Here is a 360745-nt window from a genome sequence, read left to right as displayed (position 1 = left end):
GATGGTGCATCCGGGAGGATTCGAACCTCCGACCGCTCGGTTCGTAGCCGAGTACTCTATCCAGCTGAGCTACGGATGCAAATGGCGGTGAGGCGGGGATTCGAACCCCGGATGCAGCTTTTGACCGCATACTCCCTTAGCAGGGGAGCGCCTTCAGCCTCTCGGCCACCTCACCAACACGCCTCTTACGAGTGCTTCGAAGAACTTGTTTCTGCTCATCGTCGCTGCGTGGCGCACATATTACTTTCTGGGACTTATAAGTCAAACAATTTTTCCAGAGCTTTTATCGTTTGCACATTTCACGCGCAATTAGTCTGCAAAAACGGCAAAAAGAGTGTTTTATCAACAGATAAATTGGCGTTTACGGAGACGATGTATGAACAGAAAAATCACCGGGAAAGACAACAACAGCATCACAGCAGAGAAAACGACGTGGAATGACAAGAATCAGAGAGAAGTCAGAGCCGTATAGAAAGAGATAAGAGAGCAATGAGAAGGTGAAAAGTAAGAAAAGAAGGTACTCAATCAGGTTGCGCCTCACCAGAAAGGTGAGACGCGAAAACCTTAGTAACTGGACTGCTGGGATTTTTCAGCCTGGATACGCTGGTAGATCTCTTCACGATGGACAGAAACTTCTTTCGGGGCGTTGACGCCAATGCGCACCTGGTTGCCCTTCACCCCTAAAACTGTCACGGTGACCTCATCGCCTATCATGAGGGTCTCACCAACTCGACGAGTCAGAATCAGCATTCTTTGCTCCTTGAAAGATTAAAAGAGTCGGGTCTCTCTGTATCCCGGCATTATCCATCATATAACGCCAAAAAGTAAGCGATGACAAACACCTAAGTGTAAGCAGTCACGGCATCACATTCTGTTAAACCTAAGTTTAGCCGATATACACAACTTCAACCTGACTTTATCGTTGTCGATAGCGTTGATGTAAACGCTGCGGATTGAAGTCCGCAGCGTCGACTTACGCTTATAATTTTTACAGTTTTGCGCTAACCCAGCCTTTCACACTGGCTAACGCTGCCGGCAGAGCCGCAGCATCCGTACCACCGGCTTGCGCCATGTCCGGACGACCACCACCCTTGCCGCCTACCTGCTGAGCGACCATCCCAATCAGTTCCCCTGCTTTCACGCGGTCTGTCACATCCTTAGACACGCCCGCAATCAGAGAAACCTTACCTTCAGCAACTGTTGCCAGTACGACAACAGTAGAACCCAGCTGATTTTTCAGATCATCAACCATGGTACGCAGCATTTTCGGTTCAACGTCCGCAAGCTCGCTGACCAACAGCTTCACGCCGTTGATATCAACTGCTTTGCTGGAAAGGTTCGCACTTTCCTGCGCTGCGGCCTGTTCTTTCAATTGCTGCAATTCTTTTTCGAGCTGACGCGTACGCTCCAGTACGGAACGAACTTTATCACCGATATTCTGGCTATCGCCTTTCAGCAGTTGCGCAATATCGCTTAAGCGATCGCTTTCAGTATGCACGGTATTCAGAGCGCCTTCACCGGTCACGGCTTCGATACGACGAACGCCCGCAGCGGTACCAGACTCGGAGACAATACGGAACAGACCGATATCGCCCGTACGGCTGGCGTGAGTACCACCACACAGTTCGGTAGAGAAGTCCCCCATGCTCAGAACACGCACGTGATCATCGTATTTCTCACCAAACAGCGCCATTGCACCTTTGGCTTTCGCTGCCTCGAGACCCATGATGTTCGTTTCAATCGGCAGGTTGCGACGAATTTGCGCATTCACCAGATCTTCAACAGCACGAATTTCAGCAGGCTTCATCGCTTCGGTATGTGAGAAGTCGAAACGCAGCACTTTATCGTTTACCAGTGAACCTTTCTGCGCCACATGCGTGCCCAGAACCTGACGCAACGCGGCGTGCATCAGGTGCGTTGCAGAGTGATTGAGACGGATCCGCGCACGACGCGCTTCATCCACATCAGCCTGTACCGCATCACCCACTTTCAGAGAACCCGTAGACAGCTTGCCAATATGACCAATTGCCTGACCATATTTTTGCGTGTCGCTCACGGCAAATGCAAAACCTGCGCCTTTCAGTTCACCTTTATCGCCAACCTGACCACCGGATTCTGCATAGAACGGCGTCTGGTCCAGAACAACGACAGCGTCCTGACCTGCACTAATGGCATCTACCGCTTTACCATCAACAAACAGCGCGGTCACTTTGCCGTTCAGTTCCAGGTTCTCGTAGCCTTTAAATTCAGAGGCACCATCAACACGAATCATCGTATTGTAGTCTGCGCCAAAACCGCTGGCTTCACGCGCACGACGGCGCTGTTCTTCCATTGCGGCTTCGAAACCCGCTTCATCAACCTTAATGTTGCGCTCACGACAAACGTCTGCCGTCAGATCAACCGGGAAACCGTAAGTGTCATACAGGCGGAATGCTGTTTCGCCATCCAGCGTATCGCCAGACAGTTTCGCCAGCTCTTCATCCAGCAGCGCCAGCCCACGCTCCAGCGTACGCGCAAACTGCTCTTCTTCGGTTTTCAGAACCTGCTCAACCATGGTTTGTTGACGCTTCAGTTCTTCACCCGCAGACCCCATCACGTCTACCAGTGGACCAACCAACTTATAGAAGAAGGTATCTTTCGCGCCCAGCATGTTGCCATGACGTACCGCGCGACGAATGATACGGCGCAGCACATAGCCACGGTTTTCATTCGACGGGACAACGCCATCAGCGATCAGGAATGCGCAGGAACGAATATGGTCGGCGATAACGCGCAGTGATTTATTGCTCAGATCGGTCGCACCGGTCACTTTCGCTACGGCTTCGATCAGTGAGCGGAACAGGTCAATTTCGTAGTTAGAGTTAACGTGTTGCAGCACGGCCGCAATACGCTCCAGACCCATACCGGTGTCCACGGACGGCTTCGGCAGCGGTTCCATGGTGCCGTCGGCTTGACGGTTGAACTGCATGAAGACGATGTTCCAGATCTCTATGTAGCGATCGCCATCTTCTTCTGCACTTCCCGGAGGGCCACCCCAAATGTGGTCACCGTGGTCGTAGAAAATCTCGGTGCACGGGCCGCAAGGACCGGTATCACCCATCTGCCAGAAGTTGTCGGATGCATAAGCAGCGCCTTTGTTATCACCAATACGGATGATACGTTCGCGCGGAATACCGACTTCTTTTTCCCAGATTTCATAGGCTTCGTCGTCAGTTTCGTAGACGGTAACCCACAGACGCTCTTTCGGCAGAGCAAACCAGTTTTCACCGGTCAGCAGTTCCCATGCGTATTGAATGGCATCGTGTTTGAAGTAGTCGCCGAAGCTGAAGTTGCCCAGCATTTCGAAGAAGGTGTGGTGACGTGCAGTGTAACCGACGTTTTCCAGATCGTTGTGCTTACCGCCCGCGCGTACGCAACGCTGCGAAGTGGTTGCGCGGGAATAATTACGCTTGTCGAGGCCAAGGAATACATCCTTGAACTGGTTCATCCCGGCGTTGGTAAACAACAAAGTAGGGTCATTGTTGGGTACCAGGGAGCTGCTGGCAACTACCTGATGTCCTTTACTATGGAAAAAATCGAGAAACGCCTGACGGATCTCAGCGGTGCTCTTGCTCATAATTATCCTGAAGAAATCAAGCTAACGAAATGTCATTACCAGCATCGGCATGCAAACTGCGCCTCTGGCAATCGAAAAGTGGGAATAAGATAAGTTTTCTTTACTGGGAAGTAAAATCCCGTATGCGCTCAATCGTCAAAATTTCGCCATATTGCCTGAATATCTTCCATCAGATAGCCGCGATAGAGCAAAAAACGCTGGACCTTAACCTTTTCTGAAAAATCGACAGGTAAGGGGTCGCCATATTTTCTGATTGCCTGCTCACGCGCAAGCAACGCCCAGTCAATCTCACATTCCCGCATTGCCCGCTCAATGGCTTCACGAGCTATCCCTTTGTGACCTAATTCCTGGCGCACACGCGCAGGCCCATAACCTTTACGGCTACGGCTGGTGATGAATTGCTGAACAAATCGGTCATCATCAAGATAACGGCTTTCGATACACCAGGCGATAACCTTGTCGTAATCCTCCGGCGTGGCATCAATTTCTTCTGGTCCAGTTTTCCCCATCACCGGAGCAGCCAGTTTACGCCGCAGTTCCTGCTCACTGTGATCGCGCATCGCAAGTATTCGCACCGCGCGGTCAAGTAATCGGGAGTAAGCAGAGCGGCGGGAAGTTGAATCTGTCATATTGAGCCTTCAGAAATGGAAAAGGGCTGCATGATATGCAGCCCTTTTATATGCGATTACGTCAGACTATCAGAAATCTTCGTTAGTTTCTGCTACGTCTTCACCACTGTCATCAACGGAGAAATCTGGTGTTGAATCCTGGTTATTGAGCAGTAACTCGCGTAGCTTTTTCTCAATTTCTTTTGCGGCAGCCGGGTTTTCTTTCAGCCAGTTGGTCGCATTCGCTTTACCCTGACCAATTTTATCACCGTTGTAGCTATACCATGCGCCAGCTTTTTCAATCAGCTTCTCTTTCACGCCCAAGTCAACCAGTTCGCCGTAGAAGTTGATACCTTCACCGTACAGAATCTGGAATTCAGCCTGTTTAAACGGTGCTGCAATTTTGTTTTTCACGACCTTAACGCGGGTTTCGCTACCGACCACGTTATCGCCCTCTTTCACCGCGCCAATACGACGGATATCCAGACGGACGGAGGCGTAAAATTTCAGGGCGTTACCACCGGTAGTCGTTTCCGGGTTACCGAACATAACGCCAATTTTCATACGGATCTGGTTGATGAAAATCAGCAATGTGTTGGACTGTTTCAGGTTACCCGCCAGCTTACGCATTGCCTGGCTCATCATACGTGCCGCAAGGCCCATATGAGAGTCACCGATCTCACCTTCGATTTCAGCCTTCGGCGTCAGTGCAGCAACGGAGTCAACAACGATAACGTCGACTGCGCCAGAACGCGCCAGTGCGTCACAGATTTCCAGCGCTTGTTCACCCGTATCCGGCTGAGAACACAGCAGGTTATCAATATCAACGCCAAGCTTACGCGCATAGACAGGATCCAACGCGTGCTCTGCATCGATGAATGCACAGGTTTTACCTTCGCGCTGTGCGGCCGCAATAACTTGCAGCGTCAGCGTTGTTTTACCGGAGGATTCAGGCCCATAAATTTCGACGATGCGTCCCATCGGCAAACCGCCCGCGCCCAATGCGATATCCAGAGAAAGCGAACCGGTGGAGATGGTTTCCACGTCCATGGAACGGTCTTCACCCAGGCGCATGATGGAGCCTTTACCGAATTGCTTTTCGATCTGACCCAGCGCTGCCGCCAACGCTTTCTGTTTGTTTTCGTCGATAGCCATTAATTACTCCTGTCATGCCGCTTTCGGATTAAACCGTGAAACGTGAAAGATAATGTTCTGTTGAGGCAATTATACTGTATGCTCATACAGTATCAAGTATTTTGTAGAAATTGTTGCCACAGGGTTTGTAACGCATACGCGGTCGCCTGGCGACGTACCGACTCACGGTCGCCGCTGAAGCATTCCCGTCGGGTAATCCCCTCCCCACTGACGCTGGCGAAGGCAAACCATACCGTACCAACGGGTTTGTCTTCACTACCACCATCGGGTCCTGCGATACCGCTAATCGAGACGGCGAAGTCTGCACGGGCGGCTTTTAGCGCGCCAATCGCCATTTCAACGACCACCGGTTCACTCACCGCCCCATGCTGCGCCAGCGTTTCTTCGCGCACGCCGATCATCTGCGCTTTGGCTTGGTTACTGTACGTGACAAACCCGCGCTCAAACCAGGCTGAGCTACCAGTAATATCGGTAATGGCTTTTGCCACCCAACCGCCGGTGCAGGATTCCGCTGTTGTCACCGTTGCTCCGCGTGCTTTTAACGCCAGCCCCACCTGCTCACTTAACTGCATCAGTTCACTGTCGGTCATTTCAGCCTCTGTCAGTTAAAAAAATATGCCGGACAAGATAGCACTTTCACAACCAAGATGGGGATGAGGAGAACGTTTTACGAGGGGGATTCCAAAAATTGATCCGTTGCATAAATAAGACCTGCCGGATAGCGATGCCAGAGCATCTTATCCGGCCTACAAGCGAAATCTTCCTGTAGGCCGGTAACGAGCGATTACTGCACGCGAGCCAGTGCTACCGCCTGCCCCAACTGCCAAACCGCCATCGCGTAATGCGTGCTGTGGTTATAGCGGGTGATAGTGTAGAAGTTCGGCAGTCCATACCAGTACTGGTAGCCGGTGCCAACATCCAGACGCAGTAGGCTAGCCTGCTGATGATTCCCCAACGACTGCTGCGGTGTCAGACCCGCAGCGGCAAGCTGAGAAATGCTGTATTGGGTTTTAAAGCCATTCGCAAGACCCGGTGCCTGTCCATTTGCAGGGACCGCCACGGTGTCGCCTTTCACCCAGCCGTGCCCTTTGAAATAGTTCGCCACGCTGCCGATAGCATCGACGGGATCCCACAGGTTAATGTGCCCATCACCATTGAAATCAACGGCATATTGTTTATAGGAGGATGGCATAAACTGACCGTAACCCATCGCACCAGCAAAGGAACCTTTTAGATCGAGCGGATCATCGCTTTCATCTCGCGCCATCAGTAGGAATGTTTCCAACTCGCCAGAGAAGTATTCCGCACGGCGCGGATAGTTGAAGGAGAGCGTCGCCAGCGCATCCAGAATACGCGTTTTGCCCATCACGCGGCCCCAGCGCGTTTCAACGCCGATAATGCCGACGATAATTTCTGGTGGTACGCCGTAGACCTGCCACGCGCGGTTCAGCGCATCTTCATATTGATTCCAGAACGCCACACCATTTTGCACGTTGTCCGGGGTGATGAACTGCTTGCGATAGCGCAGCCATGCACCGTTAGGTCCGGCTGGCGGCTGTGTCGTTGGTGCCTGGCGGTCCATCAGACGTAATACTGAGTCCAGCCGCTTAGCCTGCGACAGGATTTCCTGCAATTGCTGACGGTCAAAACCATGCTTGTTCACCATTTTCTCGATGAACTGCTGTGCATTCGGATTATTGGCGAAATCACCGCTGGTTTGCATGACGTTGTGCTGCGGCTCAAGCAGGAAGCCGCCGGATGGCGAACCCGTAGTCGTTTGAGTCTCTGAAGGTTTGGGTTTGCTGCTACAGGCAGCGAGCAGTACGAAAAGGGGGAGTAACGCTACATAACGACGCTTGAACATGAGACATCCATTAAACAAATTCAGCCTGGGGGAAGTATGGTAAAGCATCCTCCGTCGTACAAGGAAGCGGTAGTCGCTCTCCTGCACAGAATTTACATCCCCTTTCATCTCTGACCAGCACATTTGCGAGCACTCACACAATAACTTTCAAATTAAAATATTTATCTTTCATTTTGAGATCAAAATAACACTTTTAAACCTTTCGATCTGATTAAAATTAATTACCGTTTGGCAAGGTAACTAAAATCCCTACAGGAGAAAATAATGATCGACACCATCACACTCGGTGCTGAGTGGTTTATCGGGCTGTTCCAGAAAGGTGGAGAAGTGTTTACCGGCATGGTGACCGGTATTCTTCCACTGCTGATTAGCCTGCTGGTCATCATGAATGCGCTGATTAACTTTATTGGCCAGCAGCGTATTGAACGTTTTGCTCAGCGCTGTGCCGGAAACCCATTGTCCCGCTATCTGCTGCTGCCGTGCATCGGTACATTCGTTTTTTGTAACCCCATGACCCTGAGCCTGGGCCGTTTTATGCCAGAGAGATATAAGCCCAGCTATTACGCAGCAGCGTCCTATAGCTGCCACTCAATGAACGGCTTGTTCCCACACATTAACCCCGGAGAACTGTTTGTCTATCTGGGGATCGCCAGCGGCTTGACGACGCTGGGCCTCCCGCTCGGCCCGCTCGCCGTGAGCTATTTACTGGTCGGTCTGGTCACCAACTTCTTCCGTGGCTGGGTGACCGATTTCACCACCGCCATCTTTGAGAAAAAAATGGGCATTCAACTTGAGCAGAAAGTGCATCTGGCGGGAGCAACATCATGACGCGTATTCGTATTGAAAAAGGCACAGGCGGCTGGGGTGGTCCACTCGAACTGGACGCCATTTCCGGAAAGAAAATTGTCTATATCACTGCCGGGACACGCCCTGCAATCGTCGACAAACTGGCCAGTTTGACCGGCTGGCAGGCCGTTGATGGCTTCAAAGAAGGTGAACCACCAGAGAATGAAATCGGTGTAGCAATCATCGACTGTGGCGGCACGTTGCGCTGCGGGATCTATCCGAAACGTCGTATACCGACGGTAAATATTCACGCGACCGGGAAATCCGGCCCGCTGGCGCAATACATTGTTGAAGATATCTATGTCTCTGGCGTGAAAGAAGAAAATATTACCGTTGTCGGTGCAGCATCCGCTACGCCGCAGCCTGCAAGCAGCACTATCGGTCGCGATTACGACACCAGCAAGAAGATTACCGAACAAAGTGATGGCCTGCTGGCAAAAGTCGGTATGGGCATGGGCTCTGCCGTTGCGGTGCTGTTCCAGTCCGGACGCGACACGATTGATACCGTGCTGAAAACCATTCTGCCATTTATGGCGTTCGTCTCTGCTCTGATTGGCATCATTATGGCTTCCGGTTTAGGTGACTGGATAGCCCATGGTCTTGCACCGCTGGCCAGCCACCCTCTGGGATTGGTGACCCTGGCGCTAATTTGCTCGTTCCCATTGTTATCGCCTTTCCTCGGCCCTGGGGCGGTGATTGCACAAGTTATCGGCGTGCTGATCGGTGTACAGATTGGTCTGGGAAATATCCCGCCGCATCTGGCACTACCTGCCCTGTTTGCCATTAACGCACAGGCAGCGTGCGATTTTATTCCTGTGGGATTGTCGTTGGCCGAAGCCCGTCAGGACACCGTGCGCGTCGGTGTGCCATCTGTTCTGGTGAGCCGCTTCCTCACCGGTGCGCCAACCGTTCTCATCGCCTGGTTTGTTTCCGGCTTTATTTACCAATAAGAGGCACTCAGAAATGACCGTGATTTATCAGACCACCATCACCCGTATCGGCCAAAGCGCAGCAGATGCACTTTGCGACCAGATGCTGATTACCTTTCGTGAAGGCGCCCCTGCAGATATCGAAGAGTTTTGCTTCATTCATTGCCATGGCGTACTGAACGGTTCTCTACAAGCCGGTATCCGTTTCGAACTGGGCCAGCATCACTACCCGGTTACGGCTGTCGGCAGCGTGGCAGAACAAAACTTACGTGAACTCGGACATATCACCCTGCGCTTCGACGGACTAAGCGAAGCGGAATTTCCCGGCACCGTGCACATAGCGGGGCCCGTACCGGACGATATCGCACCGGGCTGTATTTTGAAGTTTGTTGCTTAAGATTGAAGGAGAAAAAAATGAATCAGGTTGCCGTTGTCATTGGTGGAGGCCAGACCCTGGGAGCATTCCTTTGCCGTGGGCTTGCGACAGAAGGATACCGCGTTGCGGTCGTCGATATTCAAAGCGATAAAGCGGCGAATGTGGCACAGGAAATTAACGCCGAGTTCGGCGAAGGTACCGCTTACGGTTTTGGTGCAGATGCCACCAGCGAACAGAGCGTGCTGGCGCTGTCTCGCGGAGTCGATGAAATATTCGGTCGCGTTGACCTGCTGGTTTACAGCGCGGGCATTGCCAAAGCGGCATTTATCAGCGACTTTCAGTTGGGGGATTTCGACCGTTCACTGCAGGTGAATCTGGTCGGCTATTTCCTCTGTGCACGTGAATTCTCGCGCCTGATGATCCGTGATGGCGTTCAGGGGCGCATTATCCAAATCAACTCCAAATCGGGGAAAGTGGGTAGCAAGCATAACTCGGGTTACAGCGCGGCGAAATTTGGCGGCGTGGGCTTGACTCAATCGCTGGCGCTGGACCTGGCGGAATACGGCATTACGGTACACTCATTGATGCTGGGTAACTTACTGAAATCTCCAATGTTCCAGTCATTATTGCCGCAATATGCCACTAAACTTGGCCTCAAACCGGACGAAGTGGAGCAGTACTACATTGATAAAGTGCCACTCAAGCGCGGCTGCGATTATCAGGACGTACTGAATATGCTGCTGTTTTACGCCAGTCCAAAAGCCTCTTACTGTACCGGGCAGTCCATCAACGTGACCGGCGGTCAGGTGATGTTCTGATTTTTACTGCCGGGTGGCGCACTCGCGACGTCATCCGGCAACATCAAAGGAGAACAATATGGTTTCCGCACTGATTACCGTCGCCGCCATTGCGTGGTGTCTGCAACTGGCGCTGGGTGGCTGGCAAATATCCCGTTTTAATCGGGCTTTCGATAAACTGTGCCAGCGGGGTCGGGTCGGCGTGGGTCGCTCCGGTGGGCGTTTTAAACCCCGTGTCGTGGTCGCTATCGCACTGGATGAGCAACAGCGGGTTGCCGATACGTTATTTATGAAAGGTCTTACCGTTTTTGCAAGACCTGGCAAAATTGCCACAATAATGGGCAAACATCTTGATGAATTACAGCCTGATGTGATCTTTCCCCATGATCCGCTTTCGCAGAATGCACTATCATTGGCGCTTAAACTGAAACATGGGTAATTTCGTTGTGAATGCTAATAGCTTGCGAAATTATCATTTTGCAACCTACACCCTCAATAATTCGAGCTGCAGGACGGCCAACGCACATGCAGCTTGAAGTATGACGGGTATATACATAAGTCAGGGTAATCACGCCTATGAAACCTCGTCAGCGTCAGGCTGCCATACTGGAGCACTTGCAAAAGCAGGGAAAATGCTCAGTTGAAGAACTGGCCCACTACTTTGACACCACCGGTACGACCATTCGCAAAGATCTGGTCACTCTGGAAAATGCCGGAACCGTCATTCGCACCTATGGCGGTGTAGTATTGAATAAAGACGAATCTGACCCGCCAATCGATCACAAAACGCTGATCAATACGCATAAAAAAGAACAAATTGCTGAAGCCGCCGTTCGCTATATTCACGATGGCGACTCCATTATTCTGGATGCGGGCAGTACGGTGCTGCAGATGGTGCCGATGCTCAGCCGCTTTAGTAACATCACCGTCATGACCAACAGCCTGCACATTGTTAATGCGCTTTCGGAGCTGGACAACGAGCAAACCATCCTGATGCCTGGCGGAACATTCCGCAAAAAATCTGCGTCATTTCACGGACAGCTGGCAGAAAATGCCTTTGAGCAGTTCAGCTTTGATAAACTCTTCATGGGCACCGACGGCATCGATCTCAATGCCGGCGTAACCACATTTAATGAGGTGTTTAGCGTCAGTAAAGCGATGTGCAATGCCGCTCGCGAAGTCATTCTGATGGCTGACTCGTCAAAATTTGGGCGCAAAAGTCCCAATGTTGTGTGCAGTCTGGAAAGCGTCGATAAATTGATCACCGATGCGGGTATTAACCCTGCGTTTCGTCAGGCGCTGGAAGCAAAAGGGATTGAAGTGATTATAACCGGAGAGACCAATGAGTGATGCACTACTGAACGCGGGCCGTCAGACGTTAATGCTGGAATTACAGGAAGCCAGCCGACTGCCAGAGCGACTGGGCGATGATTTTGTCCGTGCCGCCAATACTATCATCCACTGTGAAGGCAAAGTGATTGTTTCCGGGATTGGCAAATCCGGCCATATTGGCAAAAAAATCGCAGCAACCCTCGCCAGTACCGGCACACCCGCCTTTTTTGTACATCCGGCAGAAGCGTTGCACGGCGACTTAGGTATGATTGAAAGCCGCGATGTCATGCTCTTCATCTCCTACTCTGGCGGAGCTAAAGAGCTGGATCTCATCATTCCGCGTCTGGAAGACAAATCCGTCACCCTGCTGGCAATGACCGGAAAACCAACCTCGCCACTGGGCCTGGCGGCAAAAGCCGTGCTGGATATTTCAGTAGAGCGCGAAGCCTGCCCGATGCGCCTGGCGCCAACCTCCAGCACCGTTAACACCCTGATGATGGGCGATGCGCTGGCAATCGCCGTCATGCAGGCGCGCGGCTTTAATGAAGAAGATTTTGCCCGTTCCCATCCGGCCGGTGCGCTGGGCGCGCGTTTGTTAAATAAAGTGCACCATCTGATGCGCCGTGACGACGCCGTACCACAGGTGACGCTCACCACCAGCGTCATGGATGCCATGCTGGAACTCAGCCGTACAGGTCTGGGTCTGGTAGCAGTCTGCGACGATCAATCGCTGGTGAAAGGCGTCTTTACCGACGGCGACCTGCGCCGCTGGCTGGTCGGTGGCGGGTCGCTTAGCACTGAGGTTCGCGAGGCGATGACCCATAATGGCATCACGTTGCAGTCCGAAAGCCGTGCCATTGATGCCAAAGAAGTCCTGATGAAGCGCAAAATCACCGCCGCACCGGTGGTGGATGAAAACGGTAAGCTCACCGGCGCAATTAACCTGCAGGATTTCTATCAGGCGGGCATCCTCTAATCCTTCAAGCCCAGACGCTTCGCCAGCCGGTGCAGGTTGGCGACGTCTGTTTCCAGCGCCCGCGCGCTTGCCGCCCAGCTATGATTGTTCTGCACCAGCGCACGGCGGATCATCTCCCGCTGGAAAGATTCCGTGGCTTCGCGCAGATTGCGATTCAGTGGGATTTCAGCAATGACTTCGGCTTCATCTTGCGGCGTATACACCTCTTCCTGTAAGGCAAAATGTTGCGGCTCCAGCACCACTTCATCCCCTGCCCTTGCCGCCCTCGCCAGCACAACCGCACGATGAATGGCATGTTCCAGCTCACGCACGTTCCCCGGCCAGCCGTAGCTCAACAGATGACGACGCGCACCGGGACTCAGCACCACGCGGGAAAGCCCCAGCCGCAGCCGACACTGTTCGCAGAAATACCCTGCCAGCAACACGACATCGTCACCGCGCTCACGCAACGGTGGCACCGAAAGTGGAAAGACGCTCAGACGGTGGAAAAGGTCGGCACGAAAATTCCCTGCCAGCACCTCTTCACGCAAATCACGGTTGGTGGCCGCCAGCACACGTACGTCAACGCGCAGACTGCGGTCGTCGCCCACACGCTGAATATCGCCGTACTGCAACACACGCAGCAGCTTGGCCTGTAGCGCCAGCGACAGTTCACCAATCTCATCCAGGAACAGCGTGCCATTATCCGCCATTTCAAATTTGCCGCTACGATTGCTAATAGCACCGGTAAACGCCCCTTTCACGTGGCCAAACAGTTCGCTTTCCGCCACGCTTTCCGGCAACGCTGCGCAGTTCAGATATACCAGCGGATTCACCGCACGCGGCGAACCTTCATGAATCGCTTTCGCCACCAGCTCCTTCCCGGTTCCCGTTTCGCCGCTGATTAGGACGTTGAGATCGGACCCTGCCACAATCTCAATCTCTTTTTTCAGCTGCATCATATTGGGCGACAGGCCGATCATCTTCGTTTCCGTCACCTGCTCAAAAGCTGTGGACGAGCCCGGCAGCATATTCTGGCTTTCCAGTTGCTCAATCAGCAGCGCATTACTGAGCGCGCCCGCCGCCAGCGCGGCAATCAGCCTAAGCTCTTCATCACTGAACACATCGAACTGATCGGGTTCCATGCCATCCAGCGTTAATGCGCCAATCAAGTTTTGCCCGGCGAACAGCGGCAACCCGATACAGGCATGCACCTTCAGGCTCTCCTGACCGGGGATCAGCCCATCATAAGGATCGGGCAAATCGCTGTCGGCGGGGAAACGCACCACATCCCCGGCACGGGCAATCGCTTCCAGACGCGGATGCCCCTCCAGCGTAAAGCGTCGGCCAAGAACGTCCTGCGCGAGGCCATCTATGGCCAGCGGAATAAACTGTCGGGATTCGTAGCGCAGCAGCGCCGAAGCATCACACTCCAGCACCTGACGTAACGTCGTGATCAGGCGTTGAAAACGGTCCTGATGCCCAATACCGCGTTGTAATTCAATGGCGATGCCCGCCAGCACATCAACTGAAAAGCTCATGACGACCTCATTGTCATTTTGACAATTCATACTGTCATATTGACAATAGATAACATAGTCATTTTGACTACCATTTTGTGGGTATAAAACATTAAATTGTTATAAATCAATTAAATAAAAAACTGGCACGCAACCTGCAATAAGCAAAACATCTTTTTGAAAAACGCTGAATTAATTGAGGTTGCTATGTCTATTCTGGTTAAAAATAACATTCATTGGGTTGGCCAACGTGACTGGGAAGTGCGTGATTTCCACGGAACCGAATACAAAACGCTGCGCGGCAGCAGCTACAATAGCTATCTTATTCGTGAAGAAAAAAATGTCCTGATCGATACAGTAGACCACAAGTTTAGCCGTGAATTCGTGCAGAATCTGCGCAGTGAAATTGACCTGGCGGATATTGACTACATCGTCATTAACCATGCGGAAGAAGACCACGCCGGGGCGCTGACCGAGCTGATGTCCTGTATCCCGGATACCCCGATTTACTGCACAGCCAACGCCATTGACTCCATCAACGGTCACCACCATCACCCGGAATGGAACTTTAACGTGGTGAAAACCGGCGACTCGCTGGATATTGGTAACGGCAAACAGCTGATCTTCGTGGAAACCCCCATGCTGCACTGGCCGGACAGCATGATGACCTACATGACCGGTGATGCGGTACTGTTCAGTAACGACGCCTTTGGTCAGCACTATTGTGACGAACGCTTATTCAATGACGAAGTGGATCAGACTGAGTTGTTCGAACAGTGCCAGCGCTACTACGCCAATATTCTGACCCCGTTCAGCCGTCTGGTCACACCCAAAATCACTGAGATCCTCGGCTTCAACCTGCCGGTCGATATGATTGCCACTTCCCACGGTGTGGTATGGCGCGACAACCCAACACAAATCGTGGAGATGTACCTGAAATGGGCGGCGGATTACCAGGAAGACCGCATCACCATTTTCTACGACACCATGTCGAACAACACCCGCATGATGGCCGATGCAATTGCCCAGGGCATCAACGAAGTTGACCCGAACGTCGCGGTAAAAATCTTTAACGTTGCCCGCAGCGATAAAAACGAAGTCCTGACTAACGTCTTCCGCTCTAAAGGCGTGCTGGTCGGGACTTCAACGATGAACAACGTGATGATGCCGAAAATTGCTGGTCTGGTGGAAGAGATGACCGGCCTGCGTTTTCGTAACAAACGCGCCAGCGCCTTCGGTTCACACGGCTGGAGCGGCGGTGCGGTAGACCGTTTATCTACCCGTCTGCAGGATGCCGGTTTTGAAATGTCGCTGAGTCTGAAAGCGAAATGGCGCCCGGATCTGGACGCGCTGGAATTGTGCCGTCAGCACGGTCGTGAAATTGCACGTCAGTGGGCACTTGCTCCGCTGCCGGAAACGACCGTGAAAGCAGCAATCAAAGAAGAGGAGTGCGCCTGTGCCGCGGCGGCTGCCGCTGACCTCGGCCCAAGCATGCAGTGCAGCGTGTGTCAGTGGATCTACGATCCAGCAAAAGGTGAGCCGCTGCAGGATGTCGCACCGGGTACACCATGGAGCGAAGTTCCGGACAACTTCCTGTGCCCGGAATGTTCATTAGGTAAAGACGTCTTCGACGTACTGGCAACGGAGGCAAAATGAGCCGCGGAATGGTCATTATTGGTTCGGGCTTTGCCGCCCGCCAGTTAGTCAAAAATATCCGTAAACAGGATGCAACGGTTCCGTTGACCCTGATTGCCGCTGACAGCATGGATGAGTACAACAAGCCCGATCTCAGCCACGTGATCAGTCAGGCCCAGCGTGCAGACGACCTCACCCGCCAGTCGGCGGGTGAGTTTGCCGAACAGTTTAACTTACGCCTGTTTCCGCATACCTGGGTTACTGATATCGACACGGATGCTCACGTGGTGAAAAGCCAGGAGCAGCAGTGGGAGTACGACAAGCTGGTACTGGCAACGGGCGCATCGGCTTTTGTGCCGCCGGTTTCCGGGCGTGAGTTAATGCTTACTCTGAATAGCCAGCAAGAGTACCGCGCCTGCGAAACTCAACTGCGTGATGCCCGGCGCGTACTGATTGTCGGTGGTGGTCTGATTGGCAGTGAACTGGCGATGGATTTCTGTCGTGCCGGTAAAGCGGTGACGCTAATCGATAACGCAGCCAGCATTCTGGCCTCGTTAATGCCGCCGGAAGTCAGCAGCCGCCTGCAGCATCGTCTGACCGACATGGGTGTGCATCTGTTGTTGAAATCACAGTTGCAGAGCCTGGAGAAAACCAGCACGGGTATTTGCGCCACGCTCGATCGTCACCGTAGTGTAGAAGTTGATGCGGTGATCGCTGCAACCGGTCTGCGTCCGGAAACCGCACTGGCGCGTCGCGCCGGATTGAACATCAATCGGGGCGTTTGCGTCGACAGCTACCTGCAAACCAGCCACCCGGACATTTATGCGCTCGGCGACTGTGCGGAAATTAATGGTCAAGTCCTGCCGTTCCTGCAGCCGATTCAACTGAGCGCGATGTATTTGGCGAAGAACCTGCTCGGCGGTAACGCGCCACTGAAGCTACCGGCCATGCTGGTAAAAATCAAAACGCCTGAGCTGCCATTACACCTGGCGGGGGAAACCCAGCGCCGCGATCTGAACTGGCATATTGCCGCCGAAGCGCAAGGTATGGTCGCCAGAGGAATGAACAGCGAAGGCCAACTGTGTGCCTTCGTAGTAAGCGAAGATCGGATGAAAGAGGCCTTTGCGCTACTGAAAATGTTGCCCGTGTAAGTCCATTGTACCGTTGCTTGATTTATTAACCTCACGCACACGGATGTGCGTTGCCACTTGTCGGTATGCCCCGACATGTTTTTCTTGCCCCGCCAGTCCCGGGGCTTTTTTTATTTTTGCCCTAACGCTCGCGCGGCGGCAATCACCCCCTGCCCCAATGACAATCCACCGTCACCCGCCGGTAAACGCTGCGGGAACAGTAAGGTAAAATCATGCAGATAAAACGCCAGCCGGGCTGACAGCAAGCGGTTGTGCATCACGCCGCCGCTGAACACCAGCGTCTTGATCCCGCGCGTGGATGCGTGTTCGCGCATCAGGGTGGCAAAACCTCGCGCCAGCGCGTCGTGAAACGCCCATGCGCGTTCAGGGCCCGTTACCTGCCAGTTCAGCCACTGCTGCCAGAAAACCGCTAAATCCAGTTGGTTATTGTTAAGCGGTATCGTCACCGGGTGTTCAACACCCGCGCACTGGGAAGCCAGCGCCTCCAGGGCACAGGCCGCTTCCCCTTCGTAGCTCAGTGATTGCGGCGCGCAATGCAGCGCGGCGGCAACCGCATCAAACAAGCGCCCGCACGACGATGCCAGCGGAGCATTGATCCCCCGCTCGATGGCGCGTGCCAGTACATTCCAGTTTTGCTGTTGCAACACTGCTGTTTCCGGGTAACGCTGCCAGTCAGGGACAAAATGCAGGCACTGCGCCAACAGATTTCGCCACGGCTGTTTTGCCGCCAGATCGCCGCCGACCAACGCCACGGCAGGTAAGCCACCAAGGTGTTCGCATTCGCGATAATTGACCCGCAGACACTCGCCGCCCCACAGCGCACCGTTTTCGCCCATGCCGATGCCGTCCAGCGTCAGGGCAATCACGTCGCCACCGTCCAGCGGCCAGCCGTGCTCGGCCAGGCACGCAGCAGCATGTGCATGATGATGCAGCACCGTTTCAGTCGGCAGATTCATCTCGCTGGCCCACTGGCTGGAAACATAACCAGGGTGCGCGTCATGGACGATACGCTGCGGCGTAAAGTCATAAATATTCTGGATCAGGCGCAACGCGTCACGCCACTGATGTTGAATACCATCATCGCTAAGATCGCCCAAATGCTGACTGATAACCGCCTGCTCACCACGCACCAGGCAGAAAGTATTTTTTAAATCTGCGCCTAAACACAACATCGGCGGCACATCGCGAAAGCCCGGCGGTAGCGCAACCGCATCCGGCACGTAGCCCCGGGATCGGCGCAGCATTTCCCCGCTTTGACGTACCACAGAGTCATCCATACGCTGCACAATTTCACGGTTGTGCAGCAGGAAACCGTCGGCAATCTCACGCAAATCATCCAGAGCCTGCGCATTGGTAATGGCCGGTGGCCTGCCGCTGAGGTTGCCGGAGGTCATCACCAGTGGGCCATTCATCTCCTGTAAGAGCAAATGCTGTAACGGATTCGCTGGCAGCATGGCGCCAACTTCCGTCAGCCCTGGCGCAATTCCCTCACTGAGCGAAACCACATCGTGTTTATTCACCAACACGATCGGCGCGGCGGGCGTTGTCAACAGACGACGAGCGGCCTCTGGCAATCCGTTACTATCAGGCAACATCACCGCCAGAGGCTTAGCCGGACGGTGTTTACGCTGCCTGAGTCGGGCCACGGCATTATCATTACGGGCATCGCAGACCAGATGAAATCCGCCAATGCCTTTCACGGCCACAATACCGCCCGCTTTCAGCTGTGACACCGCCGCCTGCAGTGCGTCTTCTTTTTCAGCACGCACGTCAGTACTGATCCATTCCAGATGCGGGCCGCATGCCGGGCAAGCAACGGGCTGGGCATGGAAGCGACGGTCATACGGATCGCGATACTCTTTGTCGCACTGCGGGCAGAGCGGGAAAGACGCCATGACGGTCAACGGACGGTCATACGGCATCGCGCGGATAATCGTAAAGCGTGGGCCACAGTGGGTACAATTGATAAAGGGATAGCGATAACGACGTTCGCCGGGGGTGTTCATTTCAACAAGGCATTCAGGGCAGGTCGCGGCATCGGGGACAATTTGCGTATTCATCGTTCCGCCCGCGCTTTGGCGAATCGAGAAATCGGCAGGCTGCTGCGTCCAGACAAACGGTTCGCTCTCGACGCTATCGATACGTGCCAGCGGCGGGCAGTGCTGATGCAACTGGGTAATAAACGCCGCGGGTTCTTCCAGCAATCGCACAACCACGCCATCACCGTCGTTACACACGTCGCCGTGTAGCTGCAGGCGCTGCGCCAGTTGCCAGACAAAGGGGCGAAATCCGACGCCCTGAACCTTGCCGCGAATACGTAGCTGTACGCCGGAGTGGTGGTTTATTGTCATTAAGTCGTTTCCGCAGTCATCTATCCCGGTTTACCTGATGGCGCTACGCTAATCTGGCCTACGTGGATGCGAACAGTAGGCCGGATAAGGCGAAGCCGCCATCCGGCATAAGTACTACCGTATTTTACGCGGATTTGTAACGATCAGAACAGCAAAGATGCGGTAGAGTCCAGCGCGGCGCGGCGACGTTTTTCGGCGCTCAGTTGCTCGAGTTTATTGCGATCGACATAAATCAGGGCGTGCGTCGGGCAAACTTCCATACAGGCAGGTCCCGCTTCGCGGTGGTGGCACAGGTCGCATTTATTGGCTTCGGCTTTTTCTGCACGGACATTCAGACCCGCACCGCTGTTACGCACAACCGGACGTACAACCACTTCCATCGCACCGTAAGGGCAAGCCACAACGCAGGTTTTGCAACCAATGCAGCGTTCCTGCATCACGTGGACAAAGCCTTTATCACGGCTGATTGCACCATTCGGACAGACGTTAGCGCACGGTGCATCTTCACACTGACGACACAGCGTCGCCGTGGAGACATTCACACCTTTGATCACGTGAATGCGGGGTAAAAAGGTTTCAGGGGTCAGCGATGCGCAGTCCTGGTTATCCTGATGGGATACCACGCAGGCCACTTCACAGGTACGGCAACCAATGCATTTATTGGCGTCTGCAATGATGAAACGGTTCATCAAATTCTCCAGCAATGACAGATTATCTGCCGAAACATACACAAATCGTGCCAGAATTTAATTAACTGTTATTTAAGATTTTTTATTTTATTCTGGCGCGGCAAGGGGTGTCATCGTCACTAGTGACGATGACTAATGACAGCAGTCAACGTGAAACTGACGGAGCAATCGCGACGCAAATCGCCCATGAAATCAACCCGCAAAACCAGGTTGGCTGCAGGCGGGCGGGAAATTTCTACCCGTATTCGTGCAAACCTGAAGATGTGTGAACCGCACTGAAAAAAGACCGCGAAACCTGTTTTTCATTGATGTACCGACCCGACCGGGAGGTTCCTCCCTTCCGGCAACTCCGCTCATTTTCATTTCATTAATTGCATTCTTAATGTGGAATCCCCCTTCCAGTTTCAGGTTTGCCCGCATGCTTTTTTACTGGCATTTTATTCAGTAGTTTTTCGTCTTAACCATTCAGCACAAGGACGCGTTTATGTCGGATAAAAATGACAAAACAACCGTGGAAATCACCAAGCCCGTACGCCGTTTAACCGTGGGGTATGTCAGAAAACGCCATGAAGATCGTAAGACAGGTTTCACGCTACGTATCAGCCGACACGCCTCGTTAACGCTGAATGGCGACTGGCTGGAACAGGCCGGGTTCCCTACCGGTACGGCAGTGAAGGTGTCAGTGATGCAGGGAAGATTAATTATTGAGCAAGCGACGGAATAGCAAAGGATATGAGGAGCAAAACAGGCCGGATGCACAACGCATCCGGCACAGGTACAGGTTATTCTTCCGGGGCTTCTAACTCAGAGAATCCACCATGGCCTTCCCACCCAGCTAATCGCTGATACACGGTTTCAACCGCCTCTTTGATTGGCTGTGTCATAGGGTAGTAAAAGCCGACGATATCCGGCTGAATACCGAGGAAAATAACCTCACCAACATCGTCTCTCAGCTGATCGACCAGGTAGTTCAGTGGCATGTTGTGCGTGGTCATCATGAACATCTCGGCAATATCATCAGGATCGATGATACGGGTTTCGCCGGGGTTTAACCCCATATCGGTGGCATCCACAATCAACAGACGTTCAGGGCGCAGTTCACGGATCGCGACGATATCGTTCTCCGGCGCGCTGCCGCCATCAATGACAACCCAGTTGCCCTGAGGATTTGCAGCACACATTTCAGCCAACAGCGGACCCGCGCCGTCATCGCCCATCATGCTGTTACCCACACATAATAAAACGTCAGTCACGGTGTCTCCTCACCATCAGATAGATAGCGCTTTCCTGGTGAATGTCATGAAGCATACTCAGCATCAGCTTGCTCCATTCCCGCTGCTGCGGCGTCTGTACGGCGAGCGCGTCATCAAACGCGCGCGCCAGCATTTGCACATGGTTAAAATCGATGACGATTTCGCCGTACTTCGGCACACCTTCCATTTTACGTCGGGCTTCGCTGCCTTCGGCAAGTGTGGCAATCCACGCCAGATACTCATCCCATGGACAGGTTAACGCCGCCTCCAGACAATCGATGACCCCCAGGTGGTGACCAATCGCCAGGCTGTAATAGACAACCTGCTGCGCCTCGGCGGGCGTTGCATCGTTCTCATCAATAAACTTACGGCTCAGTTGACTGAACACCACCGTTTCACTCATCGGATACGCGCCTCTTCGACTACATGGTTAAGATGGGTGACGATCTCGGTCAGACGCGGATCGTTTTCCGTCTCCAGCCAGCGTGCCACCTGCTGCTCACCCTGACCTAACTGCAGCATATAATCATCTGCAATCTGGCGGCCATAGCGATAGCCCGCCAGACGGCGCGCTTCGCGATCCACCTTCACGCGCAGCGGTTGAACCATATCCGGATGCAGAATTTCAGCAGGTTGTTCGTCCAGTTCGCCCGGCGCACGTGCATGAATTTTCTGTTCCAACAGGCCAAGCGCCATCGCAAAACCGTACAGTGTCGCCGCAGGCGTCGGAGGACAGCCCGGAATATACACATCCACTGGTACAATTTTGTCGGTACCGCCCCATACGCAGTATAGGTCGTGGAAAATACCACCGCTGTTACCGCAGGCTCCGTAGGAGATGCAAATCTTCGGGTCTGGCGCAGACTGCCAGGCACGCAGTGCCGGAGAGCGCATCGCACGGGTTACCGCGCCAGTGAACAACAGAATATCCGCATGACGCGGTGATGGGACGACTTTGATACCGAAACGTTCGGCATCAAACAGTGGGGAAAGCGTCGCAAAGATTTCGATTTCACAACCATTGCAACCGCCGCAGTCCACACGGTAAACATACGCTGAACGCTTGATACTTTTCAGCAGCGATGCTTTCATGCTGGCAATGGATTCATCCACCGTCATCGGTACCGGAATACCGTTGGCATCACGTGGGCCTAATAAATTGCTCATCAGCTGGCCTCTTTCATATGGCGAGTCAGTTCAATACGGTCAGACGGCACCAGACATTTCTGGCGCTTACAGTCCGGGCAGGTCTCAAAGCTTTCACGGTGGTTTTCCGCACGGGTGTCACCGTTGTGCTTCAGCAGCGCAATGGCGTAATCAATCTCTTTTTGCACCGCAAATGGACGGTTACATACGCGACAATTGCACAGTGCAAAGCGAGACTGCTGCAGGAAATCCTCTTTCTTCCACACCGCCAGCTCATACTCCTGTGACAGCTTGATTGCCGCCGTCGGGCAAACTTCTTCACAGCGGGCACAGAAAATGCAGCGTCCGAGATTGAATTGCCACGCCAGCTCATGGGTGACCAGATCGGTTTCGACCGTCAGCGCATTGGACGGGCACGCATTCACACAGGCTGCGCAGCCAATACATTGCTGTGGATTGTGTTCCGGCTTACCACGGAAGTTTTTATCGACCGCAATCGGCTCCAGTGGATACGACGACGTCGGCGCCCCGGTTTTGATGACTTTTTTGATAAAGGTAAACATGGCGATTCCTTATTTCAGCGGCGAGTTTTTACGCTCGATGCTGTAGCGCTCAAGTTCTTTGTACGGCACGACTTTGCTTTTCTTCTTACGCACATCGACCACGGTCATACGGTCAGTACAGGAGTAGCAAGGATCGAGGCTACCGATAATCAGCGGAGCATCGGAAACCGTGTTACCGCGCAGCATGTAACGCAGCGTCGGCCAGTTCGCATAGGTGGCTGCACGGCAGCGCCAGCGGTACAGTTTCTGGTTGTCGCCGGTCATGCTCCAGTGGATGTCATCACCACGCGGCGCTTCGGCAAAGCCCAGCGCAAAACGGTGTGGAATATAGGTAAAGCCTTCCACCATCAGCGGGCCGCCCGGCAGGTTATCCAGACCAAAGTCGATCATGTTCAGTGCGGTATAGACTTCGTTGATACGGACTTTCAGACGAGAAATGACGTCACAACCTTGCTCGCTGTGGACTTCCATCGGCAGCAGACCGTAGCCTACGAACGGGTGGTCTGCGCGGGTATCACGCGCGTGGCCGCTGGCGCGAACCATTGGACCAACGTTACTGAAGTCACGGGCAATTTCCGGGTCCAGACGACCAATGCCAACAGTACGCTGTTCCATGTTCGGCGTGCTGAGCAGCATATCGACCAGCTCCTGAACATCACGACGCATTTGCTGTGCCAGTTGACGGGTCTGGATCATATCTTCTTTCAACAGGTCACGACGGATGCCGCCTATCAGGTTCAGACCGTAGGTTTTACGCGCCCCGGTGAGAATTTCCGCCATTTTCATGGACGTTTCACGCACGCGGAAGAACTGCATGAAGCCCGAATCGAAACCGGTAAAGTGACAGGCAAGACCGAGGTTCAGCAGGTGCGAGTGCAGACGTTCAACTTCCAGCAGAATGGCGCGGATCATTTGTGCACGTTCCGGCACCACGATACCCATCGCATTCTCGACGGACGTGGTGTACGCGGTGCTGTGAGCAAAACCACAGATGCCACAAACACGGTCCGACAGGAACGTCACTTCGTTATAACCCATACGGGTTTCTGCCAGCTTTTCCATGCCACGGTGGACATAGAACAGACGGTAGTCGGCGTCGATGATATTTTCGCCATCAACAAACAGACGGAAGTGGCCCGGTTCATCGGAGGTCACGTGCAGCGGGCCAATCGGCACTACGTTATTTTTCTTGTCACCCAGTTCGTTGATGAACTCGTAGGTTTCAGCATCGGTAGTCGGCGCGGGGCGCTGACGGTAATCCATGCTGTCTTTACGCAGCGGATAGAGTTCGTCCGGCCAGTCATCCGGCAGGACCAGACGACGTTCATCCGGAAGACCCACTGGGATCAAACCGTACATATCACGCACTTCTCGCTCACCCCAGACAGCTGCGGGTACGCGAGGCGTAACAGATGGGAATTCCAGTTTATTGGCATCGACTTCAACGCGGACGGTTATCCAGCACTTGGTACCCTGCTCCATCGACATCACGTAGTAAACGGCGTAATGACCGCACAACTGGCGTTCGTCGTTACCAAACAGTACGGACAACCAGCCGCCCTGTTTGTAATAAAGGAACTCCACCACTTCTGGCAGATAGTTCACCTTCACGGTGATGGTCAGCTGATCTTTGGTCTGCCAGGCTTCGTCCAGTACAACGCCAGGGAATGCCTGGTGCAGTGCCGCAAGGTATTGTTGACCTAATTTTTCTTCAGACATGCTCAAACTCTCTTAAATCACGCCACCAGCAAGGAGACGAACGCTAAAAACGCAAACCCAAAACCGGCCCAGGTCACGCGTGAAGTGGCGCAAAAACGCAGACGCGCCATGCTGTTTTCGAACAGGGCAATCACCAGTACGCCGACAACCAGCTTGACGATGGCAATCACCAGCGCCAGCAGCACCCCACCCGCGGTGAAGGTTTCCATCTGCCCCCACGGCAGGAATACGCCGACGAACATTTGCAGGACCACCAACTGTTTGAGGCTAATGCCCCACTTCAGCACCGCAAAACCGCTGCCGCTGTATTCGGTCAGTGGACCTTCCTGCAGCTCCTGTTCTGCTTCCGCCAGGTCGAACGGCAGTTTGCCCATTTCGATAAAGGTGGCGAAGGCACAGGCGCACAGCGCCAGAATCAGCGGGATACTGCGAGCCGCAGGCCAGTGATAAATGGTGTCAGCGATGTTGCTGATATGGGTTGAACTGGCAACCTGCGCCGCGACCCACAGCCCCAGCAGCAGGATGGGCTCAACCAGTACGCCAAGCATCGCTTCACGGCTGGCGCCGATTGCGGTGAATGGGCTACCGGTATCCAGCCCCGCGATTGAAAAGAAGAAACGGGCAATGGCGAACAGGTAGATTAAGGTTATCAAATCACCCAGCTGCGGCAGCGGCGAACCCACGGTCACAACCGGCAACGCGGTGGCGATAGTGAGCATCACGCCAACCATCACAAACGGCGTCAGGCGGAAAACCCAGCTGGAATCAGCAGGCGCAATGCTCTGGCGGCCCAGCAGTTTGATAATGTCGCGGTATTCCTGCAAAACGCCTGGACCGCGGCGGTTGTGCAAACGCGCACGCGCCACGCGGGTAATACCGGACAGCAGCGGCGCCGCGGCAAACAGCACCAGCGCCTGAATTAACGGATATAAAACATTCATTCTCAGGCTCCTCGTGAAACCACAATCACCACCAGCACCGCCAGCTCAATCAGCGCCAGACGGCGAAACAGCACCGGTGCAGCCGCATTCTGCCAGCCCGGAACCAGTGAGACCGGGTTAAGCCATTTACGCAGTTTAAGCACCGGCGCAAAAGCTTCTTTCACCGGCATAGCAAAGCCGTGCGCGGTGATCACCATTGACTGCTCGTGATCGTAACCACACACCCACGCGGTACCGCGTGAACGCGACGGCAGACGGTTGCCTTTGAAAATAGCCATAATGATGAACGGCAGCAGCGGACACGCGATCAGCAGCAGTGTGATCATCGGCTGAGAAACCGTCGTATTCGCCGTTTCCAGCGGCAGTGGAACCGCCGAGGAGAGAAGCGGCAGCAGCCACGGAGCGGCAACGCCGCCAATCACACAGCAGATAGCCAGCGCAACCACGCTCACGCCCATCAGGATGGGTGCGCAGCAGGCGTTTTCCGCTTCCTTTGTACGCGGAGCGCCAAGGAAGGTAACGCCATAGACTTTCGCCATACACATCACCGCCAGTGCGCCGGTAATCGCCAGCCCGACCGCCAGCAACGGGCCTAACAGACGACCAATAAATGCACCGCTGTTACCCAGCTTGAAGAAGGATTGATAGATAACCCACTCACCGGCAAAGCCGTTCAGCGGCGGCAGTGCAGCCATCGCCATCAGCCCAACCAGCATCGCCAGAGAAATCACCGGCATGCGTTTACCGATGCCGCCCAGTTTTTCGATATCACGATGACCGGTACGGAACCAGATGCTGCCTGCGCCCAGGAACAAGACGCTTTTGAACAAACTGTGGTTAACCAGATGATACAGACCGCCGGTCAGGCCCAGCGCAATCAGTGCCGGTTGATTGAGGGAAATCCCGGTCACGCCAGCCCCCAGCCCCAGCAGAATAATGCCGATGTTTTCCAGCGTGTGGTACGCCAGCAGACGCTGGATGTTATGTTCCATCAGCGCATACAAACCACCAACAAACGCGGTGATCATGCCTAACACCAGCAGCGTAACGCCCCACCACAGCGGCGCGTTACCGCCCAGCAGCGACAGGGAGAGAATACCCAGTAAACCGACCTTCATGACCACGGTAGAGAACAATGCCGCAGCCGGCGCGCTGGCGTTGGCGTGTGCCTGTGGCACCCAACCGTGCAGCGGGATAATCCCGGCCAGCAAGCCAAAGCCCGCCACGCCCAGCAGCCAGATGTCAGCGCCGAGCGGCAATTGCTGGGTGCGCAGATCAAGCAGACGCAGCTCCAGGGTACCGTAGCGTTGCCACACCAGATAACAGGCGAGCGCCAACATCAGCGTGCCGATACGCCCCAGCGCAAACCACAGCTTGCCTTCTTTGCTGCAGCCCGTCAGGAACACCGCACACAGCGCCATGATTTCTGCCATCACCACCAGCGTACCGAGGTTGCTGGCAACCACTGCGCACACTGCCGCGGCCATCAGCAGATTCACCAGCAGGCCGTTAGCCTTCACCTGAGGATGACGATGCCAGTCAATGTTGTACAGGCTGACAAACAGACCGCACAGGCCAAGCGTAATCAGCCAGATAGCATTCAGCGGCGTCATTTGCAGACTGTGACCAATAAACGGCATCACGCCGCTCACCGCCAGCGCATTGGTCAGAACGGTAAAACCGGCGGCTGCGGTACACAGGCTGCCTACCGCACCGCCAACCCCAGCAATCCAGCCGCTCAGTGATTTATGAAATGAAAACAGAAATGACAGAACCGCAGCCGCTGTAAACCAGGCCACGCCGCTGTTAATCAGTGAAATTGCGCTCATTTTGCATCTCCACTCTGAGCCTGCTGAAACAAGGTGAGATCGCCGAAATCGGTATTGAACGTCAGCTCACGCTTACGTTTACTGGCGCGAGCGATATCTATGTTACTCACCAGGTGCAGGGCTTTGGTCGGGCACATACGCACGCAGGCCGGGCCTTGTTCATCAAAGCTACACAGATCGCATTTCACCGCGATAGCACGAACACCCGGAACCCAGTCCAGCAGTGTGCTCACACGAGCAGGAGCCGGCGGAGCCGGAGGCGCTTTTGGCGTATTGGCGTTCGCCGGGATGTGCAGCGGGCGGCTGCCGGAAAACTCAATCGCGCCGAACGGACAGGCGATCCCGCACAATTTGCAGCTGACGCACAGGCTTTCATTCAGCTGTACGGCGCCGTCAACACGGTTAATCGCATTAACCGGGCAAACTGTGGCACAAGGCGCATCTTCACACTGGTGGCAAAGCTGCGGTGCAGATTCTTTTTCATTTAACATCACTTTCAGGCGCGGCATTGACTGCAGGCCATGCTGGCGATGTGTCTCTGAGCAGGCGGCCTCACAGGTGTGGCAGCCAATGCAAAGAGTGGAGTCAGCAATTACAAAACGATTCACCAGGCATTCCTCAGGTGATAGTCATTTTTGACGAAAACATGTCTGGAAAATGTCATTTCGACATTTTTCGACATGCCCATTCCCTAAACCGTCGTGATGCAGAGCAAACCGCATCATGACTCAAGTGGGCAACACCCGAGGCTTAAGCCGGGTTATGTCCTTCAACCAGCTGGCTTAAATTCACCGGCATATTGTTTTCAACCGCGGTGTACAGGCTGTCGTAGACGCTGGCGATTTTTTCGAGATAGTGCTCCAGCACCTGCTCGCGATCGCGGTTGCTAATGCGATCATCGACCTGTCCGTCGAGAGTCAACTCTGCCTGTGCAATCAGTTGCTTATCATCACCGTCTTTCGTTTCAACGTAGTACTCGATGGTGTGGCTGTTAAAGCCGTCCGCCAGCGTGACGTAGATAGTGAAATGTTCAAAAAGGACAAAGCACAAATCTTTGTCCGGCGCGCAGCTCATCGCATGATGCAAACGCGCTTTTGACAGGGTGATCCCCTGAACCAGCGAGTTGCAGTAGATACGCCACTGGTCCTGTAGGCGACGATGCCGTTCAGCGATGTAATCGGCTTTTTCGCTTATTTCCCAAATAGTCATGTCAGGTTACCCGTTTAGCAGAGATGAACAGCCTTAAGCACATTTCATGCCAAAATTAATTTTGTTTATTTTTCAATTGGTTATTTGTTTATGGTGCGATGACGACATGTCATTTCGTCATCGTCGACATTGTCACAAACGTGAAAATTCAACCTGGCATGTTTATTGCTTTTAAAACGGCAACATCCTTAGGAGGCGATATGCACGAAATAACCCTCTGCCAACGGGCACTGGAATTGATTGAACAACAGGCCACCCAACACGGCGCAAAGCGGGTAACGGGGGTCTGGCTCAAAATTGGCGCATTTTCTTGCGTAGAAACCAGCGCTCTCGCCTTTTGTTTTGATCTGGTATGCCGTGGCACCCTTGCAGAAGGTTGTAAACTCCACCTCGAAGAACAAGAAGCCGAATGTTGGTGCGAATCTTGTCAGCAATACGTCACGTTACTGACGCAGCGCGTGCGTCGGTGTCCACAATGCAATAGCGATATGCTGAGAATTGTGGCCGACGACGGCTTACAGATTCGAAGAATTGAAATAGGCAACGCCGAAGACTAATTCCGGTGACACCTGCCAGGCCGGATAAGGCAAAGCCGCCATCCGGCAACAGATATACCGCAAGATAAAGATCAGGAGTGAGCGATGTGTACGACATGTGGTTGCGCTGAAGGCAACCTATATATAGAGGGTGATGAACATAACCCCCACTCGGCGTTCCGCAGCGCGCCATTTGCCCCGGCGGCTCGCCCGGCACTGAATATTACCGGAGTGAAAACCTCCAGTTTCGCACCGAGCCAGACCGCTGAAGGCGATCTGCACTACGGTCACGGTGAAGCAGGAACTCACGCGCCAGGTATGAGCCAGCGCCGTATGCTGGAAGTCGAAATAGACGTACTGGACAAAAACAATCGTCTGGCCGAGCGCAACCGCGCCCGATTTGCTGCCCGTCAGCATCTGGTACTGAACCTCGTCTCCAGCCCAGGCTCCGGTAAAACGACGCTGCTGACCGAAACGCTGATGAAGCTGAAAGACAGCGTGCCATGTGCCGTCATTGAAGGCGACCAGCAGACGGTTAACGATGCCGCTCGTATTCGCGCCACCGGCACACCCGCAATCCAGGTCAACACCGGTAAAGGTTGTCACCTCGATGCGCAAATGATTGCCGATGCTGCGCCACGTCTGCCGCTTGATGACAACGGCATTCTGTTCATTGAGAACGTTGGTAACCTGGTCTGCCCGGCCAGCTTTGACCTCGGCGAGCGTCATAAAGTCGCCGTGCTCTCTGTTACCGAAGGCGAAGATAAGCCGCTGAAGTACCCGCACATGTTTGCTGCTGCATCACTGATGCTGCTCAACAAAGTGGATCTGCTGCCTTACCTCAATTTTGATGTTGAAAAGTGCATCGCCAGCGCCCGGGAAGTGAACCCGGACATTGAAATCATCCTGATTTCCGCCACCAGCGGTGAAGGGATGGATCAATGGCTGTCATGGCTGGAGAATCAGCGATGTGCATAGGTGTTCCGGGTCAAATCCGCACCATTGATGGCAACCAGGCTAAGGTCGATGTTTGTGGCATTCAGCGCGACGTCGATCTGACACTGGTCGGTAGCTGTGATGAAAATGGTGAGCCACGTCTGGGCCAGTGGGTACTGGTTCACGTCGGTTTCGCCATGAGCATCATTAATGAAGCTGAAGCGCGCGACACGCTCGACGCGCTGCAAAACATGTTTGACGTTGAGCCGGATGTCGGCGCGTTGCTGTATGGCGAGGAAAAATAAATGCGTTTTGTTGACGAATATCGAGCACCAGAACAGGTGATGCAGTTGATAGAGCATCTGTGCGAGCGTGCCACTCACCTCTCCTATACCGCCGAACGCCCGCTGCGCATTATGGAAGTGTGCGGTGGTCATACCCACGCTATCTTTAAATTCGGTCTCGATCAGCTTCTGCCCGCAAACGTGGAGTTTATTCACGGTCCAGGCTGCCCGGTGTGCGTTCTGCCGATGGGCAGAATTGACAGTTGTGTCGAAATCGCCAGCCACCCGGAAGTGATTTTCTGCACCTTTGGCGATGCGATGCGCGTCCCGGGAAAACAGGGCTCACTGCTACAGGCCAAAGCACGCGGCGCAGATATCCGTATCGTCTATTCTCCGATGGATGCGCTGAAGCTGGCCGAAGAAAACCCAACGCGCAAAGTGGTGTTCTTTGGCCTGGGTTTTGAAACCACCATGCCGACAACCGCTATCACTCTGCAGCAGGCAAAACAGCGCAACGTGCAGAATTTTTACTTTTTCTGCCAACACATTACCTTGATCCCAACGCTGCGCAGCCTGCTGGAACAGCCGGACAACGGTATCGACGCCTTTTTGGCACCAGGTCACGTCAGTATGGTTATTGGCACTGATGCCTATAATTTCATTGCCTCAGATTTCCATCGCCCGCTGGTGGTCGCCGGCTTCGAGCCGCTTGATCTACTGCAAGGCGTTGTGATGTTGATTGAGCAGAAAATAGCGGCCCAAAGCCAGGTTGAGAACCAGTATCGCCGCGTCGTACCGGATGCCGGTAACGCATTAGCACAGCAGGCTATCGCTGACGTGTTCAGTGTCAACGGTGACAGCGAATGGCGGGGTCTGGGCGTGATCGAATCATCCGGCGTTCACCTGACGCCGGACTATCAGCGCTTTGATGCCGAGGCACATTTCCAGCCAGCGCCGCAGCAGGTGTATGACGATCCGCGCGCACGTTGCGGAGAGGTACTGACTGGCCGATGCAAACCGCATCAGTGCCCATTATTTGGTAAAACCTGTAACCCGGAGACCGCATTTGGTGCCCTGATGGTCTCCTCCGAAGGCGCATGTGCCGCCTGGTATCAGTATCGTCAGCAGGAGTGTGAAGCATGAACAGCGTACAACTCGCCCACGGTAGCGGCGGTCAGGCTATGCAGCAGTTGATCAACAGTCTGTTTATGGAAGCTTTTGCTAACCCGTGGCTGGCAGAACAGGAAGATCAGGCGCGCCTGGAACTGGCACAACTGGTCGCAGAAGGCGATCGTCTGGCGTTTTCAACCGACAGCTACGTTATCGATCCACTGTTCTTCCCCGGCGGCAACATTGGCAAGCTGGCAATCTGCGGTACGGCTAACGATGTCGCTGTCAGTGGCGCAATACCGCGCTACCTCTCCTGCGGTTTTATCCTCGAAGAGGGTCTGCCAATGGAGACGCTGAAAACCGTCGTGAACAGCATGGCAGCAACCGCCCGCGAGGCGGGTATTGCTATCGTCACCGGCGATACCAAAGTTGTGCAGCGCGGCGCCGCGGACAAACTGTTCATAAACACTGCCGGCATGGGCGCGATCCCCGCCAATATCCACTGGGGAGCGCAAACCCTGAGCGTAGGCGATGTGCTGCTGGTGAGTGGTACGCTTGGCGATCACGGTGCGACTATCCTCAACCTGCGCGAACAGCTTGGGCTTGATGGCGAACTGGTCAGCGACTGTGCCGTGTTAACGCCGCTTATCCAGACGCTGCGCGATATTCCTGGCGTGAAAGCGCTGCGTGATGCCACCCGCGGCGGCGTAAATGCGGTAACACATGAGTTTGCTGCCTCTTGCGGATTTGGCATTGAGCTGTCTGAAGCGGCACTGCCCGTAAAACCTGCCGTGCGTGGCGTTTGCGAACTGCTGGGTCTGGACGCACTCAATTTTGCCAACGAAGGCAAGCTGGTGATTGCCGTTGAACGTCAGGCTGCTGAAGCCGTACTCGCCGCACTCCACGCCCATCCTTTAGGACGCGATGCCGCGCTGATTGGTGAAGTCGTCGAGCGTAAAGGTGTACGTCTTGCCGGACTTTACGGCGTGAAACGGACCCTCGATTTACCACACGCCGAGCCACTGCCTCGGATATGCTAGCAGCCGGTTGGCAATCTGTTTCTGGCCGGATAAGCCGCGTTTGGGTCGTTATCCGGCATTTACACTGTATTACTTGCCTGATGGCGTTTTGCTTATCAGGCCGACGGCTTGAATACCCGCCTCATCCGGCGCTATTTTACGACTTATACCTATAATTCATTTACCGTTTTCGCACCGTTCTGCGGTGTTTTCCCTGGAAAAGCAATATGTCGTATACACCGATGAGTGACCTCGGACAGCAAGGCCTGTTCGATATTACTCGTACATTATTACAGCAGCCCGATCTTCAGTCACTTAGTGAGGCGCTTTCGCAACTGGTCAAGCGTTCAGCGCTGGCCGACTGCGCGGCTATTGTGTTATGGCAGGCACAGACACAGCGTGCGCGTTATTTTGCAACGCGTGAAAATGGTAAACCCATCGACTATGAAGACGAAACGGTACTGGCACACGGTCCGGTACGTCGTATTCTGTCCCGCCCCGATGCGCTGCACTGTAACTATCATGAGTTTTCAGAAACCTGGCCACAGCTGGCCTCTGGCGGGTTGTATTCTGAATTTGGTCACTACTGTTTGCTGCCGCTGGCAGCGGACGGACGCATCTTTGGCGGCTGCGAATTTATCCGCAACGAGGATCGCCCGTGGAATGAAAAAGAGTACAACCGGCTACAGACCTTCACCCAGATAGTCGGCGTCGTTGCGGAACAAATTCAGAGCAGGGTCAGCAACAACGTCGATTACGATTTGCTGTGTCGCGAACGTGACAATTTTCGCATCCTTGTCGCCATCACCAATGCGGTACTCTCCCGACTGGACATTGACGAGCTGGTCAGCGAAGTCGCCAAAGAGATCCACCACTATTTCGACATTGATGCCATCAGCATCGTGTTACGCAGCGATCGTAAAAATAAGTTGAGCATCTACTCCACCCACTATCTGGATGAACATCATCCGGCTCACGAACAGAGTGAAGTGGATGAAGCTGGCACGCTTTCCGAGCGGGTGTTCCGCAGCAAAGAGATGCTGCTGATTAACCTGAGCGAACGCGATACCCTGGCACCTTATGAACGCATGCTGTTCGAAACCTGGGGTAACCAGTTACAAACGCTGTGCCTGCTGCCGCTGATGTCCGGCAACACGATGCTTGGCGTGCTCAAACTGGCGCAGTGTGAAGAAAAAGTTTTCACCACCGCTAACCTGAAACTGCTGCGCCAGATTGCCGAACGCGTCGCCATTGCAGTAGATAACGCGCTTGCCTATCAGGAGATACACCGCCTGAAAGAACGTCTGGTCGATGAAAACCTGGCGCTGACCGAGCAACTGAACAATGTGGACAGTGAGTTCGGTGAAATCATAGGTCGCAGCGAAGCCATGTACAGCGTACTCAAACAGGTCGAAATGGTGGCGCAAAGTGACAGCACCGTATTGATTCTGGGTGAGACAGGTACGGGTAAAGAGCTGATCGCCAGAGCGATTCATAATCTGAGTGGACGTAATGCCCGCCGGATGGTGAAGATGAACTGCGCAGCAATGCCTGCCGGATTACTGGAAAGCGACCTGTTTGGTCACGAGCGCGGCGCCTTTACCGGAGCCAGCACACAGCGAATTGGGCGTTTCGAACTGGCGGATAAAAGCTCGCTGTTCCTCGACGAAGTCGGTGACATGCCGCTGGAACTCCAGCCGAAGTTACTACGTGTACTTCAGGAGCAGGAATTTGAACGCCTGGGCAGCAACAAGCTGATCCAAACCGACGTTCGGTTGATCGCCGCCACCAACCGCGATCTGAAAAAGATGGTCGCCGATCGGGAATTCCGTAACGATCTGTATTACCGGCTGAACGTTTTCCCGATCCATTTACCCCCGCTGCGCGAGCGTCCGGAAGACATCCCACTGCTGGTGAAAGCCTTTACCTTTAAAATCGCTCGCCGGATGGGACGCAATATCGACAGTATTCCTGCCGAAGCGCTTCGTACATTGAGCAGCATGGAGTGGCCGGGTAACGTCCGCGAACTGGAAAACGTGGTGGAACGTGCCGTTCTGCTGACCCGAGGCAACGTACTGCAATTATCCCTACCAGATATCACCACGCAGGCACCGCCCCCCCCTCCGGTCGCAACCGAAGTCGCACAGGATGGCGAAGATGAATACCAGCTGATTATGCGGGTACTGAAGGAGACCAATGGCGTTGTCGCCGGTCCTAAAGGTGCTGCGCAGCGACTGGGGCTAAAACGAACCACGCTGTTGTCGCGTATGAAGCGATTAGGTATTGATAAGGATGCGCTGGTTTAGCCATTGTGGCTATACTGGGTGATAACTCAACGAAAGGAGGCAGTATGGCGGTATCAGCACGTAATCAATTAACCGGTACAGTCAGTGCAGTTGCAACTGGCGCAGTGAATGATGAAGTTGAACTGACGCTGGCTGGCGGCGCAAAACTGGTCGCGATTGTGACCCATAGCAGTCAGCAGGCACTGGGTCTGGCGAAGGGAAAAGAAGCTATTGCGCTGATCAAAGCGCCGTGGGTTACGCTGGCGACTGAAGACAGTGGCCTGAAATTCTCTGCCCGTAACCAATTTGCCGGTAGCGTTTCACAGGTCACCGAAGGCGCCGTTAACGCCACCGTACACATCAAAACTGATGCCGGTTTTGACATTGTCGCGGTTGTGACGAACGAAAGTCAGCAAGAGATGAAACTGAGCCAGGGAAGCCGCGTCATCGCGCTGATCAAAGCCTCGGCCATTCTTATTGCCACCAAAGCGTAATTTATTGCCCGATAGCGCTTTGCCTGTCGGGCCTATATCACTGCCGCCATTCGACATAAAAAATCTACTTCTTGCGCTGATATTTCTCAGGTAATTCCGGGACAGGACGCTTGTCATCAATCAGATGGCGCACGGTCAGAATCGGGTGACGCCAGAGCATTCTCGGCCCCGCCCAACGCATAATTTGCTTCATCTCTTCCCGTTTGGCTGGCTGATAGCAATGTACCGGGCACTGCTTGCAGGCCGGTTTTTCCTCACCAAACACGCACTTGTCCAGACGCTTTTGCGCATAGGCAAACAACGCATCGTAATGCCCCTGCTCATCTGACGCTTCCGGACACTGGTTTTCGTACAGCGAGATCATTTTTTGGATCGTCATTTTTTCGCGAGCAATACGTTTGCCGGACATGATGCCTCCATAATTAAGTTGCATAAATAATACACCTTAAAAATACGCAGCACTATTACCTGAAGGTGATACATCCTTACCCCACGCAAATAAGAATTATTTTCATTTATTTATGCCATGTGCTATATAACATAGCAAAGGCTATATTCGATGATTAATTAACCGCTTTGTTGTGAGGGATACTATGCCACATCTGCCTCGTCTGAAGTCAGTTCTCCTTGCCAGCCTGTTGACGGCCCTTATGCTGTCACCTGCCTGGGCAAAAGAAAAGTTTAAGGTAATCACTACGTTTACGATAATTGCTGATATGGCAAGCAATGTGGCAGGCGATGCGGCGGACGTCAGTTCAATTACCAAACCCGGAGCTGAAATTCACGAATACCAGCCCACGCCAGGAGACATTAAGCGGGCGCAGGGCGCGCAGTTAATTCTCTCGAATGGTCTCAATCTGGAACTCTGGTTCGCCCGCTTCTACCAACATCTGTCCGGCGTACCGGAAGTGATGGTCTCAAACGGCGTACAACCGATGGGCATCAGCGAAGGGCCATACAATGGAAAACCCAATCCGCATGCCTGGATGTCAGCAGACAACGCACTGATTTACGTGGATAACATTCGCGATGCGTTAATGAAATATGACCCGGAAAACGCAGCGACCTACCAGAAGAATGCCGAGCGCTATAAAGCGGAAATTCAGCAAACGCTCGCGCCGCTCCAGGCCGAACTTGCCAAAATTCCTGCCGATAAACGCTGGCTGGTCACTAGCGAAGGGGCGTTCTCCTATCTGGCACGCGATAACGATCTGAAAGAACTGTACTTATGGCCGATCAACGCCGATCAACAAGGTACGCCGAAACAGGTACGCAAGGTGATCGATACCCTACGAGCGCATCAGATCCCCACGGTATTTAGCGAAAGTACCGTGTCCGACAAACCCGCGCGTCAGGTAGCCCGAGAGTCTGGCGCACATTACGGCGGCGTGCTGTACGTCGATTCACTCAGCGCTGCCGACGGCCCGGTCCCGACCTATTTGGATCTGCTGCGTGTCACCACACAAACCATTGTTAACGGCATCAACAACGGCCTTGGGAGTCAACCATGAGTCAATCTGCGATTACCGTGAATCAGGTTACGGTGACGTATCGCAACGGTCACACCGCACTGCGGGATGCCACGTTTCAGGTTCCGGGCGGCTCGATTGCCGCGCTGGTTGGTATAAATGGTTCCGGAAAATCAACACTGTTTAAGGCGTTGATGGGGTTTGTCCGGCTGGCGCAGGGGGAAATCTCTATCCTGCAACAGCCGGTCAACAAGGCGCTAAAACAGAATCTGATTGCTTATGTGCCCCAGTCTGAAGAGGTGGACTGGTCATTTCCAGTGCTGGTGGAAGATGTGGTCATGATGGGACGTTTTGGCCATATGGGTTGGCTGCGTCGGCCAAAGGCGCACGATCACGCCTGCGTGGATGCAGCGCTGGCGCGGGTCGATATGCTGGGCTATCGCCATCGCCAGATTGGTGAACTTTCCGGTGGGCAGAAAAAACGCGTTTTCCTGGCAAGGGCCATTGCACAAGATGGGCAGGTCATTTTGCTGGATGAACCCTTCACAGGCGTCGATGTAAAAACCGAGGCCCGTATCATCGATCTGCTGCGAGAATTGCGTGATGAGGGCCGAACCATGCTGGTCTCCACCCATAACCTGGGCTCGGTCACCGAGTTTTGTGATTACACGGTAATGATTAAAGGCACCGTGCTGGCAAGCGGTCCAACTGATACCACCTTTACCACCGAGAACCTTGAACAGGCATTCAGCGGCGTTCTGCGTCACGTCGCATTGAGCGGGGGTGAGCAGCATGTGATTACTGATGATGAGCGCCCGTTTATTTCGCGTCGCGCGGCACGCGAGGGGGAATAGTCATGAACTGGCTGACAGAACCCTTTGGTTACCAGTACATGCTCAACGCCATGTGGGTTTCGGCGATGGTCGGCGGCCTGTGCGCGTTCCTCTCATGCTACCTGATGCTCAAAGGCTGGTCGCTTATTGGCGATGCGCTATCGCATTCCATCGTACCCGGTGTTGCCGGAGCATATATGTTAGGGCTTCCCTTCGCGCTGGGGGCATTTCTTTCCGGGGGACTGGCTGCGGGCAGTATGCTGTTTCTCAATCAGCGCTCACGCCTGAAAGAAGATGCCATCATCGGGCTGATATTTTCCTCTTTCTTCGGTATCGGACTGTTTATGGTGTCACTCAATCCGATGTCGGTGAACATCCAGACCATTATTCTCGGTAACGTGCTGGCGATTGCGCCGGAAGATATTTTGCAACTGGCGATCATCGGCGTTATCTCACTGATCATCCTGCTGCTGAAGTGGAAAGACCTGATGGTGGTCTTTTTCGATGAAAACCATGCACGCTCTATCGGTCTGAATCCTGGTCGGCTGAAGCTGCTATTTTTTACGCTGCTCTCCGTTTCCACCGTTGCTGCGCTGCAAACCGTCGGCGCGTTTCTGGTTATTTGCCTGGTGGTCACGCCTGGCGCGACCGCCTGGTTACTGACGGATCGTTTTCCACGCCTGCTCACTATCGCGGTAGCTATCGGTAGCCTGACCAGCTTTTTTGGCGCCTGGCTAAGCTACTGGCTGGACGGCGCAACCGGAGGAATTATTGTGGTTCTGCAAACACTGTTATTCCTGCTGGCGTTCGTTTTTGCCCCCAAACACGGTCTGCTGGCAAACCGCCGCCGCGCCCGGCAGGTGAACAAGGAGTCCTCATGTTCTTAACCACATTACTGGAACCCTTTCAGTTCAGCTTTATGGTCAACGCACTGACCATCTCCGTTATCGTCGCCGTACCCTGCGCGCTGCTGTCGGTATTTTTGGTGTTGAAAGGTTGGGCGCTGATGGGGGATGCCATGAGTCATGCGGTCTTTCCGGGGATTGTACTGGCCTGGATTGCGGGTATTCCGCTGGCGATTGGCGCTTTTGTCGCCGGATTGTTCTGCGCAGTAGCCACCGGGTATCTTGACGATAACAGCCGTATCAAGCGCGATACCCTGATGGGGATCGTCTTTTCCGGTATGTTTGGCGCCGGACTGGTGCTGTATGTGTCAATCCAGTCTGAAATTCATCTGGACCATATTTTGTTCGGTGACATGCTGGGCGTTTCGCTGGGCGATATTGTGCAGACTGCAGTTATCGCTTTGGGGATAGCGCTTATCATTGGGCTCAAATGGAAAGATCTGCTACTGCATGCGTTCGATCCGCACCAGGCAAAGGCCAGCGGTCTTAACACCACACTGCTGCATTATGGTCTGCTGTGTATGATCGCCCTGACTATCGTCGCGACGCTAAAGTCGGTAGGTATTATTTTGTCGATCTCCTTGTTGATTGCCCCCGGTGCGATTGCGATTTTAATGACACGCAGGTTCGCCCAGGCATTATTACTGGCTATCGCCATATCGGTTGCAACGTCATTTCTGGGTGTATACCTGTCATTTTTCATCGACAGTGCCCCCGCGCCGACGATAGTCGTTTTATTTTCCCTGCTGTTTGTCATCACCTTTATTTATTCAACGCTGCGCGATCGTCATTCAGAAAGTCGGCTTCAGTCGCATGATGTATAAATAACACTTAATAGTATGTTAGCTAATATTTCAGACGTTGATAAATAACCATGACATTAATATAGCCTCCTGCAGGAGGCTATATTAGTCGTAGATTACAACATCGTGATGATACGTTTTAATAAACGAATTCGCGATTCGATAGAGGCAATATCCAGCCACTCATCTGCACTATGAAAACCTGCACCGATGGGGCCCAACCCGTCCAGTGTCGGAATGCCTAACGCCGCGGTGAGGTTCGCATCGCTGCCACCACCCACAGCCTGCCAGGTTACCACAACGCCCTCTTCCTGCCCGGCGCGTTCAACCAGAGTCATCAGTTGGTGTGTGTCTTCGCTCGCCGCCATCGCAGGTTTATGACTTACGCGGGTGAGCGTAGTCGTCACCCCATCAAGGAAACCTTGCTGACAAAGAGACTGAAGCGCCTGATGCACACGCTCATATTCTTCGTTTTCCCAGAAACGCACATCCAGTTCCGCATGCAGCTTCGCCGCGACTACGTTCGCCGCACTTCCGCCCTGCACCACTCCCACGTTCAGCGTAGTGCCACGCGTTATGTCAGCCAACGCGTTAATCGCCAGTACGCTATGAGCAAAGGCGGTTATGGCAGAGCGCCCTTTTTCCGGTTCATTACCGGCATGCGCCGCTATCCCCTCAAAGGTCAGTTGATAGCCGCCCACGCCTTTGCGCGCTTTCACCAGCGAACCGTCTGCCCGGGCTGCCTCACAAACCAGAACACAACGCGCACGTTTCGCCAGTCCACCAATCCATTCGCCGGAGTGAACGCTACCAGTCTCTTCATCCGGGTTCATGGCAACGGCGATAGATAAGCGAGCCTGATGCTCCGCGGGCAAGGTTCGCATGGCCCAGACGATGTTCAGCAAACCACTTTTCATATCGGAGACGCCTGGTCCGTACAGGCGATTTTCATCACGACTCATCGGGCGTTCAGCCACGGTACCCACCGGGAAAACGGTATCCAGATGGCCGACCAGCAGCACATCATATTCTGTAGCATGAGGTTTATTGGTCGCCAGTAACGCCGGCCCAACCGCACTGCCTAAATCAACCATATCCGTTTGCCAGCCTTCCTGCTGCCAGAGCTCGCGCATCACCGCAGCAACATGGGCAACACCTGCGACCGTTTGCGTTCCGCAGTCGATGTTGACCAGCGTTTGCAGTTCATCAATGTACTTTTCCACATCCATGGTATTTCCTTATCAGAGAATAATGCGCATCAGCAGCATCGCTAAAAAAGCGTTCAGAACGGAGATAATAATCATCAGGGGAATACGTTTAGCATGGGTGCCAATCACCCCGAGAATACGGCCCAGATACTGTACCTGTGAGCCCATCAGATAAATCGCCGGGGCCAGAATCGCCAAGTGTTCACCTGTCAGAATACCTTTATCAAACAGACCAATAGCGACACCGATTCCTCCGCCCATCGACATCCATCCGCCAATCAACACCGCAGCAGCTTCGCCGGGCAGACCAAAGAGTCCCATCAGCGGCGCGAATACCATGCCAAGCCCTTTCAGCGCACCGGTGATCTCCAGCGCTTTGATGATGACAAAGGCCATTACAACGTTCGGCAGCGTGCTGGTTGTCGCAATATTCCAACCTTTGCGGGCACCTTCGACAAACACATCGGTAATAACAGGATTAGACGTTGGTGCACTCATGATGCTTCTCCCGCAACGGTTGATTCGGCTTTTTTACTGGTGAACGTCAGGACCAGGCGCATCATGTTGGCGCCAACAATTTTCATAATGAACATCACAGCAACACATGCGCCAATAGACGCAGGCACGGCCGGGGTGCCGTCTACGGCCATCAGCGTGAACAGGATTGCACCAGAGGAGAAGAAGTTGGTGATCATGGCCCCAGCGGAAAACTGGAACATGGCAAAAATGTCTTTCTCATTCTGCGTGATTTCGCCTTCATCAGCGAGGTTACGCGTTAACGACGCGCCAACGTCTGTACTCTGCAAGCTGCCAATCAGCGCCAATCCGGTATTCCCGGGGATCCCCATCAGCGGACGCAGCAAAGGGGTTAACAGACGACGCGCCGCACGCAGAGCGCCGTAATGCTCCAGCACATTGATCATGCCCAGAGCAAACATAACGGCAGGAATCAGTCCCAACGCGAAAAGGAAACCGTCCATCGCACCGTGACCGCCTGTGCCACGAAACGCGCTGCTCGCCGTGGTCAGCGTTTCGCCTTCCAGGCTCGCTTTACTGACCACTTTGCCAAATGCACCATTCAGGGTGGTGAAATCAAATACGCCGTACCATTCTTTTCCGCCAAGTAATCCAGAGAAAAATACTGCGGCGAATGCCAGAGCAAAATAAGCGCCCGGCCCTACCTTATTATCCTGGGAAGGTAAACTCATATCCATTTCCTTGTTAATGTGGTGAATCGCCAGGCCATTTTGAATAAACAAAGAATAAATAAAGTGATTTAAATCATCCTGACAGCGTCCTTTACTCAGAATAATTTAAAAATGTGATGCATCAGAGTTTGCCAGTGAAATAAAGTCAGCATGTTAACTTTTAAATAAATCACTACTTATGTAATGAAGCGTAAATAACACAACAAGATGGTGAGCAGGATTAAAAATAATAAAAAACAAGATTTACAGATATAATAAATCATGCAGCTGTAAAATGCCGCCCCACTCTGCATGCGTATTAACACCAGCTTAAAAGCGGGCTAAATGCCTCACTCCCCACCAGCGCACGTAGCGCCGGCAGACGGCAGCCATGAGCCAACAGCGGCGGTATGGCAAAAATGGTGTCGCTGGATAACATGACATTTTCCAGTTGCCCCCATAAGTACCAGCCGGTTTCTACGCCGCTGGCTGGAACAAACAGATGCAAATGACATCCCTGCTGCGGTTCATCAGCAATACCAAGCCATCGGCTAAAACGCGGGATCCCCGCCGCAGCCTGCGTCACCAGCAAACAGCGCCCGACCTGACTGGCCGGAATATAAAAATCCTGCGTTCCCAGGCGAATGCGTACTGCAGCCAGATTAATGGGAGGTGTCATACCCGCTGGTCTCCTGATAGCGATCAAAAACCAGATTCAGATCGAGCAGCGTAAACCAGGTTTCCGCCACGTTCACGACCCCAACCGCAATGGTTTGTAGCGCCGGAGGCAGTGAATCCCCCGGCAAGTGAATCTGGCTTTCGACAACCTCCAGCACATCAATAAGCTTGTCGATCAGAATACCGCTTTGCATTTTCTCTGAGCAGCCAATCAGAATCGTGCGTTTACCTGCCGCGTTAGCCGCAGGTTTGTCGATCAGGCAGTCCAGTCTCATCACCGACTCCACTCGCCCACGATAGTTGATGACACCTTCGAGCATCGGTGCACAGCAGGGAACCCAGGAAATAGGCCGTTCCGCAAGGATCTCTTTTATCTGTGCCCCGTAGAATACAAAGTTATTACCCGCCAGTTGAAATAGCACCAGCGTACGCTGCGGCTCATCAACGCTTTCACACTCCGGTTTTTCACCATGATTCAGCGCGAGTATTTGTTCCAGCTGTTGGCTCATCTCTTCTCCTTTTACCCGGCGATGCGAAAGGTATTACGGCCATTCTGCTTCGCGGCATATAACGCCTGATCGGCACGTTCACGTAGCGTTTCAAGCCTGTCGCCAAACTGCCACTGCGCGATACCCGCGCTGAAGGTACTGTGAAAACTGGCATCATTCACGGAGAATGCGACCTGCTCGTAATCCTTGCGCAAGCGCTCAACCACCCGTGCAGCCTTCTCACTCATGGTGTTAGGCATAATGATGACAAACTCCTCCCCGCCGTAGCGGCCAACGATGTCGGTACTGCGTAAGCGATGGGAAAACAGCTGTGAAATGCCGACAATGACCTGATCGCCAACTGCATGGCCGTAGGTATCGTTGATGCTTTTAAAACGATCCAGATCGACCATCACCAGACAAAACGGGTGACCGCTGTAGTTCGACTCGGCAATCGCACTTTTGAGAAAATGTGTGGTTGTCGAGTGGTTGTATAGCCCACTCAGGCTGTCCTGCGACATGCGGGCGCGCAGAGCTCGCATTCTTTCCGCCCGGATCGACACGGCACGGATAAGCTCTTCTGGATTCGCCTGCTTAAGAATAAAATCCTCAGCGCCGATGCTCATCGCACCAAGCTGCTCACTCTTGTTCGTCTCGCTGGAGAGATAGGCGATAGGCAGGCCAATATGCTGCGGGATTTGGCGGATAAGCTTAGTCAGCTCCGCCCCGCTAAACTCCGGCATGTGGTAATCCATCAGCACCAGATCGATGGGATGGGCATTCAGCACATGCAGTAAATACTGTGGTTTTTCCAGTACATGCACTTCCATTCCGGCGATACGCAACATTTCCGCGTTGTATTGCGCCACCGCCGGCTCGTCATCGATCAGCAGCACCTGATAGGGCTTTTTCAGCGACGGCTGGGTTAAGCGATGCAGTTCCTGTACCAGATCGGTAATCGAGGCCGGTTTGACGTAGTAGCCATCACACCCGGATTTAATGGCGTTGATCCGCGCTTTAAAATCGCTGTGGCAGGAGAGAAACAGTACCGGGAAAGCGGTGCCGACTTTCTGCCTGAGGTCTGACATTGTCAACGGGCCACCGTAGGCGTTATCCGGAAAGCTAACATCCATAATCACCACCGAAGGCGGCTGAGAAAGCACCGCCTGGGTAAAATCCTGCGTGTTAGCAAACACATGGCAGGTAAAACCGAAACAACGTAGTTGCGTGGCGAGCAACTCAACCTGGTCAATGTCATCATCGCACAGGTAGATTGGCTTATCGGTCCGACGAGCGTATCCCTCTTCTGCGCGCGGGGAAGAGATCGGTAGTTTGAAGTCCGTATCGCTGATACGGTGTTCAAGAGTCAACTGCTCCTGGGTCAGGGTATACAGCCACCGGATAATGCGCCGCATTTCATCGTAATGAATCTTACTTTGATCCGCTTCCAGCTCCGCGAGTAAATTCTCCCCTTCTGCGGCTGCGTTCGCCAGAGGCGTACAACCAAAAGAACCGGCAGACCCGTGAATGCTGTGCAGCAGTATGTGCAGTTGTTTACGGCAAGACTCGCTGGGCTCTGCAACCAGTTGAACGAGTAACCTTTCCGACTGTGCCAACATGTCGGGGATGCGGCGTAAAAATCCCTGTCGCAGACGCGCTATTTTTTCCTGCGCGGCAGCCATCGCTAAGTGCTTATTTTCTTGTTTCATCGTACGTGTAGACTTATTCAGTAACCGCAGATGGCTGCAGTAGCGCATTCACTGCAGCCCCCAGATTTTCCGCCAGATTCTCATCTTTTTTCACCCAACGGTCGTATGGAACGTCGCTGCCCGTGACCTCATTTGCGCTCAGCAAAATGAAGGGCTTAGACCACTCCTGTGCGCGTAATAGCGCCAGTAAATCTAAACCGCTAATCTCCGGCATATGCAGATCGCTGATCACCAGGTCGATATTGTTATCCGAGCCCAGGCACGCTAAGGCGGAAATAGCACTTTCCACGATCACCACATCGTAGCCATCCATTTCTAAAAAAACGGATGCCAGTTCAGCTGCAAAACGATCATCATCAACTAATAAAATTCGCATCTTCTCTCCCGATTTTGCGCTATCAGCACAAAAGCATTTTTAATGTTTTAATCAGGCTGTCCTGCTCGAAGTCACCTTTGGCAATATAGGCATCCGCCCCCACCTGAATGCCACGTCGCCGGTCTTCTTCCTTCGCGCGGGAGGTCACGATGATAATTGGCGTGTGCTGATAATTTTTCTCTCCACGCAGCGATTTGGTGAAGGTGAAACCATCCATAAACGGCATTTCGACATCCGTCAGCACAGCATCAAACTGGGTCAATTTCGCTTTTTGTAGACCCGATAGCCCATCTTCTGCCAGCGTGACCTGATAGCCATGCGCTTCCAGCACGTTCTTTTCAATCTCGCGGGTATTGAGTGAGTCGTCGACCACCAGCACGTGCCAGGCATCTTGCGCGACACTGACTGGCTGCACAGGGGAGTTGATTTGCCGTGATTGTTGCGCCATCGCCATCAGCGCCGGGACCTGCAGAATACTGACCAGTTGGTTATCGGGGGTCTGTACCATCCCGGACACCAGCGATTGCTGTTGCATATGCTTCGGCAACGGCTTGATCATCATCTTGCGTTCATCGAGCAACTTATCGACGCGTAGTGCCATTTTGCTGTACTGGTTCTGCACCACGATTAATCGTTGCCCTGCCGGAGGGGCATTGCCTTGACGATCGTGAATACCTAACAGAGCACCGGCACAAATCACCGGAATAAACTCGTTATGTAAAATGATGGCGGGTCGCCCGGCAATGTCGTTAATCCCTTCGGGGGTGCATTCCACCACCTCAACCACATACTGAGCGGCCAGTCCGAACAGGTGGCCCTGTTCTTCAAATTGCAAAATACGCATCATTGCCAGCGAAACGGGCAGACGCAGGCTGAAGCACGTCCCGACGCCCTGCCGGCTATGTACCTGCAAATCCCCCTGCAGGTCGGTGACCACCGTTTTGCGCACCACATCAAGGCCTACGCCACGTCCGGAAAGCTCAGAGACAATTTTGCTGGTGGAAAAACCGGGATGGAAAATCAGCTCATTACACTCTTGTTCAGAGAGTTGTCCGGCCATTGATGCAGGAACCAAACCTTTGCTGACCGCTTTTGCGCTGATCGCCTCATAGTTCAGGCCGCGCCCGTCATCTTCGACGCGCAGTAATATTCCGCTTCCATCCTGCTGCGTACTGATAGTGATGGTGCCGCGCGTCGATTTCCCCAGCGCCAGCCGCTCATCAATGTCACCAATACCGTGATCGACCGCGTTACGCAGCAAATGCGTCAGTGACTCCGATAACCGGTCAATAAGCTGCCGGTCGATTTCCACTTCGCCCCCTACAAAGCGGCAAACGACCTGTTTGTTCAGCGTGGAGGCCAGTTCGCTGACCTGCAGTGAAATCGGCTCGAATAGGGTAGACAGCGGCAGCATACGGATCCGCGCCGCCACGTCGTACAGTTCATACATCTGCAAATGCTGAACCTGAACGCTCTCTTTCAGTTGAGCGCTGAAATCATGGATCTGCTGGCGCAGTTGTTCTGCACTAAGCCCTAACAGCCGGGGCACCAGCTGGCTCAGGTTTTGTATCTGCTGTTCCAGGCGATCATGGCCTGCAAGCACTTCGCCGAGAATGTCGATCAGGTCGTCAAGTTTATTCAGCTTTACCCGTACTGAATCAGCCTGTTTTATACCTGAATCCACAGCGATCGTCGGCACTGGCGCCGGAGTCGTAGGAAGCGGTTTCTCCGCAGGTCCTGCCGCCTCGACAACCAATGTGACAGCCTCCCCACGGCTGGCACTGGCAAGGCGTTCACATAGACTCGCATCTGCCGGGAGGAGTTGATTATCTCCGTCACTGACAAAAAGCTGGGTTAGTTGGCCGGAAAGATACTCCACGGACTCATGGATCAGATTGCCAAGCGCCCTGTCAGGCGTCAGTTTCTTATCCCGCAGTTCGCTAAGAACGTCCTCAAGGTGGTGCGTGACATCAGCAATGCTTTGCAGTTTCAGCATCCTCGCGCCCCCCTTCAGAGTATGCGCGGCCCGAAACATTTCCCCAATCCATGCGTCAGTATGTTCATCAGCGGAGAGCAAAAACGCGCCTTCGCTGATCGTCTGCAAATGACCTCTCCCTTCATCAATAAAGCGCAGAACGAATTTTTTCAGATCGATAGCCATAATCGTTCTTTTTACCCGTTTTGATGGGCGAATTGCGCCAGTTGATGTTCACAAAGAAAACGAAACGTATTTCCAGGAAATACCATGGGCAAACGCAGACGACAAACCGTTGCTGGATTGTTCATTTCGTCGTTAAGTAATTGCATCACCACGCGATACGTACGCTGAGCGGGCTGGCGAAGTTCGCTTTGCCGATACATTTCAGCCAGATAATAGTGTGCAGGCCAGTATCCGGGTTCCTGATAGACCACCTGTTTGAACCAGGCGATGGCCTGCTGCGTTTGGTGTTGCCACATCATCGCCAGACCGAGCAGCATTTTTGCTTCTGCCGACCATTCATCCTGCGCGAGGATCTTTTGCGCATTTCCGGCCGTCTGGGAAAACTCTCGTTGCTCCAGTGCAATCACGCCCTGAATCAGCAGCGCCTCCTGGTTGCGGGGATCGTTGCGTAATACGCAGGCAATACACGCTTCAGCTTCGGAAAAACATTTCTCATCAAGGCAGGCACGGGCCTTTTTCAACCAGTCATCACATTGCAGCACCGTGGGTGCGGGAGGTTCACACACCACGGGAGCGCGAGGAAGCGGAACGCGTACCGCGACCCGGGGCACCGGAGCGACTTTAGGGGCTTCTCGATGATGGCAGAAATAAAAAATGCCCTCTTCCTGCTCAAGCTTCAGAATATCGAAATTATTGGCCAGCGTTTCCGCGTTGCCAAAGAACAAGGCTCCCTGCGGCTGCAGCATTTTAAGCAGGTTGCCATGCAGTTCGCGGCGTGTCGGCGTATCGAAATAGATAGACACGTTACGCAGCAAAATAATGTCGACTTCAGGCAGTAACTGCTCTTTGATAATGTTGGTGCGATGAAATGAGACTTTCTCGCGGATTTCATCATGCAGACGGAACAGATTACCTGTCCGGGTAAAATAGCGCTGCTGAATCAGCGGCTCGACACCACGAAACGAGTAACTGGAATAACAGGCATTTCTGGCTTTTGCCAGAATCACCGGGTCAATATCACAACCGTAGATTTCAACCTGCTGCGCCATCCCGTTCTGGTACTTTTCATGCAGCTTGATTGCCAGCGAGTAGGCTTCTTCCCCGGATGAACATCCCGCGCTCAGAATACGCACCGGGCCGCTACGCTGTTGCAAAAGGCGGGGCACCCATTTGTCGCAGATGAGATCCAGCGTGTCGCTTTCACGAAAAAAATACGTTTCGTTAATTGTAATCAGCGTAACAAAGCTATCGAACTCGTCCTGAGAGATGCGCAGTCGTTCATAATATTCATAGTAATTGCTGATTTCCTGCTCGGCCATACGCCGACTCAGCGCCGATTCCAGCAACGCTTCCATAGCATTATCAAAGTGCAAACCCACCCGGTCTTTGATCAACCGGGCATAATCGGGGAGATTGGGTATCATGGCAATTTACTCTCAACATGCCCGTGAAAAGCCATCGAAAGCAGAACCTTCGCAAGGTCATCCAACGGGATTGTGCGATGTATAAGCTGTTTGTCGATTGCGTTCTTATTCATACCGAAAACAACAGAACTTTCTTCATCCTGCGCCAGCGTCCTTCCTCCCCGCCGGAAAATCAGTTCAATACCACGACAGCCATCGCTGCCCATCCCCGTCATAATCAGCCCAACGGCTTTTTCACGAAAGACCTCAGCAACCGACTCCAGCAGCAGATTACAACTGGGGTGATAAACATCATTTTCCTGTCTCGGGATCGCGGCCAGCCGTTGGTTTGTTTTGACGATCAGATGCTGTTCGGGCGGCAATATGTACACATACCCTGCTTCCACACGATCGTCTTCCTGCGCCAGTCGAACCTTCAGTTCGGTCACGCTGTCCAGCCAGTGCACCATGTTTTTGGCAAAACCGTCGGCAATGTGTTGTGCAATCAACACCGGACACGGGAACGTACCGGGTAACGCCTGCAATAGCTTGCTCAGCGCCTGTGGCCCGCCGGTAGAACAGGCTATCGCCAGTACAAAAGGCCAGTCCTCTGGTGTCTTTTCGGCATCCATTACCGGGGGAGTTCCCGGCACGCGTTGCTCTGTGGGATAGCGTAATCCCTTGATATGACGAATCACTTTTACACCAACCAGCAATTCTACTTTGCGGTGCAGCACTTCACTCGATAACGGAGCACCACTGCTGTGGTGCAATACCGCCAGCGCACCGCGGGAAATGAAATCATCATCCCACTGGTTTTCAGGGAAATAGCGCAGAACGAGGATTGGGATGGCGCTGGTCGCCATAATGGTTTCAACGATCTCAACATTATCTGCCGTCGACGTATCCAGCGTCAGGATTAACAGGTCAGGCATCAACTGTTGTAGCAGTCGAATCGCCTGCCTGCGGTGGGCTGCTTGCCCCACGACCCTTATATGCGAGTGCTCCTCCAGTTTTCTGACCAGCTCATTGCGCGACACGCTGCCCAGATCATGGATCAGCACCCGAATGTTGCCGCTATTCATGTCATGCATCCATACCCGTCAAAGTAAATGACGTCGAAGCCTCTTTCAGCGCTTTCGACAACTGCGTCATATCCTGACTCACGATCAAAATGTCTTTGATGGATTGCGACGTGTAGTTACTGGCGACAACAATTTCACGAAGCGCCATAACCACTTGATTACTTGCCGTTTTCTGTTGTTGCGTTGACAGAGAGATTTGCAGCGCCGCCGTGGACGTTTGCTCCGCAGTGGCAACAATGTCGTTCAGATGCTCGGCGCTCACTTTACAGGCCCTGGCGCCCGCTTTGATGCTCTCCCCACCTTTTTCCGCATTCAGCACCAGACGATTGATGGCGTTTTGGATCTCGCTGATCTTGTTCTCGATCTCAACCGTTGATTCCGTCACGGAATCGGCCAGACGACGGATCTCCGCCGCCACTACCGAGAAGCGTTTCCCGGCTTCCCCGGCGCTGGCAGCTTCCAGCGCTGCGTTAAAGGCAATTAATTTGGTTTGATCGGCAACGCTGTTTATGATCACCATCACGCGACTGATTTCCGTCGACTTATTGCCCAGCATCATGATTTCACGCATGTTTTGCTGATTATCGGTATCAATATCCGTCATACGCATCAGCAATTGCGACATCGACTCAGAGCCTTTATTGCAATCTTCGAGCGTCTGGTTCGCAATATCCACAACCGCCCGCGAGTGCTCCGCGATCTGTGTGGAAGAGGCGGACAACTCCTCCATCGTTGAGGTGATTTCCGCAACCGATGATGAGGTCTCTACGCTGGTAGATGCCTGACCATCGACCGCTTCTGTAATATGCATCGACGCCTGATGTACCGAGTTGGCGTGAGAAACCATATCCCCCACCAGTGAGTGCAAACGCTGGCGCATCATCTCTACCGCGCCAAGTAGCTCACCAATCTCATCATGATGGTCGATTGGAACCTCTACCGTTAAGTCACCTTCTGCAATGGTCTGCGCAATACCCAGTACGCGGTTTAAACGGCGTGAAATCAGGAAGCGGCTGGCCACCGCAATCAGCAGTAAAATGACGGGCAGCAGGAAGGCGGTGAACAGCAGCAGGCCATTACGGACCAGGTTGCTACTCCTGGCGACATCATCAACATAGCTGGTTGTCGCGATAACCCAATTGATCCCGTCAACATATTCATAGACGGCGACTTTCGTTTTGGGCGCAGTGCCATAGCCACTCACCCAATCGTAATAGGCAATACCGTTTTTATGCTCGAGGATATCGGCAAACAGCTTGTATCCATTGGCATCGGTGATATTGATCGCCTGCTGATTACTGAGCGACGGGTGCACCAGCATACGCCCGGGTTCAAATCCGGCATCCAGTACATACGCGTAGCCATCTTTCCCAATACGCACATTCAGCAAGCGCTGAATGATCGGTTGCAGACTCTGTTTAACATCGAATCCTACCGCAACAGCTCCCACCACCTGACCATACTTATCGGCAATCGGCTCGTAGTGGCTAATAAACTGTTTTCCAAACAGCGTGACCACACCAGAAAACGGCTTGTTTTTCAGAAGAAGTGGCAATGCCGGATTATCACGGCCTAATGCCGTTGCCGTCGCCGTGTTGCCAGAGTTTGCTAACAACGTACTGCTGACGCGAACAAACTGCTCGCCTTCCAGTACAAAAGTACTGGCAAATACGCTGGTTAATTCGGTGAAATGCGCGTTGGTCGTAGGGCTACTCAGAACCGCTTTTAATTCAGCGGCATCCATAGAGTGCAGTGGTTTATTGGCAACATTCTGATAGTTGTTAATATATACATTGCTGTAATGTTCCGCGTCCCGGGTCACCCTCTGGAATTCATTAGAGATGCTGTTATGGAAAATACGCGTATTGGTCTTGATCATTTCCAGCGCATTGGCTTGCAGCTCTTTCGACAAATAAGACGACAATATAAAAGAAGCACCAATCAGCAACGTCGCAATGCAGATAACCAGAATCATACCGAGCTTCATCGCTACGCCGGGATGGATATTGTGTAGCCAGGATATTATTCGTGCGCCTGGCCCCTCAGAGGACGCCACAGCCGACCGTTCTTTCACTTTAATAACATCACTCATGATTTTTGTTCTCTACCTGAGAAGAAATTACGCTTGTTGGTCATAATTAAATTTGCACACGCTATTCCAGCATGAGCAGCGGCGTTGGCTTACCAATGTGATACCCTTGCAACCACCCCACCCCCATTTGCTCAAGGCACGCCTGAATGCTGGCGTTCTCAACAAACTCGGCGACAACCTGCATATTTTTCATTGCAGCGACGCGACAGAATGATTCAACGATGTAGTAGCTGATTTCACTTTCCGTGATCCGGCGAATAAAAGATCCATCGATTTTCAAAATATCCGCTTCGATGTTCATCAAACGCGCATAACTCGCAAACCCGGTACCAAAATCATCAATTGCAACCCGGCACCCCAGTTGACGGATTAAATGCAGCGCTTCTACAGTTTGTTCTTTGTCTGACAGCGTATCCGCCTCGGTTATTTCAAAAATAACGCGCTGCGGATCCACACCGTAATCCTGCAATAGCTGGGTGATCTTCGAGACAATATTTGAGCGACACACCGTGACAGGAGCCAGGTTAATGGAGAAACACCGTTGGGGGCGATCGGACATCGCTTTGAAGGTATTTTCGATTACCCATAAATCAATATCCGGAGCTAACCCCGCTTCATGCGCCACCGGCAGGAAACTGTTAGGAAGAATAAATTCACCTTTATCATTGAGCATCCGGATCAGGATTTCATGATAAAGCGCCTCCCCCCGGGTACTGACGATCGGCTGGGCCATCAGTACAAACGCATTGTTATCCAGCGCGTTTTGCAGTGCGGTACGAATGTCCGTTTTATCAGCAATATGATCATCGAGGATCCGGCTATGCTGGGCTTCAAGGTTTTCGGGTCTGCCGTTAGTTAGCGACAAACCCGCAACCATGGCAAGCTTGCCCACCAGTTGATAGATATCATCGCTGATATCGTTAATCAGGCAGTAGCCCAGACCGCTGCGAAAACCCAGCCGCTGGTTATTGTGAAAGAGGCGAAAACCGTTGGCGGCATGGTACAAATCGCATAGCCGCTCATAGGAGCCATCTTCAAGGCGGATCAGCAGATCATAACCTGCGTGGTAATAGACTTTCTCGCTTTCAACCAAATACCGCTGGAGATGATCGGCCAGAATCTTTTGATAGTGCGCGCGAAAATGAAAACCATAGCGGCGAGAAAAAAGCGCCAGCTCGGGGATCTGAATCAGACAGACTGTCGCGTTCTTCGTCGTAAACAGCTCGGTCTTCAGCGCGCGTAAATTTGCCATCCCCGTCATTGGATCGGTCAACCCCAACAGCAACGCCTGCTTAAAGCGCTGCCGGGTAAATTTGGCCAATGCCCCCATAATCACGATAGTCAGTGAAAAGACAAAGATCAGCGTAGAAATCAGCGCCTGATGCAGCATGAAGTTAACATCGTTGGCGATGTCACTTTCGTTATGTTTACCCAGAATAATCAGTACCACAGCCCATACGAGCATGGTGAACATATGGCCAATTTTTATCGCGCCCCACAGCATGAGCGGGAACAGAAGAATCAGACTATAGAACAAGAAAAAGATGTTTGGGTTATGCGGCAACGTTAAACAGAACATCAGGCCTGGCAGCAACACGCACCAGGCAATCACGCCGTATGAACTCACATTACCTTTACACTGCCCGACGATCGACTTAGCAAACGTAAACAAGTAAGACGGGCGGCGAGTGATACGAAATATCTTGTAGAAGAACGGGATCCCGGTCAGGCAACCGTTGACGATCCCTTGAACACGCACCAGCATTTCCAGACTCATCACCGGATAATTGGCGACATCGGGGCGGTGAGCGTGAGTCACGAATACAGCGAAGAGCTTGCCGAATACTAAGTACAGCAGAATGTTGTAACCACACAGCCAGACAATACGATTGAGGCTGATTTTGACCCGGCCAAAGCTGCATGAGCTGCGCCTGCCCGTCACTTTTCGGTAAATCGCATAGCTTAAAGTCGAGGCCAGAATCAGGCACAGCGCATCCAGGTGCTCACTTTGCGGACCGAGAGCAAACATAAGAACAAGAAACAGGATAAACCCCGGCAGGACCCGGAAACCAAACAGGACAAGTGCACCCGAAAAAACGGCCAGCTTAAGATCGTAAACTGTTAAAATATGATTATTGAAAATACAGTGTCCGTTAAGATATTGTGCCAACGGATAAAAAAGACTGGGTAAAAAAAGAGGCAGACACCATTCTCGAATGCTTTTCGCAGTGATTGTATTTATTATCGCGTCCAAAACAATTTATCCGCTACACACTATACCAACAGGACTTAATCCAAATTCTACTGTCACAAACAATTCCTTTTGGGTCAGCGATTAACCGTAGCAAAATTGTCAACATTGACCACACACTGAAAAAAAATAAAATAATGTTCTATGAGGAAGCTCGTATTTTATTCACATCACATCAGGAAATAAACACCCACATATAGACAAAAATGGACATTCCGCAGATAATAAGCCAACTTTCCGCGTCAAAACAAAAGCGCTAATACATTGATTTTAAATCAAAAAAAACAAACACCATAACAATTTCCCGACGAATATTACGGAGGGTAAAAAACATTCACCGGCACCGTTAATGTCAACTTTAATAAAATGTAAAAATGATAATAAAATATATGTTCTGGTGTGCAAATTTATCTGTTGACGAAAAGGACAGTGTTATCTATATTCGCATACCGTTATTTTTGTCATTACTCACCGTTGTTCAATGTTAGTTATTTGTTACGCCTGGCGTTTCAAATTTGTCATCTAATACTATTCCATTAAGTAATAGCAGAAATTCAATTCAGCATTAGCACTCTCTTTTCAGGAATTAACAAAATCTGTGGCAACGTCTCGGTTTTCCCTTAGCGCTGTAAAGGGGTGGCAACATTCGATCACCGGCAAAATAACGCAATTTTTGCTGGCGGGCATCGTTATTGCTTTCGGCGCTGGCGCCTTTACCAGTTGGAGCCTGATAGACAACTTCTCCTGGCAGCAGTGGGTTCAACGGGCGGAAGCAAATGCACAGATCATGACCTACATCATCAGAAGCGTGTATACCAACGTGTCGGTTGAAACCAGCGATTCAGGGCAAATCTCCCGTATCGTCTCCGACCGACAAATTGGCGATACCGACTCCATTCTGCAAACCGGCTATAACCCGGTAGACGTCCTGGCGCTGGCTTCGGTGCAAACACACAGCCCGACCTGGCTGTTTCTTTACACGCCTGAGAAAGGCTACGTCGGCATCAACAATAAATCGGAAGATGGCGAAGGCATTATCTCCTTCTCCGGACACCTGCCGCGTGACGTGCTGGCCAATTACTACATCGGTTTCGCCCAGATTAATGGTGAAGAGTGCTTTATTAGCGCCGTCCCTATTTTGACGCCATCTGGCGAAATCCTCGGTAGCCTGATAAGCAGCATTGGTAAAAAGAGCTACCTGTACGCTGCTTACGATGCGATGCTGAAAAAGAGCTGCATCATCTTTGTTCTCATTCTGCTGGTGACGCTGGCGCTGGGTACCCTGTTCATGCGCCGGTTATTCCGCCCGGTTCCGTTACTGATTAATTCGATTACCCGCATTGCCCATGAAGAGACCGACTGCATAACGCCCTACCTTGACCAGGACGATGAGATTGGCCATCTGGCCGGTGCGATTGAAAAGCTGCGCGTGGCAATGAAAGAACGTGGCTATCTGCAACGTATGCATGAGATGTCGCAAAAGATGGAGCATATGGCCCATCATGATTCGCTGACCGGATTGCCTAACCGCGTTTCGTTTGGTCTCGAGCTGGAGAAACGCGTCAGCGAAATCCATCAGGAAGAAAAACCGTTCAACCTGCTGCTCATCGACCTCGATAACTTTAAACCGGTCAATGACACTTTCGGTCATAAAGCGGGCGATGAAGTGTTAATCAGCGTGGCCCAGCGTCTGCAATTGCTACTGGGACCTAACGATATGGCAGCGCGACTGGGTGGTGATGAATTTGCGATCCTGCAACAGGTCAGCGAGAACGCCGTCAAAGAAGCAAACCGCCTGTCGAAACGTATCATTCGGGCATTGAGCACTCCCTTCACCTGGAGCACCCACACATTCTCCATTAGCTGCAGCATCGGGATCACAACAGCCCCCTGGCAGGGTAATAACACCTCCACATTGATGATCAATGCCGACCTTGCCATGTATGCCTCCAAACATCATGGCCGCGGATGCTTCCATTTCTTCGAAGACGGCATGGTGATGACGCAGACCCACGGCCTGTTCATTAACCAGGAGATCATCGACGGTATTGATAACGCGGAATTCGAACTTCACTACCAGCCGATTATGAATCTGCATGATGAAACGGTGTATGGCTATGAATCGCTGATCCGCTGGAACCATCCGACCAAAGGCCTGATTTACCCTGATTATTTTATCAACATTGCCGAAAGCTCCGGTCTGATTGTCCGTTTAGGTGAGTGGATTATTCGCCAGTCCTGCGAATCCGCAGCCAAATGGCCGGAACACATCCGGGTTGCCGTCAATATCTCAGCCTATCAGCTACACAGCCCGGGCCTGGTTGACGTGATTAAAGATGCATTACGTAACAGCCAACTGTCAGCAGAACGCCTGGAAATAGAGATCACCGAATCGGAGAAACTGGACAAGGCGATTGCCTTGCCCGTACTGCAAGAGATCCGTTCTCTGGGCATCGAAATCGCAATGGATGATTTAGGAACCGGATACGCGGCGCTGGATTATTTGCTGATCTACCCTTTCACCCGCATCAAGATCGCACGTTCGCTGGTCGAGAAGCTGAAGCAAGATAATGCCAGCCAGTATTTGATCGTAATGCTTATCCAGTTCGCTCATAAATACAATATGTCGGTTACTGCAGAAGGGGTGGAAACCGAATATCAGCGGGACATTCTGCGCGCTATTGAGTGCCAGCATGTTCAGGGATATTTCTTCAGCTATCCACTTCGCGAGCATGACGTGTTGTCCTCCTTTAGCGAAGCGATTTTTGCAGAGGAGGCGTGCAATGTCTGACATCTTGCGCATCACAACACGCGTATTGCTGGCCGTTTTTTTGCTGATCGCTTATTGCACACGTTGCACGGCCGCATCTCCCCCGTCGTTACATGCGCTGGAGAAGATTGCCAGTACACAAACCGTCATCCTTGGTTATCAGGATGACGCGTTTCCCTTCTCCTGGCAGGACGGTAATGACCCTGCAGGCTATTCCATTGATATTTGCAAAAATATTGTCAGCGCGCTCAAAACAAAGCTACAGCTTAAAAAGCTAAACATTGAGTGGGTGAAGGCCAATTCGGCATCACAGTTTGTACTGATGAAAAATCATATGGCAGACATCATGTGTATACCTGCCTTTTATTCGAAAAGCCGCCACAGTATTAGCGAATTCTCACTGCCTTTTTACTTTTCCAGCACCCGCTATGTCATGCGTAAAAATGACATCAGTAACCATTTAGGCGAACTATCCGGGCATAGCGTGCTGGTAAAAAGCGGCACTATTTATGTGGAGCAATTGCAAAAAATCAATACCGCTAATGCCCTTGATATCAACATTCAACTTGATACGAATAATGTCGCCGCCTTCAATGAGCTCAAGAATGGCGAATATTCGGCCCTGATCTCCAGTACGGTATTATTGAAAGGGATGATTGCTCAGGCCACCAATCCTGAAGATTATGCGCTGTCAAAAATTGCCCTCAGTGCCCCACTTCCGGCTGGGCTGTTGCTCCCTTTACATGATAAAGAATTTAAAGAATTTGTTGATAGTACGCTCTCGTCACTCATGACCAGCAAAGAGTTTACCGCGCTGTACACTAAATGGTTTCAGTCTCCGATACCGCCAGGAGCCATTAATTTAAACATCCCCATGTCAGATAACCTGAAAGCACTCACCGCAGCTAAGAAGAAGATCAGTTTTGATTATGAAAAATATAATTAATCATGAAATGACAAGGATAAAGCGCGCGGCGCATTGGCTGATCTTGCTGGTTGGCGTCGCTACATCCCCTGCACTGATAGCGCAGCAAAACGCCACGACGCTTGACCATATCCAGTACAGCAGCGTGTTAAACATCGGCTATCGTCAACTGCCGCCGTTCTCTTTCACCGATAAAAGTGGCAAGGTTACAGGTTACACCGTGGCGCTGTGCAACATCATTGCCGATAAACTACGCCTGTATCTGAAGCTCAACAGCTTAACTGTTCACTATATTCCCGTGAACTTTGCGGATCGTTTCTCCGCATTGAACACCCGCAAAATAGATATGGATTGTGGCGTTAATGCTAATGCGCCGGAGCGGACCTCCAGCGTTTCATTTTCTATTGACTATTACATCGCCAAAATGCGCATTATCTCGTTGCGCAAAAACAATATTGACTCGCTTGAGGATTTAAAAGGACGGACGGTGAGTCTGACTGGAAGTTCAAAAGATCTCCTGGAATTTAATAAAGTCAACAGAGAGAAGCATCTCAATATCTCAACGATTACCACCACCACGATCAACGGTGCGTTCGAGAAAATGGCACATAATGAATCCGCCGCATTATTCCTCGATGATGTTCTGTCCTGGCCGCTGATCAACCACGATGAACAACCTGAACAATTTAGCGTGTCGTCTGAGACCATCGGCAGTGATATGCACTATGCCATTATGATGCGCAAGAACGATCCGCAGTTTGTGGCCTTTGTTAACAGTACGCTGAAAAATATTTTTTCCTCACCGCTTGATGCGCAACGGCGTAAAAAATGGCTGATGCCTGATTCCTGCAAAAATATAAATCATCACCCCGCCGCCTATTGTCAGCATAACAATTGAACATTTTCCGTTCGTCTACGCTTCAGCGATTTATTCGCCTCTGGCAGATATCAGGCGCGCTGCTGCTCGTACTAACCGTCAATTCACTGCGTGCGGCCTGGGACTTTGCCACTATTCAGCAGAAGTCCGATGCGCTATATGGTCCTGCCCGCGCCGACGCACAACAGCGAATCACTGCCTGGCAGCAGTTGCTAATCACACGACGAAATGCAGACGAACAAACACAATTACGCGCCGTAAACCTGTTTTTCAACACTCAATTACATTACGCCGAAGACAGCGAGGTCTGGCACAGCGTGGACTACTGGGCAACGCCGATAGAATCTTTGCGCAAAGGTGAGGCCGATTGTGAAGATTACGCAATCGCCAAATATTTTACGCTCCGGCAGTTGGGTGTCCCCGAAGAGAAGCTGCGCATCACCTACGTTAAAGCCCTGAGCTATAACCGGGCGCACATGGTATTGACCTGGTATGCCGCGCCGGACGCGATCCCGCTGGTACTCGACAGCCTGACGAACACCATTTCACCGGCCACGCAGCGTACCGATTTATTACCCGTGTACTCCTTTAACAACCGTGGTCTCTGGCTCCCGGGCACGCAGAACAATAAACGTGTTGGCGACAGCAAGAGACTTTCTCGCTGGCAGCAAGTTTTCACAAAAATACGGGAAGAGGGCTTCCCGATGGATAAATAGGAATCGCCTGTGTCTCTTTTCAAACAGTTACTCCTGGCAATCTCTCTCTTTATGCTGGTGGTATTTAGCGGCAATTTTATTGTGACGCTGGAAAGCTCCCGCGATCAGTCCAACAATCAGCTCCTTTCGCATGCTCAGGATGCGGCAACAGCTTTAGGGGTTGCGCTGACCCCCAATGTCAACGATCCGGCGATGATTGAGCTAATGGTCAGCGCCATTTTCGATAGCGGTTACTACAAAAAAATCCGCATTGTCGATCTGAAAAACGGCAAAATCATCCTTGAGCGGAGTGCAGCAGCATCGATCCCCAATGTCCCCGTCTGGTTTGTTGATCTGGTAGATGTCATCCCGCAAACCGGCGAAGCGACAATCATGCGTGGCTGGCAGCAGGCGGCACGCGTTGAAGTCACCAGTGACCCTATCTTTGCGGTGCAGCGCCTGTGGGACAATACGTTAGGTAATCTGCTATGGATGCTGTCCTGTAGCCTCATTTGCCTGGGAGCAGGTGTTTTGCTGCTGCGCAAACTGCTGCAACCGCTCAATTACCTGGCGAAACAGTCAGAAGCCATTACCCACCGTGAGTTTCTGACCCTGTCAAAACTCCCCAAAACGCCGGAGTTGCGTCGTGTTATCGGGGCGATGAATCTGATGGCAACCAAACTCAAATCATTATTTGAAGAGCAGGCCATCTACAGTGAACGTTTGCACAACGAAGCCTATCTCGACAGCCAGACCGGAATCGCTAACCGCCGGGCATTCGATATGCAGCTTCAGGCACGCCTGAGCGATGCTGACACAGCGCCTGGGTATCTGATGTTAATCCGCGTGCAGGACTTAGGTGGGCTAAACCAGCGTTTTGGTGGGCCGCATACCGACAAGTTGCTGCTCAATATCGCCAACCTGCTGACAGCGCAGAAAGAAAAATATGCTTTTCTCACCAGTACCGTCGCCCGTATTCGCGGAGGCGAGTTTGCTCTGCTCTGCCCCGGCGTCACACACAGTGAAATGCTGGAACTGAGCCATTCACTGAGTCAAAAGCTCATGGCCTTTTATGCCACCGGGATGTCAGACCAACAGCCCGTCGCCTATACCAGCATGGTGCCATTCAGCGCCGGAGATAATGCACAGTCATTGCTGATTCAAGCCGATCGTCTGTTGGTGGAAGTCGAAACACACACTGAACACCAGGTCGTTCCCACCACCGACGTGGCGACGGCGACCGAAGATCAGCATCTGTGGTTTGTGCGTCTTGAACACGCGCTGGAAAATCAGCAGTTCCAGTTGGTTTATCAGCCCGTTGTGGACTGCCAGAAGCCGCACAACATTCTGCATTACAAAGTGCTGTCACGCATTGTTGATGAACAAGGCAACATCATTAACGCTGGTCGATTCCTGCCGTGGATCCACCGTTTTGGCTGGAGCCATCGCCTGGACCGGGTAATGCTGAAACTGACGTTAAATCAGCTGAAAACTACGCCAGGAAAACTCGCTTTGAGCATTTCCGGCAGTTCCGTCGCCAGTGCAAGCACGGTGGCGGACCTGTTGAATCCATTGAAATATTCACCACAATTAGCCAGTCAACTGATTCTGGAGCTGGATGAAAATCAGTTGCCAGGACCAAACCAAATGGCGGCGTTTGTGAAAGCCGTGAGCCAGCATCGCTGCTCGCTGGGTCTGCAGCACTTTGGCAGCCGCGTCGATATGATCGGTCATCTGTCCCAGTGGAGGCTTGCCTGGCTGAAAATCGACAGTAGCTACATTCGTAATATTGATCAGGAAAGCGATAAGCGGTTGTTTATTGAAGTGTTATGTAACGCTACGCGCAGTATTGACCTGCCACTCATCGCTGAACGCGTTGAAACGCAGGGCGAGCTGAAGGTGTTGCAGGAATTAGGCATTGATGGCGCAATGGGGCAACTACTGGGTGAGCCCGCACCGTTGTCATAATCACACTAGCACTGTGTTTGCCGGATGGCACTTCGCTTATCCGGCTTGCACGCTGACTGCCTGCTTACGCTAAAAAATACGATCATCGCTACCCAGCAGTTGTTCTAACCCGCCAAGCTCATGGCGCGCGTTCGCGCGATTCATCAGTTTTATCTGTGCCATTGGCGGAAGATCGGTAATAGCAATTACCCCTTTGCGGATCAGCAGGTAAATCAGGTCGTCCAGTACGCGCACCATTTCAAGGTCGCTCTTTTGCAGCATCGCCAGGAACTGTTGGTTATCAAGTTCCGCGCTTTTGCTCCCCCCTTCTTTTTCAGGATGAGCGTTTGCATCTGGTGGAACAGAATTCATGTTGTAGCCTTACATATTGCGTGATGCACTGCCCCGTCGACACAGGGCAGTGAGCATCCGTTAGTGAGTGTGATTTTGGTCAGGTTTAGCGATCAGGTGATCCAGTGAGTACATCGTGGAATGTAAATCACCACCAGGGTGGACCGACAGCGCGGTATCAATCCCATGCGCGACCTTCGCCGGGCTGGCAATCAGATGATGATCGTCGCCGCTTTGAATGTATTTCGCGATATCCACACCTTCATGCAGTTCACGCGCCAAATCGCTGAGATCGACTTTATCGAGAGCGCTCTTCGCTTTGTCGGTAACATCCTGCGGCGCATTCGTCCCATGTACCTTCGTAGAAGAGGCGTAGGAGAGTGACAGCGCACTATCGTCAAACAAATCGTGCAAGGTATGCTGAACCGCCGCATGATGCCCCTTGTCCACCGCCTGACCTTTGATCGGCGTTGGATCGTCCATGATGACATTCAGCGTTTGCGCATAGTGTGCGGTATTACCGTAGTTATCGTTCGCCTCAACCAGCACGTTTACGCGGTTATGCCCGGGACGGAATGACGACGTATCCACCTCAAAGTCATAACGCAGTTCGCTATTAACCTGATGCAGCGTTGTATCATACAGATGACCGTTAACCAGCGCGTTGATGTGCTCGCCGTCATGCACATCGCCCGTTACGCTACCCGTGATGTGGGTGGTCGCGGCCTGCGCTTCTGCGCGAGAAATGTGATTATCCCCGGTGACCTTATCGACAATCAGTGTGGCATCCGCATGATCGTCAATGGAATAGGAGTGGGTGGCGGTCGCTTTATACGGGTTCAGTGCCAAATCATGACCTTTAACCTCAACATCAAAGGTTGTGTTGGCTTTCAGGACATCAGTATCAACCTTAATTTGATAGATCCGCTCGCCGGTACCTGATACGCCGACTGTCCCCGTGTAGTCATGTCCGCCAATGCTCAATTTTACCGTATCCCCGAGATTAGCATCACCACCCACATGCCCGGTAATCATGATTGTCGGATCTAAAAGTTCCTTGCTGTTGATAACGTTGTCTGCTGTAACGTTATCAACGTCGATAGTGCCCGCAGCCGTCCTGTCGATAGTGAGCGTTTTGCTGGTCTCAATTCTTCCGACGTTACCGGCATCATCATGTGCCATAACATGCGCCGTGATGTGTTGGTCATGCAGCAGGTCAGCCGTACTGGCTTCAACACTGAACACTTTGTAACCGCCACTGTTTTTCACGTCAGCCACCAGATCCTTACCGTTAACCGTGACGGTGACTTGATCGCCGACGTCTACATCCCCCGTGACATGACCGCTGATGATGGTTTTTGCCTGCTTCGTTTCATCATCGTTGAGTACGTCGTCCGTCGTCACATCATCCAGTAAAAGTGTGGCATGCCATTGTGTGTCGATGGTAACCGTTTTATCGTTCACCGCGAGCATTGGGTTCAGCGCGGCATCGTGCCCCTGCACGCTGACATGAATTGTCGGATCGTTCTGCAGCCCGAGCGTACTCACCAGCGCTTTGTAACCCAGCTGGCCGTTCATATGCGGCAGTTCAATCACCCGCGTTTCAACCTTCACGCCATCCACGGTAAGAAAAACGTTATCACCGGGATGCACATCCCCATCGACCCGGCCACTGACCTCAACGGTTCCGGCTGCTACCTCATCAGCATTGATAATATCGTCGCCGCCGACGGTATTGATGGTCACACTGCCCGTGCTCGTCGTATCAATTGAATAATTCTGCGTGACGCTGGCGGGCTGCACGTTTCCATGATTATCGTAACCCGTGACGGTCGCGACGATGGCATGGTCGGCTAGCAGATCTTTCGTATAGATATCAACGGAGTAATGATGTTGCTTATCGACAGTAGCCGCATAATCGTTACCGTTAACCGTCAGGGTCACTTTATCACCCGGATGCACATCTCCGGATACAGAACCGGTTACGGCTATCTTAGGTTGCAGCGATTCACGGGCATTCAGCACGTTGTCCGCGGTAATGCTATCGATACTGACTCTGGCATCGGCATTCAGATCGACCACGACATGACTTTTCGCGGTATCTTGCCCCAGGTTTCCATGATCGTCCGTCGCCGTTACCGTCGCCTCGATATCCGGGTTATTGTGCAGATCATTGACGCTGACCTCTTTCGACCAGACCCATTGACCGTGATCCTGATGGACAACAGCGGTCAACGTATTGCCGTTCACCTGCAGATTCACCACGCTCCCGTCATGGATACCTTCCCCACTGACTGTACCGCTAACGGTTACTTTTCCCGCCAGGGCTTCTTTGCCATTAATCACATCATCCCTGGCAATCTTATCCATCGTGATCTTCAGCGGATTTTCCGTGTCTACAGCGATCTCTTTATGCGCCGAGTCTGTTGCTATTCCCGCCGCATTTTTCACTGTGATAGCAACATCAAACGATGGATGCGCCTGAAGTTCAGTGGTTGGGACATCCACTTCATAGACCCGTTGTCCCGGCATCGTCGGGATAGCCTTGACGTACCCTTTGTATGGAACATTGTTAATAGTAACAATAACGTCGTCTCCAATATGGGCATCGCCAGTAACCAGACCACGAATCGATGTCGTCGATTTCAACGCTTCATCATGATTGAGAATGTCATCGCCTGCCACCTTATCAACAGTAAGGTGCACGGTGGGCTGATGAGGTTGTGTTGTTCCTGGCCCGGTAGTCGGCGTGGTGACCTGTGGCGGCGGGATAAATCCGTAAGGCGTATTGCCGATCACTGGCGTATGGTGCAGCCAGGGCAGATCAATCACTTTATGTTCTGTCGCCGTTGCTGTATTGCCATGATTGTCGTGGGTGGTGATAGCGACAGTAATATTGCCATCATCGTTAAAACTGTCTGAGCCGATATTTGCCTGATAGCCGAGCTTACCATCCGGTAAATAAATCACATCGGTGGTAATAGACGTCCCATGTCCCACAGTAATAGTTACATGATCGCCGCGAACGGCATCAGGATCGACGTGCCCGGTTACAGTGATGTAGTCCGGCCTGCTACCAGGTCCCAGATCGTTTGCAACGGTCATCCCCGGTGGTATTGCGCTGGAAACCGCATCAATAGTAATCCCGGCGTCTGCCGTGGTATCGATGACCACAGGTCGATCATCTGTCGCGCGAACGATGTTGCCCGCGTCGTCTTTGGCCGTTACCTCAGCATGAATATTCGGGTCCATAAGCAGATCTAAGGTCGAAACCTTGGTACTGAATACATGCTGACCGTTTTGATTTTCCACCCGTGCAAAATAGGTCTGATCGTTGATGGTCAGCTCAACCATATCCCCAATTTTGACATCTCCGCCCACCGTCCCTGTGACGGTAGTTTCTGGATTCAGAGCTTCATCGTGGTTGATCACCGCATCGCCATCACTGGTAACGATTGGGTCGATATGCACCGTTGCGTCAATTTGATCGTCAATGACTACGGTACTACGTGCATCCGCCGTGGCATTATTCCCTGCCGCATCGGTAGTGGTGATGGTCGCGGTAATGTGCGGATCGTTTTGCAGCCACTGGGTGTCGACATTAATGGAGTAACCCAGGGTGCCCAGATTTGGCAGGTTCTTCACCGTGGCATCAACCCTGTGGCCACCAATGTTCAGATGCACAATATCACCATCCTGCGCATCGCCGCCCACGGTGCCACTGATGATTGTCGTCGCTTTTCCCAATTCATCTTTATTCAACACATCATCGCCGGTAACCGGATCGATGGTGATTGCCGCCAGCGCTTTGTCATCCAGACTAACATCATGGTGCGCCACAATATGGGCATGGTTCTTCGCCGCATCCGTCACGTCCATTGAGACTTCAATATGCGGGCTGGCAACCAGATCGGACGTTGCGACCGAAATGTGGAAGCCCATTTGAGCGCCGCCGCGATCTTCCACCACGCCGGAGTAGGTGTGGCCGTTAATCTTCATCGTGAACGGATCGCCAGGATGGATTTCACCGCTAACCGTCCCGCTCACAAGGGTATACCCGTGCATCTGTTCACCCAGGTTGAGCGTATTGTCTGACGTCACCGAATCAATGGTGATCTCCGCATTAATGCGGGTATCGATAATTACCGTGGTTTCCGCATCGGCCCTGGCCGGGTTGCCAGCTCCATCGGTAGTGCTCACCGTCGCGGTTAAATGCGGATCGGAGATCAGATCAGCGGTACTGACTTTAATGCTATAACCGAGCTGACCATTGCCGATATCCGTCACTTTCCCCGTCAGCACATGGCCATTCACCGTGAGAGACACAACGTTATTGACATGTACATCACCGCCAACTCTGCCGGTCACATACGTATATGGCTGGAGAGATTCATCGCCGTTGACCATATTGTCACCGGCGACGGGATCAATCGTCAGTATGGCTTTCGCATGCAAATCAACGACCAGGTCGTGCGTTATCTCAGCTTTCTGCAAATTGTGGACCTGATCCTCGCCGACCACACGGGCGACGATATGGGGATCTTTGACCAGATCGCGGCTCAGTACATCCAGCTTATAACCCAGCGCGCCATTGTGCTCTGCCAGTTTTTCAACGGTTGTTTCGTAAGTATGACCATTGACGATAACCTGAACTTTAGCGCCCGCATGCACATCGCCGGACACCGTTCCCATCACCTCAGTGAGGCGCTGCCCGGCTTCAGCACCGTTCAGCTTGTCATCACCCACGACGGTATCGACTGTAATACCGGCATCAGCATGATTATCAATATGAACATGATGGGTAGCCGAGGTGATCACTTCATTTAGCACCGCATCATGTGAAATCACCGTGACCTTCACGGACACATTTTTATCCTGGCTCCCCTGGTTATCGCTGAACGCCGTCGAATCAACCGGGATTTGATAGCCTAACTTACCGCCTCCAATATCAATCACTTTGCCGGTAAAGGTGTGATTGCGTATTTCAACACGAACCTCATCACCAACCTGTGCATCACCGCCCACCGTGCCGCGGACCAGCCGCATTGGCATATCCAGCTCCTGGTGGTTAAGAATGTTATCGTCAGTCACGTTATCAATGTTGACGGAACTGTGCGCCTGGGTATCCAGCGTCACCGTGCGGTGCGTGATCGCAACCGCCTCATTACCTAACGCATCATGACTCACCAGTTTCACCATCACATCGTTGCTGCCTTCCTTTAGCGTACCGGTTGGAACAGCGACTTCGTAACACAGTTTGCCGTTGATATTGACCACGGTTCCACTGAAGTCCTTCCCCTGTACGTAGACAGTTACGATGTCGCCGACTTTCGCATCCAGACCATGAGCAATACCGCTGATGAAGGTAGGCATCCGGTTTTCAATGGCGTTGACCACGTCATCGTTAGCAACTCTCCCTGTCGTCACCCCGTTTTTGGCATAGTTATCAATATGGACTGTATGACTCTCGCTGGTGATAGCCAGGTTACCCGCGGCATCATGGGATGTGACCATGACGCTCACGTTCACATCCGCCAGCACGTGGGCGTTGTTGTCGGCAAAGGATGAAGAGTCAACCGGGATACTGTAGCCCAGCGTGCCATGTCCCAGATCGATAACCAGCCCACTGTAGCGATGACCATTGACCACCAGCTGTATCGGATCGCCGATCTTCGCATCCTCACCACTGACCATGCCCGTTATGTTCTGTGTGGTCGCTTCCAGTTCATGGTGAGTGAGAGTATTGTCTGCCGTGACGCTATCCAGTGAAATGTCGTTATGCGCATGGGTATCGAGGATAATTGTACTGTGTGCCTTAGTGGTCACTTCGTTGCCTGACTTGTCGTGGCTGATAAGTTTCGCCACCACGTCATTTTTACCTTCCTGCAGTACCCCTGTCGGCACCAGTACGTCGTAATGCAACTGGCCGTGCACATCGACCACTTTACCGGCAAAGTGTTGACCCGCTACGCTGATGGTCACCGCATCGCCCACTTTCGCATCGCCGCCAGCAACGATACTGATAAGCGTCGGCATGCGGTTTTCAATCGCGTTGACCACATTGTCCGTGGCCACGTTCTCAATGGTCAGTGTGTTTTCCGCGTAGTTATCGATATGAACTTTATGGACATCAGTGGCGATAGACAGGTTGCCCGCATCATCATGGGACGTGACCCTCGCCGTCACATTCACATCGGTCAGCACATGGCCGCTGTTATCGGCAAACGCCGACGAATCGACTTCAATGCTGTAGCCCAGCTTACCGTTGCCGAGGTCAATCACCTGTCCGCTGTACTGATGACCGTTAATCTCCAGTAAAACCGGATCGTTTATCTTCGCATCCTCACCATCGACGATACCGGTAATAATCTGTTTTCTTGCCGAGAGTTCGTTAAAGTTCAGGGTGTTATCGGCAGTCACATCGTCAATGGTGATCAGGTTTTCGGCGTAGTTGTCGATATGCACGCTATGGGTGCTGGTAGCAATCGCCAGGTTACCAACGTTGTCATGAGAAGTGACGGTGGTAATCACATTCACTTCTTTCAACTCGTTGCCGCTATTGTTAGCAAAGTCAGACGAGTCCACCGCAATACGATAACCCAGGCGACCATTACCCAGCTCGATAACCTGCCCACTGTACTGATGGTTGTTAATCACCAGTTGTACCGGGTCGCCTACTCTGGCGTCTGCGCCGCTGACAGTCCCGGAAATCACCTGGTTGCGCATGTACAGTTCTGCACGATTCAAGGTGTTATCGTCGGTCACATCGTTAATAGTCAGGGTGTTCTGTGCCTGAGTATCCAGCACCACAGTTTTGTGCGTAATGGCAATCGCTTCGTTACCGACAGCATCATGGCTGACCAGCGTCACTTGCACATCATTTGTACCTTCTTTCAGCGTTGAGGAAGGCACCACAATTTCATAACGCAGCTGACCATGGTCGTCGAACACCGTGCCATGGAATGTTTTGCCCTGAAGAGTCAAGGTGACCGGATCGCCCACGTTGGCATCACCGCTGGCTACGCCAGAAATGATCGTCGGCATGCGAGATTCGTTAGCGTTGACGACATCATCATTTGCCACCGTCCCGATGATCACCGCATTCTGTGCATACAAATCGTTATCAACATAATGATCGGTCGAAACGGTGGTACTGTTGCCGGCATCATCGGTAGAAGTTAGGGAGGCATGAATCGTCGGGTCATTCAGCAGCCCCTGGGTCAGGACCGGGATGTTGTAAGTCAAAATACCCGTTCCCGAATCGTCGACCGTGCCGGTATACGCTATACCATCGACAACCAGCGTCACGACATCACCCGGCTTTGCATCTCCCCCGACATTCCCGTGAATCACGGTTTGCGACAGAAGAGACTCCTGGTGGTTAATCAGGTTATCTGGTGTAACGCTATCGACCGTAATATCGATACGTGGACCGGTAATATCAATCAACGCATTGTCGAAAGTTTGTGCGGTTCGCCCCGAGACATCGGTCGCTATTGCCACCACGGTTACATTTCCCGGCATCAGTCCACCCAGATCGGTATCAATATTCCAGTGACCATTATTCACCGGGACATCGACTGTAAATGTGTTTTTTTGGCTATCGGTGAAGGTGAGCGTGACGTGATTTTGGTTACTGGTGCCGCTTAAATGGGTCCGGTGGAATTCGGCATTATTAATGTAGCCGTCGTTACCCGCAAACCCGGTAATTTGCACTTCGGGTGGGAATACACTGGCTGTACCGGTGTCCATTCCCCCTACCGGCAGGTTGATATCCCTGGTCGGGCTCCCCAGCCCTTGCGTGTCAAAACCGGCTGTCGGATCAACGACTTGTCCGGTTAAGGCCAGCTGGACCAGCGAGTGGCCCCCCCCACCGCCCTCCAACTGCACCGGCGTTTCATTGCCCGCAGCGGTCGCATCCAGTGTCTGCGTCGGGTCGGCCCCATCAGCAATCGCTTTTTGTACGGCGGCAATATCCTGAGCATCACGTTCCGGAGTCGGGTTGGTCTGTAGCCCATGATCGCCCCAGTTGCTGTTGCGACCAATATCCAGCGTTTTTCCGTCCGGTAAAGAGAGACTTACCGCGCCGTTGGCACCGGTCACAATGTCCTCACCGCTATAGACTCTGTCGCCTTCATGAACAGGTCGCTGTGCGCCACTTGCGTCAACAACATAGACCTGTCCAATTATTGCTTTGATCACACCGAGTAATTTGCTCACCGTAACCTCACTTAAATACCATCATTATTTTTATAAACTCGTTAATAAATTAACGAACAAATATCACATTCATTTAATGTAAACATTAATATCCCAATGTAGAAAAAAACACATTTTATAAAGTGCAATTACATGAGACTTGACTGGCCAATGAATATAATAAAAAATAACTAAAAATAAAACACGATGTGACCAAACATGTCGTTGAATAGCTGTCCGCTGTAAGCAATTTCGATAATTCACAGTTGTTAATTAATATAACGTGTTTGTAAAAATGGATGATAGCAACGACAACGGGAAGTCATAACCGTGATATATAAGGCATTCATGTCATGAAGAAGTTTTTTGTTTTTCTGCTTTCATGGTTTTCAATAAATTCAGTTAATGCAGAAGATTTACATAATACCGTTAAAGAAGCATTAGCTAATCACCCTGAAGTCAATGCGGCGATAAATAGCCGTTATTCTTCCGAACAAGAACTTCGTGCGGCAAAAGGTGGGTATTTACCGTCGCTAAATTTAAATGCTGAAGCCGGACGCAAAAATATTGATGATGCAACGACTCGTGCCGCAGGCAGCACCAACGGTTTGACGCAGTCCCCCAACGAGGCGACGCTGAGCCTTGAGCAAAATGTGTTTAATGGTTTTGCCACCTCCAGCGAAGTCGCCCGACAAAAAGCGACCGTGGACTCACGCGCCTGGAGCGTTATGAATACCAGCGAAAGTACTGCATATACGGTGATTCAGGCCTATTTTGACGTGTTGCAGCGCGAGGAGTTTGTCCGTCTGGCTGAAGATGATTTGGCTAACCATGAACGCATCTATGACCAGATAAAACTGCGTACCGATCAGGGCGTTGGCCGTTCAGGAGACTTCATGCAGGCCGAAGCGCGTCTGGCGCAGGCGCGTAACAACTTACTGACCGAGCAAACCAACCTCGAAGACGCAAAAACCACCTTTATCAGCGTTACCGGCATGGAACCGCAAGGACTCAGTCAGCCAGCGAGTATCGATGCTGAACTGCCAACCTCGCTTGCGGACGCCAAAAGTCGAATGGAGAAGAATAGCCCATTACTGAAGTCTGCCAATGCGGATATTGAGGCCGCACATCAACAGTATGAAGCCTCAAAATCAACCTTCTACCCACGCGTTGACGTTGAGCTTTCCCGTGGGATCTGCAATAACACCGACACCACTCGCGCACATACCGAAGAGTGGGAAGCGATGGTCAAACTGCATTACAACCTGTACCAGGGTGGTAGCGACAAAGCCGCAATGGACTCCCGCGCTTATCTGCATAAGCAGGCTCAGGATGTGCGTAATAACACGCTGCGCCAGATGAATCAGGAACTGCGTCTGGCGTGGACAGCATTACAAAACGCACGCGCTCAGCTTCCTTCAGCCGAAGAATATGCCGACCGTAGCGTAAAAGTACGTACCGCCTATCAGGATCAATTCAGTCTGGGCGAACGTACGCTACTGGATTTACTTGATAGCGAAAATGAAGTTTTCTCCTCAAAACGCCGCCTTGTCGAATTACGCTATCTGGCAGTAACCAGCGGTTATCGTATTAGCGAACGTACAGGTGAATTAATGGGTATTCTAAAAATTGCACCACCACCATCAGGTCAACCGGTAGATTCTGCAGAAGAAAATAACCTGCCTGAACTTCATTAATCATTATTTATACCTTAAATAATCCGGTTTGCAGAAAGACGGCAAGAGTGTGTCCCCAGCCACTGACTAAAGTAAGTGACTGGAGTGAACGAATGCGGCAGCGCATATGCAACTGAAAGTATGGCAGGTATATTCAAATAAATCCCTGACCTGCACGCTGATTATTAGCTTGCTAATATTTAAACCTGCAGGTCAGAATGGTTGCGAAAATGAGTGCACAAGCTGAATTATTAAATGAAGTCCCAGAGAATTCTGACAGTAGTAATTCTCAATATCACGATCCCCGTAGCCATCATGACGACCCGTTATTAGATAGCCTACTTATTTTGTGTTCTCTGCACGGCAAACCCGCCAGTCGTTCAACGTTAAGCAGCGGTCTGCCATTAGAAAACGATCAACTCACGCTGAATATATTTCCTCGCGCAGCGGCAAGAGCCGGTTTAAAAGCGCGGGTGGTGACGCGAGCGCTTGATAAAATTCCGCAGATGTCTCTGCCTGCCGTGCTGTTACTGCGCTCTGGAAGAACAGGCGTATTGCTGGCATGGAATGAAGATGGCAGCGCTCGTTTTATGCCCAGCGAAAGCGAAGGTGGTGAAATCCGTGTCGATTTAGCCACGCTTGAACAGAGCTATGCCGGAAAGGTTATTTTTGCCCATCCGCGCCATGAGTTCGATTTGCAGGCAGAAGCCTTTTTGCCACGTACCAGGTCCTGGTTTAAAGACACGCTGAAGCTGTCACGTTTTCTGTATATGGATGCCGTGCTGGCCAGCCTGCTGATCAACCTGATCGCACTCGGCACACCGCTCTTTACCATGAACGTCTACGACCGCGTGGTGCCAAATCAGGCGACGGTGACGCTGTGGGTACTGGCTGTGGGCATTTGCCTTGCCTTTGTTTTTGATCTGATTTTGAAAATGCTACGCGGTATCTGTCTTGATATTGCGGGCAAAAAAAGCGATCTCATTATCTCCTCGACCCTGTTTGAGCGCATTATCGGCATGGAGATGAAAGAGCGTCCACAGCGCGTGGGTAGCTTTGCGCAAAATATTCATGAGTTTCAGTCACTGCGTGATTTCCTCTCATCGCTGACCCTGACGACGATTATCGACCTGCCCTTCACCCTGCTGCTGCTGATCGTTATAGGCATTATTGGCGGCTCTCTGGCCTGGATCCCGCTCCTGACGCTACCGATTGCCCTGCTGTGCAGTTGGGCACTGCAAAAACCGGTCAATGCGGCGGTGGCTAAAACCATGAGTCTCGCCAGCGAGCGTCAGGCACTGTTAATTGAAACGCTCAGCAGCCTGGATGCCATTAAAGTGAATAATGCCCAAAGCGAGCGTCAGTTCCAGTGGGAACAAACGCTGGGTAGCCTGAGCCGTCTGGAACTACGGGTGAAAACCTTGTCCAGTCTGGCCAGCAATCTCACCGGCTGGTTCCAGCAGATTTCGGGCGTGGTGATGATCATTGCTGGTGTGTATATGATTATCGGCGGCAGGCTGAGTATGGGTGGCCTGATCGCCTGCTACATGCTTAATGGCCGCGCATTAATGCCACTGGGCCAATTAACCGGTCTTATTGCCCGTTACCAGCAGGCAAAAATCACCATCAAGAATACCGATAAGATGATGTCACTGACGCAGGAGCGCCGCGCGGATGAAAACCCGCTCAAGCGCGAACAGTTGCAGGGCAGCATTGAATTCCGCGACGTGGATTTTAGCTATCCGGAACAAAAAAACCTGTCACTGCACAAAATTAATCTCACCATTCAGCCCGGCGAACGCATCGGCATCATTGGCCGTAGCGGCTCCGGTAAAAGCTCGCTCAGTAAGTTGATCGTCAATCTGTACCAGCCCAGCGCCGGTAACATTTTGATCGACGGTATCGATTCCCGCCAGTTGGATGTCAACGATCTCCGCCACAGCATCGGCTACGTCCCGCAGGACATCCAGTTGTTCAACGGCACACTGCGCGACAACCTGCTGTGCGGTGCACGCTATGTCGATGACGAAAGCATGTTACGCGCGGCGGAGCTGGCGGGTGTCAACGATTTCGCTCGCCTGCATCCTGACGGCTACAACCTGCAGGTTGGCGAGCGCGGTTCTCAGCTTTCAGGCGGACAACGGCAGGCAGTGGCACTCGCGCGTGCGCTGCTGCTGGATCCGCCTCTACTGCTACTGGATGAACCCACCAGCTCGATGGATAACACCAGCGAAGAGAAGATCAAACACGCGCTGGTCCCCTGCATCGCAGGTAAAACGCTATTACTGGTCACCCACCGCGCCTCCATGTTGTCGCTGGTTGACCGCCTGATTATTGTTGATAAAGGACGCATCATCGCAGATGGCCCGAAAGCGGTGGTGATGGATGCGTTGAAAAAGGGGCAGATTAATGCGTCTCGCTGATTTCCTGGCGCGTGCTCGCCGCTTCATGCAGCACTATTTTCACGGCCGTGATGAAAATCAAACCGACAGTATCAATGAAGTGAGTCACGCCATTATCGATGATGCTCCACGGGTCATTCGCCTGACGCTGTGGGTGATCCTTGCGCTGGTGGTCCTGTCCTTCGTGTGGGCAGGTTTTGCGAAGATTGATGAAGTGACACGCGGTGAAGGCAAAGCGATCCCCTCGTCAAAACTGCAAAAAATACAGAACCTGGAAGGCGGGATTGTTACCGAGCTGTACGTCCACGAAGGGCAAATCGTCAACGCCGGCGCCCCATTACTGCACCTTGACGACACACGTTTTGCTTCAAACGTCGGCGAAACAGAAGCGGATAAACTCGGCCTGCGCGCAAAGGTAGAACGCCTGACCGCAGAAGTTGAAAACCGTGACTTTGTTATCTCAGAAGAGATTGCCAGCAAAGCCCCGGATGTCGCCCGCGGTGAAACCGAACTGTATAACAGCCGTCGGGCGCAATTTCACAACGAAATTTCGGCACTTGAAGAGCAACTGGTGCAGAAAAAACAAGAATTGCGCGATTATGAATCAAAGGAAGATCAGTTCAGGCACAGCCTGGGATTAATACGCCAGGAAATCAAAATGTCAGAACCGTTACTTGCCTCAGGTGCCATTTCAAAAGTCGAACTGCTGCGTTTGCATCGTACTGAAGTGGAAACCGCCGGACAGCTCAATTCCGTCAGCCTGTCGTTGCCTAAAGCCGCCTCAGAAATTAAAGAGATTGAGAACAAAATCGGTGAAAGCCGTGGCCGCTTTCAGAGTGATGCACTGGCTCAACTGAACGAAGCCCGCACCAATCTGAGCAAAGCCCAGGCCAGCGTCAAAGCGCTGGAAGACAGGGTGAATCGTACCATGGTTACTTCACCGGTGCGCGGTATCGTCCAGCAGGTGATGGTCAATACTATCGGCGGCGTCATTCAGCCGGGCAGCGATCTGGTGGAAATCGTGCCGCTGGATGACAAGCTGTTAATTGAGGCAAAAATACAGCCGCGCGATATCGCCTTCCTGCATCCAGGTCAGCACGCGATGGTGAAATTTACCGCTTACGATTACACCATCTATGGCGGGCTGCGCGGTGAAGTGGTGCAGATAAGTCCAGACACCATTACCGATAAGCAGGGACGAAGTTTCTATATTGTTCGTCTGCAAACTGACAAAAACACCCTGGGTACAAAAGAGCATCCGATGCTGATCATTCCAGGTATGGTGGCAAGCGTCGATATCCTCACCGGTAAGAAAACCATTCTTAGCTATCTGCTGAAACCGATCATTCGTGCGCGCGCGGAGGCGCTCAGAGAACGTTAATCACTTGCGCGCCCCTTGCGTTTAATCAGGGGCGCATATGTTTATGCCGCGGTATAAGCAGAAAGTTTACCCCGATTGAGCGTAATTTTTCCGTCATTCACCAGCTCCTGTAATACCTTATGAATAGCGCTGCGCGAGATATGATTGCGGGTCAAAATAAAGGTATATACGGATGTTTTCTCACGTACCGCGGGCTCCATCGCCCAAATATATTTGACGTGTTCAATAATCAGCTCACGAATGGTTCTGTGCGACTGCAATGCTTCACGCTGGAAATAGCGCTGCAGATGATGCGCCAGGATATCAAACGCCTGCTTCCAGAGATTTTTAGCGGTAAATAAATGATCGGCATTCAGTACGCTCATGGCCCACATTTCACAATCGGTGTCACAGCGTAAATAGTGCCCAGTGACCTCCGTACGCATTTGTGGAAGTCCAAGGATCGCCGGTGCAGAAATGCTTACCGTCACTAAATCATTTTCGATTCGATATACAGAGACCGTCCCTTTCTCCAGAAACAAGATATTTCCATCGACTTTCAGGTCTATGCGCTGACGCTTTTTACGTAAGGACAGCCAGGCGTTATCCGATTTCTTTATTTCATCACCAATCAGCACTACAGATTTGTCTATTTCGTTCTGGAACATGGGACTCTCAAAAGCAAATGATTGCTTCGGCAAAATAATGGTGGAATTGACTTAACGGACAAAATAAACGTCAGCTTTAATACAAGCTGACATTTATTTCCATCTACCTCTACCACCAGCATTCCCTGGTGCTTTTGACGCGCTGACAGCACTGACTTTGTTCTCGCGTGGTGGTGTCGAGCAGTATATTGCGCTGTCCAGAAAGAATTAATGCTTATCACCTTTGTCATCACAATTTCGTCTTTTTGCTCTTTGTATAATAGCCTAAAAGACACAACCCATTGATTTGCACGTTCTTTATTTTCATTAAAAAGTTACTATTGTTGTTATATTATGCTATCAAATTGAAACACTGCGCGGTTCTGGCGTCTTTTTTGGACAAAGTGTTATCATAACCAACTGACCACTGGGTGCATCATCAAGAGCTGAGGCATTATGTCCGAGACTGGCAATGTCAGTTATCTAATTGAAAATAAAATAATCTTCACGCCAGGTACACAGTGTCTGACGCGAGTAGACCATCCCGAGCAGCAGATAAAACTTAAACACTCGGCATCACTATGTCTTTTATTACTTATTCAACATCGCGGAAAGGTAGTCTCACAGAACGAATTACTGGAGTTTGGCTGGGGTAGTCATCATCGCCAGGTCAGCTTCAATGCCTTTTATCAGAGCATCCTGTCATTACGCAAAAGCCTGCTGCAACTGGACCTGGAGCAAACGTTCATCACAACGATACCTCGCAAGGGACTGATTATTAATGAAGAGTTTGAAATCCTGGAGATTGCAACATCAGAGAGTATCCCTTTATCCATTGACATACCGGGAGCACCTGAGTCTGGCTTAACACCAGAAGCGGGTATAGAGGCGTTGTTGGCGGAGACGCCACATAAACTACGGGTTACCACCATTGAAACGATAATGATGGTGCTGACACTAATAATCTGCGTTCTGATCGTATTCCCGTGGAAAAGCAGTGATGATTATTTTTCCGGTTATATTGCCGCACCACAAGTATCAACTGACTGTCAGTATTATTTTAATAACGATGCCAGCAATTTCTCCCGGCATACTGCGTTTATCGACAAAAATCCTGCGTTATGTCAGGCCAATAAATTTATCTATATCACGACCTATCCGGAATCAAAAAAATTGTCGGTGCTGTTGTGCCGCTCGCCAATGAAAGGCGAACAAGAAAACGCGTGTCAGTCTGTCTATTACCCACGGTATGATAGCTAATGAATTTACGTCCTCGCACTCCCCGCTTCCGTATCCAGACAGGTATTATCCTGATGCTTTGCCTTTGCGTAATCGCGATTGCCAGCATCTGGCGGCTCGGCAATAATCATAATCACCTGCATAATCTTTCCTGTCGGGCAGCCATTGATATCGTGCGTAATACCGCCTCGTTTAAGGGGATCATTGATATCAAAAGCGGTGATACTAAAGGCATTGTGAATATTGATGGCATTATTAGTGATGCCACTAATAATGAACAGACTGTACAACGCATGGTGCTCTTTACGCACTCCAGTTACGGCACCAGCCCGGTATGGGTCTCACAGGAAATTCATGTATCGAACCGTGAAACGGCTTCCGCCAGTTTAATCCAGCAGATCCTGCCCGATTTCTTCCTCACCAACACCAGCGTCTCTAATGTCGATCTTTTCGCACTGAACAGAGATACCTATCTGATTACCAAAGAAGGGATCCCCTACCTGTACTGCCAGAATTATGCGCTGCCAGAAAATGAGTAATCGCCAGACATTCTGGCGATTCAACCGACGGATGAATCTCAGTGGTTGTCGGTGATAAGATACAGCATTCAGTCTGAGCCAACGCTCGCCGTTACAGCCTTTTAGGCGGCTTTCGAATGACAAATTTGTGGGTTTGTGTGAGTTTTCAGGGACTCACATGAGACTTCCCCGGTACCCAAAAAGATTAAAAAAGAGCAAAGGCGATATGAAAGAGTCACTTGATACGGACTTCTCCAACCACACCCCCATGATGCAGCAGTATAAGTTCACAGCCTTAACATATTGATTTTAAATTGGTATGTGTAATTATTTTAAATTAAAGCTACAAATGAGCTACAAAATGTAAAAGCGATAATCATGTCGCTTTTATGCAGGCTTTATTAAATAATAAACATGATAATCGCCATGGATTCAGAATATATTCATCAAAAGTATCAAATTCTTATTTTGCTCTGTTTTTTTTCACTTTTTAAATGTTTTGAAATAACTGGAGAAAGAATGTTTTCTTCTTTTTTCGCAATTAAAGCCGGTATATCTATATTATCACAATCAAGATTATCTCCCCACCAATGTATGAATTTGTTCACTGCGGGTGTCATATCCTCTTTAACCTCATGATATTCATCATTCATAAAAATAGAGGATATCAACTTCAAATTATCAACTTCGATTTCCATTACAACTATTCTAAATATATCTTCCGTAGGAAATAAATCAGTTTCCTCCAATGTTATATTTAATTTATCGAGTATCTCACTCATTAGAAAATTAACTTCATTGAATGCTTTTTCATATTTAACCATTATGGCGCTCCTTTTGTTTTCATTATTGCTAAATATTAGATAGAGGATATATTTTAAATGTCAAGTGTCATAACAATGAAAAAATTTCATAAACCTTTTCATTGTTATAGAGATGAAATGCAAAATCATAATTGAGGTGTAACCTTATATGGATATCCTCCTTTGGTTTTACACCCTGATTCAGATATCATATATAAATGTTTTTTTGCTCGTGATGAAATGACATAGAGAAGTCTGCGAGCAACATAATTTTGATGCTCATGACTGCATCCTCTAATATCATTCCAGTTAGGTATTTTTCCATAAAGTAGACTGGTGCAGATTACGACCTCAAATTCATCGCCCTTTGTTGAGTGACAAGTTGTTATTTTAACGCCACTTTTTGAATTAAAAAAAGAATGTAAGTCATTTGCTCTATATGTCATTTTATACTTATCAATTCTTTTTTGAGTGGAGTTTATCAATGATTCCTTTTCCTTAAAGTAATAGCTTTCAGAATTGCAATTAATCTGTATATAATCGCAAAAGAAATTGATTACCTCATGTATCCAATCAGTAATAGCACAATCATAGTTCACTGAAATAGCTATTTTATTAATCCATTTTATCATTTGCTTAGAAGATAAAGATTCAGTCCATGGCTCAATATTATTGAGTTGTTTGTGAAAATCACGAAGCAGTTTCTGCCTTAGATTAAAATTATTTGGAACTTTCTTAATCAAAAGCAATTTGATAAGGTTAAGCCAAAAGTTCTCATTATTCTTTGGTATTGGAGAAACCATTACTCCATCTATTTCAAAATGCGGGTTCAGAGAAATGATCTCATTTGATAATTTAATTACATCAAACCAACCCGGACATAAAACTGCGATCTCATTTGGAGGGGTACCTTGTTCCAAGTGGGTCTTAATCACACTTGAAATATATGAAGATAATTGAGTAAAGTCTATTGCACTTTCAGTAACAACAACTGATTTAAATTCATTATACGCTGAAAGAGAATGGATTTTATATGGCTCATCTTTATATTTACTATAAAAATCAATAATTGATTGACTACTTCTAAAGCAACCAGTCAATCTCATCTCTGCCAAGCCATCAAGCTCAAAAAAATCCATTAATTCACATCTATCCTTTACAACAGCTCCAAGCCCAGTATAAATGGCCTGTTCCTTATCCCCTATTAACGACACTATAGTATTCTTTTTCGTAACAATGAGCCGTAATATTTCATACTGTATATGAGATGTATCTTGGTATTCATCCACCAATATATACCTTAAAAGCAATGAGAGTCTTTCACATAACAAATCATATTTGTCCAGAAGACGACAAGATAGATTAAGGATCAAGTCGAAATCTATTAAACGATTGGAATTTAGATAAGTATGGTATTCCATTACAACGGAATGCTCTTTTTGACCGAGCTGATAAAGTGGCTTGAAATTTAAATTTAATGCCGTATTTACTTTATCATGAATTGATAATTCATATCTTCCTTTTATCTCATCAATTAAAGATTCCTTTTCATGCTCATCAATTACACAGAAACCTTTTCGAAGTCTTGGTATTCTATCCATATTAGGCTTAATAATCCAATTAAGACAGAAACTATGTATTGTTCCAATCCATAATGAATCACTATCGATTCCGAATGACATGATTCTTTCGAGAATCGTACCTGCCGCTATATTGGTATATGTTAAAGCAATTATCTTTTTCTTACCTAATTTAAATAATTCTTTATGCTCTAATATATAGCATAGCTTAGAAACTAATGTCTTAGTTTTACCTGAACCAGGACAAGCAGTTAACAATAAGTGACCATCCCATCTGACCGCATCCATTTGTTCAGAAGTTAAATTTCTATATGGCATATCACAACTCCATGAAGCGAACAAAAGTATCACTAAAACATTTTTTATATTCTATTAATTTACTGGTTAAATCAGGCTTATTATTTATTCTATTGAATTCCTTCTCACACTCATCCCCAATACATGACATATTGTAGGAAAGTATTTTCTCATATATAGTATTAAGTTCACGCTCTCCAAGAGCAAATTTGACTGCACTCAAAATATAGTCGGGAATTCTATTATTAAAATTAAGATGTTCAACCATGCTCGTGGCTAACCAACCTTTACCGATTTTGTTTGCGAACATTAATGCTCTTTTATAACGAACTCTCTTATCAGTCGATGAGATCTCGGCCACTGCTTTCTTATAGTTTGCTTCTTGTTTATAAGCAGTCTTCATTACTGATATAAATAGTTTTTTATTCTGCAAATATTTAATAAGCTCAGTCTCAAATGTATTCGTTGCATAATAGGCATTAACAAATTCATTATCACTTGTATAATTGTCCAACTCTACTTTTCTTCGTAACCCAACAACTTCAGCATTAACTAAAGACTTAACAAATTCCTCATCAAATATTTCATCACTTTCTTTTACATATGCCGAATCCAGATCAGTCAATATTGCACATTTTCTCTTCAAACGATGTTTATTAAAAAGATTTGATAGATGTGTAAAAACAGTTCCATCTACTTTTATTAAACTAATGCCCAGTTCATCTAAACTGATTCCCAATGTTGCTTTTACCATTGCTGGTATCAGTATTAACTCAGCATCGCCTTCAACAAGAATTACACTTTTTGCAAATAAAATATCACTACGAATAGCATCAAGATATCTTTCAATGGATGATATTTCTTTTGGTTTTAATCCATTTGATGGCTGATAAACATCAGTATAACCCTTCTGGCGGGATAAAATGTTCATCGAAGAAATCTTTGATACGGAACTTATTTGAGTTGAATGTGTAGAAACGAAAACTTGAGTATTTTTGAAATTAAAATTATCGAATAATGTTTTTTGAATATGTGTATGAATATGAGCCTCTGGTTCCTCTATTAAAAGAAAATGAGTAATATGATCTTCACTATCTCTAATTTCTTCATATTCATACAGCTTTAAAGCAAGGTAAATAAGATTAGCTCCTCCAAGGCTCAAATCATCAATACGACCTGAACCATCATAATCTAAAGAGTCTTCCACTACCAAACCAAGAGATTGAATCAATTCAGTAAAATCTTCTGGAAGTTGTGATGATACTAAAATCTTCGGTGAATAAGTTGAACCAACAGTATTAATTAATGATGATGATATTTTATTACTTAACCTTTCAATTTCCGGTATAGATGAAATTTTTGAATTTATTGCCTTAACATTCTCAACAATATCAACTCTATCATCAATTTGTTTGCTTTTTAATGTTAACAGCTTGTAGAGGGGGTTCGTCTTATAATATTTAAGGTCGGCTACAACATTTCTTAGTGCTTTAACGTAAGTACAAGCTACCTCACTACCCAAAGCGAAATAAGGTGGTTTTTTTATTCCTAAAGATCCAGCATCATCATCATTTGGATTTGGAAAAATAAATTTATTGAAATCACCAACTATAGTTTCATAGATTCCATTATCATTGAAATCAACTTTAGTTCTGACAAATGCAACAGCTTCATAGGTTTCTTTAGAAATGATATTGTTAGATATCAATTCTTTGAAAGCAATCCGTCGTTTATTGAATGTTGCATTTTCAGTTGTTAATTCATATAACTTTTGCCTAATATGAAACTTAGGTCTGAATACAAAAGTATAATTCCCGTTCGTTATAGATTTATCATTTCCATCATTAATCATGTAGTTAGCAAGAACTTGCTCCTCTTCTGATTCACCTAAATCATCGAAATGGAGTGTGATTATGATCCAATGTCCAAATGGCTCACCTATGCCACGATGAAAGTCTTCATTAAGGAGTATCCTCGAATTCATAGGAAGAGAATCATCTAAAATAAGTCTGATGGCATTAAATAGGTTTGTTTTACCTGAAGCATTCTCACCAATGATTGTATTTACTGAGTTTTTTACAAAGTAGAAATTTGAATTACGAAAATTTTTATAGTTCCTGATAGATAACTTATTGATATACATAGAAATATACTAACTCCCTGCTTCATTCTCTCTATACATCAGATTACTCCATAGTAAGCGAAGCACCAAGACCAACTGTTCAAAAAGCTTAGTTAAGTCAAGGAAGAGCAATGTTGACCTTAATTGATCAAGTAAGTCTGATGATTCACTCAGAACAGACATGCTTCTGGAACACCTCATTACGGGGATTACGGTGTTTCTCACACACAATCGAAGCAGCAATTCAGGGCTTCTTCTGCGTTGCAACGGAAGCGTATGAGATCAACATAAGCAAAGTTTTACGTATTTCTTGCAAGGGTGGCCGTTGCATGAATTTTTTCACTCTTACAACTAAAGCAAGGGCTAACCCTGCGAAGCCGCTGCGCTTGCTTCTCCGGATTGCCCTTGCTTTTCTTCCCTTCGGTCAGAAAAGAAAAGCACTACCTGTAATGCTGTTCATTCTACTGATACGTTTCTACTGTGCGCGCTATTCTGTTGGCGGTGTGGATTCACCACCAAAGCTTCCCGACATTATTTCGCATATCAAACCACTATCAGAGAATACATGCAAAATCATGATTAGTTCGGATACTAACTCGTGATTAATTGAGATACTACCTTGCGGGTAATATTCTATTTTTATTTATACCAGACAGCTAATCCTTATGTTAATTTAAATGGCATTACACACTCGCATTAAAAACAATTAAAAATAAATTTGAAAAACAAAAATCCATTGATTATTGTTGTTTTACATTATAACCATGGAGATAAAATATGAACCAACAATCTTTAATCGATAATAACCTGAAACTTTTCAAAATGAAATCACCAGCAGAACTCATAAAATTATTAAAGACAGGAATTGACATAAACACGCTAAATTCATCGAACCAGAATGCGCTGTTCGGTTGCAGATACCCTGAGCTTATGGAAGCAATGATTAATGCCGGAATAAATATTAATCATACTGACATGTTTAACAGGAATGCGCTTTTCTATGCAACTTGTCCAGAAACCCTGTGTGTGTTGACTGAGAACGGGATTGATATCAATCATACGGACACGCTGGGCAGGAATGCGCTTTTCTACACCAGTGACGCTGAATCAGTTCAGTTACTGGTAAAAAATGGTATCAGCATAAACCACCCTGAACTTGAAGATAAAAATGCGCTTTTCTTTGCGACCAACGAAAGCTCAGCCAGAGAACTCATCGACAGTGGTATTGATATTAACCACACTGACAGCTATGGAAGAAATGCGCTTTTCTACGTCTGTGAGGCTGACGTTAAGCGTCTGCTGATTAAGAAAGGTATCAATGTTAACCAAAGGGATATATATGGTCATAATTCCATTAACATTACCGACATAGATGCTGACTTACTGGATGTTTATTTCGCTGCGGGCCTTGATCCTGACATACAGGATCGAAATGGGAACAGCTTAATTTTTCACCCTTATAAAAAACCAATTACAGACATTTTAATCAACAATGGCTGCGATATAAACCGTGTTAATAATAATGGAGAAACCGTCTTTGAATACATACAGACCATGTTGTTCAGCAACTATCAACTTGACCAGTGTCTCCGTGTGCTTACACCTTACATTAACCTTATTAAAGCAAGACCATTAATTTTCAATCGCCTTACTTATGGCTGCATTGAGCTAATTAAATTTTTGCAAAGCCAGAATATCGATTACAAAATTAATGACCGTTGCGTTGTTAGATACGCCAACAAAGATATTAAAAATTTTATTACTGAAGCGCAGAAAGTTATTGATCTCAGCAATATCACCCTTTGCTCATGGTATGACACCCCGCTGGTTAGCGTAAAAAACAAGGAGATCATTAAATGGTTCATAAGAAACAAAGTAAATGTAAATATTAATGACATTGAAGATCCGGACATTCTCACTGAAATTCTTGCCTACCTTGCACTAAGGGAACATAAAACGCTTAAAACCGTAATTAAACCGGATATAAAACGCACCGCCTGTAAAAGAAGGCTGTGAGGATTTTATTCTCATATCCAGTTTTGATTCACTCTCGATACTTACAGTAAGAAATTATGTGTACGTCAATAAATATGGGCGCTGTATAGTGTGATATAGCTATCATCGTCTCCCTGATTGACTACGTCATAGTAAAGGTTGTATGAATGACGACCTCGGCACTCTGACAATAATAACTAATACCGCCTTCAACATAGTATAGGAAAACATTCTCACACACTAAATGAACTTAAATCCTAATTTGATAATTAACTAAATGGGGGTTAGATAACCTAAATTCTATTTTCATACACGTAATGATTTGAGCCGATGGCTTAGCCATTGGGAAAATTATAGTTTCGAGAAATGGGCTATTGCACTGAAGAAAAATCCAGGAAGAATTATCGGTTTTGGAGGACTTAGCGTTATCCGTTATGACTGATACACAGATAATTAACTTGGGGTATCGTTTCTCTATAAAGTGATGAGGAAAAGGTCTGGCAACAGAGTTAGCTAAATATGTGGTCAGCGATGGAATTAGTATTTTAAAACTGGCTGAAATTTCTGCGGTAGTAAGACCAAACCATCTGGCATCCGAAAAGCTCCTGACTACAGCAGGTCTCGGTATGTGCGTGATATTCATAATGTGAAAAATGAGCCCGCAAGCATGCTTTTCACTCTGACTCTGGATGAGTGGAACAATACTCTAAGTTTGGATACTACCTCACCCATTAACCACTATAGTTCGTGCGTAACGTCCGCTCTTGACACAAAGCAGGCGTTCGTTACCTTAACGTAACTCTTCTTCATTTAACCCAGTCTTTCAGTACCAGACACGCAAACATATAAGTTGTCCAGGGGTTGCGGATTTATACATATTGATCAGGATGACGCCGGTTGATGACGCTTGAATGTTCGGGCAAGAAAAGCTTTGGCCTGTATAAAAGTCATTACGTCAAATAGTGGCGACCTGAACTAAACCAGGCATTCAGGGTAAGCGGTCAAGGGATAAAATAATATGCAGGTGACTACCGAGGGGAATAAAGGCTCTTTTGGCGCCCGATTTTACAATGATAGTGGTATTGTAAATCGGGCCGCAGGTTTTCAGATTAATGGAAAACAATAGCACCAATAGCAGCCGGCTCCAGATCTGTGCCGTCATTCATTGCCCAGCGGACAAAGCTGCTGCCTTCAAGGAGACTTAAAATTTGAAACGCTTTCTGCCGGGGTGTGCCTGTTGCCGCGAATTCACCAGCCGCAGTACCTTCCTCTATGGTTTTCTCAAGCCACTGCAGTTGCAGGGTAAAGTATTTCCGCGTAAGGCTTTGCATAGTTTCCGGCAGGGCTGCCATTTCAGCTGCCAGTGCTCCGCATAGCGGTAACATACCATCAGCCATTGCAGCCCGAAACAATGCAGCGAAAGCACAGAGCCGACCAAAAGCATTTGGAAAGTCATGATCGATTTTTTCGAAATCCACAGCCGAACGATTGATGTAGGTTTCAACAATTTCCACACCAAGATCTTCTTTTTTTGGGAAATAATGGTGAATACTGGCCTTTCTGATACCGACCATTTTTTCCAGATCAGCGTAACTGAAGGCAGCATAACCTCTGGAACGCAGCATAAACTCTGCAGAATTGATTAATGATTGTCGGGTATCCATAGACATAAAATCGACCTGTGTGAAAAATGACGAAGCAAGGGCAGGCGCTTGCTCCTGTTTCAAATCAGGGCGTCTGCCATCATGCAACTTAGGTTATTGTGCAATGACGAGTTTCGGCTCCATCTTAATGGAACGCGAGAAATTCGCATAGTTTGGTGACGTCTTCAGTACGGCCTGATGAATTTCTTCAATTTCTGCCGGCTGAGCGTCAGCATCAATAAACGCGGTGTACTGGACTGAATCGTATCCGGGGTTAACATTTTCATCAAGCCCAAGGAAACCACGCAGATCCAGTTCGCCTGACGTTTCGATTTTCAGGGAATTAACCTTAATGCCCTTGCTGGCAGCTACCGCCACATACGCTACGGTCAGACAGGCATTCAGCGCAGCCATGAGCAGTTCCTGTGGGTTAGGTGCAGTATCGCTTCCAAGTATTTCTGATGGTTCATCAGCGGCGACATGGAAGGTACGCTCGATGCTGTCACCAAAGAGTTCATATGACTTCATGGTAGAAACTGAACGGGTCTGTCCTGCCCAGCGGGTCTCTACGTTAAACCTGGCTTTTGCTTTTTCCGGGTTTTGGGTCACTTTTTCGGCGAATTGCTGGAATGCAGCAACATCAATACCGTTCATTTTCTCTGTCATCTTGATATTCCTGTTCATTGAGATTTACCGGGCAGCCGGATTACAGAAGGCGCCCGGATTTGAGTCTGTCGGTAACTAACCGAGCCGGAATTACAGCTCGTCGTAGGCGTCCATTACGCGTGCTGAATAGACAAAAGCAGCACCGGCGTTAAGCGCAATCGCAGTCCCTACTGCAGCACCGATTTCATCTTTCGTTGCACCAGCTTTTTTGGCGGCGGCCACGTGTGCGGAAATACAACCGTCACAACGAGTAGTCACTGCCACAGCAATGGCAATCAGTTCGTGAGTTTTGGCATCCAGAACACTGTTTTCGCGCGTAGCGGTTTCAAGACCATGAAACGCGTTAGCAACAGGTTTATTTGTTTTGGCCAGATTACCGACGCTTTTGATCAGCGCGGAGAGACGATTGCCCCATTCTGCAGACATGATGATTTCCTCAGATTAGTAAAAAATTAATTGCCGAGTTTCCGGGCTGCCATTACACCGCCATCCACATCCCAGACTGCCCCGGTTACCCACGAAGCTTTATCTGAAAGCAGGAAAACAATAGTTTCCGCAACATCACGCGGTGTACCGTTCCGCCCCAGCGGATGGAAGTTATTGAAACTGGCCAGCGCACCATCCAGTTGTTCACCCGGAATAAAACGTTCGAAAATTCGGGTTTCAACAATACCAGGGCTTACTGCATTGACACGGATACCGTGCTCAGCCAGCTCTGCTGCGGCGTGGCGTGTCAGAGTATCCAGACCCGTTTTGGCCATGGAGTAAGCTGAAGCGGTGATGGTTTCTACTGCCTGGCGTGCAGCGACTGCAGTAACATTCACAATAGATCCAGCTTTCTTCTGATCTACAAGTGATGCAGCAACATGCTGTGTAATAAAGAAGAATGCCCGGTTCAGATCGAGGAAGTTGTTGTAATCCACGACTGAATGCTCAAGGAAACTTTTTGGATAGTAAATGCCGGCGGAATTGACCAGCATATCAATATCGCTGTGATCCTTTTTCAGGGCAGCGATGAGCTTTGCAACACTTTCCATACTGGATAAGTCAGCAGTCAGAGCGAATGCATTCTCCTCACCCGAAATAGCTACGAGTTCCTGGCGTGCGGCTTCTGCTTTTTCAGCACGGCTACCTACAATGACAGCCTTTCCGCCCTGCTCTAAAACCATCTTTGCTGTTTCAAGACCGATCCCACTGGTGCCACCAATGATCAGGACTTTATGATTCGTAAACTGTGTATCTTGCATAATGCCTCCGGTGAGGTAAGTTTCTGTAGTTGCCTATCAACTAGTAGGTAGTCTGGGCGAGAGTATTTTCTTTGTCAAGTTTACGTTTTATTTTTTTACTGACCGATGTCGGGTTCTGACATCTAAAACATCGTCAAAACCCAACGGATGGTATCGTCAGTGTACATCTGCTTCGTGTTCGGTAATTGATGAAAAAATAGCTGCGTATTGCTCTGCAGTTTTCTGTCCTGTAATACGTTTCATCAGCTGACCATTTCTGAACACCAGAACAGAAGGAAGCCCAAAAACCTCATACCGAGTTGATAAAACAGGTGATTTATCAACATTCACCACACCTGCTTTGACATGTGGCCCCAGTTTTCTTGCGAATTGCAAATATTCCGCTTCACTCTCACGACAGGGTGGACACCACGGTGCAAAGAACCTGATTACGGCCAGTCCCTCACCCCATGCGATATCATGAAAGTTGTCTTCATTGTAGGTGCGTACATTTGTCATCGTTATCTCCGGCGTTGTACGTATCAGTCATTACGGCACGAAAAAACAGATTTTCACTTGCCTACCTAGTAGTAGGTTGATATGGTACGCACACTTTCACTCGCTGACAAGATTGACCCGACATCCATGATTAATGCTGCGGGTGATTTTTGACGGAGTGACCAGAATGGTCGTTGTGGCCAGAAATTTCGTGACTCTTAAGATGAGGAATGCAATGAAGACGTTATTTACCCCTTACAACCTCGGTGGCGTTGAGCTGAAAAATCGCGTGGTTATGGCACCTATGACACGTACTCGCACGTTGAATGACATCGCTGATGACGTAGTTGCCTTGTATTACGCGCAGCGTGCTTCAGCCGGATTGCTGATTACTGAAGGGCTGCCTGTTTCCGAAGAAGGTCGCGGGTATCTCTATACGCCTGGTCTCTATAATGATGCGCATGTTGAGGGATGGCGTAAGGTAACGGATGCTGTCCATGCGAAAGGTGGCCGAATTTTCGCGCAGCTGTGGCATGTGGGGCGTATGTCTCATACCTCACTACAACCTGGTCATATTGCCCCCGTCTCTTCAGGCACCATTCCTGCGACTAATACAACAGTATTTGCCTGGGACGAAAGTGGTAAACCCGGCCCGGTTGCCCCAAGCATTCCGCGTGCACTCGAAACGCATGAAGTGAAGCGCGTTACCCGCGATTTTGTGAAGTCAGCACAACTGGCGGTGGAAGCCGGGTTTGATGGCGTTGAAATCATGGCGGCTAACGGTTTCATCTTTGACCAGTTCCTGAGCAGTGAGCTGAATACCCGTACCGATGAGTATGGTGGTTCGGTAGAAAATCGTCAGCGCTTCCTGCTGGAGACCATTGATGCCGTTTCCGATGCAATTGGCGGCAACAAAGTCGCAGTACGACTCTCTCCGTTCGGTCGCATCTATGATCTTGCCCCCTATGTCGGGGAAGAAGAAACCTGGTCAGAAATGGCGAAGGCTCTTAGCCAGCGCTCCCTGGCCTACGTGCACCTCTATTTCCAGCCGACCTACGTCACCGCACCGCAAGCCGCTGAGAAATTTAAAGCTGATTTCCGTGAATCATTTGGTGGGACGATCATTGCAGCAGGTGGATTCAGCCGTGATATTGCAGAAGAACGCCTGAATAACAACGAAGTTGACCTGGTTGCGTTTGGTGTGCCATTTATCGCCAACCCGGATCTGGTTGAAAGAATGAAAAATAACTGGCCGCTGGCGGAAAGCGATCGCACGACCTATTACGGTGTAAGCGGCTCTCCGGAAAAGGGCTATACCGATTACCCGGTATACAGCGAAAAATAATTAAGTCGGCCCGGATAATATAAATCCGGGCATTTTACTTTACCTGTCATATATCTTCAGAGTACAAAATGAAATCATTAATGCCCCGAATCTCAGTAGATGTCTGGTCTGATTATGTCTGTCCGTGGTGCTGGATCGCTAAAAAACGATTTGAAAAGGGTCTGGAAGAGTTTGAATATTCTAAACAGGTCGATGTACGTCATCACAGCTATCGTATTGCGAGTGACCACCCCCCTATTCCATTCAGATCGGCTTTGTATCAGAAGTTTGGTGGTGAGCATGGCGCAGAGTTAATGATGAACCAGATTGAAAGCACGGGGAAATCAGAGGGATTGATCTATAACTTTGACACTATGCTTTTTGGCGATACACGTGAAGCGCATACCCTTGCAGTTGCTGCGCGTGAGGCAGGGCTCGGAACACAGATGTCAGAAAAGTTGTTCTCTGCGGCCACAACTGAAGGGCGTTCTATTTTTGACAGGGATGTATTGATTGCTCTGGCAATTGAAGCCGGTATGACACAGTCTCAGGCTGAAAGTGCCCTAGAAAACCCTGTATTCAGGGACTCTGTTGATGACGATGAGGCAAAGGCTCGTGCGATAGGTGCAAGTGGCGTACCTCTATTTGTGATCAATAATAAATATGCAATCAGTGGCGCACAGCCAGCCGCGAATTTTTTGAGCGCCTTGAGACAAGTCTGGGAAGAAACCAAAGATGAGTCCATGTTCATGGAGGGGATGGTCTGCGGAATAGATGGTTGTAAATAATGTCTACAGGCATTCGTGGCTAACCTGGCTTCCGTCAGTAATCTTCAGTCTGAAATTATTCCGGAAGTCAGCTTAAATTCGCCAATTAATTTTTTTCACTTTGCCCCTGTTTCCTGGTTATTTTGCGGGCATCTTCAGGCATTCACGACAATTCGATTTCTGAACATAAATTCAATCTATGCTTCCGTTTTCTATGGTTATTTCTTCCAACTCCCTGAATGGCTGTAATAGTACGGAGGGATCACGTGTCCGCCAGACAACTGCAATTTCCAATTCAGGTATCGGTGCTGCTATTTCAACAAATTCTAACCCTTCTGAAGGAATATCCTCTGTTCTGCCAGAGACGAATACTACGCCAAGACCAGCTCGTGCCAGTCCGACACACGTCTGGTTTTCTCCACATGAACGCAGGCGGGGACGAAATCCTGCCTCCTCACAAAGCCGGATAATTTCATCATAAACGGCAGGGAACTGCTCTTTGCAGGGGATAATAAACTCCTCATTTGCAAAAGCAGCCAACGGAAGCGGTTTATTTTTTCCTGCCAGAGCGGCTTGCGGGTGACGGCTGGATACCGCTAATCTGAGTCGCTCTTTATGCAGCGGAATGACTGTCAGCGCCTCATCTTCAACCGGCGTTAATACGAAGCCTACATCAATTTCGGCTGACAGCAGCGCTTCGACCTGAGCATGGGTGGTCATTTCCCTGACGTCCAACTCAATTTCAGGATACTTCTCGCTGAAAAGTCGCAGTAAATCAGGAGTGACCGTCTGCATAGCCAGAGTAGTATATCCCACCGTGAATTTACCGCTTTGTTCAGCCACAACATGACGAACCGTCTGCTGGACAGACTCAACATGTGCGATAAGAGGCCGAACTTCATTAAGCAGAACAGTTCCTGCGGGTGTCAATGAAACGCGGCGGGTGGTTCTGTCAAAAAGCCTAGTGCCAATCTCATGTTCGAGTTGGGCGATAACACGTGTCACTACGGGCTGTGATATGTTGAGCCGTTCAGAGGCGCGATTAAAACTGAGGGTCTCTGCGACTTGCAAAAAATAACGTAATGCTTTGATATCCATCTAACAACCTCAATAATAACATCAAAAAACACCGCCATAGCAGATAAACCATACCATCAATTAATGCAGAAATAGAATTAATATTGATTCTTTATTGCGAATTAACTCTTCCTATCTGGCAACCTACAATGCAGTCATTCAAGAGCATTGAGAGAGGTATCCTATGTCAGTCAAGAGTGTTAATAAAGAGACGTTTTCACAGGAAGTACTGAACAACAACCTTCCTGTTTTGGTGGATTTCTGGGCGCCATGGTGTCCACCCTGTGTCTCAGTCGCACCAACCATCGAACAACTTTCAGGTGAGCATGAAACCCGGCTGAAAGTTGTGAAGGTCAATATCGATGAAAATGCCGAACTGGCCAGTATCTTTGGTATTCGCTCGATACCCTCCTTCAAAGTATTTAATAAAGGGGAGATCGTTCTGGAATTTGGTGGTGCTTTGCCCAAAAAACAGATAGAAGAAAAATTGAATGATTACTTAACTACTGAAAAATAGTTATCGTTAAAAGCAATGAGGAAGATAAGCAATTGTTTATTTCCATAGACGATAGCGTTATTAAACCATCTCATTAAACTGAAGCACATAAATGAAATTACCATGGGTTATTTTTAACCCGTCACATTTGTATCTTAACTTAGCAAAGTGTTATTAAATAACTGAGGAAATATCATGAAAGCCATTAATAAAGTTTTTATCATCACTGCTCTTTCACTGGTTTCGTTAACAAGCTTTGCACAGTCTGTCACCGCAACAGGCAGTACGCTCGATGAAGCCCATGCAAAGATCGCAGCAAAAGCAAAACAAGCCGGAGCAGAATATTCCATCACTGAAGCATACAGCGGCAACAGAGTGCATATGACTGCAAAATTAACACACTGAACGGGTTTGTGGCAGGCAGTAGGTTTAAGTACTTAATACAAGGCCCTGCAGCGTACAGTTGAATGGCAAAAAGGGAAGTCCTGTTGGTATTTCCTTAAAGGATTTGTTCCTTAACATAGACTGTATCGCTGTTAAAAGCATGCGAAAACAACCCATACATAATGATCAGGGAAGTACGTATTTCTGAGACGAGCCCAACCCGTTCTGAATTCATCATTATAGATGCCGCTGACGGAACGTGCGTCACGTGATCAGGTGGGTAGCGGCGGTGTTTGATGTGCAGGTAATACAAGAAATCGAAACAGAGCATGGAGAGGATATCTCTTCACTACCGTTGGAATAGTACAGGATCTATTTTGTGTCATCACATTCTGTGGTCACGATGATCCGTTTTCTTGGCCAGTCTCAGGACACTGCAACGCATGATCCCTGGAGATAAACAGTCAAAATCATGTTTTTTAATGTTTGACTTAAAACCAATGACTTAGTTGGGATAATATTTCTTATATTAAATCTACTGTTAAAGAATAAAGTATTGCTGTCGAGGGCGATTCACATACTTCCTCTCTAAGCCCATACTTGCCTTTATTTAATGCAATAGAAAAAGGCCATCAATAGATAGCCTTTTGAGTCAATTATTTCAATTTTAATTAGGGAAGGTGCGAATAAGCAGGTCATTTCTTCCCAAGCTGACTCGCTGATTAAAATTTCGCGGATCTGGGCCGATTTTTTTCCCGCAAACACATCGAATCAGCCTATTTAGGCTATTTTTTCCACCATTTCTGGCGTTATTTCCGGTTTTTACTGAGATCTCTCCCACTAACGTATCATTTGGTCCACCCGAAACAGGTTGGCCAGGGTGAATAACATCGCCAGTTGGTTATCGTTTTTCAGCAGCCCCTTGTATCTGGCTTTCACGAAGCCGAACTGCCGCTTGATGATGCGAAACGGGTGCTCCACCCTGGCACGGATGCTGGCTTTCATGTATTCGATGTTGATGGCCGTTTTGTTCTTGCGCGGATGCTGCTTCAAGGTTTTTACCTTGCCGGGACGCTCGGCGATCAGCCAGTCCACATCCACCTCGGCCAGCTCCTCGCGCTGTGGCGCTCCTTGGTAGCCGGCATCGGCTGAGACAAATTGCTCCTCTCCATGAAGCAGATTACCCAGCTGATTGAGGTCATGCTCGTTGGCCGCGGTGGTGACTAGGCTGTGGGTCAGGCCACTCTTGGCATCGACACCAATGTGGGCCTTCATGCCAAAGTGCCACTGATTGCCTTTCTTGGTCTGATGCATCTCCGGATCGCGTTGCTGCTCTTTGTTCTTGGTAGAGCTGGGTGCCTCAATGATGGTGGCATCCACCAAAGTGCCTTGGGTCATCATGACGCCTGCTTCGGCCAGCCAGCGATTGATGGTCTTGAACAATTGACGGGCCAGTTGATGCTGCTCGAGCAGGTGGCGGAAATTCATGATGGTGGTGCGATCCGGCAGGGCGCTATCCAGGGATAATCGGGCAAACAGGCGCATGGAGGCGATTTCGTACAGGGCATCTTCCATGGCACCGTCGCTCAGGTTGTACCAATGCTGCATGCAGTGAATACGCAGCATGGTCTCCAGCGGATAGGGCCGTCGGCCATTGCCCGCCTTGGGATAAAACGGCTCGATGACAGCGGTCATATTCTGCCATGGCAGAATCTGCTCCATGCGGGAGAGGAAAATCTCTTTTCGGGTCTGACGGCGCTTAGTGCTGAATTCACTATCGGCGAAGGTGAGTTGATGGCTCATGATGTCCCTCTGGGATGCGCTCCGGATGAATATGATGATCTCATATCAGGAACTTGTTCGCACCTTCCCTATCAGATCCTGTATCCACATACCTGCCACCCTGACGATATTCAGGCCTGCGAGGATGCTCAACGTGTTTCCCTGTTCTTCAGCGACGTACAGGCTCGCGGTGCTTATCCCGCCTGGACAGAAAGAATGTTTGCTACAAAAGGTGTGGTGTTACAAAAAGAACGCGGCGACGATGAAATATTGCGTCAATACCCTGTCGATTTCGTATCCTTCAGTTATTACATGTCAAGCACCGTGAGTGCTCATCCCGAAAAATTGGAAGGTGTCAAAGGGAATCTGATCACCGGAGGGATTCGCAATCCTTATCTGCCTGAAAGTGATTGGGGATGGCAGATTGACCCGAAAGGTCTGAGACTGGCGCTGAACCAGTTATATGACCGCTATCAGAAGCCCCTTTTTGTAGCAGAAAACGGTCTGGGTGCCGTAGATGTTCCTGGCAGTGATGGTATCATTCAGGATGACTACCGTATCGATTACCTGCGACTGCATATTGAACAAATGCAGGAAGCCATTGCTGACGGTGTCGATCTATTTGGTTATACGTGGTGGGGGCCAATTGATATGGTCAGCGCAAGTACATCACAAATGTCCAAGCGCTATGGTTTTATTCATGTTGATCAGGATGATATGGGCAATGGAACGCTTAAACGTACTCGTAAGAAAAGTTTTAGCTGGTATAAGAAAGTGATCGCCTCGAACGGTAATGATTTGAGTTAAAACTTATTTCAGGGACAGTCATCGACTGTTCCTGAATACACATAGTTCGCATTAAAAGTATTGCTTAAAATATTCGCAGGACCGGAGCATAACGTCCCTTATTGTTATCTACATCAAAGTTTCTTACTAATTAAGTGGTTCAAACGAAGTCACAATGAGGATATACACTGTATCCAGTGCTTTAACGGGTGCCTCCGTACCCGCAAACAGAACGCGCAACTTTGTACATACCAGAATGATAGCCTCAATATCTTCATCCTGATACATTCGCTTCATAACAACATTAAACGTATCACGCGTCTGTGGCCTTATAATACCTCTATTGAGTTCATCTTGGATTTTATTTGCGATACAATCAATCTCATCCACATAGCAATTGAATAGAAAACTCGGATGCAGTTACACATCTGAAATAAAAATTCATTTCGCTCAGAAAATTGAGCGGCAGCACCTTATCATCGAAACAAAAAGCAATCCAATTGATCTTGATAATGAAGAAGATGCTAAAATCACTTCTGGCAATGATTATTTTATTGCTCATCTAAAGACCAGGGAGTTAACCCTACGAAATATACACACCCTGAAAATATAAAAACGTTTTGAACAGCCTTCAAAATGGGGAAAAGACGAAAGATTTCTTCCCATTAAAACCTTTATTTCAAACCTGATAGCCACCAACCGTTTTTACCATACAAAACAATCATCGATAGCGAATCAAGCCCCCTAATAAATAATGCACTAAATAACCCCCATCACCTTACAATCACAAAACAACAATCGATAATGTATTTAGTTTATAAATAGCACTTTTTGCTAAACGCGTGTATTCTTCATCAAAAACATCCAGTTAAATTATTTTTATATTAAGGAAAACGTTTTCTTTTTTTCATTATTAAAAAATAAATTTGATTTGTATTTATTTAATAATATATATTCATTTCACCAAAATAATAAAGGAGAATAAAAAATGAAAAAACAAAATTACCCAACACTGACAAACTATCTTGCCAAAACTAAAAAGAATGCAGATCTCTATAGATTATATAACCCACAATTTTCTGTATTCGGAAAACCAGTAAGTGAGGAGCAGGATTTTTACTTTTGTTACTTCTCCAGACATATGATTACTGAGAGAAATATCTTAACCCTCTTTTCAATTCATACATTTCTCTCTTACAACGTAAGCAAAAAAGAGACAATTAAATCATTTGTACATTTTCTCAAAAAATCAAACCATGACACCTTCAACAATGCATTCCAGTTTCGCGGGTGCAATATCATTTATCAAAATAAGAAGAGGGAATTTATGGAGATCTCATGGTTTTCTTTCTCACGGATCTATGACGATATCGTAAAAATCAAAGAGTATAGTGCTAACAATGAAATTTATAACAAATTCGTAGCTTAAAAAAGGAGAGCGCCATGACCAATCAAATTATAAATATATTAATCCAAAGTGAGACAAGAGAGGAAGTTATGAATTGCATAAATTCAGGAATAAATATTAATGCTTTTGATTATTGTGGTAGAAATGCCCTTTTCTATTGCGACCAATTAGACGCCGCCAAAGCACTGATTGAAGCAGGCATAGAACTAAACCATATAGACAATTATGGCAATAACGCACTGTTTTGTAACACTAACCCAACCGTTCTGGAATTATTAATCCATTCAGGCATTCATATTCAGCACAAGAATAATCAAGGCCAATCTTGCCTCCACCAACAACGCTATAATATAAAATGTGCAGAAATTCTTATTAATGCAGGTGCTGATATCCACAGTATTGATAATGAAGGCCAGACTGTACTCTACAACCTCTATTCCACAGATAGTTTTGACTACTGGATAAAAAAAGGCTGCAATATTAATCATACTGACCATAATGGTAAATCAGTACTCGATTTGTCTATGGACAATGGAAACTGGCATTACCGATCCAACGTCAGTGCTCTTATCCGGCATATAGAAAAAATTGATAGCACACCTGTTTTAATCAGGCATATCAACTATCACTCTTTAGATCTTATTAAATTACTTAAACATAATGGTGTTAATTTCCTGCTTGCAGAGCATTGTACAGTTGAACTATATGTTAAAGACATGAAATCAATCTTTAACAAACTCAAACAACATATCGAAATCAAGCACACTCAGTTTTATAATTGTCGCAATGAGCATATTGGTATCTACACCGGCATAGAGAGAGTGAAATGGTTTATTCGAAATGGTATCAGAATGGACGACGATATACTCAGACAGCGTTCCGACTCCGATAAGATTTTTTCTTATATCGCAGGAAGAGAGAAAAAAGACCTGTTAAAAGAAATGAAGCCAGAACTCCCCCGTGCACCTGTGCGAAAAAGACTCTAAAGCGCTGAAGTAAACAACCCTTTTCTTAGTCTGAAAGGTTTTATTTCATGATCATTAATCTGATATATCCTCTTAGGTATACTATTTGTCAAATGGTATACCTTTTTTAACCCAACCAATTGTATTATTTACCCCGTAACAGCTTGACTTATTCACTGCATCGGTTATCTGTAGTAATAAACATGCAATAAAAGGATAACTATGAACAGTGACATGAGTAATGATGATGATATAACCAGAGTATCAAAACGCGGTAAATTTCATACTGACAAACTTCCTGAGAATGAAATACGACATCACTGCATCAGTGTCAGATTAAATGCAGAAGAGTTAATTATTCTCGACAGTAAAAGAGGTCAGTTTAAAAAAGGAGAATGGCTCAGGATGGCTTCCCTGAATAAACTCCCGCCGGTTCTGCCAGAAATCAATCGTGAAGCATGGATTAAACTTGGCAGCCTTTCACAGGATTTAAACCACCTACTGAGTCATCTCGACAGCAAAAGCCCTGACAGCGAACTGACCCGTACAGAACTCTTTGCCCTACGTAGACAAATCAAAACTCTCAGAGATCACCTTATTCCTACAACCTTTCTGGAGTCAGACCGATGAAAGGCATGCAGAAAATAAAAAGGGGTAAACAATTCACGGGTGTGGTTCTCTATAGCCTGAAGTCAGGGTCTCACCACAAAATCACGCCTTATGTTATCGGTGGCAACATGACGAGCAGCACTGCTACTGAGCTTATAAGTGAATTTGAAGGCACCCAGCTGCTGCGCCCCGATGTCGCCAAACCTGTATGGCATAATTCGCTTCGCCTGCCAAAGGGTGAGAGTCTGTCAACCAGACAGTGGGCGGCATTCGCTGACGATTATATGACCCGTATGGGATTCACTGACACACATCTTCGCTGTTATATCCTTCACGACGATACGGACGGACAACATATCCACATCATTGCCAGTCGTATTAACATAGTCGGTGGAAAACTGTACCTGGGAAAAAATGAAAATCTCATCAGTACCCAGATTATCAGTGAGCTGCAGAGAGTACACGGTCTCACCGAAGCTACGGGTGTAATCGGTAGTCGCCGTCAGGATAAAAGGAAGCCCTCCCGCAACGAACTAATGATGGCTGAACGAACTGCGGCTCAATGCCCTAAGTCACAGTTGCAGGCCCTGATCGACAATGCATTAACCCGCCGCCCCGATTTACTAACATTTATCCGTTTACTTGGACAGGAAGGCGTGAGCTGCAAACCCAATATCGCCACAACGGGTAAAATGAATGGTTTTTCATTTCAGTACCAGGGCATAGCCTTTAAAGCCTCTCAATTGGGTAAAAAATATGGCTGGTCTTCCCTGCAAGCACTGGTTGATTTTACGCCGGAACATCTGACTTTACTGAAAGAAGCACGGCAGCCAAAAAAACCTACAACTGCGTCAGTGCCAGTGCCAGTGCCAGTGCCAGTGCCAGTGCCAGTGCCAGTGCCAGTGCCAGTGCCAGTGCCAGTGCCATCATGCGAGTCTGAAGAACAGGCGGCAAACCGGGAAACGATTCTGGAGAAAATCCTTCAGCTTGAAGAAAAAATGCGTCAGGAAAGACAACAGGAAACAGTGAGTGTCATTAAACTCAGGAGCAAACTGCATAATACAGCTCGTCAGATACCCCGCCAGCGTCGTCTGTATTCGTGGCTTGTATTGCTCGGCCATATTGTGGCGCTTCTCAGGCGCAGGGGCATGTCTCTGTTACATGCCACTGCACATCCTTTCCACCAAATCCTGCACCTCCATCTTCTAACACACTGTCATTCCACAACAACAAATTCCATTAAAGAACAATTAGTTAAAAACAACTACCATCCTGCACCATAAGTTTACTAGTCCATAACAGAGTGATAGTCAACAAAATATTGATCGTTTATATAGATCAATAACCTAGTTATGATAGTTATAACCTATTAACAGAGATCCATCGATCGGTACAAGCAATTTTACTAAAGCGGATCATTCATCGAAAATGTTCAAAAATACATCACCTTAAATCAGGCCACGGAGTCATGATGGATAATAAAACGATTAGCTGTCCCTTCTGCTTTACACAAAGCCCGCACGGCGTGCGGATTTGCAAAGGCTGCCATGCAAAAGTGGCCTATGGTGAAAGTCCACTCAGTGTGGCATTCCTTTTTCAATTCGTGGCATTAGCTCTCGCCTGGTTAGTATTTTCATTGACCGGCAGTACTCCTGTCTCAGTCATTACGTTTTTTGCCAGCGTCATTATTCTTATCTGCATTATTAAAAAGAAATATGCAGACAGAGTTGTTTTTATACGGTGATATTAATTTCACACCATCGCAAACATAAAAAATTAATATGAGAGAACTTATGAGCAGATTCATGATTTCTGTTTTTTTTATTTCTTCTTTACTTATTTCTGGCTGTTCAACATCAGGCAACCAGCATCTAAAAAAAGAAACATCACAAAGTCTGCAGTCGAAAATCATCAAAAATAAAACAACGAAATAAGAAATCATTACCGCATTCGGTCAGCCTGAAACCAAAACTACACTTGATAGTGGCAATGAAGAATGGACTTATTCGATGGACAACAATCAGTTTGATGCCACCACATTCATTCCCGTTGTTGGGCTGCTGACAGGGGGCTCACAGACGCAGGCCAAAACACTGGAAATCGAATTTAAAGGAGAAACGGTCAGCACGTGGTCGTTCTCTGAAAATAAAAGCAGGATGAATACGGGTCTGATTCAATAACTCACCTTACAGTCAGGGATCTATTTATGAAAACTTATGCCGTTATCACACTCATTACCGCAGCATCGTTGCTGAGTGGCTGTAACAGTGAACCCTCCGAACAGGATATTTACACGGCCATGAATAAGGTCGTGGAACAGACGAATGCTTTCGTGAAATCTATAGCGGGCAAGGATGTTCCAAAAGACGCACTACGCGAATTAAAATCAGTCAAAAAGCATGACTGCGTAGAAGTATCTGATAAAAGCTATAAATGCAATGTGACGGCTATTGTCGATAACGAAAAGCGTACTGCTGCTATAACCCTTGTCAAAACGGAAGATGGCTGGCAGGTCGTTGATAAGTAAAGCCACTATAAAGCCATCGCGACAGGTGGGCCACCCATTCGGTGTCCCTCCTTTTCTATTGCATCTGGTGTCCTGCCGGATACGCCTGATCCATTTATCTCCAGTATCCCATGTCGTATCCACGCCGCTGTCGCTGTCACAGTCTTTTCCTGACCACTGAGCCTGGTGGAGTATAAGCCAGAGAGCCTGTAATGCGTTTCTTTTCATACTGGGCCAGTAAATCAGCATAAATATGCTCTGCTTCGTCCAGATTTCCTGAAATATAATTCACAAGTGAATTCAGGCAATGCAGCAACGTGTCGCTATTTGCAAGCTTTCTGAGCAGCGTTGTGTTCAGGGTCGAAACGACTCCTGTAAACATCTGCATAATATTATCAACGTGATAACATGAATTGCGGTACTGCGCCCGTGAATAAAAATACTTCAGATGATACCCTGCAAAGAGAACATAAAGTTTTTTATAAAAGGCATTGTTATTTATGCTGCTGTGATTATGGGTTATAAATTTATCAATAACATGTATAAATTTTTCCTCCTGAGATAATACATTAATAGCACTCATAATTCCCTCCATTTTTTGTTTTTATAATTAAGTACTATCATCTTAAAAATTAAAATCAATAGTAAAATAAAAATATTTCATTATTGATATATTTTTTCTTCTTCCATAAATAACAATAGCTTTTACTATGATAATTTTGTGTCTTCCTGATTGTATTGCTATTTCATATTTCAACTATCTGAGTTATTTCCCTATTGCAGTTAAGAAACCCACAGGAATATTTTTTGAGAGCGTGCTACGCACTGGCTTACGCCCTACTACCGATAAATGTCAGTTATTTTTACCGAACAATTGAAAAACCGTAATTTTGTTTCCTTGGCAGCGCCGTTGAGTGCCCGCAGCACTCATTCGCTGAAGTAGAAAGGATTTTTCCGAAGGGTCCCGGCGTGAGCCGTAGTCAGCAAACGGGTAAATCATGTATTTGTGTTCGCTTTCCCGATCAACTCAGCCTCCTGTTTTTTTGCGCGAAGCGTATTTGTGCTGACAGCTAAGCCCATTTGTATGAACTTCTGCGCGAAGCGTATTTGTAATGACAGTTAACCTCAGCTCTATGAACTCGTGCGCGAAGCGTATTTATACTTACAGAAAACACTTTAGTAATGTTCTGAAGCCCAATGGCGCAACAAACTGTTGCGCTGGCTTCACTTAAGAAATGATATTATGTAAGAAAGGCAAAAATAAAAGTTTAATTATCAGGCACACCAAAGCCTTGAGTATCGTTCTAATGCAAAACTGTGGTTTCTTATTTCTTTATCATTCTTTTATCTTGCAGTTTAGAATCGAAAATTAATCAATAAAATCATATAATTACACAGCCACTACTGTTATTAATATCAGCACTAAAAATTATCAATCACATAACTGGTGATGGTGAAATTTAGCACCCCTTGTTTTAAATTTTACAACCTATTATCACCACCAAATAACACACGCAAAATTTCAAAGTAAATATAATTGAAATAATATAACCAACCCCGTTGACAAATAAATTAAATATGCCATATCTGTATTCACAATAATAAAAAAGGAGCCATCATGTCAATTACAAGCGTTGTATTAACAAAAGAACAAAAATCTATTATTGCAGAAGCATTAGAGGTTATGCCCGAAGATCTGGAAGAAATAAAGATTAAAGCAACCAGCTATAAAAAGACGTCCTTCAGGGACGATTTCTCAATGATCTTTAAAGGTAATATGGCGACACTCGCCAGAATGGATTTGACGCCCACAGCATTCAGGATTGTGCTTTATCTTTTCTCAGCCGTTGATTATGGAAATATTATTCCTGATTTTTCACAGTCTCGTACTGCCAGAGAACTTGGACTGAATAAATCTAATGTTTCACGCGCATTCAAAGAATTATTTGAGAGAAAAATACTTATTCGTGACACCATAGATAATCAGGTATACCTGAATTCAAATTTGTGCGTTAAGGGAATTCCTCGTCGTTTCAATGAAGATGTGATGGATAAATTCAGGAAGTCCAGAGTGGAGACAGAAGATTTTGCCAATTCGTTTAATTTTTATCGTGCCGGGAGTACAGCAAAGCCGGTTAAAAACTCCAGAAGAAGATATCCTGCAGACGGAATTCCATTTGATTGAAATAATAAACAATGCTATTAAAATTTATACTTCCGCAGATAATGACTTCCCAATACAAATTCAATTTTATATTGGGAATAAAACTAATCATAAGATATCATTAAGTATATGATGTTCTTGTTCAACTTCACATGATTTAATCATCCCACTTAGCACTCTAACAAAAACGTCATTCCATTTCTGACGCTCTCTCGAAGTATGCCAATTCTCAAACAACACTTTTTCAAGAGAGATCCAAATAACTTCTGCGCGAGAGGTATTTAATAGCTCCTTGAATACTTCGTCAGATACAGTAAGAGCATGAGAATAGATTTTATTATCAATAGTCCAGAAAGGCTCTGGCTTGGTAAAATCAGTCAAAGAAGCAAAAGCCAACCCACGGCTCTGTGCTGCTTCCATTGTGCTGTTCACTTTATGATGATCCCGCCATGTTCTTAAATCACCTAAAAGATAATTTACTCGTTGATTCCTTGCCTTGCTGTCTTCTGCCTGGTATTGAATATAAGTAGGGCCATTACCAGTCTGGCGATAACGAGCCAATGTTTTGACACTTACACCAAGATAAAGGGCCGAAACTTCAGCACTCAGGGTTGCATCATCTGGCATACTACCAAATAGCCGCCATACTTCGGCGTATTCCCTTAAAGTATCAATAGTACTCATTCCTTGTTCTCCTGATTTTCTGGCAATGGTGGGTACTTCGCCGAAGCCAAAAGTGTATTATACAATTCTGGTGACGTCATCAGCATATGAAGCTCAATCAGTTGAAGAGCCTCAAATACCCGCTCTTTATCAGGCTCAGCATATCTTTCAGTAGGGTCTGTGGTATTACGGTGGTTAAGCAATCTTTTCACCACTGCATACGAAGTAAGCCCTTCTGCAACTCGACCAAAGGTTCTTCGTAGATCGTGCATTCCCAGCTTCATTATTCCAGCATCCTGACAGATATACTCTCGTAAGCTTTTACTATCAGAATAGTGCCCAACCTTGCTTCGTGACGAACGAGCCGGAAAAACCCATTTGCGTTTATCTGTCCGTATTTCGGTGTCGTTGACGATATCTCGCCGGTCTTCCAGAATTCGCTTTGTCGCATCGCAGATTGGAAGCTCATGATCATTACGATTCTTCGTGTCGTAAAAGCGAATCACTCGATATTCGAGATCGACATAGCTGGTCGTTCTAGCCTCTTCTTGAGTCAGAGCCTCTCGCCAGCACAGTGCTGCTGTTTCTTCCTTCCTGGCTCCAGTCAGAATGGTCAGCAACAGATAATCACAACCCAAGCGATTAGAACTTCGCTTATTGTGTAATGCAGTTAAGAACCGTCCCAAAGTATCTTTTGGGGACAATGGATTTCGAACGCCCTTGGCACGATAGCTATCTTCCAGCTCAGATCGTGTTCTGAACTTCTTCTGTACCTTTAAAATTGAAAAAGGATTATAGGACAACGAAGGTTGTCGTTGCTGTGTCTGAGCATTACCAGCCTCAATTTCAATTGCATGTTTAACCGCAACATTAGCCCAACGAAATGTTTGCTCCGCTGCTGTTCTCGCTCTTGAAGCAATTTCGTCAAACTTCCGAAGGATTTCATTACCAGTGAGATCCTTGATTCGAAGGTTTTGCCACTCTTTCAACCGATTCTCAGCTTTGTCTAACACATTGAGAGTGTTTGGTTTAGCAGGTTTGGTTCTGCCAAGTAAGTGACTCCTGTATTGGGCAAAAGCTTCACTCACGGTCAATTCAGCCAGATCGAGTTCCCTTTTAATCTTGTTGGGATTTCTCTTTGTTGCAATCATTGTCTGAACCAACTGCCGAGCTGCCTCACGGGCCTGATCAATACTTGGAAAATCAGACACATTTCCAACCTTTACTTTCAAGACAGAGCTTGGCTTCTTACCCTCACTGACATTACGATCTGACGAAGCTACTCTTCGCTGGATTACATAGGTTTTTTTCGTCAAACTGACCTTCACACCGAAGCCAACAGGCGAATCTCGATGATCGTCAAAAACTATGTAAGGTTTTTGGTCAGGGTTAGCATCGAAAACGACTTTTCCAGAGCTACTGAGCTCAGGCTTAACATTGATACTTAACTTGTTGATAATAAAAGCCTGATTGAGAGTTGTTTTCAAAGTATCACCACCATTTGTAGCCCAGAGAAGGAGTAAAACCAATCTATCACGTCTTGGGCTACAAGTGAGCTACAAATTTATGGGTTTATGTGGGTTTGAAAGGGTTTTACTTGGGGCCACATGAGCACTTGAAAGAATTAAAAAACGAGTAAAATCAATATGAATGAGTCTATTGACAAGGATCTATCAGACCACACGCCGATGATGCAGCAGTATCTCAAGCTGAAAGCTCAGCACCCGGAAATACTGCTGTTTTACCGCATGGGCGACTTTTACGAACTGTTTTATGACGACGCGAAACGTGCGTCGCAGCTGCTCGATATCTCGCTGACCAAACGTGGCGCATCGGCAGGCGAACCCATCCCGATGGCGGGCATTCCCCACCATGCGGTGGAAAACTACCTCGCTAAGCTGGTCAATCAGGGGGAATCTGTCGCGATTTGTGAGCAGATTGGCGATCCGGCAACCAGCAAAGGTCCGGTTGAACGCAAAGTGGTACGCATCGTCACGCCGGGCACCATCAGCGATGAAGCACTTTTACAGGAACGTCAGGACAACCTGCTGGCCGCCGTCTGGCAGGACAGTAAAGGCTTTGGCTACGCCACACTGGATATCAGCTCCGGGCGTTTTCGCGTCAGTGAACCCGCAGACCGTGAGACGATGGCTGCAGAATTGCAGCGCACCAACCCTGCCGAATTGCTGTATGCCGAGGATTTCGCAGAAACGTCGCTGATCGAGGGCCGTCGTGGCCTGCGTCGTCGTCCGCTGTGGGAGTTTGAAATTGATACCGCCCGCCAGCAGTTAAACCTGCAGTTTGGCACACGGGATCTGATAGGCTTTGGTGTAGAAAACGCGCCACGTGGATTATGCGCTGCCGGCTGCCTGCTGCAATATGTAAAAGATACCCAGCGCACCTCACTGCCACATATTCGCTCCATCACCATGGAACGCCAGCAGGACAGCATCATTATGGATGCCGCCACGCGTCGCAATCTGGAAATTACCCAGAACCTGGCCGGTGGCGTAGAAAACACGCTGGCATCGGTGCTCGATTGCACCGTGACGCCAATGGGTAGCCGTATGCTCAAACGCTGGCTTCATATGCCAGTCCGCGATACGCAGATACTGATCGAGCGCCAGCAGACGATCGGTGCACTGCAGGATGCGACCGGAGAGTTACAGCCGGTGTTACGTCAGGTGGGCGATCTGGAACGTATTCTGGCGCGCCTGGCACTGCGTACCGCGCGTCCACGCGATCTGGCGCGTATGCGTCACGCCTTCCAGCAATTACCGGAACTGCGCGCTCAACTGGAAAACGTCAACAGCGCTCCCGTACAAATACTGCGCGAGAAAATGGGCGAGTTCACGGAATTGCGCGAACTGCTGGAGCGTGCCGTGGTTGATGCTCCGCCAGTGCTGGTACGCGATGGTGGCGTTATCGCACCGGGCTATAACGAAGAGCTGGACGAATGGCGAGCGCTGGCTGATGGCGCAACTGATTATCTGGACAGACTGGAGATCCGCGAGCGTGAGCGCACCGGCCTGGACACATTGAAAGTTGGATTTAACGCCGTCCACGGTTACTACATTCAGATCAGCCGTGGGCAGAGCCATCTGGCGCCGATTAACTATGTGCGCCGTCAGACGCTAAAAAATGCCGAGCGCTACATTATCCCTGAGCTGAAAGAGTACGAAGACAAAGTTCTGACCTCAAAAGGTAAAGCGCTGGCACTGGAAAAACAGCTGTATGACGAGCTGTTCGACATGCTGTTGCCGCATCTGGCAGATTTACAGCAGAGCGCCAGCGCACTGGCAGAGCTGGACGTGCTGGTCAACCTGGCCGAACGCGCTTATACCCTGAACTATACCTGCCCGACATTCAGCGACAAGCCCGGTATCCGTATTGCAGAGGGTCGCCATCCGGTGGTGGAACAGGTGCTGAGTGAGCCGTTTATCGCCAACCCACTGAGCCTTTCCCCGCAGCGGCGGATGCTGATTATCACCGGGCCAAATATGGGCGGTAAAAGCACCTATATGCGCCAGACTGCGCTGATTGCGTTGCTGGCCTACATCGGCAGCTATGTTCCAGCACAGAAGGTAGAGATAGGTCCAATCGACCGTATCTTTACCCGTGTAGGTGCGGCGGATGACCTCGCATCCGGTCGTTCAACCTTCATGGTAGAAATGACCGAGACTGCCAATATTCTGCATAACGCCACTGAGAACAGCCTGGTGCTAATGGATGAGATTGGACGCGGAACCTCTACCTATGACGGTTTATCTCTGGCCTGGGCTTGCGCTGAAAATCTGGCGAATAAAATCAAAGCACTCACGCTGTTTGCTACCCACTACTTCGAACTGACTCAGTTACCGGAAAAAATGGAAGGCGTAGCGAACGTACATCTGGATGCGTTAGAGCATGGCGATACCATCGCCTTTATGCACAGCGTACAGGATGGCGCGGCGAGTAAGAGCTATGGTCTGGCGGTCGCGGCACTGGCTGGCGTGCCGAAAGAGGTTATCAAACGCGCACGGCAAAAACTGCGCGAGCTGGAAAGCATTACGCCAAACGCAGCGGCAACTCAGGTTGATGGTACGCAGATGTCGTTACTTTCTGCGCCGGAGGAAACCTCTCCCGCCGTTGAAGCGTTGGAAAACCTCGACCCGGATTCACTAACGCCGCGTCAGGCGCTGGAGTGGATTTATCGGTTGAAGAGTCTGGTGTAATGCTCGTTGTGCCGGATGGCAGCTACGCCTTACCCGACCTGCATATCCGCTAAAGAAAAAGGCCAGTCCCAATAAGACTGGCCTTTCTTGATAGAACTTGTGCTTACTCGCGGAACAGCGCTTCGATATTCAGCCCCTGCGTCTGCAGGATTTCACGCAGACGACGCAGGCCTTCAACCTGAATCTGGCGAACACGTTCACGGGTCAGGCCAATTTCACGGCCCACATCTTCCAGTGTCGCAGCTTCGTATCCCAGCAGACCAAAACGACGTGCCAGCACCTCACGCTGTTTGGCGTTCAGTTCGAACAGCCATTTGACGATGCTCTGTTTCATATCATCGTCTTGCGTGGTGTCTTCCGGACCGTTTTCCTTTTCATCGGCCAGAATATCCAGCAACGCTTTTTCGGAATCGCCACCCAGCGGGGTGTCTACCGAGGTAATGCGCTCGTTGAGTCGGAGCATACGACTGACGTCATCAACCGGTTTATCCAGTTGTTCCGCAATCTCTTCTGCGCTCGGTTCGTGGTCCAGTTTATGCGACAACTCACGCGCGGTACGCAGATAGACGTTCAGCTCTTTTACAATGTGGATCGGCAGTCGGATCGTACGGGTTTGGTTCATAATCGCCCGTTCGATCGTCTGGCGGATCCACCAGGTTGCGTATGTTGAGAAGCGGAACCCGCGTTCCGGGTCAAACTTCTCGACGGCACGGATAAGCCCCAGATTGCCCTCTTCAATCAGATCCAGCAACGCCAGACCACGATTGCCATAACGACGGGCAATTTTCACCACCAGACGCAGGTTACTTTCAATCATGCGGCGGCGAGAAGCGACATCTCCACGCAGTGCACGACGCGCAAAATAAACCTCTTCTTCGGCTGTTAACAGTGGCGAATAACCAATCTCACCAAGGTAAAGCTGAGTCGCGTCCAACACACGCTGTGTGGCCCCCTGCGATAACAGCTCTTCTTCAGCCAGGTCGTTATCACTGGGTTCCTCTTCACTCAAGGCTTTCTCATCAAAAGCCTCTACTCCGTTCTCATCAAATTCCGCATCTTCATTTAAATCATGAACTTTCAGCGTATTCTGACTCATAAGGTGGCTCCTACCCGTGATCCCTAAACGGAACTAGCACGTGAAAGCCTGGTTCCGCCGAATTATCGCTGCGGTAAATAGCGCAGCGGGTTTACGGATTTCCCCTTGTAACGAATTTCAAAATGCAAGCGTGTAGAACTGGTTCCGGTGCTACCCATGGTAGCTATCTTCTGCCCCGCCTTGATTTCTTGTTGTTCCCGGACCAGCATTGTATCGTTATGGGCGTAGGCACTCAGGTAATCATCGTTGTGTTTGATGATAATAAGATTACCGTAACCACGCAGCGCGTTACCGGCATACACGACGCGTCCATCTGCGGTCGCGACAATAGCCTGTCCTTTGCTGCCTGCAATGTCGATCCCTTTATTGCCACCTTCGGTAGCTGCGAAGTTTTCGATCACTTTGCCGTCAGTCGGCCAGCGCCAGGTAGAGATCGGCGAACTGGTAGACGTTGAGCTTGCAGTCGATTCGGTTGCACTAACTGCCGGAGCCGTTACAGGCGCTGTGACGACGGTCCCAGCAGGCTTGTTGTTCGGCAACATTTTGTTAGCACTTTGTTCACCTGAATCTTCAGAATACGTAATTGTTGGTTTCGAAGCAACAGCAACGGTGGAATTTTGTGCAGGGTTGGTCACAACTCCTTGCTGTGCTGCATCCGCCTGGGTGATGGCATTACCACCGGTAATCGGTGCACCCGACGCGTTGCCCACTTGCAGAGTTTGTCCGACATTCAGGCCATACGGGGCCGGAACGTTATTGCGTTGTGCGAGGTCACGGAAATCGTTCCCGGTAATCCAGGCAATATAGAAAAGCGTGTCGCCTTTCTTAACAGTATAGGTACTGCCACCCGTATAGCTACCTTTCGGAATATTCCCATACTGACGATTGTACACAATCCGCCCGTTTTCCATCTGGACAGGCTGTTCTGCAACCGGTTGAACCTGTGTTGGCTGAGTCGCCGGGCGTTGCACCGGTTGGATCTGTGGCGTTTGTTGTACTGTCGCCGTTGATCCCATTTTTGGTGGAGGCGTGATCAGCATGCCGGAGCTGGTGTTCGATGATGCATTGCCGCCAACAGAGCTGACCGGCGCTGGTGGATTCGAGGTGTTTGAACAACCTGCCAGCCATAACGAAACCAGTGACAATGCCGCAATACGGCGAACGGTAAATTTGTGGCTTCCCGCGCTCATTTATCCCCCAGGAAAATTTGGTTAATACCCAGTGACGTAATCACCGTGCAAGGCATCGGACTGGACACTGGAAAACGTGACCACGATACGCTTACTACTTCAAGAATATCCAGGAAAACTCCAGGTATTCAGCAGCGTTAGCTACGCTAACTCCCCTTTGACTAAGGGAACAAAGCGTACGGCCTCCACGGTGTCGATAATAAATTCGCCTCCCCGACGACGAACCCGTTTCAAAAACTGGTGCTCATCGCCCACGGGCAAGACGAGAATGCCGCCTTCATCCAACTGCATCATCAATGCCGTTGGGATCTCAGGCGGTGCTGCCGTCACAATGATAGCGTCAAACGGCGCTCGCGCCTGCCAGCCTTGCCATCCATCACCATGACGGGTCGAAACATTATGTAAATCAAGCTGTTTCAGGCGACGACGCGCCTGCCATTGCAAACCTTTAATGCGCTCAACAGAGCACACGTGATGCACCAGATGTGCCAGGATCGCCGTCTGGTAGCCAGAGCCGGTACCAATTTCCAGTACCCGCGATTGCGGCGTGAGCTCCAGCAGCTCGGTCATGCGAGCTACCATATAGGGCTGTGAGATGGTCTGCCCCTGGCCAATCGGCAGGGCGATATTATCCCAGGCCTTATGTTCAAACGCCTCATCAACGAACTTTTCACGCGGCACGGCGGCGAGCGCATCGAGGACATGCTCATCTCTGATGCCCTGCGCACGTAATTGTTCAAGGAGAGTGTGTACGCGTCTGCTTACCATTGCGTGTCGACTCCCACGCTGTCTAACCAGTCAGAAACAACCTCATGCGCACCGTATGCAGTTAAATCAACATGCAGCGGCGTGACAGAAACATAACCTTCATCAACGGCAGCAAAATCCGTATCCGGACCGGCATCGCACTTTTCGCCCGGTGGCCCGATCCAGTACAGCGTATTACCACGCGGGTCCTGCTGCGGGATCACCTGATCCGCCGGATGACGGCTGCCGCAGCGGGTGACCCGAATACCTTTAATCTGATCCAGGGACAAGTCCGGTACGTTGATATTCAGAATGCGTCCGGTGCGCAGCGGTTCGCGGCTTAACGCGCGTAAAATCCGGCAGGTTATCGCCGCAGCGGTATCGTAGTGTTTATGACCATCAAGTGAGACCGCCAGCGCAGGGAATCCGAGATGACGACCTTCCATTGCTGCCGCCACGGTACCGGAGTAAATGACATCATCCCCCAGGTTCGGACCCGCATTAATCCCGGAGACGACAATGTCCGGGCGCGGACGCATTAATGCGTTCACACCAAGGTAGACGCAATCGGTGGGCGTCCCCATTTGCACGGCGATATCGCCATTATCAAAGGTGAAAGTGCGAAGCGAGGATTCCAGCGTCAGCGAGTTAGACGCGCCACTGCGGTTACGATCCGGGGCAACCACCTGTACGTCAGCAAACTCACGCAGCGCTTTCGCCAGCGTTTGTATACCGGGTGCGTGGACCCCATCATCGTTACTCAGCAATATACGCATAATCACCCATTGTGTTAATAAGTTCCCTTACAACACTGGTGGCGAAGCTACCTGCCGGTAGCCAGAAGCGCAACTCAACGGTTACGTCATCCCACCAGTTCCAGCTTAATTGTTGTGGATACAGCAACATAGCGCGACGCGATGCCTCAACTCTCTCACGCATTAACAGAGACTGTAGTGCGGTTTCGTCAGCAATAGCAGCCTCTTCAAACGCCAGAGCATCGCGTTGAGTTCCCCACTCACCGCAGCCCGGTAGTGCCGCTGTGATCATCAATTCTTTTTCATCAACACGACGCTGTAATTCGGTCTGTTCGTCCTGTGTGGCGACAAACCAGCTTCCGCGTCCCGACAATTGTAGCGCATCGCCGTCAACAACTTGATTAAAGTCTGTTTTTTTCAAGCGTTCATTGACTATCTGATTAAACAACGCGCTACGGGCTGCCGACAACCAAAAACTGCGTTTATTGCGATCGCGCACCGGCGCATCGCTTTGTGCCCAGCGCAGCGCACCTTGCAGGTTGCTGCCGCCGATACCAAAACGTTGGGCACCGAAATAGTTCGGGACGCCGCGCTCGCTAATCGCCTGTAAACGCGCTTCAACATCATCACGCTCGCTCACTTCACGCAACACCAGCGTAAAAGCGTTGCCTTTCAGGGCGCCTAAACGCAGCTTACGCTTGTGGCGGGCGTACTCCAGCACTTTACAACCTTCAAGCTCAAATTTGCTTAAATCGGGCATTGCATTGCCCGGCACGCGCGCGCACAGCCACTGCTCGGTGACAGCATGCTTATCTTTCTGTCCGGCAAAGCTGACTTCGCGGGCATGGATTTTAAGGAATTTGGCCAGCGCGTCAGCCACAAAACGGGTGTTACAACCATTCTTCAGAATACGCACCAGAACGTGCTCGCCTTCGCCATCCGGTTCGAAGCCTAAATCTTCGACGACGACAAAGTCTTCCGGATTTGCTTTCAGAACTCCGTGGCCGAGTGGTTTACCATGGAGATAGGTCAGATTTTCAAACGCTGTCATTTCGTTGCCTTAATGAGTAACGCCACCGCTTCACAGGCAATCCCTTCCCCACGCCCGGTAAAACCGAGTTTTTCCGTGGTGGTCGCTTTAACGTTAACATCATCCATATGGCAGCCGAGATCCTCGGCAATAAACACCCGCATTTGCGGAATGTGCGGCAGCATCTTCGGTGCCTGAGCAATAATAGTGACATCCACATTACCAAGCGTATAACCTTTAGCCTGAATACGCCGCCAGGCCTCACGCAATAACTCGCGGCTATCGGCACCTTTGAACGCGGCATCGGTATCCGGGAAAAGTTTTCCAATATCACCCAACGCCGCAGCACCCAGCAGGGCATCGGTTAGCGCATGTAACGCCACATCGCCATCAGAATGCGCCAGCAGTCCTTTTTCATACGGGATGCGCACACCACCAATGATAATTGGGCCAACGCCTCCAAAGGCATGTACGTCAAAACCGTGTCCAATTCGCATTATGCATTCTCCTGATAGACACATCATTCTTCAAGCCGCCTGTATGTTGGCCGCCTCGGTACATCATGAATGATGCTGTGTAGGGGTTGTTCGGGTCAGATAAAATTCCGCCAGCGCCAGATCTTCCGGACGGGTGACTTTAATGTTGTCAGCGCGTCCTTCAACCAGCAGCGGATGAAAACCGCAATATTCCAGTGCCGAAGCCTCATCCGTAATGGTTGCGCCTTCGTTTAACGCTCGAGTCAGGCAATCGTGTAACAGCTCGCGTGGGAAATACTGCGGTGTCAACGCATGCCATAAATCGGTGCGTTCGACCGTATGAGCAATCTCGGTCTTACCAGGCTCCGCACGTTTCATGGTGTCGCGCACGGGAGCCGCCAGGATACCGCCGATACGGCTGGTTTCACTTATTGCCAGTAAGCGGGCTAAATCATCCTGATGCAGACATGGCCGCGCGGCATCATGCACCAGTACCCACTGAGCGTCCCCAGCGGCTTGCAAACCGGCAAGGACAGAATCGGCACGCTCATCGCCGCCATCCACCACGGTAATTTGCGGATGCGCTGCAAGTGGAAGTTGGGCAAAGCGGCTGTCGCCGGGACTGATAGCGATGACGACACGCGTCACCCGGGGATGCGCCAGTAGCGCATCAACCGAGTGTTCAAGGATGGTTTTATTGCCAATTGAGAGGTACTGCTTAGGACACTCCGTCTGCATTCGGCGGCCAAATCCGGCAGCCGGCACCACGGCGCAAACGTCCAATAAAGTGGCTGCCATGTTAAATCCCTGGATGGTTTATCGATTGTTTTGCCCTGCGGTCTGTGCGCGTTTAGACGCGTCAGGGACCAGGCGATAAAACGTTTCGCCCGGCTTAGTCATGCTGAGTTCGTTGCGTGCGCGTTCCTCAATAGCTTCCTGACCGCCATTGAGATCGTCAATTTCAGCAAAGAGCTGATCGTTACGCGCTTTAAGTTTCGCGTTTGTAGCTTGCTGCGCAGCAACATCATCGTTGACGCGACTATAGTCATGTATGCCGTTCTTACCGAACCACAGCGAATACTGTAGCCAGACCAATAAAGCCAGCAACAGCAGCGTTAGTTTACCCATCCTGCCCCCTGAAAAACGGCATTAACATCCCATAACTTCCGTCGACGATTTTACGTCTGCGGGCGGGAATGCCGCGACAACGCGGGCAAATGTACCACATTTGCCCGTTGTTACGTATACCCCGTGTAAGGAGAACATAATCTCATTGTTGGTTACGGTTTGAATTAGAGCTGCCGGTATGCAGCCCCCCTCGCCATGAAAAAAGGGAAGTGAACCTAGCCCAGCAGCCACAGGAACAATGCGCCAAACATCGTTCCAACCACCAGCAGGGTAAACGTAACGCTTAGCAGCAGCCGTCCCTTCATAAGCGAATGCAGGGCAATACCCGCCACAATGGCAACAGGCAGCAACGCGAGGAAAAAAGGCCAGGTATAAAGGAAGAAAAACAGCGTATTAGGACCATACATCAGGCACGGGAACCCCAGCGCCAGCAACCACGCAGCAAAACCGACAACGGCACCCGGTAGTGACCAGGTGGTTTCGTCGTCGGCGGCGAAAGTCTCTGACTCTGTGATAGTAATGTTATGGCTGTTGCGCATATCTAATCCTGTGACCATGACTGACCGGGCATACCTGTTTTAAAACCGCGAGGAGTCCGGTGGTGTCTCAGGATCTGATAATATCTTCCTGCCTCAGCAGGTCTAATAATTGAGAGACCAAATTTGTTACTAATTGTTCACCATTCAGATGAATCTCTGGCGATTCAGGCGCTTCGTATACCGAGTCAATTCCAGTGAAATTACGCAACTCACCCGCCCGCGCTTTTTTATACAGCCCTTTTGGATCACGTGATTCACAGATTGCCAGCGGCGTATCAACAAACACCTCTATAAAACGCCCATGACCCACACGTTCGCGAACCATCTGTCGTTCAGCACGATGAGGGGAAATAAAGGCAGTCAGTACCACCAGCCCCGCATCCACCATCAAGTTAGCCACTTCCCCAACCCGGCGAATATTCTCCTTACGATCGGCATCGCTAAATCCGAGATCGCTGCACAGACCGTGGCGCACGTTATCACCATCCAGCAGATAAGTGCTAACCCCCTGCTTGTGCAGCGCTTCTTCCAGCGCTCCCGCTACCGTGGATTTACCCGAACCAGAGAGTCCGGTAAACCACAGCACAACACCACGATGGCCGTGGTGTTGCTCCCGCTGTTGCGGCGTAACAGGATGGGCATGCCAGACGACGTTTTCGTCATGCAGCGCCATTATTTTCCTCCCAGCAGATCGCGTGCACCCCAGTGTGGGAAGTGACGACGTACCAGCGCATTGAGCTCCAGTTCAAACGCGCTGAACTGGGATACCGTGGCCTGCTCCTGGACGATCGGCTCGCGTACCAGTCCAGCCCCGACGGTGACATTCGTCAGACGGTCAATGATAATCAGGCCGCCCGTGACCGGATTATGCTGATAGGTATCCAGCACCAGCGGTTCATCAAACGTCAAATTAACCAGGCCAATACCGTTCAGCGGTAAGGCTTCGACTTTACGCTGGGTCAGGTTATTGATATCAACCTGATACGCTACGCTATCAACACGCGCACGCGTCTTCTTGCCCGCGACTTTGATGTCATAGCTCTGCCCTGGCGACAGTGCCTGCTCCGCCATCCACACCACATCAACGGCAGCGCTTTGCACCGCCGGCAGCGTTTCCTGGGCATCAAGCAGCAGGTCACCACGGCTGATATCGATCTCATCTTTTAGCACAAGGGTAATGGCTTCACCGGCATGCGCTTCCTGCAAGTCGCCATCAAACGTGACAATCCGGGCAACGGTCGACTCAACGCCAGACGGCAACACTTTGACGCGTTGTCCCACCTTCACGCTACCGGAGGCCAGTGTTCCGGCATAACCACGAAAATCAAGGTTTGGGCGGTTCACATACTGCACCGGGAATCGCATCGGCTGAGTATCGACAACACGCTGGATTTCAACGGTTTCAAGCACTTCCAGCAGCGTCGGACCGCTGTACCACGGCATGCTGAAACTTTGCGACGCCACGTTGTCACCTTCCAGTGCTGAAAGCGGTACAAAACGGATATCCAGGTTGCCCGGCAACTGCTCTGCAAAGGTCAGATAATCTTCACGAATCCGGTTAAATGTCTCTTCGCTAAAATCCACCAGATCCATTTTGTTGATCGCAACGATCAGATGTTTTATTCCCAACAGCGTAGAAATAAAGCTGTGGCGGCGGGTCTGATCCAACACGCCTTTACGTGCATCGATAAGCAGGATCGCCAGATCGCAGGTCGACGCACCGGTTGCCATATTGCGGGTGTACTGCTCATGACCGGGAGTATCCGCAATGATAAATTTGCGTTTTTCGGTGGAGAAATAACGGTAGGCCACGTCGATAGTGATGCCCTGTTCGCGCTCTGCCTGCAAGCCATCAACCAACAGCGCCAGATCGAGCTTCTCACCCTGCGTGCCATGACGTTTACTATCGTTGTGCAGCGATGAGAGCTGATCTTCGTAGATCTGTCGGGTATCATGCAACAGACGTCCAATCAGGGTGCTTTTCCCGTCATCCACGCTACCGCAGGTTAAAAAACGCAGCAGGCTTTTGTGTTGTTGGGCGATCATCCAGGCTTCAACGCCGCCTTCATTAGCAATTTGTTGTGCAAGTGTCGTGTTCATGGCGGCTCCTTAGAAATACCCCTGACGTTTCTTCAGCTCCATGGAGCCCGCCTGGTCGCGGTCAATCACGCGCCCCTGACGTTCACTGGTGGTTGAGACCAGCATCTCTTCGATGATTTCCGGTAGCGTCTGCGCGTCCGACTCCACCGCGCCAGTGAGTGGCCAGCAGCCGAGAGTACGGAAACGCACCATACGTTTTTTGATCACTTCACCAGGCTGCAGATCGATCCTGTCGTCATCAATCATCATCAACATGCCGTCGCGCTCAAGCACCGGACGCTCTGCGGCAAGGTACAGCGGAACAATGTCGATATTCTCCAGCCAGATGTACTGCCAGATATCCTGTTCCGTCCAGTTAGAGAGCGGAAATACGCGAATGCTTTCGCCTTTATTAATCTGGCCGTTATAGTTGTGCCACAGCTCCGGACGCTGGTTTTTAGGATCCCAGCGATGAAAACGATCGCGGAAGGAATAGATACGCTCTTTCGCGCGCGATTTCTCTTCATCACGGCGTGCGCCGCCGAATGCTGCGTCAAAACCGTATTTGTTCAGCGCCTGCTTCAACCCTTCGGTTTTCATAATATCGGTATGCTTGGCGCTACCGTGGACAAATGGGTTTATCCCCATCGCCACCCCTTCCGGGTTTTTATGCACCAGCAGTTCGCAGCCGTAGGCTTTTGCCGTTCGGTCACGAAACTCATACATCTCGCTGAATTTCCAGCCGGTATCAACGTGCAGCAGAGGAAACGGCAGTGAACCAGGATAAAACGCTTTGCGCGCCAGATGCAGCATTACGCTGGAATCCTTGCCGATGGAATACATCATCACCGGATTCGAAAACTCGGCGGCCACCTCACGAATGATATGGATGCTCTCCGCTTCCAGTTGCCGCAGGTGGGTAAGTCGTTTTTGATCCATAACCGTTCCTATGTATTGCCGTTATTTTGCTAACGAAGTTCAGATAACCTGACTATAGGGAGGGCAAGAGAGCGAATGAAATTACGAATTGGAATGAGTAGTTCCTCAAAGGAATAACGATCTGGAAAAGCAAATATCAAAAAGTGCTTAAGCCGCCGGATTTCGGGCATTTAGGAGCAAATGAAATTGTTTTACCTCGATCACGGTTTCATACTAGCGGCTGAAAATTTCTGCTTAGTATTTAAGGACTCATTATGTTTCTCGCATCGCGCCACATTCTTGCAGCCATGGCGTTCGGCGCGTGCTTTATCCTTCCCGCACAGGCAACCTCTTCGAAACCCGGAGATATGGCAAATACTCAGGCCCGATATATCGCAACATTTTTTCCTGGCCGCGTGACGGGCTCTCCGGCAGAAATGCTATCTGCCGATTATTTACGTCAGCAATTTCAGCAGATGGGCTATCGCAGCGATATTCGGACGTTTAATAGCCGTTATATTTATACCGCCAAAGACAACCGTAAGAACTGGCATAACGTTACGGGCAGCACCGTCATTGCAGCGCATGAAGGCAAAGCGCCGCAGCAGATTATCATCATGGCGCATCTCGACACTTACGCCGCGCAGAGCGATGCCGATTCCGATGCTAATCTGGGCGGATTAACCTTGCAGGGTATCGACGATAACGCCGCAGGTTTGGGGGTAATGCTGGAGCTGGCTGAAAAACTTAAAAATGTGCCGACGCAGTACGGCATTCGGTTTATCGCCACCAGCGGCGAGGAAGAAGGCAAACTTGGTGCAGAAAATATCCTTAAACGCATGAGTGCAGCAGAGAAGAAAAATACGCTGCTGGTTATCAACCTCGATAACCTGATCGTCGGGGATAAGCTCTACTTCAATAGTGGGAAAAGAACCCCAGAAGCAGTACGAAAACTGACGCGTGACCGGGCGCTGGCAATTGCACACAGCCGCGGTATCGTCGCCAGCACCAACCCTGGCCTGAACAAAGACTATCCGAAAGGAACCGGATGTTGTAACGATGCCGAGGTCTTCGACAAAGCGGGAATCGCCGTACTTTCGGTGGAAGCAACCAACTGGAACCTGGGTAAAAAAGACGGTTATCAGCAACGTGCCAAAACTGCCTCTTTCCCCGCAGGTAACAGCTGGCACGACGTGCGTCTGGACAACCTGCAGCATATCGATAAAGCGCTTCCAGGGCGGATTGAGCATCGCAGCCGCGACGTAGTGCGCATCATGCTGCCGCTGGTGAAAGAGTTGGCGAAGGCGGACAAGCATTCATAACGTTGTTTTAGATCTGCTTTTACGTCTGTAACCCGTTTAACACCGCTAACGCGGGGAACACGGTAATAAAAATCTCTACCGCATCAGTGGGTCTAAAGAGAAATGTTGGCATGTTTATTCGAAAAAACCAGTAAGCCTTTCACAGGCATTACTGGCAATCGATTCATAGCTACGTTCTGTAGATTTTACCCTTCGTGTAGCCCACATTCGCGTTTTAGCCCGAAGAAGCGCGTCTCTTCTTCTGCCATGCCTGGCTCCCATTTACGCGTCGTGTGGGTATCACCAACTGACAGGTAGCCTTGATCCCACAACGGATGATACTTCAGACCGTGTTTTTGCAGGTACTGGTATACCGTACGGTTGTCCCAGTCGATAATCGGCAGCACTTTAAAGACGCCGCGCTGAATAGCCAATACCGGTAAATGTGCACGGCTACCGGACTGCTCGCGGCGCAGACCCGCAAACCAGGTTTGTGCATTCAGTTCTTTCAGCGCCCGGTTCATGGGTTCGACTTTGTTGATGTCATTGTATTTCTCAATACCTTCAACACCCTGCTCCCACAGTTTGCCGTAACGTGCTTCCTGCCAGGCGGCGCTTTCCTTTGCCTGATAGATATGTAGATTCAGTTTGAGTCTGTCCGTTAACTCATCAATGAACTGGTAGGTTTCCGGAAATAAATAGCCAGTATCGGTGAGGATCACAGGAATATCCGGGCGAACCTGGTTTACCAGATGCAGGCTGACCGCCGCCTGAATACCAAAACTTGATGAAAGCACATATTCGCCGGGCAGGTTTTCCAGCGCCCACGCCACGCGTTCTTCCGCGCTCAGCTTTTCCAGTTGGCTGTTGGTTTCTGCCAGTGCCATAACACGCTCAACTTTTGACAGTGCGTTCAGGCCGTTTAGATCGAGTCTGGACATAAGAACCTCGTTTACCTGTTTTGCCGGGCGGCACTTCGTTTGCCCAGCCTACAAAACCCCGTAGGCCCGGCGAGCATAGCGCCACCGGGCAACTGAAGGTTATTCCCAGAAATCCCGGGCGGGATCGAGCACCGGGCGAATAATGCCCGCACGCACTGTAAAGTCACCGAAGCCTTCACCCGCTTCGCGTTCTTTCGCCCAGCGCCCAATCAGTTCATCCAGCGAAGCCAGAATTTCCGGCTCAGTGATATTTTCTTTGAACATCCGTGGAATGCGCGTCCCGATACGGTTTCCGCCCAGATGCAGGTTATAGCGCCCAGGCGCTTTACCCACCAGCCCCACTTCCGCCAGCATGGCACGACCACAGCCGTTCGGGCAGCCCGTGACCCGCATGACAATGTTTTCATCACTCAGATCATGCTTCGCCATCAACGTATCAATATTGTCGATAAACGTTGGCAGGAATCGTTCTGCCTCGGCCATTGCCAACGGACAGGTCGGGAACGATACGCAGGCCATTGAGTTTTCACGCTGTGGGGTCACCACATTCATCAGGCCGCTTTTCTGCGCAATCTTCTCAATCTTCGCCTTATCACTCTCCGGGACACCGGCAATGATCAGGTTCTGGTTGGCCGTGATACGGAACTCGCCTTTGTGGATCTTTGCGATCTCCAGCAAGCCGGTTTTCAACGGGCGCCCCGGATAATCCAGAATACGGCCGTTTTCAATAAACAGCGTCAGGTGCCATTTATTGTCGATCCCCTTCACCCAACCAATCCTGTCGCCACGACCGGTAAACTCATACGGGCGAATCGGTTCAAATTTGATCCCCGCACGACGTTCAACTTCCTCTTTAAACGTCTCGATACCGACCCGCTCCAGCGTGTATTTCGTTTTGGCATTTTTACGATCGGTACGGTTGCCCCAATCACGCTGCGTGGTCACCACCGCTTCTGCCACCGCTAAGGTGTGTTCCAGCGGCAGGTAACCAAACTCACTTGCGGTGCGCGCGTAGGTTTTCTTGTTACCGTGCTCAATAGACAGTCCACCGCCAACCAGCAAGTTAAAGCCCACCAGCTTGCCGTTTTCGGCAATCGCCACGAAGTTCATATCATTAGCGTGCAGATCGATGTCGTTCTGCGGCGGGATCACCACCGTCGTTTTAAACTTACGGGGCAGATAGGTCTGGCCAAGGATCGGCTCTTCATCCGTCGTCGCGACTTTTTCCTGATCCAGCCAGATCTCAGCATAAGCGCGGGTACGGGGCAGCAAGTGTTCGGAGATTTTTTTCGCCCACTCGTACGCTTCAGCATGCAGCTCAGACTCATACGGGTTGGACGTGCACAGAACGTTACGGTTCATATCGTTGGCGGTCGCCAGCGCGTCCAGCCCCACTGAATGCAGCATCTGGTGCACCGGTTTTACGTTCTTCTTCAGAATACCGTGAAACTGAAACGTCTGGCGGTTCGTCAGACGAATACTGCCGTAAATCGTGTTGTCGTGGGCGAATTTATCAATCGCCTGCCATTGTTTGGTGGTGATGACTCCCCCCGGCAGGCGGCAGCGCAGCAGCATCGCATGACGCGGCTCCAGCTTCTGTTCGGCACGTTCGGCGCGAATATCGCGGTCGTCCTGCTGGTACATACCGTGAAAACGGATCAGCAGAAAGTTATCACCTTTGAATCCGCCGGTGAGGCCGTCATTTAAATCTTCGGCAATGGTGCCGCGCAGATAATTGCTTTCCAGCTTCATACGTTCAGCGTCGGACAGCTTACCTTCGACCACCAGTGGTCCTGGATGTTTTTCGCTCATTAGTAGACATCTCGCTGATAACGGCGCTCAACGCGCAGCTCACTCAAAAATTCATCCGCCGCTTCGATATCCATTGCACCGAATTCGGCAATCACTTCCAGCAAAGCCTGCTCAACGTCTTTCGCCATGCGATTGGCGTCGCCGCAGACATAAATGTGCGCACCGTCATTAATCCAGCGCCACAGTTCTGCGCCCTGTTGGCGCAGTTTATCTTGTACGTAGACTTTATCTTTTTGATCACGGGACCAGGCAAGGTCGATACGGCTGAGTACGCCTTCTTTGACGTAGCGCTGCCATTCCACCTGATACAGGAAATCTTCAGTAAAGTGCGGATTGCCAAAGAACAGCCAGTTTTTCCCTTCTGCACCGTCTGCCGCACGTTGCTGCATAAAGGCGCGGAACGGCGCAATCCCCGTTCCCGGCCCGATCATAATTACCGGTGTTTGCGGATTTTCTGGCAGGCGGAAGTTGTCGTTATGCTCAATGAACACACGCACTTCGCCCTCTTCCTCAACGCGATCGGCAAGGAAGCCGGAGGCCCCGCCTGCACGCGCACGGCCTTCAACCTCAAAACGCACGGCACCAACGGTGATATGGACTTCGCTTTCCACTTCAGCCTGGGATGAGGCAATGGAGTACAACCGTGGGGTCAGCGGACGCAGCAAGCCAATTAACGCGTCGGCATCGAGTTGTGCCGGGGAGAAACGCAGCATATCGACAATGGGGGTGGTTGTGGCGTAATGCTGTAATTGCGCTTTATCGCCTACCAGCGGTAACAGCGTTTCGCTGCGCGTCAGGGTGGCATAGTTTTCCACGATATTGGCCGTGTTTACGGTCAATTCGAAATGCCACTCCAACGCGTCAGCGAGCGGCAGCGTTTTGCCATCAACGGTGACCGGCTCAGTACCTTTCAGCCACAGCAGTTCCACAATTTCTTTGACCAGGGCCGGATCGTTCTGATACCAGACACCCAGTGCGTCGCCTGGCTGATAGCGCAGGCCAGAATCACCCAAATCAATTTCGATATGGCGTACATCTTTTTCAGAGTCGCGACCGGTAATTTTCTGGTTCACCGCAAGTGTTGCACTCAGCGGTGCTTCTTTGGTGTAAGGGCTGGAGTGCACCTCGTTAACCGCACCGCTCGCTGCTGCGTGTGCAGACGGCGCAACAGGCGCACGCGCCTTCAGTACATCAACCAGGCGGGCACGCCATTCTGCCGCCGCCGATTGATACTCAACATCAGCATCAACGCGGTCCAGCAGGCGTTCACCACCCAACTCTGCCAGTTTCGCATCAAAGTCTTTACCTGACTGGCAGAAAAATTCGTAAGACGTGTCGCCAAGGCCAAATACAGCAAAGGCCGTGTTTTCAAGCTTTGGCGCTTTTTTAGAGAACAAGTATTTATGCAACGCAACGGCTTCTTCCGCCGGTTCACCTTCTCCCTGAGTCGATGCCACCACGACCAGCAATTTCTCGTTGGCAATGCTTTTAAATTTATAGTCGCCAGCATTGATCAGGGTGACATTGAGCTGAGCAGCAATCAGATCGTCGCGTAAAGCTTCCGCCACGCGACGTGCATTGCCGGTTTGCGAAGCAGAGATGAGTGTAATCCCTGGCATTTCAGCAGCAGGCGCTGCAGCATTTGCTCCCGGCTGCTGATTTAGCACGCCCCAGAAATAGCCAGACACCCACGCAAGCTGTGTGGGAGTAAAATCGGTCGTGGCCGCCGTAAGGCGCGCCAGTTGCTCCGGGTTCAGCGGAAGCAAATTTGAAGGTGGGGCCTGTGTTGTCATGCGTCATTACATTCCAGTAGCAAAGCTGAATTTAATAAGAAAAGCCAAACTGAAGATAAGGTTAACGGTGGGGCTAATAACAATTAAAGAAGGGATGGAAATAATAAATAACCAAATGGACTAACCTGTTTTAGTTGTCGTTCTTAACGATAAAAACGATTATATAACAAATTGAAATATAAGAATAAAAATCACATCATCGGTCACTTTCCCTACTGACCTCTGGAATGGCCGTTTTAGTTAATGATAAAAAATGTGCTTTCCGGTACTATGCGGCGGTTTTTTCCGCATTACTTGAGAGTTCATGATGTCCACCACACTGTTTAAAGATTTCATCTTCGAAGCCGCACACCATCTTCCACATGTACCGCAAGGGCATAAATGTGGCCGCCTGCACGGACACTCATTTATGGTGCGTCTTGAAATCACAGGTGAAGTCGATCCCCATACCGGCTGGATCATGGACTTTGCCGAACTGAAAGCCGCGTTTAAGCCGACTTACGACAGGCTTGATCACTACTACCTTAACGAGATCCCTGGTCTTGAAAACCCCACCAGCGAAGTGCTGGCAAAATGGATTTGGGATCAGATAAAACCGCTGGTTCCATTGCTGAGCGCGGTGATGATTAAAGAGACCTGCACAGCAGGTTGCGTGTATCGCGGGGAATGATTTTATCGTCTGTGCCAGCGGTCAATATTCCTTAACTAACATTCTGTTAGGGTTATGTGCTCTGGATATCTGGAGCACAACATGGCTGACGATTTCGACATTATTATCATCGGTGCAGGGATAGCAGGCACCGCTTGTGCTTTACGTTGCGCACGTGCCGGGCTTTCAGTTCTGCTGCTTGAGCGCGGTGAACTTCCCGGCAGTAAAAATCTTTCCGGCGGGCGTCTGTACTGCCACGCACTCGGTGAACTCCTTCCCCGCTTCCAACAATCTGCTCCACTTGAACGCCGCATTACCCAGGAAAACCTCACGCTATTAACCCATGATGGTGCCACCACATACTCCAGCCTGCGGCCGGATGGAGACTCATGGAGCCTGCTGCGCGCCCGCTTCGATCCGTGGTTTGTCGCGCAAGCTGAAGCCGAAGGCGTACAGTTTATCTGTGGTATTGCGGTTGAAGCTCTCCATATTGAAGAGGGAAGAATATGCGGCGTCATTGCCGATAACGAGACGCTACGCGCCCGCTATGTGGTGCTGGCTGAGGGGGCGAACAGCGTGCTGGCAGAACGTTATGGTTTTCTGCCTCGCCCTTCAGCAAATGCCATGGCGTTGGGAATTAAAGAAACACTGGCGCTGGATAAATCGCTGCTTGAAGAGCGTTTCCGCTTATCCAAAGACGAAGGTGCCGCAATGCTGTTCAGCGGAGAGATTTGCGGCAAACTGCCCGGTGGAGCATTTCTTTATACTAACCAGGAAACGCTCTCTTTAGGTATCGTTTGTCCGCTTTCTTCTGTTGCGCAAAGCGACCTTCCGGCAGGCATTTTACTGGAACGGCTCAAGACGCATCCGGCGCTACACCCGCTGCTCAGGGGCTGCGAAACGCTGGAGTATGGCGCACATCTGGTCCCCGAAGGCGGTTTGCACAGTCTGCCCGTGCAATATGCCGGAGAAGGTTGGCTGCTGGTGGGCGATGCGTTACGTAGCTGTGTTAATACCGGTTTCTCCATACGCGGCATGGATATGGCGCTTATTGGTGCTCAGGCTGCGGCCCAGACATTGATTAACGCCTGCCGGAAAAGCGAGCCGCAAAACCTGTTTCCGACTTACCATCAGGACATTCAGTGCAGCCTGCTGTGGGAGGTTCTGCAACGCTACCAGCATGTTCCGGCGCTGCTCCAGCGTCCCGGATGGTATCATCAGTGGCCCGCGCTGATGGAGGATATTTCCCGCGAGATCTGGCATCAGGGTGGTCATCCGGTAGCGCCGTTGCGTCAGGTCGTCTGGCGTCAGTTTCGTCGTCACGGCCTGCGACATCTGGCAGGTGATATTATCAGGAGCTTACGATGTCTGTAGCCCGCAACCTCTGGCGTCCCGCCGACATTTCACATATTGTTCCTGCTGCCGTTGTCGACAGCAAAATGGCAGAACTGTTGATCAAAGCTTGTCCCGCCGGGCTATTTTCCCGCACACAGCAAGGCGAATTGCAGATCGACTTTCACGGCTGCCTGGAGTGTGGCACCTGCCGACTGCTATGTGATGAAAAAACGCTGCAACAGTGGCGCTATCCTGCGTCGGGATTTGGCATCACCTATCGATTTGGCTAATTTATAAGGATAATTTATGTCCCTGTTACACCTGCTCCGCCAGAATCCGGTAATTGCCGCCGTAAAAGATAACGCCAGTCTGCAATTAGCCATCGACTCTGAATGCCAGTTCATCTCTGTTTTGTACGGTAATATCTGCACCATCAGCAACATCGTGAAGAAAATAAAAAACGCAGGAAAATACGCGTTTATCCACGTAGATCTGCTGGAAGGCGCGTCCAATAAAGAGGTGGTGATTCAATTTCTGAAGCTGGTCACTGAGGCGGACGGCATCATCAGTACCAAAGCGTCAATGCTGAAAGCGGCACGAGCAGAAGGCTTTTTCTGTATCCATCGCTTGTTTATCGTCGACTCCATCTCTTTCCACAACATTGATAAACAGGTGGTTCAGTCAAACCCGGACTGCATTGAGATCCTGCCGGGTTGTATGCCGAAAGTGCTGGGATGGGTAACGGAAAAAATACGCCAGCCACTGATTGCCGGAGGTCTGGTGTGTGATGAAGAGGATGCCCGCAATGCGATGAAAGCCGGTGTGGCTGCACTGTCTACCACCAACACCGACGTCTGGACGCTAGCCAAAAAGCTGAATTAAGTTTCCGCGCAGGCTGCCAATGCCTCCAGCACCGGCAGCCAGTCATCCACAATCCCAACATCTGCCTGCGAGAAAACAGGCGCACTGGCGTCATTATTTATCGCCACGACAAACCGGCTCTGGCGAACCCCGGCCATTAACGCCGCTGCACCAGAGGCCCCCGCAACAATGCAGACATCCGGCGAAACTAAATGACCGGAGATACCCATCACGCGTTCAGCGTCAAAGCCGCCGTTCATCACCCGTGCACGACTGTATCCCACTTCGACGTCAAGCGCCTGACCAAGCGCGGTAATTTTATCGGCATCGACATCGCTTCCCCCCTGCCCGACCACCAGCACGTGACTGGCCTGCAACAGAGGATGCGTACTGACGCTGCTTGCGCTTTCTACACAATCCAGCCAGTCCGGAGAGGCTATCGGCACAATCTGATGCTCCCTCATCATGGGCAATGTCTTGCCCACTGCGCTAACTTCAGGTTGCCTCGCCAATGACAGGCACAACGGATGTGCAGCGATGTGTAACGTTGCCGTCAACGCATTCCCCCAATGAGATTTCGTCACCAGACCCTGTTGTGCATCCAGAGTCTGTACCTGGCATACGCAACCGCCTTGCAGACGCCATGCGAGTCGCGTGGCAAGCTCATCGCCAAGTGGCCCAGCCGGAAAAATCAGGATATCAGCAGGCGTCAGCGACCACTGCGTTGCCAGTACATCCAGCACCTGCTCCGCGACATCTGGGACGGGGTCGATAACCCAGCGCTCCAGCTCAGCCATATTCAGATCATTCTGTGCAAGCCAGCCTGCTATAGCATTACACTCGCGAGATTCTGTGATAATCGCTATCTTCATGGCTGCATCCTCTGGCGCAAATAGTCATTCCACAATATCCGGGCTTTAACCTGCGCCGAGGAACCGTCAATAATTGTGGCGCTGCGCCGCTGCTCAGGCCGCGCCAGCTTCTGACATTGAACGTTCGGGATTTCATCACGGGACACTGACTGGCGCACAATCTCCGCTTTTGCCGCCGCCAGACGCTGGCGCATCCCAGGAACCGGAAGCGCAACCTCCCCGCATTGTCTGACTGCAATCACCGCCGGAAGCCTTACCCGGCTGCGACGAAGCCCGGTTACCGTTCGCTGTTCAACAACGATAAAAGGCGGCTCAAGCGTAAAGCGCTCCACTTGGGTTAAACAGGGCCAGCTCAGCATTTCAGCCAGCAGAAACGGCGTCTGCCCGTTCTGCCCTTCACTACTCTGACAACCAGTGACAATCAAATCCGCGTCGTGATTGCGCTGCCAGTCAGCAATCTGACGGGCGATGAACGCCGAAGCGAAACGCAGATCCGCTGTCGTTTGTAGCAACACCGACTTATCAAAACCCAGCGCAGCAAAATAGCGCAACCAGTGAAGCGCTCGCTCGTCGCTAATGCTTAAAGCCGTCAATGTCATATCACAGCCGCCACAGCGTTGAGCCAGTAGCAATGCGGCAGCCGCCTGTTCATCTGCACCAGGAGAGCAGCGCAGCATCGCGGTATCAGGACCGCAGGAATCTTGCGTTGCGGCCTGCCAGTCTTTTTCGGCCAGCATGCCGGGATCCGGTTCTGCTTTAAACGCTAACAGAATGTTCATTTACACCTCCCTGTTTTTTGTCCACGCTCCCGGCAGCCACCAGCGGCAATGCCTTCGTCTCCGGTGCCCATAGCCAGGTCACCACTAATCCAATCAGTAATACGCCCGTCAACAGCAGCAACGTGACCTGCATTCCCCATTGCGCCAGCGTCCATGGCAGCAGACCCGTGCTGATTGCCGCGCCAAGTCGGCTCATCGCCGTCGCAAACCCAACGCCCAGCGAGCGGATATCCGTCGGGAAACTTTCGGCAGGCAAGATCCCAACTAAATTACTGACGGCAGAAATCGTGGTACTGAACAGGACAAAAAACAGCAGCGTCAGAGGATTGCCGGACGGTAAAAAAGCCATCACAAAAAGCGTTACAGCAAGCAGCAAAAAACTGCCGAGCAGAAACCGGCGATGCGTCAGCAGATGTGTCAAGACCAGGCCCAATAATGCACCAACAATTAGCAGCGCATTCAGGAGTAGACTGGTGGTGAGCGCGTCTTCCAGACCAATAGTCTGCGCAATAGTCGGCAGCCAGGTGTAGATCACAAACCATGGGATCACCAGACAAACAAAGAACACGCTGTTAAACACGGTTCTTCGCCAATAGTGAGTGGAAAAGAGCGTTTTTATATGTTTATGGGAGGCCACAGCCACCTCATCGCCAAGCAAAACGTCCGGGCCAAAATAGCGATGCACCACGGCGTGGGCTTCAGCAAAGCGTCCCTGACGCATCAGCCAGCGCCAGGCATCTGGGTTCTCCAGAATAAAATAGTGTCCCGCCAGGCTTGCCAGTACATAGCCGATAGTCCATACCACGCTAAATGCCCCCAGTAAAATCCCCCGATGACGGCGCGGCGAGAACTCGGCCAGCAACGTGTGACCCACGGCATAATCGCCCCCCAGCCCAATACCAACCAGGATGCGTAAACCAATTAGTTGTTCTGGTGTTGTCACAAAAAACTGTAAAAAAGAGGCGGCGGTTATCAATACAAAGCTGAAAGTGAAAATTTTCTGCCGACCGATATGATCGGACACCCATCCTAACACCAGGCTACCGAGAAAAAGCCCCAGCAACGCTGAGCCACCAATCATCCCCACCATAAAGGGCGTTAACTGCATGGCCGGCGTTAACGGGATAATGGCGTAGCCAATCACGCCAAGAACATAGCCATCAGTCAGATGCGCACCAAAGGTCAATGCAGCAATACGACAGTGGAAACTGTTTAGCGGTAAATCGTCCATTCGCACCGGTGAAGTGTTCATATCTACCCCTTCATTGTCCGGTAAAGAAGCGACTTCCCAGTCGAGAAGCCGCTTGATTCTTTATTTCTCAATCGGGTAGATCGTCCCCGCGTTCATGATACCGTTTGGATCAAATTGGCGTTTGAGACCTTCCAGCAGCGGCCATGCGCTACCGTGTTCCAGTTTGCTCCAGTGAACGCGGTGCTTACCAATACCGTGGTGATGCACCATAGAGCCTCCAAGACGGATCGTCTCTTCGCAAATGATCTTGTTGAGCGGGTTGTGGTACTTATCAATCTCCTCTTCCGGCCTGCAGTCCATAACGTTGTAGTCATACACAAAGTACATGTTGGTACCGTTGATATAGCTGTGGGATGAGTGACCACCCAGCATGGTAATGTCATTCGCATGCGGGAACTCGGTGCGGATACGGTTGATCACGTTTTCGTAGATTTGATGGATGCAGCTCCAGCAACCGGAGACTTCCGTCGTAAAACCCATGTTGCCGGTTTTCAGGATCTGCACACGTTCGGCAGCCACTTTTTCCGGGCCCCAGTTCAGATGGTTAAACCAGTTCTCGATAAGCTTGCTGTCCACACGCTTACATTGTGGATAACGCGCCACGATCTCCGCAATACCTTCGCCAGTCGCATATGCCAGCCGTGGATTGCCTTCAGCCATAAAGATCAACACACATTTACCGTCGGCAAAATGGGTGAAATGCTGGGTGCCATCCTCCGCATCGTACAGACGCGCAATGGAGGGACGGTAGCCTTCCACCATCACTTCACGCAGGATGTCGAAACCGATTTTCATGTCATCCAGAATGTAGCCGTAAAAAAGGTTATTCTCCGGCGTAAACTTAAATATTTTCACTGTGACTTCAGTGATATAGCATAGTGCGCCTTCGTTGCCGATAACGATGTGGCGAATATCCGGCCCGGCAGCCCGGCGCGGTACGTTCTTAATGCGAGTCACCGTACCGTCTGGCAATACAGCCTCCAGACCAACAACCATATCTTCAATTGCGCCATACAGCGTGGAGAACTGTCCGATACTACGCGTTGCAACCAAACCGCCCATCTGCGCCAACGGCTTAGACTGCGGCGAATGTCCGGTGGTATAGCCCTTTTCACGCAGCGCATTTTCCAGAATCTCAAGCGGAACGCCGCACTGTGCCGTCGCCTGCATATTCTCAATATCAATACTCAGGATCTGGTTCATCCCGGCACCGTCCAGTACCACGGAGTCTTTGACAACGGTTTCCAGACCGCCCTCCGTCGCAGATGCGCCGGTCCGCGGTACGCCATTGATTTTATGCTGATTCATGAATGCCAGAACGCGGGAAACCTGTTCTGTCGAACCGAGTTTAACCACGGCCGCCGGGATGGGCAGCGTGTAAACGCCGTGAATATCCGCATATTTACGAAAACGGTCAATACTATTTTTCTTTAATACGGTTTCATCGGTAATTACGCGCTCAGACCCAATAATCTCTTTTAACTGGTCAATAATCGCTTCTCGAGATAAAGGCATAGCTATTCCTTCCTGATAATTAACAGAATAATGAAGTTAAAAACCACCAGACAAATACTAACGAACTAAATAACCACCATCGACGACCAGTAAATGACCGTTGACATAATTAGATGCCTGGCTGGCAAGGAATATTGCAGCGCCCATTAAGTCCTGGGTATCACCCCAACGATTGGCCGGAATGTGGTCCAGTACCCGCTGGTTTGTTTCTGGGTTGCTGCGCGTGGCCAGCGTAATATCGGTTGCATAATACCCCGGCGCAATACCGTTAACCTGAATATTATATTGTCCAAGCTCATCACAATATGCTTTAGTAAAACCAGCCAGCGCATGTTTGGTTGCTGAGTAAGCCGGAGACCACTGTCCACCAAGATAAGAAAACAGGGAACAAATATTAATAATTTTACCGCTATTTTGCGGAATCATAATTTTTGCCGCTTCGTAACTCAGTTCGAACGCCGCCGTCAGGTTGACATCAATCATCGGATCCCAGTCCGCACGACCGAAGTCAAGAACCTTATTCAGCTTACAAATTCCGGCGTTGTTAACCAGAATATCTACAGTGCCAAAGCGCTCACAACAGGCAGCGATAATCTTCTGCGGCGCACCTTTCTCGGTGATATCCACCTGCATAAACTCAACTTCAACACCCTGTTTCTCAATGATTTCCTTTGTTTCACCATTGTCTTTTACAAAGCTTGGGATAAACAGGTTAGCACCGGCTTTTGCCAACGCCATCGCGAAAGCCTGCCCCAGGCCACTGTTGCCCCCTGTCACAATTGCCGTTTTCCCTTTCAGGGAGAAAAAATTCATTGAGAATGCGTTGAGAGATTCAATCGACATAGTTAGCTCCAAATTCCTTTAGGCAAAAAAAAAGAAAGGCAACTTCCCCGGCAAGAGGGAAGTCACCTTTCTCATTATCTCTGGTAACTGGAATAAATTTTTATCACAGCGGTAAATTATCTAACGTGATCAATATCACAGATACTTTACTCATTTATTAATGATGAAGAAAAACAAGAAGCGTGATTATTCTCACACTCTAAATACCGCTTCCATGATATTCCTAATTGTAATTACTAGAGACCAGAGAAAAGTAATCCTCCTGAAAAGGCGGCTTACTTTTCTCTTTTTTTCGTCTATACAAATGGGAATTAGATATGCAACACCAATCATATCGCCGTTGGATTACTCTCGCCATTATTAGTTTTAGCGGTGGCGTAAGTTTTGACCTTGCCTATTTACGCTATATCTATCAAATCCCCATGGCAAAATTCATGGGATTTAGCAATACCGAAATAGGACTAATAATGAGTACTTTCGGTATTGCCGCTATTGTTCTTTATGCACCCAGCGGAGTTATTGCCGATAAATTTTCCCATCGTAAAATGATTACTTCAGCAATGATTATTACCGGGCTGCTTGGTCTACTGATGATGACCTATCCTCCATTATGGGTCATGCTTTGTATTCAAGTCGCGTTCGCTATTACGACGATTCTTATGCTGTGGTCGGTTTCAATTAAAGCCGCATCGCTGCTTGGTGACCACAGTGAACAAGGGAAAATCATGGGCTGGATGGAAGGACTGCGCGGCGTCGGCGTTATGTCGCTGGCGGTCTTTACCATGTGGGTCTTTTCTCGCTTCGCACCGGACGACAGCAATAGCCTGAAAGCCGTAATTCTGATTTACAGCGTGATCTACATCCTGCTGGGAATTTTGTGCTGGTTCTTCGTGAGCGACGGTAACGTTCATAGCAACAGTGCGAAAGAAGAAAAGCAATCCTTCCAGCTCAGCGATGTTCTCGCGGTACTGCGTATCAGTACCACCTGGTATTGCAGCATGGTCATTTTTGGCGTCTTTACGATCTACGCCATCCTGAGTTACTCCACTAACTATCTGACCGAAATGTACGGTATGTCTCTGGTGGCCGCGAGCTACATGGGCATTGTGATTAACAAAATTTTCCGCGCCATCTGCGGCCCTTTGGGCGGCATCATCACAACCTACAGCAAAATAAAATCGCCAACTCGCGTGGTTCAGTTGCTCTCAATTGTTGGAGTCATAACGCTGGTTGCGTTGCTAATAACCAACACAAATCCGCAATCTGTCGTTATGGGAATTGGCTTGATTCTGCTACTAGGCTTCACCTGCTACGCCTCACGCGGGTTGTATTGGGCATGCCCAGGCGAAGCCAGAACGCCGTCTTACATTATGGGTACCACCGTGGGGATCTGTTCGGTTATTGGTTTTTTGCCCGACGTTTTTGTCTACCCAATCGTCGGTCACTGGCAGGACACGCTTCCGCCAGCGGAAGCTTACCGCAACATGTGGCTAATGGGACTGGCGGCACTATGCATGGTTGTCCTGTTTACCTTTCTACTGTCTCGCAAAATCCGTACCACCAACGCCACACCGGAAAAGATAACACCACTGGCCGCAGAAACCTCCGGCGAGTGAAGATGGATAATTAAAGGAGAATCACAATGTCGAAAAAATACATCATTGGAATTGATGGTGGAAGTCAGAGCACTAAGGTCGTGATGTACGATCTGGATGGTAACGTCGTTTGTGAAGGAAAAGGACTCCTGCAACCGATGCTCACCCCGGACGCCGATACGGCAGAGCATCCTGATGATGATTTGTGGAGCTCATTATGCTTTGCAGGCAAAGACTTAATGAGCCAGTTCAGCGGAGACAAAAAAGACATCGTCGGCATTGGGCTAGGTTCAATTCGCTGTTGTCGCGCATTGCTCAAAGCCGACGGTACGCCAGCCGCCCCGCTGATTAGCTGGCAGGATGCACGCGTTACCCGCCCCTATGAACACACCTACGCTGATGTAGCTTACGTCACCTCGTTTTCGGGTTATCTGTCACATCGCTTAACCGGCGAATTTAAAGACAATATTGCTAACTACTTTGGTCAGTGGCCAGTGGATTACAAAACCTGGGCATGGAGCGATGATGCTGAGGTGATGAAGAAATTCAATATTCCGCGCAAGATGCTGTTTGATATCCAGATGCCAGGAACAGTTCTCGGACACCTCACCCAGGAAGCCGCAAAGGCAACACACTTCCCGGTGGGATTGCCGGTCGTTTGCACCACCAGCGACAAGCCGGTAGAAGCCCTGGGCGCAGGATTACTGGATGACGAAACTGCAGTTATCTCATTAGGAACCTATATCGCCCTGATGATGAACGGCAAAGCGTTGCCCAAAGATCCACTCGCTTACTGGCCGATTATGTCCTCTATTCCAGAAACCCTGCTTTATGAAGGCTATGGCATTCGCAAAGGCATGTGGACGGTCAGTTGGCTGCGGGATATGTTGGGGGAGTCGCTGCTCCAGGATGCGAAAGCGCAGGATTTATCGCCGGAGGATTTACTGAATAAGAAAGCGGCCTGTGTACCACCAGGATGTAATGGCTTGATGACCGTTCTCGACTGGCTGACAAATCCATGGGAACCGTTTAAACGAGGGATCATGATAGGCTTTGATTCCAGCATGGACTACGCCTGGATTTACCGTTCTATTCTGGAGAGCGTTGCGCTGACGTTGAAAAACAACTACGACAATATGTGCACTGAAATGAACCACTTTGCTAAACAGGTGATCATCACCGGCGGTGGTTCAAACAGCGATCTGTTTATGCAAATCTTCGCTGACGTATTCAACCTTCCGGCAAAACGTAATGCCATTAACGGTTGTGCAAGCCTGGGCGCGGCAATCAACACGGCTGTCGGGCTTGGCTTGTATCCGGACTATGAGACCGCAATTGAAAAAATGGTACGGGTGAAAGATGTGTTTATGCCGATTGAGAGTAATGCCAGACGCTATGAAGCATTGAATAGAGGGATTTTCCGGGATTTAACTCAACACACCGATGTGATTTTGAAAAAATCGTATGAAGTGCTGCATGGCAATCTGGATAGCGTCGAATCCATTCAAAGCTGGTCGAACGCATAGCGTGCATGCCGGGCGGAAAATGTCCACCCGGCAAAATATCAGGCAATATTCAGGTATTTATGCGTTTGCATCGACAATCGCCAGTTACGCGCAATACAGGTATCAATACACAAACGTGTAGCATCTTCTTTCTGACTGATTGGCTGCAGCGCAATAATTCGTGGTTTATCATCGCTTAACGTGGCCAGCAGTTCATCCAGCGCTTCAATATCGCGAACGCGCCCCACCGGATGCTTGATTTCATTGGCGCGTTCCAGCGCCTGTGACAGTACGTCATAGCCGCCACGCATATTCACCTTCGGCGATACAGTCACCCAGGTATTCGGCGTACAGCGAACTTCGTGTGTCCCGCTGGTCTCAATCTGGCAGCTAAAGCCGTTTTTTTCCAGTAAGTCAGTGAGTGGCATCAGATCGTGAATGCAGGGTTCACCGCCGGTGATCACCACGTGTCGGGCGGTATAGCCCTGACGCTGAATAACAGCCAGCAGATCTTCACTGCTCGCCGCGCCCCATTTATCACTCTCTTTGGTCTTAGCCAGGATGCTATATAAGGAGACTTCCCGATCCTCAAGCTTATCCCATGTGTGTTTGGTATCGCACCAGGCACAGCCAACCGGGCATCCCTGTAAACGAATAAAAATGGCGGGGACGCCGGTAAAGTAACCCTCACCTTGCAGGGTCTGGAACATCTCGTTAATCGGGTACTGCATAGTCATCTCTGTTTAGGGTTATGAACGCGTATTATTGCAGATTTGCACGCTCAGGTCTTGCCCCCGGCTGCGCTGTCCCCTGAGTTAAAAACTCATGAAACATTATCTCGTGTTTGCGCCTGCAATGTTCTAATAGCTGTGATTTAATTTCATCGCTGTTCAGACAACGTTCTGATGTAACAAAATATTTTTGATAACAATCTTATAAAAATAGTATAAATATTTTAAAAGTAAATATTTCAAGCATGTACAAACGGATACATAAAATTATGAATTTATTATCATCACGTATAGTCAAATTTGATCCGCGGTATCTTTTTATATTAAAATAGGCTTAAGAAACTTAAAGTTACGCTAATTTTCCATTTAATCTCCGTTTAATTATCCGCGCCTAGAATCCAGTCACCTCCCTAATGAGACTGCATTCATGAATACACTATTAATTACTGGCGCAACCGGCTTTTTGGGCGGAGGCGTTTTAGAAAACATTCTGAATCAGACAAATGGATTTAATCTGCTGCTTTTAGTTCGTGCCGATAATGATGTATCTGCGCTGGAACGGATAAAGGAAAATCTGCGAAAATTCAATATTGCAGAAAAAAAACTGGCCGCACTTAGCCCGCGGAATATTCTGTTGGGTGATTTGGTAGAACCCGAAGCGTTTCTTAACGACCCGCGTCTGGACCAGGTTACTCATGTCATCAACTGCGCCGCCGTCGCCTCATTTGGCAACAATCCGCTTATCTGGAAAGTAAATGTCGAAGGAACGCTGAAGTTCGCCCGGAGAATGGCCTGTGTCGGCAGTCTTCAGCGTTTTCTTCATGTTGGTACAGCGATGTCATGCTCCCCAGAACCCGATTCACTGGTGGCAGAAAGTGCAGAATTTCGCGAACGTGCTGAGCACCTGGTTGAATATACGCACTCTAAATCCACAATAGAGCGCCTGATGCAACAGGAATGCCCAACATTACCACTGGTTATCGCGCGGCCTTCTATCGTTGTTGGCCACACTCATCATGGCTGCCAACCCTCCAGTAGTATTTTCTGGGTATTCAGCATGGGTCTGATGCTGCAAAAATTTATGTGTTCGATGGAAGACCGTATTGACGTGATCCCGGTTGATTACTGCGCCGATGCATTGTTGATGTTGCTGAGCAGTCCGCTCGCTCGCGGTGAAGTGGTGCACATCTCAGCAGGAGAAGAAAATAGCGTGAGGTTTGCAGATATTGATAGCGCAATGGCATCTGCGCTGGAACAAGCTCCCGTCGGCAATAAATATGCACAGGTCAGCTATGAAACGCTGGTCCAGATGCGCCGTGAACTGAAGGATATTTTTGGCCCCTGCAACGAACGACTGATGCTTAAAGCCATGCGTCTGTACGGTGCGTTTGCCACGCTGAACGTGCGATTCAGCAATGATAAGCTGCTCAGCATGGGGATGCCGAAGCCGCCGCGTTTTACCGATTACATTGAGCGCTGTGTGCAGACGACACGTGGGCTGACTATTCCCGAACAGATGGCCGTTGATTTCAAATAGGCAAAAAAATGCCAGCCCGAAGGCTGGCATTTTTAAATCAGAGAAAGAACAGGATTAAGCCTGACCTTTGATCTCTTTACGACCGTTGTACGGAGCGTGTTCACCCAGAGCTTCTTCGATACGAATCAGCTGGTTGTACTTAGCAACACGGTCAGAACGGCTCATAGAACCTGTTTTGATCTGGCCTGCAGCGGTACCAACAGCCAGGTCAGCGATGGTAGCATCTTCAGTTTCGCCAGAACGGTGAGAGATGACAGCAGTGTAGCCAGCATCTTTCGCCATTTTGATCGCAGCCAGAGTTTCGGTCAGAGAACCGATCTGGTTGAATTTGATCAGGATGGAGTTAACGATGCCTTTTTCGATGCCTTCTTTCAGGATCTTGGTGTTGGTTACGAACAGATCGTCACCAACCAGCTGGATTTTGTCGCCCAGTACTTTTGTCTGGTATGCAAAACCGTCCCAGTCAGACTCGTCCAGACCATCTTCGATGGATACGATCGGGTACTGTTTGGTCAGTTCTTCCAGGAAGTGAGTGAATTCTTCGGAGGTGAACGCTTTGTTGCCTTCGCCAGCCAAAACGTATTTACCGTCTTTGTAGAATTCAGACGCTGCACAGTCCATCGCCAGAGTGATGTCTTTGCCCAGCTCGTAGCCTGCTGCTTTAACCGCTTCAGCGATTACAGCCAGAGCTTCAGCGTTGGAACCCAGGTTCGGCGCATAGCCACCTTCGTCACCAACAGCAGTGTTCATACCTTTGGCTTTCAGAACTTTAGCCAGGTTGTGGAACACTTCAGAACCCATACGTACAGCTTCTTTCAGGGTTTTAGCGCCAACAGGCTGAATCATGAATTCCTGGATGTCGACGTTGTTGTCTGCGTGCTCACCACCGTTGATGATGTTCATCATCGGAACCGGCATGGAGTATTTGCCCGGAGTACCGTTCAGTTCAGCGATATGTGCATACAGCGGCAGGCCTTTAGCAGCAGCTGCTGCTTTGGCGTTCGCCAGGGACACAGCCAGGATGGCGTTTGCACCGAAGTTGGATTTGTTTTCAGTACCGTCCAGATCGATCATGATCTTGTCGATGCCAGCCTGATCTTTAGCATCTTTACCCAGCAGAGCCTGAGCAATCGGGCCGTTTACAGCTGCAACAGCTTTCAGTACGCCTTTACCCATGAAACGGGATTTGTCGCCATCGCGCAGTTCCAGTGCTTCGCGGGAACCAGTAGAAGCACCTGATGGAGCTGCTGCCATACCAACGAAACCACCTTCCAGGTGTACTTCGGCTTCAACAGTCGGGTTACCACGGGAGTCGATGATTTCACGACCGATGATTTTAACGATTTTGGACATTAGGTTTTCCTCAGTACAAGTTAAACTAAAACTCCAGACAAACAATGCACCCTGATGGGTGCATTGCCGTTCTAACTTTTTACTTCTTACTTCGCCTGACGCTTCTGATGTTCACTGGCGGCTTTCACAAAGCCGGCGAACAGCGGGTGTCCATCACGTGGCGTGGAAGTAAATTCCGGGTGGAACTGACAGGCCACGAACCACGGATGATTCGGTACCTCAATGATCTCGACCAACTGATCATCACCGGAACGGCCTGCAACACGCAGACCCGCAGCTTCAATCTGTTTCAACAGCATATTGTTGACTTCGTAGCGGTGGCGATGACGTTCAACAATTGTCGGCGTACCGTACAGTTGACGAACCAGACTCTCATCGCTCAGCTGACACTGTTGCGCACCAAGACGCATTGTGCCACCCAGATCGCTCTTCTCGGTACGGACTTCAACGTTGCCGTCTTCATCACGCCATTCAGTAATCAGGGCCACCACTGGGTACTTACAGTCTGGCACAAATTCTGTGGAGTTGGCGTTGTCCATTCCCACGACGTTACGAGCAAACTCAATCAACGCAACCTGCATACCCAGGCAAATGCCCAGATAAGGAATATTGTTTTCACGCGCAAAGCGCGCTGTCGCGATTTTCCCTTCAACACCACGGTAGCCGAAGCCGCCTGGGATTAGGATGGCATCAAGACCTTTCAGGATCTCAACGCCACGCGTTTCAACATCCTGCGAATCAATCAGCTTGATGTTGACGGTGACACGATTCTTCAAGCCACCGTGCTTCAGCGCTTCGATAACTGACTTATAGGCATCCGGCAGTTCAATGTACTTGCCGACCATACCAATAGTCACTTCGCCTGCCGGATTCGCTTCTTCGTAGATAACCTGTTCCCATTCTGACAGATTTGCTTCCGGACAGTTCAAGCTGAATCGTTTACAAATATAATCGTCAAGGCCCTGAGATTTCAACAGGCCCGGAATTTTATAGATGGAATCGACATCTTTCAGAGAAATCACCGCTTTTTCCGGAACGTTACAGAACAATGCAATTTTTGCACGTTCATTAGCCGGAACTGCGCGATCGGAGCGGCAAATCAGGATATCTGGCTGAATGCCGATAGAAAGCAGCTCTTTTACAGAATGCTGAGTCGGTTTGGTTTTGACTTCACCTGCCGCCGCCATATACGGAACCAGCGTCAGATGCATAAACAGCGTGTGCTCACGGCCAATTTCTACAGCCATCTGGCGAATCGCTTCAAGGAACGGCAGAGATTCGATATCCCCAACGGTTCCGCCGATTTCGACCAGAACAACATCATGACCTTCACCGCCTTCCAGAACGCGCTCTTTAATGGCATTCGTGATGTGCGGAATTACCTGAACAGTAGCGCCCAGATAGTCGCCACGGCGTTCTTTACGCAGAACGTCGGAGTAGATACGACCGGTGGTGAAGTTGTTACGGCGGCTCATTTTGGTGCGGATGAAACGCTCATAGTGACCCAGGTCCAGGTCGGTTTCAGCGCCGTCTTCGGTAACGAACACTTCCCCGTGTTGGATAGGGCTCATAGTACCTGGATCGACGTTGATGTACGGATCCAGTTTCATCATGGTCACATTGAGGCCACGGGCTTCAAGAATGGCTGCGAGGGAGGCTGCGGCAATGCCTTTTCCCAGAGAGGATACGACCCCGCCGGTCACAAAAATATAGTTCGTTGTCATGCTGGACCTGAGAAGTTAGGGTGAAACGATGGAATTACCAAGACGGGAAAGTAGTATACCCGAACATGACGAGCGCCACAAACTTTCATTATTCCTCCTCTTCACCAGGCTCACATTAACATCGGGAGTGAGAAAATAGCCCCTTTGGGGTAAATGTTTTTGACGTAAATCAATCGCTTGTTATTTAAAAAATCACACAAATCGTCCTTGACCGACGAAATCCCTTAGAGATCAATTTCCTGCCGTTTTACCTGTTGCCAGACGTCTTCCATTGTTTCCAGATCAACACCCGTCATTTCCAGACCGCGGGCTGCTACAATTCGCTCAACCTCACGAAAACGGCGCTCGAATTTTTCATTCGCTTTCTGCAATGCGGTCTCTGCTTTTGTCCCTAAATGACGGGCCATATTGACCGTGGCAAACAGCAGGTCGCCCATTTCCTCCTCCAGTTTAGCCTGGTCAACGACAGCCTGCTTCGCCTCGAACATGACTTCGTCAATCTCTTCATAAACTTTGTCGACAACCGGCCCTAATGTCTTCCAGTCAAAACCAACATTGGAGCAACGTTTCTGGATTTTCTGGGCGCGCATTAGCGCCGGCAAACTGCGGGGAATATCATCCAGCGCGGAATGTTGTGCTTTCTCGGCACGTTCTTCGGTTTTGATTTGCTCCCAGCGGGTTAACACCTCGGTGCTGTTGCTGGCGGAAGCATCGGCAAATACATGCGGATGCCGACGTTCGAGCTTATCGCTAATTGCAGCGCAAATATCATTAAAATCGAAGCGCCCTTCTTCCTGCGCCATTTGTGCGTAAAACACCACCTGGAACAACAGATCGCCCAGTTCACCACGCAGATCGTCGAAGTCTTCGCGCGCAATTGCATCAAGTACTTCATAGGTTTCTTCAAGGGTGTAAGGGGCAATAGTGGTGAAAGTCTGCTCTTTATCCCACGGACAGCCGTTTTCCGGGTCGCGCAGGCGCTGCATAATACCGAGCAGTCGGTCGATTTGATTCATGTAAAAATCCTGAAATTTCAATACAGTAGGCCGAATAAGGCGACAGCCGACATCCGGCAACATAGCAATGCCTGATGGCAACGCTAACGCGTTTTATCAGGCCTGCAAGATCATCCGGCCTACAAAATAATTAATTACCGTGCAAGCGACGCGCGTCGATCACATCCGGCACCTGGTTCAGTTTGCCGAGCACGCGTCCGAGCACCTGCAGGTTGTAGATTTCGATGGTCATATCAATGGTGGCCAACTGTTGTTTGGTATCACTACGGCTGGCAACCCCCAGCACGTTTACTTTCTCGTTAGCAAGAATCGTCGTGATATCACGTAATAAGCCGCTCCGATCGTTTGCCTGCACACGGACGACCAGCGAGTACCCAGCCGAGTAGCTTTCACCCCAAACCGCATCAACGATACGTTCCGGGGCATGTGAGCGCAGCTCTGTCAGTTGTTCACAATCAGCCCGGTGCACGGAAATACCACGTCCCTGGGTGATAAACCCGACAATCTCATCGCCAGGGATAGGCTGGCAACAGCGCGCGATATGGTGCATCAGGTTTCCAACCCCTTCGACCACCACACGGCCATCGTCTTTACGGCGAGTCTGCGGGGCCTGCGTTTTCTGCTGAAGCTGTTTCAGTGCAGCAGCATCCTGTTCAGCAGCGCTTGGTTTATTAAACTGCGCTTGCAGGAAGTTGACCATCTGGTTGAGGCGGATGTCACCGCCGCCGATCGCCGCCAGCAGCTCTTCCAGCTCATTAAAGCTGTAACGCGGAAGCAGGTGTTTTTCAGCCTCTTTCAGGCTAATACCCAGGTGCGCCAGTTCATCATCGAGGATCTGACGACCAGCCAGGATATTTTTGTCCCGGTCCTGTTTACGGAACCAGGCATGGATCTTAGAGCGCCCCCTGCTGGTCGTCACGTAGCCCAGGTTAGGGTTTAGCCAGTCGCGGCTAGGGTTTGGCTGTTTCTGGGTGATGATTTCAATTTGATCGCCCATCTGCAGCTGATAGGTAAACGGTACGATGCGACCGCCAATTTTCGCGCCAATGCAACGATGCCCCACATCACTGTGGATGTGATAAGCAAAATCGAGCGGCGTCGAGCCCGCCGGTAAGTCCACGACATCGCCTTTTGGCGTAAAGACGTAAACTCTGTCGTCAAAGACCTGGCTACGCACTTCATCCAGCATTTCACCGGAATCAGCCATCTCTTCCTGCCAGGCTATCAGTTTACGCAGCCACGCAATGCGATCTTCATGACCAGAACGCGCAGCGCCTGAAGCGGTACCTTCTTTGTACTTCCAGTGCGCGGCAACGCCCAGCTCGGCATCTTCGTGCATCTGTTTGGTACGGATCTGGATTTCAATGGTTTTACCGCCGGGTCCCAGCACAACCGTATGGATTGACTGGTAACCGTTAGGCTTTGGATTAGCGACGTAGTCATCGAACTCATCAGGCAGATGGCGATAGTGAGTGTGCACGATCCCCAGCGCGGCATAGCAATCCTGTAAACGCTCAGCCACGATACGCACCGCGCGCACATCGAACAGTTCGTCAAAAGCCAACTGCTTTTTCTGCATTTTGCGCCAGATACTGTAAATATGCTTCGGACGCCCGTACACCTCGGCTTTTACACCTTCGGTTTTCATCTCTGAACGCAGATGCCCAACAAACTCGTCGATATAGTGTTCTCTGTCGATACGGCGTTCATGCAGTAGTTTAGCAATGCGTTTGTATTCGGCTGGGTGCAGGTAGCGGAAGCAGTAATCTTCCAGCTCCCATTTTAATTGCCCGATACCTAATCGGTTAGCCAGCGGAGCATAAATATTGGTGCACTCTTTTGCCGCCAGCACGCGTTCATCTTCCGGCGCGTCTTTCACTTCTCGCAGATGGGCAATCCGTTCCGCCAGCTTGATGACCACACAGCGGAAGTCGTCGACCATTGCCAGCAGCATGCGACGAACGTTATCAACCTGCTCGGAAGAGACGGAGTCGGTATGCGTGGCTTTTAGCTGGCGTATTGCCGCCATATCACGCACACCATGGATAAGATTAACGATTGACGTGCCTACGCTCTCGCGCAGGATGTCTTCACTCACCACATTGGCATCCGCCAGAGGGAACAGCATCGCCGCTCGCAGCGTGTCGATATCCATACTCAACATGGAGAGTATTTCCACCATTTCGACGCCACGCCACAGCAGCAGATCCGCATCCGGATGCCCCTGTGTCTGCTGCAGGCAATACGCCCAGGTTTCGGCTAAGCGTTCACACGACTGCTGGCTGGAGATCCCCAGACTCGCGATCCATTTCTTAGGATCAAACTCACCAGCTTTATTTATATGTGCACTTCTTACCGCAACCATCGTCCTCTCCTTAAGGGGCTTGGCCTGTCGAAGTCGACAAGCCGTACCCATTTTCTTTCACGCTGCATTACAACCCGAAATCCAATGGGTATAAAATTCATTACAAACGCTCAAACAGGACCATCGATTCCAGATGTCCAGTGTGCGGGAACATATCGAGCATCGCCAGTCGCCGAACGGTATATCCTGCATTGAGTAACGCTTCGCTGTCACGAGCCAGCGTAGCAGGATTACAGGATACATAAACAACGCGGACAGGGTTTAATTTTATAATATGTTGCATCACGCCGGCAGCCCCCGCACGCGCAGGATCGAGCAAGACTTTGTCAAATCCGTTTTTTGCCCATGGTTGTTTGGTGACATCTTCTTCAAGGTTTTCATGAAAGAATGTCACATTGTGTAGTCCGTTATTCCGCGCATTCTCCCGGCCTTTTTCCACCAGCGCAGGGACACCTTCAACCCCCACAACGCTCGCAGCCCGGACGGCCAACGGCAACGTAAAATTCCCCATACCACAGAACAAATCAAGCACGCGATCCTCTGGCTGCACATCCAGCCATTCCAGCGCACAGGAAACCATTTTTTGGTTTACCCCTTCATTGACCTGGATAAAATCACGCGGGCTAAAGGTTAAACGTAGTCCATTTGAATCATACCAGGGCGATTCTTCTGAATTTGATTCCAGTATCTCGCTTTGCGGAGCCAGAAACAAAGACAGTCCCTGAGAATGCGAAAAACATTCCAGTTTTTCTTTATCCGCGGTATTCAGTGGCGCAGTGTGGCGCAAAATCATCAGGGTTCCACTTCCAGCCTGCACCAATTCGACATGTCCCAAGTGACGCAGCCCCTGCAGACTCTGCAGGCATGCCCGAATTTCAGGCAACAGCGCCTCAAGTTGGGGCACCAAAATAGGGCATTGCTTCACATCGATAATGTCGCTGGAGCCGGACTTGCGAAATCCCATCTGCAATTGCTGCTCTTTCAAGCGATAGTTCAGACTTAAACGCGCGCGGCGCCGATAACCCCACGGGGTATCGGCGATAACTTCCGTCACCTCACATTTCATTAAACGCGACAACGCTGCACTTTTGCTACGCTGCTGCAAAGGGATGCTGGCATGCTGCTGTTGACAGCCACCACAGACCCCAAAATGTGGGCAACGTGGCACTTCACGTTCCGAACTGTCGTTTAAACGACGTTTGACTTGCGCACGGGCAAACTGTTTTTTATCTTCAGTAATCACCACTTCTGCGCTTTCCTGGGGCAGCAATTCCGGTATAAACAGGGCTTTCCCGTTATGACGAGCAACACCCTGACCAAAAGAATCAAGGTCATTGACGGTAACGGTTATGATCTGACGCGTCGTCACGCGTCGTTTTGCAGAGTAGAATTGCGCCATCGACGAGATATTTCTCTATTTAACAGTGTGACCCTAATTGTCCCATAACGGAACTCCATGACCAACTACAGCCTGCGCGCACGCATGATGATTCTGATCCTGGCCCCGACCGTCCTGATAGGTTTGCTGCTCAGTATCTTTTTTGTTGTGCATCGCTATAACGACTTGCAGCGTCAACTGGAAGATGCTGGTGCCAGCATCATTGAACCACTCGCGGTATCCAGCGAATACGGCATGAACTTGCAAAACCGGGAATCCATCGGCCAGCTTATCAGCGTGTTGCATCGTCGCCATTCCGATATTGTGCGGGCAATTTCCGTCTATGACGAAAATAACCGACTGTTCGTCACCTCCAACTTTCATCTTGATCCGTCAGAGATGCAATTGGCTACCGGATCGCCGTTTCCGCGAAAGCTGAGCGTAACCCGGCTCGGGGATATCATGATCCTGCGTACCCCTATTATATCGGAAAGCTATTCACCGGATGAATCTGCCGTTAGCGATGCGAAAAACACCAAAAATATGCTGGGATATGTGGCGCTTGAGCTGGACCTCAAGTCCGTGCGATTACAGCAGTACAAAGAGATCTTTATCTCCAGCGTCATGATGCTGTTTTGTATTGGTATTGCGTTAATTTTCGGCTGGCGTCTGATGCGTGACGTGACCGGCCCAATTCGCAACATGGTGAATACCGTAGACCGGATACGTAGAGGTCAGCTCGATAGCCGCGTGGAAGGTTTCATGTTGGGCGAACTGGATATGCTGAAGAATGGCATCAACTCGATGGCGATGTCTCTCGCCGCCTACCATGAAGAGATGCAGCACAATATCGATCAGGCGACTTCAGATCTGCGCGAAACGCTGGAGCAGATGGAGATCCAAAACATTGAGCTGGACCTGGCAAAGAAACGCGCTCAGGAAGCTGCGCGTATTAAATCAGAGTTCCTGGCGAACATGTCTCACGAGCTACGTACACCGCTAAACGGTGTCATTGGCTTTACACGCCTGACACTAAAAACCGAGTTAAATACCACCCAGCGTGATCACCTGAATACGATTGAACGCTCTGCCAACAACCTGCTCGCTATCATCAATGATGTGCTCGACTTCTCTAAACTGGAAGCGGGTAAACTGATTCTGGAAAGCATACCGTTCCCGCTGCGCAGCACACTGGATGACGTCGTAACGCTGTTAGCGCACTCCTCCCATGACAAAGGGCTGGAGCTAACACTGAATATTAAAAATGACGTTCCGGACAATGTGATTGGCGACCCGCTGCGTTTGCAACAGGTCATCACCAACCTGGTCGGCAATGCCATCAAATTTACTGAGAGCGGCAATATCGACATTCTGGTTGAAAAACGCGCGCTCAGTAACACCAAAGTCCAGATAGAAGTTCAAATCCGCGATACCGGTATTGGTATTCCAGAGCGCGATCAGTCACGTCTGTTCCAGGCTTTCCGTCAGGCTGATGCCAGCATTTCGCGCCGTCACGGTGGTACCGGACTTGGCCTTGTGATCACGCAAAAACTGGTCAATGAAATGGGGGGGGATATCTCATTTCATAGCCAACCAAATCGCGGTTCTACCTTCTGGTTCCATATCAGTCTTGATCTCAATCCTAATGTTCTCAGCGAACGTTCAACCACCCGCTGTCTGGCAGGTAAACGACTGGCTTACGTTGAACCAAATGCTACCGCCGCGCAATGCACGTTGGATATCTTGAGTGAAACGCCACTGGAGGTGATTTACAGCCCTTCATTCTCTGCATTACCGGCAGAACACTACGATATCCTGCTACTCGGTGTACCCGTCACTTTCCGCGAGCCGCTCACCATGCAGCATGAACGGCTGGCAAGCGCAGCCGCGATGACCGATTTCCTGTTGCTGGCGTTGCCTTGCCATGCGCAGATTAACGCTGAAAAATTAAAGCAAGGCGGCGCGGCGGCATGTCTGTTAAAACCGCTCACCTCAACCCGATTGCTGCCTGTGTTAACCGAGTATTGCCATCTGAACCAAGGGTCAGAACTCCCGTTGTTAGATGAAAGCAAGATTGCGATGACCGTGATGGCGGTGGACGACAACCCGGCGAACCTGAAGCTTATCGGCGCATTACTTGAAGATAAGGTGCAGCACGTCGAGCTGTGCGACAGCGGGCATCAGGCGGTGGACAGAGCCAAACAAATGCAATTTGACCTGATCCTGATGGATATTCAGATGCCGGACATGGACGGTATTCGTGCCTGCGAACTGATCCATCAGCTTCCACACCAGCAGCAGACACCGGTTATTGCGGTAACGGCACATGCCATGGCGGGACAAAAAGAGAAGTTACTCAGCGCCGGAATGAATGACTACCTGGCTAAGCCGATTGAAGAAGATAAATTGCACAGTTTGCTGTTGCGCTATAAGCCCGGTGCCGGCACATCAGCCCGGACTATCGTGGCGGAACCCCCTGAACCCGTGGTCAACCCGAATACGACCCTCGACTGGCAACTGGCGTTAAGACAGGCTGCCGGTAAAAACGATCTGGCGCGGGATATGCTGCAAATGCTGATCGATTTCTTGCCTGAAGTCCGTAACAGAATTGAAGAGCAACTGGTGGGTGAAAACCCTGAAGGGTTGGTGGACTTGATTCATAAACTGCACGGCAGCTGCGGTTACAGCGGGGTTCCCCGCATGAAAAACCTGTGTCAGCTTATTGAGCAGCAGTTACGTAGCGGGACTAAAGAGGAAGAGCTGGAACCAGAGTTTTTAGAGCTTCTTGATGAGATGGACAACGTGGCACGTGAAGCGAAGAAGCTGTTGGGGTAAAGGTCTGATTGCCGGATAACGACGCTCACGCCTCTTATCCGGCCTATAGCCACTCTCATTTAACGTAATTGCTGCCCTGCTTTAAGCGTTGCGGCCACGTTTCGTGCCGTCATCCGCACATTTTCACTCGCATTATCCAGCGCCTCATCCAGCGTGCAAATGGTATAAATCACGCTAAAAACGGCATCAATTCCATGCTCATGCACCACGCCAACATCTGGCGTCAGGCTGCCTGCAATACCAATGACGGGCTTATTATATCGCTTTGCAACGTTCGCTACGCCAACCGGGACTTTGCCATGGATCGTCTGACTGTCAATACGCCCTTCCCCGGTCACCACTAAATCTGCATCCGCAACGCAGTCATCAAGGTGTAACGCATCCGTCACGATCTCGATACCACGGCGTAGCTGCGCACCACAAAACGCATACAGTGCAGCCCCCATGCCGCCGGCAGCGCCACCACCGACCAGATCCAACACGTTAACGTCCAGATCGCGGGCAATCAGTAGCGCATAGTGCGTGAGCGCATTATCCAGACGGGTAATCATCTCTGGCGTTGCCCCTTTTTGCGGACCAAATACTGCAGAAGCGCCCTCTTTACCGGTCAGCGGATTCGTTACATCGCAGGCCACTTCAATACGACAGGTAGCAAGGCGCTTATCTAACGCTGAAATATCTATCCTGGTGAGCGCTTCCAGACCAATTCCGCCTTGCGCAATCTGGTTATTCTGCGCATCCAGCAATTTGGCGCCCAGAGCCTGCACCATACCGGCACCACCATCATTAGTTGCGCTACCGCCAATCCCGATGATGATATGCTCCACCCCCGCATCCAGCGCATGGCGAATCAACTCTCCGGTTCCCCATGAGGTGGTTTTCAGCGGATCGCGTAAACCTGCCGGAACTCGCTCTAACCCACTGGCGGCCGCCATCTCGATAAACGCTGAGCGCTCATCTCCCGATACCCCATAAAATGCCCGTACCTTACTTCCCAATGGACCAGTAACATCAACATGCACAAAGTGACCCGCTGTAGCAGCAACCATCGCCTCAACCGTTCCTTCACCACCATCAGCGACCGGTATCTTTACGTAATCCGCATCAGGCCAGATCTCACGAAAACCCTGCTCAATGGCCGTTGCCACCTCAAGCGCACTCAAACTCTCTTTATAAGAATCCGGTGCAATTACTATTTTCATAAGCCGTCCTTACGCATGTTGATTCTGTTAATCATACACCGGGAGATGTGCCGGTTCCTGTCAGAACCGGCATAACGTTTAGCGCACCATGCATGGGCGTTTATTATCAAAGGTCCAGTTCGGGATCAGGTACTGCATTCCCATCGCGTCATCACGTGCTCCCAGGCCATGTTGCTGGTACAGCTCGTGCGCTTTCATCACCTGGTCCATATCCAGTTCTACACCCAGACCCGGCTTCGCTGGTACCTGTACCATGCCGCCTCTAATTTCGAACGGTTCTTTGGTCAGGCGTTGGTTACCTTCCTGCCAGATCCAGTGGGTATCAATAGCCGTAATTTTACCCGGCGCTGCTGCCGCAACATGAGTGAACATCGCCAGCGAAATATCAAAGTGATTGTTTGAGTGTGAACCCCAGGTGAGGCCAAACTCATGACACATCTGCGCCACGCGAACAGACCCCTGCATAGTCCAGAAATGCGGGTCAGCCAGCGGAATATCCACAGACTGCAACGACAGCGTGTGCCCCATCTGACGCCAGTCGGTAGCGATCATATTGGTCGCCGTCGGCAGGCCAGTCGCGCGGCGGAATTCCGCCATCACTTCACGCCCAGAGAAACCCTGCTCCGCGCCACATGGATCTTCAGCATAAGCCAGCGATCCTTTCAGATACTTACCGATCTTGATCGCTTCATTCAACGACCAGGCGCCGTTAGGATCGAGCGTTACGCGAGCCTGCGGGAAACGCTTCGCCAACGCGACGATAGATTCCGCTTCCTCTTCCCCTGCCAGCACGCCGCCTTTGAGTTTAAAGTCGTTAAAACCATATTTCTCATACGCTGCTTCAGCCAGACGCACTACCGCATCCGGGGTCATGGCCTCTTCATGGCGCAGACGATACCAATCGCACTTCTCATCCGGCTGACTCTGATACGGCAGCGGCGTCGCTTTACGGTTGCCGACGAAGAACAGATACCCCAACATCTCCACTTCACTACGCTGCTGACCATCACCCAGCAGAGACGCGACATTCACCCCCAGGTGCTGGCCTAACAGATCCAACATTGCCGCTTCGATCCCGGTAACCACATGAATAGTGGTACGTAAATCGAAAGTCTGTAAACCACGCCCACCGGCATCCCGATCGGCAAAGGTATTGCGTACCGTATTCAGTACGTTTTTGTATTCACCTAACGTTTTGCCCACCACCAGCGGAATCGCATCTTCCAGAGTTTTACGAATTTTCTCGCCGCCGGGAATTTCGCCCACCCCGGCATTACCAGAATTATCTTTGATAATCACAATATTACGCGTAAAGAACGGGGCATGTGCACCGCTCAGGTTCATCAGCATGCTGTCGTGGCCCGCAACTGGGATCACCTGCATAGAGGTCACTACTGGGGTAGAAAATTGTACGCTCATCATCGTGTCCTTATTCAAAATCAGTGACGGCCGAAAACAGGACGTTTACGGTCAAAAGTCCATCCGGGGATCAGATACTGCATCGGTCCTGCGTCATTACGCGCACCGCCGGGCAATGCCTTATAAGCTTCATGCGCTTTCTGCACCTGATCCCAGTCCAGTTCCACACCCAGACCAGGTGCATCTGGAACCGCAATTTTTCCGTTCTTTATTTCCAGCGGATTCTTCGTCAGACGGCAATCGCCCTCCTGCCAAATCCAGTGCGTGTCGATGGCTGTCGGATTACCCGGCGCTGCCGCACCGACGTGAGTAAACATTGCCAGCGAAATATCAAAGTGGTTATTGGAATGGCATCCCCAGGTCAGGCCCCAGTCATCGCACAACTGTGCCACGCGCACTGCACCAGAAAGCGTCCAGAAGTGCGGATCGGCCAGCGGAATATCGACTGCATTCAGCATTACCGCGTGGCCCATTTCGCGCCAGTTGGTAGCAATCATGTTGGTCGCCACCGGTAATCCCGTTGCGCGGCGGAACTCGGCCATCACTTCACGCCCGGAAAATCCCTGTTCAGCACCACACGGATCTTCTGCGTAAGTCAGTACATCATTTAGCCCTTTGCACAAGGAGATCGCTTCATCCAGCAACCAGGCACCGTTAGGGTCCACCGTAATACGCGCATCCGGGAAGCAAGATTTCAGCGCACGGGCGGTTTCAATTTCTTGCTCACCAGGCAGCACACCGCCCTTCAGTTTGAAATCTTTAAAGCCATAACGATCCTGTGACGCCTGCGCCAGACGCACCACCGCGTCGCTGGTCATCGCTTGCTGGTGACGTAAGTGATACCACTCATGTTTACCCGGCGTACTTTCCAGATACGGCAGATCGGTTTTGGTGCGATCGCCTACATAGAACAGATAACCGAGCACGGTCACTGCATCACGCTGCTTACCCGGACCTAACAGCTCGCAGACCGGTACATTCAGCGTTTTGCCCAGCAGATCCAGCAGCGCGGCTTCCAGCGCCGCCACAGCATTGACGCGCAGCTCAAATGTCCAGGCTCCATTGCCGAAGGTATCAAAGTCAGCAGCCTGATTGCCTTTATGCACCTGCTGGACCACCTTATTCAGGCGCGCCACTTCCTGGCCTAACACCTGCGGAATAGCGTCCACCAGCGTTTGATAGATCACTTCACCGCCTGGCGCTTCCCCCACACCGGTGTGCCCGGCGTTATCAGTAAGGACCACGATATTGCGGGTAAACCAGGCGTTATGCGCGCCACCAATATTGAGCAGCATGCTGTCATGACCAGCCACCGGGATGACCTTCATGTCGGTAATAACGGGACTCGATTGTGTTGTCATCATTATTGTCCTGCGACAGGTTTCAGTTCGATACGTTTAATATCGCCAACCAGCACCAGATAGCTCACTACGGCAATCAGCGCATGCACTCCAACGTAAATCAAGGCACCATTAAACGACCCCGTCGTGCCCACAATGTAGCCGATAGCAATCGGTGTCACGATGCCGGAGATATTACCGAACATGTTGAACAGACCGCCGCTCAGGCCGCTAATCTCTTTGGGGGCCGTGTCTGCCATTACCGCCCAGCCCAGTGCACCGATACCTTTACCGAAGAAGGCCAGCGCCATAAAGCCGATAATCATCCATTCAACGTTGACGTAGTTACAGAACACCATCACCATTGACAGCAACATACCCAACACGATTGGCGTTTTACGGGCGATATTCAGCGAACCAGTGCGACGCATCAGCCAGTCGGAAATAATGCCGCCGAGCACACCGCCTGCGAATCCGCAAATAGCCGGGACCGACGCGACAAATCCCGCTTTCAGAATCGACATACCGCGCGCCTGTACCAGATAGACCGGGAACCAGGTGATAAAGAAGTAGGTCAGCGCGTTAATACAGTACTGGCCGATGTAGATACCGATCATCATGCGGGAACCCAACAACTGTTTGATTTGCCCCCATTTCACGCTGAACGGAACTTTAGCTTTAGCAGCCGCCTGATCCATGTTGATCAGCGCCCCACCTTCGGCAATGTACTCCAGCTCTTTTTGGTTTACACCCGGATGCTGGTTCGGTTCGTGAATCACTTTCAGCCAGATAAAGCTGATGATGATCCCGAGTCCACCCATAAAGAAGAACACGTGCGACCAGCCCACTTCGTGGGTCAGCCAGCCCATAATTGGCGCGAAGATAACGGTGGCAAAGTATTGCGCAGAGTTAAAGATAGCGACCGCCGTGCCCCTTTCCTGCGCCGGAAACCACGCCGCCACAATGCGACTGTTGCCAGGGAACGAGGGTGCTTCAGCTAGCCCCACGAGGAAGCGCAGGGTAAACAGCGCAACGATAATGCCGAAGCCGCTAAAGATATCGACGAAACCTTGCAGCAAGGTAAACATGGACCAGATAAAGATGGACCAGAAATAAACGCGCTTTGAACCAAAGCGGTCAAGCAGCCAGCCGCCGGGGATCTGGCCGATAACATAGGCCCATGAAAAAGCGGAAAATACATATCCCATCCCGACCGCATCCAGACCAATGTCTTTGGCCATTTCTGAACCGGCAATGGATAAAGTGGCGCGGTCGCCGTAGTTGAAGGATGTGACGATAAACAACATCACCACTATCCAGTAGCGAGCGTTAGTGCGTTTTTCCGCGCTGCTCGCCGCCTGACTTAATGAACTCATTGTTGCACTCCTGAATCTTGGCTTTCGCCAGTTCATTCTGTACAGCACCTGTAGGGTGATCAGAATGAGAGGTTAGTGTGTGGCAGTTTTGGTACAGCTCGGGGCCGTTTTATTCTGACTCGCTGCCTTTCCGGGAACTGACGGGAAAAGTATATGAAGGAGTGCCTCTGTCCCTCACCGTGCAAAAACACAACATTGCAGGAGGTGAATGAGGTTGTTTATGGCATAAGCCTAAGGGAATGGAAGATGCTTCACGAAATTGGCGTTTGCAGGGGTTTTATTGCCGGGCGGCGGCGACGCCTTCCCCGGCTTATCATTCGAACAGTGCGGATTGTTGGGTAATATTCTATTTGAGGAGCGTCGCCCAGTGTTCTACCCAGGGATTGGATTCGCTTTCCGGTTCCGGATGTTCACCGGCATCAATCAGCAACATCTCACCCACACGCTGGGCGCTCTGTTCTTGCAAAAGCGCATCAAACTGCTTACCGCCGCCGCAGAAATTGGCATATGAACTGTCACCGAGTGCAATAATTCCGTAGTGGATGTCGGGCTGATAACCCAGTTGGTCTTTAATCCCCTGAAACAGCGGCACGATGCTGTCCGGCAGATCGCCTTGTCCCGTCGTCGACGTTACGACCAGGATGTACTTATCTTTGTACTTTTCCCAATCCGCCAGTTCCGGATCTTCATAAACCGTGGCTTTATGCCCCTGATTTGCGAGGATAGCTTCGGCCTCTTCGGCAACCAGCAGCGCGTTTCCATACATTGTGCCGACAAAAATACCAATTTCCGCCATAACCTTTATCTCCAGGGACTTAATAATCTGTCTGCTCATCCTGACCTGACAGCCCGCTGAACTCAACCCTTTCATTCTCAGGGAGAAGCCCGAGCCAGCCAAACTGTGATAGCGCCTGCATCCAGACGTTATCCAACCCGGCACGAATAACCAGTGGTTCACCGGTGAAGGGGTGCGTAAGTTCAAGCTGGCTGGCATGCAACATCAGGCGCTGGCAGCCAAAATGCTCTGCGGCGCTGCGGTTTTGTCGCAAATCACCGTGCTTACTATCGCCAATAATCGGATGACGCAAATGCGCCAGGTGACGTCTGAGCTGATGTTTACGGCCGGTTTTAGGATCCAGCTCCACCAGCCCGTAACGGGTGGTTGGATAGCGACCGGTTGCCACGGGCATTTCTACCGTAGCCAGCCCGCGATAGTGGGTGACCGCAGGCTGTGGGCCTTTGTCGTCACGGGCAAATTTATCGGCAATCTTGTCCAGCTCTTCCACCAACGGATAATCCAGAATGGCGTCGTCCATCAGCCAGCCGCGCACAATGGCATGGTAGCGTTTTTGGATCTGATGCTGCTCAAACTGCTGTGCCAGCCGTCGTCCGGCCTCGCTGGACAGCCCCATCAACAGCACACCGGATGTCGGTCTGTCGAGTCGGTGGGCTGTAAAAACGTGCTGACCAATCTGGTCACGCACTGTTTGCATTACCACCACTTTCTCATCGCGGTCGAGCCAGCTACGATGAACCAGCCAGCCCGAAGGTTTGTTGACTGCAACCAGCCATTGGTCTTGATAGAGAATTTCCAGCATCAGGCGTCATCACGGGTAAATAGCGCATCCAGATCCTGCAATGCAATCAGGATCACATCGCGCTGCGGATGATCGGCTGCCAGCGCCATTTCATAATATGGCGCAATAGCGAACGCTTCCGGAAGTGGCTGCGCATTATCAAGCAGCGCATGCATGCGGGGAATCAACACCCACTGCAGCCATTCAACCGGTTCCATGGTATCCATACAAAAAGGCTGCGTGCTGGAAAACAGATGCGCTTCTGGCGCATCCATCCGCCAGTGATTATGTTCACGCAGCAGGGCTTCAAGCGCATGCAACTGCTCACGCACACGGTCATGAGTCGTCATGAAATTAACCTCAATGATGAAAAATCTGGCGCGAAGAATAGCACTAGTCGAAGGGAAATAAAAAAAAGGGAGCACTGTAAAAACAGTGCTCCCGGTTCGTTTCGCAGCATTCCAGCTACTTTTGGTGCTCCCTGCTCATCCGTGACAACTTTTCCTGTGGTCTTGCGACCTCGTTCATCCTGAACATTTGCATCCTGCTCACACCGCCCCCGATGTGAAAACTTCATCCTGAAGTGTCCCTGGCCATCCTGACCCGCCGAACATCCTGACCGGCTCTCGTTCTCCATCCTGGAGGTGTCCTTTAACGCTTCCCGCGTTTTCCTCTTTGCTTCATCCTGAAACCTGTCCTTGCAGCACCGTCCTGGTGTGTCCTGCCGAAGTGTCATCATCCTGATGTTCACTTCGTTACGCGACTCCTTGTCGACAGGGATAGAATCGCCTGTTTCGCATTGTCTTACAAGACACTTACAGACATACCCTAATGATTATTTTCGTATGAAAGTTGACAATAAAACATTAACCAATTGAATTATAAATATTTAATATTATATCGGTCGATGAAGTCTTTACTGATCACCTGGCAATCTCCTACAGGGTTTGTAAGAGATCTCTCACACGCCCCAGAGCAAACTGGATTACAGAACAGGCTTAAGTTGAGTAAGAAATTCCGCAAGTGAAGCCGCCAGAACCGTTCGTTTACGGGTTCCCAGCGTTTCCTTGCAGACTTCCCCTGACAAGTTGCACACTGAAATAACATCAAGTTCATTGTCCAGTGTGGCAATAAAAAGCGTAGGAGAGAGCTTAAGGCGTTTTTGCGTAACCAGGTGGCCAATCAGGTTTTCCTGTACGCGTCTGAAGTCATCTTCAGACCAGGTTTGCAGAAGAGTCAGTTTCTCATCCGCAAATTGTGCGTGCATGTCCCCGGCAAATTGGGTGGTATAAAACGCATGAACAGCGGGTTGTACCACAATATCAAAGGCGCGTTCAACCGCGTTTACATTCTGCTCGCCCACAAAAGGCTGCGGTTGCCAGTACACCGCATCGTTCGTGGAGGAGATGATGCACGGAGACGGTACGCCATACAACTCTTCACTCAGCGGCCAACTGCTGTTTTTTTCATGCCATGCATCGCAATAACGCGTCGTAAAGGCTGTCAACGCCTGTGCTGTCAATTCGTCCACTGATTTCTCTCTTCACAAAAGCCAGGATACACTTGTCGCATAGTGTATCTGGTTTATGACGGTGAAACATGTCTTCTTATGAAAATCATCGGGCGCTTGACGGCCTGACTCTCGGAAAATCAACGGATTACCGAGATATTTACGACGCCAGCCTGCTGCAGGGGGTTCCGCGTAGCCTGAACCGCGACCCGCTGGATCTAAAGGCCGATAATCTGCCTTTTCACGGCGCGGATATCTGGACGCTGTATGAACTATCATGGCTGAATGCCAACGGCTTACCGCAGGTTGCGGTCGGCCATGTGGAGCTGGATTACACCAGCGTTAATCTGATTGAATCAAAAAGCTTTAAGCTGTATCTGAACAGTTTTAATCAGACGCGTTTTGACTCATGGGAACACGTCCGTCAGACACTGGAGCACGATCTACGCGCCTGCGCGCAGGGTGATGTCAGTGTGGCGCTCTACCGTCTTGATGAACAGGAAGGGCAGCCGATAGCCCACTTCAATGGCACCTGTATCGACAATCAGGATATCGTCATTGATAACTACCAGTTCAGCACCGACTATCTGGAAAACGCCGTGAGCGGCGACAAAGCAGTAGAAGAGACGCTAGTCAGTCATCTGCTGAAATCCAACTGCCTGATCACCCACCAGCCTGACTGGGGTTCCATACAAATTCAGTATCGTGGACGCAAAATCGACAGGGAAAAGTTGCTGCGCTATCTGGTCTCCTTCCGCCACCACAATGAATTTCACGAGCAGTGTGTGGAACGCATTTTCAATGACCTCCTGCGTTTCTGTCATCCGGAGAAACTGAGCGTATACGCACGCTACACGCGACGCGGCGGCCTCGATATCAACCCATGGCGCACCAACACAGATTTCACCCCCGCAACAGGCAGACTGGTGCGTCAGTAATCTTTTTTCTCAATTTTGCGTGTCGGATTCCGCACGCAAGGTTGTGAAAGGTCATACGCCAGGGCTATTGTAATCAACAGAGGATGATATCTCTCGTCCCGTAAGGAGTTTACTTGATTACACATATTAGCCCGCTTGGCTCAATGGACATGTTGTCGCAGCTGGAAGTCGATATGCTTAAACGCACGGCCAGCAGCGACCTGTATCAACTGTTTCGTAACTGTTCGCTTGCCGTTCTGAACTCCGGCAGTTTGACAGACAACAGCAAAGAGCTGCTGTCTCGTTTTGAAAGTTTCGACATTAACGTGCTGCGCCGTGAACGCGGTGTGAAGCTGGAACTGATCAACCCACCTGAAGACGCGTTTGTCGATGGGCGCATCATTCGCGCGCTGCAGGCCAACCTGTTTGCCGTACTGCGCGACATTCTCTTCGTCAATGGTCAGATCCATAACGCGGGTCGTTTTCAGCATCTGGATCTCGAAAGCTCGGTTCACATCACCAACCTGGTCTTCTCCATTCTGCGTAACGCCCGGGCACTTCACGTCGGTGAAGCGCCGAACATGGTCGTCTGCTGGGGCGGTCACTCAATCAACGAGAACGAGTACCTGTATGCGCGTCGCGTGGGCACTCAGTTAGGCCTGCGTGAACTGAACATCTGCACCGGGTGTGGTCCGGGCGCGATGGAAGCACCAATGAAAGGGGCCGCAGTCGGCCACGCTCAGCAGCGCTACAAAGACAGCCGCTTTATCGGTATGACCGAGCCGTCAATTATCGCTGCAGAACCACCAAATCCGCTGGTTAACGAACTCATCATCATGCCGGACATTGAAAAACGTCTGGAAGCGTTCGTCCGTATCGCTCACGGCATTATCATCTTCCCCGGCGGCGTTGGAACTGCAGAAGAGCTGCTGTACCTGCTGGGTATACTGATGAATCCGGCGAACAAAGATCAGGTTCTGCCATTGATCCTGACCGGGCCAAAAGAGAGCGCAGATTACTTCCGCGTACTGGACGAGTTTATCGTGCACACGCTGGGAGAAGAGGCGCGCCGTCACTATCGCATTATCATTGACGATGCAGCGGAAGTCGCTCGTCTGATGAAAAAAGCGATGCCGCTGGTGAAAGAGAACCGCCGGGACACCGGTGATGCCTACAGCTTTAACTGGTCAATTCGCATCGCGCCTGATTTGCAGATGCCGTTCGAACCGTCCCACGAAAACATGGCGAATCTGAAACTGTATCCAGACCAGCCTGTTGAAGTGCTGGCGGCAGACCTGCGTCGCGCGTTCTCCGGTATTGTCGCGGGGAACGTGAAAGAAGTCGGCATTCGCGCCATTGAAGAGTTTGGCCCGTACAAAATCCACGGGGACCCTGAGATGATGCGCCGCATGGACGATCTCCTGCAGGGCTTTGTTGCACAACATCGTATGAAGTTGCCGGGCACTGCGTATATCCCTTGTTACGAGATCTGCGCATAACCTTCAAAACCGGGTAGCTGATGCTACCTCGGTGACAGTTTTGTCCATATCAAAGCCGGGTTTGGCGCATCAGCCTCCCGGCTTTTTTAGTGATACCAGTCACATAGCTCACGCCATAACATAAATATCGATTATCTTTCGCCTGAAGAGACCCAAAAAGCAAACGATTACCTTTCAAAGAAAACCGTGATTTATCGCCGCAAATTATAATTAGTCACCAGAATTCACTAAAAACAACAGTTTTTATAGCGCAACCCTCGTATCTTCGCACCCTGCCTTTCATGCCATATGTCGTTAATGTTAGCCTTCACGCCCGTAAATTCGCTTTGACTATTTTTTAACAGATTAATGGTCCAAATTTATCCACATAAAAGGTGGATTATTGCATTTGAGATCGCGATCACTGATACATTCATTACTTAAATGTATCTTTCCGCCCGAAAATTATTACGGCGAAAAATTATATAAAAATCGCTAAACGAATTTCGTTTTACAGTCGGGTATTTTTTCATTGGATTGAACCCAAACCCGACTTTTTAAGCTTCCTCCAGGAGAAACAGATGGAAAACACTCAAACCAGCACTATCGTTACGGGCCAGACCCGCAGCGCATGGCGCAAGACAGACACCATGTGGATGCTGGGCCTTTACGGCACGGCGATTGGCGCGGGTGTATTATTCCTGCCAATTAACGCAGGCGTTGGCGGTATGATCCCGCTGATCATCATGGCCATTCTTGCCTTCCCAATGACCTTCTTTGCTCACCGTGGTCTGACCCGCTTCGTGTTGTCCGGTAAAAATCCGGGTGAAGACATCACTGAAGTTGTAGAAGAGCACTTTGGCGTTGGCGCAGGTAAACTGATTACTCTGCTCTACTTCTTCGCTATCTACCCAATTCTGCTGGTTTACAGCGTTGCAATCACCAACACCGTTGAAAGCTTCCTGACTCACCAGTTGGCGATTACTCCGCCGCCGCGTGCAATCCTCTCTCTGATTCTGATTGTCGGCATGATGACCATCGTGCGCTTCGGTGAGCAGATGATCGTAAAAGCGATGAGCATCCTGGTATTCCCGTTTGTTGCGGCACTGATGCTGCTGGCGCTATACCTGATCCCACAGTGGAGCGGTGCAGTTCTGGAAACGCTGTCTTTTGACTCTGCAGCAACCACCGGTAACGGCCTGTTGTTGACCCTGTGGCTGGCCATCCCGGTTATGGTGTTCTCCTTCAACCACTCACCGATCATCTCCTCCTTCGCCGTGGCGAAACGTGAAGAGTACGGTGATGAAGCTGAGAAGAAATGTTCCAAGATTCTGGCATTCGCTCACATCATGATGGTGCTGACCGTTATGTTCTTCGTCTTCAGCTGCGTATTCAGCCTGACTCCGGCGGATCTGGCTGCGGCGAAAGAGCAGAACATCTCTATCCTGTCTTATCTGGCGAACCACTTTAACGCACCGATCATTGCCTGGATGGCACCGATCATCGCGATTATCGCTATCACCAAATCCTTCCTCGGCCACTACCTGGGCGCGCGTGAAGGTTTCAACGGTATGGTAATTAAGTCTCTGCGTAGCAAAGGCAAGTCCATCGAAATCAACAAACTGAACAAAATCACTGCGCTGTTCATGCTGGTAACCACCTGGATTGTGGCAACGCTGAACCCGAGCATCCTCGGTATGATTGAGACCCTGGGTGGCCCAATCATCGCGATGATTCTGTTCCTGATGCCGATGTATGCGATTCAGAAAGTACCGGCAATGCGTAAATACAGTGGCCACATCAGCAACGTGTTCGTTGTGATTATGGGTCTGATTGCCATCTCCGCTATTTTCTACTCGCTGTTTAGTTAATCCCCTGCGCCGCCTTCGGGCGGCGCACCTCGTTACACAATGGACGCCTAATGATTAGCGTATTCGATATCTTCAAAATCGGCATTGGCCCTTCCAGCTCCCACACTGTGGGACCAATGAAAGCAGGCAAACAATTCACGGATGACCTGATTGCACGCGGAATATTGACTGACGTAACCCGCGTAGTGGTTGATGTCTATGGCTCTCTGTCCCTGACCGGGAAAGGACACCATACCGACATCGCGATTATTATGGGCCTGGCAGGTAATCTGCCGGATACCGTAGACATTGATGCTATCCCGGCTTTTATCCAGGATGTGAATACCCATGGACGTTTGCTGCTGGCAGACGGTCAACATGAGGTCGAATTCCCGGTTGATAAGTGCATGAATTTCCATACAGATAATCTGTCACTGCACGAGAACGGGATGCGTATTACCGCGCTGGCAGGCGAAAAAGCCATTTACAGCCAGACGTACTATTCCATCGGCGGTGGATTTATCGTTGATGAAGAACACTTTGGTTTGCCGAATAACAATCCGGTAAACGTGCCGTACCCGTATAAATCCGCAGCCGATTTGCAACGACACTGTCAGGAAACCGGTCTGTCACTTTCCGGTCTGATGATGCAGAACGAGCTAGCCCTGCACAGCAAAGAAGAGCTGGAACAGCACTTTGCAAACGTCTGGGAAGTGATGCGTAGTGGAATTGAGCGCGGAATCACCACCGAAGGGGTATTGCCGGGCAAACTGCGCGTTCCTCGTCGTGCGGCAGCGCTGCGTCGTATGCTGGTTAGCAGTGACAAAACCACGACTGACCCGATGGCTGTTGTAGACTGGATCAACATGTTTGCGCTGGCCGTAAACGAAGAGAACGCTGCCGGTGGACGTGTAGTTACCGCCCCGACTAACGGCGCATGCGGGATTGTTCCTGCAGTGCTGGCGTACTATGACAAGTTTATCCGCGAAGTGAACGCTAACTCACTGGCACGCTATATGCTGGTCGCGAGCGCCATCGGTTCCCTGTACAAGATGAATGCCTCAATTTCAGGTGCTGAAGTCGGCTGTCAGGGTGAAGTCGGTGTAGCGTGTTCTATGGCGGCGGCAGGTCTGGCAGAGCTGCTGGGCGGTAGCCCGACGCAGGTATGTATCGCCGCAGAAATCGGTATGGAACACAACCTGGGTCTGACCTGCGATCCCGTAGCCGGACAAGTTCAGGTTCCGTGCATTGAGCGTAACGCCATTGCATCGGTGAAAGCGGTGAACGCTGCTCGTATGGCGCTACGCCGTACCAGCGAGCCTCGTGTATGCCTCGATAAAGTTATCGAGACCATGTACGAGACAGGTAAAGATATGAACGCCAAATACCGCGAAACCTCGCGTGGCGGTCTGGCGATGAAGATTGTCACCTGCGATTAACCGCACCTTAAGAGGTCTCTTTTACGAGACCTCTTCCCATTTTGCGTCCAACTATTCGCCTCCCCCAACCATGAATGTTACCCTACAGCCTGATTTATCAGGGAGAACACCGTGGCCGTCCATCTGCTTATTGTCGATGCACTCAATCTCATCCGCCGCATTCACGCCGTTCAGGGATCGCCCTGTGTGGAGACATGCCAGCACGCGCTCGATTTATTGATTGTGCACAGCCAGCCCACGCACGCCGTGGCGGTATTTGATGACGAAGCGCGTAACAGCGGATGGCGTCACCAGCGCCTGCCCGACTACAAAGCGGGTCGCCCGCCAATGCCTGACGAATTGCATCACGAAATGCCCGCCTTACGCGCGGCCTTCGAACAGCGCGGCGTCTGTTGTTGGGTCTCGAGCGGGAATGAAGCCGATGATTTAGCCGCAACGCTGGCGGTTAAAGTCACCCAGGCGGGGCATCAGGCCACCATCGTCTCAACCGATAAAGGCTACTGCCAGTTACTCTCCCCAACATTACGCATTCGCGACTATTTCCAGAAACGCTGGCTGGACGCGCCGTTCATTGAGAAAGAATTTGGCGTAATGCCTCAGCAGTTGCCAGATTATTGGGGACTGGCCGGGATCAGTAGCTCAAAAGTGCCGGGCGTTGCAGGTATTGGTCCCAAGAGCGCAACACAGCTACTTGTTCAGTTTCAGCATCTGGAAGGGATTTACGCACATCTGGAAGACGTGCCGGAAAAGTGGCGTAAGAAACTCGAAAGACATAAAGAGATGGCGTTTCTGTGCCGTGATATCGCGCGCCTGCAAACGGACTTACATATTGACGGAAATCTCCAGCAGCTGCGGCTGGCACGGTAGTCTTATTGCCGGATAGCGCTGCGCTTATCCGGCCTACGCATCGTACCCCCTGTAGGCCGGATAAACGCCAGGTGATTACCAGGCGGTATGGTAAAGCTCGACAATATCGGCAATGCTTGCTTCACGCGGATTACCACCAGTGCACACGTCGTCGAATGCCGCCTGCGCCAGCGCCGGGATATCCTCTTTACGCACGCCAACATCACGTAAATGCAGCGGGATCCCCACATCACGGTTAAGCGCAAACACAGCATCTACAGCAGCTTTACGCGCCTCATCCAGCGTCAACGCTTCCACCTTCACGCCCATTGCGCGAGCAATATCGCGGAATTTATCCCCGGTATAGTCGGCGTTGTAGTGCATCACGTGCGGTAACAAAATGGCATTGGCGACGCCGTGTGGTGTGTTATAAAACGCCCCTAGCGGATGCGCCATCCCATGCACGAGTCCCAGACCGACGTTTGAAAATCCCATCCCGGCAACGTACTGACCAAGCGCCATTGCCTCACCGGACTGGCTGTCACCATTAACAGAGCCGCGCAACGCCCCGGCAATGATCTCAATGGCTTTGATGTGCAACGCGTCAGTGAGTGCCCACGCCGCCCGCGTAATATAACCTTCAATAGCATGGGTCAACGCATCGACCCCAGTCGCCGCTTTTAACGCGGCAGGCATACCGTCCATCATATCGGCATCAATAAACGCCACCTGCGGGATGTCATGCGGATCGACACAGACAAATTTACGCCGATTTTCTTCATCCGTGATCACATAGTTAATGGTCACTTCCGCTGCCGTCCCTGCCGTCGTAGGGATTGCCATCACCGGTACGCTCGCAGCACGTGTTGGCGATAACCCTTCAAGACTGCGTACATCGGCAAACTCAGGGTTATTGTGGATAATGCCAATCGCTTTGCAGGTATCCTGCGGGGAGCCGCCGCCTATCGCTATCAGATAATCAGCACCACTTTGCTGAAAGACGCCCAATCCCTCCTTCACCACTGCAATGGTAGGATTCGGGATCACGCCGGAATAGATTTCCCACGGTAAACCAGCCGCATCCATACGGGATGTCACCTTATCGACAACACCGCACTGTACCAGGTTTGCATCGGTGACAATCAAAGCCTTGCGATAACCCCGGCGGATGACCTCGTCCGTTAATGCCCCAACAGCCCCCCGGCCAAACCATGCCGTTTCATTCAGAATCATTCTGTTCGCCATCGTATTTCTCCTTTTCGCTATGCGAAATTACTCTTCAATTCGTAATCCGTAAGATTTGAATTTCTCCAGCACAATGGCGATCTCTTCGTCATCCAGCACCGGCACCGGGTCGACAATCGCCAGAGTGCTCAGATAAAGGCGGGCCAGGACTTCCACTTCATGCGCCAGCCATAGTGCTTTTTCCAGATTCGCTTCACAGGCAATCAACCCATGGTGCTGCAACAACGTTGCCTTACGGCTTTTCAAAGCGACGCTCACATGCTCTGACAGCTCTCGTGTACCAAACGTCGCATACGGCGCACACGGGATAGAGTTCCCCCCAGCCGCGGCAATCATGTAATGGATTGCCGGAATAGGACGGTTCAGAATCGACACGGCGGTGCAATGAATCGCATGGTTATGAACGACCGCATTGGCATCCGGGCGCGTCTGATAAGCCGCCAGGTGAAAACGCCATTCACTGGAAGGTAATTGTCCTTTATCATATTTGCCATCGTTATCTACGAACACGATCATGTTTTCAGTGAGTCTTTCGTAAGGAATACCGCTGGGTGTGATCAGCATTCCATTTTCATATCGTGCACTCACATTTCCGGCGGTTCCCTGATTCAACCCAAGACGGGTCATTTCCAGGCAGGTTTCGATGATTTCACGTGATAAACGCATTCTTTCCATAATGATTCTCCGGGTACAGTTGCCCCTCGTCTTTATTGCGAAAAAATGCTGCCGCAGAGTAAGACGGGTCAGGTTTCAGGTATGAGCAGCCACTGAACATATTTATTCAGATTCAGTTGGCCGATTTAGTTAGTGCGACGAATTATTGTTGTCTTACACGCTTAATTAGCTTCATCTCAACTTTTACAGTTTCTTTAATTGGCTGGTCATCAATAGCACTCATCATCATAGCGAAGGCTTTTTCCGCCCAGACATTTTCATCCTGCTGCATTGACCAGACATTATTAGCGAGGAATCCCAGCATCGGATGTTCATCAAATGTTCCGATATTAATATCCGGTGGAATCACACCAAAACGATTGCGAATAGCAATGACGGCACCTTCCAGCACAGGTAATGATGAGGCAATAAATGCCTGCGGACAGCCCTGTTCATTGATCAATTTCTCCATCAACCGGTAGCCACCATCCGGCGTATTATCCGGACCTTCACGCACCCAGTCACGATGAGTAATGCCATTACTGTTCAATGCGTTAAGATAACCTTTCAAACGATCACCAATACTGGGCAATCCGGTATCCCCGACTAAAAACCAGATCGGAGATTTTCCTGCATCAAACAAACTTTGCGTCAGCTTTTCACCACCTAAAATGTTATGACTTTCAACCAGCGCGTTATCGGTATACTTAAAATCCCTGTCGAGTAGCACCATCGGTTTTCTGACCTGACGCAAATGGTGTTGCTGATTCTCTAATGTTGAGGGAACAATAAAAAGACCATCAACATTACGAGCTATTAGCGCTTTAGTTAATTTGTTTTCATAATCAACATCATCGTAGGTACAACTAATCGTTAATTGGTATCCAGAGCGACGGCAACGTTGTTCAAGTTTCTCGGCAAGTGTGGCAAAAAAGACGTTAGATATATTGGGCACAATCAGCCCCAACGTATCTGTTTTATTCAGTTTCAGGCTGCGGGCTGAATGGTTTATGACATAACCATACCGTTCAACGTATTCATTAATACGCGTTTGGGTTTTGACACTGATACGATATTGCTCAGCCTTCCCGTTCAGCACCAGTCGCACGGTCGTTACCGATAAATTCAGATCGCTGGCTATCTGTTCTACTGTTTTAGCCATTTATATGTCCCAGTTCACATCCAAAAACGTCAATTCACAATCATAAAAGTATTTTAAACTTTTGTCTTACTGCATAACCTGGTTAAGCGCCTGCTGTTGATCCCACATCATCAGATATGCCTGGTATTTACGGTCATAGAAGTCCTGTCGTGCCGGATTAGCTTTAATCACCCCGCCTGGGCGAACCATCGCCCGGCAGGCGGAGGGAACATTTGCCCACACCCCGCAGGCTACCGCACCAGTGATAGCCGCACCTAACGTCACAGCATCTTCTTCCTGCAAAAGATGGATATCGCATCCGGTGGCGTCTGCATACTCTCGCAACCACAGTGGATTATGTGTTGCGCCGCCACACAGTGTCAGTCGAGAAATGGTATGACCGTTTTCGCGCATCACTTCCATAATGTGTCGGGTGCCGCAGGCAATCGCCTGTAATGTCGCCAGATACAGACGAGCAACCTGCATCTCACCTCGTTCAAGAGTCAAACCGCACACGCTGCCCCGGGCATCGGGTCGCGCACGCGGGGAACGGTTACCATGATGATCGGCCAGTACATGCAGATAACGACCAGGCTCTGGCTCCTGCTCTTCCAGTGCAGCCACCCATTCATTAACTAACACTATCGGATGACAACCCCGTGCCTCAGCCTTGTGATACAACTCAGCGCTGGCACCTGACTCCTGAAGCGTCCAGTCAACCAGCGCCCCAGCAGCGCTTTGTCCCCCTTCCGTCAGCCAGTAACCAGGCAGCATGGCGGACCAGTACGGCCCCCATACACCCGGTGTATGAATTTCCTGCTCGCTGCACAACATATGGCAGTTTGATGTTCCGCAGATCAACGCCAATGTTCCCGCAGGCTCAACACCGGCAAGCGCCACACCACCCGCATGCGCATCAATCATACCACTGGCGACTAACACCGCTGTCGTCAGTCCCAGCGCCTGTGCCGCATCGGGGCTGAGCGTCCCAACCGCCGCGCCAGGGGGCAGGATCCGCGACGGAATTTTGTTCAGTAAATCCGTTAATTCAACCGCATCCAGCAGGGAGTGGCTAAAGCGTTGTTCATGTGCCAGATAGTTCCATTTACAGGTTAAAGTACACAGACCTGCAACATCACAAGCGGTGGCTTTCCAGACCAAAAAATCCGCCAGATCGTAGAAGCGGTGTGCACTCTGCCAGGTCGCAGGGAAATGGTTTTTTAGCCACAACACTTTGGGTAGTTCCATTTCGACACTGACTTCACCACCGACATAGCACAACGCTGGGTCCTGTGTAGCGTTGATACGCTGTGTCTCCTGCACAGCACGATGATCCATCCACATGATGATGTTGTGGTCTGACGGTTCACCAGGTGAAACCGCCAGACCCTGCCCCTGTTCATCCAGAGCCACTAACGAACAGGTGGCATCAAACCCCAACGAGCGGATCTCCTCAACACAAACCCCGGCTGACGACACAGCCTCTTTCACGGCATGGCAAACCTGCTGCCAGATTTCGGCAGATGACTGCTCTACCCGCTCAGGACCAGGTCGAAACTGCGAGATAGGGAATGTCGCAAAAGCCAGCCGTTTGCCACTGGCATCAAAAACACCAGCCCTGACACTGGCAGAACCGACATCCACTCCGAGGAAATATCCACTGCTCATAGTAGCTCCCTGATGCTGGCTAATAATGGGGCGAGCGATGTCGCCCCCACGGTCTTATTTTTTACCGAATGGATGTAATAACTTGTCGATTTCCGGCGTATCAATATTCTGCGCATTAACAAATTTCACCGGAATATCAATTTCTTTCGGTACTGACTGACCTGACACGGCCGCATTCAGCGTCTTAATACCCTGATAGCCAATCTGGTACGCGTCCTGTACAACAAAGCCCTGGATCACGCCTGATTTCAGGAAGGCAATGATTGCTTCGGTGCTATCAAAACCAATCACCTTCACTTTACCTTTCAGGTTTTGGCTATCAATGGCATTCGCCACGCCCAGCGTTGAGCCTTCATTGGTGCCGTAGATCCCGGCAATATCGGGGTTTGCCTGGATCATATCGATGGTTTTATCCATCGCTTTTTGCGGATCGCCATCGCTGTACTGAACCGGCAGTACTTTGATATCCGGATATTTTTCCTTCATTCTGGCCACAAAACCTTCCGAACGTTCAATTGCGGAAGAGGTTCCGGCCACGTGCGCAATAATGCCTACTTTCCCTTTGCTACCCACTTGTGCAGCGAGAGCATCTGCCGCTTCAGCCCCTGCTTTACGGTTATTCGTTGCCACAAAGCTGACAGGAATGTCAGAATTTACGCCTGAGTCAAACGTCACAACCTTTATGCCGCGCGAATTCGCTGTTTCCACTAGTGGTGCAAGCGCATTGGCGTCTAATGCCGCCAGCAGCAACCCATTAGGTTTTTGCGCCATTGCGTTTTCAACCAACTGAATCTGCTCAGCAATCTGAGTTTCATCGGCAGGCCCAACATAGCTGGTCTTATCGCCCAACTCTTTCGCTGCCGCTTCGGTACCCATTTTTACGGTCTGCCAGAATTCATGCTGGAAACCTTTACTGACCACAGGAAGGTTCATATCTTTAGCCAGTGCGCTGGATGTCATGCAGGCCAGCAGGGATAACGCATAGACAAAATTCCTGGTTCTCATTGTTTTACTCCGTTCTGAGTGAGTCACCCTAAACGTCAGGGTTATGTTGTCCCGTGACTTCCGGGTGCGTAAATCAACGAATTTTTTTGCGTAAAGTGTCGAGATAAACCGCGGCGATAACGACGACGCCCATAGCCACCATTTGCCAGAACTGCGAGACGCCCATCAGGTTCAGACCATTTTTCAACACGCTCATAATGAATGCGCCGATAATGGTGCCGCCAATAGTACCAATCCCCCCCATCAGGCTCGTGCCGCCAATGACCACCGCAGCAATGGCTTCCAGTTCATAGCCCACACCAACGGTCGGCTGGCCCGAGTTAAGACGAGAAGCCAGAATGACCCCAGCAATCCCGGTCAGCAGACCACAAAATGCGTAGACGAAAATTTTCACGCGCTGGACTTTAATCCCGGAAAGATGCGCAGCAACCTCATTACTCCCCACGGCATAAACATAACGGCCAATCACCGTTTTCTTGAGAATATATGCGGCGATCAGTGCGACGACCACGAGGTAAAAAACGGGATAAGGCAGCACATCGAACAAGCGTCCCTGCGCCAGCATCTTGAAGGTGGGATAATCAGCAAAGTAAATCGCCCGGCCATCAGTCATCACCATATTGATCCCCCGGACGGACATCATCAGACCCAGGGTGGCAATAAAGGGCGGAATAGTCATTTTAGTGACCAGCAACCCATTGATATAGCCGCATAATCCACCAGCGAGTACGCCGGCCAGAATGCATACCGGCAAAGGCAAACCCAGGGTGGCGCAAATGCCTACCGCTACGCCAGAAAAGGCCACTACCGAACCGAGAGAGAGGTCAATTCCTGAGGTGATAATGACGAAAGTCACACCAATCGCCATGATGCCAATCACCGAGGTTTGCAGGGCAATGGTCATAATGTTTTCAGTGTTAAAGAAGAAAGGTGATCCAAAACTAAAAAATATCACCAGAATAATCAGACTCAAAAGCGGCGCCAGGCGCATTAAAAGCTCTTTGTTAATTTTTATTTTCTTATTATTGCTGTCTGAAGAGGTTACAGAGATAGTCATAAATTAGTCCTCTAACGTCGCATATTGCATGATTTTTTCTTGTGTGGCGTCATCAGAAGCTAACTCTCCGGTAATACGCCCATTACGCATAACTAAAATGCGATCGCACATACCCAGCACTTCCGGTAATTCAGAGGAAATCATGATAATTGATTTCCCTTTTGCCACCAGTCGATTCATTAATTCATAAATTTCAAGTTTGGCTCCCACATCAATACCGCGCGTGGGTTCATCAAAGATGAGAATGTCGGTGTCCTTGCATACCCATCTGGCAATAATAATTTTTTGCTGATTACCGCCACTTAAATTCAACGCAGCCTGTTCAAGATGTGGCGTCTTAATACGCAGTGCTTTCACCTGCTCTTCGCTGGTTTGCTGACAGCGTTTGCTATCCACGTTGCCATATCGGTTGGAATACTCGGGGTAATTTCCTAGCATAATATTGCGTTCAACAGACAATCCTAATGCCAGGCCCTCTTTTTTTCTGTCCTCGGTTAAGTAGCTAATACCCTGCTGGATGGCATCAGGAATATCCTTGATTACCGTCTCTTTACCGTTCAGCTTGATGGTTCCGCTGTCGATGGGATCGGCACCAAAGATCGCCCGTGCCAGCTCTGTACGCCCGGCCCCCATCAGTCCGGCAAAACCTAAGATTTCCCCCTGATGCAAGGTAAAATCGATATTGTTCAGTACGCCTTTGCGCGTCAGGCCACTGACTTCCAGCACAGGTTTACGCTGGGGTTGAGGCTCCCGGCGGGGATAGATATTGCCAAGGTCACGCCCAACCATCATGGCAATCAGGTCGCTGATTTTGACCGAGTCATAATCCACTGTGGCAATAAACTGTCCATCCCGCATGACGGTAGCGCGATCGGCGATCAGCGCCAACTCCTCCAGTCGGTGCGAGATATAAACGATGCCCGTTCCCTGTTCTTTAAGTAAACGTGTAACCCGGAATAAACTGTCAATTTCAGTTTCCGTCAACGCCGCCGTTGGTTCATCCATAATAAGAATCTTGGCATTCACCGATATCGCTTTCGCAATCTCAACCATTTGTTGCTGAGCAACAGTAAGATCGGCAACCAGCGTGTCTGGGGAGATATTCAGGTTTAATTTTTGCAAAATATCGATAGCAGCCTGTCGCTGTTGTTTCTCATCAAGACGCCAGCGATTATTTTTGCAAAACTCCCTGCCAATAAATATATTGTCTTCGACCGTCAGCTCAGGAAAAAGGTTAAACTCCTGATGAATAATGGTGATACCCAGGCTTTGTGCGCTCAATGGGTTTGCAAACGAAACGGGTTGGTCCTCAAAAATAATATCCCCTTCATCAGGTTGATATACACCGGATAAAATTTTCATCAGGGTAGACTTTCCCGCGCCATTCTCCCCCAACAGCGCATGAACCTCACCTTTGCGTAAAGTAAAATCCACATTACTCAACGCTAATACGCCGGGAAAGCGTTTCGTAATATGACTCATCTGTAAAAATGTTTCAGACATTGCTGCTTTCCTCAATATACAGAAACTGTAATCAGTGAATCAGGCGAAAAACAGCGTTGCCGGGAAGCCATCGTCACCGTTAATGCGAATGTGCCTACAAGATCATATGCGTTTTATCAACGATGCTAACTCGAGTTAGCGATTGCCTTTTAAAGCTATTTTAGCTGCCAAAAATAGCCAAATCATTTGGTTTAAAACTGTGACACTGAACAGACAATTTATTTTATCTTATTAATTTAAAAAGAATTTAATAAGAAAGTCTTTATTTGTTTATTTGACGCAGATCGAATTTTAACCACTTCTCGTGAGGTTTCTCACAGTTCCATAACAAAAAAGTTGTGCAAAAAACTCTCTGATACCTAAGCTAACTCGAGTTAGCAAAAATGGGTAATTCAGCCAACTGCGACAGTGGTGTCCGACATCCGCTTTTGCAGCACGGCATAAAGTGAGATGAGGAACCTCGAATGAAAAAAAATAGTTTACCGAAAATCGGTATCCGTCCGGTGATTGATGGGCGTCGTATGGGTGTACGCGAGTCGCTCGAAGAACAAACCATGAACATGGCAAAAGCCACTGCAGCACTGATTTCCGAGAAACTTCGTCATGCCTGCGGGGCACAGATCGAGTGCGTTATCGCAGACACCTGTATTGCCGGATTAGCTGAATCTGCCGCCTGTGAAGAAAAATTCAGTCGCCTGAACGTCGGCGTGACAATTACCGTCACGCCGTGTTGGTGCTACGGCAGCGAAACTATCGATATGGACCCCATGCGCCCGAAGGCCATCTGGGGTTTCAACGGGACGGAACGTCCAGGTGCCGTGTATCTGGCTGCAGCGCTGGCTGCACATAATCAAAAAGGGCTTCCCGCCTTCTCTATTTACGGTCATGACGTGCAGGATGCAGGTGATACCACTATCCCTGCCGATGTTGAAGAAAAACTGCTGCGTTTCACTCGGGCAGGTTTAGCCGTTGCCAGCATGAAAGGCAAAAGCTATCTGTCCGTCGGCGGCGTTTCAATGGGAATTGCAGGCTCTATTGTCGACCATAACTTCTTTGAATCCTGGCTGGGAATGAAGGTTCAACCTGTTGATATGACAGAATTGCGTCGTCGCATCGACCAGAAAATCTATGACGAAGCGGAGCTGGAAATTGCCCTGGCGTGGGCGGATAAACATTTCCGTTATGGTGAGGATCAGAACGCACAACAGTATAAGCGAAATGAAGAACAGAGCCGTGCAGTGCTGAAAGAGAGCCTGCTGATGGCAATGTGCATCCGCGACATGATGCAGGGTAACCAGAAACTGGCAGAGAAAGGCCGGGTTGAAGAGTCTATGGGGTACAACGCGATTGCCGCCGGTTTCCAGGGCCAGCGCCACTGGACGGATCAATATCCAAACGGCGACACCGCCGAAGCGTTGCTGAATAGCTCATTTGACTGGAATGGCGTGCGCGAACCGTATGTCGTTGCCACCGAGAACGACAGCCTGAACGGTGTCGCAATGTTGTTTGGCCACCAACTCACGGGCACGGCGCAGGTCTTTGCTGATGTACGGACCTACTGGTCACCGGAAGCAGTAGAACGCGTCACAGGTAAACCGCTAACCGGTCTTGCTGAGCACGGCATTATTCACCTGATTAACTCCGGCTCTGCGGCACTGGATGGTTCCTGCAAACAGCGTGACAGCGAAGGCCAGCCAACCATGAAACCACATTGGGAGATCTCACAGCAGGAAGCCGATGATTGCCTGGCGGCGACCGAATGGTGTCCGGCGATCCACGAATATTTCCGGGGCGGCGGCTACTCTTCCCGTTTTCTTACCGAAGGTGGCGTACCGTTCACCATGACCCGCATCAATATCATCAAAGGCCTGGGCCCAGTGCTACAAATTGCGGAAGGCTGGAGTGTGGAATTACCGAAGGAGGTGCATGCTCAGCTTGATGCTCGCACCAACTCTACCTGGCCAACAACCTGGTTTGCACCGCGCTTAACCGGCAAAGGTCCGTTCAACGATGTCTATTCCGTCATGGCTAACTGGGGTGCCAACCACGGTGTGCTGACGATTGGCCACGTTGGTGCGGACTTTATTACGCTCGCCGCCATGCTGCGTATCCCAGTGTGTATGCACAACGTGGAAGAAGAGAAGATCTATCGCCCTTCCGCATGGGCTGCCCACGGTATGGATAGCGAAGGCCAGGACTATCGCGCCTGCCAAAACTACGGCCCGCTGTATAAGCGTTAAGCATCTGCGATTGCCGGATGGCGACGCTAACGCGTCTTATCAGGCCTACGGGTGAGTAGCCTATCGGCCGGATAAGGCGTTTACGCCGCCATCCGGCAACATCTCGGGGGAGATTATGAATAATGACGTTATTTTGGTCCTCGACTGTGGTGCGACGAACGTGCGAGCCATTGCTGTTGACCGCCAGGGAAAAATTATCGCCCGCGCCTCAACCCCGAACGCCAGTGATACCGCCATAGAGAACGCTGGCTGGCATCAGTGGTCCCTCGACGCCATTGTGCAGCGCTTTGCCGATTGCTGCCAACAACTCACAACGGAACTGACCGCCTGTAATATTCGAGGGATAACGGTCACCACATTTGGCGTTGATGGCGCGCTGGTTGATGTGTATGGCAAACTGCTTTATCCGGTTATCAGTTGGAAATGTCCACGTACTGCCGCCATCATGGCCTCTATCCGCCAACGGATATCACCTCAGAAATTACAGGATATATCCGGCGTCGGCGCGTTCAGCTTCAACACGCTGTACAAGCTGGTATGGCTTAAAGAGAATCACCCGCAATTGCTGGAACAGGCACACGCCTGGCTATTTATTTCATCACTGCTCAACCATCGCCTCACCGGTGAGTTCACCACAGATATCACCATGGCCGGTACCAGTCAGATGCTGGATATTCATCAGCGAGATTTCAGTGTTGATATTTTGCAGGCTACCGGGATAGCACGCCGACTGTTTCCACGTTTAGTTGAAGCGGGAGAGCAGATCGGAACGTTGAAAAATGACGCGGCAAAGCAACTTGGGCTCACAGCGGGCATTCCGGTTATTTCTGCCGGCCACGACACGCAGTTTGCGCTCTTTGGCGCAGGCGCGCAGCCAGATGAACCCGTGCTCTCTTCCGGTACATGGGAAATACTGATGGTACGCAGCGCACAGGTGAATACTACCTTACTCAGCGACTATGTGGGTTCTACCTGTGAACTGGACAGCCGGCCGGGACTCTATAACCCCGGTATGCAGTGGCTGGCATCCGGCGTGCTTGAGTGGATACGTAAGTTGCTGTGGACACCCGACACCCCCTGGCAAACGCTCATTGATGAAGCGCAGGCCGTCCCGGCGGGCGCTGAAGGGATAACCATGCACTGCGATCTGCTTGCCAGTCCACGTGCAGGCTGGCAGGGAGTCACACTCAACAGTACCCGCGGACACTTCTACCGCGCTGCGCTGGAAGGATTGACGGCCCAGCTGCAGCACAATCTACACACACTAGAAACCATCGGTCATTTCAAAGCGACAGAGCTACTTCTGGTTGGTGGAGGAAGTCGTAATGCACTATGGAATCAAATAAAAGCAAACGTTCTGGGTATTCCCATCAAAGTGCTGGATGACGCCGAAACGACGGTTGCCGGTGCTGCAATGTTTGCCTGGTCCGGTATCGGCGAATTTGCCTCTCCGGAGCTGGCTCGTGCGCAGGTGGACTATCAATATCGTTACTTCTATCCACAAACAGAACCCGTATTCACAGGAGTCGAGTGACATGCTCAAAACGATTTCCCCCTTAATTTCCCCTGATCTGTTAAAGGTGCTGGCTGAAATGGGTCACGGTGATGAGATTATCTTTTCCGACGCCCACTTTCCGGCCCACAGTATGGGCCCGCAGGTTATCCGGGCCGATGGTCTGCAGGTCGGCGACCTGTTGCGGGCGATTATTCCGCTGTTTGAACTGGACTGTTACGCCCCACCACTGGTGATGATGGCCGCCGTCGAAGGAGACTCGCTCGACCCCGACGTAGAAGCGCGATATCGGCAGGCCCTGTCATTACAAACACCTTGCCCGGACATCACTCGCATTGACCGTTATGCATTTTATGAACGAGCACAAAAAGTATTCGCAATCGTTATTACAGGGGAGCGGGCAAAGTACGGAAATATCCTGTTAAAAAAAGGGGTAACGCCATAATCTCTTACCTGAATGCCCGGCAGGTACGGGCATTCACCGCATGATGGGGTGAGAAAACATGAAAGCAGCACGCCTGCAAGCGATCCTGGATCTGTTGAGCAACCATAAAAGTCTGACGACTGAAACCTTATCCTCACAGCTCAATGTCAGTAAAGAAACTATCCGTCGCGATCTTACGCAACTGCAGGCGCAGGGTAAGGTACTGCGTAATCACGGGCGAGCCAAAGTGATACATCGGGTAAACCAGGACTGCGGCGAGCCGTTTCATATCAGACTGAAAAGCCATTATTCCCACAAAGCCGATATCGCCAGAGACGCGTTAACGTGGATAGAGGAGGGCATGGTGATCGCTCTGGATGCCAGTTCTACTTGCTGGTACCTGGCTCGCCTGTTGCCAGACATTAACATTCACGTATTTACGAATAGCCAACCGATTTGCCTCGAATTGGGAAAACGTGAAAATATTCAGCTGATCAGTTCTGGTGGTCGACTTGAGCGTAAATACGGTTGCTACGTTAATCCATCGCTCATCTCACAGCTAAAGTCACTTGATATCGACCTGTTTATCTTTTCCTGCGAGGGGATCGACCGCGACGGTACACTCTGGGATTCAAATGCTACCAACGCCGATTTTAAATCCATCCTGCTTAAGCGTGCGGCGCAGTCATTATTATTGATTGATAAGAGTAAATTTAATCGCTCGGGTGAGACGCAGATTGGGCATCTGGAAAATGTGACGCATATTATTTCAGATACAGAAATGATTGAAACAATCCAGGCCGGATGAGGCGTTCACAGCGCCATCCGGCAAATAAGTATTATCGTTCGTCGCGGCGACCACCGACGGCAGCCCACAGACGGCGCACGTGCACGGTGACTTCTTCACGGTCGTGATAAAGCTGACGCGCCTGAATCTGCGCATTCACGCCATGCTCATCAAGCTGTGCCTGAATATAAGCCAGGTTTTGCGACACTTCCTCGTAGCGCTTTTTCATCGGCAGCTTAAGGTTAAAAATCGTCTCGCGGCACCAGCCGTTCACCAGCCATTGCGCCATCAGCGCAGCAACTTTGGCCGGTTTCTCCACCATATCGCAGACCATCCACGAAATGTTGTTACGATTCGGGCGATACTTAAATCCATCTTCCCGCAACCAGGTGACCTGCCCGGTATCCATCAGGCTTTGCGCCATCGGACCATTATCCACCGAGTATACCCACATATTGCGTTTAACCAGTTGATAGGTCCAACCGCCAGGACATGCTCCTAAATCAACGGCATACATTCCATTGGCCAGACGCTCATCCCACTCATCGGCAGGAATAAACACATGCAGCGCCTCTTCCAGCTTCAGCGTTGAACGGCTCGGCGCATCAGCCGGGAATTTCAGTCGCGGAATCCCCATATAGAACGGCGAGTTATTATCAGGCCAGGAGTAGCCAGTGTAGCAACAGCCAGGTGCAATAAAGAAGACGTGCACTACCGGACGTTTTGGCGTTTCATACTTTGCCAGCACACCCGCTTCACGCAGCGCGGCGCGAAGCGGTACGGTAAATTTACGGCAAAATTTAACCAGCTCTTTGCTTTCATTCGTGTCGGCAACTTCGACACGCAAATCGCCGCCTTTCTCCACCACGCCCTGCAGCATACCGACGATCGGTGTGATGCGGTCTTCCGGCGGCAAATATTGCAGTAGCTCGCCGACAACAAACATTTGGCGGGCAAAAATCAGTGAACTGAACGGCAACTCTTTAACCAGCTTTTCCGCATCTTCCTGCTGATAGCATTCGAAGATGACATAACCCGCATTTTCTTTGACGCGGGCGAAACCAAAGATTTCGCGACGCCCTGCTTTATCCGTAATTTCTGCGGCGCACTCTTTTTCAAAACCCGGGCGACACAACAATACAACCTTATTCATGGCTTACGCCCTTACGTTTCAATCGAATAGCGCCCACTAACATCAGTGCCCAGCCTACAAGGAAGCTAAAACCACCGACGGGGGTAACAAACGCCCACAGGCGTAAATGAGAAAGCGCGAGGCAATACAGACTGCCGCTAAACAGCACGGTCCCTAACGCCAGAAACACGCTACTCCAGTAAAACCAAATGCTAATACGTCGCTGCATGGCGACGGCCAGACCAAAAATAGCCAGCGTATGAAATGCCTGATACTCAAGGCCAGTCTGGATCCACCCCATTTCAACAACGCCGAGGGTTTTACTCAGAACATGTGCCCCAAAGGCTCCCAGAGCGACAAAGATAAAGCCACTGATGGCGGCAAAAATCAGCATAAAACGGCTGGTCATGTTAATACCCTACGTAAATTATTGTTCATAACGAAAGCGGAATTTTTCTTGTTCCGTGGCCGCTTTCGCCAGTATCCACTGACGGAAGGCGGCTATTTTACCCAGTTCTGCCTGACTGTCATGACAAACCAGATAAAATGCGTTTTTGCTGACCAGAACATCATTAAAAGGACAAACCAGACGTCCGGCTTCAATTTCGGACTGCGCCATAACGTTATTGGCCAACGCAACGCCCTGTCCATGGATAGCGGCCTGTAGCACCATGGCGCTATGGCTGAAGATAGGTCCCTGCTGTACGTTGATATGATTCAGCCCGAGCTGGCGCGTATAAGCTTGCCAGTCACGGCGTGACGCATCATGCAATAACGTATGTTTTGCCAGATCTTCAGGCGTCTTCAGCGGTTTATCGCCAGTCAGCAACAAAGGAGAGCAAACTGGTAGCAAGTATTCTGCGTACAATTTCTCTACGCGTAAGCCAGGCCAGTTGCCTCGTCCGTAGAAAATAGCCACATCGACGTCGTCGGCCAGTTTATCTTCCTGACGGTCCACGGCCTGGATCCTGACATCGATTCCCGGATAAGCTGAGTTAAAGCTAGAGAGTCTGGGCACCAGCCATTGAATCGCAAAACTGGGCAATAAACTGACGGTAAGCGCGCCTTTTGCACTGCGTGCCTGAAGTTTACGCGTCGCATCGGTTAATTGCGAAAAAATCTCTTTGATGTCGAGGAAATAGCTTTGCCCCTCTTCCGTCAACAACAGCGATCGATTGCGCCGACGAAACAGCTTCAGCCCCAAAAAATCCTCAAGTGACTTGATTTGGTGACTTACTGCGGCCTGCGTCACAAAAAGTTCTTCTGCTGCGCGCGTAAAGCTTAAATGGCGCGCGGCAGCATCAAAAACACGTAACGCATTTAAGGGTGGTAATCGTTTTGACATGACTTTTAGGCTTTGATGTTAAATGAATTTAACAATTACCTAACAGGCTGTAACCTATTAGTTTTTTTAATCTGAGCCATTATAAATTGTCCGTTGAGGTTCTACCAGCAAATACCTATAGTGGCGGCACTTCCTGAAGCCGGAACGAAAAGTTTTATCGGAATGCGTGTTCTGGTGGGCTTTTGGCTTACGGTTGTGATGTTGTGTTGTTGTGTTTGCAATTGGTCTGCGATTCAGACCATGGTAGCAAAGCTACCCTTTTTCACTTCCTGTACATTTACCCTGTCTGTCCATAGTGATTAATGTAGCACCGCCAAATTGCGGTGCTTTTTTTTGTCCGTGTGTCTGCCAATGACGACCGGCTATTTCTCCAGTTCTACCATCTCTTTCACATCGGTACGGTTAATCTGCTGTTTGTTGCCGTTAGCGTCTTTATACGAAATCATTCCTGTCTCATTATCGGTCTTTGGCTTACCGTCAGACACGATTGTCCGGCCATCGTTGGTGTGCATCACGTAATTCGGACCGGAACAGGCGCTCAGGGCAAAAGTCAGCATACAGGCAGAGATTATGGCAGTAGTCTTTTTCATATTCTTCTCCTCACAGCAATTTATGCCAGATAAAACAAATTCCATAACAGGCAAAATTATTCGCCTAACACTATTTAGCATAAGACACTGCACAGACCTCGCCGGGATATCCAGAGGATTCCGATGGTTAGCGCAACCCTTGTGTCTGCGCCCTTTTTGCGCCACGATCGGTTTACTGAACTGAGGAATACCATGAACGCTTTTAACCCCACGCAGTTTCGCGCACAATTTCCCGCACTCAACGATGCAGGTGTCTATCTCGACAGCGCCGCGACGGCATTGAAGCCGCAGGCGGTGATTGAGGCGACCCATCAGTTTTATAGTCTGAGCGCCGGAAACGTCCATCGCAGCCAGTTTGCACAAGCCCAGCGTCTGACCGCACGCTATGAGGCCGCGCGGGAAAAAGTCGCGCGTCTCATCAATGCTCCCGATGACAAGACGGTGGTCTGGACCCGCGGTACGACGGAAGCGATCAACATGGTTGCCCAAAGTTACGCGCGTCCGCGCTTACAACCGGGCGACGAGATTATCGTTAGCGTGGCAGAACATCACGCCAACCTGGTTCCCTGGTTGATGGTAGCGGAGCAAACGGGAGCTAAAGTCATCAAGCTTCCGCTCAATGCCCATTTGCTGCCTGACACGGAGTGTCTGGCGGACCTCATCACCCCACGCAGTCGCATTCTGGCTCTCGGTCAGATGTCGAACGTCACCGGTGGCTGCCCTGACTTAGCCCGCGCGATTGCGCTTGCTCATACAGCAGGCATGGTGGTGATGGTGGATGGCGCTCAGGGCGTGGTACATTTCCCTGCTGACGTCCAGCAGTTAGATATTGATTTCTATGCTTTTTCTGGTCACAAATTATATGGTCCGACGGGCATTGGTGCATTGTATGGTAAGCCAGAGCTGTTGGAAGCCATGTCGCCATGGCTCGGCGGCGGTAAAATGATTAGCGAAGTCAGCTTTGACGGTTTCACCACACAAGCGGCACCGTGGAAGCTTGAGGCAGGCACGCCGAACGTTGCGGGCGTCATTGGATTAAGTGCGGCGCTTGAATGGCTCGCGAATATTGATATCGTGCAAGCCGAAAACTGGAGCCGCAGTTTGGCTACGCTGGCAGAAGATGCGCTGGCGAAACGGCCGGGATTTCGCTCCTTCCGTTGTCAGGACTCAAGTCTGTTAGCCTTTGATTTTATAGGTGTGCACCACAGCGATATGGTGACGCTGCTGGCCGAGTATGGCATTGCGCTGCGCGCCGGACAGCACTGTGCGCAACCGTTACTGGCCGAGTTGGGGGTCTCCGGGACGCTGCGCGCCTCATTTGCACCTTATAATACACGAAGCGATGTTGACGCGTTGGTCACGGCCGTTGACCGCGCACTGGAAATATTGGTGGACTAATGACAAGCCCTCTGTTCGCCGGACACCCGTTTGGCACAATCGTAACTGAAGAGACGTTACGCAATACCTTTATCCCGCTCACTCAGTGGGAAGATAAATATCGTCAACTTATTCTACTGGGTAAGCAACTTCCGGCCCTTTCGGATGATCTGAAGGCGCAGGCAAAAGAGATTGCCGGATGTGAAAACCGCGTTTGGCTGGGGTACAGCCTGCATGAGAATGGCACACTTCACTTCTTCGGTGATAGTGAAGGCCGAATTGTGCGCGGCCTGCTGGCAGTACTACTCACGGCTATCGAAGGTAAAACTACTGCGGAGTTACAGGCGCATTCACCGATGGCGTTATTTGATGAGTTGGGCTTAAGCGCACAACTGAGCGCTTCACGTAGTCAGGGGCTGAATGCGCTCGTTGAGGCAGCTCAGGATGCCGGATGGCAACATTGATGCGTCCTATCCGGCCTACAACACTGCATGAACCGTAGGTCGGATAAGCGTCACATCATCCAATACCATCATACCTGACGCGCGGCTTTCGCCATCATTTTCTTCAACGCGTGGGCGACCGCAACAAAACCAAAAGTCGCCGTCACCATGGTGGCAGCGCCAAACCCGGACGCACAATCCATACGCTTCGGCCCTTCCGCCGTGGCCTTCATTGCACACACAGACCCATCGGCCTGCGGGTAAACTAACGCCTCCGTCGAAAACACACAATCCACGCCCAGCTTGCCTTTGCTATTTTTCACCACCCCAAAATCACTTTTCAGCCGCTCGCGTAGTTTCGCCGCCAGCGGATCCTGGATGGTTTTTGCCAAATCAACCACCTGAATCTGCGTCGGATCAATCTGTCCCCCCGCGCCTCCGGTTGTCACCAGCGGAACTTTATTACGTCGGCAATATGCAATCAGTGCCGCTTTTGGGCGTACACTATCAATTGCATCAATAACATACGAGAATCCTGCGCTCATATATTCGGCAACGTTATCCGGCGTGACAAAATCATCAACCACGGTCACCCGACACTCCGGGTTAATCTGGCGTATCCGCTCGGCCATCACCTCAGCTTTCGCCAGGCCGACGTTATCACGCAACGCATGGATTTGACGGTTAGTATTTGTGACGCACACATCATCCATATCGATGAGTGTAATAGCACCAATACCGGTACGCGCCAGTGCTTCCGCCGCCCACGACCCCACGCCGCCAATTCCAACGACACAAACGTGCGATTGGGCAAAGAGCTGCAGCGCATGTTCACCATATAAACGCGCAGTGCCGCCAAAACGCTGACGCCAGGCGTCACTTATTACCACTGACATAGAACCTCAGATAGAGAAAACAAAAAGAGCGGACAAATACCGCCCTTGATGACTGCATCGCTGCCCGATGGCGGCTACGCCTTATCAGACCTACTCAATAATGTAGGCCGGATAAGCGAAGCGCCATCCGGCAATTAACCGCTAAATACGTTACCCGCGTTGGCCGCTGTTTTCAGCACCCACACGCGTCCGTAGTGATTATACCACCCTGCACGGTGTCCGGCGTCTGCACCAATACCCTGATAGATGTCGAAGTGCTGCCCTTTGATCGCCCCCCCGACATCTAACGCGACCATCAGACGTAATTCATACTGACCGGTGAATTTCCCGTTATTGTCCAGTAGCGGGACTTCCGCCAGTAACGTCGTACCTGCAGGAATAATACTGCGGTCAGACGCAACAGATGCACGACCAATCAACGGTACAGCGCTGGCCCCTTTGACCGGCGCAAAAGATTGCGGCTTAAAGAAAACGAATGATGGGTTTTGCTCCAGAAGCTCACGCACTTCGGCTTCACTGTGCGTCTCACCCCAATGGCGAATAGCCTGCATCGACATATCTTCTTTCTTCACTTCACCGCGATCGATCAGCACCTTACCGATACTGCGATAAGCGTGGCCATTTTTCCCGGAATAGCTAAAGAAGTTAAGCGGACTACCATCACCAAAATCAATGTAGCCGCTGCCCTGAACATCCATGATGAAGTTATCCATCAGAGAGTTGCTGTACGCCAGAATGTAATTGTCGCTTAGCGCACCTGCGTAGATCTCGGCACGAGAGGGTAAGCGCCCACGTTTTGGCGGCATGCGATAGATAGGATACTGAAACTCGCCCTGGCGCGTATGTCGCGCCTGGATAACCGGCGTGTAGTAACCGGTAAACTGGACGTTACCGTAATTGTCCGCCCCTTCCATTTGCCAGGCATCAATACCAAACTGGCGCATACTGCGCGTATCACCGCCCGCACGTAGCCACTGCTGGATAGCGTTGTAGACGTTGCTCTGGTTACCGTACAAACGCGGGGAAGCGCTGCGAATTTGATTAACCTGCTCGGCGAAATCACCGGCGTTAATTGGCGCACCAACCGCATCAGGTTGGTTCACCAGTGAGAAAGGCTGGGTAAATTTCCCGTCTTTATACTGCTGCCCACGATCGGTGGGTTTTGAGGAACACGCGGCGAGCATCGCGACGACCGCCCCCGCCAGAAGATATTTTGCCCAACGTCCTTTCATTGTTCTCGTCTTATGTTGCCTGAATGCGAGACGAAGATAACAAACCCCTGAACCTAATGAAATGCGTATACATACCCCAACGCAAATTTTGAGCAAAAAATAATCCAGAATGCGTTGTTTTTGTTCATTTTCAGCCTAAAAACGTGATCAAGGAGAAAAAAGGGTTGCATGAAAATGCGAGCAGAGTATAGTGCGCATCCACGGACGCGGGGTGGAGCAGCCTGGTAGCTCGTCGGGCTCATAACCCGAAGGTCGTCAGTTCAAATCTGGCCCCCGCAACCAATTAAAATGTGATGAAGTACAAGCAGTACGGTGACGCGGGGTGGAGCAGCCTGGTAGCTCGTCGGGCTCATAACCCGAAGGTCGTCGGTTCAAATCCGGCCCCCGCAACCAATCAAATTTGATAAAATATAAGCAGTACGGTGACGCGGGGTGGAGCAGCCTGGTAGCTCGTCGGGCTCATAACCCGAAGGTCGTCGGTTCAAATCCGGCCCCCGCAACCAACATATTAAACACCTTAACGGGTGTTTTTTTGTTTCTGTCGCCCATAAAAAAAGCGCTTCTCAGCGCTTTTTTGTTATCCCCTTCTCGCCAGCGTCGCCCCATCAGCAAAGTAAGCTTTAATCCCGGCCAGAATCGACTCTGCCACTTCCTGCTGGAAGGTCGCCGTTTTGAGCTTGCGTTCTTCTTCAACGTTACTGATGAATGCAGTTTCTACGAGAATGGACGGAATATCCGGCGCTTTCAACACGGCGAACCCGGCCTGTTCAACCTGATTTTTATGCAGATTATTAATCTTACCGAGTTTATTCAGCACCGCTTTTCCGAACTTCAGGCTGTCGGCAATAGTCAGCGATTGCACCATATCAAACATGGTGTGGTCGACGTAGCGATCACCGCTTTTACTGACGCCACCAATTAAATCCGAGGCGTTCTGGGTTTGTGCCAGATATTTTGCCGCTGTACTGGTCGCGCCTTTGGTTGAGAGTGCAAACACCGACGAACCACTGGGTTGGCGACTGGTAAACGCATCAGCATGAATAGAAACAAACAGGTCAGCACGCTGTTTCTGGGCTTTCGCCACGCGCACTTTTAACGGAATGAAGATATCTTCATTACGCGTCATATAGACCTTCATGTTGCCTTCTTTCTCGATAAGTGCTCGCAGGCGACGGGCTATCTGCAATACCACATCTTTTTCACGTGTCTTGTATTTCCCCACAGCACCGGAGTCTTCTCCGCCATGGCCAGGGTCAAGCATAATAACAATCGGACGATCGCGCCCCGCTTTACCCGGCTGTGGTCCGCTTTGCGCAGGTGGTACCTGTTTATCCAGATCGCCTTTGTTGTAATCTTCAAGCAATGCCAACAGAGGATCCTGGACATCCTGAGCATTGGCAGGATAAAGATCCATCACCAAACGTTCTTTGAAGCCTGCAACTGGCGCTAACGCAAAGAGTTGAGGTTTCACATTTTGTTTCAGTTCAAACACCATACGCACGGTCTGCGGGTCAAACTGCCCGACGCGTGCGGACTTAATGTAGGGATCGTCTGGGCGGATCTGCGTTCCAATGCCCTTGAGCACCGAGTTCAAATTAACGCCTTCAATATCTACAACCACACGCTCAGGATTACTCAGGGCAAACTGTTTGTATTTCAGCAGACGGTTGGATTCCACCGTAACGCGGGTATAACTGGACGCGGGCCAGATACGTACGGCAACGACCTGACTCACGGCAGCCAGACCGACCTGGCTGACGCTTAAAAGCCACATAGCACCCGCACCTTGCAGTAAACGGCGGCGACTGATTGCTGAGTTGGATCCCGACATGCTTCTCCCGAGCAAAAGAAATCTATATTGAGGTAATACGTAAAACGTCCGAATTGACCGGAAACTTTAGCGAATGACGCATAATCTGTCATCTATAAAAGGGTAAACATTGTTTTTATATTCGCGGTATTACTGAAGAAAATCTTAGGCTGGGGTAAAAATTACGCTTGCACACAGGGCAGAAACAGAATAAAAATACACTAATTACGAATAATCATGCAATGAGGGTGTGCCGTGGTGAAGGAACGTAGAACCGAACTGGTACAGGGATTCCGCCATTCTGTTCCCTATATCAATACCCATCGGGGAAAAACGTTTGTCATTATGCTGGGCGGCGAAGCCATCGAGCATGAAAACTTTTCCAGTATCGTCAATGACATTGGTCTCCTTCATAGCCTCGGCATTCGCCTTGTCGTGGTCTATGGCGCACGGCCGCAGATTGATGCCAATCTGGCCGCGCATCACCATGAACCGGTGTATCACAAAAATACGCGCGTTACCGACGCCAAAACCCTGGAGCTGGTCAAGCAGGCTGCGGGTTTGCTCCAGCTTGATATTACCGCCCGCCTGTCAATGAGTCTGAACAATACGCCTTTGCAAGGCGCACACATCAATGTGGTCAGCGGTAATTTTATTATCTCGCAACCGTTGGGTGTGGATGACGGGGTGGATTACTGCCATAGCGGACGTATTCGTCGAATTGATGAAGAAGCGATTCACCGTCAACTGGACAGCGGTGCTATTGTTCTGTTGGGTCCGGTGGCTGTTTCCGTAACCGGTGAGAGCTTTAATCTGACCTCCGAAGAGGTTGCCACCCAGTTGGCGATCAAACTGAAAGCAGAGAAAATGATCGGTTTTTGCTCCTCTCAAGGAGTGACTAACGATAATGGCGATATTGTTTCCGAACTCTTTCCCAACGAAGCGCAAGCGCGTGTTGAGTCACAGGAAGAGAAAGGTGATTACAGCTCCGGTACGGTGCGTTTCCTGCGCGGTGCAGTTAAAGCCTGTCGTAGCGGCGTGCGCCGTTGTCACCTGATTAGCTATCAGGAAGATGGCGCGTTGTTACAAGAACTGTTCTCTCGAGATGGGATCGGTACGCAAATCGTGATGGAAAGCGCCGAGCAGATCCGTCGCGCCACCATTAACGATATTGGCGGCATTCTGGAATTGATTCGTCCTTTGGAACAGCAAGGTATTCTGGTACGTCGCTCCCGTGAACAACTGGAAATGGAGATCGACAAGTTCACCATAATTCAGCGCGATAATCTGACCATTGCCTGTGCAGCCCTGTACCCTTTTCCGGAGGAGAAGATTGGTGAAATGGCGTGCGTGGCAGTGCATCCGGACTACCGTAGCTCATCGCGCGGCGAAGTTTTGCTGGAGCGGATCGCTGTGCAGGCCAGACAAATGGGGCTCAGCAAGCTGTTCGTGCTGACGACGCGCAGCATTCACTGGTTCCAGGAGCGCGGCTTCACGCCAGTCGATATCGATCTGCTGCCGGAAAGCAAAAAAGAGATGTACAACTATCAGCGGCGGTCAAAAGTATTGATGGCGGATCTGGGGTAGTGGTCATTGCCGGATGCGGTATGGATGCCTTATCCGGCCAACAATTTACTGGCACATCTTTTGTCGGCAGATAGTGTGCCTGATAAGACGCGTTAGCGTCGCCATCAGGCACACTGTAACCGGATGGCGCTGACGCTTATCCGGCCTACATCATGTCGTCATTAAACAATGCTGACAGTCCGCTGCGACGTTCAGTACGCGTGGCGATCGCCCCGCTCAAAATCCGCTCATCGGCATAAAGCGACAAGCGGCGGCGGGCACGGGTCACTGCGGTATAAACCAACTCTCGGGTAACAACTGGCGAATGCTGGCTGGGCAAAATCAACGCCGCATGGTCGAACTCAGAACCCTGTGACTTGTGCACAGTCATCGCCCAGGTCGTTTCATGCTCCGGCAAACGGCCAGGCAGTACCGACTTGATAGAGCCATCCGGTAATACAAACCACACGCGTAAACCTTCACCACGATCGAGCGCAATGCCGATATCACCGTTAAACAGTCCCAGCGAACTGTCATTACGCGTAATCATTATCGGTCGCCCTTCATACCAGCGAGAGTGTGCAAATCGGTAAATTTTACGTTTTTGCACCATCGCCTGCTCAATGCGCTCATTCAATCCGCCTACGCCAAATGGACCTTCGCGCAGTGCACACAACAACTGATAATCATTGAAGGCCTGAATAATGGTGTCCGGCTCGGCCCCTTCACGCAGCAAATCCAGGTAGCGACCATACCCCGCCAGCGCTTCATTCAGCATCCCGGTGTAATCTTCGCTGCTATTAAGCGTACGCTTTTCGATATCACCGAATCCCTGTTGGAAAACGGTTTTAACCGCTGCCTTGTCACCCCGATTAATGGCCGCAGCCAGTTGACCGATGCCAGAATCACTGCCAAAACGGTAACTCTTTTGCAGCAAGCATAAACTGTCACGTAAAGACGCGGCCTGAGTTCCGGTTCCCGCAGGAATGGGACTACCGGTCAGCCGACTGAGTTGTTTGGCACGTTCCGGGGTAAATCCGTCATTCACAAATGCACAAATGTCTCCCAGCACCGCCCCCGCCTCAACAGAAGCAAGCTGGTCACGATCGCCAAGAAAAATCACCCGTCCGTGCGGCGGTAGTGCATCGATAAGGCGCGACATCATGGGCAAATCAATCATGGAAGCTTCATCCACCACCAGCACGTCCAGATGCAGCGGATTACCCGCATGATGGCGCAGACGCTGGCTACCTGGCTGTGCGCCTAACAACCGGTGCAGCGTACTGGCATCATCGGGAATACGTTTCTTTTGCTCATCGGTCAGCGGTAACTCACGCAATGCCGCCCCCAGCGATGCCGTCAGACGTGCTGCCGCTTTTCCCGTCGGTGCCGCCAGACGGATACGACAGCGCTCCCCCTCCGCCATCTGAATCAATGCTGCCAGCAGTCTGGCTACCGTTGTCGTTTTACCGGTGCCGGGTCCCCCGGAGATCACCGATATACGGCGGGTCAACGCCACAGCAGCCGCCACTTTTTGCCAGTTCACGCCTTCCGATGGTGGGAAGAGCGCTTCCAGCGTGCGAATCAATCGTGGCTCATCCACCTCAATGGCCTGGTTAACCTCACTGAAAAAACGGGCCACCGTGCGTTCGTTATTCCACATACGGTTCAAATACAGGCGATTGTCATATAACACCAGCGGTGTTGGCTGTTCGCCGCGACTTACCGCAGCGGAGGCCAGCAGGCATTCCGACCAATCTTCTGGTTCACCGGCCTCGCACAGCCAGGCGCTCAACAGCGGATGGGCATCTTCGCGTAAAGATAGCCGGGAAAGCGGTAAGCAAACGTGCCCCTCGCCCGCGTCACGGCTGAGCAGAGCCGCCGCCAGCGTAACGGCAGGGTTGTCGTTTCCGGCAACCGCCAGCGCAAACTGAGCATCCAGAGGACGGAGCTGTTTTTGCTCTACTGCCTCCAGCAATCGTTTCTGGATTGTCATTGCATCTCCTCCAGAGCCGCGCCGGCAAACATCTCGTCCATCAACGCGATCAATTCCCCATCGGGTCGGGTGGCGTAAATTCCCTGCAGCGGATCGTTGCCGTCAACGCCGCGCAGGAAAAGGTAGATAACGCCACCAAAATGGCGTTCATAGTCATAATCAGCGATGCGATGGCGCAGATAACGGTGCAGTGCCAGGGTATACAACTGATACTGCAGATCGTAGCGGTGTGCCTGCATGGCTGAGGCCATTGCCTGCTGGGTATACGCAGAACTGTCTTCACCCAGCCAGTTTGACTTGTAGTCGAGCAGGTAATAACGCCCCTGGTGGCGGAACACCAGGTCAATAAACCCTTTCAGCATGCCGCGTACCTGCATAAAATCCAGCGGCGGGCAGCCGGCCGAAAGAGGATCGTATTGACGGATCACTGCATCGAGCTGGTCGGCCACCAGCGGTTGCGAAATCGGCAGGTAAAACTCCATTTCCACCTGTTTTTCACGCGCAGAAAGATTACTCAAACTCACACCGGTTTCATTGAGCGGCGCATGCAAAATAGTATCCAGCCACTGCGTCAGAACGGGCTCCCAGTGCGCGTCATATCCGCCAAGCGCAAGCTTTTCTTGTACCCACACCGGCTCAACCGGCTGGGTGAAATCCAGATCTTCAAACAAGCTATGCAAAAATGTCCCTGGTGACGCGCCGCGAGGAAACTGGTGTGGCGTAAGGCCTGATTCCTCAATGGTTTCACCGACGCCTGCCGCGTCGATATCCAGGCGTGGAATCAGATCCTGTGCAATACCATGACCACGCTGTTGCAGACCGGAATAGCTGGTGACACGCCAACTGTCACCTGGCGTTCGTTGCAGCATTTTTGCATTCAACGTAGAACTGGCAGGCTGTACAACCTGCCAGCGCTCTCCATCCGGTTCATTCGGCGTCAGGCAGGCGATATCCTCACCGCACAGCGCCTCAATAGCGCTACGCAGACCTGCGGCATCCATTGGTTCACCCCGTTGCAACAGGCGACCAAGAGCACTTTGATGCACATCGGTATCACCTTTCTTATCGCTCCGGCGGCGTACCAACGGCGCCACGCCAAGACTACAGTGCCAGACCGAGCGGGTGAGCGCGACGTAAAGCAAACGCAAGTCTTCTGCCAGACGTTCAGCCTCTGCCAGTTCAACGCTTTCATCCGCTTCGCTGAGATCCAGCACGGCTTCAAACGAACTGCGATCGTGATAGAACGCCTGATCCTGGACGCGAAAATTAGTGATAAACGGCAGCCAGACGAGCGGATATTCCAGCCCTTTCGATTTATGGATAGTGACGATTTTGACCAGATGCTTATCACTTTCCAGCCTCAGCTGCTGGCTGGAAGCATTACTGTCAGGCTCCAGAATATGTTGCGATAGCCAGCGTACCAGCGCATGCTCACTTTCCAGTTGAGCACCCGCTTCCTGCAACAGCTCGCTGATATGCAAAATGTCGGTCAGACGGCGTTCGCCCCCTGCCGTTGCCAGCAGGTTTTCCGCAATATGGCGAGCGGACATCAGCGCGCGCAGCATGGGCATCACGCCACGTCGATTCCAGACCTGTCGGTAGCTATCAAATTCCTCAACAACCACATCCCAGGCTTTCTCGTCAGTATTCAGCGCTTCAATATCCTGCGCATTCAATCCCATCATTGAGGTTGCCAGCGCACTACGCAGCGTATTTTCACGCTCCGGCGTCATCACTGCCTGCAGAACCCACAACAGTTCCTGCGCTTCCAGCGTATCAAAGACGCTGTCGCGGTTAGAAAGATACACCGATGGGATGGCCAGTTGCGTCAACGCATCGCGTACCAGCGCCGCCTCCTGGCGGCTGCGCACCAGCACGCTGATATCAGACGCGCGTACCGGCCTGGACGTTTTACCGCTGACCAGCAACGCTTCGCCAGAGTGTCCGGCTTTGAGCCAATCGCGAATTTGTGTCGCACACACCTGGGCCATAAAGTTCTGATAATCACCCACGCCGCAGCTGTCCCCTTCCATCAGCCACATACTCATCGCCGGCTGCGTTTCCCCTTGCAGCACAAACCGTAACGACTGATTTTTTTCTGCGGACCTCACCGGACTAAAGGGAATTTCGCGGAACATAAAAGCGTCGCTCATCTGGCTGAACAACGTATTAACACTGTTAACCATGCCTGGGGCCGAACGCCAGTTAGTATCAAGCGTATAGTGCGCGCTGACTTCGCTACGCGCCTTCATGTAGGTAAAAATATCCGCGCCACGAAATGCGTAAATAGCCTGTTTAGGATCGCCTATCAGCAACAACGCTGTATCCGGTTGATGCTGCCAGATACGGCGGAAAATACGGTATTGCTGTGGGTCGGTATCCTGGAATTCATCAATCATCGCCACCGGGAAACGGGTACGAATGGCCGCCGCCAGCGCATCGCCGCTTTCGCTACGCAGCGCCGCGTCCAGGCGACTGAGCATATCGTCAAAACCAAGCTCACCACGTCGGCGTTTTTCCTGTGCGACAGCCTCGCGGATTTCCGACAATGCCCGGGTGATCACCAGATCGCGGATTGTCAGCGGTTCACTCAGCAGTGCATCAATCGCGACAAACAGCGGATGTTGAGGGATTACACCACCCGCTTTGGTGCGGTCTTCCAGAAAGCGCTGAGAGAATTTCTCCAGTGCGTCAGGAAGCTGGTAGCTTCGGGTTTCTTCCTGTGCCCAGGCGCTGATCTTTTCGATCCACTTCCCCTGATTACCACGATTAAATTTACGTCTGTCGATCCCGGATGCTTCCAGTAGACCGTCCAGTTCAGCAACGGAATCACGCCATTGCTGCTTAATCTGGTCGATACGCGCCAGAATTTTTTCGTGCCGGGCTGCCAGCGTTTCATCGGCTGGCGGTGGTGCTTTAATCACCGGGGATTCACCCTGCAGGTAGCGATCGATATCCCTTAGCAGCGCCTGTGGACCTTTCCACGTTTCAAAAACAACCTGTGCAATGTCGCGAGACAACGGGTAACAATGTCGACGCCAGAAGTCTGCGCAGGCCTGATAGCGCAACAGCGACTCATCCTCAATCAACTGCTGTTCAAACAACATGCCTGACTCAAAGGCATTCAGACTAAGCATGCGCTGACAAAAGCCGTGGATGGTAAACACCGCAGCTTCATCCATCTGCCTTTCAGCCAATAACAACCAGTGTGCGGCCTGCTTTTTATCGGCGATTTCTTCCAACAAATGAGCGTAGAGCGGGTTATCCGTGGTTTCACGCAGGCAGGCGATGCGTAGTTCATGAATGTTGCTACGAATTCGACCACGCAGCTCTTCTGTAGCGGCTTCAGTGAAAGTCACCACGAGCAGCTCTTCGACAGTCAGAGGACGAGGAAAGGCGGCAGAGCCGCCCAGTCCAAGCAGTAAACGCAAATACAGGGCGGCGATGGTAAAGGTCTTACCGGTGCCTGCAGAGGCTTCAATCAGACGCTCACCCGTCAGGGGCAAGCGTAGGGGATCAAGGGGCTCAGCGGCATCATTCATTCTTATCACTCATCAGGGGTAAGGTTTGCTGCAACGCGCTGACGGTCTGCCACACTTTCCAGCCTTCCGGGTGCACATATTCTGCTTTCCCATTCTGGCTACCGGAAACCTGTGACAGTATCGCCATGCCTTGCGGCTCAACCACCGCCTGATGGAAGAAGTCGGCAAGCTTTTGCGGCGTCAGCAGTTTAATCTGAGCCACGATTTTATCACGTGAATCGAAGCGCATATTGCCGCGATCGAAATCTTTGCTTAACTGAGAAGCTTCGGCCCCCAAAGTTTGCGGAGCCTGCAGCATTTGCGCGATGATCGCCTGCTGAATTTGTGCAAACTCATCGGCTTTCATCGCCCGCAGCTTCGCTTCCGCCGTCGGGAAAAATGCCTTATAGCGTTCCCAGAGATAGGACGGTTGCTTGTCACTGCTTTGCAACAGGAAGCCCATTCCCCACTGGCGGCCAACGCTCATTGGGAAAGCAAAGACGGCATAACCTAATTGCTCTTCAGTACGCAGTTGATTGTAGAACCACGGTTGAACAATCTGTCCTAGCATCGCGCTGTAAGCCGAGCTGATGTACTCGTCATAGCCGGTGGGTACAAATACCGCCGCCAGCGCTGAATCCGTACTACTGCCCGCTTTTTCAAAGATGACAGACTGCTTCTTGTCTACCACAACATCTTTGTTTCGGCACCACTGTGAGCCATTCGCACCAAGCTGCTTCTGGATATCCCGCGCCATGGTTTTCGCCTGAGTTTCACTCATATTGCCGACCACCAGGAACTCGGGACGCGCACCGGCTTTTAAGGTGTCACGGTAGGCCATCACTTCTTTCAACGTAATAGATGGCAACAGCTCACGCCGTTCATCACGTGAGAAGTACGGTACCTGAGACAGCATCTGCACCGGCATGATCGCCTGATCGTAGGCTTTGCCTTTCTCCGCAGAGTCCATCATCTGGGCGTACCAGGATTTCGCCTGTTCCAGCTGTTCATCTGTTGAGGTGTAACTGAAATAACCGCTCAGCAGCGCCTGAAAAAGCTGCGGCAAACGCTGAGTATAGCCGTTGGCATTGAGCATCAGGCCGTTATTAGCGTTAGTAGAAAAACCAATACCCCCCACTGCGGCCTGGTTACTTAACTGGTCGAGTGCAATACCCGCCAGATAATCGTTCAGGGCGAATAAGACCTGGTTTCTGGCACTGTCCATCGCTTTCGGGTTACGCAGTATCACGCTGACATCAACCTTTGGCTCGCTGGCAAAATATTGACTCGGGGCATACACCACGCGTAAATCAGGCTCATCAACGATCAGCTCCGGATGAGCATATTTTTTATCCGTCTTAATCAGCGTGAAATCATCCGGAATATACGGGTTCAGCTCCGGCAACGACAGCGCAATGCCCTTCGCTTTTTGCTGCCAGTCGGCGAATGTTTTCTCGCTGATTTTATCTACCTGATAAGGCGCGTTGACAAAATAAGCGGTTTTATTGTGTGGCTCTTTCTCACTGATATACCAGATGCGCGCATTCTGCGGTGTCATCATCGCTAACCGTTGCTCAACGGCTTTGGCATCGTACTGGTCGGCAATGTTTACCGCATCGAGGGTATGTTCCACGGGAACACGGATCATGGTATCCGCCAACCATTCAACGTAGTCCATATCACGGGTGATAGAGGGGTAACGGAAGTCGAGATCCAGCACGTGCGCCAGCTCGTCAAAATAGCGTTTATCGACACCTTTTTCACGTAACAGATTGAGATAGCTAAAAATTGCGGCAACAATCTCATCTCGATTTGCCAGCCCTTTGTCGGTTAACGTCGCGGAAATCGCTAACACACCGCTGTTGCCATTAACGACAGGATCGGAGTCTGCACGAATGCCCTCAACTAATCCCTGCTTTTGCAACCAGTCTGACAACGTTCCCGGACTGCGATTACCAATCAGATAGGTCACCAGCTCATCGGTTTTACTGCGAAACTGTGCGCTGTTGTTATCAATTCGAAACTCGACACGCAAAACTTTACGCGGCATCGCGGGAACATAGTGGATGATGACGCCCTTTTGCGCATCGGTGACAACCGGGACGGTTATTTCCGGTTTTTCGATATTTCTGTTTGGCACGCGTCCAAAGGTGTCAGCAGCTATCTTCGCCAACTCTGGCAACGGTTTATTGCTGTAAATCACCGCCTTCATCAGGTTAGCTGAGTAGTACTTTTCATGGAATGTCTGTAACGCTTTCAATACCGGATTGCCCGGCTTATCGCTCAACGTTTCCAGATTTCCGCCGGAGAAGCGCGAACCAGGATGTGCCGGGTTGATCGTCTCCGCACTCACCTGTGCCATACGCATACCGTCGCGGGTACGCGCCAGCGTCAGCTCAGAATTAACGGCATTTCGCTCGCGATCGGCATATTTTTTATCCAGCAACGGATCGGCAATCGCATCTGCCAGACGATCTACCGCCCCAACCAGCGCGTCATTTTCGACTTCAAGATAGAAAGCAGTACGATAAGGCGCAGTGCTGGCATTATGGCTACCACCGTGCATTTTCAGAAATTCGGCCAGGCTGTCCGGCTGTGGATATTTTTTCGACCCCATCAGGCACATGTGTTCAAGATAATGTGCCAGCCCCTGATGATCGTTCGGATCTTCCAGCGAACCGACAGGCACCACCAGAGCAGAAAGGGATTTCACGGCCTGAGGATCGGATACCAACAACACGATCATGCCATTATCAAGGCGTACGGCCTGATACTGGCGGGTATCTTTATCGCTTTTACGGATGGTTTCAGCTAAAGGCTGCCAACCGGTATCTGCCTGACTTACGGGCGCCCAAAAGGCGACGAACAACAGTAATGCGCTGAACCAGGTGCTGCGGGGCATTCACAAACCTCATCATTAACGTATTCACCTGTTCACTGCAAACAACGCATTTAGCGTGGTCTGAACAGGGCAAGACTCTGTGCTGAACGCGTCAGCCTCTTCTCTTTGTAAGAATCAGTCCGTGACAGAAAGCGCATCATAGTGGAAGCGATCAAATTGCGCAATTTTTATACAACCGTCACGACTGATTAAATCGAAAAATCGGTAACAGATAACGCTGAGACTGTAAAACAATAGTCTCCAGAGTTTCAGGTTCCAGTTGACGCCACAGGCGTTGATACCAAATATCATCACCTTCACCGCGTACCATCATGTTGCCTTCATAGGCCTGCAAAAACTTACTGCGCGCTTTTTGCAACGTATCATCGTCATCTAACATGGCATCATTTACGGCGTCATAACAGGTTTTTATCCACGCCCCACCACTTTCCGGTAATACCAGTAGCGGTGATGACATGCCTTCCCGATATCCCTCAATAAGTTGCGACAGATACTGTAACGCCTGTTCAGCCTCCAGTGGAGGGAAATGCCACTCGCCGTCTTTGCGTAAGAACAACCGGCTTTCTCCCGTGCCGCCACTGGCACAATAGACAAGATGTTCCAGCCAAAGTTGCACACCCTGCGAAACGCTTATCAAAGATGGGCGCCAGCGCAACAATCCGTCCTCTTGTACCTGCGGCAACCAACCCGTAATTTGTACACCATTACAGGTCAGGTCAATTTCCATGCTCTGGCTGGGCTGACGGCAGGCAATAATGCGCTCAGCCAGCGACTGCATCTCCTGGTGTTGTGTATCCCAGAGAATTTCACCAAATGCACCATAGGGAAGCGACCCCGCAGCGCGGAAGCGGCGGAACAAACGTTCAGCATCGTGTTCTTCGACCAGCGTGTTAAGCAACTGCTGATTAAGCTGATAGCGACTGAGCCCTTCGAGGATAAAGGGTTCAGTTTCCGGGATCTCGCTCTCTTCAGAGCGGAAATTTACCCTCAGGCGCATCTGGAAAAACGCCCGCACCGGATGAGCCCAAAAGCGTTGCAGCGTTTCCAGCGTCAGGGTTTCAGGCATTTCAAAGTGGAGCGGCTGGACAAAATCCGTGTGCGCTTTGCCTGACAGGCTTGCCGCAGGCAACCACTCGCGCGCATAACTTTGCTGCTCACCTGGCAGATAGTTTTGTGCATCAAAGGGCATACGGGTATGTAAACGGGTAATGTGTGCTTTTACTCTCGCTTCACTTTGATCGCTAGTGAGTAATTCATCGCCCGGCAAATAGTGGCTTTGCCCAATGTAATCCATAAGTTCCTGCACCAGCACCGACGGGAAGCGCTCACTGTTATCCTGGATTGAGCGGCCGATATAGCTGATATAAAGCGTTTGCTGCGCCGAAATCAGCGCTTCCAGGAACAGATAGCGGTCATCATCACGGCGGCTTCGGTCGCCACGCCTCGGTTTTTGGCTCATCAGATCAAAACCCAGCGGCGCAAGCTGGCGCGGGTAAACGCCATCGTTCATACCAAGCAGACACACCACCTTGAAAGGAATGGAGCGCATCGGCATCAGCGTACAGATATTGACAGGCCCAGCCAGGAAACGCTGGCTGATTCGTTCCTGATCGAGTCGCTGTGCCAGCTCATCACGCAACAACGAAAGCGGTATGGCACCGTCATACTCGGCTCCCAAACCTTCGCCAATAATGGCCTGCCACTGCTGTTCAATCAGCGTCATCGCGGCTTCGGTATCAGCATCCGGCAGGAAGAAATCATTCAGCATTTCGCGACAAACAGGCAGCCATGCCTCCAGCGGACGCTCTACTGCCAGCTCCCGGCGCCAGAGATTAAGCTGCATGAGCAGCGAGGCCAAATGCCCGACTAACTCAGCAATCAAACCACTGGACTCATCATAGGGCAATACCGACTGCCACTCACCCTGTGCGCTTTCCATCGCATAGCCCAGCAGCATACGTGTTAAACCAAATTGCCAGGTATGCTGGCCAGTTGGGGGAAGCGCGAGTTCGCGCACGTTGTCGTCATCAATGCCCCAGCGAATTCCAGACTCATTGACCCACAAACGAAGATAGCGCAGCCCTTCTTCATTGATGTTGAAACGCGCAGCCAGCACTGGCACATCCAGTAATGCCAGCACATCCTCCGAGACAAAGCGGCTGTCCGGTAGCGAAAGCAGGCTAATAAACGCCTGTAAGACGGGATGAGACTGACGCGCACGACGGTCGGAAATCGCATACGGCAGGTAACGTTCGGCTGGCGCGCTGCCAAACACCGCCTGAATAAATGGACTGTAGCTGTCGATATCCGCCACCATCACGATGATGTCACGCGGAGTGAGCGTTGGGTCCGCCTCCAGCATCGCCAGCAGCCGGTCGTGGAGAATTTCCACTTCGCGTTGCGGGCTATGACAGACGTGAAAAGTCACGCTGGTATCATTCGGCTCAAGCCGTCGTTTATTGTCGCTGCGAGAATATTCTTCCAGATTAACACCCGCCACCGCTCTGCTTTGCAGTTCGAGGATATCCGACTGGATATTGTGCAGCAGGTTGTCGGGGGTAATATCGACAAACGCGTCCAGCTCCTGGCTGTTTTCCAGCTCTGAGAGCAGGTAAATATAATCGCGACCCAGTTTGCCCCATGAGGCCAGCATAGGGTTGCCCACATCCTGCTCGCCGTCGCTGTTAAACAGTCCTTCAGCATTATGACTATCGCGAAACAGCGGTAAATGTCGTTCTTCAAAGCTATGCCGACGCTGACGCGCCAACAGTTTTGCCAGATAAGCGGGATCTTTAATATCCCCCCAGTAGTAACGACAGGGATTGGTAAAAAGCAGATGAATATCAATGTGCTTACCCAGCGCTTGTAATGCCTGCAGATACACGGGCGGTAGCGCGGAGATACCACAAATAAAGACGCGCGAAGGCAGCCCCTGCGGGCAGTCAGACATACTTTCCAGGGTCTGAATGAACCGCTGATATAAATTGGCACGATGCCAGCGTGGCTGTCCCAGTTCTGCCGTGTATTCCACCAGTGCTTTCCACAATGGCGCTTGCCAGGCCTGAGCGTCCCCTAACTCTTCCACCTGCAGCCCCGCCTCCCACTGCGTCAGCCATTCCGGACGGTAGACTAAATACTGGTCGAACAAATCCGCGGCGCGTGATGAAAGCTGAAACAGCTTACGTTTGTCTGTGTCGTCGGTGAGATAGTGGCGTAGCAGTGCGAAATCATCGTTATCCAGCAATTGGGGTAGCAGTGTCATCAGCTTCCAGCTCATGCTCTGTTTGCTGAATGCGCTCTCTTTTGGGATATCCGGCAATACGCGCACAAACATATCCCAGATAAAACTCGCTGGCAGCGGGAAATCAATGTTAGCGGCAATACCAAACTTCTGTGCCAGAGTCATTTGCAACCACTGCGCCATACCGGTGCTTTGAACCAGGATCATCTCGGGCTCAAAGGGGTCGTCCAGCCGCTCGCGCTCAACGATATATTCCATCAACGCTTCCAGCACATCCAGACGATTGGAGTGGTAGACCCTTAACATAGCAACTCCTGACTACTGACGATTTGGGCAGTGCAGTCGTGTCATCTGACCCTGCCTGCCCAGAGGGGAAGTAATTTTAACATCGATGCTGACACATCCCGCTACCGTTGTCTGCATTCGGTTAGTTTGCCAGTTTAAAGGTGGTGAAAACACATGCAACTGTGTTTGCTGCCATGCGTGATGCCACAATTGTTGGTACTGGCTTCGGACTAAAAAGCTGTTCATTAGCGCCCGCTGATACCCAGATAGTGCTGTCACGATCATAATCATTAGCACCATCGCCAACATCACTTCCGGCAGGCTAAAACCACGCTGACTGTTCAGGGGATCAGACATAACGCCTGCACCTTTAACGGGCAGAAATCGCTCCAGCCATGCGCTGAGAATTCGATAGTACCCTCGATAATCATCCCCTGACGCCATAGCGATATACCTTCATATTGCGCAATAAGCAGCACAAGATCGTCGTCGATCACACGCAGGCAGACTGTCGCGCCCTGCGTGGAATAGCGTCGACACTGTGCAGCCATCTGCAAGTTCCAGGACTGCATACGTGCCCACTCCATGGCGGATTGCACCATTGCCTGATGTTGTAGCGACTGGCTTTCCGTTGCCACCCGTGACGCAAAACTCGCCTCCTGTCGGCTCACGCCCTGCAGCAACAGACTGCCGAGTACCAGGAGTAAAAGTACCATTGCAAGCGATGAAACACCTCGCTCGCGGTTCACAGGTTGAATCCTGTGACGTCATAGATTACATCAATGACCTTTTGAGGCCTGGCGTTGCTTCTCCCGCGCAGGCGCAACGAAAGCACTGGCGCAAATCCGCTGATATTCAGGCGCTCCACCTGAAATACCTCAATCTGAATAGAATCCGGGTCGGTCATTTTATCCCAACCTTTTCCCACGCAGGTTGTTGCGCCACGCAAGGTTTCCAGCACCTTATCTTGAACACGAAACCCAACGGCATCGGCCTCCCTTGCCGGAATATCTTCCCAGACACCGTTGCTGTTGGCATCCCAGCGTGCAATCACACAGTCTCCCGCGGCTGATATCATCAGCCCTTCTCCAATACAGTTTCCCCGACAATAACCAGCCCGCTGGAGATGCTTCGCCACGGTATAGATCCGCTGCCAGAGCTCATCTTCAAGCACTAGCTGACGAGTGTTATGCAAAATCTCTCGCTGCAGCGCAGGTAAAAATCGCGCAGCGCTGAGGAGTAAAATGCTGCTTATCACCATAGCGATAAGCACCTCAAGCAGTGAAAAGCCACGTTCACTTACCGACATTGATCTGCCTCACCGCGTTCGCAAAGTCTGATTCGTCCCCAACCAGACACCACCACACGCCATTCACCTGCAGCATTCTTCAGGTAGATATGCCCGGCCCACGCTGTATTACGTAGGCCAAAAAAAGCCAGTGACGGTGTTATCTCTGCCATCTCGACATCAACCCAGAGTGGCGTAAATATCAATGGTGAATCAGGCTGACACGAAGTTTGTGACGTCGCTGAGCTTGCCAGGCACCATGACCCCCCTTCACGGAGCACGTTGATGACGTGATCGCGATTGCGCCAGTTAGCATCTTCACGCAATTGCAGCAGGTAATCCCGCACCTGACTGGCTGTTTGCCATAACCGTTGCTGTTGTTGCCAGCGCTGCCAACCGTACAACCCCGATGCGCCAAGCACTGCGACAATCAGCATCGCAATCAGAGTTTCGAGAAGCGTGTAGCCTTGTTGTTTTTTCATGTCGCCAGTATGGCGTGAGAGAAATTAATAACGAGGGAGAAATTCAGCTTCTTCGGCAAGCTACGGAGAATATTTATCGCATTGCATCACGTTGCAAAATTTCAGGAATCAGCGCCGCAGAATGGAATGTAAGGCAAAAAAAAACCGACGCGTAAGGCGCCGGTTGTGACAGAATTAGCCCCGATCAGATAGCGACCGGTGCTTTAATGCCTGGGTGCGGATCGTAACCCTCAATTTCGAAGTCGTCGAAACGATAGTCGAAAATTGAATCTGGCTTACGTTTGATAACCAGCTTAGGCAGCGCGCGTGGCTCACGGCTAAGCTGCAGATGTGTTTGATCCATATGGTTGCTGTACAGGTGCGTGTCGCCGCCTGTCCAGACAAAATCACCGACTTCAAGATCGCACTGCTGCGCCATCATGTGAACCAGTAAGGCGTAGCTGGCGATGTTGAACGGCAGACCGAGGAAGACATCGCATGAACGCTGATACAGTTGGCAAGAGAGTTTGCCATCCGCCACGTAGAACTGGAAAAACGCATGACACGGCGCCAACGCCATCTTATCCAGTTCGCCTACGTTCCACGCGGAAACGATAATACGACGGGAATCCGGGTCGTTTTTCAACTGGTTCAACACTGTCGTGATCTGGTCAATATGACGGCCATCCGGTGTTGGCCATGCACGCCACTGTTTGCCGTACACCGGACCTAAATTACCGTTCTCATCAGCCCATTCATCCCAGATTGAGACGTTGTTTTCATGCAGGTAGGCAACGTTGGTGTCGCCCTGCAAAAACCACAACAGCTCATGGATGATCGAGCGTAAATGGCAGCGTTTAGTCGTAACCAGCGGAAACCCTTCCTGCAGATTAAAACGCATCTGATGACCAAAAATGGAAAGCGTTCCGGTTCCGGTGCGGTCGTTTTTCTGTGTGCCTTCATCCAGCACTTTTTGCATCAGTTCTAAATACTGTTTCATGGTTCCTCAGGAAACGTGTTGCTGCGGGCTGCGACGATACGCCCAGACCATCATAATAATACCTGCGACAATCATCGGGATAGACAGGATCTGCCCCATGCTGATGTACTGGACCCATGTGCCGGTAAACTGTGCATCCGGCTGGCGGAAGAATTCGACGATAATACGAAATGCGCCATAGCCAATCAGGAACAGGCCGGAAACCGAGCCCATCGGACGGGGTTTGCGAATAAACAGGTTAAGAATGATAAACAGCACAACCCCTTCCAGCGCCATCTCATAAAGCTGTGAGGCATGGCGAGGCAAAGAGCCGTATGTGTCAAAAATAGACTGCCACTGCGGGTTGGTTTGCAGCAATAAAATATCTTCAGTGCGGGAGCCAGGGAACAACATGGCATACTTGAAGTTCGGGTCAACGCGCCCCCACAGTTCACCGTTAATAAAGTTACCCAGACGGCCTGCGCCCAGACCAAACGGAATCAGTGGAGCAATAAAATCAGAGACCTGGAAGAATGTACGCTTGGTGCGTTTGGCGAAGATAATCATCACCAGGATCACCCCGATAAGCCCACCATGGAAGGACATGCCCCCGTCCCAGACGCGGAACAGATACAGCGGGTTATCAAGGAACAGCGGGAAGTTATAGAACAGCACGTAGCCAATACGCCCGCCGAGGAAAACCCCGAGGAAGCCTGCATAAAGTAAGTTTTCTACTTCGTTTTTGGTCCAGCCACTGCCCGGGCGATTAGCCCGGCGCGTCGCCAGCCACATCGCGAAAATAAACCCCACCAGGTACATCATGCCGTACCAGTGAAGCGCGACGGGTCCAATTGAGAAAATGACCGGATCGAAATCCGGAAAATGCAGATAGCTACTGGTCATCTGTCACCACAAGTTCTTGTTATTTCGCTGAAGTCAGACAGCAATTGATAAGCGCGCCTGCATAATGCAGGCGCTCCAAAGGTGCGAATGATAGCACAAGGGGATCGCAGCGGATGCCGGGAAGATGTAAAAGATCTGTATAGGTAATCTTTACCCTCCGTATTGCCTGATGGCGCCACGCTTATCAGGCCTACAATCCTCCGCGAATCAATCCCCCCATGCCACGACGCTCCATAAAGGCCGCCACCTGATGGCGTACTTCCGTCGCCAGTTGCGCTTCCAGGCTGCGCTGCGCCAGCGTTTGCGCTTCGTCAAAATCGATATGGCGCAGCAGGTATTTCACGCGTGCAACAGAACGCCCGTTCATCGATAAATGACGGAAACCGAGCCCAATGAGAATGGTGACACACATCGGGTCCCCCGCCATTTCACCACACAATCGCAAATCGATACCGCTTTTCTCCGCTTCCTGCGCAATCATTGCCAGCGCACGTAACATCCCCGGATGCAGGCTGTCATAAATACTGGCAACGCGCGTGTTGTTCCGATCGACAGCTAAAATATACTGGGTCAGGTCGTTGGTCCCAACCGAGATAAAATCAATCCTGTTTGCCAAATGCGGCAGCATAAACACCATCGACGGGACTTCCAGCATGATGCCAATGCGTGGTTTTGGGATCTCGTAGCCGATCATCTCTTCCACTTCGCGTCCGGCACGTTCTATCAGGCGTCGCGCTTCGTCCACTTCATCAATACTGGTCACCATCGGCAGTAAAATGCTCAGGTTTCCGGTTGCCGCATTCGCACGCAGCATGGCGCGAACCTGGATCAAAAAGATCTCCGGTTGATCGAGCGTTATGCGGATCCCCCGCCAGCCAAGGCACGGATTCTCTTCGCTGATGGGCATGTAAGGCAGTTGTTTATCGGCCCCGACATCCAGCGTACGCAAAGTTACGGGCTTATCGTTAAACATCTGCAGCATGCCCTGATACTGCGCAACCTGCTCTTCTTCAGATGGAAAGCCGCTTTGCAGCATGAACGGGATTTCTGTACGATACAGCCCGATACCGTCAATTCGGCTACCCAGCTTCTCTTCATGTTCCGGGCTTAGCCCCGCGTTGAGCATCACCTTCACGCGCTCGCCGCTTTTCAACTGTGCCGGTTGATTAACATCATCTTCCGCCAGGCGGCTCAGTTCGATCTCTTCACTAATGAGACGCTGATATTCCTGGATTAATACCGGCTCCGGATCAACCAACAGTTCGCCACGATAGCCATCCACCACCAACGTGCGGCGGTGCAACACAGACGGCTGGATATCAGCCCCCATTACGGTCGGGATCCCCAGCGCACGGACCATAATCGCCGCGTGAGAGTTGGCGGCACCATCCCTGACGACAACCCCGACCAACCGGTCCTGGGGAAGTTCCGCCAGCGTAGTAGCAGACAGCTCATCCGCCACCAGCACGAAACGTTCCGGCCAGGCGTTCGGTCCCTGGATCGCGTCATCAAGATGGAACAGCAGACGCTGCCCCAACGCGCGCAAATCCCCGGCGCGTTCTTTGAGATAGTTATCGCTCAGCGCGGCAAACTGTTCGGCGAACTTCTCGATGATGGTTTTAACCGCCCACTCGGCCACCGAGCCGTTATCCACTTCTGCAAACAGCTCACGGCGCAGACGGGTATCGGAGAGCAGGTGCGAGTAAAGATCGAAGATCGCCGCCGTTTCTTTCTGTGCTCCCGCAGCGAAGCGCTTGCTGTAGCGGCGAAATTCATTCGCGGCTTCTTCCAGTGCGCCAGTCAGACGTTCACGCTCAAGCACCGGATCCAATGTTGAAGCCTGATACACCTGCTCCATCAGCGGCAGCGTGGCATCCTGCCAGCCTTCGGCGATCGCCACACCGGGTGCTGCAGGCAACGCGCGGATACGCGTTTGCCGGTATTGCCCAAATAGCGCGGTTAACTGCGACTGAGACAGAATAGCGGCCATTTGTGTGGCAAGCGTGACCAGAAAAGATTCTTCGCTTTCGTCGTACTGGCGCAACTCACGTTGCTGTACCACCAGGACGCCTAATAACTGGCGCCGCTGGATGATCGGTACGCCTAAGAACGCACGAAAACGTTCTTCTTTCACCGAAGGAATATATTTAAAGCTGGGGTGTTTTTGCGCATCGGCGAGATTAATTGGTTCCGCCAGCCTGCCAACCAGGCCAACGATCCCTTCATCAAACGCCAGTGCAACAGTGCGACCGCGTGGTTTTTTAAGTCCTCGGGTCGCCATCAGGTAATAACAGCGTCGGTCGTGATCGGCCAGGTAGACCGAGCAGACCTCTGTATCCATCGCAAGACAGATGTCAGTAACCAGAATATTCAACGCCTCATTGAGACGTGGCGCACTGGCCACCTTTTCGACTATTTCGCGCAGGCGGGTGAGCATAATTTGCGTAGCTTAACCTCTTTTACGTCTGTACGCAGGTGCGCTTTGCGGCTTAGGAGTGCTCTCCTGAAGCGCCATCACAACACTTGCGAATTCTTTCATCACCCTGCGATAGACATCGCGTTTAAATGACACCACCTGTCGAACCGGATACCAGTAACTCACCCAGCGCCAGCCGTCGAACTCAGGTGTACTGCTGGTTTGCATATTGATTTCAGCATCACTGCTGACCAACTGCAGAAGAAACCATTTTTGTTTCTGGCCGATACAAACCGGCTTTGTGTCCCAACGCACCAAACGTTTCGGTAACTTGTAACGCAACCAGTTACGAGTAGAAGCAAGGATCCGTACATCTTTACGACTCAGACCGACTTCTTCAAAGAGTTCCCGGTACATCGCCTGCTCTGCTGTCTCTCCTGCATTTATCCCGCCTTGCGGGAATTGCCAGGAGTGCTGACCAAATCGCCGGGCCCACATGACCTGCCCCTGGCGGTTACAAATTACTATCCCTACATTCGGGCGGTAGCCATCGTCATCAATCACCGGACTACCTCAACATAAACCTTATATACAAACGATTGTTTCACACTCCAGAGGGGCGGTAAACCACTCTGTTAAGGGCGCGATAATCTAATAACAATTGAATAACTCACAGCAAAGGGCCGAGTTATAAACAGAAGATACGCTACATAGGCGATTTTATTCACCTTTTCTGTGGATATAGTTGTGAAGAAGTACGGAATTACTATGGGAAAACCCGGAACAGTCTGAATAAGACATCCGTCACATAACAAAAATAGTCTTATATATTCATCAAGTTAAAATCAAAAGCTGTAGCTAAACATGCAGAAATGTGATGTACATCACGCATACGATCTTCGGGCTGATGAAAGATCGACCAGCGTTGGTTTTATCCACAGATTATGCCAATAAGTTAGGCACAATTTGTGTGAAAATTCGATTTTCGTCGCACGTCAAGGCTGTAAATTGAAACAGTAGTGGGGGTTTTTCACAGTTATCCCATCTTTCTGTGGATAACATGGTGTAAGATCCTGTTCATTGTCAGTGACCAGAATTGGAAAACCCGGTTTTCAGTTGCGCAACTTTCTACATCAAAATATAAAAACCAATATAAATCATGCAATTGGATAAAGCATGTGGAAAAAGATAAACTCTGTCCACACGGTATAAAATCATTGCTCATTTTTTAACCCAAGGGTAAACCTGATGCCAGAACTCCATCCATTGCTTTCTCCTCCTGAATCCGAAGCCCAGTTGCTGCACCAGGCACGGCAACTTTCGGGCTACACGCTGGGAGAACTGGCGACGATGGCAGGACTCGTCGCGCCAAAGGATCTGAAGCGGGACAAAGGCTGGATTGGCGTGCTGCTGGAAATTTGGCTTGGGGCCAGTGCGGGCAGTAAACCGGAGCAGGATTTTGCCGCGCTGGGAGTGGAGTTAAAGACGATCCCAGTGGATAGCCTTGGCAGACCGTTGGAAACGACTTTTGTCTGCGTGGCACCATTAACCGGCAATACCGGCGTGACCTGGGAAACCAGCCATGTTCGACACAAGCTTAAACGCGTGTTGTGGGTGCCTGTAGAAGGTGAACGCAGCATCCCTGTGGCTGAACGTCGCGTTGGCTCCCCGCTGTTGTGGAGTCCGAATGAAGAGGAAGATCGACAGTTGCGTCTGGACTGGGAAGAGTTAATGGACATGATTGTGTTAGGGCACGTCGAACGTATCACCGCCCGTCATGGTGAAGTTTTACAACTACGCCCAAAAGCCGCCAACGCCCGGGCGCTTACCGAGGCTATCGGTGCCCATGGTGAGCCGATCCTGACTCTGCCACGCGGGTTTTACCTGAAAAAGAACTTCACGCGCGCACTGCTGGAACGGCATTTTCTAATCCAGGCTCAATAACACACCCTGACCTTTCGCCCGTCGCGTTACGCGCCTATAATTACCGCTTCTTTTTTTTGGCAGGACTTTGTTCGATGTTATTTGCATGGATAACCGATCCTAACGCCTGGCTGGCGCTCGGTACGCTGACGCTGCTGGAGATCGTTCTCGGGATCGACAATATTATTTTCCTTTCTCTGGTTGTAGCAAAACTCCCAACAGCACAACGCAATCATGCCCGACGAATCGGGCTGGCAGCGGCGATGGTGATGCGTCTGGCGCTGCTGGCATCCATCGCATGGGTAACGCGGCTCACTAACCCGTTATTCGAACTGTTTGGCGAGGCAATTTCGGCGCGCGATCTGATCCTTCTGCTCGGCGGATTGTTCCTGATCTGGAAAGCGAGTAAAGAGATCCACGAATCCATTGAGGGCGAAGAGGAAGGGCTGAAAACCCGGGTCTCCTCTTTTCTCGGCGCGATTGTGCAGATCATGCTGTTGGATATTATCTTCAGTCTGGACTCAGTAATCACCGCAGTAGGCTTGTCCGATCATCTGTTTATTATGATGGCAGCCGTCGTGATTGCCGTGGGTGTAATGATGTTTGCAGCCCGCCCAATCGGTGAGTTTGTTGATCGTCACCCTTCGGTAAAAATGCTGGCACTCTCTTTCCTGATACTGGTTGGCTTCACGCTAATTCTGGAAAGCTTCGATGTCCATGTGCCGAAAGGATACATTTACTTCGCTATGTTCTTCTCTATCGCTGTAGAGACCCTGAACCTGTGGCGCAATAAAAAAAATCCGCTCTGACAGACGCTATCGCTCCCCGCATGGGGAGCGAATACTCCCCGGCACCTTCCTTCTCTCACAGATTAAGATTTTACTGCTTTCACCCTGCACAACTTCGCGTTATTACTAAACTAGTGTCAGACGCAGGTCATGTGAGGATAAGCAGATGAAAAAATGGGCAGTTTTAATTTCCGCCGTCGGGCTGGCTTTTGCCGTTTCCGGATGCAGCAGTGATTATGTGATGGCAACAAAAGATGGTCGAATGATCCTGACCGATGGTAAACCAGAAATTGACGATGATACCGGTCTGGTGAGTTATCACGATCAGCAAGGCAATGCGATGCAAATTAACCGCGACGAAGTCTCTCAAATTATTGAGCGTTGATGGTTAAGGTCAGCCACGCTGCTGGCCTTAACAATTTTGCTTCCCTTTTTCCCTTCCCTCAGCCATTTTTATAATCCTTATGTCGTGATTATAAAAAGGAAACGGCTATGCAATATCACCGTATACCCCACAGCTCGCTGGAAGTCAGTACACTGGGGCTGGGCACAATGACGTTTGGTGAACAAAACAGCGAAGCCGACGCACATGCACAGCTCGACTATGCCGTTGCACAAGGCATAAATTTAATCGACGTTGCCGAGATGTATCCGGTACCGCCTCGCCCAGAAACCCAGGGACTCACCGAAACTTACGTGGGCAACTGGCTCGCCAAACACGGCAGCCGCGAAAAACTGATCGTTGCCTCTAAAGTCAGCGGCCCGGCACGTAACAATGACAGCGGTATTCGACCGAATCAGGCGCTGGATCGTAAAAACATCCGCGAAGCACTGCACGACAGTCTGAAAAGACTGCAGACCGATTATCTCGATCTCTATCAGGTCCACTGGCCGCAGCGTCCGACAAACTGCTTTGGTAAGCTGGGATATAGCTGGACGGACTCTGCCCCGGTCGTTTCCCTGCTGGATACGCTGGATGCGCTGGCAGAGTTTCAGCGTGCAGGTAAGATTCGTTACATCGGTGTTTCCAACGAAACGGCATTTGGCGTAATGCGTTACCTGCACCTGGCAGACAAGCATGACCTGCCGCGTATCGCCACTATCCAGAACCCGTACAGCCTGCTAAACCGCAGCTTTGAAGTTGGACTGGCCGAAGTGAGCCAGTATGAAGGCGTTGAGCTACTGGCCTACTCGTGCCTTGGTTTTGGCACCTTAACCGGTAAATATCTGAACGGTGCGAAACCTGCCGGCGCGCGCAATACGCTGTTTAGCCGTTTTACGCGCTACAGCAGCGAGCAAACGCAAAAAGCGGTAGCGGCCTATGTGGATATCGCCAAACGCCATAACCTCGATCCTGCGCAGATGGCGCTGGCCTTTGTTCGTCGTCAGCCGTTTGTCGCCAGCACACTGCTGGGCGCAACGACGATGGAGCAGCTAAAAACCAACGTTGAAAGTCTGTATCTGGAGTTGAGTGAAGAAGTACTGGCGGAGATTGAAGCGGTGCATCAGGTGTATACCTATCCTGCACCGTAATTTTTAGTACCTGATGGCGCTGCGCTTATCAGGTCTACAAATTGTTCTTCCTGTAGGCCTGATAAGACGCTTGCGTCGTCATCCGGCAATGTTACCGGCGGCGCTGCCAGATCCACAGCGCCGTAATCGCCAGGGCAAACAGAGCGCCAAATCCAGCGCCAATGGCTACCGCTGGAATACCCACCAACACCGCCAGTGAGTAGATACCGAGCATCAGCAACATCGCGCTGTTTTCACCCAGGTTTTGCACCGCAATAGCGTTGCCAGCCCCCACGCTTTTTTTGCCTCGCTCCTGTAACAACGCATTCAATGGTACGACAAAAAAACCGCCCAACACGCCGATAAGCATCAGTAAGGCATAGGCCGGTAACAGCGCATGCTGGAGCGAGAAGATCAGGACTACCACGCCGATCAGTATCCCCGCAGGCATACAGCGCGACACCGTTTCCAGCGTCACCAGTTTTGCTGCCGCACCGGCCCCCACAACAATCCCGATAGCCACCATAGCGTTAAGATAGGTAGGTGTGGCGTTATCGGTAATGCCCAGCGCAACCGGCACCCACAACACCAGAAGAAAACGCAGTGTGACGCCCGCGCCCCAAAACAGGCTGGTTCCTACCAATGAGAAACGTGTTTCGCCGTTGCGCCACAGCGAAGACGCTGCGCAGAAAAAGCGCCGTGTCATTTTCCCCAGATGCCACGACTGACCGGGGCGAGCCGCGGCCAGTTTAGGAATAAACAGGTTAGCCACCACGGCGCCCGCATAGGCCAGTGCGCAAGCGGAGAGCGCAGCAATGACATGCCAGTCGGCCAGCACACCGCCTGCAACAGAACCCAGCAAAATAGCGGCAATGGTTGACGCCTCCATCAGGCCATTCGCTTTCACCAGTTTGTCGCCGGTCGTCAGCTCCCCCAGGATGCCATACTTGGCCGGAGAATAAGCTGCTGCGCCAATACCCACCAGCGTATACCCCAGAAACGGGTTCAAGCCGAAACAGATACTCGCCGCCCCCAGTAGCTTGAGGCCGTTGGCGAACATCATCACTCTGCCTTTCGCAAAGCTATCCGCGACCTGCCCGACAAAAGGAGCAAACAGAATGTAAGCACCTACAAACACCATTTGCAGGATTGGCTGGCTCCAGTCCGGGTAGAATTGCGCCTTGAGCAAAGCCAGGGTAGCAAACAACAACGCGTTATCGCCAAACGCTGACAAAAACTGCGCGGCGATAACGGACATCATCCCTTTTGACCAGATTGAAGTGCTAGTGTGTACTGACTCACGCATGTTGTTTTTCCGGTTCATCGACCCAGCTTTTCAGTGTGACAAAATCTGGCTTACCGCTGCCGAGCAGAGGGAGTTGTTTCAGGTGGCGGATATCACGCGGTACGGCAAGCTCTGGAATGCCGTGGATGCGCGCATACTGGAGTAATTTTTCACGGGTCAGCTCGCTGTCGGTAGTAAACAGCACCAGCGCTTCCCCTTTATTGGCATCGCTCTTGATAGCTGTGGCATGCATTTTGTCAGCAGATACCGCCAGCGCCAGCTGTTCAACCATTTCCAGTGACACCATCTCACCGGCGATTTTGGCAAAGCGCTTGGCACGTCCCTGAATCTGTACAAAGCCATTTTCATCAAAGCGCACAACATCACCGGTGTCGTACCAGCCGTGTTCTATCTGACCCTGCGCATTTTCTGCAGTTGGGACTTCCAGTACACCCGGCTTTTCGACACGCAGATAGCCGCTCATAATATTAGGGCCTTTCAGCTGTAAACGCCCACCATCTTCAATACCAGGAACCGCTAACAGTCGGGCATCCATACCAGGCAGAATGCGCCCTACCGTTCCCGATTTCGCCGCCATTGGTACATTAATCGACACCACAGGTGCGCACTCCGTCACCCCATAGCCTTCAAGAACGCGGAGACCGAATTTTTCCTGCCACAACTGCTTCGTGCTGTCTTGCAGCTTTTCGGCTCCGGCAACGACATAGCGCAGACGGTGGAAATCATAGGGATGAGCAAACCGCGCATAATTGCCGAGGAACGTTGAGGTACCAAACAACACGGTACAGTTCCGGTCATATACCAGCTCAGGAACGATGCGGTAATGCAGCGGACTGGGGTACAAAAACACTTCAGCACCGGTCAGCAACGGCGTGAATAGCCCCACCGTCAGGCCAAAAGAGTGGAACAGCGGCAGCGCCGACATAAAGCGATCGTCAGCAGTAAAGTCGGCAATCGTTTTAATTTGTTCGACGTTCGCCAGAATACTTTTGTGGCTGTGCACTACACCTTTCGGATGGCCTTCTGATCCCGAGGTAAAGAGGATCACCGCCGCTTCTTCAGGCTGCTGTTTCACCTGTGCCAGGTGCGGAGCCAGCAGATGTGAAAAAATCCACAGCTTATCGCCAAAGGTCACATCTGCCTTCAGGTCTTCCAGGTACACCCAGCGCACCTGGGTGAGTTGTTCCGGCAGATGCCAGAGCTTACCTTTGTCGAGAAACTGGCGGGAGGTAAAAATAGTTTTGATTTCGGAGGCGGTAATGGCGCTGGTTAATCCTTTCACGCCCGCCGTGTAGTTCATCATCGCCGGAATACGTCGACGGGCAATGGCACCAAAAATCACGGCGGCGCTGATCCCCGCGTTCGGCAGCATCAGGCCAATCTTCTCGCCTTCTACGCTGTACTTTTCCAAAATACGTGCGACAAACAGCGTTTTGGTCAGCAGCTTACGGTAGCTGTCCGGGATAAAATTAACGTCTTCAATGCAGTTTTTGCCAGCGCCAAAACGGTATTTTGCCGCCAGCAAAGATTCATATAACGTTTCACGCGGTCGCACAGCCATGCGCGCTTCCATCATAATCTGGTGCAGCATTTCACCGGCGATCTTACGACGATCGCGTGCACGCGGCGCTTCCGGCATCGGTAGCCTGGTGGGAGGCAGGATGTGCAACTGAATGCGCGGGAAGAAGCGCCGTTTAACCAGACCTTTCAGGCGGCTGAAATAGCTCAGTTCCGCACCCTCAATGCGTACAGGCACCACCGTCGCGCCCGATTTCGCAGCGACAAATCCGGCACCGTCATAGATTTTCATCAACGAACCGGTGGTCGAAATACGCCCTTCCGGGAAGATAACCACCGGACGGCCCTGCTCAACCAGACGTACCAGATGTTTAATTGACATTGGTTTGGTTGGGTCTAACGGTACGAAATCAATCAGCGGAGTGAGCCAGCGCATGTACCATTGCTGGCTGATCGAGGTGTAAACCGCAAAAACCGGGCGAATAGGTAAGAACAGCGCCAGCAGCATACCATCGATAAAAGAGACATGATTGGGAGTGATTAAGACGCGTTCTCCCCGTAGCGCACTGACATCACCCGTAAGGCGAACGCGGAAAAGCACGCGAAACAAATTACGAAAAAACCCGAATAGCATCTCAACTCCCTGTACCATCGATTATCTAAAGATGAATGGTGGCAGATTATACGAGTTGGGGGGTGGGCGCGACAGGTAAGTGGTGAGTAAACTCCGAAAAAAAACCTGCGCATCCGCGCAGGTCGGTGCAAGAGACAGGTACGAAGTGCGTACCGAATAATCTCACCAATCAATACCTCTGGGATCTTGATTGTGGTCGTCACCGCGCCGTTCCGCCAGTTGGAAAACGCAAAGGAATGAACCCAAGTGCAACGAGTTGTGTAAATTATCGGTTACTGTTACAGATACGCTGAACGCAAAAAAAAACCTGCGCATCTGCGCAGGCTGGTGTAAATCATGTGATCAACCCGAAAGTTGATTTCACCTATCAATACCTCTGGGATCTCAACTCTATCAATCCGCTCTCTCCCCTCACCAGCAAACAATCGCAACAGCACATCGCAAAGTGTAAGCAAAGGTTTTCATTTTCACTTTTCTGTCTTACTTCGCTCGTGTCCGCTCACATTTGCGACCTCCTGACGGGCAATCTGCTTGAACAGACAGCCGTTTTCCGTAACACTGGCGGGATGTAAGCGTTTACCCACAACAGGTACTATCATGGCGACCATAAAGGATGTAGCCCGACTAGCTGGTGTATCAGTCGCCACCGTTTCTCGAGTGATCAATGACTCCCCCAAAGCCAGCGAAGCATCGCGTCTGGCCGTAACGAGTGCAATGGAATCACTCAGCTACCACCCCAATGCCAACGCGCGTGCGCTGGCACAACAATCTACTGAAACCGTCGGTCTGGTCGTAGGTGATGTGTCCGATCCATTCTTTGGGGCAATGGTTAAAGCTGTCGAGCAGGTGGCCTATAACACCGGTAATTTTTTACTGATTGGCAACGGCTACCACAACGAGCAAAAGGAACGTCAGGCGATTGAGCAGCTTATTCGCCACCGCTGCGCGGCCCTCGTGGTCCACGCTAAAATTATCCCGGATGCTGAGCTGGCATCATTGATGAAACAAATCCCCGGTATGGTACTGATTAACCGAATCTTACCGGGATTCGAACAACGCTGCGTTGCGCTGGACGATCGTTACGGTGCCTGGCTGGCAACCCGTCATCTTATTCAGCAGGGCCATACGCGCATCGGTTATCTGTGTTCCAACCACAGCATTTCAGATGCGGAAGACCGTTTACAAGGCTATTACGACGCGCTGGCGGAAAGCAATATTCCGGTCAACGATCGACTGGTCACGTTTGGCGAGCCCGATGAAAGCGGCGGCGAGCAGGCAATGACTGAGCTGCTTGGCCGCGGCAAAAACTTCACGGCTATCGCCTGTTATAACGACTCAATGGCGGCGGGCGCGATGGGTGTGTTAAATGATAATAGCATTGATGTACCGGGCGAAATCTCGCTAATTGGTTTCGATGATGTACTGGTTTCACGCTACGTGCGTCCACGGCTGACGACGGTACGCTACCCGATCGTGACGATGGCAACCCAGGCCGCCGAGCTGGCGCTGGCGCTGGCCGAAAAACGCCCGATCCCGGATATCACTCACGTCTTTAACCCAACGCTGGTACGTCGGCATTCCGTTTCGGCGCTGACAGAGCCGGGAAAATCTTCGTCAAACGATTAATCAGGATTACGTCATGACAACGATGTTAGACGTTTCACGACATGCTGGCGTATCGAAAGCGACCGTTTCACGCGTACTTAATGGTACGGGGCAGGTTAAAGAAAGCACGCGCCAGAAAGTCTTCAAAGCCATGCAGGCATTAGATTATCGGCCTAATTTTTTAGCGCGCTCACTGGCAAACCGCACCAGCAACAGCATTGGTTTAGTGGTGTCTACATTTGATGGATTCTACTTTGGTCGTTTGCTGCAACAGGCATCGCGCCAGACGGAGTCTCACGGCAAACAGCTGATTGTCACCGACGGCCATGACACACCAGAGCGTGAGCAGGAAGCCGTTCAAATGTTGGCCGACCGACAGTGCGACGCCATTATTCTCTACACCCGCTACATGAGCGAAAAAGCGATTATGTCGCTGATGACCCGCATTGATATGCCATTACTGGTCATTAACCGCGACGTCAGCCAGGCCCGCGACCGCGCGATTTTCTTTGAACAGGAAGACGCGGCGTTTCAGGCAGTCGATTACCTCATCTCGCAAGGACATCGTGATATTGCCTGCATCACTGTACCCGGCCATACGCCAACCGGTAAATCTCGGTTGATGGGATATCGTAAGGCGCTGGAAAAAAACGGTATTCCCTGGGAACCCACCAGGGTCAAATACGGCGATTCAACGATGACCAGGGGCTATGAAGCCTGTCGTGAACTGTTGGATGAAGGGGTGATATTCAGTGCGCTGTTCGCCTGTAACGATGACATGGCGTTAGGTGCATCAAAAGCATTACATCAGGCTGGACTCAAGGTCCCCGAGGACGTTTCGTTGTTTGGTTTTGATGATGCGCCCAGCGCGAAATGGCTGGAGCCAGGACTCTCTACTGTCTATCTGCCGATTGATACCATGATAACCACGGCAATCGATCAGGCTATTCGTCTGGCTAATGACGAAAATGTAGACCCCATTCCACCGTTTACGGGCACGCTGGTGTTGCGGGAATCGGTGACGACAGGGCCGTATTATAAGTAATTCGTAATCAGATGCCGGATGGCGGCGCAAGCGTCTTATCCGGCCTACTGACTCCACAGGCCCAATACGTGCAGCGCCATCAGGCCTGCAATCAGATAAGCTCCAGCGCTAACAGCTCTTCAATGGTCTGACGACGACGAATCAGTCGCGCCACGCCGTTATCAAACAGCACTTCCGGTAGCAGCGGGCGACTATTGTAGTTCGATGACATCGACGCGCCATACGCACCGGTATCATGCAATACCAGATAATCTCCCGGCACTACCGCAGGTAATAGACGGGTTTCGACTTTGCCACCTTCCCGTTGGGTAAAAACATCGCCCGATTCGCAGAGCGGACCGGCAACCACCGTCTCAATCTGCGCCGCATTTTCCAGCGAGCGGCCATCCCCGGCCAGTGCAGAGATATGGTGATAGCTGCCGTACATTGCTGGCCGCATCAGATCGTTAAAGCCAGCGTCGATCAACGCGAAGTGACGACTGCCCATCTCTTTCACACTGCGCACTTGCGCCACCAGTACACCCGCTTCCGCTACCAGAAAGCGTCCTGGCTCGATCTCAAGCTTCACCGGATGCCCCAAATGTTTGGCTATTTGATCGCGTGCCGCGCTCCACAAACCAAAGTAGTGATCGGTGTTGATCGCCTCTTCTCCTTCGCGATACGGGATCGACAAACCTCCGCCCGCAGATATAGCGTCCAGATCCTGACCTAATTCAACAACCTGACGCACCATCGCGCCACACACTTGCTCCAGATGGCCGTAGTCCACACCGGAACCTATATGCATGTGAATGCCCACCAGTTTCAGCTGATAACGCTGAATAACCTCCAGCGCCGCCGGAAGTGAGGTGTACCAGATACCGTGCTTGCTGTTCTCGCCGCCGGTATTGGTTTTCTGACTGTGCCCGTGACCAAAACCTGGGTTGACGCGCAGCCATACACGATGCCCTGGCGAAACCTGACCCAGCTGTTCCAGCATATCAACCGACCCGGCATTTACTGGAATACGTAGCTCATGCACCCGGGCCAGTGTCGCCTGGTCAATCATATCGGCGGTAAAGACGATCTCATCATTCCCCGGCTCGAAACCTGCCACCAGCGCACGTTCAATCTCACCAAGCGAGACTGAATCCACCTTCACGCCCTGCTCACGCATCAGACGCAAAATATGAATATTCGAGCAGGCCTTTTGGGCAAAACGCACCACATCAAACTGACTCAGTTTGGCTATCTGCGCGCGGATAATCTGCGCATCGTAAACCCATACCGGACAGCCGAATTCGGCGGGCAGACGCAGCAGGTTCTCCGCGGTCAGGTCAGTATCAGTGCTGTTGAGTGGACGTGGCATGGTGTGCTCCGGTATTGGCTTTTTTATGATTACGCCACAGCACGAAGAGAATAAAAAATATCGTTTTATCGCGAATCTATGCAAAAATGATATGGGATGTTTATTTGAGGATCGCCAATGCCCGCCGTTAACTTACGCCACATTGAAATTTTTCACGCCATTATGACAGCAGGCAATCTGACGGAAGCCGCACGGATGCTGCATACGTCGCAGCCTACCGTCAGTCGCGAACTGGCAAGATTTGAAAAAGTTCTGGGGTTAACACTGTTCGAACGTACGCGAGGCCGGCTGCATCCTACAGTGCAAGGTCTACGCCTGTTTGAAGAGGTACAGCGATCCTGGTATGGCCTGGACCGGATCGTCAGCGCCGCCGAAAGCCTGCGTGAATTTCGTCAGGGTGAGTTGTCGATTGTCTGCCTGCCAGTGTTCTCACAGTCCTTTTTACCCCCGTTGCTGCAACCCTTCCTCACCCGCTACCCACAGGTTAACATTCAGATTGTGCCGCAGGAGTCACCGTTGCTGGAGGAGTGGCTATCAGCACAACGTCACGATCTCGGGTTAACAGAGACCCTGCATACCCCCGCCGGGACTAAACGCACTGAATTACTGTCGCTGGATGAAGTTTGCGTACTGCCGCAGGAACATCCGCTAACCGGGAAAGCCGTATTAACACCGCAAGATTTTCAGGGGGAAAACTATATCAGCCTGTCGCGCACCGACAGCTATCGCCAGTTGCTGGATACCCTGTTTAATGATCATCAGGTCAAGCGCCGAATGGTAATAGAAACGCACAGTGCCGCATCAATTTGTGCGATGGTACGTGCCGGCGTGGGGATCTCAGTAGTGAACCCGCTGACCGCCCTGGATTACGCAGGCAGCGGGATTGCAATCCGCCGTTTTAGTGTTTCGGTGCCTTTTACCGTCAGCCTCATTCATCCATTGCATCGCCCGGCATCCGCGCTGGTTGATGCTTTTACGGCACATCTACAGGCCCATCTCCACCGGCTTACCGATCCGCTGAATGCTATTTTGCAGTCTCAGGTGAAAGCATAAACGTCACGGCATCCTGCGCATGGATCGCCGCGGTATCGAACACCGGCAACGGGCTCATTTCAGTGGGAACCAGCAGGCCAATTTCGGTGCAGCCGAAGATCACCCCTTGTGCCCCCTGACGAGCCAGTCGCTCAATCACGTTCAGGTAATACTCGCGGGAAGTTTCGCTAAATTCACCAAGACACAGTTCCTCGAAAATAATCTGGTTTATTTTCTGTCGGTCGTTAGCGTCAGGGATTAGCGTGCTAATGCCAAATTTGGTCTGTAAACGCCCACGATAGAAATCCTGTTCCATGGTGTAACGCGTGCCCAACAGCGCGACGTTACTCATCTTCTGCTGTTGTATGGCCCGCCCTGTTGCATCAGCAATGTGCAAAAACGGGACATCGCAGGCCGTTTCAATGGCCTCGGCCACTTTATGCATGGTGTTGGTACACAGCACAATCCCCTCAGCACCTGCTTGCTGTAACCCCACCGCAGCCTGCGCCAGGATCTCCCCTGCCCGCAGCCAGTCACCGTTCGACTGACAAGCTTCAATCTCATGGAAATCGACGCTGTGCAGCAGAATTTTCGCAGAATGCAGACCGCCCAGACTCTGCTTAACCCCTTCATTAATCAGACGATAATAGGGAATAGTGGATTCCCAGCTCATTCCGCCTAACAGACCGATCGTTTTCATCATTTGTCCTTATTCGTGGTTGTCCTCCCAGTGAATCAAAGATGTGATCAACTTTCCACATCTGTCGGCGCACATTTCCTTTTTTTATTTTCTGATATAAATTTAATGAAATAATGTTTCATTATATTACGAGAATACCGAATGTTTATTTTTCATAAAGAAACCACGCTTGAAGATCTGGGTAACGGCGTTACCCGGCGTATTCTGGCTCATGATGGCAAAATGATGGCCGTGGAAGTTAATTTCGAGCAGGGCGCAGTAGGCCCGATGCACAACCACCCGCATGAACAACTCACGTACGTTTTATCGGGTGAGTTTGAATTTACGATTGGGGAAGAAAAACATATCGTCAGTGCAGGAGACACCCTGTACAAGCAACCCAATATCATGCACGGCTGCGTCTGTTTAAAGCCAGGGACATTACTTGATACCTTCACCCCGGTGCGCGAAGACTTCCTGCAGGCGTAATCTCTCTATTCTCAAACCTTGTTATACAAAAACGCCGGGTATCGCTTACGCTTACCCGGCCTGCACGAGACGTCATCCGACACTGCGTCTCAATATTTACACCCCAATATCTCTTAACTTCTCGCCAGCCATCAGTTTACGTTCGATATGCTCAAGCGTAACGTTTTTGGTTTCAGGAATAAGCCAGAATGTAATACCAATAAATACGACGTTCAGTGCGGTATAAAGCCAGAACGTACCCGCAGCGCCAATACTGTCGAGCAATGTCAGGAAGGTTGCGCCGATAATCATGTTCGACACCCAGTTAGTGGTGGTGGAACAGGTGATGCCAAAATCGCGACATTTCAGCGGCTGAATCTCAGAACACAGGATCCACACCACCGGTGCGGCGCTCATTGCATAACCGGCGATACACATCATGGTCATGCCAACTGACAGCCAGGAAAGTCCACTGGATGCAGTGCCGTTATCAAACTGCATCAGGCAATAGCCGAGGACCAGGGTCCCAATGGCCATCACGCTGAAACCAATCTTCAGTGCCGGTTTGCGTCCGGCTTTATCTACTGTAAAAACAGCAATAAAAGTCGCGAACATAAAGGTTAAGCCAACGACTAACGTCGCAATCATCTGCTGTTCAGTCGTGGTAAAACCGGCCATTTTAAAAATACGTGGAGCGTAGTACATAATGATGTTCATCCCGGTGAACTGCTGCATTGCCTGCAACAACATTCCGAGGAAAACCGCGCGCCGTACGTTACGGTTAATTTTAAACAGCGCCCAACCGCCCTGCTTCAGCTTCAGACTTTCACGAATTTCGTTCAGCTCATCACGGGCCTTTTCTGACGTATCACGCAACATGCGTAATACTTCTTCTGCTTCAATATGGCGGCCTTTCTCTGCCAGCCAGCGCGGGCTGTTAGGCAGGAAAACGACCAGAACAATCAGCAACACCGCCGGGAGCGCCAATACACCCAGCATAGCGCGCCAGTTACCGCTGTAGCTAAACGCGGTATCGGATAAAAAGGCCAGCACAATGCCCAACGTTACCATCAGTTGATACATACTGATCATCTTGCCACGCACATTCTCACTGGCCATTTCGGACAAATAGAGTGGCGCAGTGTAGGAGGCGATACCTACGGCAACGCCCAGTACCACGCGGGCAAAAATGAGCATTTCCACGCTGGAAGCAAATGCTGATCCCAGAGAACCGACGACAAACAGGATCGCCCCGGCCATCAGGCTGTATTTGCGCCCCAGTCGGAATGACAACCAGCCGTTAAACAGCGCACCAATTGCCGCCCCCAGCATCATACTGCTCACCACCCACTCCTGCAGACGGCTGGTCAATACAAAGTGATCGGTGATAAAAGGTAACGCACCGGCAATTACGCCGATATCGAGGCCAAATAACAACCCTGCGACAGCCGCAGAAATAGAGACAAACAAATTCATACGTCGCGTATCGCGCTGCGTACGCGGTGTTAAAGCAGCTTCATGATTAATTGAGACCATTTTTTCCTGCCAGATACAGAGTAAGCCATGTCGATGAAAGTAAGGGATCCCTTGCAGGAAGCGTCAGGCGGGAAACGGCAAAAACATGGATGAAATTGCTGCACCACATCGTTATGTGATGGATATTCCAATTTTAAAATTTACCGCTAATTACTCAATTAAATTTAATGCACTGATATTAAAGAGTATTAATTATTATTAATCCATACATATAAAATTATGTATGGATTAATTTATGAACAGAATATGGATTAAAATAATTTAAAACCAAAAAAAACCCTGCCATGGGCAGGGTTTGTTGATGCTGGACGGTAAATTAACGCGCCAGCCAACCACCGTCGACCGCAACGGTATAACCGTTAATGTAGTCAGATGCGCTGGACGCCAGGAACACAACAGGCCCCATCAGATCGCCTGGCAGCCCCCAACGGCCCGCCGGAATACGATCGAGAATTTCGGCGCTACGCTGCTCATCAGCACGCAGCTGCTGCGTGTTATTAGTTGCCATGTAACCCGGCGCGATCGCATTCACGTTGATGTTATGTTTCGCCCACTCGTTGGCCATCAGACGCGTCACGCCCATTACGCCGCTTTTTGACGCGGTGTAAGACGGAACACGGATGCCGCCCTGGAAGGAGAGCATAGAGGCAATATTAATAATTTTACCGCCGTTACCCTGGGCAATGAAGTGCTTCGCCGCCGCCTGAGACATGAAGAACACGCTCTTAATGTTCAGGTTCATCACGTCGTCCCAGTCTTTTTCGCTGAAGTCGATAGCATCTTCACGACGGATAAGACCGGCGTTGTTCACCAGAATGTCGATATGACCGAATTCTGCAACCGCACGCTCCAGCAGTGCCGGGATGCCGTCAATCTGACGCAGGTCGGCGGTCAGGCTTAAAAAACGGCGGCCCAGTGCGGTAACACGTTCGATGGTTTCAGTCGGCTCAACAATGTTGATACCCACGATATCACAACCTGCTTCCGCCAGACCCAGCGCCATCCCCTGACCCAAACCGGTGTCACACCCCGTCACAACGGCGACTTTACCTTCAAGAGAGAATGCATTCAAAATCATTGTAAATCCTTATTTTTTATAATGCCCGTCACAGACAGGCTGAGTAGCCGCCCGCGACTAGCGCAGATCTTTGACTGCAACGTGGTCCATATCATCAAAGACCTGATTTTCGCCAACCATACCCCAAATGAAGGTATAGGCTTTCGTACCAACGCCAGAGTGGATAGACCAGCTAGGGGAAATTACCGCCTGCTCATTGTGCATCACGATATGACGCGTTTCCTGAGGCTGCCCCATCATGTGGAAGACACAGGTGTCTTCTTCCATATTGAAGTAGAAATAGACTTCCATACGGCGTTCATGGGTATGGCACGGCATGGTGTTCCACAAGTTGCCTGGTGCCAGTTCGGTCAGGCCCATGCTCAGTTGGCAGGTTTCCAGTACATCCGGCACAAAATACTTGTTGATGGTACGGCGGTTACTCGTGAGATCATCACCCAACGTCACTGGCGCAACGTCGGCAGGGGTCACTTTTTTGGTTGGATAAGTCATGTGTGCCGGCGCGCAGTTATAATAGAACTTAGCTGGTTTTGCCGGGTCAATGCTTGCAAAAACAACTTCTTTTGCCCCTTTACCAACATACAGCGCATCGCGATGACCAATTTCATAGCACTGCCCATCAACAGTAATAGTGCCCGGTCCACCGATGTTGATCACGCCTAGCTCACGACGCTCCAGGAAGTAGGTTACGCCCAGTTGCTTACCCACTTCGCCACCCACAGAGACGGTTTTGGCCACTGGCATAATACCGCCAACAATGATGCGGTCGATGTGGCTGTAGACCATGGTGTATTCGTCAGCAACAAACACGTCTTCTACCAAAAACTCATTACGCAGCGCCTGGGTATCCAGGGTTTTGGCATGCGCACTATGGATGCTTTGTCTTACGTCCACATTTACCTCCAGTGATAAATTGACCGTGAATTCTTGAGCGATAGCAAAACGCCGTTCCGTTTTACCTAATGCGTTCATGATATCCCTCCCGGAACGGGTTTTCAATTATAACTAAAACGATGTTTCACTTTTTCCGCATCTTATTATCAAAAGTGTAATTGCGATCACGCTAGCCTGGATAATCTGGCAAATTCGCATCAAAGAAAATAAATAAAATTCAAATAAAACAGATTGTTATAAAAAACCAGTAGCGCGTAGCTGATAAAAGGTAAACGTAGCGCTGTGAAAAAACAGTCCTGCTGAAGAGGAATTCACACACCTTTTCTTACAAAGTGCGTTGTCAATCACACGAAATGAAACGACGTTTTGATAAGTTAGCATCGTTTTAGAGTGGATGTTTCTGTAACTGGCCTTGCCCTCCTTGTGGAGGGCTTTTTTACATGAACAGGGACTGCGCGGTTGTGGTGTATCTGATGGGGGATTTTAAAGAGTTAATCACGTTCGATGGCAAGTGCGACGCCCTGGCCACCACCGATGCACAGCGTTGCCAGGCCTTTGTGCGCCCGACGTTTAACCATTTCGTGAACCAGCGAAACCAGAATACGACAGCCGGACGCCCCAATTGGGTGGCCGAGCGCAATGGCTCCACCGTTCACATTCACCCGCCGTTCGTCCCATTCCAGCATTTTCCCAACGGATAACGCCTGCGCGGCGAAGGCTTCGTTAGCTTCGATAAGATCAACATCCGCCAGCTGCCAGCCAACGCGTTCAAGGCAGCGACGCGTCGCGTAAACCGGCGCAATGCCCATTAGTGCGGGGTCAACGCCGACGCTGGCAAAAGCGCGAATACGGGCCAGCACGGGTAAATTCAGCGCCTGCGCCTTGGCTTCACTCATCATCATCACGGCGGCGGCGCCATCGTTGATCGATGATGCATTACCCGCCGTTACGGAACCAAACCTGTCAAAGGTAGGATCCAGACGCGCCAGCCCTTCGGCGCTGGCATCGGTACGCGGCTGCTCATCGGTATCCACCACGAACGATTGCCCGTTACGCTGCGTCACCACCGGCACGATCTCATCTTTAAAGCGCCCGGCATCGATTGCCATCCGTGCTTTATGCTGCGAGTGAAGCGCGTAGGCATCCTGTAATTCACGGCTGATACCGTATTCCCGCGCCAGGTTTTCTGCGGTGACGCCCATATGGTAATCGTTGAAGGCATCCCACAACCCGTCATGCACCAGACTGTCCACCAGCTGGCTATTTCCCAGTTGCGCCCCGGTACGGCTGTCAGTCAGGACATGCGGCGCGCGGCTCATATTCTCTTGCCCGCCTGCTATCACGATATCAGCTTCACCACACTGGATAGCCTGCGTCGCCAGATGCAGCGCTTTCAGGCCCGAGCCACACACATCATTAATGGTAATAGCGGAAACGGTATTGGGTAATCCGCCATTGATAGCAGACTGGCGCGCCGGGTTCTGTCCGGCCCCCGCAGTGAGGACCTGACCAAGGATCACTTCATCAACCGCGTGAACATCCACGCCAGTGCGTTCCAGTAATGCCCTGACCACCATACTGCCGAGTTCAACGGCAGAGTGGCGCGCCAGCGTTCCCTGGAAGCAGCCAATCGGTGTCCTCAACGCCCCCACTATCACAACCTCTTTCATCACCACCTCAGCGCAAAATAACAGCGTCATAGTAGATGATTGTTAAGAATAGTTATCTGAGTTGTTTAAAAAATGGTGATTTTTATCACAAAGGAAATGGGTATCATTTATCTGCCATCGTGATGCCACCCTGCTGTAAATGATCGCGTAGCCAGCTTCCCGCCACCCCTGGCGGTGATTTCTTATTCCACAGCAGGTCGATCGAGATAGCCTTTGGCCAGCCGGGGACCTTCAGTTGCACCAGCGGTTTTTCCGCGGCAAATTCTTCCACCAGCGCGCAAGGCAGCGCACACCAGCCAAATCCCTGCACCGCCATACTCAGCAATAGTAAATAGTTGGGAGCAGACCATACGGGACCGCGCGCCACGTTGGTGCCGCTTTCCAGATAAGTATTCAGACGCAGTTCACGCCAGGTGTGCAGTTGCTCCCACTGCATTTTTTCCTGCGCCGCCAGCGGATGCGAAGCCGCAACGTACAATCCCATCCAGGTTTGCATCGGCAGGCGCGTTACCCCCATGTCCGTGGGGTAATCCTCTCGTGCTTCAATCAAACCAACCTGCGCGCGCCCCTTTTGCAGCAGATCGATCACATCCTCATCTTCGCCTATCAGACATTCAAATTCGGTATGTGGGAACAATCGGTCAAACTGCACCATCAATTCTTCCAGCACATCCGGGTGTAGGGTGTCTGAAAGCACAAAGGTCAGACGCGCTTCCGTTTCACCCGACAGCGAAATCGCCGCTTCGTCCAGCCGATCGCTCGCCGACAGAATCGCCTGCACATAACCGAGCACCCGCTTACCTTGTTCAGTGAGCGTTGGCTGACGTGAAGTGCGGTCAAACAGTGCAAAACCGAGATCGGCTTCCAGGTTGGCTATCGCCGTACTGATGGTGGACTGACTTTTGCGTAACCGCCGCGCCGCCGCAGAAAAAGAGCCGCAGGACACGGTCTCAACAAATGCCATTAATGCCTCAGGAGAGTAGCGCATAAAGTATCTACTTTATCGATGGATTCTATCTTTTAGATATCACATAAAACGATAAAATTGCCACCATTCCGTTATCCGGGCATCAAAGAAGGTTTTACGTTATGCAACACGATACAATCCAGCGCCGCTCGTTAGTGGAGCGCATTTTTCATGCTGTCTGTTTTGAGGGCATTGCGACTGCTATTCTCGCACCAACCACCGCATGGTTGATGCAGCGCTCGGTACTGGAAATGGGCGGGCTGACCATTCTGCTGGCAACGACAGCAATGATCTGGAATATCATTTATAACGCCCTGTTTGACCGCTTTTGGCCGTCGCATCAGGTCAAACGTACGGCTAAAGTCCGCGCATTTCACGCCTTAGGTTTCGAGAGTGGTTTTATCGTCATCGGGGTAAGCATCGTGGCGTATGTACTGAACGTTAGCTTGCTTCAGGCATTCACGCTGGAAATAGGTTTCTTCCTGTTCTTCCTGCCATACACCATGTTCTATAACTGGGCTTATGACACATTGCGCGAGCGCGTAATGAAGCGTCGTCAGCAGCGCGTTACTGCCTGATAATTCAAAGAATAGTCGGAATTTTCTCAATTCCGGCTATTCATCCATTCACCAGCCCACTTGTTCACACCTCCCCCAGCCCCTCTCATTTGTGGTAAATTGCGCTTCTTTTTGTTTATTTTATAGTTGATACGTTCAAATAATGTCGAAATTTTGGTCAAAAGAAGAGACTCTCTGGAGCTTCGCACTATATGGGACTGCCGTCGGCGCAGGAACCCTTTTCCTCCCCATCCAGCTGGGTTCTGCGGGTGCAGTCGTACTTTTTATCACTGCACTCGTCGCCTGGCCTTTAACCTACTGGCCGCACAAGGCGCTGTGCCAGTTTATCCTGTCATCAAAAACTTCTGCAGGTGAAGGAATCACCGGTGCAGTCACTCACTACTATGGCAAGAAGATAGGCAGCCTGATCACGACGCTTTATTTTATTGCCTTCTTTGTGGTGGTGCTGATCTACGCTGTGGCGATCACCAATTCACTCACCGAACAGCTGGCAAAACATATCACGATTGATCTACGCATTCGCATGCTGGTAAGCCTCGGCGTGGTGCTGGTACTGAATTTAATTTTCCTGATGGGTCGCCAGGCCACCATCCGGGTGATGGGCTTTCTGGTGTTCCCGCTGATCGCGTACTTTTTGTTCTTGTCGCTCTACCTGACCGGAAGCTGGCAGCCGACGCTACTCACCGGCCAGATGTCTTTCGATCAGCACACGCTGCATCAGGTATGGATCTCTATCCCCGTGATGGTTTTCGCTTTTAGCCATACGCCCATTATCTCCACGTTTGCCATCGACAGACGCGAGAAATACGGCGAGCAGGCCATGGGTAAATGCAAAAAAATCATGAAGGTCGCCTACGTTATCATCTGCCTGAGCGTACTGTTTTTCGTCTTTAGCTGTCTGCTTTCTATTCCGGCGAACTACATTGAAGATGCCAAACATGAGGGCGTAACCATCCTTTCGGCGCTGTCGATGATGCCCAACGCACCGGCGTGGTTGTCGATTTCCGGGATTATCGTTGCCGTGGTGGCGATGTCAAAATCGTTCCTCGGCACCTACTTTGGCGTAATTGAAGGGGCGACAGAAGTCGTAAAAACGTCGCTGCATCAGGTCGGCGTGAAGAAAAGCCGGGCCTTTAACCGCGCCCTGTCCATCATGTTGGTCTCGGCTATCACGTTTATCATTTGCTGCATTAACCCTAATGCAATTTCAATGATTTACGCGATCAGTGGTCCGCTCATCGCCATGATTCTTTTCATCATGCCGACGCTGTCTACTTATTTGCTTCCTGCGCTGAAGCCGTACCGTTCAGTGGGTAATGTGATCACCCTGATTGTCGGTCTGTTGTGCGTATCCGTGATGTTTTTTGGCTAAATGACGTTATCAAGGGCTCATTCATCAGTGCGTGGATGAGCCGCACTCTGCCTTACTTGATGTAAGAGTCCAATACCTTCAGGACAACGTCCAAATCCTCTTCACGCTTTATTTCATCCCCCTGATGCACAATATGCTCGGTCAGATGGCCTTTAATCACCTCACGCATTAATCCGTTTACCGCACCGCGGATCGCCGCAATTTGCTGCAACACAGCTGCGCATTCATGCGGTTCATCAAGCATGGTTTTCAACGCTACTACCTGGCCCTGAATCTTACTGGCACGGGCTTTGAGCTTTTGTTTGTCGCGGATCGTATGTGACATAGCATTACCTTAATTAACGTAAATCCGTAGCGACAATACCATCGACATTCTACTGGGGGGTAGTATTTGATACTGGGGGGGAGTAGAATCAGGCGAAATTAAACAACTAAGAATCATTCTCATGGGTGAATTTTCTACGCTTCTTCAGCAAGGCAACGCCTGGTTCTTCATTCCCAGTGCAATTTTATTGGGCGTGTTACACGGCCTGGAACCGGGACATTCAAAGACAATGATGGCGGCGTTTATTATCGCCATAAAGGGGACTATCAAGCAGGCGGTGATGCTGGGGCTGGCGGCGACCCTGTCGCATACGGCCATAGTATGGTTGATTGCACTCGGCGGAATGTATATCAGCAAAGCGTTCACAGCCCAGGCCGTCGAACCCTGGCTACAGTTTGTCTCTGCGATCATTATTTTGGGCACTGCATTCTGGATGTTCTGGCGGACATGGCAAGGCGAGCAGAACTGGCTGACCCAGACACATCACGACCATCATCATGATCACGACCATGACCACGACCACGACCACGACCACGATCACCACCATCATCACGACCACGACCACGACCATGATCATAACCATGCCGCGCTGGCAGGGCTGAGCGAAGGTTCGAAAGAGTATCAGGACGCGCATGAACGCGCACATGCCAACGATATCCAGCGCCGTTTTCAGGGTAAAGAGGTGACCAATGGGCAAATTTTACTGTTTGGCCTGACCGGCGGACTGATCCCGTGCCCGGCCGCCATTACGGTATTGCTGATCTGCATCCAGCTTAAAGCCTTCACGCTGGGCGCCACCATGGTGCTGTGTTTCAGCCTCGGGCTGGCACTGACGCTGGTAACGGTGGGCGTGGGTGCAGCAATCAGCGTGCAGCAGGCGGCCAAACGCTGGAGCGGATTTAACACACTGGCGCGCAAAGCCCCCTATTTTTCCAGCGTACTCATCGGCATGGTCGGCGTATATATGGGGATTCACGGCTATATGGGGATCGTAGGGTAAAGACAGTGCGCAGCGACGTTTGTCGCTGCGCGTGTAACAAGACTAGCTTGCGACGCTTCCCCACACTAATTGCCCTTTGTGGAAGGTCGCAGTGCGAGGGGAAATCCTCGCGACCGCTTCCGCAGAGCAGGACGCATCCACCAGCACAAAACTTGCATCATCCTGTGCTTTCGGCCACACACGTTCGCCTTTATCGTTCAGCGGCAGTACATTGCCTGTGGCGAGGAACAACGCCCGCGACAGGTTGAGTTCGTTCGGGCGAATATACAGCTGAGCATACAGATTGGCTTTCTCCAGCATGTCCCCCAGCCCATACGGCGACCAGTGGTCAATCACGCTGTCGGTGCCGGTAATCACCTCCACGCCTTTGTCACGCAGCTGTTTCAGTGGCATGTGCAAGGTGCCGATCGGTACCGTCGAGGCAATGGTAATCTGCTGCGCCGCCATACGGGTTGCCAACGCATCAACCTGCTGTTCGTTCAGCGTTGCCAATGCGAAAGCATGGCTGATGGTCAGTTTGCCTTTCAGCTGTGGCGTTTTCTCCACCGTCTCCACCATGTAATTTACCGCCGCAACACCTGCCGGGCTGGTCTCATGCAGATGGATATCCACGCCTTTGTTGTAATCCAGCGCAATCTGGAACATGGTGTCGAGGGATTTCTCCATCGCCCCATCGACGCTGGTCGGATCCAGCCCCCCCACATAATGTGCGCCAGCCTGCATTGCTTCACGCATCAACGGCTCGGATTTCGATAACAACAATCCATGCTGGGGAAACGCCACGATTTCACAGGCAAACCCCGGTTGACGACGCGCCAGTACCGCCTGCAGATTCTCCAGATTTTTCAACCCGGAAACTGGCTCAATATTGCAGTGGCTGCGGGCAATCGAGGTCCCTTTTGATTGCAGCAGGTCGATAAGCTTTTCCGCACGCTCTTGCGTATACGGCTGCAGTTCAGGCAGCAGCTTTTGCTCCAGGCGGATCATATCCTGAATGGTGGTACCCGCCGGACGATTCAGTGAACGCCACGGGCCGCCATAAAACGTTTTATCCAGATGGATGTGCATGTCGCGCATGGCAGGCAGCATCAGCTTTCCGCCCGCATCGTAGTGCGGCAGCGTCGCATCCGGATGCTGCTTATTCTCGTGCAGCGCAACAATCTTCCCGTCCTGAATTTCGACGGTTTGCAGTGCAGTACGGGTATGTACCACCACGGCATTTTCGTAATCAAATCCCGCTTCCAGCAGAACGTTATCGAGGTAGTAGTGTTTATCGTTAATCGTCATCGTGCTTTTCGCGCTACGGGTTGTCCCGACAGGATTAGCAGCATACGCGACTGGCGCCACTGCGCCAAACAGCGCAGCAGCAGTGACCATTTTTCCGCTCTGACTTAAAAATTCGCGGCGGCTGTTACTTTCCTTCATTCGCATCTCCTCTCAGGAATGGACAATGTGGGTACCCGTTTCACCGCGCAGTGCGGCAGGCAGGCATTCCGGCGTGGTGATGATCACCCGCTTACCGCCACGTGCCAGGAACGTCAGGCTGGCGATAATTTTGGGTAACATACTGCCTGGCGGGAAGTGCCCTTCCTGCATGTAGCGGGCCATTGTCGCCATATCCACTGTATCCAGCGCCTGCTGGTTGGGCTTACCGAAGTGAATACACACTTTCTCTACGCCAGTGGTGATCACCAGGATGTCAGCGCGGATCTCCTGCGCCAGCAGCGCAGTAGAGAGATCTTTATCAATCACCGCGTCCACGCTCTGGTAATCTCCCTGATCGCTACGCACCACCGGGATCCCGCCGCCGCCTGCACCAATCACCACAAAACCTTGCTGAGTCAGCGTTTTGATGGCCTCTGCTTCAACAATACGTTTTGGCTCAGGGGAGGCAACAACCCGCCGGTAGCCGCGCCCGGAATCCTCAACAAACCGCCAGCCAGGATTAACCCGCAGCAGCTCGTCACGCTGAGCGTCACTGAAGAATGCGCCGATAGGCTTGGTTGGATTCGCAAACCCTGGATCGTTCTTATCGACTTCTACCTGCGTAACCACCGTCACTGCTTTCTGCTCACCGCGTCGCGCCAGACGGTTATTCAGCGCCTGTTGGATCAGGTAGCCAATACCGCCCTGAGTATCAGCGACACAGTTTGCCAGCGGAGTGAGCGGCAAACCTTCGCGTTCGTGCGCGATTTCAGCACGCCGTAGATCCAGCCCCACCTGCGGCCCGTTACCGTGTGTCAGCACAATGTTGTAGTCCGATGCCAACATCTCCAGCACCGTGTCCGCCACCGCTTTTACCGCTTCAGCCTGGTGCTCAATAGACTGGCTGGCGTTATCTTTGATAATGCTGTTGCCGCCAATGGCAACGACCACAAGTTCTTTCATAGTGTTTTCTTCCGCTTGCAGGCGATTCAGGTCGTTTTCGTCGGTTCCTGCTCAGGCGCAGTAGCCGCTTCACGACTGTCGAGAATATGTTTGACGACAAACATGCCGCTCATCATCAGGTAGGCCACAACAAACATCATCGAGCTGCCTTCTGCAAAACCCACTGCCGGGGAGTGAATCACCCCAAACAGCGACAGCAGTGCACCGAAGGCGGCGGCAATCGCCCCACGTAACGGCTTGTTCATGATGGCGAAGATAGCGACACAGCCCCACAGCATACTGGCCAGCGGCGCACCGCTTCCCAGATGCACCAGCCCGTCGTAGTACACGCCTTTACTGTGCAGCAGATCACTGCCCAGTTTCCCCGCAGAGGTTCCGGCGGCCCCCATCACGCTGTTAACGATGGTCAACGCCCAGTTGGCAATCCACGGGAACAGACAGATGAAGATGACGGGAACCTCGACTTTGGGTGTTTCTCGCACCACCTGGTTGGCAGTCACCACGCCGATAAATACCAGAATCGGCACTATCGCGGTCATCGGAATAATGGCGAGCATAAACGCGCCCAGCCCAAACAGCGGTACCAGAAACATGGTGATACCAGATGCCAGGGTATAACCGATGCTGGCGCCCATGGCTTTCCAGCCCGCATGCCCGACATACACGGTGACCGGGAACGGGTTGCCCAACATGCAGCCAAGCATGGAGGCAAAACCGTTCGCCATCATAACCTTACGCGTGTTGTACTCATCACCCGCGGCGTGCGCACTTTCAATGTTCTCAAGGTCAAAAATATAGTTCGCCAGACCCAGCGGAACCGCAGAAGCCAGGTACGGCAGCGCATGCGGTAATCCTTGCAGGAAGCTGTCGACATGGATTTCTGGCGGGTTAAAGCCAAAAGAGGACATCGATGCTTTGATCGCTTCCGGGCTTTGCAAACCGGAAATCCATGCCAGGGCTGTACCGGCAATCAGCAACAGCAAACCGGTCGGAATGCGGGCAAAAATCGGTTTCTTACCGAACCAGTTGATGAAAATCAGCAACAGGACGATGAAAGAAACGGTCGGCGCTTCAAACGCCTGCAGCATCGGGTTCATCGCCAGCAGCAGCAGACCCAGACCGGATAAACAGGAGAGCAGTACCGTGCGCGGGATCATCTTGCGGATGGTCTCGCCCAGGAAGGAGCCGCCCACCAGGATCAACGCTTCGACAAAACACCACACCAGCGCTATCTGGATGGCGAAGTTAGCATCTTTGGTTTGCTGATAAACCGGCATCAGCACCAGGAACGTCACGGTAAAGATTGACGGTGCGCTGGGACCGGACGGCAACGCCGTCACATCATTACGGCCGGTGTGTTTTGCCATCTGCAAACCAAACCAGGCGTAGCAGATACTGGCCACCAGCACCGCCAGACCAAAGGCAGGCGCAATGCGGCCGTAAACTATTTCAGTCGGGATGCCGACAACAAAAATGAGCAGCCCCATCATTGTCAGCAGGTTAGTCAGGTTGTTGGTCATCAGCCCAAAGTAAGCCGCCCAGTCACCCCGTTTCCATTCTAGTTTTATGCTGTTCATGGAATATCCTTTACAGGTTAAGCATCGTTTGCGATCGCGGAGATCGTCCAGCCCTGCAGGTAAGCAACGTTTTTCGCTTCGCTACCGTGGGGCTAACGGTGTTAGCCCCGGTTATTGTTATCAGCAGTAGCGGTCACGCCAGTTGAGGATCGCCTTTTCAAAACAGGCGAACGGCGGGTGTACAATTCCGGCGCCGATCATGCCGATCCCTGCATCTTTATGCGCAATCGCGGTATTGATCACCGGCAGAATGCCGGTACTACCCACGCGCGTAATATCGATAGCCGTTGGTACACCCATAAAACCGAGCAACGGAATGGTGACGTTCGGGTTTTCACCCAGCGTGATTTCACGCATCTGGCGAGAGAAGTCGACGGCTTCTTCAACCGTCCCCCCCACCAGCGCCACGATGGCCGGTGCCGTCGCCATCGCGAAACCGCCAATACCGTAGGTTTCGGTAATCGCGCTATCGCCGATATCGCGTCCTGAGTCTTCTGGCTTATAGCCCGCAAACATCGGGCCAATCACCTGCTGCGCCGGACCGGTAAACCATTGACCCGGTAAACCACTGATGCGCAGACCGAACTCAACACCGTTACGCGCCATCGTCGTCACCACGGTGCTGTATTCGATACCGTGTGCGGCGTCCATCGCCGCTTTACACATCGCCATCCATGTCGGGCCGGAGAAATAATCGCTGCTGAGGACAAACTCGAACACTTCACGCTGTTGCTCAACCGGATAACCGGCCTGAATGATCCACGGCGTCAGCGCCTGAATCAGCAGTGCGGTACCGGCATTGTTGCGGTTATGGCATTCATCCCCCATGTGCAGCGCCTGCGCCAACATCAGACGCAGATCAATTTCACCTGCCAGCTTCATCGCGTCACGCAGCATCGGTCCCATCACATCGCGCATCCAGTTCAGACGATCGATAACGCTCTGATCGTTCGCCCCCATACGCAGGATCTTCGCCATCTGCTCGCTCATATTGGTATATGCGCGGTTGCCGTAGGTTTTGTTCTCAACGATGTGCATGAACATTGAGGCAGAGGTGACGCCCGCCATCGATCCCACACAGTCATGTTCGTGGCATGGGGAGAAGATGATTTCGCCAGAAGCCGCCAGTTCTGCGGCTTCATCCAGATCTTTTGCCAGTCCTTCAAATACCAGCGCCCCGGTGACCGCCCCTTTCATCGCACCGCACATTTTTTCCCAACGGATTGGCGGCCCGGCGTGCAGGATGGTGTTACGGGTCATACCCGGCACCACGTTAATGGCCTGGTCATACCCCACCAGCACCGGATGTGACTGGATAATGCGTTCCAGCGCCAACTGATTAGCAGCAGCAATTTTGTCTGCCAGCGGAGAATCGGCAATCTGATCCAGCGCCGCTACCACCTGCATGTTGCCCTGTCCTGGCGGCGTCCAGTCGAGTTGGGTCACAGGTACGTTCTGTTTTTTCAGGTCATCGCTGAACATCGCGATGCCAACGTTAATCACATTCAGCGGCTGGTTAAACAGTGTCTGGCTCATCAGGCTTCCTCCCCTTTACAGATAAATTCACGCGCCAGCAATCCGGTGTTGGTGCTACTGCTCGCCCAGATAACCCCGGCATCGGTCAGCATCTGGCACTGTTTTTCCAGTGACGGCGTATCCTGATCGGTTCCCAGCACATAGCCGAGAATCTCAAGCGGACGCCCCTCTGCAGCGGCGATCGCTTTGGCTTCAACGATCGCCTCAAGCATCACGCCAACCGGATCTTCATGCGATCCAAAGCCGAGGACGAAATCCATCACGATCACGCCAACGTCAGGATCGCGCGCTTCCTGCAACAGGCGACTAATACGATTGGTCGGATCGATCATCGGGTGCGGTTTACCGTTGGTGAAATCATCATCACCGAAATCGAGGAAGGTATGTGCAATACTGCGGTTGAGATCCTGTAGACGGAATGCCGGGTCCGGATGAATGTTGCTGTACACTTCAGCATGTTTTTCCATGGCGGCAAACATCGCTTCATCGCACAGCGTGCCACCACAGAACAGCCCACGAATGTACTTTTGCTGTGGCGTCAGACGGGCGCGGACCTCTTCAATCAGCGGCCAGTTCAGCGGATGCAGGTCCAGAGTCTCTTTTTTCACCCCCGTAAGCAGTACCGCTTTCAGCGCGGCTTCTTTTGTGCCACGTGCGAACTGCAGTCCCGCTTCATCCGCAGGCGCGGCATCACGTCCGAGGAAACAGACCACGACCGGTTTGCGGCAGGCACGTGCGCGTTCCAGTACCTTGTGGGCCACCGCTGGTGCAGGCGGTTTGGAGATCAGTGCAATGATTTCGGTTTGCGGATCGGCTTCCAACATGCCAATCGCATCAAGCATCATCAGACCACCAATTTTCTCGCTCAGATCGCGTCCACCCGTGCCGATCAGTTGGGAAATACCGCCGCCAAACTCATGAATACGCACGCTCAGTTCCTGGCTACCGGTACCGGATGCCCCCACAATACCAATGTTGCCGCGACGTACCGCATTACCAAAACACAGCGCCGCGCCGTTAATAATGGCGGTCCCGCAGTCTGGCCCCATCAGCAGCAGCCCTTTTTCGTGTGCCAGTTGCTTAAGCGCCAGTTCGTCCTCAAGAGAAACGTTGTCCGAAAACAGCATCACGTTGAGGTTATTTTGCAGTGCCTGACGTGCCTCACGTGCGGCAAACAGACCGTTAACCGAGATAACCGCCAGGTTGCTGTCAGGTACGTGCTTTTTAGCGCTGGCAAGCGTGGCGTAGCGCGCTTCATGCTGGCCGCCCTGCTCTTTATGCGTGAACAGATCCTCAATTGCCACCAGCGTCTGCTCGTTCGCCGCTTCACTCGCGCCTTTAATGACAATCATCAGATCGCCACTCTTCGCTTCTTCCAGCTCAGGCGTGAGCAAGCCAAGATTCTTCAGCACGCCCTTGTTCATTTCTGTTGCCATTGCCACGAACGCCTGCTCCACACCATCGAGCTTATTTGCGCGTGTTGAAATAGACATCAGTGAAACAGAATCAAAATACGTATTCTTTTTAACAACTATCCTGATCGACATAATTCCCTCCGGACCTGTGGCTCAGGGCGCAGGCATCCGCCATGCCGTACAGCATGTCGCAGCCAGAACTTGAGCCGATATTTTTAATATCAGTTATATATTGCGTAGAAACGTGTTGTTGCTCATTAATAATATGGTTCAGCAGTCGCGCGACACTTTCCCGATAGCGCTGGTGAAAAGCCTCCTCCAGCGTAATTTTACTGAGTAATGTCGTATTATTTCCGTCACGCTGCAAAGCGGCTAAAAACTCTCCCCGATATTTTCCCAGCGGGTGTCCTGGAATAAATAAAATGGTACTTAGACCAACTAAATAATCATCGGATGATGGCGTCAACCCAATACCCAGACCAATTAAACGGCTGACGGCAGCAGAGATATTTTCTCCTGTGTTCAGCGCCGTCATTAATGTCTGGCGACGCTTTAGTAATTCGCGGGTGATTTCCTGATAAAACGGGTTGTCACCCTGGTACAGAAATAATGTGTCGTCGTTTTTAAGCTGCTGGCGGATATCCTCTTCCCAGCGATGCCACCGAATAGCGGAGAACGCTGTTGCATCTGGCGTCCACTGTGGCATTCGCCACGGCAGGCACCCGGAAGTCTCTATCCACTTATCCTTACCAACGACAATCCCTGATTCGGTAAAACTGACCGGCTCACCGGGATGAAACAGGTCTTCACAATGCGTCAGCGCCAGCCGACAGCTATTTGGCGCGTTATCACAGCCTTCACTCAGTAACGTCAATAATCGCTGCTGCTCGGGTATGAACAGATTCACCGCGCGGGAAAAAACCTGTTCTACTCGCCCGGTTCCCCGGAATGAAAGAAACGCGCCGTCTGCGGTTAGCGCCCGAACGCATCGCCGTGATGGCGTAGCGATAGCGGCGCTCCTCCGTCAGGCTCCGGCGGCAATCAGCAGCTCGGCAATTTCGTGATACCCCTTTTCCCTCGCCAGCTCTAACGGGGTTTTACCGTATTTATCCGTCATGTGCGGGTTCGCGCCATGGTCGAGCAGCAGCGTGACAATCTCCTGCTGCTTCGCGCCACCGTCATTAAGTACGATAGCTTCCAGCAGCGGCGTCCAGCCAACGAAATTGGTGTGGTTGACGTTGATTTCGGTACGCAGTAGCAGCTCACGCACGATCTCAACATGACCTTTCTCACTGGCAGGCGTAATGCCGACCCCGCCAAAACGGCTCAGGCGCTCAAGATCGGGGTTAGCCGGTAATACCAAACGCAGCAGCGTTAAATCATTGGTCAGACAGCTAATCAGGAATGGATTAAAGCAGGTTTGATCTTGTTTATTAATATCAGCACCGGCAGCAATCAATAAAGAAACGCAGTCATAATGTTTATTCAGGCTGGCAATAATAATGGCAGTACGGCCCTGACGGTTGGTGGCATTAATATCCACATTTTTTTCCAGACAGGATTTTAAACCTTCGGCGTTACCCTGTTCTGCCGCCAGCAGAAATTCAGTAATAAGTTCTTTCTCTGACATAATCACTCTCCTGCAGTTTTTTAGACTCTTCATATTTCCGATAACCTGAGAATAGCAACAGAGTTTAGAGAATAACATCCGCTTAAATTTCATTCATCGTAAGTGTGTCGATTGTTGAATCAAATTTAACAATGAGAGTAAAACGTGCTGTAGTGCAATCTTTCCCTTATGACTGAAGCCGTTTTAGCGGTGAATCAGAGTCTGAGGAAATCAGGCGGTATGCAGCACGGATAGCGGGCCGCAACTAAAATACAGAAGTGTGATTGCCTTCAAATCAAATGTAACTCTAGTGTTAAATTCTGTTCAAAACTGATTGCTCTCGATAAGGATTACAAATACATTCAACAATCATCGTATCGTGAACATCGCAGCATGGCCTGAGGGGAGAACGGATGAATTCAATTTTTACCGAGGAAAACCTGCTGGCCTTTACGATGGCAGCGCGCTATAGCAGTTTCAGCAAGGCCGCTGAGGAGCTTGGCTTAACAACGTCGGCCATTAGCTACACCATCAAACGCATGGAGATGGGACTTGATGTGGTGCTGTTTACCCGCAGTACCCGCAGTATTGAGCTCACCGAGTCCGGTCGCTACTTCTTTCGCAAAGCAACCGACCTGTTGAATGACTTCCACGCCATCAAGCGCAGCATCGATACCATCGCCCAGGGTATTGAAGCCAGGGTCCGCATTTGCATTAACCAGCTGTTGTATACCCCACAGCACACTGCACGGCTGTTACAGGTGCTCAAAAAGCAGTTTCCGACCTGCCAGATAACCGTGACCACCGAGGTCTATAACGGCGTCTGGGACTCCATCATCAATAACCTGGCCAATATCGCTATTGGCGCGCCCGATACCCTGCTGGACGGCGGCGGGATTGATTACACCGAAATCGGTGCGATCCGCTGGTCGTTCGCTATCGCCCCGGATCACCCGCTGGCCTTTATGCCCGAGCCGATCTCAGAGAGTCAGCTGCGGCTGTACCCGAATATCATGGTGGAAGACACCGCGCACACCATCAACAAGAAGGTCGGCTGGTTGCTGCACGGGCAGGAGTCGATTCTGGTTCCTGATTTTAATACCAAGTGTCAGTGCCAGATTCTGGGTGAAGGCATCGGTTTTTTACCAGACTATATGGTACGCGAAGCGATGGAAAAGTCGCTGCTGGTCACGCGACAGATCCATAACCCTCGTCAGGATTCACGCATGCTGTTGGCAACCCAGCACGCGGCAACCGGTCGCGTAACGCAGTGGATAAAAAAAGAGTTTGGCCCACAAGGGGTACTGACGGGGATTTATCAGGATCTGCTGCATCGGCAGTGATGTGCCGGATAAGACTATCCGGCGGAAATCCGTCTTCAGGCGCGAATATCGTCGTACTCGCGCGTTTTATCAAACTCATGTTTGGCAAACGGACACAGCGGGATCACTTTGCGGTTTTCGGCGCGCATTTTCTCCACCACCTTCGCCACCAGCAGCTTACCCACGCCCTGACCTTTCAGACTGGGGTCAACATCGGTATGCTCAATGATGCTCAGATGCTCGCCCGTCGGCACAAAAACGATCTCGGCGACCTGCTTGCCTTCAGCATCGTTAACATAAAACTTGTTATGGCCTGCAAGAATTTCCATGGTTCCCTCACTTATTTCTGGCGATATTTCAGTGCACCACTCGGACAGGTATCAATAACCCTGATAACCGTCGCAACATCGACTTCATCCGGGATGATCCACGGTTTACGCTTCAGGTTGAAAAGTTTTGCGCTTCCCCGAACGCAATTGCCCGAATGTCGGCACATCCCCGTGTTGAAATAGACATCGATCTTCTCGCCGGTATAGGCCCGGTAACCTGCATCCAGTAGTTCCTTATCCATGACATTGCCTCGCATTTTTTTATTGTCTGGGTCTAATCATAGACCCATGCGAGGCTGAAAGAAGCGGCTGAAAGCAGAAATATCACTCGGCCCTTTTGTGCAACGACGGCTGCGGCTCCATCGGCAAATACTCCAGCATCGCCGGTGTTGGCGGCGGCAGGCGATTATCGGCAATATCTCTGTCCACATCGATATGGCTGATCTCGCCATTCTCATGATGGTGAACCGTCAGCACCCTCGCTTTGTTCAGTTCTGTAACCAACTCGCGGGTAATGCGTAAACTTTCGGCCAGCTCATGCTCTTCCAGACCCGGCCTGCGGCTGCGTCGCTCCACCCGGAAACGAAACTGGTTGTACTTAGCCCATCCAATGAGCACCAGACCATTGACCAGGGCGATAAGGATGTAAAACGTCACCGTATCCAGAGTCGTGAAAAACGGGCGAACCCCCATATACGGCGAATGCGCCAGTGCGACGATCAACCCTTTATAAATCAGGTATAAGAACCCAATCCAGGCAATAAGCGTCAACACGACGTCGATCAACCGCGGCAGCAGCCGTCGTTCGGTAAAAATCAGCGGCTGGTTCATGATTCAATCCTCCCGATACCACGGTCGGGACTGACCCAGCGCGCCCTGCCGCGTTTGCGTTTGAGCATCACTTTGGGGAACGCCACCAGCGTGGTGAACAGACTCAGCATCCAGTACACCACCGGGAACCAGATAATCCAGAACAATGAGGCCCCAATCCCTTTTTCATAGCGCCGTTCAATCATCAGGCTCACCGCGAACTGCAGCAGGCAGACCACGCCGAGAATAAGTCCAGTGAAGGCTGGCGGGAACAGATGCTGGACATACAGCGTGTCTGGCATCGGGAATAGCAGCCCTAACAGGAACAGCACGATACTAACCGCATAAGCAAATGCCCAGGCGGTAGAGAAACAGAACTCAAGGAACAGTGGCCACATACGGCGGAATTCCCACGACCACAGGCGGCGCATGTTAACGATAAACACCTCCGCCCCACCTTGTGCCCAGCGCAGGCGCTGCTTCCACAGACCTTTCAATGTTTCAGGCATCAGGATCCAGCACAGCGCGCGCGGCTCAAAGAATACCGACCAGTGGCGCAATTGCAGCTTCCAACTGATGTCGATATCTTCGGTGATCATGTCCGGGCTCCAGTAACCCACTTCAGCCAACGCCCGGCGACGAAACGCGGCAACGACACCTGAAACAGTAAATATCTGTCCGAAAACTCGCTGGGTACGCTTAATTAAGCCGATAATCGACGAGAACTCGCCGACCTGTACGCGGCCAATTAACGTCGAGCGGGTACGAATACGCGGGTTACCGGTCACCGCACCAACGCGCGGGAATTGGATCAACGGGGCCACAATATAGGCGACAGCATCACGATCCAGTAACGCATCACCATCGATGCAGACCAGGTAATCACTGCGCGCTGCCGCTGCACCGGTCTTAAGAGCCAGGGCTTTCCCCTGGTTTTCCGCTAAGTGGATCACTCGCAGGCCTGGGTACTCTGTTGCCAGCTGTTCCAGAACATCGTGCGTGTCATCTGTCGAACCATCATTGATGGCAATAACTTCAATATTCTTATATCGCTGAGCGAGTGCGGCCTCGATCGTCTCGCGTGCGTTGATCCCTTCGTTAAAACACGGGATCAAAATCGAGACCAGCGGATTTCCCTCCAAAGTAGGCGGCGGCGTTTCATCTCCCCATTTCCAGTGACGCTCACGGTAAAACCAGAAATAGACCCCGCCGCTTATCCACAATGCAGACATGAACAAGGGCCAGAAGAAGACAAAGTTCAACATCACTTCACCCGTGAAGACGACAGCCACGCCAAACGGCAGGCTGAACATCAGGCAAAGTATCAGGAAAGCAATTATGCGATCGGTCATTTTTGCGGGTACCAGTATGAGGAGAACGTCGAACGAATCTCTGACATCTCAGGTTTATCGCTGATGAAATCATCCGGGTAATAGCCGTAGTTGCCTGCGCCGCTTAACTTAAGCTGACGCATCCATTCGGCGAGTTGTTTACCACTGATTTCGGCCTGTTCCCCGGATTTACGCCAGTCGCGTGCCTGCAGTTCAAACACGGTTTTATCCAGCGCACCGGGAGTCTGTGCAACAGCATTCACCAGTCGGTCGAGCCAGGCGTTAGCATCATTAGCCGGAATTTTTTCCATGAATGGCATCGCCATGGGCGCTGTCCAGTCATAGGTATTCAGGAAGTCATTCAGGTTTTGCGCAAACCAGGCTTCACTTTCAGGTTCCAGTACCGGCATAGCATAGATATTACGGGCGGTTTGCACCTGCGGACCGCGAATATTGCGTACCGATTGCGTCAACTGCTTAGTGAAGTCGATCAGCATCTTACTTTTCAGGCGAGTCCAGCGCTCAAACGCCTGAGGGTTATTACGGATTTGCTCGATGCTTCCCGGAAGTCCTGCGGCACGGTAGGCGGCTAACGCCTCCGGCGACGCATCTTCAAAATCCGTCAGGAAGGCATCATCATGGAACAAGATGCCTTTGAAGCTGGCGTGCTTCGCCAGGTCTTCATAGATCTCGGTAATGCGTTTACGCGCTTCGCTGCTCCACGGAGAAAGACGCACATACTGTTCACGATCGATAGCCGTACGTCCGGTTTTCGGATCCCATGCCGTTACACGCGGAATTGAGGTATCCAGATCGAAAGCCAGCACCGGCATCCAGGCGTACACAGTAACCCCTGCCCGGGTTTGTAACTGCCAGGAAATATAGTTAAACAGATCGGCGCGCATCGGCAGCCAGCGGTTAGGGAAATAGACCTCACGAATATTCCCGTCGCCCTGCGGATCGGCATATGCCTGCAGGAAGACATGAGAGATACGCATGTCATAAACACGCTGGATCAGCTTATCGATGTTTCTCTTCTGCTGGGCGGGATCTTTGTCATAGACGTAATCCAGGTCGACATGCATCACGCGCATCGTCTGCGGTTCACGCACCTGAGCAACCTGGCTGGCAAAACGCTTAAGAGAGGGGTTATCAGAGATCAGCACACGCGGGATATCATCCAGGAATGCCGCATTCGCCAGCCCTTCATTGAGCGTAAACGCCATCTTATAACCCTGCTCTTTGGCCAGGTTTAAGGTCGTGCCATTCGCGGCGCCGTATGGCCAGACCCATGCGCGCGGTGATTTCCCCGTTACCGCTTTAATTTTATTGGTGATCAAAGAGATATCGGTATTAATACGGCGATAGTATTGCTCGTCCGTTTCGTAAGTACCTGTTTTCTTATCGTAAAGACGGTTTGCCACAACAGGTTCTTTACTTCCCTGCGGGTTCGCCTCTGCACCGAAGTGCGAATTCCAGGTATGCGCGCCGATTTCCACCAACGGCGATTTGCCCATTTCCTCGACCATCTTCCAGGTGGCGAATTTGTCGCGCGCCGTCATCAGGCCACCAAAATCGACTTTTTTATCCGCAGGGGCATCCACCCAGCTTCCAACAGGTGCCCAAAGGGCTGGCCAGTTGTAGGCTTTCAGCAGCGGCCAGACGCGGGTATAGAAACTGCTATACCCATCATCAAAGGTGAGCAGAACCGCTTTTTCCGGCAACACGATTTTACCGTCATGAGCATCCAGAATTTGCTGAACGCTAATCGGGTTATAGCCATTATCACGGAGCCAGGCTATTTGATCGCTCAGCGCGCTGGTACGCACAGAGAGGTAGCGCTGATCGGCTGCGCCATCCTCTACATCGTGATAACCCAGAACCAGAAAACTATTTTTCGGCCACGGGTGATCGGCCGTCAGCGGCGTTCTCTCATCAGGAGGAACATACCGAGGCGTCGTATTGTGCGCACTGCTGCACGCGGTAATCATCAACCAGCCTGCGATGAGTGCGCTAAGCCATAGGCATCTTTTCAGCATGAACAATCCTTAAAACCTGACATTCAAATCGAAAGCGAGGGAGATATTCCGCTCACGTTTACCGTCGTAGGGGCGTTTATCCCACACCAGCATCACCCCGCCATCTACGACGTTGTTCCATTTAAGCCGTTGACCGTAACCCAACTGGACGATGGCCCCCACGTCTTCACCTTGTTGCCAGTAGCCGCCCACGCCAGCCACTCCCTGCTGTGTCCACACGGTGTCATAGTGTCGGTAAAGAACCTGCTCCGCGGTCAAGCCGGGTACCACGGAGAAATCACTTTTGGGGTTGTAATACGGCACATTCTCTTTGGTGTTGGTGCTACCGCCGATACCCGGGGTAAAGTCCAGCGTGAAACGCGGTGTTGTCCACATACGCTCTTTTCCGCTAAGCCCGTATTCGATACGATCGTTACCATCCGAGAAATGTGAGGCTGCAAACGATAATTGATACTCTCGCCGTTCGTTTTGGTACCAGCGAACATACATATCGCCGCCGTTTGCATATACGCCGCTACGCAGCGCACGCAGTGGTGTATTGCGGGAAAGACGCTCTGCTGACCCACCGACACGCCAGTTATCATTGAAGTCATGCCAGGCTGAAAGACGGCCCCCCATTTTCTGCCCGTCGCCATAATTACGGCCAGACAGTTCCATTTCGGCCCAGTAATCACGTGAAGTCCATTCAGCACCAGCCGCCAGATCGCGGCTAATGCCTTTTCCTTCTTCAAACTCGCCGGTGGCAAAGTTGAAACCGGTAAACAGCCGCCAATTGTCATTAATCGGCGGACTGTAAATCGCAGTATTGATGTTGAAGTCATTCTTACCGCTGACCGGACTATCGGAGGAAATCCCCTGCGTACCGCTGATACGCACTTCCGACATTTTGTGCACATCACGGATCCGCGCCAGGCGCAGCGTCGCTTCGTCATCCGGGCTACGGGCGATGACATCATCGGTCAGCTCGTCGGCCTGTTTCCACTCCTGAAGATCCAGCGCCACATAGGCCTGCTGACGCTCCAGCTCAAGGTTGCTGGGCTCGATCACTTCCGCAAGCTTTAGCTCCTTTTCCGCCGCATGTGGCAATCCACGGGCTTCCAAAACGGAGGCATAGGTTATGCGCAGCCCCTGGTTACCTGAACCCGTTCGTGCCAGATGTTCTGAGAGTTTTTCTGCCTCTGGCAGTTCATTGGCAGCAAGATGATATTGCGTCAGCAGCGTCTGCCCGAGCAGCCAGTTATCGTTAGGCTGTGGCGTTGGCGAGCCATAGATCCGACGCAGATACGGGCTCTCTTTGATCACGTCATCGACTTGTTTTTTAGCGGCATCAAAGTTTTCATTATCAATATGCGCATAGAACAGATCCTGTTGATCTTCAGGACTGAGCGGCGTCACAGGGATAGGTCCATTCGGGTAATAGATGCTCGTCAGCATTGCTTCCGTCTTTTCCGGCTGACGTTCGCTGAGCCACGCCGAAGCCACCCAACGTTTGGCATAGTTGGGCACTTCACCGTCCGCGGAGAGAGATTCGTATTCCTGAATCACATCGGCAGTACGCTTACGCACCAGCAGGGCGCCCATGCGGTCAATTCTCGCCCGGCGCACATCCCCCTGGGCTGCGGGATCATCTTTCCAGGCTGCCAGCAACTGGTCATAGCGGGCAAGCGCTTTATCCGCCACGATAAAACGCTCATCTTCATTTCGTGCAGAGGTATAAGAAGCGCGCACCTTTTCGGCTGCAGCATCAAGCTCCAGACGCCGCTTAACGGGGTCAGATGTCGGAACCACTTCCGTCAGTCCCAACGCCGGTTCAGCTACACGGTTGGCTGACAGCGCTGACAACAGCGTGGATTGTGCATTTCTGTTACCCGGATCGACCTCGCCCGCCTGGCTGGCGACAAATAACGCATCCCAGTTTTTCCCCTGTGAATGATACACATAGGCAAGCAGTGCATCAGAGTCAGCCCCTGGATGCGCACGTGCCCATTTGTTCGCTTCAGTCAGGGCCTGTTGATTGTAACGTGCATCCGCCAGCGTCATGATCCAGCCAGTACGTACATCGGCGTTCTCAGGCTCTTCCTGTACAACGCTCTCCCAGAGCGCTAATGATTCATTCCAGCTCTTCTGATTGCGATACGCACGCGCAGCGGCCACTTTACCACGTGCAGGCACATCCATCTGCCCACGATACCTCTGCCAGATATCAATGGTTGCTTTATCGTTGTTATCAACCCAACTGGATACTTGCAGCCAGTCAGCCACCTGATTGGGCGTTAACGCACTTTTCTTTCCCTGCTCCTCAAGGTAGCGCAATAACGGTGTGCTATTACCACCTCGCGCTTCAATAACCAACGCATCATAATCTGATACTGCTGCAGAGGCTTGCAATGGGAAAAGAACGCTTGCCGTAAATAAACAGGTTACTGACTTAAAGCGTTTAATAAAGTTGGCATGTCGACGCATACTGAACATATCTGCCCTTATATCTTACATCATAGTAAAAATAAGCGTTTTCAATAAGTTATAGTCATTCCCTGACGGTTGCCGACCATGTAAAGTGCACTGCCGCTTATTTCGTAATATGGCTAAAAATCATTTAATTCTTTCGTCTTATTGACTCCCTATGACTCTTCCACTCGTCGTTGAGAGGCTGGCGAAAGCTCAGGAATTTTATCACTCAGTGTGGGGTCTTGCTATGTTATAAGAAAACTCTTAGGCAAAAAAAGTATTTTAAACCAAATTATCCTAATACTCTTGGGATCGAATACTGGATTTAGATTAAATTTCCGTGACGAAACCACGTAACGATGATAACTATTATCAGCAAATATAGAAACGCCAGGTAACTGTTTGCCTGATAAGCATTTTGAGAATTGGCAGGGAAAACCTGATAATTAACAGTAACTGATAACACTATAAATAACATCAGTTAATTTTAAACGGCTAAGTTTCAGGGTTAAATGGGCGACATAAATCCAGGAAAAAAGAATTAGATAAAAATATAACAAGATGAAATTAAAGGGTTTTATGAACGGCAAGTTAATCACCTACCAAAAATGGCATTGTGGAATACCCCAATAAATCATCTCAGGTAATTGTTAATTCCACTACGCCCAGGTGTATTTATCATTCCGCAAAACTGTACTTATCTATTTGTTAAATTATTGACGATATCAACGACAATCAATTTTTACCCTTACAAAATACAAGTCTAATGCTATTGAATGATGTCCATTGAGCCATAAGCTTTTGCGCTTACCCTTTCCGCATTCTTTCAGGTAATCTCGCAAAAGACGCCAACGGGAACTGGTCAATGAAAATCGTTAACGCAGAAGAAAAGCACATCCCCGCTATCCATACTATCTACGCACATCATGTTCTTCACGGAACTGCCAGCTTTGAGACCGACCCGCCAGATACCCGAGAGATGCGTGTTCGCCTGACTAAGATCCGCGAGCTGGGGTTGCCGTGGGTTGTGGCCCTGCAGGACGAAAAAGTCATCGGTTACTGTTATCTCACCCGCTACCGTGAACGCTATGCCTACCGTTATACGCTCGAAGATTCGATTTATATTGATCCAACAGCACAACGTCAGGGCGTGGGCAAAGCGCTACTACACCATGTCATTACATGGGCAGAAACACACGGCTACCGACAGATGATTGCCATCGTCGGCGACAGCAATAATCAGGGATCGCTGAAAGTCCACCAGCAGGTCGGGTTTACGGAGGTCGGCACGCTAAAGAATATTGGCTTCAAGCATGGTCGCTGGCTCGATACCGTATTGCTGCAACGTCATCTGGGTGAAGGTAACAGCACACTGCCGCCCGATGCTGGCGATATACTCTGAGGGGAAACGGAGGGGGCAGACCCCCTTAATACTTATTTCAGCCATTTGCCTGCTTTATATCGCGTTCTGACTTCAGTTCTTCTGTACGTACATTAACCTCAGCAGAAGCCAGATCCAGTCGTTTCTGCAGCTCTTCGCACATGGTTTTAGCTGGGCTTGCTCCGCATTCTGTGCATCCTGCAGGGCTGTTTTCTACTCCTGTTTGGTACCCGGTCTTCCTGTACCAAACAGGCTTTAAGGTCACTCGAGGAAAGAGAGTTGTTTTAGTGTCGCTTCCAGTGCCCGCATTTCGCTTCCGTTGAGAGTCTGAAGCGGGAACGGCAGGCAGGGGGACTGAACCGTTCCCTGGATCTCTGCGACGCTTGCAATAACCCGCAGGCTCCCGTGACGTCGATAAAACACCCATAATGGCTCAACGGCACTGTTCAGTTGCCTGGTTTTAGTGACATCCCCGGACAATGCCACCTGGGTCAGATTCAGTGCATACTGAGGGAATAACCCCCCCAGCACCGAATACCAGATCTCACAACCCGCCAGCAGACCTGCGGCCGCCTGAGCATCGCCACTGATCCCCAGCGATACCTCCTGCGGTATCTGATTTTTCAGCGTTTCAACCCGCCGTTTTGCCATATCCTGTTCGGCCGGGAATTCCCCGAGTTTGATTGAGCCGATGTTAGGCAAGTGAGACAACGAGACCAGTAGTTCATCGCTGAATTCGAATTTCGTGGTGGCTGCATTGTCATAAATGCAAAGTGGCACGGATAACTCTGCCGTGACCCGTTCATATAACTGGTAGACCTCCTGTGCCGTGAGCGGCTGGTAGGAAACGGGGGCCAGTAACACACCACTGACTCCAGCCTTCTGCGCATCTTCCGCCAGTTTCAGTACCTCGTCTGTCCGAACAGCACCAATACTGGTTATCACCGGTATACCGGCTGCCGCACTGACTGCCAGTTTTGTCGCGCAGTATCGTTGTTCCCGCGTCAGATAGGCATAGCTGCCGGTAGAGCCCAGAGCACCGATGGAGTCCACTCCGGCCTCAGCCAGATTCTGAATCAAAGAGATGAATCCGGTCGTATCGATTTTCCCGTTGATGAGGGGGGTCAGCGGAAAGGCACTCATACCTGTAAACATGATGTTTCCTTATTGAAAAGAGAACGACAGATTTGTATCGACAAGCCCGAAAGAGGATCTGTGTGCTTCCTTAAAAGCCAGTCAGAAAGACTGGCCACCATTTTTTTAGCCAATTGGGCCTGAATTATTAACCCCATTCTATTCAATCAGTTAACGAACATTCTTCGACACACAGCCATAATATTGCCGGAATCTGGCGATAAATATTGAGCCAGAAAGAGATCCACAACGTGACGCAATTTCATCGATGGGTGACGTACACATTTTCCGAAATCCAAACAAACCCCAAGTTGTACCCAAGAAGTTTTTCCTTGCCATCGATACCATCCCTGTTTTTTTTGCAGCTCCTTACGATTTTATGCCTGTAAAAAAGCGGCCTTTCGGCCGCCGTAACTGAATTATAACGAGGAATTAAAAGTTATAGCGCACACCGATATTGCCGTGCAGCGGTGATTCTGTTTTGTCGCCTTTGCGGTAATCGATTTCCGCATACGCCTGAATCTGCTGCGTGAAACGGACGGTTAACCCACCACCAGCTTTCAGGCTGTCGCCGGAGAAATCCGTATCAAAGGTATTGCGCTGGTTAATCGTCACATCATTATTGCTGATAAATTCATGCTGCCAGGCCAGTGTCGCATAAGGGGTGATGCTCACCTGATTGTTCAGAGCGAAATCTTTTCCCACATGCAGGCCGAGCTCTGATTGCAGGGATTGCTGTACATCCAGTTTTGCCTGCATATTATTATTCAGGTGAACAGATTTACCGTCGGCACGCATATAGCTTAGGCGGGCATACGGTTCTGTCCAGAAGGCTTTCGGCAGGTCAAACGAGTAACCGGCTTCAGCGGATCCCCCGTAAGCATTCTGTGAATAATCGCCGCGGATGCTGCTGCTGTTAGTGGAAACTGCACGTAACTCATTGTTGAAATGGTTATATTTCAGCACACCATCGAGATACCAGCCGTTGTCCGAAAGCCAGGTGGCGTAACCACCGGCAGTAACACTGTCGATGCTGCTTTCGCCGCCGCGCTGATGATCCAGTTTGACGTCGTTATAGCCGGTAAAGACGCCGAGCCACAATTTTCCGTTTTCCAGCGGAACGGATTTATCCGCACCCAGCTCAAAACCGGCCTGGTTCAGTTGAAAGTGTGTGTGTCCGGTACCTGCACGGGTTCTGTCACCGGTCAGACGTATCCAGACACCCTCATCGCCCTGATTATCCCGTAATTCACCGCGGCGGAACCGGAGGTTGTCGAGTTCTTGATTAAAAATCAGCTGCGGCGCGGCCGCCATAGATAACACCGCATCGGTGGATGGTGTGGTTTTATCGTCAGGTACGGTCGGTTCATCTTTCTGAGCGGCCAGATACCAGATTTTACCGTCCTGCTCATCACGCTGATAGAGCGAGTACATATAGGTCCCGCCGTCTACTGCATTGATATTGGTGCCGTCGAGAGCATTCAGGTGAAACTGTGCATTGCTGCTCTCGTCTGTGATCAGGTCAAGGCGTGATTCATCCGGACGGGTAATTTCAGCCCCGGAATCCTGTATATTTAGTGCATGGTCACCACTGCCGTTATGGATGGTAAGGTAATCACCCTGTTGTTCCGCAATCGCCGTATTCATATGGAATGTCTGGCTGCCGGAGAGATTATCAATGGTCAGATGGCTGTATCCGGCGTTGACCGGTGCGACAAACCACACCTGCCCCTGGCCGCTGAGCGAGCCGGCAAATACAGCATTCCCGGCATCACCGGTGATCACCTGCAGGGAGCTGTCCGGGCCGGATAAGATAACATTTTCAGCGTAAGCTCCGGCATCTGCAGCCAGTCTATCTTCCGAACCGGCGGTGAGTTGCACCTGAGACTGCTGATTAACCGTGGTTACGCCGAGGAGCTGAGCCCCTGCCGCCAGCCGACTTTTGGCACTATCATTCAGTGTGGTGTCAGTGGCGGAGGAGCCGCTGTAAATACTTTGCATTGAGGTGTCATACAATTCGTTATTAATGGCTTGTCCGCCGCCACTGATTATCTGGGCGCCGCCATTTTTTATCTGGTTGAATTCCGCAATACCTGCAGTGGCTGCTGCATCCTGACTGAAAATGTATTGCTGGCCACCGTCAACGATTGTATTGGTGGCTTTGGAATCATCAACCACATATTGCCGTGCTCCAGCATTCACGAGAGTGTTATCCGCAAAACCTTTGTCGTCTAATTGTTGTAATCCGCCGTTATTCACGACCGTATTCAGGGATTTCCCGTCCTGCTGAACATATTCATAGCCACCGTCATTGACTTGTGTACCGGTCGATTCCCCGCCCAGGTAAATAAATAATTTCCCGCCGCTGTTGACGATATTATTTTCAGACTGACCTGGGTCATCTGCTTCACCGGTATTACTGACATAGACGGTTCCGCCATTGAGTACAGAATCTTTTAATATACCACCATCCAGAACACGGATTAATCCGCCGCTCTGAATATCAATGCGACTGCCGGTGGCCGGGTTACTGGCGTTATATCCGTTCGAAGAAATATGCGTTGTTTTACCAATCCAGACCTCAGCACCGCCCTGAACCTGGGAATCTTCAAACAGGCCGAGTACATTGAGTTTACTGCCGCTCAGCAGTGTCATATTTTTGGCAATGCCGATATAGTCGGTGGGAGCACCGATAACCGATGCACCAACTTCATAACACTGGTCTGCGGTGAGTTCTCCGGTCAGTGTATTGCCTCCGCCGTAAACGACATCGCCTCTGTCACCACAGAATGTTTCAGCCATAGCCAATGAAGGTGTTACAGTAAAAATAATGGACAGAATAGCGAGATATAATATTTTCTTTTTTGTTTTCATTAGTTGCTCTTTTGTGTTGATATATATGAAAGCCATTTCATTAAGCGGAAGCAATAATTTAAAAGGAAGTGATTTATATTAATGGGAAACATGCAGAATAAATGCACTAGTATGTTTTCCAACACAAATTAATAAGGTATTTTTCTTTCGAAATATGCTTACATCCCGTATAAGTAAAATAATTATTTATAAACAACCCTTCGCCACATTGATAATACGATGTAATATATCATACAAATTAGCAGTATAAATAGCCTTAATTATCAAGATTTATCCTATTTTCATCCTATTAAAAATTCGAATTCAAGTTGTTTTTTGTGTTGTATTTCAAAGTATTGTATTGATTTAAAGATGATTTTGATGAAATGCTTTACTAAAAGCAGGAATGGCTAAATCAAGTTGTCGCGGAGTAAATCTTAATGCCCTATAAGAATGAACATAAGAAAGAGAACGACTAGCGAGCGCTAGTCGATGTGATGTTTAGGTACAGCCACTCATGGGACATGGTAAGCGATCTGCTCTGGTGTTTCGACGCCTTCAGCAATGGTGTTGATACCCAGCTTAGCGGCCAACCCAGTCACACAGTCCAGCAGCTCTGTATGCCCGGTCTGCATGTGACTGACAAACAGTTTATCTATCTTGAGGTAGTCAGGCTTTAGCGAGCTAACCCAGGCCAGATTGGAATACCCGGTGCCGAAATCATCCAGTGCAACAGCGGCACCGGCACGTCGCAGCCAGGCTAATCGTTTTTCTGTTTCCGGGGTCAGTGCCAGTTGTTCACGTTCGGTGATTTCCACCGCCAGCGTGATGATATGTTCCCTTGTACCACAAACCAATCACGCGACAGATGCGGGCGTAGAACAATGGGGAGTGTAAGTTGTACCTGCTAAAGTGGGGGCAACGTAGCTGACTGATAAATCATAATTTGTTGATTTGTCAGGAGGCTGGAGCGGGCGAAGGGAATCGAACCCTCGTATAGAGCTTGGGAAGCTCTCGTTCTACCATTGAACTACGCCCGCGAAGAGGTGCGTGGGCCATTATAGACTTTACGCACCCTCTGACAAGCCCAAACGATGCTAACTGCTGATAAAATAGCCTTTTAGCACTTAGGTTTACTCCCCTGCGGCGGTAAATAACGCAGCGGATCAATCGCCGTTGCGCGATAGCGAATCTGGAAATGCAGGCGTACAGATGCCGCATCAGTGCTACCCATGGTGGCAATTTTCTGCCCGGCCTTCACGCTCTGCCCGTTGTTCACCAGTAGCGTATCATTATGCGCATAAGCGGTAATGTAATCCTCACTGTGCTTAATCATGATGAGGTTGCCATAGCCCCGCAACTGGTTGCCGACATAAACTACCTTCCCTGCTCCCGCCGCATAAACCGGTGTGCCGCGCGCAGCTGAGATATCAATACCCTTGTTGCCGCCATCCGCCGTTGAATAAGGCAGGATCACTTTTCCACTGGCAGGCCACAGCCAACAGCGTTGTCCCACTGGCGGCCAGGATGACTGCGGTACGGAGGACGACGGTCTGACTGCCGCTGTTTTTGTGGAAGATTTTGTGGTGGTCTTGCCGGAAGTCGGCCTGGTTTTCGTGCTACCGCTAAGCTTCAGCTTTTGCCCTACTTCGATGGTATAGGGAGGAGATATGTTGTTGAGACGGGCGAGATCCCTGACGCTGGTACCGGTAGAGCGTGAAATCGCGTACAGCGTATCGCCACGCTTCACGGTATACGTAGAGCCGGAATCAGATGAACTGGAACATCCTGCAACGATCAGGCTGCCCACCAACATTATCAAGATATAAAAGCGTTTACTCATCAGACATTCTGCACTAAACACGAACGTTCACCTCCAAACCAGAGGCAATTATCATACCAGCCAGCCGGACGATCCCCAATCGCTTCGGCTCAACCTGATGTATTAAACGGATATCCCTGCGCAATAATATCCATCAGCACGGGTAAATAAGGCATGGAAGGTAATTTCACCAGCGCTGGCGGATTGCTAATGACCGCGACCGGATTGCGCATCTGCACTATTAAACTATTTCCGGTCGCCAACATGCTGCCAGGGCTTGTTTTGGTAATGCCTTTGTCCCATTTATGGGCTACCCTAGTGGCCTGAGTACATGACCCGGCGGGTTAGTGCCGGGTTATTTTTTCTTTTCAGGAGTTGTCATGGCCGGGGAACATGTCGTTTTGCTGGATGAGCAAGATATACCTTCAGGTATACTCGAGAAGTATGCCGCCCACACTCACAATACCCCTCTACATCTCGCGTTTTCCTGTTGGATTTTTAACGACCTGGGCCAACTGTTAGTTACCCGTCGTTCACTGCACAAAAAAGCCTGGCCAGGTGTCTGGACAAATTCGGTGTGCGGTCATCCACAATCAGGGGAAACAACTGAAGACGCCATTATCCGTCGCGCCCGCTTCGAGTTAGGCGCTGGCATTCGCGCACTCACGTCCGTCTACGCTGATTTTCGCTATTGCGCCGCAGATCCCAGTGGAATTGTGGAAAATGAAGTTTGCCCGGTATATGCCGCACAGCTAATCAGCACGCTACAGCCGAATGCGGAGGAAGTGATGGATTATCGATGGAGCAATCTTGAGGATGTGTTATGCGGGATTGACGCGACACCGTGGGCCTTCAGCCCGTGGATGGTAATGCAGGTTTCAGACGATAAGGCGCGAAAATTGTTGCGCGCATTTTCCAACAGTCATTAATTGCCGGATGACAACGCAAAAGCGTTTTATCCGGCCTACGAATCGTCTCCCCGTAGGCCGGATAAGGCATCAGCCACCATCCGGCAGTTCACATCTTACTTAACCGGACGCATTGCCGGGAACAGAATCACGTCGCGGATGGTGTGGCTGTTAGTGAACAGCATAACCATACGGTCGATACCAATACCCAGACCAGCAGTCGGCGGCAGACCATGTTCCAGAGCGGTGACGTAGTCTTCGTCGTAGAACATCGCTTCGTCATCGCCTGCATCTTTAGCATTAACCTGATCCTGGAAACGCTGCGCCTGATCTTCTGCATCGTTCAGCTCGCTGAAACCGTTACCGATTTCGCGGCCGCCAATGAAGAATTCAAAGCGATCGGTGATTTCCGGGTTTTCATCATTACGACGCGCCAGCGGAGAAACCTCTGCTGGATATTCGGTGATGAAGGTCGGCTGAATCAGGTGCGCTTCCGCCACTTCTTCAAAGATCTCCGTCACGATACGGCCCAGACCCCAGCTCTTCTCAACCTTGATGCCGATAGATTCAGCAATCGCTTTCGCTGAGTCGAAGTTGTCCAGATCCGCCATATTGGTTTCCGGACGGTATTTCTGAATCGCTTCGCGCATGGTCAGTTTTTCGAACGGTTTGCCAAAGTCGAAGACTTCTTCACCGTAGGGCACTTCGGTCGTCCCAAGAACATTCTGTGCCAGGGTACGGAACAACGATTCGGTCAGTTCGATCAGATCTTTGTAGTCCGCATACGCCATGTAGAGTTCCATCATGGTGAACTCAGGGTTATGGCGAACAGAGATGCCTTCATTACGGAAGTTGCGGTTAATTTCGAATACGCGTTCGAAACCGCCAACCACCAGACGCTTGAGGTACAGTTCCGGCGCAATACGCAGGTACATGTCCAGATCCAGCGCGTTATGGTGGGTGATAAACGGACGTGCTGCCGCACCGCCGGGGATCACCTGCATCATCGGGGTTTCAACTTCCATAAAGCCGCGGCCCACCATGAACTGACGGATACCCGCCATGATCTGTGAACGCACTTTAAAGGTGTTGCGGGATTCATCGTTAGAGATGAGATCCAGGTAACGCTGGCGGTAGCGCGCTTCCTGATCCTGCAGACCATGGAATTTATCCGGCAGTGGGCGCAGGGCTTTGGTCAACAGACGCAGCTCGGTGCAATGGATAGACAGTTCGCCGGTTTTGGTCTTAAACAACTTACCTTTCGCGCCGAGGATATCGCCCAGATCCCATTTTTTGAACTGCTCGTTGTAGACGCCTTCCGGCAGATCGTCGCGCGCAACGTACAACTGAATGCGTCCACCAACATCCTGCAGCGTAACGAATGATGCTTTACCCATAATACGACGGGTCATCATACGGCCAGCAACGGATACCTCAATGTTCAGCGCTTCCAGCTCTTCGTTTTCTTTCGCGTCGAAGTCAGCGTGCAGTTGGTCTGAGGTATGATCGCGACGGAAATCGTTCGGGAACGGGATCCCCTGCTCGCGCAGGCTAGCCAGCTTCTCACGACGCGTTTTCAGTTCATTGTTAAGGTCGGCTACCGCGTCAGCGCCCTGTGCGTGTTGTTCAGACATGTTGGTTCCTCATAACCCTGCTTTCAAACTTGCTTCGATAAATTGATCCAGGCTGCCATCCAGCACTGCCTGCGTGTTGCGGGTTTCAACCCCGGTACGCAGATCTTTAATGCGGGAGTCATCAAGGACATAAGAACGAATCTGGCTACCCCAGCCGATGTCAGACTTGGTGTCTTCCATCGCCTGTTTCTCGGCATTCTTCTTCTGCATTTCCAGCTCATAAAGCTTCGCTTTCATCTGCTTCATGGCCTGGTCTTTGTTCTTGTGCTGGGAACGGTCGTTCTGGCACTGCGTTACAATCCCGGTCGGGATGTGAGTGATACGCACCGCAGATTCCGTACGGTTAACGTGCTGACCGCCCGCACCCGAGGCGCGGTAAACGTCGATACGCAGGTCTGCCGGGTTGATATCGATATCAATATCATCGTCAACTTCCGGATAAACAAACGCAGAACTAAACGACGTATGGCGACGGCCACCGGAATCGAACGGACTCTTACGAACCAGACGATGTACACCGGTTTCCGTGCGCAGCCAACCGTAAGCATATTCTCCAGCGATTCTGATGGTCACGGATTTAATACCCGCCACTTCACCTTCAGACTCTTCAATAATTTCCGTCTTAAAGCCGCGAGCTTCAGCCCAACGCAGATACATACGCATCAGCATGCTGGCCCAATCCTGCGCTTCGGTACCGCCGGAGCCAGCCTGAATATCAAGATAGCAATCTGCACTGTCATATTCACCGGAGAACATGCGACGGAATTCCAGCTGTGCCAGTTTATCTTCCAGCGTATCAAGTTCTGCTACGGCTTCGTTAAAGGTTTCTTCGTCGTCGGCTTCTACAGCCAGTTCCAGCAGGCCGGAGACATCTTCCAGGCCCTGGCTCATCTGGTCGAGCGTGTCGACAATGGCCTCAAGGGAAGAACGTTCTTTACCCAGCGCCTGTGCGCGTTCGGGTTCGTTCCAGACGTCAGGCTGTTCCAGCTCGGCGTTTACTTCTTCCAGACGCTCTTTCTTAGCATCATAGTCAAAGATACCCCCTAAGAACGTCAGAGCGTTCCGTGAGGTCCTGAATGCGGTTATTTACCGGATTAATTTCAAACATGGTCTGATTTCTTTTATTGAACGAGTCAAAATGCGGTTATAAGAGCGGGATTGTAACCAATCCACACCCTTTTTTATAGAAAATAAACACGTCATCCATCAAGCTGCCTCTTTACTGGCTGCGTGAATTTCACTCCGATCACGTACTCTTTGTACGCTCCCGGGGACGCATTCACTCGCCGCTTCGATGTAGCCTGAATGATTATGTGTATCGTGACGCTATAGTGGCCAGATATTATCGATAATAATTTGCAGCGAGCGGTTGCCGCGAAATTCGTTAATATCCAGCTTATAGGCCAATTGAACCTCACGCACGCCGTTATCCGGCCAGCAACGGGTGTCGACGTTAAACGCAATACCGTCCAGCAACGGCCCGCCGCCAACCGGCTCCACCATCACTTTCAGGTGACGCTCACCAACAAGACGTTGCTGGAGCAGGCGAAAATGTCCATCAAACAGCGGCTCCGGGAACATTTGCCCCCACGGACCGGCATCGCGCAGCATTTGCGCGACTTCCATGGTCATCTCTGCCGCACTCAGCGGACCATCAGAGACGACCTCACCCTGTAATAAAGCGGGATCAAGCCATTCTGTTACCAGCTCGCCAAAACGCTGCTGGAAATGCTCGAACTGCGCTTCTTCCAGCGACAGGCCTGCTGCCATCGCATGTCCACCAAACTTAATGATCATGCCGGGATAAAGCGTATCCAGACGCTCCAGCACATCACGCATATGCAGTCCCTGGATCGAACGTCCGGAACCTTTTAAGGTGCCATCCCCCGCAGGAGCAAAGGCGATTACCGGACGATGGAAACGCTCTTTAATACGCGATGCCAGAATGCCGACTACCCCCTGGTGCCATTCGGGATGATACATCGCCAGCCCACCCGGTAGTGTGTCACTACTGCGCTCCAGTTTTTCGCACAGGGTCAGGGCTTCAGTCTGCATCCCCTGTTCAATCTCTTTTCGCGTCTGGTTGAGTGCATCCAGTTCATTGGCCAGCATACGCGCCTCACCAATGTTATCGCACAGCAACAGTGCAACGCCGACGGACATATCATCCAGACGACCTGCTGCGTTCAGCCGAGGGCCAAGCGCAAAACCTAAATCACTGGCGGCCAGTTTAAGCGGGTCGCGATTGGCAATCTCCAGTAGCGCCTTAATGCCAGGGCGGCACTTTCCAGCACGAATTCGGCTTAAACCTTGCCACGTCAGGATACGGTTATTGGCATCCAGCGGCACCACGTCTGCTACTGTGCCCAAAGCAACCAGATCAAGCAAATCGGCCAGATTTGGCGGCGCAATACCACGTTCATCAAACCAGCCTTTGTCACGCAGGAAGGTGCGCAGCGCCAACATCAGGTAGAAGGCTACCCCCACGCCTGCCAGCGATTTCGACGGAAATTCACAGTCGTGCAGGTTAGGATTGATGATTGCTTCCGCGCCCGGCAGCGTATCACCTGGTAGGTGGTGATCGGTCACCACCACCGGAATCTTCAGCGCTCTGGCATGCTCAACACCCGCGTGAGAAGATATGCCGTTGTCCACAGTGACGATCAGCTGAGCGCCCCGGGCATGCGCCTGCTCCACGACTTCCGGGCTTAAGCCATATCCGTCTTCAAAACGGTTGGGCACCAGGTAGTCAACATTACTACAGCCCAACGCACGCATCGCCAGGATGCTCAGTGCCGTGCTGGTCGCACCATCGGCATCGAAATCCCCCACCACAATGATGCGGGTTCCTTCGCGAAAGGCGTTATAGAGGATCTCAACCGCTTTTTCGACGCCGTTCAAATGCTGCCACGGCAACATCCCTTTCACGCTACGTTCAAGCTCCTGCGCACTACGCACGCCACGACTGGCGTACAAACGACGCAACAAGGGAGGCAAATCCGCAGGCAGTTCGGCAGTCTCGTCGGCCTCACGCCGACGGAGTTGTATCTGTTGTTTCACGCGAATTATTTACCGCTGGTCTGTTTTTCGTGTGCGTCGAGGAATTCTTTCATCTCTTTCGGCCCCTGATAGCCCGGGACAACATAGCCGTTGCTCAGAACAATCGCCGGTGTGCCACTGACGCCAAACTGCACGCCCAGTGCGTAATGATTCGCGATATCCACATCACAGGTCGCCGCTTTCACGCCCTTACCCGCCATCGCATCGTCAAAGGCTTTGTTTTTGTCTTTTGCACACCAGATTGACTTCATGTCCTGCTCAGCCTGGCTTTCCAGCCCCTGTCGAGGGAAGGCCAGATAACGGACGGTGATGCCCAGCGCGTTGTAGTCTTTCATTTCTTCATGCAACTTGTGGCAGTAGCCACAAGTGATGTCGGTGAAAACGGTGATGACGTGTTTTTCTTGCGGCGCTTTGTAGACGATCATCTCTTTTTCCAGCGCATTCAGATGCTTCATCAGCAGTTGGTTAGTGACATTCACCGGGCTTGCGCCACTTACGTCATACATCGGCCCCTGAATAATATGCTTGCCATCTTCAGTAACGTACAGCACACCGCTATTGGTCAGTACGGTTTTCATGCCCGCAACCGGAGCAGGTTGAATTTCGGTGCTCTGCACGCCCAGCTTCGCTAATGACTGGCGAATAGCCGCATCGTCTGCATGTACCATGCCTGAAAACGCAGTAGCCAGCAGGGTGAGCATCATAAAACGTTTCTTCATAACCTATCCTTTACTGTCAGCACTCACGCTCGTGGGTGATGCTGTTGATGTAGTTGACGCAAGCGCTCCGTTGCGACATGTGTATAAATCTGTGTAGTCGAGAGATCGCTATGCCCCAGCAGCATCTGCACCACGCGCAGGTCAGCGCCGTGATTGAGCAGATGCGTGGCAAAAGCATGCCGCAATACGTGCGGAGACAGTTTCTCGCTGTCGATCCCTGCTAACACAGCATAGTGTTTAATACGATGCCAGAAAGTCTGACGGGTCATCTGCTGCGCACGCTGGCTGGGAAACAGTACGTCAATCGATACGCCGTTGAGCAACCACGGACGACCGTGTTCCAGGTATGTTTCCAGCCAGTACACGGCTTCTTCGCCCAACGGCACAAGTCGCTCTTTGTTGCCTTTACCAATCACCCGTACAACACCCTGGCGCAGACTAATATCGCTCATCGTCAGCCCCACCAACTCTGATACGCGCAACCCCGTGGCGTACAAAACCTCCAGCATAGCTTTGTCGCGTAGCTCAAGCGGTTGGTCAATAAGCGGGGCCTGCAGCAGCCGTTCTACCTGCGCTTCGCTAAGATCTTTTGGCAAACGCTGCGGAAGTTTAGGTGAAGCAAGCGAGGCGCTTGGATCGTCTTCGCGAAATTTTGCGCCGTAAAGATGCTGAAAAAAACGCCGCATGGCACTGAGCAAACGTGCTGAACTGGTGGCTTTATACCCGCCATCCATTCGCTCAGCCAGCAGTGCCTGCAAATCATCGCTCTGCGCCGTCGCCAGTGAAATGCCACGATGGTGCAGCCATTCAACAAGCATTGTCAGATCGCGACGATACGCACTTAACGTGTTCTCCGCCAGATTTCGCTCCAGCCACAGGGCATCAAGAAATTGCTCGATGCGTGCCAGATCTTGTTCCACTCGCGCCCCTTAATTCACTCTCATTTTTGATGCATTATGCCTCATTGTGCCGAGATTGCGGCGATTCTGTTACACTAGCCGCAACGCTACAGCAGAATTGAGATGTTTACGTCATGAACATGGGTCTTTTTTACGGTTCCAGCACGTGCTACACCGAAATGGCAGCAGAAAAAATCCGCGATATCCTTGGTCCCGAACTGGTGACACTGCACAACCTCAAGGATGATTCCCCAGCCTTAATGGAGCAGTATGACGTGCTCATTTTGGGTATTCCAACCTGGGATTTCGGTGAAATTCAGGAAGACTGGGAAGCGGTCTGGGATCAACTGGACAACCTCAACCTGGAAGGCAAGATTGTCGCGCTTTACGGCATGGGCGATCAACTGGGGTACGGTGAGTGGTTCCTTGATGCACTGGGTATGCTGCATGATAAACTGGTCACCAAAGGTGTTAAGTTTGTCGGTTACTGGCCAACTGAAGGCTATGAATTCACCAGCGATAAACCCGTGATTGCCGATGGACAGCTGTTTGTCGGTTTAGCTCTGGATGAAACTAACCAGTACGACCTCAGCGATGAACGTATCCAGGCCTGGTGTGAGCAAATTCTCGGTGAAATGGCCGAACACTGGTCCTGATAACCGTGTTGCCGGATGATGGCGTGAATGCCTTCTCCGGCCTACATAGCGCACTAAACCATAACTGCTCGCCATCAGTCATTCGCCAGCGTTAACCCTGCTTCGCCTGTTGCAGCATTAACCGTCGCAAATCCCGCCACTCTGCGTCATCCATGCTGTCCGCTGCCAGCCACAAATGCTGACGTTTTCCCGCATCTGAACGCAAACGCAGCATCATGCCCGTTTTAATCATCCAGGGTGCACAAACGATAGACCACTCCTGCCCCTGCCAGCGCAGACGACCGTCCATTAACAGTCTAATCTCTCCCTGACAAGCGTTAATGCGACGCTGACTGCGTACGCTATCAAACACCACCAGAGAGAGCAGAACCAACCATAATGGGGTGTAGCTCAACGGCCAGGGCATCAATAAAATGAATACCGCAACCAGCCCATGAATGAGCAGAGAGAGCCACTGTGCGCGCCATGAAACGCGTAAATCAGATTGCCACTGGACCACGTTCCCGATTCCGTGTCTGGATGAGTCGCACCATCTGCTCCAACTGCTCATCAGCCGGTTTCCCATGATTCATCAACCAGTTAAATAAGTCTGGATCATCGCATTCCAGCAGACGGATAAAGATGCGTTTTTCTTCGTCACTTAAGTTGTCATACTCATGTTCGAAAAACGGCATGATAGAGATGTCCAGTTCACGCATACCGCGGCGGCATGCCCAATGAATACGTGCTTTGTTGTTAATATCCATGTTCTTTTCCCTGTCTCGCGAAAACGAAGTATCCGGCTATTGTAACGTGTTTTTCACGCTCTTTTACGGGAATATCAGTAAACGGAAGCGCGATCGCTAAATAAAACCACATTAAGTCAAAGGGTTCACTTTTTTGGATGTCTCCTCGCAAAGCTTAATATATGGCACAAACAGGATGTTTAAACCGCTTGCAATAGCCCATAGCTCTTTTACCATTAGTCATTATTACCGCGTTAAGCAAATCAGGACATTATTATGGCTTTTACATCGTTTCCTCCTCGCCAGCCGTTTGCGTCGGCACGTTTGCCTCTGACGCTAATGACGCTCGACGACTGGGCTCTCGCCACCATTACTGGTGTCGACAGTGAAAAGTACATCCAGGGCCAGGTCACCGCTGATGTCAGCCAGATGACCGAACAGCAACACCTGCTGGCCGCTCACTGCGATGCCAAAGGTAAAATGTGGAGCAACCTGCGTCTCTTCCGTCAGGCTGATGGTTTTGCCTGGCTTGAACGCCGTAGCCTGCGTGATGCCCAATTAACCGAACTGAAAAAATACGCCGTCTTCTCGAAGGTCGTGATTGCCCCGGATGATGAGCGCGTCCTGCTGGGCGTAGCAGGCTTCCAGGCGCGTGCGGCGCTAGCCAATCTCTTTAGCGAACTGCCAACCAGCGATAATCAGGTCGTTACCCACGGCGCTTCCACCTTGCTGTGGTTCGGGCATCCGTCTGAACGCTTCCTGCTGATCGTTGATGTCGCAACAGCTGAGATGATTGCAGAGAAACTGCGTGGCGAAGCAGAATTGAATAACAGCCAGCAATGGCTGGCGCTGGATATCGAAGCGGGTATCCCGGTGATCGACACCGCTAACAGCGGTCAGTTTATTCCGCAGGCCACTAACCTTCAGGCTCTGGGTGGTATTAGCTTCAAAAAAGGTTGTTACACCGGTCAGGAAATGGTTGCCCGCGCAAAATTCCGCGGCGCCAATAAACGTGCAATGTGGACCCTGGCGGGTACTGCCAGCCGGGTACCAGAAGCAGGTGAAGATCTGGAACTAAAAATGGGTGAGAACTGGCGTCGTACCGGTACTGTTCTTGCAGCCGTGCAACTGGCCGATGGTCAGGTGTTAGTACAGGTTGTGATGAATAACGATATGGAAGCAGACAGCGTGTTCCGCGTGCGTGATGATGCGAAAACGCTGCATATTGTGCCGCTGCCGTATTCGTTAGACGAAGAGTAATTAGTCGCCCTGATAAGCGCAGCGCCATCAGGCAATTCAGTGCAGGCCGCCGGATGGCGGCGTTGCCTTATCCGGCCTAAAAACATATCCCGGGCGAGCGTTTACGCCGCCCTCGGGGTTGCACTGAATCTATGCGTTTTGCCCCACGTACAAATAAATCGCCAGAAAGTGACAAACACTGCCACCCAGCACAAACCCATGCCAGATAGCATGGTTGTAAGGAATACGTTTGCAGACGTAGAAAATCACGCCCAGCGAATATACCACGCCCCCCACAGCCAACAACGTCACACCACCCGCCGCCAGCTTAACCGCCAGTTGATACACCACAATCAATGATAACCACCCCATCGTCAGATAGGTCACCAGCGACAAAACCTTAAAGCGGTGTGCAATAGTCAGTTTGAATAAAATACCAAGCAGCGCCAGACTCCAGATAACGATCATCAATCCACGCGCCAGCGGCGAATCCAGGCCCACCAGCAGAAACGGCGTGTAAGTCCCGGCAATCAGCAGATAAATAGCGCAATGGTCGAATTTTTTCAGCCAGATTTTCGCTTTCTGATGGGGGATTGCGTGATACAAGGTTGAAGCAAGGAACAGCAGGATCATGCTGCCGCCATACAGGCTATAGCTGGTAATCGCCATAGCACTGGCATTGGCATCCACTGCCTGAACCAGCAACAGCACCAGTCCGACAATCCCAAACACCAGTCCAATACCGTGACTGATGCTATTGGCTATTTCCTCAGCCAGCGAATATCCCTGCGCGATTAATGGCTTCTGAACCATAAGTTACTCCGGTAAAACGAACACTTTCGTGATTGCGCCTCTAGCGTAACTGAGAATGGTTCCAGTGAACACCTGTTAGCCCAAATATTTCTCAAAAAATAAAAAATCAATAAAAATCATATTGTTATATTTTATATTTCAGCTAACATCTGTACCTTAAAAATTAAAGACATTTAAAATCAATCACATAAAATTGCGTTTGTTGTGGATAGATCTCAGCAATCACCTGTTTAAGCTTATCAAGCGTCATGTTTTCCTGTCGGGCATGTTGTTCCGTTAGCGTATCCAGTGTAACTGTTGAAGTGCCGACAACTTCAATCGTGCAGAAGTAGCCATCATCCTCGAAGCGCCCAACGCGCAGAATATCGCCGGCTTTGAAGTGTGATTCAGACTCATCACGAATGGTGATGGTCTTACGTCCTGCCAGAATGTCATCCTGGAAGCGTTGAAAAAAAGTGATGTCATTTGGCTGCATGTTATTATTCCCTGTAGATGAAGTCTGATGAGTGAGTTTTGCCATTGTGAGTATGTTCTCCCACGCTGCCATCGCCAGTCTCAACAATCTTGAGATGCTGGTCTATAACTATGTCATCAAAAACCGTGACAAAGTCATGTACATGACCATTCGCGAACTGGCCGATGCCGTGGGCGTATCCACAACTACCGTGTTGCGCTTTTGCCGCAAGCTTAAGTGTGAGGGTTACTCAGAATTTCGCGTACGCTTTAAATTATATTTAGAGCAGAATGAACCGCAACAGGCTAATTTTGGCGCCAGCGAGATAATCAGCTTTTTTAAAGGCGTGAACAATGACGAGTTTGATAAACTGCTCGATCAAGCTGTTGATATTATATTATCTTCTGAGCGTATCATATTCGTCGGTGCGGGAACATCAGGAGCCTTAGCAAAATATGGCGCACGTTTTTTCTCCAATGTGGGTAAATTCAGTAACCATATCGACGACCCTTATTTTCCGGTAACCAATGATATGGCCAGAAACGCGCTGGCGATTGTCCTGTCCGTCTCTGGCGAAACAGAGGAAATCCTGCGTTTCGCCAGCCAGTTCAGCCTGCATAACTGTAAAGTCCTGTCGATTACCTGCCATGAGCATTCGCGACTGGCGAAACTCGCCGACTTTAACCTCTCGTGGCACGTACCGCAAACCCGCATAGCGGGGGTCTATGATATTACCACGCAAATTCCTGTTATTTATATTCTGGAATCACTTGGCCGCAAGCTGGCGAAAAGATTAGCGTAAAAAAACAATATGTTTTTTTGATGTAACAAATCACATTTCCGCTATTTTGTTATATCGTGACATTTATCTTTCCTTTGTTAGACTCAAAATCAGATTGTATTAATTTGAGACTGAGCGCAGATGAAAAAACTTACCTTACCAAAAGATTTTTTATGGGGCGGCGCAGTAGCGGCGCATCAGGTTGAAGGCGGCTGGAACAAAGGTGGCAAAGGTCCCAGCATTTGCGACGTACTGACCGGTGGCGCACATGGTGTTCCCCGTGAGATCACTCAAGACATTGTGCCCGGCAAGTACTATCCCAACCATGAAGCTGTCGATTTTTACAGTCATTACAAAGAAGACATCAAGCTGTTTGCCGAAATGGGTTTCAAGTGCTTCCGTACCTCTATCGCATGGACCCGTATCTTCCCGCAAGGTGACGAATCACAACCGAACGAAGAAGGTCTGAAGTTCTACGATGATATGTTCGATGAATTACTCAAATACAACATCGAGCCGGTTATCACGCTTTCCCACTTCGAAATGCCGCTGCATCTGGTTCAACAGTACGGTAGCTGGACCAATCGCAAAGTCGTCGATTTCTTTGTTCGTTTTGCCGAAGTTGTCTTTGAGCGCTACAAGCACAAGGTCAAATACTGGATGACCTTCAATGAAATCAACAACCAGCGTAACTGGCGCGCACCACTTTTTGGTTACTGCTGTTCCGGCGTTGTGTATACCGAACATGAAAATCCAGAAGAAACCATGTATCAGGTGCTACATCACCAGTTTATTGCCAGTGCGTTGGCGGTAAAGGCGGCACGTCGCATCAACCCTGAAATGAAGGTCGGTTGCATGCTGGCGATGGTACCGCTGTATCCGTTCTCCTGTAAGCCTGAAGATGTAATGTTCGCGCAGGAATCTATGCGTGAGCGCTATGTTTTCACCGACGTTCAACTGCGCGGTTACTACCCGTCTTATGTGCTGAATGAATGGGAGCGCCGCGAATTCAACATCAGGATGGAAGAGGGTGATAAACAAATCCTGCGTGAAGGGACCTGCGACTATCTCGGCTTCAGCTATTACATGACTAACGCAGTAAAAGCAGAAGGTGGTAGCGGCGATGCAATCTCGGGTTTTGAAGGCAGTGTGCCAAACCCGCACGTAAAGGCCTCCGACTGGGGCTGGCAGGTAGATCCTGTTGGGCTGCGCTATGCGTTATGCGAACTTTACGAGCGTTATCAGAAACCGCTGTTTATCGTCGAAAACGGGTTTGGCGCCTACGATAAAGTGGAGCAAGACGGTAGCATCATCGATGACTATCGTATCGACTATCTGCGTGCTCATGTCGAAGAGATGATGGAAGCGGTAACGTATGATGGCGTGGAGCTGATAGGCTACACGCCGTGGGGTTGCATCGACTGCGTATCATTCACCACCGGCCAGTACAGTAAACGGTATGGTTTTATCTATGTGAATAAACACGACGATGGCACCGGCGATATGTCGCGTTCGCGCAAGAAAAGTTTTAACTGGTACAAAGAGGTAATTGCCAGCAACGGCGAGAAACGTTAACTACACGAGATAATACGTACTTACCTGTGTGATGCCAGGTAAGTACGCAAACAAAGAGATCACCAGGTTTTACCGACTTTAAACTCCCAACGTACATTTTCCATTTTGGTCGCCGATTTAACCTCTTGCATTACAGGAAAGAATGAGCCGAAACCAAGCCAAACATTTATTGAATCAATCGCAACATTGAAAGAAGGACCAATAACCCATTCGGTAGTACCTGACTGATTATTTATCACACGGCCCGTTGATAGCTCCCGGGTGCCAGAATCATTATGGCTATACGCACTTTCCACGCCAATATCCCACGGTATTTCGCTAAACATATAACGGAATTGGGTATTCCATTGAAACTCATTCCCACGTTTAACATCCTGATTTCCGCGTTCAAACGGCCCCTGGAAGATAAAATCCATATCACCTTTAATATTCGGGGTAAAAAACTTCGTTAATGACACGGATGCCCGGCCACCCCACGCCCCATTACCGGGTAAATGGTTATCTCCATCCTGCCCCGTCGGTAACAGCACCGCTCCGCCAACTGTCAGCCAAAATGGCGCCCCCGCTCGCTGACTCAACAACGCATAGCTCAGGCCAACTGACTGGTCGCCCACCCCTTCTATATGTTCGGGAGACATATTGTCGCGTCGATTATTAATATAAGACCCAACTGTCACACCTTCGAGTCGGTCAGTCATTCCGTAACGGATTTTGAGCAGCCATATTTGAGAGTAAATATCCGGACTTCCGCTTCCCTTTATTTGATTATCCTTATCACGAAAGGAACTGTTTACTGCTGTCAGTAACATTCCCTGCGGAAGTAGCGAACCACCTGAAATTGCTGTGTTAACAGGAGCACCTAATATTTTACTCGGGGATGATGTATTACCTTTTGCATCCGCACTCATTGCATTTATAGATATAAAATATATAATTAACGGCAGCAAGCTTAACTTATTCATCATTTCCTCCCGAAATGAAAATACCGCAGATTATTTCACAGAAAATATATTTGAGTTATTTATGGTATTTAATTTTTCATAAATAAAGGGGATTTAAAACAACGTTAATTTACTGGAAATGATGAGAATAAATTGAGATACAAATTCCGTTTTAAGAGATTATATACCTTACTACAATGGCGTTTAACGACGCCCATATCTCTGTCGCCGGATTAGGGATCTTTTCTCCGGGCCTACCAGAGGATAACATTATTACAGATGCGGATTACCGGGAAAACGGTAGTCCGCGACATAAATATACGCTTCGGGTTGCACACTTATGGCCCGGTAAGCGCAGTACGCTATCAACGCACTTACTTCCCCCCCGCTAATTCAAGAAAACTGCCCGTCACGTAAGAGGCCTTTTCGCTCAGCAGCCAAACTATCGCCTGCGCGACTTCTTCCGGCTGTCCGCCTCGCTGCATAGGCAATATGGATTTCACGCGGTCCACCCTGTCCGGCTCTCCTCCACTGGCATGCATTTCGGTATAGATAAGGCCTGGTCGTACGCAGTTTACACGGATCCCCTGAGCCGCCACTTCCAGCGCCAGTCCGGTCGTTAGCGAATCCACAGCCCCTTTCGATGCGGCATAATCAACATATTCGAAAGGCGCGCCAAGTCTTGATGCTGCTGAAGAAACATTCACAATCGCCCCACCCTGACCACCGTGTTTTAACGACATCCGTTTTACCGCTTCCCGACAACACAGAAAATAGCCGGTCACATTGGTTGCCAGGACACGGTTGATTCGCTCAGCCGTGAGGTTCTCCACCGTGCTCTGCTCAAACAAAATCCCGGCATTATTGACCAGTGCAGCCAATGGTTCGCCTTCGCGGTCAATAGCGTCAAACATCGCCACCACCTGACTCTCATCACTGATATCGGCACGCAGAATAAACGCGTTCCCTCCAGCGGCTATGATGCGATTTACCACCTCCGTTGCGGCGCGAATATTATGATGAAAGTTAACCGCAACCGTGTATCCCTCTTCTGCCAGCTGCAATGCAGTTGCCCGTCCAATACCACGACTGCCGCCAGTAACCAGTGCGATTCCCATACATTCCTCCAGATATGAAAAAGCCGGGAGGCGGCTTCGCCTTACCCGGCCTGGAAACGGCTTTACTGCGCGGAAAAGTTACTGATATTCGCTCATCGGTACGCAAGAGCAGAACAGGTTACGGTCACCGTAAACGTCATCGAGACGCTTCACGGTCGGCCAGTATTTGTTCGCCACACCCACCGGGAAGACAGCAATTTCGCGGCTATAACCGTGAGTCCACTCAGACACCAGTTCATTCTGGGTATGTGGAGAGTTAACCAGCGGGTTATCGTCCAGCGGCCATTCACCGGCTTTCACGCGATCGATCTCAGCGCGGATAGCCAGCATCGCATTGATAAAGCGATCCAATTCTACTTTGCTTTCGGATTCCGTTGGTTCGACCATCAGCGTACCCGCAACCGGGAATGACATGGTCGGCGCATGGAAACCGTAATCGATCAGACGCTTGGCAATATCCAGTTCGCTGATACCGGTCTCTTCTTTCAGTGGGCGAATGTCGAGAATACATTCATGTGCCACACGGCCGTCACGACCGGTATACAGCACCGGATAGGCATCTTTCAGACGGCTGGCAATGTAGTTAGCATTCAGAATTGCCACCTGGCTTGCCTGCTTCAGGCCTTCTGCCCCCATCATGCGGATATACATCCAACTGATTGGCAGAATAGACGCACTACCGAACGGAGCGGCAGAAACAGCGCCCTGACGGGTGAGCATCCCTTCAATCTGTACCACACTGTGGCCCGGCACGAACGGTGCCAGATGCGATTTAACGCCGATCGGTCCCATACCGGGGCCGCCGCCGCCGTGCGGAATGCAGAACGTTTTATGCAGGTTGAGGTGCGATACATCTGCGCCGATAAAGCCTGGCGAAGTAATACCAACCTGGGCGTTCATGTTCGCACCATCAAGGTAAACCTGACCGCCAAACTGATGCACGATTTCGCATACATCACGGATGGTTTCTTCATATACGCCGTGCGTAGACGGATAGGTGACCATGATGCAGGAGAGATTTTCGGCGTGTTGTTCTGCTTTTGCACGCAGATCGTCCAGGTCGATGTTGCCGTTCTTATCACAGGCGACAACCACCACCTGCATACCCGCCATCTGAGCGGAAGCCGGGTTGGTACCATGAGCAGAAGCCGGGATCAGGCAGATATCACGATGACCTTCGTTACGGCTTTCGTGATAATGACGAATTGCCAGCAGGCCAGCATATTCACCCTGTGCGCCGGAGTTCGGCTGCATGCAAACGGCGTCATAACCGGTCAGTTTAACCAGCCAGTCAGACAGTTGACCTATCATCTGGTGATAACCTTCCGCCTGCTCTGGTGGGCAGAACGGGTGCAGTTCGGCAAATTCCGGCCAGGTGATTGGAATCATCTCAGCTGCCGCATTCAGCTTCATGGTGCAGGAGCCCAGCGGGATCATCGCCTGGTTCAGCGCCAAATCTTTACGCTCCAGCGAGTGCATGTAGCGCATCATTTCGGTTTCGCTATGGTAGCGATTAAATACCGGATGGCTGAGGATTGCGTCATCACGCAGCATGCTGTCCTGAATAGAACGGCTGTCGAGCGCCACGTCTTTATCCAGCGTATCGATGTTCAGGCCGTGGCTGTCGCCCAGCAGGACGTTGAACAATTGCACCACATTTTCGCGAGTGGTGGTTTCATCGAGGGTGATACCTACTGCGTTATGAATATCGCTGCGCAGGTTGATTTCAGCCGCTTCAGCACGCGCCAGTACAGCCGCTTTATCGGCCACTTCTACACACAGGGTATCGAAGTAATGCGCATGCCGCAGCTTCAGTCCTTTCTGTTGCAGACCCGCCGCCAGAATATCGGCCAGACGGTGGATGCGGTTGGCGATGCGTTTCAGGCCTACCGGACCATGATAAACGGCATACAAACTGGCGATGTTGGCCAGCAGTACCTGCGAGGTACAAATGTTGGAGTTCGCTTTCTCGCGACGGATATGCTGCTCGCGAGTCTGCATCGCCATACGCAGTGCGGTATTGCCCGCCGCATCTTTGGATACGCCGATAATACGGCCAGGCATAGAGCGCTTGAATTCATCTTTAGCAGCAAAGAACGCTGCGTGTGGACCGCCGTATCCCATCGGTACGCCGAAACGCTGCGCAGAGCCGAACACAATGTCTGCGCCCTGTTTACCTGGAGCGGTCAGCAGAACCAGCGCCATAAAATCGGCAGCAACGCTGACCACGACTTTACGGGATTTCAGTTCAGCAATCAGTTTGCTGTAATCGTGCACTTCACCGGTAGTGCCAACCTGCTGTAACAGCACGCCGAACACATCCTGGTGATCCAGTGCTTTTTCCGCATCATCGACGATAACGTCAAAACCGAAGGTTTCCGCACGGGTACGCACAACATCCAGGGTTTGCGGATGAACATCAGCCGCGACGAAGAAACGGTTGGCGTTTTTCAGCTTGCTGACGCGTTTTGCCATCGCCATAGCTTCAGCGGCAGCGGTGGCTTCATCCAGCAGAGACGCGGAAGCCATGTCCAGACCAGTCAGGTCCAGCGTGACTTGTTGGAAATTCAGCAGCGCTTCCAGGCGCCCCTGAGAGACTTCTGGCTGATACGGCGTATACGCGGTGTACCAGCCCGGGTTTTCCAGCATGTTGCGCAAAATAACCGGCGGCAACTGTACAGCGGTGTAGCCCATGCCAATGTAGGACGTGAAGCGCTTGTTACGCCCGGCGATGGCTTTTAATTCAGCCAGCGCGGCGTATTCGGTCGCCGCCTCGCCCACCTGTGGCGGGGTTGCGAGCTGAATGTCTTTCGGCACAATCTGGCCGATCAGCGCGTTTAACGACTCGGCGCCAACGGCATTCAGCATCTCTTGCTGCTGCGCGGCATCCGGTCCGATGTGGCGTTCAATGAAAGCGCCGCTGTTTTCAAGCTGGCTTAACGTCTGTGTCATGGGCGATGGTTCCTGAAACGTGCAGTGAATCGTAGGTGTCTCTACTTACCTGAATACGCAAAATGATTCACGTTGCAGGTGTGCGAGGAAACCAACACACCTGCAACGTGAAGAATGACGCGTATTTATTCGTCTTCTAACAAAGCTTCGTATGCAGTCGCATCCAGCAGTGATTCAATCTCACTTTCATCGCTGGCTTTGATTTTGAAGATCCAGCCACCGGCATACGGCTCGCTGTTAACCAGTTCCGGAGAGTCGCTGAGTGCATCATTAACCGCAACAATCTCACCGCCGACCGGCGCATAAATATCAGATGCCGCTTTTACGGATTCCGCAACCGCGCAGTCATCACCCGCACTAACGGTCGTGCCAACGTCGGGCAGATCAACGAAAACCATGTCGCCCAGCAGCTCCTGAGCGTGTTCGGTGATACCAACGGTATAAGAACCGTCAGCTTCTTTGCGCAGCCATTCGTGTTCTTTGCTGTATTTCAGTTCTGCAGGTACGTTGCTCATCAATCAATCTCCAAAAAAGGATGAATTACGCGACGGCTTTGCCGTTACGCACAAAAACAGGTTTAGTCACTTTTACCGGCATTTCGCGGTTACGAATTTGCACAATCGCCGTTTCGCCGATACCCGCCGGAACGCGTGCCAGCGCGATGCTGTAGCCCAACGTTGGGGAGAAGGTTCCGCTGGTGATGATGCCTTCATGCTGGTTGCCCGACGCGTCAGTAAAACGCACTGGCAGTTCATTACGCAGCACGCCTTTCTCGGTCATCACCAGGCCGACCAGTTGCTCATGGCCTTTTTCGCGCTGCATTTCCAGCGCTTCACGACCAATAAAGTCGCGATCGGTCGGTTCCCACGCGATAGTCCAGCCCATATTGGCCGCCAGCGGGGAGATACCTTCATCCATCTCCTGACCATACAGGTTCATACCGGCTTCTAAACGCAGCGTATCACGCGCGCCCAGACCGCAAGGCTGAACACCGGCTTCAACCAGCGCGCGCCAGAAATCCGCGGCCTTTTCATTCGGCATTGCAATTTCATATCCCGCTTCGCCGGTATAACCCGTGGTCGCGATAAACAAATCACCCGCCTGAACGCCGAAGAACGGTTTCATACCTTCAACAGCATGGCGTTGTTCGTCAGTAAACAGCGTGGCAGCTTTTGCCTGCGCGTTTGGTCCTTGCACCGCGATCAGTGACAGGTCATCACGAACGGTGATGTCGATGGCGTAAGGTTCAGCGTGTTGGGTAATCCAGGAGAGGTCTTTTTCGCGGGTGGCGGAGTTTACAACGAGGCGGAAGAAATCTTCAGTGAAGTAGTAGACAATCAGGTCATCTATCACGCCGCCCGAAGCATTGAGCATACCGGAGTAAAGGGCTTTACCTGTCTTCGTTAGCTTCGCGACGTCGTTTGCCAGCAGATAGCGCAAGAACTCCCGGGTGCGGCTGCCGCGCAGGTCGACGATGGTCATGTGCGACACATCAAACATACCGGCATCGGTGCGGACAGCATGGTGCTCATCGAGCTGAGAACCGTAATGCAGTGGCATCATCCAGCCATGGAAGTCAACCATGCGCGCGCCACATAGCGTGTGTTGTTCGTACAAAGGAGTCTGTTGAGCCATCTTTTCCTCGTTGAATAAGCGGGGCTATCAACTCTTTCGTGGTGAAATCTTCGCCACGAAACCCAGCACCACAGCCGCTCCAGGGGCTGCGACGCAAACGTTCTCTTTGTCCTGAACTTACCACCGAAACAGACGCTAAACCATAAGGCAAAATTAACCATCACATTAGCTTATGACTAAAAATGACCAGATCGCCGACAGCATAAAAAACCATTAAAACGCCACCACTTCAGAACAACAGACGCACATAAGCAGAGTTAAGCCGCATCAATCCATATTTAATGTGGAAAAAATGTCAAAAATGGCGTTATGAAAAAAACGTAATATTAAAAAAACTAATGCGAAAAAAGGCGTGGAATTAGATTATTTCAAATGAGAGAGCCATCCCGGCGCGCAGGCCGGGAGAGGAAAGTGTGACGGGTTTCAAACTCTTAAGGTTGTCCTTTCGGACACTAGCGTAGCCATTCAGGAAGATCGTTCAGCCCCATCGCCTGGCGGATGAGTTGTGGTTTTACGCCCGGGAGGGTATCGGCCAGTTTCAGACCAATATCACGCAGTAATTTCTTCGCCGGATTCTCACCGGCAAACAGTTCACGGAACCCCTGCATTCCAGCCAGCATCAGCGCCGCACTGTGCTTACGGCTACGCTCATAACGGCGCAGATAGAGGTACTGACCGATGTCTTTTCCCTGGCGTTGCAGGCGCTTAAGTTCATCAATCAACTCCGCTGCATCCATAAAACCGAGGTTCACGCCCTGTCCTGCCAGCGGATGGATGGTATGCGCCGCATCACCCACCAGGGCCATACGATGGGCGGCAAACTGACGGGCATAGCGTCCAGTCAGCGGAAACGTCTGGCGTTCGCTTTCAAGCTGGCATAACCCCAGACGATTATCGAAAGCGATATTCAGAGCCTGATTGAAATCATCTGCACTTGCCTGCTGCATACGTTCAGCGTCCTGCGGCGAGAGAGACCAGACAATAGAGCATAAATGTGGATCGCTAAGCGGCAGGAACGCCAGGATACCTTCGCCATGAAACACCTGACGCGCTACCGCGCCGTGGGCTTCTTGCGTGCGGATCGTTGCCACCAGCGCATGATGACGGTAATCCCAGAACGTCAGCGGAATATCCGCTTTGTTGCGCAGCCACGAGTTTGCACCGTCTGCGCCAATCACCAGACGGGCGGTCAGCATGGAGCCATCTTTCAGCGTCAGGAACGCCTCGTTTTCTCCCCAGGCCACCTGCTGTAACTCAGCCGGTGCCATCAGCGAGATATCCGCTGAACGCTGCGCTTTTTGCCACAGTGCGTAGTGAATCACCGAGTTTTCGACGATATGCCCCAAATGGCTGTAACCCATACTCTGGTCATCAAATTCAATGCGTCCAAAGCTGTCTTTATCCCAGACTTCCATGCCGTGGTAACAGCAAGCGCGACGGGCAACAATATCCGACCATACGCCAAGGCGTGTCAGCAGTTTTTCACTGGCCGCGTTAATTGCCGACACGCGAAGCTGAGGGGGTGCATCCGCCGCCAAAGGCTGCGGAACATGTTGTTCTAACACAGCAACGCGTAATCCGCTGCCCTGCAGGCCGCAGGCAACCGCCAGTCCCACCATGCCGCCACCAACAATTGCTACATCAACACTTTGCACTGTTTATACCTCGAAACCTGTAATCCGTAAGCCTGATAAACGCAGCGCCATCAGGCATTTTTGCGGGGACCCTTGCCGGATGGCGGCTTTGCCTTATCCAACCTACAGGTCATATTTATCGCGCAACCCAACCGAGGGTCCGCTCCGCCAACGCATCGCGCGCGGGTGTGAATAATTCCATCGCCATCAGTCCGGCATTACGCCCAACGACCAACGGAGCCCAGCGATTGGCAAACAGATACACCAGACTGTTGGTGACACCAATCGTCACCTCGCGATCGCTCTGACGACGCTGTTGATAACGCGACAGCACCGCATAATCGCCCACATCTTCTGCGTCATCCTGGGCCTGAGTCAACGTTTCGGCAAGACTCATGGCATCACGAAGCCCAAGGTTAAAACCTTGTCCGGCAATAGGATGCAGCGTCTGCGCCGCATTACCCACCAGCACCGTACGATGGGTAATCGCTTTCAGCGCGGTTGTTAAAGACAGCGGGTAAGCGCTGCGTTTGCCCGCTTGTGTAATGCGGCCCAGTCGCCAGCCAAATGCGCGTTGCAGTTCGCAGCAAAACTGTTCATCTGACCAGGACATGATCTCTTCACGCTTCTCCAGCGGATGACACCACACCAGCGAGCATCGCCCCTCCGCCATTGGCAACATGGCCAGCGGACCATGCGGCGTGAAACGCTCATAGGCGCGCCCCTCGTGAGGAACGGAAGTCGTGACGTTAGCAATGACGGCCAGTTGTTCATACGGCTGTTGCTGCCAGTCAACCCCACAGGCCGTCGCCAACGCAGAACGCGTACCGTCGGCAGCCACCAGCAGATGCCCCGTAATCGTTTCGCCATTTTCCAGTGTAACATCAACACGTTCTTGCGTGCGCGACACGCTGGCGACACGAGCGGGACAGTGCAATGTGACACCCGGCGCTTTACGCAGCAGCGCAAACAGACGTAGCCCCACATCGTGCAGTTCTACCACCTGACCGAGCGCTGAAATTTGGTATTCCTGCGCATCCAGCGTTACGAATCCGGCATGTCCACGATCACTGACGTGTACCGTTTTGATTGCCGTTGCGCAATCGGCAATCGCCTGCCACACGCCAATTCGCGCCAGTTGTTGGCAGGTTCCTGCCGCCAGCGCAATTGCCCGGGCGTCAAATCCCGGGTGGCGATCGGTTTCAGGTTCACTCGCTTCTATCAGATGAACAGGCAGCGTCCCATGGCTTAGCGCTGAAATGGCCAGCGCCAGCGTCGCGCCGACCATGCCACCACCGACGATAATCACGCTCATTGCAGTCGCGCCGCTGCCATCAGGGCTTCAATGTCATCCGCCTTCTTGACCACTCCAGCGGTCAGATTTTCATTACCGTCTTCGGTAATAAGGATGTCATCTTCAATACGAATGCCAATACCGCGGTAAGCAGGAGGTACATCGGCATCCGGAGCGATATACAACCCAGGCTCAACCGTGAGCACCATTCCCGGCTCCAGAATACGCGAACGATCCTGACCATAAACACCGACGTCATGGACATCCAGACCCAGCCAGTGGCTGAGACCATGCATAAAGAAAGGTCGGTGCGCATTCTCGGTGATCAACTGTTCGACTTCACCATGCAGGATACCAAGCTTTACCAGGCCGGTAATCATGATGCGCACCACTTCGCCAGTCACCTCCTGAATGGAAGTCCCCGGACGATACAGACGCAGGCTGGTTTCTAACGACTCTAGCACGATGTCGTAGACCTCACGCTGCGCAGGTGTAAATTTACCGTTAACCGGGAAGGTGCGCGTGATATCGCCCGCGTAGCCTTTGTATTCGCATCCGGCGTCAATCAGCACCAGGTCGCCATCACGCATTTCACTTTCGTTTTCGGTGTAATGCAGGATACAGCCGTTTGCACCGCTGCCAACGATGGTGTTATAGGATGGGTAACGCGCACCATGACGGGTGAATTCGTGATGGATTTCCCCTTCCAACTGGTACTCAAACATCCCCGGGCGGCATTTTTCCATTGCCCGGGTGTGTGCCAGTGCGGTAATTTCCCCAGCCCGGCGCATAACAGCAATCTCTTCTGGCGATTTAAACAGACGCATCTCATGCACCATCGGACGCCAGTCGATAATTGCTGCAGGCGCTGTCAGATTCTGCCGGGAACCTTTACGCAGCTTATCCAGCGCCGTACTGACAATCTCGTCTGCCCACGTATACTCACCCTGAGCGTGATACACCGCGTCAAGGCCATTCAGCAGCAGGTGCAATTGTTGGTTGATTTCACTGAAGGCTAGCGCCCGGTCAACGCCCAGTTTTTCCGGTGCGGCATCCTGCCCCAGACGACGGCCAAACCAGATCTCTGCGGTCAGGTCGCGAACCCGATTGAACAAAACGCTATGGTTGTGTGTGTCATCACTTTTAATCAGCACCAGCACAGCTTCTGGTTCGTTAAAACCGGTGAAGTACCAGAAATCGCTGCTCTGGCGGTACGGATATTCACTGTCCGCGCTGCGTGTCGCTTCCGGTGCAGCGAAAATTAACGCAGCACTGCCGGGCTGCATTTGCGCCAACAAAGCCTGGCGGCGGCGTAAGTATTCTTGCTGAGTCATGACACTCTCCCTGGCGTTGTTGTTCTTAGTGCAGAGTCGGTTTACGGACTTCCGGTGCGGTCGGTTGCTGACGCGTGAATGTGTCATGGCACAGCAATGCGGCAACACGCACGTATTCGATGATCTCTTCGAGCGACATTTCCAGCTCTTCCTGATCTTCGTCTTCGTCATAGCCCAACTGGGCGATATTACGCAGATCATCGATCGCTTCGCCGGTTTCACCTGTCACTTTGTCGAGCTTGGGCTGTGTAACCCCAAGGCCCAGCAAAAAGTGGTTTACCCAGCCTGCCAACGCATCGGCGCGATCGAACACGCTAACGTCATCGCCTTCAGGCAGATAAAGCTGAAAAAGGAAGCCATCATCTTCCAGTGCATCGCTGGTGGCAGAGTGCATTTTCAGCAGAGCCTGAGCCAGCTCGTGACCAAAAGCCAAACCTTCGTTCGTCAGGTCGTGCAACAGCGGCTGCCATGAGCTGTCGTTGTTGCCACCGCAAATCATCCCGCTGATCAAACCGTGCATTTCGGCGGGGGTCAATCCGGCCCCTTGTTGGTTCAAAAACTGGCTAACTTCGTTGTAACCAGGCATTTCGTTCTGTATAGACATAAGCATTCGTCATCAAAGGGAGGATATTCATGATATGCTACCACTTTGGACCCTGGTGGACCAGAAAAGGGCTTGTATCTTGATACCAGGGTAGCTATAGTGTCGCCCCTTCGCGGACCCACGGTCTGGAGACGAAGGCAGCGCAGTCAATCAGCAGGAAGGTGGCATGTCTGCACAACCCGTCGATATCCAAATATTTGGCCGTTCACTGCGAGTGAATTGCCCGCCTGAACAAAGGGATGCGTTGAATCAGGCTGCGGACGATCTGAATCAGCGATTGCAAGATCTGAAAGTTCGCACTAGAGTCACAAATACTGAGCAGCTGGTTTTCATCGCCGCGTTGAATATCAGCTATGAATTAACTCAGGAAAAAGCGAAGACGCGTGATTACGCGGCGAGCATGGAACAACGTATTCGGATGCTACAACAGACCATCGAACAAGCGTTGCTTGATCAGGGTCGCATAACCGAAAAAACGGGCCAAAACTTTGAATAACACTTTTCGGTTTACTGTGGTAGAGTGACCGTGAAGACAAAATTTCTCTGAGATGTTTGCAAGCGGGCCAGTCCCCTGAGCCGATATTTCATACCACAAGAATGTGGCGCTCCACGGTTGGTGAGCATGCTCGGCCCGTCCGAGAAGCCTTAAAACTGTGACGACGCATTCACCTTGAACCAAGGGTTCAAGGGTTACAGCCTGCGGCGGCATCTCGGAGATTCCCTTCTACCTGGCAACAGCCATGACACTACTTTCTGAACTTTCTATATCCCGGCAAGAAATACGTCAACTCATTCGGCAACGCCGCCGTGCATTAACGCCTGATCAACAAAGACATTTCGGCCAGCAAGCCGCGACCAGAATGCTGAGTTTTCCCCCAGTGGTACTCGCTCATACTGTGGCGGTGTTTCTTTCTTTTGATGGCGAACTCGATACCCAACCGTTAATCGAACAGCTCTGGCGGGCTGGCAAGCGCGTCTATCTCCCGGTTCTTCATCCCTTCAGCCCCGGTAACTTATTGTTCCTGCACTATCATCCTCAGAGCGGGCTGGTCACTAATCGCTTAAAAATCCAGGAACCACGACTTGATGTACGCGACGTATTGCCGCTGGCAAAACTGGATGTGCTGATTACGCCGTTAGTAGCATTTGATGAGGAGGGGCAAAGACTGGGCATGGGCGGCGGTTTTTATGACCGCACGTTACAGAACTGGCAGCAGCATCGGATCCAACCCGTTGGCTACGCGCATGACTGTCAGTTAGTGGAAAAACTGCCTGTCGAAGAGTGGGATATTCCCCTGCCTGCGGTGGTGACGCCGTCAAAAGTGTGGGAATGGTAACCGTTTTTTGCCAATTGACAGCGTCGCTTTTTTGACCTAAATTCCTCGGTGAAGGGTGAGGGAGGCGAACCTCCCTCCTGCGTACTCGCTGTTAATATGCTGGGCAAGCGATGATTAACAGGATCAGCAGCATGATGACGGCTCTCATCATCGTCCCTTTCCTTTTCATAGCCCCTGCTTTGGTAGGGGCTTTCCCGTTTTCAGCACTCTGCTGAGCCCCTATCGTAAATTCCTTTTATTGCTGTACAACATGCAACGCTGCCTTTAGTTGCCAATTGCGGCAAGGCTCGAAAACAGAATGTAGGCGTTACAGGAGGAGAGGTTGAGGCAGGGAAAGCAGAGGAAAGATGGGCAGGTCAACCGCCTGCCCATCCAGAGGAAATTAGTACAGCAGACGGGCGCGAATAGTACCCGGCAACGCTTTCATTGCCAGCAACGCTTTCTCCGCCACATCTTCATCCGCTTCAATATCAATAACCACATAACCAACCTGGGCGGAAGTCTGCAGATACTGCGCGGCAATGTTGACGCCCTGCTCGGCAAAAATCTGGTTCAGCGCGGTCAGTACGCCTGGACGGTTTTCGTGAATGTGCATCAGACGACGACCGCCGTGCAGCGGTAGCGAAACTTCCGGGAAGTTCACGGCAGACAGCGTAGAGCCATTGTCGGAATACTTCGTCAGTTTACCCGCAACTTCCAGGCCGATGTTTTCCTGCGCTTCCAGCGTAGAACCACCGATATGCGGCGTCAGGATCACGTTATCAAAATCACACAGCGGCGAGGTGAACGGATCGCTGTTAGATGCAGGCTCCGTTGGGAAGACGTCGATGGCCGCTCCCGCCAGATGTTTCGTTGCCAGCGCATCACACAGCGCAGGGATATCGACAACCGTACCGCGTGCGGCGTTGATCAGCAGTGCGCCTGGTTTCATCAGCGCAATCTCATGCGCGCCCATCAGATTTTTGGTGGAGGCGTTTTCCGGCACGTGGAGGCTGACCACATCGCTCATATTCAGCAGGTCGGAAAGATGCTGTACCTGTGTGGCGTTGCCCAGCGGAAGTTTATTTTCAATATCATAGAAGTAGACATGCATCCCCAGCGATTCCGCCAGAATGCCCAACTGAGTACCAATGTGGCCGTAGCCGATAATCCCCAGTTTTTTGCCACGCGCTTCAAAAGAACCGGTAGCCAGTTTATTCCACACGCCGCGGTGCGCTTTGGCGTTCGCTTCCGGCACGCCACGTAGCAGCAGCAGAAGTTCGCCAATCACCAGTTCGGCAACGGAACGCGTGTTAGAGAATGGCGCGTTAAACACGGGGATCCCGCGTTTTGCCGCCGCGCTCAGATCAACCTGATTGGTGCCAATGCAGAAGCAGCCAATCGCGACCAGTTTCTCTGCGGCGTCAATCACATCTTCAGTCAGATGGGTTCGGGATCGCAGGCCAATGAAGTGGGCATCACGGATGGACTCTTTCAGCTGTTCAGTGTCCAGAGCGCCTTTATGAAACTCGATGTTGGTATAACCTGCTGCACGAAGGCTTTCGAGTGCTTTTTGGTGCACACCTTCAACCAGCAGAAATTTAATCTTATCTTTCTCCAGTGATACCTTTGCCATTTCCCGACCCTGTCTTTTTTTGTTCAAACTGATGTGTTGTGTGTGGGATTTTCATCCTCCTCTTCAACATATCAAAAAATAATATTGCGGCAATATGAACGTTTGCGTCGTCATGCTGAGGAAATGTCATTCAGCGGGAATTGTCAGAGGAAAATACTGGCGATAACTTTTTCTTTGGAGGGATCGGCAGGACAATATTATAAACGTGACACAAGTCACCAAATTTGCCCTGCCAAAATTTTTTTAACGGGAGAAGGCTCTCCCGTCAGATCATTTTACGATAGTTTTCACGCCGTCCGGTGTGCCAATCAGCGCCACATCCGCACCACGGTTGGCGAACAGACCTACCGTTACTACGCCCGGAATCGCATTGATGGCGTTTTCCATGGCCACGGCATCAAGGATCTCCAGGCCGTGCACATCAAGGATCACGTTACCATTGTCAGTGACCACACCCTGACGATATTCAGGACGACCACCCAACTTCACCAGTTGACGCGCGACTGCGCTACGCGCCATTGGGATCACTTCCACCGGCAGCGGGAAGTTGCCAAGAATATCGACTTCTTTGGACGCGTCCGCGATGCAGATAAATTTCTTCGCCACGGAAGCAATGATTTTTTCACGAGTCAGCGCTGCGCCGCCGCCTTTGATCATCTGCATATGTCCGTTGATTTCATCCGCCCCATCAACGTATACGCCAAGGCTGTCCACTTCGTTAAGATCGAATACGTGGATACCAAGGCTTTTCAGTTTTTCAGTCGATGCGTCCGAACTGGACACTGCGCCTTCAATCTGACCTTTCATTGTGCCCAGCGCATCAATAAAGTGTGCGGCTGTTGAACCGGTACCTACGCCCACAATGGTGCCGGGCTGTACATACTGAAGTGCCGCCCATCCTACTGCTTTTTTCAGTTCATCCTGCGTCATGATCGTTTCGCCTGTGGTGTGAATATGGTGGGAAAATTCACGCGCATTATAGAACATTGTGCAGAAAAATGTTCCCACACCCGCAAGCCGGTGGCGGATTTCGTCTTTACCCAACCTAAAATTGTGTCATAGTGCAGAACAAACAAAAATTTCAGGAGTGCGTCAGAGCAATGAAACGTCCGGACTACAGAACACTACAAGCACTGGATGCGGTTATTCGTGAACGAGGATTTGAGCGCGCAGCGCAAAAGCTGTGCATCACGCAATCCGCGGTTTCACAACGCATAAAACAGCTTGAGAATATGTTCGGACAACCGTTGCTGGTGCGTACCGTCCCCCCGCGCCCGACCGAACAAGGGCAAAAGCTTCTGGCCCTGTTGCGCCAGGTTGAACTGCTGGAAGATGAGTGGCTGGGTGATGAACAAACCGGATCCACGCCGCTGCTGCTCTCTCTGGCAGTGAACGCCGACAGCCTGGCAACCTGGTTGCTTCCGGCACTGGCGCCGGTACTGGCCAATTCACCGATTCGTCTGAACCTGCAGGTTGAAGATGAAACCCGGACCCAGGAACGTCTGCGCCGTGGTGAAGTCGTGGGGGCGGTGAGTATCCAGCATCAGGCGCTGCCAAGCTGCCTGGTGGATAAACTTGGCGCGCTGGACTACCTGTTTGTCGGCTCAAAGCCTTTTGCCGAACGCTATTTCCCTAATGGTGTTACCCGCTCCGCCCTGCTGAAAGCACCAGCGGTGGCTTTTGACCACCTCGACGATATGCACCAGGCCTTCCTGCAGCAGAACTTCGATTTGCCTCCGGGCAGCGTGCCATGCCACATCGTTAACTCATCCGAAGCCTTCGTTCAGCTGGCGCGTCAGGGCACGACCTGTTGTATGATCCCTCACCTGCAAATTGAAAAAGAGCTGGAAAGTGGTGAGCTTATCGACTTAACGCCGGGACTGTTCCAGCGCCGTATGCTCTACTGGCATCGCTTTGCACCGGAAAGCCGCATGATGCGCAACGTCACCGACGCTCTGCTGGCTTACGGTCACAAAGTACTGCGCCAGGATTAAACTGTTTATAACCTCTGAGTGCCGGATAGCGGAGTAACGCCTTATCCGGCCAACCCCGCTGTTACCGCTTTTTCATGTTATTCATTCCACGTCTTTGAAAGACATCACAAAATCGAACACACCATGCGGCAAAAAACGACGCCCTGTTGGCTATTTTTTGCTGGCGACAAGCTGACTGAAAAAGCTCACCGTATTCGTAAAGATTCAACTTATTGCGTAATACGGAGCAAAAAATGGCAAACGTACAGGAGTGGCAAACACTCGCTAATAAAGAACTCAGTCGCCGGGAAAAAACCGTCGAATCTCTCGAAAAACAGACGGCGGAAGGGATTGCCATCAAGCCGCTGTATACCGAGGCTGATCTCGACAATCTGGAAGTGATCGGTACTCTCCCCGGCCTGCCGCCGTATGTGCGCGGTCCGCGTGCCACCATGTATACCGCGCAGCCGTGGACCATTCGCCAGTATGCAGGTTTCTCAACCGCTAAAGAATCGAATGCGTTTTATCGCCGCAACCTCGCTGCCGGACAAAAAGGGCTCTCCGTCGCTTTTGATCTTGCCACCCACCGTGGCTATGACTCTGATAATCCTCGCGTGGCGGGTGACGTCGGCAAAGCGGGCGTGGCTATCGATACCGTCGAAGATATGAAGATACTCTTCGACCAGATCCCGCTGGATAAAATGTCCGTCTCAATGACCATGAATGGTGCAGTCCTGCCCGTGTTGGCGTTTTATATTGTGGCGGCAGAAGAGCAAGGCGTGACGCCGGAACAACTCACCGGTACGATTCAGAACGACATACTGAAAGAATATCTGTGTCGTAACACCTACATTTACCCGCCGAAACCCTCAATGCGCATTATCGCCGACATCATCGCCTGGTGTTCTGGCAACATGCCACGCTTTAACACCATCAGCATCAGCGGCTACCACATGGGCGAAGCCGGCGCGAACTGCGTGCAACAGGTGGCATTTACGCTGGCTGACGGTATTGAGTACATTAAAGCTGCACTCTCTGCTGGATTGAAAATTGATGACTTTGCCCCGCGCCTGTCATTCTTCTTCGGTATCGGCATGGATCTGTTCATGAATGTCGCCATGTTGCGCGCAGCTCGTTATTTGTGGAGTGAAGCGGTCAGTAGTTTTGGTGCCACCAACCCGAAATCCTTAGCCCTGCGCACCCACTGTCAGACATCCGGCTGGAGCCTGACCGAGCAGGACCCCTACAACAACGTCATTCGCACCACCATCGAAGCACTCGGCGCCACACTCGGCGGTACGCAGTCTTTGCATACCAACGCCTTTGATGAAGCGCTCGGTCTGCCCACAGATTTCTCCGCGCGTATTGCGCGCAATACGCAGATCATCATTCAGGAAGAATCGGAGATCTGTCGCACCGTCGATCCGCTGGCCGGATCGTATTACGTCGAGTCACTCACCGATCACATCGTTAAGCAGGCGCGCACGATAATCAAACAGATCGATGAAGTTGGAGGCATGGCGAAAGCGATCGAAGCCGGGTTGCCGAAACGGATGATCGAAGAAGCCTCGGCACGTGAGCAATCGCTGATCGACCAGGGCAAGCGCGTCATCGTTGGCGTGAACAAGTACAAGCTGGATAAAGAAGACGAGACATCGGTACTGGAGATCGACAACGTGAAGGTGCGCAACGAGCAGATTGCTTCGTTGCAGCATATCCGCGCAACGCGTGACAATGATGCCGTCAAAACTGCGCTGTCAACGCTGACCCACGCCGCACAGCACAATGAAAACCTGTTGGCCGCTGCAATTAACGCCGCCCGTGTGCGCGCCACGCTGGGTGAAATTTCCGACGCGCTGGAGGTTGCCTTTGACCGCTATCTGGTTCCCAGCCAGTGCGTTACCGGCGTGATTGCGCAAAGCTACCATCAGTCCGATAAATCAGCTGACGAATTTGACGCCATTGTTGCGCAAACTGCGCGGTTCCTGGCTGAGCATGGCCGTCGTCCCCGTATTCTGATCGCCAAGATGGGTCAGGATGGTCACGATCGCGGCGCAAAAGTGATCGCCAGCGCCTACTCCGACCTCGGATTCGATGTTGATCTCAGTCCGATGTTCTCCACACCGGAAGAGATTGCCCGCCTGGCAGTAGAAAACGATGTGCATGTGATTGGCGCATCATCACTGGCGGCAGGTCATAAAACACTCATCCCGGAACTGGTAACCGCGCTCGAAAACTGGGGGCGCGAAGATATTTGCGTGGTCGCGGGAGGGGTTATCCCGCCGCAGGATTACGCCTTCCTGCATGAACGTGGCGTCGCTGCCATTTATGGCCCAGGTACGCCGATGCTCGATAGCGTCCGCGATGTGTTAACCCGCATTAGCCAACATCATGATTAACGCCGCCACGCTTGAGGATGCCGTCCGGTGCCTGCGCCTGGGTGAGCGCGCCACGCTCGCGCAGGCGATGACGCTGGTCGAAAGTAGCCACCCGCGCCATCAGTCCCTGAGTACGCAATTACTGGACGCCATTATGCCATTCACCGGTCATGCCCTGCGTCTGGGTATTACCGGTACGCCGGGCGCGGGCAAAAGTACCTTTCTGGAAGCATTCGGTATGCTGTTGATCCGCAAGGGATTGAGGGTGGCAGTTATTGCAGTCGATCCCAGTAGCCCGGTTAGCGGCGGCAGTATTCTTGGCGATAAAACCAGGATGACCGAGCTGGCACGCGCAGAATCCGCGTTTATTCGCCCGGTGCCTTCAGGCGGGCATTTAGGCGGCGCCAGCCAGCGTGCGCGCGAGTTAATGCTGCTGTGCGAAGCCGCGGGCTTTGACGTGGTGATTGTGGAAACCGTCGGCGTCGGGCAGTCCGAAACCGAAGTGGCCCGGATGGTAGATTGCTTTATCTCGTTGCAGATAGCCGGTGGCGGTGACGATTTACAGGGCATCAAGAAAGGGATAATGGAGATGGCTGACCTGATCGTAATCAACAAAGATGACGGTGATAACCGCAGCAGCGTTGCCATTACCCGCCACATGTATCAATCCGCCCTACACATTCTGCGCCGCAAGTATGACGAGTGGCAGCCACAGGTTCTGACCTGTAGTGCGCTCGAAAAGCGTGGCATCGAGGAAATCTGGCAGACGATAACCGACTTCAAAGCGCGTCTTACCACCAGCGGTCGGCTGGAAAAAGTGCGTCAACAACAGGCAGTTGAGTGGATACAGAAACAAGCTGAAGAAGAAGCGCTGCATCTGCTGTTTGCCTGTGCGGATTTCGACCGCTATTTCCAGCAAACGCTACAGTCCGTGAAAAACAATGATCTTTCGCCGCGCACCGGGCTGCGGCACATTAGCGAATTTATCCAGCATCATTACTTTGAATAAAGAGAACATTATGTCTTATCAATACGTCAACGTTGTCATCATCCAGAAAGTCGCGGTCATTGAATTCAACTATGCCCGCAAGCTCAATGCCCTGAGTAAAGTATTTATCGACGATCTGATACAGGCGCTGAGCGATCTCAATCGTCCGGAAATTCGCTGCATTATTCTGCGCGCACCAGGCGGGGCAAAAGTGTTCTCTGCCGGGCATGACATTCATGAACTCCCAACCGGACGTCGCGATCCCCTCTCCTATGACGATCCGCTGCGTCAGATAACCCGCATGATCCAAAAATATCCGAAACCCGTGATCTCCATGGTTGAAGGCAGCGTCTGGGGTGGTGCATTTGAGATGATCATGAGTTCCGATCTGATTATCTCCGCTGAAACGTCCACCTTTTCGATGACGCCAGTCAACCTTGGTGTGCCCTATAACCTGGTGGGCATCCACAACCTGACCCGTGATGCAGGCTTTCACATCGTGAAAGAGCTGATTTTTACCGCCTCGCCCATTACAGCACAACGCGCCATGGCCGTCGGGATCCTTAACCATGTCGTCCCTGTCGACGAACTGGAAGATTTCACCTTGCAAATGGCGCACCACATCTCAGAAAAAGCGCCGCTGGCGATCGCCGTTATCAAAGAAGAACTGCGCGTGCTGGGTGAAGCACACACCATGAATTCCGACGAATTCGAGCGTATCCAGGGTATGCGTCGTGCGGTGTACGACAGCGAGGACTATCAGGAAGGGATGAATGCGTTTATGGAAAAACGTAAACCGAATTTTGTCGGCCACTAATTGCGGTCAGAGAAAGGAGATCGCCATGAAACGGATGAGCGCTGAAGAAGCGGCAGAAATTATCCAACACGATGATATGGTGGCATTTAGCGGATTCACACCAGCAGGCTCACCAAAAGCATTGCCGACAGCGCTTGCCCGACGCGCCTGCGAACAGCATCAGGCCGGGCAGCCCTTTCAGATTCGGTTACTGACTGGGGCGTCAATTGGCGCTGCCGCTGACGATGCATTATCAGAGGCAGATGCCGTTTCCTGGCGTGCGCCTTATCAAACCGCCTCCGGCCTGCGCGAGAAAATTAACCAGGGCCAGGTGAGATTTGTCGATCTCCATCTGAGTGAGGTTGCGCAGATGGTCAATTACGGCTTTTTTGGCGAGATCGATATTGCCGTTATTGAAGCGTCAGCCATCGCGCCAGATGGACGGATTTGGCTTACCAGCGGGATCGGCAACGCGCCAACCTGGCTGCTGCGGGCAAAAAAAGTGATCATTGAACTGAACCACTACCATAACCCGCGCGTAGCAGAGCTTGCCGACATTGTTATTCCAGGCGCGCCACCACGCCGGAACAGCGTGCCAATCTTTCATACCATGGATCGTGTAGGGACACAGTGCGTGCAGGTAGACCCGAAAAAGGTCGTTGCGATAGTGGATACCGAGCTGCCAGATGCCGGTAATGCGTCAGATAAAACGAACCCGGTCAGCCAGCAAATAGCCGATAACGTGGTCACCTTTCTGCTAGCAGAAATGGCGCACAAGCGAATTCCACCTGAGTTTTTGCCCCTTCAGAGTGGCGTTGGCAATATTAATAACGCAGTGATGGCGCGACTGGGTGAGAACCCGGATATCCCGCCCTTTATGATGTATTCAGAGGTGTTGCAGGAATCGGTGGTGTATCTGCTGGAAACAGGGAAGATAACCGGTGCCAGCGCCTCAAGCCTGACGATTTCCGCCCCATCGCTGCAGAAGATCTACGACAACATGGATTTCTTCACCAGCCGGATCGTGTTGCGCCCACAGGAGATCTCCAACAATCCGGAGATCATCCGTCGTCTGGGGGTTATTGCGCTTAATGTCGGCCTGGAGTTTGATATTTATGGTCATGCTAACTCCACGCATGTCGCGGGGGTCAATCTGATGAACGGTATTGGCGGCAGCGGCGATTTCGAACGTAACGCCTATCTGTCGATCTTTATGGCCCCGTCGATCGCCAAAGGCGGGAAAATATCCACTATTGTGCCGATGTGCAGCCATGTCGATCACAGCGAGCATAGTGTGAAAGTGATCGTCACTGAACAGGGCATTGCCGATCTACGCGGGTTATCTCCTCTGCAACGGGCACATACCATCATCAACAACTGTGCTCATCCCCTGTACCGGGACTACCTGCACCACTATCTGGAAAAAGCACCTGGTGGCCATATTCATCACGATCTCAGTCATGCCTTTGATCTGCATCGCAATTTGATCGAGACAGGCTCCATGCTGGGCTAAGTTGCCGTACCGTCACGATCCTCAGCAATATGCTGCAGCATTGTGGCGGTGTAGCGATGGTTTTTCAGCGAATACAGAAACTCCTGCATGTACATTGGGCTGCCGGGAGCATCGAAATATTTCAACTTGGCCGGATTCACTAGTCGCCATGCAAAATGTGGGATGACCGTCAGAAACTGCCCCCGCTCCACGGCGCTGATCTTGGCCATAAAGCTGTACGGGCGATAGATAATTGTCGGATTGATCCCACAGGGACGCATGTAAGCATCCAGCATCGCCTCAAAGTTGGCGCGATTCTGGAAGCGCATCTGCAACCAGGGTAGCTCACGCAGCAAATCCTGTGGTTGTTTTTCTTCGTAACGCCGGGATACCAGAAACCCCAGGCGTAACGGCGGTAATTCACTTACTGCCAGATTATCCAGCTCTTGCACCCGGGGAGACACATGCTGCGGTGAGATAATAAAATCAAGCTGTCGGTCGAACAGATTATCAATCACCCCATTTTCACTGAACTCGACGGCCTGGGCGCTGATACCATCGTACTTATCGCCAAGGCTAATCAGCTGGTCAAAAATAATGGTTGGGTAGGTGTTGTCGATGCCGATGACGATTTCCCGCGAACGACGAGAGGCATTATGAATTTCGTTATCAATAGCAGATAGCCGCTGATAGACGGGAAATAATTTCTGATACAGCTCCTGACCGGCTTTATTCAGACTGATGTTGTTATCTTTACGGGTAAACAGCGTATAGCCGATTTGATCTTCCAGTGCAGCAATGCTTTTGCCAAACGGCGATGCGGTCATGTGTATTTTTTCTGCGGCTCTGGCAATGTTATTCGTTTGCGCCAGCAGAATAAAATTACGCATCTTTTTCGAGATAAAAATATCCATAGTCACCTCATAAAATCACTACGGCATATCCTCATCAAGACAAAAAAAAGACTCGCGACGCGGTCGCATTTTTACAGTTGTTCACAGAAAAAACCCGGCGGATAAGCCGGGTCTGAAAAGATTACTGCGTTTTGGCAGGTGCTGTCGCGGGTTCTATCTGGAAAACCACATCGACCTGATCGTCAAACTGAATGACCGGCTGTTCGTAGGTCTCCTGAGCAGATGGCGCAGGAGCCGCGTCGGCTTTCATCATCCGTACCATCGGGCTCGGCTGATAATTCGAAACGTGGTAGCGCACGCTGTACACCGGACCAAGTTTGCTGTTAAAGCCCGCCGCCAGCTGTTCAGCCTGATGAATCGCATCATCAATGGCCGCTTTACGCGCCTTGTCTTTGTAAGCATCTGGCTGAGCCACGCCCAGTGACACCGAACGAATCTCGTTCAGACCCGCTTTCAGCGCGCCATCCAGCAATGCGTTAAGTTTATCCAGCTGACGCAGCGTAACCTCAACAGTACGTACCGCGCGGTAGCCTTTCAGTACGCTTTTACCATTCTGGTAATCGTAGTCCGGCTGTGTACGCAGATTGGCGGAGCTAATATCCTTCTTCGCTATCTGGTTTTGCTCAAGGAAGGAAAGATACTGCGCCACACGATCGTCGGCTTGCTTTTTCGCAGATGCTGCATCCTTCGCCGCTACATTCACTTCAATTGCCAGAGTGGCAATATCAGGTGTCGCATCGACGCTTGCCGTTCCGGAAGTCACGATGTGTGGTCCATTGGGCAATTCGTTTGCCTGTACCGAGAGTGCGCTGAATCCGACTAATGCCGCCAGGGCGATGACTTTGAACTTCACTGTCGTTCCTCCATGTTACATATACCCCTAAACTCAGGGCGCATGCAGGCAAGCTTAGCCGATCTCGCCGTGTTGTCCATCAGACAACACTTAGAGTCAGGCCCATCAGGCGTCATTGTTGCAGCCAGTTTGAACACGGACAGCGCGGAAAAACCAGAGCGTACACGTAGTACGTGAGGATGTTGAGCACTGCCCAGGGCCAAAATGGCCAATAAAATAGCCTAATGGGCCTGACTCTTAGTTGAACAGCGCATCAACGTGCGCAACACCTTCTTTTGCCAGCTGAAAAGCGATAAACCACATCACTAATCCCACCAGCGTGTTGATAATGCGCTGGGCTTTAGCCGTGCGCAGACGCGGGGCCAGCCAGGCCGCCAGCAGTGCCAGACCAAAGAACCACAGGAACGATGCGCTGACGGTTCCCAGTGCAAACCAGCGCTTAGGTTCCACATCCAGTTGACCGCCGAGGCTGCCCAGCACGACAAAAGTATCCAAATAGACATGGGGGTTTAGCCAGGTTACCGCCAGCATGGTGGCGATGATTTTCCAGCGGCCCTGCTTCATCACCTCGGCGCTGGCCAGCTCCAGGTTACTGCTCATCGCCGTTTTTAACGCACCAAAGCCATACCAGAGTAAAAACGCCACCCCGCCCCAGGTCACCAGCGCCATCAACCACGGCGACTGCATCAACAAGGCACTACCACCAAAGATACCGGCACAGATCAGCACTAAGTCGCTGATGGCGCAAAGTAAGGCAATCATGATGTGATACTGGCGACGAATACCCTGATTCATCACAAAAGCGTTCTGCGGGCCAAGTGGAAGGATCATGGCTGCACCAAGCGCAAGACCTTGAAAATAATAAGATATCACGTTATTTATCCCGAGCTATTTCTCTTAAGCGCAGACTATAGCGCGGGAAAATCATTAGCGGAAATTGATAATATTAATCAGGGATAAGAGGAATTAATACCTGGAGAGGAAATACCGGATGGCGGCTGACGTCTTATCCGGCCTGGAGATTTTGTAGGCCCGGTAAGCGATAGCACCACCGGGCACGCGATTACTCGGCCGTGTGCTCTTTCACGCGCTTGAAATTCACATCCATCTGCGGATATGGGAAGCTGATACCGTTGGCATCGAACTCACGTTTAATACGCTCCAGCACGTCCCAGTAGACACTTTGCAGGTCGCCACTGTGGCTCCAGACACGTACCACAAAGTTAATGGAGGAAGCCCCCAGCTCGTTCAGACGCACCGTCATTTCTCGATCTTTCAGGATACGATCATCAGACTGGATGATATCGGTAAGGATTTTCTTCACCTGATCGATATCGGAATCGTAGGCTACACCGATAATAAATTCGTTACGGCGAACCGGTTCACGAGAGAAGTTGATGATATTCCCGGCGATGATTTTGCCGTTTGGGATCACAACAATCTTGCCATCCACGGTACGCATGGTCGTGGAGAAAATCTGCACGTTAAGCACGGTTCCGGCTACGCCACCAAGGTCTACGTACTCACCAGCACGGAACGGGCGGAACATCACCAGCAGTACGCCCGCAGCGAGGTTAGACAACGAACCTTGTAATGCCAGACCAACGGCTAAACCTGCCGCACCAAGAACGGCAATCACCGAAGCCGTCTGCACCCCAACGCGTCCGAGGGCAGCAATCAGCGTGAACGCAATGATCCCGTAGCGCACCAGCGCAGAGAGGAAGTCGGCTACGGTCGCATCAATCTTACGCGCCACCATCAAGCGGTTAACCGTGTTCGAAACGATACGCGCCACAATCATACCGATAATAACAATGGCGATGGCCGCAACGATATTGACGGCATAGCTCAGCAGCAGTTCCTGGTTGCGGACCAGCCAGGTGCCCGCACCGTTTATGCTGTCGACAACATTCAAATCTTCCATTCAATATTCCTTTTTTGCTTACCCAAACGGGAGAAATAAAGCCCCCCCACCGGGGTGGGCAACCTGACTAGGTTAAACAAAAAAAACCAATGTTGCCAAATTGATCACAAAATTTCTGTCGTCAGCATATTGAAATCATAATAAAAAAGGCCCGCATTTGCGGGCCTCATGTCACGTAGAACGGCGTAAATTACAGAACGTCAACCGCGTTCAGTTCTTTGAAAGCCTGTTCCAGACGGGTGATCATGGTTGCCTGACCAGCACGCAGCCATACGCGCGGATCGTAGTATTTCTTGTTCGGCTGATCTTCGCCTTTCGGGTTGCCCAGCTGACCCTGCAGGTAAGCTTCGTTGGCTTTGTAGTAGTTCAGAACGCCTTCCCAGGTAGCCCATTGGGTATCGGTATCGATGTTCATTTTCACTACGCCGTAGCTTACGGAGTCTTTGATTTCCTGAGCAGTAGAACCGGAACCGCCGTGGAACACGAAGTTCAGGCTGTTGTGCGGCAGGTTATGTTTCTTAGAAACATAGTCCTGAGAATCGCGCAGGATGGTCGGAGTCAGAACCACGTTGCCCGGCTTGTACACGCCGTGTACGTTGCCGAAGGAAGCAGCGATGGTGAAACGCGGGCTGATTTTGCTCAGCTCAGTGTAAGCATAATCAACGTCTTCCGGCTGGGTGTACAGGGCAGAAGCGTCCATGTGGCTGTTGTCCACGCCGTCTTCTTCACCACCGGTGCAACCCAGTTCGATTTCCAGAGTCATGCCCATTTTGGACATACGCGCCAGGTATTTGGAGCAGATTTCGATGTTCTCTTCCAGAGACTCTTCAGACAGGTCGATCATGTGAGAAGAGAACAGCGGTTTGCCCGTTGCTGCAAAGTGTTTTTCACCCGCGTCCAGCAGACCGTCGATCCACGGCAGCAGTTTCTTCGCGCAGTGGTCAGTGTGCAGGATAACCGGAACACCGTAGTGTTCAGCCATCTGGTGAACGTGATGCGCGCCAGAGATAGCACCCAGGATTGCAGCGCCCTGAGGAACGTCGGACTTCACGCCTTTACCCGCGATGAAAGAAGCACCACCGTTGGAGAACTGTACGATTACCGGCGCTTTAACTTTTGCAGCGGTTTCCAGAACGGCGTTGATGGAGTCGGTACCTACGCAGTTAACAGCTGGCAGAGCAAAGTTGTTTTCTTTTGCTACCTGGAAAACTTTCTGTACGTCATCACCAGTGATTACGCCTGGTTTTACGAAATCAAAAATTTTAGACATTTTACGAGTCCTGTATCTTCGGCCGTTGTACACATCATCCTTCAAGCCGCCTCAGCGTTGGCTGCCTTCGCTCGCCCCAGTCACTTACGTAAGTAAGCTCCCGGGGAACTCACTCAGTTGCCGCCTTGATGCAACTCGAATGATTTTGTGTAAAGAATTGAAGCGTGCTCTGGAGCGCGCTGAAATAAGGGCAGGTTTCCCTGCCCATTAAAGTCTTACTTTTTAGCACGCTCTTCGAGCATGGCTACTGCTGGCAGTACTTTGCCTTCCACGAATTCGAGGAATGCGCCACCACCAGTCGAGATGTAGGAGATTTTGTCAGCGATGCCGAACAGGTCGATTGCTGCCAGAGTATCGCCGCCGCCTGCGATGGAGAACGCTTCGCTGTCTGCGATCGCATTAGCAACGATTTCAGTACCTTTACGGAAGTTCGGGAATTCAAACACACCAACCGGGCCGTTCCACAGAATGGTTTTCGCATTCTTCAGGATGTCAGCCAGCTGCTGTGCAGAAGCGTCGCCGATATCCAGAATCTGCTCGTCTTCTTTCACATCGCTAACGGATTTCAGAGTAGCCGGTGCAGTTTCAGAGAATTCAGTCGCTACGCGAACGTCAGTTGGAACCGGGATGTCACAAGTGGTCAGCAGACGCTTAGCTTCATCAACCAGGTCAGCTTCGTACAGGGATTTACCCACGTTGTGGCCTTGAGCGGCAACGAAGGTGTTCGCAATACCACCGCCTACGATCAGCTGATCGGCGATTTTAGACAGGGAGTCCAGAACAGTCAGTTTGGTAGAAACTTTAGAACCACCAACAATAGCAACCATCGGACGAGCAGGTTCTTTCAGTGCTTTACCCAGTGCATCCAGCTCAGCAGCCAGCAGCGGACCCGCACACGCTACATCAGCGAATTTACCGATACCATGAGTGGAAGCCTGTGCACGGTGAGCCGTGCCGAAAGCATCCATGACGAATACGTCGCACAGTGCGGCATATTTTTTGGACAGCGCTTCGTCGTCTTTCTTCTCGCCTTTGTTGAAGCGAACGTTTTCCAGAACAACCAGTTCACCGGCCGCAACTTCAACGCCGTCCAGGTAATCTTTTACCAGGCGAACCGGAGCAGACAGTTTGTCTTTCAGGTAGTTAACAACCGGCAGCAGAGAGAATTCTTCGTTGTACTCGCCTTCGGTAGGACGACCCAAGTGGGAAGTTACCATCACTTTTGCACCCTGCTTCAGGGCCAGCTCGATGGTTGGCAGAGAGGCACGGATACGCGCATCGCTGGTTACTTTCCCTTCTTTAACTGGTACGTTCAGATCCGCACGGATAAAAACACGTTTACCAGCAAGATCCAGATCGGTCATCTTAATTACAGACATGGTGAATCCTCTCGTTGATTCTTAAAGTTTTGCAAGCGCTCACGCGCCTTACCTGAAACCAATAGCAGCCATCGCTAACGTTGTGTCGAGCATGCGGTTAGCAAAGCCCCATTCATTATCGCACCAGACCAGGGTCTTGATCAGGTGAGCCCCACTCACACGCGTTTGTGTACCATCAACGATGGCGCTGTGCGGGTCGTGGTTAAAATCTACAGAGACCAACGGTAATTCCGTATAGTCAACTATACCATGAAATGCACCTTGTGCTGCTTTTTGCAGCAACTGGTTGACTTCACTGGCTTTTACCGGTTTTTTCACCGTCACGCTTAAGTCGATCGCCGTCACATTAATGGTCGGTACACGTACCGCAATCGCTTCAAAACGATCGTTAAATTGCGGAAAAATTCGTGTGATACCTGCCGCCAGTTTGGTATCAACCGGGATGATCGACTGGCTAGCCGCTCTCGTGCGGCGCAGGTCAGGATGATAAGCATCAATAACCTGCTGATCGTGCATCGCGGAGTGGATCGTCGTGACGGTACCAGACTCAATGCCGTAAGCATCATCCAGCAATTTAATGACGGGAATTATACAATTCGTGGTGCAGGAGGCGTTGGAGACGATTCGGTGCTCAGCGCGCAGTTGCTCCTGGTTAACGCCAAACACAACGGTTGCGTCGATGTCGTGACTGCCAGGATGTGAAAAGAGCACTTTTTTAGCACCAGCGGCAATATGCGCCTCGCCGTGTTCGCGATTGCCGAAAACACCTGTGCAGTCCAGCACAACGTCGACGCCCAATTCACGCCACGGAAGCGCATCAAGGGTTCGCTCATGCAGAATGCGAATCGCGTCATCGCCAACGATGAGCTGGTCACGTTCCTGACGAACATCCCAGGCAAAACGCCCATGGCTGGTGTCATATTTCAACAAATGCGCCATGCCTGCGGCATCCGCCAGTTCGTTGATAGCCACCACGGTGATTTCCGCCCGACGCCCGGATTCATACAAAGCACGAACCACGTTACGTCCGATGCGACCGAAACCATTAATCGCTACGCGTACGGTCATAGGTCTCCTGCAAGGATTTCTCAGAAACGATGTGGCTGACAGAGTAATGCAGCAAACCGTTCAGGGAAACCTTACCTGTCGCAAACTGCGACTAATTGATTAATTGTCGAACATTTAATCGACTGAAACGCTTCAGCTAGAATAAGCGAAACAAGGAATAAAAGGAATGATTGTCCAGCAACAGAACACAGTTATCTGACTTGCGTCACATTTTGAAACCCTTCACTGCTAAATTTATTCCATATTCCAGAATTGCGAATAAGCGTAGCAAGATTATTTCGTTGCTGTGTCACAAATCCTGATTTATATCAGAAAGCTCCCTAACCTGCGTCTATATTATCAGCGCTACGTCCGAGTCTCGGAGTCCCTCAATCATGGCTACATTCACTCCTCAATCATCTGAAGCTCGCTTTCATGCGCTGCGTTTGTTCCCCGGTCAGGAAGTCTTTTCTCAGCTACATGCTTTTGTCCAGCAACACCAGTTGCAGGCGGCATGGATAGCAGGTTGTACCGGAAGCCTGACCAACGTCGCTTTACGCTACGCTGGGCGTGAAGAAACCACATTACTTACCGGTACCTGGGAAGTCATCTCCCTGAACGGCACGCTGGAACTGACTGGCGAACACCTCCATCTTGCGGTGTCCGATCCACAAGGCACCATGCTGGGGGGCCACATGATGACAGGCTGTACTGTGCGAACCACACTGGAACTGGTCATTGGCGAGCTAACAGGTCTGGCATTTAGTCGCCAACCCTGCACCGTTTCCGGTTATGACGAACTGGTTATTTCATCCCGCTAACGCTTCACTTAAAAGAGGTCTTCTATGGCGCGTCGCCAATTTTCCAGCCAGTCTCTGGTACTGATTGTCATTGCTATCGCTATCAACATGGTCGGGGGGCAGCTTATCAGTATGTTGAAATTGCCTATTTTTCTCGACTCCATTGGCACCTTAATTAGCGCGGTACTGTTAGGCCCGGTTGTGGGGATGTTGACCGGCTTGCTCACTAATCTGCTGTGGGGACTGCTGACCGATCCAATTGCAGCCGCCTTTGCTCCCGTGGCGATGGTTATCGGCCTGGTTGCCGGTTGGCTGGCACGGGCGGGCTGGTTTCGCACCTTACCCAAAGTCGTGGCCAGCGGCGTGATCATCACGCTTGCCGTGACCCTCGTTGCCGTGCCGATTCGCACGACCCTGTTCGGCGGCGTCACCGGCAGCGGCGCCGATCTTTTTGTCGCCTGGATGCACTCGGTCGGTCAGAACCTGGTGGAGTCCGTTGCCATCACCGTTATCGGCGCGAATCTGGTCGATAAAATCCTCACGGCCATCATCGTCTGGATACTGTTACGCCAACTTCCGCTGCGCACCACGCGCCATTTCCCAACGATGTCTGCTGTGCGCTAAATGCACCCGTTTACGTCGTTAACTCTGTGGGCGCTTGGCGCCTGCTCCACGCTCCTGCTGCCAGCCGGAGTGCCGCTCGGCGTGTACAGCGCCGCGACGTTCGTCGGTTTGCTATGTATGAAGGCTACGCGGTCGCGGGCGAAATACGTACTCTGGCTGATGATCCCCTTAGGACTGGGACTATGGCTGGTACACGGCGGATGGCTTACCGAGTGGATTAGCGGGCAGCCGCGCACGCCGGAACGTTGGGCCGATGCCGTTACGCTCTGGCTAAGGATCCTGGCCATTGTGTCGACATCGCAGATGTGGATGCAATACGTACCGGTTTCGCGCTTTATGCGCGCCCTGTTCGCGTCTCGCCTGCCGCCAGGCGTTGCCTACCTGTTTGCAGGCCCGTTGCTGGTGGTTGAACAGCTCAAACACCAGTTGGCGATTATTCACGAGGCCCAGCGCGCACGCGGCGTACCGCTGGATGAGAGCTGGTATCAACGTTTACGCGCCATGCCTGCTTTGGTTGTGCCGCTCACCCATAACGCGCTCAATGACTTAGCCGTTCGCGGTGCAGCGCTCGATATGCGCGGATTTCGACTACATCGCACACGCACCACGCTGTGGGCACCATCAGACAGCACCACACAACGTCTGGCCCGCTACGGGATGGTGGTTCTGATGGTGGTTGAGACAGGAGTCTGGATATGGTTACGTTAGAGCAGTTTCGCTATCTCCCGACGAACGCTATGCGGCCACCTGCCTGTTACGATTTCCATTATGCCAGCCCTGGTATGGTGGCTATTTTTGGCGATAACGGCAGCGGGAAAAGCACGCTGGCGCAGCTGATGGCTGGTTGGTATCCCGATTTCCTTCCGGGAGAAATTGAGGGTACAGGCATGCTACTGGGTAATCCCATCGGGCAACTGTCACTGGTCGAGCAGTCGAGTACCATCCAGCTTGTGCAGCAGTCACCTTACCTGCAGCTTTCAGGTTGTACTTTCAGCGTGGAGGAAGAAGTTGCGTTTGGCCCGGAAAACCTTTGCCTTACCGAGGCTGAAATTATGCAGCGCATAGACGCCGCCCTGGCGCTGACGGAATGTCAGCCTCTGCGCCATCGTCATCCCGGCACCCTTTCCGGCGGGGAAACCCAGCGGGTAGTGATTGCCAGCGCACTCGCCATGCAGCCGAAAATATTGATTCTGGATGAAGCGTTCAGTCGCCTGACGGCGCAGGCCACGACAATGCTGCTGGCGCGACTGCAACACTGGGCGCAGGAACAGCATGCTTTGATTGTGCTTTTTGAACGCAATCATTCCCCTTTTCTCAGCCACTGCCAGCGGGCATGGCAGTTGCGCGACGGAGCTTTGTCACCGCTATGTTAACGCTAAATCAGGTCAGCTATCGCTGGCCGAACGCCGCCGATGACTGTTTACGCAATATTTCGCTGGAACTCCAGGAGGGTGAATGGCTGGCATTAACGGGCGATAATGGCGCGGGAAAATCCACGCTTCTGCGCATCATGGCCGGACTACTGACGCCTTCATCCGGCACAATAACCGTTCAGAACCGCGCGATTGCGCAACTGAAAAATAGGGAGCGCGCCAGGGTACTCGGCGTGCTGTTTCAGGAGGCGGAAAATCAAATTTTTCACAGCAAGGTAGCAGAGGAAGTGGCCTTCGGATTACGGCTACAGAAGCTTCCCGCAACTGAAGTTGCGCAACGCACGATGGCGGCGCTGCAATTATGTCAGCTAGAGGACGTCGCCGACGCGCACCCACTCGATCTGCATACAGCGCAGCGACGCATGGTTGCCGTCGCCAGTCTGGAAGCCCTCGAGCCCGCTATTCTATTGCTGGATGAGCCCAGTCGGGATTTTGATGCGCACTGGCTTGGCGTCTTCGAAAACTGGCTGGCAGTGTGTCGTGCGCGCAGTACCAGTATTGTGGCGATCAGTCATGACGCTGCATTTACGCAGCGCCATTTTTCACGCGTGGTACGGCTACACAACAAAAATCTCACACCGTCCGATATGCCCCCTCAAACGTCATCTCCAGCATAAGGTCTGCTGGCAGGCTGTGTTCCAGCACCCGACGAACATTCGGTCCGTCGGTACGCTCATAAAACGCCTCAGCGTCAGTTTGTGATACTCCGCCAGCCAGTTTACGGCCTACCAGTCGCGTACGCAGCGCATTGGCTGGAGCGCAAACAAACAACGAGTAATCACAAAACTCAGCTAACGCTCGCCATCTTTCATCATCAAGCAATAGCCAGTTTCCCTCCACAATCACCATCGGCGCTGTCACTGTTATGGCCTCTTCGACCGGATCGTGCTTTTGCCGGTCATATTGCGGCCAGGACCCTTCCCCTTCCCTTATCTGACGTAGATTCTGCGCAAGCTTATCCACATCAAAGGTTTCCGGCGCGCCTTTGTATGCCCGCAGATTATGGGCATCCAGCCAGCTGTTGTAGTGATGGAAGCCATCCATCGGCAGTGTCTGGATCTCCGGCAGGCCAGGATCCTGACGGGAGAGATATTCCCAGAAGGTGGTCAGCGTCGATTTACCCGTTCCCGGCGGAGCACAGAGAAAAACGATCGTGCGTCGCTGCGAATTTATGGCGTGTATTTTTGCCAACTGCTGTAATAACGGTTTGTGGACGTTTTCTATCTCATCATCATGGTAATGTGCTTCAACCTGTAGCCCATTCACCGTTAGCTCGATTTTCACGGCGTTAATTCCTTTAAAATCGCCGTCACCGCCAGCGTCATTGCCGTCTTGACCATTGCGCTAAAACGTACCTCGGACCACGCAGCAAAGTCGGCAAATTTCATCGACTCCAGCGCGCCGTAGAGCGTTGCGTTACGGGTAATACAGTTCACGTTGCTGACAAAATCCCAGGTAATGTCATCGGCAAAACCGGGGATAATATCCTGCTGATTCAGGTACTGATAAAACTGAGAAAAATGGGTGATATCGGCATAAAGCCACTTATCCATTTTTCCCAGCGCATAAATCAGACGTAACGCAACGTCGATATCGTCAAGCGGTCCACTCTGGGCGAGCAACGGCTTCACTGCATATTCCACGATCTCTTCATCGTTATTGACGAACAACGACGGCAGAAAGCGCTTAATGCCCTGGAGCAAAATATTATGTGCCGTCGTCATAAACGAAAGTAAATTATTTTGAGCATCCAGTTGCTCAAGCACATCATCTTCTGTCAGCGTCGTCATTAGTTATCCGATAAATCACCATGAATGCAGAGAGTCTATTATATTACACGTTCGATCCGCGCCGCCGATCAGTAAAGTTTGCGTGCGCACACCATTCGCAACCTGTTGGATCCCTTTCACAAGATCGCCGCCCGTAACCCCCGTCGCGCTGAAGAGGATCTTATTTCCCCCTACCAGTTCGTCGAGCGCATAGATACGGTTGATTTCAACGCCCATTTCCATGCAGCGCTGACGTTCCTGTGCCGCAATCAGACGATTATCTGCGCTATCACCTTTCGCCTCGCAAAAATCAATCAGTTCAGCCTGCATGTCGCCCCCCAGCGCTTTAACTGCACAGGCTGAAATAACCCCTTCAGGTGCCCCGCCAATGGTATACATCAGGTCATAGGGATTTTCCTGCATACAGGCCAGTACGCTGGCGGCCACGTCGCCATCGGGCAGAGCAAAGACTTTAACGCCCAGTCGTGTCGCCTCGGCAATCGCCGGTTGAAGGCGCGGTTTATCCAGCGTCACCATCCGCAGTCGCTCCAGCGGTTTACCCAGCGCCGCTGCCACATTACGCAGATTGTCTGCCAGCGGCAGCGCCAGATTAATGGCCCCTTTTGCAAACCGATTAACAACCAGTTTTTTCATGTACATATCAGGAGCATGTAGCAAACTACCGCGGGGGGCAAACGCCATGACGGCCAACGCATTGCTTTGCCCCATCGCCACCATTCGGGTTCCTTCAATGGGATCGACGGCGATATCTACCTCTGGTCCGGCGCCGTTTCCCACTTCCTCACCAATCCACAGCATCGGGGCGCGATCAATCTCCCCTTCGCCAATGACGATTCGCCCACGGAGAGCAATATTGTTCAATGCTTCACGCATTGCCGTCACGGCCAGACCGTCAATCTTGTTTTTATCGCCGCACCCGGTTTGCGGCCAGGCTGCCAGCGCAGCCTGTTCCGTGATACGAAATAACGGCCATGTCAGCGACATCATATCGCCGCCTCCCCGATATCAACGCCGAAGTGTGCCAACAGGTATTTTTCTGCCTTTTCATTCCAGATACCGTGCGTCTCCTCCATCAGCAGCGCCAGTTCTTTGAATAATGGATCTGTTTTCCCTTTCTCCGCGAAATCAGCAATGGCGGTTAGTGGCATGGTAACGCCGTTATATATCAGCTTTTTACCGCCGGGGATCGCCGGTAAATTCAATACGGTTTCTGGAACCGCATCAAGACCGCCAATGTGCGTTACCATAAACGACGGTTGTAGCTGGCCGGTTGCACTGAGCGCAATGGCCTCTTTCATATCATCCGTTGAACCACCAGATGTCCCGACAACGTGAGTACTGTTGTAGTGCACGTTATAAAAATTAAACGGCACTTTGAAGTTACTGTCCGTAGGGCCGGCAAAGAAATTCAGGCAACCATCTTCCGCAAGTAAATCATCAGCCATTTCAATGACTGCTGGCACTGCCGCATACACGAAGACATCATCAAAACCTGCGTCATGGGTTAGCGAGCGCAGCATCGCGGTCGGAGAATCCATGCCGGTCGTATTCACATAGATAAGCTCAATACCCTTTTCTGCCGCCAACTCAACCGGCAATAATTTTTTAGCCTGCGCCAGTCGTGCTTCGTCAATGTCGACCACCACCACGCGTGACGGTTGAATACTGCCGTTAATGGCATAATCTATTGCACCAATACCCATAGGCCCGGCACAGGCCAGAAGCGCAATGCTCCCCCCCGGCTTAATCCCCATACGATGTTCATAAACGTAAGGCGTGGTGTGAAAGTTCGCGTTATATGCGCCAATAATGCAGCACATCGGTTCTGCCAATGAGGCGGCAGCAAAATAAGAACCGTGATACGGTAAAACACAACCCAGATTAATCGCTACCTCCGGGATAATCATATATGTCGCATTGCCACCAAAATATTCGTAGCTGTATCCCGCTGAATATCCGCTTGGCAACCCCATCGCGGGTTGCAAAACAAAACGCTGGCCTTTTTTATATTTATCCGTCAGGTTTTTTCCCACTTCAACAATGATACCTGCACATTCATGTCCGGTAATCACCGGATGATTTTCCAGATCGTCCGGTACGCGTTTATGATCGCTCCCCAATGCCGCCGCTTTCCAGGTGGATAAACAAACGCTATCGGATATTACGCTTACTAATAATTCGTTATCTGTAATTGCAGGCAGTTCAAATTCGCGGATACGAATATCCTGCTTGCCATATATGGCAGCCACTTTCGTTTTCATATTCACTCCAAAAATATAAGAAGGTTAGTTCGCAGTAATGCGTTTAAATAAATCATCCAACAGTGGGTCACCAATGTAGTTCTTAATCAGTACTAATGGCTTTTCACTCACACGTTTAACACGACCTTCAAGACTGGCATGGGTGACAATAATATCAGCATCTTGCGGAACGTTTTCGATGGCATAATGCGTCACATTAATATTCAATCCCGCTTTCTCCAGACGCTTACGAAACGTGGTTGCCCCCATCGCGCTGGACCCCATTCCCGCATCACAGACAAAAGCGACGCGTTTAATATTTTTATAAGAGAATTTACCTTCCTGCTTCATCGCTTTGACGGCTCTGGCTGATTCAGCAAAGTCATCTTCACTTTCTGTTTCGACGTTCTTTTCCATTTTCAGGATGACAGAGGTAATAACAAACGTAACTATTGTACCCGCGGTGACTCCTGCAATGGTCGCGAGGAACGATCCTTTTGGTGTTAATGCCAGGTAGGCGAATATTGATCCAGGACTCGGACCCGCAACTAACCCACCGTCAAGCAGATGGAATACCCACGTCCCGGTCATTCCCCCGGCAATCATCGCAATCAGGGTCAGAGGCTTCATCAGCACATACGGGAAATACAGTTCATGAATACCACCGAGGAAGTGGATGATCATGGCACCCGGCGCGGATTTTTTACTCATCCCTTTGCCAAAAATAGCAAAGCCGAGCAACAGACCTAACCCCGGCCCAGGGTTGGATGCCACCATAAAGAAAATCGATTTTCCCGTTTCTGAAGCTTGCTGCATTCCCAGGGGATAATACACGCCTTGATCGATAGCATTATTCAGAAAGAGAATTTTCGCCGGTTCATTGATTACGGATAGCAACGGCAGATAGCCTGCATGAACCAACGCTTCAATACACTCCTTCACAAAATTATTCGCAATGAGAACCGCCGGGCCAATGACTTCAAACCCCAGCAAGCATAAGAACATTCCCGCAATACCAAGGGAGAAGTTATTGATAACCATCTCGAAGCCTGCAGGAATGCGTTTTTCCAGCAGGCGGTCAATATGCTTAATCACCCAACCGCCAAGCGGTCCCATCACCATCGCGCCAAGGAACATCGGGATATCCGCGCCCACAATCACGCCAATAGAACCAATGCCTCCCATGACTGCACCACGTTTCCCGCCAACCAGGTGTCCCCCTGTGGAGCCAATCATGACGGGCAGTAAATAGGTAATCATCGGACCGACAATTTTGGCGAAATGTTCATTCGGCATCCAACCGGTTGGAATAAACAATGCGGTTATAAAACCCCAGGCAATAAACGCGCCGATGTTGGGAATGACCATTGCTGTCAAAAACCCACCAAAAGCCTGGACTTTGGCACGAGCAGACTTGTTTTCCATAATAATGTCCTGAAAGGAAACTGTGAATTATGCGTGGGCGATAATATCCGCCAGTTGTTTTTCTGATTTAGCCGCTAACAAAGCAGTTAATGTCTGCTCTTCACATAATAATTCGCTCAAGGCCTGAATAGCGCCAATATGTGAGTCAGCATTTGCCGCCGATAACCCGATTAATAATCTGATACCTTCATCATCTTCGGAAAATCTCACCTCCTGTTTAAGAAGCGTTAATGACATCCCGGTTTTTAACGCACCACATTCTGGACGAGCGTGTGGCATGGCGACGCCAGGCGCTAAAATATAATAAGGGCCATTGTTAATCGTTGAATCTTTTATAGCCTGAATATAATCTGAGTTGACATAATGGTTGGCGAGTAAAGATGACATTGAAAAGTCAATTGCCTCCTGCCAGTTCTGTGCTGAATTTTTTATTGAGATAGATGATTCGGGAAAGTAATCAATCAGCCGCATACATTTTCCTTATTTTATTTTTAGGGTACGAGTTAACGTTAAAAATAAAATACGCGTGCGGCAAAATGAAATCAATCGAGGAGAAAAATACAGACGGTGCAAGATATTTTTACATGATGTCTTTAAAAACAATAAATTGAGAAGTCAAAAATAAAAAGCAACACTAATTATGTGACACTCATTGCAAATATCAAATAACACTGAATGTCATATTTGTGATGTAGATCCACAATATCGGGTTGCGTAGGGTAAATAAAATTTACTTTGATTAAAAAAACGGGCCACCTGAGCGACCCGTTTTCACCTGTAAGCGAAATTACAGCAGTTCTTTTGCTTTCGCGACCACGTTGTCTACGGTGAAGCCGAACTCTTCAAACAGCAGTTCTGCCGGTGCAGACTCACCAAAAGTCGTCATCCCGACAATTGCGCCGTTCAGGCCCACGTATTTGAACCAGTAGTCCGCGATGCCCGCTTCGATAGCAACACGCGCGGAGACCGCTTTCGGCAGAACGGATTCGCGGTAAGCCGCATCCTGTTTGTCGAACGCGTCGGTAGACGGCATGGAAACCACGCGCGCTTTAACGCCTTCCGCAGTCAGTTTGTCCCATGCAGCCACCGCCAGCTCAACTTCAGAGCCGGTAGCAATAAAGATCAGTTCCGGTTGACCGGCACAGTCTTTAAGCACGTAACCACCGCGAGCGATGTTTGCCAGCTGTTCTGCAGTACGTTCCTGCTGCGCCAGGTTCTGACGGGAGAGGATCAGTGCGGTCGGGCCGTCCTGACGCTCAACACCGTATTTCCACGCTACCGCAGATTCAACCTGGTCACACGGACGCCATGTGCTCATGTTCGGAGTCACACGCAGAGAAGCGACCTGCTCTACCGGCTGGTGAGTCGGGCCATCTTCGCCCAGACCGATGGAGTCGTGGGTGTAAACCATTACCTGACGCTGTTTCATCAGCGCAGCCATACGCACCGCGTTACGGGCATATTCCACGAACATCAGGAAGGTGGAAGTGTACGGCAAGAAACCACCGTGCAGAGAGATGCCGTTGGCGATAGCGGTCATACCAAATTCACGTACACCGTAATGGATGTAGTTACCGGCAGTATCTTCGTTGATAGCTTTAGAACCAGACCACAGCGTCAGGTTAGATGGCGCGAGATCTGCAGAGCCGCCGAGGAATTCAGGCAGCAACGGACCAAACGCTTCAATCGCGTTCTGAGACGCTTTACGGCTGGCGATTTTCGCCGGGTTAGCCTGCAGCTTAGCAATGAATTCGTTCGCTTTTGCGTCGAAGTCAGACGGCATTTCACCTTTCATACGACGGGTGAATTCAGCGGCTTCCTGCGGGAAAGCTTTCGCATAAGCAGCAAACTTCTCGTTCCATGCAGCTTCTTTTGCCTGGCCTGCTTCTTTTGCATCCCACTGCGCGTAGATTTCAGACGGGATTTCGAACGGCGCGTATTTCCAGCCCAGCTGTTCGCGGGTCAGTGCAATTTCTGCATCGCCCAGCGGTGCACCGTGAGAGTCGTGGGTACCGGCTTTGTTCGGGGAACCGAAACCGATGATGGTTTTGCACATCAGCAGGGACGGTTTGTCGGTCACTGCACGTGCTTCTTCAACGGCGCGCTTAATCGCGTCAGCATCGTGACCATCTACGCCACGAACCACATGCCAGCCGTAAGCTTCAAAACGCTTAGCGGTGTCATCGGTGAACCAGCCTTCAACGTGACCATCGATGGAGATACCGTTGTCATCGTAGAACGCCACCAGTTTGCCCAGCTTCAGCGTACCGGCCAGGGAACATACCTCGTGAGAGATACCTTCCATCATGCAGCCGTCGCCCATGAAGGCATAAGTGAAGTGGTTAACAATGTCGTGGCCCGGACGGTTAAACTGCGCCGCCAGTGTTTTTTCAGCAATAGCCATACCCACGGCATTCGCAATACCCTGACCCAAAGGACCCGTCGTGGTTTCCACACCAGCGGTGTAACCCACTTCCGGGTGACCCGGCGTTTTGGAGTGCAGCTGACGGAAGTTCTGCAGCTCGGACATCGGCAGATCGTAGCCGGTGAGGTGCAGCAGACTATAAATCAGCATGGAGCCGTGGCCGTTGGACAACACGAAGCGGTCACGGTCAGCCCAGGACGGGTTAGTCGGGTTGTGGTTCAGGAAATCACGCCACAGGACTTCGGCAATGTCAGCCATACCCATCGGGGCACCCGGGTGACCGGATTTGGCTTTCTGTACTGCGTCCATGCTCAGCGCACGAATAGCATTGGCAAGCTCTTTACGTGAGGACATTTTGACTCCAGATCGGATAATGAAGGCCGTGCCCTTAACGACTTGACGACAGCGCGTTTTGGGCTACGCCGGAAAAAAGTGCCAACAATGTAACCCAAGCCGCGTGTCATGTACATGGAGCATCCTTTTACCGCTTCAGAAATCTCTGGATCATGCGCGCAAGTTGCGCAATCTACTCGCCCGCTTATTGTTCTTTTCTTTATACTTAGACAGAGCGTCGGTTTACCTGCAAACGACGCAATTTTTAGAATAATCCTGACTTTGTGCGGAAGAGAAAACATGAAAATTCGCGCTTTACTGCTTGCAATGAGCATGGCGACGGCATTGACCGGTTGCCAGAATATGGACTCCAATGGACTGCTTTCTTCGGGCGCAGAGGCTTTTCAGGCCTACAGCCTGAGCGATGCTCAGGTGAAAGCGCTCAGCGATCAGGCCTGTAAAGATATGGACAGCAAAGCTACCATCGCCCCGGCTGGCAGCGAATATGCGACGCGTCTTGGCAAAATCGCCACTGCGCTTGGCGACAACATTAACGGTCAGCCCGTGAACTACAAAGTGTATATGGCGAAAGATGTGAATGCCTTTGCCATGGCAAACGGCTGTATCCGCGTATACAGCGGCCTGATGGATATGATGACCGACAACGAAGTCGAAGCGGTGATCGGCCACGAAATGGGCCACGTCGCGCTAGGTCACGTGAAAAAAGGCATGCAGGTTGCGCTGGGCACCAACGCCGTGCGGGCTGCAGCGGCCTCAGCAGGCGGCATTGTCGGCAGCCTGTCGCAGTCACAGCTGGGCGATCTTGGCGAGAAACTGGTGAACTCGCAGTTCTCCCAGCGTCAGGAATCCGAAGCGGATGATTACTCGTATGATTTGTTGCGCAAGCGCGGCATCAACCCGGCGGGTTTAGCCACCAGTTTTGAGAAACTGGCAAAACTGGAGGCAGGACGTCAAAGCTCAATGTTTGACGATCACCCAGCATCCGCAGAACGTGCGCAACATATTCGCGATCGCATGAGCGCAGACGGGATCAAATAATCTTCGAACTGTGCCGGATGGCGGTGTGAACACCTTATCCGGCCTACAGAACTACAAATTTAGTCCAGTGATCGGGCGTTATTGACGAAGCCAGTTTAGGACCGGACAGCGCACAACCACCGGAGCGTACACGTCGTACGTGAGGATGGTGAGCACTGCCCGGGTTCAAAATGGCGAGTAAAATAGCACGATCCCGTTATTCGCCTTTTTTCGCCGCCTGGATATACAGCATTTCCAGCGCTAACGTAGCCGCAGCCAGCGCGGTGATCTCTGACTGATCGTAAGCAGGCGCGACTTCTACAACGTCCATGCCAACGATGTTCAGATCTTTCATACCACGTACCAGTTTGATGGCACGATCGGAAGTCAGGCCGCCGATCACTGGCGTACCGGTACCTGGGGCAAACGCCGGATCCAGACAGTCGATATCAAAAGTCAGGTACACCGGCATATCACCGACAATCTGCTTAACCTGCGCAATGATGTCATCCACACTGCGATCGTTCACCTGGCAGGCATCCAGCACGGTAAAACCGTTGTCTTTGTCGAACTCGGTACGAATACCAATCTGCACAGAGTGATTCGGATCGATCAGCCCTTCGTTCGGCGCAGTGTAGAACATCGTGCCATGGTCAAATTCACAGCCGTTGGCGTAGGTGTCGGTATGAGCATCAAAATGCACCAGCGCCATTTTGCCAAAGTGCTTCGCGTGGGCGCGCAGCAGCGGTAGCGTGACGAAGTGGTCACCACCGAAAGAGAGCATACGCTTACCAGCAGAAAGCAGCTTCTCAGCATGCGCCTGCAGCTTTTCGCTCATTTCACGGGCATCACCAAACGCGTAAACCAGATCGCCACAATCCACAACGTTCAAACGCTCGCGCATATCGAAATTCCACGGGAAACGGTTGTGTTCCCAGGCCAGGTTAGTAGACACCTGACGGATCGCTGCCGGACCATGACGCCCGCCCGCACGGCCAGACGTTGCCATATCAAACGGTACACCGGTGATGACCCAGTCGGCATCGCTGTCGTATGGCATGAAGTTCATCGGCAGACGCAAAAAACCAAAGGCGTTAGAAACCAGGGAGTTGTCGTATTGATGACCTAAGGTGCTCATGTACTGACCTCTTATAAAATCGGTGAAAAAAAATCCCCTCCGCGTCGTTAAGCCCGACGAGGAAGGGATTGATTTACGTGACTACTTGTATGGGCGAATTATCGCCGTTAATTTGTCCGGGTTCAAGCGACCCGCACAACCTTACTCGTCTTCGAGATAAGTATAACCGTACAGTCCTGCTTCAAACTCTTCGAGGAACTGCTGCTGCAACTCGGTATCCAGATCTGTTTTTTTCACCTGGTCACGGAACTGCGTCAGCAGGGTATTCGGATCCAACTGCACGTACTGCAGCATGTCTGCCACAGTATCGCCCTCGTCAGACAACTCAACTTCGACACTACCGTCAGGGAAGACGAACACGTCAACCGCTTCGGTATCACCGAACAGGTTGTGCATGTTACCGAGGATCTCCTGATAAGCCCCTACCATAAAGAAGCCCAGCATCGGCGGGTTCTCCGGATCGTATTCCGGCATCGGCATGGTGGTGGCAATTCCGTCGCCATCAACATAATGATCGATAGCACCGTCGGAGTCACAGGTAATGTCCAGCAGCACCGCGCGGCGCTCAGGTACCTGATTCAACCCTTCCAGCGGCATCACCGGGAACAACTGATCGATACCCCACGCATCCGGCATCGACTGGAACAGCGAGAAGTTGACGTAAATCTTATCCGCCATACGTTCCTGCAGCTCGTCGATAATCGGACGATGCGCGCGGTTGCTCGGGTCGAGTTGTTTCTGCACCTCGTGACACATATTCAGATAGAGCTGTTCAGCCCATGCGCGTTCCTGCAGGCTAAAAGTGCCAGAAGAGTAGCCGACGTGAATATCATGCAAGTCCATCTGGCTATCGTGCAACCATTCACGTAACGAGCGACGGGTACCCGGCTCGTGCATCTCCTGCCACGTTTCCCACATACTTTGCAGGGCGCGCGGCGCATCGTCAGCCGGAGGCGTTGCCTCGGTGTGTTCGCTACGCTCAACGCCGATAATGTTCGACACCAGTACGGTATGATGCGCGGTAACGGCACGACCGGATTCGGTGATCACCGTCGGGTGCGGCAGGCCATGTTCTTCACAGGCATCGCCAATCGCCCAGATAATATTGTTGGCGTATTCATTCAGACCGTAGTTGACCGAACAGTCAGACTGCGAACGTGTCCCTTCGTAGTCCACGCCCAGTCCACCGCCCACGTCGAAGCACTGGATGTTCACACCTAACTTATGCAGTTCAACGTAAAAACGCGCAGATTCACGCACGCCGGTGGCGATATCGCGAATGTTCGCCATCTGCGAACCGAGGTGGAAGTGCAACAGTTGGATGCTGTCCAGACGGCCGCGCTCACGCAGAATTTCTACCAGTTGCAGTACCTGGTTTGCTGCCAGGCCAAACTTGGATTTTTCACCGCCGGAGGACTGCCATTTACCGGAACCTTGCGATGCCAGACGCGCACGTACGCCCAGACGCGGAACCACATTCAGACGTTCAGCTTCATCCAGTACAATAGCGATTTCAGACATCTTCTCGATGACCAGATAGACTTTATGGCCCATCTTCTCGCCAATCAGCGCCAGGCGAATGTATTCGCGGTCTTTATAGCCGTTACAGACAATCACGCTACGGGTCATACCCGCGTGCGCCAGCACTGCCATCAGTTCCGCTTTCGAACCCGCTTCCAGTCCCAGCGGTTCGCCGGAGTGGATCAACGATTCAATCACGCGACGATGTTGGTTGACCTTGATCGGGTAAACGAGGAAATAATCACCCTTATAGCCGTAAGATTCACGGGCGCGCTTGAACGCGGCGTTAATCGAACGCAGACGGTGCTGCAGGATCTGCGGGAAGCAGAACAGCGCAGGCAAACGTTGCCCCTGCGCTTCACGGGCTTTTACCAGCTCGGCAAGATCAACGCGTGCTTCCGGGACGTCAGGGTCCGGACACACACTGATGTGGCCGAGTTCGTTGACGTCGTAGTAGTTATTACCCCACCAGGCAATATTGTATGTACGCAGCATCTTGCTGGCTTCCTGGGAACTCATTGCAACCTCCTGCATGGAGCGTAGTACACCCTGTCCGCCCGCTGACGAAGGCGAACCCATGGAAATGTCGTCAGACATAGCGAACCTCAGATTTTATTAACAAGTGTAAAACAGTTGACTACTATCGCAATCCGAAGAGGCGATAACAACCCATAAACAGGCAGATTTTCCAGCAGATAGTGCTGACGCTCCGACTGTGCGACCGGTTTCTTTTTCATATCATTGTAAACACGTAACCGAACTTAATGCTGACGGTTCGGCGAAACCACGAGAAAACTCTTGTTTACCAAGAGCGCCCTTGTTCAGTTCTTAGTTGCCGTTACCGGCCCTGGAGTCCTGAGAAGCGCCGAGATGGGTATAACATCGGCAGGTATGCAAGATGCAGATTGCGGGGGACATATGTACACCAGAACGGTGTGACAGATTCAGCAGAATACAACGGTTCATTATCTCGTATCACCTCCACGGTCGCTCCACACGGAACGAACCCACAAGCCAAAGCTAAAGCTAAAGTGTTAACCCGGCTGGAAGTGGCAACACGATGAAAACGTCGTGTGCTTTTGTCTATCCTATATAATTCAAGTTGTGGGAAGGCGGCAACGCAGAGAGTCCCCGGGAGCTTACATGAGTAAGTGACTGGGGCGAGCGAGGAAGCCAACGCACATGCAACTTGAAGTATGACGGATATGAGCCGCGCGCCGCGTTTTATACCGATAAGAAGATCAAAAAGCAAAAGATAAATGCACACATTGCCAGCACCGTCAGGAAAAATTTCCAGTTACATTTTCAGTACAATGCGACCTTAATCAAAAAAAGCTGGAAATCAGGCGATGAAGTATCCTAAAATAGCCATCCAGATGTTAATCCATCTATACCGATTAACACTCAGACTGCCAGTGTCCGTCATCTGCAGACTCATGGTAGAATCTTCTACACATGGCTATTCCACTCGACAGTTTGAGCTAACAAAATATTCCTTAGGTGAAATTAAATATGGCAAAACACCTTTTTACGTCCGAGTCCGTATCAGAAGGGCATCCTGACAAAATCGCTGACCAAATCTCTGATGCCGTGCTGGATGCAATCCTCGAGCAGGATCCGAAAGCGCGCGTCGCCTGCGAAACCTATGTCAAAACCGGTATGGTTTTAGTTGGCGGTGAAATCACCACCAGCGCATGGGTCGATATCGAAGAGATCACGCGTAATACGGTTCGCGAAATCGGTTATGTGCATTCCGACATGGGCTTTGACGCTAACTCTTGCGCAGTTCTGAGCGCTATCGGTAAGCAGTCCCCGGATATCAACCAGGGTGTTGACCGCGCGGATCCGCTGGAACAAGGCGCTGGCGACCAGGGCCTGATGTTTGGTTATGCAACCAATGAAACCGACGTGCTGATGCCTGCGCCAATCACCTACGCGCATCGTCTGGTACAACGTCAGGCTGAAGTACGCAAAAACGGTACTCTGCCGTGGCTGCGCCCGGATGCAAAAAGCCAGGTCACTTTCCAGTATGACGACGGTAAAATTGTCGGTATTGATGCCGTGGTTCTGTCGACTCAGCATGCTGAAGATATCGACCAGAAATCTCTGCAAGAAGCTGTCATGGAAGAGATCATCAAGCCGGTACTGCCGACCGAATGGCTGACCGCTGCGACCAAATTCTTCATCAACCCGACGGGTCGTTTTGTGATCGGCGGCCCAATGGGCGACTGCGGTCTGACCGGTCGTAAAATCATCGTTGATACCTACGGCGGCATGGCCCGTCACGGTGGCGGTGCATTCTCCGGTAAAGATCCGTCTAAAGTTGACCGTTCTGCGGCATACGCTGCACGTTATGTGGCAAAAAATATCGTCGCTGCAGGTCTGGCAGACCGTTGTGAGATTCAGGTTTCCTACGCTATCGGTGTAGCTGAACCAACCTCTATCATGGTTGAAACCTTTGGTACCGAAAAAGTACCTTCAGAACAGCTAACCCTGCTGGTGCGCGAGTTCTTCGATCTGCGTCCATACGGCCTGATTCAGATGCTGGATCTGCTGCACCCGATCTACAAAGAAACCGCAGCATACGGTCACTTTGGTCGTGAACATTTCCCATGGGAAAAAACCGACAAAGCGCAACTGCTGCGTGACGCTGCCGGTCTGAAGTAATTTACTGAAGACTGTCCGCTTATTAAGACCAGCCTCGTGCTGGTCTTTTTTTATTCCCCAATTTACCCCCAATACCTCGTCACCTGAACAATACAGTGAACCCTCTCTTTCAAAAATAATGAAAGCGATTACATACCACCGATTTTCTATCCACAACGAGTTAACATCTCTTTTCCGCCGCGCCTGCATCACTGTTACATTACTTTTCAGGATTGCCTTAATTTCAGGCAATCAGCCATATTTAATCGCACTGTAAAATGTTAATTTTCAAATAGTTAATTAATAATCATGATGAATGTTAGTGTAACCGATTACACTAATGTGATGTGATTCGCATTTTTTTACCCCGTACTCACCTACCCTTAACATCAACAAAACTAGTTACCCAACCGGAGGGCATCATGCCTGACTATAAAAAAGCGGGGCGTTCCAACAAAGCCATGACATTCTTTGTCTGCTTCCTTGCAGCCCTGGCAGGATTACTTTTTGGCCTGGATATCGGTGTTATTGCTGGTGCTTTACCTTTCATCACCGATGAGTTCCAAATTACTGCACACACTCAGGAATGGGTGGTGAGCTCCATGATGTTTGGTGCAGCAGTCGGTGCTGTCGGTAGCGGCTGGCTCTCTTTCAAACTGGGTCGTAAAAAAAGCCTGATGATCGGCGCCATCCTGTTTGTTGCCGGTTCACTGTTCTCCGCAGCGGCGCCTAACGTGGAAGTACTGTTGGTTTCTCGCGTACTGTTGGGTCTGGCTGTCGGCGTTGCGTCTTACACCGCGCCGCTTTATCTGTCCGAAATCGCGCCGGAAAAAATTCGTGGCAGCATGATCTCCATGTATCAGTTGATGATTACCATCGGGATCCTTGGTGCCTACCTGTCCGATACCGCGTTTAGCTACAGTGGCGCATGGCGCTGGATGCTGGGCGTGATCATCATCCCGGCTTTGTTACTGCTGGTGGGCGTTATCTTCCTGCCAGACAGTCCGCGCTGGTTCGCGGCTAAACGTCGCTTTGTCGATGCCGAGCGCGTCCTGTTGCGCCTGCGTGATACCAGTGCAGAAGCTAAGCGCGAGCTGGATGAGATTCGTGAAAGCCTGCAGGTAAAACAGAGTGGCTGGGCGCTGTTTAAAGAAAATAGCAACTTCCGTCGCGCGGTATTCCTGGGCGTACTGTTACAGGTGATGCAGCAGTTCACCGGGATGAACGTCATCATGTACTACGCGCCAAAAATCTTTGAACTGGCGGGTTATACCAATACCACTGAACAGATGTGGGGGACCGTCATCGTTGGTCTGACTAACGTGCTGGCCACCTTTATCGCCATTGGTCTGGTTGACCGTTGGGGCCGTAAACCTACTCTGATCCTCGGCTTTATCGTCATGGCTGTCGGTATGGGCGTACTGGGCACGATGATGCACGTGGGCATTCACTCTGCCACCGCCCAATACTTCGCGGTGCTGATGCTGCTGATGTTTATTGTTGGCTTCGCCATGAGTGCCGGTCCGCTGATTTGGGTACTGTGCTCTGAAATTCAGCCGCTGAAAGGCCGCGATTTCGGTATCACCTGCTCTACCGCAACCAACTGGATAGCCAACATGATTGTCGGCGCAACCTTCCTGACGATGCTGAACTCGCTGGGCAGTGCCAACACCTTCTGGGTCTATGGTGGTCTGAACGTATTGTTCATCTTCCTGACCCTGTGGCTGATTCCGGAAACCAAAAACGTCTCTTTGGAACACATCGAACGTAATCTGATGAAAGGTCGTAAACTGCGCGAAATTGGCGCACACGATTAATCACCTCATTGCTTCCTCCCGCCGGGAGGAAGCCTTCCTCTTGCAGTCCCTTCCCTGTCGCACTATCCTCTGGCGTTATGAAAACCTCCCGTCTTCCCATCGCTATCCAGCAAGCCGTTATGCGCAGCCTGCGGGAAAAACTCGCACAGGCCAATCTTAAGCTCGAGCGTAATTACCCGGAACCTAAGCTGGTGTACCAACAGCGCGGCACCGCTGCAGGCACCGCGTGGTTACAAACCTACGAAATCCGCCTCAATCCGGTACTGCTGATGGAAAATGTCGACGCGTTCGTGAATGAAGTCGTTCCACATGAACTGGCGCATTTGCTGGTGTGGAAGCACTTTGGCCGCGTACCGCCACACGGCAAAGAGTGGAAATGGATGATGGAGAGCGTGCTGGGCGTTCCGGCCCGACGCACGCATCAGTTTGAACTGCAATCCGTACAGCGTAAGACCTTTACCTACCGCTGTAAGTGCCAGGAACACCAACTGACGGTCCGCCGCCATAACCGCGTTGTACGCGGTGAAGCCACCTACCGCTGCGTCCACTGCGGTGAGCCGCTGGTTGCAGAATAATCAGGAACTTTTCTGCTCTAACTGATTGCATACAGGAATAACTTTCGCTACGTTGCGGGCTCGTTTTGACACGGAGTTCGTGATGTACCGTAATCTTTCTTTTGCAGTGGCCATCTTAGCCGCTGCGTTTTCAGGCCCGGTTTTCGCCGAAGGCATCAACAGTTTTTCTCAGGCAAAAGCAGCGGGCGTCAAAGTTAACGCCGATGCGCCAGGCGATTTCTACTGTGGTTGTAAAATTAACTGGCAAGGCAAAAAAGGGGTCGTGGACCTCGAATCCTGCGGCTACAAAGTGCGAAAAAATGAAAACCGAGCCAGCCGAATTGAATGGGAACACGTAGTACCCGCCTGGCAATTTGGTCATCAACGCCAGTGCTGGCAGGACGGCGGACGTAAAAACTGCGCCAAAGATCCGGTCTATCGCAAGATGGAAAGTGATATGCACAACCTGCAGCCGGCGGTGGGTGAAGTCAATGGCGATCGCGCTAACTTCATGTACAGCCAGTGGAACGGCGGCGAAGGCCAATATGGACAATGCACCATGAAGGTCGATTTCAAAGAGAAAGTTGCCGAGCCGCCAGCCCGTGCCCGTGGCGCCATTGCACGCACCTATTTTTACATGCGCGACCAGTACAACCTGACGCTTTCCCGCCAACAAACCCAGCTTTTTAATGCCTGGAATAAGCAATATCCGGTGACCGACTGGGAGTGTGAACGTGATGAACGTATTGCGAAGGTACAGGGGAACCATAACCCATACGTGCAACGCGCTTGCCAGGCGCAAAAGAGCTAACCTACACTAGCGTCAATATTTTTAACCCATGCCCTGCCGTTTTGTCGGCCAGGGCCATGACGCGGATGGTTAACTATGCGCATTCCCCGCATTTATCACCCTGAACCACTCTCCTCCGGCAGCCAAATTTCACTGTGTGAAGATGCCGCCAACCATATCGGCCGCGTGCTGCGTATGGGGCCAGGCCAGGCGCTACAACTGTTTGACGGCAGTAATCAGGTTTTTGACGCCGAAATCACCCATGCCAGTAAGAAAAGCGTGGACGTGAAGGTCATTAACGCTGAACTCGACGACCGTGAATCACCGTTGCATATCCATCTTGGACAAGTCATGTCACGTGGCGAAAAAATGGAATTCACTATCCAGAAATCGATCGAACTGGGTGTAAGCCTCATTACGCCACTTTTTTCTGAGCGCTGCGGCGTTAAACTGGACAGTGAACGCCTGAACAAGAAACTCCAGCAGTGGCAGAAAATTGCCATTGCCGCCTGCGAACAGTGCGGTCGTAACCGGGTACCTGAAATTCGCCCGGCAATGGATCTGGAAGCATGGTGCGCCGAACAGGACGAAGGGTTGAAGTTGAACCTGCACCCACGTGCCAGCGCCAGCATTAACACACTGCCGCTACCCGTAGAGCGTATCCGCTTGCTGATTGGCCCGGAAGGTGGGCTGTCGGCAGATGAAATTGCCATGACCGCACGTTATCAATTTACTGATATCCTGTTAGGACCTCGCGTTCTGCGTACAGAGACAACTGCGCTCACCGCCATTACCGCGCTACAGGTGCGTTTTGGTGATCTGGGCTAAAGCCTAAATGGAGAAGAACATGATCAAGCTCGGCATCGTGATGGATCCCATCACAAGCATCAACATCAAGAAAGATTCCAGCTTCGCTATGCTGCTGGAAGCACAACGTCGTGGTTATGAACTTCACTATATGGAGATGGCCGATCTTTATCTGATCAATGGGGAAGCCCGCGCCCGTACGCGTACTCTGAGCGTCGAGCAGAACTACGACAAATGGTATGAGTTCAACAACGAACAGGATCTTCCGCTGGCAGATCTGGACGTCATCCTGATGCGTAAGGACCCTCCGTTTGATACTGAGTTCATCTACGCAACCTACATTCTGGAACGTGCAGAAGAGCAAGGGACGCTGATCGTTAACAAGCCGCAAAGCCTGCGTGATTGCAACGAAAAGCTGTTCACCGCCTGGTTCGCCGACCTGACACCAGAAACGCTGGTCACGCGTAACAAAGCGCAGCTGAAAGCCTTCTGGCAAAAGCACAACGATATTATTCTCAAACCGCTGGACGGCATGGGCGGCGCATCCATCTTTCGTGTGAAGGAAGGCGATCCAAACCTCGGCGTCATTGCCGAAACGCTGACCGAGCACGGTACCCGCTACTGCATGGCGCAGAACTATCTGCCAGCAATTAAAGACGGCGACAAGCGTGTCCTGGTAGTCGATGGCGAACCTGTACCGTATTGCCTGGCGCGCATTCCGCAGGGTGGGGAAACCCGAGGTAACCTGGCTGCCGGTGGTCGTGGCGAACCGCGCCCATTAACCGACAGTGACTGGGAAATTGCCCGTCGCATTGGACCAACGCTGAAAGCCAAAGGTCTGATCTTTGTCGGACTGGATATCATTGGCGATCGCCTGACGGAAATTAACGTCACCAGCCCAACCTGTATTCGTGAAATCGAAGCGGAATTCCCGGTCTCTATTACCGGAATGCTGATGGATGCCATTGAGGCTCGTCTACAGAAGTAAATACGTTACCGGATGGCAACGCCTTCGCGCCTTATCCGGTCTGGAATTGCACCCCGCAGGCCGGATAAGGCACCCCCTTCATCCGGCAACGCTATTTTCAGAGGGTGACATCTTCTCGCTTTGCCCACATACTGGGCGCTGTTGCTTTTTTGAACCAGGAAACAGAACCTCTGACAATGAATTTACAGCATCACTTTCTTATTGCCATGCCTGCTCTCCAGGATCCTATTTTCCGCCGTGCTGTGGTGTACATCTGTGAACATAATGAGAACGGTGCGATGGGGATTATCGTCAATAAGCCCCTGGAAAACTTACAGATTGAAGGGATTCTGGAAAAGCTGAAGATCGCGCCTGAAGGACGCGATCCTTCCATCCGTCTGGATAAAGCAGTGATGCTCGGCGGCCCGTTGGCGGAAGACCGCGGATTTATTCTGCATACCCCGCCCGCCCGTTTTGCATCCAGTATCCGAATTTCTGATAACACCATCATCACGACATCCCGCGATGTTTTAGAAACCTTAGGCACCCAGGAACAACCGTCCGAAGTGCTGGTCGCATTAGGATATTCATCCTGGGAAAAGGGCCAGCTTGAACAAGAACTGTTGGATAACGCCTGGCTCACCGCCCCCGCCGATCTCAACATTTTGTTTAAAACACCGATCGCCGATCGCTGGCGCGACGCTGCAAAACTTATCGGCATAGATATTTTGACCATGCCTGGCGTGGCGGGACATGCATAATGAGCGAAACGTTACTCTCGTTTGATTTTGGTACCAAAAGCATTGGCGTGGCGGTTGGTCAACGTATTACCGGCACAGCCAGACCCCTACCAGCTATCAAAGCTCAGGATGGTACGCCGGACTGGAATTTGATTGAACGCCTGCTAACAGAGTGGCAACCAGATGAAATCATCGTCGGTCTGCCGCTCAATATGGATGGTACTGAACAACCCCTGACCGCGCGCGCACGTAAGTTTGCTAACCGCATTCACGGTCGCTTTGGCGTTACCGTAACGCTGCACGATGAACGCTTGAGCACCGTCGAAGCCCGCTCTGGCCTGTTTGAGCAGGGTGGATACCGCGCGCTGAATAAAGGCAAAGTCGACTCCGCTTCTGCCGTGGTCATCCTCGAAAGCTATTTCGAGCAGGGCTACTAAAGCCGCCCCTGCGCCTGTCGCTGTTGATAACTTTGAGCAAAGGTCTGCATACCTGCCTGTTGCCCGGTTTGTATCACACCGGGTAGCTGATGGTTCTTTCCTTCGCGGATCAGGTTGCCAACGGCGGGTGTGTTGACGAGAAGTTCAAATAGAGCCACCCGTCCGCCCTGCTTATCTTCTTCCAGTTTCTGTGAAAGCACTGCCCGCAGGCTATCCGCCAGTTGACTACGCACGGGATCTTTCTCTGATGCCGCAAAGGTATCTACGAGCCGCGCAATGGCTTGTGCAGCCCCACGCGTGTGTAGCGTTGCCAGCACCAGATGTCCCGTTTCCGCCGCCGTTAATGCCAGCCGGATGGTTTCAATATCGCGTAATTCACCTAATAAAATGATATCCGGATCTTCCCGCAAGGCCGCACGTAGCCCGGTGGCAAAAGAAACGCAGTGTACGCCGACTTCTCGCTGCTGGATCAGACTGCGCTGGCTGGTATAGCGGAACTCAATGGGATCTTCCAACGTAAGTATGTGCCCCCCAACATGTTGATTAAGGTGCTCCACCATCGCAGCCAACGTGGTCGATTTTCCGCTACCCGTAGCGCCCGTAACCAGAATTAACCCATTTTCACTGTGCAGCAGGTCAGGAATGAGCGCGGGCGTCTGGAGTTCGTCTAACTGAGGGCAGGCAAGTGGCAGCAGCCTCAGTGCCAGCGAAACCCCTTGCAGGTGGGCAAATGCGCTGGCGCGTAAACGCCGGGAATTCTCCAGTGTCATTGCAAAATCAATTTGCCCCTGCTCACGCCACTGTACCTGCTGTTGGTCATTGAGCCAGTACATCAGCAGCGTCTCTACGTCCGGCGTAGTAAATGGCGCGATTTCGACCTTTCCCCGTATGCGCCAACGCGCAGGCCATGCATTGCACAGGTGTAGATCCGACACGTTATGCTTTACACTAAGGGCCACTATTTCTTCCATATTCATATGAACATCCTCGGAAAATGAACGATATCGCGCATAACCTGGCACATGTCCGGGACAAAATCTCAGCCGCCGCGACGCGTTGCGGGCGGTCTTCAGAAGAAGTTACATTGCTTGCAGTCAGTAAAACCAAACCTGCGAGCGCCATCGAAGAAGCCATCGTCGCGGGGCAACGCGCCTTTGGCGAAAACTATGTTCAGGAAGGCGTGGATAAGATCCGCTACTTCAAAGAAAGCGGTATTGAAGGTCTGCAGTGGCACTTTATCGGTCCACTGCAGTCCAACAAAAGCCGTTTGGTGGCTGAACATTTTGACTGGTGTCATACAATCGACCGTCTGCGTATCGCGACTCGCCTGAGCGAACAACGCCCGGCCGATCTGCCGCCGCTAAATGTACTGATTCAGATAAATATCAGCGATGAAAACAGCAAGTCAGGGATTCCGCTTGCTGAGCTTGATGCGCTGGCCGCCGATGTCGCCGCACTACCACGTATAACCCTACGTGGGCTGATGGCGATCCCGGCGCCAGAGTCAGATTATGTAAGGCAGTTTGAAGTTGCACAGCAAATGGCTGTAGCATTTGCCGGGTTGAAAACGCGCTACCCAGATATCGACACCCTCTCACTGGGGATGTCTGATGATATGGATGCCGCCATTGCGGCGGGTAGCACAATGGTGCGCATTGGCACTGCCATTTTTGGTGCTCGTGATTACACAAAAAATTAAGGAAAACTAAGGAACACCATGAATACGTTGACCTTCCTGCTCTCAACGGTAATTGAGCTGTATACCATGGCGCTGCTATTGCGCGTGTGGATGCAGTGGTCTCGCTGCGATTTTTATAACCCGTTCTCACAGTTTATTGTGAAAATCACCCAGCCCATTATTGGGCCGTTACGCCGCATTATTCCACCGATGGGGCCGATTGACAGCGCATCGTTAGTGGTGGCATTAATTCTCAGCTTTATCAAGGCCATCGTGCTGTTCAAAGTGGTGACGTTCCAGCCAATAATCTGGATCGCCGCGGTGTTGATCGTCCTGAAAACAATCGGACTGCTGATTTTCTGGGTACTATTAGTGATGGCAATCATGAGCTGGGTCAGCCAGGGCCGCAGCCCTGTGGAGTACGTACTGATTCAACTGGCGGACCCGTTGTTGCGTCCTATCCGTCGTATCCTTCCGGGAATGGGTGGGATCGATTTCTCTCCGATGATCCTGGTTCTGCTGCTCTATGTCATTAACATGGGGATCGCGGAAGTTTTACAGGCGACGGGCAATATGTTGCTGCCGGGGCTGTGGATGGCGCTATGAGTGCCGTGACACCCTGCGATGACGGTCTGGTTTTACGGCTCTACATTCAGCCAAAAGCCAGCCGTGACAGTATTGTAGGTTTACATGGCGACGAAATAAAAGTCGCCATTACTGCCCCGCCAGTCGACGGGCAAGCGAACAGCCATCTGGTGAAGTTTCTCGGCAAACAGTTCCGCGTAGCGAAAAGCCAGATCGTCATTGAGAAGGGCGAGCTTGGCCGTCATAAACAGGTTAAAATCATTCATCCGCAACAGATCCCGCCAGAAATAGCGGCGCTAACTGATTAGGTATCCCATGCAAAAAGTTGTCCTCGCGACCGGCAATGCCGGTAAAGTGCGTGAACTCGCCTCTCTTCTGAGCGATTTCGGCCTTGATGTCGTTGCCCAAACGGATCTTGGCGTTGATTCCGCTGAAGAAACCGGCCTGACGTTTATTGAAAATGCCATTCTGAAAGCACGCCATGCCGCGCAAATCACCGGGCTTCCTGCTATTGCCGATGATTCTGGTCTGGCGGTAGACGTGCTGGGCGGCGCGCCAGGTATCTATTCAGCACGCTATTCCGGTGAAGATGCGACTGACAGACAAAACCTGGAAAAGTTGCTGCATACTTTGCAGGATGTGCCCGACGAGAAGCGCCTGGCGCAATTCCACTGCGTACTGGTTTATATGCGCCACGCAGATGATCCGACCCCTATTGTTTGCCACGGAAGCTGGCCGGGCGTAATCACCCGCGAACCTGCCGGTACCGGTGGTTTTGGCTACGATCCTATCTTCTTTGTGCCGTCTGAAGGGAAAACCGCGGCAGAACTGACCCGTGAGGAGAAAAGTGCGATCTCCCACCGCGGACAGGCGCTGAAGCTGCTGTTGGACGCCCTGCGTAATGGTTAAGCTGCCACCGCTAAGTCTGTATATTCACATCCCGTGGTGCGTGCAGAAATGCCCCTACTGTGATTTCAACTCGCATGCGTTGAAGGGCGAAGTTCCACATGACGACTACGTGCAACATCTGCTGAGCGATCTGGATACCGAGGTGACGCACGCTCAGGGACGTGAAATAAAGACGATCTTTATTGGTGGCGGCACGCCGAGCCTGCTCTCTGGCCCGGCGATGCAAACGCTGCTGGACGGCGTGCGTGCGCGCCTGAATCTGGCGGCAGATGCAGAAATCACGATGGAAGCGAACCCCGGAACCGTCGAAGCCGATCGTTTCGTCGATTATCAACGCGCCGGGGTCAACCGGATATCTATTGGTGTACAGAGCTTTAGCTCCGCCAAGCTCGAACGTCTGGGACGTATCCACGGACCAGAAGAAGCCAGACGTGCCGCGCACCTGGCGAATGGTCTGGGGCTACGTAGCTTTAACCTCGATCTGATGCACGGTCTGCCGGACCAAACGCTGGAGGAGGCGCTGGGCGATTTGCAACAAGCTATCGCGCTGAATCCGCCGCATCTCTCCTGGTATCAACTGACTATTGAACCCAACACACTGTTCGGATCTCGTCCTCCCGTATTACCAGACGATGACGCGCTGTGGGATATTTTTGAGCAAGGCCACCGGTTGCTGACCGCCGCCGGGTATCAACAGTACGAAACCTCAGCCTATGCTAAGCCGGGCTATCAGTGTCAGCACAACCTGAACTACTGGCGCTTTGGTGACTATCTTGGCATTGGCTGCGGCGCACACGGTAAAGTCACCTTCCCGGACGGGCGGATCCTGCGCACCACCAAAACGCGGCATCCACGCGGCTATATGCAAGGACGCTACTTAGAAAGCCAGCGTGATGTCGCTGAGGCCGATAAGCCGTTCGAGTTCTTTATGAACCGTTTCCGGTTACTGGAAGCCGCACCACGCGCTGAATTCACACAATATACCGGGCTTCGCGAAGATGTTATTCGTCAACAGATTGAAGAGGCTATCGAGCAGGGATATTTGAGCGAGTGCGATGAGTACTGGCAGATTACCCAGCACGGTAAGCTGTTTTTGAATTCGCTGCTGGAGCTGTTTCTGGCGGAGTGATAGCTGGTGAACGTAGGCCTGATAAACGTAGCGTCATCAGGCAATTTGTTGGATGGCGGCTGCGCGTTATCCGGTCTACGAAAGACCAGGACGCAGCCACCTTCAGCTATTAATACTGATTAAACATTTCCTGAATCTGCTTAGGATCTTTGGTTTCGGTCAGCGCCAACTGCAGCAGAACACGCGCTTTTTGCGGGTTCAGCGAGCCTGAAGCCACAAATCCGTATTTCGCATCATCCACTTCTGCATCCTGGGTAGTAGCACCAGTCGGTACACGGGATGAACGTACGACTACCGTACCTTTATGCGCGGCAGTTGCCAACGTATCAAAAATGGTTTTATACAGATTACCGTTACCTACACCCGCACTGACGATCCCGGCGTAACCGGCATCAACCAGCGCTTTTGCCGGCAGATCGGAAGCATTCGCGTAGTTGTAAACAATCCCCACTTTCGGCAGCTCGGTCAGCTTAGAAACATCAAACGGAGTCGATGTGGTGTGCTTACGCGCAGGCGTACGCTGGTAGTCGATTTTACCGTTATGGATGTAACCCAATGGACCGTAGTTAACGGATTTGAAGGTCGCTACATCAGTGGTATTGGTTTTGGTCACATCACGACCATCCAGGACGGTGTCATTCATCACCACCAGTACGCCACGGTTGGCAGAGGCTTTATCCGCTGCTGTTACCACTGCGTTATACAGGTTGAACGGGCCATCGGCGCTCATTGAGGTTGATGGACGCATTGCCCCCACCAGCACAACTGGCTTGTTGCACTTCACGGTCAGATCGAGGAAATAAGCGGTTTCTTCCATGGTATCCGTACCATGAGTGACCACAAATCCGTCAGTCTTATCGCACTCAGTGTTGATCTTCTTCGCCAGTGTTAACCAGACGTCGTCATTCATATCCTGAGAGCCGATATTCACTACCTGCTCACCTTTCACTACCGCAATGTCTTTCAGCTGGGGCACTGCATCTACCAGGTTTTCTACACCAACTTTACCCGCCGTGTAGTTAGATTTTGTCGCGGAATCACCGCCACCAGCAATCGTCCCGCCAGTCGCTAAAATGGTGATATTGGGTAATGCCAGCGCAGCACCGCTGAACCCCATAACCAGTGCTGCCAGTGCCGTTTTTCTGAAAAACTCCATGTTATTTCTCCAGTTACTTGAATTTGCCGCATTATGTCCATCCCACAGATGAATAATGTGACGCAATCCAATTAACCAGATTTATATTTCCATGAAATTGTTATTCTTAGAGATGGATATCAAAAACGAAGATAAACACAAAATAAAACGGCACAGAAATGTTTCTATGCCGTTAAAAAGAGGTGAATATTATTTCAGAGTGCTAACCAGGGATTTACGGTTATCCTCCAGCATCACGACGCGTGCGCAAACATCTTTGCCAAACTGCTGGAAGTCTTGTTCCTGATTCTTCCACTCATTCTGAATTGACGTTTGCAAACCGCCCAGACTACCGAGCACGCCCTGCAGTGGATTACCACCGCCTTTGAGTACAGCTTTAGCGCCCATTTCGTTAATGCTATCCTGCAAAATACCGCCCATCGCCTGATTGACCAGCTGTTGGCCATCAGCTCGCACCTGATCGATTGCCTTATAATGGAAGGTCAGACCGTCTGTACGGTGCTCGATGATACGATTCATCTGCTCTTTTAATTGCGCATCAAGCTTGGTTAAGCGGCCGCGCATGTTGCTGCTTTCACCCACTTCTTTGGCGATGATTTTATCCAGCGCAACGCGTCCTTTTTCCACGCGCGCTCTGGCTCCCTCATCAATCCATGGCAGACTGCTTCGCAATGCCGCCTGATAATCTTTTGCCTGCTCACGCTGTGCAGCAGTCAGGGTGTACTGTTTGCCGTTGAAGGTGACGTTACCCGCCGGCGTGATAACCAGATCGCCGTTTTCGCCTTTCACCTGCACCGTTTGCGGGCTCAAAATCACATCGTCACGTGGGGTGACGCTGCACTGATAATCTGCATGTGCGGCCATCGCCGTGAACGTCAGGACCGCCGCCAGCAGCGTTTTGCGCATCATATCTATCCCTCAATACAAATCGGGCCGGCATTTGCCGACCCTGTGCTACTTAGTCCCACCAAACATCGAAAAGTTCGCTGGTGCGCACTTCTTCAAGTTTGTGCTCTTCCAGCCACTTACGGACAATCGCCTGATGCTCTTCAGTGCATTTGCCGATTTCCTGCAGGCAGATCAGACCTTCCCAGGCCAGATAGCCGCTGCCGTCAAAAGCCAGCTTGTTCGGCTCAATCACTTCATCAATAAAGTCATCAACGATTTTATCGACCTGCTCGCCCGATGTACCTTCCGGGAAACGCCATGCAACCGAAAATCCGACTTCCTGGAATTCGTCGATGTGCATTTTTTTACGCAGACGACGGCTACGGTTCTTTGCCATTATTTCACCCTCTCGAACATTAAGTCCCATACGCCGTGGCCAAGACGATGACCACGTTGTTCAAATTTGGTTACCGGGCGCGATTGTGGGCGCGGTACATAATCGTTACTCTCTGACTGATTTTTATATCCGTCAATGGAGGACATCACTTCAAGCATGTGCTCCGCGTAGGCTTCCCAGTCAGTTGCCATGTGGAACACACCGCCCAGCTTCAGCTTGCTTTTTACCAGCTCAGCAAAAGGTACCTGAACGATACGGCGTTTATTATGACGTGCTTTATGCCATGGGTCAGGGAAAAACAGCTGAACCATAGATAAAGAATTGTCAGGAATCATTTTATGCAGGACTTCAACGGCATCATGGCACATTACGCGCAGGTTCTCGACGCCCTCTTCATGGGCTGATGCCAGACACGCGCCGACCCCCGGAGAATGGACTTCAATGCCCAGAAAATTTTGTTCCGGACGCGCTTTCGCCATCGCCACCAGCGAAGCTCCCATACCAAAACCAATTTCAAGCGTCACTGGCGCATCGCGACCAAACAGCGTTGTGAAATCCACAGGCTCTTCGCTGAACTCAACGCCCATCACCGGCCAGTAGTTTTCCAGCGCGTGTTCCTGCCCTTTCGTCAGTCGCCCCTGGCGACGAACAAAACTACGAATCCGGCGCAAAGGGCGGCCGTTTTCATCAAATTCCGGTGAAATGACGTCGTTCTTCATAAAAGTTTAGTCTGCTGTGTTTGAGTTCCGAAAACGGGCATTATCCAAAGTTAGTTGCCGGATGCAAGTAAAGGAAGAAAGTCTGCCGCGGAAAGTTCCGGTTTACACCCCGTTGCCTCTGTGCTGCAATCTTGCCCCCGGCAATAATGAAACGGTAATCATGCTAGCGTCTCAATTTTCAGCTCAGGTGTTGAGCTGGTACGACAAATACGGGCGGAAAACGTTGCCCTGGCAAATTGACAAGACGCCTTACAAAGTATGGCTCTCAGAAGTCATGCTGCAACAAACCCAGGTTGCGACCGTTATCCCTTATTATGAGCGTTTTATGGTGCGCTTCCCAACGGTTACGGATTTAGCCCATGCGCCGCTGGATGAAGTCTTGCATTTATGGACTGGCCTTGGCTATTACGCCCGTGCCCGAAATCTGCATAAAGCCGCGCAGCAGGTGGTCACTCTGCATGGTGGAATATTTCCACAGACCTTTGATGAAGTGGCTGCGTTGCCAGGCGTTGGACGTTCAACTGCGGGCGCGATCCTTTCGCTTTCTCTGGGTCAGCATTTTCCGATTCTCGACGGCAACGTCAAACGCGTGCTGGCTCGCTGTTATGCTGTCAGCGGCTGGCCAGGCAAGAAAGAGGTCGAGAAGAAACTGTGGGAACTGAGCGAGCAAGTCACACCCGCCCGCGGCGTTGAGCGTTTTAATCAGGCAATGATGGATTTAGGGGCAATGGTCTGCACGCGATCAAAGCCTAAGTGCTCCCTGTGCCCGTTAGAAAATGGCTGTGTGGCTACCGCCAATGCAAGCTGGGCACAGTACCCAGGTAAAAAGCCCAGGCAGACGTTACCAGAACGTACCGGCTATTTTTTGCTGATGCAGCAAGGCGATGACGTGTTACTTGCACAGCGCCCACCAAGCGGCTTATGGGGGGGATTATACTGTTTCCCTCAGTTTGAAGATGAAGATGGGCTTCGTCAGTGGCTGGCGCAACGACAAATTAACGCAGATAATCTGACCCAACTTAATGCGTTTCGCCATACCTTTAGCCATTTCCATTTAGATATTGTGCCTATGTGGCTTCGCGTGTCCTCATTCACCGCATGCATGGATGAAGGCAACGCGCTCTGGTATAACTTAGCGCAACCGCCGTCAGTCGGCCTGGCGGCTCCCGTGGAGCGTTTGTTACAGCAATTACGCACCGGTACGCAGATTTAACGTATCGGTTGATAAAGAGGATTTTTTAATGAGCAGAACAATTTTTTGCACTTTCCTGCAACGCGAAGCAGAAGGTCAGGATTTTCAGCTGTACCCGGGCGAACTGGGAAAACGCATTTATAACGAGATTTCTAAAGAAGCGTGGGCGCAGTGGCAGCATAAACAAACCATGCTGATTAACGAGAAAAAACTCAATATGATGAACGTCGAGCACCGCAAACTGCTGGAGCAGGAAATGATCAACTTCCTGTTTGAAGGCAAAGATGTGCATATTGAAGGCTATACGCCGGAAGAAAAAAAATAAGCACCGATTGCGGACAATCTCGTAGGCCGGATACGGTGTACACACCGACATCCGGCAAAACGACACAACAAACACAACACGCTCTCCCGGAATGATGAAAAAATTTCTCGCGCTTGCCGTTATTGCGCCGTTGCTCATCTCCTGTTCCAGTTCGACCAAAAAAGGCGATTCCTATAATGAAGCCTGGGTCAAGGATACCAACGGTTTTGATATTCTGATGGGGCAATTTGCCCATAACATTGAGAATCTGTGGGGATTTAAGGAAGTGCTGATTGCGGGTCCGAAGGACTACGTAAAGTATACCGATCAGTATCAAACCCGCAGCCATATCAACTTCGATGACGGTACCATCACCGTCGAGACCATTGCCGGGACAGATCCCGCCGGACACCTGCGTCGGGCGATCATCAAGACATTGCTGATGGGCGATGATCCGGGATCTATCGATCTCTATTCCGATGTTGATGACATCAAAATTTCCAAAGAACCGTTCCTCTACGGACAGGTGGTTGATAATACCGGCCAACCGATTCGCTGGGAGGGACGTGCCACAAACTTTGCCAACTACCTGCTACAAACACGACTGAAGAGCCGCAGCAACGGGCTGCGTATCATCTATAGCGTGACCATCAATTTGGTACCAAACCACCTTGATAAGCGTGCACATAAGTACGTTGGTCTGGTGCGTCAGGCATCACGGAAGTATGGTGTTGATGAGTCGCTGATTCTGGCCATCATGCAGACCGAATCCTCCTTTAACCCGTATGCGGTCAGCCATGCTGATGCACTGGGTCTGATGCAGGTGGTGCAGCACAGTGCCGGCAAAGATGTTTTCCGCTCACAGGGCCGCTCTGGTACGCCAAGCCGTAGTTTCCTGTTCGACCCAGCCAGCAACATTGATACGGGTACGGCCTATCTGGCGATGCTCAACAACGTCTATCTGGGCGGTATTGATAATCCAACCTCGCGTCGCTATGCGGTCATCACCGCCTATAACGGCGGCGCGGGAAGCGTGCTGCGCGTTTTCTCTAACGATAAAATTCAGGCCGCGAATATTATCAATAGCATGTCACCTGGTGATGTTTACCAAACTCTGACCACGCGACATCCCTCTGCAGAATCACGTCGCTATCTTTACAAGGTCAATTCCGCACAGAAAACCTATCGACGTCGATAATCCCCTCCTCCTCTGCCGGTCGTTCCCGCGGCAGAGGAGGTAAAAGTGTTAACTCCGTCACTATTTCGCTTTGCAATTAGAAATTGTTTGCAAATATTTGTCACAGCTAACAAAAAAAGAGTGTCTCTCATTGATAGAATCACATCATATTGCAACGGCAAATGTGCCTTTTAAAACATCCATCCGCATTACGGTGTGAGGAAATTAACATGAATCTTAAGCTGCAGCTGAAAGTTCTCTCGTTTCTGCAGTTCTGCCTGTGGGGGAGTTGGCTGACAACCCTCGGCTCCTATATGTTTGTCACCCTTAAATTCGACGGTGCATCCATCGGCGCAGTGTATAGCTCGTTGGGGATTGCCGCCGTGTTTATGCCGACCCTGTTAGGGATCGTGGCTGACAAATGGATCAGTGCAAAATGGGTTTATGCGCTTTGTCACCTGGTCGGTGCAGGAACGCTGTTCGCCGCTGCCGAGGTGACCACGCCTGGGGCAATGTTCTTTGTGATTTTGCTTAACTCGCTGGCCTATATGCCAACACTGGGGTTAATCAACACCATCTCTTACTATCGCTTGCAGTCTGCCGGGATGGACATTGTTACCGACTTCCCACCAATCCGTATCTGGGGCACCATCGGCTTTATTCTGGCCATGTGGGCAGTAAGCTTCTCTGGCTTTGAACTGAGCCATATGCAGCTTTATATCGGCGCAACATTATCCGTCGTATTGGTCCTGTTCACCCTGACGCTGCCACATATTCCGGTTGCCAATCAGCAGAAAAACCAGAGCTGGACATCAATGCTTGGCCTGGATGCTTTCGCGCTGTTTAAAAACAAGCGTATGGCCATTTTCTTCATCTTCTCAATGATGCTGGGCGCAGAATTGCAGATTACCAATATGTTCGGTAATACCTTCCTGCACAGCTTCGATAACAACCCGCTGTTCTCTGGTAGCTTTATCGTTGAACACGCGTCGGTGATGATGTCGATTTCCCAGATCTCTGAAACCCTGTTTATCCTGACCATTCCGTTCTTCTTAAGCCGTTACGGTATCAAGAACGTTATGCTTATCAGTATTGTGGCGTGGATGCTGCGCTTCGGTCTGTTTGCCTACGGCGATCCGACTCCGTTCGGCACCGTACTGCTGGTTCTGTCGATGATTGTTTACGGTTGTGCCTTCGACTTCTTCAACATCTCGGGTTCCGTGTTTGTAGAGAAAGAAGTACGTCCTGAAATCCGCGCCAGCGCACAGGGTATGTTCCTGATGATGACCAACGGTTTCGGTTGTATTCTGGGTGGTCTGGTGAGCGGTAAAGTGGTTGAGTACTACACGCTGAACGGTATCACTGACTGGCAGACGGTGTGGCTGATCTTCGCTGGCTATTCACTGGTTCTGGCCTTCGCTTTCGTGGCACTGTTTAAATATAAACACGTACGCGTTCCGACTGGCACGCAGACTATCGCACATTAATCTTTAGGCCGGATAGCGACGCCTGGGCGTCTTATCCGGCCTACGTGTTTTCAGTTGTCAGGCCGGATAAGCGTTTAGAGCCATCCGGCTTTTATTTATTTCACGACATAGCCATACAGACGCTTAATACCGTCCGCATCAGTCTCACTGTAAACGCCCTGCAACTCCGGCGAAAAGCCCGGCAGCAGGTTCACGCCCTCTTCCAGCGCCAGAAAATAACGCTGTACCGCCCCACCCCATACTTCACCTGGCACCACGCACAGCACACCAGGAGGATAAGGCAACGCTCCCTCAGCGGCTATACGGCCTTCCGCATCGCAAATGCGAACCAGTTCAACATCACCGCGAATGAAGGCGCTGTTAGCATCCTGCGGGTTCATCGCCACGACCGGCAGGCTCGCCTGACGGAACATGGCCTTTTGCAGATCCTTCACATCAAAGCTGACGTAGAGTGAATGCATCTCCTGACAAAGTTCACGCAACGTGTAGTCCCGATAGCGTACCGGATACTTATTGAAGATTGTCGGCAACACGTCAGCCAGCGGCGTGTCATCTTCAATATGCTGTTCAAACTGCGCCAACATAGCCACCAACTGCGCCATTTTCTCTGCGCTTTCTGCCGGCGTCAGCAGGAACAAAATCGAATTAAGGTCACATTTCTCCGGCACAATACCGTTCTCACGCAGGTAATGCGCCAGAATCGTTGCCGGGATGCCGAACGCCGTGTATTTCCCGGTTTGTGCATCAATGCCCGGTGTGGTCAGTAACAATTTGCACGGATCGACAAAATACTGGTCGCATGCGTAGCCGTCAAAACCATGCCATTTAGCGCCTGGTTCAAAGCTAAAGAAGCGACGCTCGCTGGCGATGGTCTCCGTCGGATAGGTTTCCCACGCTTTGCCATCGACCACAGGTGGAACGAATGGTTGGATCATTTTACAGCGGGCAATAATGGCTTTCCGCGCCTCGATCCCCAACGTGACACATTCCGCCCATAACCGACGTCCGCTTTCGCCTTCATGAATTTTGGCATTCACATCTAACGCAGCAAACAGCGGATAAAACGGGCTGGTGGAAGCATGCAGCATAAACGCATTGTTCAGGCGCTTATGCGGGCAGAAACGCGCCTGACCACGAATATGGTTATCTTTTTTGTGGATCTGCGAGGTTTGCGAAAATCCGGCTTGCTGTTTATGCACCGACTGGGTGACAAAGATCCCCGGATCGTTAGCATTCAGCTCCAGCAGCAGCGGCGATCCATCTGCCATCATCGGGATAAATTGCTCATACCCAACCCAGGCGGAGTCAAACAGAATGTAGTCGCACAAGCTGCCAATCTTATCGATCACCTGTCGGGCGTTGTAGATAGTGCCGTCATACGTACCGAGCTGGATAATCGCCAGGCGGAACGGCCGCGGCTGGTCAGCCTTATGCGGTGCAACATCGCGGATTTGCTGGCGCAGATACGCCTCATCAAAGCAGTGTTCATCAATGCCGCCAATAAAGCCAAACGGATTTCGCGCAGCCTCCAGGTAGATCGGTGTCGCTCCCGCCTGAATCAATGCGCCATGGTGATTCGACTTATGGTTGTTGCGGTCAAACAGTACCAGATCGCCACGCGTCAGCAGCGCATTGGTCACCACTTTATTTGCTGCAGATGTACCGTTCAGAACAAAGTAGGTTTTATCTGCATTAAATACTTTTGCCGCAAACTTCTGCGCATGCTTTGCCGACCCTTCATGGATCAGCAGATCGCCGAGCTTAACGTCAGCATTGCACATGTCAGCCCGAAACAGGTTCTCGCCAAAGAATTCATAGAAATGACGACCCGCAGGGTGCTTCTTAAAAAACTCACCGTGCTGATGGCCCGGACAGGCAAAGGTGCGGTTCCCCATTTCAACATACTGCGTCAGCGTGTCATAGAACGGCGGCAGCAGATCGTCCTCATAGCGACAGGCGGCGGATTCCAGCTCCAGCCAGTCCTGTGCATGACCGTTCATGACCGCTTCAACACCAGCAGGCGCTTCCATACTTTCGTCGGAGAAGATAAACACCGGTAAATGAAAGCCTGTGCGTTTAAGCAAAGCCAGGATCCCGCTGCGGCTGTCTGCAACGGTAATGACGACTGCCGCAACATCAGTAAAATCGGTACTGTCCAGTGATACCACCTGACGATGGGTGGACAGACGAGGGACCAGTTCACCACTGGCGGCAATTTTCATTGATTTCATAAGCGCAAAACCCGTTTCGGGAAAGTCAAAAACCCCGGACAAAGCCACACGGCTTTGCCCCACGAAATGACAGGTCAAACTGGTTACCAGCCCCGACCGCCAGACATCAGTAAAAGCAGATAGCCTCTGATTTTACTGTTATCCTGCAGTGAGCGTGCGCTGCCGTCACCGCATGGTGAGAGAATAAAGATATGTCGCAGGAAGGGGCAAACGTCGCGCAGAAAGGTGATGTAAGGGTAATAATAACATCCCAGGCAACCCCATTCAGACAGGAGAAAATTCGCGCAATCATGGCAGCTTTCACTATCAGGCGCAAGATAAAATCCAGTGCATAGACCTCACAGATAAACAAGCATTCTATCGAATATTAGCGTCATAATAATGCATTCTGAAAACATAATTATACCCAGCTCATTTCATTTAATATCAAGATGATAATGGGTATGCAGGAGCGAATGTGGTAATCGGACCCTTTATAAATGCCAGCGCCATTTTACTCGGTGGCGTTCTTGGTGCGCTGCTCAGTAAGCATTTACCAGAACGAATTCGGGTCTCTATGACCTCTATTTTCGGGCTGGCCTCGTTAGGCATCGGTATCTTACTGGTCATCAAGTGCGTCAATTTGCCAGTGATGGTGCTGGCAACGCTGGTCGGCGCGCTAATCGGCGAGTTCTGTCATCTGGAAAAAGGCATTAATACCGCGGTCGCCAAAGCGCAGCAGCTTTTCGCCAAATCGGATGTCAATGCAACACACGAATCTTTCATCCAAAGCTACGTGGCTATCATCGTACTGTTTTGCGCCAGCGGAACCGGGATCTTCGGGGCGATACATGAAGGGATGACCGGCGATCCTAATATTTTAATCGCGAAGTCATTTCTCGATTTCTTCACCGCTATTATCTTTGCCTGCTCGCTAGGAATCGCCGTATCTGCCATTTTCATACCGATGCTGGCAATCCAGTTGACGCTCGCCACCTGCGCGGCTCTGATTTTACCGCTGACAACCCCAGCCATGATGGCCGATTTCAGTGCGGTAGGCGGACTGCTGTTGCTGGCGACAGGTCTACGTATTTGTGGAATCAAAATGTTTGCGGTGGTGAATATGCTCCCCGCGCTGCTACTGGCAATGCCGCTTTCCGCAGCATGGACGGCATTTTTTGCCTGAGAATGCGTGCAATACCAGCAATGTGGTGATAGATTGTGCAGTCTGCATTGATTTGAAGAAATTTCGTTGACGAAACGAGGTGAATCGGGTTTAATGCGCCTCGTTGCCCGGATAGCTCAGTCGGTAGAGCAGGGGATTGAAAATCCCCGTGTCCTTGGTTCGATTCCGAGTCCGGGCACCACTATTCAGAAAAACCAGCCTACGGGCTGGTTTTTTGCTTTCTGGGGTTCCGGTAGATATCTGGTCGTTGCAACACGTTATTTGTTTGCTGGATTTCTCGCCATTTTCGCAGATGTCCGTTACTTTTAGACACCTCAACATCCTCTGATGTACCTTTTCCTAACCTCACAGCTACGGTCTCTCTACGGTTCCTTTCTCTCAGATCATTCATAATGAAGTAGAAAATACGGAGGAAACGGGGGAAATATCATTTCGCCTTAATCCACTGGTCTTAACGTGATTTTGTCGCGCGGAATAAGGTGGGGAAATCCCTAATAGCAAGCGGGTAAACCTGGCAGCATCCCCCCTCCACCATTCACATGGGGATCTTCACCAGTCCGTCCACCCGCAACAAGCTCTTCTTGCCCCTTCACTTCTTACCGTTTTCAGAATCCCCCATTCTCCACGCCATCATAAAATGATTTATCCGTAAGCTAAACGTACTGGACTGTTAAACCTGAGTGTCCGCTGTGAGCGAACTGCGGAAGTTCGCAGATGTTGTTACATCTGATGAAAGCATTACTCAAAGGAGGGGATGGTAGTCAACGGGGAGCAGGTCAGGTTAGTATCTTTATACAATTCGACTAAGGGAAAAACGATGAGGCTTTACATAATAGGAAATGGATTTGACATTCGACATGGCTTACCAACAGGATACAAGCACTTTAAGTCGTATGTAGCAAAAAATGACCAAGAACTATATGACGCGATAGAAGAATACATGCCTGCTGGGGACGAGTGGAATGAGTTAGAAAGTGCTTTAGGTAAAATTGATTATGAGCTTTGATCTTACCCACGTAAAGTGGACACAGTCCTAAGCGAGATTCTGGTTTTCAAATTGTTCAGGGCTGAGACCGCCGCACGCACTGTGGCTACGCCAGCGATTGTAATCACACTCGATATAATTAAACTCCGTCCTCCGCATTATTTCCCGACTGGCAAAGCGTTCTCCGTGGATACATTCCACTTTCAGCGAGTGAAAGAAGCTTTCCACACAGGCATTGTCATAACAGCAACCTTTTGCGCTCATGCTCCCCCGCAGATTATGGCGTTTCAGTAACGTCTGGTAATCCGCTGAACAGTACTGGCCGCCACGGTCGGTGTGAACGATGACATTTTGCGGTCGTTTACGCCGCCACAGCGCCATCTGAAGTGCATCGCAGGCCAGTTGAGCCGTCATCCGGGAGGACATCGACCATCCGATAATTGCCCGTGACCACAGGTCGATAACCACGGCAAGGTACAGCCAGCCTTCATCCGTACGTAAGTAGGTGATGTCTCCTGACCACTTCTGGTTCGGGCCGCTGGCGTAAAAATCCTGTTTCAGAAGATTCTCTGACACCGGCAGGCCATGTTCGCGGTAACTGACAGGACTGAACTTCCGTGACGCTTTCGCTTGCAGCACCTGACGACGCAGGCTGGCTGCCACGGTTTTCACGTTGAACCGGTAACCCTGAGCATGCAGTTCATCGGTCAGGCGCGGGGCTCCGTAACGCTGTTTTGCCCGGTGAAAAGCCTCGTGCACAACGCTGTCACAACTCAGACGGAACTGCTGGCGTGAGTTTATCCTCACGCGTCGCCGCTCCCACACATACCAGCCGCTGCGGGCCACCCGAAGGACGCGACACATGGCTTTGATGCTGAACTCAGCCTGATGTTTTTCAATAAAGACATACTTCATTTCAGGCGCTTCGCAAAGTATGTCGCGGCCTTTTGGAGGATAGCCAGCTCTTCAGCCTGTTCCGCCAACTGGCGTTTGAGGCGGGCATTTTCAGCGGCGAGTTCATTTTCGCGGTCAGAGGATGAGAGCTGTTGCTGCTGTTTACTGCGCCAGTTATAGAGCTGCGATTCATACAGACTGAGTTCGCGGGCTGCTGCGGCAACACCAATGCGCTCAGCCAGTTTCAGGGCTTCCTGACGAAATTCAGGTGAGTGCTGCTTGCGGATCTTTTTTATGGTTGATGCTGGTTTTGTCATGTGAGCTACCTCTTACTTGAGAGTTTACTCACTTAGTCGCGTGTCCACTATTGCTGGATAGGATCAGAGAGCCTATAACCGCTGGGAGAAGGGAGCCACCGCTCCCCATCTTGATACTGTGATCCGCATCGCTGATGTATTACAGGTCACGCTGGATGAACTGGTCGGACGCCAGCCGGTTTCGGATGACGTAAGGATCCACAACCACACCCTTCACACTCTGTGGCAGAAGGCGGAGCTGTTACCGGATTCCGATCAACAGGCGTTGATCACCATACTGAACAGCTTTGTTAAGAAGGCAATGGTGGAGCAGGCGATAGGATTTAACCAGAGACGTTAACAGGACGCGGCAGCCGTGAGTTCGCACCTCACCGCCACCGCTGACCACAACCAACTAGTTAGGAGTAGTTATTATGGCTAAGCGCGATTCTACGTCACAGAGAACCATTTCCAAAGCACAGCGGCGGATGAAGATCGGTTATGTCAGTATTCGGCATTTTTACCACCACAACTACACCGCCACCTGGTATTCCCGCAGCCCCAGCCTGCGCCTGAACGGCAACTGGCTGGAAGAGGCGGGATTCAGCACCGATACGCCGGTCACGGTCAGCGTGGAGCCGGGAAGACTGGTGATCGAGCCGGTTAAGGGGTGATGGGTAAAAGGATCCCGGCACAGTGGCCGGGATTATTGTTAACGACTGATTGATATTGAAGGGCTAATAGAGGCTAAAATATCTATAACATCGTCCGTAGTTGAGAACATATAATGAACGACTCCATCATGTACCTTACCATTTTGCTCATTAAACCATTCTAGATATTTAGAATTTTCAACGCGATAAAGCCCTGTAAGCATCATCCCTTTCTGCTCTTCCTGCATTTTCAATAGGTCACCTTCATCAGTCACTCGGAAGGAATAAATCCAATCGAACAGTACCTTAACTTTGCTGCCTTCAGGGTTATCCCCTGAAGACAAAATCAACTCAAGGGAACCTGAGGAATATCGAAAATCCTCTAGTTGACTATTACGAAGAGAACCCTCAGCAAGGGGGATTTTAATCAATTTTTCAGACATATAAGATTACTCGTCATACCTAAACTTGATCCTATTTTTCCCTGATTGGATCTCCAATGTTGGGCGACCATCAGTACTACGCTCACGTACGATAACCGTTCGCCCATCGGGTAGTTTACCGACCCTTCCACTTGGTATGTCTTTAACTTCTGTGGGAGATAAGGCATCGAATTCTTTATTAGCAGCATTACTACCACCTGTTCTTTCGAAAAGTTTTGAACGCCCTGTAGTCTCATTCCCTTTCGATGATGTCGAGGTTAAATCCTCAACAGTAATATTCAGCTTTTGACTGTTCCGTGCATTCTCTTCATCTTCCGGCCCCCATCCGCCTGGTGATCCAGTTCCCGAACCACCCATTTCAACCTTTTCCGCATCCGTCAGGTTCTTGCCCGCATTCGGCCCCTCTGTTTGCTCTGTATCATCAGCAGAACAGACACGCCCGAAGGAACACTGAGTCGCTTTATCCAGCGCCTCCTTCATTTCCTTCAGGTTCTTGTCCAGGGCTGATGCTATCGTCTGGTTGGCATCATTCACCGCATCGCCGGTGTTATTGCCTGCGACGGGTGGTGGCGTAATGGGGATTGCCAGCGAGTTATTCTCAACTTCCACTTTCGCCGTGTTTGATGCGAGAGCGGCCATTGACAGATCGCCGTCCGTCACCGCAGCCCCGGTCAGACCACCCGCAATCGTCACCAGACTGCTCACCAGACGTTTTTCGTCCGCCGTCAGTTCGCCGACGTTGTCCTTGCCGTACAGCGCCTTCACCAGACGCTCACCTGTCAGCGAGGCCGTGATCGCCCCTGCCGCGCCCGCCTTAAGCCCATCTGAGCCGCTGCCACCGCTCAGTTGCGTCAGTGCTGCTGCCACAATACCATGCAGCGCCGCTCGGGCCGCGTCGTTCTTCACATCCTTAACCAGTGAGGCCAGCAGCGGTGCCGCTCCGGCTGCCGCGCCTGCCTTCAGATTGCCGCCAAGCGCACCGGCCAGCAGTCCCGCTGCCGCGCTGCCCTTCGTCCAGAACTCACTTCCCGGGCCGTAGTCAGTCCCCTGATAATCCGGGTGCGCCTTCAGCGTGGCTTCCCGCTCTCCGGCGGTCATGCTGCCGTTCAGTTTACCTTCCGCAGTCAGTTTCGCTTCCAGCGCGGCATTGGATTCCTTCGCCTTCTGCTCTGCATACTTACCATATACGTCCAGTGCAGAGGTCGCCAGCGCCGCACCTTCACTCTGTACCGCCAGGTTATCCTTCACCTTCTGCACATCACCGTTTACATCCACGCCATGGTGGGCGTTCTCCGTGTCCCGGCTCAGGTCAGCAATATCCTGTTTCTGGTTTGCCTGGTCACGGATGATGATGCTGCCGTTACTGATGGCCGATGACGTGGTGCCGCTGCTGCTTTCTTCCGCATGACCGGTACCGATGGCCGGAGCCACGTTGCGGTTTTCACCGTTTCCGCTGCCGCCCATACTGCCCGAAATTGCGACGGTGTGGCTGTCACCGGTGGTTTTGCTCTCGTTGTGAATATCGCTCCAGCCAAGCGTTCCCGTATCCAGTTTGTTTTTGCCGCTGTCTGCCGTGGAGGCAATCACCGCGCCATCAAGCTGGGTGTGGTTTCCGACCGTGATATCAAAGCCGCCTTTTCCGGCGAAAATACCGCTCTGGTCAGTGACGCTCTTACCACTCTGAGTGACGTTTTCACCCGAGGTGCTGACATTGCCGGAAGACGCGCCATAGCACAGCGGAGGAATGCACAGGCTCAGACCCGCACCGGAGGAGGACTGCTTGCTGTCGTAAGAGGCCGTATCCTGCACGCTGCTGATGGTCAGGTCGCGCCCGGTGTTGACCACCACATGGTTGCCTGCCAGCGCTGTCCCTTTCAGCGTGGTGTCGCGTCCGCTGTTTACGGTCAGCTGCTCCTGCGCACGGATAACGCTGTTACTGTTGCTCTGTGACTGGCTGTTTTCCTTACCTTTCTGCTGTGAGGCCCCCAGCTCAATACTGATACCGTTCTGTGAACCGATGAGGCTGACGCCCACGCCGGCGCTGACCTGGCTGCCACTGTTTTTACTCTGGCTGTTGTGCGTGTTCTGTGAGGCGGTCAGCAGAATATCCCGCCCCGCATCCAGTACCACCTGTTTCCCGCCAATCTGTACGCCCTGACCGATGATATCGTTGCGGGCGTTAATGATGACGTTCTCACCGGCGCTGACTGTGGTGCCCTGCGTATTCGTGGCATGGTATGAACTGTCCTGCGAGGACGAGCCCGCCGTAACAGAAACCTTGCCCTTCACAACAGCCGAGTCCGTCATCATGCCCTGTGCGGCGGTGGTGCCCGCCTGACCTGCCTTAATAGCAGTGAGTCGGGCATCGTCGCCGTTTTCCGCGCTGCGGGCAGCCGTTTCAGCCGCCTTCGCCGCATCAACGGCCCAGCCACCGGCAGAGGCGGTCACCCCGTACTGTGAACTGCTGCTGTGGGCTTCCCCGTCACGGGTGTCGCGGCTCACGTCAAACAGCACGTTTTCACCGCTGAGTGAAACCGATTTACCGGCTCTGACATCCGTACCGGAAAGGGACAGGTCGCCTCCGGCCTGGGCAATAATGTTGCCGTTTGTGCTCGTTAACTGGCTGCGCTGCCCGCTTTCAGTGGACGCGTCATCACGGCTGCTGTGTTTCTCACGGCTGTAACCTGCCGTGGCGCTGTAACCGTCTCCCCCCAGCGTGCCGATGGTTTTACTGCTGCCGCTGTTTTCATTGTGAGACGTGTCACGTCCGGCGGTCACGTTAATGTCGCCTTTTACCGCTGACAGCATCAGGTCTTCTGTGGCCGTCAGATGACTACCGCTGATGTTCACGCTGCCTTCCCGGCTGTTGACGTAAATATCCGAACCCTGAATGACGGATGCGTTTTCCGTGGTGCGCGTGCCGCTGCTGTGATTTGCTGACTGGCTCATCCCGCCCGGCAGAAGTTGGCTGCCGTGTTTGCCGCCCCCGGTGGTGGCCCGGGTGGCACTGCCTGCGGTCGGCATTTCTGAACTGATGTTCCAGCCACTGGATTTACTGCTGTTGCTGTATGTTTCGGTATCCGTGGAAGTGGTGATGTTCACATCACGCTTCGCATCCAGTATCACCGCTTCACCGGCATTCACCTGACTGCCTGCAATCAGTATATTGCCGCTGTTACCGCCCTGTTTGCCGGTGGCGGTCATCTGGATATTGCCTGCTGCTGCAAGCTGGCTTCCGCTGTTAAATTCACCCTGGTAGTGTGATTCAGAGGACGATTTACTGCTGCCAGCGGAGACAGCGACCATCTGCCCCGGACCATCAAGGGCAAGGGCGGCACCTTCCGCACCCAGTGACTTCACCTTATCAACGGTGCTGTTACCGCTGCTGTCTTTCCCGCGCACGGTATCGCGCACATTGCGTACCGTGTCCTCAAACGGCGCTTTCACGCTGACGGTGACGCCGGAGGATTTTGTCTCCTGTTTCACCAATTCGGTGACCGTGTCCCGTCCGGGGATAATGGCAATGTCACTGCCGGTGATATCGATATGCCCGGTGGCACGGGACGTGTCGTCCTTCGCCCGTCCGGCAATCACGTCGGCGGCGCTCAGTGTCACCTGATTTCCTGCACTGATAATGACGTTACCGCCGGAGGTGCCCACCATGCTGCGCGCATCACTCTGGGTGGTCTCCGCCCCCTGTCGGGTGGTTTTTGACGATTGTGAACCGATGGTCACACCGAGACCCGAACCACTGGAGAAGATGCCGGATTTCTTCGTCTTCTTCATGTCGTAATACGTATCGGTGTTGGTGGCAGCTTCCACCGTCACGTTATTCCCGGCCTTCAGTGCCACGTCGCGTTCAGCGGCAACGGATGAACCCTGTATCGTCAGGTCATTGCCCGCCCTGAGTACCACGTTTTCCCCTGAAAGCTGTGTGCCGTTCTCACGGGTGTGGTTTTCCTCATGGATGGTGTGGGTGGTCTTTTTACTGAACATGCCACCGGAGGTTTTCTTCTTCTCCCGGTACTCATAGTCGCTTTCAGTGGCGGTGGTGAGGGTGATATCCCGTCCGGCCACCACGGCCGTGTTTCCGGAGGCATACACGTCAGCCGCCTGCGCGGTCACGTCGCGTCCGGCCACGATGGTGGTGTTTCCGCCGGACGTAATTTCCGTTCCCTGCTGGCGAACGGATTCGTTAATCTCTTTCTTTTTCTTCGACGTATAGCTGTCGCCGGCACTGACCGACTCCGCCATCAGGTTCACGTCACGTCCGGCCTGGATGGCAACGTTGTTTTCGGCTGCAATACCGGCGGCCTGGCTTGTGATATCCCGACCGGCGGCAAGGGTGAGGTTATCTCCGGCTGTGACGGTGGCGACCACTGCATGGCTTTCGTGGTTTTCAGTGCCACCGTTACGATGGGACTCACCTTCACGTGCCGCGTTCAGGTTAAGGTTGTTACCCGCAGAGAGCAGAGCGCTTTCAGCTGCAGAGACCGAAGAAGCGGTTACATTCAGGTTATTGTCTGCCACCATCAGCAGGTTTCCGCCCGCACTGACCGAACTGCCCTGCAGTGTGGTGCGGCTGTTGCTGACTTCATACCGCCCCCCGTGGCGGCTGTCGCTTTCGCTTAACGGGTTTGCGGCAATATTAATATCATTACCCGCAGACATACCGAGTGAACCACCGGCGGTGATTTCCGCTCCGGCAATGCTGATATCCTTTCTGGCATCCAGTGACAGCGAGTCTGACGCGGTAATCGTCGCTACAGGGCCGGTATCAGTACCACTGAGGTGGGTTCGTCCGGCATTCACATTCCACTGTTGTGAGCGGGTCACATTATTGATACTGCCAGCCACGCTTTCCAGTGAAACGGTTTTACCACTGATGGCCGAGCCAGTGTTGTTGATATCCCCGATGGCGCTCAGATCCAGGCTGCCGCCCGCACTTATCAGCCCCGCATTCAGGTTGTCGATACTGCTGGCACTGTCGAGCGATAGACCGTTCTGTGCAGTGATGCTGCCTGCGCTGTTGGTGATATTGCCGCCCGCAAGCTGCACGTTGTTCCCGCTGATAACGCTGCCGTTATGAAGGGTGATATCTTTCGGGGAAAGGTACAGCTTTGGCACCATCACGGTCTGACCATTGATGGTCGCGGATTCCCACCACAGAATACTGCCCGTGAGTTGTGCCACCTGCTCAGCGGTCAGCGCCACGCCGAACTGTAGTCCGAGATTTTTCTGCTGGCTGGCGGCACTGTCCATCAGGTACTGCATTTGTTCGAGGTCAGAGCCGAGGCCGTTGATATAACGTGAACCGGTCAGGTTCAGCGTCGCATCTGACACGTACCGGGTATCAAAGGCTGCATCCCCGAGGAAGCGGTAGTCTTTCTCCGGTTTCAGGCCCAGGCGATCAAGGAAATACGATGAGCCGAGGAACTGTTTTTCATCGCTCCAGCGCGCATCCGCATGCGGTGCCTGACCGGGTTTCATCCCGAGAAGTCCATACAACCCGTCAAACAGGCTGTTGTCCACATTCCCGAGGCCATCGAGCTTCGGGTTCACCGTAATCAGATACGGGCTATCGGGGTCAGTGGAGGGGACGAAGTAGCCATTGTTACCAAAGGGCAGGCGATAGTTCCCACTATTACCGTTCTGACCGGAAAGTGACGAACCACTGGCAATTTCTTTCAGTCCGTCCGTGATACTGTCCAGCCAGCCGGGTGCGCTGACATTCACGTTGCCGGCACCGGTCAGTGATTCACTGTTCAGGCCACCGCCGACCGTCGCCGGTGTGAGCGTGTTCAGCACCGGCGCAGTAATGGTGTTACTGACTCCCCCTGCGTTTGCGGTGATTGTGGTATTGCTGATGTCATTTGTGAGGTTTGCAGAAACATTACCACCTGCGCTGATGGCAGAGCGAAAAATCTCTCCGGCAGCCGTTTCGGTTTCTCTTCCCTGATAAACAAATCTGATAGTGGAGGACAGAGGGGATCGCACTGATCTCCCGACGCCATCCCATGGCCAGGGGGCGGACAATTCCAGTAGCGGATTGGCATAACCCGGACTTTTTACTGTCCAGTCAGAATACGGAATATACTGGTACAACCAGTATACGGTATCGGTCCCTGCCTGCCAGGACTGGTTATTCAGCTTATTACCGGAAAGCGTCACATTACGTCCGGCCATCAGCAGACTGGCGAGATTATCCAGACTGGATGCGCTGACTGACAGGTCCCGTCCGGCTGTAATACGTGAAGCGCCCCCCCGGCTTGCCACATCAATACGATGCTGCGTCTGAATAAAGCGTTGTTCAGCCGCCGACTCCACCATGGTGTAATAGTACTGGTCCCATTCAGTTATCACACAATGGTCATTGCCATTGGCACCTCCGGTACATCGTTCATGATAATCCCGGTATTTATTCAGTCCGTAACTGCCGCCTTCAAGCTGACTGATATCGACATAAAGGAAGCCATCACCCATACCCGGGATCAGCGAACTGTTGTCTGTACTGGTTTCCGTCACCGTCAGTCCGTCACGCTCATTCAGCAAGTGTGCCGTGCTGATGGTGATATCACCACGGGTGGTTTCAACGCTGCCGGAACGGTTGATGACTTCCGTGTTTGCCGTCCCGTTGCTGTCTTTTTGTATCCATAGGCTGTTTCCAGCCAGGATATCACCGTAAATATTGTGAATTCTGTCGGCAAACAGCTTCAGGTTATTCCCCGCGTAAATCAGCGCGGTATTAATCAGGGTGCCTGCGGCAGCCATCGTCAGACTGCCAGCCGTCCCGGTAAAGCCATTTACAGTGATATTGCCCCGGCTGGTCAGACTGACATCGCCGCCCGCCTGGAGCGAGCCGGACGCATTCAGCAACAGACTCTGTGCGCTGAAGCTACTGCTACCGTTACCTGTGGTGAGCGTTTTGTTGTTGGTAAACGCGCCGCCCGCACTGAGGACAATGGCATTGCCTTGCATCACACCACTGTTGGTGACGGCGTTCTGCGACGTGACGGAAAGGGTTTTCCCTGCTGCCAGCGTGCCGGTGTTGGTGAGTGTAGTAATCAGTTTCAGCGTCGTATCACCGAGCCCCACCACCTGGCCACGACCGCTGAAGTCACGCACATCGAGCAACAGATTGCCCGCGCTGTACAGACGACCGGCACCGGTCTGCGCCAGCGCATCACCTTTAACGGTGAAAGCGGTTGTACCCAGAATCGTTCCGCTGTTGGTCGTGCTCCTGTAATTCATCAGCAGGTCCGCGCCCTGAAGCGTGCCGCTGTTATTAAGCGATGTGCCTTTCAGTTCAGCACTGCTGGTCGCAAGTACGCGGCCACCATTGATGGCGTTCACCACATCCAGCAACAGCGTGACGGTCTGTACCAGTCCGCTGCTGTTGTTCGCCAGTTCCGGTGCCGTCAGCGTAAGTTTACTGCCGGAGAGGATTTTGCCGTCGTTCTGCAGGCGGGTGGTGGCCTTCGCGGAAGACTCGCCACCGCCCTGTATTGTGCCCTGGTTGTTCAGCGTCGCTGCGGTGACATTCAGTGCATTCTGGCTCAGTAACACACCACCAGAACTGTTGTTCAGTTCTCCGGAGACCGCCAGCGTCAACGCTTCCCCCTGAAGCCGTCCGCTGTTGGTCAGTTGCCCCGTGGTGACAGAGGTCGTCTGGCCCTGGAGCTGCCCGCCGTTCGTGATATCGCTCGCGTTGAGCATCAGATGACCGGCACTCAGCAGTTTACCGCTGGCCTGGTTGTGCAGCGTCTGGTTCAGGGTGACCGCCAGCGTATCCACGCCGGTTATCTCACCGCTGTTGGTCAGCGAATCCGCATTCAGCGTCAGGTTTTTCGCTATCCACTGTCCACTGTTACTCAGCGTCAGTGCCGATAACGCCAGCCCGCCGTTTGAGGTGATTTTACTGCCGGCTGTGCCGGTGAGGCTGTTGCTGATTTGCGCATCCAGTAATTCTGCCGCCTGGAGCGCGCCGCTGTTCGATAGTGTCTGCGCATGGATAAGTACCCGTTTCCCCTGCCATTGCTCTGCGTTACTGATGCTGCCTGCGGTAATGTTCAGCTCACCGGTCGTGAGTAACTTTCCACCCCTGCTGTTTGTCAGCGTCAGCAACGGTGCCGCCATCTCCAGGCGTGAGGCCAGCGTGAGTGCGGCGACCCCGGTGAGCGTTCCGCTGTTGGTGATACTGTCCTGACGAACCGTGACGTGGCGCCCCTGGAGAGTGCCGCTGTTATCCAGAGAATGACCTGAAAGGGAAAGGTCGCCAGCCGAAAGCAAACTGCCCCGGTTGTCTGTTGTGGCGGCATTCAGCGTGACGTCGCCCTGACTCATCAGATCGCCGGTATTGCTGAGCATCCCGGCTGCCAAAGCGGTAAGGTTGCTGGTTGCAAGCCCGCTGCCACTGTTCTGCCAGTCACGGACATTAACGCTGACGTTCTGCCCCTGTGTCTGCCCTGCGGTGATCAGCGTGGTGCCTGAAAGTGTGAGATCTCCGCCCGTGAGTGTGCGGGAGCTTGCCAGTAAATCCAGTATTCCGCCAGCCAGCGACAGGGTGGTATCACCCTGTAACAGGCCAGAACTGGTGAGACGGTCTGCATTCAGCATCAGCGTGTTACCTGCGATGCTGCCTGCATTCGATAGTGACTGCGCTGTGATACGGTTTGTACCCTGTGCCAGCAGCAGACCGCCTGCACCGTTGTTCAGCGTGCCGTAATCTACATCGAGTGAAGCACCGCTTACTTCTCCACTGTTGGTCAGTTGAGAGCCTGACAGCGAAAGTGCCGCATCACTGGTGATAATCCCGGCGTTTTTCAGTTCAGGTATTGAAAGGGAGAGCGCGGCCGGGCTGTACGCCACGCCGTTCTCCCGGTTATCCAGCAGACGGGAGAACAACGTGAGCGTCCGTTCACCGTGGAGCAGGCCGCTGTTGATAACCGTGGTGCTGTTGAGCGCAAGCGCGGAAGCGGTCAGCGTGCCGCTGTTGCTGAGGCTGCCGCTTTCCGTGTTAAGCACGGAGGCGGACGATTTTCCGCCGTGAATCAGACCGTCACTGGCCTTCAGCGTGAAGCCATCTCTCGCGGCCTGTATCCCGTCAAGCTGTGCGTTCTGTACATCCACGCTGATGCTGTTGCCCTGAGTCTGCGCGGTGGAGGTGGTTGTCAGACCGTTGCCTTTCACGGTCACAGTACCATCCGCAACGGTCTCGCCGGACAGCACAATGTCACGGGCGTTGATATTCAGCGCTGAGGCACTTTTGAGATTGCCGGTGCTGGTCAGGTCGGCGGCTGTGACCTTCAGACTGTTACCCTGGATGGTGCCGGTATTGTTGAATGTCCCGGTGTTAACTGTGGAGTCCGTCCCGGCGGCCAGTGTGCCGCTGTTGTTCAGGCTGCCGGAGCTGACGGTAAGCGTTTTCCCGGCAACGGTACGGCCTTTCAGCGTGGCGTCATCCGTGCTGGTGAGGGTGACATTTCCGGCGACATTCACTGCCCCTGCGGTCTGGTTCAGGCGCTGTGCGCTGAGCGTGGCATTCTGTCCGGCGGTCAGTTCCCCGCCATTCTGGATAATCTGCCCGGACGAGGACAACGCCAGATTTTTATCCGCCACCAGGCGGGACTGATTCAGCGTCAGCGCGGTTGTCCCGGTAACGTTAAGATTGCCACCGGCTTTGTTATCCCCGGACAGTGTGACCTCCGTCCCGCTGACCGCTGTGTTGCCGCTGGCAAGGCTGTCTTTCAGGACCAGCTTACCGGCGCTGTTCAGCGTAATATCACCGCTGCGGGCATTGAGGTTGCCGAGGTTCACCCCGACACCACTTTCGGTGGAGGTCAGGCGGATACGGTTGGCGTACATCCCGCCAAGTGCGCCGGTATCAATGGCGACTTTCGGCACATCCCCTTCACCGTTCAGGGCGCTGACGCGGCCGTCTGCTGTGACGCGGTTAGCCCCGCTGATGACCGTCAGGTCTTTCGCGTGCAGCGCGGCGTTCACTTCCGTTGCACGGGCAATAATGGATACGGCATCTGAGTGGCTGCCGTCCAGACCAGCGCCATTGATGGTAATGCTGCCTTTCGTGACCTCCAGCGCCTGCAGACTGCCGTCGGCATTCATCACCGGTTTACCCGTGGTGAGTGTCGCCTGAGGCGTGTTGATAAAACCGCAGCCATTGCAGGTAATGCCGTAAGGGTTGGCAACCATCACGTTCGCCGCTTTGCCCGCCACTTCGGTATAACCCTGAAGCTGTGAACGGTTAGCGCCGGTGACTTCGTTGATAATGCCTTTCGCTTCCTGCCCGGCTTTCAGGTTCGGGTTACTCTGAATGAGCCCACCCAGTTGCGTCTGGTTCAGCTTACCGGTGGCGTTGTTAAGGATTAACCCCTCTTTGCCGACGTTATACTCACCGTATTTGTTATGGGATATCCCCGCTCCGTTGGGCGTGGCAATATTCACCACCGGTACACCGTTTCCGACCTTGTCCATCGTCGTGTTACCGGTGGGGGTAATGGTCTCAGCCACCGCGGGCAGCAGCGGTTGCGTTGCCAGCAGGGTACTCAGCAGCCAGCTCAGTACACGCTGAGAAAAACGAGTCTGATTGTTATCCATCGTTTTTGTCCCTTAAAACGCCACCGCCACGCGGTAATAAATAATGAGATGATCCGGTGCCAGCCAGTCCGGGTATTTCACGGGGGTTCCCACGGTAAACTGTGTTGAAAACCAGTGATTGGCGCTGGTCAGCCCGACTGCCGCGCCCCACAGCGTGCCGCTGGCGTACTCCTGGTCGTCGTGTTTCAGCCAGCCGCCATCCAGCGCCGCCATCACGCTGATTTGCCCCATCCACGGCAGGGTAAACAGCGAGTAATTCAGCTCATTACGCAGATAACCGCCATTGTTGCCGGAGAGATACTGTTCTTTAAAACCGCGGACAGAGCTTTCTCCACCAAGAGTGAGCTGTTCGGCTCCGAATAGCCGGTCCGGTGACCACTGAAAATAGACGCCGCTGAGCCACCAGAGATCGGCCGCGACGGGGCGCTGGAAGCTGCCGTTGAGGCTCCATTTGCGGAACTCCGCTTTCGGCACATCGCCATGTTTATCGTGATCGTCTTCCGCGCCCAGCCACGGCACGCCGTGGGTAAAAGACGGGTTGAGGGTCGCCACACCGCCGAACATTTTTTGCGTGTGATTTATACCGAACATCACACTGGAGAGCTTGCGACTGCTGGAATCCAGCAGCACGTCATCCAGATAATTACGACTGATGCGGTGGGTGATCCCGGTTGTAAGACCGGTTTTGATATCGCCGTTGCGAAACATCATCCATGAGCCGGTAAGCCGGTGCGTTTCGCTGTCGCCGGTTGAGCGCCACGGCCAGCCATAGTTATCAATGGTGTTGAGGTAATTGCTCCAGCTGTAGCTGTAATCAAGCAGACCGTAGCCATACGGCACACTGACACCCGCGGCAAAATTCTGCGCATCATGCGAAGCCGAAAAATCGCTGCTGCGCCCGCCGCTGACGAACCATTTATCCGCCAGCCCAAGCAGGTTATTGCCGGTCAGTGCACCGCTGAACTGGCCGGTCCCTGTGCTTTTCTGCCCGCTGTTGTCGAAACTTACCGAACCGATAAGCGGAAATTCCGGGGCGGCGGTGAGATTGACAATTGACCAGCCCTGATTGTCTCCAGGCTGAATTTCAATTTCCACCGGAGCCTGCCGCACGCGGTTTAATTGCTCCATACCCTGTTCAATGTCGCGCAGGTTAAGGATTTTTCCTTCCAGCCCGGGAAACGTCATGGCGAGCGTCCGCTGCGGTACACCTTCCAGACGGATTTGCTGTAACCGGCCTTCCAGCACCGTGAGGGTCAGCACGCCGGAGGAGAGGTCCTGTTCGGTCAGGAAAGCGCGACTGGTGATGTATCCCTGGCTGATATACCAGTCGGAGACGGCGTTAGTGACCTGCGTCAGCCGGGTCATATCCAGGCACTGATTCAGCCAGGGTGCGGTAATTGTGTCGGCGTCGCGTGGAGAGAGCAGGGTGGCACCGCGCACTTCAATACGGGAGATGGTAAAGCACGGGCCTTCTGTGGTCGGCGGCACGACAGGCGCAGATGAGCGGGGTAGCGGTGTGCTGCGCTCCAGTTCATCGCGCTGACGCTGGTTCTGCTCAAGCAACTGTTGTTGCTGCTGTTGAATGGTATCGCGGTCAGCCGGAGAGAGCGGTGCCGCTGTGGCACGCACGCACGCTACCGCCAGAATGGAGATACAGAAGAGGCGCGTGACGACGGAAAATCCGCGTACTGGCTTCCTGCCCATTGCTTATCCTTAAGGAAGGTTTGTATGAAAACTGAACGAGAAAATAAGGGATTAGTAAGATTTTGTAAATAACATTATTAATTTTGTGCATATGGTAACCAAGGCTAATATGTTTTTTCGTCCCGCTGAAATGGCAAAAAAGTAATGCATCAACAGACAGGCGTCAGATGTGCTGAAGGCAATTGTCAGTCAGGGTTGCTGGATATTACCTTGATCCGTGATCCGGTAAGCAGGCTAGTTGGTGTGGTCATCGTTTGTTCTCCGTTGATGGTAAGGGAGAAGAAGTCAGATATTCGAATGGTGCAGACTTCTTCAAACGATGACGCATTGGCGTGATTTTTTACCGGATAGAGTCAGTTCCGCTTACGCCGCCTGCCACTGACTGCCGGAACAGGGACTGCGCTGACTCTGTAAATCCGCCGCTCTGTACGCTGCGACTGTTTACCCAGGAATATCCCTCCAGACCAGATATCTCTGCGCATTGTTCAGTCAGCCATGTCATCTCAGCCGCCAGTTGATGAATATCACCATACGCGTATGAATCAGAGTTTTTCCTGTATGCGAAATCCACCCGAAGCATAAGTAATTTCTAATAACAGTCAAATAACCGATCCTGATGGTTAAATAAAACTGACTAAAGAGAACAGTCTGGTTTGTGGTTTGAGTTGATTACGTATTCCATGATAAATATCCCATAACAGTTATTGGTCATGAGATTACGGGAGAGGTTAATTTTTTATGCAGAATACCGACTCAGGTTTTCAACCATGAAGATATGGTATTGCGTATAATTTTTCACACGTGCTGTAACAGTAATTCCTTATCGTGAAATGGAATGGGTGTTATCACAAAGGAAAGTCTGACAATCATGATGCTTTATGGCAAAGAATAAACAATTTTACCTATAAATCATAAAAATAAAACATCGATTCCGAGTCCGGCACCACTATTTAGAAAAACCAGCCTTAGGGCTGGTTTTTTGCTTTCTGGATGTGCAAGAACCGCTCTCACACATACAACCCCGCAATGGCAATATCACCACTACGGGGTCGCGAGATTACGCCTTCACCACAATCAGCGGTTCGATATCGCTCTCTTTTTTAATTACCAACGATTCGTCGCCGCGCAGGCAGGTACCGCCGTAGTTACCGCCGACGGTGAACGTACAGACCTGAATATATTTACCGGCAACCTTCGGCAGACACCAAAGCTGCTGATAAATATTTTTCTGCTCGGCAAACTTACCACTGGTTTTATCCAGCAACTCTTCCTGGTGGCTAACCAAATCGATGTTGTTACCGCAGCGCCCAGCTATTGGTTTCACCGCATAACCCGTTTTCGCCAGCTCATCATTCACCGTGAAATCCGTATCAAGCAAATAGCGATGATGAGGGAAGAGCTGCCACAGAATCGGCAGAATCGCCTTGTTCCCTGGAATCACTGTCCAAAGTGGTTCAAATACCAGTACTTCCGGGCGCAGCAACACGTCTATCAATCGCACTTCCTGGTTCGTATGCCCGGTACGAATTGGCACCGCGGCATATTCAGTTTCACTTACCTCACGCACCTGTTCAATCGCGGTTTCCCACGCCCAGGTTTTCCAGACACAGTTCACCAGGCGACCGTCACCATCAATCAACTGGCCCGCATCATCCCACCGCAGTTCGTCCAGACCACGCAGGATCTTACTTTCGAAACCCGCCTGGTGCAGAGCCTGCTGCATAAACTGCGCGTGGTAGTTCTCCTCAATATCCTTATCCTGCATGATATGAACGAAAGGACGCGCGCGGCTGTGCTTCCATGCCCCCGCCAGTTCATTAATCAGTCCTTCAGCCGGGTTATGTCCCTGCCCGGTATAACCCCGCTCAGCCCATCTTTCAAGGATCAGGCCAGCTTCGGTATGGCACGATGCGGAATCGGCGTTGTACTCGTACACCTTCAGCCCGCGTTCATCCATACAGAAATCCATACGACCCGTAATCATATGATGACGACGCCGCTGCCAGGAAAGGCGCAGACGCGGCCAGAGTATTTTCGGGATATCAAACAGAGCCAGCAGATTATCGTCTTTCAGCACTTTATCGGTGGCGTGCAGATACATCAGATGCAGTTCGTTGGTCGCCTTAATCAGCTCCTGCTCTGCACTTTCGGTAATCGTGAAGTACTGATGCGGATCCTGATTGATCACATGACCGTTCGCCAGCACGTAAGCTTTTTGCAGCGGATCCTGCTCATCGAGCCACTTACCGTCAAACTGCCCGTTATCTTCCAGACGTGCGCTGCCAATTTTCAGGGAATCATTGGCGATCTCCGGCTGCGGCAGGCTGTGACGAGTGTCGTCAGTCTGGATCATCCAGCCAAGGATGGTGGTGTCATCAAAGGTGTCACGCAGCGTGTAGCAGCCATTTTCCACCACCATTTCCAGCTCGCGTGTCCACTGCTGCCCTGGCGGCAGCGGCGTATGGATCACGTTCTGCTCGGCAATACGGATTTTGTTTTCCAGCAATTGAGTGATGATCGCCACATGGCCGGTATCGTTGAACTCACCGCCCTTTTGCCAGATTAACAATGCACCGGCTTCTGGTGCGCGGGGAGAACCATTCGGAAACGCTTGCAATGGCAGGATATTGTCATTCACGACTTCACGCAGGAAGCGCAAGGAGAAGATCTCCCAGGCCATGCCCACATCCGTGAAAACTACGCCATAGTTGAGGAAGAGAAAACGGCGTGCAAATTCTACACACTGCCATTTGTGGCCCATATATTCGTCGTCGATATAGCTACGAAAAGCAGCATCATCGTCGTAGTCCCGTGGGTCGAGGGAGCTGTAATCTGAAGAGTAGATTGCTACGCCGCCTGGGGCGTAGCCCAATAATGTCCCGAATGGGGCATCCTGAGTGGTCGTTCCTTTGCTCATGCACCTTACCTCAAAACAATACAGCCTGAGCAGGTTGGCGTGAATTTTTCGCTCTGATTGCCTGCTCTGCGACACTAACCGGACAGAGGTCGACCTATCATACACCTCAACGCAGCGGCTGGCGCTCAGAGGCGAAAAATTCACAGCAGGAACTACGCTTTCCTTAACGTCACCGGTACGCTTTTATACGCCGGAGTTAAGCTCTCAGTGTCTACCGCATCCAGAGACAACAACACATTCGCTTCCGGCAGATAAGCACCAATAGAGCCCACTGCCATGTTGTAAATCACCACCGTTAACCTGTACATCACGCGATCGGCACAGGGCAGCCCGTTATCGTCCAGCGCCTGAACGTTGACAACATCCCCCTGACTCAGCCCGCGAGCCGCTGCTTCAGGGGCACTCAAAAACACGACATCGCGCCGACCGGTAATACCTCGATAGCGATCGTTCATGCCATAGATAGTGGTGTTGTATTGATCGTGGCTGCGCAACGTAGCCAGAACCAGCGCGTCAGCAGGTTGGTTTTCCCGCACCACGGCCCGTTGGCGGCTGACGAAAAAGTTGGCTTTACCATTCTCCGTATGCCATTCACGGCGTGAGGCTGGTGTATCCATACGAAATCCGCCAGGTACAGCAATACGCGCATTGTAATCGTGGAACGCCGGAATCACAGCTTCAATGGCATCGCGGATCAGCGCGTAGTTCCCGGCTAACGTCTCCCAGTTCACCGGCGAGTGAGGCAGCGTGGCGCGGGCCATTGCCGCCACAATTGCCGGTTCAGACTTTAACCATTGCGAAGCGGGTTTCAGCCCACCACAGGAGGCGTGCACCATCGACATTGAATCCTCGACGGTCACCGACTGAATGCTTGTCGCTTGCAGATCGCGTTCCGTTCTGCCCAATGCGGGTAGCAGATAGTTATGTTTAGCCAACAGCAAATGCGATCGATTGAGCCTGGTTGCGATATGGACCTGCATATCCAGCTTTTTCATCGCGGCGAAGGTACGCTGTGGCTGCGGCATCGCCACCGCCAGATTTCCGCCCATACAGATAAGCGCTTTCGCCTCTCCCCGCTCAATTGCCCGAATACTCTCCACGCTGGATCGACCGTGTTTGCGCGAAACACGGATAGAAAAATGCGTCTCAAGGCGTTGCAGGAAGTCTTCTGATGCTGCCTCGTTAATCCCCACGGAACGGTCACCCTGCACGTTCGAGTGGCCGCGCAGCGGGCAAATCCCTGCGCCCTGTTTGCCCATATTGCCTTTCAGCAACAGCAGATTGATCAATTGCTGAACGTTCTCAGTACCGTTTTTATGCTGGGTGATCCCCAGGCCGTAGCAGATGATAGTAGCGCGGGACTTGCTGTAACTGTGCGCCAGGTCTTCCATCTGGCTGCGCGTCAGGCCGGAGTCCAATTCCAGCGCCGCCCAGCTACACTGGCGTAAATCGTCATACAGCGCCGAATAGCCTTCGGTATGCTCATCGATAAAGGCATGATCGAGACAAGGTTGTCTGTTCAACAAAATCCGCGCTTCATCCATCTCGATCAGCGCCTTCATGATGCCTTTAAGCAGCGAGGCATCACCGCCCATTTTGACCTGGTAGTAGTCGCTGCTGAGTTCCGTTGCCTGGCCGGTGAACATCTCTTTCGGACTCTGCGGGAAGCTAAAGCGCTCAAGCCCTCTTTCGGTCAGCGGATTGATGGAGATAATTTTAGCCCCGCGTCTGGCAACATCGCGAAGCGTGGTGAGCATGCGCGGATGGTTCGTGCCAGGGTTATGTCCGATGCAAATCACCAGATCGCAATGGTCAAAATCATCGAGATCAACGGTGCCTTTTCCTAATCCTATTGCCGGTGTCAGTCCGGCGCTGGTTGGACCGTGGCACATGTTTGAGCAATCCGGAAAGTTGCTACTGCCGTATTCGCGGGCAAAAAGTTGGTACAGGAACGCAGCCTCGTTGGACGTTCTGCCTGAGGTATAAAACTCGACCTGCTCAGCGGAATCATAGCTGCGCAGGCGCTCGCCGATTTCCTGAAACGCAGTGGCCCATTCCACGGCCTGCCAGGTATCCGAGCCTGCATCGTACTTCATCGGGTGCGTCAGACGCCCAATATTCTCCAGTTCATAATCACTGTATTGCCATAATGTCGACACCGGGTGATGGCTGAAGAACACCGGAGAAGCTTTCTTGCGGGTTGTTTCCCAGGAGACGGCCTTTACGCCGTTTTCACAAAGCTCCATTGGCGCACGATGACCCGGATCCGGCCACGCACATCCCGGACAATCGAACCCTTTCACCTGATTCATTTTGAACATCGCGATAATGTCGCGTACAACAGCCTTTTGCGAAAACACCGACGCAGCGACGGCTTTTACCGCGCCCCACCCACCTGCCGGGCCCCGATAATCGCTAACGCCTGGAACACCATTTTTCATTATTACTGCTTACTGACCGCCAATTATTGATGGTGAGTACGGTAGCAATTTCCATCCAATATTGATTTCCTCTTCATGGAGTACAGCCTGGGTACAATGAACGGGTTAGTTTTATCTTCCCCTTTCAGCACAAAGCGACATAAAGTCCCAATCTGTTAAATTGAGTTCTACCTAGCTGCTACACTGCTTCAACACAACCACTCAGAAGGCAGGTCAACATGTCAGACAACACTTATCAGCCCGCGAAAGTCTGGACGTGGGAAAAATCAAACGGCGGTGCATTCGCCAATATCAACCGCCCGGTTTCCGGTGCAACGCACGAGAAAACGCTACCGGTCGGCAAACATCCATTGCAGCTGTACTCGCTGGGTACGCCAAACGGTCAGAAAGTGACGATTATGCTGGAAGAGTTGCTGGCGCAGGGTGTAAAGGGTGCGGAATACGATGCCTGGATCATTCGTATTGGCGATGGCGATCAGTTCTCCAGCGGCTTTGTTGAAGTGAATCCAAACTCTAAGATCCCGGCGCTGCGCGACCATTCACAAAACCCGCCAGTACGTGTCTTTGAATCTGGTTCGATCCTGCTCTATTTGGCAGAAAAATATGGTTATTTCCTGCCGCAGGATTTGGCAAAACGCACCGAAACGCTGAACTGGTTATTCTGGTTACAGGGTGCTGCCCCCTTCCTCGGTGGTGGTTTCGGCCACTTCTACAACTACGCGCCGGTTAAAATTGAGTACGCAATCAATCGCTTCACCATGGAAGCCAAGCGTTTACTCGACGTGCTGGATAAGCAACTTGCACATCATCAGTTTGTGGCGGGAGATGAGTACACCATTGCCGATATGGCGGTCTGGCCGTGGTTTGGCAATGTGGTATTGGGGAATGTCTATGATGCGGCAGAATTCCTTGATGCGGGTAGCTACAAGCACGTTCAGCGTTGGGCAAAAGAGATTGCAGCACGTCCGGCAGTTAAGCGTGGCCGCATTGTAAACCGCACTAACGGACCGCTGAATGAGCAGCTTCATGAACGCCATGATGCCAGCGACTTCGATACCCATACCGAAGATAAACGTCAGGGTTAATATAAAATGCCGGATGGCGGCAAAATGCCTCATCCGGCCGACATACAAGACGTGGGTCTGGTAAGCGCAGCGCCATCAGGCACAAACCAGTTATCACGCACTGGTAACGTCATACTCCATGCGGCGAAGTGCATCCAACGTGAATTTAGCTTCATCTTCATCAATGATGCTCATGGCGAACCCTACGTGCACCAGCACCCATTGCCCAACCAGTTCGGCAGGCTCGCCTTCACAAATCAGGGCAATATTAACATCACGCTTGATGCCGCACACTTCAACCTGCGCAAGCTGGTGAATATCTTCACCAACGGCCAGAACCTGACCAGGGACTCCAATACACATATCTGACTCCGCCCCATAGCAACCTATGGGCTATTCGACTTCAATACTTTTCACTTTCAGTGAATCGCCAGCATCTACCCGCAGACGATCGCCCTGACAGAGAGGACACTGTGCATCATGCTGGGTGATCTCTACAACCTGACTGCAATCCCAACACCAGGCCTGGGCGGGTTTGTAATCAATATGCAGTTCACATCCCTGCGCCAGTGTTCCCTGACATACGATGTCAAAACTGAAACGGACGGCACTCTCTTCAACACACGAGAGCGCCCCAATTTCCAGCCAAACGCCGGTAACACGTTTTACATCGTGCTGCTCTGCCTGCTGCTGAATAATTTCAACCGCGCTCTGACAAAGAGACAGCTCATGCATTTTCGCAGTTCCGTCGGCCCAACAGCAGCGCACGACGCCCCATCTGCGGCGCATTCGGGTCACTTACCGGTAGCGATAACACCATCCGCGCACAATCGTCAGCCAGGCGAACACCTTCCTGTGCCGACAGACTGTGCGAAAGCGGCGACATCAGCGAGCAGGAGAGGTATTGCGATACACCATCCAGTTCACCAACAGTAAATGTCATCTCACCATACGGTAAACGCAGCCCGATTTTTTCACTGACTTTACGCACGGGCCAGATCTGATCCGGCCCGGGGAAAATCAGTGCACTGAGCATCCAGGGCGTGATAACACATCCCGTCCACTGCCCTTCAAACAGCGTAAAATCAGAGATATACACCGGCATATTCGGATGCAGGAAAGAAAGATCGTGCATCGAACGTCGGGAAACCTCTTCAAACGCTGCCTGAATTTGCTGCTTCGGGGCTGTCTGAAAGCCTAAGAACTCCTCAGACATGTGCCTTCTCCCGTGGAATAGCTTCAACGCCAGACTCGCGTAGCGCAGCAAGAACCTGCTCAAGCGCAGGTTCAATCATCGCTTCAACTGTCGGCGTCAGCCCGATATGCGGTTCCAGCGATTCCGGAATGATACCCACCAGGGTCAGTTTTTTCGGAAACTCGCCGGTAAAACGCAGGGCCGACAAAACGTCGGCCAGGCCAAGCTGGTGCGGTGAGATTTTGTTGGTAAACAACGCCGGAATCTCTTCGTCCCGCAGGACCATCATCGTTCCCGGCGTGTTTTTTCTCGACACAATGGCGTCAGCGATAATCAGATGATCTCTGTTCGCCATATCGCCGAGAAGCTCCATCCCAGCCGTACCACCGTCCAGAACATCAACATAGTCTGGCAGGATGTATCGTTGTTCTAATGCCTCAACGATACGTACCCCGATGGCTTCATCGGTCAGCAAAATATTGCCGACCCCTAAGACTAATATCCGCATTACAGAACCTTAACTGAGACCACTTCGTTCCCGTCAACGTCCACCACATGCACCGCACATGACATACAAGGGTCGAAGGAGTGAATGGTACGAACCACTTCCAGCGGTTTATTTGGATCGGCAATTGGCGTACCGACCAGCGAACGCTCGTACGGCCCCACTTCATCATTAAAGTTACGTGGGCCGGAGTTCCAGGTTGACGGAACAACCGCCTGGTAGTTGCTGATAATGCCGTCTTTAATCACCATCCAGTGAGAAAGCATACCGCGCGGCGCTTCAAGGAAACCCACACCTTTAAATTCGCCCGTTGCCGGGATATCCGGTTTCACGAAGGTGGTGTGGTCGCCTTTACCGATATTCACGATCAGCGCGTTGTACTGATCCTGCAGAACATTCTGCAGTTCACAGCAGTGAACGGTACGACCAATGATACGGCCCAGCGTAGAGTGCAACTGCGAGACTTCGATGGTTTTACCCGTCAGCTTGGTGTAAATCGCAATGATTTCATTCAGCTTGGCATGAGTTGACTCGCGTTTGGCTGCAAGTTTACACAGCATGTTGGCCAGGGGACCCACTTCGACAGTTTTACCATAGAAGGTCGGCGCTTTAACCCAGGAGTATTTGCCATCGTCTGACCAGCCGGTGTAATCAGGGACCGTTGTGCCTTCCCACGGTGCCTGCGGCGCTTCATCTTTGTACCACGCGTGTTTCGCACTCTCCTGAATCCCTTTAATCAGGTACTCATCTGAGTGAGAGGTGATCGGACGATAAGTAGACAGATCAGTATCGGTGATATAACCACCCGGGAACAGGAAGCTACCGTTTTTACCGTCAGTCGGGAATTCCGGTGCGCTCAGGTAGTTAACCGCACCCTGACCACGTTCCAGCCACTCAGGATAGAACGCTGCAATGACCGCAGTATCCACCTTGTAAACCTGCTCAACGAAGTCGCTCAGCTTATCGATGAAGGACTTGATGTACATCAGACGTTCAAGGTTCAGTACGCCAAGGCCGTCAAGGTTAATGGGGTTCGCAACCCCACCAACGGCCAGGTTCTGAATGTGCGGCGTTTTACCCCCCAACAGCGCCACGACGCGGTTGGCATCACGCTGGCATTCCAGCGCCTGCAGATAGTGTGCGACCGCAATCAGGTTCACTTCCGGCGGCAACTGCATTGCCGGGTGACCCCAACAACCGTTGGCAAAAATACCTAACTGACCGCTGGCAACAAGGTCTTTGATCTTGTTCTGTACCCTGGTGAACTCTTCAGCGCTGTTCAGATGCCATGACGACACGCCGTTCAGCATCGCCGAGGCTTTCGCCGGATCGGCTTTCAATGCGGAAGTAATATCCACCCAGTCCAGCGCAGAGAGCTGGTAGAAGTGCACGATATGGTCATGCGTGGTATGCGCGGCCAGAATGATGTTACGGATGTACTGTGCGTTCACCGGAACATCAATATTCAGCGCGCTTTCAGCTGCACGAACAGAAGAGATAGCGTGAGTTGTGGTGCAAACACCACAAATACGCTGAACAATCATCCAGGCATCGCGCGGATCGCGATTCTTCACGATCTCTTCCATACCGCGCCACATGGTACCGGAAGCCCATGCTTTAGATACCACGCCATTTTCGATTTCGCAGTCGATGCGTAAATGACCCTCAATACGGGTTACCGGATCAATAGTAATTCTCTGGCTCATGCTTTGCTCGCCTCATGACGATTTTGATCGTTTTGTTTTAAAGGAGGAAGTATCGGCAGTAGACGAATGAGTACGATGTATGCACAAATCTCAATAGCCACAAAACCAATAGAAATCAACAGTTCTTCCCAGGTCGGGAAGTAGTGGTAGCCACCACCAGGATTGAATGCCACCAGCGAATAGGACAGACGCCATGTTGCACAACCCAGCAATGCGCTCAACGCGGACAGATACAGCATACGCGAGTCATTGCGCAGCTTCGTGACACGCAGCACCACCAGCGGGAAGACCATCAGCACGACTTCAATCCAGAACATCACGGAGTAAAGATCGCCTGCAAACGCATACGACAGCTTGTCGCGGTAGATCAACTCGCCAAAGCGCAGGACGACGAATATCGCCAGCAGAACGCTAATCGTATTCGTCAGCTTGATGAACAAACTTTTCTCGTCCGGACCGTTACCTTTCAGACCCGCTTGTACCAACGAGCCTTCAAAAATGACGATCGAGAAGCCCATTATAAAGGCGGTTAATACCGAGAAAAGTGGGAGCATTTCATAAGCTTGCCATAGCGGATGTACTTTATAGCCCGCAGAAATCATCAATGACCCCATTGAAGACTGGTGCATGGTCGGCAGCAGCGCGCCGAGAGCGATAATAAAGAACATCACTTTATTCAAACGCTTGAGGGAGACTTTCCAGCCCAGACGTTCAAACAAGGCCGGAGCAAATTCCAGCGCCATGATACCGATATAGATGGTCATACAGACCGCCGTTTCAAACAGTACCGAGTTCACGTTAAAGTGGCCCGGAATGTAGAAATACGGCAGGTTCCAGTAACGACCGACGTCAATGGTGATCGACAAACCACCCAGCGAGTAACCGAACAGGCTCGCCAGCAGCGCCGGACGAACCAGCGGATGGTATTGCCCTCTGTTGAAAACATACACCGCCCACGCCAGCGCCCAACCACCGCACGCGAAACCGGTACCGATCAACAGGTCAAACGCGATCCATACACCCCACGGGAAACCGCCGTTCAGATCGGAAACTGACCCCAATCCGAAGACCAGACGTTTTACGATCAGGAGCATACACAGGACGATTAACGGCCCAAAAATAATGACCGGCTTGCTGATTATTCTTCCGCCCAGCGGTTTAGGATCATGACTCATGATCGTCTCCTCCATCGTGATGGTCGTTTTTCGTATTACGACGAACCAGCACGGTTAAGCCCGCCAGCGCTGCCAGGGGTAAAATCATGCCCTTATACAGGGAATGTTGAACATGTTCGGAACGCGCACCAGTTGAAAGGTCATCCAGTTTTGGCAGATCCAAATCCTCGTAAGGAACACCCGTCAGCACCATAACCTGCGTACCACCGCCTTCCTTTTCACCGTACAGGTGCGGATAGTACTTCGGTACCGTATGCAAATAGGTATCACCAGCGTTCACTGTCTGACGCGGATAGTGGTATTCGCTGCCAGGCTTCAGTGCCAGACGTTTTTTCGCCTCAGCCATCAGCTCTTCACGCGTACCAAAAATCACTGCACCGGCAGGGCACACTTCAACACACCCCGGTAACCCCCCTTTGTCCAGACGTTCAACCCCTTTCTGGTTACACAGTTCACATTTATGAAGCGCACCAAACGGGTTGTTGTAGTCGTATTTAGGGACGTTGTACGGGCAGGCAACCATGCAATAGCGGCAGCCAGTACAGACATCTTTGTCATAGTGGACGATGCCGGTTTTCGGGTCTTTCTTCAGCGCGGAAACCGGGCAAACGGAGACGCAGTTCGGATCAACACAGTGCATGCACTGTTTCTTAATGTACGCGTAGCCGTTTTCGGTCTGGTCTTTGTTAACACCTGTTCCGCTACGCCACACCTGGATGATGTTGTTGGTATACGGTGACAGTTTGTCGTTGTTCGACCAGGTTTGCTCACCTTCCGGGTTACGCGCCGGGAAGTTGATATCCTGACACTTAGTGACGCAGGCCTGGCAGCCTACGCACAGCGTCGAATCATAGAGCATCCCAAGTGAACCCGGGATCGGCGGACGGTTTTCTGCAGCCGCATGACTGATGGACGGCGCTGCGCCCAACAGCAATGCCCCGCTGGAGGCTGCTTTAATAAAGTTACGTCTGTTCACGGTTATTCTCCCCGTGAGTCAGCGTTATCTTTCTTCTGCTGACGCCCCAGTTCACGTACCGCCATCACGCTGACGCCGGCAACCAGTCCTACTACGCCGCCAAGCAGCCCAATAGCCCCAGCTGAAATGTTGCCGCCTTCTTTCATGTTGACATCAGGCTTCTCTGAACGCGGGGTTTGGTTTTCCACATGGGCGAGTTGGTGAATGCCTTTATGGAAACCGACGCCTTCTTCATTACAGCCGTAGCAAGGGTGACCGATAGCCACCGGCCACACGCCGCCAACATCGCAGAATTGCAATGTTGAGCAGTTGCCGTACGTTTCTGGCCCTTTACAGCCCAGATGATAGAGGCACCAACCTTCGCGGTGGCCTTCATCACCGAACTCTTTAGCAAAACGACCGGCATCAAAATGCGGGCGACGTTCGCAGTGTTCGTGAATCAAACGACCGTAGGCAAATGTCGGACGGTTTTTGGTATCCAGCTTCGGCGGCTTACCGTAAGTGATGATATGCGCGACCGT

The 360745-nt window shown here is 51.4% G+C and carries 309 protein-coding genes, 7 tRNA genes, 1 other RNA gene and 6 pseudogenes (1 of these 323 running past the window's edge); 128 read left to right on the top strand and 195 right to left on the bottom strand.

What is annotated here, in order from left to right; translation table 11 throughout:
- Positions 1-2 precede the first annotated feature (2 nt).
- From OGX95_RS13140 to mltB, 8 genes are all read right to left on the bottom strand, one after another.
- A tRNA-Arg gene (locus OGX95_RS13140) sits at positions 3-79 on the bottom strand.
- Positions 80-82: 3 nt separating this feature from the next.
- A tRNA-Ser gene (locus tag OGX95_RS13135) sits at positions 83-175 on the bottom strand.
- A gap of 389 nt (positions 176-564) precedes the next feature.
- Complete coding sequence (gene csrA, locus OGX95_RS13130; protein ID WP_000906486.1) at positions 565-750, bottom strand: carbon storage regulator CsrA; 186 nt, start codon at positions 748-750, stop codon at positions 565-567.
- A gap of 238 nt (positions 751-988) precedes the next feature.
- Positions 989-3616 carry an alanine--tRNA ligase gene (gene alaS / locus OGX95_RS13125; protein WP_286629714.1) on the bottom strand — a complete coding sequence of 876 codons (2628 nt, stop codon included), beginning with the start codon at positions 3614-3616 and terminating at the stop codon, positions 989-991.
- Positions 3617-3744: 128 nt separating this feature from the next.
- Entirely contained in the window at positions 3745-4245 is a 501-nt protein-coding gene (gene recX, locus OGX95_RS13120) for a recombination regulator RecX (RefSeq protein ID WP_286629713.1), read from the bottom strand.
- Between the two features lie 69 nt (positions 4246-4314).
- Positions 4315-5379: a recombinase RecA gene (gene recA, locus OGX95_RS13115; RefSeq protein ID WP_286629712.1), complete on the bottom strand. Its 1065-nt coding sequence runs from the start codon at positions 5377-5379 to the stop codon at positions 4315-4317.
- 92 nt (positions 5380-5471) lie between these two features.
- Positions 5472-5969 carry a nicotinamide-nucleotide amidase gene (pncC, locus tag OGX95_RS13110; protein ID WP_286629711.1) on the bottom strand — a complete coding sequence of 166 codons (498 nt, stop codon included), beginning with the start codon at positions 5967-5969 and terminating at the stop codon, positions 5472-5474.
- 194 nt (positions 5970-6163) lie between these two features.
- Entirely contained in the window at positions 6164-7243 is a 1080-nt protein-coding gene (gene mltB, locus OGX95_RS13105; protein WP_286629710.1) for a lytic murein transglycosylase B, read from the bottom strand.
- 264 nt (positions 7244-7507) lie between these two features.
- Between mltB and srlA the strand changes: the two genes are divergently transcribed.
- The 7 genes from srlA (at position 7508) to gutQ (ending at position 12499) form a co-directional block, all read left to right on the top strand.
- Entirely contained in the window at positions 7508-8071 is a 564-nt protein-coding gene (gene srlA / locus OGX95_RS13100) for a PTS glucitol/sorbitol transporter subunit IIC (protein WP_048213017.1), read from the top strand.
- Positions 8068-9039: a PTS glucitol/sorbitol transporter subunit IIB gene (srlE, locus tag OGX95_RS13095; RefSeq protein WP_286629709.1), complete on the top strand. Its 972-nt coding sequence runs from the start codon at positions 8068-8070 to the stop codon at positions 9037-9039. Before srlA ends, srlE begins: the two co-directional genes overlap by 4 nt.
- Before the next feature lie 13 nt (positions 9040-9052).
- The gene (gene srlB / locus OGX95_RS13090) at positions 9053-9415 is read left to right on the top strand and encodes a PTS glucitol/sorbitol transporter subunit IIA (RefSeq protein ID WP_271441816.1); all 363 of its coding nucleotides are present in this window, start codon (positions 9053-9055) and stop codon (positions 9413-9415) included.
- A 17-nt stretch (positions 9416-9432) separates the two neighbouring features.
- Positions 9433-10212 (top strand): sorbitol-6-phosphate dehydrogenase, encoded by a 780-nt coding sequence (gene srlD, locus OGX95_RS13085; protein WP_003037345.1) that lies wholly within the window; start codon positions 9433-9435, stop codon positions 10210-10212.
- A gap of 58 nt (positions 10213-10270) precedes the next feature.
- The gene (gene gutM, locus OGX95_RS13080; RefSeq protein ID WP_137382785.1) at positions 10271-10630 is read left to right on the top strand and encodes a transcriptional regulator GutM; all 360 of its coding nucleotides are present in this window, start codon (positions 10271-10273) and stop codon (positions 10628-10630) included.
- A gap of 137 nt (positions 10631-10767) precedes the next feature.
- Entirely contained in the window at positions 10768-11541 is a 774-nt protein-coding gene (srlR, locus tag OGX95_RS13075; protein ID WP_286629708.1) for a glucitol operon DNA-binding transcriptional repressor SrlR, read from the top strand.
- Positions 11534-12499: an arabinose-5-phosphate isomerase GutQ gene (gene gutQ / locus OGX95_RS13070; RefSeq protein WP_286629707.1), complete on the top strand. Its 966-nt coding sequence runs from the start codon at positions 11534-11536 to the stop codon at positions 12497-12499. Before srlR ends, gutQ begins: the two co-directional genes overlap by 8 nt.
- Here the strand turns inward: gutQ and norR are convergent.
- Positions 12496-14019 (bottom strand): nitric oxide reductase transcriptional regulator NorR, encoded by a 1524-nt coding sequence (gene norR, locus OGX95_RS13065; RefSeq protein WP_286629706.1) that lies wholly within the window; start codon positions 14017-14019, stop codon positions 12496-12498. The genes gutQ and norR overlap by 4 nt on opposite strands.
- 186 nt (positions 14020-14205) lie before the next feature.
- Between norR and norV the strand changes: the two genes are divergently transcribed.
- Positions 14206-15654, top strand: coding sequence for an anaerobic nitric oxide reductase flavorubredoxin (gene norV / locus OGX95_RS13060; protein WP_286629705.1), 1449 nt, complete (start codon positions 14206-14208; stop codon positions 15652-15654).
- Positions 15651-16784 (top strand): NADH:flavorubredoxin reductase NorW, encoded by a 1134-nt coding sequence (gene norW, locus OGX95_RS13055; RefSeq protein WP_286629704.1) that lies wholly within the window; start codon positions 15651-15653, stop codon positions 16782-16784. Before norV ends, norW begins: the two co-directional genes overlap by 4 nt.
- A 110-nt stretch (positions 16785-16894) precedes the next feature.
- Here norW and hypF read toward each other — a convergent pair whose 3' ends face one another.
- Together hypF and hydN are read right to left on the bottom strand one after the other, a co-directional pair.
- On the bottom strand, positions 16895-19135 hold the full coding sequence (gene hypF / locus OGX95_RS13050) for a carbamoyltransferase HypF (RefSeq protein WP_286629703.1): 2241 nt from the start codon (positions 19133-19135) through the stop codon (positions 16895-16897).
- Positions 19136-19278: 143 nt separating this feature from the next.
- Entirely contained in the window at positions 19279-19824 is a 546-nt protein-coding gene (gene hydN, locus OGX95_RS13045) for an electron transport protein HydN (protein ID WP_003037366.1), read from the bottom strand.
- Between the two features lie 164 nt (positions 19825-19988).
- Here hydN and OGX95_RS23015 point away from each other — a divergent pair.
- A pseudogene (locus tag OGX95_RS23015) lies at positions 19989-20146 on the top strand (6-phospho-beta-glucosidase); the annotation flags it as partial.
- A 162-nt stretch (positions 20147-20308) separates the two neighbouring features.
- Positions 20309-20548 carry a SymE family type I addiction module toxin gene (locus OGX95_RS13035; protein WP_286629702.1) on the top strand — a complete coding sequence of 80 codons (240 nt, stop codon included), beginning with the start codon at positions 20309-20311 and terminating at the stop codon, positions 20546-20548.
- A gap of 58 nt (positions 20549-20606) precedes the next feature.
- On the opposite strand, the gene hycI is transcribed toward OGX95_RS13035, so the two are convergent.
- From hycI to hycA, 9 genes are all read right to left on the bottom strand, one after another.
- Positions 20607-21077 carry a hydrogenase maturation peptidase HycI gene (gene hycI / locus OGX95_RS13030; RefSeq protein ID WP_286629701.1) on the bottom strand — a complete coding sequence of 157 codons (471 nt, stop codon included), beginning with the start codon at positions 21075-21077 and terminating at the stop codon, positions 20607-20609.
- Positions 21070-21480 (bottom strand): formate hydrogenlyase maturation HycH family protein, encoded by a 411-nt coding sequence (locus OGX95_RS13025; RefSeq protein WP_286629700.1) that lies wholly within the window; start codon positions 21478-21480, stop codon positions 21070-21072. Before OGX95_RS13025 ends, hycI begins: the two co-directional genes overlap by 8 nt.
- Positions 21477-22244, bottom strand: a complete 768-nt coding sequence (gene hycG, locus OGX95_RS13020) for a formate hydrogenlyase subunit HycG (RefSeq protein WP_271449793.1) — start codon at positions 22242-22244, stop codon at positions 21477-21479. Before hycG ends, OGX95_RS13025 begins: the two co-directional genes overlap by 4 nt.
- Positions 22244-22786: a formate hydrogenlyase subunit HycF gene (hycF, locus tag OGX95_RS13015; protein WP_286629699.1), complete on the bottom strand. Its 543-nt coding sequence runs from the start codon at positions 22784-22786 to the stop codon at positions 22244-22246. The genes hycG and hycF overlap by 1 nt, the downstream gene beginning before the upstream one ends.
- Positions 22787-22795: 9 nt before the next feature.
- Complete coding sequence (gene hycE, locus OGX95_RS13010; protein ID WP_003037393.1) at positions 22796-24505, bottom strand: formate hydrogenlyase subunit HycE; 1710 nt, start codon at positions 24503-24505, stop codon at positions 22796-22798.
- Between the two features lie 17 nt (positions 24506-24522).
- Positions 24523-25446 carry a respiratory chain complex I subunit 1 family protein gene (locus OGX95_RS13005; RefSeq protein ID WP_286629698.1) on the bottom strand — a complete coding sequence of 308 codons (924 nt, stop codon included), beginning with the start codon at positions 25444-25446 and terminating at the stop codon, positions 24523-24525.
- Between the two features lie 2 nt (positions 25447-25448).
- Positions 25449-27275 (bottom strand): formate hydrogenlyase subunit 3, encoded by a 1827-nt coding sequence (hycC, locus tag OGX95_RS13000; protein ID WP_286629697.1) that lies wholly within the window; start codon positions 27273-27275, stop codon positions 25449-25451.
- Positions 27272-27883, bottom strand: coding sequence for a formate hydrogenlyase subunit HycB (hycB, locus tag OGX95_RS12995; RefSeq protein ID WP_271441806.1), 612 nt, complete (start codon positions 27881-27883; stop codon positions 27272-27274). The genes hycC and hycB overlap by 4 nt, the downstream gene beginning before the upstream one ends.
- Before the next feature lie 142 nt (positions 27884-28025).
- Positions 28026-28484 (bottom strand): formate hydrogenlyase regulator HycA, encoded by a 459-nt coding sequence (gene hycA, locus OGX95_RS12990; protein WP_286629695.1) that lies wholly within the window; start codon positions 28482-28484, stop codon positions 28026-28028.
- Positions 28485-28684: 200 nt separating this feature from the next.
- Here hycA and hypA (OGX95_RS12985) point away from each other — a divergent pair, with 200 nt between their 5' ends.
- The 7 genes from hypA (OGX95_RS12985) (at position 28685) to OGX95_RS12955 (ending at position 35148) form a co-directional block, all read left to right on the top strand.
- Complete coding sequence (gene hypA, locus OGX95_RS12985) at positions 28685-29041, top strand: hydrogenase maturation nickel metallochaperone HypA (protein WP_286629694.1); 357 nt, start codon at positions 28685-28687, stop codon at positions 29039-29041.
- Between the two features lie 84 nt (positions 29042-29125).
- Positions 29126-29998 carry a hydrogenase nickel incorporation protein HypB gene (gene hypB / locus OGX95_RS12980; RefSeq protein ID WP_124020831.1) on the top strand — a complete coding sequence of 291 codons (873 nt, stop codon included), beginning with the start codon at positions 29126-29128 and terminating at the stop codon, positions 29996-29998.
- A complete protein-coding gene (hypC, locus tag OGX95_RS12975; RefSeq protein WP_006687161.1) occupies positions 29989-30261 on the top strand; it encodes a hydrogenase 3 maturation protein HypC in 273 nt (90 codons plus the stop codon). Before hypB ends, hypC begins: the two co-directional genes overlap by 10 nt.
- Entirely contained in the window at positions 30262-31383 is a 1122-nt protein-coding gene (gene hypD / locus OGX95_RS12970) for a hydrogenase formation protein HypD (RefSeq protein WP_286629693.1), read from the top strand.
- Positions 31380-32390, top strand: a complete 1011-nt coding sequence (gene hypE / locus OGX95_RS12965) for a hydrogenase maturation carbamoyl dehydratase HypE (RefSeq protein ID WP_286629692.1) — start codon at positions 31380-31382, stop codon at positions 32388-32390. The genes hypD and hypE overlap by 4 nt, the downstream gene beginning before the upstream one ends.
- Positions 32391-32596: 206 nt before the next feature.
- On the top strand, positions 32597-34675 hold the full coding sequence (flhA, locus tag OGX95_RS12960; RefSeq protein WP_286629691.1) for a formate hydrogenlyase transcriptional activator FlhA: 2079 nt from the start codon (positions 32597-32599) through the stop codon (positions 34673-34675).
- A 44-nt stretch (positions 34676-34719) separates the two neighbouring features.
- Positions 34720-35148, top strand: coding sequence for a TOBE domain-containing protein (locus tag OGX95_RS12955; protein WP_286629690.1), 429 nt, complete (start codon positions 34720-34722; stop codon positions 35146-35148).
- A gap of 64 nt (positions 35149-35212) precedes the next feature.
- Here OGX95_RS12955 and OGX95_RS12950 read toward each other — a convergent pair whose 3' ends face one another.
- Positions 35213-35557 (bottom strand): nitrous oxide-stimulated promoter family protein, encoded by a 345-nt coding sequence (locus OGX95_RS12950; protein ID WP_286629738.1) that lies wholly within the window; start codon positions 35555-35557, stop codon positions 35213-35215.
- Between the two features lie 184 nt (positions 35558-35741).
- Between OGX95_RS12950 and OGX95_RS12945 the strand changes: the two genes are divergently transcribed.
- The 4 genes from OGX95_RS12945 to sitD are packed head-to-tail and all read left to right on the top strand — an operon-like array spanning position 35742 to position 39179.
- Positions 35742-36659, top strand: a complete 918-nt coding sequence (locus OGX95_RS12945) for a metal ABC transporter substrate-binding protein (protein ID WP_286629689.1) — start codon at positions 35742-35744, stop codon at positions 36657-36659.
- Positions 36656-37471: an iron/manganese ABC transporter ATP-binding protein SitB gene (gene sitB, locus OGX95_RS12940; protein WP_286629688.1), complete on the top strand. Its 816-nt coding sequence runs from the start codon at positions 36656-36658 to the stop codon at positions 37469-37471. The genes OGX95_RS12945 and sitB overlap by 4 nt, the downstream gene beginning before the upstream one ends.
- A 2-nt stretch (positions 37472-37473) precedes the next feature.
- Positions 37474-38337, top strand: a complete 864-nt coding sequence (gene sitC, locus OGX95_RS12935) for an iron/manganese ABC transporter permease subunit SitC (protein WP_286629687.1) — start codon at positions 37474-37476, stop codon at positions 38335-38337.
- Positions 38328-39179, top strand: coding sequence for an iron/manganese ABC transporter permease subunit SitD (gene sitD, locus OGX95_RS12930; protein ID WP_286629686.1), 852 nt, complete (start codon positions 38328-38330; stop codon positions 39177-39179). The genes sitC and sitD overlap by 10 nt, the downstream gene beginning before the upstream one ends.
- 95 nt (positions 39180-39274) lie before the next feature.
- Here sitD and OGX95_RS12925 read toward each other — a convergent pair whose 3' ends face one another.
- The 12 genes from OGX95_RS12925 to OGX95_RS12870 all read right to left on the bottom strand — a co-directional run bounded on the left by OGX95_RS12925 (position 39275) and on the right by OGX95_RS12870 (position 53574).
- A complete protein-coding gene (locus tag OGX95_RS12925; RefSeq protein WP_286629685.1) occupies positions 39275-40387 on the bottom strand; it encodes a M20 family metallopeptidase in 1113 nt (370 codons plus the stop codon).
- Between the two features lie 12 nt (positions 40388-40399).
- A complete protein-coding gene (locus OGX95_RS12920) occupies positions 40400-40864 on the bottom strand; it encodes a YjiG family protein (RefSeq protein ID WP_286629684.1) in 465 nt (154 codons plus the stop codon).
- Positions 40861-41580 (bottom strand): nucleoside recognition domain-containing protein, encoded by a 720-nt coding sequence (locus OGX95_RS12915; protein WP_286629683.1) that lies wholly within the window; start codon positions 41578-41580, stop codon positions 40861-40863. The genes OGX95_RS12920 and OGX95_RS12915 overlap by 4 nt, the downstream gene beginning before the upstream one ends.
- Before the next feature lie 292 nt (positions 41581-41872).
- The gene (locus tag OGX95_RS12910) at positions 41873-42232 is read right to left on the bottom strand and encodes a hypothetical protein (RefSeq protein WP_286629682.1); all 360 of its coding nucleotides are present in this window, start codon (positions 42230-42232) and stop codon (positions 41873-41875) included.
- The gene (locus tag OGX95_RS12905) at positions 42216-42740 is read right to left on the bottom strand and encodes a chemotaxis protein CheW (protein WP_286629681.1); all 525 of its coding nucleotides are present in this window, start codon (positions 42738-42740) and stop codon (positions 42216-42218) included. The genes OGX95_RS12910 and OGX95_RS12905 overlap by 17 nt, the downstream gene beginning before the upstream one ends.
- Positions 42741-42751: 11 nt before the next feature.
- Positions 42752-44476, bottom strand: coding sequence for a GGDEF domain-containing response regulator (locus OGX95_RS12900; protein ID WP_286629680.1), 1725 nt, complete (start codon positions 44474-44476; stop codon positions 42752-42754).
- Positions 44442-44804 carry a response regulator gene (locus OGX95_RS12895; RefSeq protein ID WP_286629679.1) on the bottom strand — a complete coding sequence of 121 codons (363 nt, stop codon included), beginning with the start codon at positions 44802-44804 and terminating at the stop codon, positions 44442-44444. Before OGX95_RS12895 ends, OGX95_RS12900 begins: the two co-directional genes overlap by 35 nt.
- A gap of 22 nt (positions 44805-44826) precedes the next feature.
- Entirely contained in the window at positions 44827-46965 is a 2139-nt protein-coding gene (locus tag OGX95_RS12890; RefSeq protein ID WP_286629678.1) for a hybrid sensor histidine kinase/response regulator, read from the bottom strand.
- An 11-nt stretch (positions 46966-46976) separates the two neighbouring features.
- Positions 46977-48389, bottom strand: coding sequence for a CheR family methyltransferase (locus OGX95_RS12885; RefSeq protein ID WP_286629677.1), 1413 nt, complete (start codon positions 48387-48389; stop codon positions 46977-46979).
- Positions 48386-49453, bottom strand: coding sequence for a chemotaxis protein CheB (locus OGX95_RS12880; protein WP_286629676.1), 1068 nt, complete (start codon positions 49451-49453; stop codon positions 48386-48388). Before OGX95_RS12880 ends, OGX95_RS12885 begins: the two co-directional genes overlap by 4 nt.
- A gap of 1 nt (position 49454) precedes the next feature.
- Positions 49455-51545 carry a methyl-accepting chemotaxis protein gene (locus OGX95_RS12875; RefSeq protein WP_286629675.1) on the bottom strand — a complete coding sequence of 697 codons (2091 nt, stop codon included), beginning with the start codon at positions 51543-51545 and terminating at the stop codon, positions 49455-49457.
- A gap of 61 nt (positions 51546-51606) precedes the next feature.
- Positions 51607-53574: a sensor domain-containing phosphodiesterase gene (locus OGX95_RS12870; protein ID WP_353655426.1), complete on the bottom strand. Its 1968-nt coding sequence runs from the start codon at positions 53572-53574 to the stop codon at positions 51607-51609.
- 820 nt (positions 53575-54394) lie between these two features.
- Here OGX95_RS12870 and OGX95_RS12865 point away from each other — a divergent pair.
- Genes OGX95_RS12865 through OGX95_RS12845 form a run of 5 tightly spaced genes read left to right on the top strand, consistent with a single transcriptional unit; the run spans position 54395 to position 61031 of the window.
- Entirely contained in the window at positions 54395-56587 is a 2193-nt protein-coding gene (locus OGX95_RS12865) for a putative bifunctional diguanylate cyclase/phosphodiesterase (RefSeq protein ID WP_286629673.1), read from the top strand.
- Positions 56490-57512 (top strand): transporter substrate-binding domain-containing protein, encoded by a 1023-nt coding sequence (locus tag OGX95_RS12860; protein ID WP_286629671.1) that lies wholly within the window; start codon positions 56490-56492, stop codon positions 57510-57512. The genes OGX95_RS12865 and OGX95_RS12860 overlap by 98 nt, the downstream gene beginning before the upstream one ends.
- 7 nt (positions 57513-57519) lie before the next feature.
- On the top strand, positions 57520-58389 hold the full coding sequence (locus tag OGX95_RS12855; protein ID WP_286629670.1) for a transporter substrate-binding domain-containing protein: 870 nt from the start codon (positions 57520-57522) through the stop codon (positions 58387-58389).
- A 2-nt stretch (positions 58390-58391) separates the two neighbouring features.
- Positions 58392-59084 carry a cysteine protease LapG gene (lapG, locus tag OGX95_RS12850; RefSeq protein WP_286629737.1) on the top strand — a complete coding sequence of 231 codons (693 nt, stop codon included), beginning with the start codon at positions 58392-58394 and terminating at the stop codon, positions 59082-59084.
- A gap of 9 nt (positions 59085-59093) precedes the next feature.
- Positions 59094-61031 (top strand): bifunctional diguanylate cyclase/phosphodiesterase, encoded by a 1938-nt coding sequence (locus OGX95_RS12845; RefSeq protein WP_286629669.1) that lies wholly within the window; start codon positions 59094-59096, stop codon positions 61029-61031.
- A gap of 69 nt (positions 61032-61100) precedes the next feature.
- Here OGX95_RS12845 and OGX95_RS12840 read toward each other — a convergent pair whose 3' ends face one another.
- Positions 61101-61382, bottom strand: coding sequence for a hypothetical protein (locus tag OGX95_RS12840; protein WP_286629668.1), 282 nt, complete (start codon positions 61380-61382; stop codon positions 61101-61103).
- Between the two features lie 60 nt (positions 61383-61442).
- Positions 61443-69581: a retention module-containing protein gene (locus OGX95_RS12835; RefSeq protein WP_286629667.1), complete on the bottom strand. Its 8139-nt coding sequence runs from the start codon at positions 69579-69581 to the stop codon at positions 61443-61445.
- A gap of 332 nt (positions 69582-69913) precedes the next feature.
- Between OGX95_RS12835 and OGX95_RS12830 the strand changes: the two genes are divergently transcribed.
- The 3 genes from OGX95_RS12830 (at position 69914) to OGX95_RS12820 (ending at position 75019) form a co-directional block, all read left to right on the top strand.
- Positions 69914-71257, top strand: a complete 1344-nt coding sequence (locus OGX95_RS12830) for a TolC family outer membrane protein (protein WP_286629666.1) — start codon at positions 69914-69916, stop codon at positions 71255-71257.
- A gap of 197 nt (positions 71258-71454) precedes the next feature.
- Complete coding sequence (locus OGX95_RS12825; RefSeq protein WP_286629664.1) at positions 71455-73659, top strand: type I secretion system permease/ATPase; 2205 nt, start codon at positions 71455-71457, stop codon at positions 73657-73659.
- A complete protein-coding gene (locus tag OGX95_RS12820) occupies positions 73646-75019 on the top strand; it encodes an HlyD family type I secretion periplasmic adaptor subunit (protein ID WP_286629662.1) in 1374 nt (457 codons plus the stop codon). The genes OGX95_RS12825 and OGX95_RS12820 overlap by 14 nt, the downstream gene beginning before the upstream one ends.
- Positions 75020-75060: 41 nt before the next feature.
- Here OGX95_RS12820 and OGX95_RS12815 read toward each other — a convergent pair whose 3' ends face one another.
- On the bottom strand, positions 75061-75666 hold the full coding sequence (locus OGX95_RS12815) for a helix-turn-helix domain-containing protein (RefSeq protein ID WP_286629661.1): 606 nt from the start codon (positions 75664-75666) through the stop codon (positions 75061-75063).
- 435 nt (positions 75667-76101) lie between these two features.
- On the opposite strand from OGX95_RS12815, the gene OGX95_RS12810 reads away from it, so the two are divergent.
- Complete coding sequence (locus tag OGX95_RS12810) at positions 76102-76905, top strand: winged helix-turn-helix domain-containing protein (protein WP_286629660.1); 804 nt, start codon at positions 76102-76104, stop codon at positions 76903-76905.
- On the top strand, positions 76905-77423 hold the full coding sequence (locus OGX95_RS12805; RefSeq protein WP_286629659.1) for a YqeJ family protein: 519 nt from the start codon (positions 76905-76907) through the stop codon (positions 77421-77423). The genes OGX95_RS12810 and OGX95_RS12805 overlap by 1 nt, the downstream gene beginning before the upstream one ends.
- A 434-nt stretch (positions 77424-77857) precedes the next feature.
- Here OGX95_RS12805 and OGX95_RS12800 read toward each other — a convergent pair whose 3' ends face one another.
- The 3 genes from OGX95_RS12800 to OGX95_RS12790 all read right to left on the bottom strand — a co-directional run bounded on the left by OGX95_RS12800 (position 77858) and on the right by OGX95_RS12790 (position 82225).
- Positions 77858-78226: a hypothetical protein gene (locus OGX95_RS12800; protein ID WP_286629658.1), complete on the bottom strand. Its 369-nt coding sequence runs from the start codon at positions 78224-78226 to the stop codon at positions 77858-77860.
- Between the two features lie 125 nt (positions 78227-78351).
- A complete protein-coding gene (locus OGX95_RS12795; RefSeq protein ID WP_286629657.1) occupies positions 78352-80103 on the bottom strand; it encodes a UvrD-helicase domain-containing protein in 1752 nt (583 codons plus the stop codon).
- Position 80104: 1 nt separating this feature from the next.
- A complete protein-coding gene (locus tag OGX95_RS12790) occupies positions 80105-82225 on the bottom strand; it encodes an ATP-dependent nuclease (protein ID WP_220419234.1) in 2121 nt (706 codons plus the stop codon).
- A 110-nt stretch (positions 82226-82335) separates the two neighbouring features.
- Here OGX95_RS12790 and OGX95_RS12785 point away from each other — a divergent pair, with 110 nt between their 5' ends.
- Positions 82336-82806: a hypothetical protein gene (locus tag OGX95_RS12785; protein ID WP_193148700.1), complete on the top strand. Its 471-nt coding sequence runs from the start codon at positions 82336-82338 to the stop codon at positions 82804-82806.
- 175 nt (positions 82807-82981) lie between these two features.
- Entirely contained in the window at positions 82982-84220 is a 1239-nt protein-coding gene (locus OGX95_RS12780) for an ankyrin repeat domain-containing protein (protein WP_193148701.1), read from the top strand.
- A gap of 1088 nt (positions 84221-85308) precedes the next feature.
- Here the strand turns inward: OGX95_RS12780 and OGX95_RS12775 are convergent.
- From OGX95_RS12775 to OGX95_RS12755, 5 genes are all read right to left on the bottom strand, one after another.
- Positions 85309-85869, bottom strand: a complete 561-nt coding sequence (locus OGX95_RS12775; RefSeq protein WP_003863468.1) for a TetR/AcrR family transcriptional regulator — start codon at positions 85867-85869, stop codon at positions 85309-85311.
- An 87-nt stretch (positions 85870-85956) separates the two neighbouring features.
- Positions 85957-86508, bottom strand: coding sequence for an OsmC family protein (locus OGX95_RS12770; protein ID WP_003863469.1), 552 nt, complete (start codon positions 86506-86508; stop codon positions 85957-85959).
- A gap of 90 nt (positions 86509-86598) precedes the next feature.
- Positions 86599-86934 (bottom strand): carboxymuconolactone decarboxylase family protein, encoded by a 336-nt coding sequence (locus OGX95_RS12765; RefSeq protein ID WP_003863470.1) that lies wholly within the window; start codon positions 86932-86934, stop codon positions 86599-86601.
- A 26-nt stretch (positions 86935-86960) separates the two neighbouring features.
- On the bottom strand, positions 86961-87755 hold the full coding sequence (locus OGX95_RS12760; protein ID WP_032445063.1) for an SDR family NAD(P)-dependent oxidoreductase: 795 nt from the start codon (positions 87753-87755) through the stop codon (positions 86961-86963).
- 156 nt (positions 87756-87911) lie between these two features.
- Positions 87912-88253, bottom strand: coding sequence for a thioredoxin family protein (locus OGX95_RS12755; protein WP_199996638.1), 342 nt, complete (start codon positions 88251-88253; stop codon positions 87912-87914).
- A 214-nt stretch (positions 88254-88467) separates the two neighbouring features.
- Here OGX95_RS12755 and OGX95_RS12750 point away from each other — a divergent pair, with 214 nt between their 5' ends.
- Both OGX95_RS12750 and OGX95_RS12745 read left to right on the top strand, forming a co-directional pair.
- A complete protein-coding gene (locus OGX95_RS12750) occupies positions 88468-89577 on the top strand; it encodes an alkene reductase (RefSeq protein ID WP_193148703.1) in 1110 nt (369 codons plus the stop codon).
- A 68-nt stretch (positions 89578-89645) separates the two neighbouring features.
- Positions 89646-90344 carry a DsbA family oxidoreductase gene (locus OGX95_RS12745; protein ID WP_065810842.1) on the top strand — a complete coding sequence of 233 codons (699 nt, stop codon included), beginning with the start codon at positions 89646-89648 and terminating at the stop codon, positions 90342-90344.
- A 171-nt stretch (positions 90345-90515) separates the two neighbouring features.
- Here the strand turns inward: OGX95_RS12745 and OGX95_RS12740 are convergent, their stop codons facing one another.
- Complete coding sequence (locus tag OGX95_RS12740) at positions 90516-91421, bottom strand: LysR family transcriptional regulator (RefSeq protein WP_193148704.1); 906 nt, start codon at positions 91419-91421, stop codon at positions 90516-90518.
- Positions 91422-91584: 163 nt separating this feature from the next.
- Between OGX95_RS12740 and trxA the strand changes: the two genes are divergently transcribed.
- Positions 91585-91917 (top strand): thioredoxin, encoded by a 333-nt coding sequence (gene trxA, locus OGX95_RS12735; protein WP_220419233.1) that lies wholly within the window; start codon positions 91585-91587, stop codon positions 91915-91917.
- Positions 91918-92091: 174 nt separating this feature from the next.
- Complete coding sequence (locus tag OGX95_RS12730; protein WP_065810839.1) at positions 92092-92301, top strand: YdgH/BhsA/McbA-like domain containing protein; 210 nt, start codon at positions 92092-92094, stop codon at positions 92299-92301.
- 819 nt (positions 92302-93120) lie between these two features.
- Here OGX95_RS12730 and OGX95_RS12725 read toward each other — a convergent pair.
- Positions 93121-94083: an IS5-like element ISKpn26 family transposase gene (locus tag OGX95_RS12725; RefSeq protein ID WP_052984087.1), complete on the bottom strand. Its 963-nt coding sequence runs from the start codon at positions 94081-94083 to the stop codon at positions 93121-93123.
- Positions 94084-94146: 63 nt separating this feature from the next.
- Between OGX95_RS12725 and OGX95_RS12720 the strand changes: the two are divergent.
- From OGX95_RS12720 to OGX95_RS12685, 8 genes and pseudogenes are all read left to right on the top strand, one after another.
- Positions 94147-94869: pseudogene (locus OGX95_RS12720) on the top strand (family 1 glycosylhydrolase); the annotation flags it as partial.
- Between the two features lie 967 nt (positions 94870-95836).
- Complete coding sequence (locus tag OGX95_RS12715; RefSeq protein ID WP_064351985.1) at positions 95837-96277, top strand: hypothetical protein; 441 nt, start codon at positions 95837-95839, stop codon at positions 96275-96277.
- Positions 96278-96291: 14 nt separating this feature from the next.
- Positions 96292-97242, top strand: a complete 951-nt coding sequence (locus OGX95_RS12710; RefSeq protein ID WP_065810834.1) for an ankyrin repeat domain-containing protein — start codon at positions 96292-96294, stop codon at positions 97240-97242.
- Between the two features lie 201 nt (positions 97243-97443).
- Positions 97444-97851 carry an ATP-binding protein gene (locus OGX95_RS12705; protein WP_065810833.1) on the top strand — a complete coding sequence of 136 codons (408 nt, stop codon included), beginning with the start codon at positions 97444-97446 and terminating at the stop codon, positions 97849-97851.
- On the top strand, positions 97848-99113 hold the full coding sequence (locus tag OGX95_RS12700) for a relaxase/mobilization nuclease domain-containing protein (protein ID WP_286629656.1): 1266 nt from the start codon (positions 97848-97850) through the stop codon (positions 99111-99113). Before OGX95_RS12705 ends, OGX95_RS12700 begins: the two co-directional genes overlap by 4 nt.
- Before the next feature lie 188 nt (positions 99114-99301).
- Entirely contained in the window at positions 99302-99574 is a 273-nt protein-coding gene (locus OGX95_RS12695; protein WP_001594380.1) for a hypothetical protein, read from the top strand.
- 49 nt (positions 99575-99623) lie between these two features.
- Positions 99624-100010: pseudogene (locus OGX95_RS12690) on the top strand (SEN1984 family lipoprotein).
- A 26-nt stretch (positions 100011-100036) separates the two neighbouring features.
- Positions 100037-100357: a hypothetical protein gene (locus tag OGX95_RS12685; protein ID WP_032720473.1), complete on the top strand. Its 321-nt coding sequence runs from the start codon at positions 100037-100039 to the stop codon at positions 100355-100357.
- A 136-nt stretch (positions 100358-100493) separates the two neighbouring features.
- On the opposite strand, the gene OGX95_RS12680 is transcribed toward OGX95_RS12685, so the two are convergent.
- The gene (locus tag OGX95_RS12680) at positions 100494-100919 is read right to left on the bottom strand and encodes a hypothetical protein (protein ID WP_193148708.1); all 426 of its coding nucleotides are present in this window, start codon (positions 100917-100919) and stop codon (positions 100494-100496) included.
- Between the two features lie 1035 nt (positions 100920-101954).
- On the opposite strand from OGX95_RS12680, the gene OGX95_RS12675 reads away from it, so the two are divergent.
- On the top strand, positions 101955-102521 hold the full coding sequence (locus OGX95_RS12675; protein WP_193148709.1) for a helix-turn-helix domain-containing protein: 567 nt from the start codon (positions 101955-101957) through the stop codon (positions 102519-102521).
- A gap of 87 nt (positions 102522-102608) precedes the next feature.
- Here OGX95_RS12675 and OGX95_RS12670 read toward each other — a convergent pair whose 3' ends face one another.
- Positions 102609-103184 (bottom strand): hypothetical protein, encoded by a 576-nt coding sequence (locus OGX95_RS12670; protein ID WP_286629655.1) that lies wholly within the window; start codon positions 103182-103184, stop codon positions 102609-102611.
- The gene (locus tag OGX95_RS12665; RefSeq protein WP_193148710.1) at positions 103181-104650 is read right to left on the bottom strand and encodes a tyrosine-type recombinase/integrase; all 1470 of its coding nucleotides are present in this window, start codon (positions 104648-104650) and stop codon (positions 103181-103183) included. Before OGX95_RS12665 ends, OGX95_RS12670 begins: the two co-directional genes overlap by 4 nt.
- Positions 104651-104809: 159 nt before the next feature.
- Between OGX95_RS12665 and mutS the strand changes: the two genes are divergently transcribed.
- Positions 104810-107377: a DNA mismatch repair protein MutS gene (gene mutS / locus OGX95_RS12660; RefSeq protein WP_286629654.1), complete on the top strand. Its 2568-nt coding sequence runs from the start codon at positions 104810-104812 to the stop codon at positions 107375-107377.
- Positions 107378-107480: 103 nt separating this feature from the next.
- Here the strand turns inward: mutS and rpoS are convergent, their stop codons facing one another.
- The 12 genes from rpoS to cysD all read right to left on the bottom strand — a co-directional run bounded on the left by rpoS (position 107481) and on the right by cysD (position 117356).
- Positions 107481-108473: an RNA polymerase sigma factor RpoS gene (gene rpoS / locus OGX95_RS12655; protein ID WP_000081498.1), complete on the bottom strand. Its 993-nt coding sequence runs from the start codon at positions 108471-108473 to the stop codon at positions 107481-107483.
- A 62-nt stretch (positions 108474-108535) separates the two neighbouring features.
- A complete protein-coding gene (gene nlpD / locus OGX95_RS12650) occupies positions 108536-109618 on the bottom strand; it encodes a murein hydrolase activator NlpD (protein ID WP_306308092.1) in 1083 nt (360 codons plus the stop codon).
- Between the two features lie 186 nt (positions 109619-109804).
- Complete coding sequence (locus tag OGX95_RS12645; protein ID WP_061068474.1) at positions 109805-110431, bottom strand: protein-L-isoaspartate(D-aspartate) O-methyltransferase; 627 nt, start codon at positions 110429-110431, stop codon at positions 109805-109807.
- Complete coding sequence (gene surE, locus OGX95_RS12640) at positions 110425-111186, bottom strand: 5'/3'-nucleotidase SurE (RefSeq protein WP_286629652.1); 762 nt, start codon at positions 111184-111186, stop codon at positions 110425-110427. Before surE ends, OGX95_RS12645 begins: the two co-directional genes overlap by 7 nt.
- Positions 111167-112216, bottom strand: coding sequence for a tRNA pseudouridine(13) synthase TruD (gene truD, locus OGX95_RS12635; RefSeq protein WP_286629651.1), 1050 nt, complete (start codon positions 112214-112216; stop codon positions 111167-111169). Before truD ends, surE begins: the two co-directional genes overlap by 20 nt.
- The gene (ispF, locus tag OGX95_RS12630) at positions 112213-112692 is read right to left on the bottom strand and encodes a 2-C-methyl-D-erythritol 2,4-cyclodiphosphate synthase (RefSeq protein ID WP_005130881.1); all 480 of its coding nucleotides are present in this window, start codon (positions 112690-112692) and stop codon (positions 112213-112215) included. Before ispF ends, truD begins: the two co-directional genes overlap by 4 nt.
- Positions 112693-112755: 63 nt before the next feature.
- Positions 112756-113469 (bottom strand): 2-C-methyl-D-erythritol 4-phosphate cytidylyltransferase, encoded by a 714-nt coding sequence (ispD, locus tag OGX95_RS12625; protein ID WP_271442475.1) that lies wholly within the window; start codon positions 113467-113469, stop codon positions 112756-112758.
- Positions 113470-113487: 18 nt separating this feature from the next.
- A complete protein-coding gene (ftsB, locus tag OGX95_RS12620) occupies positions 113488-113799 on the bottom strand; it encodes a cell division protein FtsB (protein ID WP_003034163.1) in 312 nt (103 codons plus the stop codon).
- 215 nt (positions 113800-114014) lie between these two features.
- On the bottom strand, positions 114015-114338 hold the full coding sequence (locus OGX95_RS12615; RefSeq protein ID WP_286629650.1) for a DUF3561 family protein: 324 nt from the start codon (positions 114336-114338) through the stop codon (positions 114015-114017).
- A gap of 67 nt (positions 114339-114405) precedes the next feature.
- On the bottom strand, positions 114406-115011 hold the full coding sequence (cysC, locus tag OGX95_RS12610) for an adenylyl-sulfate kinase (protein ID WP_286629649.1): 606 nt from the start codon (positions 115009-115011) through the stop codon (positions 114406-114408).
- A complete protein-coding gene (gene cysN / locus OGX95_RS12605; protein WP_286629648.1) occupies positions 115011-116438 on the bottom strand; it encodes a sulfate adenylyltransferase subunit CysN in 1428 nt (475 codons plus the stop codon). Before cysN ends, cysC begins: the two co-directional genes overlap by 1 nt.
- A gap of 9 nt (positions 116439-116447) precedes the next feature.
- On the bottom strand, positions 116448-117356 hold the full coding sequence (cysD, locus tag OGX95_RS12600; protein WP_005130891.1) for a sulfate adenylyltransferase subunit CysD: 909 nt from the start codon (positions 117354-117356) through the stop codon (positions 116448-116450).
- Positions 117357-117610: 254 nt separating this feature from the next.
- Between cysD and OGX95_RS12595 the strand changes: the two genes are divergently transcribed.
- The gene (locus OGX95_RS12595) at positions 117611-118657 is read left to right on the top strand and encodes an aminopeptidase (RefSeq protein WP_286629647.1); all 1047 of its coding nucleotides are present in this window, start codon (positions 117611-117613) and stop codon (positions 118655-118657) included.
- A gap of 185 nt (positions 118658-118842) precedes the next feature.
- Here the strand turns inward: OGX95_RS12595 and cysH are convergent, their stop codons facing one another.
- The 3 genes from cysH to cysJ form a co-directional block, all read right to left on the bottom strand.
- Entirely contained in the window at positions 118843-119577 is a 735-nt protein-coding gene (gene cysH, locus OGX95_RS12590; RefSeq protein ID WP_286629646.1) for a phosphoadenosine phosphosulfate reductase, read from the bottom strand.
- Positions 119578-119676: 99 nt separating this feature from the next.
- Positions 119677-121389, bottom strand: a complete 1713-nt coding sequence (gene cysI / locus OGX95_RS12585) for an assimilatory sulfite reductase (NADPH) hemoprotein subunit (RefSeq protein WP_286629645.1) — start codon at positions 121387-121389, stop codon at positions 119677-119679.
- Complete coding sequence (gene cysJ, locus OGX95_RS12580) at positions 121389-123182, bottom strand: NADPH-dependent assimilatory sulfite reductase flavoprotein subunit (protein WP_286629644.1); 1794 nt, start codon at positions 123180-123182, stop codon at positions 121389-121391. Before cysJ ends, cysI begins: the two co-directional genes overlap by 1 nt.
- A gap of 304 nt (positions 123183-123486) precedes the next feature.
- Between cysJ and queD the strand changes: the two genes are divergently transcribed.
- From queD to OGX95_RS12560, 4 genes are all read left to right on the top strand, one after another.
- Positions 123487-123852, top strand: coding sequence for a 6-carboxytetrahydropterin synthase QueD (gene queD / locus OGX95_RS12575; protein ID WP_286629643.1), 366 nt, complete (start codon positions 123487-123489; stop codon positions 123850-123852).
- Positions 123853-123933: 81 nt separating this feature from the next.
- Complete coding sequence (locus OGX95_RS12570; RefSeq protein ID WP_286629642.1) at positions 123934-125205, top strand: FAD-dependent oxidoreductase; 1272 nt, start codon at positions 123934-123936, stop codon at positions 125203-125205.
- Positions 125196-125456 carry a ferredoxin family protein gene (locus OGX95_RS12565; RefSeq protein ID WP_286629641.1) on the top strand — a complete coding sequence of 87 codons (261 nt, stop codon included), beginning with the start codon at positions 125196-125198 and terminating at the stop codon, positions 125454-125456. The genes OGX95_RS12570 and OGX95_RS12565 overlap by 10 nt, the downstream gene beginning before the upstream one ends.
- Before the next feature lie 16 nt (positions 125457-125472).
- On the top strand, positions 125473-126048 hold the full coding sequence (locus OGX95_RS12560; protein WP_286629640.1) for a glycerol-3-phosphate responsive antiterminator: 576 nt from the start codon (positions 125473-125475) through the stop codon (positions 126046-126048).
- Here OGX95_RS12560 and OGX95_RS12555 read toward each other — a convergent pair.
- From OGX95_RS12555 to OGX95_RS12535, 5 genes are read right to left on the bottom strand one after another with little or no spacing between them, the layout of a single operon-like run.
- Positions 126045-126899: an electron transfer flavoprotein subunit alpha/FixB family protein gene (locus OGX95_RS12555; RefSeq protein ID WP_286629639.1), complete on the bottom strand. Its 855-nt coding sequence runs from the start codon at positions 126897-126899 to the stop codon at positions 126045-126047. The two genes, OGX95_RS12560 and OGX95_RS12555, sit on opposite strands and share 4 nt — an antisense overlap.
- Positions 126896-127678 (bottom strand): adenine nucleotide alpha hydrolase family protein, encoded by a 783-nt coding sequence (locus OGX95_RS12550; protein ID WP_286629638.1) that lies wholly within the window; start codon positions 127676-127678, stop codon positions 126896-126898. The genes OGX95_RS12555 and OGX95_RS12550 overlap by 4 nt, the downstream gene beginning before the upstream one ends.
- Positions 127656-128987, bottom strand: coding sequence for an MFS transporter (locus OGX95_RS12545; protein WP_286629736.1), 1332 nt, complete (start codon positions 128985-128987; stop codon positions 127656-127658). The genes OGX95_RS12550 and OGX95_RS12545 overlap by 23 nt, the downstream gene beginning before the upstream one ends.
- A 3-nt stretch (positions 128988-128990) precedes the next feature.
- On the bottom strand, positions 128991-130445 hold the full coding sequence (locus tag OGX95_RS12540; RefSeq protein ID WP_286629637.1) for an FAD-binding oxidoreductase: 1455 nt from the start codon (positions 130443-130445) through the stop codon (positions 128991-128993).
- Between the two features lie 57 nt (positions 130446-130502).
- Positions 130503-131288, bottom strand: a complete 786-nt coding sequence (locus tag OGX95_RS12535; protein ID WP_016154226.1) for an SDR family oxidoreductase — start codon at positions 131286-131288, stop codon at positions 130503-130505.
- Positions 131289-131605: 317 nt separating this feature from the next.
- Here OGX95_RS12535 and OGX95_RS12530 point away from each other — a divergent pair, with 317 nt between their 5' ends.
- The gene (locus tag OGX95_RS12530; RefSeq protein ID WP_286629636.1) at positions 131606-132904 is read left to right on the top strand and encodes an MFS transporter; all 1299 of its coding nucleotides are present in this window, start codon (positions 131606-131608) and stop codon (positions 132902-132904) included.
- 26 nt (positions 132905-132930) lie between these two features.
- A complete protein-coding gene (locus OGX95_RS12525) occupies positions 132931-134409 on the top strand; it encodes an FGGY-family carbohydrate kinase (protein ID WP_286629635.1) in 1479 nt (492 codons plus the stop codon).
- 38 nt (positions 134410-134447) lie between these two features.
- On the opposite strand, the gene queE is transcribed toward OGX95_RS12525, so the two are convergent.
- Positions 134448-135119, bottom strand: coding sequence for a 7-carboxy-7-deazaguanine synthase QueE (gene queE, locus OGX95_RS12520; protein ID WP_040232204.1), 672 nt, complete (start codon positions 135117-135119; stop codon positions 134448-134450).
- A 427-nt stretch (positions 135120-135546) separates the two neighbouring features.
- Between queE and OGX95_RS12515 the strand changes: the two genes are divergently transcribed.
- Positions 135547-136656 (top strand): SDR family oxidoreductase, encoded by a 1110-nt coding sequence (locus tag OGX95_RS12515; RefSeq protein WP_286629634.1) that lies wholly within the window; start codon positions 135547-135549, stop codon positions 136654-136656.
- Between the two features lie 54 nt (positions 136657-136710).
- Here the strand turns inward: OGX95_RS12515 and eno are convergent, their stop codons facing one another.
- From eno to rlmD, 5 genes are all read right to left on the bottom strand, one after another.
- Positions 136711-138009, bottom strand: coding sequence for a phosphopyruvate hydratase (eno, locus tag OGX95_RS12510; protein WP_286629632.1), 1299 nt, complete (start codon positions 138007-138009; stop codon positions 136711-136713).
- Positions 138010-138095: 86 nt separating this feature from the next.
- Positions 138096-139733 (bottom strand): glutamine hydrolyzing CTP synthase, encoded by a 1638-nt coding sequence (gene pyrG / locus OGX95_RS12505; RefSeq protein ID WP_005130912.1) that lies wholly within the window; start codon positions 139731-139733, stop codon positions 138096-138098.
- Between the two features lie 224 nt (positions 139734-139957).
- On the bottom strand, positions 139958-140749 hold the full coding sequence (mazG, locus tag OGX95_RS12500; RefSeq protein WP_286629631.1) for a nucleoside triphosphate pyrophosphohydrolase: 792 nt from the start codon (positions 140747-140749) through the stop codon (positions 139958-139960).
- A 130-nt stretch (positions 140750-140879) separates the two neighbouring features.
- Entirely contained in the window at positions 140880-143114 is a 2235-nt protein-coding gene (gene relA / locus OGX95_RS12495; RefSeq protein WP_137382740.1) for a GTP diphosphokinase, read from the bottom strand.
- Between the two features lie 100 nt (positions 143115-143214).
- The gene (gene rlmD, locus OGX95_RS12490; protein ID WP_286629630.1) at positions 143215-144513 is read right to left on the bottom strand and encodes a 23S rRNA (uracil(1939)-C(5))-methyltransferase RlmD; all 1299 of its coding nucleotides are present in this window, start codon (positions 144511-144513) and stop codon (positions 143215-143217) included.
- A 57-nt stretch (positions 144514-144570) separates the two neighbouring features.
- Here rlmD and barA point away from each other — a divergent pair, with 57 nt between their 5' ends.
- Positions 144571-147327, top strand: a complete 2757-nt coding sequence (barA, locus tag OGX95_RS12485; protein WP_286629629.1) for a two-component sensor histidine kinase BarA — start codon at positions 144571-144573, stop codon at positions 147325-147327.
- Between the two features lie 59 nt (positions 147328-147386).
- Here the strand turns inward: barA and OGX95_RS12480 are convergent, their stop codons facing one another.
- The 8 genes from OGX95_RS12480 to syd all read right to left on the bottom strand — a co-directional run bounded on the left by OGX95_RS12480 (position 147387) and on the right by syd (position 155772).
- Positions 147387-148529, bottom strand: a complete 1143-nt coding sequence (locus tag OGX95_RS12480) for a glycerate kinase (RefSeq protein WP_286629628.1) — start codon at positions 148527-148529, stop codon at positions 147387-147389.
- Positions 148530-148607: 78 nt separating this feature from the next.
- Positions 148608-149948: a glucarate dehydratase gene (gene gudD, locus OGX95_RS12475; RefSeq protein WP_286629735.1), complete on the bottom strand. Its 1341-nt coding sequence runs from the start codon at positions 149946-149948 to the stop codon at positions 148608-148610.
- A 20-nt stretch (positions 149949-149968) separates the two neighbouring features.
- A complete protein-coding gene (locus OGX95_RS12470; RefSeq protein WP_286629734.1) occupies positions 149969-151309 on the bottom strand; it encodes an enolase C-terminal domain-like protein in 1341 nt (446 codons plus the stop codon).
- 2 nt (positions 151310-151311) lie between these two features.
- Positions 151312-152664, bottom strand: coding sequence for a galactarate/glucarate/glycerate transporter GudP (gene gudP / locus OGX95_RS12465; protein ID WP_286629627.1), 1353 nt, complete (start codon positions 152662-152664; stop codon positions 151312-151314).
- A gap of 346 nt (positions 152665-153010) precedes the next feature.
- Positions 153011-153460 (bottom strand): flavodoxin, encoded by a 450-nt coding sequence (locus OGX95_RS12460; RefSeq protein ID WP_286629626.1) that lies wholly within the window; start codon positions 153458-153460, stop codon positions 153011-153013.
- A gap of 19 nt (positions 153461-153479) precedes the next feature.
- Positions 153480-154262 (bottom strand): tRNA pseudouridine(65) synthase TruC, encoded by a 783-nt coding sequence (truC, locus tag OGX95_RS12455; protein WP_286629625.1) that lies wholly within the window; start codon positions 154260-154262, stop codon positions 153480-153482.
- Positions 154262-154591 (bottom strand): YqcC family protein, encoded by a 330-nt coding sequence (locus OGX95_RS12450; protein ID WP_286629624.1) that lies wholly within the window; start codon positions 154589-154591, stop codon positions 154262-154264. The genes truC and OGX95_RS12450 overlap by 1 nt, the downstream gene beginning before the upstream one ends.
- A gap of 635 nt (positions 154592-155226) precedes the next feature.
- Positions 155227-155772, bottom strand: a complete 546-nt coding sequence (gene syd, locus OGX95_RS12445; protein WP_286629623.1) for a SecY-interacting protein — start codon at positions 155770-155772, stop codon at positions 155227-155229.
- A 68-nt stretch (positions 155773-155840) separates the two neighbouring features.
- Here syd and queF point away from each other — a divergent pair, with 68 nt between their 5' ends.
- From queF to xni, 5 genes are all read left to right on the top strand, one after another.
- On the top strand, positions 155841-156689 hold the full coding sequence (queF, locus tag OGX95_RS12440) for an NADPH-dependent 7-cyano-7-deazaguanine reductase QueF (RefSeq protein WP_286629622.1): 849 nt from the start codon (positions 155841-155843) through the stop codon (positions 156687-156689).
- A gap of 113 nt (positions 156690-156802) precedes the next feature.
- Positions 156803-158167, top strand: coding sequence for a nucleotide 5'-monophosphate nucleosidase PpnN (gene ppnN / locus OGX95_RS12435; RefSeq protein WP_005130941.1), 1365 nt, complete (start codon positions 156803-156805; stop codon positions 158165-158167).
- A 560-nt stretch (positions 158168-158727) separates the two neighbouring features.
- Positions 158728-160017 (top strand): HAAAP family serine/threonine permease, encoded by a 1290-nt coding sequence (locus OGX95_RS12430; RefSeq protein ID WP_286629621.1) that lies wholly within the window; start codon positions 158728-158730, stop codon positions 160015-160017.
- Between the two features lie 50 nt (positions 160018-160067).
- Positions 160068-161435 carry an L-serine ammonia-lyase gene (locus OGX95_RS12425; protein WP_005130943.1) on the top strand — a complete coding sequence of 456 codons (1368 nt, stop codon included), beginning with the start codon at positions 160068-160070 and terminating at the stop codon, positions 161433-161435.
- A 111-nt stretch (positions 161436-161546) separates the two neighbouring features.
- A complete protein-coding gene (xni, locus tag OGX95_RS12420; RefSeq protein WP_286629620.1) occupies positions 161547-162302 on the top strand; it encodes a flap endonuclease Xni in 756 nt (251 codons plus the stop codon).
- Positions 162303-162377: 75 nt separating this feature from the next.
- Here the strand turns inward: xni and fucO are convergent, their stop codons facing one another.
- The 7 genes from fucO to OGX95_RS12385 all read right to left on the bottom strand — a co-directional run bounded on the left by fucO (position 162378) and on the right by OGX95_RS12385 (position 170554).
- Positions 162378-163526 carry a lactaldehyde reductase gene (fucO, locus tag OGX95_RS12415; RefSeq protein WP_286629619.1) on the bottom strand — a complete coding sequence of 383 codons (1149 nt, stop codon included), beginning with the start codon at positions 163524-163526 and terminating at the stop codon, positions 162378-162380.
- 27 nt (positions 163527-163553) lie between these two features.
- Complete coding sequence (gene fucA / locus OGX95_RS12410; protein ID WP_005130946.1) at positions 163554-164201, bottom strand: L-fuculose-phosphate aldolase; 648 nt, start codon at positions 164199-164201, stop codon at positions 163554-163556.
- Positions 164202-164343: 142 nt separating this feature from the next.
- Positions 164344-165342 carry a LacI family DNA-binding transcriptional regulator gene (locus OGX95_RS12405; protein ID WP_286629618.1) on the bottom strand — a complete coding sequence of 333 codons (999 nt, stop codon included), beginning with the start codon at positions 165340-165342 and terminating at the stop codon, positions 164344-164346.
- Between the two features lie 66 nt (positions 165343-165408).
- A complete protein-coding gene (locus tag OGX95_RS12400) occupies positions 165409-166989 on the bottom strand; it encodes an FGGY-family carbohydrate kinase (RefSeq protein WP_286629616.1) in 1581 nt (526 codons plus the stop codon).
- A 54-nt stretch (positions 166990-167043) separates the two neighbouring features.
- Positions 167044-167994, bottom strand: coding sequence for an ABC transporter substrate-binding protein (locus tag OGX95_RS12395; protein ID WP_061068495.1), 951 nt, complete (start codon positions 167992-167994; stop codon positions 167044-167046).
- A gap of 73 nt (positions 167995-168067) precedes the next feature.
- A complete protein-coding gene (locus OGX95_RS12390) occupies positions 168068-169051 on the bottom strand; it encodes an ABC transporter permease (protein WP_087856949.1) in 984 nt (327 codons plus the stop codon).
- A gap of 3 nt (positions 169052-169054) precedes the next feature.
- Positions 169055-170554, bottom strand: a complete 1500-nt coding sequence (locus tag OGX95_RS12385; RefSeq protein ID WP_286629615.1) for a sugar ABC transporter ATP-binding protein — start codon at positions 170552-170554, stop codon at positions 169055-169057.
- A 464-nt stretch (positions 170555-171018) separates the two neighbouring features.
- On the opposite strand from OGX95_RS12385, the gene fucI reads away from it, so the two are divergent.
- From fucI to fucR, 4 genes are all read left to right on the top strand, one after another.
- A complete protein-coding gene (fucI, locus tag OGX95_RS12380; protein ID WP_286629614.1) occupies positions 171019-172794 on the top strand; it encodes an L-fucose isomerase in 1776 nt (591 codons plus the stop codon).
- Positions 172795-172909: 115 nt separating this feature from the next.
- Positions 172910-174328, top strand: coding sequence for an L-fuculokinase (gene fucK / locus OGX95_RS12375; protein WP_286629613.1), 1419 nt, complete (start codon positions 172910-172912; stop codon positions 174326-174328).
- Position 174329: 1 nt separating this feature from the next.
- A complete protein-coding gene (gene fucU, locus OGX95_RS12370) occupies positions 174330-174752 on the top strand; it encodes an L-fucose mutarotase (RefSeq protein WP_286629612.1) in 423 nt (140 codons plus the stop codon).
- A gap of 58 nt (positions 174753-174810) precedes the next feature.
- Complete coding sequence (gene fucR / locus OGX95_RS12365) at positions 174811-175539, top strand: L-fucose operon activator (protein WP_286629611.1); 729 nt, start codon at positions 174811-174813, stop codon at positions 175537-175539.
- A 31-nt stretch (positions 175540-175570) separates the two neighbouring features.
- On the opposite strand, the gene rlmM is transcribed toward fucR, so the two are convergent.
- The 4 genes from rlmM to OGX95_RS12345 all read right to left on the bottom strand — a co-directional run bounded on the left by rlmM (position 175571) and on the right by OGX95_RS12345 (position 178585).
- The gene (gene rlmM / locus OGX95_RS12360; protein ID WP_271441058.1) at positions 175571-176671 is read right to left on the bottom strand and encodes a 23S rRNA (cytidine(2498)-2'-O)-methyltransferase RlmM; all 1101 of its coding nucleotides are present in this window, start codon (positions 176669-176671) and stop codon (positions 175571-175573) included.
- Complete coding sequence (locus tag OGX95_RS12355) at positions 176664-177059, bottom strand: DUF423 domain-containing protein (protein ID WP_005130969.1); 396 nt, start codon at positions 177057-177059, stop codon at positions 176664-176666. Before OGX95_RS12355 ends, rlmM begins: the two co-directional genes overlap by 8 nt.
- An 18-nt stretch (positions 177060-177077) precedes the next feature.
- Positions 177078-177995 carry a glycine cleavage system transcriptional regulator GcvA gene (gene gcvA, locus OGX95_RS12350; protein ID WP_005130970.1) on the bottom strand — a complete coding sequence of 306 codons (918 nt, stop codon included), beginning with the start codon at positions 177993-177995 and terminating at the stop codon, positions 177078-177080.
- A 362-nt stretch (positions 177996-178357) separates the two neighbouring features.
- Positions 178358-178585 (bottom strand): YgdI/YgdR family lipoprotein, encoded by a 228-nt coding sequence (locus tag OGX95_RS12345; RefSeq protein ID WP_048213094.1) that lies wholly within the window; start codon positions 178583-178585, stop codon positions 178358-178360.
- 192 nt (positions 178586-178777) lie between these two features.
- Here OGX95_RS12345 and csdA point away from each other — a divergent pair, with 192 nt between their 5' ends.
- A complete protein-coding gene (gene csdA, locus OGX95_RS12340) occupies positions 178778-179983 on the top strand; it encodes a cysteine desulfurase CsdA (RefSeq protein WP_286629610.1) in 1206 nt (401 codons plus the stop codon).
- Positions 179983-180426 (top strand): cysteine desulfurase sulfur acceptor subunit CsdE, encoded by a 444-nt coding sequence (csdE, locus tag OGX95_RS12335; RefSeq protein ID WP_286629608.1) that lies wholly within the window; start codon positions 179983-179985, stop codon positions 180424-180426. Before csdA ends, csdE begins: the two co-directional genes overlap by 1 nt.
- 68 nt (positions 180427-180494) lie before the next feature.
- On the opposite strand, the gene tcdA is transcribed toward csdE, so the two are convergent.
- Both tcdA and mltA read right to left on the bottom strand, forming a co-directional pair.
- Positions 180495-181301, bottom strand: a complete 807-nt coding sequence (gene tcdA / locus OGX95_RS12330) for a tRNA cyclic N6-threonylcarbamoyladenosine(37) synthase TcdA (protein ID WP_286629607.1) — start codon at positions 181299-181301, stop codon at positions 180495-180497.
- 134 nt (positions 181302-181435) lie between these two features.
- Positions 181436-182533 carry a murein transglycosylase A gene (mltA, locus tag OGX95_RS12325; RefSeq protein WP_048213098.1) on the bottom strand — a complete coding sequence of 366 codons (1098 nt, stop codon included), beginning with the start codon at positions 182531-182533 and terminating at the stop codon, positions 181436-181438.
- 205 nt (positions 182534-182738) lie between these two features.
- Here mltA and OGX95_RS12320 point away from each other — a divergent pair.
- The 3 genes from OGX95_RS12320 to OGX95_RS12310 all read left to right on the top strand — a co-directional run bounded on the left by OGX95_RS12320 (position 182739) and on the right by OGX95_RS12310 (position 183036).
- Positions 182739-182815: transfer RNA gene (locus OGX95_RS12320), tRNA-Met, on the top strand.
- Positions 182816-182849: 34 nt separating this feature from the next.
- A tRNA-Met gene (locus OGX95_RS12315) sits at positions 182850-182926 on the top strand.
- Between the two features lie 33 nt (positions 182927-182959).
- Positions 182960-183036, top strand: a tRNA-Met gene (locus OGX95_RS12310).
- A 74-nt stretch (positions 183037-183110) separates the two neighbouring features.
- Here OGX95_RS12310 and amiC read toward each other — a convergent pair.
- On the bottom strand, positions 183111-184364 hold the full coding sequence (gene amiC / locus OGX95_RS12305) for an N-acetylmuramoyl-L-alanine amidase AmiC (protein WP_137382705.1): 1254 nt from the start codon (positions 184362-184364) through the stop codon (positions 183111-183113).
- Between the two features lie 234 nt (positions 184365-184598).
- On the opposite strand from amiC, the gene argA reads away from it, so the two are divergent.
- Positions 184599-185930, top strand: a complete 1332-nt coding sequence (gene argA / locus OGX95_RS12300) for an amino-acid N-acetyltransferase (RefSeq protein WP_271449504.1) — start codon at positions 184599-184601, stop codon at positions 185928-185930.
- Between the two features lie 145 nt (positions 185931-186075).
- On the opposite strand, the gene recD is transcribed toward argA, so the two are convergent.
- The 12 genes from recD to rppH all read right to left on the bottom strand — a co-directional run bounded on the left by recD (position 186076) and on the right by rppH (position 204465).
- Positions 186076-187905, bottom strand: coding sequence for an exodeoxyribonuclease V subunit alpha (recD, locus tag OGX95_RS12295; protein WP_286629606.1), 1830 nt, complete (start codon positions 187903-187905; stop codon positions 186076-186078).
- Positions 187902-191447 (bottom strand): exodeoxyribonuclease V subunit beta, encoded by a 3546-nt coding sequence (gene recB / locus OGX95_RS12290; RefSeq protein ID WP_286629605.1) that lies wholly within the window; start codon positions 191445-191447, stop codon positions 187902-187904. The genes recD and recB overlap by 4 nt, the downstream gene beginning before the upstream one ends.
- Positions 191440-194328 (bottom strand): pitrilysin, encoded by a 2889-nt coding sequence (gene ptrA, locus OGX95_RS12285; RefSeq protein ID WP_286629604.1) that lies wholly within the window; start codon positions 194326-194328, stop codon positions 191440-191442. Before ptrA ends, recB begins: the two co-directional genes overlap by 8 nt.
- A gap of 178 nt (positions 194329-194506) precedes the next feature.
- Positions 194507-197875 carry an exodeoxyribonuclease V subunit gamma gene (gene recC, locus OGX95_RS12280; RefSeq protein ID WP_286629603.1) on the bottom strand — a complete coding sequence of 1123 codons (3369 nt, stop codon included), beginning with the start codon at positions 197873-197875 and terminating at the stop codon, positions 194507-194509.
- A 12-nt stretch (positions 197876-197887) separates the two neighbouring features.
- Complete coding sequence (locus OGX95_RS12275; protein ID WP_286629602.1) at positions 197888-198211, bottom strand: prepilin-type N-terminal cleavage/methylation domain-containing protein; 324 nt, start codon at positions 198209-198211, stop codon at positions 197888-197890.
- The gene (locus OGX95_RS12270) at positions 198196-198603 is read right to left on the bottom strand and encodes a DUF2509 family protein (RefSeq protein ID WP_286629600.1); all 408 of its coding nucleotides are present in this window, start codon (positions 198601-198603) and stop codon (positions 198196-198198) included. The genes OGX95_RS12275 and OGX95_RS12270 overlap by 16 nt, the downstream gene beginning before the upstream one ends.
- A complete protein-coding gene (locus OGX95_RS12265; RefSeq protein WP_286629599.1) occupies positions 198600-199163 on the bottom strand; it encodes a prepilin peptidase-dependent protein in 564 nt (187 codons plus the stop codon). Before OGX95_RS12265 ends, OGX95_RS12270 begins: the two co-directional genes overlap by 4 nt.
- Complete coding sequence (locus tag OGX95_RS12260) at positions 199154-199624, bottom strand: prepilin peptidase-dependent protein (RefSeq protein WP_286629598.1); 471 nt, start codon at positions 199622-199624, stop codon at positions 199154-199156. Before OGX95_RS12260 ends, OGX95_RS12265 begins: the two co-directional genes overlap by 10 nt.
- Positions 199625-199808: 184 nt before the next feature.
- On the bottom strand, positions 199809-200603 hold the full coding sequence (gene thyA / locus OGX95_RS12255) for a thymidylate synthase (protein ID WP_005123418.1): 795 nt from the start codon (positions 200601-200603) through the stop codon (positions 199809-199811).
- Positions 200604-200609: 6 nt separating this feature from the next.
- The gene (gene lgt, locus OGX95_RS12250; protein ID WP_048213109.1) at positions 200610-201485 is read right to left on the bottom strand and encodes a prolipoprotein diacylglyceryl transferase; all 876 of its coding nucleotides are present in this window, start codon (positions 201483-201485) and stop codon (positions 200610-200612) included.
- Between the two features lie 190 nt (positions 201486-201675).
- A complete protein-coding gene (gene ptsP, locus OGX95_RS12245; RefSeq protein ID WP_286629597.1) occupies positions 201676-203922 on the bottom strand; it encodes a phosphoenolpyruvate--protein phosphotransferase in 2247 nt (748 codons plus the stop codon).
- Between the two features lie 12 nt (positions 203923-203934).
- A complete protein-coding gene (gene rppH, locus OGX95_RS12240; protein WP_003825602.1) occupies positions 203935-204465 on the bottom strand; it encodes an RNA pyrophosphohydrolase in 531 nt (176 codons plus the stop codon).
- 684 nt (positions 204466-205149) lie between these two features.
- Here rppH and mutH point away from each other — a divergent pair.
- The 4 genes from mutH to OGX95_RS12220 all read left to right on the top strand — a co-directional run bounded on the left by mutH (position 205150) and on the right by OGX95_RS12220 (position 208145).
- Positions 205150-205845 (top strand): DNA mismatch repair endonuclease MutH, encoded by a 696-nt coding sequence (mutH, locus tag OGX95_RS12235; protein WP_286629596.1) that lies wholly within the window; start codon positions 205150-205152, stop codon positions 205843-205845.
- Between the two features lie 74 nt (positions 205846-205919).
- On the top strand, positions 205920-206633 hold the full coding sequence (locus OGX95_RS12230) for a TerC family protein (protein WP_040232169.1): 714 nt from the start codon (positions 205920-205922) through the stop codon (positions 206631-206633).
- 145 nt (positions 206634-206778) lie between these two features.
- Positions 206779-206997, top strand: coding sequence for a lipoprotein YgdR (gene ygdR, locus OGX95_RS12225; RefSeq protein ID WP_005123410.1), 219 nt, complete (start codon positions 206779-206781; stop codon positions 206995-206997).
- Between the two features lie 107 nt (positions 206998-207104).
- Entirely contained in the window at positions 207105-208145 is a 1041-nt protein-coding gene (locus OGX95_RS12220) for an NADP(H)-dependent aldo-keto reductase (RefSeq protein WP_137382692.1), read from the top strand.
- 91 nt (positions 208146-208236) lie between these two features.
- On the opposite strand, the gene lplT is transcribed toward OGX95_RS12220, so the two are convergent.
- Both lplT and aas read right to left on the bottom strand, forming a co-directional pair.
- Positions 208237-209430 carry a lysophospholipid transporter LplT gene (gene lplT / locus OGX95_RS12215; RefSeq protein ID WP_286629595.1) on the bottom strand — a complete coding sequence of 398 codons (1194 nt, stop codon included), beginning with the start codon at positions 209428-209430 and terminating at the stop codon, positions 208237-208239.
- On the bottom strand, positions 209423-211582 hold the full coding sequence (gene aas, locus OGX95_RS12210) for a bifunctional acyl-ACP--phospholipid O-acyltransferase/long-chain-fatty-acid--ACP ligase (RefSeq protein ID WP_286629594.1): 2160 nt from the start codon (positions 211580-211582) through the stop codon (positions 209423-209425). The genes lplT and aas overlap by 8 nt, the downstream gene beginning before the upstream one ends.
- A gap of 597 nt (positions 211583-212179) precedes the next feature.
- Here aas and galR point away from each other — a divergent pair.
- Both galR and OGX95_RS12200 read left to right on the top strand, forming a co-directional pair.
- The gene (galR, locus tag OGX95_RS12205) at positions 212180-213208 is read left to right on the top strand and encodes an HTH-type transcriptional regulator GalR (RefSeq protein WP_286629593.1); all 1029 of its coding nucleotides are present in this window, start codon (positions 212180-212182) and stop codon (positions 213206-213208) included.
- 22 nt (positions 213209-213230) lie between these two features.
- Positions 213231-214232 carry a LacI family DNA-binding transcriptional regulator gene (locus OGX95_RS12200; RefSeq protein WP_286629733.1) on the top strand — a complete coding sequence of 334 codons (1002 nt, stop codon included), beginning with the start codon at positions 213231-213233 and terminating at the stop codon, positions 214230-214232.
- Between the two features lie 91 nt (positions 214233-214323).
- On the opposite strand, the gene lysA is transcribed toward OGX95_RS12200, so the two are convergent.
- Positions 214324-215580, bottom strand: coding sequence for a diaminopimelate decarboxylase (gene lysA / locus OGX95_RS12195; RefSeq protein ID WP_286629592.1), 1257 nt, complete (start codon positions 215578-215580; stop codon positions 214324-214326).
- 117 nt (positions 215581-215697) lie between these two features.
- Between lysA and OGX95_RS12190 the strand changes: the two genes are divergently transcribed.
- Positions 215698-216633, top strand: coding sequence for a LysR family transcriptional regulator (locus tag OGX95_RS12190; protein WP_286629591.1), 936 nt, complete (start codon positions 215698-215700; stop codon positions 216631-216633).
- Here OGX95_RS12190 and OGX95_RS12185 read toward each other — a convergent pair.
- Positions 216605-217312, bottom strand: coding sequence for an aspartate/glutamate racemase (locus OGX95_RS12185; protein ID WP_286629732.1), 708 nt, complete (start codon positions 217310-217312; stop codon positions 216605-216607). The genes OGX95_RS12190 and OGX95_RS12185 overlap by 29 nt on opposite strands.
- Positions 217313-217453: 141 nt before the next feature.
- On the opposite strand from OGX95_RS12185, the gene OGX95_RS12180 reads away from it, so the two are divergent.
- Positions 217454-217780 carry a cupin domain-containing protein gene (locus tag OGX95_RS12180; protein ID WP_286629590.1) on the top strand — a complete coding sequence of 109 codons (327 nt, stop codon included), beginning with the start codon at positions 217454-217456 and terminating at the stop codon, positions 217778-217780.
- Positions 217781-217876: 96 nt separating this feature from the next.
- Here OGX95_RS12180 and araE read toward each other — a convergent pair whose 3' ends face one another.
- The 5 genes from araE to OGX95_RS12155 form a co-directional block, all read right to left on the bottom strand.
- A complete protein-coding gene (gene araE, locus OGX95_RS12175) occupies positions 217877-219295 on the bottom strand; it encodes an arabinose-proton symporter AraE (RefSeq protein ID WP_286629589.1) in 1419 nt (472 codons plus the stop codon).
- Between the two features lie 316 nt (positions 219296-219611).
- Positions 219612-220373: a 2-dehydro-3-deoxy-D-gluconate 5-dehydrogenase KduD gene (kduD, locus tag OGX95_RS12170; protein ID WP_286629588.1), complete on the bottom strand. Its 762-nt coding sequence runs from the start codon at positions 220371-220373 to the stop codon at positions 219612-219614.
- A gap of 57 nt (positions 220374-220430) precedes the next feature.
- Entirely contained in the window at positions 220431-221267 is an 837-nt protein-coding gene (gene kduI / locus OGX95_RS12165) for a 5-dehydro-4-deoxy-D-glucuronate isomerase (RefSeq protein ID WP_286629731.1), read from the bottom strand.
- 491 nt (positions 221268-221758) lie between these two features.
- Positions 221759-222937, bottom strand: a complete 1179-nt coding sequence (locus OGX95_RS12160) for an acetyl-CoA C-acetyltransferase (RefSeq protein ID WP_286629730.1) — start codon at positions 222935-222937, stop codon at positions 221759-221761.
- 103 nt (positions 222938-223040) lie between these two features.
- Positions 223041-223925: a LysR family transcriptional regulator gene (locus OGX95_RS12155; RefSeq protein WP_286629587.1), complete on the bottom strand. Its 885-nt coding sequence runs from the start codon at positions 223923-223925 to the stop codon at positions 223041-223043.
- A gap of 101 nt (positions 223926-224026) precedes the next feature.
- Between OGX95_RS12155 and OGX95_RS12150 the strand changes: the two genes are divergently transcribed.
- Entirely contained in the window at positions 224027-224482 is a 456-nt protein-coding gene (locus OGX95_RS12150; RefSeq protein ID WP_286629586.1) for a multidrug/biocide efflux PACE transporter, read from the top strand.
- Positions 224483-224624: 142 nt separating this feature from the next.
- Positions 224625-225854, top strand: a complete 1230-nt coding sequence (locus OGX95_RS12145; protein WP_286629585.1) for an amino acid permease — start codon at positions 224625-224627, stop codon at positions 225852-225854.
- A 52-nt stretch (positions 225855-225906) separates the two neighbouring features.
- Here the strand turns inward: OGX95_RS12145 and rcnR are convergent, their stop codons facing one another.
- Entirely contained in the window at positions 225907-226179 is a 273-nt protein-coding gene (gene rcnR, locus OGX95_RS12140) for a Ni(II)/Co(II)-binding transcriptional repressor RcnR (RefSeq protein WP_005123385.1), read from the bottom strand.
- A 121-nt stretch (positions 226180-226300) separates the two neighbouring features.
- On the opposite strand from rcnR, the gene OGX95_RS12135 reads away from it, so the two are divergent.
- Positions 226301-227179, top strand: a complete 879-nt coding sequence (locus OGX95_RS12135; protein ID WP_286629584.1) for a nickel/cobalt efflux protein RcnA — start codon at positions 226301-226303, stop codon at positions 227177-227179.
- Between the two features lie 42 nt (positions 227180-227221).
- Here the strand turns inward: OGX95_RS12135 and OGX95_RS12130 are convergent, their stop codons facing one another.
- The 7 genes from OGX95_RS12130 to OGX95_RS12100 all read right to left on the bottom strand — a co-directional run bounded on the left by OGX95_RS12130 (position 227222) and on the right by OGX95_RS12100 (position 235725).
- Positions 227222-228604, bottom strand: a complete 1383-nt coding sequence (locus OGX95_RS12130; protein ID WP_286629583.1) for an amidohydrolase family protein — start codon at positions 228602-228604, stop codon at positions 227222-227224.
- Positions 228605-228616: 12 nt separating this feature from the next.
- Entirely contained in the window at positions 228617-229567 is a 951-nt protein-coding gene (locus tag OGX95_RS12125; protein WP_286629582.1) for a carbamate kinase family protein, read from the bottom strand.
- Between the two features lie 26 nt (positions 229568-229593).
- Positions 229594-231144, bottom strand: a complete 1551-nt coding sequence (locus OGX95_RS12120) for a xanthine permease (RefSeq protein WP_137382677.1) — start codon at positions 231142-231144, stop codon at positions 229594-229596.
- 120 nt (positions 231145-231264) lie between these two features.
- Positions 231265-232680: a YlbE family protein gene (locus OGX95_RS12115; RefSeq protein ID WP_286629581.1), complete on the bottom strand. Its 1416-nt coding sequence runs from the start codon at positions 232678-232680 to the stop codon at positions 231265-231267.
- Complete coding sequence (gene fdrA, locus OGX95_RS12110; protein WP_286629579.1) at positions 232680-234227, bottom strand: acyl-CoA synthetase FdrA; 1548 nt, start codon at positions 234225-234227, stop codon at positions 232680-232682. The genes OGX95_RS12115 and fdrA overlap by 1 nt, the downstream gene beginning before the upstream one ends.
- Positions 234205-235104, bottom strand: coding sequence for an oxamate carbamoyltransferase subunit AllH family protein (locus OGX95_RS12105; protein WP_502872779.1), 900 nt, complete (start codon positions 235102-235104; stop codon positions 234205-234207). Before OGX95_RS12105 ends, fdrA begins: the two co-directional genes overlap by 23 nt.
- Positions 235105-235119: 15 nt before the next feature.
- Complete coding sequence (locus OGX95_RS12100; protein WP_286629577.1) at positions 235120-235725, bottom strand: ankyrin repeat domain-containing protein; 606 nt, start codon at positions 235723-235725, stop codon at positions 235120-235122.
- 392 nt (positions 235726-236117) lie between these two features.
- On the opposite strand from OGX95_RS12100, the gene OGX95_RS12095 reads away from it, so the two are divergent.
- A complete protein-coding gene (locus tag OGX95_RS12095) occupies positions 236118-237047 on the top strand; it encodes a LysR substrate-binding domain-containing protein (RefSeq protein ID WP_005123372.1) in 930 nt (309 codons plus the stop codon).
- Between the two features lie 35 nt (positions 237048-237082).
- On the opposite strand, the gene OGX95_RS12090 is transcribed toward OGX95_RS12095, so the two are convergent.
- From OGX95_RS12090 to pgaA, 6 genes are all read right to left on the bottom strand, one after another.
- The gene (locus OGX95_RS12090) at positions 237083-237355 is read right to left on the bottom strand and encodes a GNAT family N-acetyltransferase (protein ID WP_101741591.1); all 273 of its coding nucleotides are present in this window, start codon (positions 237353-237355) and stop codon (positions 237083-237085) included.
- A gap of 11 nt (positions 237356-237366) precedes the next feature.
- On the bottom strand, positions 237367-237597 hold the full coding sequence (gene yjdI, locus OGX95_RS12085) for a 4Fe-4S mono-cluster protein YjdI (protein WP_286629576.1): 231 nt from the start codon (positions 237595-237597) through the stop codon (positions 237367-237369).
- Positions 237598-237679: 82 nt separating this feature from the next.
- Complete coding sequence (pgaD, locus tag OGX95_RS12080) at positions 237680-238186, bottom strand: poly-beta-1,6-N-acetyl-D-glucosamine biosynthesis protein PgaD (RefSeq protein WP_286629575.1); 507 nt, start codon at positions 238184-238186, stop codon at positions 237680-237682.
- The gene (gene pgaC / locus OGX95_RS12075; RefSeq protein WP_286629574.1) at positions 238183-239517 is read right to left on the bottom strand and encodes a poly-beta-1,6-N-acetyl-D-glucosamine synthase; all 1335 of its coding nucleotides are present in this window, start codon (positions 239515-239517) and stop codon (positions 238183-238185) included. Before pgaC ends, pgaD begins: the two co-directional genes overlap by 4 nt.
- Positions 239514-241535, bottom strand: coding sequence for a poly-beta-1,6-N-acetyl-D-glucosamine N-deacetylase PgaB (pgaB, locus tag OGX95_RS12070; protein WP_286629573.1), 2022 nt, complete (start codon positions 241533-241535; stop codon positions 239514-239516). The genes pgaC and pgaB overlap by 4 nt, the downstream gene beginning before the upstream one ends.
- 9 nt (positions 241536-241544) lie before the next feature.
- A complete protein-coding gene (pgaA, locus tag OGX95_RS12065) occupies positions 241545-244007 on the bottom strand; it encodes a poly-beta-1,6 N-acetyl-D-glucosamine export porin PgaA (RefSeq protein ID WP_286629572.1) in 2463 nt (820 codons plus the stop codon).
- A gap of 841 nt (positions 244008-244848) precedes the next feature.
- On the opposite strand from pgaA, the gene OGX95_RS12060 reads away from it, so the two are divergent.
- On the top strand, positions 244849-245385 hold the full coding sequence (locus tag OGX95_RS12060) for a GNAT family N-acetyltransferase (protein WP_286629571.1): 537 nt from the start codon (positions 244849-244851) through the stop codon (positions 245383-245385).
- Positions 245386-245625: 240 nt separating this feature from the next.
- Here the strand turns inward: OGX95_RS12060 and OGX95_RS12055 are convergent, their stop codons facing one another.
- The 5 genes from OGX95_RS12055 to actS form a co-directional block, all read right to left on the bottom strand.
- Entirely contained in the window at positions 245626-246519 is an 894-nt protein-coding gene (locus OGX95_RS12055; RefSeq protein ID WP_286629570.1) for a dihydrodipicolinate synthase family protein, read from the bottom strand.
- 411 nt (positions 246520-246930) lie between these two features.
- Positions 246931-249372 (bottom strand): autotransporter outer membrane beta-barrel domain-containing protein, encoded by a 2442-nt coding sequence (locus tag OGX95_RS12050; protein ID WP_286629569.1) that lies wholly within the window; start codon positions 249370-249372, stop codon positions 246931-246933.
- Between the two features lie 494 nt (positions 249373-249866).
- Positions 249867-250208 carry an EAL domain-containing protein gene (locus tag OGX95_RS12045; RefSeq protein ID WP_286629568.1) on the bottom strand — a complete coding sequence of 114 codons (342 nt, stop codon included), beginning with the start codon at positions 250206-250208 and terminating at the stop codon, positions 249867-249869.
- Between the two features lie 109 nt (positions 250209-250317).
- Positions 250318-250391 (bottom strand) — tRNA-Gly (locus OGX95_RS12040).
- Between the two features lie 80 nt (positions 250392-250471).
- A complete protein-coding gene (gene actS / locus OGX95_RS12035; protein WP_286629567.1) occupies positions 250472-251194 on the bottom strand; it encodes an amidase activator ActS in 723 nt (240 codons plus the stop codon).
- Positions 251195-251359: 165 nt separating this feature from the next.
- Between actS and OGX95_RS12030 the strand changes: the two are divergent.
- Positions 251360-251500: pseudogene (locus OGX95_RS12030) on the top strand (DUF554 family protein); the annotation flags it as partial.
- 53 nt (positions 251501-251553) lie between these two features.
- Positions 251554-252102, top strand: a complete 549-nt coding sequence (gene idi / locus OGX95_RS12025) for an isopentenyl-diphosphate Delta-isomerase (RefSeq protein WP_286629566.1) — start codon at positions 251554-251556, stop codon at positions 252100-252102.
- 95 nt (positions 252103-252197) lie between these two features.
- Here idi and lysS read toward each other — a convergent pair whose 3' ends face one another.
- The 5 genes from lysS to xerD form a co-directional block, all read right to left on the bottom strand.
- On the bottom strand, positions 252198-253715 hold the full coding sequence (gene lysS, locus OGX95_RS12020; RefSeq protein ID WP_115642921.1) for a lysine--tRNA ligase: 1518 nt from the start codon (positions 253713-253715) through the stop codon (positions 252198-252200).
- 9 nt (positions 253716-253724) lie between these two features.
- Positions 253725-254823 (bottom strand): peptide chain release factor 2 gene (prfB, locus tag OGX95_RS12015; RefSeq protein WP_096878465.1). Its coding sequence is split into 2 segments (ribosomal slippage): positions 253725-254747 and positions 254749-254823, totalling 1098 coding nucleotides; the frame shifts between segments, so codons are not numbered across the junction.
- 218 nt (positions 254824-255041) lie between these two features.
- On the bottom strand, positions 255042-256775 hold the full coding sequence (gene recJ, locus OGX95_RS12010) for a single-stranded-DNA-specific exonuclease RecJ (RefSeq protein ID WP_286629565.1): 1734 nt from the start codon (positions 256773-256775) through the stop codon (positions 255042-255044).
- 5 nt (positions 256776-256780) lie between these two features.
- The gene (dsbC, locus tag OGX95_RS12005) at positions 256781-257494 is read right to left on the bottom strand and encodes a bifunctional protein-disulfide isomerase/oxidoreductase DsbC (RefSeq protein WP_101742745.1); all 714 of its coding nucleotides are present in this window, start codon (positions 257492-257494) and stop codon (positions 256781-256783) included.
- A gap of 23 nt (positions 257495-257517) precedes the next feature.
- Entirely contained in the window at positions 257518-258414 is an 897-nt protein-coding gene (xerD, locus tag OGX95_RS12000; RefSeq protein WP_286629564.1) for a site-specific tyrosine recombinase XerD, read from the bottom strand.
- A 113-nt stretch (positions 258415-258527) separates the two neighbouring features.
- On the opposite strand from xerD, the gene fldB reads away from it, so the two are divergent.
- On the top strand, positions 258528-259049 hold the full coding sequence (gene fldB, locus OGX95_RS11995) for a flavodoxin FldB (protein WP_048213164.1): 522 nt from the start codon (positions 258528-258530) through the stop codon (positions 259047-259049).
- Between the two features lie 91 nt (positions 259050-259140).
- Here the strand turns inward: fldB and OGX95_RS11990 are convergent, their stop codons facing one another.
- Positions 259141-259548, bottom strand: coding sequence for a protein YgfX (locus OGX95_RS11990; protein ID WP_137382657.1), 408 nt, complete (start codon positions 259546-259548; stop codon positions 259141-259143).
- Positions 259529-259795: an FAD assembly factor SdhE gene (gene sdhE / locus OGX95_RS11985; RefSeq protein ID WP_005123351.1), complete on the bottom strand. Its 267-nt coding sequence runs from the start codon at positions 259793-259795 to the stop codon at positions 259529-259531. The genes OGX95_RS11990 and sdhE overlap by 20 nt, the downstream gene beginning before the upstream one ends.
- A 255-nt stretch (positions 259796-260050) precedes the next feature.
- Between sdhE and ygfZ the strand changes: the two genes are divergently transcribed.
- Positions 260051-261034, top strand: coding sequence for a tRNA-modifying protein YgfZ (gene ygfZ / locus OGX95_RS11980; protein WP_286629563.1), 984 nt, complete (start codon positions 260051-260053; stop codon positions 261032-261034).
- A gap of 129 nt (positions 261035-261163) precedes the next feature.
- Here the strand turns inward: ygfZ and trhA are convergent, their stop codons facing one another.
- Together trhA and yqfB are read right to left on the bottom strand one after the other, a co-directional pair.
- Complete coding sequence (gene trhA, locus OGX95_RS11975) at positions 261164-261826, bottom strand: PAQR family membrane homeostasis protein TrhA (protein WP_286629562.1); 663 nt, start codon at positions 261824-261826, stop codon at positions 261164-261166.
- 163 nt (positions 261827-261989) lie between these two features.
- Entirely contained in the window at positions 261990-262301 is a 312-nt protein-coding gene (gene yqfB / locus OGX95_RS11970) for a N(4)-acetylcytidine aminohydrolase (RefSeq protein ID WP_286629561.1), read from the bottom strand.
- A 52-nt stretch (positions 262302-262353) separates the two neighbouring features.
- On the opposite strand from yqfB, the gene OGX95_RS11965 reads away from it, so the two are divergent.
- Complete coding sequence (locus tag OGX95_RS11965) at positions 262354-263082, top strand: MurR/RpiR family transcriptional regulator (protein ID WP_286629729.1); 729 nt, start codon at positions 262354-262356, stop codon at positions 263080-263082.
- Positions 263083-263202: 120 nt separating this feature from the next.
- Positions 263203-264636, top strand: coding sequence for a 6-phospho-beta-glucosidase BglA (bglA, locus tag OGX95_RS11960; protein ID WP_286629560.1), 1434 nt, complete (start codon positions 263203-263205; stop codon positions 264634-264636).
- Positions 264637-264695: 59 nt separating this feature from the next.
- Here the strand turns inward: bglA and OGX95_RS11955 are convergent, their stop codons facing one another.
- The 9 genes from OGX95_RS11955 to OGX95_RS11915 all read right to left on the bottom strand — a co-directional run bounded on the left by OGX95_RS11955 (position 264696) and on the right by OGX95_RS11915 (position 276148).
- On the bottom strand, positions 264696-265598 hold the full coding sequence (locus OGX95_RS11955) for a transporter (protein WP_286629728.1): 903 nt from the start codon (positions 265596-265598) through the stop codon (positions 264696-264698).
- Positions 265599-265951: 353 nt separating this feature from the next.
- Positions 265952-266695: an SDR family oxidoreductase gene (locus OGX95_RS11950; RefSeq protein ID WP_286629559.1), complete on the bottom strand. Its 744-nt coding sequence runs from the start codon at positions 266693-266695 to the stop codon at positions 265952-265954.
- 78 nt (positions 266696-266773) lie between these two features.
- Positions 266774-269647, bottom strand: coding sequence for an aminomethyl-transferring glycine dehydrogenase (gene gcvP / locus OGX95_RS11945; RefSeq protein WP_286629558.1), 2874 nt, complete (start codon positions 269645-269647; stop codon positions 266774-266776).
- Positions 269648-269772: 125 nt separating this feature from the next.
- Entirely contained in the window at positions 269773-270162 is a 390-nt protein-coding gene (gene gcvH, locus OGX95_RS11940) for a glycine cleavage system protein GcvH (RefSeq protein WP_137382650.1), read from the bottom strand.
- A gap of 25 nt (positions 270163-270187) precedes the next feature.
- Positions 270188-271282 carry a glycine cleavage system aminomethyltransferase GcvT gene (gcvT, locus tag OGX95_RS11935; protein WP_286629557.1) on the bottom strand — a complete coding sequence of 365 codons (1095 nt, stop codon included), beginning with the start codon at positions 271280-271282 and terminating at the stop codon, positions 270188-270190.
- Between the two features lie 452 nt (positions 271283-271734).
- Complete coding sequence (ubiI, locus tag OGX95_RS11930; RefSeq protein WP_286629556.1) at positions 271735-272937, bottom strand: FAD-dependent 2-octaprenylphenol hydroxylase; 1203 nt, start codon at positions 272935-272937, stop codon at positions 271735-271737.
- Between the two features lie 115 nt (positions 272938-273052).
- Positions 273053-274231: a 2-octaprenyl-6-methoxyphenyl hydroxylase gene (gene ubiH, locus OGX95_RS11925; protein WP_286629555.1), complete on the bottom strand. Its 1179-nt coding sequence runs from the start codon at positions 274229-274231 to the stop codon at positions 273053-273055.
- The gene (gene pepP, locus OGX95_RS11920; protein ID WP_286629554.1) at positions 274228-275544 is read right to left on the bottom strand and encodes a Xaa-Pro aminopeptidase; all 1317 of its coding nucleotides are present in this window, start codon (positions 275542-275544) and stop codon (positions 274228-274230) included. Before pepP ends, ubiH begins: the two co-directional genes overlap by 4 nt.
- A gap of 25 nt (positions 275545-275569) precedes the next feature.
- Entirely contained in the window at positions 275570-276148 is a 579-nt protein-coding gene (locus tag OGX95_RS11915; protein WP_003026978.1) for a YecA/YgfB family protein, read from the bottom strand.
- A gap of 166 nt (positions 276149-276314) precedes the next feature.
- On the opposite strand from OGX95_RS11915, the gene zapA reads away from it, so the two are divergent.
- The 3 genes from zapA to OGX95_RS11900 all read left to right on the top strand — a co-directional run bounded on the left by zapA (position 276315) and on the right by OGX95_RS11900 (position 277485).
- Positions 276315-276644 carry a cell division protein ZapA gene (gene zapA / locus OGX95_RS11910; protein WP_006686880.1) on the top strand — a complete coding sequence of 110 codons (330 nt, stop codon included), beginning with the start codon at positions 276315-276317 and terminating at the stop codon, positions 276642-276644.
- A gap of 41 nt (positions 276645-276685) precedes the next feature.
- A non-coding RNA gene (gene ssrS, locus OGX95_RS11905) (6S RNA) lies at positions 276686-276869 on the top strand.
- A 19-nt stretch (positions 276870-276888) separates the two neighbouring features.
- The gene (locus tag OGX95_RS11900; protein ID WP_286629553.1) at positions 276889-277485 is read left to right on the top strand and encodes a 5-formyltetrahydrofolate cyclo-ligase; all 597 of its coding nucleotides are present in this window, start codon (positions 276889-276891) and stop codon (positions 277483-277485) included.
- 382 nt (positions 277486-277867) lie between these two features.
- Here the strand turns inward: OGX95_RS11900 and serA are convergent, their stop codons facing one another.
- Both serA and rpiA read right to left on the bottom strand, forming a co-directional pair.
- Positions 277868-279100 (bottom strand): phosphoglycerate dehydrogenase, encoded by a 1233-nt coding sequence (serA, locus tag OGX95_RS11895; RefSeq protein WP_043017518.1) that lies wholly within the window; start codon positions 279098-279100, stop codon positions 277868-277870.
- A 270-nt stretch (positions 279101-279370) separates the two neighbouring features.
- Complete coding sequence (gene rpiA, locus OGX95_RS11890) at positions 279371-280030, bottom strand: ribose-5-phosphate isomerase RpiA (protein WP_003026986.1); 660 nt, start codon at positions 280028-280030, stop codon at positions 279371-279373.
- Positions 280031-280200: 170 nt separating this feature from the next.
- Here rpiA and argP point away from each other — a divergent pair, with 170 nt between their 5' ends.
- The 5 genes from argP to scpC all read left to right on the top strand — a co-directional run bounded on the left by argP (position 280201) and on the right by scpC (position 286748).
- Entirely contained in the window at positions 280201-281094 is an 894-nt protein-coding gene (gene argP / locus OGX95_RS11885; protein ID WP_286629552.1) for a DNA-binding transcriptional regulator ArgP, read from the top strand.
- Between the two features lie 233 nt (positions 281095-281327).
- The gene (gene scpA / locus OGX95_RS11880) at positions 281328-283472 is read left to right on the top strand and encodes a methylmalonyl-CoA mutase (RefSeq protein ID WP_286629551.1); all 2145 of its coding nucleotides are present in this window, start codon (positions 281328-281330) and stop codon (positions 283470-283472) included.
- On the top strand, positions 283465-284460 hold the full coding sequence (meaB, locus tag OGX95_RS11875; RefSeq protein ID WP_286629550.1) for a methylmalonyl Co-A mutase-associated GTPase MeaB: 996 nt from the start codon (positions 283465-283467) through the stop codon (positions 284458-284460). Before scpA ends, meaB begins: the two co-directional genes overlap by 8 nt.
- 10 nt (positions 284461-284470) lie before the next feature.
- On the top strand, positions 284471-285256 hold the full coding sequence (scpB, locus tag OGX95_RS11870) for a methylmalonyl-CoA decarboxylase (protein ID WP_271454888.1): 786 nt from the start codon (positions 284471-284473) through the stop codon (positions 285254-285256).
- A 19-nt stretch (positions 285257-285275) separates the two neighbouring features.
- Entirely contained in the window at positions 285276-286748 is a 1473-nt protein-coding gene (scpC, locus tag OGX95_RS11865) for a succinyl-CoA:acetate CoA-transferase ScpC (protein ID WP_502872778.1), read from the top strand.
- Here the strand turns inward: scpC and srsR are convergent.
- The 7 genes from srsR to epd all read right to left on the bottom strand — a co-directional run bounded on the left by srsR (position 286745) and on the right by epd (position 294135).
- Positions 286745-287641 carry a LysR family transcriptional regulator SrsR gene (srsR, locus tag OGX95_RS11860; protein WP_271456174.1) on the bottom strand — a complete coding sequence of 299 codons (897 nt, stop codon included), beginning with the start codon at positions 287639-287641 and terminating at the stop codon, positions 286745-286747. The genes scpC and srsR overlap by 4 nt on opposite strands.
- Before the next feature lie 121 nt (positions 287642-287762).
- On the bottom strand, positions 287763-288494 hold the full coding sequence (locus tag OGX95_RS11855) for an oxidative stress defense protein (RefSeq protein WP_286629548.1): 732 nt from the start codon (positions 288492-288494) through the stop codon (positions 287763-287765).
- Between the two features lie 237 nt (positions 288495-288731).
- Positions 288732-289367 carry an arginine exporter ArgO gene (gene argO / locus OGX95_RS11850; protein ID WP_286629547.1) on the bottom strand — a complete coding sequence of 212 codons (636 nt, stop codon included), beginning with the start codon at positions 289365-289367 and terminating at the stop codon, positions 288732-288734.
- A gap of 190 nt (positions 289368-289557) precedes the next feature.
- Entirely contained in the window at positions 289558-290418 is an 861-nt protein-coding gene (locus OGX95_RS11845) for a small-conductance mechanosensitive channel MscS (protein WP_286629546.1), read from the bottom strand.
- Between the two features lie 190 nt (positions 290419-290608).
- A complete protein-coding gene (gene fbaA, locus OGX95_RS11840; RefSeq protein ID WP_003027029.1) occupies positions 290609-291688 on the bottom strand; it encodes a class II fructose-bisphosphate aldolase in 1080 nt (359 codons plus the stop codon).
- Positions 291689-291903: 215 nt separating this feature from the next.
- Positions 291904-293067, bottom strand: a complete 1164-nt coding sequence (gene pgk, locus OGX95_RS11835) for a phosphoglycerate kinase (protein WP_003027032.1) — start codon at positions 293065-293067, stop codon at positions 291904-291906.
- A gap of 48 nt (positions 293068-293115) precedes the next feature.
- Complete coding sequence (epd, locus tag OGX95_RS11830; RefSeq protein ID WP_137382634.1) at positions 293116-294135, bottom strand: erythrose-4-phosphate dehydrogenase; 1020 nt, start codon at positions 294133-294135, stop codon at positions 293116-293118.
- Positions 294136-294509: 374 nt separating this feature from the next.
- Between epd and OGX95_RS11825 the strand changes: the two genes are divergently transcribed.
- The 5 genes from OGX95_RS11825 to OGX95_RS11805 are packed head-to-tail and all read left to right on the top strand — an operon-like array spanning position 294510 to position 297588.
- Positions 294510-294935 (top strand): PPC domain-containing DNA-binding protein, encoded by a 426-nt coding sequence (locus OGX95_RS11825; RefSeq protein WP_286629545.1) that lies wholly within the window; start codon positions 294510-294512, stop codon positions 294933-294935.
- Between the two features lie 24 nt (positions 294936-294959).
- On the top strand, positions 294960-295538 hold the full coding sequence (locus OGX95_RS11820; RefSeq protein WP_286629544.1) for an ECF transporter S component: 579 nt from the start codon (positions 294960-294962) through the stop codon (positions 295536-295538).
- Complete coding sequence (locus OGX95_RS11815) at positions 295539-296246, top strand: energy-coupling factor transporter transmembrane component T (protein WP_286629543.1); 708 nt, start codon at positions 295539-295541, stop codon at positions 296244-296246. It begins immediately after the preceding gene.
- A complete protein-coding gene (locus tag OGX95_RS11810; protein ID WP_286629542.1) occupies positions 296234-296911 on the top strand; it encodes an ABC transporter ATP-binding protein in 678 nt (225 codons plus the stop codon). The genes OGX95_RS11815 and OGX95_RS11810 overlap by 13 nt, the downstream gene beginning before the upstream one ends.
- Complete coding sequence (locus OGX95_RS11805) at positions 296905-297588, top strand: ABC transporter ATP-binding protein (RefSeq protein ID WP_286629541.1); 684 nt, start codon at positions 296905-296907, stop codon at positions 297586-297588. Before OGX95_RS11810 ends, OGX95_RS11805 begins: the two co-directional genes overlap by 7 nt.
- Here OGX95_RS11805 and OGX95_RS11800 read toward each other — a convergent pair.
- The 7 genes from OGX95_RS11800 to tkt form a co-directional block, all read right to left on the bottom strand.
- Positions 297545-298255, bottom strand: a complete 711-nt coding sequence (locus OGX95_RS11800; protein ID WP_286629540.1) for a nucleoside/nucleotide kinase family protein — start codon at positions 298253-298255, stop codon at positions 297545-297547. The two genes, OGX95_RS11805 and OGX95_RS11800, sit on opposite strands and share 44 nt — an antisense overlap.
- Positions 298252-298761: an MltR family transcriptional regulator gene (locus tag OGX95_RS11795; protein ID WP_286629539.1), complete on the bottom strand. Its 510-nt coding sequence runs from the start codon at positions 298759-298761 to the stop codon at positions 298252-298254. Before OGX95_RS11795 ends, OGX95_RS11800 begins: the two co-directional genes overlap by 4 nt.
- A gap of 15 nt (positions 298762-298776) precedes the next feature.
- The gene (gene glpX / locus OGX95_RS11790) at positions 298777-299748 is read right to left on the bottom strand and encodes a class II fructose-bisphosphatase (protein WP_286629538.1); all 972 of its coding nucleotides are present in this window, start codon (positions 299746-299748) and stop codon (positions 298777-298779) included.
- Complete coding sequence (locus tag OGX95_RS11785) at positions 299745-301022, bottom strand: zinc-binding dehydrogenase (protein WP_286629537.1); 1278 nt, start codon at positions 301020-301022, stop codon at positions 299745-299747. The genes glpX and OGX95_RS11785 overlap by 4 nt, the downstream gene beginning before the upstream one ends.
- 24 nt (positions 301023-301046) lie before the next feature.
- Positions 301047-302426 carry a PTS mannitol transporter subunit IIBC gene (locus OGX95_RS11780; RefSeq protein WP_286629536.1) on the bottom strand — a complete coding sequence of 460 codons (1380 nt, stop codon included), beginning with the start codon at positions 302424-302426 and terminating at the stop codon, positions 301047-301049.
- Between the two features lie 27 nt (positions 302427-302453).
- The gene (cmtB, locus tag OGX95_RS11775) at positions 302454-302897 is read right to left on the bottom strand and encodes a PTS mannitol transporter subunit IIA (RefSeq protein ID WP_286629535.1); all 444 of its coding nucleotides are present in this window, start codon (positions 302895-302897) and stop codon (positions 302454-302456) included.
- A gap of 316 nt (positions 302898-303213) precedes the next feature.
- Positions 303214-305205, bottom strand: coding sequence for a transketolase (gene tkt / locus OGX95_RS11770; protein WP_286629534.1), 1992 nt, complete (start codon positions 305203-305205; stop codon positions 303214-303216).
- A gap of 279 nt (positions 305206-305484) precedes the next feature.
- Between tkt and loiP the strand changes: the two genes are divergently transcribed.
- The gene (loiP, locus tag OGX95_RS11765) at positions 305485-306243 is read left to right on the top strand and encodes a metalloprotease LoiP (RefSeq protein WP_286629533.1); all 759 of its coding nucleotides are present in this window, start codon (positions 305485-305487) and stop codon (positions 306241-306243) included.
- Between the two features lie 196 nt (positions 306244-306439).
- Here the strand turns inward: loiP and speB are convergent, their stop codons facing one another.
- The 4 genes from speB to yqgG all read right to left on the bottom strand — a co-directional run bounded on the left by speB (position 306440) and on the right by yqgG (position 309847).
- Positions 306440-307360 carry an agmatinase gene (gene speB / locus OGX95_RS11760; RefSeq protein WP_111464971.1) on the bottom strand — a complete coding sequence of 307 codons (921 nt, stop codon included), beginning with the start codon at positions 307358-307360 and terminating at the stop codon, positions 306440-306442.
- Positions 307361-307501: 141 nt separating this feature from the next.
- Positions 307502-309478 carry a biosynthetic arginine decarboxylase gene (gene speA / locus OGX95_RS11755; protein ID WP_286629532.1) on the bottom strand — a complete coding sequence of 659 codons (1977 nt, stop codon included), beginning with the start codon at positions 309476-309478 and terminating at the stop codon, positions 307502-307504.
- An 8-nt stretch (positions 309479-309486) separates the two neighbouring features.
- Complete coding sequence (gene yqgB, locus OGX95_RS11750) at positions 309487-309618, bottom strand: acid stress response protein YqgB (protein ID WP_137382624.1); 132 nt, start codon at positions 309616-309618, stop codon at positions 309487-309489.
- Positions 309619-309709: 91 nt separating this feature from the next.
- The gene (gene yqgG / locus OGX95_RS11745) at positions 309710-309847 is read right to left on the bottom strand and encodes a small protein YqgG (RefSeq protein ID WP_269429419.1); all 138 of its coding nucleotides are present in this window, start codon (positions 309845-309847) and stop codon (positions 309710-309712) included.
- A 546-nt stretch (positions 309848-310393) separates the two neighbouring features.
- Between yqgG and metK the strand changes: the two genes are divergently transcribed.
- The 8 genes from metK (at position 310394) to ruvX (ending at position 317639) form a co-directional block, all read left to right on the top strand.
- On the top strand, positions 310394-311548 hold the full coding sequence (gene metK, locus OGX95_RS11740) for a methionine adenosyltransferase (protein WP_005123306.1): 1155 nt from the start codon (positions 310394-310396) through the stop codon (positions 311546-311548).
- A 401-nt stretch (positions 311549-311949) separates the two neighbouring features.
- Positions 311950-313344: a galactose/proton symporter gene (gene galP / locus OGX95_RS11735; RefSeq protein WP_286629531.1), complete on the top strand. Its 1395-nt coding sequence runs from the start codon at positions 311950-311952 to the stop codon at positions 313342-313344.
- A 77-nt stretch (positions 313345-313421) separates the two neighbouring features.
- A complete protein-coding gene (locus OGX95_RS11730; protein ID WP_286629530.1) occupies positions 313422-313919 on the top strand; it encodes a SprT family zinc-dependent metalloprotease in 498 nt (165 codons plus the stop codon).
- An 82-nt stretch (positions 313920-314001) separates the two neighbouring features.
- The gene (endA, locus tag OGX95_RS11725) at positions 314002-314709 is read left to right on the top strand and encodes a deoxyribonuclease I (RefSeq protein ID WP_286629529.1); all 708 of its coding nucleotides are present in this window, start codon (positions 314002-314004) and stop codon (positions 314707-314709) included.
- Between the two features lie 75 nt (positions 314710-314784).
- On the top strand, positions 314785-315516 hold the full coding sequence (gene rsmE, locus OGX95_RS11720; RefSeq protein ID WP_286629527.1) for a 16S rRNA (uracil(1498)-N(3))-methyltransferase: 732 nt from the start codon (positions 314785-314787) through the stop codon (positions 315514-315516).
- A gap of 19 nt (positions 315517-315535) precedes the next feature.
- Positions 315536-316483 (top strand): glutathione synthase, encoded by a 948-nt coding sequence (gshB, locus tag OGX95_RS11715; protein ID WP_271455076.1) that lies wholly within the window; start codon positions 315536-315538, stop codon positions 316481-316483.
- 176 nt (positions 316484-316659) lie between these two features.
- Complete coding sequence (locus OGX95_RS11710) at positions 316660-317223, top strand: YqgE/AlgH family protein (protein WP_286629526.1); 564 nt, start codon at positions 316660-316662, stop codon at positions 317221-317223.
- Entirely contained in the window at positions 317223-317639 is a 417-nt protein-coding gene (gene ruvX / locus OGX95_RS11705) for a Holliday junction resolvase RuvX (RefSeq protein WP_286629525.1), read from the top strand. Before OGX95_RS11710 ends, ruvX begins: the two co-directional genes overlap by 1 nt.
- Here ruvX and OGX95_RS11700 read toward each other — a convergent pair.
- Positions 317636-318616: a type IV pilus twitching motility protein PilT gene (locus tag OGX95_RS11700; RefSeq protein WP_286629524.1), complete on the bottom strand. Its 981-nt coding sequence runs from the start codon at positions 318614-318616 to the stop codon at positions 317636-317638. The genes ruvX and OGX95_RS11700 overlap by 4 nt on opposite strands.
- 17 nt (positions 318617-318633) lie before the next feature.
- On the opposite strand from OGX95_RS11700, the gene OGX95_RS11695 reads away from it, so the two are divergent.
- Genes OGX95_RS11695 through hemW form a run of 5 tightly spaced genes read left to right on the top strand, consistent with a single transcriptional unit; the run spans position 318634 to position 321940 of the window.
- The gene (locus tag OGX95_RS11695; protein WP_286629523.1) at positions 318634-319338 is read left to right on the top strand and encodes a YggS family pyridoxal phosphate-dependent enzyme; all 705 of its coding nucleotides are present in this window, start codon (positions 318634-318636) and stop codon (positions 319336-319338) included.
- Positions 319339-319356: 18 nt separating this feature from the next.
- A complete protein-coding gene (locus OGX95_RS11690; protein ID WP_286629522.1) occupies positions 319357-319923 on the top strand; it encodes a YggT family protein in 567 nt (188 codons plus the stop codon).
- The gene (gene yggU, locus OGX95_RS11685) at positions 319920-320210 is read left to right on the top strand and encodes a DUF167 family protein YggU (RefSeq protein WP_271441195.1); all 291 of its coding nucleotides are present in this window, start codon (positions 319920-319922) and stop codon (positions 320208-320210) included. Before OGX95_RS11690 ends, yggU begins: the two co-directional genes overlap by 4 nt.
- A 7-nt stretch (positions 320211-320217) precedes the next feature.
- Entirely contained in the window at positions 320218-320811 is a 594-nt protein-coding gene (locus OGX95_RS11680) for an XTP/dITP diphosphatase (protein WP_286629521.1), read from the top strand.
- Complete coding sequence (hemW, locus tag OGX95_RS11675) at positions 320804-321940, top strand: radical SAM family heme chaperone HemW (RefSeq protein ID WP_286629520.1); 1137 nt, start codon at positions 320804-320806, stop codon at positions 321938-321940. Before OGX95_RS11680 ends, hemW begins: the two co-directional genes overlap by 8 nt.
- 109 nt (positions 321941-322049) lie before the next feature.
- On the opposite strand, the gene ansB is transcribed toward hemW, so the two are convergent.
- The 4 genes from ansB to trmB form a co-directional block, all read right to left on the bottom strand.
- Complete coding sequence (gene ansB, locus OGX95_RS11670; protein ID WP_286629519.1) at positions 322050-323096, bottom strand: L-asparaginase 2; 1047 nt, start codon at positions 323094-323096, stop codon at positions 322050-322052.
- A gap of 189 nt (positions 323097-323285) precedes the next feature.
- Positions 323286-324005 carry a YggN family protein gene (locus tag OGX95_RS11665; RefSeq protein ID WP_286629518.1) on the bottom strand — a complete coding sequence of 240 codons (720 nt, stop codon included), beginning with the start codon at positions 324003-324005 and terminating at the stop codon, positions 323286-323288.
- 49 nt (positions 324006-324054) lie between these two features.
- On the bottom strand, positions 324055-324381 hold the full coding sequence (locus OGX95_RS11660; RefSeq protein WP_260861586.1) for a YggL family protein: 327 nt from the start codon (positions 324379-324381) through the stop codon (positions 324055-324057).
- A complete protein-coding gene (gene trmB / locus OGX95_RS11655) occupies positions 324381-325100 on the bottom strand; it encodes a tRNA (guanosine(46)-N7)-methyltransferase TrmB (RefSeq protein WP_286629517.1) in 720 nt (239 codons plus the stop codon). The genes OGX95_RS11660 and trmB overlap by 1 nt, the downstream gene beginning before the upstream one ends.
- A 160-nt stretch (positions 325101-325260) precedes the next feature.
- Here trmB and mutY point away from each other — a divergent pair, with 160 nt between their 5' ends.
- The 4 genes from mutY (at position 325261) to OGX95_RS11635 (ending at position 329260) form a co-directional block, all read left to right on the top strand.
- On the top strand, positions 325261-326313 hold the full coding sequence (mutY, locus tag OGX95_RS11650; protein ID WP_286629516.1) for an A/G-specific adenine glycosylase: 1053 nt from the start codon (positions 325261-325263) through the stop codon (positions 326311-326313).
- Between the two features lie 28 nt (positions 326314-326341).
- Positions 326342-326617, top strand: a complete 276-nt coding sequence (locus OGX95_RS11645; RefSeq protein ID WP_012135077.1) for an oxidative damage protection protein — start codon at positions 326342-326344, stop codon at positions 326615-326617.
- A 91-nt stretch (positions 326618-326708) separates the two neighbouring features.
- Entirely contained in the window at positions 326709-327794 is a 1086-nt protein-coding gene (mltC, locus tag OGX95_RS11640; protein ID WP_286629515.1) for a membrane-bound lytic murein transglycosylase MltC, read from the top strand.
- Positions 327795-328003: 209 nt separating this feature from the next.
- Positions 328004-329260 carry a nucleoside permease gene (locus OGX95_RS11635; RefSeq protein WP_137382607.1) on the top strand — a complete coding sequence of 419 codons (1257 nt, stop codon included), beginning with the start codon at positions 328004-328006 and terminating at the stop codon, positions 329258-329260.
- 95 nt (positions 329261-329355) lie between these two features.
- Here OGX95_RS11635 and OGX95_RS11630 read toward each other — a convergent pair whose 3' ends face one another.
- Complete coding sequence (locus OGX95_RS11630) at positions 329356-331491, bottom strand: ornithine decarboxylase (protein ID WP_286629514.1); 2136 nt, start codon at positions 331489-331491, stop codon at positions 329356-329358.
- 457 nt (positions 331492-331948) lie between these two features.
- Here OGX95_RS11630 and OGX95_RS11625 point away from each other — a divergent pair, with 457 nt between their 5' ends.
- From OGX95_RS11625 to OGX95_RS11615, 3 genes are all read left to right on the top strand, one after another.
- Complete coding sequence (locus tag OGX95_RS11625) at positions 331949-332656, top strand: DUF554 domain-containing protein (protein WP_286629513.1); 708 nt, start codon at positions 331949-331951, stop codon at positions 332654-332656.
- 105 nt (positions 332657-332761) lie between these two features.
- A tRNA-Phe gene (locus OGX95_RS11620) sits at positions 332762-332837 on the top strand.
- A gap of 636 nt (positions 332838-333473) precedes the next feature.
- Complete coding sequence (locus OGX95_RS11615) at positions 333474-333662, top strand: AbiH family protein (protein ID WP_286629512.1); 189 nt, start codon at positions 333474-333476, stop codon at positions 333660-333662.
- Between the two features lie 27 nt (positions 333663-333689).
- On the opposite strand, the gene OGX95_RS11610 is transcribed toward OGX95_RS11615, so the two are convergent.
- A protein-coding gene (locus tag OGX95_RS11610; RefSeq protein ID WP_286629511.1) for an IS3 family transposase occupies positions 333690-334852 on the bottom strand; the annotation gives its coding sequence in 2 pieces (ribosomal slippage) (positions 333690-334591 and positions 334591-334852; 1164 coding nt in all).
- A 76-nt stretch (positions 334853-334928) separates the two neighbouring features.
- On the opposite strand from OGX95_RS11610, the pseudogene OGX95_RS11605 reads away from it, so the two are divergent.
- Positions 334929-335192: pseudogene (locus tag OGX95_RS11605) on the top strand (helix-turn-helix domain-containing protein); the annotation flags it as partial.
- 73 nt (positions 335193-335265) lie between these two features.
- Positions 335266-335505, top strand: coding sequence for a SymE family type I addiction module toxin (locus OGX95_RS11600; protein ID WP_286629510.1), 240 nt, complete (start codon positions 335266-335268; stop codon positions 335503-335505).
- Positions 335506-335543: 38 nt separating this feature from the next.
- Here the strand turns inward: OGX95_RS11600 and OGX95_RS11595 are convergent, their stop codons facing one another.
- From OGX95_RS11595 to OGX95_RS11575, 5 genes and pseudogenes are all read right to left on the bottom strand, one after another.
- Entirely contained in the window at positions 335544-335927 is a 384-nt protein-coding gene (locus OGX95_RS11595; RefSeq protein ID WP_286629509.1) for a hypothetical protein, read from the bottom strand.
- 597 nt (positions 335928-336524) lie between these two features.
- A pseudogene (locus tag OGX95_RS11590) lies at positions 336525-346541 on the bottom strand (hemagglutinin repeat-containing protein); the annotation flags it as partial.
- Between the two features lie 12 nt (positions 346542-346553).
- On the bottom strand, positions 346554-348245 hold the full coding sequence (locus tag OGX95_RS11585; protein WP_286629507.1) for a ShlB/FhaC/HecB family hemolysin secretion/activation protein: 1692 nt from the start codon (positions 348243-348245) through the stop codon (positions 346554-346556).
- A 1057-nt stretch (positions 348246-349302) separates the two neighbouring features.
- On the bottom strand, positions 349303-351162 hold the full coding sequence (gss, locus tag OGX95_RS11580) for a bifunctional glutathionylspermidine amidase/synthase (RefSeq protein ID WP_286629506.1): 1860 nt from the start codon (positions 351160-351162) through the stop codon (positions 349303-349305).
- A 152-nt stretch (positions 351163-351314) separates the two neighbouring features.
- Positions 351315-353603, bottom strand: a complete 2289-nt coding sequence (locus tag OGX95_RS11575) for an FdhF/YdeP family oxidoreductase (protein ID WP_286629505.1) — start codon at positions 353601-353603, stop codon at positions 351315-351317.
- A gap of 218 nt (positions 353604-353821) precedes the next feature.
- Between OGX95_RS11575 and yghU the strand changes: the two genes are divergently transcribed.
- On the top strand, positions 353822-354688 hold the full coding sequence (gene yghU / locus OGX95_RS11570; protein ID WP_286629504.1) for a glutathione-dependent disulfide-bond oxidoreductase: 867 nt from the start codon (positions 353822-353824) through the stop codon (positions 354686-354688).
- 93 nt (positions 354689-354781) lie between these two features.
- Here yghU and hybG read toward each other — a convergent pair whose 3' ends face one another.
- The 8 genes in view from hybG to hybO are tightly spaced (at most 30 nt apart) and all read right to left on the bottom strand, a layout consistent with a single transcriptional unit that may run on beyond the window.
- Positions 354782-355030 (bottom strand): hydrogenase maturation factor HybG, encoded by a 249-nt coding sequence (gene hybG / locus OGX95_RS11565; RefSeq protein ID WP_048213216.1) that lies wholly within the window; start codon positions 355028-355030, stop codon positions 354782-354784.
- A 30-nt stretch (positions 355031-355060) separates the two neighbouring features.
- Positions 355061-355402, bottom strand: coding sequence for a hydrogenase maturation nickel metallochaperone HypA (gene hypA / locus OGX95_RS11560; RefSeq protein WP_045447504.1), 342 nt, complete (start codon positions 355400-355402; stop codon positions 355061-355063).
- Positions 355395-355883 carry a hydrogenase-2 assembly chaperone gene (hybE, locus tag OGX95_RS11555; protein ID WP_286629503.1) on the bottom strand — a complete coding sequence of 163 codons (489 nt, stop codon included), beginning with the start codon at positions 355881-355883 and terminating at the stop codon, positions 355395-355397. Before hybE ends, hypA (OGX95_RS11560) begins: the two co-directional genes overlap by 8 nt.
- Positions 355876-356370 (bottom strand): HyaD/HybD family hydrogenase maturation endopeptidase, encoded by a 495-nt coding sequence (locus tag OGX95_RS11550; RefSeq protein ID WP_271449640.1) that lies wholly within the window; start codon positions 356368-356370, stop codon positions 355876-355878. Before OGX95_RS11550 ends, hybE begins: the two co-directional genes overlap by 8 nt.
- The gene (gene hybC / locus OGX95_RS11545; protein ID WP_286629502.1) at positions 356370-358073 is read right to left on the bottom strand and encodes a hydrogenase 2 large subunit; all 1704 of its coding nucleotides are present in this window, start codon (positions 358071-358073) and stop codon (positions 356370-356372) included. The genes OGX95_RS11550 and hybC overlap by 1 nt, the downstream gene beginning before the upstream one ends.
- Positions 358070-359248, bottom strand: coding sequence for a Ni/Fe-hydrogenase cytochrome b subunit (gene hybB, locus OGX95_RS11540; RefSeq protein WP_005123144.1), 1179 nt, complete (start codon positions 359246-359248; stop codon positions 358070-358072). Before hybB ends, hybC begins: the two co-directional genes overlap by 4 nt.
- The gene (hybA, locus tag OGX95_RS11535; protein ID WP_286629501.1) at positions 359238-360224 is read right to left on the bottom strand and encodes a hydrogenase 2 operon protein HybA; all 987 of its coding nucleotides are present in this window, start codon (positions 360222-360224) and stop codon (positions 359238-359240) included. Before hybA ends, hybB begins: the two co-directional genes overlap by 11 nt.
- A gap of 2 nt (positions 360225-360226) precedes the next feature.
- Positions 360227-360745, bottom strand: partial view of a hydrogenase 2 small subunit gene (gene hybO, locus OGX95_RS11530; protein ID WP_016154493.1) — the final stretch only. It continues 600 nt past the right edge of the window; 519 of the gene's 1119 nt are visible here — the last part of the coding sequence; its start codon lies off the right edge, out of view — the gene reads right to left on this strand; the stop codon is at positions 360227-360229.

Source organism: Citrobacter sp. Cu233, assembly GCF_030332225.1.
Taxonomy (GTDB): domain Bacteria; phylum Pseudomonadota; class Gammaproteobacteria; order Enterobacterales; family Enterobacteriaceae; genus Citrobacter.
Note: the sequence above shows the minus strand (reverse complement) of the source record. Positions and strands in the feature narration are given on the sequence as shown.

Coding starts and splice junctions, on each gene's coding strand:
- OGX95_RS12780 (WP_193148701.1), top strand. CDS start 82,982: ATGAACCAACAATCTTTAATCGATAATAACCTGAAACTTTTCAAAATG.
- OGX95_RS11915 (WP_003026978.1), bottom strand. CDS start 276,148: ATGTCTATACAGAACGAAATGCCTGGTTACAACGAAGTTAGCCAGTTT.
- ptrA (WP_286629604.1), bottom strand. CDS start 194,328: ATGCCCCGCAGCACCTGGTTCAGCGCATTACTGTTGTTCGTCGCCTTT.
- csdA (WP_286629610.1), top strand. CDS start 178,778: ATGAACGCTTTTAACCCCACGCAGTTTCGCGCACAATTTCCCGCACTC.
- OGX95_RS12135 (WP_286629584.1), top strand. CDS start 226,301: ATGGGTGAATTTTCTACGCTTCTTCAGCAAGGCAACGCCTGGTTCTTC.
- csdE (WP_286629608.1), top strand. CDS start 179,983: ATGACAAGCCCTCTGTTCGCCGGACACCCGTTTGGCACAATCGTAACT.
- OGX95_RS12880 (WP_286629676.1), bottom strand. CDS start 49,453: ATGAATAGCGGCAACATTCGGGTGCTGATCCATGATCTGGGCAGCGTG.
- relA (WP_137382740.1), bottom strand. CDS start 143,114: ATGGTTGCGGTAAGAAGTGCACATATAAATAAAGCTGGTGAGTTTGAT.
- OGX95_RS12895 (WP_286629679.1), bottom strand. CDS start 44,804: ATGCGAATTTTATTAGTTGATGATGATCGTTTTGCAGCTGAACTGGCA.
- epd (WP_137382634.1), bottom strand. CDS start 294,135: ATGACCGTACGCGTAGCGATTAATGGTTTCGGTCGCATCGGACGTAAC.
- gcvA (WP_005130970.1), bottom strand. CDS start 177,995: ATGTCAAAACGATTACCACCCTTAAATGCGTTACGTGTTTTTGATGCT.
- OGX95_RS12405 (WP_286629618.1), bottom strand. CDS start 165,342: ATGGCTAAAACAGTAGAACAGATAGCCAGCGATCTGAATTTATCGGTA.
- glpX (WP_286629538.1), bottom strand. CDS start 299,748: ATGATGTCGCTGACATGGCCGTTATTTCGTATCACGGAACAGGCTGCG.
- hycG (WP_271449793.1), bottom strand. CDS start 22,244: ATGAGCAATTTATTAGGCCCACGTGATGCCAACGGTATTCCGGTACCG.
- OGX95_RS12685 (WP_032720473.1), top strand. CDS start 100,037: ATGAAAACTTATGCCGTTATCACACTCATTACCGCAGCATCGTTGCTG.
- OGX95_RS12905 (WP_286629681.1), bottom strand. CDS start 42,740: ATGAGCCAACAGCTGGAACAAATACTCGCGCTGAATCATGGTGAAAAA.
- OGX95_RS12150 (WP_286629586.1), top strand. CDS start 224,027: ATGCAACACGATACAATCCAGCGCCGCTCGTTAGTGGAGCGCATTTTT.
- OGX95_RS12915 (WP_286629683.1), bottom strand. CDS start 41,580: ATGGATATGAGTTTACCTTCCCAGGATAATAAGGTAGGGCCGGGCGCT.
- surE (WP_286629652.1), bottom strand. CDS start 111,186: ATGCGTATATTGCTGAGTAACGATGATGGGGTCCACGCACCCGGTATA.
- hypA (WP_286629694.1), top strand. CDS start 28,685: ATGCACGAAATAACCCTCTGCCAACGGGCACTGGAATTGATTGAACAA.
- OGX95_RS12885 (WP_286629677.1), bottom strand. CDS start 48,389: ATGATACCCAATCTCCCCGATTATGCCCGGTTGATCAAAGACCGGGTG.
- OGX95_RS12565 (WP_286629641.1), top strand. CDS start 125,196: ATGTCTGTAGCCCGCAACCTCTGGCGTCCCGCCGACATTTCACATATT.
- mutH (WP_286629596.1), top strand. CDS start 205,150: ATGCCAGAACTCCATCCATTGCTTTCTCCTCCTGAATCCGAAGCCCAG.
- OGX95_RS11950 (WP_286629559.1), bottom strand. CDS start 266,695: ATGGGAATCGCACTGGTTACTGGCGGCAGTCGTGGTATTGGACGGGCA.
- sdhE (WP_005123351.1), bottom strand. CDS start 259,795: ATGGATATTAACAACAAAGCACGTATTCATTGGGCATGCCGCCGCGGT.
- OGX95_RS11965 (WP_286629729.1), top strand. CDS start 262,354: ATGTTCTCCCACGCTGCCATCGCCAGTCTCAACAATCTTGAGATGCTG.
- OGX95_RS12890 (WP_286629678.1), bottom strand. CDS start 46,965: ATGGCTATCGATCTGAAAAAATTCGTTCTGCGCTTTATTGATGAAGGG.
- OGX95_RS12875 (WP_286629675.1), bottom strand. CDS start 51,545: ATGAGTGATGTTATTAAAGTGAAAGAACGGTCGGCTGTGGCGTCCTCT.
- hemW (WP_286629520.1), top strand. CDS start 320,804: ATGGTTAAGCTGCCACCGCTAAGTCTGTATATTCACATCCCGTGGTGC.
- loiP (WP_286629533.1), top strand. CDS start 305,485: ATGAAAATTCGCGCTTTACTGCTTGCAATGAGCATGGCGACGGCATTG.
- ygfZ (WP_286629563.1), top strand. CDS start 260,051: ATGGCTTTTACATCGTTTCCTCCTCGCCAGCCGTTTGCGTCGGCACGT.
- pgk (WP_003027032.1), bottom strand. CDS start 293,067: ATGTCTGTAATTAAGATGACCGATCTGGATCTTGCTGGTAAACGTGTT.
- OGX95_RS12710 (WP_065810834.1), top strand. CDS start 96,292: ATGACCAATCAAATTATAAATATATTAATCCAAAGTGAGACAAGAGAG.
- zapA (WP_006686880.1), top strand. CDS start 276,315: ATGTCTGCACAACCCGTCGATATCCAAATATTTGGCCGTTCACTGCGA.
- fucI (WP_286629614.1), top strand. CDS start 171,019: ATGAAAAAAAATAGTTTACCGAAAATCGGTATCCGTCCGGTGATTGAT.
- csrA (WP_000906486.1), bottom strand. CDS start 750: ATGCTGATTCTGACTCGTCGAGTTGGTGAGACCCTCATGATAGGCGAT.
- gshB (WP_271455076.1), top strand. CDS start 315,536: ATGATCAAGCTCGGCATCGTGATGGATCCCATCACAAGCATCAACATC.
- OGX95_RS12220 (WP_137382692.1), top strand. CDS start 207,105: ATGCAATATCACCGTATACCCCACAGCTCGCTGGAAGTCAGTACACTG.
- hypC (WP_006687161.1), top strand. CDS start 29,989: ATGTGCATAGGTGTTCCGGGTCAAATCCGCACCATTGATGGCAACCAG.
- srlB (WP_271441816.1), top strand. CDS start 9,053: ATGACCGTGATTTATCAGACCACCATCACCCGTATCGGCCAAAGCGCA.
- rlmM (WP_271441058.1), bottom strand. CDS start 176,671: ATGAATAAGGTTGTATTGTTGTGTCGCCCGGGTTTTGAAAAAGAGTGC.
- trhA (WP_286629562.1), bottom strand. CDS start 261,826: ATGGTTCAGAAGCCATTAATCGCGCAGGGATATTCGCTGGCTGAGGAA.
- actS (WP_286629567.1), bottom strand. CDS start 251,194: ATGAGTAAACGCTTTTATATCTTGATAATGTTGGTGGGCAGCCTGATC.
- OGX95_RS12055 (WP_286629570.1), bottom strand. CDS start 246,519: ATGTTTACAGGTATGAGTGCCTTTCCGCTGACCCCCCTCATCAACGGG.
- pgaA (WP_286629572.1), bottom strand. CDS start 244,007: ATGTTCAGTATGCGTCGACATGCCAACTTTATTAAACGCTTTAAGTCA.
- rpiA (WP_003026986.1), bottom strand. CDS start 280,030: ATGACGCAGGATGAACTGAAAAAAGCAGTAGGATGGGCGGCACTTCAG.
- fldB (WP_048213164.1), top strand. CDS start 258,528: ATGAACATGGGTCTTTTTTACGGTTCCAGCACGTGCTACACCGAAATG.
- pgaD (WP_286629575.1), bottom strand. CDS start 238,186: ATGAACCAGCCGCTGATTTTTACCGAACGACGGCTGCTGCCGCGGTTG.
- hypA (WP_045447504.1), bottom strand. CDS start 355,402: ATGCATGAGCTGTCTCTTTGTCAGAGCGCGGTTGAAATTATTCAGCAG.
- tkt (WP_286629534.1), bottom strand. CDS start 305,205: ATGTCCTCACGTAAAGAGCTTGCCAATGCTATTCGTGCGCTGAGCATG.
- OGX95_RS12700 (WP_286629656.1), top strand. CDS start 97,848: ATGAAAGGCATGCAGAAAATAAAAAGGGGTAAACAATTCACGGGTGTG.
- gudD (WP_286629735.1), bottom strand. CDS start 149,948: ATGAGCGTACAATTTTCTACCCCAGTAGTGACCTCTATGCAGGTGATC.
- OGX95_RS12260 (WP_286629598.1), bottom strand. CDS start 199,624: ATGAAAAAACAACAAGGCTACACGCTTCTCGAAACTCTGATTGCGATG.
- recX (WP_286629713.1), bottom strand. CDS start 4,245: ATGACAGATTCAACTTCCCGCCGCTCTGCTTACTCCCGATTACTTGAC.
- gcvT (WP_286629557.1), bottom strand. CDS start 271,282: ATGGCTCAACAGACTCCTTTGTACGAACAACACACGCTATGTGGCGCG.
- OGX95_RS12595 (WP_286629647.1), top strand. CDS start 117,611: ATGTTTCTCGCATCGCGCCACATTCTTGCAGCCATGGCGTTCGGCGCG.
- endA (WP_286629529.1), top strand. CDS start 314,002: ATGTACCGTAATCTTTCTTTTGCAGTGGCCATCTTAGCCGCTGCGTTT.
- gcvP (WP_286629558.1), bottom strand. CDS start 269,647: ATGACACAGACGTTAAGCCAGCTTGAAAACAGCGGCGCTTTCATTGAA.
- OGX95_RS12160 (WP_286629730.1), bottom strand. CDS start 222,937: ATGAAAGAGGTTGTGATAGTGGGGGCGTTGAGGACACCGATTGGCTGC.
- OGX95_RS12790 (WP_220419234.1), bottom strand. CDS start 82,225: ATGTATATCAATAAGTTATCTATCAGGAACTATAAAAATTTTCGTAAT.
- ispD (WP_271442475.1), bottom strand. CDS start 113,469: ATGGCAGCCACTTTATTGGACGTTTGCGCCGTGGTGCCGGCTGCCGGA.
- fucK (WP_286629613.1), top strand. CDS start 172,910: ATGAATAATGACGTTATTTTGGTCCTCGACTGTGGTGCGACGAACGTG.
- OGX95_RS12480 (WP_286629628.1), bottom strand. CDS start 148,529: ATGAAAATAGTAATTGCACCGGATTCTTATAAAGAGAGTTTGAGTGCG.
- OGX95_RS11815 (WP_286629543.1), top strand. CDS start 295,539: ATGCACCCGTTTACGTCGTTAACTCTGTGGGCGCTTGGCGCCTGCTCC.
- cmtB (WP_286629535.1), bottom strand. CDS start 302,897: ATGCGGCTGATTGATTACTTTCCCGAATCATCTATCTCAATAAAAAAT.
- OGX95_RS12125 (WP_286629582.1), bottom strand. CDS start 229,567: ATGAAAGAACTTGTGGTCGTTGCCATTGGCGGCAACAGCATTATCAAA.
- OGX95_RS12100 (WP_286629577.1), bottom strand. CDS start 235,725: ATGTCAGAGAAAGAACTTATTACTGAATTTCTGCTGGCGGCAGAACAG.
- OGX95_RS12430 (WP_286629621.1), top strand. CDS start 158,728: ATGGAAAACACTCAAACCAGCACTATCGTTACGGGCCAGACCCGCAGC.
- galR (WP_286629593.1), top strand. CDS start 212,180: ATGGCGACCATAAAGGATGTAGCCCGACTAGCTGGTGTATCAGTCGCC.
- OGX95_RS12680 (WP_193148708.1), bottom strand. CDS start 100,919: ATGAGTGCTATTAATGTATTATCTCAGGAGGAAAAATTTATACATGTT.
- gcvH (WP_137382650.1), bottom strand. CDS start 270,162: ATGAGCAACGTACCTGCAGAACTGAAATACAGCAAAGAACACGAATGG.
- OGX95_RS12920 (WP_286629684.1), bottom strand. CDS start 40,864: ATGAGTGCACCAACGTCTAATCCTGTTATTACCGATGTGTTTGTCGAA.
- OGX95_RS12400 (WP_286629616.1), bottom strand. CDS start 166,989: ATGAGCAGTGGATATTTCCTCGGAGTGGATGTCGGTTCTGCCAGTGTC.
- OGX95_RS12910 (WP_286629682.1), bottom strand. CDS start 42,232: ATGACACCTCCCATTAATCTGGCTGCAGTACGCATTCGCCTGGGAACG.
- OGX95_RS12090 (WP_101741591.1), bottom strand. CDS start 237,355: ATGGAAATTCTTGCAGGCCATAACAAGTTTTATGTTAACGATGCTGAA.
- OGX95_RS11645 (WP_012135077.1), top strand. CDS start 326,342: ATGAGCAGAACAATTTTTTGCACTTTCCTGCAACGCGAAGCAGAAGGT.
- lysA (WP_286629592.1), bottom strand. CDS start 215,580: ATGCCACGTCCACTCAACAGCACTGATACTGACCTGACCGCGGAGAAC.
- OGX95_RS11900 (WP_286629553.1), top strand. CDS start 276,889: ATGACACTACTTTCTGAACTTTCTATATCCCGGCAAGAAATACGTCAA.
- OGX95_RS12785 (WP_193148700.1), top strand. CDS start 82,336: ATGTTGACCTTAATTGATCAAGTAAGTCTGATGATTCACTCAGAACAG.
- scpB (WP_271454888.1), top strand. CDS start 284,471: ATGTCTTATCAATACGTCAACGTTGTCATCATCCAGAAAGTCGCGGTC.
- OGX95_RS12200 (WP_286629733.1), top strand. CDS start 213,231: ATGTTAGACGTTTCACGACATGCTGGCGTATCGAAAGCGACCGTTTCA.
- hycC (WP_286629697.1), bottom strand. CDS start 27,275: ATGAGCGCAATTTCACTGATTAACAGCGGCGTGGCCTGGTTTACAGCG.
- scpA (WP_286629551.1), top strand. CDS start 281,328: ATGGCAAACGTACAGGAGTGGCAAACACTCGCTAATAAAGAACTCAGT.
- OGX95_RS11595 (WP_286629509.1), bottom strand. CDS start 335,927: ATGTCTGAAAAATTGATTAAAATCCCCCTTGCTGAGGGTTCTCTTCGT.
- OGX95_RS12670 (WP_286629655.1), bottom strand. CDS start 103,184: ATGAGTACTATTGATACTTTAAGGGAATACGCCGAAGTATGGCGGCTA.
- OGX95_RS11845 (WP_286629546.1), bottom strand. CDS start 290,418: ATGGAAGATTTGAATGTTGTCGACAGCATAAACGGTGCGGGCACCTGG.
- rcnR (WP_005123385.1), bottom strand. CDS start 226,179: ATGTCACATACGATCCGCGACAAACAAAAGCTCAAAGCCCGTGCCAGT.
- OGX95_RS12800 (WP_286629658.1), bottom strand. CDS start 78,226: ATGGTTAAATATGAAAAAGCATTCAATGAAGTTAATTTTCTAATGAGT.
- ruvX (WP_286629525.1), top strand. CDS start 317,223: ATGAGCGAAACGTTACTCTCGTTTGATTTTGGTACCAAAAGCATTGGC.
- ftsB (WP_003034163.1), bottom strand. CDS start 113,799: ATGGGTAAACTAACGCTGCTGTTGCTGGCTTTATTGGTCTGGCTACAG.
- pyrG (WP_005130912.1), bottom strand. CDS start 139,733: ATGACAACGAACTATATTTTTGTGACCGGCGGGGTCGTATCCTCTCTG.
- yghU (WP_286629504.1), top strand. CDS start 353,822: ATGTCAGACAACACTTATCAGCCCGCGAAAGTCTGGACGTGGGAAAAA.
- OGX95_RS12945 (WP_286629689.1), top strand. CDS start 35,742: ATGCCACATCTGCCTCGTCTGAAGTCAGTTCTCCTTGCCAGCCTGTTG.
- OGX95_RS12050 (WP_286629569.1), bottom strand. CDS start 249,372: ATGAAAACAAAAAAGAAAATATTATATCTCGCTATTCTGTCCATTATT.
- OGX95_RS11700 (WP_286629524.1), bottom strand. CDS start 318,616: ATGAATATGGAAGAAATAGTGGCCCTTAGTGTAAAGCATAACGTGTCG.
- OGX95_RS11600 (WP_286629510.1), top strand. CDS start 335,266: ATGGCTAAGCGCGATTCTACGTCACAGAGAACCATTTCCAAAGCACAG.
- OGX95_RS12615 (WP_286629650.1), bottom strand. CDS start 114,338: ATGCGCAACAGCCATAACATTACTATCACAGAGTCAGAGACTTTCGCC.
- fucO (WP_286629619.1), bottom strand. CDS start 163,526: ATGGCGAACAGAATGATTCTGAATGAAACGGCATGGTTTGGCCGGGGG.
- OGX95_RS12705 (WP_065810833.1), top strand. CDS start 97,444: ATGAACAGTGACATGAGTAATGATGATGATATAACCAGAGTATCAAAA.
- OGX95_RS11730 (WP_286629530.1), top strand. CDS start 313,422: ATGAAAACCTCCCGTCTTCCCATCGCTATCCAGCAAGCCGTTATGCGC.
- OGX95_RS12095 (WP_005123372.1), top strand. CDS start 236,118: ATGAATTCAATTTTTACCGAGGAAAACCTGCTGGCCTTTACGATGGCA.
- OGX95_RS12185 (WP_286629732.1), bottom strand. CDS start 217,312: ATGAAAACGATCGGTCTGTTAGGCGGAATGAGCTGGGAATCCACTATT.
- OGX95_RS12460 (WP_286629626.1), bottom strand. CDS start 153,460: ATGGCGGAAATTGGTATTTTTGTCGGCACAATGTATGGAAACGCGCTG.
- OGX95_RS12190 (WP_286629591.1), top strand. CDS start 215,698: ATGCCCGCCGTTAACTTACGCCACATTGAAATTTTTCACGCCATTATG.
- OGX95_RS11660 (WP_260861586.1), bottom strand. CDS start 324,381: ATGGCAAAGAACCGTAGCCGTCGTCTGCGTAAAAAAATGCACATCGAC.
- yqgB (WP_137382624.1), bottom strand. CDS start 309,618: ATGAAAAAGAAACCGGTCGCACAGTCGGAGCGTCAGCACTATCTGCTG.
- OGX95_RS12810 (WP_286629660.1), top strand. CDS start 76,102: ATGTCCGAGACTGGCAATGTCAGTTATCTAATTGAAAATAAAATAATC.
- truD (WP_286629651.1), bottom strand. CDS start 112,216: ATGACAGCGTTTGAAAATCTGACCTATCTCCATGGTAAACCACTCGGC.
- hycA (WP_286629695.1), bottom strand. CDS start 28,484: ATGACTATTTGGGAAATAAGCGAAAAAGCCGATTACATCGCTGAACGG.
- mltC (WP_286629515.1), top strand. CDS start 326,709: ATGATGAAAAAATTTCTCGCGCTTGCCGTTATTGCGCCGTTGCTCATC.
- OGX95_RS12750 (WP_193148703.1), top strand. CDS start 88,468: ATGAAGACGTTATTTACCCCTTACAACCTCGGTGGCGTTGAGCTGAAA.
- OGX95_RS12130 (WP_286629583.1), bottom strand. CDS start 228,604: ATGAAGGAAAGTAACAGCCGCCGCGAATTTTTAAGTCAGAGCGGAAAA.
- queE (WP_040232204.1), bottom strand. CDS start 135,119: ATGCAGTACCCGATTAACGAGATGTTCCAGACCCTGCAAGGTGAGGGT.
- mazG (WP_286629631.1), bottom strand. CDS start 140,749: ATGAATCAAATCGACCGACTGCTCGGTATTATGCAGCGCCTGCGCGAC.
- norV (WP_286629705.1), top strand. CDS start 14,206: ATGTCTATTCTGGTTAAAAATAACATTCATTGGGTTGGCCAACGTGAC.
- bglA (WP_286629560.1), top strand. CDS start 263,203: ATGAAAAAACTTACCTTACCAAAAGATTTTTTATGGGGCGGCGCAGTA.
- pepP (WP_286629554.1), bottom strand. CDS start 275,544: ATGACTCAGCAAGAATACTTACGCCGCCGCCAGGCTTTGTTGGCGCAA.
- OGX95_RS12695 (WP_001594380.1), top strand. CDS start 99,302: ATGGATAATAAAACGATTAGCTGTCCCTTCTGCTTTACACAAAGCCCG.
- OGX95_RS12155 (WP_286629587.1), bottom strand. CDS start 223,925: ATGCGCTACTCTCCTGAGGCATTAATGGCATTTGTTGAGACCGTGTCC.
- OGX95_RS12450 (WP_286629624.1), bottom strand. CDS start 154,591: ATGACGACTCATGACCGTGTGCGTGAGCAGTTGCATGCGCTTGAAGCC.
- OGX95_RS11615 (WP_286629512.1), top strand. CDS start 333,474: ATGAGGCTTTACATAATAGGAAATGGATTTGACATTCGACATGGCTTA.
- eno (WP_286629632.1), bottom strand. CDS start 138,009: ATGTCCAAAATCGTTAAAATCATCGGTCGTGAAATCATCGACTCCCGT.
- OGX95_RS12560 (WP_286629640.1), top strand. CDS start 125,473: ATGTCCCTGTTACACCTGCTCCGCCAGAATCCGGTAATTGCCGCCGTA.
- OGX95_RS13035 (WP_286629702.1), top strand. CDS start 20,309: ATGTCGGATAAAAATGACAAAACAACCGTGGAAATCACCAAGCCCGTA.
- srlE (WP_286629709.1), top strand. CDS start 8,068: ATGACGCGTATTCGTATTGAAAAAGGCACAGGCGGCTGGGGTGGTCCA.
- fucR (WP_286629611.1), top strand. CDS start 174,811: ATGAAAGCAGCACGCCTGCAAGCGATCCTGGATCTGTTGAGCAACCAT.
- recB (WP_286629605.1), bottom strand. CDS start 191,447: ATGAATGATGCCGCTGAGCCCCTTGATCCCCTACGCTTGCCCCTGACG.
- OGX95_RS12950 (WP_286629738.1), bottom strand. CDS start 35,557: ATGTCCGGCAAACGTATTGCTCGCGAAAAAATGACGATCCAAAAAATG.
- cysH (WP_286629646.1), bottom strand. CDS start 119,577: ATGTCCAGACTCGATCTAAACGGCCTGAACGCACTGTCAAAAGTTGAG.
- OGX95_RS12515 (WP_286629634.1), top strand. CDS start 135,547: ATGAATACACTATTAATTACTGGCGCAACCGGCTTTTTGGGCGGAGGC.
- srlR (WP_286629708.1), top strand. CDS start 10,768: ATGAAACCTCGTCAGCGTCAGGCTGCCATACTGGAGCACTTGCAAAAG.
- cysI (WP_286629645.1), bottom strand. CDS start 121,389: ATGAGCGAAAAACATCCAGGACCACTGGTGGTCGAAGGTAAGCTGTCC.
- yqgG (WP_269429419.1), bottom strand. CDS start 309,847: ATGAACCGTTGTATTCTGCTGAATCTGTCACACCGTTCTGGTGTACAT.
- hypF (WP_286629703.1), bottom strand. CDS start 19,135: ATGACAATAAACCACCACTCCGGCGTACAGCTACGTATTCGCGGCAAG.
- flhA (WP_286629691.1), top strand. CDS start 32,597: ATGTCGTATACACCGATGAGTGACCTCGGACAGCAAGGCCTGTTCGAT.
- speB (WP_111464971.1), bottom strand. CDS start 307,360: ATGAGCACCTTAGGTCATCAATACGACAACTCCCTGGTTTCTAACGCC.
- barA (WP_286629629.1), top strand. CDS start 144,571: ATGACCAACTACAGCCTGCGCGCACGCATGATGATTCTGATCCTGGCC.
- norR (WP_286629706.1), bottom strand. CDS start 14,019: ATGAGCTTTTCAGTTGATGTGCTGGCGGGCATCGCCATTGAATTACAA.
- OGX95_RS12870 (WP_353655426.1), bottom strand. CDS start 53,574: ATGTTTGCTCTCGGTCCGCAAAGTGAGCACCTGGATGCGCTGTGCCTG.
- speA (WP_286629532.1), bottom strand. CDS start 309,478: ATGTCTGACGACATTTCCATGGGTTCGCCTTCGTCAGCGGGCGGACAG.
- OGX95_RS11680 (WP_286629521.1), top strand. CDS start 320,218: ATGCAAAAAGTTGTCCTCGCGACCGGCAATGCCGGTAAAGTGCGTGAA.
- sitD (WP_286629686.1), top strand. CDS start 38,328: ATGTTCTTAACCACATTACTGGAACCCTTTCAGTTCAGCTTTATGGTC.
- gudP (WP_286629627.1), bottom strand. CDS start 152,664: ATGAGTTCATTAAGTCAGGCGGCGAGCAGCGCGGAAAAACGCACTAAC.
- OGX95_RS12180 (WP_286629590.1), top strand. CDS start 217,454: ATGTTTATTTTTCATAAAGAAACCACGCTTGAAGATCTGGGTAACGGC.
- OGX95_RS12740 (WP_193148704.1), bottom strand. CDS start 91,421: ATGGATATCAAAGCATTACGTTATTTTTTGCAAGTCGCAGAGACCCTC.
- idi (WP_286629566.1), top strand. CDS start 251,554: ATGGCCGGGGAACATGTCGTTTTGCTGGATGAGCAAGATATACCTTCA.
- OGX95_RS12775 (WP_003863468.1), bottom strand. CDS start 85,869: ATGTCTATGGATACCCGACAATCATTAATCAATTCTGCAGAGTTTATG.
- hybE (WP_286629503.1), bottom strand. CDS start 355,883: ATGTCTGAGGAGTTCTTAGGCTTTCAGACAGCCCCGAAGCAGCAAATT.
- srsR (WP_271456174.1), bottom strand. CDS start 287,641: ATGGATATTTTTATCTCGAAAAAGATGCGTAATTTTATTCTGCTGGCG.
- araE (WP_286629589.1), bottom strand. CDS start 219,295: ATGGTCTCAATTAATCATGAAGCTGCTTTAACACCGCGTACGCAGCGC.
- OGX95_RS12715 (WP_064351985.1), top strand. CDS start 95,837: ATGAAAAAACAAAATTACCCAACACTGACAAACTATCTTGCCAAAACT.
- OGX95_RS11695 (WP_286629523.1), top strand. CDS start 318,634: ATGAACGATATCGCGCATAACCTGGCACATGTCCGGGACAAAATCTCA.
- OGX95_RS12385 (WP_286629615.1), bottom strand. CDS start 170,554: ATGTCTGAAACATTTTTACAGATGAGTCATATTACGAAACGCTTTCCC.
- fucU (WP_286629612.1), top strand. CDS start 174,330: ATGCTCAAAACGATTTCCCCCTTAATTTCCCCTGATCTGTTAAAGGTG.
- yjdI (WP_286629576.1), bottom strand. CDS start 237,597: ATGGATAAGGAACTACTGGATGCAGGTTACCGGGCCTATACCGGCGAG.
- OGX95_RS12675 (WP_193148709.1), top strand. CDS start 101,955: ATGTCAATTACAAGCGTTGTATTAACAAAAGAACAAAAATCTATTATT.
- OGX95_RS11710 (WP_286629526.1), top strand. CDS start 316,660: ATGAATTTACAGCATCACTTTCTTATTGCCATGCCTGCTCTCCAGGAT.
- kduD (WP_286629588.1), bottom strand. CDS start 220,373: ATGATTTTGAATGCATTCTCTCTTGAAGGTAAAGTCGCCGTTGTGACG.
- OGX95_RS12550 (WP_286629638.1), bottom strand. CDS start 127,678: ATGAACATTCTGTTAGCGTTTAAAGCAGAACCGGATCCCGGCATGCTG.
- OGX95_RS12425 (WP_005130943.1), top strand. CDS start 160,068: ATGATTAGCGTATTCGATATCTTCAAAATCGGCATTGGCCCTTCCAGC.
- fucA (WP_005130946.1), bottom strand. CDS start 164,201: ATGGAAAGAATGCGTTTATCACGTGAAATCATCGAAACCTGCCTGGAA.
- cysJ (WP_286629644.1), bottom strand. CDS start 123,182: ATGACAACACAGGCCCCACCTTCAAATTTGCTTCCGCTGAACCCGGAG.
- pncC (WP_286629711.1), bottom strand. CDS start 5,969: ATGACCGACAGTGAACTGATGCAGTTAAGTGAGCAGGTGGGGCTGGCG.
- norW (WP_286629704.1), top strand. CDS start 15,651: ATGAGCCGCGGAATGGTCATTATTGGTTCGGGCTTTGCCGCCCGCCAG.
- pgaC (WP_286629574.1), bottom strand. CDS start 239,517: ATGACCGATCGCATAATTGCTTTCCTGATACTTTGCCTGATGTTCAGC.
- recC (WP_286629603.1), bottom strand. CDS start 197,875: ATGTTAAGGGTCTACCACTCCAATCGTCTGGATGTGCTGGAAGCGTTG.
- OGX95_RS12770 (WP_003863469.1), bottom strand. CDS start 86,508: ATGACAGAGAAAATGAACGGTATTGATGTTGCTGCATTCCAGCAATTC.
- OGX95_RS11810 (WP_286629542.1), top strand. CDS start 296,234: ATGGTTACGTTAGAGCAGTTTCGCTATCTCCCGACGAACGCTATGCGG.
- hycF (WP_286629699.1), bottom strand. CDS start 22,786: ATGTTTACCTTTATCAAAAAAGTCATCAAAACCGGGGCGCCGACGTCG.
- ptsP (WP_286629597.1), bottom strand. CDS start 203,922: ATGCTCACCCGCCTGCGCGAAATAGTCGAAAAGGTGGCCAGTGCGCCA.
- OGX95_RS11665 (WP_286629518.1), bottom strand. CDS start 324,005: ATGATGCGCAAAACGCTGCTGGCGGCGGTCCTGACGTTCACGGCGATG.
- gutM (WP_137382785.1), top strand. CDS start 10,271: ATGGTTTCCGCACTGATTACCGTCGCCGCCATTGCGTGGTGTCTGCAA.
- OGX95_RS12120 (WP_137382677.1), bottom strand. CDS start 231,144: ATGAACAGCATAAAACTAGAATGGAAACGGGGTGACTGGGCGGCTTAC.
- mltA (WP_048213098.1), bottom strand. CDS start 182,533: ATGAAAGGACGTTGGGCAAAATATCTTCTGGCGGGGGCGGTCGTCGCG.
- OGX95_RS12540 (WP_286629637.1), bottom strand. CDS start 130,445: ATGCCTTTATCTCGAGAAGCGATTATTGACCAGTTAAAAGAGATTATT.
- aas (WP_286629594.1), bottom strand. CDS start 211,582: ATGCTATTCGGGTTTTTTCGTAATTTGTTTCGCGTGCTTTTCCGCGTT.
- OGX95_RS12860 (WP_286629671.1), top strand. CDS start 56,490: ATGTTCAGGGATATTTCTTCAGCTATCCACTTCGCGAGCATGACGTGT.
- hybB (WP_005123144.1), bottom strand. CDS start 359,248: ATGAGTCATGATCCTAAACCGCTGGGCGGAAGAATAATCAGCAAGCCG.
- OGX95_RS12645 (WP_061068474.1), bottom strand. CDS start 110,431: ATGGTAAGCAGACGCGTACACACTCTCCTTGAACAATTACGTGCGCAG.
- OGX95_RS11585 (WP_286629507.1), bottom strand. CDS start 348,245: ATGGGCAGGAAGCCAGTACGCGGATTTTCCGTCGTCACGCGCCTCTTC.
- OGX95_RS12840 (WP_286629668.1), bottom strand. CDS start 61,382: ATGAATTCTGTTCCACCAGATGCAAACGCTCATCCTGAAAAAGAAGGG.
- rlmD (WP_286629630.1), bottom strand. CDS start 144,513: ATGGCGCAATTCTACTCTGCAAAACGACGCGTGACGACGCGTCAGATC.
- ansB (WP_286629519.1), bottom strand. CDS start 323,096: ATGGAGTTTTTCAGAAAAACGGCACTGGCAGCACTGGTTATGGGGTTC.
- hycE (WP_003037393.1), bottom strand. CDS start 24,505: ATGTCTGAAGAAAAATTAGGTCAACAATACCTTGCGGCACTGCACCAG.
- OGX95_RS13025 (WP_286629700.1), bottom strand. CDS start 21,480: ATGAGTGAAACGGTGGTGTTCAGTCAACTGAGCCGTAAGTTTATTGAT.
- OGX95_RS12530 (WP_286629636.1), top strand. CDS start 131,606: ATGCAACACCAATCATATCGCCGTTGGATTACTCTCGCCATTATTAGT.
- OGX95_RS12470 (WP_286629734.1), bottom strand. CDS start 151,309: ATGACAACACAATCGAGTCCCGTTATTACCGACATGAAGGTCATCCCG.
- OGX95_RS11955 (WP_286629728.1), bottom strand. CDS start 265,598: ATGAATAAGTTAAGCTTGCTGCCGTTAATTATATATTTTATATCTATA.
- recA (WP_286629712.1), bottom strand. CDS start 5,379: ATGGCTATCGACGAAAACAAACAGAAAGCGTTGGCGGCAGCGCTGGGT.
- fdrA (WP_286629579.1), bottom strand. CDS start 234,227: ATGTCGATCAGGATAGTTGTTAAAAAGAATACGTATTTTGATTCTGTT.
- cysN (WP_286629648.1), bottom strand. CDS start 116,438: ATGAACACGACACTTGCACAACAAATTGCTAATGAAGGCGGCGTTGAA.
- sitB (WP_286629688.1), top strand. CDS start 36,656: ATGAGTCAATCTGCGATTACCGTGAATCAGGTTACGGTGACGTATCGC.
- OGX95_RS12855 (WP_286629670.1), top strand. CDS start 57,520: ATGACAAGGATAAAGCGCGCGGCGCATTGGCTGATCTTGCTGGTTGGC.
- serA (WP_043017518.1), bottom strand. CDS start 279,100: ATGGCAAAGGTATCACTGGAGAAAGATAAGATTAAATTTCTGCTGGTT.
- OGX95_RS11805 (WP_286629541.1), top strand. CDS start 296,905: ATGTTAACGCTAAATCAGGTCAGCTATCGCTGGCCGAACGCCGCCGAT.
- cysC (WP_286629649.1), bottom strand. CDS start 115,011: ATGGCGCTGCATGACGAAAACGTCGTCTGGCATGCCCATCCTGTTACG.
- trmB (WP_286629517.1), bottom strand. CDS start 325,100: ATGAAGAACGACGTCATTTCACCGGAATTTGATGAAAACGGCCGCCCT.
- OGX95_RS12355 (WP_005130969.1), bottom strand. CDS start 177,059: ATGACCAGCCGTTTTATGCTGATTTTTGCCGCCATCAGTGGCTTTATC.
- OGX95_RS12115 (WP_286629581.1), bottom strand. CDS start 232,680: ATGAGCCAGACACTGTTTAACCAGCCGCTGAATGTGATTAACGTTGGC.
- OGX95_RS12805 (WP_286629659.1), top strand. CDS start 76,905: ATGAATTTACGTCCTCGCACTCCCCGCTTCCGTATCCAGACAGGTATT.
- OGX95_RS12395 (WP_061068495.1), bottom strand. CDS start 167,994: ATGAGAACCAGGAATTTTGTCTATGCGTTATCCCTGCTGGCCTGCATG.
- lplT (WP_286629595.1), bottom strand. CDS start 209,430: ATGCGTGAGTCAGTACACACTAGCACTTCAATCTGGTCAAAAGGGATG.
- OGX95_RS12900 (WP_286629680.1), bottom strand. CDS start 44,476: ATGCGCTACTGCAGCCATCTGCGGTTACTGAATAAGTCTACACGTACG.
- OGX95_RS12820 (WP_286629662.1), top strand. CDS start 73,646: ATGCGTCTCGCTGATTTCCTGGCGCGTGCTCGCCGCTTCATGCAGCAC.
- OGX95_RS11635 (WP_137382607.1), top strand. CDS start 328,004: ATGAATCTTAAGCTGCAGCTGAAAGTTCTCTCGTTTCTGCAGTTCTGC.
- ygdR (WP_005123410.1), top strand. CDS start 206,779: ATGAAAAAATGGGCAGTTTTAATTTCCGCCGTCGGGCTGGCTTTTGCC.
- OGX95_RS12755 (WP_199996638.1), bottom strand. CDS start 88,253: ATGACAAATGTACGCACCTACAATGAAGACAACTTTCATGATATCGCA.
- mutY (WP_286629516.1), top strand. CDS start 325,261: ATGCTAGCGTCTCAATTTTCAGCTCAGGTGTTGAGCTGGTACGACAAA.
- OGX95_RS11780 (WP_286629536.1), bottom strand. CDS start 302,426: ATGGAAAACAAGTCTGCTCGTGCCAAAGTCCAGGCTTTTGGTGGGTTT.
- OGX95_RS11630 (WP_286629514.1), bottom strand. CDS start 331,491: ATGAAATCAATGAAAATTGCCGCCAGTGGTGAACTGGTCCCTCGTCTG.
- gss (WP_286629506.1), bottom strand. CDS start 351,162: ATGAGCAAAGGAACGACCACTCAGGATGCCCCATTCGGGACATTATTG.
- hybG (WP_048213216.1), bottom strand. CDS start 355,030: ATGTGTATTGGAGTCCCTGGTCAGGTTCTGGCCGTTGGTGAAGATATT.
- meaB (WP_286629550.1), top strand. CDS start 283,465: ATGATTAACGCCGCCACGCTTGAGGATGCCGTCCGGTGCCTGCGCCTG.
- OGX95_RS11550 (WP_271449640.1), bottom strand. CDS start 356,370: ATGCGGATATTAGTCTTAGGGGTCGGCAATATTTTGCTGACCGATGAA.
- OGX95_RS12230 (WP_040232169.1), top strand. CDS start 205,920: ATGTTATTTGCATGGATAACCGATCCTAACGCCTGGCTGGCGCTCGGT.
- argP (WP_286629552.1), top strand. CDS start 280,201: ATGAAACGTCCGGACTACAGAACACTACAAGCACTGGATGCGGTTATT.
- srlA (WP_048213017.1), top strand. CDS start 7,508: ATGATCGACACCATCACACTCGGTGCTGAGTGGTTTATCGGGCTGTTC.
- OGX95_RS12555 (WP_286629639.1), bottom strand. CDS start 126,899: ATGAAGATAGCGATTATCACAGAATCTCGCGAGTGTAATGCTATAGCA.
- OGX95_RS12815 (WP_286629661.1), bottom strand. CDS start 75,666: ATGTTCCAGAACGAAATAGACAAATCTGTAGTGCTGATTGGTGATGAA.
- hybC (WP_286629502.1), bottom strand. CDS start 358,073: ATGAGCCAGAGAATTACTATTGATCCGGTAACCCGTATTGAGGGTCAT.
- mutS (WP_286629654.1), top strand. CDS start 104,810: ATGAATGAGTCTATTGACAAGGATCTATCAGACCACACGCCGATGATG.
- OGX95_RS12955 (WP_286629690.1), top strand. CDS start 34,720: ATGGCGGTATCAGCACGTAATCAATTAACCGGTACAGTCAGTGCAGTT.
- OGX95_RS12825 (WP_286629664.1), top strand. CDS start 71,455: ATGGTTGCGAAAATGAGTGCACAAGCTGAATTATTAAATGAAGTCCCA.
- yqfB (WP_286629561.1), bottom strand. CDS start 262,301: ATGCAGCCAAATGACATCACTTTTTTTCAACGCTTCCAGGATGACATT.
- rsmE (WP_286629527.1), top strand. CDS start 314,785: ATGCGCATTCCCCGCATTTATCACCCTGAACCACTCTCCTCCGGCAGC.
- lgt (WP_048213109.1), bottom strand. CDS start 201,485: ATGACCAGTAGCTATCTGCATTTTCCGGATTTCGATCCGGTCATTTTC.
- gutQ (WP_286629707.1), top strand. CDS start 11,534: ATGAGTGATGCACTACTGAACGCGGGCCGTCAGACGTTAATGCTGGAA.
- cysD (WP_005130891.1), bottom strand. CDS start 117,356: ATGGATCAAAAACGACTTACCCACCTGCGGCAACTGGAAGCGGAGAGC.
- OGX95_RS12730 (WP_065810839.1), top strand. CDS start 92,092: ATGAAAGCCATTAATAAAGTTTTTATCATCACTGCTCTTTCACTGGTT.
- amiC (WP_137382705.1), bottom strand. CDS start 184,364: ATGTCGGGATCCAACTCAGCAATCAGTCGCCGCCGTTTACTGCAAGGT.
- ubiH (WP_286629555.1), bottom strand. CDS start 274,231: ATGAGCGTGATTATCGTCGGTGGTGGCATGGTCGGCGCGACGCTGGCG.
- OGX95_RS12830 (WP_286629666.1), top strand. CDS start 69,914: ATGAAGAAGTTTTTTGTTTTTCTGCTTTCATGGTTTTCAATAAATTCA.
- OGX95_RS12525 (WP_286629635.1), top strand. CDS start 132,931: ATGTCGAAAAAATACATCATTGGAATTGATGGTGGAAGTCAGAGCACT.
- tcdA (WP_286629607.1), bottom strand. CDS start 181,301: ATGTCAGTGGTAATAAGTGACGCCTGGCGTCAGCGTTTTGGCGGCACT.
- thyA (WP_005123418.1), bottom strand. CDS start 200,603: ATGAAACAGTATTTAGAACTGATGCAAAAAGTGCTGGATGAAGGCACA.
- ispF (WP_005130881.1), bottom strand. CDS start 112,692: ATGCGAATTGGACACGGTTTTGACGTACATGCCTTTGGAGGCGTTGGC.
- hypD (WP_286629693.1), top strand. CDS start 30,262: ATGCGTTTTGTTGACGAATATCGAGCACCAGAACAGGTGATGCAGTTG.
- metK (WP_005123306.1), top strand. CDS start 310,394: ATGGCAAAACACCTTTTTACGTCCGAGTCCGTATCAGAAGGGCATCCT.
- rpoS (WP_000081498.1), bottom strand. CDS start 108,473: ATGAGTCAGAATACGCTGAAAGTTCATGATTTAAATGAAGATGCGGAA.
- OGX95_RS11795 (WP_286629539.1), bottom strand. CDS start 298,761: ATGACGACGCTGACAGAAGATGATGTGCTTGAGCAACTGGATGCTCAA.
- OGX95_RS12535 (WP_016154226.1), bottom strand. CDS start 131,288: ATGTCGATTGAATCTCTCAACGCATTCTCAATGAATTTTTTCTCCCTG.
- OGX95_RS12570 (WP_286629642.1), top strand. CDS start 123,934: ATGGCTGACGATTTCGACATTATTATCATCGGTGCAGGGATAGCAGGC.
- OGX95_RS12745 (WP_065810842.1), top strand. CDS start 89,646: ATGAAATCATTAATGCCCCGAATCTCAGTAGATGTCTGGTCTGATTAT.
- OGX95_RS11785 (WP_286629537.1), bottom strand. CDS start 301,022: ATGAAAACGAAAGTGGCTGCCATATATGGCAAGCAGGATATTCGTATC.
- OGX95_RS12760 (WP_032445063.1), bottom strand. CDS start 87,755: ATGCAAGATACACAGTTTACGAATCATAAAGTCCTGATCATTGGTGGC.
- hypE (WP_286629692.1), top strand. CDS start 31,380: ATGAACAGCGTACAACTCGCCCACGGTAGCGGCGGTCAGGCTATGCAG.
- trxA (WP_220419233.1), top strand. CDS start 91,585: ATGTCAGTCAAGAGTGTTAATAAAGAGACGTTTTCACAGGAAGTACTG.
- OGX95_RS11690 (WP_286629522.1), top strand. CDS start 319,357: ATGAATACGTTGACCTTCCTGCTCTCAACGGTAATTGAGCTGTATACC.
- OGX95_RS12925 (WP_286629685.1), bottom strand. CDS start 40,387: ATGGATGTGGAAAAGTACATTGATGAACTGCAAACGCTGGTCAACATC.
- sitC (WP_286629687.1), top strand. CDS start 37,474: ATGAACTGGCTGACAGAACCCTTTGGTTACCAGTACATGCTCAACGCC.
- queD (WP_286629643.1), top strand. CDS start 123,487: ATGATGTCCACCACACTGTTTAAAGATTTCATCTTCGAAGCCGCACAC.
- hydN (WP_003037366.1), bottom strand. CDS start 19,824: ATGAACCGTTTCATCATTGCAGACGCCAATAAATGCATTGGTTGCCGT.
- mltB (WP_286629710.1), bottom strand. CDS start 7,243: ATGTTCAAGCGTCGTTATGTAGCGTTACTCCCCCTTTTCGTACTGCTC.
- yggU (WP_271441195.1), top strand. CDS start 319,920: ATGAGTGCCGTGACACCCTGCGATGACGGTCTGGTTTTACGGCTCTAC.
- truC (WP_286629625.1), bottom strand. CDS start 154,262: ATGCTGGAAATTCTCTATCAAGACCAATGGCTGGTTGCAGTCAACAAA.
- OGX95_RS11825 (WP_286629545.1), top strand. CDS start 294,510: ATGGCTACATTCACTCCTCAATCATCTGAAGCTCGCTTTCATGCGCTG.
- alaS (WP_286629714.1), bottom strand. CDS start 3,616: ATGAGCAAGAGCACCGCTGAGATCCGTCAGGCGTTTCTCGATTTTTTC.
- galP (WP_286629531.1), top strand. CDS start 311,950: ATGCCTGACTATAAAAAAGCGGGGCGTTCCAACAAAGCCATGACATTC.
- OGX95_RS12390 (WP_087856949.1), bottom strand. CDS start 169,051: ATGACTATCTCTGTAACCTCTTCAGACAGCAATAATAAGAAAATAAAA.
- OGX95_RS12145 (WP_286629585.1), top strand. CDS start 224,625: ATGTCGAAATTTTGGTCAAAAGAAGAGACTCTCTGGAGCTTCGCACTA.
- OGX95_RS12725 (WP_052984087.1), bottom strand. CDS start 94,083: ATGAGCCATCAACTCACCTTCGCCGATAGTGAATTCAGCACTAAGCGC.
- OGX95_RS11575 (WP_286629505.1), bottom strand. CDS start 353,603: ATGAAAAATGGTGTTCCAGGCGTTAGCGATTATCGGGGCCCGGCAGGT.
- fbaA (WP_003027029.1), bottom strand. CDS start 291,688: ATGTCTAAAATTTTTGATTTCGTAAAACCAGGCGTAATCACTGGTGAT.
- srlD (WP_003037345.1), top strand. CDS start 9,433: ATGAATCAGGTTGCCGTTGTCATTGGTGGAGGCCAGACCCTGGGAGCA.
- OGX95_RS12795 (WP_286629657.1), bottom strand. CDS start 80,103: ATGCCATATAGAAATTTAACTTCTGAACAAATGGATGCGGTCAGATGG.
- OGX95_RS12265 (WP_286629599.1), bottom strand. CDS start 199,163: ATGTCGGTAAGTGAACGTGGCTTTTCACTGCTTGAGGTGCTTATCGCT.
- lysS (WP_115642921.1), bottom strand. CDS start 253,715: ATGTCTGAACAACACGCACAGGGCGCTGACGCGGTAGCCGACCTTAAC.
- OGX95_RS12765 (WP_003863470.1), bottom strand. CDS start 86,934: ATGTCTGCAGAATGGGGCAATCGTCTCTCCGCGCTGATCAAAAGCGTC.
- dsbC (WP_101742745.1), bottom strand. CDS start 257,494: ATGAAGAAACGTTTTATGATGCTCACCCTGCTGGCTACTGCGTTTTCA.
- pgaB (WP_286629573.1), bottom strand. CDS start 241,535: ATGCTGAAAAGATGCCTATGGCTTAGCGCACTCATCGCAGGCTGGTTG.
- OGX95_RS12275 (WP_286629602.1), bottom strand. CDS start 198,211: ATGTCTGATCCCCTGAACAGTCAGCGTGGTTTTAGCCTGCCGGAAGTG.
- OGX95_RS11820 (WP_286629544.1), top strand. CDS start 294,960: ATGGCGCGTCGCCAATTTTCCAGCCAGTCTCTGGTACTGATTGTCATT.
- OGX95_RS12060 (WP_286629571.1), top strand. CDS start 244,849: ATGAAAATCGTTAACGCAGAAGAAAAGCACATCCCCGCTATCCATACT.
- OGX95_RS13005 (WP_286629698.1), bottom strand. CDS start 25,446: ATGAATGTTTTATATCCGTTAATTCAGGCGCTGGTGCTGTTTGCCGCG.
- queF (WP_286629622.1), top strand. CDS start 155,841: ATGTCTTCTTATGAAAATCATCGGGCGCTTGACGGCCTGACTCTCGGA.
- hypB (WP_124020831.1), top strand. CDS start 29,126: ATGTGTACGACATGTGGTTGCGCTGAAGGCAACCTATATATAGAGGGT.
- OGX95_RS12345 (WP_048213094.1), bottom strand. CDS start 178,585: ATGAAAAAGACTACTGCCATAATCTCTGCCTGTATGCTGACTTTTGCC.
- recD (WP_286629606.1), bottom strand. CDS start 187,905: ATGACAATCCAGAAACGATTGCTGGAGGCAGTAGAGCAAAAACAGCTC.